The sequence below is a fragment of the Sphingobacterium detergens genome (genome assembly GCF_003610355.1).
Taxonomy (GTDB): domain Bacteria; phylum Bacteroidota; class Bacteroidia; order Sphingobacteriales; family Sphingobacteriaceae; genus Sphingobacterium; species Sphingobacterium detergens.
In genome coordinates, this window is sequence record NZ_RAPY01000002.1 from 115,344 (window position 1) to 576,716 (window position 461,373).

Annotated in this window: 387 protein-coding genes, 4 tRNA genes and 1 pseudogene (2 of these 392 running past the window's edge); 226 read left to right on the top strand and 166 right to left on the bottom strand. The window is 38.3% G+C overall.

Annotated elements, in window-relative coordinates; genetic code table 11:
* From DFQ12_RS12530 to DFQ12_RS12545, 4 genes are all read left to right on the top strand, one after another.
* On the top strand, nt 1–1,076 hold the 3' portion of the coding sequence (locus tag DFQ12_RS12530; protein WP_120259411.1) for a Mur ligase family protein. 295 nt of this gene lie to the left of the window's left edge; 1,076 of the gene's 1,371 nt are visible here — the last part of the coding sequence; the start codon falls outside the window, past its left edge; the stop codon is at nt 1,074–1,076.
* A 66-nt stretch (nt 1,077–1,142) separates the two neighbouring features.
* Nucleotides 1,143–1,472: a helix-turn-helix domain-containing protein gene (locus tag DFQ12_RS12535; RefSeq protein ID WP_120259412.1), complete on the top strand. Its 330-nt coding sequence runs from the start codon at nt 1,143–1,145 to the stop codon at nt 1,470–1,472.
* Between the two features lie 135 nt (nt 1,473–1,607).
* Complete coding sequence (locus tag DFQ12_RS12540; RefSeq protein ID WP_120259413.1) at nt 1,608–3,383, top strand: peptide MFS transporter; 1,776 nt, start codon at nt 1,608–1,610, stop codon at nt 3,381–3,383.
* Between the two features lie 55 nt (nt 3,384–3,438).
* Complete coding sequence (locus DFQ12_RS12545) at nt 3,439–4,968, top strand: peptide MFS transporter (protein ID WP_120259414.1); 1,530 nt, start codon at nt 3,439–3,441, stop codon at nt 4,966–4,968.
* 711 nt (nt 4,969–5,679) lie between these two features.
* On the opposite strand, the gene DFQ12_RS12550 is transcribed toward DFQ12_RS12545, so the two are convergent.
* Entirely contained in the window at nt 5,680–6,675 is a 996-nt protein-coding gene (locus DFQ12_RS12550) for an acyl-ACP desaturase (RefSeq protein ID WP_120259999.1), read from the bottom strand.
* Between the two features lie 223 nt (nt 6,676–6,898).
* Between DFQ12_RS12550 and DFQ12_RS12555 the strand changes: the two genes are divergently transcribed.
* Together DFQ12_RS12555 and DFQ12_RS12560 are read left to right on the top strand one after the other, a co-directional pair.
* On the top strand, nt 6,899–8,122 hold the full coding sequence (locus DFQ12_RS12555; protein WP_120259415.1) for a cysteine desulfurase: 1,224 nt from the start codon (nt 6,899–6,901) through the stop codon (nt 8,120–8,122).
* Between the two features lie 11 nt (nt 8,123–8,133).
* On the top strand, nt 8,134–8,553 hold the full coding sequence (locus tag DFQ12_RS12560; RefSeq protein WP_120259416.1) for a SufE family protein: 420 nt from the start codon (nt 8,134–8,136) through the stop codon (nt 8,551–8,553).
* Between the two features lie 167 nt (nt 8,554–8,720).
* Here the strand turns inward: DFQ12_RS12560 and DFQ12_RS12565 are convergent, their stop codons facing one another.
* The 5 genes from DFQ12_RS12565 to DFQ12_RS12590 are packed head-to-tail and all read right to left on the bottom strand — an operon-like array spanning nt 8,721 to nt 12,203.
* Nucleotides 8,721–9,542 carry a VOC family protein gene (locus tag DFQ12_RS12565; protein WP_120259417.1) on the bottom strand — a complete coding sequence of 274 codons (822 nt, stop codon included), beginning with the start codon at nt 9,540–9,542 and terminating at the stop codon, nt 8,721–8,723.
* A 28-nt stretch (nt 9,543–9,570) separates the two neighbouring features.
* Nucleotides 9,571–10,500 carry a DUF1801 domain-containing protein gene (locus DFQ12_RS28295; protein ID WP_208642546.1) on the bottom strand — a complete coding sequence of 310 codons (930 nt, stop codon included), beginning with the start codon at nt 10,498–10,500 and terminating at the stop codon, nt 9,571–9,573.
* 10 nt (nt 10,501–10,510) lie between these two features.
* Nucleotides 10,511–10,939: a DUF1801 domain-containing protein gene (locus tag DFQ12_RS12580; RefSeq protein ID WP_120259418.1), complete on the bottom strand. Its 429-nt coding sequence runs from the start codon at nt 10,937–10,939 to the stop codon at nt 10,511–10,513.
* A 12-nt stretch (nt 10,940–10,951) separates the two neighbouring features.
* Nucleotides 10,952–11,398: an SRPBCC domain-containing protein gene (locus DFQ12_RS12585; RefSeq protein WP_077437466.1), complete on the bottom strand. Its 447-nt coding sequence runs from the start codon at nt 11,396–11,398 to the stop codon at nt 10,952–10,954.
* Between the two features lie 49 nt (nt 11,399–11,447).
* Nucleotides 11,448–12,203: a CDGSH iron-sulfur domain-containing protein gene (locus DFQ12_RS12590; RefSeq protein WP_120259419.1), complete on the bottom strand. Its 756-nt coding sequence runs from the start codon at nt 12,201–12,203 to the stop codon at nt 11,448–11,450.
* 217 nt (nt 12,204–12,420) lie between these two features.
* On the opposite strand from DFQ12_RS12590, the gene DFQ12_RS12595 reads away from it, so the two are divergent.
* A complete protein-coding gene (locus tag DFQ12_RS12595) occupies nt 12,421–14,322 on the top strand; it encodes an alpha-L-fucosidase (protein WP_244211736.1) in 1,902 nt (633 codons plus the stop codon).
* A gap of 255 nt (nt 14,323–14,577) precedes the next feature.
* On the opposite strand, the gene DFQ12_RS12600 is transcribed toward DFQ12_RS12595, so the two are convergent.
* From DFQ12_RS12600 to DFQ12_RS12620, 5 genes are all read right to left on the bottom strand, one after another.
* Entirely contained in the window at nt 14,578–16,437 is a 1,860-nt protein-coding gene (locus tag DFQ12_RS12600) for an HsdM family class I SAM-dependent methyltransferase (protein ID WP_120259420.1), read from the bottom strand.
* Nucleotide 16,438: 1 nt separating this feature from the next.
* Nucleotides 16,439–17,236: a hypothetical protein gene (locus tag DFQ12_RS12605; protein WP_120259421.1), complete on the bottom strand. Its 798-nt coding sequence runs from the start codon at nt 17,234–17,236 to the stop codon at nt 16,439–16,441.
* Entirely contained in the window at nt 17,236–18,324 is a 1,089-nt protein-coding gene (locus DFQ12_RS12610) for a response regulator (protein WP_120259422.1), read from the bottom strand. Before DFQ12_RS12610 ends, DFQ12_RS12605 begins: the two co-directional genes overlap by 1 nt.
* Entirely contained in the window at nt 18,317–20,614 is a 2,298-nt protein-coding gene (locus DFQ12_RS12615; protein WP_120259423.1) for a sensor histidine kinase, read from the bottom strand. The genes DFQ12_RS12610 and DFQ12_RS12615 overlap by 8 nt, the downstream gene beginning before the upstream one ends.
* 697 nt (nt 20,615–21,311) lie before the next feature.
* Nucleotides 21,312–22,130: a hypothetical protein gene (locus tag DFQ12_RS12620; RefSeq protein WP_120259424.1), complete on the bottom strand. Its 819-nt coding sequence runs from the start codon at nt 22,128–22,130 to the stop codon at nt 21,312–21,314.
* A 303-nt stretch (nt 22,131–22,433) separates the two neighbouring features.
* On the opposite strand from DFQ12_RS12620, the gene DFQ12_RS12625 reads away from it, so the two are divergent.
* The 3 genes from DFQ12_RS12625 (at nt 22,434) to DFQ12_RS12635 (ending at nt 26,379) form a co-directional block, all read left to right on the top strand.
* Nucleotides 22,434–22,742, top strand: a complete 309-nt coding sequence (locus DFQ12_RS12625) for a helix-turn-helix domain-containing protein (protein ID WP_120259425.1) — start codon at nt 22,434–22,436, stop codon at nt 22,740–22,742.
* A gap of 87 nt (nt 22,743–22,829) precedes the next feature.
* On the top strand, nt 22,830–24,278 hold the full coding sequence (locus DFQ12_RS12630; RefSeq protein ID WP_120259426.1) for a DUF3945 domain-containing protein: 1,449 nt from the start codon (nt 22,830–22,832) through the stop codon (nt 24,276–24,278).
* A 16-nt stretch (nt 24,279–24,294) separates the two neighbouring features.
* Nucleotides 24,295–26,379, top strand: coding sequence for a type IA DNA topoisomerase (locus tag DFQ12_RS12635; protein WP_120259427.1), 2,085 nt, complete (start codon nt 24,295–24,297; stop codon nt 26,377–26,379).
* A gap of 166 nt (nt 26,380–26,545) precedes the next feature.
* Here DFQ12_RS12635 and DFQ12_RS12640 read toward each other — a convergent pair whose 3' ends face one another.
* The gene (locus DFQ12_RS12640) at nt 26,546–28,300 is read right to left on the bottom strand and encodes a hypothetical protein (protein WP_120259428.1); all 1,755 of its coding nucleotides are present in this window, start codon (nt 28,298–28,300) and stop codon (nt 26,546–26,548) included.
* A gap of 218 nt (nt 28,301–28,518) precedes the next feature.
* On the opposite strand from DFQ12_RS12640, the gene DFQ12_RS12645 reads away from it, so the two are divergent.
* Together DFQ12_RS12645 and DFQ12_RS12650 are read left to right on the top strand one after the other, a co-directional pair.
* Nucleotides 28,519–28,953, top strand: a complete 435-nt coding sequence (locus DFQ12_RS12645; RefSeq protein ID WP_120259429.1) for a DUF1896 domain-containing protein — start codon at nt 28,519–28,521, stop codon at nt 28,951–28,953.
* Nucleotides 28,943–34,444, top strand: coding sequence for an N-6 DNA methylase (locus tag DFQ12_RS12650; protein ID WP_120259430.1), 5,502 nt, complete (start codon nt 28,943–28,945; stop codon nt 34,442–34,444). Before DFQ12_RS12645 ends, DFQ12_RS12650 begins: the two co-directional genes overlap by 11 nt.
* Nucleotides 34,445–34,562: 118 nt before the next feature.
* On the opposite strand, the gene DFQ12_RS12655 is transcribed toward DFQ12_RS12650, so the two are convergent.
* Nucleotides 34,563–35,387 carry an RteC domain-containing protein gene (locus DFQ12_RS12655; protein ID WP_120259431.1) on the bottom strand — a complete coding sequence of 275 codons (825 nt, stop codon included), beginning with the start codon at nt 35,385–35,387 and terminating at the stop codon, nt 34,563–34,565.
* A 280-nt stretch (nt 35,388–35,667) separates the two neighbouring features.
* Entirely contained in the window at nt 35,668–36,540 is an 873-nt protein-coding gene (locus DFQ12_RS12660; protein WP_120259432.1) for a LytTR family DNA-binding domain-containing protein, read from the bottom strand.
* Nucleotides 36,541–36,639: 99 nt separating this feature from the next.
* Between DFQ12_RS12660 and DFQ12_RS12665 the strand changes: the two genes are divergently transcribed.
* From DFQ12_RS12665 to DFQ12_RS12690, 6 genes are all read left to right on the top strand, one after another.
* Nucleotides 36,640–36,987, top strand: coding sequence for a hypothetical protein (locus DFQ12_RS12665; protein WP_120259433.1), 348 nt, complete (start codon nt 36,640–36,642; stop codon nt 36,985–36,987).
* A gap of 171 nt (nt 36,988–37,158) precedes the next feature.
* A complete protein-coding gene (locus DFQ12_RS12670) occupies nt 37,159–37,767 on the top strand; it encodes an RNA polymerase sigma factor (protein ID WP_120259434.1) in 609 nt (202 codons plus the stop codon).
* Nucleotides 37,768–37,923: 156 nt separating this feature from the next.
* Nucleotides 37,924–39,087, top strand: coding sequence for a FecR family protein (locus tag DFQ12_RS12675; protein ID WP_120259435.1), 1,164 nt, complete (start codon nt 37,924–37,926; stop codon nt 39,085–39,087).
* Nucleotides 39,088–39,224: 137 nt separating this feature from the next.
* Entirely contained in the window at nt 39,225–42,785 is a 3,561-nt protein-coding gene (locus DFQ12_RS12680) for a SusC/RagA family TonB-linked outer membrane protein (protein WP_120259436.1), read from the top strand.
* Between the two features lie 47 nt (nt 42,786–42,832).
* Nucleotides 42,833–44,176 (top strand): RagB/SusD family nutrient uptake outer membrane protein, encoded by a 1,344-nt coding sequence (locus tag DFQ12_RS12685; protein ID WP_167457268.1) that lies wholly within the window; start codon nt 42,833–42,835, stop codon nt 44,174–44,176.
* A gap of 9 nt (nt 44,177–44,185) precedes the next feature.
* Nucleotides 44,186–45,586, top strand: a complete 1,401-nt coding sequence (locus tag DFQ12_RS12690; protein WP_120259438.1) for a TlpA family protein disulfide reductase — start codon at nt 44,186–44,188, stop codon at nt 45,584–45,586.
* A gap of 40 nt (nt 45,587–45,626) precedes the next feature.
* Here DFQ12_RS12690 and DFQ12_RS12695 read toward each other — a convergent pair whose 3' ends face one another.
* Together DFQ12_RS12695 and DFQ12_RS28145 are read right to left on the bottom strand one after the other, a co-directional pair.
* A complete protein-coding gene (locus tag DFQ12_RS12695; RefSeq protein WP_120259439.1) occupies nt 45,627–45,935 on the bottom strand; it encodes a hypothetical protein in 309 nt (102 codons plus the stop codon).
* Between the two features lie 286 nt (nt 45,936–46,221).
* Nucleotides 46,222–46,371 carry a hypothetical protein gene (locus tag DFQ12_RS28145; protein WP_167457269.1) on the bottom strand — a complete coding sequence of 50 codons (150 nt, stop codon included), beginning with the start codon at nt 46,369–46,371 and terminating at the stop codon, nt 46,222–46,224.
* 129 nt (nt 46,372–46,500) lie between these two features.
* Between DFQ12_RS28145 and DFQ12_RS12705 the strand changes: the two genes are divergently transcribed.
* On the top strand, nt 46,501–47,565 hold the full coding sequence (locus DFQ12_RS12705) for a histidine kinase (RefSeq protein WP_120259441.1): 1,065 nt from the start codon (nt 46,501–46,503) through the stop codon (nt 47,563–47,565).
* Nucleotides 47,562–48,269 (top strand): LytR/AlgR family response regulator transcription factor, encoded by a 708-nt coding sequence (locus tag DFQ12_RS12710; protein ID WP_120259442.1) that lies wholly within the window; start codon nt 47,562–47,564, stop codon nt 48,267–48,269. Before DFQ12_RS12705 ends, DFQ12_RS12710 begins: the two co-directional genes overlap by 4 nt.
* Before the next feature lie 4 nt (nt 48,270–48,273).
* On the opposite strand, the gene DFQ12_RS12715 is transcribed toward DFQ12_RS12710, so the two are convergent.
* Nucleotides 48,274–51,063 carry a lantibiotic dehydratase gene (locus DFQ12_RS12715; protein ID WP_120259443.1) on the bottom strand — a complete coding sequence of 930 codons (2,790 nt, stop codon included), beginning with the start codon at nt 51,061–51,063 and terminating at the stop codon, nt 48,274–48,276.
* A gap of 184 nt (nt 51,064–51,247) precedes the next feature.
* Here DFQ12_RS12715 and DFQ12_RS12720 point away from each other — a divergent pair, with 184 nt between their 5' ends.
* Nucleotides 51,248–52,012 (top strand): LytR/AlgR family response regulator transcription factor, encoded by a 765-nt coding sequence (locus tag DFQ12_RS12720; RefSeq protein ID WP_147420403.1) that lies wholly within the window; start codon nt 51,248–51,250, stop codon nt 52,010–52,012.
* Here the strand turns inward: DFQ12_RS12720 and ligD are convergent.
* The gene (gene ligD / locus DFQ12_RS12725; protein WP_120259445.1) at nt 52,005–53,006 is read right to left on the bottom strand and encodes a non-homologous end-joining DNA ligase; all 1,002 of its coding nucleotides are present in this window, start codon (nt 53,004–53,006) and stop codon (nt 52,005–52,007) included. The genes DFQ12_RS12720 and ligD overlap by 8 nt on opposite strands.
* Nucleotides 53,007–53,368: 362 nt before the next feature.
* Here ligD and DFQ12_RS12730 point away from each other — a divergent pair, with 362 nt between their 5' ends.
* The 3 genes from DFQ12_RS12730 (at nt 53,369) to DFQ12_RS12740 (ending at nt 54,854) form a co-directional block, all read left to right on the top strand.
* On the top strand, nt 53,369–53,614 hold the full coding sequence (locus DFQ12_RS12730; protein ID WP_120259446.1) for a hypothetical protein: 246 nt from the start codon (nt 53,369–53,371) through the stop codon (nt 53,612–53,614).
* Nucleotides 53,615–53,666: 52 nt separating this feature from the next.
* Nucleotides 53,667–54,443, top strand: a complete 777-nt coding sequence (locus DFQ12_RS12735) for an SOS response-associated peptidase (RefSeq protein ID WP_120259447.1) — start codon at nt 53,667–53,669, stop codon at nt 54,441–54,443.
* A gap of 111 nt (nt 54,444–54,554) precedes the next feature.
* Nucleotides 54,555–54,854 carry a hypothetical protein gene (locus DFQ12_RS12740; RefSeq protein WP_120259448.1) on the top strand — a complete coding sequence of 100 codons (300 nt, stop codon included), beginning with the start codon at nt 54,555–54,557 and terminating at the stop codon, nt 54,852–54,854.
* Nucleotides 54,855–54,917: 63 nt separating this feature from the next.
* Here DFQ12_RS12740 and DFQ12_RS12745 read toward each other — a convergent pair whose 3' ends face one another.
* From DFQ12_RS12745 to DFQ12_RS12760, 4 genes are read right to left on the bottom strand one after another with little or no spacing between them, the layout of a single operon-like run.
* Complete coding sequence (locus DFQ12_RS12745) at nt 54,918–55,127, bottom strand: hypothetical protein (RefSeq protein WP_147420404.1); 210 nt, start codon at nt 55,125–55,127, stop codon at nt 54,918–54,920.
* Nucleotides 55,128–55,173: 46 nt separating this feature from the next.
* Nucleotides 55,174–55,947, bottom strand: a complete 774-nt coding sequence (locus DFQ12_RS12750) for an Fpg/Nei family DNA glycosylase (protein ID WP_120259450.1) — start codon at nt 55,945–55,947, stop codon at nt 55,174–55,176.
* Between the two features lie 58 nt (nt 55,948–56,005).
* Nucleotides 56,006–56,203, bottom strand: a complete 198-nt coding sequence (locus tag DFQ12_RS12755; protein ID WP_120259451.1) for a DUF2188 domain-containing protein — start codon at nt 56,201–56,203, stop codon at nt 56,006–56,008.
* A gap of 53 nt (nt 56,204–56,256) precedes the next feature.
* Entirely contained in the window at nt 56,257–57,060 is an 804-nt protein-coding gene (locus DFQ12_RS12760) for an XRE family transcriptional regulator (protein WP_120259452.1), read from the bottom strand.
* 72 nt (nt 57,061–57,132) lie between these two features.
* Here DFQ12_RS12760 and dinB point away from each other — a divergent pair, with 72 nt between their 5' ends.
* The 3 genes from dinB (at nt 57,133) to DFQ12_RS12775 (ending at nt 62,667) form a co-directional block, all read left to right on the top strand.
* Nucleotides 57,133–58,287, top strand: coding sequence for a DNA polymerase IV (dinB, locus tag DFQ12_RS12765; RefSeq protein ID WP_120259453.1), 1,155 nt, complete (start codon nt 57,133–57,135; stop codon nt 58,285–58,287).
* A gap of 12 nt (nt 58,288–58,299) precedes the next feature.
* A complete protein-coding gene (locus DFQ12_RS12770; protein WP_120259454.1) occupies nt 58,300–61,236 on the top strand; it encodes a DNA polymerase III subunit alpha in 2,937 nt (978 codons plus the stop codon).
* A 66-nt stretch (nt 61,237–61,302) separates the two neighbouring features.
* Nucleotides 61,303–62,667, top strand: coding sequence for a hypothetical protein (locus tag DFQ12_RS12775; protein WP_120259455.1), 1,365 nt, complete (start codon nt 61,303–61,305; stop codon nt 62,665–62,667).
* A 60-nt stretch (nt 62,668–62,727) separates the two neighbouring features.
* Here the strand turns inward: DFQ12_RS12775 and DFQ12_RS12780 are convergent, their stop codons facing one another.
* Nucleotides 62,728–64,905, bottom strand: a complete 2,178-nt coding sequence (locus DFQ12_RS12780; protein ID WP_147420405.1) for a BamA/TamA family outer membrane protein — start codon at nt 64,903–64,905, stop codon at nt 62,728–62,730.
* 6 nt (nt 64,906–64,911) lie between these two features.
* Between DFQ12_RS12780 and DFQ12_RS27950 the strand changes: the two genes are divergently transcribed.
* Nucleotides 64,912–65,103: a hypothetical protein gene (locus DFQ12_RS27950; protein ID WP_147420406.1), complete on the top strand. Its 192-nt coding sequence runs from the start codon at nt 64,912–64,914 to the stop codon at nt 65,101–65,103.
* A 627-nt stretch (nt 65,104–65,730) separates the two neighbouring features.
* Here the strand turns inward: DFQ12_RS27950 and DFQ12_RS12785 are convergent.
* The 6 genes from DFQ12_RS12785 to DFQ12_RS12810 all read right to left on the bottom strand — a co-directional run bounded on the left by DFQ12_RS12785 (nt 65,731) and on the right by DFQ12_RS12810 (nt 77,089).
* The gene (locus DFQ12_RS12785; protein WP_120259457.1) at nt 65,731–66,603 is read right to left on the bottom strand and encodes a hypothetical protein; all 873 of its coding nucleotides are present in this window, start codon (nt 66,601–66,603) and stop codon (nt 65,731–65,733) included.
* Nucleotides 66,604–66,649: 46 nt separating this feature from the next.
* On the bottom strand, nt 66,650–66,982 hold the full coding sequence (locus DFQ12_RS12790; RefSeq protein WP_120259458.1) for a hypothetical protein: 333 nt from the start codon (nt 66,980–66,982) through the stop codon (nt 66,650–66,652).
* Nucleotides 66,979–67,575: a DUF4304 domain-containing protein gene (locus DFQ12_RS12795; protein WP_120259459.1), complete on the bottom strand. Its 597-nt coding sequence runs from the start codon at nt 67,573–67,575 to the stop codon at nt 66,979–66,981. Before DFQ12_RS12795 ends, DFQ12_RS12790 begins: the two co-directional genes overlap by 4 nt.
* Before the next feature lie 2 nt (nt 67,576–67,577).
* Entirely contained in the window at nt 67,578–71,867 is a 4,290-nt protein-coding gene (locus tag DFQ12_RS12800) for a DUF6443 domain-containing protein (RefSeq protein ID WP_120259460.1), read from the bottom strand.
* An 11-nt stretch (nt 71,868–71,878) separates the two neighbouring features.
* Nucleotides 71,879–75,442, bottom strand: coding sequence for a hypothetical protein (locus tag DFQ12_RS12805; RefSeq protein ID WP_120259461.1), 3,564 nt, complete (start codon nt 75,440–75,442; stop codon nt 71,879–71,881).
* A 114-nt stretch (nt 75,443–75,556) separates the two neighbouring features.
* Nucleotides 75,557–77,089 carry a hypothetical protein gene (locus DFQ12_RS12810; RefSeq protein ID WP_147420407.1) on the bottom strand — a complete coding sequence of 511 codons (1,533 nt, stop codon included), beginning with the start codon at nt 77,087–77,089 and terminating at the stop codon, nt 75,557–75,559.
* Between the two features lie 793 nt (nt 77,090–77,882).
* Here DFQ12_RS12810 and DFQ12_RS12815 point away from each other — a divergent pair.
* Nucleotides 77,883–78,944, top strand: coding sequence for a sensor histidine kinase (locus tag DFQ12_RS12815; RefSeq protein ID WP_120259463.1), 1,062 nt, complete (start codon nt 77,883–77,885; stop codon nt 78,942–78,944).
* A complete protein-coding gene (locus DFQ12_RS12820) occupies nt 78,928–79,653 on the top strand; it encodes a LytR/AlgR family response regulator transcription factor (RefSeq protein ID WP_120259464.1) in 726 nt (241 codons plus the stop codon). The genes DFQ12_RS12815 and DFQ12_RS12820 overlap by 17 nt, the downstream gene beginning before the upstream one ends.
* A 91-nt stretch (nt 79,654–79,744) precedes the next feature.
* Here the strand turns inward: DFQ12_RS12820 and mobC are convergent, their stop codons facing one another.
* Nucleotides 79,745–81,745: a conjugal transfer protein MobC gene (gene mobC / locus DFQ12_RS12825; RefSeq protein WP_120259465.1), complete on the bottom strand. Its 2,001-nt coding sequence runs from the start codon at nt 81,743–81,745 to the stop codon at nt 79,745–79,747.
* Nucleotides 81,746–82,073: 328 nt separating this feature from the next.
* Between mobC and DFQ12_RS12830 the strand changes: the two genes are divergently transcribed.
* Nucleotides 82,074–83,774 carry a hypothetical protein gene (locus DFQ12_RS12830; RefSeq protein ID WP_120259466.1) on the top strand — a complete coding sequence of 567 codons (1,701 nt, stop codon included), beginning with the start codon at nt 82,074–82,076 and terminating at the stop codon, nt 83,772–83,774.
* 66 nt (nt 83,775–83,840) lie between these two features.
* Here the strand turns inward: DFQ12_RS12830 and mobB are convergent, their stop codons facing one another.
* Nucleotides 83,841–85,133 carry a conjugal transfer protein MobB gene (gene mobB, locus DFQ12_RS12835; protein WP_120259467.1) on the bottom strand — a complete coding sequence of 431 codons (1,293 nt, stop codon included), beginning with the start codon at nt 85,131–85,133 and terminating at the stop codon, nt 83,841–83,843.
* Nucleotide 85,134: 1 nt separating this feature from the next.
* Entirely contained in the window at nt 85,135–85,572 is a 438-nt protein-coding gene (gene mobA / locus DFQ12_RS12840) for a conjugal transfer protein MobA (protein WP_120260002.1), read from the bottom strand.
* Nucleotides 85,573–86,299: 727 nt separating this feature from the next.
* Here mobA and DFQ12_RS12845 point away from each other — a divergent pair.
* The 18 genes from DFQ12_RS12845 (at nt 86,300) to DFQ12_RS12930 (ending at nt 98,912) form a co-directional block, all read left to right on the top strand.
* Nucleotides 86,300–87,061, top strand: a complete 762-nt coding sequence (locus DFQ12_RS12845) for a ParA family protein (RefSeq protein WP_425275594.1) — start codon at nt 86,300–86,302, stop codon at nt 87,059–87,061.
* A 5-nt stretch (nt 87,062–87,066) separates the two neighbouring features.
* Complete coding sequence (locus tag DFQ12_RS12850) at nt 87,067–87,486, top strand: DUF3408 domain-containing protein (RefSeq protein WP_120259469.1); 420 nt, start codon at nt 87,067–87,069, stop codon at nt 87,484–87,486.
* 8 nt (nt 87,487–87,494) lie between these two features.
* A complete protein-coding gene (locus DFQ12_RS12855) occupies nt 87,495–87,758 on the top strand; it encodes a DUF3408 domain-containing protein (protein WP_120259470.1) in 264 nt (87 codons plus the stop codon).
* Between the two features lie 26 nt (nt 87,759–87,784).
* Entirely contained in the window at nt 87,785–88,399 is a 615-nt protein-coding gene (locus DFQ12_RS12860; RefSeq protein ID WP_341867861.1) for a conjugal transfer protein TraD, read from the top strand.
* 150 nt (nt 88,400–88,549) lie between these two features.
* Nucleotides 88,550–88,867: a hypothetical protein gene (locus tag DFQ12_RS12865; protein WP_120259472.1), complete on the top strand. Its 318-nt coding sequence runs from the start codon at nt 88,550–88,552 to the stop codon at nt 88,865–88,867.
* Between the two features lie 197 nt (nt 88,868–89,064).
* Entirely contained in the window at nt 89,065–89,370 is a 306-nt protein-coding gene (locus tag DFQ12_RS12870; RefSeq protein WP_120260003.1) for a DUF4134 domain-containing protein, read from the top strand.
* Between the two features lie 11 nt (nt 89,371–89,381).
* Nucleotides 89,382–89,714, top strand: a complete 333-nt coding sequence (locus DFQ12_RS12875; RefSeq protein ID WP_120259473.1) for a DUF4133 domain-containing protein — start codon at nt 89,382–89,384, stop codon at nt 89,712–89,714.
* Entirely contained in the window at nt 89,711–92,215 is a 2,505-nt protein-coding gene (locus DFQ12_RS12880; protein ID WP_120259474.1) for a TraG family conjugative transposon ATPase, read from the top strand. The genes DFQ12_RS12875 and DFQ12_RS12880 overlap by 4 nt, the downstream gene beginning before the upstream one ends.
* A 20-nt stretch (nt 92,216–92,235) precedes the next feature.
* The gene (locus DFQ12_RS12885; protein ID WP_120259475.1) at nt 92,236–92,868 is read left to right on the top strand and encodes a DUF4141 domain-containing protein; all 633 of its coding nucleotides are present in this window, start codon (nt 92,236–92,238) and stop codon (nt 92,866–92,868) included.
* Nucleotides 92,869–92,870: 2 nt separating this feature from the next.
* Nucleotides 92,871–93,869 (top strand): conjugative transposon protein TraJ, encoded by a 999-nt coding sequence (traJ, locus tag DFQ12_RS12890; protein ID WP_120259476.1) that lies wholly within the window; start codon nt 92,871–92,873, stop codon nt 93,867–93,869.
* Between the two features lie 6 nt (nt 93,870–93,875).
* Entirely contained in the window at nt 93,876–94,499 is a 624-nt protein-coding gene (gene traK, locus DFQ12_RS12895; RefSeq protein WP_120259477.1) for a conjugative transposon protein TraK, read from the top strand.
* 10 nt (nt 94,500–94,509) lie between these two features.
* Nucleotides 94,510–94,983 (top strand): hypothetical protein, encoded by a 474-nt coding sequence (locus tag DFQ12_RS12900; protein ID WP_244211737.1) that lies wholly within the window; start codon nt 94,510–94,512, stop codon nt 94,981–94,983.
* Nucleotides 94,958–95,227 carry a nitrogen regulatory IIA protein gene (locus DFQ12_RS12905; protein WP_120259478.1) on the top strand — a complete coding sequence of 90 codons (270 nt, stop codon included), beginning with the start codon at nt 94,958–94,960 and terminating at the stop codon, nt 95,225–95,227. The genes DFQ12_RS12900 and DFQ12_RS12905 overlap by 26 nt, the downstream gene beginning before the upstream one ends.
* 4 nt (nt 95,228–95,231) lie before the next feature.
* Nucleotides 95,232–96,554 (top strand): conjugative transposon protein TraM, encoded by a 1,323-nt coding sequence (gene traM / locus DFQ12_RS12910; protein WP_120259479.1) that lies wholly within the window; start codon nt 95,232–95,234, stop codon nt 96,552–96,554.
* Nucleotides 96,555–96,581: 27 nt separating this feature from the next.
* A complete protein-coding gene (traN, locus tag DFQ12_RS12915) occupies nt 96,582–97,484 on the top strand; it encodes a conjugative transposon protein TraN (protein WP_120259480.1) in 903 nt (300 codons plus the stop codon).
* Nucleotides 97,485–97,499: 15 nt separating this feature from the next.
* On the top strand, nt 97,500–98,057 hold the full coding sequence (locus DFQ12_RS12920) for a conjugal transfer protein TraO (RefSeq protein WP_120259481.1): 558 nt from the start codon (nt 97,500–97,502) through the stop codon (nt 98,055–98,057).
* A 12-nt stretch (nt 98,058–98,069) separates the two neighbouring features.
* Nucleotides 98,070–98,504 (top strand): DUF3872 domain-containing protein, encoded by a 435-nt coding sequence (locus tag DFQ12_RS12925; protein WP_120259482.1) that lies wholly within the window; start codon nt 98,070–98,072, stop codon nt 98,502–98,504.
* 129 nt (nt 98,505–98,633) lie between these two features.
* Nucleotides 98,634–98,912, top strand: coding sequence for a molybdenum ABC transporter permease (locus DFQ12_RS12930; protein WP_120259483.1), 279 nt, complete (start codon nt 98,634–98,636; stop codon nt 98,910–98,912).
* Nucleotides 98,913–98,988: 76 nt separating this feature from the next.
* On the opposite strand, the gene DFQ12_RS28150 is transcribed toward DFQ12_RS12930, so the two are convergent.
* From DFQ12_RS28150 to DFQ12_RS12985, 11 genes and pseudogenes are all read right to left on the bottom strand, one after another.
* Complete coding sequence (locus DFQ12_RS28150) at nt 98,989–99,159, bottom strand: hypothetical protein (RefSeq protein WP_167457270.1); 171 nt, start codon at nt 99,157–99,159, stop codon at nt 98,989–98,991.
* A 298-nt stretch (nt 99,160–99,457) separates the two neighbouring features.
* On the bottom strand, nt 99,458–100,264 hold the full coding sequence (locus DFQ12_RS12935) for a PRTRC system ThiF family protein (RefSeq protein ID WP_120259484.1): 807 nt from the start codon (nt 100,262–100,264) through the stop codon (nt 99,458–99,460).
* Nucleotides 100,264–100,986: a PRTRC system protein B gene (locus tag DFQ12_RS12940; protein WP_120259485.1), complete on the bottom strand. Its 723-nt coding sequence runs from the start codon at nt 100,984–100,986 to the stop codon at nt 100,264–100,266. The genes DFQ12_RS12935 and DFQ12_RS12940 overlap by 1 nt, the downstream gene beginning before the upstream one ends.
* Nucleotides 100,983–102,155: a hypothetical protein gene (locus DFQ12_RS12945; protein WP_120259486.1), complete on the bottom strand. Its 1,173-nt coding sequence runs from the start codon at nt 102,153–102,155 to the stop codon at nt 100,983–100,985. Before DFQ12_RS12945 ends, DFQ12_RS12940 begins: the two co-directional genes overlap by 4 nt.
* Nucleotides 102,156–102,172: 17 nt before the next feature.
* The gene (locus DFQ12_RS12950) at nt 102,173–102,391 is read right to left on the bottom strand and encodes a PRTRC system protein C (RefSeq protein WP_120259487.1); all 219 of its coding nucleotides are present in this window, start codon (nt 102,389–102,391) and stop codon (nt 102,173–102,175) included.
* A 27-nt stretch (nt 102,392–102,418) separates the two neighbouring features.
* Nucleotides 102,419–103,021: a PRTRC system protein E gene (locus DFQ12_RS12955; RefSeq protein WP_120259488.1), complete on the bottom strand. Its 603-nt coding sequence runs from the start codon at nt 103,019–103,021 to the stop codon at nt 102,419–102,421.
* A 259-nt stretch (nt 103,022–103,280) separates the two neighbouring features.
* The gene (locus DFQ12_RS12965) at nt 103,281–103,487 is read right to left on the bottom strand and encodes a DNA-binding protein (RefSeq protein WP_120259490.1); all 207 of its coding nucleotides are present in this window, start codon (nt 103,485–103,487) and stop codon (nt 103,281–103,283) included.
* A 55-nt stretch (nt 103,488–103,542) separates the two neighbouring features.
* Nucleotides 103,543–103,857 (bottom strand): hypothetical protein, encoded by a 315-nt coding sequence (locus DFQ12_RS12970; RefSeq protein ID WP_120259491.1) that lies wholly within the window; start codon nt 103,855–103,857, stop codon nt 103,543–103,545.
* 51 nt (nt 103,858–103,908) lie between these two features.
* Nucleotides 103,909–104,982: pseudogene (locus DFQ12_RS12975) on the bottom strand (DUF932 domain-containing protein).
* Nucleotides 104,983–105,053: 71 nt separating this feature from the next.
* Nucleotides 105,054–105,311: a hypothetical protein gene (locus tag DFQ12_RS12980; protein WP_120259492.1), complete on the bottom strand. Its 258-nt coding sequence runs from the start codon at nt 105,309–105,311 to the stop codon at nt 105,054–105,056.
* Between the two features lie 23 nt (nt 105,312–105,334).
* Nucleotides 105,335–105,712: a single-stranded DNA-binding protein gene (locus DFQ12_RS12985; RefSeq protein WP_120260004.1), complete on the bottom strand. Its 378-nt coding sequence runs from the start codon at nt 105,710–105,712 to the stop codon at nt 105,335–105,337.
* A gap of 483 nt (nt 105,713–106,195) precedes the next feature.
* Here DFQ12_RS12985 and DFQ12_RS12990 point away from each other — a divergent pair, with 483 nt between their 5' ends.
* From DFQ12_RS12990 to DFQ12_RS13000, 3 genes are all read left to right on the top strand, one after another.
* Nucleotides 106,196–106,519 carry a helix-turn-helix domain-containing protein gene (locus DFQ12_RS12990; protein WP_244211738.1) on the top strand — a complete coding sequence of 108 codons (324 nt, stop codon included), beginning with the start codon at nt 106,196–106,198 and terminating at the stop codon, nt 106,517–106,519.
* Entirely contained in the window at nt 106,509–106,742 is a 234-nt protein-coding gene (locus DFQ12_RS12995; protein WP_120259494.1) for a hypothetical protein, read from the top strand. The genes DFQ12_RS12990 and DFQ12_RS12995 overlap by 11 nt, the downstream gene beginning before the upstream one ends.
* Nucleotides 106,743–106,826: 84 nt before the next feature.
* Nucleotides 106,827–107,306 (top strand): hypothetical protein, encoded by a 480-nt coding sequence (locus DFQ12_RS13000; RefSeq protein ID WP_120259495.1) that lies wholly within the window; start codon nt 106,827–106,829, stop codon nt 107,304–107,306.
* A 198-nt stretch (nt 107,307–107,504) separates the two neighbouring features.
* Here the strand turns inward: DFQ12_RS13000 and DFQ12_RS13005 are convergent, their stop codons facing one another.
* From DFQ12_RS13005 to DFQ12_RS13015, 3 genes are read right to left on the bottom strand one after another with little or no spacing between them, the layout of a single operon-like run.
* On the bottom strand, nt 107,505–107,888 hold the full coding sequence (locus tag DFQ12_RS13005) for a hypothetical protein (protein WP_147420408.1): 384 nt from the start codon (nt 107,886–107,888) through the stop codon (nt 107,505–107,507).
* A 43-nt stretch (nt 107,889–107,931) separates the two neighbouring features.
* Entirely contained in the window at nt 107,932–108,375 is a 444-nt protein-coding gene (locus DFQ12_RS13010) for a toxin-antitoxin system YwqK family antitoxin (RefSeq protein ID WP_120259497.1), read from the bottom strand.
* Nucleotides 108,376–108,418: 43 nt separating this feature from the next.
* Nucleotides 108,419–109,537: a hypothetical protein gene (locus DFQ12_RS13015; protein WP_120259498.1), complete on the bottom strand. Its 1,119-nt coding sequence runs from the start codon at nt 109,535–109,537 to the stop codon at nt 108,419–108,421.
* 138 nt (nt 109,538–109,675) lie between these two features.
* On the opposite strand from DFQ12_RS13015, the gene DFQ12_RS13020 reads away from it, so the two are divergent.
* From DFQ12_RS13020 to DFQ12_RS13030, 3 genes are read left to right on the top strand one after another with little or no spacing between them, the layout of a single operon-like run.
* Nucleotides 109,676–111,472, top strand: a complete 1,797-nt coding sequence (locus tag DFQ12_RS13020) for an O-antigen ligase family protein (RefSeq protein WP_167457271.1) — start codon at nt 109,676–109,678, stop codon at nt 111,470–111,472.
* A complete protein-coding gene (locus tag DFQ12_RS13025; RefSeq protein WP_120259500.1) occupies nt 111,469–112,182 on the top strand; it encodes a hypothetical protein in 714 nt (237 codons plus the stop codon). Before DFQ12_RS13020 ends, DFQ12_RS13025 begins: the two co-directional genes overlap by 4 nt.
* A gap of 19 nt (nt 112,183–112,201) precedes the next feature.
* A complete protein-coding gene (locus DFQ12_RS13030) occupies nt 112,202–113,596 on the top strand; it encodes a hypothetical protein (RefSeq protein WP_120259501.1) in 1,395 nt (464 codons plus the stop codon).
* 265 nt (nt 113,597–113,861) lie between these two features.
* On the opposite strand, the gene DFQ12_RS13035 is transcribed toward DFQ12_RS13030, so the two are convergent.
* From DFQ12_RS13035 to DFQ12_RS13045, 3 genes are all read right to left on the bottom strand, one after another.
* A complete protein-coding gene (locus DFQ12_RS13035; protein WP_120259502.1) occupies nt 113,862–115,169 on the bottom strand; it encodes a site-specific integrase in 1,308 nt (435 codons plus the stop codon).
* 254 nt (nt 115,170–115,423) lie between these two features.
* Nucleotides 115,424–115,496 (bottom strand) — tRNA-Lys (locus DFQ12_RS13040).
* Between the two features lie 277 nt (nt 115,497–115,773).
* A complete protein-coding gene (locus tag DFQ12_RS13045) occupies nt 115,774–116,727 on the bottom strand; it encodes an acetyl-CoA carboxylase carboxyltransferase subunit alpha (protein WP_120259503.1) in 954 nt (317 codons plus the stop codon).
* A gap of 160 nt (nt 116,728–116,887) precedes the next feature.
* Here DFQ12_RS13045 and DFQ12_RS13050 point away from each other — a divergent pair, with 160 nt between their 5' ends.
* From DFQ12_RS13050 to chrA, 3 genes are all read left to right on the top strand, one after another.
* Nucleotides 116,888–119,071: a glucoamylase family protein gene (locus DFQ12_RS13050; RefSeq protein ID WP_120259504.1), complete on the top strand. Its 2,184-nt coding sequence runs from the start codon at nt 116,888–116,890 to the stop codon at nt 119,069–119,071.
* Nucleotides 119,072–119,167: 96 nt separating this feature from the next.
* Nucleotides 119,168–119,689: an OmpA family protein gene (locus DFQ12_RS13055; protein ID WP_120259505.1), complete on the top strand. Its 522-nt coding sequence runs from the start codon at nt 119,168–119,170 to the stop codon at nt 119,687–119,689.
* A 170-nt stretch (nt 119,690–119,859) separates the two neighbouring features.
* The gene (gene chrA / locus DFQ12_RS13060) at nt 119,860–121,191 is read left to right on the top strand and encodes a chromate efflux transporter (protein ID WP_244211739.1); all 1,332 of its coding nucleotides are present in this window, start codon (nt 119,860–119,862) and stop codon (nt 121,189–121,191) included.
* Nucleotides 121,192–121,225: 34 nt separating this feature from the next.
* On the opposite strand, the gene DFQ12_RS13065 is transcribed toward chrA, so the two are convergent.
* From DFQ12_RS13065 to DFQ12_RS13075, 3 genes are all read right to left on the bottom strand, one after another.
* Nucleotides 121,226–121,310 (bottom strand) — tRNA-Leu (locus DFQ12_RS13065).
* A gap of 5 nt (nt 121,311–121,315) precedes the next feature.
* A tRNA-Gly gene (locus DFQ12_RS13070) sits at nt 121,316–121,388 on the bottom strand.
* A gap of 112 nt (nt 121,389–121,500) precedes the next feature.
* Nucleotides 121,501–121,989: a regulatory protein RecX gene (locus DFQ12_RS13075; protein WP_120259507.1), complete on the bottom strand. Its 489-nt coding sequence runs from the start codon at nt 121,987–121,989 to the stop codon at nt 121,501–121,503.
* Between the two features lie 75 nt (nt 121,990–122,064).
* Here DFQ12_RS13075 and DFQ12_RS13080 point away from each other — a divergent pair, with 75 nt between their 5' ends.
* Together DFQ12_RS13080 and DFQ12_RS13085 are read left to right on the top strand one after the other, a co-directional pair.
* On the top strand, nt 122,065–124,506 hold the full coding sequence (locus tag DFQ12_RS13080; protein ID WP_120259508.1) for a bifunctional UDP-N-acetylmuramoyl-tripeptide:D-alanyl-D-alanine ligase/alanine racemase: 2,442 nt from the start codon (nt 122,065–122,067) through the stop codon (nt 124,504–124,506).
* A gap of 49 nt (nt 124,507–124,555) precedes the next feature.
* A complete protein-coding gene (locus DFQ12_RS13085; RefSeq protein WP_120259509.1) occupies nt 124,556–125,155 on the top strand; it encodes a DUF502 domain-containing protein in 600 nt (199 codons plus the stop codon).
* A gap of 118 nt (nt 125,156–125,273) precedes the next feature.
* Here the strand turns inward: DFQ12_RS13085 and DFQ12_RS13090 are convergent, their stop codons facing one another.
* From DFQ12_RS13090 to DFQ12_RS13105, 4 genes are read right to left on the bottom strand one after another with little or no spacing between them, the layout of a single operon-like run.
* A complete protein-coding gene (locus DFQ12_RS13090; RefSeq protein WP_120259510.1) occupies nt 125,274–126,215 on the bottom strand; it encodes a glycerophosphodiester phosphodiesterase family protein in 942 nt (313 codons plus the stop codon).
* Between the two features lie 17 nt (nt 126,216–126,232).
* The gene (locus tag DFQ12_RS13095; RefSeq protein WP_120259511.1) at nt 126,233–126,748 is read right to left on the bottom strand and encodes a shikimate kinase; all 516 of its coding nucleotides are present in this window, start codon (nt 126,746–126,748) and stop codon (nt 126,233–126,235) included.
* A gap of 6 nt (nt 126,749–126,754) precedes the next feature.
* Nucleotides 126,755–127,939 (bottom strand): BT_3928 family protein, encoded by a 1,185-nt coding sequence (locus tag DFQ12_RS13100; RefSeq protein WP_120259512.1) that lies wholly within the window; start codon nt 127,937–127,939, stop codon nt 126,755–126,757.
* Between the two features lie 7 nt (nt 127,940–127,946).
* Nucleotides 127,947–128,489 (bottom strand): DUF1599 domain-containing protein, encoded by a 543-nt coding sequence (locus DFQ12_RS13105; protein ID WP_120259513.1) that lies wholly within the window; start codon nt 128,487–128,489, stop codon nt 127,947–127,949.
* Between the two features lie 230 nt (nt 128,490–128,719).
* On the opposite strand from DFQ12_RS13105, the gene DFQ12_RS13110 reads away from it, so the two are divergent.
* From DFQ12_RS13110 to cysM, 4 genes are all read left to right on the top strand, one after another.
* Nucleotides 128,720–129,517, top strand: coding sequence for a HipA family kinase (locus DFQ12_RS13110; RefSeq protein ID WP_120259514.1), 798 nt, complete (start codon nt 128,720–128,722; stop codon nt 129,515–129,517).
* Nucleotides 129,495–129,878, top strand: coding sequence for a DUF3037 domain-containing protein (locus DFQ12_RS13115; protein WP_120259515.1), 384 nt, complete (start codon nt 129,495–129,497; stop codon nt 129,876–129,878). The genes DFQ12_RS13110 and DFQ12_RS13115 overlap by 23 nt, the downstream gene beginning before the upstream one ends.
* A 202-nt stretch (nt 129,879–130,080) precedes the next feature.
* Nucleotides 130,081–130,890 (top strand): serine O-acetyltransferase, encoded by an 810-nt coding sequence (locus DFQ12_RS13120; protein ID WP_120259516.1) that lies wholly within the window; start codon nt 130,081–130,083, stop codon nt 130,888–130,890.
* Nucleotides 130,891–130,897: 7 nt separating this feature from the next.
* Complete coding sequence (gene cysM, locus DFQ12_RS13125) at nt 130,898–131,770, top strand: cysteine synthase CysM (RefSeq protein ID WP_120259517.1); 873 nt, start codon at nt 130,898–130,900, stop codon at nt 131,768–131,770.
* Between the two features lie 260 nt (nt 131,771–132,030).
* On the opposite strand, the gene DFQ12_RS13130 is transcribed toward cysM, so the two are convergent.
* The gene (locus DFQ12_RS13130) at nt 132,031–132,390 is read right to left on the bottom strand and encodes a bleomycin resistance protein (RefSeq protein WP_120259518.1); all 360 of its coding nucleotides are present in this window, start codon (nt 132,388–132,390) and stop codon (nt 132,031–132,033) included.
* Nucleotides 132,391–132,740: 350 nt separating this feature from the next.
* On the opposite strand from DFQ12_RS13130, the gene DFQ12_RS13135 reads away from it, so the two are divergent.
* On the top strand, nt 132,741–133,715 hold the full coding sequence (locus tag DFQ12_RS13135) for a YeiH family protein (protein ID WP_120259519.1): 975 nt from the start codon (nt 132,741–132,743) through the stop codon (nt 133,713–133,715).
* Nucleotides 133,716–133,763: 48 nt separating this feature from the next.
* On the opposite strand, the gene DFQ12_RS13140 is transcribed toward DFQ12_RS13135, so the two are convergent.
* From DFQ12_RS13140 to DFQ12_RS13150, 3 genes are all read right to left on the bottom strand, one after another.
* Entirely contained in the window at nt 133,764–134,225 is a 462-nt protein-coding gene (locus DFQ12_RS13140) for a GNAT family N-acetyltransferase (protein ID WP_120259520.1), read from the bottom strand.
* 48 nt (nt 134,226–134,273) lie between these two features.
* Nucleotides 134,274–134,732, bottom strand: a complete 459-nt coding sequence (locus DFQ12_RS13145) for a MaoC family dehydratase (protein ID WP_120259521.1) — start codon at nt 134,730–134,732, stop codon at nt 134,274–134,276.
* 185 nt (nt 134,733–134,917) lie between these two features.
* Nucleotides 134,918–135,343: an SRPBCC family protein gene (locus tag DFQ12_RS13150; protein ID WP_120259522.1), complete on the bottom strand. Its 426-nt coding sequence runs from the start codon at nt 135,341–135,343 to the stop codon at nt 134,918–134,920.
* A 249-nt stretch (nt 135,344–135,592) separates the two neighbouring features.
* Here DFQ12_RS13150 and DFQ12_RS13155 point away from each other — a divergent pair, with 249 nt between their 5' ends.
* The 11 genes from DFQ12_RS13155 to DFQ12_RS13205 all read left to right on the top strand — a co-directional run bounded on the left by DFQ12_RS13155 (nt 135,593) and on the right by DFQ12_RS13205 (nt 149,147).
* Nucleotides 135,593–136,399, top strand: a complete 807-nt coding sequence (locus DFQ12_RS13155) for an alpha/beta hydrolase (RefSeq protein ID WP_120259523.1) — start codon at nt 135,593–135,595, stop codon at nt 136,397–136,399.
* Nucleotides 136,400–136,722: 323 nt separating this feature from the next.
* Nucleotides 136,723–137,181 carry a hypothetical protein gene (locus DFQ12_RS13160; RefSeq protein ID WP_120259524.1) on the top strand — a complete coding sequence of 153 codons (459 nt, stop codon included), beginning with the start codon at nt 136,723–136,725 and terminating at the stop codon, nt 137,179–137,181.
* A gap of 400 nt (nt 137,182–137,581) precedes the next feature.
* The gene (locus DFQ12_RS13165) at nt 137,582–138,475 is read left to right on the top strand and encodes a DUF3347 domain-containing protein (protein ID WP_120259525.1); all 894 of its coding nucleotides are present in this window, start codon (nt 137,582–137,584) and stop codon (nt 138,473–138,475) included.
* Nucleotides 138,476–138,486: 11 nt separating this feature from the next.
* Nucleotides 138,487–138,918 (top strand): hypothetical protein, encoded by a 432-nt coding sequence (locus DFQ12_RS13170; protein ID WP_120259526.1) that lies wholly within the window; start codon nt 138,487–138,489, stop codon nt 138,916–138,918.
* 11 nt (nt 138,919–138,929) lie between these two features.
* On the top strand, nt 138,930–139,586 hold the full coding sequence (locus tag DFQ12_RS13175) for a DUF3347 domain-containing protein (protein WP_120259527.1): 657 nt from the start codon (nt 138,930–138,932) through the stop codon (nt 139,584–139,586).
* A 4-nt stretch (nt 139,587–139,590) separates the two neighbouring features.
* A complete protein-coding gene (locus DFQ12_RS13180) occupies nt 139,591–140,055 on the top strand; it encodes a DUF2231 domain-containing protein (protein ID WP_120259528.1) in 465 nt (154 codons plus the stop codon).
* 10 nt (nt 140,056–140,065) lie between these two features.
* The gene (locus DFQ12_RS13185) at nt 140,066–142,342 is read left to right on the top strand and encodes a multicopper oxidase family protein (protein ID WP_120259529.1); all 2,277 of its coding nucleotides are present in this window, start codon (nt 140,066–140,068) and stop codon (nt 142,340–142,342) included.
* 350 nt (nt 142,343–142,692) lie between these two features.
* Nucleotides 142,693–143,808: a clostripain-related cysteine peptidase gene (locus DFQ12_RS13190; protein WP_167457272.1), complete on the top strand. Its 1,116-nt coding sequence runs from the start codon at nt 142,693–142,695 to the stop codon at nt 143,806–143,808.
* A gap of 367 nt (nt 143,809–144,175) precedes the next feature.
* Complete coding sequence (locus DFQ12_RS13195; protein WP_120259531.1) at nt 144,176–145,822, top strand: fimbrillin family protein; 1,647 nt, start codon at nt 144,176–144,178, stop codon at nt 145,820–145,822.
* A gap of 20 nt (nt 145,823–145,842) precedes the next feature.
* On the top strand, nt 145,843–147,291 hold the full coding sequence (locus tag DFQ12_RS13200; protein WP_120259532.1) for a fimbrillin family protein: 1,449 nt from the start codon (nt 145,843–145,845) through the stop codon (nt 147,289–147,291).
* Nucleotides 147,292–147,767: 476 nt separating this feature from the next.
* Entirely contained in the window at nt 147,768–149,147 is a 1,380-nt protein-coding gene (locus DFQ12_RS13205; RefSeq protein ID WP_120259533.1) for an energy transducer TonB, read from the top strand.
* An 81-nt stretch (nt 149,148–149,228) separates the two neighbouring features.
* Here the strand turns inward: DFQ12_RS13205 and DFQ12_RS13210 are convergent, their stop codons facing one another.
* Complete coding sequence (locus tag DFQ12_RS13210) at nt 149,229–150,227, bottom strand: beta-ketoacyl-ACP synthase III (protein ID WP_120259534.1); 999 nt, start codon at nt 150,225–150,227, stop codon at nt 149,229–149,231.
* Nucleotides 150,228–150,532: 305 nt separating this feature from the next.
* On the bottom strand, nt 150,533–151,972 hold the full coding sequence (gene pdxR / locus DFQ12_RS13215; RefSeq protein ID WP_120259535.1) for a MocR-like pyridoxine biosynthesis transcription factor PdxR: 1,440 nt from the start codon (nt 151,970–151,972) through the stop codon (nt 150,533–150,535).
* Nucleotides 151,973–152,193: 221 nt separating this feature from the next.
* On the opposite strand from pdxR, the gene DFQ12_RS13220 reads away from it, so the two are divergent.
* Nucleotides 152,194–153,360, top strand: coding sequence for an aspartate aminotransferase family protein (locus DFQ12_RS13220; RefSeq protein WP_120259536.1), 1,167 nt, complete (start codon nt 152,194–152,196; stop codon nt 153,358–153,360).
* Between the two features lie 228 nt (nt 153,361–153,588).
* Nucleotides 153,589–154,005, top strand: a complete 417-nt coding sequence (locus tag DFQ12_RS13225; RefSeq protein WP_120259537.1) for an NUDIX hydrolase — start codon at nt 153,589–153,591, stop codon at nt 154,003–154,005.
* 20 nt (nt 154,006–154,025) lie between these two features.
* Here DFQ12_RS13225 and DFQ12_RS13230 read toward each other — a convergent pair whose 3' ends face one another.
* From DFQ12_RS13230 to DFQ12_RS13240, 3 genes are all read right to left on the bottom strand, one after another.
* Entirely contained in the window at nt 154,026–154,559 is a 534-nt protein-coding gene (locus DFQ12_RS13230) for a hypothetical protein (RefSeq protein WP_147420409.1), read from the bottom strand.
* A gap of 98 nt (nt 154,560–154,657) precedes the next feature.
* Nucleotides 154,658–155,905, bottom strand: a complete 1,248-nt coding sequence (locus DFQ12_RS13235) for a hypothetical protein (RefSeq protein ID WP_120259539.1) — start codon at nt 155,903–155,905, stop codon at nt 154,658–154,660.
* Between the two features lie 255 nt (nt 155,906–156,160).
* Entirely contained in the window at nt 156,161–159,331 is a 3,171-nt protein-coding gene (locus tag DFQ12_RS13240) for an AsmA family protein (protein ID WP_120259540.1), read from the bottom strand.
* A gap of 178 nt (nt 159,332–159,509) precedes the next feature.
* On the opposite strand from DFQ12_RS13240, the gene DFQ12_RS13245 reads away from it, so the two are divergent.
* The 7 genes from DFQ12_RS13245 to DFQ12_RS13275 all read left to right on the top strand — a co-directional run bounded on the left by DFQ12_RS13245 (nt 159,510) and on the right by DFQ12_RS13275 (nt 174,183).
* Nucleotides 159,510–160,859 carry a sensor histidine kinase gene (locus DFQ12_RS13245; protein WP_120259541.1) on the top strand — a complete coding sequence of 450 codons (1,350 nt, stop codon included), beginning with the start codon at nt 159,510–159,512 and terminating at the stop codon, nt 160,857–160,859.
* Between the two features lie 310 nt (nt 160,860–161,169).
* Nucleotides 161,170–163,773, top strand: coding sequence for a zinc-dependent metalloprotease (locus DFQ12_RS13250; RefSeq protein ID WP_120259542.1), 2,604 nt, complete (start codon nt 161,170–161,172; stop codon nt 163,771–163,773).
* 34 nt (nt 163,774–163,807) lie between these two features.
* The gene (locus DFQ12_RS13255; protein ID WP_120259543.1) at nt 163,808–167,146 is read left to right on the top strand and encodes a SusC/RagA family TonB-linked outer membrane protein; all 3,339 of its coding nucleotides are present in this window, start codon (nt 163,808–163,810) and stop codon (nt 167,144–167,146) included.
* A 20-nt stretch (nt 167,147–167,166) separates the two neighbouring features.
* Nucleotides 167,167–168,486 carry a RagB/SusD family nutrient uptake outer membrane protein gene (locus tag DFQ12_RS13260; protein ID WP_120259544.1) on the top strand — a complete coding sequence of 440 codons (1,320 nt, stop codon included), beginning with the start codon at nt 167,167–167,169 and terminating at the stop codon, nt 168,484–168,486.
* Between the two features lie 76 nt (nt 168,487–168,562).
* Complete coding sequence (locus tag DFQ12_RS13265; protein ID WP_120259545.1) at nt 168,563–169,288, top strand: LytR/AlgR family response regulator transcription factor; 726 nt, start codon at nt 168,563–168,565, stop codon at nt 169,286–169,288.
* Nucleotides 169,289–169,551: 263 nt separating this feature from the next.
* Complete coding sequence (locus DFQ12_RS13270; RefSeq protein ID WP_208642547.1) at nt 169,552–172,659, top strand: SusC/RagA family TonB-linked outer membrane protein; 3,108 nt, start codon at nt 169,552–169,554, stop codon at nt 172,657–172,659.
* Between the two features lie 30 nt (nt 172,660–172,689).
* Nucleotides 172,690–174,183, top strand: a complete 1,494-nt coding sequence (locus DFQ12_RS13275; protein WP_208642548.1) for a RagB/SusD family nutrient uptake outer membrane protein — start codon at nt 172,690–172,692, stop codon at nt 174,181–174,183.
* Between the two features lie 205 nt (nt 174,184–174,388).
* On the opposite strand, the gene DFQ12_RS13280 is transcribed toward DFQ12_RS13275, so the two are convergent.
* Together DFQ12_RS13280 and DFQ12_RS13285 are read right to left on the bottom strand one after the other, a co-directional pair.
* On the bottom strand, nt 174,389–175,570 hold the full coding sequence (locus tag DFQ12_RS13280; RefSeq protein WP_208642549.1) for a PepSY-associated TM helix domain-containing protein: 1,182 nt from the start codon (nt 175,568–175,570) through the stop codon (nt 174,389–174,391).
* Nucleotides 175,571–177,901, bottom strand: a complete 2,331-nt coding sequence (locus DFQ12_RS13285; protein WP_120259547.1) for a TonB-dependent receptor — start codon at nt 177,899–177,901, stop codon at nt 175,571–175,573.
* A gap of 351 nt (nt 177,902–178,252) precedes the next feature.
* Between DFQ12_RS13285 and DFQ12_RS13290 the strand changes: the two genes are divergently transcribed.
* Nucleotides 178,253–179,158 carry a glycerophosphodiester phosphodiesterase family protein gene (locus DFQ12_RS13290; RefSeq protein WP_120259548.1) on the top strand — a complete coding sequence of 302 codons (906 nt, stop codon included), beginning with the start codon at nt 178,253–178,255 and terminating at the stop codon, nt 179,156–179,158.
* Here the strand turns inward: DFQ12_RS13290 and DFQ12_RS13295 are convergent.
* The 4 genes from DFQ12_RS13295 to DFQ12_RS13310 form a co-directional block, all read right to left on the bottom strand.
* A complete protein-coding gene (locus tag DFQ12_RS13295) occupies nt 179,155–179,580 on the bottom strand; it encodes a tetratricopeptide repeat protein (RefSeq protein ID WP_120259549.1) in 426 nt (141 codons plus the stop codon). The two genes, DFQ12_RS13290 and DFQ12_RS13295, sit on opposite strands and share 4 nt — an antisense overlap.
* A gap of 103 nt (nt 179,581–179,683) precedes the next feature.
* Nucleotides 179,684–181,231 carry a SusD/RagB family nutrient-binding outer membrane lipoprotein gene (locus tag DFQ12_RS13300; protein WP_120259550.1) on the bottom strand — a complete coding sequence of 516 codons (1,548 nt, stop codon included), beginning with the start codon at nt 181,229–181,231 and terminating at the stop codon, nt 179,684–179,686.
* Nucleotides 181,232–181,236: 5 nt separating this feature from the next.
* Nucleotides 181,237–184,419 (bottom strand): SusC/RagA family TonB-linked outer membrane protein, encoded by a 3,183-nt coding sequence (locus DFQ12_RS13305; RefSeq protein WP_120260007.1) that lies wholly within the window; start codon nt 184,417–184,419, stop codon nt 181,237–181,239.
* A gap of 586 nt (nt 184,420–185,005) precedes the next feature.
* Complete coding sequence (locus DFQ12_RS13310) at nt 185,006–186,538, bottom strand: sulfatase family protein (RefSeq protein WP_120259551.1); 1,533 nt, start codon at nt 186,536–186,538, stop codon at nt 185,006–185,008.
* Nucleotides 186,539–186,667: 129 nt separating this feature from the next.
* On the opposite strand from DFQ12_RS13310, the gene DFQ12_RS13315 reads away from it, so the two are divergent.
* Nucleotides 186,668–187,810: a sialidase family protein gene (locus DFQ12_RS13315; RefSeq protein WP_244211740.1), complete on the top strand. Its 1,143-nt coding sequence runs from the start codon at nt 186,668–186,670 to the stop codon at nt 187,808–187,810.
* A gap of 517 nt (nt 187,811–188,327) precedes the next feature.
* On the opposite strand, the gene DFQ12_RS13320 is transcribed toward DFQ12_RS13315, so the two are convergent.
* The 4 genes from DFQ12_RS13320 to DFQ12_RS28490 all read right to left on the bottom strand — a co-directional run bounded on the left by DFQ12_RS13320 (nt 188,328) and on the right by DFQ12_RS28490 (nt 192,280).
* Nucleotides 188,328–188,603, bottom strand: coding sequence for a hypothetical protein (locus DFQ12_RS13320; RefSeq protein ID WP_120259553.1), 276 nt, complete (start codon nt 188,601–188,603; stop codon nt 188,328–188,330).
* Nucleotides 188,600–189,307, bottom strand: a complete 708-nt coding sequence (locus DFQ12_RS13325; RefSeq protein WP_120259554.1) for a hypothetical protein — start codon at nt 189,305–189,307, stop codon at nt 188,600–188,602. Before DFQ12_RS13325 ends, DFQ12_RS13320 begins: the two co-directional genes overlap by 4 nt.
* Before the next feature lie 130 nt (nt 189,308–189,437).
* Nucleotides 189,438–191,675 carry a Tex family protein gene (locus DFQ12_RS13330; RefSeq protein ID WP_120259555.1) on the bottom strand — a complete coding sequence of 746 codons (2,238 nt, stop codon included), beginning with the start codon at nt 191,673–191,675 and terminating at the stop codon, nt 189,438–189,440.
* A gap of 86 nt (nt 191,676–191,761) precedes the next feature.
* Nucleotides 191,762–192,280, bottom strand: coding sequence for a Sec-independent protein translocase subunit TatA/TatB (locus tag DFQ12_RS28490; RefSeq protein WP_120259556.1), 519 nt, complete (start codon nt 192,278–192,280; stop codon nt 191,762–191,764).
* Nucleotides 192,281–192,520: 240 nt separating this feature from the next.
* Here DFQ12_RS28490 and DFQ12_RS13340 point away from each other — a divergent pair, with 240 nt between their 5' ends.
* Nucleotides 192,521–193,894 (top strand): MATE family efflux transporter, encoded by a 1,374-nt coding sequence (locus tag DFQ12_RS13340; RefSeq protein ID WP_120259557.1) that lies wholly within the window; start codon nt 192,521–192,523, stop codon nt 193,892–193,894.
* 135 nt (nt 193,895–194,029) lie between these two features.
* On the opposite strand, the gene DFQ12_RS13345 is transcribed toward DFQ12_RS13340, so the two are convergent.
* From DFQ12_RS13345 to DFQ12_RS13355, 3 genes are all read right to left on the bottom strand, one after another.
* Nucleotides 194,030–195,379: a dihydrolipoamide acetyltransferase family protein gene (locus DFQ12_RS13345; RefSeq protein ID WP_120259558.1), complete on the bottom strand. Its 1,350-nt coding sequence runs from the start codon at nt 195,377–195,379 to the stop codon at nt 194,030–194,032.
* A gap of 112 nt (nt 195,380–195,491) precedes the next feature.
* Nucleotides 195,492–196,751: a competence/damage-inducible protein A gene (locus tag DFQ12_RS13350; RefSeq protein WP_120259559.1), complete on the bottom strand. Its 1,260-nt coding sequence runs from the start codon at nt 196,749–196,751 to the stop codon at nt 195,492–195,494.
* A 145-nt stretch (nt 196,752–196,896) separates the two neighbouring features.
* Entirely contained in the window at nt 196,897–199,527 is a 2,631-nt protein-coding gene (locus tag DFQ12_RS13355) for a putative LPS assembly protein LptD (RefSeq protein WP_244211741.1), read from the bottom strand.
* Nucleotides 199,528–199,728: 201 nt separating this feature from the next.
* Between DFQ12_RS13355 and DFQ12_RS13360 the strand changes: the two genes are divergently transcribed.
* Nucleotides 199,729–200,529, top strand: coding sequence for an N-acetylmuramoyl-L-alanine amidase family protein (locus tag DFQ12_RS13360; RefSeq protein ID WP_244211742.1), 801 nt, complete (start codon nt 199,729–199,731; stop codon nt 200,527–200,529).
* A gap of 62 nt (nt 200,530–200,591) precedes the next feature.
* Nucleotides 200,592–201,539 carry an MlaD family protein gene (locus tag DFQ12_RS13365; protein WP_120259561.1) on the top strand — a complete coding sequence of 316 codons (948 nt, stop codon included), beginning with the start codon at nt 200,592–200,594 and terminating at the stop codon, nt 201,537–201,539.
* Nucleotides 201,540–202,331: 792 nt separating this feature from the next.
* On the opposite strand, the gene DFQ12_RS13370 is transcribed toward DFQ12_RS13365, so the two are convergent.
* The 5 genes from DFQ12_RS13370 to DFQ12_RS13390 form a co-directional block, all read right to left on the bottom strand.
* Nucleotides 202,332–204,413, bottom strand: a complete 2,082-nt coding sequence (locus DFQ12_RS13370; protein ID WP_120259562.1) for a S9 family peptidase — start codon at nt 204,411–204,413, stop codon at nt 202,332–202,334.
* A 167-nt stretch (nt 204,414–204,580) separates the two neighbouring features.
* Nucleotides 204,581–206,065, bottom strand: coding sequence for a cell envelope integrity protein CreD (creD, locus tag DFQ12_RS13375; RefSeq protein ID WP_120259563.1), 1,485 nt, complete (start codon nt 206,063–206,065; stop codon nt 204,581–204,583).
* A 4-nt stretch (nt 206,066–206,069) separates the two neighbouring features.
* Nucleotides 206,070–206,561, bottom strand: coding sequence for a Coq4 family protein (locus DFQ12_RS13380; RefSeq protein WP_120259564.1), 492 nt, complete (start codon nt 206,559–206,561; stop codon nt 206,070–206,072).
* Between the two features lie 51 nt (nt 206,562–206,612).
* On the bottom strand, nt 206,613–206,915 hold the full coding sequence (locus DFQ12_RS13385) for a winged helix-turn-helix domain-containing protein (protein ID WP_120259565.1): 303 nt from the start codon (nt 206,913–206,915) through the stop codon (nt 206,613–206,615).
* Nucleotides 206,912–207,523: a hypothetical protein gene (locus DFQ12_RS13390; protein WP_120259566.1), complete on the bottom strand. Its 612-nt coding sequence runs from the start codon at nt 207,521–207,523 to the stop codon at nt 206,912–206,914. Before DFQ12_RS13390 ends, DFQ12_RS13385 begins: the two co-directional genes overlap by 4 nt.
* 149 nt (nt 207,524–207,672) lie before the next feature.
* On the opposite strand from DFQ12_RS13390, the gene DFQ12_RS13395 reads away from it, so the two are divergent.
* Both DFQ12_RS13395 and DFQ12_RS13400 read left to right on the top strand, forming a co-directional pair.
* Nucleotides 207,673–207,754 (top strand) — tRNA-Leu (locus DFQ12_RS13395).
* 68 nt (nt 207,755–207,822) lie between these two features.
* Entirely contained in the window at nt 207,823–209,148 is a 1,326-nt protein-coding gene (locus DFQ12_RS13400; protein ID WP_120259567.1) for a trigger factor, read from the top strand.
* A gap of 227 nt (nt 209,149–209,375) precedes the next feature.
* Here DFQ12_RS13400 and DFQ12_RS13405 read toward each other — a convergent pair whose 3' ends face one another.
* Nucleotides 209,376–213,761, bottom strand: coding sequence for a translocation/assembly module TamB domain-containing protein (locus DFQ12_RS13405; RefSeq protein WP_120259568.1), 4,386 nt, complete (start codon nt 213,759–213,761; stop codon nt 209,376–209,378).
* Between the two features lie 51 nt (nt 213,762–213,812).
* Here DFQ12_RS13405 and tsaD point away from each other — a divergent pair, with 51 nt between their 5' ends.
* Nucleotides 213,813–214,814, top strand: coding sequence for a tRNA (adenosine(37)-N6)-threonylcarbamoyltransferase complex transferase subunit TsaD (gene tsaD, locus DFQ12_RS13410; RefSeq protein WP_120259569.1), 1,002 nt, complete (start codon nt 213,813–213,815; stop codon nt 214,812–214,814).
* A 54-nt stretch (nt 214,815–214,868) separates the two neighbouring features.
* Here the strand turns inward: tsaD and DFQ12_RS13415 are convergent, their stop codons facing one another.
* Nucleotides 214,869–215,690, bottom strand: a complete 822-nt coding sequence (locus DFQ12_RS13415; RefSeq protein WP_120259570.1) for a hypothetical protein — start codon at nt 215,688–215,690, stop codon at nt 214,869–214,871.
* Between the two features lie 72 nt (nt 215,691–215,762).
* Here DFQ12_RS13415 and DFQ12_RS13420 point away from each other — a divergent pair, with 72 nt between their 5' ends.
* Entirely contained in the window at nt 215,763–216,668 is a 906-nt protein-coding gene (locus DFQ12_RS13420) for an energy transducer TonB (RefSeq protein ID WP_120259571.1), read from the top strand.
* 128 nt (nt 216,669–216,796) lie between these two features.
* On the top strand, nt 216,797–217,303 hold the full coding sequence (locus DFQ12_RS13425) for a hypothetical protein (RefSeq protein WP_120259572.1): 507 nt from the start codon (nt 216,797–216,799) through the stop codon (nt 217,301–217,303).
* A gap of 125 nt (nt 217,304–217,428) precedes the next feature.
* Here the strand turns inward: DFQ12_RS13425 and DFQ12_RS13430 are convergent, their stop codons facing one another.
* From DFQ12_RS13430 to aspS, 3 genes are all read right to left on the bottom strand, one after another.
* The gene (locus tag DFQ12_RS13430) at nt 217,429–218,565 is read right to left on the bottom strand and encodes an acyltransferase (RefSeq protein ID WP_120259573.1); all 1,137 of its coding nucleotides are present in this window, start codon (nt 218,563–218,565) and stop codon (nt 217,429–217,431) included.
* A gap of 70 nt (nt 218,566–218,635) precedes the next feature.
* The gene (locus DFQ12_RS13435; protein ID WP_120259574.1) at nt 218,636–220,024 is read right to left on the bottom strand and encodes a LutB/LldF family L-lactate oxidation iron-sulfur protein; all 1,389 of its coding nucleotides are present in this window, start codon (nt 220,022–220,024) and stop codon (nt 218,636–218,638) included.
* 96 nt (nt 220,025–220,120) lie between these two features.
* A complete protein-coding gene (gene aspS / locus DFQ12_RS13440) occupies nt 220,121–221,872 on the bottom strand; it encodes an aspartate--tRNA ligase (RefSeq protein WP_120259575.1) in 1,752 nt (583 codons plus the stop codon).
* Nucleotides 221,873–222,305: 433 nt separating this feature from the next.
* On the opposite strand from aspS, the gene mraZ reads away from it, so the two are divergent.
* From mraZ to DFQ12_RS13510, 14 genes are all read left to right on the top strand, one after another.
* Nucleotides 222,306–222,767, top strand: a complete 462-nt coding sequence (mraZ, locus tag DFQ12_RS13445; RefSeq protein ID WP_120259576.1) for a division/cell wall cluster transcriptional repressor MraZ — start codon at nt 222,306–222,308, stop codon at nt 222,765–222,767.
* 4 nt (nt 222,768–222,771) lie between these two features.
* Nucleotides 222,772–223,686: a 16S rRNA (cytosine(1402)-N(4))-methyltransferase RsmH gene (gene rsmH / locus DFQ12_RS13450; protein WP_120259577.1), complete on the top strand. Its 915-nt coding sequence runs from the start codon at nt 222,772–222,774 to the stop codon at nt 223,684–223,686.
* A gap of 15 nt (nt 223,687–223,701) precedes the next feature.
* The gene (locus DFQ12_RS13455; protein ID WP_120259578.1) at nt 223,702–224,115 is read left to right on the top strand and encodes an FtsL-like putative cell division protein; all 414 of its coding nucleotides are present in this window, start codon (nt 223,702–223,704) and stop codon (nt 224,113–224,115) included.
* Between the two features lie 8 nt (nt 224,116–224,123).
* The gene (locus DFQ12_RS13460) at nt 224,124–226,241 is read left to right on the top strand and encodes a penicillin-binding protein (RefSeq protein ID WP_120259579.1); all 2,118 of its coding nucleotides are present in this window, start codon (nt 224,124–224,126) and stop codon (nt 226,239–226,241) included.
* The gene (locus tag DFQ12_RS13465) at nt 226,241–227,701 is read left to right on the top strand and encodes a UDP-N-acetylmuramoyl-L-alanyl-D-glutamate--2,6-diaminopimelate ligase (RefSeq protein WP_120259580.1); all 1,461 of its coding nucleotides are present in this window, start codon (nt 226,241–226,243) and stop codon (nt 227,699–227,701) included. The genes DFQ12_RS13460 and DFQ12_RS13465 overlap by 1 nt, the downstream gene beginning before the upstream one ends.
* Nucleotides 227,702–227,704: 3 nt before the next feature.
* The gene (gene mraY, locus DFQ12_RS13470) at nt 227,705–228,949 is read left to right on the top strand and encodes a phospho-N-acetylmuramoyl-pentapeptide-transferase (RefSeq protein ID WP_120259581.1); all 1,245 of its coding nucleotides are present in this window, start codon (nt 227,705–227,707) and stop codon (nt 228,947–228,949) included.
* Nucleotides 228,950–228,951: 2 nt separating this feature from the next.
* Nucleotides 228,952–230,325, top strand: a complete 1,374-nt coding sequence (gene murD / locus DFQ12_RS13475) for a UDP-N-acetylmuramoyl-L-alanine--D-glutamate ligase (RefSeq protein ID WP_120259582.1) — start codon at nt 228,952–228,954, stop codon at nt 230,323–230,325.
* 31 nt (nt 230,326–230,356) lie between these two features.
* Complete coding sequence (locus DFQ12_RS13480; protein WP_120259583.1) at nt 230,357–231,562, top strand: FtsW/RodA/SpoVE family cell cycle protein; 1,206 nt, start codon at nt 230,357–230,359, stop codon at nt 231,560–231,562.
* Between the two features lie 14 nt (nt 231,563–231,576).
* The gene (gene murG / locus DFQ12_RS13485) at nt 231,577–232,680 is read left to right on the top strand and encodes an undecaprenyldiphospho-muramoylpentapeptide beta-N-acetylglucosaminyltransferase (protein WP_120259584.1); all 1,104 of its coding nucleotides are present in this window, start codon (nt 231,577–231,579) and stop codon (nt 232,678–232,680) included.
* A 9-nt stretch (nt 232,681–232,689) separates the two neighbouring features.
* Nucleotides 232,690–234,045, top strand: a complete 1,356-nt coding sequence (gene murC / locus DFQ12_RS13490) for a UDP-N-acetylmuramate--L-alanine ligase (protein ID WP_120259585.1) — start codon at nt 232,690–232,692, stop codon at nt 234,043–234,045.
* Nucleotides 234,038–234,874: a cell division protein FtsQ/DivIB gene (locus DFQ12_RS13495; RefSeq protein WP_120259586.1), complete on the top strand. Its 837-nt coding sequence runs from the start codon at nt 234,038–234,040 to the stop codon at nt 234,872–234,874. Before murC ends, DFQ12_RS13495 begins: the two co-directional genes overlap by 8 nt.
* Before the next feature lie 25 nt (nt 234,875–234,899).
* A complete protein-coding gene (gene ftsA, locus DFQ12_RS13500) occupies nt 234,900–236,273 on the top strand; it encodes a cell division protein FtsA (RefSeq protein ID WP_104384261.1) in 1,374 nt (457 codons plus the stop codon).
* A 140-nt stretch (nt 236,274–236,413) separates the two neighbouring features.
* Entirely contained in the window at nt 236,414–238,114 is a 1,701-nt protein-coding gene (gene ftsZ, locus DFQ12_RS13505; protein ID WP_120259587.1) for a cell division protein FtsZ, read from the top strand.
* Nucleotides 238,115–238,202: 88 nt separating this feature from the next.
* Nucleotides 238,203–239,345 carry a sugar phosphate isomerase/epimerase family protein gene (locus DFQ12_RS13510; RefSeq protein ID WP_120259588.1) on the top strand — a complete coding sequence of 381 codons (1,143 nt, stop codon included), beginning with the start codon at nt 238,203–238,205 and terminating at the stop codon, nt 239,343–239,345.
* 23 nt (nt 239,346–239,368) lie between these two features.
* Here the strand turns inward: DFQ12_RS13510 and DFQ12_RS13515 are convergent, their stop codons facing one another.
* Entirely contained in the window at nt 239,369–240,010 is a 642-nt protein-coding gene (locus tag DFQ12_RS13515) for a response regulator (protein ID WP_120259589.1), read from the bottom strand.
* Nucleotides 240,011–240,293: 283 nt separating this feature from the next.
* Here DFQ12_RS13515 and mscL point away from each other — a divergent pair, with 283 nt between their 5' ends.
* From mscL to tsaB, 5 genes are all read left to right on the top strand, one after another.
* The gene (mscL, locus tag DFQ12_RS13520) at nt 240,294–240,701 is read left to right on the top strand and encodes a large-conductance mechanosensitive channel protein MscL (protein WP_120259590.1); all 408 of its coding nucleotides are present in this window, start codon (nt 240,294–240,296) and stop codon (nt 240,699–240,701) included.
* Nucleotides 240,702–240,941: 240 nt separating this feature from the next.
* Nucleotides 240,942–241,100 (top strand): 50S ribosomal protein L34, encoded by a 159-nt coding sequence (gene rpmH, locus DFQ12_RS13525; protein ID WP_075991291.1) that lies wholly within the window; start codon nt 240,942–240,944, stop codon nt 241,098–241,100.
* A gap of 60 nt (nt 241,101–241,160) precedes the next feature.
* Nucleotides 241,161–241,577 carry a ribonuclease P protein component gene (locus DFQ12_RS13530; RefSeq protein ID WP_120259591.1) on the top strand — a complete coding sequence of 139 codons (417 nt, stop codon included), beginning with the start codon at nt 241,161–241,163 and terminating at the stop codon, nt 241,575–241,577.
* On the top strand, nt 241,540–241,794 hold the full coding sequence (gene yidD, locus DFQ12_RS13535; protein ID WP_120259592.1) for a membrane protein insertion efficiency factor YidD: 255 nt from the start codon (nt 241,540–241,542) through the stop codon (nt 241,792–241,794). The genes DFQ12_RS13530 and yidD overlap by 38 nt, the downstream gene beginning before the upstream one ends.
* Before the next feature lie 14 nt (nt 241,795–241,808).
* Nucleotides 241,809–242,510, top strand: a complete 702-nt coding sequence (tsaB, locus tag DFQ12_RS13540) for a tRNA (adenosine(37)-N6)-threonylcarbamoyltransferase complex dimerization subunit type 1 TsaB (RefSeq protein WP_120259593.1) — start codon at nt 241,809–241,811, stop codon at nt 242,508–242,510.
* Here the strand turns inward: tsaB and DFQ12_RS13545 are convergent.
* Both DFQ12_RS13545 and DFQ12_RS13550 read right to left on the bottom strand, forming a co-directional pair.
* A complete protein-coding gene (locus tag DFQ12_RS13545; RefSeq protein ID WP_120259594.1) occupies nt 242,505–243,410 on the bottom strand; it encodes a CorA family divalent cation transporter in 906 nt (301 codons plus the stop codon). The two genes, tsaB and DFQ12_RS13545, sit on opposite strands and share 6 nt — an antisense overlap.
* A gap of 168 nt (nt 243,411–243,578) precedes the next feature.
* On the bottom strand, nt 243,579–244,196 hold the full coding sequence (locus DFQ12_RS13550) for an OmpH/Skp family outer membrane protein (RefSeq protein ID WP_120259595.1): 618 nt from the start codon (nt 244,194–244,196) through the stop codon (nt 243,579–243,581).
* Between the two features lie 191 nt (nt 244,197–244,387).
* Between DFQ12_RS13550 and gyrB the strand changes: the two genes are divergently transcribed.
* The 4 genes from gyrB (at nt 244,388) to DFQ12_RS13570 (ending at nt 252,524) form a co-directional block, all read left to right on the top strand.
* Entirely contained in the window at nt 244,388–246,346 is a 1,959-nt protein-coding gene (gene gyrB, locus DFQ12_RS13555) for a DNA topoisomerase (ATP-hydrolyzing) subunit B (RefSeq protein ID WP_120259596.1), read from the top strand.
* Nucleotides 246,347–246,502: 156 nt separating this feature from the next.
* Nucleotides 246,503–248,539, top strand: a complete 2,037-nt coding sequence (locus tag DFQ12_RS13560; protein ID WP_120259597.1) for a ComEA family DNA-binding protein — start codon at nt 246,503–246,505, stop codon at nt 248,537–248,539.
* Nucleotides 248,536–250,626, top strand: a complete 2,091-nt coding sequence (locus tag DFQ12_RS13565; protein WP_167457273.1) for a ComEC/Rec2 family competence protein — start codon at nt 248,536–248,538, stop codon at nt 250,624–250,626. The genes DFQ12_RS13560 and DFQ12_RS13565 overlap by 4 nt, the downstream gene beginning before the upstream one ends.
* Nucleotides 250,623–252,524: a RecQ family ATP-dependent DNA helicase gene (locus tag DFQ12_RS13570; RefSeq protein ID WP_120259599.1), complete on the top strand. Its 1,902-nt coding sequence runs from the start codon at nt 250,623–250,625 to the stop codon at nt 252,522–252,524. Before DFQ12_RS13565 ends, DFQ12_RS13570 begins: the two co-directional genes overlap by 4 nt.
* On the opposite strand, the gene DFQ12_RS13575 is transcribed toward DFQ12_RS13570, so the two are convergent.
* The 6 genes from DFQ12_RS13575 to DFQ12_RS13600 all read right to left on the bottom strand — a co-directional run bounded on the left by DFQ12_RS13575 (nt 252,525) and on the right by DFQ12_RS13600 (nt 259,117).
* Complete coding sequence (locus tag DFQ12_RS13575; RefSeq protein ID WP_120259600.1) at nt 252,525–253,364, bottom strand: sulfurtransferase; 840 nt, start codon at nt 253,362–253,364, stop codon at nt 252,525–252,527.
* Between the two features lie 98 nt (nt 253,365–253,462).
* Nucleotides 253,463–255,394 carry a 30S ribosomal protein S1 gene (gene rpsA, locus DFQ12_RS13580; protein ID WP_120259601.1) on the bottom strand — a complete coding sequence of 644 codons (1,932 nt, stop codon included), beginning with the start codon at nt 255,392–255,394 and terminating at the stop codon, nt 253,463–253,465.
* A gap of 236 nt (nt 255,395–255,630) precedes the next feature.
* The gene (locus DFQ12_RS13585; RefSeq protein ID WP_120259602.1) at nt 255,631–256,599 is read right to left on the bottom strand and encodes a YihY/virulence factor BrkB family protein; all 969 of its coding nucleotides are present in this window, start codon (nt 256,597–256,599) and stop codon (nt 255,631–255,633) included.
* A gap of 1 nt (nt 256,600) precedes the next feature.
* Nucleotides 256,601–257,008: an acyl-CoA thioesterase gene (locus tag DFQ12_RS13590; RefSeq protein ID WP_120259603.1), complete on the bottom strand. Its 408-nt coding sequence runs from the start codon at nt 257,006–257,008 to the stop codon at nt 256,601–256,603.
* The gene (gene mltG / locus DFQ12_RS13595) at nt 257,008–258,048 is read right to left on the bottom strand and encodes an endolytic transglycosylase MltG (protein ID WP_120259604.1); all 1,041 of its coding nucleotides are present in this window, start codon (nt 258,046–258,048) and stop codon (nt 257,008–257,010) included. Before mltG ends, DFQ12_RS13590 begins: the two co-directional genes overlap by 1 nt.
* 97 nt (nt 258,049–258,145) lie before the next feature.
* Nucleotides 258,146–259,117 carry a PASTA domain-containing protein gene (locus DFQ12_RS13600; protein ID WP_120259605.1) on the bottom strand — a complete coding sequence of 324 codons (972 nt, stop codon included), beginning with the start codon at nt 259,115–259,117 and terminating at the stop codon, nt 258,146–258,148.
* A 145-nt stretch (nt 259,118–259,262) separates the two neighbouring features.
* Here DFQ12_RS13600 and DFQ12_RS13605 point away from each other — a divergent pair, with 145 nt between their 5' ends.
* Nucleotides 259,263–260,273: a D-alanine--D-alanine ligase gene (locus tag DFQ12_RS13605; protein ID WP_120259606.1), complete on the top strand. Its 1,011-nt coding sequence runs from the start codon at nt 259,263–259,265 to the stop codon at nt 260,271–260,273.
* Between the two features lie 52 nt (nt 260,274–260,325).
* Here DFQ12_RS13605 and DFQ12_RS13610 read toward each other — a convergent pair whose 3' ends face one another.
* From DFQ12_RS13610 to DFQ12_RS13620, 3 genes are all read right to left on the bottom strand, one after another.
* The gene (locus DFQ12_RS13610) at nt 260,326–261,570 is read right to left on the bottom strand and encodes a serine hydrolase (RefSeq protein WP_120259607.1); all 1,245 of its coding nucleotides are present in this window, start codon (nt 261,568–261,570) and stop codon (nt 260,326–260,328) included.
* Between the two features lie 8 nt (nt 261,571–261,578).
* Nucleotides 261,579–262,073, bottom strand: a complete 495-nt coding sequence (locus DFQ12_RS13615) for a dihydrofolate reductase (RefSeq protein WP_120259608.1) — start codon at nt 262,071–262,073, stop codon at nt 261,579–261,581.
* Nucleotides 262,074–262,144: 71 nt separating this feature from the next.
* Nucleotides 262,145–262,966: a thymidylate synthase gene (locus tag DFQ12_RS13620; protein WP_120259609.1), complete on the bottom strand. Its 822-nt coding sequence runs from the start codon at nt 262,964–262,966 to the stop codon at nt 262,145–262,147.
* A gap of 284 nt (nt 262,967–263,250) precedes the next feature.
* On the opposite strand from DFQ12_RS13620, the gene mtaB reads away from it, so the two are divergent.
* A complete protein-coding gene (gene mtaB / locus DFQ12_RS13625; protein WP_120259610.1) occupies nt 263,251–264,573 on the top strand; it encodes a tRNA (N(6)-L-threonylcarbamoyladenosine(37)-C(2))-methylthiotransferase MtaB in 1,323 nt (440 codons plus the stop codon).
* A 163-nt stretch (nt 264,574–264,736) separates the two neighbouring features.
* On the opposite strand, the gene DFQ12_RS13630 is transcribed toward mtaB, so the two are convergent.
* On the bottom strand, nt 264,737–265,633 hold the full coding sequence (locus DFQ12_RS13630; protein ID WP_120259611.1) for an EamA family transporter: 897 nt from the start codon (nt 265,631–265,633) through the stop codon (nt 264,737–264,739).
* A gap of 199 nt (nt 265,634–265,832) precedes the next feature.
* Here DFQ12_RS13630 and DFQ12_RS13635 point away from each other — a divergent pair, with 199 nt between their 5' ends.
* The 3 genes from DFQ12_RS13635 to DFQ12_RS13645 all read left to right on the top strand — a co-directional run bounded on the left by DFQ12_RS13635 (nt 265,833) and on the right by DFQ12_RS13645 (nt 269,083).
* Nucleotides 265,833–266,498 carry a C40 family peptidase gene (locus tag DFQ12_RS13635; RefSeq protein ID WP_244211743.1) on the top strand — a complete coding sequence of 222 codons (666 nt, stop codon included), beginning with the start codon at nt 265,833–265,835 and terminating at the stop codon, nt 266,496–266,498.
* A 175-nt stretch (nt 266,499–266,673) separates the two neighbouring features.
* Complete coding sequence (locus tag DFQ12_RS13640; RefSeq protein ID WP_120260009.1) at nt 266,674–267,093, top strand: hypothetical protein; 420 nt, start codon at nt 266,674–266,676, stop codon at nt 267,091–267,093.
* 430 nt (nt 267,094–267,523) lie between these two features.
* On the top strand, nt 267,524–269,083 hold the full coding sequence (locus DFQ12_RS13645; protein WP_120259612.1) for a calcineurin-like phosphoesterase C-terminal domain-containing protein: 1,560 nt from the start codon (nt 267,524–267,526) through the stop codon (nt 269,081–269,083).
* A 444-nt stretch (nt 269,084–269,527) separates the two neighbouring features.
* Here DFQ12_RS13645 and DFQ12_RS13650 read toward each other — a convergent pair whose 3' ends face one another.
* From DFQ12_RS13650 to DFQ12_RS13670, 5 genes are all read right to left on the bottom strand, one after another.
* Complete coding sequence (locus DFQ12_RS13650) at nt 269,528–270,841, bottom strand: mechanosensitive ion channel family protein (protein WP_208642550.1); 1,314 nt, start codon at nt 270,839–270,841, stop codon at nt 269,528–269,530.
* A 44-nt stretch (nt 270,842–270,885) separates the two neighbouring features.
* Nucleotides 270,886–272,250 carry a nucleoside permease gene (locus DFQ12_RS13655; RefSeq protein WP_120259613.1) on the bottom strand — a complete coding sequence of 455 codons (1,365 nt, stop codon included), beginning with the start codon at nt 272,248–272,250 and terminating at the stop codon, nt 270,886–270,888.
* A gap of 45 nt (nt 272,251–272,295) precedes the next feature.
* Nucleotides 272,296–272,922: a bifunctional nuclease family protein gene (locus DFQ12_RS13660; RefSeq protein WP_120259614.1), complete on the bottom strand. Its 627-nt coding sequence runs from the start codon at nt 272,920–272,922 to the stop codon at nt 272,296–272,298.
* Nucleotides 272,923–273,124: 202 nt separating this feature from the next.
* Nucleotides 273,125–274,099 carry an electron transfer flavoprotein subunit alpha/FixB family protein gene (locus DFQ12_RS13665; protein WP_120259615.1) on the bottom strand — a complete coding sequence of 325 codons (975 nt, stop codon included), beginning with the start codon at nt 274,097–274,099 and terminating at the stop codon, nt 273,125–273,127.
* 21 nt (nt 274,100–274,120) lie between these two features.
* Nucleotides 274,121–274,858 (bottom strand): electron transfer flavoprotein subunit beta/FixA family protein, encoded by a 738-nt coding sequence (locus tag DFQ12_RS13670; RefSeq protein ID WP_120259616.1) that lies wholly within the window; start codon nt 274,856–274,858, stop codon nt 274,121–274,123.
* Between the two features lie 595 nt (nt 274,859–275,453).
* On the opposite strand from DFQ12_RS13670, the gene DFQ12_RS13675 reads away from it, so the two are divergent.
* On the top strand, nt 275,454–275,786 hold the full coding sequence (locus DFQ12_RS13675; protein WP_120259617.1) for a tetratricopeptide repeat protein: 333 nt from the start codon (nt 275,454–275,456) through the stop codon (nt 275,784–275,786).
* An 85-nt stretch (nt 275,787–275,871) separates the two neighbouring features.
* Nucleotides 275,872–276,291 carry a copper resistance protein NlpE gene (locus DFQ12_RS13680; RefSeq protein WP_120259618.1) on the top strand — a complete coding sequence of 140 codons (420 nt, stop codon included), beginning with the start codon at nt 275,872–275,874 and terminating at the stop codon, nt 276,289–276,291.
* Between the two features lie 81 nt (nt 276,292–276,372).
* On the opposite strand, the gene DFQ12_RS13685 is transcribed toward DFQ12_RS13680, so the two are convergent.
* The 4 genes from DFQ12_RS13685 to rsmI all read right to left on the bottom strand — a co-directional run bounded on the left by DFQ12_RS13685 (nt 276,373) and on the right by rsmI (nt 280,890).
* Complete coding sequence (locus tag DFQ12_RS13685) at nt 276,373–277,509, bottom strand: cysteine desulfurase family protein (RefSeq protein ID WP_120259619.1); 1,137 nt, start codon at nt 277,507–277,509, stop codon at nt 276,373–276,375.
* Nucleotides 277,510–277,824: 315 nt separating this feature from the next.
* The gene (lnt, locus tag DFQ12_RS13690; protein ID WP_120260010.1) at nt 277,825–279,447 is read right to left on the bottom strand and encodes an apolipoprotein N-acyltransferase; all 1,623 of its coding nucleotides are present in this window, start codon (nt 279,445–279,447) and stop codon (nt 277,825–277,827) included.
* A 15-nt stretch (nt 279,448–279,462) separates the two neighbouring features.
* The gene (locus DFQ12_RS13695; RefSeq protein WP_120259620.1) at nt 279,463–280,188 is read right to left on the bottom strand and encodes a PH domain-containing protein; all 726 of its coding nucleotides are present in this window, start codon (nt 280,186–280,188) and stop codon (nt 279,463–279,465) included.
* A 36-nt stretch (nt 280,189–280,224) separates the two neighbouring features.
* The gene (gene rsmI, locus DFQ12_RS13700; protein ID WP_120259621.1) at nt 280,225–280,890 is read right to left on the bottom strand and encodes a 16S rRNA (cytidine(1402)-2'-O)-methyltransferase; all 666 of its coding nucleotides are present in this window, start codon (nt 280,888–280,890) and stop codon (nt 280,225–280,227) included.
* A gap of 91 nt (nt 280,891–280,981) precedes the next feature.
* On the opposite strand from rsmI, the gene DFQ12_RS13705 reads away from it, so the two are divergent.
* The 4 genes from DFQ12_RS13705 (at nt 280,982) to DFQ12_RS13725 (ending at nt 289,154) form a co-directional block, all read left to right on the top strand.
* Complete coding sequence (locus DFQ12_RS13705; RefSeq protein WP_120259622.1) at nt 280,982–282,055, top strand: class I fructose-bisphosphate aldolase; 1,074 nt, start codon at nt 280,982–280,984, stop codon at nt 282,053–282,055.
* Nucleotides 282,056–282,515: 460 nt separating this feature from the next.
* On the top strand, nt 282,516–283,787 hold the full coding sequence (gene serS / locus DFQ12_RS13715) for a serine--tRNA ligase (RefSeq protein ID WP_120259624.1): 1,272 nt from the start codon (nt 282,516–282,518) through the stop codon (nt 283,785–283,787).
* Nucleotides 283,788–284,434: 647 nt separating this feature from the next.
* A complete protein-coding gene (locus DFQ12_RS13720) occupies nt 284,435–287,671 on the top strand; it encodes a SusC/RagA family TonB-linked outer membrane protein (protein ID WP_120259625.1) in 3,237 nt (1,078 codons plus the stop codon).
* Nucleotides 287,672–287,684: 13 nt separating this feature from the next.
* Complete coding sequence (locus DFQ12_RS13725) at nt 287,685–289,154, top strand: SusD/RagB family nutrient-binding outer membrane lipoprotein (protein ID WP_244211744.1); 1,470 nt, start codon at nt 287,685–287,687, stop codon at nt 289,152–289,154.
* 63 nt (nt 289,155–289,217) lie between these two features.
* Here DFQ12_RS13725 and DFQ12_RS13730 read toward each other — a convergent pair whose 3' ends face one another.
* The gene (locus DFQ12_RS13730; protein WP_120259626.1) at nt 289,218–290,441 is read right to left on the bottom strand and encodes a hypothetical protein; all 1,224 of its coding nucleotides are present in this window, start codon (nt 290,439–290,441) and stop codon (nt 289,218–289,220) included.
* A gap of 311 nt (nt 290,442–290,752) precedes the next feature.
* On the opposite strand from DFQ12_RS13730, the gene DFQ12_RS13735 reads away from it, so the two are divergent.
* The 10 genes from DFQ12_RS13735 to DFQ12_RS13785 all read left to right on the top strand — a co-directional run bounded on the left by DFQ12_RS13735 (nt 290,753) and on the right by DFQ12_RS13785 (nt 307,983).
* Nucleotides 290,753–290,932, top strand: a complete 180-nt coding sequence (locus tag DFQ12_RS13735; RefSeq protein ID WP_120259627.1) for a hypothetical protein — start codon at nt 290,753–290,755, stop codon at nt 290,930–290,932.
* A 1,471-nt stretch (nt 290,933–292,403) separates the two neighbouring features.
* Nucleotides 292,404–295,574 (top strand): SusC/RagA family TonB-linked outer membrane protein, encoded by a 3,171-nt coding sequence (locus tag DFQ12_RS13745; RefSeq protein ID WP_120259629.1) that lies wholly within the window; start codon nt 292,404–292,406, stop codon nt 295,572–295,574.
* 12 nt (nt 295,575–295,586) lie between these two features.
* On the top strand, nt 295,587–297,086 hold the full coding sequence (locus DFQ12_RS13750; RefSeq protein ID WP_120259630.1) for a SusD/RagB family nutrient-binding outer membrane lipoprotein: 1,500 nt from the start codon (nt 295,587–295,589) through the stop codon (nt 297,084–297,086).
* A 22-nt stretch (nt 297,087–297,108) separates the two neighbouring features.
* A complete protein-coding gene (locus DFQ12_RS13755) occupies nt 297,109–297,720 on the top strand; it encodes an immunoglobulin-like domain-containing protein (protein WP_120259631.1) in 612 nt (203 codons plus the stop codon).
* A gap of 11 nt (nt 297,721–297,731) precedes the next feature.
* Nucleotides 297,732–298,217 (top strand): lipid-binding protein, encoded by a 486-nt coding sequence (locus tag DFQ12_RS13760; RefSeq protein ID WP_120259632.1) that lies wholly within the window; start codon nt 297,732–297,734, stop codon nt 298,215–298,217.
* A gap of 480 nt (nt 298,218–298,697) precedes the next feature.
* Nucleotides 298,698–301,880, top strand: coding sequence for a SusC/RagA family TonB-linked outer membrane protein (locus tag DFQ12_RS13765; RefSeq protein WP_120259633.1), 3,183 nt, complete (start codon nt 298,698–298,700; stop codon nt 301,878–301,880).
* Between the two features lie 11 nt (nt 301,881–301,891).
* Nucleotides 301,892–303,310 (top strand): RagB/SusD family nutrient uptake outer membrane protein, encoded by a 1,419-nt coding sequence (locus tag DFQ12_RS13770; protein WP_120259634.1) that lies wholly within the window; start codon nt 301,892–301,894, stop codon nt 303,308–303,310.
* 395 nt (nt 303,311–303,705) lie between these two features.
* Entirely contained in the window at nt 303,706–304,941 is a 1,236-nt protein-coding gene (locus tag DFQ12_RS13775) for a porin (protein WP_120259635.1), read from the top strand.
* 114 nt (nt 304,942–305,055) lie between these two features.
* Complete coding sequence (locus DFQ12_RS13780) at nt 305,056–307,170, top strand: WG repeat-containing protein (protein ID WP_120259636.1); 2,115 nt, start codon at nt 305,056–305,058, stop codon at nt 307,168–307,170.
* A gap of 33 nt (nt 307,171–307,203) precedes the next feature.
* Nucleotides 307,204–307,983 (top strand): hypothetical protein, encoded by a 780-nt coding sequence (locus tag DFQ12_RS13785; protein ID WP_120259637.1) that lies wholly within the window; start codon nt 307,204–307,206, stop codon nt 307,981–307,983.
* A 5-nt stretch (nt 307,984–307,988) separates the two neighbouring features.
* Here DFQ12_RS13785 and DFQ12_RS13790 read toward each other — a convergent pair whose 3' ends face one another.
* The 5 genes from DFQ12_RS13790 to DFQ12_RS13810 all read right to left on the bottom strand — a co-directional run bounded on the left by DFQ12_RS13790 (nt 307,989) and on the right by DFQ12_RS13810 (nt 311,715).
* Entirely contained in the window at nt 307,989–308,558 is a 570-nt protein-coding gene (locus DFQ12_RS13790; protein WP_120259638.1) for a Crp/Fnr family transcriptional regulator, read from the bottom strand.
* A 10-nt stretch (nt 308,559–308,568) separates the two neighbouring features.
* Nucleotides 308,569–309,843: an adenylosuccinate synthase gene (locus DFQ12_RS13795; protein ID WP_120259639.1), complete on the bottom strand. Its 1,275-nt coding sequence runs from the start codon at nt 309,841–309,843 to the stop codon at nt 308,569–308,571.
* 129 nt (nt 309,844–309,972) lie between these two features.
* Nucleotides 309,973–310,554, bottom strand: a complete 582-nt coding sequence (locus tag DFQ12_RS13800; RefSeq protein ID WP_120259640.1) for an NAD(P)H-dependent oxidoreductase — start codon at nt 310,552–310,554, stop codon at nt 309,973–309,975.
* 59 nt (nt 310,555–310,613) lie between these two features.
* Nucleotides 310,614–311,180 (bottom strand): Crp/Fnr family transcriptional regulator, encoded by a 567-nt coding sequence (locus tag DFQ12_RS13805; protein WP_120259641.1) that lies wholly within the window; start codon nt 311,178–311,180, stop codon nt 310,614–310,616.
* Nucleotides 311,181–311,247: 67 nt separating this feature from the next.
* Nucleotides 311,248–311,715 carry a DinB family protein gene (locus DFQ12_RS13810; RefSeq protein ID WP_120259642.1) on the bottom strand — a complete coding sequence of 156 codons (468 nt, stop codon included), beginning with the start codon at nt 311,713–311,715 and terminating at the stop codon, nt 311,248–311,250.
* 202 nt (nt 311,716–311,917) lie between these two features.
* Here DFQ12_RS13810 and DFQ12_RS13815 point away from each other — a divergent pair, with 202 nt between their 5' ends.
* The 10 genes from DFQ12_RS13815 to DFQ12_RS13860 all read left to right on the top strand — a co-directional run bounded on the left by DFQ12_RS13815 (nt 311,918) and on the right by DFQ12_RS13860 (nt 329,414).
* On the top strand, nt 311,918–312,538 hold the full coding sequence (locus DFQ12_RS13815; protein ID WP_120259643.1) for an RNA polymerase sigma factor: 621 nt from the start codon (nt 311,918–311,920) through the stop codon (nt 312,536–312,538).
* Between the two features lie 60 nt (nt 312,539–312,598).
* Nucleotides 312,599–313,795, top strand: coding sequence for a FecR family protein (locus DFQ12_RS13820; RefSeq protein WP_120259644.1), 1,197 nt, complete (start codon nt 312,599–312,601; stop codon nt 313,793–313,795).
* A 129-nt stretch (nt 313,796–313,924) separates the two neighbouring features.
* A complete protein-coding gene (locus DFQ12_RS13825) occupies nt 313,925–317,392 on the top strand; it encodes a TonB-dependent receptor (protein ID WP_244211745.1) in 3,468 nt (1,155 codons plus the stop codon).
* A gap of 4 nt (nt 317,393–317,396) precedes the next feature.
* Complete coding sequence (locus DFQ12_RS13830) at nt 317,397–319,130, top strand: DUF4397 domain-containing protein (protein WP_120259645.1); 1,734 nt, start codon at nt 317,397–317,399, stop codon at nt 319,128–319,130.
* Entirely contained in the window at nt 319,130–320,335 is a 1,206-nt protein-coding gene (locus tag DFQ12_RS13835) for a hypothetical protein (RefSeq protein WP_120259646.1), read from the top strand. Before DFQ12_RS13830 ends, DFQ12_RS13835 begins: the two co-directional genes overlap by 1 nt.
* 132 nt (nt 320,336–320,467) lie before the next feature.
* The gene (locus DFQ12_RS13840) at nt 320,468–321,472 is read left to right on the top strand and encodes a fasciclin domain-containing protein (RefSeq protein WP_167457274.1); all 1,005 of its coding nucleotides are present in this window, start codon (nt 320,468–320,470) and stop codon (nt 321,470–321,472) included.
* The gene (locus tag DFQ12_RS13845) at nt 321,462–322,805 is read left to right on the top strand and encodes a fasciclin domain-containing protein (RefSeq protein ID WP_120259648.1); all 1,344 of its coding nucleotides are present in this window, start codon (nt 321,462–321,464) and stop codon (nt 322,803–322,805) included. Before DFQ12_RS13840 ends, DFQ12_RS13845 begins: the two co-directional genes overlap by 11 nt.
* Before the next feature lie 4 nt (nt 322,806–322,809).
* The gene (locus DFQ12_RS13850; protein WP_120259649.1) at nt 322,810–323,808 is read left to right on the top strand and encodes a fasciclin domain-containing protein; all 999 of its coding nucleotides are present in this window, start codon (nt 322,810–322,812) and stop codon (nt 323,806–323,808) included.
* A 101-nt stretch (nt 323,809–323,909) separates the two neighbouring features.
* Nucleotides 323,910–327,161 (top strand): TonB-dependent receptor, encoded by a 3,252-nt coding sequence (locus tag DFQ12_RS13855; RefSeq protein ID WP_120259650.1) that lies wholly within the window; start codon nt 323,910–323,912, stop codon nt 327,159–327,161.
* 96 nt (nt 327,162–327,257) lie between these two features.
* Nucleotides 327,258–329,414 carry an IPT/TIG domain-containing protein gene (locus DFQ12_RS13860; RefSeq protein ID WP_120259651.1) on the top strand — a complete coding sequence of 719 codons (2,157 nt, stop codon included), beginning with the start codon at nt 327,258–327,260 and terminating at the stop codon, nt 329,412–329,414.
* A gap of 87 nt (nt 329,415–329,501) precedes the next feature.
* Here DFQ12_RS13860 and DFQ12_RS13865 read toward each other — a convergent pair whose 3' ends face one another.
* The 3 genes from DFQ12_RS13865 to DFQ12_RS13875 form a co-directional block, all read right to left on the bottom strand.
* On the bottom strand, nt 329,502–330,242 hold the full coding sequence (locus DFQ12_RS13865; RefSeq protein WP_120259652.1) for a metallophosphoesterase family protein: 741 nt from the start codon (nt 330,240–330,242) through the stop codon (nt 329,502–329,504).
* Nucleotides 330,243–330,430: 188 nt separating this feature from the next.
* A complete protein-coding gene (locus DFQ12_RS13870; RefSeq protein ID WP_120259653.1) occupies nt 330,431–331,192 on the bottom strand; it encodes an SDR family NAD(P)-dependent oxidoreductase in 762 nt (253 codons plus the stop codon).
* A 93-nt stretch (nt 331,193–331,285) separates the two neighbouring features.
* Nucleotides 331,286–332,200, bottom strand: coding sequence for a helix-turn-helix domain-containing protein (locus DFQ12_RS13875; protein ID WP_120259654.1), 915 nt, complete (start codon nt 332,198–332,200; stop codon nt 331,286–331,288).
* Nucleotides 332,201–332,380: 180 nt separating this feature from the next.
* Between DFQ12_RS13875 and DFQ12_RS13880 the strand changes: the two genes are divergently transcribed.
* The 5 genes from DFQ12_RS13880 to DFQ12_RS13900 all read left to right on the top strand — a co-directional run bounded on the left by DFQ12_RS13880 (nt 332,381) and on the right by DFQ12_RS13900 (nt 334,831).
* Entirely contained in the window at nt 332,381–332,806 is a 426-nt protein-coding gene (locus tag DFQ12_RS13880) for an organic hydroperoxide resistance protein (RefSeq protein ID WP_120259655.1), read from the top strand.
* A gap of 3 nt (nt 332,807–332,809) precedes the next feature.
* Nucleotides 332,810–333,178: a DUF1304 domain-containing protein gene (locus DFQ12_RS13885; RefSeq protein ID WP_120259656.1), complete on the top strand. Its 369-nt coding sequence runs from the start codon at nt 332,810–332,812 to the stop codon at nt 333,176–333,178.
* 12 nt (nt 333,179–333,190) lie between these two features.
* A complete protein-coding gene (locus tag DFQ12_RS13890) occupies nt 333,191–333,826 on the top strand; it encodes a nitroreductase family protein (protein WP_120259657.1) in 636 nt (211 codons plus the stop codon).
* A 45-nt stretch (nt 333,827–333,871) separates the two neighbouring features.
* The gene (locus tag DFQ12_RS13895) at nt 333,872–334,303 is read left to right on the top strand and encodes a MarR family winged helix-turn-helix transcriptional regulator (protein WP_120259658.1); all 432 of its coding nucleotides are present in this window, start codon (nt 333,872–333,874) and stop codon (nt 334,301–334,303) included.
* A 99-nt stretch (nt 334,304–334,402) separates the two neighbouring features.
* Nucleotides 334,403–334,831: a hypothetical protein gene (locus DFQ12_RS13900; RefSeq protein WP_120259659.1), complete on the top strand. Its 429-nt coding sequence runs from the start codon at nt 334,403–334,405 to the stop codon at nt 334,829–334,831.
* A gap of 23 nt (nt 334,832–334,854) precedes the next feature.
* On the opposite strand, the gene nudK is transcribed toward DFQ12_RS13900, so the two are convergent.
* From nudK to DFQ12_RS13930, 5 genes are all read right to left on the bottom strand, one after another.
* Entirely contained in the window at nt 334,855–335,436 is a 582-nt protein-coding gene (gene nudK / locus DFQ12_RS13905) for a GDP-mannose pyrophosphatase NudK (RefSeq protein ID WP_120259660.1), read from the bottom strand.
* A 53-nt stretch (nt 335,437–335,489) separates the two neighbouring features.
* The gene (locus DFQ12_RS13910; protein WP_120259661.1) at nt 335,490–336,716 is read right to left on the bottom strand and encodes a hypothetical protein; all 1,227 of its coding nucleotides are present in this window, start codon (nt 336,714–336,716) and stop codon (nt 335,490–335,492) included.
* A gap of 726 nt (nt 336,717–337,442) precedes the next feature.
* Nucleotides 337,443–338,306 carry a DUF2071 domain-containing protein gene (locus DFQ12_RS13920; RefSeq protein WP_120259663.1) on the bottom strand — a complete coding sequence of 288 codons (864 nt, stop codon included), beginning with the start codon at nt 338,304–338,306 and terminating at the stop codon, nt 337,443–337,445.
* Between the two features lie 11 nt (nt 338,307–338,317).
* On the bottom strand, nt 338,318–339,208 hold the full coding sequence (locus DFQ12_RS13925; protein ID WP_120259664.1) for an SIR2 family protein: 891 nt from the start codon (nt 339,206–339,208) through the stop codon (nt 338,318–338,320).
* Between the two features lie 239 nt (nt 339,209–339,447).
* Nucleotides 339,448–341,637 carry an ATP-binding protein gene (locus tag DFQ12_RS13930; RefSeq protein WP_120259665.1) on the bottom strand — a complete coding sequence of 730 codons (2,190 nt, stop codon included), beginning with the start codon at nt 341,635–341,637 and terminating at the stop codon, nt 339,448–339,450.
* A gap of 133 nt (nt 341,638–341,770) precedes the next feature.
* On the opposite strand from DFQ12_RS13930, the gene DFQ12_RS13935 reads away from it, so the two are divergent.
* Nucleotides 341,771–342,859, top strand: coding sequence for a lipase family protein (locus tag DFQ12_RS13935; RefSeq protein ID WP_120259666.1), 1,089 nt, complete (start codon nt 341,771–341,773; stop codon nt 342,857–342,859).
* A gap of 253 nt (nt 342,860–343,112) precedes the next feature.
* On the opposite strand, the gene DFQ12_RS13940 is transcribed toward DFQ12_RS13935, so the two are convergent.
* A complete protein-coding gene (locus tag DFQ12_RS13940; protein ID WP_120259667.1) occupies nt 343,113–343,835 on the bottom strand; it encodes a phytanoyl-CoA dioxygenase family protein in 723 nt (240 codons plus the stop codon).
* A gap of 55 nt (nt 343,836–343,890) precedes the next feature.
* Nucleotides 343,891–344,457 (bottom strand): RNA 2'-phosphotransferase, encoded by a 567-nt coding sequence (locus DFQ12_RS13945; protein ID WP_120259668.1) that lies wholly within the window; start codon nt 344,455–344,457, stop codon nt 343,891–343,893.
* Nucleotides 344,458–344,760: 303 nt separating this feature from the next.
* Between DFQ12_RS13945 and DFQ12_RS13950 the strand changes: the two genes are divergently transcribed.
* Genes DFQ12_RS13950 through DFQ12_RS13960 form a run of 3 tightly spaced genes read left to right on the top strand, consistent with a single transcriptional unit; the run spans nt 344,761 to nt 346,076 of the window.
* Nucleotides 344,761–345,255, top strand: coding sequence for an N-acetylmuramoyl-L-alanine amidase (locus DFQ12_RS13950; RefSeq protein WP_120259669.1), 495 nt, complete (start codon nt 344,761–344,763; stop codon nt 345,253–345,255).
* Nucleotides 345,242–345,619, top strand: a complete 378-nt coding sequence (locus DFQ12_RS13955) for a hypothetical protein (RefSeq protein ID WP_120259670.1) — start codon at nt 345,242–345,244, stop codon at nt 345,617–345,619. The genes DFQ12_RS13950 and DFQ12_RS13955 overlap by 14 nt, the downstream gene beginning before the upstream one ends.
* On the top strand, nt 345,576–346,076 hold the full coding sequence (locus tag DFQ12_RS13960) for a hypothetical protein (RefSeq protein WP_147420410.1): 501 nt from the start codon (nt 345,576–345,578) through the stop codon (nt 346,074–346,076). The genes DFQ12_RS13955 and DFQ12_RS13960 overlap by 44 nt, the downstream gene beginning before the upstream one ends.
* Before the next feature lie 87 nt (nt 346,077–346,163).
* On the opposite strand, the gene DFQ12_RS13965 is transcribed toward DFQ12_RS13960, so the two are convergent.
* On the bottom strand, nt 346,164–346,787 hold the full coding sequence (locus DFQ12_RS13965; RefSeq protein WP_120259672.1) for a hypothetical protein: 624 nt from the start codon (nt 346,785–346,787) through the stop codon (nt 346,164–346,166).
* 361 nt (nt 346,788–347,148) lie between these two features.
* Here DFQ12_RS13965 and DFQ12_RS13970 point away from each other — a divergent pair, with 361 nt between their 5' ends.
* On the top strand, nt 347,149–347,955 hold the full coding sequence (locus DFQ12_RS13970) for a LexA family transcriptional regulator (protein WP_120259673.1): 807 nt from the start codon (nt 347,149–347,151) through the stop codon (nt 347,953–347,955).
* A gap of 506 nt (nt 347,956–348,461) precedes the next feature.
* Nucleotides 348,462–348,695, top strand: coding sequence for a hypothetical protein (locus tag DFQ12_RS13975; protein WP_147420411.1), 234 nt, complete (start codon nt 348,462–348,464; stop codon nt 348,693–348,695).
* A gap of 368 nt (nt 348,696–349,063) precedes the next feature.
* Here the strand turns inward: DFQ12_RS13975 and msrB are convergent, their stop codons facing one another.
* The 12 genes from msrB to DFQ12_RS14040 all read right to left on the bottom strand — a co-directional run bounded on the left by msrB (nt 349,064) and on the right by DFQ12_RS14040 (nt 357,981).
* Nucleotides 349,064–350,158, bottom strand: coding sequence for a peptide-methionine (R)-S-oxide reductase MsrB (gene msrB / locus DFQ12_RS28575; protein WP_120259676.1), 1,095 nt, complete (start codon nt 350,156–350,158; stop codon nt 349,064–349,066).
* Between the two features lie 6 nt (nt 350,159–350,164).
* Complete coding sequence (locus tag DFQ12_RS13990; protein ID WP_120259677.1) at nt 350,165–350,614, bottom strand: DUF417 family protein; 450 nt, start codon at nt 350,612–350,614, stop codon at nt 350,165–350,167.
* Nucleotides 350,615–350,691: 77 nt separating this feature from the next.
* Nucleotides 350,692–350,961 (bottom strand): hypothetical protein, encoded by a 270-nt coding sequence (locus tag DFQ12_RS13995; RefSeq protein ID WP_120259678.1) that lies wholly within the window; start codon nt 350,959–350,961, stop codon nt 350,692–350,694.
* A gap of 11 nt (nt 350,962–350,972) precedes the next feature.
* Nucleotides 350,973–351,524 (bottom strand): sigma-70 family RNA polymerase sigma factor, encoded by a 552-nt coding sequence (locus tag DFQ12_RS14000; RefSeq protein ID WP_120259679.1) that lies wholly within the window; start codon nt 351,522–351,524, stop codon nt 350,973–350,975.
* 83 nt (nt 351,525–351,607) lie between these two features.
* On the bottom strand, nt 351,608–352,009 hold the full coding sequence (locus DFQ12_RS14005; RefSeq protein WP_120259680.1) for a DUF3784 domain-containing protein: 402 nt from the start codon (nt 352,007–352,009) through the stop codon (nt 351,608–351,610).
* A 65-nt stretch (nt 352,010–352,074) separates the two neighbouring features.
* The gene (locus DFQ12_RS14010) at nt 352,075–353,157 is read right to left on the bottom strand and encodes a hypothetical protein (RefSeq protein ID WP_147420412.1); all 1,083 of its coding nucleotides are present in this window, start codon (nt 353,155–353,157) and stop codon (nt 352,075–352,077) included.
* Between the two features lie 160 nt (nt 353,158–353,317).
* A complete protein-coding gene (locus DFQ12_RS14015) occupies nt 353,318–353,497 on the bottom strand; it encodes a hypothetical protein (protein WP_120259682.1) in 180 nt (59 codons plus the stop codon).
* A gap of 48 nt (nt 353,498–353,545) precedes the next feature.
* Complete coding sequence (locus DFQ12_RS14020; RefSeq protein WP_120259683.1) at nt 353,546–354,049, bottom strand: hypothetical protein; 504 nt, start codon at nt 354,047–354,049, stop codon at nt 353,546–353,548.
* Between the two features lie 345 nt (nt 354,050–354,394).
* Nucleotides 354,395–354,895 carry an anthrone oxygenase family protein gene (locus DFQ12_RS14025; RefSeq protein ID WP_147420413.1) on the bottom strand — a complete coding sequence of 167 codons (501 nt, stop codon included), beginning with the start codon at nt 354,893–354,895 and terminating at the stop codon, nt 354,395–354,397.
* 88 nt (nt 354,896–354,983) lie between these two features.
* Nucleotides 354,984–355,757: a helix-turn-helix domain-containing protein gene (locus DFQ12_RS14030; RefSeq protein WP_120259685.1), complete on the bottom strand. Its 774-nt coding sequence runs from the start codon at nt 355,755–355,757 to the stop codon at nt 354,984–354,986.
* 103 nt (nt 355,758–355,860) lie between these two features.
* Nucleotides 355,861–356,946 carry an NAD(P)-binding domain-containing protein gene (locus tag DFQ12_RS14035; protein WP_120259686.1) on the bottom strand — a complete coding sequence of 362 codons (1,086 nt, stop codon included), beginning with the start codon at nt 356,944–356,946 and terminating at the stop codon, nt 355,861–355,863.
* A 12-nt stretch (nt 356,947–356,958) separates the two neighbouring features.
* Nucleotides 356,959–357,981: an LLM class flavin-dependent oxidoreductase gene (locus DFQ12_RS14040; RefSeq protein WP_120259687.1), complete on the bottom strand. Its 1,023-nt coding sequence runs from the start codon at nt 357,979–357,981 to the stop codon at nt 356,959–356,961.
* Between the two features lie 182 nt (nt 357,982–358,163).
* On the opposite strand from DFQ12_RS14040, the gene DFQ12_RS14045 reads away from it, so the two are divergent.
* Nucleotides 358,164–358,760, top strand: coding sequence for an HD domain-containing protein (locus tag DFQ12_RS14045; RefSeq protein ID WP_244211747.1), 597 nt, complete (start codon nt 358,164–358,166; stop codon nt 358,758–358,760).
* Between the two features lie 190 nt (nt 358,761–358,950).
* Here the strand turns inward: DFQ12_RS14045 and DFQ12_RS14050 are convergent, their stop codons facing one another.
* A complete protein-coding gene (locus tag DFQ12_RS14050) occupies nt 358,951–359,979 on the bottom strand; it encodes a hypothetical protein (protein WP_120259688.1) in 1,029 nt (342 codons plus the stop codon).
* A gap of 272 nt (nt 359,980–360,251) precedes the next feature.
* Here DFQ12_RS14050 and DFQ12_RS14055 point away from each other — a divergent pair, with 272 nt between their 5' ends.
* The gene (locus tag DFQ12_RS14055) at nt 360,252–360,914 is read left to right on the top strand and encodes a hypothetical protein (protein ID WP_120259689.1); all 663 of its coding nucleotides are present in this window, start codon (nt 360,252–360,254) and stop codon (nt 360,912–360,914) included.
* A gap of 73 nt (nt 360,915–360,987) precedes the next feature.
* Here the strand turns inward: DFQ12_RS14055 and DFQ12_RS14060 are convergent, their stop codons facing one another.
* Entirely contained in the window at nt 360,988–361,647 is a 660-nt protein-coding gene (locus DFQ12_RS14060; RefSeq protein WP_120259690.1) for a hypothetical protein, read from the bottom strand.
* A 550-nt stretch (nt 361,648–362,197) separates the two neighbouring features.
* On the opposite strand from DFQ12_RS14060, the gene DFQ12_RS14070 reads away from it, so the two are divergent.
* Together DFQ12_RS14070 and DFQ12_RS14075 are read left to right on the top strand one after the other, a co-directional pair.
* Nucleotides 362,198–362,419 carry a methyltransferase type 11 gene (locus tag DFQ12_RS14070; protein WP_120259692.1) on the top strand — a complete coding sequence of 74 codons (222 nt, stop codon included), beginning with the start codon at nt 362,198–362,200 and terminating at the stop codon, nt 362,417–362,419.
* A gap of 188 nt (nt 362,420–362,607) precedes the next feature.
* Nucleotides 362,608–363,468: an alpha/beta hydrolase gene (locus DFQ12_RS14075; protein WP_120260013.1), complete on the top strand. Its 861-nt coding sequence runs from the start codon at nt 362,608–362,610 to the stop codon at nt 363,466–363,468.
* 47 nt (nt 363,469–363,515) lie between these two features.
* Here DFQ12_RS14075 and DFQ12_RS14080 read toward each other — a convergent pair whose 3' ends face one another.
* The 5 genes from DFQ12_RS14080 to DFQ12_RS14100 form a co-directional block, all read right to left on the bottom strand.
* Nucleotides 363,516–364,043, bottom strand: coding sequence for a GNAT family N-acetyltransferase (locus DFQ12_RS14080; RefSeq protein ID WP_120259693.1), 528 nt, complete (start codon nt 364,041–364,043; stop codon nt 363,516–363,518).
* 234 nt (nt 364,044–364,277) lie between these two features.
* Nucleotides 364,278–365,495 carry an MFS transporter gene (locus DFQ12_RS14085; protein WP_120259694.1) on the bottom strand — a complete coding sequence of 406 codons (1,218 nt, stop codon included), beginning with the start codon at nt 365,493–365,495 and terminating at the stop codon, nt 364,278–364,280.
* Nucleotides 365,496–365,582: 87 nt separating this feature from the next.
* Nucleotides 365,583–366,500, bottom strand: coding sequence for a helix-turn-helix domain-containing protein (locus DFQ12_RS14090; RefSeq protein ID WP_120259695.1), 918 nt, complete (start codon nt 366,498–366,500; stop codon nt 365,583–365,585).
* 103 nt (nt 366,501–366,603) lie between these two features.
* Nucleotides 366,604–369,261, bottom strand: coding sequence for a glycoside hydrolase family 78 protein (locus tag DFQ12_RS14095; RefSeq protein ID WP_120259696.1), 2,658 nt, complete (start codon nt 369,259–369,261; stop codon nt 366,604–366,606).
* A gap of 526 nt (nt 369,262–369,787) precedes the next feature.
* A complete protein-coding gene (locus tag DFQ12_RS14100) occupies nt 369,788–370,555 on the bottom strand; it encodes a hypothetical protein (RefSeq protein WP_147420414.1) in 768 nt (255 codons plus the stop codon).
* A gap of 231 nt (nt 370,556–370,786) precedes the next feature.
* Here DFQ12_RS14100 and DFQ12_RS14105 point away from each other — a divergent pair, with 231 nt between their 5' ends.
* Nucleotides 370,787–371,233, top strand: coding sequence for an MTB12 C-terminal domain-containing protein (locus DFQ12_RS14105; protein ID WP_120259698.1), 447 nt, complete (start codon nt 370,787–370,789; stop codon nt 371,231–371,233).
* Nucleotides 371,234–371,352: 119 nt separating this feature from the next.
* Here DFQ12_RS14105 and DFQ12_RS14110 read toward each other — a convergent pair whose 3' ends face one another.
* Nucleotides 371,353–372,585, bottom strand: a complete 1,233-nt coding sequence (locus tag DFQ12_RS14110) for a hypothetical protein (protein ID WP_120259699.1) — start codon at nt 372,583–372,585, stop codon at nt 371,353–371,355.
* 189 nt (nt 372,586–372,774) lie between these two features.
* Nucleotides 372,775–373,677, bottom strand: a complete 903-nt coding sequence (locus tag DFQ12_RS14115) for a DUF6528 family protein (RefSeq protein ID WP_208642551.1) — start codon at nt 373,675–373,677, stop codon at nt 372,775–372,777.
* Nucleotides 373,678–373,786: 109 nt separating this feature from the next.
* Here DFQ12_RS14115 and DFQ12_RS14120 point away from each other — a divergent pair, with 109 nt between their 5' ends.
* The 3 genes from DFQ12_RS14120 (at nt 373,787) to DFQ12_RS14130 (ending at nt 376,279) form a co-directional block, all read left to right on the top strand.
* Nucleotides 373,787–374,395 carry an HD domain-containing protein gene (locus DFQ12_RS14120; protein ID WP_147420415.1) on the top strand — a complete coding sequence of 203 codons (609 nt, stop codon included), beginning with the start codon at nt 373,787–373,789 and terminating at the stop codon, nt 374,393–374,395.
* A gap of 151 nt (nt 374,396–374,546) precedes the next feature.
* Nucleotides 374,547–374,993 carry a nuclear transport factor 2 family protein gene (locus DFQ12_RS14125; protein ID WP_120259701.1) on the top strand — a complete coding sequence of 149 codons (447 nt, stop codon included), beginning with the start codon at nt 374,547–374,549 and terminating at the stop codon, nt 374,991–374,993.
* Between the two features lie 149 nt (nt 374,994–375,142).
* Complete coding sequence (locus DFQ12_RS14130) at nt 375,143–376,279, top strand: dienelactone hydrolase family protein (protein WP_120259702.1); 1,137 nt, start codon at nt 375,143–375,145, stop codon at nt 376,277–376,279.
* Between the two features lie 153 nt (nt 376,280–376,432).
* Here the strand turns inward: DFQ12_RS14130 and DFQ12_RS14135 are convergent, their stop codons facing one another.
* From DFQ12_RS14135 to DFQ12_RS14155, 5 genes are all read right to left on the bottom strand, one after another.
* Nucleotides 376,433–377,194, bottom strand: a complete 762-nt coding sequence (locus tag DFQ12_RS14135; RefSeq protein ID WP_208642552.1) for a hypothetical protein — start codon at nt 377,192–377,194, stop codon at nt 376,433–376,435.
* A 50-nt stretch (nt 377,195–377,244) separates the two neighbouring features.
* Nucleotides 377,245–377,769 (bottom strand): GNAT family N-acetyltransferase, encoded by a 525-nt coding sequence (locus tag DFQ12_RS14140; RefSeq protein WP_167457275.1) that lies wholly within the window; start codon nt 377,767–377,769, stop codon nt 377,245–377,247.
* A 171-nt stretch (nt 377,770–377,940) separates the two neighbouring features.
* Nucleotides 377,941–378,744, bottom strand: coding sequence for a helix-turn-helix domain-containing protein (locus DFQ12_RS14145; RefSeq protein ID WP_120259704.1), 804 nt, complete (start codon nt 378,742–378,744; stop codon nt 377,941–377,943).
* An 18-nt stretch (nt 378,745–378,762) separates the two neighbouring features.
* On the bottom strand, nt 378,763–379,167 hold the full coding sequence (locus DFQ12_RS14150; RefSeq protein ID WP_208642553.1) for a GlcG/HbpS family heme-binding protein: 405 nt from the start codon (nt 379,165–379,167) through the stop codon (nt 378,763–378,765).
* A gap of 67 nt (nt 379,168–379,234) precedes the next feature.
* Entirely contained in the window at nt 379,235–380,026 is a 792-nt protein-coding gene (locus DFQ12_RS14155) for an SDR family oxidoreductase (RefSeq protein ID WP_120259705.1), read from the bottom strand.
* 102 nt (nt 380,027–380,128) lie between these two features.
* Here DFQ12_RS14155 and DFQ12_RS14160 point away from each other — a divergent pair, with 102 nt between their 5' ends.
* From DFQ12_RS14160 to DFQ12_RS14200, 9 genes are all read left to right on the top strand, one after another.
* On the top strand, nt 380,129–380,317 hold the full coding sequence (locus DFQ12_RS14160; RefSeq protein ID WP_147420416.1) for a hypothetical protein: 189 nt from the start codon (nt 380,129–380,131) through the stop codon (nt 380,315–380,317).
* A gap of 440 nt (nt 380,318–380,757) precedes the next feature.
* Nucleotides 380,758–381,363 (top strand): RNA polymerase sigma factor, encoded by a 606-nt coding sequence (locus tag DFQ12_RS14165; protein ID WP_120259707.1) that lies wholly within the window; start codon nt 380,758–380,760, stop codon nt 381,361–381,363.
* A 104-nt stretch (nt 381,364–381,467) separates the two neighbouring features.
* The gene (locus DFQ12_RS14170) at nt 381,468–382,640 is read left to right on the top strand and encodes a FecR family protein (RefSeq protein WP_120259708.1); all 1,173 of its coding nucleotides are present in this window, start codon (nt 381,468–381,470) and stop codon (nt 382,638–382,640) included.
* A 238-nt stretch (nt 382,641–382,878) separates the two neighbouring features.
* Nucleotides 382,879–386,289, top strand: a complete 3,411-nt coding sequence (locus tag DFQ12_RS14175; RefSeq protein ID WP_244211748.1) for a TonB-dependent receptor — start codon at nt 382,879–382,881, stop codon at nt 386,287–386,289.
* Nucleotides 386,290–386,300: 11 nt separating this feature from the next.
* Entirely contained in the window at nt 386,301–387,926 is a 1,626-nt protein-coding gene (locus DFQ12_RS14180; protein ID WP_120259709.1) for a RagB/SusD family nutrient uptake outer membrane protein, read from the top strand.
* A gap of 77 nt (nt 387,927–388,003) precedes the next feature.
* Nucleotides 388,004–389,146 (top strand): SusE domain-containing protein, encoded by a 1,143-nt coding sequence (locus DFQ12_RS14185; protein WP_120259710.1) that lies wholly within the window; start codon nt 388,004–388,006, stop codon nt 389,144–389,146.
* Between the two features lie 9 nt (nt 389,147–389,155).
* Complete coding sequence (locus DFQ12_RS14190; protein ID WP_208642554.1) at nt 389,156–390,283, top strand: glycoside hydrolase family 76 protein; 1,128 nt, start codon at nt 389,156–389,158, stop codon at nt 390,281–390,283.
* 70 nt (nt 390,284–390,353) lie between these two features.
* Complete coding sequence (locus DFQ12_RS14195) at nt 390,354–391,538, top strand: glycoside hydrolase family 76 protein (RefSeq protein ID WP_120260019.1); 1,185 nt, start codon at nt 390,354–390,356, stop codon at nt 391,536–391,538.
* 243 nt (nt 391,539–391,781) lie between these two features.
* Complete coding sequence (locus tag DFQ12_RS14200) at nt 391,782–392,498, top strand: hypothetical protein (RefSeq protein WP_147420417.1); 717 nt, start codon at nt 391,782–391,784, stop codon at nt 392,496–392,498.
* 199 nt (nt 392,499–392,697) lie between these two features.
* Here the strand turns inward: DFQ12_RS14200 and bla are convergent, their stop codons facing one another.
* Entirely contained in the window at nt 392,698–393,603 is a 906-nt protein-coding gene (gene bla, locus DFQ12_RS14205) for a class A beta-lactamase, subclass A2 (protein WP_120259712.1), read from the bottom strand.
* 304 nt (nt 393,604–393,907) lie between these two features.
* Here bla and DFQ12_RS14210 point away from each other — a divergent pair, with 304 nt between their 5' ends.
* The 6 genes from DFQ12_RS14210 (at nt 393,908) to DFQ12_RS14240 (ending at nt 399,454) form a co-directional block, all read left to right on the top strand.
* Nucleotides 393,908–394,834, top strand: a complete 927-nt coding sequence (locus tag DFQ12_RS14210) for a 2-hydroxyacid dehydrogenase (RefSeq protein ID WP_120259713.1) — start codon at nt 393,908–393,910, stop codon at nt 394,832–394,834.
* Nucleotides 394,835–395,040: 206 nt separating this feature from the next.
* Nucleotides 395,041–395,490: a nuclear transport factor 2 family protein gene (locus DFQ12_RS14215; protein ID WP_120259714.1), complete on the top strand. Its 450-nt coding sequence runs from the start codon at nt 395,041–395,043 to the stop codon at nt 395,488–395,490.
* Nucleotides 395,491–396,046: 556 nt separating this feature from the next.
* The gene (locus DFQ12_RS14220; RefSeq protein WP_120259715.1) at nt 396,047–396,664 is read left to right on the top strand and encodes a hypothetical protein; all 618 of its coding nucleotides are present in this window, start codon (nt 396,047–396,049) and stop codon (nt 396,662–396,664) included.
* A 708-nt stretch (nt 396,665–397,372) separates the two neighbouring features.
* Nucleotides 397,373–397,819, top strand: coding sequence for a nuclear transport factor 2 family protein (locus tag DFQ12_RS14230; RefSeq protein WP_120259717.1), 447 nt, complete (start codon nt 397,373–397,375; stop codon nt 397,817–397,819).
* Between the two features lie 413 nt (nt 397,820–398,232).
* Nucleotides 398,233–398,793, top strand: coding sequence for a dihydrofolate reductase family protein (locus tag DFQ12_RS14235; protein WP_120259718.1), 561 nt, complete (start codon nt 398,233–398,235; stop codon nt 398,791–398,793).
* A 172-nt stretch (nt 398,794–398,965) separates the two neighbouring features.
* On the top strand, nt 398,966–399,454 hold the full coding sequence (locus DFQ12_RS14240) for a PepSY-like domain-containing protein (RefSeq protein ID WP_120259719.1): 489 nt from the start codon (nt 398,966–398,968) through the stop codon (nt 399,452–399,454).
* 302 nt (nt 399,455–399,756) lie between these two features.
* Here DFQ12_RS14240 and DFQ12_RS14250 read toward each other — a convergent pair whose 3' ends face one another.
* Nucleotides 399,757–400,245 carry a tol-pal system YbgF family protein gene (locus DFQ12_RS14250; protein ID WP_120259720.1) on the bottom strand — a complete coding sequence of 163 codons (489 nt, stop codon included), beginning with the start codon at nt 400,243–400,245 and terminating at the stop codon, nt 399,757–399,759.
* A gap of 418 nt (nt 400,246–400,663) precedes the next feature.
* Nucleotides 400,664–401,677 carry an ADP-ribosylglycohydrolase family protein gene (locus DFQ12_RS14255; RefSeq protein ID WP_208642555.1) on the bottom strand — a complete coding sequence of 338 codons (1,014 nt, stop codon included), beginning with the start codon at nt 401,675–401,677 and terminating at the stop codon, nt 400,664–400,666.
* A gap of 180 nt (nt 401,678–401,857) precedes the next feature.
* Here DFQ12_RS14255 and DFQ12_RS14260 point away from each other — a divergent pair, with 180 nt between their 5' ends.
* Nucleotides 401,858–402,304: a nuclear transport factor 2 family protein gene (locus tag DFQ12_RS14260; RefSeq protein WP_120259721.1), complete on the top strand. Its 447-nt coding sequence runs from the start codon at nt 401,858–401,860 to the stop codon at nt 402,302–402,304.
* A gap of 91 nt (nt 402,305–402,395) precedes the next feature.
* Here DFQ12_RS14260 and DFQ12_RS28155 read toward each other — a convergent pair whose 3' ends face one another.
* Nucleotides 402,396–402,566, bottom strand: a complete 171-nt coding sequence (locus DFQ12_RS28155) for a hypothetical protein (RefSeq protein ID WP_167457276.1) — start codon at nt 402,564–402,566, stop codon at nt 402,396–402,398.
* A gap of 272 nt (nt 402,567–402,838) precedes the next feature.
* Here DFQ12_RS28155 and DFQ12_RS14265 point away from each other — a divergent pair, with 272 nt between their 5' ends.
* The 14 genes from DFQ12_RS14265 (at nt 402,839) to DFQ12_RS14325 (ending at nt 416,442) form a co-directional block, all read left to right on the top strand.
* Nucleotides 402,839–404,473 (top strand): vitamin K epoxide reductase family protein, encoded by a 1,635-nt coding sequence (locus DFQ12_RS14265; RefSeq protein WP_120259722.1) that lies wholly within the window; start codon nt 402,839–402,841, stop codon nt 404,471–404,473.
* 117 nt (nt 404,474–404,590) lie between these two features.
* Entirely contained in the window at nt 404,591–404,824 is a 234-nt protein-coding gene (locus DFQ12_RS27955; RefSeq protein WP_147420418.1) for a hypothetical protein, read from the top strand.
* 260 nt (nt 404,825–405,084) lie between these two features.
* Nucleotides 405,085–406,005: a TlpA family protein disulfide reductase gene (locus tag DFQ12_RS14270; RefSeq protein ID WP_167457277.1), complete on the top strand. Its 921-nt coding sequence runs from the start codon at nt 405,085–405,087 to the stop codon at nt 406,003–406,005.
* Nucleotides 406,006–406,012: 7 nt separating this feature from the next.
* Nucleotides 406,013–407,545 (top strand): hypothetical protein, encoded by a 1,533-nt coding sequence (locus DFQ12_RS14275; protein ID WP_120259724.1) that lies wholly within the window; start codon nt 406,013–406,015, stop codon nt 407,543–407,545.
* Nucleotides 407,546–407,548: 3 nt separating this feature from the next.
* Nucleotides 407,549–408,391 (top strand): hypothetical protein, encoded by an 843-nt coding sequence (locus DFQ12_RS14280; RefSeq protein ID WP_120259725.1) that lies wholly within the window; start codon nt 407,549–407,551, stop codon nt 408,389–408,391.
* Nucleotides 408,378–409,307: a glycosyltransferase family 2 protein gene (locus DFQ12_RS14285; protein ID WP_167457278.1), complete on the top strand. Its 930-nt coding sequence runs from the start codon at nt 408,378–408,380 to the stop codon at nt 409,305–409,307. The genes DFQ12_RS14280 and DFQ12_RS14285 overlap by 14 nt, the downstream gene beginning before the upstream one ends.
* 6 nt (nt 409,308–409,313) lie before the next feature.
* A complete protein-coding gene (locus DFQ12_RS14290; RefSeq protein WP_120259727.1) occupies nt 409,314–410,480 on the top strand; it encodes a TlpA family protein disulfide reductase in 1,167 nt (388 codons plus the stop codon).
* 137 nt (nt 410,481–410,617) lie between these two features.
* Complete coding sequence (locus tag DFQ12_RS14295; RefSeq protein ID WP_120259728.1) at nt 410,618–410,866, top strand: hypothetical protein; 249 nt, start codon at nt 410,618–410,620, stop codon at nt 410,864–410,866.
* Nucleotides 410,867–410,950: 84 nt separating this feature from the next.
* Nucleotides 410,951–411,646: a class I SAM-dependent methyltransferase gene (locus DFQ12_RS14300; protein ID WP_120259729.1), complete on the top strand. Its 696-nt coding sequence runs from the start codon at nt 410,951–410,953 to the stop codon at nt 411,644–411,646.
* 16 nt (nt 411,647–411,662) lie between these two features.
* Entirely contained in the window at nt 411,663–412,334 is a 672-nt protein-coding gene (locus DFQ12_RS14305; RefSeq protein ID WP_120259730.1) for a glycosyl transferase, read from the top strand.
* 15 nt (nt 412,335–412,349) lie between these two features.
* Nucleotides 412,350–413,216, top strand: coding sequence for a hypothetical protein (locus DFQ12_RS14310; RefSeq protein ID WP_120259731.1), 867 nt, complete (start codon nt 412,350–412,352; stop codon nt 413,214–413,216).
* Nucleotides 413,213–413,479, top strand: coding sequence for a cysteine peptidase family C39 domain-containing protein (locus tag DFQ12_RS14315; RefSeq protein WP_279634409.1), 267 nt, complete (start codon nt 413,213–413,215; stop codon nt 413,477–413,479). Before DFQ12_RS14310 ends, DFQ12_RS14315 begins: the two co-directional genes overlap by 4 nt.
* Nucleotides 413,480–413,711: 232 nt before the next feature.
* On the top strand, nt 413,712–415,220 hold the full coding sequence (locus tag DFQ12_RS14320; protein WP_120259733.1) for an alpha-L-fucosidase: 1,509 nt from the start codon (nt 413,712–413,714) through the stop codon (nt 415,218–415,220).
* A 457-nt stretch (nt 415,221–415,677) separates the two neighbouring features.
* Nucleotides 415,678–416,442 carry a S41 family peptidase gene (locus tag DFQ12_RS14325; RefSeq protein WP_167457279.1) on the top strand — a complete coding sequence of 255 codons (765 nt, stop codon included), beginning with the start codon at nt 415,678–415,680 and terminating at the stop codon, nt 416,440–416,442.
* A 289-nt stretch (nt 416,443–416,731) separates the two neighbouring features.
* Here the strand turns inward: DFQ12_RS14325 and DFQ12_RS14330 are convergent, their stop codons facing one another.
* Nucleotides 416,732–418,000, bottom strand: coding sequence for a pyridoxal phosphate-dependent decarboxylase family protein (locus DFQ12_RS14330; protein WP_120259735.1), 1,269 nt, complete (start codon nt 417,998–418,000; stop codon nt 416,732–416,734).
* A 223-nt stretch (nt 418,001–418,223) separates the two neighbouring features.
* Here DFQ12_RS14330 and DFQ12_RS28160 point away from each other — a divergent pair, with 223 nt between their 5' ends.
* From DFQ12_RS28160 to DFQ12_RS14350, 5 genes are all read left to right on the top strand, one after another.
* Nucleotides 418,224–418,370, top strand: coding sequence for a hypothetical protein (locus tag DFQ12_RS28160; RefSeq protein ID WP_167457280.1), 147 nt, complete (start codon nt 418,224–418,226; stop codon nt 418,368–418,370).
* 40 nt (nt 418,371–418,410) lie between these two features.
* On the top strand, nt 418,411–418,803 hold the full coding sequence (locus tag DFQ12_RS14335) for a hypothetical protein (RefSeq protein WP_120259736.1): 393 nt from the start codon (nt 418,411–418,413) through the stop codon (nt 418,801–418,803).
* A gap of 212 nt (nt 418,804–419,015) precedes the next feature.
* Nucleotides 419,016–419,462, top strand: a complete 447-nt coding sequence (locus DFQ12_RS14340) for a nuclear transport factor 2 family protein (protein WP_120259737.1) — start codon at nt 419,016–419,018, stop codon at nt 419,460–419,462.
* 220 nt (nt 419,463–419,682) lie between these two features.
* Nucleotides 419,683–421,527: a hypothetical protein gene (locus DFQ12_RS14345; RefSeq protein WP_120259738.1), complete on the top strand. Its 1,845-nt coding sequence runs from the start codon at nt 419,683–419,685 to the stop codon at nt 421,525–421,527.
* Nucleotides 421,528–421,737: 210 nt separating this feature from the next.
* The gene (locus DFQ12_RS14350) at nt 421,738–422,184 is read left to right on the top strand and encodes a nuclear transport factor 2 family protein (RefSeq protein WP_120259739.1); all 447 of its coding nucleotides are present in this window, start codon (nt 421,738–421,740) and stop codon (nt 422,182–422,184) included.
* A gap of 859 nt (nt 422,185–423,043) precedes the next feature.
* Here DFQ12_RS14350 and DFQ12_RS14355 read toward each other — a convergent pair.
* Both DFQ12_RS14355 and DFQ12_RS14360 read right to left on the bottom strand, forming a co-directional pair.
* The gene (locus tag DFQ12_RS14355) at nt 423,044–425,815 is read right to left on the bottom strand and encodes a TonB-dependent receptor (RefSeq protein WP_120259740.1); all 2,772 of its coding nucleotides are present in this window, start codon (nt 425,813–425,815) and stop codon (nt 423,044–423,046) included.
* 3 nt (nt 425,816–425,818) lie between these two features.
* Nucleotides 425,819–426,976, bottom strand: coding sequence for a hypothetical protein (locus DFQ12_RS14360; RefSeq protein WP_120259741.1), 1,158 nt, complete (start codon nt 426,974–426,976; stop codon nt 425,819–425,821).
* Nucleotides 426,977–427,116: 140 nt separating this feature from the next.
* On the opposite strand from DFQ12_RS14360, the gene DFQ12_RS28670 reads away from it, so the two are divergent.
* From DFQ12_RS28670 to DFQ12_RS14435, 15 genes are all read left to right on the top strand, one after another.
* On the top strand, nt 427,117–427,458 hold the full coding sequence (locus tag DFQ12_RS28670; protein WP_425275600.1) for a nuclear transport factor 2 family protein: 342 nt from the start codon (nt 427,117–427,119) through the stop codon (nt 427,456–427,458).
* 626 nt (nt 427,459–428,084) lie between these two features.
* Nucleotides 428,085–429,260 carry a 6-bladed beta-propeller gene (locus DFQ12_RS14370; RefSeq protein WP_120259743.1) on the top strand — a complete coding sequence of 392 codons (1,176 nt, stop codon included), beginning with the start codon at nt 428,085–428,087 and terminating at the stop codon, nt 429,258–429,260.
* 41 nt (nt 429,261–429,301) lie between these two features.
* Nucleotides 429,302–432,073 (top strand): peptidase associated/transthyretin-like domain-containing protein, encoded by a 2,772-nt coding sequence (locus DFQ12_RS14375; RefSeq protein WP_120259744.1) that lies wholly within the window; start codon nt 429,302–429,304, stop codon nt 432,071–432,073.
* A 345-nt stretch (nt 432,074–432,418) separates the two neighbouring features.
* Nucleotides 432,419–432,664 (top strand): pinensin family lanthipeptide, encoded by a 246-nt coding sequence (locus tag DFQ12_RS14380; protein WP_120259745.1) that lies wholly within the window; start codon nt 432,419–432,421, stop codon nt 432,662–432,664.
* A 63-nt stretch (nt 432,665–432,727) separates the two neighbouring features.
* Complete coding sequence (locus tag DFQ12_RS14385; RefSeq protein WP_120259746.1) at nt 432,728–433,786, top strand: alcohol dehydrogenase catalytic domain-containing protein; 1,059 nt, start codon at nt 432,728–432,730, stop codon at nt 433,784–433,786.
* Nucleotides 433,787–433,789: 3 nt separating this feature from the next.
* Nucleotides 433,790–436,396 (top strand): lantibiotic dehydratase, encoded by a 2,607-nt coding sequence (locus DFQ12_RS14390; RefSeq protein ID WP_120259747.1) that lies wholly within the window; start codon nt 433,790–433,792, stop codon nt 436,394–436,396.
* A gap of 8 nt (nt 436,397–436,404) precedes the next feature.
* Nucleotides 436,405–437,259 (top strand): thiopeptide-type bacteriocin biosynthesis protein, encoded by an 855-nt coding sequence (locus DFQ12_RS14395; RefSeq protein WP_120259748.1) that lies wholly within the window; start codon nt 436,405–436,407, stop codon nt 437,257–437,259.
* Nucleotides 437,250–438,170 (top strand): HlyD family secretion protein, encoded by a 921-nt coding sequence (locus tag DFQ12_RS14400; protein ID WP_167457281.1) that lies wholly within the window; start codon nt 437,250–437,252, stop codon nt 438,168–438,170. The genes DFQ12_RS14395 and DFQ12_RS14400 overlap by 10 nt, the downstream gene beginning before the upstream one ends.
* Nucleotides 438,167–439,771, top strand: a complete 1,605-nt coding sequence (locus DFQ12_RS14405; RefSeq protein WP_120259750.1) for a hypothetical protein — start codon at nt 438,167–438,169, stop codon at nt 439,769–439,771. The genes DFQ12_RS14400 and DFQ12_RS14405 overlap by 4 nt, the downstream gene beginning before the upstream one ends.
* The gene (locus tag DFQ12_RS14410) at nt 439,768–440,799 is read left to right on the top strand and encodes a hypothetical protein (RefSeq protein ID WP_120259751.1); all 1,032 of its coding nucleotides are present in this window, start codon (nt 439,768–439,770) and stop codon (nt 440,797–440,799) included. Before DFQ12_RS14405 ends, DFQ12_RS14410 begins: the two co-directional genes overlap by 4 nt.
* A 3-nt stretch (nt 440,800–440,802) precedes the next feature.
* Nucleotides 440,803–442,989 (top strand): peptidase domain-containing ABC transporter, encoded by a 2,187-nt coding sequence (locus DFQ12_RS14415; protein ID WP_120259752.1) that lies wholly within the window; start codon nt 440,803–440,805, stop codon nt 442,987–442,989.
* 3 nt (nt 442,990–442,992) lie between these two features.
* Nucleotides 442,993–443,748, top strand: a complete 756-nt coding sequence (locus tag DFQ12_RS14420) for a glycosyltransferase family A protein (protein ID WP_120259753.1) — start codon at nt 442,993–442,995, stop codon at nt 443,746–443,748.
* 58 nt (nt 443,749–443,806) lie between these two features.
* Nucleotides 443,807–445,549: a lanthionine synthetase LanC family protein gene (locus DFQ12_RS14425; protein WP_120259754.1), complete on the top strand. Its 1,743-nt coding sequence runs from the start codon at nt 443,807–443,809 to the stop codon at nt 445,547–445,549.
* Between the two features lie 72 nt (nt 445,550–445,621).
* Complete coding sequence (locus DFQ12_RS14430) at nt 445,622–446,356, top strand: glycosyltransferase family 2 protein (RefSeq protein WP_120259755.1); 735 nt, start codon at nt 445,622–445,624, stop codon at nt 446,354–446,356.
* A 403-nt stretch (nt 446,357–446,759) separates the two neighbouring features.
* On the top strand, nt 446,760–447,392 hold the full coding sequence (locus tag DFQ12_RS14435) for a TetR/AcrR family transcriptional regulator (RefSeq protein WP_120259756.1): 633 nt from the start codon (nt 446,760–446,762) through the stop codon (nt 447,390–447,392).
* 71 nt (nt 447,393–447,463) lie between these two features.
* Here the strand turns inward: DFQ12_RS14435 and DFQ12_RS14440 are convergent, their stop codons facing one another.
* The 3 genes from DFQ12_RS14440 to DFQ12_RS14450 form a co-directional block, all read right to left on the bottom strand.
* Entirely contained in the window at nt 447,464–448,099 is a 636-nt protein-coding gene (locus tag DFQ12_RS14440; RefSeq protein WP_120259757.1) for a glycosyltransferase family 32 protein, read from the bottom strand.
* Between the two features lie 50 nt (nt 448,100–448,149).
* Nucleotides 448,150–449,148, bottom strand: coding sequence for a glycosyltransferase (locus DFQ12_RS14445; protein ID WP_120259758.1), 999 nt, complete (start codon nt 449,146–449,148; stop codon nt 448,150–448,152).
* Nucleotides 449,149–449,656: 508 nt separating this feature from the next.
* Nucleotides 449,657–450,229, bottom strand: coding sequence for a hypothetical protein (locus DFQ12_RS14450; protein WP_120259759.1), 573 nt, complete (start codon nt 450,227–450,229; stop codon nt 449,657–449,659).
* Nucleotides 450,230–450,445: 216 nt separating this feature from the next.
* On the opposite strand from DFQ12_RS14450, the gene DFQ12_RS14455 reads away from it, so the two are divergent.
* A complete protein-coding gene (locus tag DFQ12_RS14455; RefSeq protein WP_120259760.1) occupies nt 450,446–450,892 on the top strand; it encodes a nuclear transport factor 2 family protein in 447 nt (148 codons plus the stop codon).
* A gap of 300 nt (nt 450,893–451,192) precedes the next feature.
* On the opposite strand, the gene DFQ12_RS14460 is transcribed toward DFQ12_RS14455, so the two are convergent.
* The gene (locus DFQ12_RS14460) at nt 451,193–451,501 is read right to left on the bottom strand and encodes a hypothetical protein (RefSeq protein ID WP_120259761.1); all 309 of its coding nucleotides are present in this window, start codon (nt 451,499–451,501) and stop codon (nt 451,193–451,195) included.
* 316 nt (nt 451,502–451,817) lie between these two features.
* Here DFQ12_RS14460 and DFQ12_RS14465 point away from each other — a divergent pair, with 316 nt between their 5' ends.
* On the top strand, nt 451,818–452,264 hold the full coding sequence (locus tag DFQ12_RS14465) for a nuclear transport factor 2 family protein (protein ID WP_120259762.1): 447 nt from the start codon (nt 451,818–451,820) through the stop codon (nt 452,262–452,264).
* A gap of 362 nt (nt 452,265–452,626) precedes the next feature.
* The gene (locus DFQ12_RS14470) at nt 452,627–454,534 is read left to right on the top strand and encodes a right-handed parallel beta-helix repeat-containing protein (RefSeq protein WP_120259763.1); all 1,908 of its coding nucleotides are present in this window, start codon (nt 452,627–452,629) and stop codon (nt 454,532–454,534) included.
* 396 nt (nt 454,535–454,930) lie between these two features.
* Here the strand turns inward: DFQ12_RS14470 and DFQ12_RS14475 are convergent, their stop codons facing one another.
* The gene (locus tag DFQ12_RS14475) at nt 454,931–455,479 is read right to left on the bottom strand and encodes a hypothetical protein (protein WP_120259764.1); all 549 of its coding nucleotides are present in this window, start codon (nt 455,477–455,479) and stop codon (nt 454,931–454,933) included.
* Nucleotides 455,480–455,751: 272 nt separating this feature from the next.
* Between DFQ12_RS14475 and DFQ12_RS14480 the strand changes: the two genes are divergently transcribed.
* Nucleotides 455,752–456,198, top strand: coding sequence for a nuclear transport factor 2 family protein (locus DFQ12_RS14480; protein ID WP_120259765.1), 447 nt, complete (start codon nt 455,752–455,754; stop codon nt 456,196–456,198).
* Nucleotides 456,199–456,328: 130 nt separating this feature from the next.
* Here the strand turns inward: DFQ12_RS14480 and DFQ12_RS14485 are convergent, their stop codons facing one another.
* Nucleotides 456,329–457,369 (bottom strand): hypothetical protein, encoded by a 1,041-nt coding sequence (locus DFQ12_RS14485; protein ID WP_120259766.1) that lies wholly within the window; start codon nt 457,367–457,369, stop codon nt 456,329–456,331.
* 392 nt (nt 457,370–457,761) lie between these two features.
* Here DFQ12_RS14485 and DFQ12_RS28165 point away from each other — a divergent pair, with 392 nt between their 5' ends.
* The 4 genes from DFQ12_RS28165 to DFQ12_RS14500 form a co-directional block, all read left to right on the top strand.
* Nucleotides 457,762–457,920: a hypothetical protein gene (locus DFQ12_RS28165; RefSeq protein ID WP_167457283.1), complete on the top strand. Its 159-nt coding sequence runs from the start codon at nt 457,762–457,764 to the stop codon at nt 457,918–457,920.
* Between the two features lie 320 nt (nt 457,921–458,240).
* Nucleotides 458,241–459,704, top strand: a complete 1,464-nt coding sequence (locus tag DFQ12_RS14490; RefSeq protein WP_147420419.1) for a tetratricopeptide repeat-containing sensor histidine kinase — start codon at nt 458,241–458,243, stop codon at nt 459,702–459,704.
* A 17-nt stretch (nt 459,705–459,721) separates the two neighbouring features.
* Nucleotides 459,722–460,387, top strand: coding sequence for a response regulator (locus DFQ12_RS14495; protein WP_120259768.1), 666 nt, complete (start codon nt 459,722–459,724; stop codon nt 460,385–460,387).
* Nucleotides 460,388–460,695: 308 nt separating this feature from the next.
* Nucleotides 460,696–461,373: the 5' portion of a BACON domain-containing protein gene (locus DFQ12_RS14500; RefSeq protein WP_147420420.1), read on the top strand. 258 nt of this gene lie beyond the right edge of the window; the window shows 678 of its 936 coding nt (coding positions 1–678); the start codon lies at nt 460,696–460,698; the stop codon falls past the right edge of the window.

Below are 461,373 nucleotides of genomic sequence, written 5' to 3' on the forward strand. Positions count from 1 at the left end.
TCTCACAGGATAAAATCCGTGTGGTTATTGCAGGGAGCTACGGGAAAACAACGATTACGAGCATGATTATGCACGTTATGCGCTCCTTAGGAAAAGAATTTGATTATTTGGTTGGGGCGCAATTAAGAGGCTTTGATAAACTTGTGGATATTACCAAACATAATAAGATTATTATTATCGAGGGAGATGAATATGTTTCGTCCAAAATTGATTCCAAGTCGAAATTTTTATATTATAAGCCTAATATCGCACTAATCTCGGGTATCGTATGGAATGAATTTAATTCCAAAATATCTCAAGAGGAATATATTAAACAATTTGAAGATTTTATTGATTCCATACCCCCTAAAGGAACACTGATCTATAATAAAGAAGATGCCGTTCTTCAAAAAGTTTTGCAAGATACCAAAGACTGTAAAATTAACCGGCATGGCTATAAGATCCCCGATTACACAATTAATAAGGGGGTTACCTATCTAAATACCGCAGACGGAGAAGTTCCTTTACAAGTATTCGGGAAACATAATCTGTCTAATATCGCTGGTGCTTATACAGTCTGTGAATGGTTGGGCATTAAAAAGAAAGAGTTCTTTGATGCAATAAAGAGTTTTAATACATCTATCCGTTATTTGGAGTTTGTGGCGAGCTCAGAAGGATCTGTAGTCTATCAAGATTATGCCTGCAATGCGGATAAAGTGCGGTCGAGTATTCACGCGGTAAAAGAACAATTTCCTAATCAGAAATTGGTCACAATTATTGAATTAAACTCGTATGATAGTTTAGATTCGTCCTTTTTGTTACAATATGCGAACTCAATGGAAGAGTCGGATCTCTCTGTGGTTTACGTGAATATCCACTCCTGTAAGGAACTTAATAAGGATATTGAAAGTGTTCCTGAGAATATCAAAAGGAGTTTTAATAATCCTGATTTAGAGGTTGTTGTGAGCTTAGATGGCCTGTATTCCTTTTTGGATGGAGTTAAATCTAAGGGTTACAATTTACTACTTATGAGTTTAAATAATTATAATGGGGTTAATCTCTCGGTGCTCGCTGATCGGTTTTTTAGAGATTTTTAGAGAAAAAAATATAATTTAATGTAAATTATATTTTTATTTGCTATTTTTGTTTAAAATATCTACCAGATGAATGCATTAGGAAAAAAAATTAGACTACTTAGACACCAGAAGGGATGGAGTCAAGAGGATGTTGCAAAGCGATTGGATATCTCAATCCCAGCATTTTCAAAAATTGAAACAGGTATTACAGATGTAAATCTGTCTCGCCTTAATCAAATCTCAAAATTATTCAATTTGACAGTTGTTCAACTACTATCTACTTCTGATTCAGAAGAGGATAAAGAGTATGTCAATGAGGTCAATGCGTTAACGCAAAAGTTGCAACTACGTGATGGCGAAGTTATCGAACTTCAGAAAAAGGTCATTGATCTTTACGAACAATTGCACAAAAGATAGGGCATATTAAAAATGTTACTGAAAAGGCAATCCAAATGGGTTGCCTTTTTTTGTTTATGCAACTTTATTTTGGCCAAAAGTGATTTTGTTTTTGTTTCTTTGTAAGTATTTTATAAAAATAAAGGTTGATTACTTATGGGGAGACTAAACGGGGATATAACTACTAGCCCGTCGAACGATTTTTTTAAATCGAATGTACTAGGACAGCGCTCAGGGCTGTTCGTACTTTTCTTTACAGAGATGTGGGAACGGTTTTCATTCTATGGAATGCGTGTCCTATTGATGCAATTTTTAACTGCTGCAGTTATTCAAGGTAGCCCATTCTCTGGCTGGGCCTGGACCGCACAACAAGCAGGTGCTTTGTACGGAACATACGCGATGATGCTCTATCTGACACCAATACTCGGTGGGATCATTGCCGACAAATACATCGGATCCAGAAAAGCTGTTATTATTGGCTCAGCTATCATGACATTGGGGCATGCCGCAATGGCTTTTGATACTGCGATCATGTTTTTTCTGGGATTGATCTGTTTGGTTATCGGAACAGGTTTTTTCAAACCGAACATGCCTTCGATCCTTGGCGAAATGTATAAAGATCTTCCTGAAAAGAAGGATGGAGCGTATACGATATTCTATATGGGTGTCAATGCAGGCGCTTTCTTTGGGATGATGCTCTGTGGTTACATCGCTGAAACATATGGATGGCATTGGGGATTTGGATTGGCTGGTATTTTTATGCTCCTAGGTACCCTTCAGTTTGTGTTTGCAAAACCGCTCATGGGCAATCTTGGGATTTTGGACAAATCTGCGGCCGGAGAAAAGAAAGAAGTTATTGTCAATGATACGGATACTAAAAATCCGTTTACAATAAAGGATTTTGTGCTTATCGGTATTGTAGCTATCATAGGATTTGTATATGCCTTCAATGATCCATTGTCGAAAAATGGTATTATTGATGTTTTTGCCGGGCTGGATACTTCTTTTTTAAGAGGTCAGTATATCATGGTCATTATTGCATTGATCTTGTTTATTTATTTGATCGTTTCCCGGATTTTGCGTTATGACAAGACTGTACGGGATAGAATGTTTGCCGTGGTGCTTTTGGCGTTTTTCCTCATCTTCTTTTTCATGAGCTTTGAACAGGGGGCAACCTCATTGGTCATTGTCGCAAGGGATAATATCGACAGAGCACTTACAGGTGCCGCATTGACGACATTTAATGTAGTCAATGGTTTATTAACGATCGTACCACTAGCAATTATCAGCTGGGTTTTAATAAAACTTGCAAAGGTAACCTGGGATAAGATTGCCATCTCCAATATCGTATTATTTGTCTGCTTTGGACTGATCTGGGGTGCCGCAATCTGGATGCTTTATCAGGAGTTTAATAAAGAAGCTTCGGAAATCAAAGTATCCTGGTTTTCTATTCTCAACTCATTTTTTATCATTGCACTAGCTTCCACGGTATCTAAGATATGGGAATCGAAATACAATCCTTCAGCTGCCTTTAAATATGGATTTGGTCTGATACTGGTTGCCATTGGATTCCTGATTATCGGACTAGGTTCATGGGGCATAGCACCGGGAATGAAAATTTCTATGGTATTTCTCGTCTTGACTTACCTATTTCATACATTGGGAGAATTGTTTATTTCTCCGGTGGGCTTATCTTATGTTTCTAAATTGGTTCCAGCACGGATGTTGGCTTTTATGTTCGGCATCTGGTATCTAGCAATTGCTATTGCACAAAAGGTTGCAGCAGTATTGGGCGGACAGGTCGAGACAATTCAACAGGAATATTCGTTGAGTCACTTTTTCTTTTTATTTACGGCTATTCCAGCTTTGGCCGGATTGCTTGTCATGCTGTTCAATCCTTTGATCAAAAGATTGATGCACGGAGTTAAATAATAACTATATAAGCTTCTTTTACGAAAGAAGCTTTTTTGATTAATATAAATACAGTATGGAGGTTAGTACACGGGAATCGCTAGAGGAGATTCAAAATTTTAAGGGAAAGTACCCAAGGCAGATCTGGAGCCTGTTTTTCTCGGAAATGTGGGAAAGATTTTGTTTTTATGGCATGCGGGGCATGTTGGTGTTCTTTATGATCACACAACTGAACTTTGCGGAGAAAGAAGCTAATTTGCAGTATGGAGCTACCCAGGCATTTGTCTATGCTTTTACATTTATCGGTGGTCTTTTTGCTGATAAGATTTTAGGTTTTAGAAAATCATTGTTTTGGGGAGGTATATTAATGATTGTAGGGAGTCTTTTCCTAGCCGCAGATCCACATCAATATTTCTTTTTTGGTCTCTCATTCATTATTATTGGTACCGGCTTTTTTAAACCGAATATCTCTACGATGGTAGGAGAGCTCTATCGTGATGGCGATAGCCGTCGTGATGGTGGTTTCTCGTTGTTCTATGCAGGGATCAATCTAGGTGCATTTTTAGGTGGCTATGTTTGTGTCGCCATTGGTAAAGGATATATGTTAAGCTCGGTTATCTCCGAACCTCACCGTTGGAATGTTGCCTTTGGTCTAGCTGCAATAGGGATGCTGGCAAGTTTGATTAATTTTCACTTTACCAAAAGGCACCTTGGACCTATCGGGCTTAAACCCGGACACCCAGATGCTATCGTAAAGACGAAAGCCTTGCCAAAATGGGTTGAATATGCTGTATATGCGCTGACTTTGATCTTTATACCTGTTATTCAGATCATGGTGTCGAAAACCCAATATACCGATTATTTTATGTATACCATTGGCCCATTGACACTTTTATACCTGTTTTATGAAATGTCGCAAGTAACCAAGGAGGAACGCAAGAAATTAATTGCTGCACTGGTATTTATTTTGTTTTCCATTATCTTTTGGGGGATATATGAACAGAGTGGTGGTTCATTGAGCATCTTTGCTGCCAAGCATCTGAATGACTCTTTACTTGGGGCAGTGACACTTGATCCAAATGGTGTCAATAATTCTGGCGGTGCGTTATTCATTATCGCCTTAGCGCCGTTATTTGGTCTATTTTGGATATGGTTGGGAAAACGTAAACTTGAGCCGAATACGATTATCAAGTTTGGTCTGGGCTTTGTTTTCTTGGGTTTAGGTTACTATGTACTTTTTGCGACGCGTTTATTCGCTCATGAAGGCATGACCTCATTGGATATCTTTACACTTGCTTTATTGGTGATTACCGTCGGGGAGCTTTGTCTTTCGCCAATTGGACTCTCCATTATGACGAAACTGTCTCCAGCGAGGTTACAAGGTATTATGATGGGAATGTGGTTTTTGGCAAGTGCGTATGGACAATATGTGGCGGGCTTGATCGGTGCGAGTATGGCTGAAGCAAAAGAAGGAAGTTCCTTGGCGGATAACTTAGTGACGTACACCGAAAGTTATAAACAATTGGGCTTGTATTCTTTAATCGCTGGTGTGGTACTGATTGCATTGTCGCCTGTGGTTCGGAAATTAATGGGAAATGTAAAATAAGCCCCAATCAAATATTTGCAAAAAAAGATTGTATTAAAAATCTTTTTTTGCATTAGTACTTAGTCATAATTGACGGACTAGCTGTTTATAAAAAGGGGAGCAAATTCATAGCGAGTTTGCTCCCTTTTTTGCATTAGGTTAAGCGATATCAGGACTAGACAGGTGCAAACCTTTATGGTCAATGCGTCGCACCAACTTCCAGACATCGCCGTAGCTGTGTCGTACTGCGACCGTGGTGAATGCAACATGAGTCCGTGGTGAGTCCGTGTTAAACACAGAAATATGCTGTAAGCACCTAGGCTACACCATGCTCTTATCTGCTCTCAGTGACGAAGAAGGGATAAATATGTCCCGTAGTATAGTCGAAGGATAACCGAATAATCTAAAATACTCGGACTTCGTTTCGAAAAATGATCTATATGGTATGTATTTGATGTCATATATATGTTTTTTAAATTCAAATAGATCGAATTAATATATATGAAAACGTATTATTTTAAAAATAAACATCCTTTTGTATTTAATATATATACATTTTTGAATTGCTTGTGTATGGAGAGAAATGGCCTAAGGGGGAGTATGATTAATGTTTTACAATATTTACAATCATACATCCGGCAACAAAGTAAATAAAGAATATTTCGATGTTCATTATCTATAGGAAATAGGATAAACAAAAAAGCTTGACCAGAAATAGTCAAGCTTTTTTGTTTATCCGTAAATCCATTTGAATTTATAATCTTTTTCAGGAATCTTCATGCGGTCAGCTAATCTAGTCAAGCGATCCGGTAATTTTAAGAGGTAGTCTCTTGCTTTCTCACCTTTCTCATTTAGACCTGTAACTTGATCAATTTTCCACTCATTATTAAGTTCTTTCAAGATATCGACATAATCCAATGCAGTATACACACCTAGTCGCTGTGCAGCATCGGAAAAGTGTGCGAAAGCTTCGCCCTGAGGTTCGCCTGCTTCTCTTAAAAACTGTGCGGGCATGACAATCTTTTTGCGCATCATATCTTCAAATGCAATCATTACTTCGCTTGCATCTACTGTCATGGCCTTTGATATGAAAGACATATATGCTTTGGCATGGCGTGCTTCATCCGAAGCAATGACACCACACATCTTTGCCAGAAGCTTATCACCACCTTTTTTAGAAAGTCCCGACACCCGACGATGGGATACGTTGGTTGCAAGTTCCTGGAATGATGTATATATAAAGTTACGGTAAGGATCAGCACCAGTGCCGATATCGAAACCATCTTGAATCAAATATTGTGTAGACATCTCAAACTGACGCATATCTATTCTACCCGACAGATAGAGGTATTTGTTCAATAGATCGCCGTGACGGTTTTCTTCTGCAGTCCATGCACGAACCCATTTCATCCATCCACCTTGTTCGTTTTTATCCACATCTTCAACCATTGTCAGCCAAGATTCGTAAGTTGGAAGGGCCTCTTCGGTAATCGTATCACCAACTAATACCGCAACTAGGTCATAGGATAGTTCTTTGGCGCTTTCCTGTAAATCTCTTATTTCCTCAAAAAAAGTATCCCTTGAAGCGTCCGGAAGGAAATCAGCAGGTTGCCACATTTCTTCTACAGGCTTCAGGTATTCGCTCATTTCATTCAACATGAAAGGCTCCAAGTAGGCCATCACTTCTTTACGTGAGCCTTCTGGTAAATTTAGAGGTAATTCTTGCATATCAATACAAAGGTAAATAAATAGCATCAATAAATTATAAAAGCAAGATATAATTGTAAAAAATGGCAAATGACCTACAAAAAGTGGTTCTTTAATAGTATTGAGCCACTTTTTATTTTGGTCGGTCAGGTAACTTGGAAGATTGATAATGACATAAAAAACAGATTGTCGGCCCTGTATTCGATAAAATACTATTAACTTTGTATAAATTATTTAGACGACTTTGGAAAAATATAATATAGATAAAATACGTGCAGATTTTCCTATTCTAAAAAGAGAGGTAAATGGCAAGCCTTTGGTTTATCTGGACAATGGTGCGACAACGCAAAAGCCTAATGCGGTAATCAATTCCATTGCACATTATTATACAGATATGAATAGTAATGTACATCGTGGAGTTCACTACCTCAGCCAGATATCGACAGATGCTTTTGAGGTGACTCGTAAAAAACTTCAATCTTTTATCAATGCGCCTGAAGACAAGCAAGTGATTATTACCAAGGGGACGACCGATAGTATCAATTTGGTTGCGACTTGCTATGGCAGAGCATTTATCCACGCGGGAGATGAAATTATTATTTCTGCAATGGAGCACCACTCCAATATTGTTCCCTGGCAGATGCTTTGTGATGAAAAAGGCTGTAAGATCCGTGTTATTCCGATGAATGATAAGGGGGAGCTCGATATGGACGCCTATCAAAACCTCATTAACGAAAGAACGAAGCTGGTTGCTGTAACTTATGTCTCCAATGCACTAGGTACGATCAATCCGGTAAAAGAGATTATCTCGATTGCGCATAAGCATGGGGCTGTCGTATTGATAGATGCGGCGCAGGCTGTCCAACATATCCAGGTTGATGTGCAAGATCTTGATGTTGACTTTTTAGTTTTCTCAGGCCATAAAATGTATGGACCAACTGGTGTCGGTGTGTTGTATGGCAAGGAAGATCTGTTAAACGCAATGCCTCCTTATCAAGGCGGTGGCGATATGATCAAAGAAGTGACTTTTGAAAAGACAACCTATAATGAATTGCCTTTTAAATTTGAAGCGGGGACTCCGAATATTGAAGCGGGGATCTGTTTGAATGAGGCAATAGACTATATCAATTCGATTGGCTTAAAAAATATTGAGGCTTACGAACACGAGTTGCTGGAGTATGCATTGGAAAAATTGTCGCAGATCCCAGGGATGAAATTTATAGGTACTGCAGATCAAAAATGTTCTGTTATTTCATTTATCATTGAAGGTACACATCCTTATGATGTAGGAGTAATTTTGGATAAATTGGGTATTGCTGTGCGAACTGGACACCACTGTGCTCAGCCTGTAATGGATCGCTTTGGTATCCCTGGAACGATCCGGGCTTCGTTGGCACTTTATAACACAAAAGAAGAAATAGATATCTTGGTGGCGGGTATTCAACGCGCGGTCAATATGTTAGTGTAATAAAAACGATTATGACAATTAATGAAATACAAAACGAATTAGTTGAAGATTTTGCTTTCTTTACAGATTGGATGGAAAAATATGAGTATATCATCCAATTGGGCAAGGAAGTTCCTTTAATTGATGAGCAATACAAGACAGAAGAATATATTATCAAGGGCTGTCAGTCTAAGGTATGGTTGTATCCGGAAGTGAAAGATGGAAAGGTGTTTTTTACAGCAGATAGCGACGCGATTATCACTAAAGGTTTGGTCAGTCTGATGGTCAAAGTGCTGTCGGGACATACTGCAAAAGAGATTGTCGATGCAGACCTGTATTTCGTTGATGAAATCGGTTTAAAAGAACACTTGTCGCCAACACGGGCCAATGGTTTATTGTCGATGATCAAACAGATGAAATTATATGCAGTGGCGTTGCAGGTAAACGCATAACCAGAACTGTTCAAAAATTAAAAGCGAACTCTCCTGAAATTGAATTTCTAAAAGGAGATTGTAGACGAATGATATTAATGAAAAACGGGAGTATCCAACCTTTTTGGATGCTCCCGTTTTTTATCTATCCCAATCTATACCGTGGAATGCTGTTGTCTTCAATAAAATTATCCGATCAAGTCTTTGATAATGATTTTTTTCATTTTCATTAAGGCTTCTCCAGCTCCTGGATTTTGAAGATATGTGGCAATTTGCGTTGGCACAATTTGCCAACTCACGCCGAATTCATCTTTACACCATCCACACATGCTCTCTTGTCCCTGCTGTGTAATACGATTCCAGTAATAGTCAATTTCAGCTTGATCCTGGCAGAGGATGGTGAGGGAAATACCTTCACTAAACGTAAAGTCTTGAGCGACTCCGCTATCCATGGCCATTAAGGTAAATCCATTGACAAGAAATTGAGTGTGCTGGATTTCCCCTTTATAATCGCCTTCCGGATAACGTAAAATACCGTTGCTGTGAAAATCTTTGAATAGTTCTTCATAGAACTGAACTGCGGTTTCGCATTTACCTTGCTGAGGCCCGCAATACATTAGCGTAGGGACGATTGCTTGTTGGTTTGTGTCACTTACGTTGCCTTGGTATAACTGCCAGTTTACACCGTATTTGTCCGCTACCCAGCCATAATAAGCACTCCAGGGATAGCTGTTTAGTGGCATCAGTACGTTTCCGTCTACTGATAATGTCTTCCAGATGCGATCAATCTCTTCGGCTGATTCACAGATCACCATAAATGATATGGATGGATTTGGCTTAAACATCGGCCCTCCATTGATGCCGATAAATTTTACGCCATTAAGCAGTGCCTCGACAACGATCGGGGAGTTACTTTCGATATGACTGTTTGGAAAAGTCTGGCAGTATAAATCAAAAGCTTCCTTCGCATTCTGATCAAACCATAGGGACGGTATAATTGAATTTTCCATGAGCGTCGATTTTTAGTTTAAAATTCACTTATTTATATTTATCGTGTAATCCTTTATTTGCAGTAATCAGTGGTTTGATTTTATCCAGACGGGATAATTTGGTTTTTTCCTGTTTCGCTTCGTCGATATACTGAATATATTCTTTTTGTTTTCCTGGTGTGAGGGCCTTGAAGTGATCATGAAATACCTGATCTGAATGAAGTGCTTCCAAAAGAATTCCAGAAGGAGGTATTGCTTCGCTTTTGGTGGGTTTAATTTCTTTTCCCTCGTCAATTGTTCGAATAGATTCTTGGATATAAGCCTCGATTTTGGTGCTATCCATTTCGCTGACATGCTGAAAACGCCATTGTCGAAGTGCTTTGGTTTTACCTTCGGAGGCGCTGATCAAGACATTTTCCTTATCTTCTAAAAATACACCATTATAGAACCATAGGGAAAAGAAGTTTTTGAAACCACCCCATCCGATAACATTTTTCCCTTTGTGTGTATAGATGTCACTGCCCCATTTGAATTCTTTTTTCAGTGTGGTTTTTAGCATAATCTGTTGCATCAGTTCTTCAGCTTCTAGCCAATTTCCTCTGCTTTTATGCCAGTTAGGGCCTTGTTTATCCTTAAGTTTTTCGATATTAAAGGCGACAATATCACGAATGATTTTTTCTGGTAAGGGTTGGTCAATCGGAATCTGTATTGCTCCTTTTGATGTTTTAAAATCTTTAAGTTCTGCCGCGAAATGCGTGATGGCATCAGGTCCAGGGTATAGGCCGAGATGCTGTTTATTCATTGCAAAATGGATCAGATTGCCATTAAATCGGAAAGTAGGCATCTGATAAGAAATGGTTTCTGTGGCTTCAGCTGGGACTACTTCAGCAATCAGCTGCCGTACTTGATTGAGATAGGTCTTCTTGTCCCCTTCGAATTGGTCAATATACTCGTCAATTGTTGAAACGCTACTTGTCATAATCTTGTGTCTAATTCTTGATCCTGCTGTATTTGGTAGTTATAAATTGGATGGTCTCTTGCATTAATGTGGTCAGATGTTCCGTATTGATGTCACTCAGTTTTTTAATGTAAATGCAGGCTTTACCTATTTTATATTTGCCCAGTTGTTCCACTAGTGGTCGATGTTCTTCAAGTCCGGTATATACATAAAGTGAAATGGTAGCTTTGCGGGGGCTGAACCCGATTAAGGGTGCAGACCCTTCATGCCCGCTGGCATATTTATAGTAATACTGTCCAAAGCCAATGATGGATTCGCCAAACATCTTCGGTGCTTCGTTTGAGACAGATTGCATCAATTGTACCAATTGGATGCTGTCGTCCCGCTTTTGTATATCAGGTATATCCTGAATAAAATCATCGACGCTCTTTTCGATATAAGAGGTTTTATTTACCGCCATTTTTTATTTCTGTTAAAACATAAAATCAAAAGCACCCTTCCGAAGATTGATATTATATTCGAGGTAGGCCTTCATACAGGCTAGAAAATTTGCCCACCCTTCGGTCTGACGCATCATAATCAAAATGCCTTCCTCATCGTTGTTCATTTCATGTTCTGTAATTTTGACAACAGTGGACCCCTCGCCGAAGGAAGATAAGCTGATTTCAACCAGTTGATTTGCTAATCCGCCACTCCAATCAAAGGAAATATAGTCGTCTGGACGGATTGTTTTTCCGGTTACAGGAAAACTGTCGGGGAACTCAGGGAAATTCCATTCAACAGTTTTTCCGGTCTCCAGACGGCCTGTTGAGGATTTAATAAAATAGTGATTCATTTTGTTGGGATCAACGATGGCTTCAAAAACTTCATTGATGGGTTTTTGGATCTGAATACTTGCTTTTGCGGTTAACTTTTCCATGTTCTGAATTTTAAACAAATATTGTATAAATACCGATAACTTGTATCTGCTATTTTTGTGTGTACTTACTGAGTCCATCCTGAAATTCCATTGAGGCATGTGTGCCATCGCAAAATGGTTTGTTCGATGATTGCCCACAACGACAAAGGGTCTGGCGGTTTCGGACTTCATAGTACCTGCCGTTGCTGCTTTTTACAGGAATTCCGCCCCAAAGAGCGATAGGCCCACTACACTGATTCAATACGTCTTCAATGAGACCGACCTCGGCTACGGTATTTTCTTCGATGGGAGCATTTTCCTGGTTCCATACAAGCAGTCTGCCACTGGGACAGTAATGGGCCATATTTATGGCGCCTTCTAAAGAGTTTTCATCGCTATAGGATATCTCATTCCAAATTCTTCTCCCTTGGTCACAGAAACGTGCATATGCGCATAGTTTTTCATCGTCGCTGAGGGAAAATACAGGCCCTTCAATAATTTCCGCTGTTTGGAGCGAATCATGTAGTGTCGCCGTATCGGTCAAGTCGACACCAAAAGACCTAGCCTGCTCATGAGAGTTGTCACAAAAGGGCTTATCTTTAGACAGCCCACAGCGACATAAATAGGTGTCTTTTTCAAGTTTAAAAGATTCGCCGTTTTCATAGGATCTGGAGACGCCCTGTCGATCTGGAATAATATATTGCAAATGAAAGGGTACCTGCCCGTGTAAAATATACGGACCGTCTTTGGTAACTTCGATAAAGATTTCACTGGTATTGGCCGTAGATCCTATTTGAACATGCCAATAATCTGAGGGATTGCTCATGACTCCTTAAGTTTATAGTATAAAATAAACACTACAGATGCGGATAGGTTTTATTTTTTTCTGACTTTGGTTGTTACTCCTCTAAAATGAACAAAAATTGCACCTTATCTTTAGCTTTTTGAGTTATTTTTGAAGGTAATATAAATTTATCTGTTGAACTATTGTCTTTCTCAAAGCATTAGTTCAGCTATTGGAGACAATTATAATATCGAAATTTATGATAAAAATCAGGTATTGCCTTATTCTAATGCTTTCAACCGCTGTAACGATGGTGATGGGGCAGGTTCAGAATGTAAATAAGGGGAATGAAGCCGCAGATATGTTTAATGACCCGAGCACGAGGGATAGAAACGCAATATCCGCTGCCGAAGCAGGCTGGTGGAAAGAATCTGTAGTGGGACAGGAGCAGCGTATCAAAAAATGGAAAGAGGCCTCTTTTGGAATGTTTGTCCACTGGGGCATTTATTCACAATATGGTAATATCTGGAAGGGGAAGAAAGGAGGTGGATATGCTGAGCATCTTATGCGTGTCATGCAAATTCCCCGTCAGGAATACCTGGAATCGGCCACAAGATTTAATCCTGAAAAATTTAATGCAGAAGAATGGGTGATCTTAGCTAAAAATGCGGGTATGAAATACTTTATCATCACGGCTAAACATCATGATGGTTTTGCAATGTACCCGTCGCAGTATGCCAGCGCCTATTCTACCAAGAGCACTGCTTTCAAACGAGATCCAATGGCGGAACTTGCGAAGGCGTGCCATAAGCATGGCTTGTTGTTTGGATTTTACTATTCCCATGCGTTCGATTGGGAAGACCCCAATGCGCCGGGGAATGACTGGGATTATAGAAACCCGGGCGGAGATAAGCTTTTGGGTGGAGCAAACTGGTTTGACAACCATCCGGAGTGGTTGCCCAAAGCAAAACGTTATGTAGATGAAAAAGCAATTCCACAAATACAGGAACTGATCCATAAATATCAGCCCGATTTACTGTGGTTTGATACGCCACATAAGCTGCCTTTGTCGGAAAATTTAAGGATTCTGAAAGCAATCCGGGATGCTGATCCTAGGATTGTTGTTAACGGGCGATTAGCGCGTACAGAGGGTAGGAATTATGGCGATTATTTAAATACCGCTGATCGGCCAGAAGAGTTCTATCCTGTTTCTAATGGGGCTTATTGGGAGGCTATCCCAACGACCAATGATTCATATGGCTATTCGTCAACAGATATGACTCATAAACCAACCGCCCATTTTATCCAGTTGTTGGCGAAAGCTAAGGCTATGGGTGGGAATATTTTATTAAATATCGGTCCCAAAGGCGATGGTAGTTTCGATGAACCGGATGTGACTATTTTGGAAGGAATTGCTGCATGGATGGCGAAGAATAAGGAAAGTGTCATCGATGTGGAACCTTCTCCTTTACCTCGTCAACAATGGGGGGTGATCACAAAAAGAAAGAATATATTGTATCTGCATGTTTTTAATCGGCCAAAAGGAGAGCAATTGACTGTAGGAGGTCTTACAGCCGGTGTCAGATCCATCTCATTATTGTCTTCAAAGAAGAGCATCAAAGGGTATAATTCAGATGCTGTGGGGCTTCATATCCCATTGGATCAAATAGCTGCTGATGCAGCAGATGAAGTTATTGTTGTTCAGTTAAAACAGGATATAGCTGCGCCTGAATCCAATGATCTAATTTATGTGGATGCACAGGTCACTGAAAATCGTTTACTGTCTTTCTATGCGAAACAGTATGGGGATCCGATGAAATTTGGAGATGGCAAAAGAGACCGTTATTATGTATCCGGATGGAAAAATCGGAATCAATATCTCGGATGGAACATCAATGTGTTGGAACCAGCACGATTTAATGTTTCGGTACGCTATGTCAAGGATGTTGGAAATACTGGCGGGGATATGGTCTTAAAAATAGGCGGGAAAGCATTTGATTTTTCAATTGATCCGTCATCTCCAACAAGTGGACGAGGAAATTCGATTAGACTCGGACAAATAGACTTGCCATTAGGAAAGCAATCTGTGGAACTTCTTGCAAAAAATATTGTTGGGGGAGAGGCAGTGAAATTTTTGGAGGTCGTGCTGACGCATGATTAAAAACAGTTCATCAGGGCGGGGATCCTGCTTAAACAAAAAAAGCTAATCTTGCGATTAGCTTTTCTTTTGTGATCCCGCTGGGATCAATTTTATTATTAAAATACGCCTCAGTTGGCTTAAATTATCGTTTTTCGAAATGGGTAACCGAAACGGTAACCATATTCTTTGAACTCTTTTAGTTTGTTTTGAAGAACTAATTTGTGTTGAGCAAAGGTAACAAATGAGATTCTTTTAGCAAAATTATAAAGTTTTTTATTACGATTTAACCAAACCGTATAATTTATTTAAAAGCTTATTGGGATCGGAGGAATTTATTATTTTTATTTTGACGTCTTCAGTAACATCTAAAATCCCAAAATTTTTAATATAATTTTTACTCATTGATAGGAAACCGGATGAATAATTTTTTGTAGTCAGTAAAATATATTTATAAAATATGTCGGACTCCAAAATGACTTTCAAAAACTTTAGTTCCTGGAGGTCATCTGAAATAATTGCAATTCCATTATAAAATAACAAATCTAGATCATCAGAAATAATGAACCTTGGCTTAGTTGTTATATGCGGGAAAAATAATTTTAATGAATTAATATCCATCGATTGCCTTCTGCCGTAAGCATACCATTCTTCATAATTTTTTAGTCCTTTATCTCTAGTGGCAAGAATTTCCTTCTGCGTTAATAAATACAAATAGCAATTTGGAAATCTTGATTTTAACTTGTCTTCAGGAATTATCTGCAATTTACCATGATTGTCAACTTCATATGGAAAGATAATCTTCTCCAACATTTCTTGCAAATCATTTTCGTCTTTGATTTTATTTGCATTTATTATATCTCTACACACCTCTCTTTCGATTTTAAAAGAAATTTGATTTTTTAAGAAGATATAATGTTTTTTAGTCTCCCCGACAGGTGTAAATTTATAGGAATCATTTTTCAATGTTGCAATGCCATTTCGAGTTAAGAACTTGTCCTTAAGCTTTATGCCAGTATTTTCAATTTGTTTGATAAAAGAGTCTGTAACTATCGAATTTGTCAAGTTCCACCCACTAAAGTGATCTAAATCTTTATAATCAAAAACTTGCAATACTTCTTCTGTAATATTTTCTAAATTAGAAGATTCTGTTTGAAGGTATTTGATAGACCCAGGATTTTTGGAAATGAAACATAGGCAAGTGTAAGTATTTCGGCCTTTAAATATTTGCTCGCCTGCAAAATTTATAAAGTGAAATAGAGGTTTTTCAGATCCTAAGAATAATCGAAGCGCTCGACCATTAATACTTTTAATAAAAGTATTAACGGTAATGTAACCGAGAATTCCTTTACTTTTTAAAAAGTGATATCCAATTTGAAAGAATGGAATATATAAATCTGGATGCCCTGATTTAGCTACACTCCAATTAGACATTAAATCAAGGGATTCTTGTTCCATGTTACGCGATGCCACATACGGGGGATTACCCGAAATAAGATCAAATCCCCCATTTGCCCGAATAGGTTTGCTAGCTTTAAACCAATCGAATGAAAGAGCATTACCTGTATATAGATTAAAGTCAAAATTTTCGTCTTCACCACTCGATAATGCGAAAAGAGACAATAAGATTTTTGCTCTCTCAACACTATAGGCGGCAATATCAAGACCGTAGATATTTTCCTTAAAAATTTCCTTAAAACTGTGCTCCGTATTTAATCGTAGGTGATTTGTTATGGTTAATAAAAATCCTCCACAACCACATGAAATATCGCAACATTTAACCTTTCTAAGATCAGCCGAAACTAGCTCGAATTGTTTATTTACAATAAAATTTCTAATAAACTCTGGCGTGTAGATCGCTCCATTAACAATTTTTTCTGTCGGTGAGATTACAAACTCAAACAGTTCAATTAGATTTTCAAAGGAAAACTTAGTAATATAGTTATTGAGTACCTCTTCAAATTCTTTAAGTACTTTTAATTCAATAGTGTTGCCTTGGTTTATTTTGTTATAAAGTAATAACTCATTTTTTTCAAGTGATAAATTATTATAGTTTAGAAATGACGTAACTATTAAGCGATTTACTAAAACAGGATCTGTAGAATAGTTTTTTAGGAATTGAAATACTTGTTTATTCATTCTAAATTACCTGAGGTAAAATTTTTGATCCAGGCCATGTACCTGCTATTTTGTTATGAAATCCGAAATGCTGGGCTAAAGCACCAAAATATGGCTTCATTATTCTATCTTGTGCTTGTCTTATGAGTTTAATATATATAGGTTCTCTCTTAAGTTGTCTCCATAAGTCTGGTGTGAAATTTGACATAACAAAATCAAGGCCTAAGATGAAATCCATGGGATAATGCATAAGCCTTGGCATATCTAGAATTAAGGAATTGCCAAAATTTTTATCAGTATAAGCACCTAATTTTCTACCGCCATAATGAAAATGATAACTAGGATGGACTTCGTTTGAAGGATTTGCTCCTTTTAAATCCCTATCGAGGTGATAAGTGAAAATATGTTGCTTCATGCCGCGTGAAAAACCCTCTATTACGACATTAAATTCCAGTCTTTTGAATGGATCTATAAACTCGTGTCCACTTTTATCGAATTCCCCCACGACGTCGACGCTGAATTGCAATGTAGCTTTTTTAACAGATTTAGGATATTGGATACTGCTTGAAGTATCTACAAATAAAGTGAAATTTTTTATTGCATAACCCCAACTATATGGAGTGCTAATTTCTGGAAGTTCCTTTTTACTTTCGTCCACGAATGAAGGCAAATGCTTTACATCTCTAAGAGTTTTGACAGCCCTATCAATTGAATCAAGCGATTTTTTTTCAATATTAACTTTATTTAGGGCTATTTTTAGAGAAGACAATTCATCAGCTAGTTTATTTCTAAATTCTAAATTGCTTTTATCAATATTCATTAATCAATCTTTCTTCTTTGTGAATTAAATGATTCTAACTGCTCAGGATAAATTTTTATTCCTTTTTTTTCTGCAATATGAGGAAAGGCAACCATGCCGTACATCGAAACGTATTTATAATCTTGCCATGGCAATGGTTCAATCCTATTATCTATTTTAAAAGAATCGAAAGGATCTACCGGTAATTCCGTGATTTCACAGACATTCCAAAAGTTAGAACTCGAGGAGAATTCCAACGGTTGGGCTTCAGTTAATCCAGTTAATTTAGTGACCTCTTTTAGGAGTATAACCCTTTCTTCAGAATCTAAACTGGCGAGATTTTCATTGGTCAGTTCTTCGAACTTGTCTAAAACGAGGTCGTTCCACCATCTTTTCCAACTTTCAGAAAATATTCCTGAATATTTAGCACTATGAAAAATATCTACCAATTTCGACCAATCATGCGAATGGGAAATATCTATTCCTAGACGAGCTGCTAGAGTAGGTTCATTTATTAGTATACCGCCAGGTTTAACGATACCTTTAAAAATATATCTTGCAATTTCGTGAATAGGAGGATTTTCTTCGTTAATAAACCTGGAGAGAATGCGTTGATCAATATCCTGATAGTTCCTACCCAAAAGCTTGTTGAAATCCTTTGGAGATTCGGTTATTGATTTATATGCGGTAATTATTGCCTCAATTTTTTGTATTGTAAGGTCATTAATTTCATCTTTTATAAAGGTCCAGTCAAAGAGATCATGACTAGTAAAATCTTTAAGATAGGATTGATTAATGCGGTCTTCAGTAGAACACAAAATTATAGGCAAGTTCGGGACCTTTTCTTCAGTTGCCAATGTACGTATCATTTGGGCAAGCGGAGGAGCTTGGTAATATACCTTAATACCGTCTTCTTGTTCGCCATCTAGCTTTAAGTCTAGAAATATTGCATCGTAATCTTTTAATATAGATTCTATATGCTGAATTTCTGTTTCAAATGCAACAGGTTTAAAACGAGTTATTTTTAATGACCCAAGAGTTTCGAGCTTTTGTATAATTGATTTTACTAAAGCTTCTTTTTCATCGTCAAGGTAGAAAATATTATACATTGTTTTTTTGTTTTGGTAATTCTATTCGGATGGTTGTCTTAAAATCATTAGAGGACTCTGCCACGTAGATTTTACCTCCGTATCCTTCAATTATATCTTTAACAATTTTAAGGCCCAATCCGGTACCTATCGCTTCTTGTATCTCATTAGCATCGACGCCTGTGGGTGAGCTGGTAGTGAAAAAAGCATTAAAAATATCATTTTTGTCTTTATCTGGAATTCCAATACCATTGTCCATAAACTCAACATAAACAATTTGATCTGTCTTACCAGCTACTATCGATATTCTACCGTTAGTTCTAGCTTTGTTGATAGCTTTTTTAGCGTTAGTATAGAGATTGAATAAGATGGATGCCCATTCAGAAATATGCATTGGACAAGTAAATAAGTTGTAGCCATGAAAGATTGGACCGACTAACTCAATTTTGCTTCGACGTAAATCCGGAAGAATATTAGATAAGAATTTTTGGATTGGAATTCTTAGTTCTATTGGTTCTAATTCTCTATTTACGTTATTTGAGATGGCATCTCTAAAATATGAAGTATAAACATTTAGAGCACTGATGTTTTGTAATAATCTCTCTCCAGTTATTTTTCCAGCATTACTATTAATAGTGGCAGTCAAAAATTCAGCATCATATTTTAATGCTGGTTGATAATGATCGATTTCATGAATAAATTCGCCAATCGCTTGGCCTAAGCCGGCGAGTATTCTTAATAATTGAATTTCTTTTAATAGCTCCTTTGTTTTAACTTCTAATTCTACTCGTTCAGATTTAGTAGTTTCTTCAATCTCCACTAGAGATTGTTCAATAACTTTTAATTTTTCAACAATCTCTATTTTACGATTTGAACCTGTACTAGCTTCATTATTATTTGAAATATTAATGATCTCTTCGACTTGAGATTTAACATCTTTAATAATATCACCCGAAAATTTTCGTTCAAAATCTTTCTGCCCTGCTAGTCCTTTACGGTCCCTAAAAGATGAAACTTTAATCGCGACATCTGTAATTACCTTGTAAACAAAATCTCTAAGTTCTTCTAATGCCTCATTCTCTAAAAGACCTTCTCTACTTGATTGTTCTTGAAATAACTCTCCTTCTTTGTCAACAACCTCTACAAAGCCAAAATAATTCATATTACCGTGGGGAGCAATTATAGTATTTCTCACTACTGATGCGTCCAATCTTAACCAATCATTATTTGGTTCTCCATAGGGTAAAACCCGAAACCCGTTTCTATAAAGTCTAATCCCTCCATTTTTTCTAGCGTTTTCCCTTACATGCTTTTCAACTCCTTTTGGTATGTATCCAGAATTCCAAATAAAATAGTACGCTTTAAAATGAACGTTTTTTAATTTTATATAAGGTATATCTCTTTCTTCCTTACCGATTAAAATTACGTCCTCATCAATGTTTAATTTTTCGCTCTTGAAAGAATAGAATCCTTGACCATCATTGTCCACGTATCCTTCAATTTGCGCAAGCGCATGTTGAAAGAAAGCACTCTCTTCATCAATTAATATAGTAGAATCTTTGTAAAAATCAACCTTGAAGCCAGGATCGCCTTGGCTTTGTTCTAATCTTGTAGAAAGCGGGAATGGTTGCAATAAATCAGAAATAAAAGTAAAGGTTTTTTTTATCATCGCTAAGGACCAAATGTCTCGAACCTCATCAATAATAAGTGTCGTTCCTTCTTCTTTAATTTTGTCTATCTCATCCACATTGTTAGAGATAAGGAATAAATCACCATCAATCTCGTACTTATCCCAATCTACCTGAAGCTTTAACGCTTTTGGAGAAAGTTGGGTTTGAGTTATTATCGTTAGCTTTTTACCTATCCGTTGCGTTGAAAATCTACCAATTCCTTTTTGTCCGGCTCTTACTCTTTTGAATTTCGTAGATTTAGGATTATGAATTTTATCGGTTGAAGATATTGTCATAAACCCTTTAATAAGCTGATCACGATCCATCCCTAAGCCATTGTCATTAATTATTATTTGACCATTTGGATTGTCCGTTTTATTAAAGCTGATTGTCACACTAGTGGCATCAGCGTCATAGGCATTCTTTACTAGCTCAGCAACTGCCGTTTCATGGCGGCCAACAAGCTCCCTACCAAGACGATTTATCATCCCAGCATCTACCGAGAAACGTAAAGTATTATTATCTAACGATGCTAATTCATGCGATAGCTTTAGAATAACAGAATTATCAGAGTCTTTTTTTGTTAATTCTCTATTTAATTCTTCTTTTAGTTCCTCTATTGTACGGTTATTTTCAGGCATCAAAATTTCTTAGTTTGCTAAAATACCAATTTAATGACAATTGTTCCAATTCCATTGAAATTTATTTGAATTTGAGAAAATTAATAGTTCGTGCCTAGAAGTGGAAAGTAGGAGTACTGGTGAAGAGTATGCGGATCAAATATGTTGCAAAGCTGTTGGGGTATGCTTCGGTAAAGCATACAGAAGTTTATGCTAAGATCCATAATGCCGAATTGGACAAGGCAATGGGAGTATTTGACAGGCATTAATATCTTTCATCTAGTGTTAAATTAGGGATGCAGGAAATAGTTTTGTTCACCCTGTATGTGCCCTTTTTCTGGCAATTGCTTTTGTGGCTTTTGTACACGGAATGGTGCACCATATTACAGAGTGAATAGTTAATACAAGAGCGTTTCATTCTGAAATATTTACCTATTGTTGTATCTACGGGAAATAGAAAACCTGCAAGTTTTTGGCTTGCAGGTTTTTGGCATTTAAATTCTGTGATTCCGCTGAGAGGGGATCAATTTTTTATTAAAATACGCCTTAATAGGCTTTAATCGTCGTTTTTAAAATTGGGTAAGCGAAAGGGTAACCATAATCTTTAAACTACTTTAGTTTGTTTTGAAGAACAAATTTGTGTTTTGCAAAAACAAAGATTAAGTTTCTCTTTAGCAAAATGCCCTTGGTATTTTTTTAAACAATAGTTAGTTTTTGACTATCGCAAATTTAGTAAATCCTTTTTGGGTACAAGTTTAAACTTATCGACGATTTCATAGCTTGGTTCTTTGGTTTCTAATGCTGCCTTTTCAGCTAGAGCTTCATTAGATAATCTCTCATTAAGCATCGACTTAGCACTTGTGCTCAATTTATCTGTCAGCTTGGAAACTTTGAATACATCGACAAAGGGAGTCAAAGGAACAGAATGTAAACTAATTAACCTTTTCGATGAGAATTCATCATTACTGCCATATGTCTTATTGCTAGCGTCAACAAAATAGGAACCCTGTCCTTCAATTTTTTGCTCAGCATAGACTTTGCTTGTTAAAGTACAGAGATTGACATGATCGACATACTCAACAATATAGCCTTGATTCTTTAGTACTCTAGCATAAAATAAAGCTTGACTTTGTACCTCAGAATCGGCGGCAAAGCTCGGTGCTCTATAATCTAGCACATCTTCCACTATAACCTCTAGCATATAGTTGGTAGCTACATTTACATTTATAATCGCTAAATATTTAGCTGAAGTAACAGTTGATTTATTGACCATCGTACTGAACAAGATTTCATTGTTGTAAATGGGTTCAATCTTTTCTATTTGACTAGCTTTTAAGATTGGAAAGTAATCAAATTCATCTTTTTTACCTTCCTTATAATAAATGATAGAGCCAATAAGTTGCTCAGGTTTAATATTGGTGTTAAAGGATATAAATGTTGCATTTTTAAATGCACTTTCAGCTTTTGCCTGTTCCTGTTGCGTAAAAGCATTAAAACAAATCAGGAGCAGAGCGCTAATTAAAATTAATCTTTTCATGATGTTTAAGTTTAATAAAATAGTTAAATGCAATATAATCAATATTTAACTAATGCAAAAAAATTAAATTTTCAAATTTTTATTAAAGATTTTAATGGTTAAGTTTTGCAGATTATTGAAAAGCTGAGGAGACTTTGATTCTCATAGATATCAAATAAGATTAATTATCTACCATCTATTATAAATCCTGATGGCCTAGCCTTTGTTTTGCTAATTTATTTTTCCACAGTTGGATGTATCTGTGGAAAGCAATCTCCCCATTATTCCAAACTTCACGACATGAAACATTAAAGTAACCATGTCATGAATATAGATCGACTTGAATTTAATTCCTGGATGGAGCGGATTATGTCCCGCTTTGATATCCTCAAAGAATGCATAAATGAAATTCACCTGCAACGTAATGGCGTGGATGGTGAAGAACTTCTCGATAACCAGGACGTACTACTAATGCTGAAGATCAGTAATCGTTCCTTACAGCGATATCGATCATCCGGTAAGCTTCCTTATTACACCATTAGTGGTAAGCTGTATTATAAGCTAACGGACGTGCAACAGTTCGTTAGAGAAAGTTTCAATGTACCACTTCAACGTACAAAGGACAACCAATGACAAATAATGCCAACAAAGGACGGCTTCAGAATACCATTAGATGATCATCCTATTTTCGAAAATTAATAATTCTAAAATAGGAATATCATGAGTGAACAAATCAATGAAAGTCCACAGTACCCGGAACAACTTTCGGATGTACTATTAGTTCTGGATAAGGAGAAAAAGAAAATCCAGGCAGTTACCGGTATCGATCAAAACGGAAAACTTAAAACCGTTGATGCCGATAAAAAAAATCAGAGCCAATTTATGCGAGTGGATAAAAGTGGTGATATGTTTTCTAACTTCTTTTCTAATTTTTGGCGGCAACTGAAAGACCCTACCCGCTTTAATTTTTTCAAAGTTCCAGTAGAGGAAGCGGTAAACACCGCCAAAGAAATTCAAAAGCATGTCGATACTCCTTCAAAAGACGGCGAAGCTGTAATTGCTAAACATGAGGTTAAAGAGCCGAAGGAACCACAACAAGAAAGTAAAAATACTCCTCAAAATTCGGAAGTCATATCAGAAACAAGTGAATACCGATATAAGCCGGAACAGATTGATTGGGATACTATGAACAACCTGGGATTAAGTAAAGAAAGACTTGAAAAGGCTGGTGTAATGGATACCCTGTTAAAAGGATATAAAACAAATATTTTGATGCCAATAAGCCTTAACCTCGGCACAGCAGTTACACGTATGGATGCACGTCTGTCATTACAGCCAGGAGAAAACGGAGAAGTTGTGATGGCTATTCATGGTATCCGAAAAGAGCCGAATCTCAACATCCCGTTCTTCGGCCATGAATTTACCAAAGAGGATAAGGACAACCTCCTAAAGTCTGCTAATATGGGACGTGTTGTGGACCTCATCAATCCAAAAACAGGTGAAAAAATACCGTCCATTATCAGCATCGACAAACTAACGAATGAAGTTATTGCTTTAAGACGTGACTGGATAAAAATACCTGATGAGGTGAAAGGTGTAAAGTTAAATGAACAACAAAAGCACACACTACAGGATGGAGGATCAACCGTTATAGAAGGCATGATTTCCAAACAAGGAAAGCCTTTTAGCGCATCTGTGCAATACAATGCTGATAAACGGTATTTAGAATTTCTTTTCGATAGAAGTAATACAAATCAACATACCCAAAACGGGCATCAAAGTCAACAACAGGGCCAGCAGTCATTTGAAGCACCCCGGACATTTAGAGGCAAAGAACTGTCCGACAAGCAATATGAAAAGTACAATGCTGGCGTAACTGTTCACGTTGACGGTTTGATTGACAAGAAGGGTGAAAAATATCAGGGCTATATAACTTTTAATAAAGAAACTGGAAAAGAACAGTTTTCGTTTTCCGATCCAAATAAATTAAAGGAGAAAGTTAAACCTGCAGAAGCAAATAAAACACAGGTTGCCGTCAACTCCGAGGGGAAAACGAACGAAGCGACAAAAAATATCAAGGAGCCTTTAAAACCGCAACAGCAAACACCGAAAAACAATAAACAGAACGAATCAAAAGCTAATGCGAAAACCAAAGGCCCAAGAAGATAAACTAATCCGATAAAAAATGAAAGCAATTATAGCTGAAAAGCCAAGTGTGGCGAGGGAAATTGCAGCCCAAGTGGGCGCAACAGATAAACATGATGGCTACTTGTCTGGCAGTGGTTATTATGTTACATGGGCATTAGGACATTTAGTTGGATTGGCTATGCCTGAAGATTACGGCATCGCCGGCTTTCACAGGGAATCCTTACCCATTTTACCAGAACCTTTTTTATTAACAGTGCGAAGAATAAAAAAGGACAAAAATTATGTTACAGATGGTGGTGCTTTAAAGCAGTTGAAAACGATCGAACAAGTCATTGCCCAATCGAACAGTATAATAGTGGCGACCGACGCTGGAAGAGAGGGCGAACTCATTTTTAGATATATCTATGAATACCTTAAATGTAGTAAACCATTTCAACGTTTATGGATAAGTTCGCTTACTGAAAATGCTATTAAGAAGGGCCTGGAAAATCTGAAATCTGGTAGCGATTTTGAAGGGCTTTATAGGGCAGGGAAAGGTCGTAGCCAGGCTGACTGGTTAGTAGGAATCAATGCTTCGCAAGCATTAAGTATAGCCGCAGGCCGAGGTATATATTCGCTAGGCCGGGTACAGACACCAACCCTTGCCCTAATTTGCAAGCGGTATATAGAAAACAAAAATTTCTCAGTTAAAAAATATTTCCAAATACAACTGGATCATTTGAAAGAATTTGTGGGCTTTAAGAGCGTTTCCAAAACCAAGTGGGATGACAAAAAGCTAGCTGACGATACACATAAATCTATTATGCGGTCGGGAGTAGTTACCGTTATGTCTGTAGAAAACAAGACGGTTTCAGAGCAACCGCCTTTATTATTTGATCTTACAGGATTACAAAAAGAAGCCAATAAACGGTTAGGGCTTTCTGCTGAGGAAACCTTGAATATTGCGCAAAGTCTGTATGAAAAGAAATTTATTACTTATCCACGAACTGGAAGTAAATACATTCCCGAGGATATGTGGACGGAAATTCCAGCGCTGGTTAGGACTTTGGACGCAAAAGTATCCTGCAGGGAAGCCGTTGGCAAAGTAAATTGGGGGCGTTTCAATAAACGTATCGTAAATGATTTGAAAGTAACAGATCATCACGGGTTACTTATAACCGAAAAAGTCCCATCTGGTTTGTCGGCAAAAGAAGATAAGATTTACGACATGATTGCAATACGTTTGCTAGAGTCGATATCATTACTTTGTTCCAAAGAAGCTACTGAAATCACGTTACGAGTACTACATTACGATTTTACAATTAAAGGCTGCAAAGTTTTAATACCAGGCTGGCGTGGTATAAGGGGCAATTTTACAGAAGACGATAATGAGCCGATTAATGAGTTGCCAGAGTTGGTGGTTGATGATGTTTTGAAAATAAAAAATGCTGAAGTGCTGGATAAAAAGACGAAACCACCCTCACTTTATACAGAAGCGGATTTGCTATCAGTAATGGAAAATGCAGGCAGGGAAATAGTGAACGAGGATGAACGTAAAGCTCTGCAGGGTATCGGAATTGGAACTCCAGCCACTAGAGCTGCCATAATCGAAACGCTTTTTAAAAGGGAGTATATCAAGCGCGAAAAAAAAATCCTTCTTCCTACAGACAAAGGGTTGCAGGTGTACGAAGCTGTAAAGGATAAAAGAATCGCTGATGTTGCCATGACAGCTGAATGGGAGATGGCCTTGCAAAAGATTGAGAATTGCCAAGCAGATGCAACGGATTTTCATCATTCGATGGAAGCCTTCACATCATCAGTTACCCAGGAGCTTTTGAGCATAAGCATTGAAAACCAAAATCAGCCGGATTTGGTCTGTCCGAAATGTAAAGCACAAAAATTGCTCATCCGGGAAAAGGTCGTGAAATGTCCGAGTGAGGATTGTAATTGGCTTCAATTTCGCAATATGTGTGGGGTAAACCTGAGCCTTGATGAAATAAGCAATCTCGTAAATAAAGGAAAAACTAGCCTTATAAAAGGCATGAAAAGCAAATCCGGGAAAAAATTTGAAGCTTATATTATTTTAAATGGTTATTGCGAAAGTTCATTTGAGTTTGAAAATATTAAATATAAAAAGAAATAGACTAGAACAAATCGATTTGTGCGAAAAGCACTGTGACAAAGGTATATTCCCAATATCTCAGATATTTTAGGAATATACCTTTGTCGCAATTCTTATCTGAAGTTTGTAAGACTAAATATTATTATCGACAGAATTTTGAGGACAATACCCTGACCGTTTATCTTTTTTAACTGAAAATACTTCTTATCATTTGTTTTATTGTTCCATTCTCTAATTTTAGTCCGAGAGGTTTTGAAATATCTTGTCCTTCAGATAAGTGTAAAGATGTATTGTATATAATTCCTAACAAGAAATATGTTTCGGGAATATGTATTCCAATACTTTGTGCAAAATTAAGTTTGTTTTTAGTACCATTAGTAGTTAAAAATTTGGTTTTGTTCAAAGGGTCAGTAATTAATTCATAAATCAGTTTTTCTATTTGAACTCTAACTCCAAAGCATATAGCTAACGGGTCAAAGGTGTCATTCTCGAACAGATACCTGCGTACCTCTCTTTGTATTTTCTTGAAAAATAGTTCTGGTTTAGCCCAGTCTGCATTAAGTTTAAGCGCTTTGAACTCATTTGTAAAGTCCGCCTTGTCAATTGTAGGATGATAGTGAAAGTAATATTCGTCCACCTGACTTTGGATAGTATGATCTTCTCGTTTATAAATAATCTTCAGGATATTCTGATTAGACTTTATATTCGGCTCTTTTAAATAACTCACTTTAATCTTTGTGTCGTTAAAACAGAAATGATTAAAAAATAATGGATCAAGATGCGTTAATAAGATAGGAAATATTCTACGCTTATTCTTTTTCATTTCATCGATGAAAGTTGAAATATAATATTGAAAAGTTATTAGATTAGCATCATCCAAGTAATCAAAAATTTCATCAATAACAAGGATGCAATCTTTTTTCTTGAAATTCTGCCTAGACTTTATTAGTAGCGTAATAAAGGTTAAAATATCTCTTTGTCCATTTGATATTTCATGAGCCTTTGGCCATTTTACTACTAAGCTGTTCCCTTCAACTTCTGGTTTAATATCAAACCTTTCTTTTACTGGATTAAATGATTGAATTGTTTTTGCGCAATCATCTTTTGCATCAAGATAATAAAGGTATTTGCAAGCTTTTTTGAAATTTACCCCCATAGCATTTTTAACTGTGAGTATTTGCCACGCTGTAAGGTATGCGTCTATTTCATCTTTAACTTCTGGAAAACCAAATGAATTTACTAAGTCCGCAAGTTTTTTAAACTCGTTCAATTCTTTAAAAGACTGTAAAATGTTAGTTAGAATCCATTCTTTGATAGAATTCCCAGTTCCCTTTTGGTCATTTATAGCTAACAAAGCATGCTCAAATGCATTTTTGTATGACTTTAAGTCAAATCGAGTAAAGTCTACATCCTTTTCAATTTTAAAAAACAAATATCCACAACTAAAAAGATCGGTTACGTTATTCAAAATTTTACCACCATTAATTCCAAATTTTGACTTCATTCTAGCTGAATTATAATCAAAAGAAACCTTTGTTGGTATGGTTTTAATTAAAGTCGTTGGCGATATGTCTAGTGTGGTTTTAGCAAATGGTCTTCCGCCAAAGGATTGAACAACTGATTTAGGTTTGGTCTGATTATTTATAACAAACACATCGAAAAAGTCTGAAATTGTATTTTGGGTATCATCAGCAATAAGTATTTCACCAGTTGTTAAAATCAGTTTTAATATAGGTCTATTTCTGGTATCTTTTAAAAAGTAGTTGTTATCGTCTAATTCTATTTTGTTGCTTCTTAAAGAATCAAACGCGATTGCAAAAGAGCTTTTCCCAAAGCCGTTAGGAGCGACTAATATATTTGGTTTATTAGGCACGAGATCAAGAGCGAACAATTTATGACCAATGCCTTTTATGTTAGTTAATTCAATTGTTTTTATATTCATTTTTCAATAAATCTAGTTTCTATAGATCGGTTTTATAACCTAAGATTTAATTAATTAAATTTTAACTTTTTTGATGTATTCAAAAGTACAAATTAAATCATTCAATATTTCACTTTAGGCAAATTCTGCCATTCAGAGCCAACCTCAACCACAAAAATGGTAGGGGTTGGCTATACTAATATTTTAGCTACTCATTGAAAATTTTAAACAAAATCAATATGAGTACACAACAAAAAGACCTCTCTTATTTTACTCTAAGGTTACAGGAATTATTAAGCACAAGCTTTCCCGAAAAAGCAAACGACCGCAAGTTTATTGAGCAACGTTCCAAGCGGGCGGAGAATGCGTATGAGGGTGCATTTCGTTCGGGCAATCCTATAGAGCAATGCGACCATATCGCAGATAGTATACTTATTGAGGAACTTCACTTCTCCAAGTTTGATACAGTGTTTCAAGTGGTTTGCAATGAGTTTAGCAATGTCATGTTAGACGAGGAACTGCGTCCGTTTGCACTAAAGATGCTCCCTATATGCGAACCCGTATTTGCCACATACGTGCTGACTGATGACTTCGCATACACCACAGAACACGACCTGCTATACACGGAAATCACGGGAATCATAGCCATTCATATCGAGGACTATGGCATTTAACCAGCGTGAACACCTGAAGCAAAATATTGAGGCGTTGAGGATAATGTTCAGGTTGGAAAAAGAAAAACGCCTGGCTACCGAAAGCGAACGGCAACAGCTTTCGCTGTACAGCGGTTTCGGTGGGCTGAAATTTATATTAAACCCTGCAGAACACCCAACGGATATAAAGCAATGGAAAGATTACGAGCGCAGCTACTTTGTGCAAACACAGGAATTGCACCGAGTACTGAAAGAATATGCAGGGGACGAAAAGCAATACAAGCGGTATGTGGATAGTATGCGTAGTTCAGTGCTTACGGCATTCTACACACCACCTGAAATTATCAATACCCTGTCGGATGTTTTCAGAGAAAACGACATAGCCATCCAAAAGTTTTTGGAACCCTCAGCAGGTGTGGGTGGGTTTATCCGGTCTTTGGCCGATAACGACTTACAGCAGGTGACAGCTTATGAAAAAGACCTGCTAACGGGCAAAATACTCAAACAGATTTTTCCTGACCGTAATATCCGAATAAGCGGATTTGAAGAAATACCCGAACGTGAACTGGGCAGTTATGACGTAGCTGCCAGCAACGTTCCATTTGGTACAAGTTCGGTCTTTGACCTTTCCTACTCAAGGGGCAATGACCAGGCAAAGGCGCAGGCAGCAAAGGCCATTCACAATTACTTTTTTCTAAAGGGAACCGACGCATTACGGGATGGAGGTATTCTCGCTTTCATTACTTCCCAGGGCGTGCTGGATAGTCCAGGAAATAAATCGATCCGTGAGGCATTGATGGCAACGCATAACCTTGTTTCGGTTGTACGGCTACCGAATAACCTGTTTATGGATTATGCCGGAACGGAAGTAGGAAGCGATCTTATTGTGCTTCAAAAGAACATGGGCAAACAAGGTCTTTCCGAAAGGGAAAAAGACTTTTGCAATACGTTGCTAACAAAACACAATGACCATGTAAACGCCTATATGCTTTACAATGGCACAGTTGTTTTCAATGAAATTATACAATCCACCGACCTTTACGGGAAACCCTATACTGTATATGTTCATAGTGGCGGCATACAGGAAATTGGGAAAGAGGCAAAGAAAATACTGGATGGAGATTTTAAAGAATATCTGAACAAAAATCTTTACAAAGGGCTACCGCCCAATGACCCTACCGTACAGCCGGATATTATCGTAACTCCTGACCTTACGACCACGCCGCCGGCTACAAGCATCATAAGGGATGAAATAACACAACCCGCACTATTTACAACGCCTGCGGCGGCTCAACCTGTTATGAGTAAGCGACAAGGCGGCGTGACGGCGGTAGCGGATTTGCCGTCATTACGGGAAGAAGTGCAGTTGAGTTTGTTCGACCTTTTTGGAGTTGCAACACAGGCTGCCGTTATTGCAACTCCGAAAAAAAGAGTTAAGAGTAGAACCACCGTTATCAGGAAAAAAGCGGGTAACCGCACACAGCAACCTGGGCTATTTGATTATATACCCTTACACACGACGAACGAAGACACATCCATAGTTACTACTACACTACGCTCAAATACAAAACCCGAAGTACTTGGTGATTTGTTTTCCTCCATCGGTATCAACAGTAAAGGCGAAATAGAAGACATACCCAAACCTAAGCCTGGTACCGACAATAAGGTTATTGCCCAAACTGCTCCCTACTCCAGCGAACTGTTATCATTCTACAGAGATGATTGCCTCGTGATGGATAACGGTTTTGTCGGGTATTTGAGGAATGTGGATATAGAGAACGGCACAGCGATCTTTAACCCGCTTTCACTGCCTCCAGGTCAGAAAGCAAGAGCCGAAGCCTATGTAGATTTAAGGGATGTCTACAAACAACTTTACAATCAGGAGGCGCAGCTTCGTACCGAGCATAAACCGGAACGCGAAAGGCTCAACGGTCTTTATGACGACTTTGTAAAGAGGTACGGCAACCTGAACAGTGCCGACAATATCAAGCTCATCAAGACCGACAGCGCAGGGAAAGAAGTACCCTATTTGGAGCGTGTGGTGGGTGGTGTGGTGCATAAGGCAGATATATTCCACCGTCCTGTAAGTTTTTCAACGGCAACGCTCGCAACGGACAATCCTGACGAAGCTTTGGCGGCATCGCTTAACAAATATGGAATCGTTGATTTGAGCTATATGTCGGAGGTTAGTGGGATGTCCGGCGAGGATTTAAAAGATGCCCTGCATGGCCGTATCTTTTACAATCCTGTACAAAAGGGATACGAGATAGCCGAAAAATGGATATCGGGCAATGTAGTTGAAAAAGCCGAAGAAGTACTGGCGTACCTCGCCGGGCAACCTGAAGATAGAGAAGCTGCCGAAAGCCTAAAAGCCCTTGAAGAAGCGAGGCCCCGCAGGATAGAATTTGAGGAACTCGATTTTAATCTTGGTGAACGGTGGATACCTACAGGTATCTACAACCGTTTCGCATCGCACCTATTTGATGCGGAAGTTCGCATCCATTATTCCGAAAGTTCAGATGACTTTTCCATTCATTGCAACCGTAAGAATGTCCTTATCACCGAAAAGTATGCTATCCAGTCAGAAAGTAGAGCATTCGATGGGATTAACCTGCTAAAACACGCCCTTGTCAATACCACCCCTGACATTACTAAGAAAGTGATGGTCGATAATAAGGAGGTCAAGGTTCGGGACATGGAAGCCATACAAATGGCAAACACCAAAATTGACGAGATACGCAGGGAATTTTCGGACTGGCTCTATGCCCAGAACGATGAGTTTAAGCACAGGCTTACCGATAAATATAACGACACCTTTAACTGTTTTGTTCGTCCCCAGTATGATGGTAGCCATCAGGATTTTCCTGGACTTGACCGCAAGGCATTGGGTATCGAAGACCTCTACCCAAGCCAAAAGGATGCCGTTTGGATGATAAAGACAAACGGCGGTGCTATCTGTGATCATGAAGTGGGTGCTGGTAAGACACTCATCATGTGTACAGCAGCACAAGAAATGAAACGATTGGGATTGGCACATAAACCGATAATCATCGGATTGAAAGCCAATGTCCATGAAATCGCAGAAACCTATCGCAAGGCTTATCCACATGCCAAAATACTATATCCCGGCAAGGAGGATTTTACGCCGAAGAAGCGCCTACGCATTTTCGGCGATATTAAAAACAACGATTGGGACTGTATTATCCTTACCCATGACCAATTTGGGATGATACCTCAATCGCCCGAAATGCAAAAAGAAATCCTACAGGCGGAATTGGACAGTGTGGAAGATAACCTTGCGGTATTGGAAAGTCAAGGCAAAGAAGTTTCAAGGGGAATGCTCAAGGGGGTCATAGTTCGCAAACAAAATCTGGAGGTAAGACTGAAAACGCTGGAACATGACATCGAAAATCGTAAGGATGATGTTGTGGACTTTAAAATGATGGGCATCGACCACATTTTCGTGGATGAAAGCCACCGTTTCAAGAACCTCATGTTCAACACGAGGCATGAGCGCGTTGCAGGATTGGGCAATATGGCAGGAAGCCAAAAGGCATTGAATCTGCTGTTTGCCCTGCGAACCATACAGGAGCGCACAGGCAAAGACCTGGGCGCAACGTTCCTTTCAGGTACGACCATTAGCAACTCACTTACCGAACTGTACCTGCTCTTTAAATACCTGCGCCCAAAAGCAATGGAAAAGCAGGGCATCAATTGTTTTGATGCGTGGGCAGCTATTTATGCCCGCAAGACGACCGATTACGAGTTTTCGGTAGCGAACAATATCGTATCAAAAGAACGCTTCCGCTTCTTTATCAAAGTGCCGGAACTGGCGCAGTTCTATTCCGAGATTACGGATTACCGGACAGCAAAGGATATTGGCATAGACCGCCCGGAAAAGAACGAGATACTGTACCATATCCCACCAACGCCGGAGCAGGAGGTGTTCATTAAAAAGTTGATGGAGTTTGCTAAAACGGGGAATGCCGAATTGTTGGGCAGACCTCCGCTAAGCGAAAGTGAGGAAAAAGCGAAGATGCTGATTGCTACAGACTATGCTCGTAAGATGTCGCTGGATATGCGGATGATTAGCCGGAAGTACGAAGACCATCCCGATAACAAAGCGTCGCATTGTGCGGCAAACCTTGCCAAATACTATAACAAATATCAGGCGCAGAAAGGAACGCAGTTCGTCTTTTCAGACCTCGGTACTTATAAGCCGGGCGAATGGAACGTGTATTCCGAAATTAAGCGCAAGCTGGTGGAAGACCACGGCATCCCTACGCATGAAATACGCTTTATACAGGAAGCCAAGACCGAAAAGCAACGTAAGGAAATCATCTGGGATGCTAACGAGGGCAAGATTCGGGTGTTGTTCGGCTCAACCGAAATGCTGGGTACTGGTGTGAACGCGCAGAAACGGGCTGTTGCCGTTCACCATTTGGATATACCTTGGAGACCGTCTGACCTTGCTCAACGAGATGGAAGAGCAATTCGCAAAGGCAATGATATTGCCAAATTCTTTGCCGATAACAAAGTGGATATTCTCATCTATGCGGTGGAGAAATCATTGGACAGCTACAAATTCAATACGCTCTATAATAAGCAGGTGTTTATCGAACAGCTAAAGAGCAACAGCCTCGGCAAGCGTACCATTGATGAGGGCGGCATGGATGAAAAAACAGGTATGAACTACTCCGAATATGTGGCTATACTTTCGGGTAATACAGACCTATTGGAAAAAGCGAAACTGGAAAAGCAGATTGCTGGGCTGGAAAGCGAAAGGCAGGCGCACAACCGTTCCAAACTAACTTCCAAATACAGGCTGGAAGATACCCAAGCTACGTTGGAAAGTACGCAATCCCGTTTCGACCGTATGAGTCTCGATTGGGGAAACTTACTAAAGCGTATACAGAAAAACAAAGATGGGGAGATACTCAATCCTGTGCAACTAACTGGACTATTACCGAATGTCGATGTAAAACAGATTGGCGCAAAACTGAACCAGCTTTCTGAAAAAGCCCGTACCGAAGGTGAGTATGAAGAAATCGGTACTTTATACGGTTTTACCCTTTTGGTAAAAACGGAGGTTTCCCAAAAAGATGGCGTGGATATTAAAGACAACCGTTTCTTTGTGCAAGGTGAAGGCAATATTAAATACACGTACAATAACGGTAAGATGGCGACCGATGCAAAAACCGCATCGCTCAATTTTCTGAATGCGCTCGAAAAGATACCCGGTATTTTGGAGCAGGAGCAAAAGAAAATTTCGGAATTGCAAAAAGACCTTCCTATTCTTCAAGAAGTTGTAAATGGCATGTGGAAGAAAGAGCAGATATTGAGTGACCTTAAAACAGAACTAGCTTCTGTTGAACGGAAAATACAATTATCCATAAAGCCTGAAGCCGACACCGAAGCAGAAAAGACTAAACAGATCGGAAACCAGGTACAGAATAATTCGGAAGCAATAGTGCGTGTTAAAGGTATTCATCTTCCTAAGGGTATTTTGTAATACTGGCTGATTGATGTTAATCAAAAATGCTAGGTTATTTTTTTATGGGCACTATCAACTGCTTGCTGATAGTGCCCTTTAAATTAGTATATCAATTTTAAATAGGTAATGTGAAACACTAGCTATTCTTATCTTGTATTTTTTTTAATAAACACTCACGAAGACCATCCAAAAATTTAGTCGGATTAATTTTTCGCATGCTTATTTCCATAAAAGTATGATAGAAATCTCCTAAATCGGTGTTGAAAACTTTTGAAAATATTTTCGCTAAAAATTTAATCTCTTTTGTCCCAAAACAGCCATAGTAGTGAAGAGCATACATAAGTTCTACTAATGCAACTTTCTTTTCTTCCCATACAAGAGGATACAAATTTTCTAGCGTACTGGTTTGCTGACCATTTTTTAAAGATTTTATCTTTTCCTGTAGCCTATTTCCTAATCGTTCGTATGCAATCAGTTTAGCAATAAGATAGCTTGAAACTGTTGAGACTTTATCATCTATCTCCACACTGGGATCTTCCGAAATAGGATTAAACTTTGTTTTCCTAATAAACAAAAACTGATCATGAATAGTCCTTTGTTGCTTATAATATCTCTGAAGTTCGCAATTGCGCTCAAAGAATAAATTTATTCTTTTCAATCCTTTTCTGTAAAAGTTTAATTGACTTTTCTTACCCATTGGGAGGTTAGTTTCAAAAAATGTAATTTCATTCCAGTAAATCAGTTCCGCATTAATTTCCGGTTTATGCTCTTTAAAAAAGCTGATTTCATCTTCTGCACATGTAAACACATGATTGCGTACAAAGTCGTTAAGCGATTTCATTGCACCACTAAAATATTCCGTTTTGCGATAAGCCTTTTCTAACTCAGAATCGGCGTTAAGTGCAATAGCCTGTAATGTTACCTTTGTTGTTTCTCTTAGATTATTCAGGAATTGTTTCATGTTCGATCTTAGTTTTGAGAAGACAGCGTGCACTCTGTCGGGTCTGGTTCAAAAATAGTTACGTTGGAGGTTGTGTTGGAAATTCCCGGCAATCGAATTGTACCGAATTCGGTAATTTTTATTCTGAATTCAGAGTTTTGAAACTAAAATTTAGCAAAGAGTTGAATAATTCAAATGATTGAATAAATTCTCTTATTCATCAGGAATGAAATCAATTTTATTGGATCACCAAATAGGTTAAAAGCAAAACGAATACAGGATTATCGTAATCGAATTCAGATTAACGGTTAATCCATTTTTTGAATGCTGCAACTTTGGTTTCGCTGACTGCAATCAAATCTTTAAACTCTGGAAGTACACCTAGCTCCAAACGGGCACCACTTGGTTTGATTTCTTTACAGGATGAAAAACAGATTATCATTTGCCTGTTTATCCTGAAGAAGTCTGTGGGATCAAGTCCAGCTTCCAGCTCATCGAGAGGGATATTAATGTCAAAAGTTTCTCCATCTTTTTTACGAAGAAAATTCTGTTTCTGTTCTCGGAAAAAATAGGCTATTTCTTCAATTGGAACAGGTATGCTTTTTGTAATTGTGTGGACCAAGATTACTCTCTTATATCCCGGCGAAGTAATAATATAATCGGGCTTCTTTTCAAGATTCTCATAATTTTTCGTACTGCGTTCTATATCATCACGCGGCCAAAATGAGGCAACCAGGTAATAAAGGAAATAATAAATATTAGCTAGAAAAATAAGCAAGAGAATTACAGGAAAGTCGCTATCGAAATAGGGTGTCTCTTGAATTTTATATCCATACATGCTAAAATAAACCCATGCCAAGAGTACGGCAATTACGGCAGGTGGGGCTACACCTAAGAGAATTTGTGCTACAACTCTTTTATTAGTATCATGAAACCAATCTAATCTGGCATCAAGATACCTGGTGATCATCCAAATGTAGTACAAAACCAGAAAAGCAATTACAAAACTTGCGATTAATGCATTGTAATAATCAAAATGTTTTATAATGTTACTTATCTCTTCACTATCACCATAAACTACTATAAAGTGTGCTGCAAAGAGAGACAAAAATACCCTCTTAAAAATATCATTATACTCAGGTCTGTTTTCATTCGTATAAGCACTGTTTTCCATAATCCGCTGAAGATTTCCTTAATCCATAACATGCTGATATCTTCAAAGTTAGTAATTTTTTATTATATTAGAATTATATAATTTAATAAATGAGTTAATATGGAGCAAGTAAGTTTTACACCAGTCGGTATCGCTTTGAAACAGCATGAGCTTTACGGATTGGATGACAATTTATTATTTGAGCAGGCAACAAATTTGAGAAATGACATTATAGGCTGGTCTATGGAAAATTTCATTTTAGATGATAGGCAGATAGATTGGATGAATCAACAAGATGATAGTTTTACGATTGAATTTTCAAAAACGATTTCAGATGGTCTGATTGGAAGATACGATTTCAATATCCAATTTTCAGGGCCATCAGAAGTTTGGAAAAGTAAAAGGGTAAGTGCCAAAGCAAGTGGTCCTGTTAAAACCATAGACATATTTGTGGAAAAATATCCTTAATCTAATTCGCGTAGGGGGGATGTTTATTTCTGACAAATTGTTTTTTTAATTACAATAGAAGAAAGCCGTAATAAATTATCAGCATTTAAACCGTGTCTGATTATGTATCATTTTTTTTTCTTGCAAACGGAAAATATTTTGCTGACATTAGTTCAACCCAAAACTTGAATAATGATTATCAAAGGCCATGAGCTAGAAGACGAACAAGCCCTATTATCCCGGCTTAAAAAAGGAAGCTACGAAGCCTTTGAGGAAGTCTATGGCCGATATAACCGCCAACTCGCAGGTAACCTTATGAAGCTCCTAAAAAACAGGGAAATGGTTGGCGAAGCACTTCAGGAAATTTTTATGCGCCTTTGGAATAATCGAGAAAAAATTAATCCTGAAAAACCAATAAAGGCATATCTGTTTCGTATCGGTGAAAACCTTGTATATGATGCATTCAGAAAAGCTTCCCGAGACGAAAAAATGAGGGCCTACTTTATGGCTTTTACTACTGAGGCTTATGAGCATATTGAGAAGGCGTTGTTTGAACAGGAAAACCGCCAGATGCTTTATGATGCCATTGATCAGTTGCCACCGCAGCGCCGAAAAGTCTATAGCCTTTGTAAACTTGAAGAAAAAAACTATAAAGAAATAAGTGAACTACTTGGCATTTCAACTGCGGCTGTAAACGCTCATGTTACCAAAGCAAATGCATTCCTGAAAGAATACTTCAGCACACATCCAAGTCTTCCGGCAATTATTACGGCTACTATACTTCTAAATAGCCTTTCATAGGTATATTCCAACACTATATGGCTATTAAATATTTGGATGACAATAAAATTAAGTAGCTGTAAATGAGTTGTCTAAAATTTTAGTTGAAGAAAATATAGATTACAGGTATTATTATTTTTCTGTTGAACGTATAGGCTTATAAAAAGGAGATAAATTGTGAAAGCCAATGCCTATATACGATCCTTATTTGAAAAATTTATTTCAGATAAAATCAGCGAAAGTGAACTTCAGCAGCTACTTGACCACTTTGGTGCAAAGGAGAATGACGAATCAATCATGGAGCAGATTCGTCATGTCCTGGAATCTGAATATCAGCCTGTAGATAATAACATAACACAAATTGGCGAAGAAGTAAAATTAAAGCTGGACGCACAATTACGACCAAAAGAAAAACGAATCTGGCTCTATCTTGCAGCAGCAGCTATCTTACTGGCAATAAGTATTGCAGCAATTTACGTTTTTGATCTCGGTAAAATTCCGCAAAACGATACCATACAAACTGTACAGCAACAAATACAACCGGGAACTGATAAGGCTGTACTTATCCTTTCTGATGGTCGCAGAGTGTCACTTACGGATAGTACCAATTCTTTAATTAAAAATAGCTCAGGAGAAAATATCGCTCAGGTCATAGACGGTACACTCAGTTACGTTTCTGGCAATAGGAACATTAAAACTGATGTATCGGCCTACAACACTATATTGGTACCTAAAGGTGGACAGTATAAAGTAATATTGCCCGATGGCAGTAAAGCCTGGCTTAATTCAGGATCATCCCTTCGATATCCGGTTAGTTTCGGTACGCAAACAAGGATTATGGAATTGAGTGGAGAGGGTTATTTTGACGTTGTAAAAAATAAAAAGTTACCATTTACTGTAAAGTCCTCAACGCTGGAGGTTACGGCACTGGGTACGCAGTTTAACGTCATTACCTATTCCAATGAACCGTATGGAGCAGCCACTTTGGTAGAAGGTTCCTTACGCGTTTCAGACACTAAATCACAGAAAACAGTTTTAATTACTCCAGGTGAACAAGCGTTTTCAACAGCCGGTAATTTAAAAGTGCGTAAGGTCAATACCTATGAATTAACTGCGTGGAAAGATGGTCTTTTTGTGATCAGCAAAGCGGGGTTGGACGAAGTTATGAGACAGGTGGAGCGTTGGTACAATGTAACTATAGAGGTAAAATTGCCGGAGACTGCAAATACTTTCTCCGGAGAGTTTCCCCGGAACATTGCACTTGCAGATTTTCTTCAATCATTGGAGAGGGCAACTGGCATAAAATTTAAAATCGAAGGAAGGAGGATTGTCGGTAGATAAGAGAAGAGATGTGTTTAAATATGTTTATGTCTTGGCATAAGTAAGCCGGAAGTTAGCGCTTCCGGCTAATGCCAGGGTTAAAAAAAGAGTACCGTTCAAAGCAAACTAATTTTAAATCCTAACTAAGAAACAAAAGTATGAATTATAAAATTCATCGAAGAACAATGCACAAAAATAAGTGCATAACGATCAGGTGCCTGGGAGGGCCTGAGAAATATGGTCTGAACAGCTGGTTTAGATTCATCTTCCTGATAATATTTTTTACATTTCTTTACCTGGCGGCATCTGCACAAAAAGTCAGCGTAAATGTAACAGACAGACCATTAAAAGAGGTATTACAATCACTCCGTCAACAAAGCGGTTATGCCTTTATCTTCAATGATCAGCTGATGGCCAAGGCCAAACCTGTGACATTAAATGTAAAGGCTAAAGAAATTCTGGAAGTATTACCACTCACTTTTAAAGGACAACCTTTAGGATACGAGATCAATGGAAAAGTAATAACCGTTATCCCATCCGAACCATCAAAAACAATTATAAGAAAAGAGGAGCGACAAATCAAAGGCCAGGTAGTGGATAGTTTGAGGCGACCACTAGCGAATGTAACGGTAAGAATCAAAAATACTGATCAGGTTGCTCTTTCAGATAATTCAGGAAACTTCAGTATTTCGGATATTCCAATTGATGGCATACTTGCTTTAAGTTTATTGGGTTATCGGGGAGTGGAAATAAAGAAACCATACAATGGTCTAGTGGTTACGATGCAAGCATTCGAGGGCATGTTGTCTGAAGCTGTAGTAAATGTAAACACCGGGTATCAAAGTATCCCTAAAGAACGTGCAACTGGCTCCTTCATATTACTGGACAACAATGCGATTAATAAACGTGTTTCTACAAATATACTAGATCGTCTTGAAGGAAATGTCCCAGGACTACTTTTCAATAAGAACACATCAAGTAGTGCCGATGGCGGTATTGATATTAATATCCGCGGCCACAGTACTTTATTTGCAAATGATCAGCCATTAATTGTGGTTGACAATTTTCCTTACGATGGGGATATCAGAAATATTAACCCGAACGATGTTGAGACGATAACTGTCCTCAAAGATGCAGCAGCAACAAGCATATGGGGTGTTCGTTCAGGTAATGGTGTAATAGTAATAACAACAAAAAAAGGCATCTTAGGTAAACCGTTAAGCATAGAATTTAATACCAATCTTACCATCGGCGCAAAACCTGATTTATACTATAAGCCTATGGAAGAGATTGCAGCTACGGATCGAGTGGATATTGAACATATGCTGTATGACAAGGGGTTTTATAATGCTGACCTTACTAGCACTAACTTCCCTAACATACCATACACGGTGGTTGTATGGGAGAGATTACGAAAAGGAATCATCAACGAACAGGAAAGTATTGGGCAGATCAACTTGCTTAGAAATAGCGATGTAAGAAGAGACCTCAACAAATACTTTTACAATCAAAGTATAAATCAACAGTATGCCATAAATTTTAAGGGAGGAGGCCCCAAAAGCGATTACTATATTTCAATTGGGTATGATCACAATCGTCCAAGCCAGAGCGGATTTAAAAACGAAAGATTTAATCTTTCCTCAAACACTAATTTCTATCCAACGGATAAGCTTACACTCTCGGCAGGTATAAATTTTACGAATACCAGCGCACAATCAAACAGTGTTTTGTCCGAACTCAACACCCTTAAAACATCAGGTACACTTCCTGTTTATACTGATCTGGTAGATGATATTACTGGAATGTCTAAAATCGTTACAAGGAGTTATAGTCCGTTTTACTTGGATACATTAAGTGGTTCAGGTTTTAAGGATTGGCGTTATAGGCCTTATGATGAATTAAGCATGGCCGATGCCGATAATAAGCAAATTCATAATAAACTGAATTTCGGTGCTAGCTATAAAATAATAGATGGTCTAATTACATCCTTGAAATATCAGTTTGAAAAAGGAACTTCAAATTTTGACACCTATAACGACCCTGATACGTATTACACCAGGAATCTGATTAACCGCTTTCATGCTCCGGAAACAGCAGTGCAGTACCCTGTTCCCGATGCAGGGGGCATACTTAACAGCAGTATTTCTGAAATGAGATCAAACCGTCTGAGATTTCAAACGGATTACTCTAAATCGTTTAATGAACATAAGATTTTTGCAATTGCCGGAGCAGAAGTGAGTGAGACAATTACGGAAAGTAAAGCCAATACATTCTATGGTTACAACAAGGAAAATTCTTCCATGATCAACGTAGATTATACCACGGTTTTTCCGACAAACCCAGGGAATTCATCCTTAATCCCTAATATAAATAATATCGGAAAATTTACAGACAGGTACATTTCTTATTTCAGCAATGCAAGCTATTCTTTCAAGGATAAATATGTATTGTCACTAAGTGGTAGAATTGACAAATCAAATCTATTCGGTGTGAAAACTAATCAAAAAGCTTCACCATTATATTCTGCAGGCCTATCATGGGAATTTTCAAAGGAACCATTCTATAATTTAAAATTTCTTCCTTATGGTAAGTTAAGGGTAACGTATGGATATAACGGCAATATCGACAAAAGCGTTTCAGCTTATAATACGTTTTTGACAGTTAGTGATCCTTTCTATTATGGAAATACCAGAGGCGTTATTCAAAGGCCAGGAAACGATCAGCTAAGGTGGGAGAAAGTTCGTGTTATAAATTTAGGGTATGATTTTGCAACGTTAAAAAACAGGGTTACGGGAAGCATTGAATTTTATTATAAAAGGGGTATTGATCTTTTTGGAATTTCATCTTTACCGGGTTCTACCGGGTTCACGACTTTTTACGGAAATACGGCGAGTACCTCTACTAAAGGCTTTGACATAAACATTACATCGGCAAATGTAAAAACTGGAAAGTTTAACTGGATATCAAACCTGCAACTTAGCAGGGCATTAGATATCGTTACGGATTATGGCAGGGAGGAGTTAGCGATATCCTATATCAATGGAATTAGATCGAGCATAGTTCAACCCCTCGTTGGAAAACCGTTATTTTCTGTTTATAGTTATCGTTGGGCAGGCTTATCTCCAGATAATGGAGATCCCCGGGGATTTATTGACGGAGAAATCAGCAGCGATTGGGGTTCCATTATAAGTTCAACAACAGTACAGAATATGGTTTACAATGGACCTGCAAGGCCAACATTCTTTGGGTCATTTAGAAATACTTTTAGCTATAAACAACTTTCTATTTCTGCAAATATGATTTTTAAACTTAATTATTATTACAGAAAATCATCCATTAGCTATGCTGGACTTTACAGTGGGGGCGGAAATACTGATTATTACAAACGATGGCAAAAACCTGGTGATGAATTAAATACTAATGTGCCTTCTCAGCAATTACCCCCTGTAACTACGAGCAGGGAAGACTTCTATTTATACTCTGAAGCAAATATCGAGAAAGGCGATCATATCAGAATTCAAGATATCACGCTGCAATATGACTGGAATCTTAAAAAAAATTCTCAAAACTTTGGCATCCAAAAAATTCAATTCTATGGCTATATAAATAATGTTGGTATCATCTGGAGGGCAAATAAGAGTGGAACAGACCCGGATGTATATATTGGCGGATATCAGGCACCGAAGTCATTCTCACTAGGTGCGAAAGTTACATTTTAGAAGAAACGGACATGAAAACAAACAGACTTTTTTATATCACAATTGGAATGCTACTAATATTTTGCAGTTGTAGCAAAGAAAACGACTTTTTAGATCAAAAGCCTGATCAATCATTGGTATTACCTTCGAGTTTGAGTGATTATGAAACCTTATTAAACAGCACTACTGTATTTAATCGCTTTGTAGATCCTGCTATGGGTTCAGCATCCGCAGATGAGTATTATTTGCCAGAAGGTACTTTTAATTCCTTTTCAACTTCATCCTACAGGAATCTTTATACCTGGCAAAAGGATATCTATGTAGGCGAGAGTACGATGGATGGAGAGTGGAATAAACCTTATTTACAGGTTTATTATTGCAATATTATTCTTGAAGGCATTCAAACATTAGCCATTCCTGCTTCTGAAAAAGAGACTTTTAATAGAATCAAGGGAAGTGCATTATTTTTTAGGGCATGGGCTTTTTATAATCTTGTTCAAACCTTTGCAGCACCTTATAATAAAGAATCGGCAACTACTGATCCGGGAATACCCATAAAGTTAAGCTCAGATATCAATGCAAGGCCACCACGGTCGACAGTAGCAGAAACATATAAACAAATTATAACCGATCTAGAAATAGCACTGGAACTTTTGCCGGTTATTAATAGATTTAAGACCCAACCTTCGGTCATAGCAACTCTCGGATTCTTGTCCAGAATTCATTTGGCTATGAGAAATTATGAGGAAGCAATGAATTATTCAAATAAGTTCCTGGTAAAGTTTAGCATGCTTAGTGACTTTAATCAATTTGCCAGCAATCGTACACTTTCGTTACATACAACGTTTTTAGATGAGGATGTTTTCCATACAACGATAAGTACATCGTCGCCCTCAAGCAGAAGTAACGCACGTATTGATCCGGTTTTTTACAAGAGTTATAATGAAAAGGACCTTAGAAGAACATTATTTTTTAGGTCAAGCGGTGGCGAAATTCTATATAAAGGGAGTTATGACCAATATGGCTATCCCTACAGTGGAATTGCCACCGATGAAATTATGCTTAACAGAGCAGAGTGTTATGCAAGGGATGGAAAATTAGAACTAGCGTTTAAGGACTTAAATAGCCTGCTGATCAAAAGATGGGCGGTAGGAACGTTCGTTCCCTTATCTGCCGCAACGCGAGATCAGGCGTTAAGACTTATATTATCTGAACGAAAAAAAGAACTCTTATTTAGGGGGACACGCTGGAATGACCTTCGTCGGCTAAATCAGGAGGATGAATTCAAAACAACTTTGTCTCGCACTATTAGTGGTCAAACCTATACACTTCCTCCCAATGATCCCAGGTATATATTTCTGATACCGCTATCAGAAGTACAGCAAACAAATATTTCACAAAATTTGAGATAAACAATAATTATGAAAATTGTAAAAACACTAATGATAATTATGCATATAGTTACGCAGAGTATCATTTGCATAGCCTTTACACTATCTAAAACAAGTGCACAGGAAAAAATTACGATATCTCGCGCATTAATTCCTGATAAGGAAAACCTACAAATCGAAATTTATAATTTGGGTATTTCCGACCGGAGAACTAACACGTTTGTTAAAGCAGAAGACGATGGCACAAATATGGTATTTGACATGGAACAAGTAAAGCAACCAACCTATTTTAAAATAAATGGTGTGGATAAACGATTATCTGAATGCCTATTTTTACTTAGCCCGAATGATAATATCTCAATCGTAAACGAAGTTGGTAAGATTAGTTTTTTAGGCAATAATGCACTGGTTTATGAATGCATTTATAAACAGCATGAAATGAGTGAAATTTTCATGAAAGCCCACCCCGCACCTGATACATCTAGCGAGAGTCTTTTCCAAAATCTTAAGTATAATTTTATACTGGCTAAAAAGAAAGAATCAATCATTGAATCTTACGAAGGAAAAATTCCTACCAACTTAAAGGGGATGCTATTAGCTGATTTGCGTTATGGGCAATTGAGCTATTATTATTCATTATTAAAACTGAAATCTGTGGATAAAAACCAAAGTGAAAAGTTTCTTTCAAATATTTATAAACCAGATACAGCATTTGATAATAGCTTATTGTTTGCCTACCCAAGTTTTGTGATAAACAAATATGAGTATGAGCAATTAAAACTCGATAGAAAGATCGATATTAAGTCCGCCTTAAATTTCTTAGAGCAGAATTTTAAAGGAAGAAGTCAGCAACAGATAATGGCTTATTTATTGTCAACCAGGCTAAGATCGCAAATAATTGATAGTGTTGAATATGAGCATTTTCTTTCCTACGCTGATGCCGATTTTATTTTTCATTTTAAAGAATATACTAAGGGGAGAGTTTCAGGTTCCTTTGCATCAGATTTTAAACTGAATGGCGTAGATGGAAACAGTTATTCTCTTAAAGATTTTAGAGGCAAAGTTATTGTAATGGACTTTTGGTTTACTGGATGCGGTGCCTGCAGGTTATTAAATCCAATTTTGGAACAAGCTTCCCAAAAAATGAGAAATGAGCGTGTTGCTTTTTTAAGCATTTCGATTGATAAAAAGAAAGAGATTTGGGAGAAGAGTTTAAAGGGCAACAAATATAGTTTTCCGGGAGCAATTAAATTATACACAGAAGGATTGGGAGATAAACATCCAATAATTAGCGACTACAACATTAAAGGGTATCCTACAGTTGTCATTATTTCACCTGAAGGTAAGCTATTACCTCTACCTGTAAATCCAAGATCCGATAAAGCAGAAAGTCTTCTAGCAGTTATAAATAGTGCACTTTTGAATCAATAAAAAAATCCGGGACCAAAATAAGATGGCCCCGGATTGTAAATTATTGGTATGCTTCATTCGAAGGTGATTGACCGCTAGGCATCTGACCATCTATGGGCTGTGATGCAGCTTCTACCTCACAGGATGCGCCAGGCAAGGGATCACAGGAAAGTTCAGCTTCCAGTACTTCATTGAAATTGGAGGTCCAATGAAACGGTTGTGCGCTACCAGGCGGGTTTTTAATTGCATAATATGTGGTTGTAGCCGCTTTATTTTCAGATGGTACATCTGTTTTTGAATCGTTGCGGTTTCCTGCAAAAGCGGCAGAGGTCAGGGCCAGAAGGGAAAGGCCGAAGATTACTTTTTTCATAAGAATTGATTTTATTGTAAAAAAAATGATTAAAGTTTAGGAAAGGCGCGCCCCTGTAGCCTCGAAGAGGCAACTTTTACAAGCACTGTGAGAAAATGTGATTGGTTATATGACGAGGTGATTCAGGTTTTTATCTTAAAGATTTGAGTTTTTTGTCAGTATCAAATGGTCAAATTAGAAATATCGCGCGGATATATATCCCTAACTTCGTTTGATTAAGTAGGGTGCTTAAAAAAATATCACCCTACTGAAATACACTATACCGATGATTGCTTATAACTAACTCTTACAAGCATCCACTTGTTGTCGTCGGATGTGTTGTGGTTAAATAAGTAGTGGAACCCGACCGATTTTTCGTTGCCGCGGTATCACTTCCTTTAAATGTAAACAGCGATTTTGATTTGATGAATTTTGATTGTTTTAATTCTTTTTTCATAATGGTAAAACTGTAAATACTGGGCTTCATTGCCTTTGTAACATAAAAGTACGGCTGGTATTAAGCCATTCCAAATAAATTGGGTAACTGGTCAACTTATATGGGTAACCTGTCAAAAAGCATGGGTATATGATAAAAATCGAACAATTAGGGTTATTTAGCTCGGTGAATTATCCAAAGATTATTTTTTTACACTTCATCGGAGTTTTCATTTTTATTGCATTTGAAACAAGTCTGGCATTAGTATTAAATCCAGACATTGGATTTTGGGAGAACGTAGTGTATTACCTATTGGAAATAGCAACCTTTTATGTCAACCTATTTTGTGTTATGCCTTTGGCAAATCATCGTGGTAGAGAAGTTCGGTTTCTCCTTGGCCTCGTACTATTAATTGTTTCTTTCTGCATCTGTAGAATAGCTTTATTAAAAGTGCTTTACCCTGTTATGTTTGCACAGATCGTCAATGAAGGGCATATGGATAAGATGTTTGCTCGTGCGGGATGGCGAGGAATATACATCATTGGGCTTAGCATAGTTTATTGGTTGTTTAAGAGAGATAAAAAAGCAGCTTTAGAGAGAAAGCAGCTCGAAATAGACAAATTGAAAGCCATTGCAGAGAAACGAAGGATAGAGGTATCCTTGCTCCAAATGCAATTGGAGCCTCATTTAATCACGAACGTACTGGCTTTTGTTTATGAAAAAATTGAAGTAATCGCTCCGGATGCTGCATTGGCAGTTGACAGGCTGTCTGAACTTATGAAGCATTCGCTGACGGATGTAATTTCTTTAAATAAAGTTCCTATAGAGGAAGAAATAGAAGGTGTAAAAACTCTAATAGCGATTCAAGGTTCACTAGCTAACAAGCCCTTATCTATTGAGCTGGACATTGAACAAAACGAAGGCCATGGAGATGAACTTATTCCTCCTAATTTACTAACCACTTTTATTGATAATATTTTTACGCATGGTATTGTTGATAACCCTGCCACTCCTGCAAGAGTAAAAATCAGTGTTGATAATAGCATGTTTTACTTTCGCTGCGAGAACGCTAAAAGCAATATGGATTTTAGAGGCAAAGGTTTAGGTATGAGCAATGTTAGAAGCATATTGAATTATTTCTATCAAGAGCAATATGAGTTGAGTGTAGCTGAATCGGAAACCTATTACAGTTTGGATCTTAAAATAGCGTTATGAAATGTTATATAGTCGATGATAAGCAATTCTGTATTGACCAGATTGCCCGGCATATCCAAAAAACAGCTGGTTTCACATTAGTGGGGTCCAATACCGATCCGCTAAATGCCTTAGCCGCTGTTAAATCAGGTAAGGTAGAAATTGACTTGCTTTTTTTGGATATTGATATGCCAGGTATTGATGGACTTGAATTTGAAAGACAAGTCAGGGGTTTGGCTTTTGTAATTTTTGTTTCAGGATATAGGAAATATGCTGTGGATGCATTTGAAGGGGACGCTAAGGCTTATTTAGTTAAGCCGGTAACTTATGCAAAATTTTCTGCTGCCGTTGAAAAGATTAGCAGTATAATAAAAAAAGAGCAGGTTGCAAAAGTAGAAGATGATGTTGAGTTTGCAGTCAAGATCAACGGAAAGAACAACCTAAAGATAGTTAGGTTTGATTCGATTATTTATGTTTCCGCAGCAGATAATTATATGATACTCCATCTGAATGATGATACTACGCTAATGGTAAACATAACTATGAAGAAGTTATTGGAAACATTGCCCCAAAAGTTTTTCATAAGAACACATCATTCCTTTGCCGTCAATAGGAGTTACGCGTCACGGATTGTTGGTAATACTGTTAAAATGAAAAACGATGTTTCAGTAGATATTAGCAGAGCGTACAGGAATGACGTTATACAGCGGTTTAAAAGTGTTTAACTGGTTAGCTTTTAATCCATGCTTTGACTTGATATTTACGCTTTTTCAATTCCTTTTGTAAAAAGTAAAAAATTATTAGCTCATGGCTGCGTTGATCAGTATTGAAAATTCTGTTTACATGCATATGCATCAAATCTGCCAATAAGATTTTCCTGCTTTCTTTTTTACAATAAGAGACGGTTCTGAAAAAAGAGTCTACCAACAAATCATAGGATTCAGTATTCTTTCTGTTAAGCAATATTTCATCGGAATTATTTAATTGGGCATACATGGTATTCATTAATCTGTATTTTTCGGGATTTAATTCATGTTCCCCGGAGAGCGTGGCAACTATTTTTTCGACCATTGATTCGAAGTCAGTTAGGTCCATGATTTTTCTATCGTGAAATTGTAACAACATTTGCAGGCAGTGGTAATATTTTTGATTTTTGGAAAGAGGTTCTGCCAGTACCATGCTGACAAATTCGCTGTCGAAACAAAAATGCTCTTCCACTTTTTCCATATTCTCTCTTCCATAACGATGAATTTCTTTTTTATAAGTACATATCTTTAAATCGAAAATAATTCCGGCTCTAAACTCTATATCAAGCACATGAGATAAGTGCTCGATCAAATAGGTTGAATCTACAGGAGTATTCACTTTTAAGCGTAATCTGATATGCTCGCCGCCTTCATCATAGCGAATAAAGAACCAGGATACGATCTTGGATTTATTGCGTTTTATAAATGGGATGATCTTGTTAATTAAAATTTCATCTGAACGGAAGTGGCTCAGATATATTTCAAAATAAAGCCATTCCTTGCCCGGCGTTAGCCATAGCTTGAACTGTTCCCCATTATTTATAGTCGGAGAAAATGGAAGGATTACAGGGTTATTGTGGACCAGGCTAATGATAAATTCCGTGAGGTAATTATCTTTTGACTGATCTTGTACAATGTTCTTTTCGGGTAATGGACATTCCGCCAGAAGCAGTTCTCCTTGCTTGCGTATAGAATCTGCTAGTATATGAAGATCCTCTGGGTTTGATGTGTCGTATAGCAAGGTTTGGTCAGCAAAACCCGTTCTAATATACCTTGGAATACCTCGGTTTTCTATTTCAGTTTTCAATAGCTCAGCGGGGGCAGCATGTATGGTTTGCCATTCGAGACGCCAGTAAGCAGGTGATACAACAATGTTTTTATACAATACCCGTGGATAGAAATCCTGTCCTGAATAGATGGAGCTTGGCCGGAACATCAGATCACCCTGAACGTCCTGGAACATCAAATCGCATAGCATTCTAAACAAAGGAAGGGTTGATCTTTTATAGTTATAGGCCGAAGCCATACGGGGAACTAAACGTTTATTAAGCGTTTTAGAATACAGGATTATTTTGCTGTTCTTTACGCACATGAATATATCGGAAATAGGGAGCGATCTATTATTGGAGTCGTAGTTGAGGATATTGACCTGCAGATCATAAATACGCTCACGGCGGTTGATATTGTCTACCTTAATTTCATTTACATAACCTATATCAAAAAAGATTACATTGGGATTTGCCTGCTTTTCAATTTCTGTTATCTCGTTGCACATAGTTTTTATTGTTGCAACGGCGGGCGTAAATCTCCCAAGCAGTGCATTGGCGGTAGCCCCACCGAGGTATTGTAGCCAGACCATGCCATCGGCGATAGTACAGATTGCGCTTAGGGAATTTGCGGCCAGTTTAATGGAACCGGTATTTTGAACCAGGTCTTCGAGATTAACCTGTTTCTTAATGACTGTTTCGCTATATAAACTTTGAAATTTTTGGATATTTCGGGCCTGCGACTGTTGGCTGCTTGCTTCTATGCTTCTCAACTTGGCTATCTGATCATCTGGGGCCCCAGCAAGTTGCTCTGAAAAAGCATACCCTACGCCAATTTCCGGATCAAGGGCTATCATTAATGGAATATTGGCTTGCTCGAATTTGTGAAAGAACCGTTCCGCAAAGGCTTTTAGATCTTCTGGCACACCGGAAACTGATAACTTATTAAGCAATACCGTTGCTGCCGGTAAATGACGGAAAATATTTATGTCGTAAGATTGAGTATCAAGGACCGATTCGGCAATTCTGTATTTTGGAACATCATTTGGTTGTTTATGGCCACGCAGATCAAAATAATCTGTTCCAATAATGCTTGCGCTTACGGAAGATAGTAGCAGCTGCTGTTCAAGCAGATCATAGACCAAACTATCAATTTCCGCGGGACTGGAAAGCCGGGTGTTTACAAAAGAAATTAATTCCGCGTAATGTTTTGGTGCCGTGGTATAAATCAGGATTTCTAAAACCAATGGGTCATGTTCTATTGTCGCTATTTCGAATTGCTCTCCCTGTCTGCGCAAATATCGGATCTCTTCCCCGATAACATAGTAACTTGAATTACTTGTAAAAGACGATTTATCCAGATGTTCGAACTGGTCTTCTTTTTCAATTAAGCTCCAGTCTACAAATTCGTGGACAATCTGACCTTGATACCGGATCGGTGCCTTCTCTTTGTGATCCGCTAAAGAAATACATCCTGTAGAAGCAAATACACCAAAAGGTGTGGCCCTGAATCTGGCACGGTTAAAATATTTCCAAATAGTCTGTTGTACTCGCGTCGGTACTTTATGTAAATCAGAATAATCCAGATTTTCTATAATTGAATAAAATTCAGGTGAGGCATCGTTGATCATATATTTTAATTCTTTCCAGCAAGATTCAAGATCTTTCTCAAAAGATATCTTTGGAATCCTTACCACTGCATGAGGATATATTCTTAGTTTCATCATTTTTGTAATAGATTGATACTAACATAACAGGATGATTCGTGTATTTTGATCTTTTTGGGTAATTGGTAGTATTTATGGGGTAACCTGTTGAAATCCATAAGTAACTTGTGATTTTTCGCCTATTACTTAATGCTAGAAAGGAAATGTCCAGCTTGCAACATTATATATTTGCCAAAAACATCTGTTGAAAAAGATTTATATTCGTAATGTCATTACTAACCTTTCAAAACCTCACGTTATGACAAGCTGCTATATTGTTGATAAAAGTGAGTCATCCACAAAAAAACTTGTTGGTCTGATTAGCCAGATTCCTGAATTAGTATTATTGAATACCCATACCGATCTAGAACGGGCGCTGAAAGAAATAACAAAGGCACCTTCTACTACACATATTTTATTTGTAGCTCTGGATGAGAGCAACACGTCCGGTAAATTGGCCAACTATGATTTCTACAAGGAGTTTGTTTTGGTCGTTGTTGGCTCCAACGACCATTTTTACAAGGATGCTTTTGAGCTTGGCGCAGCGGGCTATTTATCTAAGCCAATAAAAAATGAAGATTTTACTTCTGCAATAGAAAAGTGTAAAGCCAGGTTAATCAGTAATCTTGACAAAAGGCATTCCTCATTGGGAGAAACCGTTCTGAAACGGGGTAGCTTTAATTCAGTTAAGATCTCACTTAATCAAGTATTATTTATTGAAATGGTAGATGATGAAACTCTCTGGCATATGATATTTCAAGATCTCGAAAGAAGTCCATCATCAGATCTTGATGAGATACTGAAGAAATTATCTCCAAAAGGTTTTGTTCGTATAAATGAAGCAGTTATTGTAAACAAGTTCCATATAAACAAATTTAAGGGCAATAAGATTTGTTTAATTAATGGCAATTGGTTCGAAATGGAACAACGATATGTAAACGAATTTTATAGTTCCATAAACATTATTTGAGTTTCCGTACCGAAACTTCTTCAGTGCTTTCCTTTTCTACCCCTGCTTCGATTGTAGCAGTTGATTTTGGTACTTCTCGTACTACTTGTTTAGGTTTCTTATCAAGCCTGAACCCCAAGAACGTTGCAGGTTTACGAATCCTACCTGTCTTTGTCCAGGTAGCGAATTCAAAATTGGCGACAAGCTGTGGCTTTACCCAATGCATTTTTGCGCCCTTGGTATCAAGCACCTTATTGACAAAGGGTGATTCATCAATTTCTATGGCTTGCAATTTTTTAAGTATGCCAGGCATTTCTTTGTCTTTGAAGCCTCCTCCGCTGCGCCCGATCCAGGTGAACTTTCCGTTTTCGTATGCGCCGAATAATAGGCTTTTAAAGGATCTCGCTTTATCAGATTCTGCCCATCCGCCGATCACAAACTCCTGTCTTTTGCGGGTTGGCGTTTTCAACCAGTCGTTACCCCGATTTCCTTCCGTATATACACTATCTTTTCTTTTTGCTACAATACCTTCCAGGTTCAAGTCAAGCATTTGCAGGTACAACGCCGGCCCGTCGTCAAAACTGTCGCTAAAACGGAAAACATCATTGTCTTTTACCAGTATTTTCAGTAGCTCCTTACGTTCCGTAAGGGGAAAATCTCTCAAATCGTGACCGTCCATCCAAAGAAGGTCAAAAACGCAATACTTGATTGGCGATTCATGCCCATTGTAAAGCTGCAAAGCATCAAAATCAGGCTTTTCTTCCTGATTGAATACGACAACCTCTCCATCAATTATAACATCATGTTTAAGCCCTTTTAAAGCTTTTTGGACTGGTGGGTATTTTGCAGTGTAATTCAGCCCGCTCCTGGAATCCATATGTACTTTTCCTTTCTCAACAAAAGAGACGATCCGGTAACCATCCCATTTCACTTCGTACAGATAATCCTCACTGTCGATTGGGTCTTTAATCAGAGTACAGAGCATTGGGCTTATATGAGCTGGCATCTTCTTCATAACATGACTTTTCAGATAAACATAAACCACATGCCTTTAGTTCTCAAATATTATTCGATTTGCTAATATCTCAACACAATTATAAAACAGGCCATTGCCGTGTATGAAAAAGATATAAAGGAGGATCAGCAATTTGGAAAAAGTCTATGGGACTTGTTCAACGATAAAGATCTCCGGTTTATGAAGAGCCGCAGATTATGACATGCAAAACATATGGAAGCGGTACAAATTAAGACTTGTGTTAAGCCATAAAAAAAGAATGCAGCAAAGATCAGAAAAAACAAAGCCAACCAGGAATAATTGGAGTTCTTGCAAATCTGTTCAAATATTGATAAATTAGTAAATATTTGAATATTAATGTAATGGGTAATTTACTTGGTAATGGTAAGTTTGAAGTAGAAGTCGATGGCGTAAAAATTATCGTGACGGAACATACCGTACAAGATCAGCAGATATACCGCCTGATCTTTGACGATAAACGCCCTCCTTTGGTTATTACCAGAGCTTCCACCTGGCAGGGCAATATGTGGACCAGCGTGCCACAGGGACGCCAGCAGGAAGCTGAAACTTTGGGACAGATCATTACAAGGTACCTGGATCGGAGGTAATTTGTGTTATTATAATGGACAGCGGGTTTCACGGGCGGAGTTTATACGTCTGATGGACCTGGAGAAAGCAGTGATGAATTATGATTTTTTAGATCAGGATTTACACGATGGTTTTAGTTATGGAAATATTGCGGTGTTGAAGCCTACTGCAGATAAATGCAATTTCGATATTGTTCAAATGGAATGGGGTTTTATTCCGTATTATGTCAAGAATCGGGAAGATGTAAAGAAAATGCGTTTTGGTTACAAAGATGCTGCTGGCAAATGGCACCAAGCCTATACCACATTGAACGCAAAAGGAGAGGAGCTCTTACTGATTGACGAGAAAACGGGCAGGGAAAAGATGTTCCGTAAAGCTGCGCTGGAAAGGAGATGCCTTATTTTATCCAGTGAATTTTATGAATGGCGGCATATCTATCCCTTAAATAAAAGAACAGGACAACCACTTAAAACAGCCAACAAATATCCCTATCACATCGGCTTAAAAGATAAAGAATACTTTTTCATTGCAGCGATCTGGCAGAACTGGACAGATAAAGAAACCGGTGAAACCGTCGATACCGTGGCGCTGATAACTACAGCAGCCAACTCGGTCATGAAGCAAATCCACAACAGTAAGAATCGTATGCCTACTATGCTTCCTGATGAACTGGCGTGGGAGTGGATGATGGGTGATTTATCAGAGGAAAGAATAACGGAGCTTGCCACTTACCAGATTAGCGCATCCGAAATGGAGGCATATACCGTCGAAAAAGACTTCAAAACGACCGGCACGCCTGGAAAGGCATTTGTATATGCAGAGGTACCGGAACTGGCATACGAAGTTTAAAAGATAGAATCACTATTTTTATAGTCGACAAGGATATTACTGGTATGATGCTGTGATATCCTTGCGTTTTTTAAAGGGCTTAATTTGCAGAATTATCACCTATCTAAAAATATGTTGGACTTTTATATCATTGAAGACGATCAAGCAACGCCTAATTACCCTGAAGAGTTTGGATTGCAGTTTGTTGGAGGAATTGATTATGGGACGTTCACTAATCTTCAAAGCAAAGGAATCATTGATCAACGATTCGATTATTATTCGGATTTTCGGTTAAACACTGTACTCGTAAAGCAAATTCAGGAAAAAATTCTTCAAAAAGAATTGCAGGCGGATACTGACGTAATCATGCTGATCCAATTCTTCAACATTGCAAATGAAAAAGAAAGTGGTCTTATTGCGTATGGCGATTGAACATTAAAAACATATACATGAATGCAGGCTTATCGAAGTTTACGCATGGTCCCTAGTAGCTCCTTACATCATATACGAATCAATTTCAGAAGCAATCTCTGCCAAGAGCTCCTGATCCACATCTGGCGGATCAATCGCCTGAAGACCGTCACCAGTCGTAGCAAAAAGTACTTCATATCCGTTCACTTCGGTAGTAAATAAAAGATTATCCGCTTCGATCATGGGATTCACTAAATAGTTGACATCCCTAACTTTTACTTCAAAATAATCCATAGGTTGTTTTTTGTGTATAACCACTCTGGAATAGGAATTGTTTCACTTACTCAAAGACTTTCTGATCTTCGGTATAATAGGAAGTTCGACCGGCAATTTTAGTTTGCAAAATATCGTGCCCGTGTTCATCCGTTTTCGCTTTTTTATGATGAACTTTCATGAAGTCTCTAATCTCTCCGCTGATGATATTCGGATGTTCTTTTAAGATTTGTTGTTGCGCATTTTTAAGAACCGCTGTAATTGCTTTGGAAAGATGTTGCACCTGTTTTTCAGGTATTTTGTTCGCGATCGAAAGGGGCGAAATTCCGGCTGCGTAAAGGATCTCATCCGCATAAGCATTGCCGATACCTCCAATAATTTTTTGGTCCATCAGCACCGTTTTAATTTTTGCTTTGCTTGATTGCAGCAACTCTGTCAAAGCTTTGTCCGTAAGCTCAGGCGAAAGGGCATCTATACTTTCTGCCGGCGCCGGATTCAATTCAATATTTGCCGCCTTCTGAAAGTCGGTAACGGAAAGTGTTTGACCCTCCTTAAACTGCAGCGACACCAATGCATATTTCGGATTTTCTTCCTCCGAATAAACCAGGTTACCATGCAGCATTAAATGAACAGCTAAAACTGCGTCCTTGCCAAAGTCAAAGAAAAGCCTTTTACCTTCCCGGTAAACTTTGATCAGCTTATTGCCGACGAATTGCTGCAGATCTTTTTCGTTTACTTTTATTTTTTGCTTATTATGGATAACGACGCTTTTAAGCGTTTTACCCTTGATCATCTTTGTCAGGTTTTTACTAAACACCTCCAGGTCTGGTAGCTCAGGCATATTTTCTCTTTTTTTTGAAATTTTATAATTGTGATCCTTTAGAAGGAACGGCTACTTGTTACTCCGAATCTTTCTTTTTGCTTCTTTCTTTTTCTTTCTTGAAATGCTCCCTGGCTTTTTTGAGCCCTGTTGCTATGGCAATCCCTTCTTCTGTACCTTCTTCCAGTAAAGCATTTGCTATTTCCGTAGCTTTCTCCCGGATCTTGACCGGTTGATTTTTATATGATGGTGGGTAGTCCCCGTTATACCAAGGCATAGTTCCTCCTTTTTAAGAAAGAACATTTGCCGCGTGGTGTTAGTTTATAAGGATCAGAATTTAGACTTTATGTATCTGATGTCGGCAAGGATTTCCCTTGCTACGCTACCGACTTGATTAATATCGCTGGGTGGCTCCGGCATTTGCCTACTTTGGTAGCTGTGAAACTGCCAAATTTCCAATACATCAGAAACATCTACAGTATAAGGATCGAATACCGGGTTTAATGATTCAAGCAGAAACTGCGATTCTTCCATAGTTACAAATTTGAAAACGAAGTCCTGGGCATCATTTAAAATAAGAATGCAGGGCGTATGGGGTTTAATTTCGCGCCAATCTTCAACGTACCGGCAAATTACCTCACTACCGGATGGAAGGGGCAGCATGGAATCCCCACTGATCGGGAACATACGAAAAGTTCCACCTGGCAGATTCGGTAAGGTGAACTTCGGCAAAGCGGCAATAAAATCCGGATCAGCATGCCCGGCTAGGTAACCGGCTTTAGCTTTTACGGGTACATACTCCAGGTTCTCTTTGTTCTCGGCATTTACAGTAATGGACAGGAGCCTCAACTTCTTTCCAGAAACATATTCAAGGCCACCGGTCTCCAGCTTCCGTAGTTCCAGCTCACTCCAGCGGGTGAGATCGGATTTTACAAGGTCGTCAACAGAAATCTTGAAAAAGGCAGCAATCTTTATGAGATCTACTAATGGCGGATTTTCCGTCTTCCCATTTTCCATCGCCGTGTACTTGGCACGGGTATATCCTAACAGTTCTGCCTGCTGCCCTTGGCTGTATTTTCTACGTGTTCGGAGCAATTTTAAATTGCTGTGGAAAAAAACTTTTGCGTCTGTCATTTTGTAATGTTATTATAGATGACATTCATTTTGTTACTATTAGTGACAAATGTATAAAAAATATTGTAAAAAATGGAACGGCAAGTAATTCACTGTGATTTGGATACATTTTTTGTATCAGTGGAAAGGCTTTTGAACAGTGACCTGGTGGGAAAGCCTGTGTTGATCGGAGGAAGCTCCGATCGTGGTGTGGTGGCATCCTGTAGTTATGAGGCGCGAACGTACGGCATTCACTCTGCAATGCCAATGCGACTGGCGCGGCAATTATGTCCTGAAGCAATTCTGGTGCGGGGGGACCATGACCTTTATTCGAAGTATTCCAATATCGTTACAGAAATAATTGAGGAACGGGTCCCGTTGGTAGAGAAAGCAAGTATTGACGAGCACTATATCGAAATGACCGGTATGGACAAATTCTTTGGAACCTGGAAGATGACGCAGGAGCTAAGGCAGCTAATCATGAAGGAAACCGGATTGCCGATCTCCTTCGGCCTTTCCGCAAATAAAACAGTTAGCAAGATAGCAACAGGGGAAGCGAAACCCTGTGGTGAAAGAAAGATAGATCAGGGATCGGAAAAACCTTTCCTTGCGCCACTGTCGATTCGTAAAATTCCTGGGATCGGCGAAAAAACCTACCCGGTTCTTAGAAACATGGGCATTTCAAGAATTGCAACGCTCCAGGAAATGGATGTTTTCACTATGAAACGGGTAATGGGAGAAAACGGTGTTGCGATCTGGAAAAAGGCAAACGGCCAGGATGATAGCCGTGTTACACCCTTCCATGAACAAAAGAGTATGAGCAAGGAAACGACATTTCCAGTTGATACAATTGATATGACCCTGCTTCGCAAAACATTGCTTTCAATGGTTGATGAACTGGCCTTCGATCTACGCAAGGAAAATAAGCTGACTTCTTGCATAACGGTGAAGATCCGGTACAGCAATTTTGATACTCACACACAGCAAATAAAAGTTCCATTTACGGCTATTGATCGGGTGATTTCGGAAACGGTACTGTCGCTTTTCCAAAAACTTTACAGCCGCCGGATGCTTATCCGATTGATTGGCGTAAAGTTCAGTAACATTATAAAGGGAAGCTCTCAGGCAGATTTGTTTGACGACACTTTGGATGATTTGAACCTGTCCCGTGCGATGGATCATATAAGAATGCGTTTTGGAACAAAATCTGTCATGAGGGGATTTGCGCTACCCGAAATAGAAAGATAGGAGGAATGTGGCATGTTACTGAACGTACATAGTTATTATAGCTTAAGGTATGGCACCTTAAGCCTGGATCAGATTATCGAGGGGATGCTTTTATGTGGATATGATACGGCTGTCCTTACTGATATCAATAATTCTTCCGCTACACTTGATTTTATAAAAAAATGCAGGGCTGCAGGGCTTAACGGACTGGCGGGTATGGAATTTCGCAAAGGGGATCAGCTGCTTTTTATTGGCATCGCTAAAAATGCCAGCGGTTTCCAGGAGCTCAATGAACTGATGACAAAGGTGAACCGCATGGAGTCAAAATTGCCTTTGGCAGCACCGGAATTTGATCATGTGTATATTGTATATCCATATGGCGCTATTAACGTGAAAGGCTTAAGGGATAACGAGTTTATTGGTATACGGCCATCAGATCTGAATAAGATCGCACTTGAACCCGCAGCTAACCAAGACCGGTATGTTATTTTGCAAACGGTTTCCTTTCGCAAAAATGATTACAAACTCCATACCCAGCTGCGTGCCATTTCCCATAATCTCCTGATCTCTCAGTTAGGCGCTGACCAGGTTGGCCGGCAGGATGAAGTCTTTTTAACCAAAGTACAATTGCTCAATGCCTATAAACAATTCCCGGCCCTGATCAGCAATACCAATAAGCTGCTGGGGCAATGTAGTTTTGATTTTGACTTTAAGAAGATTAAAAATAAGGAGACATTTACCGGCAATAGGTATGACGATAAGCAGCTACTTTATAAATATGCCGTGGATGGTTTGTCGCGCAGGTATGAGGCAAAGGATAAGGCTGCACATGAGCGCGTTTTAAAGGAGCTGGAAATAATCGACAACCTGAACTTTTCCAGTTATTTTTTAATCACCGATGATATTTGCAGGTATGCGAGGAGCCGAGATTTTCATTATGTTGGGCGTGGGAGTGGAGCAAATTCTATAGTGGCTTATTGCCTGGGCATTACCGACGTTTGTCCTATTGAGTTAAACCTCTACTTTGAACGGTTCTTAAATCCCAAAAGGCAAAGCCCGCCTGACTTCGACGTGGACTTTTCATGGAATGAGCGTGACGAGATGTATGACTATATCTTCCGTCGTTATCAAAGTGGGCACACCGGCCTGATGGGTGCGATGAGTACATTCCGCGACCGTTCTATTATTCGGGAGCTGGGCAAGGTGTACGGCCTGCCGAAAGGAGAGATAGACAGAATGGTCAATGAACCGGAAAACATGCTCAATAAAAATGAAGTAACCAATATGATCTTGTCCGTCTATGATCAGATGGTTGATTTTCCGAATCAGCGGACCATTCATGCATCGGGTGTACTTATCTCTGAAAAACCATTGACATGTTATTCTGCCCTCGACTATCCACCAAAAGGGTTACCCACGATGCAATTCGATATGTATGTCGCCGAAGATATAGGCTTTGAAAAATTCGATATCCTCAGCCAACGCGGTATCGGTCATATCAAAGATTGCAGGGAAATTATTAAACTAAATCGGGGCGAAGTCGTGGATACAACTAATCCAAGACGTTTTTTTAAAGATTCCAAAATCGCAGATCAGTTGCGGTCGGCAAACACAATCGGCTGTTTTTATATCGAATCACCGGCAATGCGACAATTAATCAGCAAGTTGGATTGCGACAACTACCTTACCTTGGTCGCAGCCAGTTCGATTATTCGCCCTGGTGTGGCAAGCAGTGGCATGATGAAGACCTATATTGAACGGCATAAGAATCCGGAAAATGTTCAATACCTGCATCCGGCATTTAAACAGGAGCTTGAAGATACCTATGGCGTTATGGTTTACCAGGAAGATGTAATGAAGATCGGCCACCGCTTCGGTGGTCTCGATCTTGCTGATGCTGACGTGCTCCGCCGCATGATGTCTGGCAAATACAGGAATAAAAACCACATGCTCGAAATCGAAGACAAGTTCTTTTCTCACTGCAAAAAGCAAGGTTACCCGGAAGAAATTTCGCGCGAAGTGTGGCGGCAAATGGAGTCCTTCGCGGGTTATTCCTTCAACAAAGCTCATTCAGCATCTTTCGCTGTAGAGAGCTACCAAAGCTTGTTTTTAAAAACCTACTACCCCATAGAATTTATGGTAGCCGTGCTCAATAACTATGGCGGATTTTATAATCGGATGGTTTACGTAAACGAAGCTAAAAGAGGGGGCGCAGAAATCCAGCTTCCTTGTGTAAATGAAAGTATGCTACGTACTTCAATCCAGGGAAAGCGCGTCTACCTTGGTTTTGATTGTATTTTGAATCTGGAAGGAAAACTGGCTGAGCGTATACCATCAGAACGAATGCTACACGGAGCATATACCAGCCTCGAAAATTTTACGCTACGTACTGGTGCGCCATTAGAACAGTTAATCATCCTGATACGCAGCGGTGCCCTTCGATTTACAAGCATTGGAAAAAAAGAACTGCTGTGGGAGGCCCATCTTTTGATGTCCGACAAACAGAAGAAAGATCCCGGCAATCTGCTCTTTGAAAACATGATGGCAAAGCCCGTCTTACCGAAGCTGGAAACACATTTCCTGGAAGACTTGTACGACGAAATCCAGCTCTTGGGTTTTTGTGTCACCGGCAGCTTGTTCGACATTGCAAAATCAGACTATCGTGGTGATATTACTGCAGGAGATTTAAAAAGCTCCGAAGGTAGGCTTGTCCGTATTGTAGGCAATCTAGTAACCTATAAAAATGTGCCGACCAAAAACGGCAGCATGATGAAGTTCGGGACTTTTATTGACGTAGCAGGCGATTTCTTTGATACGGTTCATTTTGCACCTACATTAAAAAAATACCCGTTGTATAGTGCTGGCCTGTATTTAATCGAAGGAAAGGTAGTGTTAGATTTCGGCTGTCCAGCAATTGAGGTATTTAAATGTGGTAGAATGCCTATGCAATCCGATCCAAGGAGTGTGTAAAATTCTACTTCTCTTTATGATTTAAAGAAAAGAATTAGCAAAAATTAGTAATTTTCTAAAAAAACTATGGGAAGTAAGCATTATGATTTTCTAAATTCCAGTTTATTATTTGATCAAAATTCAATTTCAAATAATTTTAAAAATGAATCAGAAGAAAGAATTCTGAAAGAACTGGAAGATTATCGAGAGTTCGTTTTGTCAAACATAAACGAAATAGGTAGCGATATCGAAAGGGAGCCTTCGACATTAAGAGTATTTTCTACAGAGGGTACCACGCCTATAAGTGTTCTAAAGCAAACTGCATTATATGTAAATCAATTTATCATTTCTGATCCTCTTTTTAAGTTTACGAAGAAAGGAACTCAAATGGAAAGCACCATGGATAAATATCTTGGCATGGAGAAGAGGAGCTTGGATAAGAGTGATTTGGTTTCGGCTGTAAAATATTTAAAAGAAGTTACTTCAATGGTTGCGGGTAATTTTGTAAAAGTATTCCCAGTTGAGTATTATTTTGAAGGTCCACAACAGCTGCCTTTAAAATATTCTGAGAACTTATTTGAAGATGTATTAGTAGAAGATATTTCAAAGCTTTACAAGGCTAAAGCTATAGTTGCAAATTTAGAAAAAAGTGAAAGAGGATATATTATTCGTGATAAACAGCAATTAGTTCCCGGTAGGGCAATTGCGATAAACTTTGATGACATCGGAAACATGAATGGTAAAATTTATTTTCTAATGGAATCAAAGATTTTAAGTTATGATGAGGAAACCCGTATTGTAAATTATGCTCAATATCTGCCTGAAACTTCTCCTTCAATCGAAGAGTTTGATACTTGGGTTAAACAATCCATTAACCAGGCTGCTATTTCGCATTTTGAATCATTAAATAAAAAGTTGGCATTGGCCTTTGCATTAAAGGGAAATCTTTTGGTTAATGAAACTTTTGAATACGATTTACTGGGGGCGCATATAGGACATGGAAGTTCTATAGAAAATTTTACTACAAACCAGATGCTTAACATTGATTTACCCTTTATGGACAACATCGATACCCAAAAATTGATGCAAATTAGAGAACATGAGGCTGATATATTTACAAATTTCAGAATCGAGTTGGAGAAAGGGTTTCGTGAAATCCGAAATATTTCAGATCCAGTATTGTTAAAACAAAAAACAGAAAACCTTTTCCATGAACTTAATACAGTTCAAGGGCAAAAAATTAAACAAAAGTTGAATCATGTAAAAAAGCAAATGGTATTAAACTCTTCAATACTAATTGGCGGATTAGCCGGATCTATACCATCAGGTGGATATTCCTTATTTGCGACAGCTTTAGCTACTTTAAAAGGATATAAAGATTATCGAGAATATTCTGAAAAAGTAAAAGAGAATCCTGCATATTTCCTTTGGAAGGTGAAGAAAAACAAATGAAAACTGAAATAAAACCAGTTATTAAAATTAGGAAAATTGAAGAACATGAGCGGCCCAAGATTACAGTTTGAACGACACGTACCATACAGGTTGCATGGAAAAGCCTGCCTGAGGCCAGGCGATGTCAAAACGTATTGAATAACCGGCAAGTAAGGTGCGCGCGCTGCAACCAAATGATTGTAGGTGCGAAGGTGAGAATGGCAAATAATCCCGTGTCCTCGAAGTTGCCGCTATATCGGTAAACAGACCCAATTGCAGGTTGTTCAGTGCAGATATGGGTGTCCGTAAGGGGATCAGCCTGTTGAACAAGGGGATGTACAGGTCGATATTCAATAAGGCATAGCTGCTGCCATACAAGCTGTTCTGTTTGTACCCGCGGAACGGTGTAACCAGCGACTGGAAAGCATAAGGGGCATTCTGGCTGAACCGCACGGAAGTATCCACACGCGGAACAATATTATTATCGAGCCCACCAAAGTTATAAAGGATCTTACTCTGTCCGCCGCTATGACCGGCATTAGCCTGTACAACCAGGTTGATGTCGCGGTACAAGGGTTGATGATAACTGAACTTAAAAATGGAACCATATAATACCGTTGCCTTTTTACCGGTCGAAACCATGCCATCAACCATAAGCTTGGCCTCCCAGCCCCGATATAAAAAGGGAATGGTGGGATGTAGCTTATTCACCGACAACGACAGGTTATTAATATTCCACCAGGTTTGTAAAGCCTCGTAGTTAAGGCTGTAACGGTCGGAAGCCAGGAACACGGTACGGTCGCGGCGTGCAGCGGCTGTAAAGTCCAGCGACCAGTCATAGCGTATCGGGTAATGCAGACCCAGTTCATAATAATGGGTCCTTACCTTAGCCTGCTGCGGATAAGGCCTGCCCAGTTCATCTTTCCAGTCGCGTTGTGCATCGGGTTGCAAGCTCTCTACTTTACGAAAGAACAAGATGTGCCAGTCCAGCTTCTTCGCCGTATTTTCATAACGGAAGAAAAAATCACTGCCTTCCGATCCGGCAGGCATACGGTAGCCGATATTGAAATGATGGTTATCGAAAAGATCGCTGAAGCCCCCGCTAACCATGGCACTCACATCCGGGAACTTAAAAGTGCCGAGGTAATTCTGATAGGGTTGCAGGCGGTTGATATAATAGTCGTTATTGATGCGCGCAGAGAAATAAGCACTGTACAGTTGCAGGATATAAGGCCTTACTTTTTTGGAGGTATAGGCCAGGGCAAAGGCTGTACTGTCCTTTTGTTTTTTAGCCTGCTCCTTACTGTTGTTTCCTTTTAATATAGCACTCAATACAGACCCTTCATCCTCCTGTTTCCATTTTTGTTCGAGTGCCGCGAGACTGTCTCTACCTCTTTTATCTTTCAGGTAATCTTTTAACCAGGGACTGGGTAAGCTGCTGCTTACACTACCGACATGCTGCTGTAAGCGCAGGGTGTCATAACGGGCGGTTCCATCAACCGTCTGCTGCACCCGCAATTCATTATGGGTAAGCCCCTCTGGATTATGCCAGCTGATATAAGCCGAGTCTTTACGAAAAAGCAGATCGGGTATTTTTGCCGTATAGTTCCCGGCATCGCCGGCCGCCTTTGTATAAATACCATAGGCTTTAGTCAGGCTATCTTTATGATATAAACTGTCTGCCGGGTACCCGGAGCGATAGATCAATAAGGACTTGCTATCGTCCGTTGCGAGCTCGGTATTATCGTCCTGGTCGTCGGTAAGTGGTGTGAAACGTAATTTACCGGCATGGTAGAGCACAATATCGCTTTTCGCCCTTCGGTATGCCGCCAGCAGCCAACGGTCCCTGCTCCAGGTCAGCAAGGTATTCACCCCATCAACGCCGTACAACTTGCGCCGGTCGGCATACAAGCCGCCGGGGTTATAGCGTTTTACCTGGACCAGTCCTTGTTCGGGCTGCACCGTATACCATTTCTTATCTTCCTCCGACCAGTGCAATAGCGGGTACGGATCAGCATCATGACCGGAAATCCAGGGGGGCAAAGCGTAAACAGCAGTTGCTTTGCCTGCTTTGATCTGCAGGCTTAAGCGATCGGCAGTGGTGATGTAAAGTTTCCGTTTGTGATCCCGTTCCATAATATAGGCCACCTGCTTATGATCAGCACTGTACTCGAGGCGGAGCAGGGGACTACCGGGATAGAATCCCTTAACCTTATATTCCAGGCTATCGGTTATCTTAGTTGCGGCGCCAACCGGCATACGGCTTTGAAAGAAAGCGAAACACTGTGCCGTAAGGGTATCCAGCGGGCGCTTGGCAACGAGCCGTACAGCGCGGCTCAGCGATTTGCCGCTCCGCATCTGGAACAGGAGCTGCATTGCCGCATCGGGACGGTATTTTTGCGCCAGGAAATAACAGAAAGCCTGCCCGGCCAGCCGGGGTTCCGCAGCGGCGAGTGAAGACCAACCCTGTGTTTGTTCCGGCAACATACGCAGCAGCGCATCTTCATCCCTGATCTGCCAGTCATGGGCAAACCAGGCTATGGCGCCTTCCTTAAACCATGCCGGCATCATTTGTTTTTTGGACAAAGCCTGTTCTTCGAGGTCATTTTTAAATTGTTCTTCCCAGACCATCCTTACCCAGGCTTCTGCAAGCTGTTCGCGAAAACGCTCGTAAGAACCGGCAAAAGCAACCATCATCCTGCTGCCTTTTAAATAGATCGTAGGGAAAGCCTGTATTCCGTTCTCGTACAAACCGATATTACTTTCATATAACTGGTCGACCGAAGGATACAAGATAATATTGGCTTCTTCTTTTACACTGTTACCCATATTCTTCTTTACCGCAGCCGCTATACCGGGCAACTGCACAGAAGTAAAACTGGCAAGGCTATCACACCCGGCAGGAAAACAAATACGGTAGCCACTTAGGGAAAGTACTTTCCATTTATACTGATGATACTGGAAGCGGTTATACTGCTCTATGGTCTGACTATATGCTTTTATAAAACAAAAGAAAGCCAGAACCAATAAAAGAAACATTATTCGAACAACAACTCGCAAAATGAAAATTTTAAAAATTATGTATTATTTCCATCTTTTACCGAAAGCTAATCCAACGAAGAAAGATGCTTGATAGGGGTAGGCACGGCGTTCAGCCATCAATTCAATTTTTGAACTGTAATAAGCGACATTGCCACCAATGGTAATTGTTTTTACAAATGACTTTGGTCGTTCTGGTTCAATTGCAATAGCGATTTCTGCAAAGAGGCCTGGGATGAAGCGTGTTTCGCCCAAACCTTTACTCCATTTTTCACTACCCAGTATATAACCTGAGTTGAGAAAATGTTCTGCATTGATTGAGGAAAATCGTTCGACCAACATATAGGCTGTTTCTTCTGGGATATAATCTAAGTACAGTAATTTGAGGTAATAGGGCTTTAGCAATGCCAATGCCGGTCCAGCAGCATAGCGAAGGCTTAAGGATAAATTACCATCCAATAATGCAGGAAACAACATCTCCTGCTGCCCATAGCCTAATTGCAGTGTATAAGCACTATTGATCTTGCCCAGGCTGTATGGTGTATTTTTAGTTAGGTAACTATATGTGGTACTAGTCCGCTGCTGCTTTATTTCTTTTTCATGTACGAGGCCGGAAAAATGTAATTGCCAGATTGTTTTTTTTCCTGCGGAGGTTTGCTTGAGGTAATAAATGCCACCGCTCCATCCATTAGTATTAAGGCGCAGACCTAGAGACATTGAATGATTAAAATCCTTTTCAAGGCCCCACTCCTGGATATGCTTTCTCCATTGTTGTACCTGGCTAGCATTATTCGTTCCTTTCTCTTTTAGATTAGTCATCTTTTCATTACCACCTTCCCAGATAGATTGTTGAGCATTAAGGACACAGCAATTAAAGCCCAAAAACTGAGCGCAAAGAGCCAGAAAAAAGAATCTCATAGATTACTTTTTTGTATGGAGTAATTGTAATTTTTAAATGGGATTGTTACTTCTGGATAAATCTTCTGATTTTGCGTGTCAAATTTTCCAGGAAACCGACTCTTCTATATGAGCTGTGTTCGCCGTTAGTAATTATTTCAAGATTTTTGTCAGTCAGATAAAAGCTGGATTCTTCCGGTCTTGGGTGGGAGGGCTGATCAGTTACAAGTACATCTCCTTGTATTTTATAAGTCAAAAAGATTATGCTATCCTTTTCACGCGAAGAATAAGTCAGGATGAGTTCTCCGTTTGGTTTGAATTCCATAAACACTCTTTCTTTAGATGCTGCCACTGTATCGTTTTCAATTAATATCCAGAGACCAATAATTGATTTTTTCATAAGAGCTTAAATTCTTTTAAATGATCAGCCACAACACTTTCAATGGAAGTTCCTTTTACTTCTGCTAACATTGCTTTGGTCGTTTCCCGTAACCTGGTATCACCATCTATGATCATAAGAGAAGTGACATATACGACTCTCATATATTCATTTGTTCCTCTCAGCTTGCCGTTTAAAAACAGTTCCTTAAGCTTCTCGTCCGAACAATTGTTAATTAACGTTGGAACTACCCTTCCTTTCAAATCAGCACAAACATCATCTGCGACTTCTTTTAACTGTTTGGGGTTGGAAATTGTCCACCACTTATCCTGTCCCTCATTAAAAAATGCACCGATTCGATGTTGCCAATGGCAATCTATTGTTGTTGGCTTTGACAAAGATTCACCCCTCACTTTTAAATTCAGCATGTCAGAGTAAATTCCGCAGTTGACAGTAAAAACGACTTCGTCTTTTGAACTGGAGTTGCTCTTCTGGAAATTTAAAATAACCTGATTTTTGCCATATTTAAAAACGAATGAGGTGCCGGACTTTGTGAAACCCGAATTCTTTAAGTCAATTTTTATGAGGGACAGGAGTTCAGTGAACAGATTCATTATTATTTAGTTACAGCTTTTGAGGTTCTTGATGCTCCCCGTACTACGTCTACTCGGTAGCCTTCGACTTTCAGGAGATAATAGTCTTTAAATCTTTGCAGCACAGTATACGGAGATTTTCCGAGTTTTGTTTCAATGCCGCCTACATTTTTGCCTTTATACCAGACGTCAATATCAATAAACCTGGCTCCTAATTTAGTTTTCTTATACACTTCAGTATAAACAACTCTGCCTTCGGCTCTTAATCCTGCAGCCATCTCATCTCGGAAAGCATTACCCGCTGCACGATTTCTTTGCGGAAGCGCCTTTTCAACTGCGGATGCTCGGGATAAGGTAAGTTGCGGCGCCTGAGCCAAAGTTGCAGGGGTTAGCATATCGAAAAACGCTTCGGCTCTTGTGAGCTGACTCATCGGTTCTGTGATAGGTTTACCATCGTTGGTTCGCATATAATTTCCCTGCTCATTCATCACCACGCCACCTGTGTAAAGTGCGGTTTCAAGGTCTTTCTGATTGTCAAGTGCGGCTTCTCTTTTGTCATCAATACTTGCGACTCTCGATCCTTTGGTTTGGAAAATTACTGAGCTTTCGTTTGAATTGTTTTCTTGCACAGAATACGTAACTCCCCATTCACCAGTTTTCTCATTCTTGGCTATTTCACTACCACCCCACTTGATCTTTCTCCACCAAGCACCAAATCTTGAGTAAAGTCCATCAGGATCAGTATTATTTGATGGGCTGTTATCCATTGAAGCATAGGGGGACTGATAATTATTAAGGTCAGCGAAAGGATCAATTTGGTTAAATCTGCCAATCTGAGGGTCGAGACCCCTGTTCGTTGTTTGTAACATTTCAAGTCCAAAACTCTTTTCGAGTTCTATACTTTGATACTTTTTTGGTTGAAAGACATTGATCGAAGATAACGTAACTGGGATTGATAAACCATATGGATAATAATGGTCTTCCTCTAAAACAATACCCTGGTAATGTTCTATATGAACATCATCGAACCATACTTCCTTTCCTATGCTTAAATTATCAATGAAAATTATCAAGGTGGTCCCTGTTCCTGGGCCGGCAATAGTACAATTACAGATATTTGTATTGTCAATTGCCTGCCATCCCCCTGTATTTTGCTGGGGTACTTGGATTGAACCGCTAATGTCGGGAACCAGTTGCATTTTATCGTCAAAGAACAGGTAGTTTAAGTGTGCTTTGGGCGCATTGGGATCATCGTTTACAATCTGAAATTCCGCAAGTTGCTCCGCCAGTGCAGGATTTCCAAGTGTCTGCTGTATAGTACGGACATTTTCTGGTAATTCTGATAATGGAACTCCTGCATAGGTGTTACCGCCTAGCAAAGTTGTCATTAGAGACTCAATCAGATCTGAACCAGGAACACTTTCTCCCTCTTTATATTCACCCTCATAAAAGGTGTTCGCGGCAATAGTAAATTTATCGCCTGGCATTACTTTAAGCATGATGGCTGTACCGACACGCTTTTCGGGGTCGGAAGCATCCAATCTCGCGGCCATTCCGTCATCAGGATCGGTACTGCCCGGTTTCGTACTTCTAACATTTGGAATGTTATCAAAAACCAGCTGTTCGACATTTGCCATTGAAATTTCGTGGCGAGCAAGATAGCTTGCATTTATAGGCTCTGCAGTGACAGTTGTCCGAACATTTTCAAGATGGTCTTTGATAAAAAAATCATAAATGAATTTTGTGTTGTAGTTGCTCATTGCATTTGCAATGGGCCTAGTACGCCCTTCTTCATTCATGAAATATTGAAGTGTATCGTTTTTGTATGTAAATCCAGCTATTTCATTATAAATTATCGAATTGCCATTTTCAGTTATTTTTTTCTGCAATAATTTGCCAAAACCATCATAGATATAGTTAATGCTCCCTTTTCCAGTTACCTCGATATAATCAGGCTTGTTGAGACTTGTGTAAGTAATGTTTGCGATCTTTTTGTTTTCATCAACAATAAGGTTTCCGTTTAGATCAAATTTGTATTCCTCGGAAAGCGAGCTGCCGTTTTTGAAATCCGGTAAGTTTGGATATGTCTGTGCTGCATCTTCAATAGAAAGAAGCTGATTTGAATTAGTGCTGTAATTATAATTTAAAACATCCATGTCAACGTTACTTGCTCCTACATAATCGTAGGCACGTTGGTTCATGGTTCTTATGTTGCCATTTAGGTCATAGGTTAAGTTTGAAACAGTATAGTCAGTTGAATTATTGTACCAATTGTCTGCTTCGAACTGTCGGTATTCTGCATGCTGTAATCTGTTTAACTTATCATAACTATAACCATAAGCTTTTTTAAGCCCATCTGATCCATTCCAGACAATCCCTGCTATGTTCCCGTTGTATAGCTTGCTAACAAAACCTGAGTCATAACTGATCAACTCCTCAAATAATGGCGTTGCAGGAAGGTTCGTTCGATTTTCCGCATTGATATGTGTAAGCAGGCCTCTAATGTTATACTCGTTTAGCTCCGCGCCGATGGGTAATGATTTAACTGTTTGCCTGCCCATATGATCATAATCATATTCCGCAATTACATAGTCAGGGCCCGTATTAATTTTCTGAGTTATTTTTGAGACATGATAGTTTCCTCCACCCAAACCTAAGTTTCTGTCGTATGTTTTGATCAGTTTGATATTCGTCAAGGGAGCATCCGTTGCATTGGGTACGGGTTTTGCGTAAGGATTAGAATGACTGGTAATTACTTTATAAACTGGTCCCTGAAAATAATAAACATAGGAATTGATGTCATAACTGCCTTTTATATTTTGGGATTGAGATTGAATGATTCTGCCTTTTTCATCATAGTAATAGCTTGTAAATAACCAGTCATCAGAACCTGCATTCTCTGGATCTAAAATTCTTGACTTTGTTCCTGTTACTTTATCCCGTGTAGCCATAGATAATACAGGCTGATCCAGGTAAGGTTCGGTTGGCATCGCATTTGTAAACTGGCCATTGTCAAATCCCATTATACCCAACTGCTCATAATCATCGTAATAGATTGTTGTCAGTATTTTACAGTTTACCAAGCTGGTTGGATAGACATGATAATTTTTATAATTGTTCAGGTGATGAAGAATTTCGCTCGAAGGGTAACCCTGATAGGAATCATCTAGATAAGTCTGCATCTGGGCACGGTTTTCTGATGCCGTTATTTCTCCAGACACTGTTGGTCTACCAAGAGCGTCAAAAAGCTGAAAAGCCCACTGACCTTGATCTCGCTGTAGGGCATCTTGGGTTAAACATTGACGATTTTTTAAGTCGTAAACGAAATACTCAACTCCTTTTCCTGGCAGCTTCCTCTCAATAAGGCGATCTTTATTATCATAATAATATTTGTAACATAATTCAGGGACTGTTGCTGCATTCCAATTTGTTAGGATTTTATCCGTGGCCAATGGTGGTATTATTGCCCTAAGGTTTTTTAAGTCATCGTAAACAAAGTACGTACATGCCATACCTATATGGGATGTCAGAGGCTGTCCATCTGTCACCACGGATTTTTTCAGAATTACTTTGTTATTTTTGTCCCGGTACTCTTTAGTTATTCCCCCATCTTCATCAGTCACTACAGTGTATTGTAATTCACCCGCTGGATAATACGTTGTGGAAACTGGTATGTCAGAATTTGATGAGCCAATTTCCCACTTCCTGACCTCGTTTTGTTGATTGGTACCATATTCGTAGTTTTTACCCCTGTTCGAGCCAACCCATGATCGGCCTGGCATCATCTCCTTTCTTTTTCTATTTAATGATGAACGGTCATAAACTGTTTTTTTGTAAGGTGGCTCGTTCGGGCCTGCCACGTCGTAAAAATCTGTGAAACGGGTGTTGACATTTAATTTTATCTTACCATCCGTTGAGCCATTTCCGAAAGGCCCAGTTGCAAAAGGCAAATACTCGTAAGTTTCTCTTCCAAAAGAGTCATATACGTGATGCTCAACAATATCATATCCGTTATCATGAGCTTTTTTAGAAACGGTCTGAAGCGGACGACCCAAACCATCATAATAATTCGTTGTCTGTCGGTAATTAAAGTTAGTACTCGGCCATTGATCCACAGGAATATCAGGAACCAAAGTTCTGATGTAGTTAAATTTTGTAATCCCGGTGATATTGTTTAGATCAGGCGGCAAATATGCCGTGTTACTCGGCGGACTTTCCTTGGGACGATTATCTTCAGGGAAAGCTGCAGGTTGCGCGGTTGAAGCAAGGTAACCGCCAATTACTAATATGAATGTAATTACGAAGTTTTTCATGGTTAAATTATTTATTGTGCACCCTGCACCGTGTAATCAATTTTATTAAGAATATTGTACCTGCGGTCTTTTTTGTAGGTCATTCTTCCTTTTGAATCATAAGTGTAATGGAAAATTTCTCCGTTCTCTTTGCATTCGGAGATCACTCCAAAATTTGGATCATAGCAAAACGTCTCCATAGAAGAAGTCACAGGATAAATTTTTATTTCATCTATTTTTGTGTCCCCTCCAATAAATGAAATTGATACGTTACTGGTATTACCAACGATGGCTTCGTATCTGCTATAGGTGTTAGTACCATTGTATGCATTACTTGATACTTGCCCTGTAACCGTTGGGAAAACTGATCCCTGATAAAAGAAACTTACCACATACTTTTGATTAGGGTCAAGATTACTTCTAGTTATAGCTGTCCCTGCAGCCAAATTATATACATATCTACCGGTGGGCGCATAGCTGTCCATTACAATACCATAATTCATAGGAGGATCATATTGCCAGTTCCCTTTTTGTTGATAGTCTTCAAAACTTGTATAGGCAACTTCGTCGAGTGTTGCGTTTTCTGTTTTGGCGAAGAGGTATTTTCCATAATACCCCCAAATGTAGCTTGATTTACTTCCTTCGGAATTTACCGTCTCTGTAGGCTTAAAGTATTGATCGAACTTGGTGTTTTGATCGAATTGTATATACCTGGAATCCTTTGACGGCAAGGATTTGGTGTAGGCAAATAAATCACTGCCGAGGCTTCGATTTGAAATCTTGAATGAAGCCTGTGGAATTGTGTTTTGTAAGTTTAATTTAAATCTTTTCTTGCCAATAGTTGGCATTTCCGTCTTATATTCTGTAAAAGAACCGTCCGCAAGTTGGTATCCAGCTCCCTTATTGATATAAATCAGCTGCTCAATTGGATATCGATTAACGTGGTTGTTTTGCATAGCTGAAACAAAATCATTATCAGGCAAATAATCGTGAGGGTATAACATAATGGCAAGCTCTTCAGTTCCATCGCCTTGATTAGTCCTGATCGAGGTAGGAGCTCCATGTTGAATATTCCCATATTGATAATTCTTTCTTATAACATAAGATGAACCATCATCAAGAATTGATGTAGATGTAGCTGAGTCAAGGGTTGTCCATGAGGATTGGAAGGTAAATTGTTTAACGTCACCTTTAATATCAAACTGTTGGTCTGCCCATCCCGGATTTCCATTGTCAAGAACCTGAACGCCGTAACCAATTCTTTTTCTTAATATCGATTTTTCCGAAAACCATTTCCTTTCCTTCAATACCGGTGTAAAGCCAGAACTAATTTTCTGATAGTAGTTCGTAGCATACTCCTCAGAGATTTTGCCACCATATAGGGAATAGGGGCATTCGAAATAGTCGTTAAAATTTGACGGAATTCCTAAGTTGTTTGTATAGACCGAAAATGCTCTTTGGGGAATTCTGATATCGAAAAGATGTTCAGTCATGCCATTTTCTCCATTATCTCCTTCGTATTCCAATACACTTTTGTACAGGTAACTTGAAGGCATGTAAGAGTAGAGGTCGTATTGGCTATAGTTGCTTCTCATATTGTAGAGGCAGGTCCTGAATTTCTGAACAGTAGTAGAGAAATCGCAACGATTTTTATAATAGTATGACATTTCATTTACAATGGGGTTTAGGGAAACACCCGACGAAACCCCAGGTTGATTATTGTATTCATATTTATATCTTTTGATCGTGCTTCTTTGCGACACTGGGTCGAAGGTTGCAACTCTATCAACCCTGCCAGCGCCATAATAAGTAGTCACCGAAGTCATTACGTTTTTGTAATACGCAAGTTGGGCCTCACCCTCTACCTGATCACCACATGATGTTAGCTTTAATACAAGTGTGTCACCAATCTGGTAGAAATAACTGGGAACGGCCAATGTATCAAATGCGCCAGCCTGAATTCTGAACAAAGTTCCGACTACCAGGTTTTGATGGGTGCGCTTATTGTACACGTCAATGAAAATTTGGTGCATGTTGACGGTTGGGTCAAAACCGGCAGGAGCATGCCACGTAGCCGTTCCATAAAGAACCAAATCAAATGCTCCAGTCGGCACCACCCATTCTGATGTGTATTCCACCGGGCTGTGATCACTTGTTCCATAGCCAATGCGATAAGTTCCCGTGTATCTATTTTTAACCGGGACGAGATCAGTTGATTGAGCACAACCATAATTAATTAGATCGTGCCCTCCAGTTGGGTAGGTAATCTTTGATAGCAGGCCAATAACACTGCTAGGGCAGTTTACCTCCCTTTGTCCAAATGCTCCTAAATTAAAATATCCATAATAATCCTCATTTTGCACATCAGTCCTTTTGGGGATTAATTCCGGACTGATATATTCAAAATTAAATTCCTCACATTGTCCACCAGAGGCGTCGCATTTCGCCAATTTTTGTAGCAATGGTCGTTTAGAATAAGTCGGGAACAGATAATTGAAATTAATCTCATTGATAATCTGTCCCGTTAAAAGATCTTTGACTTTCATTTTTGAGATTAAATGTGTGCCTGTAAGATCCAGATTCCCAATATGGTCTAAAGTTATTTCCGTTGTATTGTTGACTTTAACTTTGCTTAATTCGTAGCTGTGAGCATTTCTTATTTGTTTTGAGATTATTGTTGGTTCAGCACATTCACATGGATCAGGGCCAGGTGGAAGACCATCCGTTCCAACAACTTGCCGGCTAATTTGAGAATTTGTAGTCTCATTTATCGTGGTATATCCGAATGGCTCATATTCATACGTTACAGTATCGTGGGTTGGGGTAACGAATTTATTTAAAAACCAAGCCGTGCGATGTGTTGACGACGGATTCCATTGGTCGTGATGACCGGTATAATCTGTTGCCACGTTCTGTATAGTGCTCCATTCCGTTGCGGTGTTTGAACCAAAGAAAAACTGATTCCCATATTCATCAGTGACCTTGAAGTTCCATGGCGCGTTCGCCCAGAAGTCCATTTCTATTTTTATTCCTTCATGGTCGATTATATACGCCTGTGTACTGTCAAGAAAAAATTGTCCGGTATGACCGAAAAAATTGTAAGAAAATAAGTCTGGTTGCACATCGTAGAATTCTGCATTGCCATAATATAGTACTCTCTTTAAGGGGTTGTCCTCATACCATTGAATATTCCTTTCAGCGGGAGTAGAACGTGTAAGTGGCCCCGCCAAATCCGTCGATAATTCATCGGGATCATCATTTACAATCCTGGTAATTACCCCACTTCCAAAGAAGGACCATCCAAGGCCTACAATTCCTGCCAGGTCTTTTACTTTAATGCCATTTGTGTGGTAATTTAATGACATGTCCAGTTTGATGTTATTACCTATATCCTGATTATAAAGGGGAACAGAATAATTAGGGGCACCCGTAGAAAGATTTAAGGGTAAGCCACCATATCTCCCCATCTCTGCCGCTTGAGGGGAAGGCGGTAGTGATGTAAATGCAAACGGGGTAGCTTTTCCCGTTTGGGCGCTAGCTATTTTTGCCAGCAGCAGCAATAGCGCTGTGAGTCTGAGTATCCTTAAGTAGATCATAGAAAAGGGGTTTTCATTTTCTTTTGAGGGTTAAATGAGAGGTTTGGATTTTTTAAGAATTCTTACAAATATCAATTTAGTGACCGCCAGTCAGAGGCGTAGGTTAAACGGCGCTTATTTCCCTAGACCCAACCGAATCATAAAAGGTGTCCTCAGATTATATTGTTGCCAAAGGAAATTATAACCAATCAGAAAGGTTCCGCTCCATTTGTCATTTATGTGGTAACGCTTCATCAACCCTGCATATCCCAGATGCTGCAGGTTACCGAAAGCAGATCTCCAGGCATTGTCACTATGTTGTGACTGCGGTTTATTGGGGTCTGCCTGATCTTTCAAATAAGGCCGGTTTAAAGGCCGGAATATTTGTTCATACCCGACCTGCACGCTGATGCCGTACATTACAAGCCAGTCTGCATAAGCGCGAGCACTGATGCCTTCGTAACTGAACTTAATATTTTGCCAGTTCTTTCCTAGGCCTATACTGGTAGCCATACCGATACCATAACTCAGTTTCGGTGTATGCTTAAAAGCTATAGATGCCCCAAACTCCAACATAGCCGGGCGTAGACCGTCAGGGGTTGTACGTGCGGTCTGAAAATTATACTGCGTCTCCAGCCTTTGCCAAAACGGTTTACCGCGTTCCGGGTTCTTTTTGAATGCCGGCTTTTCTATCTGTGTCAGCTTTTCTTTAAAAGCCTTTGCTTTGTTCAAACCTTGTCTTGCTTCAATAGCTGCCTGCTTCGCTTCGGTTACTTTGTCTTTGACGCCATTCAGCTTTTCGCTGAATTGCTGTATCTGCTCGCCCATTCTTTGCTGCACCGCCTGCAGGTTACCGCCAAATTTCGTCTGAAGTATACCCTTCATCTGATCTTTAGTCTGGTAACCTATTGATTGCAGGTCGGCTGCTGTTGCACTCACCCCTAAACCACCAAATGCAAGATTTTTATTTATGATATTATTTTCAAAACCTTCAATTCCCTGCAAGTATTCTAGGGCTTTTTCTTCTGCTGCATCAGGATCGTCAGCCAGATCGCGCCAAGCCTTCATCTTTTCCTGGGAATAATATACCTGTTTCTGAATTGCCTGCAATCCTGGAATGTCGACCTTACCAACAAGTTGCTCAAGGCTTTGCGTACGCATCTGGATAAGTTCTTTTACCTGTCCTTCGGCATTAAGTCTGGATTGCAATTCAGATAATTTTGCAGTGTAATCTTCATCAGGTAAAGATTGCCCAACAAGGCTTTTAGCATCAGAAAGTTTAGCGGCCTGTTGCTGGATAAACCGTTGTAGACCTTTAAGACTGTCAATGGTTGTGTTGCGGCTGTTGCCCCGGTGCACCAATGATGTTGTGTCGTGCAATAACCTGGCGATAGAATCGTAAGTTAGGTTCATGGAAGTAAACTGCCGATATAACAAAGAGTCCTTTGCAGCAAGCTTTTGACGTATTTGCACCTCTTTCTTTTTAAGAACACGAAGCAAGTGTTTCTGGATGCGCTGGGAACGGTTCAGGTACTTTTCAATATCATACGTTTTATGTTCCATATATTTATTGGCCGCGTCTAAAGTGGAATTTTGCTGGGCAAACGAATTGCCCAGCATAACCAAACACATCAACACAAGAAACGAAAATGGAAGAATTTTCATCATTCAATTTATAAAAGCGGTGAAAATCTATGATATCTAACAGTATTCATTAGGGCTGGACAGCTCCTTTTTTGTTGAACAGCGCTGTGTGTTTGATTCTCAACGCTGCAATGTACTCCGTAAGCTATAATCAGAATTAGCATGAAATAGAAAATGCAGGAAAGGAAGAGTACACATTCCATAAGGAAGGTTTTAGTATCAAAAATCATAAATAGCTTTTTTAAAATTTCTTTGAATACTTTGTCGTAAAGGCTAAAAATTTCATTTTTTCATAAAGTATATGGCCTTAACTTTGTGATTTAATAACCATTAACAGTGGCACCTTGATTGTTTTAATTGGGCTATGAGCAAGGACGAGATTATAAACCCTGATCAGATTGTATCGTTTTTTGGATAAACTTTAGGTCAAAACTATCTAGATGAAAAGTGAGAGGCAAGAAAATGACATGAAATAGGAAAGAATTTGCATGAATAGCCAAAAAACCAGTTTAAAACCTGTATTTTTTTAATACATTAAATTAATATTTATGAAAAAAGCATCTAAATTTGCCGTCAAGCTGGACATTAAAAAGAAGTATATAACCCTGCTAACATCTCAAGCGTCGAACTCGGTTTTAGCCGGGGATGACGAAACAGGCACCAGAAGGAATAGTTATAACTGCATACCCCCTTTTAATGCTCCACCATACTTTTACCCGGATAAGCCTTAAAAATCTCCTTTTGCGCTTTAAGTATAGCACAAGCTACATCACGATATCTAGCATTAGTGGATAAGGCTACCATATCAAATGATAGCATGAATAAGGTGAAAATTGCTTTAATACATTTTGTTTTATGGACACTCTATATTTCGCTATATGTTTCGCTATATAGTTATGGAGACAATTTTTTTTCCGCTGCTTATGAAACTACCGTTTCTTATGTGATAATTGCTTCATTTTTTTATCTGCATTCGGAATGGCTATTACCTGTCTTTTTTGAGCGTAAAAGATATAAGGGGTATGCCGGAATGTTAATAGTACTTTATACCTATTGTATAGGTTTAAAGTACTTTTTCGCTTTTATATTTGACCCTTGGATTTTTGATCAGGAATCAACTATTAAGGACGACCCGATAGGTAAGTTTTTAATTATTTCAACTCTTCAATGGTTGAACTTTGCAGCTTTTTCACTTGCATTTTGGTTTACAAAAAAATATTTCAGGGATCAAAAAAAGGAAAGAGAAAAAGAGAGAATAAAACTTGAAAATTCTGCATTAAGAGCTAAACTAAATCCCCATTTCTTATTTAACGTTTTAGATTCTTTTAGGATAGAATCAGAAAAAGTTCTTCCCAACTTATCGAGAGCGATCGAATCACTGATCTATATTATCAGGTCATCAATCATTGAACCGGGGCCAGACGGGATGATTCCCTTCATGCGGGAAATAAAGGCTATTCAATGCTACATATCAATTTTCAAAAAAAGATTTCCAGATAACAACATATGTTTTTCATTGCAAATATTCGGGGGTAGGAATTATGTTATACTCCCTCATATTCTCAGGGAATTTGTTGAAAACGCTTTAAAGTATGGGGATTATAGAGATCCTAATCACAGGATTATGATAATAGTAAAAGTCGAAAATGACTGTCTATATTTTAAGGCTAACAATAAAAAGAACGGTAATTTTTCAGAAGTTTCTACAGGAATGGGATTGAAAAATATAAAAAAGTATATCAAATTAGGTTATCCCAATAACCATATTTTAAAGATAAATGATACGCCCCAATATTTTGATGTCGAACTTATTATTGAAGAACTAAACCTATCTACTGGACAAAATAAAAAATCAAATTGCTATGATGATGAATATTAAAGTGATCGTAATTGATGATGAAATACAGGAAGCTCAATACCTAGCTGACATAGTTAAAGAAACAAATGAATTGGAGCTTATTGGCTATTATATAAATCCGTTTGAGGCTTTGCCATTACTTCAAAGCGATTCTGATATCGTAGTGTTCCTGGATGTAAATATGAATGAAATATCCGGAATTAATTTTACAAAATTGATTTCAAATAGGGTGATATTCACTACTGCGTATAAAGAATTTGCTATTGATTCTTACGAATATGAAAACACAGTTGATTATCTTCTGAAGCCAATAAATAGAGAAAGATTTTTGAAGGCGATTAACAAAATTCGGAAGCTGGAAAAGCTGGAGAAGATAATTCCAGATCAGGATTATTTGACACTTGAGTCCAAAGATCAACATCTGGTAATTGACTATGGAAGTATTAATTATATCAGGGCTTCCGGTCATTCCACTTTAATATATACGGTAGCCGTAAAGGAACCAGTTATTACCATTTTTAATTTAAAAAAAATTGAAGAAATGCTTCCAACAAGTATTTTTATAAGAATTCATAAACAATATATTGTCAATAAGCTAAAAGTTGGACATACAAGCAGAGACAAAATCATGTTATTTGGTGGCATCTGGCTTCCTTTGGGAAATGCCTATGTAGAAAGTTATATTGATTCGATGGCTACCATTGGCAAAACCATAGAAATATCAAAATAATTGGTTAGATAGGTCAGAACAAATTATTAAAAAAGGATCGCTTAGAATTTCTAAGCGATCCTTTTGTCTTCCTTCTGATCTATTACTTATTTTATGTTTTTGAAATTAGATGTTGCAGATCTGGATCATTAGCAATGCGATTCAATTCTTTGTCTATTAATTCTTGAATTGCATACTTAACGTACTTGTAATTCTCGTCTATTGCATTATCCATATAGTCGATACCGTCTTCATTTAAAAAAGAAATAATTTCTGGTATCGACTTATATTGTTTTGTCTCCTCAGAAACCTTCTTATTGTCAATTACAATTTCGGAATGAAATATTTTTTGCTCAATTCGCTCATCAAAATTGTCTGAAACCGCACCCACAAACATTCCCTGTGTTAAGGTTGAAATTTTTGAAGCGGGGATTAAGCTATCTAGCTGAGTTGAAATCGAAGTTGATTTATCATTTCGGTTAATAGTCATACTCTGACGTTTCTGTAAAACTTTTCCGAAGCGGTCTGAGAGGCTTTTTGCTGTATCTCCTACAACCTGACCGCTGAATATATTGCCAACGGTGTTTTGTATGACTTTTGCTTCTTTATCGCCGTAATCCCTTGCTAATTGCGAAAAGTCCTGAAAACCTAAACATACCGCGACTTTATTACTTCGTGCTGTGGCAATCAATGTATCCAATCCCCGAAAGTATATGGTGGGCAACTCGTCTATGATAATTGAACTTTTCAATTGTCCTTTCTTATTGATAAGTTTTACTATCCGAGAATTATATAAGCCCAATGCGGCGGAGTAAATGTTTTGGCGGTCGGGATTGTTGCCTACACAAAGAATTTTGGGCTCTTGAGGATTATTAATGTCAAGCGAAAAATCATCACCTGTCATCACCCAGTAGAGTTGAGGACTGATCATTCTTGATAATGGAATTTTAGCTGATGCTATCTGCCCCTGTAGCTGGTCTTGCGCTCCTCCTTGCCATGCATCCATAAAGGGAGATAAATAATTTTCGAGCTGTGGATATGAAGTAAGGATTGTGAATACGTCTGCATATTTTTTATTGAGTAATTCTATGGCATGAGGAAACGTACAATACTTCCCGTCTTCATAAATTCTCAAAAACCAAATGATGGCAGCCAGTAGAATAATTGGGCTATCCACAAAAAAATCGCCCTGCTTGGTTATCCACGACTTATTGAGGTTGAGCATGATGGTATATGCTGCTTCATAAGCATCCGATATATCCGTCATGAAAGCTGGATTAAGGGGATTGCATCGATGGCTCCGGCGAGGGTCGTCAAAATTTATTACATAGAACTTTGGCTTAATCTTATACTTGTCAGCGTGATTCAGTAAATGGTTATAAGCTATAGTGGAAAGGTCGTCAAACTTGAAATCGTAGATGTACATCGCAAAACCCTTTTCAATGTGTTGCTTGATGTAGTTATTTACGATTGCATACGATTTTCCTGAACCCGGAGTTCCCAACACCATTGAGGCACGAAAAGGATTCACTATGTTAATCCAACCGTTATTCCATTTGCCTTTGTAATAAAACTTCGTGGGAAGATTGATTGAATATTCATTTTCCATCAATTTGGTTTCCTGTTGGAAACTTTCATTTTCATGATTGAAAACATCATTCATCAAGTTATTGCGTAGTAGTCGGCTCATCCAAACCCCGGCCATGAGCAGAGCAATATATCCTATGCCTGATGTAAGCATGTAAAGAAAGGTCGCGACTTGTGCTGAAAGCTTTAACAATGGCGCGTTAAGGAAGAAAAAAACGCAACCAAAGAATAAGGCAATATAGATCTTAGACCATGTGATCTTTTCATTCTTTACGCCTTTAGTACCAAGACAACTCAATGCCAGTAATATCAGCGCAAAAATCTTGGTGTAAATAGTGTGTGTGAAAAGGCCTGCTGTACTGTTGAAATTGGTTAATATCTTGCTGACAATTTCCAATGTCCACCCTCGTGCGGCAAAATACCCATAGCAGAACCAATAGAAATGCATCAACATTATAATGATGCTTACCGCTCTCATAAAAGCCATGATTTTGGCTAGTCCTCTTAAATCGTCTTCTCCTTGCATATTCAAAAATTTATTTTGATGCAAGTGTAGCCGCTGTAAGTATTGGCTTTCGAAAATAGGGTTGGATGGCTTTGGGAGGTATTGTTTGGCTTCATCTTAAAACCACAATGACCAAGATGTTAATCCTGGTCATTGACGATTAAAAAATCATTGTTATCTTCTAGGTTTCCTTTGTTTCTTCTTTTTTATACGATTCGTAAAAGCCTGTTACTCTTAATATTCAATGTGTTTCCAACTAACATGTCATCTTTAAGACTACAACTCTTTCGTATATTTGATGTTTATAAGGAACGTAGAATAGTTACTAACTAAAAGCTAATCGGCTACAATGGACACAAGAGTTAGAATTTATTTATTATTAGACCATAAAGAATATTATGGCGTTGACAAAACTATAGAAGATGCAGTTGAACTAATCCGGAACATCCCTTCTGTTACTTTATTGAATTATCTATCAGGGTTTGCTGTAAATCTTTACTTACACGACAATGACGAGTACACAGGAAAAATTCAATTTATGCTTGTTAGCAGTTTGTTAGACAAATGCGAAACATCGGTTCAACAAAAATGGGTTTTAGAAGTAAAAAAACAAGCAGAAAAGGGCTTTGCTCCAATGATGTTTTGGAACTACTCTAACTTGTTATTTTACGGATTAATTTTTAAAACGTTCAATAATCACTCATCTAGAGACTTGACAGGAGGCGAAGCAAAAAAAGTATTTGATGCATATCTCATCATCAATGGAATTGCAAACAATAAAATTCAAATAGAAGAAGAAGCTATTAAAAATGCAAATGAAGCAAATAAGATAGAAGATGTAACGATGCCGAGTTTCATTTATCAAAAAGATTATGCTTCATCAGTTGATTTTAGTAATCAAGTAACCAGAGGAGTTGCTTTTTTTAAGTATTTGGAAGACGAGCCTAAATACAAAGATTTAGTTTTAGAATACTATAAGTCCAAGAGCGTACGTGGGCATTTGAGATTGTTTAAAAATTTACTGGTACTTTTTACCGAATTAAACATAGGAGAAGATTTCGCAAAACGTAATCAATTAGCCAATCTTCAGGAATATTTCATTGGAAAAGAAGTAGACTTGGCGTACATAGATACACTTTGTATTAATACGGAAATCGCAAGTTATAGGGAGGATGAAAGTTTTGGTATTTTAAGGAATAAATTTCTCTTCAAATTAAATAAATATCAATTCTTCATATTGAACGTAAACTTCTTTCTTGACCAATTTTACAAAGCACAAATTTTTTCTTTTAACGCTTTCCTAAAAAGCAAGAATATCAAAGGTGAGTTCCTTTCCGAAAAAGGAAAAAATTTCACAGAGGGAATATACTTGCCAAAAGTATTAGACGCATGTTTTCCTCGTTATGCGGGATTCTATGGCGATTCTTGTATTAACTCTAAGAAAGATGAACTATGTGATGCGTATCTGAGAGAAGGGAACAAAATTTGTTTAATAGAATTTAAGGACGTTCTATTAAACGCTTCTATTAAAAATAGTGCAGATAAAGAGAAGCTGTTTGCCGAGCTTGAAAAAAAGTTCTTGGCAAATCAAGCTAACAAGCCCAAAGGTGTTACACAATTGCTTAACGCAGTAGAAGACATTGAGTATAATTCTGTTTCATTCGACAATTCAGTTCCGAAAGATAATTTGGAAATATATCCTGTCATTATATACACGGATGCTACATTTGGAATTGAAGGAGTAAATAAATATTTTAAAGAAAAATTCACAATCGGGATTAATAATTTAAATCTTCAAAACGTTGTTGTAAAAGAGGTTACATTCATAAATTTGAATTATTTTGAAATACACGAAGATTACTTTAATCAAAATTATTTAGACATTTTCAAAGTGCTTAATGGCTATTTTGAGCATACAAAAGATGTCAATTTTGCATTGACCCCCTTTGAGGTTTTTTCACGTTTTTATTTAAATACTTACGTTCCTGAAAATTTAGGTTCAGCATCTTCATTTCAGAAGCACTTAAGAAGTATCATAAATGCAAAATAGAGCCAATCGGAAATTAAACACAAATAGGGAACATATTATCTATAAAAGAATGATTTAATAACAACTTTATACTTTCCTTTGCTTCTTTCTTTTTTTCATACGATTGGCAAAAGCCTGTTCTTCGTAATCTTCTCCATGTGCTTCCGGCAATAGCCCGCCGAAACCGTCAATCAAAACTGAATCATCGGTCGGCTGTTCTTTATCAAGGAAATCAAAAAGTCTGTGGGGTTCCTCTTTTCCATTCGCAACGTATTTATCTGTGGCAGATAATGCGGTGATACCTAACTGTTCAGTGTTCTGGCGTTGCTCAACCGCGGACTTCAGCCACCAATCATTGAATACATTCGCTGATAAATTTTTGCCTAAAGCGGAACCGTTCCACACGGTGCGGCTTTCGTGATCTATAAATGTAATGCCGTAGATACGACCCTCGTCGTTACGGCGTACTACTGTATTGATACCCTGCTCAATCAGTTGCTTTTTAAAATCGGCTTCATTATTGTAAGTGTGCATAGTTGCCTCAATGGTATTTTTAAGGATGGCTCTTACAGGGGCTGCTTTCATTTTATCCTTAGCCGCTACAAAGTGGTTTTGCAATTCGTCCAATCCGGCATGTTTGCCAAAAAGGGAAGACTTAAAGGGACTGCTGGCTTTTTCTCCCTGCTCGTTCAGGGCAAAATACACCAGCCCGCTTTTGGGTTGACCGTTCAATTCTCCTCTGACTTCTTCTGCTGTAATATTATAGAGGGAAAGTAAAGCATTGTACGCTCCGAGGGTCGGGTATTGGTAATACCTGGGCAGGTACCGCACCACGGATGCTATCTGGCTTTTGATGTCCCCGCCTCTGTAATCCACCGGACGGAATACCTGCTCATTGCCTGTGAGCTGCTTTTCCTTTGCTGGTATAAGATTGTATTGCTGTTCCAAATCCCTGCATATTGCCATTGACCGAGGGTGGTCGTAATTATCCGGTATTTTCTTGCCATCCAAACCCACGCAGACCGTTACGATATGGATGTGACTGCGCTCAATATCGGTGTGCTTGAAAACGATATACGGCTGGTTGCTGTAGCCCATTTCCTGCATGTACTGCTGTGCCATTTCCATGAACTGCACATCGCTGACCCTATCCGCAGGATCTGGGTTCAGTGATATGTGGCGCACGGGCTTTTCAGTTTTGATATTCGCGGACATATACGGTTCGAACTGCTTATACAGGTAACTTGTCGAGTAGGTGTTATCCAGCGTTTCGGGTATCCTGTTCAATAATAAAACCTGTCCTTTTTCGCTGTCAATTTTCAGCTGGTTGTAAGAAATCGCACCGTACAAATTCTCACCTTTTCCAATCTTCGCTATCATTCTATCGGTCTTTTTGCAGGTGATTTTTTTCAAACTCGTGCGCCAGTTCAATCACTTTCCGGCACAAGTCAGCCAGTTCTGTCGTCTGTTTTTCCAGTTTAAAGAGGTAAGCCGATGCCTTTTTCTCGGAGAAATTGCGGTACAATATCTTCACGATTTGGTTATAGTTCACCCCAACCGCCCTGAACTGGCTGTAGAATTTGGTCAGCCTTGTATGAAAATCGACTGCATCCATATCAATCTTTACGGTCTTTATTGTCCGCTGAAAGATGCAGGCAGTAATAAAATGTGCCATTACGTTCATACCCGATTGCTCGAAAAGGGTCATGAACTGCGCATTTTCTGTGTCGTTCAGACTAATCGAATAGCGGTGGATAGCAGGGTCATTTTTGGGCTTGCGACCACCTTTGCTGATTTGATTTCTTTTATTGTCTTCCATATTATCATCCATTATAATTTACTATAAACCCCGACTTCGGAGGGTGTTTTCCGGCTCCATGCAATGGCAAGTAGTTTTTAGCTGCAGAAAGTATTTCAAGCAGCTAAAAACATAACTTGCTCTGTTCCGGTGAACAGAAAATCCGCCCTGTGGGACGGATTAAGTAATGCAGAAAAAGACGGCTTTGGGCCGTCCCATTTATTGCCTGTTACCTGAAATGATTTTTCCATTCACCTGTTGCATTAGTGCAATTACAAAATAAGCGCAGCTTTTCCAAAGCATAGCCATGCTGTACACAGCCAAACCCTGCCAATGAACGCCAAAACAGGACAGCATTATTAAGTCTGGTATTTATCTGCATTTCTTTGTACAGGCATCCTCAACCAACTGAATATGTATGTATGGACGTGGCTGCATAGCTACGCAGATACATAAGCAGTTGAGCGGATAAATAACGGGGTATGCGAATAGGTAAGCACGTACAGATTGAGGTAGGTAGTCATGCAGATAAGCAGTTAAAAATGCACAAAAGCACTTCCCTGCATGTCGATATACTTACAGGCATAAAAAAGGACGTATACATTTACAGAGATGCCCGCGTACGCAAGTCTGTACCTAAAAATATGTGCATGTGCCTTTGCGCCGACGCACCTAATTGAATCAGCAGCTATACAGATATAGCGATATATAAATAGATGAACAATTAAATACACTTAATCACATGGACATGAAGAAGCAACCTCTATTTGTCGCCTTTTCTTCCCAAAAGGGAGGTGTTGGCAAAAGCACATTTACCACGCTTGTCGCAAGTCTGCTCCATTACCGGCTCGGCTATAATGTAGCGGTATTCGACTGCGATTTTCCTCAGCATAGCCTCGTTCAGATGAGGACAAGGGATATGAACAGCATCATGGGTAATGAGGTGTACAAAAAACTGGCTCATAAACAGTTTACTGCCATTAACAAAAAAGCCTATCCCGTCATGCAGTACCGGGCAGACAGTGTTCTAGATAACGTGGAGCAATTTCTACAATCTTCACCTGTTCCTGTGGACGTGGTTTTCTTTGACCTACCAGGAACGGTCAATTCAGCAGGGATATTAAAGACGCTGGCAGGTATGCACCACATATTTACGCCTATAATTGCAGATCGCGTAGTAATGGAAAGCACTTTGATTTTTACACAGGTGTTGAACGATGTTGTACGTAAGCAGGGCGCAACATCCATCCAAAGCATCAACCTATTTTGGAACCAGGTTGATGGCCGGGAAAAATCCACACTTTACGGTGTTTATGAAAACTTAATCAATAGCTTGGGCATCCACCTCATGCGTACCCGTATCACGGATAGCAAACGTTTCCGCAAAGAGGGTGAAGCTGATGCGAAAACTGTATTCCGCTCCACTTTGCTCCCTGCCGATGAGCGGTTAATGAAAGCCTGCCGACTTGATCTGTTTATGGATGAGTTTTTAAGGACTGTGAAATTGTAAGCCCTATGGAAAAAGAAAATAAAAAGAACAGCAAGCCGGAGATAGACGAGGAATTTTTGATGAATATTATCGCAGATGGCGTAAAAAAGGATGGCTTAAATGTGCCGACCGAATCAACAAAAAAAATGGAACCAGAGAAAGAGCCGGATAAGCCTGTGAGCAGGGAAAGGAACCGTTCAAAGAAAGCCAGCGAAGCGGACTACGAAAAGCTGTTTTTCAAAAGAGCGGAAACCAACGCCCGTAACGGAAAATCAGTGTACATACGTCCTGATTTTCATGAACGGCTGACACGTATTGTGCAGGTGATCGGTGAAGATAAGATAACGATCTACGCCTATCTGGACAACCTGCTGGAATACCACTTTCAGGAGTTTGGCGAGGATATTACCAAAAGTTTTAATGATAAATATAAACCCATTTTATAAGTATAGCTATGGAAAAGAACAATCGCAAACAAATGGCTAAACGTAGCTACGGAAGCCAGTTTTTAAAAAAGCAAACGATAGAGCGCAGGAGTGATAAAGCAATCTACGTCCGGGAGGAATACCACGAAAGATTATCCCGCATCCTTAATATTATAGGCAATGGCAACATACCTCTATATGCCTATCTCGACAATATACTCAAACACCATTTTGAATTGTTTGGCGAGGATATAATCAAGGATTACGATAAAATGAATAAACCCCTTTTTTAGACATGGAAATTTTAATAGTTATCTGTTTGCTCATTGTTATAGTCTTGCTGGCAAAGGACAAAATCATCATTAAAAAGATTGCAAAGGGCCAGTCTCAACAACCTTTGGCGAATCCCGACTTACCGGAAATAATGGGACAACCCAAGCCCTTAGTGCGACACGTAGTGCCAACAAGTGCAACTAAACGCCAGAAAAATGAACAGGACGATATACCTGATAATTTTGAAGCAGAAACCGAGGAAAAAGGTTTTGAAAGGGAGATCCCGCATGAAGAATTGGATGAAGTTTTTGGTAGTGACGCTGATTTGGATTTCAGGGACGAGGAAGAAGAATGGAGAGAACAGGGTTTACCGGACAGCGACAATGGGTTTGCCACAGGGGTTACCTTTAGTGAACTAAGTACCGTAGGGGCATTGCTTCAGCAGGACGTGCTGCAATCTGCGTCACGCCAACAAGCGGTCGATATAGTTCAGAGAATACAGGGAACCGAATTGTTCAGTCTGCTCGAAAACTCAATTCCGGGGGCTTCACGAAAGATTGCAGCGTTATTGGATAAGAGCGTCCCCTCCAGAACGGATTTCAATTCTCCCGACTTACGGAAAAGTGATGTAGGTGATTTTGACATCGGGGAGTTTGTCTGAAAAGACAACTTCCCTTTGTTTTCGAAAGTGATTAAAGATTTATTCAATAGGGGATATATTTTCAAGTCGAAGTGCTGTTAATCTAGTTGTAGAAAAATAGCAGAACCTCCTTTAAAAAATCAGATAATTAATAATTTAAACAAAGCAGTTATGATTAAATCAAAGGATGATCCTAATTATGTTTTTGATGAATACAAGGGCTATACTATTGCCAGTCACAAAAACAATGTAGTTGAAGAAAGTATAGATAACCTCATTATTGTCTATCCTCCAAAAGAGTTTCCCAATCACGGGTTTATTGTCGGGCTTGATGATAGCAAACTATCTGGGCCCAAAAAAGCAATACCGCACAACATGGAAGATGCAAAGGCTTACATAGATTGGGTAGTTAAATTGGGTGAAGAGAGAGCTGGGAAGGTAAAGTCCGAAATACCCAAGCCGCAACCTCGAAGAGGGCGCAAAATGTAACAACATAATCAAATTCTTGGAACGTCAAAACAGTTTTGTTTTGACGTTTTTTTATGTGCTAAAACCAAGTTATAGCGCCACTCACTGCCAAGTAATTCCACCGAAAGACACATTCTGAAAGCGCCTTGATTTTCATGACACATTTGTTCCGAAACCCGCATGTAGCGGTAAATAGAAACAAAATAATTCAGAAAATCATGGTAAAAAAAAGAAAAAAAATCTTGCTGGCAAGTATTGCTCTACTGTCAGCATTTGGTGTGTTTGCACAGGGGAATGGCAATGCTGGTATCCAGGAAGCAACCCAAATGGTGACGGGGTATTTCGATCCGGCAACCAAATTAATTTATGCTATTGGTGCAGTGGTCGGTTTAATCGGAGGTGTAAAGGTCTACAACAAATTCAGCAGTGGCGACCCTGACACATCGAAAACGGCAGCGAGCTGGTTCGGTGCATGTATCTTCTTAATCGTTGCAGCAACCATCCTGCGTTCATTCTTCCTTTAATCCTCGGCCTTATGACTAATTACAACATCAATAAAGGCATTGGAAGAACCGTAGAGTTCAAAGGTTTGAAAGCGCAATACCTGTTCATCTTCGCAGGTGGTTTGCTCGGTGTGCTTATCCTCGTTATGGTAATGTACATGGCAGGCGCAAATTCCTATATATGCTTGTTTATCGGTGGCGGTGGTGCAGCGATCATCATCTGGAAAACATTCTCATTGAATGGCAGGTACGGCGAACACGGATTGATGAAGCTCGGTGCAAAGAAAAAGCATCCAAAATTTATAATCTGCCGTAAAGCTATACATCGCAGTTTAAGGTTCACCCCTAAATCCGATGTCATATGAGAAACACTGCAAAAGCCACAACGCTGGAAAGCAAGTTTCCATTATTGGCAGTGGAACACAACTGCATCATTTCAAAAGATGCGGACATTACTGCCTGCTTCCGGGTTCACCTGCCGGAATTATTTACCGTTGCATCGCCGGAGTACGATGCTATACATTCTGCATGGCATAAAGCAATAAAGACGCTACCGGATTATTCCATCATCCACAAACAGGATTGGTTTATAAAGGAAAGTTATGCACCTGATATTGCACAAGAGGGTTTGAGTTTTCTTGCAAAGTCCTATCAGCAGCATTTCAATGAGCGACCATTCTTAAACCATTATTGCTACCTCTTTTTAACGAAGACAACCAAAGAGCGTATGCGAATGCAAAGCAATTTTAGTTCGCTTTGCAAGGGCGTGCTTATCCCGAAAGAAGTAAGGGACAAAGAAACCGTACGACGATTTATGGAAGCTGTGGCGCAATTCGAGCGCATCATTAATGATTGCGGGTTTTTGAAACTGGAACGGTTGAGTGAAGATGACATCATCGGAACAGCCGACAAGCAGGGCTTGCTGGAACAGTATTTTACTCTGTCAAGGGAAGAAACAGCCATGCAGGACATTGCACTCGGTGCGGAAGATGTGCGCATAGGAAACAAAAGGCTGTGTCTGCACACGCTTTCGGACACAGGCGATTTGCCCGGAACGGTATCAGCAAATACGAGGTACGAAAAGTTATCCACGGATAGAAGCGATTGCCTTTTATCATTCGCCGCTCCGGTAGGACTGCTCCTTAGCTGCAACCATATTTACAATCAGTATTTGTTTTTGGATAACAGCGATGAGAACTTGCGAAAGTTTGAAAAGTCCGCACGTAATATGCACTCGCTGGCAAGGTACAGCAGGGCTAATCAGATTAATAAAGAATGGATTGAAAAGTACCTCAACGAAGCGCACAGCTTCGGTCTATCCTCCATCCGTGCGCACTTCAATGTAATGGCCTGGTCAGATGATGCAAACGAACTCAAACAGCTAAAGAACGATACAGGTAGTGCGCTGGCGTTAATGGAATGCAAGCCAAGACACAATACAGTTGATGTTGCCACGCTGTATTGGGCGGCGATACCGGGCAATGCGGGCGACTTTCCGGCAGAGGAAAGTTTCTACACGTTTATCGAACCTGCATTGTGCTTCTTCACCGAGGAAACTAATTACCAAAGTTCCCCATCACCTTTCGGTATCAAAATGGCAGACAGGCTCACAGGGAAGCCTATCCATTTGGATATATCCGATCTGCCAATGAAACGGGGCATCATCACAAACCGAAACAAATTTATTTTGGGTCCATCAGGTTCGGGGAAATCATTTTTCACTAACCACATGGTAAGACAATACTACGAACAGGGCGCACACGTCCTGCTCGTGGATACAGGTAATTCTTATCAGGGATTGTGCGAACTCATTAAGGGAAGGACCAAAGGCGAAGATGGTGTTTACTTCACCTATACAGAAGATAATCCCATTGCCTTTAACCCTTTTTACACCGACGATGGCGTATTTGATATTGAGAAAAGGGAAAGTATCAAAACGCTCATACTTACCCTTTGGAAACGTGATGATGAACCGCCGAAACGCTCGGAAGAAGTGGCATTATCCAATGCCGTGAGCGGGTATATCGAACGTATCAAACAGCTTGATCAACATCCATCTTTCAACGGCTTCTATGAGTATGTAAAGGGCGACTACAAAAAGGTGCTGGAAGAAAAGCAGGTTCGGGAGAAAGACTTTGACATCGCCAATTTCCTCAATGTATTGGAGCCATACTATAGTGGTGGGGAATACGATTATTTGCTCAATTCCGATAAGCAATTAGACCTGCTTTCCAAACGCTTCATAGTCTTTGAAATTGATGCGATAAAGGACCACAAGATACTGTTCCCAATAGTAACAATCATCATTATGGAAGTCTTTATTAACAAGATGCGTAGGCTTAAAGGTGTGCGTAAACTGATACTGATTGAAGAAGCGTGGAAGGCGATTGCAAAGGAGGGAATGGCAGAATACATTAAGTATTTATTCAAAACTGTTCGCAAATTCTTTGGGGAGGCGATAGTCGTAACCCAGGAAGTGGACGACATTATCCAATCGCCCATCGTGAAAGAAAGTATCATCAATAACAGCGATTGTAAAATCCTCTTAGATCAGCGCAAGTACATGAACAAGTTCGATGACATTCAGGCAATGCTCGGACTGACGGAAAAGGAAAAATCCCAAATTCTATCCATCAACATGAACAACGACCCGTCACGGCTTTACAAAGAAGTTTGGATTGGGCTTGGCGGTACGCATTCCGCAGTGTACGCCACAGAAGTTAGTGTTGAGGAATATTTAGCGTACACCACGGAGGAAACAGAAAAAATGGAAGTGATGCAGCTTGCCCACGAACTGGACGGCGATGTTGAGCAAGCCATTAAGCGCATAGCTATCCAAAGACGTGAAAAATCAAATAGTTATTAATCATTTAAAAATCAGAAACAATGAAAAAAACAATGTTACTGGTGCTTATGGCATATATGCTTGCGTTCGCACCCTCAGCAAAAGCCCAATGGGTTGTGACCGACCCTGCAAACCTTATCTCCGGAATACTCAATAGTGCAAACGAAATCATACAGACTTCTTCCACTGTGAGCAATGTGGTTAAGAATTTCAACGAGGTAAAAAAGGTCTATGACCAGGGTAAGGAATATTACGATAAACTAAAAGCTATCAACAACCTTGTCAAAGATGCCCGGAAAGTGCAGCAGACAGTTTTATTGGTGGGCGATGTGTCAGAAATGTATGTGAAGAATTTCGGCAAAATGATGAACGATCCAAATTTCTCCCCACAGGAACTTTCGGCTATCGCCAATGGTTATTCCACGCTTCTTAACGAAAGCACGGAATTGTTGAAAGAACTCAAACAGATCGTTACCTCAACAGGCCTATCCTTAAATGATAAGGAGCGCATGGACGTAATAGATAAAGTGTACAAAGAGGTAAAGGACTATCATAACCTTGTGCGCTACTATACCAACAAAAATATCTCTGTAAGCATTTTGAGGGCTAAGAAAAAGAATAATACCAAAAGAGTCTTGGAATTGTACGGAACGACTGAACAAAAATACTGGTAGTTATGGAATGGGATAACCTTCATGAAATGTTGCGCAGCCTATATGATCAAATGATGCCTTTGACGGCAGACATGGCTGCAATAGCGAAAGGAATCGCCGGACTTGGCGCACTGTTTTATGTTGCACTAAAGGTGTGGCAGGCGTTGAGCCGAGCAGAACCCATAGATGTATTTCCATTACTTCGTCCGTTTGCTATCGGACTTTGTATTATGTTTTTTCCAACATTGGTATTAGGTACTATCAATGCTGTAATGTCGCCAGTAGTGAAAGGCACACATGCTATGCTTGACGATCAGGTTATTGACTTGAACAAACTGCAAGAGCAGAAAGATCTGTTGGAGCGGGAAGCAATGCTCCGCAACCCCGAAACCGCTTACCTCGTTAGTGACGAGGAATTTGATAAAAAGTTGGAAGAATTGGGATGGTCACCTTCCGACCTGGTAACGATGAGCGGAATGTATATGGAACGGGGAATGTATGATTTGAAAAAAAGTATCCGGGATTGGTTTCGAGAGTTATTGGAAGTTCTTTTCCAGGCCGCGGCACTGGTCATTGATACGATTCGAACCTTCTTTCTTATTGTACTATCCATATTAGGGCCAATAGCATTTGCAATAAGTGTATGGGACGGTTTTCAATCAACACTTACCGGATGGTTAACGCGATATATCAGTGTTTACCTGTGGCTACCAATATCAGATATGTTCAGTTCAATACTAGCGAAAATTCAATCTCTAATACTGGAGCGAGATATAGAAATGCTAGCCGATCCAACTTACATTCCTGATACCTCCAATACAGTATATATCATTTTTATGCTCATCGGCATAGTGGGGTATTTCACTATTCCTACTGTAGCAGGTTGGGTTATCCAGGCCGGCGGAGCCGGAAACTTCATGAAAAACGTGAATACTACAGCGTCTAAAACCGGGAACCTTGCCGGAGCCGGGACGGGAGCCGCAGTAGGTAATATAGGTGGCAGATTATTGAACAAAAATTAACCCAATATGGAATTTAAAACATTAAGAAACATTGAAAATAGTTTTAAACAGATTAGACTGTACGCTATTGTATTTGCAATACTCTGTTTCGGAGTGGTAGGATATGCCTTATGGCAGTCCTACCACTTTGCCGAGATTCAGCGCCAAAAGATATATGTACTGGATAATGGCAAATCGTTAATGCTGGCTTTATCACAGGATGCTACCATTAATCGACCAGTAGAAGCTCGTGAGCATGTAAGGCGTTTTCACGAATTGTTTTTTACCCTGGCACCGGATAAGAATGCCATCGAAAGCAATATGAAGCGGGCTTTTAATCTCGCTGACAAATCAGCTTTTGATTACTACAAAGATCTTTCGGAAAAGGGGTATTACAACCGTATTATTTCTGGAAATGTACAGCAGCGTATCGAAGTGGATAGTGTGGTTTGCAATTTCGATATCTATCCTTATTCAGTGCGTGCTTATGCGAAACAGTTCATCATCCGTTCGAGCAACCTAACCAAGCGCAGCCTTGTAACATCTTGTAATCTAGTTAACTCTGTTCGGTCAGATAATAATCCGCAGGGATTTAATATCGAAAAATTTGCCGTGCTAGAAAACAAGGATTTGGAGGTAGTTGAACGTTAAAATCAAATTTATGGAAGCATTATCAAATTTAAACACATTCGCTAAAATTCTCACTGAGAAGGGGTATACTGGTGATTTTCATACGCAGGGTGCGTATCCTGGAAAGCTAAAAGACAGTATAACGAACTACTTGGAAAACTGTCGTAGCGGCAATGTGACACATGCTAAACCCTTACTGGTAATCTCCGGCTTATTGCTATGGAATGGAGGAGGTAAAGCTCATGTGGAGTGTAATTTATGGGTTAAGTATCTAAATGGGAAGTTCTTTCTTAACAAAATGGAAATTAAAAGAAAGAACAGGTTCGGAAAGTTGCTAAAGCAATCTGACCTTGTTAACCTCTCAGTGATCACGGCACCCCATGTAAATAAAGCAATTGCTATGGTAAGTGATAAAAAAAAGAAAAAGGTGGTTGCAAAAAGGGGTATTTCAGGTTCAAAAAATTCAAAACAGCTCGTGTATGAAAAGGTTAAGCACAAAAATTAGTAAGTGGTTTGATCTGCTCGATGAGCAGTGGCGGGACTTGCCTATAAAGAAACAGCGGCACTATACCCTTGGACTTCTTGCTGTCTATGTGTTGTTGTCAATAATCGTGATCGCAAAAGTATGCTATGATGTTGGCAGAAGCGATAGTAAGCTAACAATAGAGCATATTGAAAATCCTCTTATCAAACAAAAGAAAATCCCGGTTTCAATCCAGGACAGTATTTCAAAAATCCTAAAAAAATAAGATTATGAAAGATAATGAAAAAAAAAGAGTAAGTATCCTGGTCGAAGATGGAGACTTGAATAACGAACAGGATGTCCCGAAGGACGTATCATTAAATAAAAAGGAAAAGCTAAAAAAGCCAATTATCATTTTTCTTATGACGGTCGTATTCCTGGGCTGTTTATACTTAATCTTTAAACCATCCTCTGACAAGAAAGAAGTTGCGGATCTTGGTCTGAATGATGCGGTGCCACAGGCAACGGAAGGAGGTTTGCAGTCGGACAAACAAAAAGCGTATGAGCAAGAGATGTTCGATCAGAAAATGGAAGAAAAGCGTAATGGGCTAACTTCTCTTTCTGATTACTGGAACGAAGACAGTACCATAAACAAGAAAGCAGTGGAACCGAATGATGAATATTCCAATGGCTTCGGAGGCAATTCACATGGAAATGGTAGTCCTGCGCTAAACAGTTACCGCAATGCTCAAAATACATTAAGCTCGTTTTACGACAACAGTGATTATGAGACACAGGAGTTGCGCAGACAAGTTGATGACCTGAAAGAAAAGTTGGCTGCTAAGGATGTTCCGCCTGCGGCTACAGTAGATGATCAAATGGCTTTGATGGAGAAATCTTACCAAATGGCGGCAAAATACCTACCTTCCACCACTGCCCCACAAACGGTTAAGATAGATACAGTAGTTCCTGCAAAGAATGTTACACAAAAGGAAAATACTGTAAACATTACACCAATAAGGAGAGATGTTGTTTCTGCTCTTTATCGTGAGCCAACCGATAGTGCTTTACTGGCAACCTGGAATGAAACCAGGAACAGAGGATTTTATACAGCAGGAACTAGTGAGCAAATACAGCAACCTAAAAACAGCATCAGAGCGGTTATACAGGATACAAAGGCTGTAACAGATGAAAGCGGAGTACGATTACGTTTGCTTGAAGCCGCGAAATTGCCAAACTTCACCATTTCAGCAGGAACCGTTTTAACGGCTAATGCAAAATTTCAAAATGGCAGATTACAGCTAAAGGTATCTTCCATCGAATTTGAAGGTATTATTAGTCCTGTTGATATAACGGTGTATGATTTGGATGGACAACAAGGACTTTTCGTGCCTTATTCAGCCGAAGTAAATGCCTTAACTGAAATCGCATCTAACATGAGCCAAACTTCCGGGACATCCATTATGATGACCCGCTCTGCAGGACAGCAGGTAGCTGGAGATCTTTCCCGTGGTGTGGTACAAGGTATATCTGGTTACTTCTCCAAAAAATTAAGAACTCCCAAAGTGACTGTCAAGGCAGGTCATCAATTATTCCTTGTTTCTAAAAAATAATATTCAGCATAATAAAACAAAAATAAGATGAAAGCAATATTTAAAAGTTTATTGGCATTGGCTTGTTTAATATCCTTTTGCTCTAATGCTAAGGCACAGCAAAATGCATCTAATACAAGCAAGTTGACTATGGGTAAAGTGGAACCATACGAAATGCAGATAACATACAACAAAACCACGCACCTAATATTCCCTTCCGCTATTCGTTATGTAGACTTGGGCAGTGATTACCTGATCGCAGGAAAGGCGGATGATGCAGAAAATGTGCTTCGCATTAAAGCAGCGGTTAAGGATTTTATTGAAGAGACCAATTTTTCGGTTATTACAGAAGATGGTCGGTTCTATAATTTTAATGTTTTTTACAATCCTTATCCTTCCACTCTGAATTACGATTTGCTGACCATGCAAAAAGCATCTGATAGAGAAAGTGGCAATGATGTACTCTTTGAAGAATTGGGTAATAATAAACCTTCGTTGGCGGGATTGCTTATGGAGACAATTTACAAAAATGATAAGCGAATCATAAAGCATATTGCTTCTAAAAGCTATGGAATTCAATATTTGCTAAAAGGGATTTATATACAAAACGGAAAATTCTATTTCCATACAGAGATGCGTAATAAAAGCAATGTTCCATTTAAGATCGACTTTGTGAATTTTAAAATAGTAGATAAGAAAGTGGCAAAGCGTACAGTTGTGCAGGAAAAGCCCTTGACGCCACTGCGCATGTATAAGCCACTCGCGGAAATTGAGGGGAATACAGCCGACCAAAATGTGTTTCTGCTTGACCAATTCACGATTACAGATGATAAAGTGCTAGTGATCGAAATCTTTGAGAAGAACGGTGGCAGACAACAAGTGTTGGAAATACAAAATTCTGACCTTGTTCATGCAAGGCAGGTAAACGATATGCATCTAAAAATTCACTAACTAAAAAAACGAAAAATGAGTAAATACATTTTTGCTTTAATAATTGCCATTTTAAGCCTATCGACAACACAGGCACAAAGAATGACACCTGGCCAGAAAGGGGTGGAGGTAAATACCGGTATGCTTTCCCGTGAGGTAAAGGATAATTACTTCCTGAATTTGACCATGATAGTAAATGGCAGGAACGGTAACTATTGGATATGGGGAGCAGAATATACCCATCAATTTGACGATTACAAGACTGTACAGATACCGCTTGAAACGTATACCGGAGAAGTGGGATATAGTCTTCAGCTTTTGGGTGATGTAAGAAAGATAATAACGCTAAATGCGGGCCTTACAGCCGTTGCCGGGTATGAAACCATTAACCGGAGTGAAACAATGCTGTATGACGGTTCTAAAATCCTCGACAAAGACAACTTTGTTTATGGAGCAGGAGGGAGGTTAACTTTTGAAACCTATTTGTCCGATAGGTTTGTGTTAATTCTGCAAGGTCGTACTAAAGTATTATGGGGAACCGATCTGAAACAGTTTCGCCCTTCTGCGGGAGCCGGTTTAAGGTTTAATTTTTAAAAAAGAACAACAATGAAACGATTAATAAATAAAAGCAAATTTTTGTGTCTGCTTGTCTTGGCCTTAGCCGGTGTAGCTATGTTATGGTCTTGTAATAAAGACAAATTGGAGATACAACAAAATTATCCGTTTGAGGTAAAGGTGATGCCTGTTCCTGGAGAGGTTGTCAGTGGACAGACAGTTGAGATCAGGATTGCGATTCAACCATCTGGAAACTATAAGGATGCCAAGTATTTTATCCGTTATTTCCAGTTCGATGGACGAGGTTCATTGCGGTATTATAGCGAACCGCCATATTTGCCCAATGACTTGTATCATCTACCTCAAACTCAATTTCGGCTATATTACACCTCGCAATCCAGTGTATCCCAGTCTTTCGACATTTGGGTCAGTGACAATTTCGGAAATGAACAACAAGTGAGTTTTCAATTTAATAGTAGTGATTAAAAGTGAAAAAGCCTGCCTTTTGAGGCAGGCTTTTCCTTTACCTCCTTTGCATTTTTTAGTATTTTCGTTTCCTGTTGGAAGGGATAATTTTTGTAAATTCATAGAATGACAATTTAAATAGGTTTCATTATGATCGCGTCTTTGGTTTTAGGTATAATTGCTTTAGTATCGGGTTTGGGATTACGTTATTGGATAAACCGTAGAAAGTTTTACAGAAGAGGTCCTTCCGGAGCAGAAGGTTTTTCCAGTTATGAAAAATCAGTTGCTGTTAATATTTTGGAGCGTATAGGGAAATGGGGGGCTTATATCTTGATAATTTTCGGAATTTTATTTCTTTGGAGCTATTCAAGACAAAAACAGGCCAAAGAAAATAACCTGGATAAGACTGAATTAAAAAACACTAAATAAAATCCATATTTAGATTCATTTTCTAGATCAAACACCAAGATTACTGACTTCTTTACCATTTCTTCTAAATCCCCATTTAAAGGCGATCTTTTTCTTCAATAGATAACGTATCAGCTATGTCATTCATCAGCGTTTGATGTTCTTTCGATTTCCAGCTATCGTTGCCAGCCCAGGTGTCATCGCATTGCGCCAGTTTTTCATAGGCTCTCATCAGCAACTCCTGGAGCTTTGTTATTTCGTATTCCATATACTCCTAATAGTTTCAGTCATAAATTAGTATTTAAACAAACCAAGAAATCCATTTTTAATTATGGGTTTCTTTGCTACTTTCTTTTTCGGATAACTCACGAAAGAAAGTAGTTCCCTAAAACAACAAAAGGGATAATGAATATCCCGTCCTAATCAGGCCCGCAACCTGTTTTATAAAATGAAGTGTGATGATGGTGCGTAGCCTTTTCATTTTGGCAAAGGGGTTGCACCGCTTGATGCAAAAAGACTGCCCCGACCATCGGGAGGGAGTGTCTTTTTGCCGCCCGCCATCCGTCTTAGGTAACTTTTATCGGATGGGTACGGAAGTCTTTTAGATTGTGAAAAAAGCCTTTGTATTCGGTCATTCCTTTGCGAAACAAGTTCCATAACAAAGAACACCCCATTTGTGTCAGTGATGAATTGATAAACAAATCTTGATGTTCCAATGCTTCTGCAAGCGAACAGCTTGGCGTGTTGTCATCATCTTCGGATTGCTTCAGCAATTCGCCATACTCATCAGTTACAAAAGGCAGGCTCGCCACTGTTTGATACTTTTCCGAATTAGGTTGTTTTATCTCTCCGATAGTAGATAGAAGTACTTGTCCTGTGTCCTGGCTGTTACCAAAGTCTAACCAGTATTTCGGCTCGTCTTGGTGGTACCTGCGATATGTTGCTTCTTTCAGAATTTCGGCAACTCCAAATCTCGCATCTACATTGTCCACGCAAGTAATGGTAATGGTTGCTCTTGCATTTTCGGGCAGCCTTCCAAACTTATCCTTATTAAATTTTAGCGTTTCTGCTTTCCAGTTTGTACCGATACAACGATTGATACGGTTTATCAAGGCAACGGATTTATACAATCCAGTTTCACATTCAAAAAATCGCTGTCTGCCCAAATTGGCACTTGTAATAACATCATCGTCCCAAAGACGTACCTGCAACCCTGCGTGTCCTAACGCAATCAAACTCTCGTTTATCTCCATTAAGGCGGTCAATACTTTTGAACCTGTACCACCTGCTCCGATAAGGTTTACCGAAATAGGATTGGTTGGGCTTATTAGACTATTATCCGTAAAATGAACGGCTGTTTTAACTGTTTCCATTACAATAGATTTTTAAGGGTTCTGTTATTCTTTTTCAATACTTCTTTTGGAAAAGTTTTATCTGTATCGATAAGGTCTTTCCATACATTTACGCAATTCCCTTTTATTGGGTTGTGGCTTCCTAATAGGTGGCTGAAATAACTATTGAAAAAGTAGCTTTCCCACGCCTGTATAAATTCCTCAACCGAAGCCGATTTTTTGATATCAATAGTTACAGTACCCATGCACACTTTGCCGTCTTCATAGATGTTAAAAAAAGGAGCATAATGTAATGGTGTTTTTTCTGTCGGCCTTCTCTCTGTAGCAAGGGAAAAGACTGCAAGGGTGTTTTTATTGGCAAACCAAAGCATTGGAGGTACGTCTGCTTTTCCGTTGGGTATGCCCAAACCATTTACGAAATACATTTGTCTTTTCTGTGCTTTTGTGTACCATAGCACCGTACCTTTTTCGCTCGGATTGATATGCAGAATGTTGGTAGGTAAAATTCCCTTTGGCTTCAAAAAGGCTTTGTTCTTTTCTTCATCGGTCTGTAAAGCCTTTGCCAGTAGGTTCGCTTCTTTTACCGTTAATGGGTGGGCATTTATGGGAGTTCCTCTACTGTCCATATCGAAATGCTCCACGTACATATCGGTGTCCGTTCCTGCGGTTTCATAAAAAACCAAAGCGGATTTCGGATAATATAGTGTTCCGAAATTCTCGGTTATGTTAGTTACGTTATTCATTTTTCTGTTGTTTTATAGTCATACAATATTGTACATAAATCTTCTAGTAATGCAAAAAGGCGGTTTTCGAAATCAAGGTTGCTTTTTGTAATTTCGCATTCGTCAAAAGCTAAACTAATAGTTGGCTCATCCATAACACCATATTCGTTAAACTCATTGTTGATACTGTCTCTAAGGCACTCATACAGCCAACCTTTGGTTTCAGAAATAAATGAGATGTACTTTTCCATTCCGATTGCATCGTTTTCGTAATCGTCATTGTAAGGGTCTTCTTCATGAACAGGTGCATTTCTGAAAATGCTTTCAGTTGGATATTTTCTATATAGGTCGAATGCATTACTCGCCATTTTTAAACATTTCTTGTCAAATTTATCTTGGCATTTAAAGCGGCTTAAACGTTGTTCAAAAACTGTAAGATTGACACGATTGCGTAACTTTTGCTCGATGCGATCCCCAATATCTTCCGCTATGTAAAATTCACGATTATATAGTTGTTGTTCTCCCACTTCTTCTTCTTCTTCTTGCTCCAACCATTCTTTATGGGTTTCACATATCCAATATAAATAACTGGTCGGGTGTCTGTAATATGGTATATCAGCAATGTGATAAAGATAGCCGCACACTGATAGAAGAAGTTCAGCATTCTTTTTACGCTTTGGGTCTTTGAGCATTTGATAGAGTGGAACAATGGGAATATAATACAAGGCCGTACCTGTATCATACCTTTCCTCACTCATAAAATAAGTTTTCTTACTATCCTGGACCAATCTAAAACCATCCCAATTTATATTCGCGCGTTTTACTTTAAATTCCATATCCCACATACCTAATGTAATATTGTAGGGGAACTCAAATTCCTTTGTTGGCATTGGCTCAATGCTGTAATGCTCGGCAAGTTTGGAAAGGGACTTATAAAAATCCCTCTCCGTTTTCTGACAAGCCTGTACAGACGGTGCTGTTTTCAGTTTAGGCAGAAACGTACACTTTAGAATACCATTGGTAGCATTCCTATTGGTACGGACTTCTGTCTGTCTTTCTGTACTTCGCTTGCGTCCTTCGGTTTTTGTAGCCACTTTGCGAACCCGCCCAATTGTCGATGTAGCTGTTGTTGCCTTTTCTGCTCTGGAGGATTGATAATTCCCGATATGATGTTGCGTTGCATAGTTCATTGTTTTTGAATTTTAATTTAACCTTTCGTACCCATTACACTCTCAAATTTGTACTCTACTGCATCATCTTTAATCTGTGGGGCAGATACTTTGGAAGTCGTCAAAATGGGGTACAAATTGGCGTAATAATTCATTACGACTTCCACGCTCCAACGTGGTTCAGGGTCGATCAGTCTGATGTCCTGTCCTTTATCTTTGAGTATAAAAACCCGCTCTAATTGTGTTGCTAATAACATAACGTTTGAATTTTTGGAATTTCATTTTTATTCTTCTTCTCCTGTTTCGTGGGCAGAATAGTCGTTGGTAAATTCTGCTACCTGTTGCGGTTTGGGCGTTTCTTCTTCGATTGCCCCGAAAAGGCTCGGTGTCGCAAACTTTTCCGACAAAGAAATTTTCCGTTTGCGTATCTCGTCCGCTTTTTCGGGATATTCCGCTGTGTCGGGAACTTTTATCCACGCATCACGAAATTTCCCTTCTTTCTCTAATTCGTCCACCTTCGCCATACAGTCTTTATACTTCTTTTCCTTAGTTTCTTTCTCTTTTCTAGCTTTCTCGGTTTTTTCTTTCTCGATGGCAGATTGTTTTTTGACTTCTTCTAGTTGCTTCAGAAATTTTTCCATATCCACCATTAAGCCCGATACCTTTTTTATAGGTGTGGTGATCTGCTCAAAAAATCCCTCGTCAAATTCTTGGGGCGTAGCATTAAATGTCAACGGGGGAATAAGGTTTTTGGCATTATCTCCGCATTGCTCATTGTTGAGCAATACGGTTACAATTAAGTTGCCTTCTATTCCTTTTGAAATGTTCAGCCGTAAAACTCCTGTAAAGTCCAACTGCTGTATCTGATTAAAGAAATTCGTGTTCATTGTTGTAAAATTTTAAGTGTCGTCTAATCGTTTTTAATTGCGCTTAATTTTTCAAACATATCTGTCCAATATGCTCTTTGCCTTTTGTCGAACTCGGAAAAACTTTTGTCCTTGTGCCTGTATTCCTTGTATTCTGCTACCGATTGGATAGCTTTATTAAGGTCTGTGACTTCTATCAGGCATCCGTTTAAATCTGTTATATACATTGCCGTTTTTTATTTAATGATTTCAGCTATCTTGTCAATTCTGTTGCTCGATGTTATGAATGTGGTTTTTCTGCTGTATAAATTCCGCTTTCATAGTAACCTATCAACTGTTCCCAAAGCCGTATTAAGCTATTCGTATCTATATAAAAATATTCGGTTCGGTTGCAATAAATGATGTAGATAGCTTCATCCTTGTGTTTCGTTTCAAGGCTTTTATTTTTAGCCAGGCTTTTCGCTTCTTCTATTAATTTTGTTTTCATATTGCTTTCTATATTTCTTTACGATAGATTGAGGCGGCAGAATATTTTTGTGGATTTATGGTTTCTGTTTGTACAATAAAAAGGAATAACGTTCTGTTATATGCTCAAAATTTTCGGGTATTTCGGGCATTCTGTCCATAAGGTGTTTCCTTAAAAATTTGCCATCATCATCAAAGGCAAAGGCCACCTCCAATACGTTAACCTTATTTACTGAAATTAACTCCGCCTTTCGCTTCTTCAGCACCATAAGGATATCCAAATATGCATCTGTATAAGTCGATCCGGTAGCTACTAAATTATGTGCCTTTCGCTTTTTTCCGTTTTTTGTAATGATTGACAATGTGAAGTGCCATTTATAATAAGTCCTCATTGTTGTGTTTTTAATATAGGGCAACCGCCGTGAGGCGGCTGCCTGTGGTTATTAATTGAGTTCAAAAACGTCTGCTCCGATTTTTTCAAATGAGGTACACAAGTCAAAGGCTTTTTGCGTCTTTAATTGTGCAGTGCCACCCATTACAATACTTTGCAGTTTGGCTTCATCGTCTTTGTAATTCCTTACATTCTGATAGTAGCCTGTAACGGCATTGTATGCTCCGAACAATGTGCCTTTAGTGGTTTCCATTAGTTGCGTATCGCTAATCATAGCGTATGCAAATGCATCATCTACGGTGTTTTTAAATACGGTAGAAACTTCATCTTCTGCACCTTTTTTGAGTAGGTCAAACGTTTCTTTATTCGGGCATAGCGCAAGCTGTATCAGTTTCCTAACTTCGCTGTCCGTTACCCTTACTTTTGTCCAGTTATTGAAAATTTCCTGTAGCTGATTGCTAAGGGTGTTAGCAAGTCCCATTACCTTGTGGGCGTTCTCTAAACGTTGTTTTGCTCCTGCGGTATGTTTGATACGTACAACATTGCTCATGTTACGGAGGGATGCGTTTAGCGTATTTTGGCAAACGATACGGATAGGTGTAAACGCTGCCGTTATACTTCCGCTTCCGTCATGGCTTGTTGTCAAGAAAATGTATTTTTCTGTTACATCATCTCCATTACCTACTCGGATATAGTCAGGCAATTTGGCAGTGATAAAAATTCGTTCCCCGTTGCCCAATGCACCCGCAGTTTCGTATAAGATACCGTCCACATCACCTACAATTGCATCAAAGAAATTAAATGCTTCACGGTTTTGTACAATGTGATAATCCTTACCGACCACACCTAGTACAGCATTATTATCGCTGCGTATGTTGGCGAAAAAGTTCGGTACCTCTAATTCATTATTACATATCTCTATGCCATTAGCCGTTTAAATAATGCCCGAACCTTTAGTGAAGAGGGGGGATTTTACTACATCGTAATCTAATCCAGCGAATTTTATAGCTTCCTCACTGGTTGGGTATTGCTCTACGATTTGCCCCAAACCGTGCCATGCTTTTTGTTGTACGCTAAAAAATGAATAACGTCCTGTTGTCTTGTTGAAATTCAGATTATGTGCCATGATATTTAAATTTTGAATTGTTGAAAAATGATAATTATTTGGTGCTAAATGTTCTGAAGAATATTGTTTGATTATTCGGAATGTGCTGATTCCATCCATTTCCAGTCTATGCTGTTAATGAGATCGTCCAAGCTGTCGTACCAATTGCTGTCATAGAAATTCCCTATTATTTTTACGGCACCCGATCTATCCTTTTGAAGTTGGATTACAATGATTTGTCGCCTACTCTCATTAAGGGTTCCGTTTGGATAAAAAGGCTTTTTAAATGTTATTATGCTACCTTTCTTTCTTAGAAACTTTGCCCTTTTCTCTGTTGTGTCGTATTTCATAATTCTTATGTATTTAGTAATTTTTAAAATGGGAGGTCTTCTTCTGTAGTGTTACCCTCAACTTCTGTAGTATCCTGTACGGTTTCTACTTTTCTTCCACCTGCTAGCGGCTTTATATCGGAGGTATGGAAGTTCAAACCTGCCTGTGCTTCCCCTTCTTTGTTTAACCATGCCCTGACGCTTACCCTTCCAGTTAGTTCTACTAGCATTCCCTTTTTAAGTATCTTCAATACATTGGGAGTTCTCCAAAAGGAGCAATTGAAATAGGCAGTCTGATCTACCCATTCGCCTCGTTTATTTTTGTAGCTGTCATTTACTGCTACTGAAAAATTTACTACCTGCTTACCGTTGATGGTTGTCCGTACTTCGGCATTTCTTGTTAGCCTTCCTGTGATGTTCATGATTTCTATTTTTTTGATTTTGATTTGAATTATTCGGCAATGAGAGGAGGAGCTGTTTTGTTTCACTTTTCCGTTTCCGTTGTTATATGTTCTCGTTGCTGACATTTTTTTTATTCGTCTAAAGAGCCGGAGTATGCTATGTTTCGTTTCACGAGCAGAAAAAGGTTAGTGTTTAGGCGACACAAGGTTTTGGAAAATAAATACTACCCAAAGGGTGGAGATTTTTTTTCAAACTTGCATGACCTTGTGGCGACTTTAAGAACACGGAAATACCTTTGCTCTTGAAATGGAACAATAGGCATACTGGCTCTTTTGAATAAAAAAAATGTGGAAGTATCGAGGACTTAACAGAAATGGAAAAGCCGGAATGCCAACGGCAGCCAAACTATTCCGTAGATAGGCTTATAGTTACAAAGCGTTTACTAAGTTCTTAAATTTAACCAGTGGAATAAATCAGATATAGATTAGTAAATCAAAAAAGTAATGATGCAAGATCAATTTGAAAATAGAGCAGCCCGGAGAAAAGTATCAGTTGATGAGTTGGTAACTATCGATGATCTGCAGATGTTTAAAGATCAGTTGATAAATGAAATAAAGTCTATTTTTTCTAAAAATGGCAAACCAATTAAAAGATGGATAAAATCGAATGAGGTGAAGAAAATATTCGATATTTCACACGGTACCCTACAAACTATGAGAAACAGTGGAGAAATTCCATATACTAAAATGGGAGGGACGTTATATTATGACCAGGAGGAGATTGAACAATGCCTCATAAAGAGAAAAAAACAAAGAAATGGAAGATAATTATAGGATGACTGACTTCAAAATTGGGACGGGTGCATGCGTGCCACCAGTGCTGGAACAGGTCGTAATTTATTTTATTGAAAAGGAATGTTCAGAAGATACTGCACTGAATTTTTTTAATAGAATGAGAAGTCAGGATTGGAAGAACTTAAAGGGAGCAATAATTAAAAATTGGAAACAACACGCTTGGCGTTGGATATTAAATTTAAGCATTAAAAAGTGATTTTTTAATTGCCTGTTTTTCAGACCTTTGATTGAAGGTTGATTATGAAGCTATTTTGGTTATTTTTGTTCTTAAATCCGTTGTATGGAGCAAACGCTTACATTATATAATATAAATACAGTTCGTTTTTTTGATAATAGAAATGTCGCTCGTAATTATGCATTTACCAAGAAAATGGTCGAGCATAATATATTTCTAGAATATTATACAATTGATCCTTTAGAGGAGGAGGACGTTGAAATGATAGATGAAGAAAAAGACTATGGTAGTCATTTGTATGTTCTTTTAGAACGCGAGGGAAAGTATTATCAATTCTCTTTATTTCATGACGTATTTGAAATAGGAATTCCTGTGATGTTGATGCAGACTATTATTTTCTTTTTTTTTTTGATTGAAAAGATCGAAATTGAAAAGCTTATTGAACATCTTGTAGGTATTTCCATTGATGCCCTAATTCCCCACGAAATAAAAGATAAGGAATTTCGCGATAATGCTAAGAAATTGCTGAATCTTAAACTTCAAACTGTCCATAATCTGATTCAAATCAATGATAATTTCGAATAAAGTGAAGAATAATTTACACTGATAATTAAGTTCACTTTATAGCATCATATTAATAAGAAAAGGCTGCGGATTGCAGCCTTTTCTTATTTGATGAGTTTAGGCGACCTTACGGAATTTGCCAGTTTTGGCAAAGATTGCAGATTTCGCCTATTTCATGTTTTCGCTTATTCAGGGCTTGCAACCAGTACCCTTTCCATTTTAAAAGAATATGGTCGTATTATAACTGGAATCTGTATAAGATGAAATGGATTTAATTTTGTCTTTCCAAACCACAAAGTTTAATGAATGCTCACTGTCGAGGCGGATGCCATAATAACGCGTGCCAGCTTCGGTCGTTCCTATAGTCAACTCTTCAACCTTGAACCCGGTTGGCTTATCTGCGTTATTTAAATATGCCGTCCTAACCAGAACCAACGAATTCTGGATCTTATTTATGGAGCTATCCGTCCCGTCACTTACTATATATTGCTTAATAATAGAATCGGGTATTGGTTGCTTAATTGACAACTCCTTCAAAAATTTTTCTATCAGCTTTTCCCCACCCGAAACTTTCTGGGCAAATAATACATGAATCTGTATCATAAACAATAGCGTTAAGAAAACCACCCTATGAATAGCATCTTTATTACTTCGTTTGTTTAACATCATTTATAAAATATTCGCGATAGGAAACAGACCCATCGCTATTGTACACTATACTTTCTCCATTTTTCTTCCCTTCTTTGAATTCCGTAGACATGAACAGAATACCGTCTGAAAATATTTCTGTCAGTCCCTCTAGTTTGCCATTAACCACCTGATTGCGGATTCTGAGCCGCCCATTTTCATCAAAAACTGCGATCTCTTTATTTTCATCATTCTTAAAAGTAATCTTACTTTTGATCACGCCGTTTTCTGAAATGGTTCTGCTGATACACTTCCCTTTTTCATAATAGGATGCAATATCCGATCCATCCTCTGCAACCCAATTATAAGTACCGGCGAAAGGAATATCCAGTTTGTCTTTTTTGTAAGTAACCCCATCCAAAATAACCATTTCAGATGGAGTATTAAATTTTTCATCAAACATTTTGAAATCGTCAATTCACTTTATGAATTACAAATATCATACCTTAACAATCACCTCCAAATAAGCCATCAAAAAAGCCATCGAATTGGATCTTGGAGGTGTTTTTAACATCCGGTCTGGCACCTGTATCCACAGAGGCCCTTGCACCGGGTATATTTGCTTGAAGATAGGTGTTCAGGGTCGTCACAAAATCTCTTTCATAAGTTGCATCCATTGCCGTTTTATATTTGCCTGTTTGACCGTAAAGCATTCCAAGCGTTTTGGCTGTAATGTTCATCGCTTCTGCTGTTGCTTTAGCGGCATCTTTGGCACTATAAGTGGTCCCATCACTCAATTTAGAAGGTACATCTATTATCAGGTTCCTTATATTGAACTTCTTCGTTACCCCTCCAACTTCATTGAATGTGACAGGAGGTATGCCGGTAACTCTGGTCGCCATCCTGTTGCTCGCCGGGGTGCCGAAGTTAAAAGAAGCACAGGATATATCTCCCGGCCAAAGTGTGCTTACAACATTATTCCATGTATTTCCGCTGGAGGTACCCCCGCCTCCGCCTCCTCCGCCAGAAGGTGGATACACCGGCGGATAAGTCGGTGGTGGCGGTGGTGGGTAATATGGGCCGGTTGGAGGATAGCTGGGATTAGTTGGCGGCGGCGGCACAGTTACTTCGGGCAGCGTACCTCCGTCAATATCTTCTATACCCATCAGTACAATATTGCTCTTACCGGCGGTACCCAGCAAGGTATAGCTCCCTTTATTGTCGAAGCTACCTAAATCAATGAACTTTCCATTAAGGGTAAAGCTGCCGACAAGCATCGCATTGCTTTCCCGGAACTGATATTGATACACTCTGCCTTCAAAGACCCCATCGTATTGGATGACATGGAGCTCGCGGGTCATACTGCTATCCTGCAACAATAAAGTCGTGAACAATGTAGAGTCTCCACGACGTGTAATCTTGGTGCCTTCCCATTGTGGGTTGTTAATATTGGCAAAAGCACCACCTTCATTTGTAGGAATTAACTGCCGCTGGTACCATGCGGCTACTTTTTCGATGTCCCCATTCTCCTGAACAGGGTCGATCTTAGCATCTTTCACGCATCCCCAGACTGCAAGGAGAACTAGGGCGAGAAATGCTGTTAGGTTAATAAACTTTTTTCTCATACTTAAATTTATATACAAATCTAATTTAATATAATTTCAATTAAGTGGCAAGAAATTATAAAATATTTTTATATTTTGGCGTATAGATATTTCTATAGCGGTAATAAAGGCTTTACTGTCGCGATGTTGTTAATACATATGATAAAAGAATATACTGGACGATTTAAGTTTTCTCTGGCGGATAGCGCTATCACATTGCTTATTGCCTTTGCCTCTGTAATGGGTAACTTCGAATGGAAGCGTATCTACTGGCTGGCAGAAATGCCGCAGTTTATTTTCTTACTATTACTTTCCGGCTTAGTAATATTAATCTTTGGCAATCAAAAAGCAGGGAGCATTCGTTTGGGAGTAATCGATGGTCTTGTAATTTTATTTTTTTTGTATCTAATTAGCCGGTCTGTTATTGCAAGTTACCCTGAGTCTCCATCCACAAGGATTTATATCCCGGTAGCGACTTTTATTTTTTATGCTTTGATAAGAACGCAATGCTCCAATTCTATTTTCACCCGATCAGGCAATATTATCCAGGGCATAATATACCTGGCAGTTTTTCAAAGTATAATAGGTGTATTTCAAGCCTGCGCTTTTCTTCCCGGATATGACAGGTCGTCAAATGCAGCAGGATTATTTTCTAACCCGGCATTATTTGGCTGCTTCATGGCATTAGGGAGCTGCCTGTGTTTATCTGTAATATTTAATGCTGAATACCGGAAGATAAAAATCATTCACCTGTCCCTGTTTCTTGTAATATTTGCTGGTATTTTGGTTTCCGGCTCACGAACAGCATGGCTGTCGGCTTGCTTTTGCTGCTCCTTCCTGAGCTATATCCGCTATTTTCAAGGAAAGCAGAGACCCGAAAAGAAAACAATATTAGTGATCCTGCTTAGTATATTGGTAATAGCCATTGCTGGCATATACTATTTGTATAAAATTGATACGGCATCGGTAAGTGGCAGGTGGTTGATCTGGAAGATTAGCTGGACTATGTTTAGGGACTATCCGATATTCGGTATGGGCTATGGCGGTTTTTATACTGAATACGGAAATTACCAGTCAACCTATTTCCTCGCTGAACCAAGAGCGCAACAAGAAATATTAACCGCTTCCATGAATTATTATGCATTTTCTGAACCACTGACCATCCTCATAGAGCAAGGCATTTTGGGTAGCCTTATTTTCCTGTTCTTGATCGGCCGCAGCATCATCCTGTTAGGGAAAAGTAGCGAAAACAGCACAGAACATTTTCGGCTATCCTCACTTTCTTTAATTTCGGTTTTATCATTGTTTAGCTTGTTTTCGTATCCTCTTCAGGATTTGTTTTTCACCCTGTTATTCGCTTTATCATTATCGTATGTAGCAACACTTGAATCTTCGGTTAAACCAATCGTTTCCCTTTCATTGGGTAGGTATTGGCAGGTGGTTTCTATTACATTACTGTTAGCCATAGGTTGGCACTCCATAAATGTGATACAGGCTATCTACAACTGGAAAAAGGCCAAGGGAAATATTCTGGTAAGTGAAGGGGACGCGTTATTAGGTTATAATCAGGCTTATAAACCGTTAGCAAATAACGGATCATTTTTATTCAATTACGGATCGGAGCTGGCCGACCTCGGGCAATACCGGCAAGCATCTGAAGTATTGGGCCAGGCGGCAAGATATGGCAATAGTGTGGAGCTGCATCTTCAACTGGGAAAGGTCTACAAGGAGCTTGGACAACTGGAGCGGTCTGAGGCGTCACTGCTTAAAGCATCTGCCATGAATCCTAAATTATTTCTACCATTAAATAATCTGATGTTGTTCTATATCAATACAGGACAAAAAACCAAAGGCAAAGAGATTGCCAAACTTATTATGGAAAAACCTGTGAAAATACCATCTGATAAAATCGAGAACATAAAGAAAATTGCAGAGTCATACCTGATTGAATTATGAACGTGAGAATAATAATAGCAACCATAATCATTGCTGCCCAACTAACGTCCTGCAGTAAGGACAATCCGGAACCCAGTATTGAGAAAACAAACCAGGACAGGCAGGTAGGGATACTTTCTAGTAACGCAGCCTTTACCGATATGTTTAATAAGCTTACTGATGAATCAAAGAAGATTGATTTCGAGGCGGGGTATTTTATTTACCCATCCCAATCGCAGACCTTCCGTTACGTAAGAATAGAAGGTAGGCCCGGAGAGCCTTTTATTTCATTCCTGCCTGAAGGGCAGATCGCCGGAGTTGTCCATTGTCATTATAATAATCTCTTCCCATCATTTTCGGGATCGGACATAAAGGCGATCTACGAGCTTTATGTTGATGAGTATATGAATGATTATTATTCATTTTTCTGTGGCGTTGTCAGCTATACCGGCAGGGGATACCTTTTACTAATTGAAGACCTAAATAAATTCCTGGCTTTTTCAGCAAAAAATTTTAAAGAAAGGGAGCGTTTCAGAAATTTTGAGCTTGCGTATTTTAATAAGCAACAGGCGTATAAGGACTCAGGGTTTGAAAGCTCATATGAAATAGCGCTTTCTGAATTGCTTTCTGGATCGGGACTTCGGCTTTATAAATCCAATATGCCGTACGGACAATGGGTCAAACTGTCTTTTGAAAACGGAGCACTCAGGGAATATAAATTAAATAAATAACCGATCTTATTACAGAATTATGAATAAGAAATATTTGCATGTATCGTTAATTTTCTGCGCAAAAGTCCTGTTTTTAGGTTGTGGTCAAAATAAGACACTGAAAGAGCTGGCAGTCGAGAAGCAACCAACCATTGTCAAGGTTGACAAAGCCTTTCTAAAACAGTATTATGGTATTAATTTGCCGGAGCAGAGTGATCTTCAGCTCGAAGGGCAAAGAAAAGATATGCTCGAAGCTACAAGTCGCTGGTTTAACAATGGACTTATTGACACTACAGATATTCTTGATTTCGTATTACCCCAAATGGTCAATAACTCAGTTGATACCGGGTGGCGGCTGCATGTTAGGAAACGAATGAAAGGTATAAAGCTACCTGAAGGAAAAATAACAGAGAAGTCATTTCTAAAATTCTGCAACCTGGTTAATGATTCCGTTAAAGGGCAAATAACATTTGCAAATGCAGACGAGGATGAAAGCCTGCTTACTTATTCAGCACTCAACGCTAAAGGGCGGGGAAGCTGTGTAGCTATGAGCGACTACACAAACTATACGTTCCGGGGGCTGGGGATTCCTGTAACAACAGATTTTATTCCCGTTTGGGGAAACCTAAATGCTCCGGGTCATGCATGGAACAGGTTATTGTTAAAAGGAAAGTCACTTCCCTTTATGGGTGCAGAGTCGAATATCGGCGATTACAATCCACTGGTACTTAGCATTTATGCAGATGGTAGCATTTCCACAAGACGCTTACCAGCAAAAGTTTACCGTCACTCTCCTTATGATGGGCTTAGCATGGACTTTTTCGGTAAGAAGGTACTTGACGTTACAGATGAGTACGTTGATATAAATTCGATTATTATCGAACATAATGAAAAATTAAGCTCCCCGGTTTACCTCGCTACCTTTAATCGCGGAAGTTTTATAATTGTTGCCAAAGGAACATCATCTGGTGATAAAATTGTCTTTCAAAAAATGGGAACCGACCTTGTATATTTTCCGGTAAGGCTGGATAGGGCTAAAGCTGTGCCGGTAGGCACACCGGTAATTTGCAGGCAGGGAGCCAATAAAACAATGACTCCTGATTTTGATAGCCAGATCAATATAAGAATTGATCACCTTCTACCCCTTGCCCAAGGACAAATGTATTACCTGGCTAAAAATGGGTACGCAAATCTGGATAAAATCGACTTTCATAATAAGTATGATGTTTGCCCAATCCCTCAGAATAAAACTGATTATGAGCTCTGGTATTGGGATATGGGATGGAAAAAGTTAAGCACAATAAAAGCTGAAGGTAAACAGCTTGTATTCCAGAATGTTCCCGGCAACGCACTTTACGTGGTAAAAACTCCTGCAGAATCATTTGCTAAAACTCGTCCTTTTACTATTGAAAAAGGAAGTATATTATGGCTCTAATAAAGGTTTTTGAATAACCATTAGGAAGACGGATTTTCAGGTTGTTCAATTAAAAAGGGGCCTGGCAAGGGAAGCAAAAGTGATAGAAAAATCTATTTGATGGGATACCACAATGATTATTTTAATACAGTGATTCGTTGGGACTCGAAATACTTAAAATGTAAAAATTAAGAATTGTAAACAACACGCTTGGAGTTGAATTTTAAATTTAAATATAAAACAAAAAAACGACTGCAGAAGGCAGTCGTTTTTTTGTTTTATAAGTTTATGCAACCTTACGGAATTTGCCTGTTTTGGTAAAGATAGCAGATTTTGCCTTTTTCATGTTTTCGCTTATTCTGGGCTTGTGGACCTTGCAGTATCTTTGAGTTGTACGAATACTTTTATGACCCAACATCCTGCTTACATCTTCCAAAGGAACACCGGCATTCAACATAATATGCGCAAAGGTATGCCGCGCTCTGTGCGTATGAAATTCCCTATCCTCTATGTTTTGTGCAGATAAGCCGCATATATCAGCCAGCTCTTTTAAATAAGCATTATAGCGATAGTTACTATTGATGGGAAGGAGCTTATTTTTATTTCTACGGCAGGAATGGTCTTTATATTTTTCAATCAACTGTTCAACAATTGGTAAAATTGGTACCATTTCAGTAACTCCTGTTTTTCCTCGGTCTTTAATAAGCCATCTTTCTTTATTGCTACCTATAAGTACTATGTTTTCAGGTGACAAGTCATATGTATCTTGGAATGCAAAGCCTGTAAAGCACTGGAAAATATAAGCATCCCTAACCTCCTCAAGTCTTTTTATTGGTAAGAATTTATTATAGATGATTTCAAGTTCATAAAGCTCATGTGGAAGAACTTCTTTGTTTTGGCTTCCACAGCTAAAGTCACTGAGTGGATTGTTCTGAATGAAGTTTTTGTTTACACAGCCTGTTAAGATTTGCTTTGTTTTTTTAATATGTGTTTTTGCGGTAGCATCTGCCAATTTCTGATCTATATCGAGCGTTAAGAAATCATAGAAATCTTCTGCAAAGGAATATGTCACATTAGACAACTCCATATCAGTAAGCTGATATTTTGAATTCAAAAAAGTTAGTAATTTTCCCCTGGTAGTTCTCCAATGTCGGAGTGTTCCGTCATCACGCAAATCGGCTTCTACTTTTTTTTCAAAGATGGTTATGTAATCATTGAAAGCATCTAGCAGAGTAGGAAGTTTTACCTGATTGGTATCTTCTTTCTTATTTTCAAATAAGGGTTTGCCTAGATATGCATTTTTAAGCATTTGAGGAGTAATAGTCTCGTATTGAGTTTGCAAGACTGTAAAATGTGCATCTAATTCTCCTTGTGTCGTGATTACTTTCGCGTTAGTCTTTTTAGCTTCTTGGTTTTGTTGGGTGTCAATCTTAAGATCTACATCCCAAAAATCAGGGTGTACTTTACGCTTCAATGAAATTTCTGCTTCTGCTCCATCAATTGTAATTCTCGCGTAGAGCGGCGCTTTACCATCTTTAGTTGCTTTCGCCCTAAAAAGCCAGAAAAGAATTGAAAGATTCTGATTGTTTTTCATCTTACACAGTTTTAAGTTATCAATGAGATTAATCCGGCCTTGCCGGAGTACACAAACGATTTTCTTAAAACCTACCTCAGAGCCTTTTAGAAAATCAGTTACCCAATTTAGAAGATAAAATGGGTAGCTGAAATGGTAACCATAACGGTTGAATTCTTTTGAACTAAATTAAATTCATTATTTTTCAAAAGATTGATTAACAACCCTAAAAACGAAAAAAGCGCACCTAAAGTGCGCTTTTTAATACTAATCTGTGATCCCGCTGGGATTCGAACCCAGGACCCATACATTAAAAGTGTATTGCTCTACCAGCTGAGCTACGGAATCCTTTCTGTTTTTGAAAGTGATGCAAAGGTATAAAAATATATGATTGTGTCAAAGAGTTTTTGTCTTTTTTATTGATATATTTTATAACCGTTTATAAATTACGTATTTATTTTTCTCGACGATGCGGATTCCTATTTGAGGTCAATGGTATTTGATCGTAAATCGAGCGATTTTGGGTACACCTTTTTCGGCTTTTCTGAAACCAATAGCTTGTTAAAATGAAAAAGTCGGCGATTGGTGCCGACTTTTTTATATTTTGAGGAATAGGGGAGTAACATTATTCTGTCACAACGCCCATATTGCTGAATTTGTCAATTCGTTCTTTGATCAATGTATCGCTGTCTTTTGCTGTTAATTCAGCTAGATCTTTCAATAATTGTTCTTTAAGATTAGCGGCTGCTTTTGCCGGATCTTGATGAGCACCGCCTAATGGCTCAGGAATGATACCGTCTATCAGACCATTGCTTAACATATCACTGGAAGTTAGTTTCAATGCTTCGGCTGCTTTCTCCTTGTGATCCCAGCTTCTCCATAAGATGGATGAGCAAGATTCTGGTGAAATAACGGAATACCACGTATGTTCCATCATATACACACGATTACCTACTCCAATACCCAAGGCTCCTCCGGATGCACCTTCACCGATAACGACGCAGATGATAGGCACTTTAAGTACCGCCATCTCCATGAGGTTGCGCGCAATGGCTTCACCTTGTCCACGCTCTTCCGCTTCCAAACCAGGATAAGCTCCCATCGTGTCGATCAAAGTGATCACAGGCTTATTGAATTTTTCAGCCATTTTCATCAAGCGCAATGCTTTACGGTAACCTTCGGGATTGGCCATGCCAAAATTATGATATTGACGTTCTTTGGTATTTTTACCTTTCTGATGACCAATGATCATAACAGGATTACCATCGATTGAGGCCATTCCACCTACAATTGCCTTGTCATCTTTTACCGTACGATCACCGTGCAATTCAATAAATTCATCGCAGATAGCTTCGATATAATCATAGGTCTGTGGACGATCCTGATGACGGGACATTTGAACATTCTGCCATCCAGTTAAATTGCTGTATATTTCTTTTTCCGTAGAAGCAAGTTTTTCCTCAAGTTCACGAACGGTTGCGCTCATATCAACTTGGGTTTTTTCGGCAACTTGTGTTACCTTTTCAATCTGCAATTGCAAATCTGCAATTGGCTTTTCAAAATCAAACGTGGTTTTCATATATCTATTTTATGAAAATATTCAGGGGGCTAATTTAGCGCATTTTTTCCGAAATTAAAATTTGAGCGTACAATATCATTGGAAATCCTTTGTTACATTTGCGTTATAATCTCGGTGGTGGCTTAATTTTTGATTGTAAGCCTGTGAAAAATGTTGACTTATGCTGAAAAAATACTTTTACTTTCTTTTTCTATTGATTTCGCCCATACTTGCCAGATCGGAGAGCTATCCGGAGGTTCTATTTGATAATAGTATAATCAATGGAAGCTATGCAAAAAGCATGGCGCATTACACTGGAGAGTCTTGGGTACAAAATGTGAATCATAGTCTTCCTGTCTCGGATAGCCTGTTTTTTACTCCAGGGAACTCGCTTTCGCTACGTTACGTTTCATCCCCCAATGGTAAATGGGAGGCCAGTATATTAAATGATAAGCAAAAATTTCAGTATATGATCGCTAAGGATGATCATTTAACCTTTAAATTGTTTATCCAAAGTAACACCGAAAAAGGACAGTTGCCTAAAGTTGCCCTGCAACAAAACGATGTACGCAGTAATGCCCTGGATATTACCCATTACATCGAAGACTTTGCCTATGATACTTGGCTCAATGTTTCTATTCCTGTATCGAAATTTGAAGGGATTACCATCGGAAAAGCCGTTTCCTCGTTACTATTGGAACAAAATGGAACCAGTGCAACTACCCATCAACTTTTTATTGATCAAATAGAATTTCTGCCAAGAAATTATCCAAAAGTGAAACTGTCATCGGCAGCTATTTTATCTAAAATAGGTTCTGTAGACAAGCAAGTTGAACTGGTGTGGCAGCTGCCCTTGACTCCCAGTATCCGCTACGTAAAAATTTATAGATCAGAGGATAAGCTTAATTTTCAGCCAATTGCAATCTTGCCAATCTATGTGCAGAAGTGTCTCGATCGGGTGAATGAGTATAATAAGAACTATTATTATAAAATAGCATGGGTTGACTACAACTATGTGGAGTCCCCGTTTTCCGATGTAAAAGAAATACAGACCAAAAAAGGGACCGATGCTGAGATGCTAAATTTTATTCGGAACGCGCATGTCAACTATTTTATTGATAATTATGATGTAAATAGTGGTATGTACCTCCCTGATCGTGGAAATCGGCAGGCAGTTGTTTCAACGAATGAAACAGGTTATGCCATTTTGGGCCTACTTGTTGCTGCTGAAAATCAATTGATATCCAGACAGGCTCTATTATCGCGGATGACACGTATGGTGAAATTCCTAGGGGCAGCACAAAATCATCAGGGTGTTTTTACTGCCTTTTACGATGGGAGATCAGGCGTGCCCTTCTATCGGGATTCTGTGCCTACCTATGATATAAGAGGAACTTCCCATTTAATGGAGTCATTGTTAATCGCCCGTGAATACTTCGCGAAGGAGGATCCGGAAGAGCAATCCTTACGTAAATCAATTACCACATTATGGGAAAGAATAAATTGGCGTTATTTTACAGATCCAAATAATACCGATGTTCTCTGGAACAAGTGGTCGCCTATAGATAGTACAGCGAGGTCACGTCCATTAGGTGGATTTAATGAGAGTCTAAGTACTTATCTGCTGGCGATGTCTTCTCCTACACATCCTTTAGCCGCCTCAGCTTACATGAATGGATTTGCAACCAAACATGGGGATGCAATGGATTTTACTGATGAGTTAAATACGCTGGCTCCAGAGATAAAAACAAAATTAAATGACTCACTTGCACAGTCTATAAGCAACAATCCACTGATCGGTAGTATTTGGAATGCACCTGCCTCAATCTATTCGGATGATAAGGTTATCTTCGCTAAAAGTATTGCAGGAGGGAATCTGACAGAGTCACTGATGTCTGTTTATCGACCATTTTTAATCATGGATCCGAAAGGAAAAGTGGATAATTTTGTGGATTATAAAAAGTATCTGTCAGATTATATACTAGCCTATAAACGGAGAGATAATGAATTGAATATCGGGACGAGATTTACGGATATCTGGGGTGTTGAACACACGGATAATGCTTATCAGGGATATTTTGTCAATCCTGCAATTTCAATTGCTTCCTATCCATTTGAAAGGGAGATAGGTATGAAAGCCATGCGTAAATTTTACGAGGAATATGCTGATGTGCTGTTTACACAATATGGATTCAGAGCATGGATCGACCTGAAAAACAATGATGTTTCTGAAAGCTATCGGGCAAGGAATCAGGCTACAATAGCCATAATGATCGAAAATGCCAATTCAGGGATGATCTGGAAGTTGTATGAACGGATCCCAGAGATTAAAAAGACATTGGATACTGTTTATGTGAAGAAATAGATTTGTTACGATCCGGTAGACGGAAAAGGAGTGCCTTTTTGGAGTTTTTTCCTTATATTTACCCTGCTTAAATCGACAATAAATACGTTAAAAACGATGCTTAGAAAAATTAATTTGGGACTATTGGCCGTATGCGCAAGTTTATCATTATTTTCTTGTAAACAACAGGCTATTGTAGTTAATCCTGGGGCTGTTGTCACAAAAGATGGAACTGATGATGGTTTGAAAAATGTGAAAAAGGATTTTAATGATGCGAAAAGGACTGATGAGGGAATTAAATTCAGTATTTCATCCGATCTATTGTTCCCGACAAATTCTTCCTATCTGTCTGACAAAGCGAAGACTGAAGTAAGTAAGCTCGCCGTAATTTTGAACGAGAACAATAATAAAATTAAAGTTGATGGTTATACTGATGCGACTGGTACTGTCGAATATAATCAATGGCTTTCGGATAAACGTGCTGCATCTGTAAAGAAATTCCTGGTAGATTCAGGTGTACAGGAGTCGCGTATTACTGCTAAAGGTTTTGGTCAGTCAAATCCTGTGGGCGATAATAAAACACCGGATGGACGTCAGAAAAATAGAAGGGTAGAAGTGACTATCCTAGATAAAAAATAAAATTATCAGGACTTTTTCCTGAACTAAAAAGCGAGATATTTTATGAATATATCGCTTTTTTTATGCCTTTATCAGAGGTGTTAAGCATTCTTTTTAAAATGCTTCAAGTAGTTAGCTCCTGTCTCCACCCGTATAATCACGCTGATCATAATATAAATTTTTAGACAATCTTGGAAGAAAAGATATCCGTTGAAAGAAATGAATTGCGCCCTCCTAATTTTCGGGAGGCACTCCGGTTTTGGTTTATTCTGGGCTGGATAAGTTTTGGTGGAACAACAGGGCATATTACCCTCATGCATGATTTCTTGGTGGACAAGAAAAAGTGGGTAAGCAATAAGAAGTTCTTTCAGGCGCTTAACGCCTGCATGCTACTACCCGGACCTGAAGCGCATCAACTGACCATTTATCTTGGCTGGAAATTGCATGGTCTGAAAGGTGGGATATTAGCGGGCTTGTTCTTTATTTTACCTTCTTTGTTTATCATATTTGGACTTAGTCTGGTGTACATCTACTTTGGCAATTCTACAATTCTTTCTGCGTTATTTTCGGGTTTAAAGCCCGCGGTTCTAGCGATTATACTGTTTGCAACCTATAAAGTGGGGCAAAAATCATTATTGAGTGCATGGCATTATATCGTAGCTCTTGCGGCATTTTTACTTTCTTATTTTGTTAAAATAACTATGCCCTGGATTATTCTTGGGGTTATCATTGGGGGCTTCATTCTTTATTTTTTAAAAACAAAAAAAGCCACCGCTATAGCTGAAAAGGAAGAAGCGGAAGATGTCGAAGAATGTTATCCTATTAATTCGTTAGAGGAAGTGCCACCAATTTCTGTGCGTAAGATTGGCATTCAATTATCTGCATTTTTCCTGTTGTGGTTGGGGCCGTTTATTTTCTTGTATTTATTTATGCCAGATGCTGCATTTTGGAAAGAACTCTCTTTTTTGTTTACGAAATCGGCTTACTTTACCATTGGAGGATCATATACTGTTATTCCCTATATCGCCGGTTTGGTTACGGAAAAACTTTTTTGGTTGACAAAAACGCAAATGATTGATGGTTTTGCTTTGGCGGAGACGACGCCGGGTCCGTTGGTAATTGTGTTGGCTTATGTGGGGTTTATGGCTGGATTCAACCATTTCGACCATTCCTATGTCATGGCCGCGGTAGGTCTGGTGGCTACCGCTTATTTTACTTTTTTGCCAAATTTTGCATTAATCTTCGTTGGGGCTCCCTTGATTGAGCGGTCTCAAAAGAATACGGCCATCCAGTATGTACTTTCTTTGGTCACGGCCTCTGTGGTGGGGGTGATTGTTAATTTAGCTTGTTATTTGGGACAGGGTATTTTGTTTCCGAAGGTATTCGCGGTGGCGGAGTTGGATTGGAAAGCATTGCTATGGGTTGCTGTCTCAGTTTTTCTATTATTTCGCTATCGGATCGGGATGTTGCAGCTGATACTTTTGAGTTTGCTTTATGGCTTTTTGCTTTACCTGCTATTATAAACAAGAAAAGCCCATCGACTGATGAGCTTTCTTGTACCTAGGGCGGGAATCGAACCCGCACTCCCTTAACGGGAACAGGATTTTAAGTCCTGCGTGTCTACCAGTTCCACCACCTAGGCAGGTGAGCGAAAAACGAGATTCGAACTCGCGACCCCAACCTTGGCAAGGTTGTGCTCTACCAGCTGAGCTATTTTCGCATGGAATTTTTATTTCAATTTTAAAAAGAACCTCGTGTTCCTTTTTGGTGATGCAAATATAGAGCGAAAATTTAATATTGCAAAATATTTGTTTACTTTATTTTGTTGTTTTTTATAACTCCTTTGAATTCAGTATAGAAAAAATTAAATCGCTTTCAAATCCCCTAGACAACGCAAATTGATAGACTTTGTTCCTAACGATGAAAGAATCTTTGCTGTTTATTTCCCGAATTTTTTTGTCAATAATATTTTCCAATATAGTCTCGTATTCGTCCAGGTCAATCTGCTTGAATGCAATTTTTATCAATTGCTCAGAAACCCGCTTTCCCTTTAGAGCCTGTTTGATTTTGATTTTGCCCCATCCTTTCATGCGAAGCTTCCCATTACAATAGGCTATCGCGAAGCGTTCTTCATTTAAAAAGTTTTCTGCGATTAAATTTGCTATAGTATTTTCGACATCCTCCTCATGCAACCCCCAGCCGTAAAGTTTGTCCCGCACTTCTTGTTGGGATCTTTCCTGGTAAGCACAATAACTTTCAGCCTTTAATTGAGCTTGACGTGCTGTTAGTATCTTTTTGTTTCTTTTATCTTCTTCGAACATATTGTCAAAATTTCAAAAATAATATGAAATAACTAAAAAAATGTTCAGTTTTGATCCAATCAAAATATCAGGAGAATGTATAAAATATCGGAAATCGTCCAGATTTTACACCCTAATCGCACATTTATCACGGATCCCAATTCTTTAGTTCAGCATTTATTTTATGATAGTCGGAAGATTGTTCAGGCTGATAATGGTGTGTTTTTTGCACTTCAGAAGAGTAGGGATGGTCATCATTATATCAAAGAGGCCTATGATAAGGGCGTGAGAAACTTTGTTCTGCAGATAGATGAGGAACAGGAACTGTTATTTCCGGATGCAAATCTGATATGGGTTTCGGATAGCCTCGAAGCTATGCAAGTATTGGCGGCTTTTCATAGACAGAAGTTTAGTTTTCCGGTTATCGGCATCACTGGCAGCAATGGGAAGACAATAGTCAAGGAATGGTTATATCAGCTCATGTCTCCTGAATATAAGATCTATCGTAGTCCTAAAAGCTACAATTCACAATTGGGTGTTGCACTTTCGCTATGGGGCTTATCGGATCAGTATAACCTGGCGATTATCGAAGCTGGAATTTCTGAGAAGGGAGAAATGGTGAAGTTGGAAAATATGATCAAACCAACAATCGGCCTACTAACAAATATAGGCGTGGCCCATAAAGCTGGTTTTGAGTCAAAGAACGAAAAGATCTACGAAAAGATCAACTTGTTCAAGGATGTTGAAACCATGATCTTTCCCAGCCGTTATGTAGAGGATATTCAACTGCCCTATCGACCTCGAAAGTTTTCCTGGGGATTTGATGAAGGGCTTTCATTGGAGGTTTATTCTCTCAAGCAGGTGGATGATAAGTTCACGGTAGCCACACTTTTCTATGGCGGGCGGACATTTGCCATCGAGGTACCTTTTGTCGATAAGGGAAATGTGGAAAACGCGATCAACTGCGTTGCCGTTATGTTGCGTTTTGGTTATGAAAAAGAGGTAATTGCATCGAGAATTAAGGAGCTACAACCAGTTGCGATGCGACTAGAGCTAAAAAAAGGGAAAAAGAATAGCTCGATTATTGATGATTCCTATAGTAATGATCTGGATGCCCTGCAGATTGCGCTTGAGTTTTTAAATCAACAGGGACAGCATCCCCGAAAAATATTGATCCTTTCCGATATACCGGGCGTAAATATAACGGATGAGAAAAGTTTGTCAAAATTGAAACGCTTACTTTCAGAATACCGGCTAGATAAACTGATCTTGATTGGGGAGATCTTGACACAGGTCGCTGATCAATTTGCTGTTCCATCGGTGTCTTATCCTAGTACAACAGCATTTTTGGAAGATATCAGGGCTATTCAATTGGAAGATTCTACTATTTTATTGAAAGGGGGACGGGAGTTTCACTTTGAACGAATCAGCCGGTTGTTGGTGGCTAAATCACATGATACTGTGCTTGAGATCAACCTGAATGCCATGGAGAATAACTTGAATGTCTATCGCCAGCTGTTGCCAAAACATGTAAAATTGATGTCGATGGTCAAAGCATTTTCTTATGGGAGTGGAAGCTTTGAGATTGCAAACCTTTTACAGTTCAATAGGGTGGATTACCTGACTGTTGCATTTGCCGACGAAGGGGTTGATCTGAGGGGAGCAGGCATCACATTGCCAATCGTTGTGATGAGCCCGGATGAAAATACGTTTGAATCCATCGTTCAGCATAATCTCGAACCTGAGATTTATAGCTTTCGAATTCTGTCTTCTTTCTTGAATTACTTAAAAGGGAAGGGGATCGCGTCCTTTCCGGTTCATATCAAAGTGGATACAGGAATGCATCGCCTTGGTTTCATGCCTGATGAGGTCGATAGACTCATTACGGAGCTAAAAGAAGGGTCGATACTTCAGGTAAAGTCGGCATTTTCCCATTTGGCCTCCGCTGGAAATAAGGAGGATAATGCTTTCACCCAACAACAGATTGATCTCTTGGATCAATTTACAAAGTGCCTTGAAGAAGGTCTCGGTTATTCATTCTTAAGACATATTGCAGCGACTTCGGGCATCGAACTATGGCCGCAGGCTTATTTTGATATGGTTCGGTTGGGAATTGGACTGTATGGGATCGATATTGAACGACATGATCTTCCGCTTAGAGAAGTGAGTAGCTTGAAGACCAATGTGACGCAAATAAAACATTTGGCTGCTGGAGAGACAGTAGGTTATAATCGGCATGGGGTATTGCACCGGGATAGCAAAACAGCAACCATAAAAATTGGTTATGCAGATGGGTATGACAGACGTTTTGGTAATGGTGTGGGTAAGATGATGGTCAATGGCTGTCTTGTACCAACGATCGGAGATATTTGCATGGACATGTGTATGCTTGACGTTACGGATATCGAAGTAGCCGAGGAAGACGAGGTAATCGTTTACCCCGATATTAAGCTTGCTGCGAAATCTATCGGAACTATTCCTTACGAACTGTTGACGAGTATCTCGCAACGGGTAAAAAGAGTATATTTTTATGAATAATAAAGGATATTCTGCATTTTTGTATAAATATATTTTGATTTTTTAACTCATGCTGGGCAAATTATTCAGGGGATTTATTAATTATCTAATTCGAGGTATTCTCGTTGTTGTACCATTGGCTGGTGCTGTCTTTCTGATCGTATGGATTTTTGCATCGATAGACTCTGCGCTGAATCTGACTGAACATTTTTTTCAGGATGAAAAAGGGCATCCGCTATATATTCCCGGAATCGGAATCTTGACAGTCATTCTTATCCTTGTTCTTGCGGGGGTGATATTTACGAATTTTGTGACTGATCCGATTAAAGTGTGGATCAATCATCAGATCAAAAGAATACCGCTTTTGAATACCTTGTACACCTCGATCAAGGATTTCACTGAAGCATTTGTGGGTGACGCAAAAAAATTCAATGAACCCGTGCTGGTGACTGTAAACGAGTTCGGACTAAAAAAGATCGGGTTCCTGACACAGCATGATCTGAAAAGTATTGGTTTAGAAAATGAGGTAATGGTTTATTTTCCCTATTCTTATTCCTTTGCCGGTCAGGTTGTTATTATCAGTGCGGATAAAGTTAAAAAACTGGATATGTCACCTACCGATGCGATGAAACTTGTGGTTTCCGGTGGTGTCAGTGGAATAGCGCATTAGTACATTAACGGAGTAGGGCGTAACGAAAAAAGAATCTATACAGCAGGTAAACAACGATAGGATTTGTGGAGGGCGATGCTTCTACAATTGAAAATAGAAGCAAAGCGGTCGGGGTCGTTTATTGTACAAATTTCGAAGATATCCCTCTTTTTTTGACATAAAAATTTAAGGCCCGTCCAGCTTCCTTTGGCTGATCTGTACTCAAGATGTCTGCACCACGTTCAATAAAGCTAGCATACAACTGAAATCCTTTTTTGGCGGCTTGTCTGTCGAGGTTACCTTGGGTGCCAAGAATGCACATAATTCCATGATCATGCAATACTTTGGTCAGCTCAGGATCAGCTTCCCGTGTGCCCACGAAGGCTAGCAGCTTATTGTCAGGGATATCCTTCTCATTAAGGCGGGCGAGATCATCAAGGTTCTTCACAGAAGCGGATATCATTAGATCCCCAGCCAAGTTATGCACTTTGCCGGCTTGACCAGCACTATACGTGATGATAACAACACTGGATTCGGCACGTTGCTGACGGATGACATTGATCACCGATTCGTAGGGTACATCATTTTTAATGTCCAGTGTAAAGATGACCTTTCCTTTTCCCCAAGCGAGTGCTTCGTCAAGTGTAGGGATCTTGTAAGGAGTTATTTTCTTGTTGTTGTCTAGCAAACGTAGTTTTTTGAGTTCGGCCAATGTACGTTCACTGACGGATCCTCGACCTGTCGTGGTGCGATTGAGCGTATTGTCATGCATAAGTACCAGCGCCGAATCTTTGCTCAAGCGAACATCACACTCCACAATAACAGGTTGTAGACCGGCATTGTAAGCGAAGGTCTCTAATGCATTTTCGGGATAACCAGAAGTAGGGCCGCCACGATGCAAGCTAACCAGCGGATAACGATTGTCATCGTAAGTCAGAAATTGATAGAGATCTTCTACGGTCGTCAGCTGAATACGCTTGCCCACAGGTAAGCCTTCGGTGTCGCCATTATGGCGAAAACAGCTGCTGAGAAGTAGTACACAGCTTAAGAATAAAAAAAAGAAGTGTGGGCGTATGCTCATTATTAGCTATTGTACGATTAAGTATTATGCTGATTGATCAGGGTAACTAAAGCCTCTACTGTTGTATTGAGCTGGTCTATTGTTAGATGGGCTTGGCTGTAGTAGGGCTCGCGTTCGGTTAATTTCTCTTCGATAAAGGCCCGTAATTCTTCCGGAGATTTGCCGATTAGAATAGGTCTTTTGTGTAATTTCGATTGTGACAGACGATCAAATAAGGCTTTGGGGCTCATTTGCAGATATACCGCATAACCATTGGCTTTGATCCAATCCATGTTGTCAAAAAAACATGGAGCGCCACCACCGGTAGATATGACGGCATAGTTGTCCGCAAATTTGCGGATCTGTTCACGCTCAAGTTCTCGAAAGGCTGCCTCACCATGTTCGCCGAAATATTCGGTAATGCTCATGCCAATCTGCTTTACGATCTCTTCGTCGGTGTCGATAAAAGGTAAATCTAATTTGTTGGCCAGCTTTTTCCCCAGTGTGGTCTTTCCACTGCCCATATAGCCAATCAAAAAAATAGGTTTAGGCATATTATTCTATTTGTCTTTACTTAAAAAATTGTCTTCAATCGTCTTTGCATCCGGGAAATTATTGTAATGCCATTTGCCCATTACATTTCCACCTTTTAACAAGATCACCCCCGGATTGGCTCTGACCATACTTTTCAATGGAATTAAATCAGCATAGTATATTTCAGCAATCAATTGCATCTTATCACTCAGGTATTGAGCATCTTTGGAGGCTGAGGCAGTCAGTAAGACAACTCGAAGACCATTGTAATCTTTGGTCATCTGTGTCACCGTCTGATTGATTTTCTGGAGCGCATCTATATTGGTAGACGAAAGATCCTTGGCGACGATGATAACATTATAATAGGGGTTGGCAATGATTTCCTGCGTATGATCAGCGCCATCTGCGTCCGAGATCAATAGGTCGGGGATAGGAATATCATATCCTTTTTTGATAAGCCTGCTTTCCGGCTCGCCAATGATCTCCCAAGACTCGTCCTCCCAGAGCTTATCCGCCATATAGACTTTGTCATTGACTTTCTTGGTCTCGCCTGTCTTTTTGTTTTTCATGGTATAGAGCTGCTCAAAGACATCCCCTTCTTTTCCCTCTGGAAGAACCATTAGTGAAGGGAGATTATTGCCAATTTTATAGGGTAAGAAATCTATAAAAGGAAGATAGTTGACCGTATATACGCCGATACCCAAGGAAACAACGGCTGTAATCAATGTGACAACAAATTGATTGCCGGAGCCTTTGATAATAGATCGGATCTGTTTGCGGTAAAAAAAGATGATCAGGATCAGGGCCAATAGTACCAGATCTTTGGAAAAGGATTGCCAAGGAGTCAATGGAATGGCATCACCAAAACATCCACAGGAGGTGACAACTTCGAAAAATGCGGAATAAAAGGTCAGAAAGGTGAAAAATAGGATCAATAACAGTAATCCCCAAGCCACCAAATTGGCATAGACACCAAACAACAATAGCGCACCTAAAAGAATTTCAAAACCACAGATCACCACAGCAATGGCCGTTGCGTATTCATTGAAGGCAGTCAAGTGGAATACCTCGAAATATTCCTGCAGTTTATAACCGAAACCTGTCGGGTCATTGGCTTTGATAAATCCAGAGAAAATAAAGAGAAGTCCAGTGAAAATGCGGCAAAATCCTAAAAGGTAATTTGTCTTTGTTGTCTGTTGTGCTGCTGTCATTATCCGATTATTGTTGTGCTAGTCCTAATTTAATTAACGCAAAAACTGCGTAGTTGAGCATATCCTGGTAATTGGCGTGAATGCCTTCGGAAACAATAGTTTGGCCATCATTGTCCTCGATCTGTTTGACCCGATGAATTTTCATTAGGATCAGATCTGTCATAGAAGAAACACGCATATCGCGCCAAGCCTCACCATAATCATGGTTTTTGGCCAGCATGAGGTCTCTGGTTTCTGTTACTTTTTCGGTATATTTTTGATTGACAAAGCTGGAGTCGAGGTTTTCCTCGCCATCTTCACCCAGATCAATCTGGATCATAGCCATAATGCAATAATTGATAATACCGATGTATTCGTCTATGACACCCTCCCCAACCTTGGATACTTTTTTGACTTCGAGCGTACGTATACGTTGTGCTTTGATATAAATCTGGTCGGTAATAGAAGACAGGCGCATGATCCGCCAAGCCGTTCCATAATCTTTTGTTTTTTTTATAAATAAATCTTGACAGTGCTTGATAACACTGTTATATTCCTGAATAGTATCCATATCGCTTTTGAAAAGAACTTGATTAAACAAGTCGAGATTATAGGACAAATATAATTAGAAAATAGTACTTCTGATGGTCAAATGAATGTACAATTTGCGCTATTTTGCTAAAATTTAAATAAATATTTGAGATATTTCGACCATTAAAGGTTTTAAAACTAACTTTATCTTAGTTTGATATTATGTGCAGAGTTGATGGCCAACTTTGAATAGCAAGAAAATAGAAATTCATGAATTTTCAACAACCTATTATTCGCGAAGTAGAGATTACCCGATATGTTCAGCCATTTCGGGAAGGAGGATCTTTGCCGGCGCTGGTCGATGCTGATGATGGCTTTAGTTATGTCATCAAATTTAGAGGAGCAGGACAGGGACGAAAGGCACTGATTGCCGAACTGATCGGCGGTGAGCTGGCCAGATTGTTAAAATTAAGAGTGCCTGAAATCGTCTTTGCCCATCTGGATGAATCTTTTGGGCGCTCCGAACCGGATGAAGAAATACAGGATCTACTCAAATTCAGCGTGGGGAAAAACCTTGGGCTCCATTTTTTGAGTGGGGCAATTACTTTTGATGCCAATGTGGATGTGATTGGAGCGGAAGAGGCTTCCAAGATTGTGTGGCTGGATGCTTTGTTGATGAATGTTGACCGCACAGTCCGGAATACCAATATGTTGATCTGGCACAAAGAACTGTGGTTGATCGACCATGGCGCATCCTTGTATTTCCACCATAGCTGGGACAATTGGGAGGAACAATCGCACAAACCTTTCGTGCAGATTAAAGATCATGTGTTGTTAAAAAACGCGACCATTGTTGAAAAAATAGATGCTGAATTCAGTCCTCTTTTTACGGAGGATGTTTTTCGTAAGATATTGGCCGTTGTACCGGACGAATGGTTGGAGGATTCTGAACGTGAATTGTCAGCAGCGAATGCGAGAGAGGTGTACGTTTCGTTCTTGAAACAACGTGTGGCGAGTTCGTCAATTTTTGTAAAACAGATAGAAGATGCCAGAGAGAACCTTATATGAATATGCTGTGGTGCGACTGGTACCACGTGTAGAGCGTGAGGAATTTATCAATGTTGGTATTGCGCTCTACTGTCGTAAATATCGCTTTGCCAAGATGGTCTATGCCATCGACGAGCAAAAGGTGCGTGCGCTCTGTCCTAAAATTGAATTGGAACTCATCGAAAACCATCTGTCTTCCTTTCAGCGGATTTGTAATGGCGATAAAGATGCCGGAAAACTAGCTGCGCTGGATATCACAGAGCGTTTCCGTTGGCTTACCGCCAAACGGAGCACGGTCATCCAATGTTCCGCCTCACATCCCGGGCTCTGTGAAGATCCCGAAGCAACACTGCAAAACTTGTTTGAGCGCCTGGTACTTTAATAGACATCGTCAGGCCACTAAATGGAGCTTGTGCCAAAAAGAGGAAGAAATGCTGGCTGCAACGATGCCCTAGGTAATAAATTTGGAGTGGGTTTGGGACTCAAATAGAAAGAAAAAAATGATTTAATCGTAGCCTTATTGCTAATAAGGCTTAATCTATCAATATTGTATAGTATATTTGTTTTAATATTTACTTTTGAAGATGCATGATTTTTATCAACATATCTATGAGCAGCAATTAGCTGTTTTAGAAATGCCTTCCAATAAGAAGATCTGTGGCTGGGCAACCAAAATTTTGGATGTGCTTTTTCCGGAGCGAAATTCTGGCGAAATGAAATCGGTAGAAGATGTAAAACTTGCCTTTGAGCAATTTGAACTGGAGTTGGAACAGCTTCTGAGTAAGTCAAAAGCCTGTGGTCATTGCAATCATGCACAAGTGGCCCATCAGTTTTTTGAACGTATTCCGACGTTGTACGAGCTGATGTGCTGGGATGCTGATGCATTGATGGATGGAGATCCAGCTGCGCAAAATAAGCGTGAGGTTGTACGCACCTATCCCGGTTTTTTTGCCATCTGTATTTTTAGAATGGCAAATGAGCTCCACCGTCTAGGTGTGCCCCTGATCCCAAGGATATTGACCGAACATGCACATTCCAAGACAGGTATTGATATTCATCCGGGGGCGACCATTGGTCATCATCTTCACATAGATCATGGTACAGGGCTAGTCATCGGAGAGACTTGTACAATAGGTAATTACGTTAAACTATACCAAGGTGTTACGTTGGGCGCCTTGAGTGTGGACAAGGTCTTTTCAAATGTCAAACGCCATCCGACGATCGAGGATCATGTTATCATCTATTCCGGGGCGACTATTTTGGGCGGTGAGACACGTATAGGTCATCATTCCGTTATCGGTGGGAATGTTTGGTTGACGAGCTCGGTCGAACCTTATACTACAGTATACCACCAGGCAACGGCGAAATTTATAGATTCAAAACCAATCATATAGATACATTATGGGAAATATTATAGATACCATCGGAAATACACCATTGGTGGAGATCACCCAATTTCATGCGAATCCCAAGGTACGAATCTTTGCAAAGATGGAGGGGAATAATCCCGCCGGCTCAGTCAAAGATCGCGCGGCATTAAATATGATACGTTCAGCAATGGAGCGTGGTGAAATTTCGAAAGAAAGCAAACTGATTGAGGCAACAAGTGGTAATACAGGGATCGCCCTAGCCATGATTGCCGGAATATATGGTTTAAGTTTGGAACTGGTTATGCCCGCATCGTCTACCCGCGAACGGACGTTGACGATGGAGGCTTATGGCGCCAAGGTTACGCTCTTAGAATCTATGGAAATATGCCGTGACTATGCGGAAGAAAAAGCGTTGAAGGAAGGCTATTATATCTTAAACCAATTTGCCAATCCGGATAACTATAAAGCCCATATCAAAACAACCGGGCCAGAAATTTGGCGCGATACAGATGGGAAAATTACCCATTTTGTGAGTGCAATGGGGACGACGGGAACGATTATGGGGAATTCCATTTACCTTAAAGAGAAAAATCCGGAGATACAGATCGTCGGTTGTCAACCTACACCCGAGTCATCTATACCTGGAATCAGACGCTGGCCAGAAGCCTATCTACCAAAAATATTTGATCCAAGCCGTGTGGATCGTGTGATTGATATTTCACAACAGGAAGCGACCGAACTGGCGCGTGAATTGGTGAAACGCGAAGGAGTATTTGCAGGTATGAGTACAGGGGGGGCATTTGCTGGCGCATTGAAAATTGCCAGCGAAATTGAGGAAGGGATCATTGTCTTTATCGCATGTGATAGGGGTGACCGTTATTTGAGCTCAGACCTATTTGGCTAGTCCTTTCCTGGTTAAACAAATCTGCCCTATAAAATATTTAACCTGTCTTTATTATGGCAAAACCAAGCATAATAAAGACAGGTTTTTTTGTTTTTTCTTAGCGTGTCTAATCGTCTCAAGGGCTATTCCCCTTTTATTTGCCGTGTCGTTTTCCATTGGACAGGATATCTTCAATAAAGTGTATTGGCTGGGTCTGCATATACCCAGTATACCAGCTGCCTCTTTGTCAAACCTTTGCTACAGTAGTTAAACGTTTAGTGTTATTCTCCCTGTCCGAATGTTAGCAAATTGCTATCTGGATCTAATATGGAAAATTCGCGCTGGCCCCAAGGTTTTGTCTCCAGTTTGCCATTCGGATGGATGGCAATGTTGCGTGCTAAAAAAGATTGATAAAGCTCATCAATATCATCCGTACGGATATAGATCATGCCATAATTTTCTTCGGGTGGCAGTTCCCTAAATTCAAAAAAATGAATCTCGATCTGATCTTTTTTGATCATCAGATATCCTTCATAATCTTCGGTGCCACAAGGTATGAAGCCCAGCTGACCTAAGTAAAAATCGCTTGTGACAGCTTTGTCGCGCATCGGTAATTTGGGGTGTATCGCAGTTAGTCTCATCGTTTACTTATTTTATTTGAATCTTATTGAAATATAGTGATTTATCTTGGATCTTCCACGTATACTTATTATTTTCCAAGTGGAATGCCAATACCGAAATATGGACTGTTATAAGTGTGATCTCATTGAACCCATGGATTTATCTTTATTGATCGTATTTGATCCTCATATTCTTCCAACAAATATCGATGCCGCATTTGATCTGGATGGCTGTGCAATCCACATTTACAGGTTGAACTCTTTTGCGATGTTTTTATGATATATAATGTCTAGTTATGACTTATTAGTATTTGTAGTTTTATTGATAAATAAAAGTTATTCAATTTTGTGCCAGATCAAAACACAAAATCATGTACAAAAAAGTGACTCCCACCATGCGATACAAGCATATACTCAACAAAAAGATTACTATCCGGGAAATCATCTTTATCCTCTTGCTTATCTTATGTCTGACACCAGTCGTATCAGCTCCTCTGGCGCTACTGCTGGGGATTATTGTTGCCCAGTGGATCGGACATCCCTTTTTGGCCGTTAATCACAAAGCCACGCAAATCCTTTTACAACTTTCTGTTGTTGGTTTGGGTTTCGGTATGCAGATTGACTCCGCTATTCAGACAGGCAAAGACGGATTTTTACTGACTGTTATCTCTATTATCGGGACATTGTCCCTGGGCTATGTATTGGGTAAATTATTAAAACTGGAAAAGCTAACTGCCTATCTCATCACCGTAGGAACGGCAATCTGTGGCGGAAGTGCTATTGCTGCGGTTTCGCCCACTGTGAAAGCCAATGAAAAGCAGATCAGTGTCGCTTTGGGAACTATCTTTGTCTTGAATGCACTTGCTTTGTTTGTATTCCCGGTCATCGGTCGTGCCCTAGATCTATCCCAGACACAATTTGGACTTTGGTGTGCGGTTGCAATACAGGATACGAGTTCGGTGGTCGGTGCGGCAAGTAAGTATGGAACAGAAGCTCTTCAGGTGGCAACGACGGTTAAATTGACGCGGGCACTATGGATTATTCCGATTTCTTTGCTGAGTGCGCTTGCTTTTAATACCAAAGGGACGCGGATTAAAATTCCTTATTTTATCGGATTATTTGTATTGGCTATTATCTTGAATAGTTATATTCCATTTTTTCAAGAGATAGGAACTTATGTGGTTCATATTTCCAAAGTCGGATTAACATTGACGCTCTTTTTAATCGGAGCCAGCCTGTCAAGAGATGTGTTACTGTCTGTAGGTTATAAAGCGATCCTACAGGGGCTTGTATTGTGGTTGTGCCTTGCCATCCCTGTGTTAATTTATATTTATTTCTGTCTATAGAAAAGGGCAGTATCAAATAGCAATCGGAACCTACTGTTGCTAGGGGAGTTAGGGTTGATATTTCAATAAAATCATATCTCTTAACAATTGACCGTTTTCATAGATAGGTTGTTCGTAATTCTCTATAAAGAAATTCGCACGGACACCATATTGAACAAAGCCATTACGTTCATAAAATCGGATCTGATCGAAACCACAATCGGCAGTGCCAACAATCAGGTTGGGGTATTGTGTACAATAAGTCTCCTGGATGTATTGTACTATTTTGCTCCCAAGTCCTTTGTTCTGATGTGAAGCAGCGACAGCAATATTTTTGATCTCCAGCGTCTCACTATCGATGGGGTATAAGCAAAATACTGCAATTGGCTGTTGCAGTTCCTGAACAACAAAGACGGAGGAATCAAAAAGGTACTTATTGATTGCGGTGACAGTCTCGTCGGCTAGAAGCAACAAATCATAAGGATGGTCCTTATGATTTGTGATCTGTTTTATTTCGAATTCAGCTAACATGTAAATAGCCTATCTGAAGTTTTTAAAATGAATCCTATTCGGATTGATTTAATTGAAGTGGTATAAAAAGATAACATCCCCAACATAAGCAGGTTTGGCACTATCCTTAATTTTTAAAGTTGCTTCAATGGTTACTTTGATCACTCCCCTAAGATTGACAACCGATTTAACATGTGTATGTAATTGTACTTCGTTATCGACCAGGACCGGTTGTGCAAAACGTAGGTTTTCGATGCCATAATTGATCTCCATTTTGACATTCCTTACTTCTGCAATCTGTTTCCACAAATAAGGAATTAAGGATAGGGTCAGATAACCATGTGCAATGGTCGATTTAAATGGACTCTCTGTTTTTGCTTTTTCGCTATCGAGGTGGATCCATTGGTGGTCTAAGGTTGCATCGGCAAACAGGTTAATCTGTTTTTGATCGATTGTATGCCATTGAGATTCGCCTAATGACTTTCCTTCAAAGGCTTTGTACTCTTCATAATTGTTAATTATTGTCATATGTTATGTCTTTATCGCTTTTCGTTGGAATTTGCTCCGTAGGTTACATACAGGAATATCAAATTTTGGCTAAAGATAACCATTGTCGTTAGCAATCCAAGTATGTCTGTTATTATATGTCTACTAGTTGAACTAATTATCATCAGCTGAATATGCTGCAATTACCGCATTTAAAGCGTTTGTCACTATGATGGGCTACCATATGTTTTTTCTACATAGGCTTTGAAGTTGTCCAAAATGGCTTGCCATCCTTGCCGTTGCATCTCAACAGGGTTTTCGAATTCAGCATCAAAAATAACGGTAATCTCGGTCGTGGATTTTTTCGAGTTGAAATTTATGGTAACCTTACGGCCATCGGGCATCGTATAGGCTATTTTTTTGAACGGTTCGAGTGCCGTATAGGTTCCTATAAAGTCAAAACCCATGGAGCCATCTTTTGCCTCCATACGATTCTTGAATTTTCCTCCGATGCGTAAATCGTTGATTGCACCTGTACAGTGCCAATCATCGGAAGCTTGATTCCATTGCATAATATCTTCTGCTGAGGTATAGGCGTTCCAGATGATCTCCACACGCACATCAATATGCGCTTGTATTTTTATCTGCTCCATATTATGTTACTGATTTTTTCTAAAGTATTTACAATTTCCCTATTAATAACAGTTTCTTTATTAATAACAGGAAAATTTACCTTTTGTTATGTCCCCTGTAAGATAATCATTAATATGCTTCTAAAAAAGATCATTAAGGATATTAGCTTGATGTGTTGTTCTTGGGAATAGACAATTTTGCGTTAAAAGGGAGGGGATCCGTTGGCTTTTTGTTAACTTTATGAATGTGAATCCTTAAACCCATTTATTATGTCTCCAAAATTCCTTATTGTATTCTTTTTATTGATTACTTCGAACAGGATCTTCGCACAGAAATATCGTACCCTAGCAGATATCAGTTATTGTAAAAATACCGATACCGACGCGTATAAAAAGGAACGATGTAAGCTGGATCTTTATATTCCTACTGACCGAAAAGATTTTTCCACGATCGTCTGGTTTCATGGTGGCGGACTGGAAGGGGGAAATAAATTTATTCCATTGGAGCTTAAAGAGAAGGGTGTGGCTGTGGTCGCTGTCAATTACAGGTTGAGCCCTAAGGAGAAAGCGCCAGGTTATATTGAAGATGCTGCAGCGGCTGTTGCCTGGGCGTTCGCCCATATTGCTTCCTATGGTGGTGATCCGGCAAAGATTTATGTGTCAGGACACTCTGCTGGAGGATACCTAGCGTTAATGGTGGGACTGGATAGCAGCTATCTACACAAATACGGAGTCGATGCGAATCGGATAAAAGGCCTCGCGCCGATCAGTGGTCAGACCAATACGCATTACACCATAAAAAAGGGACGTGGACAGTCAATGGTCATCCCGCAGATAGATCGCTATGCGCCTATAACCTTTGCCCGGAAGGATGCGCCACCTATTGTATTGATCACAGGTGATGCCCGATTGGAGCTGCCCGCACGATATGAAGAAAATGCGCATCTTGCAGCAATCTTAAAACAGATCGGCCATGCAAAAACGTCTTTATACCAATTGCAGGGATTTGATCATGGCACTGTCTATGCACCGGGTTGCTTGCTGCTACTGAATTGGATCAAGGAGCTGGAAAAATGAAACTAGGTGTCTTTTTTTCTGAAAGTGTCTGTTTTTCTATTGGTCAGAAAGAACCTTCAGTTGATTTTTAGGACTGTTGGTGCTTATAAGAGCATGAAGGTTTTTTCTGGCTTTCTATTTGGCGTAAGATTTGAGTCTAAAGAATAGAGAAATAGCGCTGGGTCATGGACTGATTTTCCTGTCAGAAATATTATAAATAAAATAAAAAATATTACAACAGCTATTTCGGAAATAGTAACGATCTTTATCCCGTAATAGCTACATGCAGGGTTATTTCCTGTAAATAAGGTATTATAACGTAAATAAAATAAATTTGAATTCCTATGTGGGCAAAAGTCAACATCTTGTTGGTCATCTGTATTTTGGGGCTATTTTTAGCACCAAGTCTGGGTTTTGCCTGCCATTCAGTCCCCGAAAAGCCGAAGCAGGAGAAGAAATCCTGTTGTGCAGAAAAAGGTCAGGATGTAAAGGATAGCGAGCAAGGTCAAGATCCAAAACATAATGACAAAGCGCAAGATGTAAAGGAGACTGACACGAAAGATTGCTGTAAAGATAAAAAACAGGATTCTGGAGCTTCAAATGATCACGGCGATGACTGTGGTAAACACTGTGCCGAAAAATCATGTCGTACTTCGATGCAATGTAATCCGATGATCTCTTTTTATGAAGTGGATCTTATTTTACCATCGGACACAGATCAGCTCAAATTGTATACCTTATACAAGCAACCGTTTTGCTCGGATGCTTATTTTTCGATCTGGCAGCCTCCCAAAATAGCCTAATTATCGATGGTAGCCCATGCTACGTCTTTTTGGATCGCCATCGGCGTTCAAAACCCCTCTTAATATATAAGATGAAAATACCCATTAGGTGATATGATCTAGTGATGGTCTACGGCTTTTAGCGATGGATAACTGGCTATTAAGGAAGTTTTCGTTATTATTTATTTAAAATTTATTCGTCATCAGGTACTCTTATTTGAAAAGCATAAATACGAATCAAATTTTAGGGGTATATCCTATACTATTAAAATATAAACTGAGTGTAATGCGTTCATTGATACCAATGAAAACAAACACCATCAATAAAAATTTACAGATGAAATATCCATGTTGGAAAAATACAAACACTTATGAAAATAGACGGGATATTCCATATGGCCATTAAAAAAAATATTTACAGATGAAAACCATTTCAATAATTGGCTTAGTAACCCTAGTATTACTGACCAATAACACGATACAGGCGCAGATCAAAAATGCGAAAACAGCAACGGTAAAAGTCTTCGGAAATACCTCGGCCGCAAAAACTGTCATCGAGCAGGAGGGCAAGGCCGGAAAGACCGCTCAAGTAGACTGGAACCAGGAAACTAAAATTGCGACGATCACCTATGATGCTTCAAAAACAAATGAAGATGAGGTTTTAAAACGTATTGCCTTGGCAGGATTTGACAGTGAGAAGTTTCTGGCACCGGACGACGCTTATGCCAAGTTGCCCAAAGCAGATCAATATACAAGAACATTAAAACCTGTATCAAAATCGCAGACTGCAACAACTACAGAACCTAGTGGACAACATCAGTCGGGGCAAACAGATCATTCAGCTCACCAAAATGCTACAGCAGCAGCTGCGGTAACCGGAAAAGTAACACAATTGACAAATGTGGTCGATCAATACTTTGCTTTAAAAGATGCGCTGGTCAAGACGGATGCCCAGACGGCAGCGACCAAGGCAGCGGCATTGCAGGAAGCGATCAAGGCTGTGGATATGAATAAGCTTGCATCCGCTGAACATACTGTCTGGATGAAGGTGATGAACAATTTGACTACTGATGCTACAACCATTGCGAAGAGCAAGGATGTGACCAAACAACGTGTTGCATTTGCCTCACTTTCGACGAAGCTCTATGAACTGGCCAAAGTGAGTTCTTTCGGGAGTCCTATCTACTATCAACATTGTCCAATGTTTAACGAGGGGAAAGGTGCAAATTGGTTGAGTAAGGAAAAGGCCGTTAAAAATCCATTCTACGGATCGCAAATGATCACTTGTGGAAGTACAGTTGAAACGCTTAACTAATAGCTGACCCCATGAAATATCTAGTTGCTATTATAGCAGTGTTTGTCCTCACATTGACGGCATGCACCAATCCGCAAAGCAAATCGAAAGCAGCACTTACGAGTCAAGAAAAAGATACAACGATGCAGGTAACAGCTGCTGAAAAGCAGTACAAAAAAGGGGATCTCGTACCTACTGAAGAGGTATGTATGGTCAACGATGCTTTTATGGCCAAGAAACAACTGCTGGTCAAACATGAGGGCAGGGCTTATTATGGCTGCTGTGAAATGTGTAAGGAACGAATCCCTAAAGAAGCCGCTGTTCGTGTTGCTATTGATCCCTTGTCCAAGAAAGAGGTTGATAAGGCCAATGCAGCTATTGCCATAACGGGCGATCAAGGGGAAGTTTCTTACTTTGAAAACGAAGAAAATTATCGGAAATACGTTGAAAATATAAACCAATAAATAGGCTTAAAATGAAAAGAATAATACTGATTGTAGTTGCAGCAATGACACTTGCTGCCTGCAACAACTCAAAACCGAATCATACGAATGCCGCACATACGGCGAAGGAAGATGAGGAGACAAGCGCTGCTACGGATAAAACGAAAGCAGATACAGCTGGAGTAGCCGATACAACAGCAAAAACGGTGGTTACCGAAACTGCTGCTAAGACAAAGACGGATGCTGCAGTCGCAAAGGATAGATCTTTTGAGGAGGTGTACAGTGCTTACTTTGAATTAAAAGATGCGCTGGCAAGAGATAATGGGCAGACCGCACAGCAGGCTGCCAAGAAGATGCAGGCTGTGGTTGCAAAAATTGATGCCACCAAGCTGGAGACCGCTACCGCTGCTGCTTGGAAACAGTATCAACGGAAATTGGCCTTTGATACAGAACATATCGCCGGGATTGATGAAAATGGACATCAACGTGAGCACTTTGTGACGCTATCCAAAAATATGTACGCATTGTTAAAAGTGGTGAAACCGGAAGCTCCAGTCTACTACCAACATTGTCCAATGTATAATGAGGGTAAAGGCGCGCATTGGTTGAGCAAACAAAAGGCAATTGACAATCCTTATTTGGGCAAATCAATGCCGACCTGTGGATCTACTGTAGAAACAATTCAATAGCGTGATGGAGAAATTGTTTGAAGGGTTTCCCAGCTTGCACCCCTTGGTGGTTCATTTCCCTATAGTGCTGCTGCTTTTAGCTTTGCTCAGTCAGGTGGTGGCTGTAAGCTATAGTCGATATCGGCGGGAGTTAAATATAGTGACTTTTGTCCTATTGCTTTTGGGAACAATAGGGGCTTTTGCAGCAATCCAGACAGCATCCCATATTTCGGGAGATGCCGATGAAGAAGCCTTTGCCGTGTTTGATACCCACCAACGTTATGCCTGGATCAGCTTCTGGTTGGCGGGGATAAGCACAGTGGTACGCTTCGTGGCATTGCGATGGCGTAAAGTCATCTGGACAAACTATTTGATCGTGATTTTGTTGATAAGTTTGTCTGTGACACTATTTATCACGGGACACCATGGCGCACGGCTGGTCTATCAGTATGGTGTGGGACCTAAAAGTAATGGAGTTTTAATTAAGTAATCGCATGAAAATGAGTAATAAGAGAAATATATTAATAATTGTTTTACTATTGATGACACAGGCTGCTGTGTTTGCACAGAAGGTGGTGCGTCACGAACTGTATGTTCGGGACACCATTGTGAATTATGCAGGCAAAGCAAAACGGGCTATTTCAGTAAATGGGCAGATCCCTATGCCGACGTTGACATTTACCGAGGGAGATACTGCGGAAATTGTGGTTCACAACGAGTTGAAAGAAAGTACATCGCTGCACTGGCATGGTATCTTTTTGCCAAACAAAGAGGATGGTGTACCGCATCTAACGCAGGAGCCGATTAAGCCGAACTCAACTTATACCTATCGTTTCCCGATTATTCAACACGGAACGCACTGGTATCATTCGCATTCGGGCTTGCAGGAACAGATCGGCATGTATGGTAGCCTTATTTTGAACAAACGTGCGGATGACAAGACTTTTCGCAAAGGAATAGATGATTTACCGACTATTCCATTAATCATAAGTGAATGGACAAATTATAATCCAGATAATATCCAGCGGATGCTCCATACAGGAAATGACTGGGCAGCTATTAAAAAAGGGGCTACCCAATCTTACGCGGAGGCGATCAAAGAAGGTAAGTTTGGAACGAAAATCACCAATGAATGGAAGCGTCAGCTCGCCATGGATGTCAGTGATGTGTACTACGACAAGATCCTGTTGAATGGTGCCCATTCTACAGATCTAAAGGAAGTAGATGGAAAGAAATTGAAAGCGGGCGATAAGGTACGTTTGCGGATTTCCAATGGTGGTGCCTCATCTTATTTTTGGTTGCGCTATGCGGGTGGGAAAATTACCGTAGTTGCAAACGACGGGAATGATGTGGTACCTGTGGAGGTGGACAGACTGATGATCGCTGTATCGGAGACCTACGATGTGGTCGTGACGATCCCGAATGAAGGGACGTCCTACGAGTTTATGGCGACAACGGAGGATCGGACCCAATCGGCAAGTTATTTTGTGGGTAATGGCATTAAGCAATTGATTTCACCACTCCCTCGTCTCAAATATTTTGAGGGAATGAAGATGATGAATGACATGATGAAGATGGATGGTAATCTGAACGATATGGGCATGAATATGAGCCTGAATCAGATGGATATGAATGTAGTCATGTATTCTGAAATTACCGGAGATGGAAAGAAAAAGGAAGATCACAGCAAGCATAGTGGTATGGATCATGGGAAGATGAAGACGGAAGAGGATCCAAACCGTTACAATGCGAATGCACTGGGTGATATTGTCACATTGAATTATGCGATGCTGGAATCCCCCCATGAGACCGAATTGCCGAAGAACGCTCCTGTGCGGGATCTTAAATTTACCCTTACCGGAAATATGAGCCGCTATGTGTGGAGCATGGATAATAAAATTCTTTCAGAAACGGATAAGATTCCGGTGAAGAAAGGGGAAGTACTGCGGATTACTATCTACAATAATTCCATGATGCGCCACCCGATCCATTTGCATGGCTTTGACTTTAGATTACTGAATGGCAAAGGTGCAAAAGCTCCATTGAAAAATGTGGTCGATATCATGCCAATGGAAACAGATACCATAGAATTTTTGGCAAATGAAGAAGGTGATTGGTTTTTTCACTGCCATATCTTATACCATATGATGGCCGGAATGAACCGGGTATTTGCTGTGGATGACTATAAAAATCCCTATTTACCGGATAAAGCCAAAGCATATAAGGAGCTGCAACATGAAAGCAATATGACGCATTTTATGGCGCAGAATGACTTCGCGACCAACGGAAATGATGGTCAGGCAATGTTCCAGAATGCGCGCTGGCAACTGGGATCAGAATGGCGATTGGGGTATAACGACATGCATGGTTACGAGGTGGAGACACACTTGGGACGTTTTTTTGGAAAGATGCAGTGGTTTATGCCTTTTGTAGGTTTTGATTACCGTTACCGTCGAATGGGCGAGGATGAACATGAAAAGAATATCTTCGGTCAGGCAAATAAAAAAGATAGTCGCAAAGCGGTGAGTCTGGGTTTTATGTATACGCTGCCGATGCTGGTGAATTTTCAAGCTGAAGTGTACCATGATGGTATTGTCCGATTGCAGATGATGCGTGAGGATATCCCAATTTCACGAAGAATACGTGGCGATTTTATGGTCAACTCGGATCTTGAATATATGGCCGGACTGAATTATATCATCACGAAGAATATGGCCTTCAGAACACATTACGATAGTGATATGGGCTTTGGTCTGGGCTTATCGTTGAATTATTAAAAGGCTTATTAAAGCAGAAAAAACAGGGTATCTCATGATGAGATACCCTGTTTTTTTATTAGATTCTCGATTACATGTCTATTTCAATAAACCCTTTGGAAATTTTAATACGCCTTCTATTATGTTTGTTTCTCTCAAAAAGACTTCTCCAATATAATTCATCTTAATATATAAATTATAATGTTGATGTTGTTTAGGATAAACTTTTACAAGAGATGCATCTAAACCAATTTAATCAAAGAACCCTCGTGACAGATCCTATGTTATGAAATTGTTATCAAAGCACAATAGTAATTGCTTTTATGTAAGTTTGAAATGATCTTGATAGGTTTTAGATGAATGTAACTTGTATGAAGCTTTTCCTTTTACATGGGCTTTTGGCTCTTGCTCTTTTCAGTAGCTGTAACGATAAAGAAGAGCTGGCTGTCAAAAGCGGCAATCGTGCGATTTTAGTTTATATGGGTGCCAATAACAATCTGGTCTCGGACGCCTACAACAGTATCAATGCAATGGAGGAAGGGCTGACCGGTTTGGATGCTGATATCTATGTCTATGCGACATTGGCAGGAACGGCGCCTAAAATCTATAAAATTGTTGCGGATCAAAGGCCTGATATAAAGAGCCGGGTAATAAAATCTTATGAGCCTCATAATTCAGCAGATCCTGCTGTTATGAAGGAAATTCTGGGGACGATGCAAGGCTATGTTGCTGATAGGACTACAGGACTTATATTATGGTCCCATGCGACGAACTGGTTGCCTGATGCACCGGTTAAATTAATGTCTTTTAATGATGATAAAGGACGTAAGACTGACCTGAAAGATCTGGAGTCGATCTTACCTACTGGTCTTGATTTTTTAATGTTTGATGCCTGCTCAATGGGCAGTGTAGAAGTGCTCTATCAACTACGGGATAAAGCCCGATATACCATAGCTTCTCCGACCGAAGTGCTATCTACGAGTATGCCTTATCAACAGGTTTTAAAACACTTGCTCAATCCAGACCTTGAAAGCGGGATAAAGTCTGCTGCAGCATCGTATTTTACATTTTATGATCAGCTATCGGGCCAATATCGCTCGGCGACCATCGCTGTCATCAATAATAGCCATTGGACTGAGCTTGCGGGCGAAATGAAAAAAACATTGATCCAACACCCACTTGGTACCATCTATCGAGAGGGGCTACAGCGATTGGATCTTGATGAAAAATCACTGTCGGCAGGGTTTGACTTCCTTGATTTTACCCATCAAAATATAGCTTCTTCGGCAACAGCAGACATTGATCGTGTTGTTGCTAAACTGGTCATTTATAAAGCACATACACCTACATTTTTAGGGAAACCGATCTTAAAGTTTTCAGGCCTATCCTGTTACGTCCCAGACGATCGCAATAAATGGGTGCATCCTTACTATAAGTCCCTACAATGGGCGAAGGATAGCGGTTTTGATTCCTTTGTTAAGGAATAACGACAGGGGATAAATAATATCGTCCAGACTCTTGTAATCTCAGGCTTATCCCAATAACGGATTTTCTATTTTTACCCCCCCCCAGGTATTGATTTTTATAAAATTTGTTCTTCGAGCTTTTATTTTGTAGTCTATTGTTAATGTTAAGTTATCAATAGGTCGTATTTCTTTATATTATTAACATAAACTTGTTTTTGTATTAACTCTATTTATATTTCTAATGGTTTATTTTACAGCTGTCCATTATAATATATTGCTAGCGGAGTGTTGATTACTGTTTATGAATTTAAAGCAGTAGCGATTGCTCCAAAATGCTAGCATTAACCCTCATAAATAAAAGTCAATTTTTAACATAATCAAGTAAATAATGAAAATTAGAAATTTACATGTTGCATCGATTGCTGCGCTCTTTCTATTAGCTACAGCCTGTAAAAAGGATAACACCATTGTGCCGGAAATTGTTAAGGACAATCGTATTGCGGCCCAATTTTCCGCATCCATTGATGGCGATATCCAAACCAAGGCTGCGGAAAGCAAGTGGGATGCCAATGATGCGATTGGCGTTTTTATGAAGACGGGAGATGGACTGACAAATGTACTGTCCGCAAACAAAAATTACAATACAACAGGGGATGGTGCATTTAAAGCTGCAGCTACAGACCAGACACTTTTCTACCCTGAGAACGGGAGTACAGTAGATTTTGTTGCCTATTATCCATTCAAACAACAACTGGTCAATAATAGCTATCCTGTAGACATCGAAAACCAAAGTAATCAGGCTGCAATTGATCTGATGTATTCGACCAATGCGGTTGGTCTGAGTAAAACAACCACAGTTGCTAATTTAATTTTCGCCCATCAGCTAGCTAAAGTTCAGATTACGATTAAGAACGGAGCGGGTGTGCCAGATCTAAATAATCTGACGACTAGTATCGTTGGTGTAAAATCGAAAGCTGATTTTGATCTATCTGCAGGTGTCATCAATGTTCAGAACCCAACAGCTACAATTTTGACTAAGACGAGTATTGCTGCTGGTACGGCTGTTTCAGAAGCAATATTGATCCCTACGACCGATGAGACCAATACCAAAGTTGTCTTTGCCATTGGTACAAAAACATTCACCTGGACTCTACCTGCGGGTACAAAATTCGAGAAGGGTAAAAAATATAGTTATGAAATAGAGCTTAAGGGGTCGGGTAGTACAGCTACAGCGGTGGCGCTAAATGCGACGATTACCAATTGGAATACGGTTCCATCCGGAAGTTATAGCCTTGACCAGGAAACGGAGGTCAATCCGCCGGTAAGATATGGTTACATGGAAACTCCGCTTGTAAAAACCGACGATAATATCATGTATGTGGCACATCCCTACCCTGGCAAATCTGATGTACGTAACTATGCCATGTTATACGATAAGAGGTATAAAATGGCATATTGGGTCGCCTATCCCATGCATACTTCATACATAGGTGGTTCGGGACGTTCTGATGCATGGGCTTTTGATCCGTCGATCGCTGCAAGCTTTCAGGTTGATCTGAGCAGCTCCTTTGGCAACGGCTACGACCGTGGTCATCAGATTCCCAGCGGAGACCGCACAGCGAGTAGAGACCTTAATGCGACCACCTTCTATTACTCCAATATGACGGCCCAGATTTCATCGATGAATCAGGGAATCTGGAACAACCTGGAACAGCAAGTACGGGTTTGGACCGCGCAATGTGACACGCTTTATGTGGTGACCGGAGCAGCGATTACCTCTGCAAATGATCAAAATATCACTTATTTAAAAGGGTCAGCCATTCCTAAATATTATTATAAGGCTCTTGCAATGAAAAAAGGCAATAATTATTACACGATCGGATTTCGCATCAATAACCAGATTATTCCATCGACCAGCAACTATAACAGCTATCGCGTCAATGTAAGTGATTTGGAAAAAGAGACCGGGTTTACATTCTTTCCCCAATTGGCCGGAAACCTAAAAGAAACAATTGACACTAACATCTGGAAATAAATAAGAAAAATAATAACGACATGAAAAATAAAAAAATTCTATCTGCAGCAGCTGTTATGCTGTTTGTTCTGTTCGGCTCGTGTAAAAAAGACGGGTCGACGGGGACCGGAACTGAAATCGCTACAGGTATCAAATTTGCATCATCAATCAATGGTCAGATCAAAACCAAGGCCGTCAACGACGTTTGGGAAACAAATGATGCAATCGGTGTTTTTATGAAAACCGGTAATGGATTTAGCAATGTGCTCGCTGCCAACAAAAAATACAATACAGCAGGAGACGGGCAATTTGCAGCTTCTTCGTCCGATCAGACGCTATATTACCCTGAAAATGGGAGCAATGTAGATTTTATTGCCTACTATCCTTTTAGACAGAATCTTGCAAATACGATTTATTCCGTCGATGTCAACAATCAAAGTAATCAGAGTGCAATAGATCTATTATATGCCAACAACGCTACAGGTCTAAATAAAACAAGTACAGCCGCTAACTTAAACTTTATCCACCAATTGGCTAAAATCGAGTTCACCATTAAAGCAGGTGCTGGTATTACTGATTTGACAGGTTTAAGCGCGACTATTGCTGGTTTAAATACAAAAGCCAATTTTGATCTTGCCACAGGCACGTTGGGAACACAGACGGAGGTAGGTGACATTGTTGCAAAAACCGGTACCGTCAATAATGCTTTAATTTCTGAAGCGATTGTTTTGCCGGTTGAAGATGCCTCAGGTAAAGTAGTGACCTTTAGGTTGGCTACCGGTATTTTCAAATTAACACTGCCAACCGCTACAAAATTTGAGCAGGGAAAAAAATATACCTATGCGATCGAACTGAAAAATGATGGAACAGCAACACCTCAGGCTGTTGCGTTGACCGCGACGATTACTGACTGGAATAATGTCCCATCTGGTTCTTATACAGTTGGTCAGGACGATGAAGTCAATCCGCCAGCAGGTGAGGTTAAAGTGCTTGTTACTGAAACTTTTGGTACAGGAACTATATCAAGTACAGCGCGGCCAAAAATAGCGACATACAGCAACTTTGATAACAAGACCCTAAGTTTTACAGATAGCTATGGTACAGCAGACTTACGTACAATTTCTACCTATGGCGAGGGGACAAATGCACATGTCTGGTTACCGGCCAATAAAGATGCTTCACTCATGATTGCTGGAATTGCTGTTTCGGGCTATACGAAATTGAAGATTAAATTTGATGCTGCTGCAAATATCACTGGAACCAATACCGGCAATTTGAATATCATGAAAGTAAAAGTTAATGGCGTTGAATACGGAGTTACAGATCAGCCGATAGTGGGATCCACTGACGGAAATAAATTTTACACATTGGAAGTTTTGGGCAATGTTCCTGCCATACCTATCAATACGGTTGAGTTTTATGGAGCAGCCAGCGTTAATAGTTTGGGTTTACGTTTGGATAACATTGTCATTACTGGTACAAATAAATAAGAAGAGCTATTAAGTAAAATATTTAGGGACAATTGCACAGTGTGACCGTATTTACTTATGACTCCATATGTGGAGATAGTTCTCATATTTTTTTAGATTTATAATAATTTAGATATCTGACACCTCCAAAGTGTCAGATATTTTTTTGTTAATATTTGGGAGATGGAGTGCATGGTTACAGTTTTACGTGTTCTAATCGGTCTTTCGGGAATTCCTGTCTGAGTAGAACGCTCAAGGGAAAAAACTGATAACCTTAAAATATTTAGGTTTTTTTGACCTTTTGTTTTTTTTCCGGCAGCAGATGGGAAGGGAACTGATGTTTTTGTTCTGAAAATTGCTTAATTTTCAGAACCATTTGTGGTTGATGAATAATCACAAGGCGAGTGAATCTGATAGCTTCATCACAAAGAAGCCGCCGAAGGAAGCATGGATGCCTTAAAGAGAAAATCGACTAATGAATAAACTAATTTATACAGATGAAAGAAGTCTCTTTTTCAAAATATATTATATTGCTTGGCTTGACTTTCATGGGCTGTACAATGAGTTATGCTCAAAATACTGCTGCCTCAGCTTTACCCATTGGTACGGCTGGCGATAGTATTGTTGCACAATATCCTGGAGGTATAGACAAATTTGTAAAGTACATGGGGCAAAATATCCGTTATCCACTGGGGCCTCAATTGCGAGGGAAGCCAGCAGGAAGGGTGTATGTATCTTTTATTGTGGATACGACAGGTGCTATTATAAAACCCAAGGTCAAAAAAAGTGTAGACCATGAATATGATAAGGATATTTTACGGGTATTGGCTGAAAGCCCGCGATGGATACCGGGATCCATAAAGGGTAAAAAGGTTAATATCTCTTTTGATCTGCCAATCCGGTTTCATAATTTCCCTAATCCTATTCCAAAAAGTGCAAAAGATATAAAAAACACAAATGTGATCTTGCATGGAAATCTATTGTATGCTAAAGGTCAGCAACATGCCATGCGTTATGTGTATACACCTTTTTTTGAGGTGGATGCACAATTTTCGAAAGCTCTTTTTGGCCCGAAGTACAATGAACCGCTTTTTATTGTCAATGATTTGGATACCGATCCAAAAGAATATAATAAAAGAGGTTTTACACGGACCCTTCAACTGCTCGGGCAAAGCGACAGTACAAAATTCAAATTTCAGCTGAATGATAGGGAGCTGTCTTATAGCCAATGGCGAAAATATCTAAATATAGATAGTGTTGCAATGCTGTCTATCTATAGTTTGTCTCAGGTTCCGGAGCGAAAAGAAGATACCATTTGGGGAATTGTAAGCCTGCTGACGGAGCCCGTACTTGACCAAAAGAGGAAAGCAATGATAAAAGCATCTGCTGATAAGGCGACATTTAGTAATATTCTGGGGCAATATCGAATCGGAAAAACGGTCTTACCTGCGGAACTAATTTACATAGATAACTATTATTATAATACGAAGGCAATCTTTGATTTCTTAGATATGTCGGTCATTGACCGGGTTAGAATAACAAAGGCAGAGCAGATAAAAGGATATTTTCAAGATGATAGGAAGAAGGGGTATATGGAATTGTATACCAAAAATTATCGTGTAGGCCAAGAAAAAGTATATCGGGAAAAATTGGAGGAAATATTGGCTTCCTGTCGAAAAGCGGGGCAGGATACAGGAGAATATACTGTATTTCTGAATAACCAATTAATCAATCTGCAAATACTTGATACGATAGATAGGACGCGAATTCAACAGGTTCATATTATTTCGAAGGAGACTGCGAAGACATTTTTCGGTAAGAACGAGCAAAAGCCGATCATTTATGTCATCGTTGACTACTCGACACAAAAGAGCTAAACAAAAAGCGCCAGAAATTGTTAGTTTCTGGCGCTTTCTTTATGTTGTTCCGGTTCTTTAAACAGAGCGGGTTTTGATGGTTTAAATCATCCATTTAAATAGACTTGCTCCCCAAGAGAATCCTGCCCCAAAAGCAGTCAGCATCACTAAATCTCCAGTATTCAGTTTTTTAATATTCTGCCAGATACACAAAGGGATTGTCGCTGCTATGGTATTACCTAGATATTCGATATTACTAAGTGCTCTATCTTCAGGAATATTGAGACTACGACCAACCGCATCGATGATACGTTGGTTGGCTTGATGTGGAATTAACCAGTTGATATCTTCAATTTTTAAGTTGTTGCGCTGTAAAACAGTATTGCAGGCATCACTCATCGATTGAACAGCATGTTTGAAGACTGTTTTGCCATCTTGTTTGAGAAAACGGTTGTCATTTACGGGTAGGTTGCTGTCGATCGGGTAGAGGGAACCACCGGCTTCGATCTTCAAAAATTCACGTCCAGCACCATTGCTACGCAGGTAGGCATCCATAACACCACCTTCAATTGAGGGTTCAAGCCAAATTACGCCAGCGCCATCTCCGAATAGAATATTAGTAGAACGGTCTTTTAGATCGACATAAGTACTGATGTTATCTGCGCCGACAACAAGCACATTTTTGTAACGTTGTGTCTCCACGAGCGACGAAGCCATATCCAACGCATAAAGGAAACCTGAACAAGCGGCATTGACATCAAATGCCCATACATTGGTCAGCCCCAATTTTTCGAGAATAATATTGGCCGTTGCTGGCATAGGCATATCTGGTGTAGATGTTGCTACGATAAGCGCATCTACATCCCGCAAATCTTTATTATATTGTTTTGCTAGATCCTGAATGGCTTTGACGGCCATGTCCGATGTGGCAAGATTTTCATCCAATATCCTTCGCTCCTTAATTCCCGTACGTTTGATAATCCATTCATCGGAGGTCTCGCAAAACTGCTCTAAATCGGTATTGGATCTTCTGTTTGGTGGGATATATCCACCAACCCCAGTTATTGCTGCATACGGCCTGCTCGGTATTCTTTCAGTCATAAAATAATGTACTCTTTTCTCTCTTTTTCTACAGCCAAATCTTACAAATTAGTCAAGTTGTGATTTTGCGCCGTAAAACTACGGTTAATTTGTACAACTAAAGGCTGAAAAGATAGGTTTTTGACAAAATAATTACGTTTTTGAATAAAATTAACCGTTTTTAACTTTTATCCTATACTATTCTTTTAATCGGTCTTGATCAGGCGAAATTATATGCTGCTGGTGGTGTATTTGTCGAAATTTTAATCTTTTTAATCTTTTCGAAAGGTCAAAACGGTCTAGCAATTTTTAGCGTATTAGCGCACTTATCCAGAAATCCGAGCAAGTTTGAGCAGCTCCGCCAAGCCCCTGATTCCCTCTTCGATCAGCTCTTCGGAAATGGATCCATAACCTAGACGCAAGCCACCGTAACGATCGTCTTTATGATAGTTGTCGGGATGGGGAATATGAATTGATTTTTCTTTCAGCTTTTTGAAGAGCAATGTCCAGTCTACCTGATGTTTGAACGCCAGCCAGACGGCTAGTCCACCTTGCGGGCAATGGTAACTTACATGGTCTGATAAATGGAGATCCAGTTGCTTGACCATAAAGTCACGCTTGCCTCGGTAATAGTTGGTTGCTTTGCGGATATGTCTTCTTACGGTGCCGTCCTGAATAAGTTCCAAAACAGCCTGCTCCATGATATTATCGCCTTGTATATCGATGAGGTAACGTAGTTGAGCAATAGCTTGCAATAAATGTTCATTTTTGCTGACAAGATAGCCTATACGAAGTGCAGGGGCTACGACTTTGCTCAATGTTCCGATGTAGATCGAATGTTGCAATTCAGCAGCCGAGGCCAGCGGATGGTATGGTGTGTGATCGAAATGAAATTCGTAATCATAATCGTCCTCGATAATCGTGAATCCATATGCATTGGATAATTGAATCAGCTCTGACCTACGGGCGGGGCTTAACGTAGCTGTTGTCGGATATTGTCGATGCGGTGTAAGGTATACAGCTTTGCTATTTTTTTTATCCTTTAGATGGGGGATCATTTCTTCGACAATGATCCCCTCTGTATCAACAGGGATCTGTATAAGTTTTGCTCCGGTATGCTCGAATATCTTCCAGGCAGCGTGATAGCCAGGAGACTCTACAAAAATATAGTCGTCCTTCTCCAGTAGACATTGTGCAATAAGATACATGGCCATTTGGCTCCCTCTACTGATACATAGATTGTCCAGGGTAATATTCATATTGCGTTCCTGGTTGAGCATGTCGGCTATGGCTTGCCTAAAATCAATATGTCCCCTTGGGTCGGCGTAGCCCATCATCTTCCATCGGGCACTCCGCTTGAAAATTTGCCGATAAGCGCGTCCGAGCTGGTCGATGGGAGCAATCTTGCTGTCAGGATTACCATCATCGAAGATAATGCGCAATGGTGCCTGAAGAGTGGATAGGGGGGGGCTTTTGGTGGAACTTTCAGCGTTGGAAAGCAAAGACGGCAGCTGTTGGGCCACAAAAATCCCACGCCGCTGTTGACTAACGACCCATCCTTCACTTAGGAGCTGTTGGATAGCTTCAACAACCGTATTACGGTTTAGCTTCAACTGTGTAGCGAGGGCCCTGCTGCTCGGTAAGGCTGTGCCACGAGCCAGTCTGCCTGACTGTATATCAGCGGCAATACTATCTGCCAGTTGTAAATATATCGCCTTTGTGGAAGATCGGTCTATCTCCATCGTCAAATTCCAGGGTCTGAGCATGGGTCAATTTTATTCGGTAATTCACCCAAAGATACAATTGTTCTTTTGGATTGAAACCCTTTACGATGATTCGATCGCACTTGTTTTTCAGGTATTGGGTTTGAGATGAGCTGTTTACTTCTGGTGGTAGTAACTGGACTATTTGCTTTAAATTGATCCTGGACTACCTATAAGGAAAGATTTAATCTGATTTTTGGGTTTAACTAAATCTTGACCATTTGATGAAACCATTTCCTGTATTTGAAAAATTGGATATCCAGATTGAACGTGCGGCTGGCTGTTTCGTATATGACCATCAGCAAGAGGCCTATTTGGATATGTATGGCGGGCATGCTGTTGTCGCTGTGGGGCATACACATCCGCATGTTGTCGATAGTACCTTGCAACAGTTGGGCAAGATTGGCTTCTATTCGAATACGATATATAATGACTTGCAGCATCAACTGGCACATCAATTGGGCCTGATGAGCGGATACACCGACTATGCGGTATTTTTTTCGAATTCAGGTGCTGAAGCAAATGAAAATGCTTTGAAACTAGCCTCGTTTTTTACAGGGAGAAAAAAGGTTTTATCCTTATCTAATGCCTTTCATGGCAGAACCTCCGGTGCCGTATCAGCGACTGATAACACGAGCCTGCGTGCCGTTGTAAATGATAATAGTCCTTATTTTTTTAGCCCCTTCAATGAGTTGTCCAGTTTGAGAAAACAATTGGAAACCGAGGCATATTGCGCAGTGATTATGGAACCGATTCAGGGGGTAGGCGGAATTCAGGTCGCCACAGATGAATTTCTACAGGAAGTCAGAGCGATCTGTACAAAAACAGGCACCTTGCTTATTCTCGATGAAATCCAATCGGGATATGGCCGTACCGGAAAGTTCTTCGCACACCAGCATGCCGGAATAAAGGGGGATCTGGTTACTGTGGCGAAGGGAATAGCCAACGGTTTCCCCATGGCGGCGACAATTATTTCCCCCACTATCAATCCACTCATGGGGCAATTGGGGACGACCTTTGGGGGTAATCATCTGGCCTGCGCCACTGCATTAGCGGTATTGGAGGTTCTCCGTGATGAAAAGCTGATTGATAATGCGGCGCAAGTAGGTGGTTTTTTAATAAGTGAATTGAAGGATATCGCTGCTGTGGCTGAGGTGAGGGGTAAAGGCTTGATGATCGGTGTAGAGTTTGATGCCGATATACAACAACTACGACAGGAGCTGCTATTTGACGAGAAGATCTTTACTGGATATGCCGGTGCTTATACATTAAGGCTGTTGCCACCGTTAAGCTTTACAATGGAGCATGCACAGATTTTTTTAAGGAGCTTAAAGAAATTGCTTGAAAAAAATAGTCGTTATTTCCAAAACCGTTCTTATCACATGGGATAGTTAGTGAAGAACTGTATACTGCAGCCTTTTATGCAAATAAAGGAAATTGCCTATCAGTTGTAATTCGTGAAGAACTGCATGTCGCTTTCCAGCGCGGTATTCTATTAATGAACCGTGTCTGAGGGGATATTCTTTTGAATGGGTGAGTTTAGCTTTTTTCTTGTATTAATGACGTCAAAAAAGTAATTTCACAACAGATACTTTAATTAGATAGATACACGGAAACAGATGTCGACAATTACAAAGGGTTTACCAACAGCCGGATTAATTAGTATAGCGGATAACAAAATATTACTGGCCTACAGCAATAATAAAAAAGCTTGGTACCTGCCGGGTGGTAAAATAGATGCAGGGGAGGATTCATTACAATCACTCCGACGCGAGATTTCAGAGGAATTGAACATAGATCTTGACCCACAAAAGATTTCGTACTATTGTCATATTACTGCTCCAGCCTATGGTATGATCCCTGAGGTGATCATGGAACAGGATTGTTTTCTGTATCCACTTACGGAAACGATACAACCAAGTAACGAAATAGGAGAAGTGAAGTACTTCTCCCATGAAGATTATTTACGCGAACCTATTCAGGTTATCGGTGTATTGCATGTTTTTGATAGGTTGAAAGCAGATGGCCTGATTTAAGTTAAAGGCCATAGCTATGCTTAAATACCATAGCCCTCATTGGCACAATTGATTGTTTTGGTATTTTGTATTGGATCTATCTTTCCAGTCTTGGTGTTCAATCGCCAAGCTTTGAGGGTCTTGTTGAAATATTCTTTGTCTTCCTCGACAACGCTAATAGCAACGATTTCGCTGTCAAATTTGTTGCCTATCCTACAGTTGCAAAGGCTAAGTTGTTCGTTGGCTTTGAGCTTACGAATATTGATTGTATCCAAGATCTTATATTTCACCTGGCCCTTTCCATTCTCCTTGTCATCAAGCAGTTCATTTAAAATACAGATCCCGTTTTTATCGCTGGTATAATATCCCGCAGCAAAGCGATAGTCACCACTTTCACTTTTGCTTGCGTCTATTACTGCACCTGATGCATGGGCATAGCTGGCCAATCCCGGAATTTCATTAATCTCCCGAAATATTTTTCCATATAATGGATTTTTCTGATTTTGAACGGTGTTAAAACTTGACCAACTGCAGATGGCCAACAATGCAAATAGTATACTTGTTAAATAACGCATAGCTTCGATTGATTTAAATACAGTATTAAAGATAATAAATATCATTACATTCTTAAATTACGATATTTATATTTTGTTCATCAACCTGTTAAGAGGGACTATTCATATTTGGAAAAATCTACGGCAAATATACAGCGATTGACTTGACTGCCATTCTGTGCCCCGGCATTGGGTTCGAATTCGGTCAGACTCCAGAGATAACCATAAGTTGCTTCATAATATAGGGATTCGGCACCATAGGGCCATCTGTAACGGACGGTGTTATCTGCGCCATCGCTGTAGCGTGCCAATCTTGCATTGGATCCGTAGGAATTGCTCGGAGATACTGTGCAGGATAGCCATGTCCGGTTTCCTTTTCGGAATACACCTTGGATTCCATGGGCATGGTTATCAGTAAATAGGCTGTTTTTTGGTGTAACTGTAACAATACCTGAATTTTGGAGTTTACCATCCGCATCAATGGGAAAGCCAAAAACTTGGGGTACGATTGCGGCATCAGCACTGCCGGCATAGTATTGCCCTGTCCAAAATTGGGTTCCTTCATCATTGACTTGAATAGTTGAAAAGGGACTGGCATTATTGATCTTTTGATATCCTATTTGTGGTAATATATACCGATAGTTGAATGCATATAAATTGCCATTGGCATCTTTTCCGCATTTCTCGCTGGTATCATCACCCGTGCTTACTTCAATAATTTTATCAAGATCGAACACCCTGACGCCCAGATTTGTGCTACTCAGATATATTTTTCCTTTGAAGTAGGCGATTCCACCGGCATGTACTTTAAGTGGAGCATAAGTGCCATATTGTGTATGGCTTGTCGTTCCGCTAGGAATATCGGGTTGAACCAGAAGGATATGGCGGTAGGTCAGATAGGTACTCGAACTTGGGCTAATGTCGATCAGGGTAATGCGGGAACCTTTGTGCTCAGCATTATTCCGAGCATACCAGCTGACCAAAAGATAACGGACTCCATCTTTTGTGAATCCGGCAATACCCTGTGGCCGCCAGATGGCCGTGGTTTCATCATCACTATTCCACCGGATACCCCGAACCCGATTTTCTTCGGGAATATTGAACCCATATACCTCGGTGTAAGCACTCCCGCCAATGGCCTGACGGTTTTTGTTTACTTGGGAAGGATTTAGAAAACTGAATCCTGAATTGATATAGGTACTGGTATTGACATAATTGTTGACACTGACAGCTGCAGCAGTTGTGCTCGCTTTAAGTTTCGAAGCTGTTTCAGTTTCTATGGGCGCTGGAGCTATTTCATTTTTCTGACAGCTGACGCTCGCCACTGCAAGCATAAAAATCAATCCAAGTGTTTGTCTCTGAATCATCGTTGTAGGTTTATGTAATCGTATACAATCCGAATAGTAAATAGTTTGTATGCTAATTGCGAAACTAAATGATTCAACTATTATTTGGATAAACGTAATATTAAATCTGTATTACGTTTGTTGTCTTTTTGTTTATAGTCTTTATTTTATGGGTTTTAGTATTCCAACCTGCTGTAAATGAGTAGCCCCCTATCACTGATATTATCCCATTAAACAAGATCAGTGATAGGGGGCTATATTTATCCAAAGCGCAACTTATTTTGCAGCCTCTGTTTTTTCTTTTTGGGATTCTTTGTATACTTTGCTATCCTCATCGTCCATGTCCATGTCGAGATCCTCCTCTTTGTATTTTCCCATTTTAAGTTGAAAATTATCAGCGGTACCAGTGATGCGCATCGGGATTCCGAAGATTCCAAATGGTGGCAGTCCAAGTCTGAACCCGAGATTCATCCGTCCATCAAGTGTAACCTGGCCTTCAAATCGTGGTCTGAATCCCATCATCTTCATTTTGGTACGTTGGATGGTCATGACATTGTTCTTGATATGCGATTTGATGACCACTTTTTTCACTTCACCGTCTTTCAATTTTTCTTTTGAGGTGGATTCGCTAATGCCATTCAATAATTTGAAACCTCTGAATTTAATCTGGTTCAAGGTCAGGCTACCCTCACCGACTATGGAAGGCATGACAGGCTGCATATTACCATTTAATAAACCGCCTAATTTATAATCCAGTGATACAAGGCCATGTGCGTTTTTGGCAGCAGTCACCATCTCTCTAAACATTGGTATTTCTTTATAGGCACGTTGAATATCAAAGCTGTCTGCTTTTACGGCGTAGTCGAATGCAGCTCTGCGGGGATTTATTGGTCTATAATTTCCATTCATAGCTGCTTTTAATCCCGCTAGTTCAAAAGTGGTATTGTTGAGCGCCAGTTTGCCTTCTTTGATCTGTAGATCTCCCTTGAAATCTCTGATGTTCATGCTGTTGTAAGAAACATTGTTGACCAAACCTAGCACCTGAACATCAAGATTTTTGGGCAAAAGGACCACACCTGTCTCAGAAGAAGAGGGTGCTGCTGAAGGATTATCCGCGAAAACCATGAAATCATCAACGGTGATTTTTTTACTGTTGAGTGTGAACTGTCCTTGTAAAGCGGCGTTGCTATTTGTCAGATAATTGATGATATTATTCATGTAACCTTTTACGGAGATCGAATTTCTGCCGTAGTTGACCAGAAATCTGTCAAAGTTCATTTTCTCCTGATGGAAGCTAAAGTCACCACTTTTGATTGCAATAGGTTGAGGGAGTAGATCTGTCTGTACTTGGATCTTGCCGATGTTGATGCGTCCACTATTATGGAGTCTGGCATAACGGCCGCTGGTGGCATCGCTCTGAAGACCTTTGAGACTGAAATCTGTATGGATAAAGCCATCAACATTGGTTCCGTCCAAAGCAAAAAACTTATAGATAGGACCGAGATTGAGTTTTCCTTTAGATTGAATGCTATAGTTGATGTTATTGAAATTGCGCAGATCTGCATTTAGGAAAAATGGTTCCCCCGCGAAGGTAAATGAAACGGGTAGTATCTTGATGCTCAAATCACGTAAAGATCCCTTCTCGCTATTCACGAAGGCTTCAACATGTATATTTTCCATGGGAATAGGATACTCCTTGGATTTGATAAACCCATCTTTCATCACAATGGAAGTATTGGTTTCCGGAAAAATATTCCGTTTAAGATCGACATAACCTTTTGCATTGAGGTTTACATCGATCAGCCCTGCCAGTTCGATATCTTTGATCGGGTAGAAGCTTTTGATATCAGCCAAATTGAATAAGGCTTTGAGATCAGACTGTACCGCAATTTTATTGAAATCTGTTATGGAAACATAACCTTTAATATAATTGCTGAGTGCTTGAATCGAGATATCGTGAATAGAAATGGATGCGCTTTTCATTTTGCCATCCGGATCTTTTGCTTCGAGACGATAAGCGATCTTGTCAAGTCCTTTTGGGAGATCAGCTAGTTTGAAATGGCCGTCTGTGAGGGTGTTTTTGATATCAAATGTCGGTATGGAAGCGATATACTCCTGCTCGCGTTTTTGAAGACCAACTTTGCGGGTTGCTTTGGCATAGGTTCCGTTGATTTTTGCATCAAGATTCCATCGTCCGCCAAAAGAGAAACCTGGGAATTGTAGTGAAGAATATAATATGCCCAGGTCGAGGTCGCTTTTCATATCCGCATGTACAGTCACTGGATGCAGTCCTGCGATTTGTCCTTTTGCGTTGAAGTAACCTGATGCGACTTTAAAGTCAAATTGTTTCAGGTCAATCCGGAGCGAGTCGGGATTTAATGCCGGAAGATCAATCTTTAATTTTGCATTCCAGTCTGTCAATGGATTATTGGATTGTTTATAAGCCATATATCCGTTGTTGATGGTCAGTCCCAGAGATAAATCGGGCATCTCATTATTGTCAACAATATAATCACCGATTAAATTTACAAAAACTTCGGAAGTGCCTTTGACGGATAGATCTTTTATCCATGATGCGTAACTATTGGGAACCAATGACAGCAATTCACTCAGGGTACTCTCCTGGGATTTTAACTTGAAGTCCAGGTGGTAACCGTGCGATATAAAAGATAATAATCCTCGAAACCGTACCGGTAGCTGGTTTATTTTTATGTCGTTTCGTTCGAATATGAATGATAAATTATCGGTATTGATGCGTGTCAATAAGTTGGCATCAATTGATTTTTTGTCGACATAGAGTTCATTGTCAAAAGAAAAAGAAAAAGCAGCAATCTTGGCTCTGGTATTCAAATCAAAGATATTCGACATCAGATCACCTTTACCCTCGTAGTCCAGATCTTTTGCATCAATCCACAGTGGAATAGATTGGTCTTCGTAATGCAGATTGGTCTTTTCAAATTTAATCAGTTGAAAGGCCAATGCGCTACTCTCGGAATTATCTTTTGTCTTTGTGGAATCCGTTGGTGTAGACTTGTATATGTTGTAGTTGGCGTTACCTAAGGAATCAACCAGAATATTGATCTTCCCCTGGTTAACGATAAACTTGTCAATAATGATTTTTGATTTGAGTAGGCTCATGAGGTCAATCCCAAAGCTTACCTGTTTGGCTGCAAGCAGGGTGTCTTTTTTGAATGGCTCAGAACCCTTTAACAACACATCATCCATTGACGCAGTCAATAGCGGGAATTGATCAAAGAAGGTCAATCTGACCTTTGTATAGTTGAGCTCCCCATTGATATGCTCGTTTGCTAGCGACTTAACTTTGTCGTTTACTTCTTTTTCGAAGACGTAGGGAATGGATAATATACAAAGAATGAATAGTGCTATGAAGCTTACTAACCCGATAGAGATTCGTTTGGCAAGCTTTAGAAATGTTGCTTTTGACACAGTGTTGTTTTTTTGTGGCTACAAAAGTCCGAAAATTATTGCTAAAGTCCATTGATTGACTGATTTATTTTGATACTACTAAAGAAATATGTGGTTTTTTATTGACAAATGAGTGGGCAAAGTCCTTTCTTATCAGGTAGTTTTGTATTGCTCGAAAATTTTCCTGTATTTTTGCAGGGTGAATTTTCGATTTAAAAATGCGGAACAGAAAAACAGTACCATACTCATTTTCTGTTTGCTTTTGTTGCTGTTGATAGGTGGGGGACTGCTCGGTATTATCCACCATAAAATAGATCGACTGAATAAAAGAATATTGGTAGATTTTGCCGATGAAAACATGTTGCTGGTGAATAAGCAGCTGGAATTGTTACAACAGGAGCTATACACGTCTGAGAAAAGATTGGTTGATGCCGTACCATCGGGGGATATCCGCCGTGATTCCCTACTTATCCTCGTTCCGGCCAGTCACTTGGATCGTGTCGATAATAAGATGTGGATACTGCTTAAAACGCGTACAATACAACATCGCTTATACCATGTCTATGTCGATATTGAAAAATTAAATGCTTATTTCGCCAATCTCTATTTTGGAAGAAGAGCTTATTTTGAAATATATAGCGATAAAGGGATCTGCATTGTTTCACCTGAAAGCCGAAAATGGGGCCGCCCGAAGGATAGTGATATTATTACACAGGGAAAGATCGTCAAGTCGGATTACCTAAAGTTGGATGTGATGGTTACTTCCTACCCCTGTCCCATTATTTTTGTGGGTGGTGAAATTCGGGTAAGCGTCTTGTTGTTGACTATTGAGGAGGAAGTCCAGGAGGTGATGACTTATAGTATTTTACTTGGAGTTGGTTTGATGCTTGTAGCAATAGCACTTATCTATTTTAATGTGCTTGAGCGGCGCAAAATTCAGCAACTCAAATTAATGGCTTTGCAGCAGGAAAATGAATATACGCAGATGCGTCTGGTTCAATTGCGGCAACAGATCAATCCACATTTTTTGTTTAATACGTTTGGTTCACTTCAATATCTGATCGGTAAGGATAATGATCTGGCCAAGTCATTCGTTGGCAAGATGACCAAGGTCTATCGTAAAATGCTGCGTACGGACGAGTCGGACTGGTCTTCGCTACAAGAAGAACTGGAACTGGCAAAAGCTTATTTCTTTTTGCAGCAGGTGCGTTTTGGAACAGCGTTGAAGGATATGGAGATCTCCATTCCAATGAATGTGATGGGAGCGAAGCTACCACGGTTGGCCTTGCAGATGCTGGTGGAAAATGCGATCAAACATACACGGATTTCGACGGAAAATCCACTTGAGATCCATATTATTTATCTATCAGACGCCAATATCATCAAAGTAAGCAACAATTGGCAGCCACGACAGGGGACAGAGGTGGAAGGTGAAGGATATGGGCTTAATTACTTGGTATCTATGTATGCCCACTATACGTTGGATGGTTTTGACTTTGGAACAGAAGAAGGTCGCTTTTTTGTCAACTTACCCTTGCTAGATCATTAAAATAGCGTAAAGATAAGTCTGTTGAGCACGTGTTCATAGTTTCGATGCGCGTGTTCATACGTTAGAAATACGGGCTCGTCCCTTTCGTGGTGATTCTGTACAATATTTTTAACAAATTTGGCTTCTGATCTAGGAATTTAATTGCAAGATTAACCTAATCTTATTCGGATGAAATGATCTTCAGCTCAATAGCGCTTGATAAGAGAGCTATCAGGAGTAGATGATCACTACAATGCCATTGAAAAACAAACCGGGTGCAACAAATGCATGTATGCTATTGAAAAACAGCACTCAGAAATAATTATTCTAAATGAACAACACTTATACCAAGCTAGCCCTTAGCCTCTTGTTTTCGGCAGGCCTCATGCAATCTTGTTCTGTATTGCAAACTGTAGGTTTACGAAAAAAAGAGACTGTTACCTCTGCGAAAGATTCTACCGCCAAGAAAGATACGACGATTGCCTATGACAAACTGTTTAAAGACGCGCGCGTGGATAGCGGTATGTTTGGTGTGATCCGAAAGGAAAATAATTATTACTTTGAAATTCCATTGAAAAAAATGGGACAGGATATTCTCCTGATCCAAAAATTGTCTTCCGTTCCATTGGCGTTGAATGAAGCTGGTGTAAATAAGGGAATGAATTATGAAAATAAGGTCATTCGATTTACCCTGCGCAAAGAGAAGAAAGAAGTATGGGTTTCGGAGATTAAACCTCAGGTAGAAGTGCCTAAAGCTGATGCGATTGCCGCATCGGTCTACGATAATTATCGTCCTTCTTACATCGAATCATTTAAAGTCGAAAGTTATTCAAAAGACTCCAGTGCTGTGGTGATCAAAGTCAATAAAGTGTTTGACGGATCGGAAAAGAGCTTTACGGATGTTTTCACTTCTTTGGGCTTAGGTACTTCTCCTAAAACCAGTATATCCACGATCGAAGAAATTAAGTCGTATTCCAATAATATTGTTGTTAAATCGGTCCTGTCGACAAAAGTAACGGAAGGAAATGAATCGGTGCCGGTTTCATTAGAGGTTACAAGTAACCTTTATGAACTGCCTGAAACGCCGATGGTGGCGCGTTTTGCGGATCCCCGTATTGGCTTTTTTACATCACCACGTTGGTACTTTAACGATAAACAACAGGAGCTGGATAAAAAAAATCTGGTTAACCGCTGGAGGCTTGAACCGAAAGATGAGGACAAAGCTCGTTACTTGAAAGGTGAATTGGTAGAACCAAAGAAACCTATTGTTTTTTATCTGGATCCGGCCACACCAAAACAATGGCGACAAGCCATCATTGATGGGGTTCACGATTGGCAAGAAGCCTTTGAGGCGGCCGGTTTTAAGAATGCGATTTTGGCAAAACAGCAACCGGATAGTATTAAATTTGATCCAGATGATGCAAATGTATCGTCTATTGTATACGCAGCGTCAGCGCAGGCCAATGCGATGGGGCCATCTGTAGTGGATCCACGCTCCGGAGAAATTTTGGAGGCGGATGTTATCTGGTGGCATAACGTGATGACGATCCTAAATAGCTGGATGCGGATACAAACAGGTATCGTCGATACTTCGGTGCGATCGAATGTATTCTCGGATGAAAAAATGGCCCATGCCATTCGTTTTGTTTCTTCACATGAGATTGGACATACCTTAGGGTTAATGCACAATATGGGTTCGTCGGCAAGTTTTCCGGTAGATTCACTTCGTAGTAAAAGCTTTACCGCAAAAATGGGCGGTACGGCACCATCGATTATGGATTATGCGCGCTTCAACTACGTGGCACAGCCTGAAGATGGTGTTGAACAGATTACACCCGTGATCGGAACTTATGACAAATATGCTATCGGATGGGCTTACCGTTGGTATGGCAAGCCGCAGCCTTGGGATGAAATACCGTTGTTGCGCAAAGAAATTGATGCCCATGTGCATGACCCGATATATCATTACGGTGAACAACAAGATTCCAAAAATATTGTCGACCCGCGGGCACAGTCCGAAGATCTTGGTGACGATGCAATGAAAGCCGGTGAATATGGGATGAAAAATTTACGTCGCATGATGCCAAATATCATCAACTGGACCACGAATACGGGGGATGACTATTATCGTGCCGGTAAATTATATATGGGCGTCGTTGGTCAATGGTATGCTTACGCTGACCATGTGCTCAATAATATCGGTGGTATTTATCTTGAAAATGCTGTTTTGGGCGACCAAAAAAATGCGTATAGCCCAGTACCTAAGGAGAAACAGGTAGCTGCACTGGAATATTTAAAGAAAAATGTGTTCTATATGCCGGAGTGGTTATTTGTTCCGGAGTTGATGGCGAAAACTTTCCCTTTAAGAGATTCACCTATGGGACCGTTTGAATATGCACCTTATAATCTGCAGCGCGAATTTCAGTATGCCATGCTCTACAAATTGGTCAACGATGAGCGTCTATTGCGCATGGTAGAAATGGAAAACCTCTTTGGCGACAAGAAGGCATGGAGTGCACCTGCATTTTTAGCCTCGGTACGCAAAGAGATCTTCGCAAAAACGGTCAGTGGGCAGGCATTGGATCTTAAAACACGCATGTTGCAACAGAATTACGTAGATGTACTGATGGTCTCTACGAATAAGTCCATGGAGAAATTAAATGCCAAGAAATTAGCTGGTGTCGAACAATTGATTGAGGGAACTCAACCTAATCTGTGCTTGCATCCGCATCATGCAGCTTCTGCTCAAACAGGTTTACGTAATGTACATGTCACAGGAATGATCCGTACATCGGATATGCTGACCTATAAACGTGCTGAACTGTATGAGATTTACCAATTGTTGAAACAGAAACAACGGACAGGAGATGCCACAACAAAGGCACATTATATGGATCTGCAATTGCGTATTGCAAATACACTGGAATTGAACTAATATATTAACATCTATTATATCAACATCTACCAAAATGAATAAGTTTTTAATACCGCTGACCTTTATGTGTGTGCAAATGGCGCATGCACAGGAATCCAAGGAGCTGAAAGGAAAGGTACTGGATGCGGTCACATTAAAGCCAGTCGTGGGGGCGACGGTTGTTGTCGAAAGTTCGGCAGTAGCGGAAGACATTGGCGTACCCAATCAGGTACAACAATCTGCATTGGGATCATTGACTGACGCTTCGGGCGAATTTCGCCTAAAAGTTCCAGGAAACTTAAAATACGTCACCATTAGTTATGTGGGATACCAACGTATTCAGGTTCCAGTATTTCAGGATCACAGAACGATTTTGCTACAACCGAGTGGTGAATCACTGGATGAAGTAATCGTAACAGGGTATACCGACATTAAAAAACGTAAAAATACAACAGCATATAATAAAATCAATGTAGCTGATATCAAACAGACAGGCGTTGCATCTATTGATGAAATGCTTGCTGGTCAGGTAGCAGGTTTACAGTTGAGCAATTTTAATGGTGGTCCAAATAGTGCACCACAGATCCGTATCCGCGGTACAGTATCACTCAATGGTACACAGGATCCATTGTGGGTTATTGATGGATTACCTATAGAAGGAACAGAATTGCCGAATCGGATTGATAAGGATAACCTGAATAGTCTGAATAATCTTCCAATCGCAGGAATCAATCCGGATGATATTGCAGATATCACGGTATTAAAAGATGCGGCAGCAACTTCGATTTATGGTGCACGTGCTGCTAACGGCGTTATTGTGATCACAACAAAAAGAGGTAAATCAGGCCCGGCGAAATTGCAGGTCTCAGCGAATACCTTTGTGACCGAACGTCCCGACTATGCGCAGCTCGATATGATGAACGCCAATGAAAAAGTGGATTTTGAGCTATTGATGGCTAATCGTACCGACTTAAATTACCGCTCAGATAAAGGAGCTATTATGCGCATATTGAGTAATGCGAATGCCTTGGATGCTTACCGCTCCGGTGGATTGGCTGCATTATCTCCGGATGTACAGCAATCCATAAATCAGCTACGTACGCAGCAAACGGACTGGGGAAAAGAACTCTATCGTCAAGCACTCAATCAACAGTACTCGGCTTCGATTTCTGGTGGAAATGATGGACATCGTTATTATTTGTCAAGTGGATTTTATGATGAAAAAGGAGCAACAAAAGCTGTCGATCTACGTCGTTATTCATTGACGCTAAATAATGATTTCAATATCAACGATCGGTTTAAAGCAGGGATTAATCTCTTGGGGTCGGTATCGAACAGACAGAACCCGATACAGGATAGGGATGCTTTCACCAATCCAAGTTACTATGTCCGTTCGGTAAATCCTTATCTATCTGTTTATGACCAGTCTGGCAAGTATAACTATGATCCGGATATTGAGGGCTTTGAAAAAGATACCTATATTCCATTCAATGCGATAGAGGAACGTGAAAATACGAAATATTCCCTGACCAATAAGGCGCTTAAGGCTATCAGTTATCTGGAATATGCAATTGTACCACAATTATCATTGCGTACTGAATTCGGACTGCAGTTTGACGAAAATGGCACAGAAAAATTTGCAGATCAAGAAAGCTATAATACCCGCAAATTCCGTGCAGCAACACGGTATTATGATACTGCGAGCAAAACATATAAATACTTCTTACCAACAGGAGGAACGATTGAAAATACGCATAACAGTATTTTCCAGTACAACTGGAAAACGTACCTCAAGTATACTAAAAGCTGGCAGGATAGACACGAGCTGGAAGTCATGGGAGGAACGGAGTTAAGACGTAGTACGAATAAGATTGTGACTACCAAAGGCTTTGGATATAATCCAGCGACTTTGACCACACAGAATATTGATTTTCCAAATAGTAATTATCAAAATGATCCACGATTTCGTCAGTATAGCAAGGGGTTCATCGAGAATTCGTATGCTTCATTCTACGGAAATGCAACCTATACATTGGATCGTAAGTATAACGTGTATGGTAGTATCCGGTATGACGGATCAAATATGTTTGGCGTAGATCCGCAATATCGATTCTTGCCGATCTGGTCATTATCTGGATCCTGGAATGTGCTGGAGGAAGAGTTTATCAAAGGTAAAACAGCTTTGTCTGATCTCCGTGTACGTGCTTCTTATGGTATTCAAGGAAATGTGGATCGGAATACTTATCCTTTCATTGTTGGAAAATATGGTAATACAAATCTTCTTCCGGGAAGTACAGAAGGGACTGTGGTTGTGGATATGCCCGCAAATGATAAATTACGCTGGGAACGCACGCAATCTTACAATGCGGGGATTGACTTGGGCTTATGGAAAAATAGACTGAATATTACAGTTGACTATTACAACCGAAAGAGCACGGATTTAATCAGCTACAGTGCATTACCGTTGGAAAATGGCTTTCAGAATGTGCAGGTCAACTGGGCGTCTGCCCGAAATCAGGGCGTGGAGTTGACAATATCGAGTCGCCAGATCCAGACAGAAAAATTCTCCTGGTCTACGGATTTTAATATTGCACACAATAACAATAAATTATTGAAAGTCGTGAATAACCCGAAAGCCTATGCGCCAGAGACGCAGGAAGGCCGTCCGATTAATGGTTTATATGTTCTGGAAACCGCTGGATTGGATAAAGATGGTGTAATGCAATTTAGAAATCTAGATGGATCGGTTTCGAGTTTCGAGGATTTCTATGGTTTATATGATCCTTGGGCAGATTTTTTACCAGGGTATACTTCGCAAACAGACATGACTGCTGCAGAATATCGTTCAAAATTTAAATATAAAGGTAGTAAGGATCCGAAGTTTATTGGCGGTATGACTAATCGTTTCCGCTATGCGAATTTCGACCTGGCGATTTCAGCTGTGTTTAATTTAGAGCGTTGGGTAAGCCGTACACCAACATACAATCCTGCAAAAGTAGACCGTGGACAGAATTATACCAAAGATCTGTTGATGGCTTTGCAAGGAAATAAAGCGTTGCCGGCATTGGGAAGTATCAGTTCGGAATTAAATGAGCGTTGGATGGCCTATGGCTGGATGGAAAGCAATGACCCAATCAATTCATTTAATCAGTATGATATCTGGGCCAAGAAAATGAGTTATGTCCGTATTAATAGCATTCGTCTGGGATATACATTACCAGCGGCACTAAGTAAGAAGATCGGGGCAAGCAATCTACGTGTGAATGTAGAAGGACGGAACCTGTTTGTTTTCGGAGCGAATTACGATGGATATTTTGATCCAGAAACCTATGGTGACTATTATGCCCAACCGATTAGCAAATCTTTTGCTTTTGGTCTTTCGGCAAGTTTTTAATTCTTTAAATTGATTATAAAATGAAGAAGATAGTTTATTTTGGAATGATCATGACAGCTGGTGCATTGGCTTCCTGTGATAAATACTTAGATATACAACCTGTAGGGACAGTTATTCCTGCTTCTGAAAGTGATTTCAGGGGTCTGATGACAAGTAGCTACCTTGGTTTTCCAGCACATAAGTCCTACCTGTCTCTGCGTACCGACGAATTGATTTTGGACGAAAGTTCAACAGATGCAGCAAGAACTAAGGATATCTACCTATGGAATGATCAAAATCCCGATCCGACAACGATTGCCTATCCCTATTTGGCATTTTACAATAGTATCTTCTATGCCAATCAGATCATCAGTACGATCGATGAGAAACTGGGAAGCAGTGCAAATGTAGATCAGATCAAAGGTGAAGCTTACCTGATGCGTGCCTATGCGCATTTTGAGCTACTGAATTGCTATAGTGAGGTTTATTCGCCAGGCAATGTAGGCTTGCGTGGAGTTCCGTTGTCGACCAAAATCGACCTGGAACAACGTTTTGTTCCGGCAACCATAGGTGACTCGTATACGCAGGTGCTATCAGATATGGAGAAGGGGACGGCATTGCTTACGGTAGACGATCAGGCCAAAGGCGTAAATTACCGCTTTAGCAAGCGCGGGGCTTACGCAATGGCATCACGTGTTCGCTTGTATCGTGGAGAATGGCAGGCAGCAATAGATGCGGCAAAACAAGCTTTGAAAATAAATGATAAGTTGGTAGATCTCAATGTTGGAGGAAGTTTATTACCCAATGATTTTGAGTCTGCCGAAATCATTATGGCGTTGGAGAAAGTATCTGTTCCGGGGGTACGTACCAGTTCTTTTATTTCATCAGCACTATTGGCGAGTTATCCAGAGGGTGATCTGAGAAAGGGACGTTACTTCCAAAAAAGTGGTGGCGACTATGTATCTCTTAAAGGCGGAGAAAATCGCTTTAATGTCAGCTTTAGAAATGCGGATCTTTATCTGACAATTGCAGAATGCAATGTGCGTTTAGGAAATACGGCGGAAGCGCTAAAATATCTGTCCGCATTGAAGAAAAACAGATTTACAGCTGATGCCTATACACAGCAAGTCAAAGCTGATGCAAATTTGCCCAAAGAACAATTGCTGGATGCTGTATTACTTGAACGTAAACGTGAATTAGCGCTCGAAGGTTTGCGTTGGTACGATTTAAAACGTACAACAAGACCTGCAATAACACATGCGAGTTTTGGTAGAACAGTGACCTTGCAGCAAAACGATCCGCGTTATGTGATCCGTTATCCACAGGAAGCGATCAATAATAATCCAGATCTATTAAAATAAGGTCAATTTTTTTAAATCCTTTATATATTAATCCATTTTCTTTCTTAGGAAATGGATTTTTTATTACATTCAACCCATGGGATGGAATATATTGATTGTCGAAGACGAAGACTGGGCTTTTGTAGGCTTAAAGGAGATGTTGACAGACCTTTATGGGGACAGCACATTGACATTTACCAATACAAAGGAGATCCAGGAAGCGGTGAAGACCATCAATAAACATCATTTTGACCTGATCTTTATGGATATCCATCTGATGGATGGACTGAGTTTTGAAATATTTAAACAGGTATCGATTGATGTGCCGCTTATTTTTACAACTGCCTATGAACAATATGCATTGGAAGCCTTTCAAAATCAAGGTTATGCCTATCTGTTAAAACCTTTCGATGCAGAGGAGCTAGCGCAGATCATGAAACGTATTGAGCCACTATTACCCAAAGCTGAGTTGCGTCTAAAGCAACGCTTTCTGGTGAAGTATGGTAACTTTTTAAAGTCCCTGGCGATTGCCGATATTGCCTACTTTATGGCAGAAGATAAAGAACTGTATGCGGTGGAAAAAGAGTCAGGTGTAGCCTATATTATTGAAGATAGTCTAGTCCACTTGGTGACTCAGGTAGATCCATTCGTTTTTTTTCAAATTAATAGAAAATTTCTTGTTCGTATTGATTCCATTCAGTCTATGTTAAAAATAAGTCGGAATAGAATTAAATTGGAACTAATTCCCCAAACTCCAAAGGGAATTGAAGTAATTGTTAGCGAAGAGCGTTCCCCAAATTTTCAGCGCTGGCTAGATCAATAATAATTTGTTAGCTTGCTTACCATCAGCTTGTTGTCCTGAGTTGTTTCTGTAATTGTTTGATTTTTAGTAATTTATTTTTTTATAAAAAATGTATAGTAAATTAGTATAGATTGTATTATATTTGCGATCTGATAAAATCTATCAATTTAGTAGATTTTTAAACACACTATGTTTCGCCATGTTTTTTGGTAAAATAATTACATTTAATTTATTTATTTTCTATATATTTATTATACTTAACTCATTTATTAAATATCCTTAATATGCACTCAACATTCAAATACATTCCTATTGTAGCATTAGCGTTGTCTAGTGCCAATATGAATAAACTGTATGCACAGCAACGTTCCATTCAGGGGAAGGTGACCGATGCCAATACTGGGCAGGCACTTCCTGGCGTAAGTGTGCGTGTATCTGATCAAAATAAATCTACACTGACGAACGCTAAGGGGGAGTTTGCGATCAGTACCACTGGTAAAGATGACCCGTTCCTGGAGTTTTCTTTTATAGGTTACGAGTCGCAGCAACTGAGAGCCACCGGAGGTACTATCTCTTTGGCTTTGAAACCATCAAGTACAGACCTGGATGAAGTCGTGGTGGTGGCTTATGGTACATCTAAAAGATCTAATATTACTGGTTCAGTGAGTACCGTGAGTAGTAAAGCGATTGAGAACAGACAGGTTTCCAGTATCTCCAAGGCATTGGAAGGTCAAGTTCCCGGTCTACAATCTGTTGCTTCATCTGGTCAGCCAGGGACGGATGCGACAATTCGTATTCGTGGAATTGGTTCCATCAACGCATCAAGTTCTCCATTAATCGTATTGGATGGCAATCCTTATGCGGGGGATATCAGTTCTATTAACCCAAATGACGTTCAGTCTATATCGGTATTGAAGGATGCGGCCTCCAGTGCACTCTATGGTTCACGGGGAGCAAATGGTGTGATTATTATTACGACTAAATCCGGTAAAACTTCGGGTGACACAAAAATTAACCTCAATTTCACACAGGGGTATTCAGGCCGGGCAGTTAGTGATTATGAGCAAGTGACAACAGACGAATACTTCCAATTGTATTGGGAGGCCTTGCGAAATAAAAATTTGAGCAATGGTTTGAGTGCTTCACAGGCTGCGACAAATGCAAGCAGGACTTTACTGGTCGATCTGAAAAAAAATCCCTATGGTAGCAACTTTCCGCAACCGGTAGGGGTAGATGGGAAACTAGTTCCGGGAGCCAAAGCGCTTTGGGATGATCCTTGGAAAGACGTATTGCAACGGACTGGTGTGCGCACACAAGGTGATTTAAGTTTTAGTGGTGGCGGTGAGAAAAATACCTATTATATTTCGGGGGGATACCTTAATGACCAAGGGATGGCTATTGAGTCTGGATTTAAACGGTATAATTTGCGCGCGAATATCGATAGCAAAGTCAAATCTTGGTTGAACGCCGGTGTCAATATAGCGGGGAGTAGCACGTTTCAGAAGTACCCACAATCCGAAGACAGTAATACAGCGAATATAATTAACTTTTCTCGATTGGTTCCTTCTTTTTATCCCTATTATGAACGTAAAGATGATGGGTCTTATGTGGAAGAGAATGGAAAAAGAGTGTATGATTTTGGGGCATATAGACCAAGTGCTGCCTCGCCACGTAATAATTTAGCAGCCACTTTGCCATTAGATAAGAACGATATCCGTAGGGAAAATATTTCAGCAAGGGCATATTTAGAGGCTTTGTTAACAAAGAATCTGAAATTGAAATCTACTTATAGCCTAGATTATATCAATTCTAATACACATGATTATGCGAATCCTTTATATGGATTTAGTGCTGAAACATTCGGTTCTGTGGGACGATCAAGTGTACGGACAGTAGGACAAACCTGGAATAACATATTGACCTATGAGAAACAGTTTGGCTTACATCACCTTAATGTATTGGCTGGACAGGAATATTATGCGTTTAATAGTAGCAACATTAGCGGTAACCGTAGTTATTTTGTATTGCCGGGATTTTATGAACCAATTGCGGCTTCGCAACTGGATGGTTTTACCGGTTCAAGTGTTGATTATAAACTATTGAGTTTTCTAGGTCGTTTAGAATATAATTACGATAACAAATATTACTTCTCTGGTTCATTACGGACAGATGGCTCGTCTAGATTTAGCCCAGAGAAGCGGTGGGGAACATTTTGGTCCGTCGGGGGATCGTGGAAATTGAAACAAGAAGACTTCTTAAAAGATAACGGCACAATTAATCAATTGACTCTCCGTGCGAGTTATGGTGGTCAAGGGAACGATAATCTGGGGACTTATTTCGCCTATCAAGGACTCTATACGATTGCCAATAGTCTTGGTAAAGGGGGAACGTATACAGGGAGGCTGGCGACGCCGGATCTGAAATGGGAGACTAATCTGAACTTAAATGTTGGCGTGGATGTTTCGGCTTTCCAAGACCGGGTTTCGTTGACAGTGGAATATTTTGACAGGAGAAGTAAGGATTTACTGTTTACGATGCCGATGGCTCCGTCCACAGGATATGTTGGGTATGACGCGAATATAGGTGCGGTGAAAAATACCGGTATAGATGTGGATATCCATACGATTCCTGTTAAAAATGATAATTTTAGATGGAATCTGGATCTCAATTTCTCCCATTATAAAAATAAAATTACGTCGCTTCCGGATAATACAAAGCCAATTATCAGTGGTACCAAAATTCTTCGTGTAGGAGGGAGCGTCTTTGATTTTTATATGCCTGAATGGGCTGGTGTGAACCCTGAAAACGGATTGCCACAATGGTATCTCGCTGATAAAGATGGTCATAATACCGGCGAGAAAACTTCTAAATATAGCGATGCGGGAAGCTTTGTTGCAGGGAGCTCACTCCCTGATATTGTAGGAGGTCTTCAGAATAGCTTTACCTACAAAAATTTTGATCTGTCTGCGTTATTGAGCTTTAGCCTTGGAGGACAAATATTGGATAATGACTACATTCAATTGATGCATAATGGTAATAATGCCGGTCGTGCCTGGTCGAAAGAGATATTGAATCATTGGACGCCGGAAAATACACAAACAGATGTCCCTAAATTAACGACCGATGCCACAAACTGGACTTCGGCATCCACGCGCTTTTTATATAGCGGAACCTATGCACGCCTTAAAAACGTAAGCTTCGGTTACAGTCTCCCCGGAGCTTTATTGAAGCGGATTAATATCGATAAAATACGAGTTTTTGCCACTGCCGAAAATCTTTTGACATTTTATGGTCACAAAGGTATGGATCCCGAGCAGACTGTAAATGGTAATACATATTTCCGCTATCCGGCGATGCGTACAATCTCTGGTGGTATACAGCTTGTGTTTTAAATCAGTTGAATGCTTAAAGTAAATAATATTATGAAAATCACGAAAATAAAACTTGTCTATATGCTTTTGGGGCTTTCCTTCATAAATACATCTTGTAAGGATAAGCTCGATACGGTGCCTACGACGGCGGTAACCGAAGAGCAGATTTATAAAGATACACGCGGTGTCGCAACAGTTGTCAACGGTACATGGAAATACTTAAATGATACCTATTTTACTTATGCTAATCCGGGGTATACGTCCATCATGCGTACAAGTGACGCAATGGGGAGTGATGTAGCGGTAACAACCAAATATGGCTATCGCGATGCGTATGGCTTTACGGAATTAGATAATCGTCGGGCTTCTCGGGTATCATATTTTTGGACTTTATTTTATAAGGTAATTGACAATACCAACAATGTGATTGCCAAAGTAGATGGGGTAACTGGGGAGGTTGCGGAAAAAAACTTCTTAAAGGGACAATCAAAGGCATTGCGCGCATTTGTTTATCTTAATCTTGCTTCGTTCTATCAGTTTAGTTACCTAAAAGACAAAAGTGCGAAATCAGTGCCGATTTATACTGAACCAAGTACCCTACAGACAAAAGGTAAGCCCAGAGCGAGTTTGGAGGAATTATATCAGCAGATATTGAAAGACTTAAAAGACAGTGAGGTGCTGTTGGCTTCGGCTACAAAGGTGGAAAAATATCAGATCAGCATAGATGTTGTTTATGGTCTTCTCGCCAGGACTTATTTACAGATTGGCGAATGGAAATTAGCAGCTGAATATGCAAATAAGGCAGCAGCCGGACATAATCTAATGAGCGGGTCGGATTATCAGGCCGGATTTAATGATGCTCAAAATTCAGAATGGCTATGGGGGCATTTGCAAACTACTGAGCAGAATACAGCTAGTTATACTTTCCACTATATTGATGTTTCTTCTTCTGCCTCATATTATTATAGTTTTATGGCTGATCCATATTTTAAGGATCTATTTGATAAAGATGATGTCCGCTATGCGCTATTTGAATGGGATGGACTGAAAGGCCGAGAAGGATTTTTACGCTATAAGAAGTTTAAAATGAAGACAAATCAAATTGGTGATATTGTGTATATGCGCTCAGCTGAAATGTTGCTAATTGAAGCTGAAGGTTATGCGAGAGCAGGAGAGATAGAGAAGGCGGTAGCTGCTTTGAACAAACTGCGACAAGCACGGAATGCGAAGTTGTTTGAAGGAAGTGATAACGCGAAACTAATTGCGGAGATTTTGATTGAACGCAGAAAGGAGCTTTGGGGAGAGGGGTTTGCATTATCTGATATTATTCGTACGCAAGGTAAGGTTACAAGAAAGGCTTTTTTAAATGATAAAGGAGAACCGATACAGGTGCAGGTTGTTGACGAAGAAGGGAAAACAAAATTGGTCGATGGACAAGGCCATCGGGTGATCAAATTCTCCGACGGTTCTAACTTTGTGAATAATAGTCCATATTATCTATTTGCTATTCCCAATACAGAATACGAACAGAATCCAAATTTGTAAGAAGTTAACTCATTGTTGGATTATTCATAAAAAAACAGGCATATCTTTATAGGTCTGTTTTTTTATGAATAAATTTCGGAGTAGCTATTTGGAGCCGTTATAGAAGCGTTTTGTCTTTTGCTAATAGTAAAGTCCTTTGCGCTTACTTTTCCACATTATGTTGATAACTGTGTTGAGAAACTGTTTAAAAGAAAATACCCGGTTATTAACAGTACTTATTAACATTATGTTGATAACCCTTCTTTTTCTTTGTCTTCTTGCTTTTGTTCAGCCAGATAATATATCCTGTGATTGGAAGGGAAGCACAAAAAAGACTGGCGATAAAAGCAATAATCTTTGTTCCCAAGCCACCGATACTGCCGGTGTGGATGTCATAATTGAGCGATCCAAGTTTATCTCCGAACCGCAAGTTGTCACCGCTTTTGATTTGTTTTAAACTGGCCTCTTTTCTGTCGAAATATAACCAGTTAAAGACACCGCTTCGTTTTTCGTACCTTCTGATTTGAATATCGACTTCTTGCTCTGTTTCTTTTTTCAACCGGATGGAAAGCATTTCGGCCTGCGGATAATTTTTGAGACTATAGTGCAGTGCATTGTCCTGAAATTTTTCGTAAGCTAAGGGGATTGGTGTCGGGACAGCTAGCGTTTTAGATGTCGCTTCCTGTTGAAAAAGATTAAATGTAGCGATATAGGTCTTTTTGAATCCCGGAAATGCGAATGCCAAACCTGTAATAGCAAAAGCCAGTGCAATAAAAAGGCTATAGAAGCCAATCACATTGTGCAGATCGTGATTTAACCGTTTCCATTTAACTTTTGTGTCTACCCAAAAGCTCCTGCGGAGATTTTTTCCCTTCCATTTTTTCGGCCACCACAATACAATCCCGCTCAATAGAATGACAATAAATAGCGCTGTAGACCAACTGACTAAAGCATGACCATATTTTTTTCCCAGCAACAAATTGAGATGGAGTTGTAATACCAGTTGAAAAAACTCTGTCTTTGTATTTTCAATGTGTTGCACCTTACCGGTATAAGGATTGATGAATACCCTTTTATAATAACGAAAGTAATTCCAATGGCCAAAGGCCGTCTCATCTGTTTTCATGGCACGAAATACCCAGGTTCGATCTTTCGCGGGATAGAGGTCTACACGGGAGATTTTCTGCCCCTTGTCCAGACTATGCTGCGCATTGTGCAGTAAGGTGCTTAACGGGAGTGGGGGCAAAGAGCTATCAACCGGGGCTATAAAATACTTTTCAGGATAAGCCCATAGTTTGAGCTCATCCTGAAAGGTATATATACATCCCGTTATACTTAAAATGAATACAATAATGCCGGTGATTATCCCGAGCCATTTATGCAGCCAAAGTATGCTCGACTTGATCATCTAAAATTTGTAATTGATATTAAAGGAGGCCATCATTCCCTGACCTCTTACGTATTCCTCATTTAGCGCACGGTATTGACTTACAACTGGGTAGTAGTTCTTATTGAAAAGATTTTCAACGCCTAGTCCCAATGACCATTGTTTGTTAATCTGATAATTACCATTTAAGTTAAAAAGATCTACTGGTTTAACCGGCCCCTCGCTGTTTTTATATACGCCTTTGTCGTTAGGCAGGAAACGATCGCGTGCGCCCGTATGCACCCAAAATAATTGGAAGGTTAAAGGCTTGATCGGTGTATAATAGACATATCCGGTTGCTTTGATCGGAGAAATACGCGAACCATTGAGGTAGGATTTCGTGCCGTCTTCTTTTTTCGATTTTCCCTCCACATAAGCATAAGTTCCACCTACAGTCAGTTGCGGGCTGATGGTTGCACTTAGGGCTACTTCATATCCATAGACATCCTCGGGAAGTCGTTGTGGCATCAGATAACCACCAATGTCTACAAGTTCCACACCCATTTTTGAAGTACTATAATAGTAGGAAGCAGATAATTGGAAAATACTGTAGTTGCTGGAAAACCCGATTTCATAGTTATTGGTAATGATGGGATCTGTTTTTAGACTATCTAGGTCGTTGTCGGTTGCCCTGCGGACAATGCGGCCAAGTTCATTGATGGCAAAACCCTGTGAAAAGCTTATGAAAGGGTTAAAGAACGAATATTTATTATAACGGAGACCAGCATTGAACGTAGCTCCTTTATACGGTATTTCGCCACCTTTAACAGCGATGCTACCCGCATTGTCCGGACCTGTAGCAATGGTGTTAAAATCTTTTATTTTAACGGTTGCATTTTCATAACGGACCCCACCTTTGAAAATTAGATTTTCTAGGAAATCAATCTTTACTTGGGCATAAGGTGCCACGTTGAGCATATTCATATAAGGAATATAGACTCTACCATCCGTCAGGTTTTGATCCGTGACATCATTTAGGAGATCAAGTCCGTAAGTGACATCCGCGTTAGAACCAAATACTTGAAAAGGCGTGTTGAGATTGATACGCAATCCTTTTTTCTCGGAGTTGATCTGTGTTTGGCCGGGACCATACCATGCCGATGCTTTTTCAACATAACGATTCATGGATCGAAAGGTGTTGTAATAGGCCGATGCAACGAGAGAAGTGGAGGCAAAAAGATTATTTTTCGTATACGTCAGCATCGCATTGTGGTTGTAAGGCGTGCCGGCAGGTTTGCCGGGATCATCTCCTTTTACTCCGATAGTCGGGGATTGTCCATAGACACCCGTTTGGCTGATGTATCTGTTGTGCTGGTTGCTTCGATAAAAATTATATACAGCGGATAGATTGGAACTGTTATCGATGGTGTAGCCAAGTTTGAGGAATGCATTGTATTGATAGGTATTTGAAAGACCATCTGTCTGACCGAGGGCTGTTCCATCACCATCGCGCTGAAGACCCACATAATCCGCCGATCCGCTGACGGTGTAATCCCAGCTGTTTTTTCGGCCATATAATGTTTGGGCGGCACGATAGCCCAACGTTCCGCCACTGTTTATAGGATTGAAGGTTGTTCTCAGGCTGGTAATTCCTTGGATAGGAGCTGAATCTTTTGCTGGATTGCGCGTGATGTAGTTGATAATCCCGCCAGCTGAGCCATTTCCATAGATGGAGGTTGCTCCTTTAATAACTTCCACGCGTTCAATAACACTGGGATCAATAGTGCGTAGATCGCGCTGCCCATTCATTAATGGTGTGGATTGTGGGATCCCATCTATTAAAACCAGTACAGATCGCCCGCGTAAAGTCTGACCTGAATTGGTTGCTTTGTTGGTAGCCGTACCCAGTCCCGGAATTGTATTGCCAAGTATTGTTGAAAGATTGGTGCTGATCTGGCTCTGTGCCTCGATCTCTTTTGTTGTTAAAATGGATACCGAGGAGGGAACTGTAGAGATACTTTCGGCTTTACGACCAGCGGTAACAATAATCTCGTCTAAAGTCTGTGTTGCATTTAACTGAAATAGGATAGGACCGCTGACCGTATCTAAACTCACCATTTTTTCAAGGGCTGAGTAACCGGTATAGGAAACACGAAATTGAAGTGGGCCATTTGTCGGTACTTTAGCGAGATAAAATTGCCCCTGCTGATTTGAGTAACCAATGTTTTTCCCATTGAGCCTGATATTAGCTTGAGCCACTGGTTGATTTTCTGTATTTTTAACGAGGAGAGATAACTCTTGTGCATGTAACTGAGTCCCGAGAAGGACAAGGCTTCCTGCTGCGAACATCATATATCGTGTTCTATTCTTCATGGTAGTTTATTTAGATCAAATATAAATTGATGCAAATATAGAATATTTAATTTTTCTTCATCTAAAAAAACTGCTATTTTTTTCGCTTAATATGCTCATCCAGCGGCTGTCTCATTCACAAAATCACCAACTATAAATAAGAATACAATTTGGAGGAGCTTTCTCGATCACCATGAATATTAAGGAATAGAGGAATGTTTTGCCATCGTATAGGGGCTGTAGCAAAAAATCTGTTCGATGTTGTTAAGCTGTTCGTTTTATTTTCTTTATTTTGAGTACATATTTTGTTTACGATTTATTGATATAGGATGGCTATTTTAGCAATTCATATTTCCATAATTAAATAGGTAGATGGCTGCTTCAGATCACAATGATATACAGTTGAAAACGATTTCTGTATTTCCATTATTATTTTTATCTAGTTTGTTATACACGAAAGTTTTAGCTCAAAGCAACCAGAGGCTAAAGTTTGAATCTGTAGAAGCCATGCGTGCATACTTTAAGTATGCTGAAGGAAAGAAAATCATAAGCGGTCACCGCGGGACGATAGAAGATGGTCTTCCTGAAAATTCTATTGCGGCTTTTGAGGCTGTGTTACGTAAGACTCCAGCAATTTTTGAAATAGATCCACGCTATACGAAAGATAGTGTTGCGGTATTACTCCATGATGCAAACTTGGAGCGGGTGACAAATGGGGTCGGTCGGGTGTCGGATTATACATGGGCTGAATTGCGTGCACTTCGTCTGAAAGACCATGCTGGAAATATGACTAAATATCCTATAAATACCCTAGATGAAGTGATTGAATGGGCAAAAGGGAAAACCATTTTAAATCTCGATAAGAAAGATCTACCATTGTCGGCAACCGCAGCTATATTGCGAAAGCATAATGCATATAGCTGGGTTTGGGTAACCGTACATAATGTTGAGCAGGCGGCCTACTATTTGGCTCAAAATCCGGATCAGTATATGTCTATGCATATCAAAGATCAGTCAGCCTTAGCTAAATTTAAAGATTCGGGATTACCTTATGACCGGATGATCGTCTATATAGGTCCTGAGTTAAAAGAATCGAATACAGAAATGTATCGCTTTTTTAATGGGAAAGGGGTGATGTGTATGATTTCGTCAGCGCCAACTTATGACAAGTTAACAAAGAAAGAGGAAAGAAAGGAAAAATATAGGGCGATATTCGCCCAGGGTGCATCTATTCTTGAATCTGATTTACCAATGGAGGTGGCAGATGCAATTGATTAATCCAATTCGACGTTATCAGCCAGAAAATTAAAGTATTTTGGTGATTCCTCTTCAAAAATTTCCTTTCCTTCCATCATATAGGCGCGAAGAAGGTATTCTTGTGCAGATTCGGTATTGGCTGTTTCCAGGTAACACTGTCCTAATCGTAGCATGATAAAAGGATTTTCATAAGCATTTTCGATGATATTGCCTTTGGCATTTTCAAAGTGTGGAAGTGCATTTTCGAAGTCATCCTCTAAGAAATAAGCATCTCCAATGGAGGCTTCCAGCCAAAGACTTTCAGCGTGGACATTTTGTGGGCTAGGGATTAAATTGAGCGCCTCAGTCCATACCCTAATTGCTTCGCGAAAGTTCTCTTCATCACAATAAGCATTACCTTCTTCACTCAGTTGGTCGATTTTATCTAATATTTGATCATCCATGGCATTCTTTCTTAATGGTCTTTTACGAAGTTAGGAAATAATTGGAAAAAAAAACACCTGAAATCTTAAACTTCAGGTGTTCAAAGGGGTAGAAAATACTTTTTTATTTATTCCACCATACTTTGGTGTTGATCACATCATCTCCTTGTTGCGCCAGGGCTGCTTGATAATTTGATCTATTTGTACTTTGTTCTTTCAATGGATACACCAAACGACTTGGTATGGCATCGCCAACTTCGGGATTAAAGGTATAGGTGACGGGTTTGCCATCGATAGTTCCGCTCCAGGTGACATCTCCTTTTTTGATGAGAAATAGTGGATAGCCTGTTCTTCTGATTTCTGACCAAGCTTCTATGCTCTGATTGAAAAGTGCTAAGTATTTTTGGGAAAGCACATGCTCTTTATTCGCAGCTGGCAGTTTGCTGATATAGCTATTAATATCTTCTTGCGATACCCCCCACTTTTCTAGCGAAGCGCGTATTCCTTTCTCATAATTAGTTTGATCCCAATTGTTATTTTCTGCCAAGAGGAATGCTACTTCAGCGTATTCCAGAAGAACCTCGCCATAGTCAGCCGCGTTGATCGCGTCACTTGGTAAAGATATTTTATCCACAGGGAATAGATTTCCGGCGGCTAAAGGAAGCCCATACGGCTGGCCGAAATAGGTATTTCCTGAGGATGTTGGTTTTGCGAATTTAGACAAGCGAGGATCTACAATTTTAAAGGGGCCACGTGTACCCTGAAGGGCCTCTATAAGTACATTTGAAACGGCGAAATCTTTTCGGTTGGCTGTCACTGTGGCCCGGAATAGTGGTGCTTCATTGGGTGGAGTTTTAGAATATTTAAATACGGCATTATCGCTGTTAGCGGTAAATACGCCTTTCTTTATCGCATCGGCAATATGCGTTGCTGCCAATGCAGCATCTTTTGCCTTAATGCGATTGGCTATCCGTAACCGTAGTGAATTGGCAAATTTTGCCCAGCTGGCATTGGATCCCTTGTAGATAATATCAGCGGTGCCAAATGTGGTTGCTGTTGTATATTTCGTTAGGGTATCAGCCGCTTGTTGCAGTTCGTTTAGAATATCTTTATAGATTTTTTCCTGACTTGCATATTTAGGCGTTAAGTTGTCTGGGTCCTGTTGCAGGGCTTCAAAATCAGCATCTTTATTTCCGTAAGACTCATAGGGAATATTACCAAAAACATCGGTTAATGATTGAAAAGCATAAGATTTAAGAATTCTTGCAATCGCAATCTGGTTCGCATTGGAACCTGCTGTTCCTGCTGCGGCGATGGCCTTAGTCTTTTCATTTGAATTGAGTTTTATAATTTCATTCAGATTATTGAGCGATTTGTAAGTTGCCGTCCAGTAATTATCGGAATAACTCGTTGGTATTTGATAACGCGATTGATCTGTGTATATATTTTGGGCAAAATATTGTGAAAATAATTGTGCTCCACGTAAACTGACCTCTTCGCTTCGTAAGGCATTAATCAATTGCTTTTCGGCCGTTACCAAAATTGTCGGTGTTGTGACGGTGGCGGGACGGTTAGGATCTGTATTTATCTCGTTAAACGTAGACTTAGAGCATGATGTAACAATAAGTGAAGCACCGATTACTGAAGCATATAATATAGTTGATATTTTCATTTTTTTTAGAATTTAAGGTTTACATTAAAACCGTAAGTAACAGGAACAGGGATATTACCACCTTCAATACCCTGTACATTACCGCCACTGGAGGTGAATTCAGGATCAATGTATTTACTCTTGGTATAGATATTCCAAAGATTACGGCCATAGACATTGACCCCAATATTTTTAATGACTTTGGCATTGGCTAATTTGAAATTATAACCCAGCGTCACTTCTCTCAGTTTAACATAAGTGGCATCAAAAATGGAAAAAGTGGTCGGACCATTGTACTCATTGCGCGCCCATTGCTGCGCTGTAATATTGGTGGTATTTTGTTGAACGTTCTCAACGGCATATGTACCGTCGCTGTGGAATGTTACATCGCCTTTGACACCATCCAAAATAACACCCGTTTCTCGGATATTATTAGCCGCTGTTTTGTCCAGGATGCCTGAATACATACCAACTTTATAGGTTTGGGAGAAAAATTTTCCGCCAACACGACCTGAGACCAAAAATCCTAAGCTAAAGTTCTTGTAGCGGAAGCTATTTTGAAAACCAAAGGTGAAATCAGGAAGAATAGATCCCAGGGGTACCAATTGGGAGGTTTTCATGTAAGTTCCATCCGCCTGAACAACACGTTGTCCATCTGCTGCATATACAAAGTCATAGCCTAAAAATTGTCCATAGGACTCGCCTTCACGTGCGACTAATTCAACTAACGAATTACTTAAACTCAATGTATTTACCTGATCGTCTAATTTGATCACTTTGTTTTTGTTTTTGGCCCAGTTAATTGTAGCGTCCCAAGTAAAGTTTTCATTTTTGATTGGCGTACCATTAAGAACAATTTCGAGACCTTTGTTATTAATTTTCCCCGCATTAAATACTTTGCTTGCGTATCCAAAAGACGAAGAAACAGGAACAGGAAGGATTTGATTTCTAGAATTATTGTTGTAGTAGGTTATATCAAATCCTAAGCGATTTTTGAACAATTGCACGTTCAGACCTGTTTCCCAAGAACTGGTAATTTCAGGTTTTAAATTAGCATTTGGTTTAATACTCGGGAGGCCATATGAAGCTTGCCCTTCATATGATTGCTCAGGTTCATAGACCTTATACAGTTGATAAGGATCTGTGTCATTCCCGACTTGGGCCCATCCTAAGCGTATTTTTCCGAAACTTAGCCAATCCAATTGTTTGAATGCTGCTAATTGACTAAAGACAAAACTACCTGTTAGGGAAGGATATATAAAAGAGTTGTTATCTGTTGGTAATGTTGAAGACCAATCATTACGCACTGTTCCATCTAAGTAAAGCAAATCATTATATCCTAAAGAAAAGCTTCCATAAACAGATGCAATGCGTCTGTGATATTTAAAGTTGTCAATTTTGACTGAATTCGCATTTTTTAGATTGTAATAATTTGGAATAATTAGACCTCCTTGTGTAATAGCATAATCTTGCTTGCGCTGCTGGTCACGAAGATTGGCTCCGATATTTCCAATGAGTGAGAATTTATCCCAGTTTTTTTTTGCTGTAGCTAAAAATTCATAATTATATTCGTTTAGTTTATTGCTTGTCTCTTCATATTGTGAAGTGCTGCGAGAGTATACAGCGATACGGTCCTGAGATTGGAACGAATAAATATCGCCATGTACTTTAGCTCCTAAAGAAAGCCAGCTATTCAAGTCATATTGTAAGCCAATATTTCCATAAAAGCGGTCTCTATTATCTTCCATATAAGACTCGTAAGCAGACCAATAGGGGTTATCGATAAAGCGCGTTGCTTCTGCTGTAGGTGTATTTTGCCATCCAGTACGATTCCATGCTAATGGAGTTCCATCTTCACGTTTATAATTTTCCAATAACTTGTAATCCACTTGTACAGCTCCCCATTGGAATGCCTCGAGGATAATATTTCTGTTGGATGCACCTGTCCATGGGCGGCCTACGGATGCGTTACGGATATAGTTGAAATTAGAATTGATTTTCAATTTGCCCAGCTGCGTTCCTCCGGAAAAGTTAAACGTATTACGACCTAAACTAGAATTTGGAGTTGTTCCTTTTACATTTTTGTTCGTGTAGGAAAATCGGTAATTTGTATTTCCACTATTGCCGGCGATAGCAAAATTATTGGTATTGGCTACACCAGTCCGAAAGAAATAACTGACATCATTTTTTGGATAAAGCCATGGCGACGGATTCAGGTAATTGGATTCGTCTTCAGGGTTTAAATTATACCACTGTAAGACAGGTGTACCATCGAGTTTAGGACCCCAGCTTTCATCTGCAGCATAATCTACGATTTTGTAGTCTGTACCATTGATATTTTGCGTTTGAAAAGCAGTAGAGTAACCCTGACCGTATAAATGTTGTCTTTTCGGAAGCCGAACAATATTCTCAAAATCAACACCAGTGTTTAACGAAATATCTATCTTTTCCCCCTTTGATGCACGCTTTGTGGTAATTAATATAACACCATTAGCGGCTCTCGAACCATACAAGGCAGCAGCCGACGGACCTTTTAATACGGAGATGTTATCGATATCGTCAGGATTGATATCTTGTATCATATTACCGACGTCTTTGCCTGCGCTTCCGTTTATGGTAGATGAGGAGTTTAAATCGGTGTTATCAATTGGAGTACCATCAACAACATACAACGGTTGGTTATTTCCCGCAATTGAATTGATACCCCGAAGCAAAACGTGGGAGGATCCGCCCATATTGCCTCCTGAAGTAGTCACTTGAAGACCTGCTACTTTCCCGGAAAGCGCACTGAGCGCGTTAGTGGGACGTGTTTGAAGTTCAACAGATTTGACTTCTTGGACTGCATATCCTAATGATTTCTTTTCGCGCGAAATACCCAAGGCTGTTACAACAACTTCATCCAGTTGGGAACTCGTTGGTGAAAGCTGGATTGTTGTGAGTCCGCCGGGATTGGTTTGGACAGTTTTGGAATCAAAACCAATATATTGAACCTGGATACTGATGGAATTACCACTTGATGGTAATTCGAATAGGCCATTTGCATCCGTTTGCACCTGTTTTTTGCTTATTATTTCTGTAATCGTTGCACCTTGAATTGGGCTGTTGTTGTTGTCGACTACTTTTCCTTTTATGGTGGATTGAGCGTATAGCGTGCCCGTGCTTAAACAAAGCGCTGCCAGTACGACAAAATCTATGTTGTTTTTTGCCATATAAATTTTAGTGATAATGAGTGGATCTTTTTGTTTGTGGTTATAGGAGATCGTTTGAATCGAACTGAAAAACATCTCCTAGAAGCATTCGTTTTACAGGTATATGTATTGCACTGATTTTCATGTGTTAAAAAATGTTAATGCAAATATATAAAATCTACCTAATAACTATACTTTATTTTTTATTTTTTTTGTAATTATGATGTCAGAATGCCTATGATAATCTTATTGGCTAGATAGGACTACCGTTTTTACCGCAATGGAATACTGAGCGGATATCTTTGTCATAGAATAACTTATTGGAATTGCGCTGATAATACAAATGGAATACCAGTAAAGCACCTTAGTGGTATAGATACAGTATAGATTAAGTATTCATAAAGTATGAATGAAGTATCGCTAGGGGTACATAAGTTCATATTTAGCCGGTACCTTATTGTTGCTTTAAACGTGTTTATAAGGTGAAGGCTATGGGGAATCCATACAACAATATAGTTGAAGAGGGAATTTCCTTGCGGATTAACAAAAATAGGATGAAGGTATGAAATGAAACAGGGTATCTCGTTTATGGATACCCTGTTTTTGTTTAACGGTCAATGTTTACTTTATAAATTGTTTCGGCTTCATCATCATCAAATTGCCGGATTTGCGCGATGAGTTTTTGTTTCATCTTAGTGACTACGCGCTGATAGCTTGGGTCATTATAAACATTTCGAAGCTCATTCGGATCTTTTTCAAGATCGAAAAGCTCCCAGCTTTCGACCCGCTTATAATAACGGATAAGTTTATAACGGTCGTCCCTAACGCCAAAATGTGGGCTTACGGCATGTTCACCATTTTCAAAATAATGATAATATAGATCTTTGCGATGCTCTTCTTTTGTGTTTTTTAGGACATGGACAAAGGATTTACCCTGCATATCAACAGGTCTTTTGATTGCTGCCAACTCGAGTAGGGTGGGAGCGATATCGGCGTTCACCAATTTTGCTTCGATTTTTGTCGCAGGTTTAATCAATGGGGGATAACGCATTAACATCGGTGTCCGGAATGACTCTTCGTACATCCATCGTTTATCAAACCAACCGTGTTCGCCCATATAGAATCCCTGATCCGAAAGATAGATCACGATAGTATTTTGGCGGAGAGATTTCTGATCCAGGTAGTCCAATACTTTACCTATATTGCGATCCATAGATTGAGCGGTATTGAGATAATCGATCATATAGCGTTTGAACTTCCACTCGGCAAGCTGTTTGCCTGTTAGCTTGCCTTGTTGCAGTTGTTCATAGATTGGTCGATAATAGGCGATATACTTGTTTTTCTGATCTTGGTCCATTCGTTTGAAATTACCGTCATTCATCATTTCTTCTAATGAGTTGAACATTTTGAGATCATAACCCATCTTCATATCCTTATCGATTGACATTTCCTGTAACGCGGCGGCCTGTCTGCTTTGGTAGTTATCATAAAATGTTGATGGTAGGGTAAAATTCACGGTATCATAGGTTCCGAAGTCTTTTGGGGCGGGCATCCAGGTGCGGTGTGTCGCCTTATGACCGATGACCAGACAGAAGGGTTTGTTTGAATCTAAGGTGTCCAGCCAATTGATCGATTTTTCCGTCACGATATCTGATACATAGCCTTCAGCGCGCTTGCGCCCTTGTTTGCTGATGAAATCTGGATTGAAATACGTGCCCTGACCCACCAGGATATCATAATAATTAAATCCCTGAAGCTTTTCTCCTAAATGAATTTTGCCCACCCAAGCTGTTTGGTAGCCCACCTGTTGTAACTGTTTGACGAATAAATCCTGATTGAAATCAAATTCAGAGGTTTCATTGTCCTTAAATCCATTCTTGTGGCTATACTTGCCTGTTAGAAGTGTGGCTCTGGCTGGACCACAAATGGAGTTGTTAACATATGCATGGTTGAAAATTGCCCCTTCAGTCGCAATACGATCAATTTGAGGTGTTTTAGCATACGTGGAGCCATAGGCACTAATGGTTTGATAGGCATGGTCGTCTGATATGATGATCACGATGTTAGGCCTATTCTGCCCTAGTACCTGGCTGCATATGCTCCACAGGATAAGCGCTAAATAAATAGAGGTAAGTTTCATTGTAATAATGGTTTTATTGTTGATTATGATATCGTTTCTTTAAAGATAGAAGATTATTCTATTTTTATAGTTAAAATGAGAAAAGTAAGTATGATAAACACAATTTGGATCCGAATAAGAATAGTCTTTGTGACTACAATATTTGTAGGATTGTATGCCTTGGCAGGTGCGCAGGAAGTCAATGTATTTGTTGCTGGCGAAGATGGTTATAAAAGCTACCGCATACCGGCAATAGTAAAGGATAAAACTGGACAATTGATTGCTTTTGCCGAGGGCAGGGTGGATCATGCGGGCGATTTCGGTAATGTCGATATCGTTTATAAAGTCAGTAGGGACAATGGTAAAACTTGGGGTCCCTTGCATGTCGCTGTTGATAACGATAATTTGCAGGTCGGAAACCCAGCTCCCTTAGTAGATTTGTTAGATCCGGCATATCCAAAAGGACGCTTATTGCTTTTTTACAATACGGGTAATAATCACGAAGGCGAAGTTCGTAAAGGCAATGGTATACGTGAATGTTGGTCAATTAGTTCAACAGATGGTGGTAAAACCTGGTCCGATCCAAAAAATATTACGCTTGAGACCCATCGCCCCAATCACCCTGCAGTAAATAGAGCATATACTTTCAAACAGGACTGGCGAACCTATGCGAATACACCTGGGCATGCTTTGCAGTTTGATTCCGGTAAATATAAAGGACGTATCTATATTCCTGCAAATCATTCCGAAGGAGATCCCAAAGAAAATGGCCGGGATTATTTTGCGCACTCCTATTACTCGGATGATCATGGAAAAACGTTCCAAATAGGGGCGAGTGTCAAATTTGAAGGATCAAACGAAACTATGGCAGCTCAGATCTCTGAAACAGGATTGTATATGAATTCCCGTAATCAGCAAGGCAATGTGAGAGAGCGAATCGTATCCTATTCGAATGATGGTGGAATGACCTGGGATACGACCTATTATGATAAAAACCTTCCCGATCCCGTTAATCAGGGATCTGTGCTCTCTTGGCAAAGGAAAGGAAAATATGTGTTAGCTGTTTGCAATGCTGCAACCACAAATAGAAGAGATAATTTAACGCTTCGATTAAGTAGGGATCAGGGAAAAACCTGGTATTTCAATCATGTCGTTTCAAAAGCTCCTGCGGATGTAAAAGGGGATTATACAGCCTATTCCGATTTGGTGCTTTTAAATAAAAATAGAATTGGTGTTTTATTCGAAAAGGAGAATTATCGAAAGATTGTGTTTGTGCCGGTCCAACTAAAATAGTTGTAATTATATAACAAAATACAGCGTATCTGATTTTTATGCTGCAAAATCTGGATGTAACTTTATTAAAGAATAAACTTTTGGTTTAGTGATGACAGCTTACTAAGTGTAATTAACGATAATTTATAGCTATAAAAAAACACCTGAAGTGGGGAACCTCAGGTGTTTAACCTAACCAATTATTAACCTAAATTTATGAAAAGTATACTTTTTAAAGTATAGAAAGTTATATTCAATATTCATGCCATTTTGTGTTCCAACCCGCTGTTGTTTTTCTTTTGTGTTATTTTTGTTACTCAAGTAGTGCTAACGATTTGTTTTGAGAATATTTATAAATTATAATTTGTGGTTTTGTGATAATTAATAAATTATTTTGGTTTACCTCCGTAAGCCAGCTGCAAATAAAACTTCTGTCAAACAGCATCGGAGTATTTTAGAAAGAAGGGGGTATAAAGAGGGAAGAACTTCAGACTAAAAATAAATCCCTGTTTAATACAAACAAGGATGGTTAGATTGGTTAGAAATATAATCGAAACAATTCGTTCCATTCGGCATCTAGACTGCCTGCATATACTGCCTGTCGGGCTCGATTATACCAATAGCGAGCATTCCAAGGATCTCCTTCCTTGCGGTGAAGGTAAGCATGTACGTGAGCGGCTTCAACACCATCTAACTGATCGATGAGGTCGTGTGCGGTTTTCCAATCCCCCTTTTTGTCATACCACAATGATTTTTGTACAGCAGACCAGTGATGAATAGGACTGTCTAATAATTGAAATTCTTCTATTGTCATTTTGTTAATTCTTTGCTCCAGATTTCATAAATATCATCTCCTTTAGAGCTTTTTCCACTGTGATGCCATTTGTTATCTTCCAGCTTTCCATTAAAATTCAGTTCTTGCCCCACCTTATTATTGTCTCTTGAAAAGAATTGTATTGTCTCTGTGTAACGATTGTTTTTGTAACTGTAACGTCCGCCACCGGTTCCATAAAATCCTTTTTGGACCGGATTAATTGCAATCCATTGGAAGTAACCGTCGACCAGAATCTTGATTGTTTTGCGATCTGCTTTTGGAATCTCGTGCATCTTTGCATCTTGTTGTCTACCTGTAATTCTCCACAATGCATCTAGATCTTGGGCGATGGTTTTCTGCTTGACAAAGATCTTGCTGGAATCGGGCAACTTTATCTGGATGTTATCTTTTTCCTTTTTAACATACAAACTGGTTGATTTACCGATATCGGTACTGTCTTTCGTATCATATTCGATAGCTACATTGATCGTATTGTCTTGCTGCTGGATTGCGCCGCCCCAAGTATAACCAAAATGCTTATTGGTATCATCATATTGTATGAAAGAAAGGTATCGATCCTTGATCAAAATTAGGTTTTTGGTGGTTCCTGCCGTGGAAATATATGCGCCATCAGCAAGTTGTGCCTTAGCTTGGAAATGTACAGCTACAAGCGATAAGCACAATAGTAAAATACAGTTTCTCATAACAAATCAAAGCATGTTGTCTTTTAAAGATACAAAATAAAAATGTTGAATAGTGTACTGGGGATTGCAGACTCATAAAAAAGGCTGATTCTTTAACAAAGAATCAGCCTTTTTTAGCGGAATATATGATTTATTTGAATTTACTCGCTAATGCGGCAAGCTTACTAGCCATATCGGTTTGTGGTTCTGGCTGTTTTTTGCCCTCATTTCTCTTATTCTTTGGAAGAACAGGTTTTTCATCTGTTTTCATCGATAAAGCAATACGGTTACGTTTCTCATCCACCTCTGTAACCGTGACTGTAACATGTTGTTGTACTTTGACCACCTCATGTGGGTCGGAGATATAACGGTTGGACAGTTGGCTCAGGTGTACTAAGCCATCTTGATGTACGCCAATATCAACGAAAGCGCCAAAGTTGGTAATGTTAGTCACGATGCCGGGAAGTTTCATGCCAATACGTAAATCGCCAATGCTATTGACACCATCAGTGAATGAAAAGGCTTCAAACTTTTCCCTTGGATCAAGACCGGGTTTGGCTAGTTCATTAAGAATATCATTTAAGGTTGGTAGGCCCACTTCCGCAGAGATATAGTTTTTCAAGGGAATTGATTTTCTTAATTCAGCATCTTTGAGTAAGTCTTCTACTTTTTTACCCAGGTCTTTTGCCATTTGCTCAACCAGCGCATAACGCTCAGGGTGTACAGCAGAGGAATCCAATGGATTGGCAGCATGTCTTATCCGAAGGAAACCTGCAGCTTGTTCATAGGCTTTGTCACCAAGACGAGGGACTTTTTTCAATTCTCGACGTGAGGAAAATGGACCGTTTTCATTTCTATATTTAATAATCTGCTGCGCTAGAGATGGCCCTAATCCAGAGACGTATGATAATATCTGTTTTGAGGCGGTATTCAGTTCCACACCTACAGCATTTACACAGCTGATGACGGTATCGTCCAACGATGTCTGTAGCTTATTTTGGTCTACATCATGTTGATATTGGCCGACACCGATAGATTTTGGATCAATTTTAACCAACTCGGCCAATGGATCCATTAATCTTCTTCCGATCGATACTGCACCACGTACGGTGATATCGTGATCCGGAAACTCTTCACGTGCGGTCTCTGATGCGGAATAGATTGAAGCGCCACTTTCATTGACCATAACAATGGTCACATTGTTGAGGCCCAGTTTCTTTACAAAGTCTTCAGTTTCACGTCCTGCCGTTCCATTACCGATCGCAATGGCCTGAATATCGTGTTTGGATACAAGATAGTTGATTGTCTTTTGTGCTTCGGCAAGTCCATTTGCGCCATTGTGTGGAAAAATAGCCGTATTTTCTTTTAGCTGGCCTTGTTCGTCCAATACAACAGTTTTACATCCAGTTCGGAAACCGGGGTCTATTGCAAGTAATCTTTTTTGTCCCAATGGTGCTGCTAAAAGTAATTGACGAACATTGTCCGCAAAAACTTTGATTGCCTCTTCATCCGCTTTTTGACGGGTCAATACACGGATTTCTGTCTCCATAGAAGGTTTCAATAATCGCTTATAGCTATCTGTCAATGCCAATTTTACTTGTGCGGCAGCATCGTTGGAAGCCTTGATATAAAGTGATTCAATGGTCGGAAGGATATTTTCTTCATTGATGTCGATATCCAGATAAAGTAATTCTTCTTTTTCGCCACGACGCATCGCCAAAACGCGGTGTGAGGGGGCGTCTTTTAGCGATTCGGACCACTCGTAATAATCTTTATATTTGATAGCCGCTTCTTCCTTTCCTGGAACTACTCTGGATACGAATTCAGCCTTTTCTAAGAATATCGCTCTTGATTTGGATCGTACTGTCGCGTCTTCCGCAATGATTTCAGCAATGATGTCTCTTGCTCCGGCTAGTGCTTCGTCGCTATTGTTTACTCCTTTTTCTACATCTATTAACGAACTTGCAAGTTCCAGATAATCTGTTTTGTCCTGCGCTAAAAGTAGATCTGCCAAAGGCTGCAATCCTTTTTCACGGGCAACACTAGCTCTTGTTTTACGTTTGGGTTTGTAAGGCAGGTAGATGTCTTCCAGATTCGCCATCGTCTCGGCTGTCATGACCTGTTGTTCAAGTTCAGGTGTCAATTTACCCTGATCATTGATGGATTTTAAAACAGCTTCTTTACGTTTATCCAGATCCTTCAGTTGTTGGGAACGATCTCTGATGTTTGTAATCTGAACCTCATCCAGACTTCCTGTCATTTCTTTCCGATAACGGGAGATAAATGGAACAGTAGCGCCTTCTTCTAATAGTTGAATTGTCGTGCGAACCTGTTTTTCGCTTATAGATAGCTCGTTAGCAATAGTAATTTCGTGTGATAATAAGCTCATTGTAGATTTTACTTTAAAAAGGAAAGCTGTTGAATGGTTATTCAACAGCTCTATGAAATATCTGATTGTAAATTAATGCAATGGAATTACGCAGGTTTGTTTGTGTTTTCCTCTTGTTCTGTAGGTTTCTTTTCTTCTCCTTCGTTGTTTTTGGCCTCAGCAAAGTGGTCATTGTATCCGTAAGTGATATGAGAAGGTTCCTCTCCGTAATCTAATTGCTTATGTGGATTGTGTTCCACGACTCCCGCAGGAGTTGTAAATTCATATTTTTTCTTCGCTGGTTCAGATTCTGAGCTTTCAGCAGTTTCTACTGACTGGGATTCTTGCTCAGCTTTGGCTTGTTCTTCCGCAACTTTTACATCACTAGGGACGGTTTCCTCTTTGACTTCTGTCTTAACGTCTATGTCTTTTTCAAAATTATTGATCTGATCTGAAATCTCACGCTTGATGCCTTCGGATGCATCTTTGAATTCTCGTATCCCTCTTCCTAAACCTCTTGCCAATTCAGGAAGCTTCTTGCCACCAAAAAGTAACAAGATCGCAAACACGATTAAAATCATCTCCTGTGTTCCGATGTTTAGAAATGTTATTACTGGATTGTACATACTCTTTTCCTCTTCTTTTGATTACTAACTAGATGCTAAGTTACACTTATATTTCTATAGTTCTTAGACTAACAGGTAAATTTAAGATAATTTTAAGGTATTTGAAACATAAAAATTACTTAACAAAGGAGCTGTATTTGGTGAGTAAATTTTGTTATATTTTTGCTAAATATTTTTTAATATGACGATAGAGCGGAAATATCTTTGTATTTTTGTGCCTATTTTTTTGAGGAATTGATTATGTTGGGAAAATTTAAAACATTCAAGCCGTATTACAAAAGTACGATCGTATTGGCCGGTCCGGTTGTCATTTCACAACTGGGACATACATTGGTACATACCGCGGATAGCGTTATAGTCGGACATTTTGCTGGAACGATTCCATTGGCTGCAGTGTCCTTGGTGAACGCTGTCTTTATGATCGTTATGGTAGTCGGATTAGGAATTGCCTATGGGATCACACCATTGATCGCACAGGAAAATGGTCGCGATAATAAGGAGGAGTGCGCTGTATTATTATCAAATAGCTTTTGGTTGAATATCATTACCGGTATATTGTTGTTCTGTTTGGTCTATTTTGGATCTATGCTCGCAATTGATCATCTGAATCAGGATCCGGCTGTTGTAAAGGAGGCGAAACCTTATTTACTGATTTTAAGTCTTTCTATGTTACCGCTGATGGTATTCAGTACATTTAAGCAATTTGCCGAAGGTCTGGGCTTTACCAAGCAAGCGATGAATGTAACCATCTGGGGAAACGTACTCAATATTATATTGGCAATCATCTTTGTCAAGGGTATGTTCGGAATTACGCCGATGGGTGTAAAAGGGGTCGGATATAGCACGCTGATTGACCGTATCTTGATGATGGCGGTGATGATGACCTATGTGTTGCGATCGCAAAAGTTTAAGGGTTATATACAACATTTTAAAATTACAGTAATAGACAAGGTAAGACTAGGGAAAATATTGCGGATCGGTGCACCTGTTGCAATGCAATATGTTTTTGAAATTGGTGCGTTTGCCGGAGCATCTTTACTGGCCGGAACGATCAGTGCTACGGCTCAAGCTTCCCATCAGGTAGCAATCCAGTTAGCTGCAATGACCTATATGATGGCCAGCGGTATTGCTGCTGCTGCAACAATTAAAGTGGGCAATAGCTATGGAAATAGAAACCTGTTCCGCTTGGAGCGCTTTGCCATAACTTCTTATCAATTGGTTTTGATCTTTATGTTGATTACGGCGTCATTGTTTGCGATTTTCAATAATTACCTGCCTTACATTTTTACGTCTGATAAGGCGGTGGTCGTTATTGCTGCTCAATTACTGATCATCGCTGGTCTTTTCCAGTTATTTGATGGGACTCAGGTCGTGGGACTAGGTGTTTTGAGAGGTATGGGCGATGTCAATATCCCTACGATCATCACTTTTATTGCTTATTGGATTATCGGACTGCCAAGTGGTTATGTCATGGGAATACTTTTTGACTGGGGTATTAAAGGAATCTGGTACGGCTTGACCCTTGGTTTATTGACTTCATCGGTATTGCTCTATTTGCGGTTCCAATTAGTGATCAATAGAAAGAAGCTCCAATTCGAAAAGAGCATATTGTAGAAGCGTAGAATGAAAGCTTCTGGAAGATAAAACACGCATTGTATAGCGGAGAGTATATTCCCATGAGAATACATGTGATGTAAATAAAAAAGTGGCTGTCCAAAAGGACAGCCACTTTTTTATAACTTGTTGCCTTTAAATTTCTCTGTTGCTATCCCAGTTTTCGAGATAGTCTGCAACCCGTTTTAAGAATGTGCCGCCTAGGGCGCCATCTATTGCACGGTGATCGTAGGATAGGGACAGATACATCATATGTCGAATTCCGATCATATCACCGTATTCTGTTTCGATTACCGCGGGTTTCTTTGTTATTGTACCGACTGCCAATATCGCCGCTTGGGGCTGATTGATAATAGGCGTTCCCATAATATTACCAAAAGCACCAATGTTGGTAAATGTGAATGTCCCATCTTGTGTATCATCAGGTTTTAATTTATTTGCCCGTGAACGCTGTGCAAGGTCGTTCACTGATTTGCTTAGCCCTACTAGACTCAATTGATCGGCATTCTTTATTACTGGTACGATGAGATTGCCATTTGGCAGCGCTGCAGCCATACCGATATTGATATTTTTCTTTTTAATAATATTATAACCATCGATTGATATATTAACCAAAGGAAAGTCTTTTAAAGCCTTGGTAATGGCTTCTATAAATAATGGTGTGAACGTAATATTTTCTCCCTCACGTTTCTTATACGCATCTTTTACTTTATTGCGCCATAGGACTAGGTTGGTTACATCTGCTTCCACAAATGAACAAACATGTGGGGATACTTGGACACTCTTGACCATATGATCGGAAATCAAGCGCCGCATACGATCCATTTCGATAATTTCGTCGCTACCATTCACAACGGTGTGGACTGTTGGAGTCGGCGTAACTTGAGCCGGTTCATTTTTGATCAGAGGGGCATTTGCTGGTTTCGCATGATCTGTGTTTTGCTGCGTGCCTCTATTGGCTACATACAACAGAATATCCTCTTTCGTAACTCTACCCTCGGCTCCTGTACCTTGTATACGATCAAGCTCCTCCTGAGATAATCCCTCATGACGCGCGATGTTTTTTACTAGCGGCGAATAAAAGCGGACACCTTGTTCGTAATGTATATTTGTTGTTTCTTCGGTTGGGCTACTCAATTGCGCCATACCCGGTATTTCCAAATTGGTAGTTTCGCTCGAAAATGTAGGTTGATCAGCTAGGCTTTCCTGCGGTTGAACAGTTGGTTCGCTTGTTTCGGCATCTCCTTCTATTTCTATAATTGCAACAACATCACCAACCTGAACGATTTGATCCGCAGTATAAAGTTGTTCCTTCAAAATTCCCCTAACAGGAGAGGGTACTTCTGAATCAACTTTATCCGTTGCGATTTCCAATAAAGTGTCATCTTCTTCAATCAAGTCACCAGGTTGTTTCAGCCATTTGGTAATTGTTGCCTCCGATACACTTTCTCCCATTTTTGGAAGTAAGAGTTTATATAAAGCCATATTTTTTAGCAATCTCGTTATAGAAAAACGAAGTTAATTAAATTGTGGTTTACTTTCAACAATTTGAAATATTATTCCTTAAAAAACGATTTTATTAAAATTTTATTTTAAGTTACTCGAATTTTGACCCTTCTTCTTTTACCAGTAGTTTCCAGAGCAGGAGAAGCGCATTCATGCGCGTACGTTCGATGTTTATGCGCCTATCGTTGTTGAATTGAAATTTCTTTGTGATCACTTCTTTTTTTCCCGCTACCGCCACCCAGACTGTCCCTACAGGTTTCTCAACAGAACCGCCGCCCGGACCCGCTATCCCTGTTGTTGCAATGGCATAGTCCGTGTTGAATTTTGCTTTTGCGCCTGCAGCCATTTCTATGGCCGTCTGCTCACTGACAGCGCCAAATTGCTCCAACGTTGTTTCATGGACGTTTAGCAATTGCTGTTTTAGTCTATTGGAGTAGGGGATTGTTCCCCCGACGAAGATTTCGCTACTTCCGGGATTTGCTGTTAATGAAGCCGCCAGACTTCCGCCTGTACAGCTTTCAGCTGTAGTCAAGGTAAGTCGCTGTTGAGTAAATTGCTTAATTAAATATGCTTCAATAGTGGTGTCGTAATCCGCAATTACATAATTTTTTAAGCGATTCAAAAGTTTGCTCTTAAAGAGCTTTACTTCTTGAATAATATCAGCTTTGTTTTTACTTTTTCCGGAAAGCCGGAGGCGAATAAAAGCTAATGTGGGTAAATAGGCCAATTTAATAGTTGAAGGAAGTTCTTCTTCAATATCCTTTATTTCTTCAGCAAGATAAGACTCTCCGATACCGCCTAAAAGTATGGTTTCGTGATGGATGAAGATGTCTTTATTTTGTTGTTCAATCAAGGGGAAGACACGCTGTTCCATGAGATGTTTCATTTCAAATGGTACACCGGGCATAAAAATATAGTGTTTTTGTGCCTCAGAAACCAACATACCTGGTGCTGTACCATAATCGTTGAATAATATTTCACAGTTTGCCAGAACATCTGCTTGCTGTCGATTAATCTCTAGCATTTCCATATTGCGGGACTCAAAGAAACTTGTTACATGTTGGAGTACTTTTTCGTCACGGATTAATGTTGTGCCAAAATATTTTGCTGCAGTTTTTTTCGTAACATCGTCTTTAGTTGGACCAAGCCCCCCAGTAATTAAAATCAAATCGGCTCTTGTGGACGCGCTTTTTAATGTGTTGAAAATAGCTTCCTCCGTGTCGGGAATGGATGTCATCTGGACAATATCTATCTCAAATTTTCCCAATTGTTGTGCAATCCAGCTGGAGTTGGTATCGATAATCTGGCCTATCAGAATCTCATCTCCGATCGTAATAATTTCTGCTTTCATAGTATAAACTTACATAAAATTACGGATCAACTATACGCTAAAATTGTTTTGATTAAAAGAAATTAAAGATGGTCCTTTTCGCATAGTAACCGGGTTTGAATTTTTGGGTTTATACCGGATTAATTGCATAAAAAAAGCAGTTATTTTAAAAATAACTGCCTCCAGAACTTGCTCTTTTTGTCAATTTGAGATCTTGCAATATGGATGCCTTCGCTCGAATGGTGACATTATAACTTCGATATCGTCCAAATGGCATCCACCCAAAGGACATATCCCAACAGTGTAAATCTCGATAGATATTGAAGGAAGTCATGACAACTTCTTTTTGTTTGAAATCGTACCCAGATTGAAATGTCACTTTCCATTTAGGGGTAACACTAAAGTCTCCATGTAAATTCAGTGTACTCGTAATCTGATTGTCCATGCGTCGTGTACTTGAATTAAAGAACTTGGACATATTAAAACTGAACGAAGCCGCTAGATTCCAGGGAATATTAAAGTCTACAAATGCATTGGGGTCGGAACTGATTCGAGCTAAAGCCTGTGCCTGCTCTGGGGTCATACCAGCATTGGACATTTGCTTTCTCAGTGAATCGATGTTGTCACCCCTTGATTTGGCTGCTTTCGGATTTAGACTATAGTCAAAGGATAAACCGAAATTTGTCAGACGGGCCAAACTTCCATCTTTAATTGCATATCTGTTGACGCGGACACCATTGTCATTTACAGAATAAGGATCAAATGTACCATTGAAGTTTACATTCATCTTCTGGTCGAAAAATGCGGTCCGACCAGAGAAAGTGATCGGCGATAGTTTTAATGAATCGGCAACAAAATTGTAATTTCCACTAAAAGTCAAGCCTTGGAGAATCGGTATCTTTTTGAAACCACCATCGGTGGTGTCAGATTTGCTCTTCACCTTGGCCTCAATATTGTTGTCAATTGAGAAGCCTATACCCGCAGATTTTCCGGCAGAAGGTGAACCATATACTCCCTGTGCAAAGATGGAGTATACGTTACGATTGCCATATTGATCATTATATTGTTGATAGAATCCATAACGTGGATCTGAGAAATCTGGTCTGTAGTTAAAATTGATGGATGGTGTGACCACGTGTCTGATCGCTTCGATCTTTCCGATCTTTGGATACATACCGTATATCTTAGTCGAAAGACCAGTAGATACAGAGTAATCGTAAGCACGATTAAATCCCTGTAGTGTATCAAGCCGTTGTTTATAGCCTGCAGGCGTGTTATCAATACGTTGTCTGGTACTTTGTAGATACCAACGTTCGGTGTAGTTAACACTAGTATTGAATTGAAAGTATTTAAATGCGTTAAGCGATAAACTGATCGGAATATTATGCTGGAAACCATTCTGGAATCTTTTAAAACCTCCAGAACTAAACAACAAGCTGTCTTTAGTATTGACAGTATTTTGTGCTTGAAAACTATAACCAACATTAATACGTTGATACCATTTCTGTTCGCCTACACGATCTTTGCTGTCAAAAGGATTGAATGAAGAAACGTTTAAACTGATATTTGGTAAGCTTAACTGAATACTTCTGTCAGCCATATTCTGACTATGGGTTAAACTTGCTGTTAGATTTACTTTTCCATCGGCAAACACTTTTCCATAACTAATGGACGACCCCATTCTGTTTTGGGCTAGATTTTCATAGGTGGTTAGGTTGCTTCCTGTACCTGTGTTGCGGAAATAGGATGCGGTACCAAAGTTTACACTAGCAGAAAAAGATGTTCCCGGGTTAGCTTCTTGACGTTGGGTATGATTCCAGGTTACATTGAAGTCTTTATTGGAACCGTAATCTTTTGTTCCTTCCACCCCTGTTTTCGTATTTGCATAACGTATATTAAATCCACCATTAAATTTATAATTTACGGTATAACGTGTATTCATGGATACTTCCCATGAACCTTTTGAATACAATGAGCCCCTAATTTCACTATCCCAGTAATCGTTGAAAGCGAGATACCAACCAATGTCACGCATGGAGAAACCTCGCGTATAATCTTCACCAAAAGATGGGAAAAGAAATCCTGATGCTCTTTTATCGGGTTTAGGGAAGAATGCAAAAGGAAAGGCTACAGGCATAGGTACACCCATCACGACTAAATAGGCAGGACCGGAAATGATCTGATTTTTGGTCACAATTCCTTTGGATATATGTATACCAAAATGGGTGTGTGGCTCCGGTAAATTACAAGTACTATAGAGTCCCTTGTAGATTGACATCTCATCATAGATATTCTTTCGGACGATATTGGCTTGGATAAAGCCTCCATCTACCTCGGTCATAATACCATAGGTATTCCCTTCCTGCTTTTCGTAGTCATAATAGAGGGAATCTACCGTTTTAGGAGATTCACCATTTCCCATAATAACAATAGGACGGCCTACATATTTGCCGCTTTTATCATAGATGCCTGATGCGAAAATCTTTTTTTGATTGCGGTCGAGTCGGATGTAATCAGCTGAAAGTTCAAAATCTTGATATTTTACTTTTGCACCACGATATAGATGGCTAATATTCTTTGCTACTTCCGATTTTTGGGAATCGACTGCGATGATGCTGACTTCCGCCTGCAATCCATTGCCTTTTTTCTTTGTGGTATCCTGTCCTGATTTAGTAGAATCAGCAGGTTTTATTTTTGTTGTATCCTGCAGTTTACTGGTCGCCGAGACAGGGTCCTTACTTTGAAGTCCGTTCTGTTTTAATGGAATATTGCTCTGAGCTAATGTTGAATTGCTCATTGCAAGAATGATAAATAGTGTTAAAATGTTGATTAACGACTTCAAAATTAAAGACAAATGTTATTTTTGTGAAATAATGTTAAACTTCGAAGGACAAAATTAGTCAAAAAACAAATAGAAAATATGTTAAATATCGTTATCTATTAAAGAAATAATATTGACTCATTTTGTATCGTTTATAGTAGAGCAAATAAATATTCAATGAAATCAGATTTAAGAATTAGAAAATGGTGTAGCATTATGTTGGCTACTTTGGGATTTTTTTTATTGAATTCTTTCAAATTAAACAATGGCCAACCCGAACCACCCGACTATCAGATTAAAACCATCGTTATTGATGCTGGGCATGGTGGAAAAGATACCGGTGCACAGGGCCGTCGATCCCTAGAAAAGAATGTAGCGTTGGACGTAGCGTTAAAGCTCGGCCGACAAATTCAAAAAGATATTCCTGGAGTTAAGATTATCTACACGCGGACTTCTGATGAATTTGTGGAATTGTATAAACGTATTCGTTTGGCGAATGCTAACAAAGCGGATTTATTTATTTCCATTCACTGTAATTCCGGTGGTTCTAGCGCCCATGGTACAGAAAGCTTGGTTTCTGGTTCGCATCGTTTAGGGCAACAGGATGCTGCAGTCCGTGAGAATGCATCGTTATTACTCGAATCAAATTATAAAGAAAATTACCAGGGATTTGATCCTAAAGACCCTGAAAGTGCTATTATTTTTTCATTGATGAAAAACAGATTCCGTGAAAAAAGTATTCGTTTGGCACAGATGATTGAGGGAGAGTACGTGAAAGCGGGAAGACATAGCCGTGGGTTCTGGGAAAAAGGATTAGCAGTATTAGCAGAGGCAGGCATGCCAGCAGTTTTGACAGAAATCGGATTTATCAGTAATAGGGAAGAGGAAAGCTATCTTTTATCGGATGAAGGGCAACAAGAAATTGTCAATAATTTGGTTTCGGCTTTAAAAATTTATAAAAATTCTGTTGAACGCTAAACAGATTTGCTTTTATGCTGTTTTAAAGTTATATTAATGATGCATTACAAAAAAAATGATTTGTGAAAATATCTAATGAAACAAAAGTCGGCATATTAGCAACAGTTGCAATTGCTCTATTATTTATAGGGTATAGTTTTTTAAAAGGAAACGACGTCTTCAGTAGCGATAATACATTTTATACAACTTACCATACAGTCGACGGGTTGACTTCTTCCAAGCCGGTTTTAGTTAACGGTTATCAGATAGGACGGGTGTCAAAAATGACCTTACAACCAGATGGTAAAATAAAAACGGAATTTAAGATCCATTCCCATTATAAAATCCCTAAAAATACGATCGCTCGTATTTCCAGCACAGATCTATTGGGTAGTAAGGCAATCGTTTTCGAGATGGGCAATAGCACAGAAATGGCCAAAGATGGTGATTTTCTAAGTTCAGGTATCCAACCGAATATCATGGATAAAGTTGAACCAATTCAAAAGCGAATTGAAACAATTACGATCAAACTGGATTCTACATTGACAGTGGTTAATACGGTTCTAGATAAACAATTTCAAGATGATTTTAAGAATAGTATTCATAGCATATCCACTTCTCTGAAAAATGTTGAAGGAATCACAAAAGATGTAGAGGGGCTTGTGGGAACTGAAAAGGGACGGTTAAATAGAATTATGGCCAATCTGGAATCGATCACATCCAATTTCTCACAAAATGGTGAGAAAATCAACGCAATAATGGCTAATCTAAATAATATAACAGATAAAGCGGCACGATTGGATTTTGAACAAACTATGAACAAGGTAAATGCAACCATGTCCGATTTTCAAAATATTACCAGCAAGATTAACAGTGGTAAGGGGTCAATTGGTTTGTTGCTTAATGATGAAGAATTATACCACAATCTAAATAACGCATCTAAAGAAATGGATAATCTCATGAAGGATGTCAAGGAGAAACCTGGTAAATATATCAAGCTTTCTATTTTTGGGAAAAAAGGTGAAAAATAGATTTTGATTATCAGAAGCCTTATATAGAAAAAGCCTGCAATTTGCAGGCTTTTTCTATATAAGGCTTCTTTAGGTTCTTGAATTAGTTCGCTCTCCCTCGCAGTAGAAGTTACTACGCACCTGATTAGCTCTCAAATACGCTACTATTGTCACCGACAAACAGTCCTGCTACTTTTTCCTTTTTTCTGTTCAGAAGTTCTGCTTTACTGTTTTGGGGTTACGTTTTTTTTATGGCTGTGTATCGTATTTTAGTCGGCTACAGGTAAGCGCTAACGGTGCTAAATTTTCTTTTAAGGGGTCATTGGGGCTATTTTATGAAATCACCTGGTGTATTTTTATCTAGGTTGTTTATCATTGCTGGTGCTTAACTTATGACCAAGTTGATACCATATCCAATATTAAAACTCTATTAACACTATTTTTATAGGGTATTAACAGAGGGTTAATAGGGATATACCCCTGTTAACCCCCTGTTATACCCTTGTTAATACCCCGTAATATCCCTTTTAATAGATAAGTAGGTGTTAATCAATAGTTAACTTGGTCCTTTGTTATCTGAAACGATCGAAAAAGATGGAATGAGATAGATTACAGCCCCTGCGGATGGTCAATTTGAAAGGGAAATCAATAATCCTGAATCCAGAAATACCGGGTTTACTTTATGGTCATCCATTAAACCAAAAAATTAACGCCACTCAATAAGTGGCGTTAATTTTCGCAATTGCAGTATTTTACTAGCGATTTTATTAGTAGTGTAAGTATATAATCTCACTATCTGATTTTACAGCTGTATTAGAGGGTTTCTTTAAGCCAGGTAAAGAATTCTCTTTGCCAGACCTGAGCATTGTGTCCTGATAGTACCCAGTGGTTTTCATCAGGGAGATAGACAAGTCTGCTCTTTATTTTTTTCAACTGAGCCAGTTGAAAGGCTGCTAAACCTTGTCCTATCGGAACACGGTAATCTTTTCCGCCTTGAAAAATCAGAATAGGTGTATGCCAGTTATTTGCTTTCTCAATTGGATTAAACTGTGTATAAGATTTTTCGTTTTTGCTATCCCAGTAGGCACCACCCAATTCATGATTGGCAAAGAACAATTCTTCCGTCGTACCATACCAACTTCTCATATCGAATAAGCCGTTATGTGCAATGAATGTTTTGAAACGATTTTGATGGACTCCGGCTAACTGGTAAACGGAATAACCACCATAACTAGCGCCAATTGCTGCTCTACGCGCTGTATCGACATATGTTTCTTTAGATATGTCATCTATAGCAGATAAATAGTCTCTGATGGGTTGTCCGCCCCAATCTTGCGAAATTGCTTCATTCCATTTTACTCCCCAGCCGGGCATGCCTCTACGATTTGGTGCGATAACAATGTAACCTTGTGAAGCAATTAATTGCAGGTTCCAACGGAAAGAATAAAACTGTGTGAGCGCAGATTGTGGCCCACCTTCACAGTAGAGTATAGTTGGGTATTTTTTTGCAGGATCAAAATTTGGCGGGTAAATTACCCATGAAAATAAATCAGCACCATCGGACGCTTTTGTAATACGTCTTTCAATTTTGTTTTCCGCAATTGCTGCATACTTGTCGTCATTGACATTGGTGACCGCTGTCAAAGATTTGTTTTTGAGGTCAAAGCTAAAGACTTCAGTCGCACGCGTGAATTTGGTCAAAGTAACAATCAGCTTATCTCCGGTTTGACCAACAATACCCGTAATATCAAAGTCTCCAGTTGAAATTTGTTGGATCTTCGGAAGACTTTTTGACTTTATATTCGAAGGCACCTCTAATTCAAATAACTGCACAGTACCTTTGGTGGCGGCAGTAAAGTATATTTTGCGATTATCATTGCTCCAGATAAAACTGTTGACGGTACCATCCCAGTGTGCTGTTAAATTTAATCGGATTGAACTGCTTTTATCAAATAGGATGATGTCATTTTTGTCGGACTCATAACCATCGGTTTTCATACTGAGCCAAGTTAAACTTTTACCATCTGGAGAATAACTTGGTGCAACGTCATAGCCGTTCATGCCTTCGGTGAGATTGGTGGTTGTACCAGAAGATAATTCATAACGATAAATATCTGTGTTGGTGCTTACGGCATAATCTGTCCCGAATTTTTTCTTACAGACATATAGTATCGCCTTGCTGTCGGGAGACCAAATGAAATCTTCAGCACCACCGAAAGGTGCCTGTGGACTGTAATAAGGTTGATCCTTCAGTAGATCAACGGGATCGCCTATCTTTCCATTGCTGTAGCTGGCAACAAAAGGGTGATTGAATTTTCCATCATTGAATGTATCCCAATGTCTATAATCTAAGTTGTCATAAATATAGGCATCCGATTTTGGCAATTCTGGGTATTTATCTGTGCTATGGTATTTTTTGATTAATACAGATTGGCTAAAAAGAATATGTGTTCCATCAGGAGAAAATTTGACATTTTCCAGGGCCATTTCACCGGATGTCAGCTGAGTTGCCTCTCCCTTTGTCAGATTTTTTTTCCATAGGTGGCCTTTCGATAGATAAATCACATCACCATTTTGTTCGATCTGGACTACTGCTTCGCCTCCTTTCTGATCCGTAAATTGACCACCAGCACCATTGGCTAATGAGATCGTATAAAGATTCTTCTCACTCGTATTGCTTTCCAGGTTGTAATTAGAAACACCATACAGCAATGTTTTGCCATCTGAAGAAAGTCCTTCGGCCGATACACGTCCGAGATCCCAAAGGGTGCTAGGGTTAATCGGTTGTGGTGTTTCAGTAACCATCTTAAAACTGGATTTTCCACCTTTGCTTTCTTGCGCATTGCTGAGGTTGCATGCCATAATCGCTAATGTAAATATTGTAAGTTTTTTCATATATATAATGCTGAAAAATGTCCTCGCAAGTTACAGATTTTGCTACTAAAAGCTAAGCAAAGGATGAAAATAGCCGTCTTATTTAATAAAAAGACGGCCATTTGTTCGGATAAGTTTATTTCTTGAGCAATATGCCGATAATTACCCAATAGATTTTGAGATGTTGCTTATTGATCAGCATGATTGTTGTCAAATTGATACCAATTAATTTTTGTGGAAACACGCATCAGGATTGCCAAAATAATAAAGATTCCGATCGTTCCCGCGATGAGTGAGTAATCTCTAAGTTGCATGAGTACATAGATGAATAAATAGAATGTACCCAAAATAGACCCGAGTAAAAGTGCAGATTTAAGATTTTTTGTAATCGCTTTTATAAAACTTGCAATGAGCATTACGGTCGCGATTGCTGCGATTAAATACGCGAGATTAAATCCGATATGTTCTGATAACGCTAATAATAGTGTATAAAAGAGTACCATGGCTGCTCCAATTAGTACATATTGGATAATATGGATTCTTTTTTTCTTGATGATTTCAGTGAATAGGAGCGAAGTGAATGTCAAGAGGATGATCAAAATACCGTATTTAGCTACCCGTGTTGTTTTTTGATAGTTATTGATATCTGGTAGAAAATTGATAGTGATCATATCCGAGTTGACCAGCATGTCACTAGGTACGTTTGTATCAGATGCAGCAGGGGCAGTGGGCTGGGGCGACTCAACTTCATCTGTCAGGTTGCCCCTGTTTTTTTCGAAAAGATAGATTGGGTAAATGTCTCCTGACCATTGTTGGGGCAGCTTGCGACTAAAGGAAGGGATCTCCCAGGATGCTGAAAAATTGGCGTTGTCGACTGATCGCTTAGTTGGTAAGAATGCACCGACAAAACTCGGATTAGCCCAATTCCCTTTTGCGGAAATATTTGTTTGATCACCGAGTGGGACAAAATTTAATGATTTTGAACCTTTTAGGTCCAGTGTGATTTTGAAAAGGCTCTCGCTTTGGGGATTGATTGAGATTGGGCAGACCAAATTTTGATTGAATAGTTTGAGGTTGTTGAAATCAGGATCGAAAGCTGACTCTAGACCATTCCATTTGAGAACAGGGCGTCTACCTAATCCCTTAAAATCTTGTATACCAAATACTAATCGACTTCCTTTCCAATCAATCTTTTCAATTGGGATTTCCAGCTTTGTTAGATCGATTTTATTAAAGCTACCTTCGATCGAGATATGACTGTTATATACCACAGTATTATAGATCCCTCTGGAAAGATGCTGCGGACTGATGTCTGTGATGATATTCGAACTTTGGGGTAGGATAAATATCCACTTTGTTTGTTTGTATTCGAATGTTGCTGAGTTTTTACTTTTTTCAGCGGGCTTCTGAATAATTTCGCTGTAGGGGATTGCTACGACGGGACCGGAGATGACCTGCTCTTGGCCCCAATTAAGCGCAATACCTTCGGATACGCTTTGCTCGCGAGTTTTACGTTCTTCAATTAGATCGCTGATCAATGTCAGTGGTATGAGCAATAGCAGTGAAAGAAATAAGATGACAAATAATTTTAGGACAGTTGAGTTGCTAATTTTTTCAAAAAGCGAATACTGTTCTGCTGCAAATGAGCTTTGGGGTGTATTTTGGTTTTCCATGATTTCATTTGTTTAAATCAACCTGAATATTTTTACTGTATAATGCAATTTGGAGTTCGGTAAGCTGATAATGAAGTATCTCTTTGAATTCAATATGGTGGAATCTTTGTAGGGATCGGCCTTTCTGGAAGGTTTTCTTGTAATATTTAAAATGTTCTGGAAACAGGATGCCACCAATCGCGATCATTCCCATTAAGTATAGACTGACTTTTCCGTTACCCAACAGAAGATATTGCATGGCAATTTCATCTTGAATTTCAGTTCCCGTTCCCGTTATAATATGGAAGACATCGTGATTTTCCAATTTCGGCATGACATCAAACCCCTTGCTTGCATAAAAGAGACCCAAACTATGGCCAATGCTCCCAATTGGGTAGGTTAAAAATTCCTCTTTGCTAATTCCCCATGCTTTTTTGTTCCATTTGAAAATATCTGCATACACTTTGGAAGACCAGTTGTAGAGATGAAGCATAAGTTTTAATCGAATTCCTTTCATGTTTTATTGTTTTAAAAGTACTTTGAAATTCAAAGTGTTTGGATAAAAAAATTATTTATATTGTTGTTTTATTAAATTTTCTAATGCAATAAGGTGGTTTTCAAATGCTTTTAAACCTTTTGTTGTCCTTTTATATTTTGTATTGGGTTTGCGGTCAACAAAACTTTTCTCCACGACAATATACTCTTCCTTCTCCAGTGTCTTGAGGTTGGAGGCTAGATTTCCATCAGTTACTTCCAATACTTCTTTGAACGAATTGAAGTCATATTCTTCATTCACTGCAAGAACGCTCATAATTTGTAAGCGGACTCTATTTTCGAATATTTTGTCATATAAAGAAAGATCTAATTTCACGATTCGTACTTTTTGTAAACGATAAAACCATAGATGATATGTAACACACCAAATCCTAATCCCCATAACATCAGTCCGTGGTCTGGAAGACATACTGCTATTAAACCTAAGCATATTTCTAGTATGCCTAACCATTTTACTTCTGTGAAGGTATAAATGCTGCCAGCAGCTAAAGCCAAGCCATAGAAAATAAGCAGTATCCCAGCAATCAAATGATAATAACCTTGAGAAAGTAGGACTAATGCTAAAACTCCTCCAGTTATCAAAGGGATTGAAACTGCAAATAAAAGAGATTTGCTGGTAATGTTCCAAATCGACTGCTTATTTTTCTTAGCTTTCTTTCGAGCCATTAACCATCCGGTCAATAATGAGAGCGTCAGAATCAATAGAGCAACTATTAAAAAGAGTGTAGGAATAGTCAGACCAGAGGCGAACCGATTGATCACAGCTTCGGGACTTGCTATCGCATAGTAGCCAAGTAAAGTTCCTAATAACGCATAGCAGCCGATAAGAACACCTGACAAACCGCTTATCGAAACAAATTTGGAGGATTTCTCCATCAATAATCTGATCTCTCCAAGCTCTTTAAATAAATCTTTTTGTTCCATAAAAGTACTTTGATATTCAAAGTAAATGAATAATAATGAATTATGCAAGAGGTAGAAAGAATATTGAAAAAAAATAAAAAAAAGAGTGGAAAATACTTGCAAGATATAGGTTTGGTTTCTATCTTTGTGGCATCAAAAGAAATCCTAATGCGGAAGTGGCGTAATTGGTAGCCGCACCAGACTTAGGATCTGGCGCCGCAAGGCGTGGGGGTTCGAGTCCCTTCTTCCGCACTTGATGTCCTCCCGAACTTAAAACCTCGGGAGGATTTTTTTATGAATGCGATATAGCTAAAAAGAGTATGAATATTTCACACGAGAATGTAGATGCAATCAATGCGGTCGTCAACGTCGCATTAGCACCTGAAGATTATAATCCTCAAGTCGACAAAGAGATTAAAGCGCAAGCTAAAAAGGCAAAATTACCAGGTTTCCGTCCGGGTCAAGTTCCAGTGGGACATATCAGACGTACTTATGGTAAATCTATTTTATTTGATGAGATCAATAAATTGGTGAACGATAGAATCACGAATTACATTTCAGAGAACAAATTAGAAGTATTAGGTCAACCACTTCCTTTGGAAGATGACGCACAATATAGCTGGGATTATAAAGATAATTTCAATTTTAAATATGAGATTGGTTTAGCTCCTGCTTTTGAATTGCCTTTTACTGCTGAGACTGAGTTTGCTGTTTACGATATCAAAGCTGATCAAGAGACCTTGGCAGATCGTATCAAAAACTTACGTCGTAGCTATGGAAAGATGACTAATCCAGAAGTATCAGAAGAAGGTGATGTATTGTATGCTACCTTGAAACAAGATAAAGAGGAAGGTCTTGAGAAAACAACTTCGATCCGTACGGATATCGTTGAAGATGCAAAAATCAAGAAATCTTTAGTAGGTCTTAAAAAAGACGATGCTGTTAAAATCGATGTTAAGAAAGCTTTCAAAACAGAAGATTTAGCACGTATCTTAGGTATCACTGAAGAAGAAGCTACAGCTTTGGATGTAACAAAATTCGAATTGACTGTTAAAAACATCAACCGTTTAGAAGAAGCTGATCTTAACCAAGAGTTTTTTGATAAATTGTTTGCAGAAGGTGAAGTAACTGAAGAAGCTCAATTTACTGAAAAAGTAAAAGAAGAAGTAGAAAACTTATTCAAGCAAAACTCAGATCAAAAATTACGTAACGATATGTATACTTTTGGTATGGACAAAGTTGATGTAACTTTCCCTGAGGAGTTCTTGAAAAGATGGTTGAAAGCGACGAACCCTAGCATTTCTGAAGAGGAGCTTAATGAAGGTTTTGCTGATTTCTTGAACAACTTGAAATGGACAATCATCGAAAACCGTGTTGTTACTGAAAACGGTCTTGAAGTTAAATATGATGAGGTAATCAATTTAGCGAAAGAACGTATCTACGCACAAATCAAAATGTACAATATCAACGAAGAGCCTTCTGATGAGCAATTGAATCAGTTTGCAATTCAATTGTTACAAGACAGAGAGCAAGGTAACCGTTTGTTCGAAGAAGCTAAAGCTTTGAAAGTATTTGATCACTTAAAAGGTTTGGTTAAATTGAACAGCAGCGATATTGAATTTAAAGAATTCGAAAAATTAGCGTAAGCGATTTTTAACATTATTATAAGAAGGCCCTCCAAATATCTTGGAAGGCCTTTTTTTATGCCTTCAATGAAGTCTCCTTTATACTATTGATCGTTTTGATTTATAGAAGCTACCTAGATATATCCCTTGCTCTGATCTTACCATTTGGTAATCATTGATTCATTCAGCTTTTTTGATTGTGATGGGATAGCTGGACTAGCTTTTACTATTATTTTAGTAGCCTATTGTTAGTTGGGCTGGCTTTTCTTTACATCTGTTTGGGTTGGAATAAAGAAATTATTCTTCTTTCCCAATGGAAATAGCCTTTTCAGAAATTCAGAGAAGGTGTTAAACTCTTGCCGATATAATAATCCAAAGGCGCTGATATATTCCCCATCGTTTGGACTAAGAAGAAAGTTTCTTGTGTTTAGGCGGTTGGAAGCCCTAAGTACAAGTCGACCATCTTTGCGCAAATAAAACATAGCTTCAGCATCAGTTGAAACCCGATCTGAGAATACATTCAAATCTGTTAATGCCTGACTCCTGCGATCCGAAATACCGCCTGTTAGAACTAACCTGTCATTAAATAGGCGAAGGGACGCAGAGGCGTCATTCAATGATTTAATATTGATATCAAAGAAATTGATATTGAGTGATTGTGCGATGATATTATTGATTTGATTGAAAGCAATTTCGGTGCCCGCTGATAGTAATGTATTGTTGACTTCTTTCCCAAAATCACTTTGTGTTCCGGGGGTGAAGCTACGTCTCACAATTAAACTGAGCGCTTGCTGGTTGACATTATTGGCATCAGAGAAATACCCTTGCAGCTCGTCCTTCACACCAGGGTTCTGTGGGAAATTGATGTCAAATGTAATATCGGGTTGACTCAATTGACCTTTTAAAATCATGTCCGCTTGTGCTAGTACACGCTCAGGATTTTCCTCTCTTCCCGCAGCATTGTACAGTGGAGCTAAGCTGGTTCTCTGTTGGTATATTGCGTTGATATTGATATTGGCTTCAGTCGGATTGCCAGCCCATCGTACAGTTCCGCCCTCCTTTAAGTCAAATATTTTGTTGATATAATCCTGTGCGGTGAAATTAAACTTACCACTGTTTACGATGAAATCACCGAACATTTCAAAATCTCCCAGTGAAGATATTCGCATATTCAGGTTACTATTTCCTTTGCCCGATAGTTCCCCCATACTTGAAAAAAGGTTGATTTCAGCATTTGGTGTGATTAGTAGATCCATATTCATCGTCAAACCATTAAAATCCCGTTTCTTTTGATTTTTCTTGATTTTGGTAGAGTCTTTTTCTATAAAGTAGATGAAATCACTATCGGAAATTGTACTTGTGCTATTAAAAGGTATATTGATGACTGTGTTTTCTTCTGATTTAGCACGTATATTGATGTTCATTGCTGATGTCAATCCCTTAAACTGGAAGGTTCCGGAAGCATAAGCGGTGCCATAATAAGTATTGTTATCTTTTATTGTTGTATTCAATACCATGAAATTCTTTGCCTCAGCTGTCACATCTATATCCGGGTCACTTAACTTGTTAAGATCAACAATGCCGTCGATGGTCGCTATATTGTTTTTTTGATCGTATATTTTGAGACCAGCAAGGAAAATTCTATTGTTGGTCACATTGATTTCTTCGGAAAGACGATAGGGGGTTTTGAGGTAATTGATAACCATTGAAGCATTGTCAAGCTTTCCCGATCCACTAATTTTTGGGTTTAGGATATCACCTTCTATGTCAAGGTCTGCATTTATCTTACCTTTAATGTTGGAAACTAGACTTCGCAGAAACGGTTGAAAAACAAATACATCTGTATTAACCAACGTTGCCCTAAGGTTGAGTTTGTTATTTTCACTTAGGTGGTTGTAGGAACCCCTTAACTGAATTAATTTATCACCTTCTTCTATTTTACTATCTAGTTTTACCAATTGGTTTTCAGGGTCATAATTAGCACTAAGTGCTAATGCTCCTATTGGGATATTGTTGTAAAGGATGGGGGATGTCTTGATGTTGGCAACGATAAATGGAGACTTAAAAACAGAATTAACCTCAATCTTTCCATTTAAATTTCCTGACAAATTGATACCGTGTGGTTTTGTGATACCATTGAGCGAACTGAGATTAAAATCCTGGAATCTTAAATTGATTTGATCTGAAACGTCATTTGATAATATGCCATCAATATGCACTTTCTGCTCAGCATGACTCAATGTGAGTTTCTCAAAATACCATTTGCCTTTTGAAATTTTTAATTGTGCATCATTGTTGACAAGCCACTGTTCTTTGTTGATAAGTATATTGGATGGGTAAAAATTGATGAAAGCTGGTTTTGCATGGGCAAAACGGATAACGCCATTGAGATCTAAGCTATTGCTGGCTTCCAGTTCTGACATTTTTATGTTGAACTGTAAACTGTCATTGACTAAGGTGTTTGAAATATTTACATTCTTGATGTAAGTGCTATCCGTAAAATTGATCTGGTCTATGGAAGTCTGTAGTTCCATATTTTTAAGATTGGCATTTTGGTCAATAATCAAATGGGTGAGACGTATGCCATTGTATTTAAATTCAGGTGCATAAAAATTAAAATTTGCGGTCTGCTTTTCGCTGGCAAATTTTGCATTCAATGTTGCTCCACTATCCAGGGCGATGTCTTTTCTAAAGAAGGTTGCAATAGGTCTGAAAGATTTTATATTGATATTGAGGTCAAAATCCTGACGGTTAAAGTCATTCTTTTCAAATCCAATTGCAGGAGCGTAACGCATCGCTAGTGCCTTAAAATAAGGGACAATCGTGTTTAGATCAATTCTTCCTTTGAGGTCTATATGGCCAATAGCAGACTGCAGTGTTAACGACCGCGCTTCTTGATTTCCTTCTGCGAGGAAATTGATGTTTTTGATCACAAACTTTCCTTTGGAAGAAGTAAAACTTACACTATCGGATTTAAATTCCCCGGTAATATTATTGATGTTATCCCCAATTAAGCTCGTATGTAATTTGGTGTCTACAATATTGATTGAGTCACCTTGAAAGAAATTGAGCTTTTTTAAATTTGCCTGTTGTATATCCGCATCCAAGTGATAGTTAGGCTGGGCGGACCAGTCTATATCTGTCGTAAACTGTAACCTAAGATGTGGGTCATATATTGTTCCCGAACCGAGAAATAATTGTTTGTCTATATCGCCTTTAACCTGAATCTGCTGATAGGTATATTGTTTAAAACTGAAATTAGTTAGATTCCCTGCTATATTAAGTTTTAAATACTTGGGATCAGTACCTGTTCCATCGAGCTGTAGATCGAAGCCAGAACTGCCTAAATCTTTTAATTTGGTAGCTTTACCAAGATCAAATTTTTTAGACTGAAATTTGCCGGCATATTTTATTTCTTTTCGTAGGTCTAGTGTTCCATCAGCTTCTACATTACCAATGTCAGTAGCGAAGGCACCAATGGTTTTAAACTTATTGTACTTTCCAAGTAAGCTGCCTTTGAATGTGAATTTATTGAAAAGTGTGACAATCTCAGGAAGTTTGAAGTTTTTTAAATTACCGAGTTCACTAATAATATTTTTGAGATCACTATGTTCAGAGGAAATAAAAACATGGGGAACAATAAAATCTGTCTTGTCTATATCAGGTAGGCCTATAATTTTTAGATCGCCCGCTAATTTGGTGTTTTTTCCAATGGTCAGATCTAATTGTGAGGCATTGATGGCTGCTACAGTACCCTTCAGGTTCGATTTTTTGATCTTTACATCAAACTTGACCTGGTGCATTGGGGATGAAAAGAGGGCAATATCTTCGGAGTGTATGCGCGAATCGCGTGCACGTATCTCGACATTGACTTTATGAATAAAGTCTGAAAAATCTGAGAAATTATTGTAGCTTAATTTTATATAATTTTTGACTGTGGAACGATTGGTTGTGAGCATGAGATCTGTCAGTTCAATGCTTTTGTTACTTACTGAAGCATGGGCGAGGAGTCCCTTAATAACCAATCCTTTTTTTTCATTAAGATTGAAACCTTTGATGTCTGCTGAGATACGATTGGAGTCAATTTTTATATTACTAAAGTGTGCATTTAATTTTGATATACCTAAATCGCCAAAATCAACAACTTTATTATAGTGTTTTTGCCTATGGTTAACATAGTTGAAAGAGTTGTTGTTGATAATAAGTTCTTTAATGTCAAAGATTATTTTTTTTGAACTTTTCTTTTTCTCTTTCTTTGGCGGGTTGAAATATCGGATTAAAAATGAGATATTGCTGCTATCCTTAAATTGTTCGAAATTACTTTCCGTATTTTCAATCTTCAACTTATTAATGACAACCCTGTTCAATTCTATTAGCTGGGATAGATTTACAATTGCCTCTATTTTTTCGGACTTTATTATTTTTTGACCTTCTGGGGTATAAATTTCGAAGCCCTCTATCACAACTGATTTAAAGGGTTTAAAATAAATACTTTTTAAACTGATTTTGGTGTCCAGCTCCTTGGATAAATACTTGATGGTCTTTTGTGCAACAAAATTTTGTACAGGTTTCAGCTGTAGCGATAATGCCAATGCAAGCAGTATAATGAATATACTACCCAGGACTATTGACATTATTTTTATTATTTTTTTGATACTTTTGTATTCTAATTTATAACTCCAGCTATGGCTATTATTTTAGGGATTGAATCCTCTTGTGATGAAACCTCCGCTTCTATTTGTATTAACGGTGAAATTCATTCAAATGTTATTGCTACTCAAGCAATCCACGCAAAATATGGTGGAGTTGTTCCCGAGTTAGCCTCACGTGCCCATCAACAAAATATTATTCCTACGGTGGACGAAGCCATTCGTCAAGCAAAAATAAGCAAAAATCAAATAGATGCAGTGAGTTTTACGCGCGGACCTGGATTATTAGGTGCTCTTTTGGTCGGAACTTCTTTTGCAAAATCATTTGCACTTGCTCAGAATATTCCGTTAATCGATATAAATCATATGCAGGCGCATATTTTGGCCCATTTTATTGAAGAACCGAAACCGAGTTTTCCTTTTTTATGTCTAACTGTTTCAGGTGGGCATACACAAATTGTCCTGGTAAAAGATTGCTTCGAAATGGAATTATTGGGTGAAACTTTGGACGATGCTGCAGGGGAAGCCTTTGATAAGACGGCTAAGATCCTCAATCTGCCTTACCCCGGTGGACCGCTTATTGATAAATATGCAAGTCAGGGTAATTCCAACATGTACAAATTACCAGAGCCTCAAATTCCTGGACTTAATTTTAGCTTTTCAGGGTTAAAGACAGCAATACTCTACCTTGTTCAAGATCAGTTAAAACAGAATCCTGATTTCTTGACAGAAAATATCGCAGATCTCTGTGCTAGCGTGCAATCCCGTATTGTCTCTATCTTATTAAATAAATTGAAGAAAGCCGCAAAGGAAACGGGTGTGAAAGATATCGCGATTGCGGGCGGTGTTTCTGCTAATTCTGGACTAAGAAAGGGATTGATTGAAATGGGGCAGCAATACCGTTGGAATGTCTTTATTCCTAAATTCGAATATTGTACAGATAATGCAGCGATGATCGCCATTGCTGGATATCATAAATATTTAAAAGGGGACTTTGTTGGTCAGGATGTAGCTCCGATGGCGAGAATGCATTTATAAAATATTATTAAAGAACGTTTCCCTAATTATCTAACTAGGGAAACGATAATTTCCTTATAAAGGAGAACTGTAACCGTAGGCTTGTGCTGCTGATGTAAACTTGTCTTTTTTAGGTTGATAGAAGTTTAATTCATAACCTTCTGCTCCCCAAAAAATGCTAACAAAACTAATTCCTGCTTCCGAACGCAGTACAGTGAGAACCTGGAATGCTTCATTATCAAACTGACCACCATCATCGACTCGCCAAGTGCTAATATCATCGTAGGTGGCCGGAAAATCCAAATTAATTAATTGGTCTTCTTTGATATAAGAAAAAACCGCCAATGCGGAGTCTTGCTGGTTTTCAAAAACTGTGAGATTGAATTCAGCTTGATCTTTCAGGACTGCAACTGTAGTACTTTTGCTTATTTTCCTTTTATATTTTTTTTCCAGCTTTTCCTTTACCTCTGGAGTTGTCTCGCGCTCAACTTTTGTAAAAGGTTCTATTTTATATTGACTCAAGAAAGCTTGATTGACCAACATTCCAAAATCACCGGATTTAATTTCGTTCTTTATCGTGAACAATGAGCCTTCGCTATTGGCAAAGTTTTGTGCTGTCTGCCTTCCATTGCTTTCCTTATTGTCCGATTTATTCTGTATAAATCCCAATGGGCTAACTTGATTTTCTATAATGACATAGTTATATTTTTCGGGACTCTCCATGGCCTGATCCATTGGAAGGGCAATTAATGAATCTTTTTGCTGATTCAAAAAGCCAAAATAAGGTGAAATTAATTGCTCTTTATTTTCACTCTTAACCGGAGGTTTGGATTGATTTTGACTGTTGTCACAACCGTATAATGTAAGTAGAAGAATAGCTAAAAAAAGTGATTTCATAAGAGTGTGTAAAATTTTTATGAAATATAAGGCTTTCGCGCATCATAATGAAAAGATTTAAACTTTAATGTTATGATGAACTCAAAATTGAATATCTATCGCAAGGAATGGCTGGATGTTATCTTTGCAGGTCGCAACAAGATGTATGGTGCATATGAATTGCGGAATTTGTCAAATAGAGCAACAAATGTGGGGTTAGCTATTGTTGTTTCCTTTGCTTTCCTTTTGATCGTGGGTTCTTACGGGTATAATAAATATTTTAAGAAAGCCATGCCAATAACAACTACTACGATTGTGGATTTTCCTAATGATTTAGAAGAACTCCAGAAAGAGGCTGAGAAGAAAGAAGAGGTAAAAGAAGAACCTATTTTAATGCAGGAGAAAGCACCGCAGCAGATCGCGCAGGATGTTTCGAAGTTTGATTTGGTGCGTCTGCCGGAGCCTAAGATTACGAAGGCAAAAGAAGTAACTGAGGATGTTGCTACGCAGGATGAACTGAATAAACCAAATACAATGACCGCGCGTATTACATTAAAAGCAAATGCCGCTGGAACGCATATCGCAAGAGGTGAATTTGGTCCCTCTAAGAAAGATGGTGGTATTACAGGTCGTACGGTAGGACCGGAATCAGGGGGAGGTGCCGATAATAATGGAAGTACCCTGTTTGAGACTGTTGAAGTAATGCCACGTCCGGAAGGGGGAATGCCTGCTTTCATGAAATGGGTGTCGGAAAACTATAATTTTCCGCAATCAGCTTTGGATCAAGGCGTGTCTGGGGTTATTGAAGTATCTTTTGTAGTGGAGCGAGATGGATCTTTGACTGATATTGTGGTAAAGCGGGATATGAATTTTGGAACTGGTGAAGCCGCAATTAATTTATTAAAAAAGGCAAAAAAATGGAAAGCTGGTGTTCAGAATGGACGTACTGTGCGGGTGGCTTATACCTTGCCTATCCGTTTAAGCGCGGCATCTCAATAAAACCAATCTTAACTTTATTTAACAGATGAGGTTTTAAACTTTTGATGGTCAATAATACTCTTATAGATAAATAGGTTGGAAAGTCAATCTATTAAAATTGAAAGATTGTTGATTTAAAAAATAGAGAGATGAAAAAATTGATGTTAAGTTTGGCGTTATCCGGATTAATGTTAACAGGTTTCGCACAGGAGAAAAAGGATCTTAAATCAGATACCAAAGAAATGACGGCTCCATTGCACAAGCATTCGAAGGATAGAAAGCACGATGGCTTAAAAAATAAAAACCCGGAAGAATTGGCTAAGATCAAAACAGATCGCATGGACCAAAAGTTGAAATTTACAGATCAACAGCGCAAAGAGGTGTATGCATTTCATTTGAAGCAAGCGCAGGATCATAAAAAAATCGCAGCTGAGCGCAAATTGTATCGTGAAAAGATGAGAAAACAACGTGCTGCGGATCATGAAAAAATGATGGGATTATTGACTCCAGAACAGCAAAAGACATTGAAAGATTCTTATGCTGAGAACCATAGAACACACAGAGAGCATTGGAAAAAGGATCGACAAATGCGAAAAGGTGATTTTAAGAAAGGCGAGGGTGAAAAAGTAGTTGATGCTGAGGCAAAAACAACTTAAGGTTAAAAAAAAGAGTAGTTTTCATATTAATAATTGGTGAGTGTTAGTTGAAAAGGGGATCATTGATCCCCTTTTTATTTTTTATAGGATGCACATATCCGATGTGCTGTTTTTGACCCGTTGTTTTAGCGAATAAACCTTCGTGTAATTGAGTTTGTATCAAAAAGCTTCGTAACCAAATAGCTTAAACCAAAACTTAGAAGGGCAATCGACAGAATTTTTAGGGAAGCGGGAAGATAATCAATATTCAGAAACGTATCTGTCATCGCCTGTACAATAACAAAATGACATAAATAAATGCCAAATGTGGCTCCTGCTGTATTTTTTATCCACTTGGATTCGCGAATATTTAATTTTTGCACGATGAGAAATATTGCGACAGTCATCATTGCGACATTGATATTACAGAAATACCAAACAATCTCCAAATTTGCGTAATTTCCTGGATAATGTTTTTGGGTTAGCAGGAAGCCTGAAAAGGTAATGATAAAGCCTATTACAAAAAGTGGAATTGCAATTGAAATAGTCTTAGTCAGGGACCATTGAAAAGGGTATTTTACCAGATAGTACGCTAATATGATATAACCTAGGAAACCTGAGAAATAATAGAATGTGCCAAATTCATTCCAATTGCAGACTCCCCATAGTCCCATTTGTCCATAATTGCCCGTGTAACCCAAAGTTGGGGCAATCATTTTGATGTAAGGTGCTAGAAGTGTAATTCCCCAAAAGCCGAGAAAATATTGAATATCTTTTTTACTGGCTTGATTTAGCCAGCTTCCGATAATTGGAATGATAAGATATAAACCGATTAACATATACATGTACCATAAAGGTGTTGTATCATAATTGAAGTTAAAGACTGCAGTATAGATTTTTGTTAAGGTTGCTTGTGTCGTAAAATTATTCATATCTATCAAAGCACTCGAACTGCTCTTAATAAAGTTCAGATAGATAAAAAAAGTGAGTGGTAAGACGATTGACCAAAACAATAAAGGAATAAGTATTCGGCCTATTCTCTTTTTGTAGAAAGTAGCTACATCGGTTTGTACAGGAAATAGTAGTATACCCGACATCATAGCAAATAGTGGTACACAGGCACGAACAATGCTACCCCAAAATACGCCTTGATGAAATGTGCTACTATTGTCAAACGTGCCAACGAAGGCGTCGCAGCTGTGCGATATTAAGACCATAAAGCAAGCTAAAATGCGGAGAAAATCTATCCAAGGAAGATACGTTTTTATATTTTTTGAAGTCATTAACAGTAGGTTTGGAGCGAAGCTAATAAAAAAAGTGGCATTAGTTTGATAAGCTAATGCCACTTTTTTGTTATTCTTTGTTTTTTTGCTGCTCTTTCCATTGTTTGGAAAAGGATTTTTCCGCTAGCTTGGGTAATTCCCGTTGATCGCCCCATGTTTTTTTAAAAAACTTCCGAAGGAAGAAGTTCATGAATTTCCCGCCAAAGAAATCAATCAATTTTCGACGTTGTATTCCGTATGTAAACCAGCTCCAGACTTTTTGTTCTGTTTTAGTGGATAACCCCTGCTCTACGGAGTCTTTTCTGTTGACAAGAAGCATACGTTGAATATCGATGCCTACAGGGCAAACTTCTGTACATTTACCGCAAAGGGTAGATGCATAGCTTAAGTGCTTAAACTCCTTCATCCCATTTAAATGGGGAGAAATGAGAGATCCGATTGGTCCTTGATAGGTTGTTTCGTACGTATGTCCGCCTATATTTTGATAAATAGGACATACATTTAAGCAAGCTCCACAGCGAATACAATATAGGCCCTGGCGTTGTTCTTTTTGAGCAAGGAGATTACTACGTCCATTGTCAAGCAGGATAACATACATTTCTTCAGGCCCATCAGACTCGTAAGGCTGTTTTGGTCCTGTGAGTAACGTGTTGTAGACTGTTAAGTTTTGACCTGTACCATGTGTGGATAAAAGTGGCCAAAATACTTCCAGATCTTGTAGTGTGGGAATGATCTTCTCAATGCCCACCACAGCAATATGTGTTTTTGGAAAAGTAGAAGTCAGACGTGCATTTCCTTCGTTTTCTGTAATCGCTATACTGCCTGTTTCAGCAACTAAGAAATTAGCTCCGGTAATACCCACTTCTGCTGCTAAATATTTGTCTCTTAATAACTCGCGAGCTTTTAGTGTTAACTGTTCTGCAGATGCATCCAAAGGAGTGTCAAATTTTTCATGAAAGAGCTTAGCGATATCTTCCAAGCTTAAATGCATAGCAGGAGTGACAAAGTGGTAGGGTTTCTGGTCTAGCAGCTGAATAATATATTCTCCAAGATCAGTCTCGATGGCTTCTATGTTTTTGGATTCTAGAAAATGATTTAATTCAATTTCTTCGGTAGCCATAGATTTAGATTTTACAATCGATCGTGTTCTTTTTCGTTCGATGATTTTATAAATCTCCTCCCGCGCCTCATCGGCATCATTAGCCCAGATTACTTTTCCACCACGTGCGGTAAAATTTGCCTCAAATTGTAATAGATATCGATCGAGATTTTCCATTACTTTCCATTTGATCAAATTTGCTTTTATTTTGGAGTTTTCGAGATCTGCAAATTTGCTTTTCCCCTTTTCGAAAGCAATACTGTATTTGTCGATATTATAATTTATAATATCGCGATGTTTGGTGTCAAATGCTTTCTGTGCACTTTCTTTTAAAAACGTATTTGCCGTACTCTCTGACATCTAATCTGCTGATTTTTCACAAAAAAAGTTGGTCGTTTCCTACCAACTTTTAAATATAGTGTTAATAAATTGTTTCTCGAAAATCGAGCTTGAAATTTATTCTTTTATATTAATATTTAAGCTTAATTCATCCAATTGTTCCTGGTGAATAGTTGATGGAGCATCAATCATGATATCTCTTCCCGAATTGTTTTTTGGAAAGGCAATCACATCACGAATGGAATCTAGACCAGCTAATAGCGATACAAGTCTGTCAAAGCCAAACGCTAAACCACCATGTGGAGGAGCTCCATAGGTGAACGCTTCCATCAAGAAACCAAATTGTTTCTGTGCTTCTTCCGGACTAAATCCGAGGTGTTTAAACATGAGTGACTGTAGGTCTCTGTCATGAATACGGATAGAGCCACCGCCCACTTCGACACCGTTTAATACAAAGTCATAAGCATTTGCTCTTACTTCACCAGGGTTTGTATCCAGTAACGGAATATCTTCCGGTTTCGGAGAGGTGAAAGGATGGTGCATGGCATGGTAGCGTGCGTTGTCCTCATCCCATTCCAATAAAGGGAAATCGATAACCCATAACGGAGCAAAGGTGTTTTTGTCGCGAAGACCAAGCTGTGAGGCAACTTCCAGGCGCAATTCGTTTAATTGTTTACGAACTTTATCCTTGCCACCTGCCATAATTAATAAGAGGTCGCCTGGTTTCGCGTGGAACTTAGCGGCGATAGCCGTTAATTGTTCAGGAGTAAAAAATTTATCAACAGAAGATTTAACTGAGCCATCTTCATTCACACGTGCATAAACTAAACCTGTAGCGCCGATTTGAGGACGTTTAATAAAATCGGTTAGGGCATCCAGTTGTTTTCTGGTATAATCCGCGCAATTCTCGGCATTGATGCCGACAACCAGCTCCGCAGCGTCAAATACAGGGAATCCCTTTTCTTTGGCTACGTCATTTAATTCAACAAACTGCATTCCAAAGCGGATATCCGGTTTGTCGGATCCATATAGACGCATGGCATCAGCATAGGTCATACGTGGTACAGCTCCAAGGTCTATGCCTTTGATCGTTTTGAAGATGTGTTTTGCTAATCCTTCAAAAATATTCAGTACATCTTCCTGTTCTACAAAGGACATCTCACAGTCGATTTGTGTAAACTCTGGCTGGCGGTCAGCACGTAAGTCCTCATCGCGGAAACATTTGACAATTTGAAAGTAGCGATCAAAACCTGATACCATCAATAGCTGTTTGAATGTTTGTGGTGACTGAGGCAATGCATAAAATTCACCTGGATTCATGCGGGAAGGAACCACAAAATCTCGTGCTCCCTCCGGAGTAGATTTGATGAGGTATGGTGTCTCTACTTCTAAGAAATTTTGAGAGTCAAGGTAACGACGTACTTCCTGAGAAGTTTTATGTCTTAAAATAAGGTTCTCACGTACCGGATTACGACGTAAATCCAGATATCTGAATTTCATTCTGATATCGTCACCACCATCTGTTTCATCTTCTATTGTAAAAGGAGGTAATTTCGCTGCATTTAATATCTCAAGATTTGAAACCTTGATTTCGATATCTCCAGTGGAGATTTTAGCATTTTTATTGGAACGTTCAATAACCTCTCCGGTTACTTTTATGACATATTCTCTTCCCAGTTCACGGGCACTAGCACGTAAAGACGCGTCATCATCTGCATTGAACGTTAATTGTGTGATACCATATCGGTCTCTAACATCGATGAAAGTCATACCGCCCAAATCGCGGGATTTTTGAACCCATCCACTTAGGGTAACCGTTTTCCCTAAGTCAGCTAATGTTAATTCTCCACAAGTGTGTGTTCTGTGCATATCTTAATAAAAATAAAATTTATGCAAAATTATTGGTTTTACTCGACAATAACGAATTCTGCTGTTCTTATTTGAATGCTGTTCTCCCACTTTCAACCACACTGGAGATTATCTGCTTTTCAGTCCTCCACTTTCTCCCATTTTTCAGATAAAAGGGAGCAAAATTAAATTTCTAAAGAGGAAATTTTTACAATTCATTTCCATTTTTTTGAAAAAAAACCGAAAAATATAGGTCCGTGTTTTGAAGATATATTTGATTGAAATGCGTGTTTAACTGTTTGTAAATAAGGTTTTATGCTTTATAGTGGAAATGGATGTTTTTTTTTCTTGTAGCTATTTTTCGATGTGGAAAACTTTTTTATGTTGTAAAGTGGGGGAAAGTGGGAGAAAGTGTATACTTTTACATTTAAATTAGAATAGGATAATTGACGATATGACTCAGTTGATCGGAGAATTCGAATGCAAGCTAGACGCCAAAGGAAGGATGGTGTTGCCAGCGGTGCTCAAGAGGCAGATGCCTCATGTTGAGCGCGATGGGCTTGTTGTGAATCGCGGTTTTGAGAAGCATCTGGTTTTTTATCCACGTGAGGAGTGGGACTTGATGACAGCTAAACTGGCTAAGTTAAATCAATTTGATCCGAAAGTGCGGGCTTTTGTACGCGCTTTTACTCGTGGAGCCACAGAGTTGACTTTGGATGCGGCTGGTCGTGTTTTGTTGCCAAAAAGCTTGCTTGAATTTGCAGGAATAACAACAGAATTGGTTTTGGCTTGTCAGTTTAACAAGATAGAAGTTTGGTCTAAAGAAGGGTATGATGATTTGATGGGTGACGGAGGAGTGGAAGATATATCGTCTTTAGCGGCAGAGGTAATGGGGGATATTAATTTTGGGATATAATAATATGGAGAATGTGTATCATGTTCCGGTAATGTTGCAAGAATGCATGGATGCTTTGGCGATCAAGCCGAATGGTATTTATGTGGATGTAACTTTTGGTGGAGGTGGTCACTCTCGTGAAATACTGAAGAGACTGGGGCCGGAGGGAAAGCTGTTTGCTTTCGATCAGGATCCAGATGCTTTGGGAAATGTGATTGATGATCCTCGTTTTACATTGATTCATCAAAATTTCAGGTTTTTAAAGAATAGTCTTCGTCTGCACGGTGTGCGTACGGTGGATGGTATTTTAGCTGATTTGGGTGTTTCATCGCATCAGTTTGATGCAGCAGATCGTGGCTTTTCAATTCGATTTGATGCTGATTTAGATATGCGTATGGATCAGGTGGGAGATTTGGATGCAAAAGCCGTGCTAGCGACTTATGCTGAAGAAGATCTTCATCGGATTTTTGGTATGTATGGCGAGATTATGAATGCAAAGTCATTGGCGAAAACAATTGTAACAGCTCGTTTGGCACAGCCGATACATACAGTTACTGAATTAAAAGAAGTTATTCAGCGAATGGTTCCAAAGGGAAAAGAACATAAATACCATGCGCAGGTTTTTCAGGCCTTGCGCATTGAGGTTAACCGTGAATTGGAGGCTTTGCAAGAATTTTTGTTACAAACTGTCGATGTGCTAAAAAGTGAGGGGAGATTGGTGGTGATGTCTTATCATTCCTTAGAAGATCGTTTGGTCAAAAATTTTATGGCCAAAGGGAAGTTTAAAGGAGATGTTGAGAAAGATTTTTTTGGAAATGAAATCAAGCCGTTCCATGTGTTGAGCCGTAAGGCGATTACAGCATCGCCGCAGGAACTGGCTGTAAATAATAGATCGCGCAGTGCGAAACTGCGTATTGCTGAAAGGTTGGATTTGTCTTAAAAATGGAGCGAAAAGATGAGCAGGAATACAATAAGACAGAAAGAATTGAGTGAAGAAGTTCAGGAAGAACTACAAGAAACTGTCGAGGAAAAGGCGGAAGAAACAGAAGCGTTTATTAAAACGCTTTTTACCGTTGGAGACCTTTCCTTAAACAAAATATTGGAGTATCTCCCTTTTGGGGCTTTCATCGCCTTTTTGATGTTGTTGTATATCTCTAACCGTCACTTCGCTGAGCGAACTATTCGAGGTATCGATAAAGTAAGCAAGGAAGTCAAGGAATTAGGCTGGGATCATAAGTCGCTATCTGCTGAGCTGATGAAAATGTCCACGCAAACGGAGATCGCAAAGCGTGTGGACTCATTGGGTTTGAAAGAGCGGGTGGAGCCGCCGATCAAGATTGAAGTTGTAGAGAAAAAAGAAGATAAATAGAGAGAGTTATGAGTATCAGAAACACGATTCTTATTCGCGTCTATTTTGCCTTTGGACTTATTGTGCTTCTTGCATTTATGGTATTTGGGAAAATGCTGAAGTTGCAATATGTGGATGGGCAACATTGGAAGGCTTTGGCGGATAGTCTTTCTATTCAAGAACGTGAGGTTGAAGCTGCACGGGGGAATATCTATTCCAACGACGGAAGCTTATTGGCAACTTCTGTTCCTGAGTATGAACTTCGTTTTGATGCGATGGCTATTCCTGAAGAAGAAAATGAATATTTCAATCTCAAAGTTGATTCTCTCGCGATTAAATTGGCTGATTTTTTTAAGGATAAATCATCTCGGCAATATTTGACATTACTAAAACAGGCGCGGAATAAAAAACAACGCTATCTACTAATTAAGCGGAATGTGTCACATCAGGATTTAAAGAAGGTGAAGCAATTTCCTTTATTTAAATCAGCTCGTGTTGAAAAAGAACGTTTTCCTAGCGGTTTGATTACCGACAGACAGAATAAACGGATTTTGCCGTTCGTTAATCTGGCGGCAAGAACTATTGGATATAAAAACGTAAAGGAAAATATCCATGTCGGCTTAGAGGGAGCATACGGTGAGTATATTGATGGAAAGAGTGGAAAGAGATTGATGCAGCGTATTGCTGGTGGTGTCTGGATTCCTGTCAATAGAGATATTGAGGTAGCACCTGTTGATGGTTCGGACATCATATCTACAATTGATGTGAATATGCAGGATATGGCTCAAAGAGCGCTAGAGAAACAGATGATTGTGAGCAATGCTGATGAAGGCTGTGTTGTGATGATGGAAGTGAAAACAGGTGAAGTGCGGGCCGTTGCAAATTTTATGCGGGATAAAGATGGTGTTTATCGGGAGAAGTTCAATCTTGCTATTGCGCAAAGCGCGGATCCGGGCTCAACTTTTAAACTTGCCTCTTATCTAGCGTTGATTGATGATAAGAAAATCGATTCAAGTACAACCATAAATATCGGAAATGGTAACTGGCCGATTTACAAGCATACAATTCGCGATTCGCATGCACCAAAAAAATCTATAGTCTCGGCTAAAAGAGCTTTTGAAGAATCGTCGAATGTTGGGGTTACAAAATTTGTTTATCAGGCTTATAAAGATAACCCAGATCAGTTTACGTCGAAACTGCATTCTTTTGGATTCGGTAAGACGTTAGATCTGCAGATTCCGGGAGAGGGAGTTCCATTGGTAAAAACATCGAAAAGTAAATCTTGGAGTGGATTGTCATTGGTTCAGATGGCTTATGGTTATGAGATGAAGATTACGCCATTACAGACCTTGACATTTTATAACGCTGTTGCAAATAATGGTAAATTGATTGCACCACTATTTGTCAAAGAGATAAGGCATTTGGGGAATACGATTCAAAGCTTTCAGGCGAAGGTAATTAATGAAAAGATCGCTTCGGATCATGCATTGGCAGAGGTGAGGGGAATGATGGAAGGTGTCATGACGGAGGGTACAGGAAGAAGTGTTGCTAGCCCATTGTATACATCGGGAGGTAAGACGGGAACAGCGCAGATGGCTGATGGCTCAAGAGGTTATGGAGCTAGGAGATACCAGTCATCTTTTGCAGGCTATTTTCCTGCTGAAGATCCGAAATATTCGATTATTGTGGTGATCCGAAATCCGAGAAATGGTTATTATGGTGGATCGGTGGCCGGACCTGTTTTTAAAGAACTTGCAGATATGGTTTATGCTAATGATATGGAGATGCAGGGAAAAAAATCATTTAAAGCAGTTAATGTTGGCGGAAGAATGCCATTGACTTTGCAAGGGTCAAGAGAAGCGAGTAAGAAAGTATACGATAAGTTGGGAATTAATACAGTGAATTGGGATATGGTCGCCAGAGGCGAAGTAGATACATCGAATAGAGGTGTGCCATTTGTGGATTTGAAATATAAAGAAGGAATTGTACCAAATGTAGTGGGAATGGGATTGATGGATGCATTGTATGTGATGGAGAATGCGGGATTTAAAACACATGTATTTGGAAAGGGAAGAGTGGGAGCACAATCTTTGACTGCGGGTCAAAAACTCCCATTTGGAACAGCGATAAATTTAGAACTTAAGTAATGATGGATTTAAAAAAAGTATTGCATGCTATCCCTATTCAACAGGTGGTGGGAAACCTCGAAGAGGTCGATGTGCACTCTTTGTGCTTTGATTCCAGAAAGGTGGAGCTGGGAAGTTTGTTTATCGCTGTGCGTGGTGTTCAGACAGATGGACATTTATTTATCGATAAGGCAATCACCTCTGGAGCAAGGGCAGTTATTGTTGAAGAACTTCCTGCGGAAACATTGGACTCTGTGGCTTACATTTTAGTGGCAGACTCCGCATATGCCTTGGGAGTTGCTTCTGCTAATTTCTATGGTAATCCATCCGAGCAACTCAAGTTGGTTGGAGTGACAGGAACCAATGGAAAAACGACAGTAGCGACATTGTTATTCCAATTGTTTACTGAGTTGGGGTATCATGTTGGTTTGTTGTCAACAGTGCAGAATCAAATTGGTCCAAAGATAATTCCCGCAACACACACTACACCGGATCCGATTCAGTTGAACCAACTCTTACGGGATATGGTAGACGATGGTTGTGATTACGCTTTTATGGAAGTCAGTTCGCATGCCGTGGTGCAGGAGCGTATTGCAGGGTTGGTGTTTGCAGGTGCAATATTTACGAATATTACACACGATCATCTGGATTTCCACAAAACTTTTGACAACTATATCAAAGCAAAGAAGAAGTTCTTTGATGATCTGGATGTACATGCGTTTGCTTTAACAAATGCGGATGATCGAAATGGTCAGATCATGTTGCAAAATACAGTTGCTCATAAAAAAAGCTATGGCTTGCGTTCTGGGGCTGATTTTAAAGCTAAAGTTATCGAAAGCCATTTTGACGGGATGTTGATGAGTATTGATGGGCAGGAAGTATGGGTCAAATTGATCGGTGATTTTAATGCTTATAATCTTTTAGCGGTGTATACCGCAGCAATCCTATTGGAGCAAGAGACCGTAAAGGTGTTGACGGCGTTAAGTACCTTGAAAGGGGCAGAAGGACGCTTTGAAACGATGAAATCCACCTCCGGTGTTTTTGGTATTGTGGACTATGCACACACACCTGATGCTGTTGAAAATGTCTTAAAAACCATTAGTTCTTTAAGACGTCCAGAGCAAAAGATTATTACTGTTTTGGGCTGTGGTGGTGATCGCGACAAAACCAAAAGACCTGAGATGGCGGAAGCAGCATTACGCTACAGCGATCGTTTCTTGATTACATCGGATAATCCACGTACAGAGGATCCATATCAGATTATTAAAGATATTGAAGCTGGTGTAGGGGCTGATCAAAAGGCAAAAACGCTTTCTATAGCCGACCGTAAAGAGGCGATACGTACAGCGTATCAGTTGGCAAACCCTGGAGATATTATCCTGGTCGCCGGAAAAGGACATGAAAAATATCAAGATGTGAATGGTGTCAAGCATCATTTTGATGATAAGGAAATTTTAGAGAATACATTTAACGAAAAATAGAATATGTTGTACCATCTATTTACGTGGCTTAGCGAATATATCCATATACCAGGAGGAGGTTTGTTTCAATACATCTCCTTTAGAACATCTATGGCGGTAATCGCTTCATTAATTATTACCACGGTTTTTGGGGGAAAATTGATCCAGTTCTTGCATAATAAACAAGTTGGGGAGACAATTCGTGATTTAGGGCTAGAAGGTGAAAAAAAGAAAGCTGGTACGCCCACAATGGGAGGAATAATTATCATTGCGGGGATCTTGGTTCCTACCTTATTATTTGCCAAGTTGACAAATATCTATGTGATCATCATGATTGTAACGACGCTTTGGATGGGGGCAATAGGTTTTCTGGATGATTATATTAAAGTTTTTAGACATAATAAAGAAGGGTTAGCTGGAAAATTCAAAGTGGTTGGCCAGGTCGGCCTTGGGGCTATTATTGCTTGCACGATGTATTTTCACCCGGATATTGTGGTACGTAAAGGTGTGGATAAGCCAACTTCAACTAAACCGGTGGAAGTGGTTATTAACGAAGGTACAGGAGAAAAAACATATGCTGAAAATGTGAAATCTTCTAAAACAAATATCCCTTTTTATAAGAATAATGAATTTGACTATGCCAAGGTGTTCAAGATGTTTGGCTTACAAAGTGACTATTTGACTTTTGTAGTCTTTTTAATTGTTGTCATTTTTATCGTTACTGCAGTATCCAATGGCGCTAATATTACCGATGGCATCGATGGCCTGGCCACAAGTACGTCCGCAATAATTGGGGTTACCTTGGCAATTTTGGCTTATGTGTCTGGTAACGTGATTTTTTCAGACTATCTCAATATTATGTATATCCCCAACTCTGGTGAGCTTGTGATTTTTGCAGGAGCATTTGTGGGAGCTTGTGTCGGTTTTCTATGGTATAATACCTATCCTGCACAGGTTTTTATGGGGGATACAGGTAGCTTGGCAATTGGAGGTATCATTGCGGCATTTGCGATTTTGATCCGTAAAGAATTGCTGATTCCGATTTTATGTGGTGTGTTTTTATTGGAAAATCTCTCGGTGATCCTACAGGTTTCCTATTTCAAATACACCAAAAAGAAATACGGCGAAGGAAGAAGGATATTTTTAATGTCCCCTTTGCATCACCACTTCCAAAAGAAGGGGTATCATGAAGCGAAAATTGTAACGCGTTTTGTCATTGTGGGAATAATTTTAGCCATTCTGACAATAGTAACATTAAAAATTAGATAACGATGTCAAATATATCAACAGCATATTACCCTCAATCAGGAAGCTTGGTCATTTTAGGCGCAGGTGAAAGTGGTGTGGGTACTGCAATCCTGGGGAAGGAAAAGGGCTATGATGTTTTTGTATCGGATAAAGGATTGATAGCGGATCATTATAAGGAGCAATTGAAAGCAGAAGGCATTGCTTTCGAGGAAGGGAATCATGATGAATCTCGGATATTGAATGCTGCTCTTGTTGTCAAGAGCCCCGGAATTCCAGAGACAGTACCCTTGGTGGTCTCCCTAAAGGAAAAAAATATTCCGGTTATTGCCGAAATAGAATTTGCTGCCCAATATACTGCTGCTAAATTAATCTGCATCACAGGATCAAATGGCAAGTCTACGACAACCATGTTGACATACGAAATGCTAAAGCATGGTGGCCTTAATGTGGGTTTGGCGGGTAATATTGGAAAAAGCTTTGCACTTCAGGTTGCGCGAGAGAATTTTGACTGTTACGTTTTGGAAATTTCAAGCTTTATGTTGGATGATATGTACCATTTTAGAGCAGATATTGCTGTAATTCTAAATATCACGCCTGATCATTTGGATCGTTACGACCATAAAATGGAGAATTATGTGGATTCCAAATTCAGAATGATTCAAAATCAGACGGAAAAAGATTATTTTATATACTGTCTAGACGATCCTGAGACAATCAAGGGATTGGAGAGACACCATAGTAAAGGGACTTATTTACCTTTTACACAAGAACAACTTGTTGAATTGGGAGCCTATTTAACTGCCAATAAAACAATGATTATTAATACACCAAATAACGATACATTCACTATGAGAACTGAGGAATTGTCATTGCAGGGGAAGCATAATATTTATAATAGTATGGCTTCTGGATTGATTGCAAAAGTGCAGGAGTTGAGAAATCAAGCGATGAAAGAAAGCATGGGGTCGTATGTGAATATTCCACATCGTCTTGAACATGTTGCTTGTATCGGCGGTATAAACTACGTTAATGATTCAAAGGCAACGAATGTTAATTCGGTATGGTATGCTTTAGAGAGTTTTTCGACACCGATTGTATTGTTATTGGGGGGGGTAGATAAAGGAAATGACTATACAATGCTTGCTGATCTGGTGAAAGACAAAGTGCACGCTATCGTGTGTTTGGGAAAAGATACAGCGGCAATTCATAAGGCCTTTGAGCAAGATGTTGAAATTATCGTTAACAGTACATCGATGCAGGATGCAGTTATCTTGTCTTCACATTTAGCTAAAAAGGGCGATACCGTATTATTGTCCCCAGCTTGTGCGAGCTTTGATTGGTTTAAAAACTATGAAGATCGTGGCGATAAATTTAAAGCAGCTGTAATGGAATTATAAATAAATGGTACAACCATAAAGGAAGAAGGATATGCTACAGAACATAATGTCTAAATTAAAAGGTGATCGATGGATATGGATCATTGTGATTATCTTATCGGGATGGTCACTTTTGGCCGTATACAGTTCAGTCGGAACCTTAGCCTATAAAGAAGGAAAGGGGACAGAGATGTATCTGTTGAAGCATTTTTCTATCATCGCCATCGGATTTATTTTGATGTATCTCTCACATAAGCTGGATTATCGGTATTATGCGGGTATTTCTAAAATCTTAATGGGGATCACAATACCTTTATTACTATTTACTTTATTATTTGGAAGTAGTGTAAATCAGGCGAGCCGCTGGTTAACTATTCCTGGTACAGGAATGACATTCCAGACATCAGATTTGGCAAAATTATCGTTGATTGTTTTTCTTGCGCGGATGTTATCTCGAAAACAGGAGGAAATCAAGGACGTTAAAAAAGCATTTTTACCCATAATGGGGTCGGTATGTGGTGTTTTCGTTCTGATCGCTTGGGCGAATATGTCTACTGCGGTTATGTTGTTTGGGGTGAGTGTTTTATTGCTTTTGATTGGCCGGATATCGTTTAAACAGATCGCTATTGTTTCGGCGGGAGTTGTTTTATTGGGGATTATAGTGGTGTCTGTTGGTCCTAGGCGTGCGACGTATTATAGTCGTGTTAAGTCTTTCTTTGGAGTAGAAAAGAAAGATGATGCAACACCAGTTTCATTCCAGGATGATAAGAACTATCAAGCAAATAATGCAAAGATCGCAATTGCTACAGGAGGGCTCTTTGGTAAAGGCCCGGGAAATAGCGTTCAGCGAAATGTATTGCCGCACCCATATTCCGATTTTATTTATGCAATTATTATTGAGGAGTATGGTACAGTTGGTGGCGTGATCCTGCTATTTCTATACTTGGCTTTTATGTATCGATGTATACGTATTGTCACGATGAGTCCCAAGGCGTTTGGGACGTTCTTGGCGGCGGGTTTAGGTTTCAGCTTAACCATACAAGCTCTGGCAAATATGGCGGTGGCAGTAGGGCTGGGACCAGTAACTGGGGTGCCATTACCCTTAGTGAGTATGGGAGGTACATCCATTTTATTTACAAGTGTAGCCTTAGGAATTATCCTGAGTGTGAGCAGAAATATTGAGGAATTAAAAGGTAAAGAGCAGCTGGACGAAAAGCCGAAGCCTAAAAAAGTGGTGATCGGTTCAATTCCAGCCTAAACAATATATTGAGCATGGCAATTCGAGTAATAATAAGTGGGGGTGGTACCGGAGGACATATCTTTCCGGCGATTTCAATTGCAAATGCGTTGAAGACGATGGATCCTGCAAATGAAATTTTGTTTGTAGGTGCTAATGGTCGGATGGAAATGGATAAGGTGCCTGCTGCAGGCTATACTATTGTTGGACTTGATATTCAGGGAATCAATAGAAAGCAGCTTTGGAAGAATATCCTATTACCATTTAAATTAATGAAGAGCCTCCGTAAGGCAAAAAAGGTAATCCGAGACTTTAAACCCGATGTCGCAGTAGGTGTTGGTGGTTTTGCTTCTGGACCTTTATTGATGATGGCGAATAAATTGGGTGTTCCTACCGTAGTTCAGGAGCAGAATTCTTATGCTGGCGTAACAAATAAAAAGGTTGGTGCAAAAGCGGCAAAGATTTGTGTAGCCTACGAGGGGATGGAACAATTCTTCCCAGCTGATAAAGTGTTGTTGACTGGAAATCCGATACGAAGGGAGTCTGTTTCGATTGAGGGAAAAAAGGCTGAGGCTTTGGAGTTCTTTGGATTGGAACAATACAAAAAGACAATCTTGGTGTTAGGTGGGAGTTTAGGTGCCAGAACATTGAATGAAAGTGTTGTCGCCTATTTGGATTTGCTATCCAAAGAGGATGTACAGGTGATTTGGCAATGTGGTAGTTTTTATATCGACACACTTCGGACAGACTTGGAAGGGAAACTGCCCGCGAATGTGAAGATGATGGCATTTCTTCAAAAAATGGATTATGCCTATGCCGCTGCTGATTTGATTATTAGCCGAGCAGGAGCAGGTACGATCTCGGAACTGTGTGTTGTCGGGAAACCCGTTATTCTGGTTCCTTCGCCAAATGTTGCGGAAGATCATCAGACTAAAAATGCAATGGCATTGGTCAATAAGCATGCAGCACTGTTGGTGAAAGATGTAGATGCCGCAAAGACTTTGATTCCAACAGCGTTGGATTTATTCGGGAATCCGGATCAAGTGGCGCAATTGAGTGAAAATATAAAAATACTTGGTAAGCTGGATGCTGATATTCAGATTGCGGAGCAAGTGTATAAATTGGCAAATAAGAAATAGATAATACATATGAATCTAGATGCAATAAAACAAGTTTACTTGATCGGAATCGGCGGAATCGGCATGAGTGGCCTTGCACGCTATTTTAAGCATTTGGGCTGTGAGGTGAATGGATATGACCGTACGGAAACCGAATTGACCAAGACATTGGTCAAAGAAGGTATTTCGATCACATATCAGGATGATGTGAATTCTATTGATTCTATTTTCCATCAGCCTGCTGCTGCTACATTGGTGATATTTACACCTGCGATTCCTAAAGATTCTAAGATTAAAGCTTTTTTTGAATCTCAGGGTCATGTATTGTATAAAAGATCACAAGTACTCGGTATCATTAGTGAAAGTAGGTTTACAATTGCGGTAGCTGGAACCCATGGCAAAACGACTACTTCAACGATGGTCGCACACCTGTTGAAAGATTCGGGTTACGATTGCTCCGCTTTTTTAGGCGGTATCAGTTCTAATTACGATACGAATGTGCTTTACGGAAACAATAATACCGTAGTGGTTGAAGCTGACGAATTTGACCGTTCATTTTTGACACTTCATCCGAATATCGCGATCGTCACTTCTTCGGATGCAGATCATTTGGATATCTACGGTGATAAGAGCCATTTGCTTGAATCTTTCCAGTTGTTTTTGGACAAGGTCGTTGATGGCGGCACGCGTATTATAAGGAAAGGATTGGAATTTAAAGGTCAGATTAGTTATTCTGGTCAGGAAGTGGCAGATGCCTATGCATCCAATGTTCATGTAAGAGAAGGGGAGTTCTTTTTTGATTACCAGGATGCCAATGGGAAAATTGAAGATATTCATTTGGGTATTCCAGGGATTCACAATGTTGAAAATGCTGTTGCAGCAATTACAGTAGCTCGTCTACTGGGAATTTCGACGGAGGCAATTAAGACCGCGTTGACAACATTCAAAGGAGTTAAAAGGCGTTTCGAGTATATCGTTCGTACACCGGAGGTGGTCTATATTGACGATTATGCGCACCATCCTGAAGAGTTACGAGCTTTTTTGACATCCATGCGGAAATTATATCCAACAAAGAAACTAAATGTTGTATTTCAGCCACATTTGTTTACGCGTACCAGAGATTTTGTGGATGGTTTTGCTGAAGTGTTATCTACGGCGGATAATCTACTCTTAATGGAAATATATCCAGCACGGGAACTTCCGATAGAAGGCGTTAACTCAAGTTGGTTGTTGGACAAAATTACAGCGCAGCATAAACAGATTGTTACAGCCGAAGAGGTATTAGATTTTGCACGAAATGAAAGACCGGATTTGATCGTGACAGTAGGAGCAGGAGATATAGATAAATTGGTAAAACCATTACAAGCGATTTTTGAACATGCTTAAAAAATTACGTGACATACAATGGAATCGTGTACTCTACTTTACCCTATTTTTTATTGGGGTTATTGTGGTGGTTGTGATCATGGCCATTGTGGGGAAGCGTGATGAACAACAGCTCTGTAAGGATGTGAAAATAGTCATTGAAGGAACAGAGGCTTTTATTGACCAAGCAGATATTTCAAAACTGATTGAGCAAAACTATGGAAGTTTTGTAGGTAAGAAGGTCAATGGTATTCCTTTTCAGCGGGTGGAAAAGACCTTGAAAAAGTTGCCCTATGTATCGAATGCAAGTATTCATGCTGATATGGACGGAACCATACGGATTAATATCGATCAGCGCGAAGCGGTCATGCGGATTATCAATAAAAACGGACGCGAGTTCTATGTTGATCCCAAAGGTTTAAAGATACCGACTACGTTAAAGTATATCCCGCACATCATGGTGGCAACCGGTAATATAGCTGAAGGATATAATGAGGCATTGGATACAATATCAACGCCATTGGTGAAAGATTTAGTGAAGGTGGCGGAATTTATTGGAAAGGATGAATTGTGGAGTAACCAGGTTGTACAGATCTATGTGAATGCAGATCATGACATAGAACTTGTACCCCGGGTCGGAACACAACAATTGATTGTTGGATCTGCCGATTCGTTGGAACAAAAGTTTGAATTATTAAAAACATTTTATACGCAGATCATGCCAAAAGTAGGTATCAATGCCTATGGTGTGGTGAATGTAAAATACGGAGGACAGATCATCTGTGAAAAGCGAGGAAATTGGAGCTTCTCAGATGATCAAACAAAAAAAATAGCAAATAATACATTATAGTAATACAGCAACAATACAGGAAATTATGAACTCAAAGGCAGCAGAAATTGAAAGAGAGAATCCAATTATCGTGGGACTCGATATTGGTACTACCAAAATTTGTGTTACGGTTGGGAGACGTAGCTCAGGGAACAAAATCGAATTATTAGGTGTGGGCAAAGCCGACTCTGCGGGTGTGAGCCGAGGAGTGGTTGCCAATATCCAAAAGACTGTGGGAAGTATTTTGGAAGCGGTAGAAATTGCCGAAGCACAATCTAATGTCGATATTAAGGTTGTCAATGTGGGGATCGCTGGTCAGCACATTAAGAGCATCCAACACCGTGGAATATTTACCAAAACAGATGGTGATGATGAAATCATTCGTAGAGATATCGAACGATTGATTTCCGATATGTATAAACTGGTACTGCCTCCAGGAGAAGAAATTATACATGTTTTACCTCAGGAGTTTACGGTAGATAATGAACCGGGTATCCGCGAACCTATCGGCATGGCTGGACGTCGTATAGAAGCAAATTTCCATATTATTTCGGGAAGAGTTACCGATATCAAAAATATTAAAAAATGTATTGATAATTCCAACCTGGAAGTTGCTGAACTGATCCTTGAGCCTTTGGCATCTTCAGAAGCTGTATTGGATGAAGATGAAAAAAATGCTGGTGTTGTATTAGTTGATATTGGTGGTGGAACGACAGATGTTGCCATCTTCCATGAAGGAATTATTCGTCATACCGCTGTAATCCCATTGGGCGGTAATATTGTGACCGAAGATATTCGCCAAGGTTGTTCTGTATTACGTTCGCAGGCGGAATTGCTGAAAACTCGATTTGGATCTGCTCTTGCAGATGAAAACAAAGAGAATGAGGTGATTTGTGTTCCTGGATTGAAAGGTCGTGAGCCGAAGGAAATTTCGGTGAAAAACTTGGCTTATATTATTCAAGCTAGAATGGAAGAGATTATCGAGCATGTGTATTATGAGATCAAATCTTCTGGTTATGAAAATAAACTGATCGGTGGTATCGTTATCACAGGAGGTGGAGCTCAATTGAAGCATTTGGTACAACTCGTTGAGTACATCACTGGAATAGATTGTCGTGTCGGTTTTCCTAACGAGTATCTTTCGAAGAATGAAGTATTACCGAAACCACTATTTGAAGAATTGAAAAGCCCATTATATGCAACAAGTATTGGCTTGTTGATCAAGGGTATTCAATCGCATGAAGAAGAGGAGGATAGCCGTAGAGAAGCGCATGCACCAGCTAAAAAAGTACAGGCGACCACGACGACGAAAGAAGTTTCGGAACAACAGCAAAAAGAACAAGGATTGTTGTCATGGTTCAAGCGATTTATTAAGGATGGTAATGAAATTGATGACGCAAGTTTTTTAGATAAAAAGTAAGTTTTCCACAATGGTTGAAGTTTTCCACAATTTCACAAATGTGGAAAACTTTTGTTGAAATTATATTATTATTACATTACATATAGTGGGTTTGGTTCATTTTGATATCGTGTTCATTATAAGTTAAATAGGGATAAGTTATGTCAATACAGTTTGAAATGTTAAAAGAGCAATCTTCAATAATCAAGGTTATTGGGGTTGGTGGTGGTGGCGGCAATGCCGTAAACCACATGTATAAACAAGGAATTAGTGGTGTAGATTTTATCGTGTGTAATACTGATGCTCAGGCATTGGAGTTAAGCCCGATCCCAAATAAAGTTCAATTGGGAATAAGTCTAACCGAAGGTATGGGTGCTGGAGCAGATCCTGATGTAGGTGAAAATTCGGCTATCGAAAGTATTGAAGATATCAAACGCATGTTGGGCACCAATACCAAAATGTTGTTTATTACTGCTGGTATGGGTGGTGGTACAGGTACTGGAGCAAGCCCGGTTTTGGCTAAGGCCGCTAAGGAATTGGGTATTCTTACTGTTGCGATCATTACCACACCATTTACATTCGAAGGTAAACGTCGTCGCTCACAAGCGGAAGAGGGACTTTCGGAATTGCGTAAATATGTAGATTCTTATCTTGTTATCTCCAACGATCGCTTGCGCGAAATCTTTGGAAATTTAACGATGACAGCAGCCTTTGCAAAAGCAGATGATATATTGACTACTGCCGCAAAAGGTATCGCCGAAATTATCACTATCCCTGGTTATGTAAACGTCGATTTTAAAGATGTTCGTACAGTTATGAACGATAGTGGTGTAGCGATTATGGGTAATGCGATTGCCGAAGGTGAAGATCGTGCGTTACGTGCAGTAGAAGGTGCTTTGGCTTCCCCATTGTTGAAAGACAATGAGATCGAAGGAGCTCGTTATATTTTATTGAATATTACTTCTGGAACAAAAGAGGTAACGATGGATGAAGTTGCAATCATCACAGATTATATTCAAGAAAAAGCAGGCTTGTCTGCCGATTTGATCTGGGGTAATTGTATTGACGAAAACTTTGAAGATGAATTGTCAGTAACAATTATCGCAACAGGTTTTCAGACTTCAGAAGAACGTGATAAAGAGCGCGAAAATACAAAAGTATCTATGCCCTTGACACCTGAACCGGTAAATTCTTTTGTTAAACCTGTTTCTCAGGTGGCTCCAAAGGAAGCGCCAGTTGCCAATAGTTTTGTCACTCCGGTTCAACGTGTGGATACACCAGCTCCTTCAACAAATACTTCGACGCCAAATAATCTGCAGTCTGACTTATTTACTTCTCCCAAAAATGTTGTGCAACAACAGCAAGTAGCGATTGAAGAACCACAGGTAATACGTCATGATTTGGGATTTGATGGCGCTTATGAAGAGGAAACTCCATTTGCTGAAAGTGATTTTCAGTTGAAAACTTCACCTTCTGTTTTTCAATTTCAAATGCCAACAGTATTCGATTCCTATTCAACTCCATCTGCATCAGACTATGAGGAAAAACCAACGTTTTCCTCAAGCACAACAAACGAACAAATTGAAGTTCCGCAGGTAGAAGAAGAGCAGGTATCGTTTGAAGATCAATTGGTGCGTACCAAAGAGCGTATCTTGCGATTGAAAGAACTAAGCATGAAATTGAAATCTTCGAATGGTCTTCATGAGTTGGAGAATGAGCCAGCTTACAAAAGAAAGCAGATGTCATTGGAGGATACACCACATTCTTCGCAGTCACAAGTCTCTCGCTTTACATTGTCGTTTGAGGATGGAAATACCGAGATTCGACCAAATAATTCTTTTTTACACGACAATGTAGATTAATCGAATTGACATAAAATACTAAAAAGCCATCCATTCGGATGGCTTTTTTAGTATCTTTAAATACCGATATAATACAATTATACAAGCTATGACTACAAAATTAAATAACCCTGTATGGGTGATGAGTTCTGCCTTTGATAAATTGTCACTACCAGAGTTGATTCAAACAACAAAAAGAATTGGCGCCGGTGGAATTGACCTTTGTGTTTTTAGAAAAGATGGCACGCGTGAGGACCATACAGCTACACATTTGGACTATGAGGGATTTACACCAGTAAAAGCTAAAGAGACGCTAGAATTGTTTAATCAAGCCGATTTAAAGCTTTCACTTGGAGCCTTTGAGAATATGATTGGAGGAGATCCCGAACAACGTGTAAAAAATCAGAATCACCTATTAAAATTGATCCGGATTGCCCATTTGCTGGGTGGTGATGAGAATAATATCAAAGTTGGTACTTTCGTCGGTTATAATCACGAATTGGGAAATCAGCTTGATGGATTTCAGAAAAACCTGGATGAATATAAGCGCGTATTTGCACCAATTGTGAATTACGCTGAGAGTCTTGGGGTAACAATACTATATGAAAACTGTCCTATGGAGGGCTGGCGTTCTTCAAGGTATAGTTCTACCTACAACAACTTACCAGCAGTCTTGGCAGCACGTAAATTGATGTATGCAATGGTGCCTAGTAAAGCACATGGTGAAATTTACGATCCTTCACATGATGTTTGGCAAAATACAAACCCAATTGACGTCATTCGTAATACTGATATCAGTCGATTGCAGCGTATACATGTGAAAACCACACGTAACCTACAGACAACTGCTCGTGTGGATTGGGGTGGAATGTATCCTATGCAACATGTTGACGCTGAACTAGCAAAAAAAGCAAATGTGAGTATTCCGGGGCATGACTGGGATAGACATCACTATGAAGCGATGCTTCCTGGATTTGGTGGATCAGATAGCATGGATTGGCGCGGTTTTGTTGATCTACTTCAGGAACGTGGATTCAAAGGGCCATTTGAAATTGAAAATGAGGCAAAAAATTCAAAAGATACAGGAGATTTTTCGGCAACAGTACAAGGATTTACGACTTGTCTTAATTTCTTAGCCCCTATGTTATGGGATTTGGAAGCTGAGGTGGGTTATGCTTATAAAAAATCGGAACCCCTCAAAGATATCAATGTGAAAGATATTCCAGTTATAACAATGGATGATCTAATCTAAAAAAGATACACTCCAACAACATTTTAATTGTTGGAGTGTATTCTGAAAAGTTCAATTAGCTCAGGAATATTGGAAACATTTAGCTTCTCAAATATTCTGCTTTTATAGGTACTGACAGTTGATGGGCTCAGCTCAAGTAGGCCCGATACTTCAATGATTCCTAGGCCTTTGATCAGTTGTTTTGCCACATCTACCTCTCTGTTTGACAAGCGTGCCAATGGATTTAATTTTGTAAGTTCGGATTTACTCTGAGTCAATTTTTGGACATATAAATCCTGTACATTGCTCGACATATACTTACCTCTTTCTTGGATAGCTAATATAGCGTGACTCAATTCTGCCATCGCGGTAGTTTTATTGAGATAGCCTACTGCTCCAGCTTCAATATAGCGTAAAGCATATAATGATTCATCATAAGATGAGAAAATTAAAATTTTGATAGTAGGTTGAATCTGCAGGATTTCTTCAACAACTCTAATATTATTTCCTCCTGGCATATTGATGTCCAGTAATAATAGATCGAAATCTTCCAGTTTTATCTTTTCTAGTACCTCGTCGAAATTTTCGGCCTGAAATATTTCCGCTTTTTTAAGGGTCTCCTTAATAATAACGGAAGCTCCGAGTCGTACAATACCGTGGTCGTCTGCAATAAGAATCTTCTTCATAGATACTTTATATTATTCTGGGCTTTATTACCGTACGAAATTTAAAGTACTATCAATATACAATATATCTTGATATTTTGCCCTAGTTAACGAGCAAATATAGCAAATTAAGTTAATAAAAAACTTGAGGATATCGTTTTAGGTCATAATTTTAAAAATAGGATTTAAGATAGAAAAATGTAGGACAATAAAAGACTCGCGATAAAAAATTGGTTTATTTTAATTAGATTTATGTGACAATTACTAGTTTTGGTAAAATTTTAAAAGATTAAATGGTTTTAATATGGGATTTTTAAAAGAATTTAAAGAGTTCGCAATGCGCGGTAGCGTTGTTGATTTGGCTGTCGGTGTTGTTATCGGTGGGGCATTTGGGAAAATTGTTACCTCATTGGTTGACGATATTATCATGCCACCCATAGGTTATTTAACAGGTGGCGTAGATTTTGCATCCAAGAAAATTATACTTAAAGTTGCTGATGAGGCCACAAAACAAGCTGAAGTTTCTATCAACTATGGGAATTTTATTAATGTGGTTATTCAGTTTATAATTGTTGCATTATGTATTTTCACTGTTATTAAAGCATTAAATTCGCTAAAACGCAAAGAGGAGGCTGCTCCTGCCGCTCCAGCTGCACCAACAAAAGAAGAGACATTGTTGACGGAGATCAGAGATATTCTGAAAACTAAATAATTTCAAATTTTTATTTGATTTCGAATAAAACAGAGGAGTACCACTTCTCTGTTTTTTATTCTTGTGCAATTTGTAAATTGGTTTTTTAGGCTGTCAATGAATAAATTAGAGATGACTTTTTACTTAAAGTCTAAATGTTCTCAATATTGTTTGTTTTTGTCTAAAATAAACTTTACTTTTGCATTCCTCTTGGGGAGTTTTGTATTAATTGAAGTAAGAACAAATTAGCATAATAGCGTCATGAAAAGAACATTTCAGCCATCGCAAAGAAAAAGAAGAAACAAACACGGTTTTAGAGAGCGCATGAGCTCTGCAAACGGTAGAAGAGTATTAGCTTCACGTAGAGCTAAAGGTAGAAAACGTCTTACAGTGTCTGACGAATACCGTCACAAAGGTTAATCTTTGACAAGGATCGGTGGCTGCTTATAAGAGCTTTTTCTGATAAGATTAAGTCATCGTATGAGAAATACATTTACAAAAGAAGAACGGTTATGTGCGAAAAGGCGTATTGATACGCTTTTTAAAAGCGGTTCTTCTTTTGTTTTGTACCCTTTTAGAATTGTTTTTGTTTTCGAAAAAAACAATGAGACTGAAAATTCCTCCCCCTGTCAGTCTATTATATCTGTTTCCAAACGTAGGTTCAAAAGAGCAGTAGATCGCAATGCGATAAAGCGTATGATGCGTGAAAGCTATCGTCTCCAAAAATCGAATGATTTGATTCCTTTTTTGCTTAGACATAATGTAACTTTGTATTTAGCTATTCAGTACGTGGGCAAACAGATCTTAGCATATGATGTGTTCCATACCGCGATGAATAAAATGCTAAAAAAATTACAGGATGAATGTGCTGATGCTTATTTGGAAAAAGGGAATTAAACCTTTCTTTAGTTTTATTTTCTTAGCTATTATTCGTTTCTATCAACTATTTATTTCACCATTCTTGGGTGCTAATTGCCGGTATACACCTACTTGTTCTCAATATGGCAAGGAGGCTATTCTAAAATATGGACCTTTTAAAGGGGGCTGGATGGCCTTGAAGCGAATAGGACGTTGTAATCCCTGGGGCGGCCATGGTCATGATCCTGTACCTTGATTTCAATATAAACGATGAATAATTTAATTTTACAAATTGATACCTCGACCAGCGTTTGTTCGGTAGCCTTAAGTGAAAATGGACAGACATTAACCGTGCTGGATCTTGATGAACCTAACGCGCATGCTGCTAAACTGACTGTTTTGATCGAACAGGTTTTGGCTGAAACAGAACGTTCTATGAAAGAGCTTACAGCGATAGCGGTAAGCATGGGTCCCGGATCTTATACAGGATTGCGTATTGGGGTGTCTACAGCAAAAGGCCTTTGCTATGGTTTAGATATACCTTTGATTGCAATCAATACGCTTGAAGCATTGTTTTTTGGATACCACGAGCAATTTGGATTAAAGGAAAAGGAAGCTTTTATACCAATGCTGGATGCGCGTCGCATGGAAGTATATTCTGCAGTATATGACCATAAGCATGAACTTGTAAAACCTACTTCAGCAGAGATCATTGACGCTGATTATTTTGAAGAACTGTTGACTACATATAATTGCGTTAACCTATTTGGTTCAGGTGCTGATAAATTTGATACATTGTTTGATACGAACGATCGCGTGAATGTGCATTTAGGGTTTAGAGATTCTGCTGCGTTTTTATCACAATTGGCGTTTGATAAATTTCAAAATAAAGAATTCGAGGATGTTGCCTATTTTGAGCCTTTCTATCTGAAAGACTTTGTGGTAATGACAAAGAAAAAGGTTGGCCTATAGCCAACCTTTTCTTTTGAACCATAAGTAAATGGCCATCGAAATAGCAATCATGATTGCCATAGCAATGGGGTAACCATAATACCATTCCAGTTCCGGCATATTTTTAAAATTCATTCCATATACTCCCGCCACAAATGTAATCGGCATAAAAAAGACTGAGAAAATCGTCAAAATACGCATGATTTCGTTCGTGTGATTTGATGATATATTAAAGAATACGTTCAATAATTGCGCAACATTCTCAGATAAGTTTTCATACAATGTTGAGGTGCGTATTTGAAGATCTTTTAAGTCTCGCGTATATACATCTTTTTTGGAGGACGAATGGAAATGTTCGATGACCTCCTTATACAAGAAGATGACCTTTCTGGCGACATCTATTTGCCGTTTGATGAAATATAGATTTTTCAGTACAGGTTGTTGCTTCATTCGTTTCAGAAAAATCAGTTCCTCATAAGAATCGATACGTGTTGACAGTTGTTCCAATGTTTTACTGAAAGTGAAAACCGCAGCTGTGGTAATAAATACAGCCAGTTTTCGACTATTTTTAGTCTTTATGCTCGTAAACTCAATGTTTTTGAGCTTCTCTAAAAACTCAATACGGCGTTTATGTACAGTGATTACAAAATCGCTGCCATAGAAAATCGTTAGGCGATCTGTTACTTCGCCTATACTGTCCGAATTCTCTTTGAAATTATCAGACATGACCCGGAGAATAACAAACGTGTAGTTTTCAAATTCTTCAATTTTAGGGAGATGGTCGGGTTCCTTGGAATCCTTAATGGAGGCATCATTTAGATTATATCTTTCCTTGATGAAAGTAAAATCTTCCGAGGTAGGCTCGGAGATATCAATCCATTCATAATTTGCGATTTCTTTTTCAACAATCGTTTTGATCATAAATCTAATTTATACAAAGACCAAGATACTAAACAATTTTGTTTGTTGCCAATACCTGCAGAACGAGGGGGGAGTGGGTTGCTTTTTAATTGGCAGGTCTGGGAGCTTAATAAATCAAAAAAGCCATCAAATGTTATGATGGCTTTCCTGATATCTATTTTAATCTTCTTATTTGTTGGAAGATTTGTATTCGTCATTTAACTGTTTGATTACTTCATTGGTGATTTCCAGAGAAGGATCAGCATACAATACAGTAGGGTTGGATTTTGAGTAAGTCAGTACAAGTTTATAACCGTTGTCTGCAGCATGTTTTTTCAAAAACTCAGTGATTTTATTATACACGTTGTTGAATTCTTCTGACTCATCTTTAGCGAGGGATGAAGATGCAGTCTGATCTAATCTTGCCAACTCATCTTGTTTACGTGCTAATTTTTGTTCGGTAGCTTGTCTATCTGCAGCAGACATTGTAGCAGCATTTTTTTGATAGTCAGCAACCTCACGTTGAAACGCAGCACTTTTAGCTTGAAGATCGGCTTGCGCTTTTTTTACTTTGTTTTCAAGCTTTGACTTGATGTCTTTAAAATATTGATATTTTTCCGAAAGAGAATCAGAATTTAAATAAACGATTTTATCCTTGTTGCTGCCTTGACTCTCTTTGCTTACAGCGTTCGAATCATTTTTGGAAGGTTCATTTTGCGTTTTTGCACCTTGATTACATGATACGATTGTTCCAGCCAATAAAAGACCAAAGGAAACTTTCGATACAATTGAAAATATAGTGTTCATTTTTTTATTATTTGCAAATTAATACTGAAACAAACCTAACATAAAAAAATCGAAATTCTAATTTTTAAGCATAAAAAAGTAAAATTATCGACCATTTGATTGTTTCGGATTATCCGTTTAATACTTCACCGTAGACTTGATAAATCGGCCAAAATTTCGTATTTTTGAATATTACATTTAACAGTTTTTCAATGAGCGAAGAAAAGAAAAATGCATCCACCTACTCGGCCGATAATATTCAGGTATTAGAGGGTTTAGAGGCGGTTCGTAAGCGTCCATCCATGTATATTGGTGATACCGGTGTAAAAGGATTACACCACTTGGTATACGAGGTTGTAGACAATTCAATCGACGAAGCTGTAGCAGGGTACTGTACAGATATCTTTGTTACTATCCATAAAGACAATTCAATTTCTGTTCGGGATAACGGTCGTGGTATCCCTACCGGAATCAACAAAAAAGAGAATAAATCAGCGTTGGAACTCGTTATGACGGTATTACATGCTGGTGGTAAGTTTGACAAAGATACATACAAAGTATCTGGGGGTCTACATGGTGTGGGGGTATCTTGTGTGAACGCATTGTCTACACTTTTGAAAGCTGAGGTACACCGCGATGGAAAAATATACCAACAGGAGTATCAAATCGGTAAACCTTTATACGATGTAAAAGAAGTTGGTGTCTCTGATAAGACAGGTACAATTGTAACATTCCATCCGGATGCAACAATATTTACACAAACCACAGTATATAATTACGATACTTTGGCCAATAGACTTCGTGAGCTTGCATTCTTAAATAAAGGAGTAAGCTTAACTTTGGAGGACGAGCGTGAAACCAACGAAGACGGTTCAGAAAAGAAAGAAACTTTTCATTCTGAAGGTGGTTTGAAAGAATTTGTCAAATTCTTGGATGGTACGCGTCAAGCATTGATTCCTGAGCCAATCTATGTAGAAGGAATCAAACAAGGTATTCCTGTGGAGTTGGCTTTACAATATAACGATACTTATTCTGAGAATGTCCATTCTTATGTCAATAATATCAACACGATCGAGGGTGGATCACACGTAGCGGGTTTCCGCAGAGGTCTGACACGTACCTTGAAAGCATATGCTGATAAATCAGGGTTGCTGAAAAACTTAAAAGTCGAAATTACAGGCGATGATTTCCGTGAGGGATTGACTGCTGTCATTTCGGTGAAGGTTGCTGAGCCTCAATTTGAAGGACAGACAAAAACCAAGTTAGGTAACTCCGAAGTAATGGGAGCTGTAGATGTGGCTGTTGGTGAGATTTTAGGTGTTTACCTTGAAGAGAACCCACGTGAAGCGAAATCTATTGTTCAAAAGGTTGTTATCGCCGCCCAAGCGCGTGCAGCAGCACGTAAAGCTCGGGACTTGGTACAACGCAAAACTGTAATGGGTGGTTCCGGGCTTCCTGGTAAATTGGCCGATTGTCAAGATAATGACCCTACTAAATGTGAGATTTATTTTGTCGAGGGGGATTCTGCGGGCGGTACAGCGAAGTCTGGTCGCGACCGTAAGCATCAAGCCATTATGCCGTTACGGGGTAAGATCCTGAACGTTGAAAAAGCAATGGAACATAAGATCTATGAAAATGAAGAGATCAAAAATATGTTTACTGCTTTAGGTGTAAGCGTTGGTACAGCTGAAGATGCCAAAGCGTTGAATATTGACAAATTACGCTACCACCGTATCATTATCATGACCGATGCCGATGTGGATGGTTCCCACATTACGACTTTGATTTTGACATTCTATTTCAGATACATGAAGGAATTGATCGAAAGAGGGTATGTATATATCGCTACTCCTCCTTTGTATCTCGTGAAAAAGGGTAAGGAACATGAGTATGCATGGAATGAAGACCAACGTATTAATGCGATCCAACGCCTAAAAGGAACAGGTAAAGAAGATAGTGTACATGTACAGCGCTATAAAGGTCTCGGTGAGATGAATGCGGAACAATTATGGGATACAACAATGAATCCTGAAACACGCACTTTGCGTCAGGTAACTATTGAAAATGCTGCTGAATGTGACCGTATTTTCTCGATGTTAATGGGAGACGAAGTTGCACCTCGTCGTGAATTTATAGAGAAAAATGCACGTTACGCAAAAATTGATATTTAAGCACAATTTTATAACGAAAATAGAAGGTCTGATGAAATTTTCATCAGACCTTTTTTTATTCCATTTTATTTTCTAACTTAATACAGAGGAATCATTTTTCTGCCGGGATAAGTGCTTCTTTAACCAACGGATAGCCAATATTTAATAGAACCTATTATGAAATATTGTAGCAAAATCTTGCTCTTTATAGGTTATTTTATTGGGATAACCTGTTTGGCGCAAACAAATGAAAAAATCAACCTTGAAGAGCTGTTTGAAAGCTTATCGGAGGAACTACCCGAAGATACTGATCTAAGTGAACTAAGTGAAAAATGGACCTACTATCTAAAAAATCCGATCGATTTGAATAAGACTGATGGGACAGAACTAATCGAATTACAATTTATAGATCCTTTATTGTTGCAGCGGTTGATTGAGCATCGTCAGGTTTCTGGCAATTTTATCAATGCCTTGGAGATCCAGTCCATTGAAGGTTTTAATCCACGGATCGTGAGCTTATTGTTGCCTTTCGTTAAAGTCGGAGAGGCTAGTCCATTTATAGGAAGCCAATTCAATGATTTATCACACGAATTTATGTTACGATATGGACGTACCCTAGAGAAAATAAAAGGATACCAAATTATAGATACCACAAGATCCCGGTATCTGGGAGACCCCAATCGATATGCCATTCGATATCGGGCTAATCTAAAAAATAAAATTCGCTTGGCGATTAATATGGAAAAGGATGCTGGTGAGCCATTTTTTAAGGATAAGCAAAAATTGGGATTTGATTTTTATGGAGTAAGTCTATTTGTTAAGTCTATTGGTCCAGTTCGCAACCTTGTCATTGGAGATTATGCATTGCAATTTGGTCAGGGTCTTAGCATGTGGAATGGTTTGAGCTTTGGTAAAGGGGGACTCGTACAGAATACTGCCAGACAGGGAATCGGTGTGAAGCAATACACGTCATTAAATGAGGTTGATTTTATGCGTGGAATTACTGGAACTTTACAGCTCCAGCGATTTGAGATCACACCATATTTTTCATACCAGAACATTGATGCTAATGTATCCGATAATATAGAATCTAGGGTCATTAAGACGATTGCGAAATCAGGATTACACCGAACGCCAACTGAGCAACGCTATAGAAATGCCGCACATCAAATGACTTATGGGATGAATGTCTTATGGCGATATAATCGTTTCAAAATAGGAGCCAATTTCAATCAATCTCAATTGGATGCGATTAAGCTCAAAGGGACAGGCAAAAGACAACAGTATGATTTCGAAGGCGACATGCTGCAAAATATAAGTCTGTATACCAATTATACGTTCCGAAATGCTCATTTATTTGGAGAATATGCCAGTAGTTTAGATGGTGGATCGGCTATGCTATTGGGGGCTATTGTCAGCTTACACCCACGGGTATCCGCAGTTGTTCTTGTGCGGAATTATAGGAAAAACTACCATACTTTTTATGGGCAAGGTTTTGGTGAATCGAGTAACACCTCAAATGAAGAAGGGATTTATGCAGGATTTACCTATCAATTGGCGAGAAAGTTAGTTTGGTCCAGTTACATTGATATATTTCGATTCCCAGAGGCTAAATATCAGGCCGATACCGGATCTGTAGGTGCGGACTTTTTTAGTCAACTCAGTTATATATGGTATAAGAAGGGACAACTCACGTTGAGGTACAGAAATCGATTAAAACAGACCGATTATTTGGGAGAGGGGCAAACCGAATCAGGACTGGTAAATAGCTCAAAACAACAGGTACGCATAGAGTTTCAATATAAATTGAATCGTATCTGGACTATTCGTTCCCGAGCTGAGGCTAATTTATTCCAGAAAGAATATGAGGATAATAATCTGGGCTATCTATTTTATCAGGATGTTTTCTGGAAACCAGATGTCGGAAAAATTCAATTGAATTCACGGATAGCCTATTTTCAGGCCGATACTTATGATAATCGGATCTATGCTTATGAGAACGATGTGTTATATGCTTCAGGATTTGGAATGTATAATATGAAAGGCTGGCGTGCATATCTGAATTTAAGGTATAGAATAAACCATAATCTTGATATATGGGCAAAGTATGGCGTTTATTATTACCCTGATAAAGAGGTCATCGGTACAGGATTGGATGAGATCAACGGTAATAGAAAGTCCGAAATCAAGCTGCAATTGAGATGGCAATTATGAAGGAATTAAGTTTTTATCAAAAGTTGGAACGAATTCCTATACTAAAGATTGCTTCGGTTTACGCTATTGGGCTCTTTACAGCTCCAGTGCTAAAGCTCTCACCTGTATGGTTTCAATACCTGCAATATAGCTTGTTCCTGTTAACTGGAATAACCCTTTGTTGCTATATGCTCAAAGGAAGACTCTTTAAATATAGCTATCTTATCGGATATTATATGCTGGTTCTGTTATTTGCTGTGTGGCAGTTTTGGTCTAAAGACCCGCTTTATGTCAGAAATCATTTTTCACATTTTGAGTTGGATAATTATGTTGTGGATATTACTGAGGAGCCTAAAGCTAAATCCGGTGTCATTCGATTCTCAGCAGAGGTAATAGGCGGTTATAGCCAGGGACGTTTTATTGCAACTACTGGCAAGATTATGATCTCCTTAAAATCTAGAGTGAAAGGCCCGTTTCAATATGCTGATCGGATTTGGTTAGCGGGTAAAATGGTAAGCGTACATCCGCCATTGAATCCACTCGAGTTTGATTATAAAGAACACCTGGAAAGAGCTGATATTTATCATCAAATTTTCTTGCACGCAGATAACTATGCCCTAATTGTACAGGGAGTTTCGCAATCCACAGATATTACTGGTATGGCTCTAGAAACACGGGGGTATTTTTTAAAAAAAATACGGAATTATTTTGAAAAAGAGGAACACTTCTCCATTGTAGCTGCTTTGATTTATGGTTTTCGTAATAATCTTGATGAGGATACCATAAGGGCATTTACAAACACAGGAACGGTACATATCTTGAGCGTTTCTGGAATGCATGTGGCAGTGCTTTTCGGTTTTTTATCACTTGTGTTTAGATATATTCCCTGGCCGTTGATGTTGAACTGGTTGCCTGTTGCAATAACATTTTCCGTTATTTGGCTATATGCTTTTATTACGGGGTTAGATCCACCTATTACCCGTGCTGCTATTATGATAAGTTTTGTTTTATTCGCACAATATTTTAAACGAAATAGTTCGACTTTAAATGCGCTGGTAGCTGCCGCAACAGTTATATTGCTCTGTGCCCCTAAAGCGATTACGAATGTGGGATTTCAGCTCTCATTTTTGGCGGTATTAGGCATGATATTATTTTTGCCAATTTTTGAAAAGATGATTGTTGCAAAAAATCTAATACTGCGTTTTTTTAGGGATACCGTTGGTATCTCTATAGCTGCACAAATTTTGACAACACCACTGACGCTCTATTATTTTGGACAATTTCCTACCTATTTTTTACTGGCTAATCTATTGGTCGACTTCCCTTCAACATTAGCAATGTATCTGGGTTTTGTGATGACGATCAATCCTATTGATTGGTTAAATGAAATTTTGGGAATCCTCTTGGAAAATTTAATCAGATTTATGCTTTATTGCCTGGATTCCATTGATCATTTGGCCTTTTCAACTATCAAAATCAATATCATTGACAATGGCCTCCTTTTCCTTTCATATGCGGCTATTTTTTCGTTTTTATATGCCTATCAATGGAAAGACAAAAAGTATCACTATTTGGGGCTCCTTTGCGTGACTGGGATCATGATCATAGATATCAACCAACAGATGATAAATAAAAATATGGAGCGATTTCGGGTATACAATACGAGAAATGAACTAACAATAGCTTATTTTAAGAATAGACGGGCTGTAATTTATAGCACCTTTGATTCATTAAATCATAAAGCCCTACAATATGCTTGCGGTCGGGAAATTCAGGTATTGACTACTGATGACAATATTCAATTTATTCCATTAAATAGTAAAGCTATAAGGAATAATTATTTAATAGAACTACCCATAGGAAAAGTAGTCGTTATGGAGCATTTTGAAGATACACTACCACAAGCAGATCTATTGGTCATTAGGAAGAATGCTATTCATAAACTATCTGCTGCAGTACATATAATTTCACCCAAAGAGGTTATCCTTGATGGTTCCAATTCACTGAAAAAATCGTTACAAGCTGAAGTCATACTGGACCGCTTGAGTATAAAGAATTATATCATAAAAGATAATTTTGCGTATGTTTGGGATAAGGAGAGCTTATGACTTTAGATAGCATATCAATCTTAAGGCAATATTGGGGTTTTGAATCATTTCGACCATTACAGGAGGAAATTATTCAGTCAGTTATTTCTGGTAAAGATACACTTGCCTTACTACCAACAGGAGGGGGGAAATCCATTTGTTTTCAGGTACCGGCATTGATGATGGAGGGAATCTGCATTGTGGTGACACCGTTGATTGCGCTGATGAAAGATCAGGTAGAACATTTGAGGAAAAATGGGATCCAGGCAGTCGCTATTTATTCGGGAATGAAAAAGCGGGAAGTGGATATTACCTTGGATAATTGTGTCTATGGAAAAATAAAGTTTCTTTACTTATCTCCTGAGCGATTGTATAATGATCTTGTCAGGGAGCGGATCCGATTTATGAACGTCAATCTATTCGCTATCGATGAAGCGCATTGTATTTCTCAATGGGGTTATGATTTTAGGCCACCTTATCTGGAGTTAGCGAAACTGAAGGAGCTTCATCCTAAAGTGCCATTTTTAGCACTGACAGCAACCGCGACTGAACGGGTTATTGTCGATATACAGCAGAAACTCAATTTTCCGAAGGAGAATGTATTTGTCAAAAGTTTTCTTCGAGATAACTTAGCCTATATGGCTATTGAGGAAGAAGACAAAATGGGACGGATGGTACGTATTATTCATAAACTGGGTGGATCAGGTATCGTATATGTTCGAAATCGAAGAGAGACACAGGAAATAGCACGTATTTTAATCAACAATGGAATAGCATCAGACTACTATCATGCAGGGCTGCCTGGACAGGAGCGTGACCAAAAGCAGAATGGCTGGATGACTAATGCTGTTCGTGTTATCGTTGCTACAAATGCTTTTGGTATGGGAATCGATAAACCTGATGTTCGTTTTGTCATTCACCTGGATCTGCCTGATTCGCTGGAAGCTTATTACCAGGAAGCTGGTAGGGCTGGACGTGATGGTAAAAAAGCTTATCCAGTTATTCTTTATCAAAAGAATGATGAAAAGAAGCTTGTTGATACGTTGGAAGCCAGTTTTCCCGATGTCCCTTTCATTCAACAGACATATCATTATTTATGTAATCATTTCCAGATTCCCTATGGAGCAGGCGAAGGTCTTACGGTGGATTTTGATGTGGTTACGTTTGCCAAAAAATATCAATTGCCTTTGGTACCAGTCATGAATGCATTGAAATTTTTGGAACGCGATGGTTGGTTGACATTGTCAGAAGCGGTAACGATACCCTCACGTTTCAAATTTGAAATTGATAGCACAGAATTGTATAAGGTTCAAGTGCAATATGTGAAATATGATAAATTGATTAAGGCAATTTTACGTACCTATGGTGGTGTTTTTGAGAATTATATACTAATTAATGAATATGAATTTGCAAATAAGCTTGGAGTTCCATACGGTCGGGTGGTGGAGCTTTTAAAATCACTGGAAGCATTGGAAATTGCGAGTTACCTCCCTTCTACGGATGCACCACAGCTGACATTTTTGCAAAATCGTGTTGATTACAAACACCTATACATCGATCATATCTTTATTCGCGACCGCCATCAAGTCAAAGGGGAACAGGTCAATGGGATGATAGATTATATCGAAAAATCCCATTGTCGCAGCCAGTCCTTGCTGCTTTATTTTGGTGAAAAGAATGCGGGTTTCTGCCAGGTATGTGATCTCTGTTTAATGCGTATACACAAGGAAAGCCAGCGAGCTAAAATTAAGGAAGAGATAAAAAACAGCTTGTTGTTGGGACCCAAAAGTCTTCACGACCTGATTGACAGTTTGACCTTTGGAACTGAAAAAAGAAGAATAGAGATTGTCCGTGATCTACTGGATGCCGAAGTAATTCGTTTGGAGGACAAGCTCTATTCCTGGAATACTTTATTTTGATTATTTTTCTATTGGTAGGTTAAGTTCTTCTCTGCCCCATTCAGACCAGGAACCATCGTATACACGTATGTTTGTGTGGCCTGAGATATACGATGCAAAGGCGAGGATAGAGGCTGTTACCCCCGAACCACAGGAAAATATGTATTCATTTCCGGTTGTTTTAAATTGATCAAATTGTTGCTTAAGTTCGTCAGTTTGCTTGTAATAAATACCATCAAGCAATTCCTCGAAAGGTAGGTTTTTAGAATGGGGAATATGTCCACCATTAAGGCCTTTTCGGGGCTCTGCAACTAAGCCGATAAATCTTCCTTTACTTCTAGCGTCAAAAATACTGACTTCTGGCGCTTTATAATGTGCTAAGATATACTCTTTGTCAGCATAAAGGTTTTTTTGAAAATGTGCTTTATAATTTCCCGTATTGTGCTGCTGCTTGTAACTGTCTGTTAGTTCAAATTTATTTTTTTTCCAGGCAGGAACTCCTCCATTTAAAATATAGACCTGATCAAACCCCATTACTTTAAACATCCACCAAGCGCGTGGACTGGAATAAACTCCCCATCTGTCATATAAAACAACGATGCTGTTCTGATCAATTCCTAATGCTTGAGCTTCTGTCTCAAACACCTGTTCAGATACTAAGGTGTGCGGCAATTTAGCAGTATGGTCAGAGAATTTCCCTTCGATATCAAAAAATAATGAATTTGGAAGTAATTCTAACTTTGCGTCTTTTAAAGATTGACCGACCTTATCGATGGTGCAGTCTAGTAGGATTACATTTCCATTTTGGACCAATGTATCCTGAAGTTCGGATGGACTAATTAAGGCTGATTTGAATAACATAACAATGATCTTATGTATACAAAATTACAAAGCAGACCTTTAAAAACAAAGAGGCTGTTCTTTTGGAACAGCCTCTTTTTATGGATTGAAAATGCTAATTACTTAGCGTTTTTGTCATTTTCCATTTGCTCTTTCAATTGAGCTAACACGTCTAAGTCACCTAAAGTAGATTTTTCAACAGAATCTTTTACTTTTTTAACAGCTGAAGACTCAGCTTTAGCGTCTTTTTTACGGTTGCTAGACTCTTCTTTGCGAGCTTCTTCTTTCTCTTCTTCCCAGATACGAGAGTGAGAAATTACCAAACGTTTGTTCTCTTTGTTGAACTCGATGATTTTGAATGAAGTTACTTCATCAACTTTCAATGAAGAACCGTCTTCTTTAACAGAGTGTTTAGAAGGACAGAAACCTTCAACACCATATTGTAGCGCAACGATATCACCTTTGTCACCAACTTTGATCACAGTACCTTCGTGGATAGAACCTTCAGTGAAGATTGTCTCGAAAGTATCCCAAGGATTTTCTTCCAATTGTTTGTGACCTAAAGATAATTTACGGTTTTCTTCATCTAATTCTAATACAACTACTTCTAATGTCTCACCAACTTTAGTGAATTCGTTAGGGTGGTTGATTTTTTTAGACCAAGATAAATCAGAGATGTGGATCAAACCGTCGATACCTTCTTCTAACTCAACAAATACACCGAAGTTAGTCATGTTTTTAACAACAGCTGATTGTTTAGAACCAACAGGGTAACGCTCAGTGATGTTTTTCCAAGGATCTGGAGTCAATTGTTTGATACCTAAGCTCATTTTACGCTCATCACGATCTAAAGTTAAGATTTGAGCTTCGATCTCGTCACCAACTTTTAAGAACTCTTGTGGAGAACGTAAGTTTTGAGACCAAGACATTTCAGAAACGTGGATCAAACCTTCAACACCTGGGATGATTTCTAAGAAAGCACCGTAATCAGCAACTGTTACGATTTTACCTTTAACTTTAGAACCAACTTCTAATGCTGTATCTAAAGATTCCCAAGGGTGCTCAGATAATTGTTTCAAGCCTAAAGCGATACGTTTTTTCTCATCATCAAAGTCTAATACAACAACGTTGATTGTTTGATCTAAAGCTAAAACTTCTTTTGGATGCTCGATACGACCCCAAGAGATATCTGTGATATGCAACAAACCGTCAACACCACCTAAGTCGATGAATACACCGAAGTCAGTGATATTTTTAACAGTTCCTTCTAATACTTGACCTTTTTCTAATTTAGCAACGATCTCAGATTTTTGGTTTTCTAAGTCGTTCTCAATTAACACTTTGTGTGATACGACAACGTTTTTGAATTCGTGGTTGATTTTAACAACTTTGAATTCCATTGTTTTACCTACGTATACATCGTAGTCACGGATAGGTTTGATATCGATTTGAGATCCAGGTAAGAAAGCTTCAACACCTTTGATGTCAACGATAAGACCACCTTTAGTACGGCTCTTAACGAAACCAGTAATGATTGCATCATTTTCCAATGCCTCATTGATAGCTTCCCAAGATTTTTGAGTTTTAGCACGTTTGCGAGAAAGTACTAATTGACCGTTAGCATCTTCTTGAGATTCAACGAATACGTCAACTTTGTCACCAATTTTTAATTCTGGTAAGTCACGGAATTCGGATAAAGAAACTAAACCGTCAGATTTGAAACCAACATTTAAGACAACGTCTTTGTTGTTGATAGAAACGACAGTACCTTCAATAATTTCACCTTGGTTAACTTGGTTGAAAGTATCTGCGTATTGTGCTTCAAGTTTAGCGCGTTCAGCTTCGCTATAATTTCCGAAACCTTTATCATTTGCATCCCAGTCAAATTCACCTTCTGGTGTGATCCAAGTGTTTGATTTGATTTCGTCGATTAAGTTTGAATCAGCTTCTGATTCAATTTTTTCAGTGTCTTTCACTACTTTAGTGTCAGCACCTTGTAGCTCTGCGTTTTTCGCTGCTAATTCTTTTTCTGCTTCTTGTTTTTTTGCCATTAATTAATTTTCTCCTTTTTCCTACGTTGTAGGAGTTGCAAAGGTACAAAAAAACTTTTAATGCAAAATTTTATTTTTCTTATTTTATTGAAAGACTTTCAGTTATCCTCCTAGGTATAGGTTGCTGTCGAACTGCTTGGTCTGAGTGGGCTCATGACAGGATCTTTCACTGGTCAGAATAGGAGGGGGTTAGGCCTTATAGCGTTCTTTTTGGCTGTTCGTTGTGACTTGTCGTGCTATTCGTTATCTTTTTTAAAGGAGTTGAAGATCCGTGGCTTGGCGATCACAATGGTTTGCTTGGACAATGCTATTGCAGCATTTAACTCATAGCCCAATAATAATATTAGGGTATTGAGGTAGATCCAAAGCATAATGACGATCAGCGTTCCGATCGAGCCATATAATTTATTATATGCACCAAAATGATTAATATAGAATGTGAAAATCGAGAAAGTCAAAATCGCTAATATAGTGGCCATGGAGGCTCCGGGGCTAAATAACTTCCACTTGTTTGATGTAGATGGACCAAACTTATAAATACAGCTCACTGTAAAGAAATAAATTGCGAAAATAATAATCCATCGAGAGAGTTTTAACAAAGTCGCCCACATACTGGATTTAATGCCCGTAGTTTCTTTTAGATAATCAATCGTTACACCAGCAATTGTAAATACAGTCATCCCGACGGTGAGGGCAAAAATAATCAGAAAGGCTAATGTCAGTGCAACGAACCTTTTTCTTATCCAAGGTCTTTTCTCTGTCATTAAGGAAGCTTTATTGAAAGCATTCATCAATGAGGCCATGCCATTTGTCGCAAAATATGCTGCGAAAAGAAAACCGAAGGAAAGGAGCCCTCCATTCTGGTTTTTAATAATATCCTCGAGGGTGGTTTCAACGACAAGGAATGCATTTTTAGGAATGACAACCGCTAAAAAATCCAGTAATTGCTCCTGAAAGTTGTTGATTGGAATATAGGGAATTAATGTAAATAGAAAGATGATGCCAGGAAATATAGCCAACAAAAAACTATATGATAATGATGATGCCTTGCTGACGATTGAATCTCTGGCGAGCTCCTGAAAGAAAAACACTGCTACAGTATAAAGGGGAAGTGAACCAAATCCTGGTAACACAACCCGTTTACTCCATTCGATTAATCTAAAATAAGGTTCAAAATTTAATAGCCATTGGTGGAATTTCCCCATATCAATTAAAATATTTACTCATCTTATCCTGAAAGACCTGTGGCGGCATACATGGTTTATTCTTTTCCATATTGACAAATACCAACGTTGTCTCTCCTTGATTGAGTAACTCACCATTTTCGTTAAAAAGTTCATATTCAAAAATAATACGGACCGCAGGTTTCTTACGAATCGTTACCCGGATCGTTATCAGATCATCATACTTACCCGGTTTGAGATATTTTGTTTTCAACTCTGTGACAGGGAGCATAACGCCCATTTCTTCCAGTTCTTTATAAGATATCCCTGTACTTCTCAGCATCTCAGTCCTTGCTATCTCATAAAAGGCAGCGTAATTGCCATAATAGACATAACCCATTTGGTCTGTTTCTGCATAGCGAACACGAATCTGATGGTCAAATACAAACATTATTTCTTGATATTTCTGGCGTCTAAGGCTTGTTGGAATTTTCGAGCATTCACTAGATGTTCTACTTCTGTTTTTGCAAAATTATGGTAACCTGAGAAATCATCCTTTGCACACATATAGATATAATCATGTTGCTTAAAATTCAGAACCGCATCAATAGCAGCGATACTCGGGATAGAAATAGGTCCCGGAGGCAAGCCTCTATAGATGTAGGTATTGTAAGGGTTATCCATTCTTAAATGCTTATTTAAGACCCTTCTGATCGTAAAATCATTATTAGCAAAGATTACTGTTGGATCGGCTTGTAGGAGCATGCCTTTTTTTAGACGATTTAAATATAAGCCAGCGATCATGGGCATTTCGTCTTGGTGCAAAGCTTCCCCTTTAACGATGGAAGCCAATGTACTCACCTGTTGTGGAGTTAGGTTCAGTGCTTTTGCTTTAGCAATGCGATCTGCGTTCCAGAATTTTTTCCACTCATCATCAAAGCGGGCAATAACCTTTTCTGGACTCGTGTTCCAGTAAATTTCATAGGTATTTGGGATGAAAATTGAAATCAGGTTTTCTTTGGTAAATCCAAATTTTTGCGCTGTAGCTTCATCATTCAGTACTGCAATAAATTGTGCTGAATCAGCCTCAAAGCTTTTGCCCAATAATGCAGCCATATTTTCTTTTAGCCTTACATTGGCAAATCTAAATTTCACAGGTTCCTGATAGCCACCGATCAAGTTACCGATCAAACGTCGGTTGTTCATTCCGGGAGTTAATAAGTAGCGACCCGGTTTAACACTTTGTTCGTATTTTTTATATTGAGCAGCACGTTCGAATGAAGCGATATCATCCAAAAGACTAGAGTCTTGAATCGATTTGAGGACATCTTCATACTTTGCACCCTCATGGATATAGAGGTATTTCTTCTCTCCAGAAACGTTTGAGGCAAAGAAAGCCTTATAAAATGTCCATGCAAAATACCCCCCAACAAGGATGACGATTAATGCAACAATTTTTAACCAACTTGGTATTCCTTTTTTATTTTCCATCAGAATTACTTTTTTATATCTGTGATAAAACCTTCACCGACATAGAACTCATCTTTTATACAAATGATTCATGGCTTACGAAGGTTTCATGATCGCTTTAGAAGCCTAGACTATTTGCTTTATTTTCCTTTTTTTGTCCCGCTGTAGGCGCTGCATTTGAAGACTTGGCGGGAGGGGCGTTTGTTGTCGTTTTTGTCGTAGTAGCTGGCTTCGTCGCAACGGGTTTCGCAGCAGGTGGATTCGACTGAGTCGGAGTTACCTGGGGTTTGGGTACAGTTGTAGATCCTGGTGTACCTGTTGTCGGTGAAGGCGCTGTCAACGAAAGTGTCACGTCTATTTTGGCGCCTAAGCTCGTTAATCCCTTTTCTACCCCCGGAGATTGCACACTGATCACCGCTGTTGTTGTATCGGTTACGTTGGGATCGTAGGTTACTGTTCCCAAGCCAAGTCCGGCGCCAGAGAGGGCAAATTTAGCTTCGTTTAAAGGGAGTCCGATAAGATTCGGAATTTCAACTTCATTCGCTCCAAGACCATTGCCTAGGACAAGATCTATCCGTGAACCTTTTGGAATCATTCGACCATTTCGGATAGACTGACCCGCAAATTGGGCATCCAGAACAATATCTCTAGCAATATCAGCAACATAAGAAGTGTCACCTATTTTAAGATTATGATTTTTCAGGATAGCTGTTGCTTCAATCAGGGTCTTATCTTTAATATTTGGGAAAGAGACTTCTGGAGCCACTTGAGTGATAATGGTCAGATAAATTGTTCGGCCAGATTTCACGTGAAATCCCTGCTCGGGATCTTGTTCGATCACCAGACCGGGTTTAGCATCCATCTGATAAACGGAGTCTATTTGATATTCTAATCCGGCATCCTCCAGGGCTTGGACGGCTGCGTTGATATGGAGTCCCTTTATTTTTGGAACTGCAATAGATTCATCATGCTTAGTATATATTTTCAGCCCCACATATACGGCAAGAAATAGGCAGACTATCGCGATGAATGCGGCAATGAGATTTTTTCTGAAGGTGGGTGTCTGAAGATATTGTACGACTTTGGACATTACTGTGTTTGATAAAATGAATTCTGCATAGAACCGCAATATTGAAGCCAATTTTGCAGAATGGTTAAATAAAATTATTCCTCACAAAATTATTCGTTTTTCCGTGTATAGCAAATTATATTTGCTATTCGAATCGCTAAAATTTATGAAAGCAAAAATAGCATTAATAACTGGAGGTTATACAGGGGAGGCCGAAGTTTCTTTTAAAAGTTCTGCCTTTGTCAATTCCCAACTCGATCATGACAAATACGATGTGTACCTGATTACCATATCAAAAGACGCATGGTTTTATACAGATAAAGATGGACGGCAGTATCCGATCCTGCGCGAAAGCTTTACCTTGCCATTAAATGGAGAGACAATAAGTTTTGACTTAGCCTTTATTATGGTTCATGGCGTACCTGGAGAGGATGGAAGACTACAGAGTTACTTTGATTTGCTGGATATTCCTTATACTTCATGCGATGCACTGACCTCAGCTTTGACGATGAACAAGGGCTACACAAAGGCGATATTAAGTGATATTCCTGAATTGTATCTGGCCAAGTCTGTTTTATTATTTGAATCACAACGAGCGGAAGCAATCAGTACTGTAGAAAGTAACCTTTCCCTTCCATATTTTGTGAAGCCTAACGCTGGTGGAAGTAGTATCGGAATGACAAAGGTGAAAGAATCGGCTCAACTGCAGGAGGCTATTGACAAAGCATTCGATGCCGAGAATACTGGGAAGCAAGTGATCGTTGAAGAATTTGTGACTGGACGTGAGTTTTCCGAAGGGATTTTCCGTAATGCGAAAGGCGAATTGGTCGTGTTGCCTGCAACGGAAGTTCGGACAACACGTGAATTTTTTGATTTTGAAGCGAAATATATCCCTGGCTTGACTGAGGAAATTACACCAGCAGACCTGACGACGGAGCAGCAAGAACGTGCAGCTCGTATTCTGAAGGAAATTTATGTTAGGTTAAATTGCAAAGGCATGGTGCGCGTGGACTTTTTCCTTGAAAATGGTACCGATAAGTTTTACTTTATTGAGATCAATACAATTCCTGGGCAGACAGCACAGAGTTTTATCCCACAGCAGGTGCGTGCCTTTGGTATGAAAGAGGGTGATTTCTATGGTGAATTGATCGAAAGTGCTTTATTATCCGCTAAATAAAATAGATCATTTTTAACACAAAGGGGCTTTCAAAAAATTGAAAGCCCCTTTGTTATTTTCTGAAATCAAACTTGGATAAATCAGGTTTGATTTTTTTTGTTCTCTTTAATTCCTCCTGATAGATAAGCTGTCCAATGTTTTTCAAAAATGGATAGGTAACCGCCTCATATTCATAAATACCGTCATTATAAATACCGTTTTCATTAGACTGGACAACGACGGCAAGGAGAAACTCTACGCCATGTTCAAAATCTACAATATAAGCGTTATCAATATTATACCCATAGGAGTCACCATACTTATTGAAAATACGGATATTGGGGTTTAGCTTTGCACTTTTTTCGCGTCCATAGAAAAGTAATTTGCTATATGTTGGCCAAAATTCTGTCGTATCATATTTTGGGAAATCCGATTCAAATGGATAACGTGACATATAATCATAGAGTAAGGTATAATCCTCTTTTTGTAAATTAAACCTGTCTTTGCTTTTGAATGCTTCTGGAAAAAGTAATTTCTTCAAGATCAGCTGTTGATCCGCTAGCGCATAAACGTTTAGCCCTTCAAAACTCCATGGTTCGTGGATGAGTTCATCTTTATCATTCATGTAACCTTTCCCTTGAAGTATATTGGCTAACTTGATATCATAGTCTTTGGGATCGAATTGTTCTTTTTGCTGGTAGATAATATGGTCACCGTTATAGAAGGTGAAAGGATTAGTATGCTTAGCCCAGATTCCTTTGTCACCTATAGCAAGGCGGTTGACAATTCGACTGTACTTGGTGCCATATTTTTTGAGTTTTGCATTTAGCTCAGCACGGCCAATAAATTCGAACAGCCTGTTTTGGGCATCATTGTCACTGGTCAATAATATTTTTTTTACATACTGAGCAATTGACGGAAGACCATTAACTGCGGATTCATCCACGGATACTTTGGTCTGTTTTTCAAAAGCAGAGTCAATGCGCAGCGGAGTATCTTTTGTCAGCCCATTAATATGTAAATCATTGATTTTTTCCAGTGCCAAAATTGCGGTTGGCAGTTTCACGGTACTTGCCGGATAGAAATACCAATTGGGATTCAGTCGATAACTATAAGACCTGAAGTGTGGGATATTGGATTCATCACGATCAATTTGAGTGTAGAGGATCTGCACTTCATTCCTTGTCGAATGATTTAATATTTGTTGGAATAGATCAGGGCGACTCTGAAGTAATTTTTCCAAGTATATGGTATCTATCTTTTGAGCATAAGTCTTGGACATCAGCATAATGAAAACAAGAGATAAATATTTCAACATTCCAATAGTTATTTTCTTGTATACACTTCAAAGGTATAGTTGAATGCATGCTTATCATCTGCCTGATGTGGTTCCGCAGAAATCAGTTCCCATTCTTCCGATGATAGTTCGGGAAAAAACGCATCTCCCTGAATCGTTGTGTGTACACGTGTCAAAAGTACCTTGTTTGCCAATGGTAAAGCCTGTTGATAGATATTTGCTCCACCGATGATAAATACCTCACGCTCGTCGCGACAATATAAAAGAGCCTCCTGGATACTGTTGGCAACATCAATATCCTCTCCCTGAAAATTAGCATTACGTGTGATGACGATATTTCTTCGATCGGGCAATGCCTTACCGATGGCCTCAAAGGTTTTTCTGCCCATCAGGACAGAATGCTCAATGGTATTTCTTTTAAAATATTTAAAATCATTTGGTAAATGCCAAGGCATCTGATTATTGATGCCGATCGCATTGTTTTCCGAGGCAGCTACGATTAATGTGATCGTTGGGTTACTCATTTTTGTGTCGTGTAGATTAGTTCTGTTGTGTAAAGTGATGTTGTGCCTAGAAGAGCCTCCAAAAGGTTCTCCTAAACTGCAACAGGGGCTTTTATATGCGCATGTGATTCATAATTCAGCAATTCGAAATCTTCGAATTTGAAATCAAAAATATCTTTCACCTCTGGGTTTATCTTCATTTGTGGCAATGGCTTTGGATCACGGCTCAACTGTAGTTCCGTTTGTTCAAAGTGATTGCTATAGATATGTGCATCGCCCAATGTATGGATAAATTCAGCGGCTTCCATATCACAGACTTGTGCCACCATCATCGTCAACAGGGCATAAGAGGCAATATTGAAAGGAACACCTAAAAATATGTCGGCGCTACGTTGATAAAGCTGACAGGATAATTGCGGCTTCATAATCCCTTTCTCAGGCTGTGCTGGTGCTACATAAAATTGAAAAAAAGCATGACAAGGAGGCAAAGCCATATTTTCGATTTCAGCAACATTCCATGCCGATACAATAATGCGACGGGAATCAGGTGAATTTTTCAGCTGGTTGATAACCTGTGTGATCTGATCGATATGACGACCATCAGGTGTTGGCCAAGAGCGCCATTGCGAGCCGTAGACAGGGCCTAGGTTCCCCTGTTCGTCAGCCCATTCGTCCCAGATACTCACGCCATTTTCTTTTAAATACTGAATATTGGTTTCTCCTTTCAAAAACCAAATTAACTCATGAAGAATTGATCGCAAGTGCAATTTTTTTGTTGTTACTAGCGGAAATCCTTCCTGAAGGTTGAAACGCATCTGATATCCAAAGACACTTTTGGTACCTGTCCCGGTACGATCCGTTTTTACAACACCATTCGTATATACGTGTCTGAGTAAATCTAAATATTGTTTCATCTGTAAGTTTTATTTATTAAACGCTTAATATTTGAGGTTTGAATATGTATGTTCTGCTGCTTATATGATAGGTGTGTGCTTATTTAAATAGCCTTCTATATCAAAATTGCATTAAAACCATAGCCAATGGATGCTGTATCTGCCTTTAGCTATCAAATTTAAATCTTCTAGTGCATCCAACCTTTCAAGATAGTCAAAACTAAGGAAAATCCTTATAACGAGAAAGTCAAAACTTAAAATGATAAGAGGGGTTACTGAAAAAAAATGTAATTTTGCAAAATATTATGGAGAATAAAAAAGTAGCTTTTTATACACTTGGATGTAAACTGAATTATTCGGAGACATCATCCATAGGACGTTTATTTAAGGATGCGGGCTATGATACAACAGCGTTCAATAGCCGTGCGGACGTCTATGTAATCAATACATGTTCTGTAACGGACAATGCTGACAAGAAGTGTAGAAAAGTGGTCAAAGAAGCTTTAAAGCACTCTCCGAATGCCTATATTACCATTGTTGGTTGTTATGCCCAACTAAAACCAAAGGAAATCGCGGAGATTCCTGGTGTAGATATGGTATTGGGAGCTGCTGAGAAATTTAATATCATTGAACATATCAATGACTTGACCAAACAGGAAAAAACAATTGTTTATAACGGCCCGATTGATGAAACCAATCAATTTGTGTCCGCTTATTCCATAGGCGACCGTACGCGTACCTTTTTAAAAGTACAGGATGGATGTGACTATTCATGTACTTTCTGTACAATCCCTTTGGCACGTGGTGGAAGCCGTTCAGGAAAGATTGAAGAGATTGTCAAGCAAGCGGAAGAAATTGCTGCTTCGGGTGTAAAAGAAATCGTATTGACAGGGGTTAATATTGGTGATTTTGGTATTCGGGATGGGAAACGTGAAGACCGCTTCCTAGATTTGGTAAAAGCACTGGATGAAGTGGATGGTATCGATCGGATACGTATTTCTTCTATTGAACCTAATCTTCTTTCAAACGATATCATCGAATTTGTGGCACAATCCAAAAGATTTGTTCCGCATTTTCATATGCCATTACAGTCAGGAAATAACAAGATTTTGAGCTTGATGCGCCGGAGATATAAACGGGAGTTGTATACAGAGCGTGTGAAATTCATCAAGTCATTAATGCCGAACTGTTGTATAGGTGTTGACGTGATTGTTGGATTTCCAGGAGAAACGCGTGAGGACTTTATCGATACCTATAATTTTCTGAACGATATGGATATTTCCTATTTGCACGTTTTTACCTATTCGGAGCGTGAAAATACAATTGCGGCCCAAATGGAAGGAGCTGTACCGGGAGCACAACGTAGTGATAGAAGTAAGATGTTGCATATTCTTTCTGAGAAGAAACGTCGCGCTTTTTATGAATCACAGCTTGGAGCTCAGGGAGATGTCCTGTTCGAAGCAGATGAAAAAGACGGTTATATGCATGGTTTCTCCAAAAATTATGTCAAGGTGAGGACTTTGTATGATCCGTTATTGGTGAACGAGGTTGTACCAGTCAAATTTATGGAAGTAACAGATACCTGTGAAGTAGAAGTTGAGGAGGTTCCTGAAACATTAGCACATTAATTTTTTAAGAATTATACATTCATAAAAAGGGCAATCTTCTATAAGATTGCCCTTTTTTACTAAAGAAAAGTTCCATTTCGAGATCTTTCGATCCTAAGTGATATTCTATCCAATATGATTGTATAGAATATCTGAGATCGTGTTTTGAAATGTACGCTTTTGATTAGTGCGCACTGCTTTTTGCGGCATTTAACCAGATCACTGTACCTAAAATCAAAAGAACACCGATCCATTGTACCAACGAAACGGATTCATGTAATATAAAATAAGACATACAGGTTGCTACAGGCAATTCTGCGGAACTTAATATTCCACCTAAAGAGAAGCCCGTTTTTGGTAAACCATAAGCGAATAGCAATGGTGGAATGACGGTGCCAAATAAAGATAGAATCAGTCCAAAATGTAGAAAATTAGCATCAAATTGACCATTAAATAAATAGTTCGGTGGAAATAACGTGAAAATCAAAATACAGGAACCTGTTACCATGATTGCACTTTTTTGTATTGGATGATAATCATTACCCACACGGCCATTCACGATCATAAAAACCGAATAAGCGGTAGCGGCCAGGAACCCAAATAATAGACCTGTTAAGTTAAGATCCTCTAATCCTTTCTCAATGAGCCCTGTTGCCAATAATGTTGCAATCAATACGATACCAATACCGATCAAGTTGTTTTTTGATGGTTTTGTTTTGAAAAAGATAAATTCAATAACCACACCAATCCATATATACTGCATCAGTAGGACAATTGCAAGAGATGCCGGAACCAACTGTACACATTTATAGTATAAGACACTCACCAGACCCGTTGATGTGCCACTGATCAAGATTTTGATCCAAGATGATTTTTTAGTTGAAGATTGAAAGGTTTTCCCAGAAAATAGCTTGATCGCAATAAAGATAAGCCAAAGCATAAGCATGCCAAATAATACCTGAATCCCTGTTACCTCGCCTAAAGTAAGCCCCTGACCATATGCTTTTTTTACAAACGTTGATAGTATTCCAAAACTACTCGCACCTAAAAAGACGGCTAATGCACCTTTTAATTTTTCCATTCTCAAATAAATTAGGCGGCAAAGTTACGATTTCTGAACAATTCTTTTTCTGATCCTTCGTTCTTGGTAGGGAAAAAGGATAGATCCGAAGCTATTGAGGATAGTTGAACTAAAAGCTTCAATCAATCAATCAATCTTAATTACTCAGTACTTGGAAATAATCCTTTATGACGAATAGCTTATCAATAAAATAGGAAGAATGAATAAATTGTTTTTTATGAAGGGAGCAAATAGGTTGTATATCAGGGGCAATTTATTTAAGTTTGTCTTACCGGAAAGTAAATCGAACATAATGATTGCTAAATCTTATTTTATCTTCTTTTTAAGTGCATTACTATTCTTGAGCAGTTGTTCAACGAAGAAAAAAGTACTTACCTCCGGTTCACGTTCCTCCAGTGGTTCGGTGTTGACAGATGCAAGTTCGGCGCGAGGAAAAACATTTTCTGGATCTCGTCTTGATAATTATGCCTCCTTACTGAATGTAAATACGAAGAAGCTAAACCCACAACTCTATTCATTTATCGACGACTGGATGGGAATACCGCATCGAATGGGGGGACAGACCAAAAGTGGAGTGGATTGTTCGGGTTTTGTTAATTTATTATATATCGAAGTCTACAAAGGTAATCTTCCACGGACATCACGAGATATGGAAGGCATTGTGAAAAGAAAGAAGCCTGAGAAATTGGAAGAAGGTGATTTGGTATTTTTTTCTTTCGGTAAAAAAGGAATTGACCATGTGGGCGTATACTTACACAACAATAAATTTGTTCATGTCTCAACGCGCAAAGGGGTTATTATATCAGATTTGACGGATAGCTGGTACGCCAAAACTTTCGTTGATGCAGGTTCTCCAAAGATCTAACCAGGTGAAATCCATGTAGGTTTTATGTCATATCTTGACATAAACTTTTATACCCTATATAAATCCTTATTTTTGTCAAAATTTTATAGAAATGACAATAAAGAGTAAAAAGATTTTTTTAGGCCTTTGTATTATTGTGCCATTTTTAATGTATTGTGTTTATTATTATAGCAATATGATTAAAAACGCACCTTTCCGTTTTGCTGATTTTGAATCAATTGAATTTAAATATGGTGAACCGAATCATATGGTCAATGAATACAATTCAAAAACGCGTATCTATAAATATTTAGACAAACAAGATTCATTAATTACGGATACTGTAAAGTTCACAAAAGATGATCTATTGTATTTGCACCGCAAAGCAATGGAATTAGGGTTTTGGAATTTAGATACTGATATGACGGGTCCAGAATGGAAAAAGGACTCCACAAATTCTAAAGTACCTCGTTTTTATCTGGAATATAATTACAAAGATAAATCAAAACGTGTCACTTTAGATGCGGACTTTGCAGGCAATCCACGGATGCATGATGCCGCTAAATCGATGATAGACGAAGTAAATCGTATGTTAGCGACTGCCCAAGCAAGATAATAACGATAAATATATTTATTGAGAGAAGGAGAGACCAAGCATTTGGTTTCTCCTTCTTTTTTTTACGCTTTTTCGATTTAATGGAATCCTTTATCGATAGACCAAATTATTCAAATAATTTCATGCCATTACAATCCTAAAATTTGAATGCAATTATGCTGGAAAACCTTAGATCAAGTGGTGGGCAAATTCATAATAAAGAGTAAACTAACAGGAACTTGATAAGAACCTTATACGGACCTCACTCGGACCTCATTCGGATAAACACGTATAAAGTCCGATTTAAATCCCTATTATATAAGAACTAATTACGTGTTATTTGTTAAGTTGGTCACCACTTGATACAGGTTTATATTTACGAATCCTTTATATTCAATTGATATTGTCTTAATGCTAATAGGGTACTTTAGCGGCAAAACTAACGTTCGATATGAAAACATTTATGGCATTGGCGATTTCTTTGGCGCTGGCCCAGACAGTACAAGCACAAGAATTTGCAAAGGGAAAAGTTTTTCTAGATGTAAACAGAAACGGAAAACTAGATAAGCATGAGAAAGGGATAGCGTCTGTTTCGGTCAGTAACGGTCGCGAAGTTGTTGCTACAGATAAAGATGGTAACTATCAATTACCAGTTGGAAATGATAATATCATTTTCGTTGTCAAACCTTCGGGATATGCAGTACCATTAGATGAGAATAACCATCCAAAATTCTATTATATACATAAAGTTAATGGTAGTCCAGCATCAAAATATCCCGGTGTTACTGCAACGGGTAAAATCCCTGCAAGCGTGAACTTTGCTTTATATCAACAAGATGAGCAAGCCAATTTTTCCGCTTTTGTCTTTGGTGACCCACAAGCATATACCGAGGAAGAATTGGGATTTTTTAAGAATGGCATCATCAATGAAATCGCTGATAAATCTGTCGCTAAATTCGGAATCAGTCTAGGAGATTTAGTCGGTGATGATTTGTCTCTTCAGCCAAAATACAAGTCGGTCATTTCTACGATGGGATTACCTTGGTATAATGTCATGGGAAATCACGACATGAATTATGATGCCAAAACCGACAGCCTTTCGGATGAGTCTTTTGAGCGAACTTTTGGCCCTAATAATTATTCCTTTAATTATGGCAATGCACACTTTATTGTATTGGACAATATTATCTACCCCAACCCACGTACCGGAAAAGGGTATCTCGGAGGTTTTCGGAAAGATCAATTGGATTTTGTTGAGAATGACTTAAAGCAGGTAGCTAAAGACAAATTGGTTGTCCTTTCCTTCCATATTCCATTATATCATGAAAACTCTAATGTGTTTCGCAATGAAGACAGACAGCGTCTTTTTGATATTTTAGCCCCTTTTGAACACACACTTTCGCTTTCGGCACATACACATTTTCAACGTCAATATTTTTATGGACAGAAAGATGGCTGGAAACAGGAACATGCGCACCACGAATATAATGTCGGAACCACATCAGGAGATTGGTATTCAGGGGAGCTGAACGACAAAGGAATTCCGGTTTCGACCATGCGGGACGGTACACCAAAGGGTTATGCCGTTTTGAAAATTGAAGGTAATCAATATAGTTTCGATTATAAAGTGGTCGGTAAGCCAGCAAGCTATCAGATCGATATTTATGGTGCTTCCGTAGTACCTGAAAAGTATACGAAAAGATACCCGATTTATGCAAACTTCTTTATTGGTAGGGAAGGGGATAAAGTGGCTTATCGAATTAACCAAGGAGATTGGAAAGAGATGGAATATGTTAACGAGAGTGACCCCGCTTTCTTAAAATCGCTAGCGAAATATGATACCGCCGAAAAGCTGATGACAACTCGCCGCCCATCTAATCCGGAAAAATCCAGCCATCTGTGGGTAACGAATTTGCCGAAACTTAAAACAGGGGAATATCAGATCGAAATTAGGGCAATAGATATGTTCAACAGAGAACATTTCGCGACGAAAAGTATTGTGGTGGAATAATTGAGTATTTACTATTCCAGGAAAAGGCAATCTTCGGATTGCCTTTTCTTTTGGAAACATAGCAGTATCCCTATTGCGATAAGGGTAAAGAATTAATCGGAGAACAATGCTAACAGGTTTGGTACACAATCTTATGGGATTGGTTCAGTTGACGAGCCAACATTTATTTTAAGCTCATCGAAGTATAATTTATTGATAAAAGATGCGAATTAAATGATTTAAATAACTATTTGTCGAATTGTTTTAAGTTTAAAGTTAGCTTAAGATGGACTTAACATAGCAGTCCTATATTTGTGTAGAGTAATTTTTGATTCATAAAGAGTTAGGGTTAATGTGTAGATCTGTTGTGAAACACGTCTAAAAATTTAGTTTGTTTTTAAAGTGAAAAGGTAATCTCCCCGGATTACCTTTCACTGTTTTTATGGATAGTGCTTGTGACTGGCACTAATTCAATACACTGATTTTTTGTGCTCTTATAAATTGTCTAAAATCATCCGAAGCGGGATTTTCAAATATTTCGAGGTCAAAATATTTTGTGGCGGCAAACAGATGGTCAAAAACATCGGATACAATGCCTTCATAATATTCCCAGCGTATATCATTGACAAAGAAGTAAAGTTCGATCGGTACCCCATGTTCGGTTGATGCCAACTGCCGTACCATTAGGGGCATGGTTTTATGGATATGGGGATTCTGACGGAGGTAGGTAAGTGCATAGGCACGAAACATACCCAAATTGGTCATTTTTCTGCCATTAATTGGATTGGACGGATCAATCTGATGAATGCTGTTAAATTCATCTATTGTTCTCGCACGTTCTTCGATATAGGAACGGAGAATCTGTATATTCTTTAGTCCTTCGATCTCTTCATTATCTAAAAAGCGGATTGTGGAGATTTTAATATTTATAGCTCTTTTCAAGCGCCTTCCCCCAGATTGCTGCATGCCCCTATAATTCTTAAAGGAATCCGATAATAAGGTATGTGTTGGGATTGTTGTGATGGTCTTGTCGAAGTTTTGCACTTTAACATTGTTGAGATTGATTTCCTTTACGGTCCCATCGGCTCCGTATTTAGGCATTTCTATCCAGTCGCCGACACGTATTGAATCATTGGCCGAGACCTGTATACTAGCGACAAAACCTAGGATGGTGTCTTTGAAGACCAGCATCAGGATCGCTGAGGCTGCACCCAGTGATAACAGAAATGACCATGGAGAACTGCCTGTTAAGATCGAAAAACAGATGGTACCACCGATAAAGAGCATGATGATCTGACAGACTTGTAAATAGCTTTCTAATGGTTTGTCCGCAAAGGATTTTTTTGTTCGTAATATATCCCGAATACTTTTTAACAAGGAGTGTACAATCAGCAAACTTACAACCGTAGTGGCAATCGCCAGCAATTTGTTGATGTTTTCTTTCCAATTCGGAAAACCCATGAAAATAACGGGTATGATATACTGTGCGACCAATATGGGGACAAAATGGGCAACCAGTTTTAACGTTTTATTCCGAATCAATAAGTCATCAAATCGGTTGGTGCTTCTTCGGATGGCTTTGATCGTTAATAATAAGAGTGTTTTTTTGCTGAAATAATCAACAATGATCAAAAATAAGACAACCAACAACAATAAAATAATTGAGTTGATAAAATGATTGGTTTGGTTATCCAAACCAAGATTTTTAATCCATTGAAAAGTCCAGTTATAAATTTGGGATTGAGAATCCTTCAACAATTCTGTTGCTGTGTTTTGCATCCTGCAAATATACAAAAAGCCGCATTTGCGGCTTTTTGTTATTTTTAATTTTGAGATTCACGTTCATGTTTATGTCTAAAAAATACAGCGAAGAGAATTGCTATAATCAGCGTGTAGATGGCAAAGGCAAGCCAGATGTCATGCCAATCCTTGAGCATAAGACTATTGTTCAGTGTCCCGTCAGGTAATAGGGAGATATTTTTTTCCTTCAGAAAATTAAGGAAATGTGTATCATTGATATTGGTATCCAGATATTGGGCAAGATCTTGTCCATTCTGAAAGCTTTTGGTAAAATAATGATCAATAATCCAACCAGAAGCGAAACTGCCAAACACGGCACCAAAACCATTTGTCATCATCATAAATAAGCCTTGGGCAGAACTACGAATGCTCGAAGTTGTAGATGTCTCTACAAATAGGGAACCTGAGATATTGAAAAAGTCGAATGCCATTCCATAGACGATACAAGAAAGTACAATCATCCATAAGCCTCCTGCCGGATCTCCGAACGAGAATAAGCCGAAGCGCAAGACCCAAGCAAACATAGAGATCAACATGACTTTCTTAATACCAAATCTTTTTAGGAAAAACGGGATTGCCAAAATAAAAAGTGTCTCTGATATCTGCGAAATCGACATGATGATCGTTGAGTATTTCACAACAAAAGATTCCGCAAACTTCGGGTAGAATTTAAATTCGTCCAGAAATACATCTCCATAGGCATTGGTTAATTGTAGTGCAGCCCCCAAAAACATGGAAAATATAAAGAAGAGAGCCATTTTATAGTTTCCAAATAATTTAAAAGCTTCTAATCCTAATAGTTGTGTCCAAGATGCATTTTCCTGCTGTAATTTTTTTGGAGGACATTTTGGTAATGTAAAGGCGTAGAGACTTAAGGCCAAGGCCGCTGTTCCAGCAATATAAAATTGATATGCTGTTGCTTTATTGCCTGTTAGATTTGTAATCCACATCGCTACAATAAATCCAATAGTTCCGAAGACACGGATAGGGGGGAATGCTTTGACCAGATCGTAGTTGTTTTCATTCAACGCTGTATAAGCGATTGAGTTGGACAGGGCCAATGTAGGCATGTAGAAACACATCGCCGCGAGCATCGCATAAAAAAAGGTGTTAGGATCATTTACCTGCGGTAGATAAAAAAGAACAGCAGCATAACATAAATGCAGCATAAAATATAGTTTTTCAGCATTTATCCAGCGGTCTGCAATGATCCCCATTAGTGTTGGCATAAATAGCGAAGCTATTCCCATTGTCGCGAAGATAGCGCCGAATTGTGTGCCATCCCATTGCTTTGTGCCAAACCAATAGTTAGCTATTGTAATCAACCATGCTCCCCAGACAAAAAACTGAAAGAAGCTCATAATGGTCAATCTTAATTTAATAGACATAAAACGATATTATTTAGAGTTTTTGTTTCGCTTTAGAGAGAGGAGTTATTTTCTTTTGGAAATTTCATCCCTAATCAACGCTGCTTGCTCGTAATTCTCTTCCGTTAATGCTTGGTTGAGTGCTTGCTCCAATTGTTCGTCTGTCAACGAAGAAAAAGGGTTGTTAGGGGATTTGGAAGGAGTCTTTTCTTCGACCTCAACCATACTGGGATCTTGTACTTTGTTGGCTTTGTCCAGATTTTCCAAAAATGCGAATTCATGTCCCTCAATAATGATTCCCGCAGATGACATGATAAATTCGTAGGCATAAATTGGTGCTTCAAATCGAACGGCCAGCGCAACGGCATCGGAGGTTCGTGCATCAATTTCAACCATTTTGTTGCCGTCAGAACAAATAATCTTTGCATAAAAAATGCCCTCAATCAAGTTATAGATAAGTACCTCAACGAGTTTAATACCAAAAGATTCCGCGAAAGATTGAAATAGGTCATGCGTAAGGGGGCGGCTTGGAATCATTTTTTCTATCCGAATAGCAATAGCTTGGGCTTCATGGCTACCAATAATGATGGGCAATCTTCTGTTGCCCTCCACTTCTCCCAATACCAGGGCATAAGCCCCAGACTGTGTTTGACTATAGGATAAACCAACTATATCTAATCTGATTTTCTTCATTTTAATTCCAAAGCGGTGTACAAACTTAGATAAATTTGCTTTTATATGCAATTATAATTACGTTCTGTGTGAAACAAATTTATCGATTTCTCCTTAGTAATTAAGACCTTTTCGAATGTGGAGAGTGCAAATATTTAAAGGCAAAACAAAAACACCCCATTCACTTTTTTATGAATGGGGAGGGAAATATGGTATAAAAAGCTTAACTACTTTTGTAAGCTTTTAATGCTTGTGTCAATTTGGGTACAATATCAAAGGCATCACCAACGATACCATAATCAGCAACTTTGAAGAATGGCGCTTCGGGATCCTTGTTGATGACAACAATAGTTTTCGATGAGCTGACCCCAGCCAAGTGTTGGATGGCACCTGAGATACCAATTGCGATATAGAGATTAGGACTCACAACAATACCCGTTTGGCCAACGTGTTCAGAATGGGGACGCCATCCTGCATCGGAAACAGGTTTTGAACATGCTGTGGCGGCACCAAGTACATCTGCTAATTCTTCGATCATTCCCCAGTTTTCAGGGCCCTTTAGTCCACGGCCTGCGGAGACAACGATTTCTGCCTCTGGTAATGAAACTTTATCTGTCGCACGTACAATCTCCTTAACAATTGTAGAGAAGTCTGTTTGGGCAATATTTGCCGTAAATGATTCAACCACAGCAGTGCCTCCGGTTTCCTTGGTCTCGTAAGCATTGGGACTAAGGGCAATGACCTTGATTGCTGCGGTCAATTCTACTGTGGCAAATGCTTTATTTGAAAATGCGGTCTTTTTAACAGTTAATTTTTCGCCTTCAATAGTTGGTAGGGATAGCGCGCCATCTGCAAGTGCAGCATGGAGTTTTGCAGCAATCCGGGGAGCAAGTCCTTTACCTGAGAATGAATTGGAAAGTACAAGCAGATTAGCTCCTATGCTCTTGACAGCTTCAGCGACAATGCTCGCATAAGCCTGATTGACGAAAGAGGAGAGTTGCTCGTTATTGACGTTGAGTACTTTGGAAGCACCATAGTTGCCCAGTGCAGCAAGTTCATCCTGCGCAACATTACCAATGGAAATGGCGACAAGATCAGTGTTTGTATTATCAGCGATGGCTTTCGCATAAGAAACTACTTCAAAAGCAGACTTTTTGAATTTTCCATCGGTATTTTCTACATATACTAGTATTGACATAGTTTTTTCGGAATTTAATGATTAAATAACTTTGGCCTCATCATGTAATAGAGAAACCAGTTTCTCCACTTCTGCAGCATCAACGAGTTTTACAGTGCCGCGTGGAGCTGGAGTCTCATAATTAACAATGTGGGAAAGTGTATCAACTGCGGACGGTTCCAGCACATCCAATGGTTTGGTACGAGCACTCATAATACCACGCATATTGGGTATCTTAGGCTCGGCTACTCCTTCCGCTGTGCCAATAACAATGGGAAGTTTAGACGTTACGACTTCTTTTCCACCTTCTATTTCACGTTCAATACTGACGGAATCAGCAGTTATATCAACCTTTTTGGCGATAGAGACGGATGGTATATTCAGCAATTCGGCAACTATTGCACCGACCTGAGCACCATTATAATCGATGGATTCTCGTCCGGTTAAAATCAGATCAAAAGCATTGTCCTTTGCGTAATTTGCGATTTGATTGGCCACAAACCAGGCATCTCTGGGAATAGCATTAATACGTACGGCATTGTCTGCGCCTATAGCCAATGCTTTGCGAATGGTCGCATCGGTGGATGCATCTCCAACATTGATGACAGTCACTGTTCCTTTTCCTCCTTCAGCCAATTCAACTGCCTTTGAAAGGGCAATCTCATCATAAGGGTTTATAATAAACTGCACCCCAGCTGTATTAAAGGCAGTGTTGTCATTTGTAAAAGTGATCTTCGATGTAGTGTCAGGGACATTACTTATACAAACTAATATTTTCATATACGATTGGTTTTACCCAAACTTACCATATTTTCTATCAAATAAAAAGCCCCGACCCGCTTAAAATTTTGTCTCAGGGTTCACTTGTGCTGTTGTGTTATTTTTAATTTGTATGGTTTATGTCTTGTTATTTTTGCCGTATTTTGAATTTTTCGGCTTATTTTGTTTGTATTTGTTAAATTTTGACAGTTTCAGTATTCTTTTTTTTAATGAAGATCATGCGTCAGTATAATGTCATTTTATATGCTAGCATAGTATTTTTACTTCGACGAATTGTTCAGACTGTAGCATTTAATGTTCAATTGCTTGGAGCAAACTAGCAATATAGCTTCGTTGTTTGTTTGATGAAGTTGAAAGGTGACAGCTTTTTAGGATGACTTTCATTTGGCTACTATTATGATTGTGTAAGAAGCGACCATGATTTAGATTTTATTGCCGAGATATAGCTGAGATTTAGAACACTAAATTGAATTCACTTGATCATTACGAGAGAAGTGTGCCGAATGGCTTGATTTACGGCACGGCAGTTACTGGGGAATTAAAACAATTGTTTACAGATAAACGCAATTTTAGTTAAATTTGAAATAAAAAAGATATGTCAACACGATTGGATCAACTCAACGAATTTTTGAAAGAGAGCCCTGAAGATCCTTTTTTAAAATACGCCATTGCTGCGGAGTATCTGAAGCTGAATGACGAACAGGAAGCTGTGGCCAGATTTGAAAAGCTGATAGAAAACCATCCCGACTATGTGGGAACATATTATCATCTGGGAAAATTATATGAAAAACTGGACAAACAGGAACCTGCAATTGCAACCTATAAAAATGGAATTGAAATAGCACGCAAAAGCCGTAATTTCCATGCATTGGGAGAGTTACAGGGAGCTTTGTCATTTTTAGTAGAGGATGACGATGATGATTTTTAATCCATTCTAAATTTTTGGTATCTAATTTGTTATGAATTTTAAGGGTGTAACTATTAGATGCTGATTTTTTTGAATTTGGAATGAGATGAAAAGGTTTATTTGGACAGTGGGATTGTTGGTAATGATTGTATTGGGGGGATGTGACAATCCCAAACAGAGTGTGGCTGCCTATAAAGATAATTTGCAAGAATTAAAGGGAAGAGACAGAGCGGAAATCGTGATCGGAGAATATAAAGGGGTGATGCCCTGTGCCGACTGCGATGGCATTGAAACATTGATCTCATTACACAAAGACAACTCCTATAAATATTCGTCCAAATATCTGAACAAAAGTGATGATGTTTTTGTGCGTGAAGGAAAATGGAAATTGGATGGAAACATTATTACACTGGACGGCGTTGATTACAAATTCAAATTAGGCAACCATTTCCTAAGCCAGTTGGATCTATCAGGTAATGATATTACCGGGGATATCTCCAAATACTATGTGCTGACGAAAAACTGAAATTTATTGAACGATATAATACCTACATAGAAAAAAACCGAAGAGAATTCTCTTCGGTTTTTTTGTTTAGTAGACTTATTGCTATTTATTTTTTGTACAAAGTTCTTTTAAGGTTGACACAACAAAATCCACTTCTTCTTTTGTGTTGTTTTTGCAAAAGGAGAATCTGACCGATGGACGGTCTGAATTTGTTTTAATAGCTCCCAATACATGAGACCCAATATCTGTTCCTGAACTACAGGCGCTTCCTCCTGAGCATGATATGCCCGAAATGTCCAGATTGAATAGCAACATATCAGCAAGGTCACTGCAAGGGAAGGATACGTTTAGTACCGTATATAGCGATTTACTAGGCTCGATAACTCCATTGAAATCAATATCTGGAATCGCTTTTTGCAGCTCATCAATCATATACGATTTAAGCGCCTGAATATAAGCTTGATGTTCTTCCATATGCTCATAGGCAAGTTCTAAAGCTTTGGCGAGCCCCGCTATCCCATAAACATTCTCAGTTCCGCCACGCATATTTCGCTCTTGAGCTCCACCATAAATCAATGGTTTAATTTTATTATTTGCATTGATATAGAGAAAACCTACACCTTTTGGTCCGTGAAACTTGTGCGCTGCACCTGTAATGAAATCGATTTTAAGATGCCCTAGATCATGCGGATAATGGCCCATGGTCTGCACGGTATCCGAGTGAAATATCGCATTGTATTGTTGGCATAATTCCGATATACGTTGGATATCATTCAGGTTGCCAATTTCATTATTGGCGTGCATAATGGAAACAAAGGTACGGGGATTGCTACTTAAAAGCTCTTCCAGTTGATTCAGGTCAAGATTCCCCTTGTTGTCCACATGAAGCAGATCAAGATGAACTTTTCCTTGCTTCTCCAGCTCCTCCAAGGTATGTAGAACAGCATGGTGCTCTATCGGTGAGGTAATTGCATGTGTGATGCCAAAGTCCGTGATCGAACGTACGATCGCCATATTATCGGCTTCGGTTCCACCCGAGGTAAAGAAAATTTCTGCCGGAGATACATGGAGTAGGTTGGCGATTGTTTTCCGGGCCTTTTCTACTATTGTTTTTACTTGTCTTCCGTGACTATGGATAGAAGATGGATTTCCAAAATTGTTATCCATGACATCTACCATTACTTTTATAACTTCAGGATCTAAGGCTGTAGTCGCAGCATTGTCAAAATATACTTGCATGATGCAAAATTACAAATCTCAAAAGTAAATCAAATGCATTAAATGACTTATTTTCATCATAATTTAGTCGTTTTTTTCTATTGGAGGGCTGAATAGGGATGGAGAGCTTTTCGATTGAAATCAGAAGACCTCAAAAAAGTAAAAGTGTATCCGTTGTGAATTGGATCTTTGATATGGAATTGTTTGGGGGAATATGAGGGGAATAGGGGCAAACTTGTTGTCTCGAGGTTGAAGTGTACCCCAAAAGTTAAATAAAAACCTTTGGGGTTCACTATCTATGACAAATATACATTTGAGGAGGAACTTGCTACGGCGTTATAGTAAATGTGGACGGCGTCTGCGTACAATTATTAGAAGAAATCCACCCAAAGCGATTGCTAGACCAAGATATGCAGCGATGTCACCTACTTTGGTATATGTTGTAATCTCTTCGCTCAAATTGATCTCCTGATTCAATGCTGCGGGCTCCCACCATTTTGTCTGTTGTACGATATCACCACGTTGATTGATAAAACCGGAGATTCCGGTATTCGCCGATCGGGCAACCCAGCGTCGATTTTCGATGGCCCTTAATTTTGCATATTGCAAATGTTGGTCTTTTCCAGAAGTATTGCCCCACCAGCCATCGTTGGTGATGATCGCAATAAACTGTGCGCCTTTTTTAACATATTTTGCCACATAATCTCCCCAGATAGATTCATAGCAGATGACAGGAGCTGCGCCAATACCACTTTGTGCATAGAAAACCGAAGGTTCTGCTTGTTTTCCATAGCCACCTGTCGTACCTCCAAAAGCTTTAAACAAAGGTTTTAAAAAATTCATCGCAGCACCAAAGGGCATTTGTTCTACGCCAGGAACCAATTTAGATTTATGGTAAAATTGCAGCTTGGATGAGTAATCGATCAATGTTGCTGCATTAAAATTATCCTGGTAAATGTTCGGGGCAATTTCACGTGCAGTTGCTGTCTTCGCATAATTATATAATTGATAACTCTCTATACCCGATAAGACATTGCCATTTTTGTATTGATCCAAAAATTTTAGAATACGCTGATAGGAATACGTTTCACGCAGGTTTTCTTCATCAAAATCACCATTTTGGGAAAGAGCCGTTTCAGGCCAGATAAAAAATTCCGTATTAGGTTTGGCTACTGAACTTGACAGTGAAAACAAGGTGTTTAATTGCTCCTCGGGACTGATCTGAAACTTGATGTAAGGGTTCACATTGGGCTGGACCACTACCACCTGGGCTGGGTTTTGGTGTTCCTCGTACTTGAAATAGCGAACCAATGAATAGACCGTTGGAACACATAAGACCAGCACTAGACAAAGAATGGGAACTATCCTATTTTTGAGTTGGTAGATACCTTTTCTATTGAGGTAGATTACAAAAACTAAGATATTGACCAACCAGATCCATATTGATCCGCCGTATACACCAGTGATGTCGTACCATTGAATCAATTGATGAAAATTAGCAAAGCCGTTTCCTAAAGTCATCCATGGAAATGCAAGATCCCAAGTAGCATGAAGAAATTCATAACTGATCCAAAATCCCATTAATCCAAAAAGGGATAACAACAGCGAAGTCTTACGTCTTAATCGATAGTATAAGTTGAATGCGATGGCCATTAATGCAGCGCCCAGACAGAAGGGGATCAAACTGATCAAAATCGCGGCAAAAGGAGGCATAACTGCAGAGATGGAATTGTATACCCAATAAATGGATGCGGTATTCCAGATGACTGCCGTCAGACCTGCCGTTAGAAAGATCTTTTTACCTTTCTTTTTAATTGTATCATTACGGATGATATTTTCCAGCGCAATCAATAAGGGTAAAAAGCCGATAAAAAGCAATACGCTGGAATAAGGGATGGGGGGCCAACCCAACCACAATAAAAAGGCACTTAAAAGTGCCAATAAATAGTTGTTCTTCACAATATCCACTTATTTTTATAAACTGGATAAAACTTCTCTTTTCTTTTGTTCGTATTCATCTTGTGTGATGAGTTGCTTGTCAAAGAGTGTCTTTAGTTTTTTTAGTTTTAAGGTAATTTCATCCTCCTCTTCTTCGATAACTGGAGTCACAGGAGCGGAAACAGGTGGCGCTGGTGGCACTACTGGTGCCGAGAAAACAGGTTGTGCTACTGGCGCAGGAGGGGTAACGAACGGTGCTGCTGTCGAAACTGGTGCCGGAGTCGGCTGATCGTCTTCAATCTTCTCTACGATAACCTCCCGAGGGCTGCTGGGGGCGATTACGATCTTTTCCTTTTCAGCAGCTAGCTCTGCTTTTTTATAATTTTCAAGAGCAGCTTTAATATATTGGTAGAGTTTTCTGGCTTGAACTTTTGGAATATAGTCAATACTTAAGTTTTCTCCAGTAAAAGGAATGACAGTGACCTTTGAACCAAAGATCTCTTCTTTGAAGGCTATATCTTTAATATCCTGCCATCCGAAAATTTCAAAATCAGTCGCTAAGCCCAATTTGGTAAATTCACACATAAAAATGCGTTTATTACTAATGGTGATACTGTCCGGTAAAATTGTCACCGCAGGTTTTTTCTGTACCGCGATATAATCTATTTTTTCTCCTGGAGTAAGCATGTCCTGGACTTTAGTAATCAATTTTTCAATGATTTTTATATCCTGTCCATCTTGTGCAAATTGTTCCATGTTCATGTCAAATACGTTTTATTAATCAAAGATTGTCAAAATTTATTCCAATCCACCTACACAAAATACAAATTCTCCTTTAATTGGATTGTTTTCAAAGTGTAATTTTAAATCAGTTAATGTTCCGCGAACATTTTCCTCATATAACTTGCTCAATTCTCTAGAAATTGAAGCTTGTCTCTCGGCACCGAAGACAGTAATAAACTCTTCGATTGTCTTGAGGATGCGGTGTGGTGATTCGTAGAAAATCATTGTTCTCTTTTCCTCAGCTAAAGCCTTGAGACGAGTTTGACGTCCTTTTTTAACAGGGAGGAATCCTTCAAAACAGAAACGGTCATTTGGTAAACCTGAGTTTACAAGGGCCGGTACAAAAGCGGTGGCACCGGGTAGACATTGCACTTCCAATCCTTCTTTAAGAGCAGCTCGCACCAATAAAAAACCGGGATCAGAGATCGCTGGTGTCCCCGCATCTGAAATGAGGGCGATATTTTGTCCTTCTTTCAGAAACTTTATGATTTCGGAAACTGCTTTGTGCTCATTATGTTGATGATGTGCAAATACCTTTTTATCGATGCCAAAATGCTTTAAAAGGGGAGCACTCGTTCTTGTATCCTCTGCTAAGATGATGTCTACTTCTTTCAGAATATTGACTGCACGAAAGGTCATGTCCTCCAGATTGCCAATAGGTGTTGGAACTAAATATAACATGGTCAAAGTTAAGTTTTTTTTACTATATAATATGTGCTAAAACATTCTGTCTATTTTGGAGTTATTTTCTATATAAATGCAATAATAAATTATGCAATACATCGAAAAAATACAAGCACATCTAGGTGCAGAATCAGATTATCTATTAGCGTTTGACAAACCAGCAGTTTCCAAAACGATGCTCTATCTTCCCGAATCTACTTTTATTGATCAGGTATATGGTGCGAGCGACCGCACACCGCAGGTATTGCGTAGTCTGGGACAACTTTTCGGAACGGGGCGGCTTGCCGATACCGGGTATCTGTCCATATTGCCGGTAGATCAGGGGATCGAACATAGTGCAGGCGCTTCTTTTGCTCCCAATCCCCAATATTTTGATCCGGAGAATATCGTGAAATTAGCACTGGAAGGAAACTGTAATGCCGTAGCCTCGACTTTTGGTGTTTTAGGGGCAGTATCACGAAAATATGCACACAAGATTCCTTTCCTAGTCAAAATCAATCACAACGAACTGTTAACCTATCCCAATCGTGCTGATCAAATTCTGTACGGAACGATACGCGAAGCCTGGAACATGGGCGCGGTAGCAGTTGGAGCGACTATTTATTTCGGTTCAGAAGAATCCGATCGTCAGATTATCGAAGTAGCAAAAGCATTTGAAGAAGCACATTCACTTGGTATGGCTACGGTATTATGGTGTTATTTGCGGAATTCAGCATTTAAAACAGGAGACAAAGATTATCATTTAGCTGCGGATCTAACAGGACAGGCCAACCATCTCGGTGTAACCATAAAAGCAGATATTATTAAACAAAAACTTCCAGAATTGAACGGTGGTTTTAAGGCACTGAATATGGGTAAAAGTAGTTATGGTAAATTAGATGAACGGATGTATACCCAGTTATCATCGGACCATCCGATTGATCTTTGTCGCTACCAGGTGCTCAATTGTTTCGCCGGTAGGGCAGGACTGATCAATTCAGGCGGAGCATCGGGACAAAACGATATAGAGGAAGCAGTAAAAACTGCTGTGATCAATAAAAGAGCTGGCGGGACAGGCTTGATATCCGGTCGGAAAGCTTTTCAAAAACCGATGAATGAAGGGGTCGAATTGCTACATGCAATCCAAGATGTCTATTTATGTAATGAAGTTACGATAGCTTAGATGATCGTTTAAATCTGATTTAATATCAGAGTGTTGACAAAATATTCTTGTTGCCAATTCATTTTGCAGTAGTAAAATATAGCTTGGAATGTCCTTCGGAAAACTGTTTTTCTGGAGGACGTTCTTTATATTAATCGGACCGGAATGAAAATAGGTGAAGAATTTCTCTTTCACTATTACTGAATATATCACTACCTGATGATAAAACTGTGTTAACTCTGATCCAAATGAACGCATCCAAGGATAGCGCAAGCTATCAATAATAGGCAGTATCTTCTGAGCAGAACCAAGTTTTTCCATTCAGTCGACAAGTATATAATGCATAACGAGGCAAGGGAATCTATGCGAGTGAAAGGAGCATGAATGCGCTACAAACAGGCGTTGTTGAATAAATTTGCTTGTATATGAAGGCAAATTTATCTAAGTTTGTTCACTATTTTTTAAATAATACATTATAATTATGTTGCAATTGAATTATATCCGTGAAAACAGGGATACGGTTATCGAAAGATTGGCTGTCAAGCATTTCAAGGAAATTGGATTGGTCGACGAAATCATCAGTTTAGATGAAGATCGCCGTAAGATCCAAGCGGAATCTGACGCCCTTTCGGGAGAAGCTAATGCGGCAGCAAAACAGATTGGAGATCTGATGCGCCAAGGAAAAAAAGAAGAAGCTGAAGCCGTTAAATCGCAATCGTCCGGATATAAAGAGCAAGTAAAGCAACTGTTGGATAAATTGGGAGCGATTGAAATTGAGTTGAATGATAAGATTGTACAATTGCCTAATTTACCCCATCAATCTGTTCCCGTTGGTGTAAGCGCTGATGATAATGAAGTCGTATTAACAAATGGAGAGATTCCAGCTTTATCAGAAGACGCGTTGCCACATTGGGAATTATTAAACAAATATGATATTGTGGATCTGGAGCTCGGAGTAAAAGTTGCGGGAGCCGGATTTCCAATTTATAAAGGCAAGGGGGCAAAATTGCAACGTGCATTGATCAATTTCTTTCTGGATCAGGCGGCTGAGCAAGGATATGAAGAGGTACAAGTGCCGATCTTGGTGAATGAAGATTCAGCCTTTGCTACAGGGCAATTGCCAGATAAGGAAGGGCAGATGTATTATGTCAACAATGACAATCTATACTTGATCCCTACGGCAGAGGTTCCCGTAACCAATATTTACAGAGATGTGATTGTGAAGGAAGCGCAGTTCCCGATTAAGCATTGTGCGTATACGCCATGTTTCCGTCGCGAAGCGGGTTCCTATGGTGCCCATGTACGTGGTTTGAACCGTCTGCACCAGTTTGATAAAGTTGAGGCTGTACAGATTGTTCATCCGGAAAAATCGTATGATGTGTTGGAAGAAATGAGCTTGTATGTACAAGGTCTGCTTAAAAAATTGGAACTACCTTATCGTGTGTTGCGTTTATGTGGTGGCGATATGGGCTTTGCTTCTGCATTGACTTATGATATGGAGGTATATAGTTCTGCCCAAAAACGCTGGTTGGAGGTTTCTTCTGTATCTAATTTTGAAACGTATCAAGCCAACCGACTGAAAGTACGCTTCAAAAATTCTGAAGGAAAAATGCAATTAGCTCACACATTAAATGGGTCGGCCTTAGCCTTACCACGTATTGTTGCGGCTATTTTAGAGAATAATCAAACAGATAAAGGTATTCGGATACCAGCTGTTTTGGTACCTTATACCAAATTCGAATATATTGATTAAGCGAACGAATTAAATAACAAATTTCTTAATCGGGATTTGTGATAGAAAGAGACTCTACCTGAACAGGTAAAGTCTCTTTTTTTTGGAATAACTCGATTTAAAATAACTTTAGAATCATTATAAATTGCATCTTTTTTTGTTGTAAAAAATGAATCAATCCTTATGTTAATGTTTTCTTATCACATTGTTAATGTTTTGTTAAATATGAGTGATTCCGTATAAAATTCTGTTTTGAATTTGTTTGTTGAGTTTTTATTCTAAAATGAATCTCCCGTTTGAATTTGTAAGATACTGCTGTCTTTATTGCAGTATTTTTTGTTTTTGCTGCTGAATGTTAAAAAACTTGTAAAAGCAACTTTGGCTTTCTATATTTGGAACCGCTAATAAAAATCGCACTAACTATTATTTACTGTAAATGCTGAAAGGAGCAAATTTTACAGCTGAGTATTTTCAACGGATGACTCTACATCTACCTAGGGTTGACTTTTCCAATAATATTTTCAACTGTTACCAACTGAATGGCGATATGCTGTTTTGCGTATTGTTATTTATTGTCTAAGCAATGTATGTTTAGACAGTTATGTTAACGGATATAATTTATATCAATATAAAGGACTAGAAAAATAATAAAATTAACTAACTAAAACATGAAACAAACATTACTAAGTTTTCTTGTTGGTGGAATGATCCTGACTTCGGTCGCATTCGCACAAGAAAAGAAGATTAGTGGTCGTGTTACATCTGCTGATGGTAAAGCAATACCTGGGGTGACAGTGGTTGTACAAGGGACTAATCAGGCGACACAAACAGATACCGATGGTAATTATTCCCTGAATGTACCTGCAGGCAAAGTTGTCGTCTTCCGTTCAGTTGGTTTTGACGATAAAACCATTATTGTTAATAACAATAGCACTGTATTCAATGTTTCTATGGAGAACCATGACAATGCATTGGAAGAGGTTGTTGTGACTGCAAATGCAATCAAAAGAGAAAAACGTTCTTTGGGATATTCAGCACCAACAATTAAGAGTGATGAACTGACAGAGGGACGTAATTCCAGTGCAATCAACTCTCTTGCAGGTAAGATAGCTGGTGTGAACATTACGTCTACATCAAATGCTCCAGGTAGTTCTTCACGTGTGGTATTACGTGGTGGTTCTTCTATCGCGGGAAATAACCAGGCTTTGATCGTTGTTGATGGAACACCTATTGATAACACAAGTAAAGTTGGTGGAACAAATGATCTAGCTAGTGTTGATTTTGGTAACCGTGGGAATGATATTAATCCCGACGATATCGAATCGGTAACAGTATTAAAAGGTCCGGCTGCAGCTGCACTATATGGTTCAAGGGCATCAAATGGTGCGTTGATCATTACGACAAAAGGCGGTAAAAAGGGTGCAAAAAGCTCGATTACATTTAGCTCTACAAATACATTGTCTTCTATTTTGAAATTACCGGAATTTCAAAATGAGTACGGACAAGGTTATGCAGGTTATGATAGCAAAACTGGCGAATTCAGTGGCTATGTAAATGACCCTAGAGAAAATGGATCTTGGGGTGCTCCTTTCACAGGTGAAATTCAAGAATGGGGTCAGGAGATAAATGGTGTACGTCAGAAAAAGGCTTATTCAGCGGTAAAAGACAACGTTAAAGATTTCTTTGATCTAGGTATTGCTTCTGACAACAACCTAAGTTTCTCTGGTGGATCGGACAAATCAACTTTTTATTTAGGGTTGAATGCTTTGAATTCAAATGGCGTTTATCCAGGTAAGAAAGATAATTATAACAAGTACGGTGTTCGGTTTAATGGAACAACAGAGTTCTCCGATAAATTTAGTGCTGGGGTATCTGTGAATTATAACCGCATCAATAGCAACAATATTGGTGGTGGTCAAGGTCCTGGTTCAGTTTATAATAATTTATTGCAAACACCTAGGGATATTGATATTGTTGGATTAAAAGATCTATCTAATCCATACAATGCACATGGATATACAGATGCAAACGGTGTTGTAAACAATGATCGTTACGGTTATTATGGATCTTACACAATGAATCCATACTGGATATTGGCTAATTACAACAATTACAATGATGTAAACCGTATCACAGGTAATTTCAATCTGAACTACAAACCATTAGAATGGTTAACATTCCAGGAGCGTATAGGTTTAGATAATTATACGGACCGTAGACGGACAGAATCTCCAAAATACAGTTTTATACCTGTTGATACTAAATCAGGTAATTACTCAAGTTCAAATATCCGTTCCAATCCCGGACAATATCGTATTGATCAATATAACGTCAATGAGATTGTACACGATTTTATGGCAACAGCTACCCATAAATTTAACGATGATTGGGATGCTTCCTTTATGTTAGGTAACAATATTCGTCAGCGTAAAACATCGAATAATATTACCGCTACAAATGCGAGTGGTGGACTTGTGGTTCCAGGTTGGTATAATCTGTCAAATTCTAATGGTCCATTGGATCTGATCGAAGACACTTGGAGCAATCGTCGTTTAGTGGGAGTTTATGGAGACTTAAATGTTTCTTATAAAAATATCGCGTATTTACAAGCAACTGCAAGAAATGACTGGTCATCAACTTTACCAAAGAAAAATAACTCTTTCTTTTACCCAAGTGTAAGTGGATCATTCGTCCTGTCTGAACTCTTTAAACCGGAATTGAAAAGTAAGTTCAATTATGCGAAATTACGTGCAAACTGGGCTCAAGTTGGTTCGGATACAGATCCTTATCAGTTAATTACGACTTTCGCCCGTAGTGAGGTTAATAGTGGTTTCGGAAAGACAACTTTCCCATTTGGGAATGTTTCTGCCCTGATGTCAAGCAATACCATAGGTAATGCAGGATTGAAACCTGAAATCACTACTTCGTTTGAAGTTGGTACTGAATTGGGCTTCTTTAATAATCGCTTATATGCTGATTTTACGTACTATAACAACAATTCGAAAAATCAGATTTTGAGCATTCCAATTCCTCTTTCAACTGGTTATGGATTAGCGTTGGTAAATGCAGGTAAAGTTCAAAACAATGGTGTTGAATTAACATTGAGAGGTACTCCGGTTAAAACGGACAACTTAACTTGGGAATTATACGGAACTTTTACAAAGAATAACAGTAAAGTTGTCGAGCTAATGCCTGGTGTGGAGCAAGTTTCAATAGGTGGTTTTTCAGGGATGAATATTGTCGCTGCGGTAGGTCGTCCATATGGTGAATTCTATGGTGTTACAAACGCAACAGACGCACAAGGTCGTACTATTGTTGATAAGGGGTCTGGTATGCCATTGGCTACTGATAAACCGCAATACTTTGGGACATACAATCCAGACTTTCAGGCATCTTTAGGAACGAATTTGAGCTATAAAAACTGGTCAATGAGTGCATTGTTCGATACGAAGCAAGGCGGCGTTTTCTATTCGAGAACAAGAGATATCTTAGCTTTCGTAGGTACATCGGCTGAAACAGGCGGTGAACGTATTGGACAAATCTTCCCGAACTCAGTTTACTTGGACGCTGATGGTAATTCTGTGGTGAATACTACGTCAACTTATGATAAAGGAAATTACTTCCCAACAAGAGAGGCTGGTACAAACATCGTAGACGCAACATATATTAAGTTACGTAACCTAACATTTAGTTACAAATTCACTAAAGATCAATTGAAAAATACACCTTTTGGAGCTGCTTCTATTGGCGTATTTGGAAATAATCTATTTATCTGGACTCCAAGTGAAAATAAATACGCGGATCCAGAGGTGAATTCATCGGGTGCTGGCAATGCACAAGGTTTTGACTTTACTGCTCAACCTTCATTGCGTAATTACGGTATCAATGTTAAAGTTTCATTTTAATCGCAAGTAAAATATGAAAACCATAAAATTTAAAAATGCTAAAAAGCTTTTAGTTTTAGCTTTAATTGGCACATTGGGGCTGACGGGATGTAATAAGTTTTTGGATATCAATGAGAATCCGAATAACCCCGAAACAGCTGCTCCAAATTTATTGTTACCGACGGTTGAAGCTTCAATCAGCCAGGTTGTAGGAAATACATTTCAGGTATATGGTAATATTTGGGGACAATATTGGACTCAGAATCCAACCTCTTCTCAATATAAAGCCATAGATCAATATAGAATTACTAATACTTCTATGGATAGAGTTTGGTCAATTATTTATAGAAACACGTTAAATAATGCCGAATTGATCATTAAATCCAAGGTAGCAGATAATGATAACTATAAGGGAATCGCTTATATTTTAAAGGCATATACATTTCAGGTTGCAACAGATGCATTTGGAGATATTCCATTATCTGATGCGTTGAAAGCAGACGGAAATTTGAGCCCGAAATATGAGGCACAAGAAGTTGTTTATGATTCAATCTTCAATTATATTGATAAAGGATTGGCTTTATTGGCTACTAAACAAGCTGTCCCTGTGACGAGTCAAGACATGATCTTCAAAGGAGATCTTGATAAATGGAAGGCTTTTGCTAATACGTTGAAATTAAGAGCATATTTACGTATCTCAGGTGTTAATGAAAGTAAAGCTTCCGCAGGGATTAAAGCTCTTTATGCAAAAAATGTAAGTTTTTTGAATGAAGATGCTACGATTACTTATACGACTACTGGTGGTAATGAAAACCCGTTTTACAACGAAATGATCGGGCTAAGTAGAGTTCAGAATGTCGTTGCTAGTGGAACCGCTGTTGAAGCTTTTGCGAGAAATAACGATCCTAGAAGATTTGCTTTTTATGAAAAAGTTGAAGGAGAGCCAGATACTATCGCTTTTATTCCTCAAGGAACCTATTCTAGTTTCCCTAAAAAAGCAGTCTCGTCTCCATCAGCGAAAGTAGGTGGTCGCGCTAATGATCCAACATCGGCTGTTGCTCCAGTGAAATTGATTTCAGCTTCTGAGAGTTCATTTTTACAAGCAGAAGCTGTTGTAAAAGGTTGGGGTACAGGTAACGCGGAGGCTCTGTATAAAGCTGGTATTACTTCTAGTTTTAAAGCGACAGGAAATACAGCTGATGCAGCTAATTATATTGCCAATGCACCAGATGCAAAAGATTTTGCTATTAAATCTGCTACAGATAAGGTAAAAGCGATTATCACACAAAAGTATTATGCAATGTGCGGTTTTCAAGGATTTGAAGCTTGGACAGAATGGAGAAGAACAGGGTATCCTACTTTCTTCGTAACTTCGGCAGCTTCGACCTTGGGTGCAGGTAGAATGCCATTGCGTCTACCATATGCACTAAGCGAAGCAACGACAAATAGCAATTATCCAGGTAATATCGTTATCTACACTCCGGTATGGTGGGATGTAAAATAATCGGTTATTAGGTTATATATATTAAGAGCGGCAATTTCGGGAGAAATTGCCGCTCTTTGGTTTTTATATATTAGGACAATCCGAACATGCTTTTATCTTTATGTTTTTTGAAATCGTTTTTGAAGTTCCACATTTATCGGTTATTGTACAACTAATAATCATTAAACCATCACGTGCACCTGCGGGGAAAGAGCCTGCTTCTATCTCCACAGAATTTGAGTTTTTACCAGATATAATTCTCCCGCCGCTAACAGACCAAGATTGGGATACAACATCTTTAGCATTGTATAGATTGTATTGAGAAGAATTGCCGCTAAACACAAAAGTATTGCCAGATATTTCTACGTTTTCCGTGCTACGAGTAGTTATTTTGGATTCAATTCCTTTTGGATTATTATTGGAGCAACTGTTGTAACCTACAGTACCACCATTTGATCCAGTGCTTTTTATTGTGACATTTGGACCGTGACTATTTCCAACAATTTCTAGGTCCCCTTTTACATACCAATATACAGGTTCATTGATGGTATAGCCAGATTTTGTTTTATATGAAATGCTTTGAGTCGATCCTAAGCACATTTCAGGTTCTCCATCCAATAACATTAGCGGTGTTGCAGTTATTTTGCTGTGTTTTATATGAATGCTTGTTTTTTCATCAAAACCATTGGAAGCAGCTGTAAAACCTATGTATTTGAAACATTTATCTGGCGTGAATTTTAGTGTGAGTGTTGCTGACTGTTGACGGTTAATATCAAGAGGGCCTTGTCTGTACCATCTAGTCTGAATATCCTCACTTCCTTTGTTTAGTTCACTAATATTGGAGACTAGAGTAGCTCCAGAAATGTCTTTTAATGTGAAGAATTTTATTTCTGGAAAGTACGATTTACTGCTAACAGCGAGAAAGCTTTTTTTATCGATACCGACGATATCTAGGGGTATTGAGATGGTATATTCATTACCTCGCTGAAAATCACCTTTAATAACCCCATTTGCGTGAGTGTATGGGTCTAAATTTATATTTACAGATGTATCGTTCTTTCCATTGGACATATTCCCACTACTAACATAGAAAATATTAGCTTTCATAGCGTCTAGCGTGATTTGCTTATTATCAATAAAGCCACTTAGTGATTGAGCTGACCCACCGCTAGTTGGTATATTGGCGGCTTTTAAAGATGTTTTAGTTTGATTCAGGTTTGAGTCTAATTTATCCATATTTTCATTCTTTACACAGGAAAGAATAGATAATACTGATAATAAAGTTGCGGCTAGTTTAATTTTCTTCATGTATTTTTTAGTTTTATTATTTTTCTAATATATAAATATTTGTGATTTTAATGATTTTTTATATTGTTTTTTGTTTTAACTATTTACTAAGTATGTGTTATAGAGAATGTTTAATTTCTTAAAGAAGTGAGTGGTTTGTCTAAGTGATAATATTTTAATAGGGTGTTATATGAGATTTTTATGTGGATGGTCGCTGGCTAGATATAATTGATCTGCTCAGCTACTACATTTTGTAATGTTTATAGCTTTTTGACCATTGCTTGGGAATTTCGTTGGCCGATATTAGATAAAGATGAGAGGTTTTATAAGTAATGCTACCTTTAGGCGAGGGAAATGCAGCTGGTGAACCTATGTTAAAAGCCGTTGTTGTGGCCGCTATCTTCAATGCGGGGAAATCCATTGATGCGAGTTTAAATTCCGCTTTGATAAAACGTGCGACAAAGGGGGGAAATCAGATGAAATTAGCGAACAGTAGCGGTAATTTACTTTGATTCAAAAATATATCGCATTCTTTGCTGCATCAGGTGAATCTATTGAGATGTACAATGATGTCCGCCGTGGAAAGCAAATGATGAAAACCTTGTTGAGTTGAAAAATCTAGGTAAATTTTCATTACGTTAACCATATAGTAATGATGATACAACAAAGAATCCAAATGTTCAGGTAGCATACGATAATGGACAATACGTAGATACTGAAAATGTTTGCTGGGCAGACGGGACAAGTTAGTCGATCGATTTAAAATTATAAATTGGAAAGCGGTCTCGAAAGAGGCCGCTTTTTCTGGGTTTAACTCATTTTGAGATAAACAGATAACAACTAGTGATATGAGTGGTGCTAGTTTTGCCCAGATCAGGGACAATGGGACTTTTCGGTGTATGTCAAGATTATCCCCACTATAGGAATTGCGTTGACTGCATAGAAGGAAATAGCGAAGCCGGGAGCTCCTCGTGTAGCGGCAAAGGGGGATGTGTGTGTTCATAACGAAGAGTTTATTTAGGTTTTTTAGTGAAGCAAGTTGTAGGGATGTATATAGATGTCTTCTAGCAATAGTTCGGTTTTTCGCTTTGGTAGTGTGATTTTGCGCTGTGTCTGATTGGTTTCGCGCTTTGGCGAAATTATTTCGATCAAGGAGAAAATGAAAAATCCTTCGGTCTGTCTGATAAACTCTTTGGACTGTTCCATTTCGCCACAAGGAAGTATGAAACGGACTTAGGTCGGAATCATTTCGACCAAGGAGAAAATGAGAAATCCATTAGTCGAAATTGAAAAGTCTATGGACTGTCTGATAAACTCCTTGGACTTCTCTATTTCGCCACAAGGAAATATCAAACCGATCGGAGGCAGAATGATTTTTTTCTGTGACTGCAACAACATTCCACTGTGTCAAATCGTCGAGATGATGCGGGAAATGACAGTAAATATGTGGCGTAAGGAGCTGTACCAAAATAAATCAAGTCGGAATCTGAGATGGATAGTTCCCAAATATATTTAAAATTGTTCTATCGCTATCTAGTTCCCATATGACAGATATCTGGTTTTAGTCACCGCAAGTGTTAATTTCCGAATGAATGCTGTTACCATTGATTAAATCATTGAAGGTATATTCCCCATCAATATGTATGAGCCAAATATTTTCATAATATTATTGAATTCTTCGAAACTATATGAGATTGTACTAAATGGGGAATGTTACTTTAAAATGATTTTGTTTTAAAAATAATTAACTGTTTTTCAGTATGTTATATTGGTTTGTGAATTAATTGTTATCACAAAGTTATGCTTGCATTGTAAAAGTTGAAAAAAGTTATAATTTTGTATTTAACATTTTTTAACAAACGGAAACAATCTGGTGAAAAGCATGTTACTAACTATAAACACTTATATAAATTATTGGAAAGCATATTACTAACCATAATATTTGTCAAAGAACAATAGACATCTTTTAATAAACATAAACATATGAAACACAAATTACTCAGTTTATTCGTGGGTAGTATGATCCTAACTTCTGTGGCATTCGCCCAAGAGAGGAAGGTGAGTGGTCACGTTACAGGAGTGGATGGAAAACCACTAGCTGGAGTGACAATCGCAGTTCAAGGATCAAATGTTGCTACTCAAACGGATGCAAATGGAAATTATTCCATATCCGTACCTAATGGAAAGGTTTTGGTTTTTCGCTCAATCGGATACAGCGATAAAACATTAATCGTTAAAGAAGGACAATCAGCTTTTAATATTTCACTTAGTAATGATGATCATGCTCTCGATGAGGTAGTTGTAACTGCTGTAGGTATTTCAAGAAAGAGTAAATCTTTAGGTTATGCTACCACAAATATCAATAATGAAGAGATAACAAGAACTTCTCCTGTGAGTATGTTTGATGGGCTTCAAGGCAAGATTGCTGGAGCAACAATTACTTCTCAATCCGGTGCTCCTGGGGCTTCGACTAAGGTGATATTGCGAGGATACTCTTCTATTGGAGGAAATAATCAACCATTGTATGTTATTGATGGTGTTCCAGTCAATAATACTTCTTTAGGCTCTGCAGGATCTACGAGGTCAGCTGATTACGGAAACCAAGCCAATGATATCAACCCTGATGATATTGAATCCATTAATATTCTTAAAGGAGCTGGCGCAACAAGTTTATATGGTTCTCGTGCTGCAAATGGTGTAATTGTAATAACCACAAAAAAAGGAAAAGCGGGCAAGATAAAAGTTGATTTGGGTACTTCAGCAACGTATTCAAGTATTCTAATGCTGCCGAAATTACAAAACACTTTTGGCCAAGGTTGGTCCGGTGTGTTTTCATATATAGAGAATGGTTCTTGGGGACCAAAATTTGATGGTATTGATCGACTTTGGGGAAATGTTGTTAATAATCAACAACAAGTCAAACCTTATGTTGGTTTAAAAAATAATATTCGTGATTTCTATACAACAGGAAGTGAATATAATACCAATGTGGCCGTAAGTGGAGGAACTGAGGCTTCGACTTTCTATTTATCATATGGCAATATTTCTAGTGATGGTATTGTTCCAACTGATGCTGATTCTTATGGAAGGAATTCGGTAAGTCTGCGTGGAAGTACAGTTTATAATAAGTTTAAAGCGTCCGCTTCATTGAACTATGTAAATCGTCACCAGAAATTTGTTGCTACTGGTCAAGGGTCGAATACGGGCGCAACAATGTTTCAGGAATTGATTCAAATTCCGAGAGATATGAGTATCATAGATTTTAAAGATTATAAGTATATTTTTAATAATTTAGATAATTATTTTACTCCTTATGCTCAAAACCCTTATTTCGTTTTAAATGAAAATGGTAACAACTATAACAGTGATCGTTTTTACGGAAACACAGAGTTAAATTATGAGTTTACTGATTGGCTATCGGCGACTGCTCGTGTGGGAGCAGATTTGACCAATGTGAGAATTAAGGATTGGCAGGCAATTAGCAGACCAGATCCCACTAGTCCTAATTCATCTAGGCAAGCTGATGTTGGTGGTGTTACAGAGGATAGTAATTACCTAGGGGAAATAAACGGGGATTTCTTATTGAATTTCAAGAAAAACATCTTAGAAGATCTTACTTTCGATGGATTATTGGGCTATAATTTTAATCAGCGAGAGACTCGACTTCATAATTCATCAGTTGCTGGTTTAACAATACCTAATTTTTATTACCTGTCAAATTCTTCAAATGCACCTGTTACAACAGTAAATATCACCAAAAGGCGATTAATGGGGGCTTATGCACAAGCGAACTTTGGTTATCGAAATTATTTGTTTTTAACCTTGAATGCGAGGAAAGATTGGTCTTCAACACTTCCTATAGGAAAGAATACTTTTTTCTATCCTGCGGCTAATCTAAGTTTTGTTTTATCCGATTTAACGGATCTTAAGCCCTACGGTGTGAGTTTTGCGAAATTTAGAACAAGTATTGGTAGGACAGGTAATGATGCGAATGTTTATCTTTTGCAATCTGTGTTGACGCCTGGTAACGTGGCAATGGGCTTTGGAAATGTTATATTTCCTATCGGAGGTGTAACAGCTTTTGAATTAGGAAATACAATTGGAAATAATAATCTAGAACCTGAATTGACGACAGAGTATGAATTTGGAACGGAATTAAAATTTCTTAATAATCGTTTAGGAGTTGATTTTACTTTCTATAATAAGGAAACCGACGGTCAAATTTTGAGTATTCCAATCGCAGCGACTTCAGGATATACATTTCAGGTTGCAAACTTTGGGTTGGTCCGTAATAGAGGCTATGAGTTAACCTTATCAGGTACTCCAGTGAAAACTGATAAGTTTAGTTGGGATATGACTTATACTTTCGCTCAAAACAGGAATAAAGTGCTTGAGTTACCCGATGGTTTAGAACAAGTATCTATTTTTTCTGGATATGACGTTGATTTCGTAGCCATCAAAGGCAGACCGCTTGGAGTTTTCAAAGGTCCAACTGAAAAAACAGATCCGAACGGTAACATCATCGTAAATCCTGATAATGGTCTTCCTTTGCAAGCCGATGAAAAAGTGGAATATGGAACGAGTCAAAGAGATTATACAATGGGCTTGGTAAATACATTTAAGTATAAAGATTGGGCATTTGGATTCTCTTTCGACTTTAGAAAAGGTGGACAGTTCTGGTCTTATACTTCTCAATTGAACTATTTTGTTGGAAACGCACAACGTACAACATACAATGATCGTAATACCTACATTATTCCTGGTTCTGTAAACGAGATTAAAGATGGAGATAAGGTTGTCGGATATCAAGAAAATACTACACCAATTGCGTATGGAGATATAGCTAATTATTGGAGTAATGGACAAAATACACAGTCAGTTTCAAGAAATTCGGTATTAGATAAAACTTCTCTTCGTTTGAGAGATGTAACTCTATCGTATAACTTGCCAAAATCTGTTGCAGCGAAGATTAAAGCTGATCGTGTATCATTAGGTGTATATGGTAGAAACCTATTCTTATGGTTACCAAAATCTAATACAGTTATTGATCCTGATGCAAGTACATACAATAATGACTTAAGAGGCGAATTGGGTGAATTTGGTGCAGGACCTACGACACGTTCCTACGGCGCGTCTTTAAAAGTGTCATTCTAAAATTTAGACGTTATGAAATTAAATATATTAAATAAAACTAAGATATATCTTTTAGTAGCCCTTTTAGGGGTGGGAATTACCAGTTGTGACAAAGCTTTGGATATTAATACGGATCCAAACAATGGATCGTTAGAGCAAGGAACACCTGAATTGGTATTTCCGGCAGCAGTAGCATCTACGGCAGGGTCGATTGGTACAGAATATGCGATATTAGGAGGTATTTGGTCGCAGTATTGGACGCAAAGCCCAGTTGCTGCACAATATAGAACTATTGACGCTTACGAAATCAACTCTTCTGATTTTAATAATTCCTTTGCCGAAGCGTTTGCTGGAGGATTGAACGATTATAATTTCGTTATTAATAAAGCAAAGGAATTGAACAAGCCGAAATTTGTCTTGATGGGAACTGTAATGAAAGCCTATACTTATCAGATGCTATTAGATATTTACGATCAATTGCCGTACTCTGAAGCCTTTCAAGGAGCAAATAATTTGCAGCCTAAGTATGAAGATGGTTACACTGTTTATAAAGGCTTGCTTGCCGAAATTGATGCTGCTCTATCAGGCGATATCACGCAAGGGGGAGTTGCTGTTGGGGATCTAGTCTTTGGGGATAGAACAAGAGGCTGGGAAAGTAATATGGATTCATGGGTAGCATTTGCCAATACGCTTAAGCTAAAGTTTTACTTAAGAATGGCTTATGTGCAACCCGCGGAGGCCGAAGCTGGTATTAAAGCGCTTTATTCTTCGGGCGCAAAGTTTTTAACTATCGACGCTTCAATGAAAGGCTTCGAAAATGCTGAAAATAAAAGCAATCCGTTGTATGAGTTTAACTTCAGAAAATTAAATATTAATACCAATTTGCGGGCAAGTAAAACTTTTATTAGCTGGTTGCAGGCAAATGGAGATCCACGGATTGACTTTTACTTTTCTAAAGTTGGATCTAATCCATTTTTAGGCAATAACCAAGGTGATTACGCTAATCCAGATCCTGCTTTAGCAAATGTTTCCGTAGCAAAGATTGCAGCAAATGCAGATGCTAAATTTATCTCTTCAGCCGAATCCTATTTCTTACAAGCAGAAGCACGAGAAAGATATTTCGGAGGTAATGGCGGAAAGGACGCATATGAGTCAGGTGTTACTGCAGCTTTTAGAGATGCAGGTTTTGAATCTGCTGCTGCTACTTTGTTGGCCGGAAACTATAAGTATAAAATGGGGGGAACCTTCGAAGAGAAACTCGAACAGATTATTGTTCAAAAATGGGCTTCTCTTCCTGGGAATCAGGCTCTCGAAGGTTTTATCGAGAAAAATAGGACTGGTTACCCTAAGACTAGTATAGTATATTCTACTGATTTGAATTATATACCAGGACAATTCGTAGTTTCTAAAACAAGTAAAATTGGTAATGCGCTACCTAAACGTATTGTTCTTCCAGATAGTGAGCGAAAAACGAATACTAATACTCCTCCAATTGTTCCAATTACAAACAAAATTTGGTGGGATAAAAAATAATTACATTCTAAAGTAATTCTATATGAAAAGATATCTAATAATTATAACCGTGTTTGCGGTACTTTTTACCTCATGTAAGAAAGATACTGAAAATGTATCGTTTGTGACAACTTTTGCTGACTTTGATATGAAAGGTAACCAATATCAATCTTTGGTCGTTGGGCAGAAATATGTCGAACAAGGTGTGTCGGCAAAAGAAGGCGAAAAGAGCCTAGAAATTATTACTAGGGGAGTTGTTGACGAGTCTAAGGCTGGCGTTTATGAAATAACATACTCGGCAATTAATAGTGATAATTTTCCTGGAAGCGTAAAGAGGTATGTTGCAGTGTTGCCATCTACACCAACTGTTGATATATCGGGGAGTTTTTTCTATAAGGCCAATCCGACGTTTACAACGACAATGACTAAATTGGCTCCCGGATTTTATACGTTTGGCAATGTTTGGGGGGCAAGTGTTATTCCCGCATACATATTGTCTACTAATGGCGTTGATTTAACATTACCACTATCTCAGTTAAGCGGCTTTGGAAGAGTTCAGGGTACAGGAAAAATAGCAGGGAATGAAATGACTTTGATGGTTGATTTGTTGGATCAGGGAATATCTAATAGAGCTAGAATTTGGGTGAAAAATTAAATTGCAATATTATGAAAATCAAAAATATAACGTTTTTTTTCCTCCTTATCTTGGGAGGAGTAATAGCTTCTTGTCAGAAAGAAGAAGAGATTGGGGGAACTGCTACGCAGAAAGCTTCGGGTGATTGGTTTGTCAGATACTCCGATGATGGAGGAAAGACGTTCCATGCAGATTACCTTCATTTTGCAACTTATAATTCTGCGGCAAACAAGTCAAATGAGCTTTGGTTAGATGATTTGAAGACCTTTTGGGAAATGAAAGGTCTTGTAACATTGGATTTAAATAGTCTCACTTTTAAGGGAACAAAAGTGAAGGAAGTTTATAATAATATTACCTTCGATGTTGATGGTAAAATTCTCGAAGGAGCAGCTAAAGGGCCAGGCTCAAAAACCCCTACTGATTCCATTTATATGAAAATTGAATTTTCAGATGATCCTGGAACCGAGTATATTCTTTCAGGTTATAAAAGGACAGGATTTTTGGAAGATGAGCATTAAAAGGATTTGATCTTTTAGGCTTTATACTTTCTACCTTTTCAAGCACAGTAATGATGATGTCATTTCATTACTGTGCTTTTTTTTGAAATATAGAATATTTAAATCTGTATTTTTTTTATCAGGTTATACCTTCTCCTGCTATTAATTATTTTGTGTACTTGAGCTGCTAATCGATCATTAAAAAACAATTTTGGATTGCTGTTACAATTCAAAATTATTTTTTAATTATGTAATTATTTGTTTGTGTGTTGATTATGTTTTATTTCGTGAAATTTTATTCTAAAAATATTATGTATGCATTGCAAATGTGAAAATATATTTTAATATTTGTTTGACATATTTTTAACATTAGGGCCGCCCAATGATTAACAATATGAGACTAACTAGAAATCACACTTAAATTATTGGAAAGTAAAAAACTAACCAAAGTGTCTTTCTTCATTGCTAAGTAAATATATTAATTTAAATAAACGTAAACATATGAAACACAAATTACTCAGTTTTTTCGTGGGTAGTATGATCCTGACTTCAGTAGCGTTCGCGCAAGAGAAGAAAGTAAGTGGTCGTGTAACCGGTGCTGATGGCAAGCCATTGGCGGGTGTTACAATCGCAGTACAAGGATCGAGCACAGCTACTCAAACAGATTCAAATGGTAATTATTCATTATCTGTGCCAACAGGTAAAGTAATTGTATTCCGTTCGGTAGGATTTGCAGATAAAACAATAATCGTTAAGGAAGGACAGTCTGCCTTTAATGTGACCTTGGATGATTCTAATAGAGAATTGGAAGAGGTTGTCGTGACTGGTTATGGTCAAAGACAAATCAAAGATTTGACTGGTTCACAAGGTTCTATTAAAGGGGATAAAATCGCTGCTGAACCGACTTTAAGTTTTGAACAAGCTATGTCTGGTAAAATGGCAGGTGTACAAATTGGTTCGACAGGGGGTACTTTAGGTGATGGTATGTCTGTGCGTATCCGAGGAGTGAACTCAATTTCCTCTAGTTCATTACCTTTATATGTTATTGATGGTGTTCCAATGAATGCTGTTGAAAATGTTAATACATTTAATAGTGGTGATGGTACTCGTTTTAACCCAATGGCAATGATTAACAGCAATGACATTGAATCAATTGAGGTATTAAAGGATGCAGCTGCTGCGGTATTATATGGTTCAAGAGCGGCAAATGGTGTTATCTTGATTACTACAAAAAGAGGTAAAAATGGTGTTTCAAGTATTAGTTTTGAATCAAAGATTACCTCGAGTAAAGCCTCTAAATTATTGAATTTACTAAATGGTGATCAATATATTGAAATCAATAATGAAAAAGCAAGGAATGCAGCCTCTAAATTTGGTGGAGTAAATATTATTGCAAAAGAAAGTGATGTCGACGGAGATGGAGTCAATGACCGTACAAATTGGCTGGATGAAGTCTATCGCACTGGAGTCGGTTACGATAACTCATTGTCCTTGAGTTCAGGAAATGATAAGGGAAATTTTTATGCTTCAGCTAGATACCTAGACCAAAAAGGTATTATCTTAAAAAACCAGCTCAAGTCTGGCCAAGTTAGAATAAATGGTGATATTAAGCCAGTTAAATGGTTGAAAGCAGGGGTATCGTTGTCATATTCAAAAACGGCGAATGATGGTATCTTAACAGATCGATACATAGCTGGTGCTACTGTAGCAGCGCTTAATGCTTCGCCTATTGTTGCGATTCGTAATCCTAATAATATAATTGGTTATAATTTGGGTGCGAATGGGTATCTCGGTAATGGAAATAATGTTTCTAGCTTGGTTGCGAATGGGACAAATGTAGCCTTAATAGGGAACGTAGCAAATCCTGTAGCAACATTAATGGCGCAACTGAACCAAAATACTCCAGAACAGATTTTAGCTAATGGTTATCTCGAGGTTCAACCTATTGCTGGCCTAAAAATTACAAGTAAATTTGGTATTGACTACTTGAATAACTATGAACATCAATATAGTCATCCAAATATTGGAGGATTGGGAACTGCCTATAATGCCTTAATTCAGGATAACTTTAGGAACCGTAATCAGTGGGTTTGGCAGAACTACGCAAACTATGATAAAACATTTGCAGAAGATCATCGTCTTTCTGTGACGTTGGGAACTGAATATCAGTTTACCAAAGAAAAAAATGTGTATGCAAGTGCAAATAATGTCGGCGATGTTTATTTTACAGATATCTTAGACAATACCTATACTGGCACAGATCCTAGAACAGGTGATATTTTGTTAGCATCAGGTGGTAGCTTATTTTCCAATGGATTGGAATCTTATTTTTCAAGAGTTGGATATGGCTATAAGAATAAGTATCTGGTAGATCTAGCATTCAGAACTGATGCGTTTTCGGCATTTGGAGCCAACTCAAAATGGGGGTATTTCCCTTCTGCTTCACTTGGCTGGGTTGCCTCTGAGGAAGATTTTATCAAGCAATATGATTGGCTTTCTTATTTGAAACTTAGAGCGAGTTACGGTCGAGTAGGTAATTCTAGAGGAATTGGATCCTATGCTTCAAGGGATTTATATCAAGGGGGAGCTTATGCTTCTTTAAATGGTTTTTCCTCATATCAAATTGGAAACCCGAATTTGAAATGGGAAACTTCAGACAAGTATGATATCGGTTTGGATTTTAACATTGTTAATAATAGGTTCAATTTCGTAATTGACTATTTCTACAACAATATCTCAGGTCTTGTATTGAAGGCGGAACCGCTCTATACCACAGGTGTACCGTCAACGGTACTTGGATCGCCAGGTGCTGTTTTTACCAATATTGGCGCAATGACAAATAAGGGTATAGAATTCACATTCAATATGAAGACAATGGAACGGGGGGACTTTACCTGGAATACTTCGTTCAATTTTACAGCAATCAGTAATAAAGTCAAGTCTTTAGTAACAGCAAATACAGATATTATTGATGGAAATTCTGTTGCGAGTATTGGTAAATCTTTAGGAACTTATAAATTAGTGCGATGGGCTGGAGTTGATGAAGCAACAGGAAATCCAATGTGGTATGGTAAAGATGGTAACATAAAAATGTTTAATCCAGATACACAAACTTGGACGCAAGATGGTAAGAAAATCGCTGGTTTAGTTGGTGATGATGCAGTTTATCTTGATAAAAGTGGCTTACCTAAGTACTATGGAGGCCTAGATAATAATATTACCTACAAAAAATTCGATTTTGGTGTTTCTATCGTTTATACTGGTGGTTTTTATGTTTATAATGCAACAAGAAGTTCTTTATTGACAAACCAATTTCTAAATAATACAACAGAGATATTAGATCGTTGGACCGCACCAGGGCAGAAAACAGATGTACCGCGATTATTTCTAACTGATAATACAGCGAACAGAGCTTCAGATAGATTCTTGGAAAAAGGTGATTTTATCCGTGTTAGAACGATCAGCTTAGGTTATAACTTCGGAGGTGAGACTTTAAATAGGGTTGGGATTAAGAATTTAAGATTATTTGCTCAGGTATACAACCCATTCCTCATTACAGGTTATAAAGGGCAAGATCCAGAAGTTAACTCCAATAGAAATAATTCCAATATAGCAATTGGTGTGGATAATAGAGCTGTACCACAACCTAGGACTTATACATTTGGATTAAATGTTTCACTTTAATAATTTTTGACATGTTAAAATTAAAATATATATTGATAGGGTCTATTGCTTTTGCATCATTATTTTCCTCTTGCCAGAAGCAAACATTCGAGAAGCCATATTCATACTTGGAACCTGAAGAGGCATTTTTAAATGCCGAGCGCATTGCTAAAACTGCCACGGGGATGTACGATGCGCTTCAAAATAGGGATTTTTTAGGAGGGCGTGCATTAATTTATGCTGATATTCGTGCTATAGACTGTAGTGCGGGACCGTATTTTGTAAATGTTCCAAACTATGAAAATTTAACATCAAATGACCTGATGGTTCAGGCTGGATTTGTCGGGGGCTATAGGACAATTTATGAGGCGAATTATTTTTTAAAGAATATTGAAAAATATAAGGGAAGGGCGACTCCAGAAGATGAAGCAAAATATATTGCCGAAGCTAAATTTATTAGAGCTTTATCTTATTTCTATATTGTAAATCTTTGGGCACAACCATATAAGTTTACAAATGAAGGTTCCCATCCTGGTGTTGCATTAGTATTAAAGGCTGTTGATCCTAATAACATTTTTGATGCTTCTAATCAGGTGCCGAGGAATACTGTAAAAGAGGTTTATGATCAGATTATAAAAGATCTAAATGAAGCTCTTCCTGCTTTGCCAAAAGTTCCTGCGACTGCAACTGGCCGAAATATTTCAAATGTAGGACGTGCTACTCAGGGTGCTGTTAATGGTTTATTAGCTCGAGTTTATTTATATAAACAAGACTATACAAAAGCATTAGAATATGCAAATAAAGTTGTAACATCTAACGAATATACACTAGTACCTGCTATTAAAGATATCTTTACTGATTATACTACAACAGAAAATATGTTTTCAGTAGCCCATAGTGGTGGCGATAACCCGAATACTAACCATTCACTTTCCCAGCATTATTCACCTGGTGGAAGAGCTGATATTCAAGTAAGCCCAATATTCCAAAACCTGATGTCAACAAATGATGCAAGAAGAAAGGATTTGTTAACTACAACTAAAGATGGAATTTGGAATGCTAAATATAATAGTGTTAGCAATTGGGTTCCAATTTTGAGATTTAGTGAGATTTTATTGACTAAGGCGGAAGCTTTAGCAAATCTAGAAACTGGGACAACAGCAAATGTTGAAGCTTTAACATTAGTAAATCAGGTTAGACATCGTTCTGATCCCTCAACTACAGTTACTGCTTCTAATAAAGCAGAATTAATTGCAGCTGTTTTGAAGGAGAGAAGAATCGAATTGGCCTTTGAAGGTCAAGGTATCTATGAGTTTTTAAGGACTGGAAGAAATATCCCTGCTCACGGAATTTTTAATGAGCAAGTTTGGGGATCAAACAAAGTGATCTTCCCGTTCCCATATTCAGAAACTCAACAAAATCCTAATTTGGTACAAAATCCGGGATATTAATACTTTCATTTTTATAACGACAATTGCCATCTCTTACAACAGAGATGGCAATTTTGTTTTCTAGGCCTTTGAATTGACTTTTATTATTACCAAATCATTAATTTTATGTATATAAATTAATAGACTAACAATTTATTAACATTAACTTAATATTGAGAATCTATTTTTACGGCGTTGAAAGAATAGCGCTTATACGATTTAATGAAAACCTATAATGCGCTTAAAATTCATTCATTATATTAGAGATTATTTTATTCCAATGGACTTATCAAGATGTATTCAAGCCACACATGGGGATGAACAAATCTGATAGCTTCATCACAGCTGAAAACAAATCGAGTGAAACGAGCTTATTTATAACAATGAGCCTAAGCACTTGTAAATAAATTAAATAGATGAAAAAGGCACTTTTACTCGCAACTCTGATCGGTCCAGCAGTGGCCATGGCGCAAAATAACAATGCACCGTCAAGTTATGATCCACATGATATCAAAATCACAGGATACCTTCAGACGCAGTTTCAAAAGGCTCAATCGCCGGGAATAACTTCTTTCTCCGGTGGTGATTTTTCTAAGAATTCAGACAATCGTTTCATGATCCGACGTGGTCGCCTCAAGATTGACCGTGTGGATACTTACTCAAGTATTGTATTCCAGCTCGATGCGACACAAGATGGTGTACAGTTAATGGACGCTTTTATTCAATTACGCCACCCTAGTCAGAAAGGCCTGAGCCTGACAGCAGGTCTTTTCAATAGACCATTCGGATATTCTATTGTTTATTCTTCTGGCTACCGTGATTTCCCTGAACGGGCACGTGTTTTCCAGACGCTAATGCCGCGTGAACGTGACCTTGGAGGGATGGTCAGCTACCACCCTGGAGGTAAAATGAAATTCCTGAACTTGGATTTGGCTCTGGTAAACGGAAGCGGCCACTCCGCCAAAGACTACGATTCTAAAAAGGATCTGATTGGTAACCTAGGATTTAAATTCGATAGCCTTGCCGATAAAAGATTGCAGCTCGGATTTGGTGGCTCCTTCTATAAAGGTTCTGTCCGCAACGACACCAAAACATACTACACAGCGATCGCTAATGGTTATACTGCACATACCAGTGATGACAATGAAGGAAAAGCCATTGGTCGAAACTACTATGGTGCAAACTTACAGATTGAACTGGATAATAGCTTTGGAAAATCCAGCTTTAAGACGGAATATGTAGCCGGTGATCAGCCTGGCGTTGCTGGAGGTGCGGATATCAAAGGCCCATATGCGAGCAGAAGTTTTACGACACAGCCCGCTACAGATTTATACCAACGGAAATTTAATGGTTATTATCTTTGGCTTACCCAAGAAATCGCAAAAACAGGTGTTACAGCTTTATTGGCTTACGATGTGTATGACCCCAATACTAAGGCAAGTGGTATGACCATAGGAATGCCTGATAATTTTACGGCGGATGGTGATGTCAAATTTAGCACATTGGGCTATGGTGTCGCTTATCAGATCAGTAATAGATTAAAACTTACGGTATATAATGAGCATGTGACCAATGAAAAAACGAGTTTGAAGAATTTTTCTGACGATCTGAAAGACAATGTTTTTACAACCCGATTGTTATACCGCTGGTAAAATGTACCGGTTAATTTTATTGAATGTTTAAAAATAAAGCAAACTCTCTGACTTAGGCAGGATATTTGATCATGTGGTGAAATAAATGACTTGGGTTTTGAAAAGAGAAATTGCATGAGAATAACATTCCTATTTTTATTGTTTTTGTTTTTTGCTTCCTGTACAGGGAAAAAAGACATTGGACAATTCGATAGCCGGACAGAGATGCTGGCTCATATCCGTAAACTTTCGCCTCAGGATCGGGCGAACTTTTTTAAACAGCAGGTACAATTGATTGATACTGCCTTAGCGAAGGTAAAAGATCAAACCATTTATTTTAGCTTTTCAATGGGATTATCTTCAGGTGATCCCAAGGAAGTTAATTGGGATACGGTAAACTGGAATCGTATGGATATCCAAAATAAGGCCTTTGTTATTCCTAATCCCGATACACTGAAAGCTGCATTTGAAAGCTATGCCAATACACTCAAAGCGGTACAAAGTTTTGGTATTCCACATTCATCATTTGAGCTAGATGCTACCGACGATAAAATATCGGAAACAGGACAGCTCTCAACCTCATTTAAACAGCTGTTCCAGGGAAATACCCGCCTTGATTCATCCAAAGTTGGCCTTTTGCCGGTTAGTCAGGCGCTTGTGGAAATAAAATATCAACTTCCAAATGAATTAGACTCTTTGGTAATCGCTCCAAATGCCAAAACGGTGAAATATATGGGCTACGATTTAACGATCGATACGATTAGTCCACAGGGGATAGAACTCGATCTACCGCTGGATTTATATTACAACTATCTTGGTCACCGGGGAGAAACTCCAAATGATAAACTGGTGGAGTCTAATTCTTATTCGGCGATGCCACTTTATGGACTACATCCAGAGATTCAGAAACAGGCGAAGTCGGCTGGTCAGTTGTTTCAAAAATTCCAAACCGCAGCGGTAGAGGATGGCATGCTTGACCGCTTTGAGCCTCAGTTTACTGAAGCGATGTTTCAAGGTTTGAAAAAGCTGAATCACTATCAGTCAGCTATTGAGAAAGAACTCAAAGTATTGTTGGGCGATAACAAAAATGCAGATGTATTTGACGTTATCAAAAAGCTTAGAGAATATATTGAATCCAATGGGGAGTACCTAGGGCCTGTTGAACAGCGACTCTCCATCTCATTCCCTTATCCTGTTAAGCAATTCTTATTGTATTTTGGAAAATCAAACGAAACAATTAAAGCAGAACGCCGAATTCCTGTTTCACGTACTGCCTCCTATGGATATATGACCTATTTAGATCAAGAAGCAAAGAAATATGGTATTGTGGACTCCATGGGTAATGTCATTATTGAACCTCGGTTTAAAGAATTGACCCGTAGTAGTCAAGATTATTTCTTTGACTCAAGTGATAGCATTGATTATTTCTTAAATGTGAAAGGTAAAAAGCTGGAACCTGTCAAAGCTGGTTACCGATTTGAGCGGAAGCTTGATGCGGATTTATCCGTATTTAAAAATAAAAAGGAAGATCTGGGTGTGCTTCGCAGTGGACAAGAGGAAATAGTGCCTTTTAAATATACGGCTATAGAAAAACAGGGCAAGTTATTTGTTGCAAAATATACGTTAAGGGGACGCGAGACTTTTGATCTCTATACATTAAAAGGAGATCTTATTGAGACCCCATTATTAAGTACTGTTGATATGCTCGCCGATAGTAGCTTTATGGTACGTAGCAAGTTGCATAAATTCGGAGTTTTAAATACCATCGGAAAACTGGTTATTCCTATGGAATATGATAAAATTGAGGGATTAAAAACTGCGAATTGGGTGTATGCCACTAAAGGTCGGGAGACGTTTTTGCTAAATTATCAAAATAAACGGGTTGATCTTCCCGCAGACCTTAGATATATAGATATCAGTCGGAGCGCCGAAGGCATGATTCCTTTCTCTAACTATGATGGCTATGGTTTTATTGATCTGAACGGAAAGATTGTTATTCAGCCCCAATATAGTAATATTACCGAATTCTACAGGGGGCATGCATTGGTTCGCACTGCAAAGGAGGAGTTGTTCATGATCGATAAAAACAATGGTATCTTCAAAAAAATTGTATTGCCTCCTTCTCCAGATGGTTCTCAACGCTTGGATGTTGCCTTTTCAAAGGATGGTACAGGGTATTTCACCATGGGGGAGATTGTTCTTGACAAGGACGGAAATGTTGTTCATGTTTCTATTGATAACCTCTACTAATAAGACAGGTAGAAACTTAAAAAATCAAAACGGATGAAAAGTAAAAAGATAGGGACTATAGGCATTGCAATCTTATCGCTTAGCATATTTGCCTGTAAACAGTCTGTCAAGCCATACGCAGAAGCCCCATTGCAATTGAAAGGGGTTGATATGAATGTGGATCTCGCAAAATTTCTAAGTAATGAGGATCTTTTCCGGGGTAAAGTCGATATGGTGAATCTCGATGTGGAAGAAAATGAAATCGTACTTGAGCGAAAAAATCTTCCTGATAGCACAGTCTATTATGTTCAATATAATGTCAATTCGAATAAGAATGACATCAATCTGGCGGATTATGGTAGTTTTAAATTTAAAACACTTGAGCTTCTAACAGATCTGGCAGAAAAGGAAGTTTTTGCCTGGATGGCCGAACAGGAGGATGTATCTGCGAATGAGGTGAATAAATTAGTGGATCAGATTGTATTGGATAATCCTGAGGCAACAATGAATTCGAGGGAATTGGAAGGTGTTTCCTCTGGATTGCGCTTGATCTGGCATACCAAGGATAAAGTATTTCAACTTGTAATTCCTGAGATAGAATCCTTGCGCTTTGACCGGAGCAATGAGGAGTATAGTCCTTCCTATGATGACGATGGTAATCCTATCGAACCGAAAGAGACGTTTAGCAAGGAACAGATCATTACTTTGTTTAAAGACAAATTAAAGGATTCAGCAAAAAATAAAATTACATTCTTTATCGCTAAACCTCAGTTTGATGAGTGGTTCCGTGATAACTCACCAAGTTCGCGAGGAACGATGACCCGATATGATTAGTATCCTCACGTGATATTTTTTCGGATACGGCTTAAGGAAGAAGCTGTAATCCCCAAATAGGAGGCCAGCATTGTTAAGGGGACACGATTTGCCAGTCCGGGATAGAGCTTTAGAAATAGCAGATAACGTTCCCTGGCATCAAGATTCATCATAGTATTTGCTGTTTTCAATTTGCTTTCAATCACAAACCCATACAGCTTGGCCATCAATAAGGGCCAGATTTTGATTTCTTTTTCTAACAACAGGAAATTATTGATATCAAGACTCCATAGCTGTGCATCTGTTACGGATTCGATATAGTCATTGGAGGGGGTACGATCCAGAAAACTTTGGAAATCCCCGATAAAGCGGCCTTCGTAAATAAAGTATCGTGTAAAATCATCACCTTTATGATTATAATAAAGGGAGCGAAATACACCACTTTCTACGAAGGCGATACTGTTGTTAACCTTTCCACAGGTGACAAAATAGCTGGCTTTTGGAATGCTCTTCTTTTCGAATGCCTGCCTGATTAGACCTTCCTCCCGCTGATCAAGCTGACCAAATTTTCGGATAAACGCTAAAAGCTGTTCCATATTGTTTATATTAATTACCTAAGATAATCAATTCTTCTCGTTGCGGTCCTGTAGACAGATATTTGATGGGTATATTTAACTCTTCTTCCAAAAAGGAGATAAATAGCTTCAGTTCTTTTGGAATTTGTGCCTTCTGATCGATTTTACCCAAAGGGCTAAGCCATCCGTCTAAAAATTTCCAGATTGGCTTTGGGGCATTGTCTACGCATTTCGGTGCAGCTAAGGTTCTTGTTTCACCATCTGTCTCATATGCTGTACAAATTGGTACCTCGGACATTCCATTTAGAATATCTGCCTTTGTCAGTACCAGATCGGTCACACCGTTTAACATGACAGCATATTTTAATGCAGGTAGGTCAAGCCAGCCTACTCTTCGCGGCCGTTTGGTATTGGATCCAAATTCACCACCTTTTTCACGCAGCTCATCGGCAAGGGAGCCTGTGATTTCTGTTGGAAATATGCCGTTTCCAACACGGGTACAATAGGCTTTGGTAACACCATAAATCTTATCGATAAGCTTAGGCGATACGCCTAAACCTACACATGCTGCGGATGCGATGGTGTTTGAAGAGGTCACATAAGGATAGGTACCATGATCGATGTCCAATAATGTGGCCTGAGCACCTTCTGCCAGTACCTTTTTATTGTTTTTAAGCGCTTCATTTATGCTGATTTCTGTATCCGTAATTTGTAACTTTTTAAAAAAACTGCAGGCCTCCAGAAAATTATCATATAATTCTTGTACCGGCGGCATATCCTGACCCAAAGCCTGTAATTCGGCATATTGTTTATTTAAAATTTGGAAAACATAGGTTTCGAAATCTTTGGAAAAGATATCCCCCACGCGTACATTCTGCCGAAGTATTTTATTGGAGTAGGTGGGTGCAATACCATTTTTAGTCGTTCCGATAGTGCGATATTGTAGCGATTCTTCCAGGTACATATCCCAGTACTTGTAAGTGGGCAATACAAGATGGGCTTTCTCTGAAATTAGGATTCGATTGATTATTTCTGTGTCGGAAATAATGGATTGAAGTAATTTCACCTCCGCTTGGAGTGCCAGAGGATCGATCACTACACCAGTACCAATAATATTTTTGATATGGGGATAAAAGATTCCTGAAGGAAGTAATTTGAGGGTGATCCGTTTGCCATTATGGTAAATACTATGCCCAGCGTTTGCCCCGCCATTAAACCGGGCAATAATGTCATAATCACGGCTGATCAGATCAATGATCTTTCCTTTTCCTTCATCTCCCCACTGGAGTCCGATTAAAATATCCATAGTACTGTTGTTTTGAATTTACGGATCAAAATTAGTGCAAAGTAGGAAAGGGACAATTGCCATTTGACAAAAAAGCAAACGATGGTGTTTATTCCCTGAAACATCGATCTAAGGGGAGCCAGATCAGTTTTAACCTAGTTTCTGTCCGAGCTGTTTGATTTTATATAACCATTTATTCCGCTTTGTTGTATCCGAAGTCTTTATAATTCCGATGTAAGTGACTTTTACTGGTGATATACCACAAAATAGTAGGGTAGATCTTTTGAGTTGATTTACACTCGGTCTACCATAGACCAGGGCATAATACCAACCGGGTTGGTCCAGAGTTGTTATTATCCTTGCCGATTTTCCTTTGAGTAATTTGTCCCAAAAAAGCGAGTTTTCACGGTACTGGAAAGCAAAGCCAGGTAGAAAGAGTCTATCGATAAAACCTTTCATAATAGCAGGGAGGCCGCCCCACCAAACGGGATGTACCCAAACTAAATGTTCGGCCCATAGAATATCTTCCCAGGCTTGCAGGAGATCTGGTTCGAGTTCTGTTCGCTTCTGGTATCCAAATTGGAGATTGGGATTAAAATTCAAATCTGCAATATTAATCGATCGAACTTCCGCTCCAGATTCTTCGGCACCATCTTGATATGTTGCAGCAATGCCAAAATTGAAGGATTCCCTATTGGGGTGACCGTTGATGATAAGTATTTTCTTCTTCATGTTATTCTTCTGATAACACAAAAGTAGAGGTGCTGGTACTTGAATTATAGGACAAATGTCTAAAAAGTAATTTCACTGCGGATCCGGCTTAAATGCCGTTGTGTGATGCCCAGGTAGGACGCTAAATACTGCAATGGTATTTGTTGTACAAATTCGGGCTGATCTCGGAGCAAGACCGTATAGCGTTGCAAAGCAGTTTCTTTCTGCAATTGAAAGATACGTTTTTCAAGTTCCAGGTATTGCTGTTCAGCAATCATTTTAAGATATTTTGTCCATACTAGACTTTCGACGGCAAGTTTGTCAATAGCACTTTTTTTGATAACCCAGAGTTCGGCGGGGCTGAGGGCCTGCATGGTTTCAACACTTGGTCCACCTGTAATAAAAGAGGAGTAGGCAGCGATCAAACTATTGGGAAATCTGAAACAATAGGTAACGTCTTCGGCACTTGAGGTTGTATAATACGAACGAAAGATTCCGGATGCGATGAAGGCTACCTCGTTACAGGGTTGATTCTCCTTGACAAAATAGTCATTTTTGTTCAGCCTTCTGAATTCAAAAAGCTGAACAATCTCGGTAATTTCTTCCGGATTGAAGAGGCCTAAAGACCGAAAGTAAGCTGCTAACATAGGGATCAAACTTAGATAAATTGCTTTAGTAATACAAAATAAATCTGCTAGGATCCACCTCCCTTTCTCATTGTGTGATTATTTTCTTGATCAATACGATTTGTCCCAAATGATAATAACTATGCTCAATCACGCCCTCCATATTTCTCAAATAGGAACCATATTTCTCATCAAAAAAAGGCTGGCTAAAAATTTCTGTATCAAATTGCTCGATTTTATCTGCAAAGCGCTCAGCATTTCTGATAAAATCATGCCGGAGTTCATCCCAATCTGTCTTACTGGTTATTTCGGGTAAATCAAAACTGTATTTATCATTAATTTCCAGCTTTCCCGTTTCAAATGCGGCAAGCAATCCCTTTAAGTAATAATTGATGTGATAGGTGAGTGTGGCAATCGTATTCAAATTGTTGATCTTGAGGATAGCCTGTTCCCAACTGATATCTGCTAGTTGTTCTTGGTAGTTGGTATTTGCAATCCAATGACCATTTAATAAAACTTCTCTAACTCTGCTTGCAATAAATAGCTGCTTTTCCATTTCCTGTTAAAATTTTCTATTGATTAGTATTCCTTTGTTTTTGATAAAAAATTAGATTTTTTAAAGTAATGTTAGTATCGTAAGGTTTATATCGTTTTTATAATTCTAATTTACATACAATTTTCTTATTCTTCATCTTGGGTTAATCTCTTGTTAATAAGACTTTTGTTTTTTTGTGCAAAGTCATTGTTACCAATATATCATGTTTGCACTAACCGGAAAAGATTTAAGAAATGTTTGGGATCAATTTGTAGAAGATGAATGTGAGGAATCCTTTTATACCTTATACAAACATTATTACCATTATCTTTCTTACTTGGGACTGAAAAAGAAAATGTCCATGCAGCGTATTCAGGATAGTGTCAATGATGTGTTTTTACATCTTTGGGAGAAAAAGAATGGCAATCGACAAATACGCAATCATCATAATTATATTATTACGGTATTCTTTCGAAAGCTCTTTCGTAAAGAAACGCTTCAACTGACGGATTTGGATTTTTCGGAAGAAGTACATGATCCAGCTATCCATCAATCTGTCGAAGAGCAGTATATTCGTACCGCAACAACAAATACTGTCGCACAATTGGTTCAGGAACATCTAGAGCAATTGGGAACGAAGCAACGTTTGGTAATTTATCAACGTTTTTTTCTTGACCTCTCTTATCAGGAAATTGCGGACGCCAATCAAGTTTCTATTCATACCATTTACAATACGATCTATAAATCGCTGGAAAAGATCAAAAATAATCTGTCTAGTGAACAAGAAATCTTCCTTAAAGTAGCCGTAGGCTTACTTTCTTCATTTTTATTGATTTTTTCTTAAAAATAAGTAGTGAAAAAATGATGTCCCTCGCTCTATTGGATAAATTACAATCAGAGCGGAATGGACGAACTTAATTTACAGGCCTTATTGCAAGATGAATCTTTTGTCAACTATTGCAGGAGAACAGAGAAAGAGGATATCGAGAAATGGGAAAAATGGCTGCAAAAATATCCAGAACATCAACAATCCATTGCGGAGCTAAAGGAGACTATTTTGGCGATGGGATATTATGCCGGAGAGGTATCCGTTCAGGCAAATTACTTCCGTTTACAACAGCAGATAAAAAAGCATTCTAACCAGAACCGTTTTAAAGAAATTGGTAAAACCTTCTGGTTTAAAATTGCTGCCGCAGTACTTGCTGTAGGTGCTGTTTCACTGTTTTTATTTCGACAACAAGCCCCTAAAGAAACAACAGAAATTGTCCAACATATTGGTTCTCCAGGACAAGATGCTGCACTGTTGACTTTAAAAGATGGTTCGGTAATTTCCTTAACTGACATTCGCAATGGGAGTGTTGTTGCGCTTCAAGGTGGGGTGGAGATTCAGAAGAACAAAAACGGTGAGTTGGTTTACAAAGCGGTAGAACAGGATGGTGCTGCAACTGCGGCGGTCAATAAAATAACTACCAACAGAGGTAATCAATATCAAGTGGTTTTGCCTGACGGATCGAAGGCTTTTCTGAATGCAAATTCCACGTTGACTTATCCATTGAAGTTTGCAAATGATGCGCGAAGTGTGCGTATGACGGGCGAAATTTATTTTGAGGTAGCAAAGATGGAAAGGGGAACGGATAAGAAACGAATCCCTTTCTATGTGGAAACGGCAGAACAGAAAATAGAAGTACTCGGAACTCATTTCAATGTCAATGCCTATCAGGATGAACCCTATACCACTACAACACTGCTGGAGGGAAGCGTACGTGTGACTTCTTTAAAAATAAATGAATCTGTCCTATTGAAACCGGGACAAAGAGCATTATTAAGTGAGCGGTTGCGTATCGATGATACTGATATTTCTCAGGACGTCGCATGGATAGCGGGGGACTTTGTATTCAAAGGTGAAGAATTGGGTAGTTTACTACGTAAGATTTCAAGGTGGTACAATGTGGATGTGGAGTGTCCACAGCGGCTCAATAAACTCAAATTTGATGGTATGGTATCACGGTCCCAACCGCTCTCCACCATCATGGACATGTTACAGACAACTGGGAAGGTAAAATTAACACTAAATGGAAGGAGGCTTATTGTGATAGATTGACCTATCTAATCTACGATAAGCTAAATAAAAACAACCAAAGGTGCTGGTAACACCCTTGGTCAATGTGTTAAGCTTATCGATAACGTTGCGATTCAATAATCATCAAATAATATTAACTACAACAAATATATGAGTTTTTATCAATGCATGCGTGTTATGAAAATCACCATGGTATTTTTAACTTGTTTGTTGGTGAAAGTCAGTGCGTTTACTTATGGTCAACGGATTACACTCAACAGGCAAAATAGCAATATCCCAACTATTTTAAAAGAAATAAGGCAGCAGAGTGGCTATGATTTTTTTTATGATAACGGCTTATTTAATCGTGCAAAACCCGTTAACATCAGTCTCAAAAATGCAACTGTTGAGGATGCGTTAGATATCTGTTTTGCAGGACAACCATTTGGTTATGTCGTGAAGAATAAATTGGTTGTCGTGACGGCATCGTCTTTAGGTCAGGAAAAACCAGCTTATGTATCACAACAGCAACTGCTTTCCGGACGGATAATAGACCAAGAGACCAAGCGGGCTTTGGCAAGTGTTTCCATCCGGGTTAAGGGAACATCGGGCGGAACAAATTCTGATGCCAATGGTAACTTCTCTTTGACGGTCGCTAAAAGTCCCGCAACATTGGTTGTTTCATATTTAGGCTATCAAACAAGAGAGCTGGAAGTCAAAGAGGGACAGGCAAACCTTGTTATCGGTTTAGCACCACTTGCAACAGCTCTAGAAGAGGTCACTGTTCAGGCAAGGCGCAAAGTTAATACCGAAACTGCAGTATTGGAGGAACGGAAGCGCTCATCTATTGTGCAGGACGCGATTTCTGCCGAATTGATCGAACGTACAGCAAGTATCACGACTACACAAGCTTTACAACGTGTCACCGGAGTGACCGTAACAGATGATAAGTATATTGCAGTAAGGGGATTAGGAGATAGATCTGTGATCGGGCAATTGAATGGTGTCCGATTGGCATCTTCAGATCCTGATCGTAGTGCTATCCCGCTGGATCTCGTTCCTGCTTCCCTTCTGGACAATATTACGGTATATAAAACAGTTACTCCAGATAAGCCAGCGGATGCTGCTTCGGGTATTGTTGAACTGAAAACAAAATCTGTACCGGATAAAATGACATTCGAACTTATCGCCCAGACTGGTCTCAATTCGAATATCGGTCTAGGTGGTAATTACAATAGTTTCTGGAACAGTGAAATGGGAATATTGGGAACGCGAATTAACAAAAAGGATCTATCTTCTGATTTCCTGGATCTAGCAAAACAATATCCCAATGGACTGAGCTCCATTCAAGACAGGATTGCCAACAGCAACTATAGTCCTTCGGGATATCAGGAAGTTAACCGCATCAATGGTATTATGAAAAGCTTTGATCCGGTCATGACGACACGATATCGCCGGGCACCTATGAATCAGCTCTATTCAGCCACGTTTGGAAATAGCTACGACGTCTTTGGAAAACACAAATTGGGACTTGTTGTCGGCGGAAATTATTACCGAAGGATTTCTGATACTTATCAAGGCGAGTTGACACAATACAGCATCTACCAAGGTGTCGTGACAGGCAATCCAGATATATTTAGTTTTAGAAATATTCCCAATTATATTACACCCAATAGTTTGTTTATGGGGAAATATCAAACCTATAAAGAGAATACGGGGACGGAAACGCTTAATTATGGTACACTTGTAGGTGTTACTTATCGTTTCAGTACACAGCATGAAATCAGCATGCAATATTTGGGTAGCTGGGGTGGTGAGTCCATAGCCACCAATTTGAATGGACGTTATGAATATTCCGGATTACCCGGAGAAGTGAAAAGTACAATCCATTCCTTAAAACAGACTTTTCGGAATCTGAATACCTTTAATCTACAGGGAGAGCATAAATTTTTGAAAGATGAATTCTCTCCACGATTGAGCTATAACGTGGCAACTTCAAAATCCACGCAAAATGATCCAGATTTTAGATTTGTGAGCCTTGTCGATTATACGCCTAGGGGTGGGGGATGGTATAGACGGCCCATTATCGGAGATCAAGCCGGATCTGATGGTTATGTCTATTCTGAACACCTTTATGCACTTACATCGGGTTATGTCAACGGATTTGGAAATTATGGCATTATTCAGGCTGAACCCAATGGTCGGAGATGGCGAAATTTAAATGAAGATAATTTTAATGCAAAAGCAGATTTAAATTTTCCTTTTAAGCTGTTTGGAGAAAAACAATTGCTAAAGACGGGTTTCAATTATTTGTTCAGAGACCGCAAATTTATGGAAAACCAATTGTTTCTACCGGGATCAAATTTTACAGGCAATAAATCCATTCCATTGTATGATGTTCAGGGAAATCTGGACCGTTTGGTCAGCAACGAAATCGTTGGTGTTGTACTACCAAAGACGGGACAGGGGGAAGGAATGATGCCAATTGGAGGTTTCTTATATAACAGCCAAAAATCACCGAACAATTACAAAGGTTATTTTGAGACTAATGCGCTTTATGGTATGTTGGATCTTAAAATTGCGGAGCGGCTTCGTCTGGCGGGTGGTGTGCGGTTTGAAATGACCAATATTGGATCAGCTGTAGATACAGCCAATGTATTTTTAGACCCAGCACTTACCGCAGCATCTCCAGATGGAACACGCATTCCTCTGGATCCAATCAATCCGAATTCTGTATACAAAACTGGCTACAAACCTTTTTATTCAGTCAATGCTACTTATACGCTCAACGATAATATGAATTTTCGTGGAGCTTTCAATACAACCTTGGCAAGACCAGAGTTGAGAGAGATTACGAATGTCTTTGAATTTGATGCCTTTCAAATGGGATTGGTTGTTGGTAATCCTAATCTGAAGAATCAATATACACAAAATGCGGATTTCCGTTGGGAATGGTTTCCCGAAAAAGGAGAGGTTATCGCTATTTCTGCTTTTGGAAAACGTATCGAGAATCAATTGGTCAAAGTCTTTAATTTAAAAACGGAGGGTCTGGCTGCAACTTATCCTGAATTTCCAACAATTCAATTCCAAAATGATGGTAATATCGGTAAGGTGTGGGGACTGGAGTTAGAAGTTGTTAAGAATCTCGGAACTTTATATGATCCTTTGAAAAATCTGTTTCTCGGTACCAACCTCTTGTTGGCACAAAGTGAGATAAAAAAATCTGCTGAACGCTATGAAGCGAATCGCTCCCTTGATCGGTACACGCCTAAAAATAGTCCATTATTCGAACAAGCACCTTATTCCATCAATGCTTGGTTAAATTATGACAATGACAAATCGGGAACAGATCTGACCTTGACCTTTAACATGGTCGGAGAACGTCTGGTACAGATCAACTTGACTGGGGAACCGGATCTGTATACACAACCTGTACCTTATCTTGATTTTGTATTCTCACAAAAGCTTAATAGACGAATCTTGTTTAAAGGTTATGCCAAAAATATCATTAATCCTGCAATAAAAACAGTTTATGCAAATCCACAAACAGGTGGGAAATGGTACGGAAATGAATACATCAACCGGAGCTACAAACGCGGTGCGGAAATTATGATCGGTTTTACCTATAACTTATTTTAATGTAATGAAAATCAATGTGTTTAAGGATATATGCTGGTGGTTTTTGGGAATAACAGTTTTATGTTCATCCTCTTTTGTCGCTTGTAAAAAAGAAAAGTTGGACGTTATTATCGACAACCGCCCTGTGACTGAAAATAGGCCGAATTCGAATTCGAGAATTGTTAACTTATTCGACTACAATCAGCTTATCGCTAATGGTGATAGCCTGACTAATTTTGTGGTATTACATCCGTTGCTTCCGGGTAATCATAAATACCCAGGTACATCGTATTTCCCAACGGATGGACGTTTGGGGAAAATATGGCCCATTCCACAAGATCTTTTCAACCAGAAGGAAGAAGCCGAATTGAGCTTTTCCGCTCGTTATTATGCCGGTTTTGGCTTAAATCATGACCTCAAAGTCAATGTGAATAATAGTTATGAGATACCCAAGGACTATTTTTTGCTGCCGACGATGTTTATGAATGGTCAACCTGATGTTGTCTCTTTGGAGCGGAGCGCTACTAGTCCAAGTAAACCCGATCATTTCAAGATTAGGATTGTAAATCTAGCTGGAGCAATTAAAAATCCCCCCAGCGGATTGACGGGGCCTCAGGAGAATTTAGTTGGAGCGATATCATTGGCTTATGCCGATGGAGCTTTGGTCAGCCCAAAGACGAATACAATATCTGTTGCCCAGAAGGCCTCAGAATATATCGAATTGCCTTACGGGACTTATCAATTCAAGGTATTGCTTCAGGATGGGAGACCGCTTCCAGCATTGGGGACGGAACGACATGAGTATGGTCTTATTGATTTGCCGACTTCTACTATTCCTGAAAATCATGCCAAGTCAACTAACCTGGTTTACGCACCAATTCAGAATTTTCAACCCGGTGGAGTGTATACGATTGTAGTTGCTCCACAGCAATTTAGTTACATCTCCAATGAATTGGATGAAACTGTGAATGTCTATCAAAATTCGTTTCAAATTATTACAGATATCGCAGCACCGGTAAACCAGAGTTATCTTCGGATACAGGGAGTCAATGCCTACAAAGATCAGTCCATCGGATTTAGGATCGATGGGAAAACACTCGCATCGGGGCTCGACTTTGGAAACGTGAGTACTTATGGCGTTTTTACCCAAAAACAGCATACGATTGAGGCAATTGACAATTCAGGAAATGTACTTGCTTCCTTAAATCAGGATTTACGGAGCAACCAAAACTATACAGTTTGGCTCCATCCTGATCAAAATGGAAAAGCTCAACTGTTGCTGATTGCCAATGATCTTAGTGGCACACTTCCATTACCGGCAGAAGATGATGGTACTTATAGTAGACTCGCTTTTAAGTTTTTCTTTTTCAATCGTTTCTTAAATCTATCTATCGGGAACCCCTACATCACGTTTACGCTTCCAAATGGGCAGCCTATCGGAAATAGTTCGAATGCGAATCTTCAACCTGGTATTCCTTCGCTGAATATGCCTTACACAAATATGAACGCGATGATGAAAGCATACGAGATTATGGCTTACCGATCTAAGCCCGATGTGGTACCCGGTGTGTGGGCTGAAGATATCGATGTACTGAAATCAACAGACTTTATAGCAGATAAATCGCTTTATACAAAAATCAAAAGAGCATTACCTGCTCACGAACCGGGAATTTATACCGTAGCATTAATTGGAAAAAGCGGAGCTGGAGCATCTGCTAAAGAGAAAGCTAAAATGATCATTATCAAACATAATAAATAATGAAAAGACAAAGAATACTACATTGTGTAAGCATGTTGGGCATTTTTCTCATCCTGTTCACGGGCTGTACCAAAATTGATTATACACAGATCGATGAGCCCGCTTACCTCCGGGTTTTTAATAATATCAACTATGTACAGACCATGGGGAGCAAAGATGACAAGGTTCCTTATTTCTGTATGCTTATCAATCCGAAGACCGGAGCTGATGGAAAGTTTACCGGAGCAGAAATTGTCGGTGATTTTTTGGACAAACGGGATCCTTATGCGCCACCCTATCCTTCACATATCGGTAACAGTAATAGTCTAAGTAATCCGGAATATCCGGGAAAAGAGAATGTATTGGTTGGCCCAATCTTAAACGGATTTGATCTGAGTAGCTGGGCACAGATTCCATCTGGAGAGGTTCGTGTTGTATTCGCTTACCGCCCCAAAAATACAGTTCCATTCTTTGAATTGGAAGAACGCTTAAAAAATGACATACTGATAGATACGGTAATCAATCTGCAAAGCAAAGAAGTCTACACACTGCATCTCCTGCAAAAAGATTTTGTCAAAAAAGATCATGGAATTTTGTTACGTCAGGAGAACTTCTATAAGCTTCCCTTATCCGATTCATTGGTCTATGTCAACTTCTATAACATGAGCGCGAAAGGCTTTTGGGAGGCTGATGCCAATTTAAAAGATGATGATTACAAACTGGCAAGTTTTAAGTATGGGATCAAGGATGAAATGAATGTATTTATGTCACTTTATGAAAGCCAGGAAGAGTTGAGCCATTATGCCGCCACGGTAAAAGGCTACCGTGGTAAATTTATGACGACGGTCAAACGCAATACAAGCACTAATGCTGTAAGCCCTTATGTAAGTTTTCCGCTATGGGCAAGTAATAAAGCGAATGGCATCCGAACTGATATATGGCAGCGATTTGATTTTTTTACACCTGGAATGAATCCTGTGACGAATCCCTTTTATGATAGTGATAGCAATACAGGAAGCAATTGGGCAGTACTCAACTGCCTTTTAAATGGAAAGGTTAGATTAACAAGTAATGAGAATGGAACGTTGCTTCCAAATCTACTGGTCAATGTGCATTCAGGAAAAGACAATCCGCACACTTTTGCGACGGTCAATACGATTGAAGTTGTCAATGGACGAGTATACTTAACGACGATACAACGAAAATATGCACCGCCAATCTATTAAACATAAGCTGAAATGAATCGAACAAATAATTGCGAAATAAAATATAAGATGTCTCAGATGAAGTGCTTAGGTTGTTTTTTTGTATGCCTGTTTATTTCTATCCTACAAAGTTGTAAACATGACAATCTTACTATGCCTGTGCCGAATGAAAATATACGGCCAGCAGCGGATTTTATTCATAATAATTATGAAATGCGTCTCTTTGATGCTGCACTCCAAAAGACAGGAATGACTGCAGAGCTCAATGGAGAAGGGCCATTTACTGTCCTTGTACCCAATGATCTTGCATTTAACGAAATCGGGATATTTCGTCCGACAGATTTTGACAAGATGAATAAAGATAGTTTGCGACGGATCATTGCCTACCATATTCTTCCCCGACGTCTTTACTTACGCGATATTCCGAGCAACTCCGTCGATTTTCGGTATGCAACACGTGAAGGATCGGAATTATATGCATCCTTAGGCTCACTTATGCCAGGAGCAACTGCGCCGACCAATGCGTTGTTTTTCAGTGGTGCAAAGGCAATCCGTAAAGATGTGGTTTTATCCAACGGTGTCTTGCATGTGCTCAATAAGTTGATGAAGCCGCAGTTCGAAAAAAATATTCAGGAATGGCTGAGTGATAAGAAGGAATATATGGTGTTTGTCGCTGGGCTGAAGAAGTTTGGCCTGTGGGATCAACTGGCCAAAAAGGGACCATTTACAGTATTTGCGCCAACAAATGAGGCTTTGGAAAAACGAGGGGTAACGATGAGTTTTTTGGAGGGTGCTAATCCTGAACAATATATAGGCGAGGTGCTCTTTGGTGCCTATATCATGTATGATAAACATTTCTTCATATCTGATTCACAGGTATTCAACATTATTAATTCAAATGGTTCTTACAAATACCATTTAAAAGATAAAGTTCATTACATGGAATATTTTGCGGATGAAGCTTATCCAACATGGAAATTGAGTTACAATATGAGGCTCAGGAGCAACGATATGTTTAATTCGATTATCCTGGCCGATATAACTTATTCGGTAGCTGCCAGGATGGATTATCTATGCAGTAACGGTGTGGTACACGATTTAGATAAGGGGCTGGTAAGCCCTGATCAGGCTATTAAAAAGGAAGAAAATGAAAAATAAATCAATCAGGGGCACGCGATATATTTTACTGATTTGGGCGGTAAGTTTACTTGTCATGTCCTCTTGTAGTAAGACCGAATTTATGCCTGATCTTGTGGGAGAACAGGTACCTTATCAAAATGAGGCAACACAGGATCTCAGCCAGTTGTTGGCAAAACATAGCGAAGCAAAAGTGTTTTTAGCAGCATGGCAAAAAAGCGACATACTAGCACTCATTAAAGCTGAGGGCATTCATACGAAAGTTACCATTTTGGTTCCAACTGATAATGCACTGAAGCAAGCTGGAATAACTGCGGAGACCATTCAAAAAATGACAAAGGAAGAGCTTACTGACTTTATTCAGTTTTACTGCTTTTGGGGTGAGTTTGATCAGACTAAACTTGGTCAATATAGCCTGATGGTGCGCTCAATGTTAAAAAATTCAAAATATCGGGTTCCATTTTATGATAACGAGGAACCTGTGGGAAGACGTTATGACTCATATTATTATAGACATTATCTGGCAGTAAAAGACGGGAATCTGCTTGTCAATGGTAAATCTGTAGGCAAATTAAGCTATGAGCCGGCGACAAATGGTGGTATCTATTTCATGGAGAAATTTGTTCAAAAACCTACTAAGACAACACTGGAAGCTTTAATTGCCGATGGAAGATTTACTTTTTTTATTGAATCACAACGTTTGGCCGATGATGCTTTTTTTGAGAAGATGTTAAATGATATTGAGCCACTGATGGGCTATCGGATGACAAAAGAGGAGTTTTTGAGTTACTTCCCTAGTGCCAGATATTCCTATAAAAATGACTGGGAACCAAACATGGAGCCAAATCATGAAGAAATAGCCAATATGACCCTGACAACATTATTTGCACCTACGGATGATGCATTTAAACGCGCGGGTTTTAACAGTGTGGAAGACATCTTAGCATTCAATGCTAAGAGAGGTGATGTCAGGTTTGATGATTTATATTTTGAACCACGAGGAGCATATCCAACAGATACCCTGTTTAACTATCATCGCAATTGGGGACGGTTGTTTGGGACAAAAGATCCGGCCTACGGTCTTGCCATATCTAACAATACCGTATTCTACAGCAACGATCTGGATCCGGTCCTGCTAAATGATTATTATATCAACATCGGCGGTTCGGGACAGGTTCAATATGCTTATAAGATGCCATTTGCTTTCTCTCGAAATTCGAACCAGAACCAGATGAAGATCAAAAATGCGGAGCAGCTACCAGTCAATATTGTAGAATCGGATATCAATACCCTTAATGGACCTATCCATGTACTTGATAATTTGTTAATTCCGAAGGTATTCAAACTTAAATAAAGAAATGAAACAATATCAATTTAGCTATTACAGGTACTGTATACTTGTACTGCTAGGCAGCCTGGTATTTGCCTGTAAAAAGGACGATAATGCGGTTCACTTTGACAATAACAGCGTCAATTTTGTTGTTGCTGATAATTTTAATTTATCTGCATTTAATGCAGCATTGCGTGTAAGCAACATGGATAAAGAGCTGAAGACAGGAAAGGGACCTTATACATTGCTTGCACCATCGGATGATGCTTTCTCCAAAGCTGGCTATCCTAGTGTCGTCAAAATATTATCTGAGCGTGCGGCAATAATTTCCAATATCGCCTATTATCACGTATTGGACGGAAAATATGAATTGGATAAACTTCCATTTCTATTTAATCAAGAACTAAAGACGCGTAAAGGTAAGGTTTATGCGACACATTGGGTCAAGGGTGCTGATACGGTACTTACATTAAATGGTGCCCGTGTATTGACTCAAAATTTACCAGCTTCAAATGGATTGATACAAGTGCTTGATCGTGTGATGACGCCTTATGTCCATGATAAGATTGTGGATGCAATCAATGCGGATGCAAGCATCAGCATATTTGCCAGGGCAATTAAAAGGTCTGCTGTGCTATCGGATAAAGTCAATCAAGGGCCTTATACCATCTTTGCACCGACGAATGCAGCAATGGCACAGATGGGATTTACTTCAATACAAGAAATTGAAAAGATTGGAGTAGCCGAATTGAAGCAAGTGGTCAATTACCATATCGTTCGTGACCGCCGCTTTGTGTACGATTATATCTTAAGTACAGGTAATACAAATGTATCTAAACAAACGATGCTGGACGGGAATAACGTACAGATTAGATTGATCCCTAATGCAAATTCTCCGGGGGCATTTAGTGGTATAGCACTTCGTGGTCTGGGCAATACCAGTGATGTCTTGTTACAAAAGCAGGATATATTAACTGGTGATGGGGTACTGCATATTGTCGATCAATGCTTGCGGATTACACAATAATAAAAAAGTTTTATCTCACGATTTAAGGAAAAACAGAAATGAATAAATATCAATATGGCAGTATTTATATAGGACGATCAACCAAGATCAGCTGTATAATAATGTCAGCACTTAAATTAATTTTCCTCTTTTTATTTCTTTTGCAGGGGTTCGTTTCTTCAGCACAGGAAACCTCAGGTGCAATCACAGGAAAGGTACAAAATAGTGGCGGGAACGCTGTGGAGAAAGCAACAGTCACTGTTGTACATACACCTACGGGGACGCGTTATGTACAGTCCACGGATAAAGATGGACGTTTTACATTAAATAATATTCGTATTGGTGGACCATATATGGTAGATGTAAGCAGTGTGGGGCTACAGGCGGATCACAGGGAAAATATCTTCGTACGTCTGGGAGAGGCCTTGCAGGTTGATTTTATCTTAGAACAACGTACCGAAACACTGGGCGAGGTGGTTGTAACGGGCCGAAAAAAGGATGCCAGAGTCGGTACAGTTGGAACAGGAAATCATATCAGCAGTGAGCAGGTACGGAATATGCCGACAGCCAATCGTTCGATTACAGACGTGACAAGGCTAACACCTCAGGGTAGCCGGGACAATAGCTTCGGTGGAACCAATTTCAGGTATAACAACGTGACGGTGGACGGGGCCATCAATAATGATGCAATAGGTTTTAGCCCCTCTCTAGGCGGACAGACCGGTACTTCCGGAATGGCAGGAAGCAGTACACGGACCAATCCAATCTCCATCGATGCCATTCAGGATATGCAGGTGTATCTAGCTCCCTATGATGTCAAAATTGGAAATTTTACAGGTGGATCAGTCAATGCCGTGACAAGGAGTGGTACAAACAAGGTCGAAGGTTCGGTATATGCTTTCGGACGTAATGCTGCATTAACAGGGAAGGATCGTGTGGGAACTTTAGGGAAAATGAATAAGGACTTCTATGATTATCAGACGGGATTTCGAATTGGTTTTCCTTTGATTAAGGATAAATTATTCTTTTTCAGTAACGAAGAGATCACACGACGTCAAGACCCTACACAACTGCGCGTGGGAACGGTTGAAACGGCACATATTCTGGATCAAGCCGATGTAGAGGCAATAAAAACAGCAGCTCAGTCACGTTATGGAGATATTTTTAATATCGGAACAGCTGACAATTATACCAACTGGTCACGTTCAACAAAATTTTTTAATCGTTTGGACTGGAATATCAATGCACAGCACCAATTGGCGGTTCGTAACAATACCATCTTTAGCAAAGCGACACATATGGACAGGGATCAACAAGATTTTCGTTTCAGTGGAATGGCATTTGAACAAGAGAATAACCAAACCAGTACTGTTGCAGAATTAAAGAGCAGATTTAGTAACAATCTTTCCTCCAATGTTGTAGTGGGATACACGCAAGTGAATGACCGCCGTGATCCGTTGAGTGATCCTTCTTTGCCTCAGGTGCAGATTCAGGGACGTACACCGGGTACGACGATCTATCTTGGGACCGATCGTGAAGCCAGTATTTTTAATATGCGACAAGGGACTTGGGAGATTACGGCTAATCTGAATTGGACGAAAGGCAGACACAAGTTTTTGATCGGAACGCATAATGAACTTTATCGTATCCGGTATGGCTTTGTCAACAGTTGGAATGGTCGTGTAGATTATAACAGTATTGCGGATTTTGTTACCAATGTACCGTATCGTGTACGAGGTAGCTATAATTATACGGACAATAGTCGATCGTATATCTTAGATCACCCTGCTGCCGATTTTTCGGTCAATATGTACAGTCTCTACCTCCAGGATGAGATCCGTGTGAATGATCATTTCCAAATTATCCCCGGACTTAGAGCAGATTTAGCGAGCCTACCAGATATGCCAACCTTAAGCGATAAAGTCAAAGACATGTGGGCTGATCCTGGTTTCGGAACCAGCTATACATACACCCCTGCCAATCGCTTGAAAAATGAATTTTTAAATAAAATTCAACTTTCCCCCCGAATTGGATTTCGTTGGGAAGCGATGGACAATAAACAATTGATCATTAGAGGTGGAGCTGGGTTATTTACCGGACGCATACCGTTTGCTTGGCTTGCCTATGCTTATTACAATACAGGCGATAGCTATGGCGCATTTGATCAAAAAGCTGATCAAAAACCTTTTGCGCCAGGATCTGATCCCATTAAACCTAGTCCAAATGGAATTGGAGATTTTATTGCGCAAAATGGTGCTATAATCCATGATCCAAGTACCGGCAAAACACAGGTAGATTTAGTTGATAATGATTTTGTACTTCCACAAGTTCTCCGGTCAAGTTTAGGCATAGATTACCAGGCAGAAGGCTGGAAGTTTACAGTGGAAGGTATTTATACAAAAAATATAAAAGATGTATTGTTTCAGCAATTGAACAATAAAGACAATCCATTGTGGTATGGTTACGATGTCAACAAGCAACAACCGGTTTATAACGGCACTGTAGATAATCGTTTTTCAAATGTTTACTTATTGAGCAATACTAATCAAGGTTATCGGTATAGCCTAACCGGTACGATAGGGAAAACCATCAAGGAAAAGTTGAATGCGACTTTGAGTTACACCTATGGTCAATCCAAGGATTTGAGCAATGGTGTCCGTAACTCCATGGAAAGTAATTGGCAGCTCAATCAATCATTGATTCCGAACAATCCAAAATTGGCCTATAGTAACTTCGATATACGTCATCGTATCGTTTCAAGTATAAATTATGAGCAAGTATGGCACAGTGCTGGGCGGACAAGTTTTACCTTATATTTTAGTGCACAATCAGGTAGTCCATTTACCTATGGTATTGTCAACAATAGCATCCAAGGCTTGCCACAGCAGGTCAGTTTGGTTTACATTCCGAGACAGACAGAGGCAATACATTATTTCAAGGATATTGCCGGTGGAATGTCCGCTCAACAACAGGCAGACGCTTTTAATAAATTTATTGATGGTAACGCATACCTAAGCTCCCGCAGAGGTGATTTTACAGAACGAAACATGGGACGTACGCCATGGAATCTGCAGGCTGATCTACGTGTTGCACATGATTTTTTTGTTCAAAAGTCAAAAAAGCAATTTATCACGTTTTCGGTGGATGTCATGAATTTGACAAATCTGATTTATAGAAAATGGGGCGTTCAATACTTCTCGCCAAATACGTTTAATTCGACGAGTAGTGTAGGGTTGACACCGTCACTGTTTCCACCGAAGCAAAATGCAGATAACTGGCCTGTATTTACATTCAGCGATCCGGGGCAGCCCTATAGCATAGATTATTTTAACTCAAGGGCGCAGATACAGTGTGGCGTTCGCTATACTTTCTAATTTAAAAGGTGCTATAATGGTAGTTATCGTAAAGAGTGAAACAATGAATCGAGCAATGAGGCTCAAGAAATAAGGTGTAAAAAAGAATTTATTCCCATGAAAAATATAGTGAAACTAACGATGATATGTATATCAATGATGATTGCATTAATCGGCTGTAGTAAAAAAGAGGAATTGATAGATAAGGAGGTGGCGAAAGTGAGTAGCTATTACCCTAATTCAGGTAAGGCAGGGACATTGGTTACGATTGAAGGACAGGGCTTCGGCAGTTCGATCACTGAATTTACGGCGACAGTCGCTGGGAATCCGGCTGAGGTGATCAGCGCGACTTCTACCTCTGTTGTGTTGCGTGTGCCGAAAGGTGATAAAAGCGGAACAGTTGTGTTGAAGTATGGTAGCAATAGTTTCGATGTCGGCACATATACTTATCAGGATTTGTCTGTAGCGAAAGTTTTTCCGACAAATGGTACCAGTGGAACCCAATTGCGGATCGATGGTGAAGGGTTTGGCAGTACGGATACGCCGGCAGAGGTTTACGTCAATAGTAAAAAGGCATTGGTGGTGAGTGTTACCGATAAGGTCATCATTGCTGAAGTGCCAGAAGATGCTGGATATGGTGCTGTAGAAGTACGCGTAGATGGAAAAAAATCCCAAGGTCAAAATTTTACCTATCAGGTTATTCGGAGCATCAAACCAACAACTGGTGGAGCAGGGACAAAGGTAACGTTGACCGGTGAAGGCTTCGAGAAACTGAATTCGGGCAATGTGGTTGATTTTAATGGTAAAATTGCTGTCGTCCTAGAGTCCAGTCCTGAAAAAATTGTTGTTGTTGCACCAGCTGGAGTGGGAACGGGGCTTTTGTCCGTCAACATGAATGAACAGAAAATATCAGGACCAACATTTACTGTTGTTGGTAAACCAATTATTGACGCTGTTTCACCTTTAAGTGGTCCAAAAGGAGCCGAAATGACGATTAGCGGACTATTATTTAGTAAGATACTGGACGAAAATCAAGTGTTTATCAATGGAAAGCAGGTTGCTATTTCTTCAAGTAGTGAAAAGCAGATTAAACTGACCATTCCCGGTGGAACTGGATCGGGCAAGGTAAAAGTTGTTGTCAATGATCAATCGATCGAAGGACCACAGTTTAAAGATCAGACCTTGGGAATACGTTCGATGAGCCCAGATAATGGTCTGGCAGGGACAAGTGTTACGATTATGGGAACTGGGTTTAGTACAAATCTAGCAGAAAATCTGGTCTATTTTAATGGTGTTTTGACGCCAGTAAGCAGTGCCAGTGAAAATAAATTGGTATTGGAGGCGCCACAAGGAGTAACGACAGGTCAGGTGAAGGTTGTGGTTGGTAGCCAAGATGCTTTGGCACCGCAAGCATTTCGCAGGGCAGGGGTAATGACCCTAGCTGGAGGCCCAGGAATGACTACATTTGGCAGTAATATGGCTGGAATGGCGATCGATCAACAGGGAAATATCTACGTGACAGATACAGAGAATAAACAAGTCAAGAAGGTGTCACCCACAGGTAATGTATCCGTCCTGCAAGTTGATGGTGCTAACGCGGTTTTTGACTATCCTTCAGGCATAGCAATTGACCAACAAAATAATGTCTATGTCAGTGACCAACGGGCAAATCAGATACTTAAAATTACACCGGCAGGTAAACGTACGGTACACGCAAGCGGATTTTCTCCTACATCCATGTGCATAGACTTATCGGGCAATTTGTATGTTTCGCTTGCTGGATTTGCACAGGGGGTAAACAAAGTCAATATTACCGGAAATTATACAAAGGTAACGGGACCGTCCTGGGTGATGGCCAAACCTTTTGTGGATAGTCAGGGTTACTTATATTATTCGGATCAGAATACAAGTAGTAACAATGGGATTGAGTTGGTGAAGCCCGGTGATACACGTGGGGGAATGTTTGTAGGAAGTTCAGATGCTGGGTATGGAGATGGGATAGGAACTTACGCAAGTTTTAGTGGTATCGGTGGAATTACTCCCGGCCTGAATAACCGATTAATTGTCGCTGATAACAATAATTATGCGATTCGTGAAGTCAATATGAGCACGAGAGAGGTTACGACTTTGATAAAATCAAGCTATGGTTATGTAGACGGTAATTTAGCGACGGCCAAGTTTACATTGGTAAAGGATGTTGTGGTGGATAAAGAGGGTAATATTTACCTTATGGATGTGGCGAATAAAGCGATTCGAAAATTGTTCCTAAAATAAAAATGTATATCCCCGATGTGTTAATATTGTTCTCAAAAAGTTAAGTTCTTTTTTGAAACGATATAAGATAAGCATCGGGGATTTTTGTTAATTACTTTCTATGCTGCGTAAAAAATCGCCATAGAAATCGGGAATATCACTGTGATAAATAGCCGCTGCGACTTCCTCAATCGGATAATCTACTTTAACTATTTTGGCTTCTATGTTTTCTTCTGTCAGCGTCACTAAGGTATAGGAAGCCTTTCTGTCTTTCTCTTTGCTTCGGCCGACAGACCCACAATTGATAAACAGGACTTCTCCAGTCCGTTGGACATAGGAGTGATGGGTATGACCCATGACCAGGATATCAATGGCTCTTTCGCGCAATTGAACTGAGAGGTCTGCTTTGGGTGTTGATTCATGAATGTATTCATCATTACTATGAAGACTGGCATGCACAAGCAGGATCTTTCTAAGATGATTACCGACTTTGAACGTTAATTCAATATTGTAAGGTAATGTTGCTAGCCATTTTTTGTGAGCGGCTGTTATATCGTTTTTGCTGAGATTGATGGCGATGTCACGGTTTACTGTTTCGATCGCATCGTGGTGTGGTAAGGGAATAATAGGCTCATCGAAGGCAATCCGCTGATCGTGATTTCCGAGTAAACAGGGGATATTTCTTTCCTGTATTCGGGCGATAACCTCATTTCCCCATGGGGCAAAATCGACCAGATCACCTAAACAGTAAATCTGTGTTACCCCGCTCTTTTTTATATCCGCTAGTACTTCATCCAATGCTACAATATTGGCATGTATATCACTTATTATTGCAAGTTGTATCTTCATCTATCCTACAAACTTAGCCATTCGAAGCGCAACTTAACAGTATGGTTATTGTTTTTAAAAAGAAAATGAAATTGGTATTATATTCATTAAGATGAATCGTGAGTAATAGAAGCGAAAATCATATACAATATTTTAATAAGTATATATTTTACAACAGTAAGATATATACTTATTCTCTATCAAGTTGATTAAAGATTCATACCACCAGATACTTCAATGCGTTGTCCATTGATCCATCGGGCATCCTCTGTACACAAGAATGCTACAACTCCACCAATGTCGTCAGGTACACCAGCACGACCTAGGGCTGTTACACTCGCGATATGAGCATTGGTTTCTTTGTTGTCACGAACATGTCCACCGCCAAAATCTGTTTCAATTGCTCCTGGTGCGACTACGTTCGCTGCAATACTACGAGGGCCTAGTTCCTTGGCCAGGTATCTTGTCAAGACTTCGATGGCACCTTTCATCGAGCCATAAGCAGAAGAACCAGGAACCGCGAAGCGGGCAAGACCCGAAGAAATATTAATGATACGCCCACCATCATTTATAAAAGGAAGTGCTTTCTGGGTTAGAAAAAAGACACCTTTATAATGGATATTGTAAACAGCGTCAAATTGCTCCTCCGTCGTATCCATAAAAGGAGCATATAATGCCGTGCCCGCATTATTAATTAGAAAATCAAAGTTTGATTGACCTGTTTGATTTTTTAGATGTTCGGTTATTTGTGTTATAAAATGATCGAAGGATTTTGTATCTCCGGCGTTGAATTGAAATGCCACTGCATGTTGTCCCAAAGCCTTAATCGTAGAGACGACATGATCTGCTTCTTCTTTATTGCTATTGTAAGTCAGTATGACATCAATTCCTTTTTTAGCAAGGTTAATTGCCATGTTTTTTCCCAAACCTCGGCTTCCGCCAGTTACTAAAGCGATTTTATTTTTAGCCATTTTTATTTTGTTTTAAAATTTAATAAGACAAATTTCGCATGAAAAGTATCTACTGAGTTTGTGAAAAGCAAATCAATATTTGCGAAATTCAAATTATAATCGTTGAGAACGATAATTGTTTGGTGAAAGCTTGGTCTGCTTTTTAAAGAAATTAGAAAAATGCGCTATTTCCTCAAAACCGAGTGAATAGGCAATCTCTGAGATATTCCAGTCCGTTTGCCTAAGGAGGATTTTTGCTTCTTGTATAATTCTTGCGCTGATTACATGTGTTGTTGTCTTACCCGTATTGTCCTTGAGAATTTTATTGAGGTGGTTTACATGAACGGCGAGACGTTCGGCAAAATCATTGGCAGTTCGTAATTGCAACCGTTGCATCGGTGATTCTATTGGAAACTGCCTTTCCAATAATTCGATGAAAAGAGAGGTAATTCTGGTTGATGCATTGTGCATGGGATTACTGATACTTTTCGGTTGTAGCTTTTGTCCATAATGAATGATTTCAAGAACATAATTCCGTAAAAGATCATATTTAAACCTATAATCAGAAGATAATTCCTTGTTCATCTTTTCGAAAACTCGCTCAATTTCGATGCGCTGTTCAGTTGTAATCTGGAAAATAGGAAGTCCACCAGGTTGAAAGATGGGTAGATCATCCAATACGACACCACTTTTATTTCGCGCTAGAAATTCATCAGTAAAAACACAAAAATAGCCTTGTTGATGTTCGTCTTTGGGTATCCAATGGTAAGGAACTTTCGGTGTTGCAAATACCAATGCAGATCCCTCAATTTCGATTACTTTATCAGCATATTCGGCTGTATTCTTTCCTGTGATTAAACTGATTTTGTAATAAGTTCGCTTATTGTAAGGCATGATGGGCTTCTCTTTCAGCTTTGCAGCGAGCTCCTCAAAGCTAAATACATTGAAGTGTCCGATCTCACGCGCTATTTCCTCGGGTATTGAAGCATTGATCTCATTGTAGAACTGTTCGATTGTAGTTGTTTTCATATCAATTACATTTGCAATAATCAAATTTACCTTTTTTATTCTTTGGTTGGAGATTCGTATAATCTAGCCATCTAAAGATTGACTTCTATTTTCATTTTAATGTCAATAGTCCAATTATATTTTGCGCAATATAATTTTTCAATCTACATTTGTGTTGTTGAAACAAAAACAAATTAAAATATGAAAACGTTATATACCATAGGCGCGACAGCCACAGGCGGACGAAACGGTCAGGTAAAAAGTGAAAATGCTGTATTGGATCTGGCGGTTCGTATGCCGAGGGGTCTTGGAGGTGCGAACGATGATTATGCAAACCCAGAAATGCTTTTCGCTGCTGGCTATGCTGCCTGCTTTGATAGTGCTTTGAATTTGGTGATTAGACAAGAGCGGATAAAAACAGGTGAGACCAAGGTTACCGCTCAGGTAAGTATTGGACAATTGGAGAACGGTGGTTTTGGTTTAGCGGCGGAATTGCATGCCAATATTCCTGCAGTCAGTTTGGAGGTGGCACAGCAACTAATTGAAAAAGCACATCAGGTGTGTCCATATTCAAATGCTACCAGAGGTAATATGGAGGTGAAGTTAACAGTATCAAACAACGAATAATAGATGAATCATATTGCCACAGTGCTCACGATGCTTGTACTCATTGAACATGTCTATATTGTATGGATGGAAATGTTTGCTTGGGAAACTGCTGGAAGACGTAGTTTCGGTAAAGCGCTACCTGCCGAGCTATTTAAACCTACAAAAGGGCTAGCGGCCAATCAGGGCCTATATAATGGCTTTTTGGTCGCCGGTTTGGCTTGGTCATTTTTTATCAATGATCCGATTTGGAGTGACAATGTTCGTCTATTCTTTCTAGGCTGTGTTCTTGTTGCTGGCATTTTCGGAGGTATCACTGCAAGTAAAAAGATATTCTTTGTACAGGGAGCTCCAGCATTAATAGCAATATTATTCGTTCTTTTTTCAAAATAAACAAACAATTAAATGTCCTTAATAACAGATTTACAATGGAGGCACGCTGTGAAAGCGTATGATCCGACAAAAAAGGTTACACAAGAAAATATAGATAAGATCTTGGAGGCAGCTCGGTTTGCACCAACCTCTTCGGGTTTGCAACCTTTTAAAGTATTGGTCGTTGAAAATCAAGCTTTGAAAGATGAGTTAGCAAAAGGAGCCTTAAATCCGGAATGCATGCGAGAATGTTCTCATGTGCTGGTTTTTGCGGCTTGGGATAAATACACCGAAGAGCGCATTGATAAAGTATATGATTTCACTACAGATGAGCGAGATTTACCTCGTGGGCGCTTTGGGTCGTATACAGATAAGTTAAAATCCATTTATCTAAATGAAGCTGCCGAACGTAATTTTGCTCATACAGCACGACAAACTTATATTGCTTTAGGTTTAGCTCTGGCACAAGCGGCAGAACTCAGGGTTGATTCCACTCCGGCGGAAGGCTTTGATAACAAAGTAGTGGATGAAGTATTGCAATTGGAAAAACTTGGATTGAAAAGTGTATCATTAATGTATGTAGGTGTTGCAGATACTTCCCGGGACTGGATCTCTACAATGAAAAAAGTCAGAATGCCGAAAGAAGAATTTGTTGTTGAGTATAAATAGAAACGTCATATACTTCAAACTTTAAGAAAACAATATCTTTGTAAGATGGATGATTTATTGAAACTGGACAAACAGTTATGTTTTTCCGTATATGTTCTGCATCGCGAGATTATGCAGCATTATCGTGCTATTCTAGCGGAAGTAGATTTGACTTATCCACAATATATCACAATGATGGCTTTATGGGAAAATAACGAACAAACCGTAAACCAATTGGGGGAGAAGTTATTTTTGGATAATGGTACCCTTACACCACTATTGAAACGATTGGAAGGCAAGGAGCTACTTACCCGTACACGAAGTAAGACGGATGAACGAGTCGTAAAGATTCGTCTCACAGATCTGGGCTTGCAATTGAAAGAAAAAGCAGCCTGCATTCCGATGCAGATTTTTGAAGCTTTAAAACTGGATTATTCAGATATGCAACAGCTTAAAACTTTGGCAGATAAAGTTGTCGCTAACGTGGGAAATCACTAACATTTTAATGATAGATTTATTTTATCACAATTTCGTTGTTTTTAAGCAGAATAGATTATTTTTAGCTCATTCTAGGAATATTTAAATTTCATACGAAGAATGCGTTTAATTGCTATTGCCGTTTATTGTGTTTTGTTGGTTCTCTCGTTTGCAAGCTGTGAGGAAAAGAGGCGGGATACAGAGTTATTAAAGTATGTTGCTTATAGTAATCGCGATAGTGCTCAACTGGAACTTGATCTCTTTGAAAGCCGTTTTCATGGAAAGTTACGTTTTTATAGACCCGGTGGTGAAATTGACTCGGGAGAGGTTCGGGGGAATATCAAAAATGATACCCTGAGCGGTGACTATTACTATACGCCGTTCGGCTGGGGACAGAAAAAAAGGAGACCCTTTATTTTACTTAAGAAAGGGTCTCAATATATTTTAGGAACTGGTACCGAACAAGAATATATGGGCATTCCCCATTATATACCATCGACAATCAATTTCCAAGAGACTAAATTTATTTTCAGGAAGGTAGCTCGTTAAGATGTCCGGTTGAAAGTAACGACTTACATGATACTTTTCAACTTAATATATTGTAGGAGCATAATTGTCTTGCCATCCTTGATCTCACCGCTTTCGATCATAGCTAAAGCATCATCGATATTAATTTCTAGAATTTCAATATTTTCCTCCTCTTCCTGCAAACCTCCTCCATCACTAACCTTCATATTGTTCGTATACTCCGCGATAAAGAAATGTAGAATTTCGGTAACCGAGCCTGGAGACATATACGCTTCAAATATTTTTTTTGCTTCCTTGATCTGATAGCCAGTTTCTTCTTCTGTTTCTCTACGGATACAATCCTGTGGCGAATCTTGATCTAACAACCCTGCACAAGCCTCTATTAACATTCCAGATTCATTCCCATTTATATAAGTTGGAATTCTAAACTGTCTTGTCAATATAACGGTTCGAGATGCTATGTTATAAAGTAGTATTACAGCACCATTTCCACGATCATAAGCTTCTCGACTTTGTTGCTGTACAATTCCGTCCGGCTTTGTATATTGATAGGTGATTTTTTTTAAGGTATACCAATTATCAGATAGAATCTCAGTTTTTACAATTTCAATATCTTTGATTGCCATTTTTAGCGTGTTAAGGTCAAGCTATAAAAGTAAGTATTACAGCCCATATTATTTTATTTTAACCCATCTTCCAACACCTTCTTATTTAACTTAAATTCCCTATAACCAAACGTGCCTGATTTATAGCCTATAACAGCACCAAATTCGATGTCATTTGTTGAAGAAGATTTAGCAAACACAGCTGAACGATATACATTCGATGAAGCTAAAGGTGTTTCAAATACACGGAAATGTATTCCATCCTTTGAATAGGCGAGATAATTCAAGTCAGAGGAGTACCTATCTACATTTCCTATAGCGAGACATAGAAAATAATAACCGTCAATATAGGCAGCTTGCAGATGCCAGGTCGAATAATTTTTATTTAATTCAAGCCAAGGTTTATTGATGAATTTGACTTGTTTGCTATTTCGATAGGCTGTAAAGTCCAGACCATTGGATGACGCGCGCAGTAAGATGTTTGTCATGATAGGAGATGGATAGGTCGGCTTAAAATCTACTTCGTAGCTAAACATCCCATTTTCATTTCTGATAAAAGAAGGCGATATGATATGATTGTCCTGAATAGAAGCAGGTTCATTGCTCGTGTATACAACTTCAAGTGGAGTCCAGCGAATTCCGTCTATTGAAGTTTGCCTCACAACAACACGCTCAGCTTCCTGATTTAGTTTTCTTGCATTGTTATCACTTTTGGCTCCCCACTGTCTTAAAATTTTATTGGAAAAGAAACATCCTCTATAATATAATTCAAACTCTTTTCCATTAAAGTTCCAATCGACATCAGACCAGTAGCCTTGGTTAGGAATGCCACTCGGTGGGATATAAGAATCTTCTATAGCAGGACGACGTTGTATGGGATTGGATAAGCCTGTGGGTGTGATCCATTCTTTGCCATCATTTGATACTACAATAGTGGGATTTTCGTATAATGATGCAGCTCGATCAGAACCTAATATACCAAAATAAGGTGTAAAGACCATCCAATATTTGTATCCGTTGAAGCCTTTTGGGAAATACTCAACATCAGGATGACAATAACTTGCATTTTTACCGGATATGTCCTGGATCAATTCAGGTCGTGACGATCCCGGCTCATTCGCATTTGCTATCGTATTAATTTTTATTGAAGCCAAATCATCTTTAAATCCTGCTGGAATAGGTATTTTGCTTCTATCAATTGGTTCGGGATCTACTGGAGTGATGCGAGATGGAATGTCTTTTTTACATCCAATAAGCAACAATAAACCTAAAAAGAAATAGGTGGATCTCTTGAAAAACATTGTCGAATAATAAAAAAATGAAAATGTAGATACGGTAATTTTTTGGTATTACTTTCCCTGTTAATTTTAATTTAGCCGCGACAAAATTGATGTATTTTTTTTATTTCGCAAAATATATTTTTTGGCGGTAATAATTAAATTTATTGGTTGTTGATCTTGTTTTTAATTTTATATATTAATTTATTTTTTAAATATTTTCCTCTTGTTTGCTTTTTGTGCTGCTGTCTATAGAGAAGATTTAATAATGCATTTGGTTGTTTTGATCGAGTTCCTTCGTATGGTGTTTTTGCTGAATTCACTGGATAATGATTCCGTGGTCCGGACCAGTCATTTTGTTTTGATGGAAATAGGGTGAGAATGTATTCAGTAAGGTTTTGTAATAGCTATTTGATTATGCTAACCAAATAGAGTCTGAGGAGAAAAAAATAAACTTAATATTGCGATAAAACTGTTCAGATTATTTTTTATGGAACTTGTTGATGAGCAGTCTGCCAAATACAAAGTAGAGCAAAAGTACTGTTAGGCCACCAAGTATAACGGGATTTGTATAGATATTCGTTATTCCATATTGATAAGAGAAGAGTAATAAAGCAATAATACATTGTAAAAGAGCATAACAGATATTGCCTGTTGGGGAATAACCAAAAAGTCCTAAAAATCGTATTTTGGCGATCCCAAAAATGAAGTGCGGTATCGCATTCGCTATCAATACAGCGATAAAAAAATCTATATAAAACATTGTTTTATTCTTTTTTCATTATTCATAAAAAATGTCAATGACGGTATTTGAAAGGCAAAACATTCTTCCTCTTTTACAATTTCATATAATGTATGACTTTTGAAAAAGTCAATTTTTAAAGGTTTGATCTCCTTTATATCAAAAGCGAGTGAAATGTCGGCAATATGTGATGAATTCAGATCCTGAGACGTTAATGCACGGTTTTGAACAATAATTTTTTCAAGAAGCTCACTGGGCTGAGTTGATATATGCTGAAAATCGTTGGGAATTTTCCATTCTTCAACTGAATGGCAAATGACTTCCAGATCTGGCGCATTGCTGGTGCCGGGATCTATTTTTGTATGAATGTGATCGTCGATACATTGATGGCTAAATGATAGCGGATGATGTGTATACATCATATTGCTAAATAGGCGACTGCCTAAACAGTAGAGGGAACTGCTCATGCTATTGGAGACAAATAAGACCGTTGGTTCTTTAAATAGCTTGGTATCTGCTGCAATATAAAACCTCCAATTGCTTTGTAATGGGGAACTATAAAATGACCTCAATCCATCTGGTTTAGCTGGTCCGAAATGACCATGACGATAGGTCAAAATAGAAAATAATACCTTCCCCTGAATAGCATTCACCTCTAGCCCTTCGGGAATCATGTCTCGAATTTTTTCAATAGGTATCATCCAGTTCAAATAAACGACGTTGGTGATTTCGCTCTTTAGTTTTACATCTGAAAAAGGGGGCGGAAATATATTTTTTATTCTCTTTAAGAGGGAACCATTTAAAAGGCTTTCAATACAGGGAGAAAGTATATTTCTTTTTGATGAGCGAAACTCTTTTTTTGTCAATGACATGGAATAGTAGGCTATTTATTGGAAGGAAGCTGGTATCGTTTACTGATCTCTTTCAATATTTTTTTGTAATATTTTGTTTTGTCAGATTCATCAATAACGATAATTTCCACATCGTTGGCTTTAAGTAATTGCATTTTATCAACAGCGATTTGATGCCATTTTTTTGTGGTATAGTAAAACAGCTGATTTTGAATGAAGTCACTTTTTCTATAAAACTTATTTCGGGCACGATAGGTCAATAACCACCAGAGATCTATTTCCACAAAATCCAGCGATAGTCCCAAAATATGAATATCTTGGGTAAAGAACAGGTCTATCCATGATTGCAGCTGTAAGTCTTTTTTCTGTTTCAATCTCTTTATTAAAGCCGCTTTAAATACCGTATCCGAGGTGTAATTAGTGCCATTTACAACATAATCTCTCATTTTCTGAAGCTGCCCACAATAATGTTCGTACCCCAGATTGATGGAACTGGGGCTGTCGCAATCACCATGGATATGCCAAAATGTTTTGTCCGTAGTTTCATGTCGGCGAAAAACACTGTATGTTGTTTCTCGGATCAGGCTTGTATTCTTCTTTGAAGTGGATCCTTCCAAACTAAATTCATAATTTGTTGTGATAATGTTTTTAGTGGGTAGGGCCCGGATCAACTGGTGTATTTCATTTTGATTTATCTGAGAGACACTCTCCGAGATATAAGTTTTAAGTTCTTTCTCATTAAGATGCTGTATCTTAATTGCATTTAGAAAAATCTCTTCATATAACATCGGAAAAGGTTTTTGTCCATTTTCTAATGCCGTTACATGATATTTTGTTTTAATATTAGTCAGCAAATCGCTCCAACTGATTCCAGGAGAAATATTATTGATATCATTGCCAACTAACAAGCTGAATTTATCCATTTTACAATTAATACTTATTGAAGATTCCCTCTATGACCGGTAAATCAAATGATTCTGTACACATTATAATTTATACCAGTTGAGTACGAATCTGAATCTATCGGCTGGTCCCTAATTTAATAAAAAAGAATGGATGAAACGGGGCGCAAATTACTTTGCACCTTCATCTGTTCTAGACCTTCTTTTGACCCATATTCTTGTCGGAAATAGTGCGTTTTTTTGTTTCTATACCATAAAAATCAGTTTCTTATGGGGAATCTGATCTCGAAAATTGTACCCTGATTCAACTTGCTTTCGACAGAGATTTTTGCGTTGAGTCGGTCTGCAATTCTTTTCACAATTGATAGGCCGACTCCTGATCCATCAAATTGCATCGCGTTAGGTAAACGATGGAATATTTCGAAAATCCTTTCAGTTTCTTCCGCTGACATTCCGATGCCATTATCCCATATTTTATACAAAACATAATCTTCTTCTATTTGGCTGTTTATACCTATTAAGGGAGCCGTTTTATTACTGCTATACTTGATCGCATTTCCCAAAAGATTTAGAAACAGTTGATAGACTAAGGTCTTTTCACCATCAATTGGAAGGATTCGCCCTTTTTCGAATTGCAGATTTTGAACATTAAATCTTACACTGCAGTCATCAATGATATTTTCAATGAACCGCTCCGGATAGACAGTTTCGTATTCGAACTCATAGCTTTTGCTACGGGCGAAATCGACTGTTTTATCTAGCATGTTATTCATTAATAGGATAGCGTCCATCATGTTTTTACCTGCTTTTCCAAGAAATTCCTGACTTAAACCGGGTCTGTCCCGGATCATCTGGGCTGTCATCTGTAGTGCAGCCAAGGGGTTTTTTAGATCATGACTTAGTGTGTAACTGAATGTTTCCAGAACATTATTTATTTCAATCAATTTCTCGTTGAGCGCTTGGATTTCGATGATCTTCTTTAAGCAGGCTTCCTGAATTGTAATGCTTAGGCTTTTTAAGAAATTAATTTCGCGTTCTTTCCATTTCGGGGCTGTGCCTTCGACTATTTTCTTCCAGGCATTGAAGGATGTGCGGGGAGAAGGGAAATTTATGGTCTTTGTTGGATCATAAATAAGCTGCTTTTCAGGTTGCCCTGCCCAGGTTTCCTCTACTTTTACTTCCTTTCGGAAGAAATAGATTTTGAAGTCTAATTTATTTTCCAAATCTATTCCAGCAATACCAGGAAATGGAAATGTAGTCTCGTTTTCATCTTGATGTCCTTTGAAATCGGATTGCCAAAACAATTGATCAGAAATTGTTCTACTGAAATGATTATCCAGATTTAATAACATATCTTTTTTTGGCGCATGGCCAACAATATGCCATTTGTCGAGATATTTAAATGCGATACCATCTGTTCGAAGGATGTCCATTAAGCTAGTGGTCAGTGCACTAATTACTTTGTAAAGATCTTTCTTTGTAAATAGATTTTGTCTGATTTCAAATGCGACACTCTTTGTTTTAAGTTTGAAGTTATTCTCTTCAATATGTTTATTGGCCAAAAAACTATTTACAGCATATTGAACAATGAAAATAGAAAGATGTCTTTGTGCTAGATCAATGTATTTGGGTAGTCTATTCTGACAAGCAACCAATCCCCATAGTTTTCCGTTGATGATGATGGAGAAACTACCACTTGCTTTTACTTGGGCATTTCGAAGATATTGCAGATGTATGGGAGACATTGCGCGTATCGCTGTCATAGAGAGATCTAATTTCTCAGGTTCAAGACCCCAAATCGATACTGGGACAGCATCTACATCTGGTGTTACCCTGGCAAATATTTTAGTATAGAGTTGGCGCGCTTGTTGGGGAATATCAAACTCAGGATAACGATAGCCTAGTAATGGTTCCAAGTCGCCAACAACATGTTCAGCAATGACTTGGCCATCTCCACTCTCTGAAAATTTATAGATCATAACACGATCATAGTCCGTCACCGTAAAAATATTCTCAGCCAGAGCCTTCCAGATGTCCTCACTGTCATTGATATGCTTGGCATAAAAGAATGTGTTTTTAAATTGATGCGATTGCGAACGATGTTGTTCGATTTCAATATATATCTTATTGTCAAAGGGATAGATACTTAGGTAATATGGGATTTGTTCCAGATAGATATCCGCAACATAACGGCGTTTGAAACTATCAGCATGATCGTGTAATATCTGATCAAGATCGATTGCATGTTGAATAGCTAAACAATCGATAAACTTGGTCAAACTTTGTCCCAAGAATACACTTTGTCTAGGCAAACCTGTTTCTGTCCAGTTTTCACTCCAGCCTATACAATTTTTAGTAGCATCAAATAGGATGAGACAACCAAAATGCTGTATTTGACCACAAAGATGTATCGGTTCTTGGTCACAATTAGAAAAATGATTATTGTCCATAAAACGCCTTTTGATATATTCTTCTAAAGTACAAAATAAATAATTAAGGCATAGCTATTGCTGTTGGACATGTATTAACTGCATTTCGAAAATTATTTTTTTTGAATTTATTTACACAAATAGAAATATCACTATGATAAAATATTGGTTATTTAGCTGTCTGCTTTTCGTTGCGACAGCTGTTGAAGCCCAGCGGCTTAATCCTGGATTTAACCTGCCCGAATACCAGGAAATGTTGCGAGTCAATGCGCATATTTACGAACAGGATGAGAGCGATCCATCTGATATCCCAGCACCCGAGTATTCGAAATTGATTTATAGAAGTCCAGCCATGGGACTCAATAATTTGTATGAGTTGTGGCAGCGGGATGAAAACACAGCAATTTTTTGTACGCGGGGATCAGTAGATGATAATCTAAGCTGGCTGGCAAATCTCTATGCCGCAATGGTTCCAGCTATCGGTAAATTGGAAATAGATACTAATTTTGTATTTGATTATAAATTGTCTAATGATCCCAATGCCGCTGTTCATGTCGGCTACCTAATTAGTACAGCCTTTCTTTCTAGGGATATGTTGCCCAAAATAGATTCACTTTATCAACAGGGTACAAAGGATATTCTGATTGTCGGCCATAGTCAAGGCGGGGGGATCAGTTATCTGCTGACGGCCTATTTTTATCAATTGCAGGATGCTGGCCGATTGCCGAAAGACATTCGGTTCAAGACCTACTGCTCGGCTGCACCTAAACCTGGTAACCTTTATTTCGCTTATGAGTATGAAACTAGAAGTTATGGTTGGGCTTACCAAATTGTTAATCCCAAAGATTGGGTTCCACAGATGCCATTTACGGTGCAGCAGCTTCAAGATCTTCCAAGTAGAAATCCGGTAACACCGATAGCTTCTACGATCAAGAAGCAAGGTCTAAAGAAAAGAATCGCTTTTCGGATGTTGAAAAATCCATCACAGAAAGCAGTAGTGAATTATCAAAAGATCTTGGGTAAACAGGTTTCAAAAATGGTTAAGAAATATTTACCGAATTTTAAAGAACCGACTTATTTTCCTAGCAATGATTATGTCCGTACAGGGACACATGTTATTTTAACTCCTGATGCGGAGTACTTCAGGATGTTTGATGAACAAAAAAGCGATGAAATGATGCTGCATCATTCCTTGAAGCCTTATTATAGACTGGCTTTAGCGTTAAAGCCTACATTTCCGTAAGTAATAGGACAGGTTGTGCATTATATAGAGCCGCGATCACATATATAGAGCTGCGATCAAAGCCGTGTTTTGTGATGTTGAGTAAAACAAATAATGGTTTTAGTGCTGATGGATGTATTGGCGCTGACAATAAAAAAGGCTAGGTGAACCGATTTCCTAGCCTTCACGATATAACTCATCCTATGCTATAACGATCAAATAACAATGGAATAACGGAAAAGTTTTTTTGTGGCCAACGAGAGTCTTTTTTATACTAGAATCTTTCAGCCCAGCATAAGTTATTGGCTAGTTCTATATTAGAAAATTCAATATGGATAACTCTTCTACGTTTGTTGTTGCTTGTGCGTTTGGAACTATGGAGTAATAGTGGTTTCATGATCATAATTCCGCCTTCCGGGACAGGACAGTTTTTATCCTGTTCCATGGTCCAATCGATGGTTTCGGGACGGTATATTCCTTTGTTATGTGATCCTGGAATAATATTTAGTGCACCATTCTCCGCATCCGTGTCATCAAGATGAATTCTTATCGTAACTATATTTTCCAAAATTTCCAGTGGGGGCTGTACTGCATATTGATTATGTTTGACCGTCCAGTTTGAAAAACCTTCAGAATCAATTTTTTCGAGTACAGATATCGTTAAGTCTTGGTGGTACGATACATACCAATTTGATGTTGCGGGTTTATCGAAATAGATGCTCTTTACAATAAAATGGTCTGCTCCCAGTAATTTAGAAATAACATCTTTAAGGTTATCATTGAAAATTATAGTATATATAGCAGGTATTTCTTTAATTATCTGGCGGATCGCAAAAAGATCAGAGGAACGCCTGAATGTATCTCTTGAATGATCTTCGTTTTCAATCATGGTTACCAATTGCTCAACTTCATTTCTGTTAAAGACATTCTCGATGACAGTGAAACCGTCTTCTTTTATCTCGTTTTTTTTAATTGTTATTTGTTCGGATGTAAGCATCGCTGTTATTAACTATTGGAAATGGTGTTATTCTAAAACTTATGCGTTATGGTCCCTATTTAGTAAATTCTCCTTTGAAATTGACAAAACGTAAGTATTGTGCAGGCACGTGGTCAGTGAGCCAAACACCATTTTCGGATAAGAAAAAATCAAATCTATCTTTAAACATAGCTAATGCATTTATTTCGAATAAAATAGGTTTTCCATGTCGTTGTCCGACTGATTTTGCAGTTTCGATGTCCTTACTTAGGTGCACATGCAGTCTATTCTGTTTTTTTATTCCCTGCTCAATGATTGAATTTGCATATTGCACCGCTGTGCCATGGTATAGGACATCAGGTGGGACCTCTGGACGCAATCCGAGTTCAATAGTAATAGAATGCCCCTGATTTGCTCTGATTTTCTTAAAACTATCATCGAAGGCGAATCTCTTTTTCGGATTCGTGTCAACAATATGCTTAAGCATATCCAATGTCAATTCATAGTTATGAGCATTAATCTTTTGAATCAATAAGTCTGTATCCGCCCAACCATTCTCATCAAGTTCGATACCAATACGCTCCGGTACATGCCGAAGTATTAGGCTTAAAAATTTGCTAGTTGCTACTTCTTTTTTATTCATAAATCATTTTCAATAGCTAATCAAGTCGAAGTAAATTTACTTCTTTTATTTTTTGAGCGCCTTCTTTTTTGTTATGAATTGACCGACAATAAAAAATATTCGTTTTGAGCTGATATTCGGTAGTTGTTCCATACCGCTTACATACCGTTGATATTCTAATTTTCAAGCTTGATTCCCACCTAAATTTGTATAGAAATAGCAAATAAAGTACATGCTGGCGGCCTTTATCGGAATAAAATTGGAATCCAGATAAGAAGAAGGAGGCGATTAACATCAAAGTAAATTATAATAATAAAAGAAGACATGAATATTAAAGAACATCAATTGGTAGGTGTATCCTATAAGGATACACCTAATAAAAGCGGTAATATCAAGCCTATTTATATCATCATGCATTATGATGGAGCATCCAATGCTACCAGTGCGATTTATTGGATGTCAGATCCAAAAAGCAAAGTTTCCGCTCATGTACACATCAGTCGCGATGGTGTTGTAACACAACTGGCGCGATTCAATGTCAAATGTTGGCATGCAGGCCTGAGTTCCTGGGCTGGTTTGAAAGATCTGAACAGATACAGTATTGGGATTGAGTTGCAAAATAGGGGGACAGAATCTTATACCGAAAAGCAGATCAATACAGCGATTGAAGTCTGCCAGGCAATTATTGCCCATTATCCCATTCAGGAAATTTTGGGGCATAGTGATATTGCCCCTGGAAGGAAGGAGGATCCGGGAGCACAATTCCCTTGGATGAAGTTTAAGCCACTAATAAAAAATAATTACTATGGAACTACTTGAAATTTTGGAAAAGCTGATTATTCCTATCGTTACTGCTATCGGAGGTTACTTTGTCGGTCGTCCCAAGCAGCAGGCGGAAGTGGAAGCTACAAATGTGGAGAATGCGGGGAAAGTGATTGATAAGTGGGAGGGTTATGCAAACCGGCTGGAAAAAGATATAGAACATTTAAGAGCTATTATCGAAGATCTCAACGAAGGGCTGAAACTCGCGAATGAGGATCGTATTGCCTGCTCGAAGACATTGGCCGAGTTGCAGGTGAAATATGATGACCTGATGAAGCTTTATAATGAATTGCAGATTGAACTAAAAAGAGTGAAAAATGAAAAATATACTTCGATTGACCGTAATGCTACTGCTCGTTAGTAGCTGCGGTTTATTTAAAAAGATTACTAAAACAAAGGAGTCGCGGACAGTGGAGGCGAACGAAAAAATGGCCGAACTGTCAAGCGTGGATTCTAGTAGAAGGCACTTGGAGATTGAGCAATCATATAATCGACTCTTGACAGGGAGCGAGGCTCTGATGCAGATCGAAGGTGAGGAGATTGAGATTAGTCCGAATGGAGTTGTGCGAATAGGTAAGGGACGGATAAATAAACGCCGAACGCATTATTCTGATAGCAGTAATGGTGTTGAGAAATATCTTTCTGATCAGCGTCGGGAGAGTGCCCACAATGTTCACTACAAAGAAGATAAACTGCGGATAGATGAGAGAGCTTCAAAACGGATGGTGCAGCCGGCTGGAACAAATATATTCTATTTTTTGATAGGCTTACTTGTCGTGATATTCCTTTTGGTCTGGTGGTTGCGTCGGAGAGCGTAATAATTGGATCAAAGATTATTATACCGATCATTGAAAACTTCCTGCTCGTTGGTTTTATGGTCGGTATAAATTCTTGGGAAACCAATCTTATTTATCATTGAAACGTTTATTAATGAAATAATAATTTGTCGCTTGCTTGATATCTTTCTTAAAATCGTTATACATATCAAATTGGTTACATGCGCAGATGATGGACTTTTGTAAGGTATCGCTATTTATCTTTAAATATGGACCAAGTTCCTTGTATATCGTGCTTTTTACTTTAGCCTTTAGGTTATCCAGTTTTTCTGGCTGAAAAATACGCAAGACAACGGCGATTGCTTTGTAACGATGCTGGATATCTTTGTAATTGATGTACTCACCCATAATCTGCTGCGAGGGTATCCCCATAAATTCACAATAACAATCGATCACCTGACTTATCTTGGAAAGATCGGGCTCATATATTTTGTCAATTGATTTCAAAATTTCGGGATGGTTCTCTTTTAAGAAACTCATAATGAAAGAATAATATAAAGTGTTCATACGCTGGGAATTGGTCTTATCTTTTCGTTGACTTGTAATTGTTGTTAAACTTTTTGGTTGCATTAGGACGGTCATCAATCTCATACTTTGTGTTTCTTTTGAAATAATATCATATTTTATGATGTGCTGATGGTTCAATCCTGTTGATCTGTTTAGCTGCGAATTTGCTGTGATGAAGCGTTCCATTTTTATGTTCTTTTAAAGTGTATATTTTTTTGTTCTGTCCTATTGCTACTAATCATTCAAAGTCATTAACAGCTTCTTTTCCCTCTAATGAGTTGCCGATAGTAAGCACTAAGTGTTCATAATGTTTGTTAAACAAAGTTAAACAAATTTGTTAATCATTCAAGGTTTTTAATGTTAATTTTGTTGAATATTTTGTCTCTAATAGAAATTGTTAAACTTATTTGTTTAATTGTAATATATTGATAATAAGTTATTAATATATTTATTTTATTTATTTATTTGTTTAGGTTTAATATCTTGTGTAACTTAGTGTCAGATTGTTATGAATTAGTGTAACATTTGTTAAATACCCTATAAAAACATGGAAACTTATCCGGATAATAATTTTGAGATTTTACGCTTGGAGATGGGAATTACCAATCGGGAATTTGCGGGCTTATTGGGGGTGCGTGAACAGGTGTATTCGCGTATAAAGAAGGGTGAATATCCGATCGGTCTCACCATGAAAACCCGTATTCAAAATGCTTTTCCCAAAGTTCAGTACGATTGGCTGCTTTATGGAAAAGGAGAACGAAATCAGTCTGGTGCAATCATTCAGCCTGATACTGTTTCCATGGTCAATGTAGGAAACGGAAAATCTATTGGATATTTTTCCAGTGATGTCAACTTTATTGACGAGAATAAGAACAATATATTCTTTGAGGTGTCTCCTGGACGCTATTTGATGCAAACTAAGCTCGTGACCGAGAAGGCAAAAGCTGGTTATCTTTCGGGATTTTCGGACACTGAGTACATGGATGATTTACCTGCACATTTTATTACCGTGAATGAATTTCACAAAGGAGCTTACCGTTCTTTTGAAGTGAGTGGTGATAGTATGACAGACGGGACTGATGCTAGTGTCCTTGACGGCGATATTGTTACTGGACGTTTGATTAAACGAGAATTGTGGCAGTCAAAATTTCATACCCATAAATATAGATATTGGGTCGTCGTACATCGATATGAAGGAGTGATTATTAAGGAAATTGCTCATCACGATGTCGCTAATGGAATCCTTACATTACGTTCCCTCAATACGGACAAAGCTACTTATCCAGACTTTGAAGTCAGCTTGGATGATGTGGATCAGATCTTTAATGTTGTTGATATCAGCCGCTCATTATAAAGATGTTCAGTACATTTTTGTTTTCCACTGGACATCTTTGAAATGATCAACCATAATCAGACCTTGTTTCGCAAATAAAACCCGCTTTTATTTGCGAAACAAGATTCCTGTTGCTCCTGCATATAGCTACTTGTATATGCCCAATTGTATCACCGCTTTCTCGTCCTAACGCTGTTTGGAATAATAAAGAGATTCTTTATGTCCGGAAAATATAAACCTTATGGCTCACAACTTGTTAGTTTTTAAACTAAAAAATATAGTAAATAAAACTAATTAAATTAGTTTTATTTACTATATTTGAATATGAATTGGAAGCAGATGAACATGTTTAATGTATGGTGTCTTAGCGTCGAACAGTATATATAATATACGCTATGACAAACAACCATATATAAAGGATATTGGTTGCTCATTATTCTTACATGTTCATTGCTTTCAATTTCTATAAATCTAAGTGGTTAAATACGGCGTGTGCAGAGCATACGAGAAATAGAAACTTTAGAGAGATGAATATCCCATTGACGAATGATATCCTTCAGGACTTAAAATGTAAAGGCTATAATATACTTAAGTCTGAGAATACTGTGGAAGATACGAATCAGTATTTTGTTCCGATAAAAGTGAATGATTTGTGGAGATTTCTGGAAGAGTTTAACAAAGAGTCTGCAACAATAGTGGTCGAAGATATCCTCGATGTTTCTGAGGGAGCCTTGGAAGGTAAATTTATTAGGGTATTTTAGAACTTAATCTAATTTCAAGTATAGATCCCGGAGCGTATCGTGGAGATAGACTGTTCATAGGGGCTGCCATTTACTAATCCATCATATGTTTATTTTTAAGGCCAGGTTTTTCAACCTGGCTTTTTGTGTTTAAAAGAAGCGTTCCAAGTCCCAAAAGCAAACCCTTTCGGATTTGGAAAATGATTATCGGGGGATGCCAACAAAATTAGATAAACTAGGGCTGTTTGACCTTCTTGGCTCTCCTGTTGTAAAGAGATTCCCCGGGCAATAATCTCTGTAAACTCTAGTATGACACCCCTCAAATGGATTAATGGAATTTTATCCTACCAGCAATTACACTTATTAATAGTCTGATATGAGATGTTGTGCTACTTAGTTTTGTCGCTTTTGGTTTGTAACAGAGGAATAAATTTCTCATAACCTTCCGCTTTCATTTGATCTTTTGGGATAAAGCGTAGTGAAGCACTGTTGATACAATAACGTAGTCCCCCTTGTTCAGTCGGCCCATCATTAAAAACATGGCCTAAATGAGCGTCACCTGTTTTGCTTCTCACTTCAGTTCTATTCATCCCAAAAGACCTATCGCTTTTTTCGGCAATCAGCCGATCATTGATCGGTTTAGAAAAGCTTGGCCATCCGCAATCGGATTCAAACTTATCGGTAGAAATAAATAGGGGCTCGCCGGTGGTAACGTCAACATAAATGCCTTCCCGAAATTCATTCCAATAAGCATTGTCAAAAGCCTTTTCAGTAGCATTGTTTTGAGTAACATCATATTGTAATGCAGTCAGCTCCTTTTTCAGTGTTTTTTTGTCCACTTTATTGTACTTAGCCGGTTTTGGATTTGCCTGTCGCGCTTTCTCAAATAGGTCAGCAGGAATATGGCAGTAACCCTGAGGATTTTTCTCTAAATAATTTTGATGATAATTTTCAGCAGTATAGAAATTCCGTAGGGGACCAATTTCTACAACAAGCTTTGAGCTATAGCTCTTTGCAAGCTGACCAATCTCATCCCGGATTGTTTTTTCATCCTCTTTCTTTGTAAAGTAAATTCCTGTCCGATATTGAGTACCAATATCATTACCCTGTTTATCCATGCTTGTCGGGTCAATTGTTTTAAAGTATAAGTCGATCAACAATTTCAAATCAACTAGCGTAGGATCATAATCGACTTTTACGGCTTCTACAAACCCAGTATTGCCCGTTGATACCTGTTCATAGCTCGGTTTGGCAAGATTCCCATTCGCATACCCAACTTCTGTAGCTGTTACCCCTCTTATTTGTTTGAAGTAATGTTCTGTCCCCCAAAAGCAGCCTCCCGCAAAGTAGATTTCGCTAGTTTTACTGTTATGAGCTGAGTTCTTTTCTGGAGCTGATGCTTTCTCTTCTCCTTGTGAAAAGCCTATTTTGACTATTATCAAGCCTATAAAGGCGAGTATAGTGATTGTCCATATAATTTTCATGATCTTTTATTTTTTAGCTGATTGCAGTAAACTGATTCCAAAGCCAAGAAATAGTATATCCTTAAGGATAAAGAAATCTGTCACAGGAACTCCGTCTACATGTTTGAACATATTTGGTGTTGTAAAGAGATAACTTAAAGTCATCGTAAAAATAATACATACCCCAATTCCGGCGTATCGTCTCAATTGCTTAAATTTTAAACTCAGTAAGATAAGTATGGCAACAGCTATTTCAACAATACCAACAATATTGGACACCATTTGTTCACTCCATAGTTTGTATAGCCAGGAAGAGAGTGGATGATTCGCTATCAATGGCTTTATGGCCATCGCCTCCGTTGGGGTAAATTTGAAAATCCCAAGCCACAGAAGAATGAAGACCATGCCGAATGTGGAAATGTAGAAACCCCATTGTGATGATGGTGGGGAATTTTTTGTTTGCGTTATGAGATGCATTTTTCTAAAATTTTAATTTGTACTTACTGTTTCCCTTTTAGTAGCATGCACTTCAAAATCCTGACAAAAAAATCCTTTTATTTTAACTTGTCTTTTAATTTGTCTTTAAAGAGCTCTAGTTCATTTTTACTAAATTTTTCAGGAGCATCTTGTGTGAATATCTTTTTCATCATACTTTCCATTGCATGTACTTTGCGGTTATAGGCACTGCACCACTTACAGATCATAAGATGTAGCCTTAAGCGTATTTTTTGGAAAAATGGAATCTCACCAGCATTTTGCTGTTCGATAAGCAGTGTTGCTTGTTTGCAGGGCATTACCAATATATGAATGAGTTGTTTTATCATTGCTTACGAAATCATGAGATATTAAACCAGTTAAATTCCAGGCACTCCCGAAGTTGCATACGACTTCGTTGGAGGATTTTCCATAGATTAGTTGTCGTAAGGCCAGTTTCCTGACATACGCTAGCCGCTTTTTTTTCTTCTAAATAATAGAGCTTTACCGGGATAAGCCATTTTAGGGGCAATTTGTCCATACACTCGGCCATTACGCTATTAAAATCGTTGTTGTCAAGGAGGTTGTCGTCTTTTTCATTCCAGTCTTGTAGAATATCATCATGCTTCCATGATCCCTCACTATCAAAATAATGATCCAGTGGAATATTGCCTGTATGTCGGTACTTTTTACGGTAAAACTCAGCGACTTTATTCTTAAGAATAGCCATTAGCCAAGTCTTTACATTGCTCCGCCCCTGGAAAGAATGGTATGATTCGAATGCAGACATAAATACATTTTGGACTATATCTTCCGCATCTTGTCGGTCTGAAAGCAAAAAAAGAGCGCTATTGAGAAGTGTATCACTATAGATATCAATCCATTGTTGTAGATGTTTTGATCGCTTGTCCATATAGTCAATTATAATCCTATAAAATTAGAAATAGTTTTTTGATACTTCTTATCTAATCAAAATTGATTACGGCGATCACAGAATTAGCTCTCTAAAAATTGGATCATAATCACTAAAAGAACAATAAGAAGAAAGCAAATGACAGTAATTGAAAGGATATACTGTTTTTTATTCCTTTTTATGAAAAAACTGTTCGCTTTCCAAATAAAAAATATATAAGCAAGTAAGGGATAAGCTATACTAAAAATCTTTGCCCAATACGAACTGATAGCGAAGAGAAGGAAGAGGGAAATCAACAAATATGAAACCGCCAGTGATAGATGAAATTTTCTAAAATATGGGACAAAAGCCTTTATGTCAAATTGTTGCTTTTCTGTTGACGAAAGGGTGTTATATCCAGAAAGTGACGAGTCTGCATTCTCTTCAGTGACTAGAAAAGCAACTGTTGCCAAAATTACGCTTAATACTAAAACTAAAGTAATCATCTGTTAAAAATTGTTTTTTGCGATCCTATTTTGTCTATTTTCTATTGAAACCTTACTTCGTTCTTTTAGTTCCATTTTCTGTAATTCTTGGGGATTAAAGGAACTCCTTTTGGGAAATAAAACCCGTTAAAATCAAAATAAAAAAAAGTTCCAGTTTCCGCATGTCTTATCTGTAGGAGCGCTTTTAAATTTTGGGTTGTGCTGATGTACCTGTAATCGAAGCGGCCATTTCCTAAGATGGAAGCATTTCCTTGCTGCGTATTGACAAGGACCAATTGTGTCTGATCATCTTTTGCCGGAATTAAGCTAAATTCGTCGTTCAGTACAATTGTTTTATTTTGAGCGGTGATTATCTGGTTTTCAAGATTTGGTGGAGGAATCATACTACCCTGTAGTTCAATTTCATGATTGAATAGTTTTTTGATTGCTACATTCTGGTAAATTGTATGGCCTAATTTTTTAAAATGTATATCATATACTTCAACCATTTGGTTAGATTCTGGAATATTATATTTCTGGCCGAAAGCACGTTGGATCGCATTTTTGCTACCCAAGACAAATCCAACCAAAGTTATGGGGGCATCTTCATTTATTCGATATACCAGATCAAAACTTTCAAAATTCGGTAAGGAATTTATACGGGCAAAGTTTTTATCGGCACTCAAAACATCGTAGGTTTCGTCTGTTTTTAGCGCCCAGATATATTGCTTGCCATCCAAGCTTTCATTGTCCCACGCGTCATGATTTGGTTCAATGCTTTGGTATCGGGTTGTTAACTGTATAAGAGGACTTCCGGGCTTTAGGAGAGCTGAGTTTCCACCCACTTCAAAGTGATAATAACTGTCTTTGTTGATTTTCAAGCGGCCACATGTACTATCAAAATGCCCAGAAAACTGTTCCTGTCCCGAATAGGCATCAACTACAGCATCTTCCTTTTCATTTTTCGAGATAATATAACTACAGAAGTCTCCAATGACATAATATCTGTTCGGGCCATCCATTAGAGCGTCCGGATACACAGGTTCTGCTGTGGATACATCCATTAAACCCAATTTACCTTCAAATTTGAACGGAATAAGTTGGGGTCGTTCTTGAGCAAATACAAATAGTTGTATGGAAAAGAGAACACAAGTGAAAATAAATTTCATGATAAATTTACATTTAACAATGGCATCGATCACGATTGATTCGAACATTTAAACTTGAATTTACAAAAATAAATTTATTCAAGTGTTAAAGTTCTGTTGTGTACTTGTGCACTCTTCCGTTTTTTATATCTAAAAAAAACAGCTATTGGAGAAGATTACTTTATTTTTCAAAAAGCCATTTTATGCCTACAACTAACATAATGATAACGGCAATAACATATTTTATTTTAATTGCGTGTTGTTTTCTATAAGCGATGTAAATCCCCAGAGCCATGATAAGGGCAAATCCAATAATTATCCATCCAAAAGAGAAGCTGTTTCCAAGCTGAATATTGATCATATTTTTAGTTTTTATTAACGAGTTTGATCGGGTTTATAGCATGATTTTTTAATCTTTTTCGAAGGTTACGTCAGTTATTTTATAGTTGAAATTGTTTTTGTCCCTTTCACCTTCAGGTTTTTCTAATTCACTGTAATGTACAGTACCCGTCATTTTAAATGTGGTATGCGTATCGAGATTGATTTTCTCTCCGTTTTTATCAATGACATGGAAGTTTTTTAATGTATAGTTTTTTTGGTCAGCTGGGAGTTCAAATAGAACACTGTTTTTTTCTGTTCCAACAGGTAACATAACACTGAATGCTGTAAATTTCTCCGAACTGATTGCATGGGGTTTTACAACAAAATTCATTGACATGGTCTTCGATTTGCCCGATGAAAAGGTAAAGGATGGAGCATCAAATTCACCGGTTAACTCGATGGTCTTATTCTGATTGTCATAGTTGGATTCCATGGCTTTAATCGTATCTACTGATGTTCCATTACATGAATATAAGGACATTAAGCCTATGGAGGACAATAGCAGGGCGGGGATTATGTTTTGTGTTTTCATTGGATTTTTTTATTAGTTTACGTTCAAGATGATTTCATCTGAATCTTTTCTTCTTTATTTTTTATAAAAGTACAATAGAAACTGTTGCGCTTTATAGCAGGATTTAAATCCGTTGACAATGAATTTAAATCCGTATGTTCTGCTGCTTTTTTCGTCTTTTACATGATTGGTCATCTGCTATATCAGTACTTCTATTGGGGTAGACAGTATGGGAACTTATGCGTAAAAAATAGTCAGCTCAGGAAGCTGCTGGCATGAAAAGAGGGCTGCCCGATTGAGGAAGCCTTTTAAAGGAATTACAAAGAAGTCTAGAACGGCATGAAAGAAAATGTGCCGCTTTGGTCGTTATTGATCTTTGGATTTGAAAAATATAAGACTGACAATTAAAAAAACTAAGGTTAGAAAAGAGAACACAGTTCGCAGGTTATTCCAGAACACCCACGGTTGCTCAATAAGAAGGCGCATTCGTTGTAAAGCATCAGACGTCGTGCCTGCGATATCGAGCGTATCCAATTGATTGTTTAGCGGAACATTCTTTGCGGCTGTAATAATAAATACACCGATAATATAACTGGCGCATGCAGCAGCGATTAAATAGAACTTCGGAGAAGATAAATCGAAATACATCACCGACGAAGCAATTAACAATAATGGTGCTCCTAAAAAACAGATATAAAATACTGGATTTAAAATTTCTCGGTTGATATTTTGCATTGCCATCAAATAACCCTTGTCGTCCAATTTGTGAAGCCCAAGATTGACGGAAAACGTGTAGGCAAAAAAGAGCCCAGATATTAATGCCGATGTTATCACAGCAGCAGCTAAAGTGATTTCTTGTAGTTTCATTGATGGTAAGTTTAAATATCTTATATTTAATTTCTTAGGGTAAAATTCGTTATTAGCATGAATCCAAAATAGAATAAAAGCGACAATTTTATCGTTTGCCAAACGTATGGGGAGTTACTCCTGTGAAAGCTTTGAAAACTCGAATAAAATGTGATTGGTCAGAGAATCCATTCGTATAAACAATTTCGCTTATCTCCCTAAAATCATTTGTAGTTAATTGAGTGAGTGAAGATTGAAATTGGACTATTTTCGCGAATTGTTTTGCGGATATTCCAGTCTCTTTGAGAAATCTTCTTTCAAGCGTTCGGATGTGCAATTTTTCTTTTTTGGCGATCTCTTTGATAGGCACAGTGCCCTTTTTATCTATAATGAATTGAATTACACCCTTTATTGAAAAATCTAGCTTGTTTCTTTTCTGCTCAAAATAACTTATAAGAAACTTGGATATTATGATGACCTTTTCTTGAATAGTTGGAGAGGATAGGATTTCTGTAATAAGTTCATTGAGTTTTGTTTCCGGTCTATTATTTAAATCATAGCAGTTATCATTGATATTTTCGGGATTTATTTCCCAAAAAGCGCGTAATACAAATGGATAAAATTGAAAAATAATGATTTTAAAGGGGCCGTTAACGTCAATGGTAATGGGTTTGATTGTTTGGCCATATAAGAAGATTATGGGCATTTTTTTGCCATGAGGTTGAATGGTTAAGCCTGTTTCGGTTTGATGGAACAATAGCCCAGGGTATCCATCCGCAAAAAATGGAATGATCGTCTCCACGTTGCTCTTGTTTTCGAATACCATAATATTCTTGACAAACAACGCAATGGATTGATCTGGAATAATGTTTTGCGCATCCATCAGTGATATTTATTTTTATTATGAAACTCTTTATAGATCTAAATATAGATAAATCTTCACTAAATATAATTTGGTATGATTTTTAATCCTAATCTAGATAACATTACAAAAGGTTTAATGTTTTTACAAGTTCCCTTGCTGCTGCGCTTCCGGCGCGGTTAGCTCCGATTGTGGAGGCAGAGGGACCATAGCCGACCAGATGAATGCGGGGTTCCTTGGCAATCCTTGTGGCCAGTCTCCCATCCATTAAGATCCCTCCATTTTCTTCCCTAGGTAGTACAGCATCTAAATGTTCCAATGCGCTTTTGAAGCCCGTATTCCAGAGGATAATATCTGCTTTTTCTTCGCTTCCATCTTCCCATTTTACACCGGTTTTAGTGATTTCACTAAACATGGGCAGTCGTGTGAGTACCCCTCGTTTTTCCATCGCCCGGATTTCTGGTGAATAAGGTAGCCCCGTCACGGATACAACTGATAGCGGTGGTAACCCTTGCCGCACACGCTCTTCTACCATAGCAACAGCATTGTGACCAGCCATATCATCAAAAGGGCCTTCACGAAATAGTGGGGGACGTCGTGTGACCCATGTTGTTGTAGTCACTTCCGAAATCTGGTCCAACAATTGGATGGCAGATATACCGCCACCGACTATAATAACATGCTTGTTTCTGAAATAGTCCGCTGTTTTGAAATCTTTTGTATGAAGTTGCTCTCCTTGAAATAGTGTTGCTCCCGGGTAGAAAGGAATATAAGGATTCTCCCAGGTACCCGTGGCGTTAATAATGCCCGCTGCGGAAAACAACGTTTCAGTAGTATCTATATGAAAACGTTGCCCATGCGAGGACACCTTATCAACTTTAAGTGGTCGATAAACTTCTAGCCCATACCTTTTTTCATAGAGATCGAAATAATGTGGGACAGCTATATTTGCCTGTACCTCAGTCTCATTATTTGTCAATGTTTCTTCAAATGACATACCTGGTAGGTCATGGATTTTGTTAACCGTACTTAATGTGAGCGAAGACCAGCGAAATTGCCAAGCACCACCAGGAGCGGGGGCTTCATCTAAAATAATGAAGTCCCGATTAATCTCCAATCCCAATTTCTTTAAATGATAAGCAGAAGAAAGCCCGGCTTGTCCTGCACCGATTATCGCAATTTTGGTTTTGTAACGAATATTGTTTATCATCAATTAGGATATCTAGCGCCAGCCTAACTCAGGTGCAACATGTTCCAAAATAGCCGAAAGTACATGAATATTGTAATCTACACCCAAAGTATTCGGAATTGTCAGAAGCACGGTATCAGCTTCTTGGATAGCTTCGTCCTGAGCCAGTTCTTTGACGAGCTGATCAGGCTCGGCTGCATAACTACGGCCAAAAATAGCGCGTTTGTCCGCTTCAATGAAACCTATCTTGTCGGCCCGATCTGCTTCCTGTCCAAAATAATACCTATCTAAATCATCAACCAATGCAAAAATTGATCGACTGACTGAAACTCTGGGTTCGCCAGGATGTCCAGCTTCTTTCCAGGTTTGTTTATATAGACGTATCTGTTCCGCCTGTTGTATATGGAAAGGCTTTCCATTTTCGTCATACTTTAATGTGGAACTCTGTAAGTGCATCCTATTTTGAGCCGCCCATACCGCTGTGGCATTCGATGCTGCACCCCACCAGATGCGGTCTCGTAGTCCTTCAGCGTGCGGTTCTAGCCTAAGTAAGCCCGGAGGGTTCGGAAACATCGGATAGGGATTTGGTTCAGCAAAACCTTTTCCTTTAAGTTTTTCCAGAAATTCTAAAGCCTTCCTACGGCCCATATCAGCGTCGGTCTCGCCTTCAGCGAGCTCATAACCAAAATAACGCCATCCGTCTATTACCTGTTCAGGTGAACCTCTACTGATACCCAGTTGTAATCGGCCTTCTGAAATTAAATCGGCTGCCCCAGCATCTTCCACCATATAGAGTGGATTTTCATAGCGCATATCAATTACTCCTGTGCCTATTTCAATCGTATTGGTCTTCGCCCCAATGGCGGACAATAAAGGAAAGGGGGAGGCTAACTGATTGGCAAAATGATGTACACGGAAATAAGCTCCGTCTATGCCTATTTCTTCTGCTGCTACAGCTAGATCTATTGATTGAAGTAATGTGTCACTTGCTGTTTGGGTGCTATAAGCAGGGTGTTTGGACCAATGTCCAAAAGATAAAAATCCTATTTTCTTCATTCGTCGGGACGAGATTTGATGTTTATCAAATTTAATAAATCTATACTGATTTAGGACTCTTGGTTTGTCCTATGGATGTCAATAAAATAGCAATTGAAATCGTCCTCACCAATTGCCATTTGGCAATTGGTGAGGAGTATAAAAGCACTAACTTTGTATATTGATTGTACTATAATATATTCATGATGACATCCGAAAAATTGTTGAAACAGATTGATTTTATCAAGGAGATTGATAAGTTGAAATACATCCAGCGAAGGACTAAGCTTTTTAATAGTGATCGTTGTGAGAATAATGCCGAACACAGCTGGCATTTGGCGCTGATGGCTATTGTTTTAGCTGAGCATGCTGACGAGTCTGTAGATCTATTGAAAGTTATTAAGATGGTATTGATACATGACATTGTTGAAATTGATGCTGGAGATACCTTTATCTATGATAACGAAAAAGCACATAGTAATACGGAGGAAGAGCGTTTAGCCGCCAAACGAATATTTGGAATGTTACCGGAGCAGCAAGCGGAAGAACTCATTTCGATCTGGGAGGAGTTTGAAGCTGGGGCGACTCGCGAAGCGCAGTTCGCCAAAGCAATGGACCGATTGGAACCACTGTTGCAGAATAGTTCCAATAATGGAGGGACCTGGAATGAACCTGGTGTAAACTATGATAAGGTGTATGCAAAAAAGAGTGTGATCAAAGATGGTTCACCTGTATTATGGGAATATGCCGAAAGTTTAATTGATGATGGTGTGAAAAGGGGAATTTTGAAGAAAAGCTGATTTTATTATTCCCAAATTTAATACTGATTCTCAATTACAGTTCCAGGTTTTGAGACAGCCCCAAATTGAACGTATTTTATATAATAGCTGTTTTATTAAATGACTTCGTGCTAAAATCAAAAAGCGCTTGGAATTAAAATTCAATATTACCATTCTCACAATGATGCTGAAAATTTATTTTGACCCGACCTTATTTGCTTGTTTTCTTCACTTGTAAATCAAAGGTATTGGTATACCCTAGGATTTCGCCTGTAGTGATATGCATGGCGAGATAACTAAGAGGGTAAGTAAAATTATCAAAATTGCTTTTTATCCGATGACTTAATGTCGAAAGTGTACTTTTAATCTCCTGAAGATTAATAGCATGACGAATAAAAGTGTCCTTACTTCCATCTCTATAATAGACGAGCAGTTTTGTTGTATTGAGTACTTGCTCATCAATATTATCCAATGGATTTCCTTCTAACAGTTTATCAATAGCTCTGTTCATGTCAGGTCTAGTGAAATCGCTTTCCGCCGCGATAACAAGTTGATAACCATAATTGACGGATATGATGAAATAGGGTGAATAACCCAATTTCTTGAGATTATTTAAATCAGATTCTTGGTAATTTGAAAAATAATCAACCTGGTCGGTATCTAAAGTTAATCGTCTTACCAATGTGTGCCTGAAGGTACTGTGAGTCTTTTGGACAGTTGTTGAATCACCGTGTTTTACGAGATTGAGTACTTTTTCGATGTCCTTATTTAACGGAATATATAATTGTATCTCGGCATAATCGGAAAAGTCTCTTGAACCCATTTCTATCGATCCTGAGAGATCTGTGTTCTTGAATAAATTGGCATAATTTAATATGCTTGTATAGGACGGAAAAAAATGGCCCATTTCTTCTTTGGCCGAATTCGCCATGACATAAATAGGGAATTTTTTTGCCATGGACTGAATATTTTCTAAATGTAGACTTTTTGTTGTGTCTTTTAGGCTCCAAAGGCTACCTAAAAACAATTGTTGATCCACAGTTTCATCAACGAAGTGCTCATGGATCACAAAACTGAATGATCTTCGTTCAAAAAGTGAGTCCTTGGGTTTGGGCACAACAACCTTCGTCGTGTCAATAGGAGTAGGTGGTTCGATTTCTGGTTTAATCACCGGATCTTTTGTACAACTTGAAATTAATCCCAATACGAATAAAAGTAATATCCAATTTTTTATAAGCATTTTTTTCTTTGATATATAAACAAATATGCTTATAAAATGTGTAAATATTTTTTTTATTTAAAAATTACACATTTGTGTTTAATTTTTTGTAGTTAAAATTAGTTTGAGGTCTCTGTGGAAGTCTGCTGAAATAGTTATTCGTTTTTTCTGTTTATTCAAACGAATATTAAATCAATGCTGGCGAATTGTAAATGTGAGATTATGGTAAGGTGTATTTTATATACATTTATTTTGCAATCAGGTATGAATTATATAAAATCAAGAACAAGTACATGAACACGACACATCTTGGTAAATTTGAGCATGACCGTACAATTATTGATAAGTATGTGAAAAGTTCTGCTTTTGGAAAGAACAAGCTTGTCTATGCGCCTTTGATTATAGGCATAGGTTTACTCTGTTTCCTCGCATTTGCTATTTTTGAAGGACTGGTCGAAACTATTGGTATAGGTGCCATTAGTATCATGTCGGTTATTGTGGTTGTCTGCTTTATTTTGGTAGCAGTTATTAATCGCTCTGCACATAAAAAACTTTATGAAGAGACTAAGACGGCGCCTGTATGTATCGCAAAGAAAGTCTACGGAAATGATGTGCAAAATATCTACTACTGTATCTATAGTACTGGAGAGACGAGACACGACAGCTCCTTTATCAATAAAATCGCTGAAAAAATTTTTGCTATTCCAACGAATACCAATGACAAGATAGATAAGGAAATTCTGGATCTTTTCAAGATAGATTTTGTGAAACCTGGAGAATTTGCGAAAAAACTTCCTTTGGCATTTACAGATGGGGTAGCGGTTTGGAGACGACAATTTGCATTAGGCAATCTGCCAAAAGATGCCCAACAGACGATCGAAGATAATGATAGGCAGTTTTGTGTGGTAGCGATCGTTCCTGAAAATCCACGTATACTTACAGAACAGTTTTCTTAAGAAGCCATTTAAATCAATATACTAACTGAGCCACATTTTGTCGAATGTGGCTTTTTTGTTTTTTGGAGGATTTTTATGCGTCCTTATCAGTTGATGACGTCCAATATTTAGGATTGGAGAGTATAAAACTAACAATATCGCCTATGACTTTCATGACCAGGGTATATCCTGAAAGCATCATAAACATTGGAATATAAAGTTTGAAAAAAGGAACTGCTACTAACTCTCTCGGACTGGCATTCGAATAAGTCAAACGTGCTTTGTTATTTTTATAATAAAAGATAGCATTCGATACTGCCCATATTGCTGGGTAAAAATCTGAAGTCTGAAACACAAAAGTGTTGTTGTGTGTGACCCTGTTGATAACAAGAACAATTGCTGTTAAAAATACCGTAAAAAAGCAAAGCAAAATAAAGAAGATTGTTGTATAAACCCAATTACCAGTTTCGTCCTTTTCAATATAGGTTCCAAATGATTTTCTGTTTTTATCCGATTTTTTACGCGTGCGGTTCAACCTTATTTTTTTTATCGTGTATTTAATCGGCGTATTCTTGAGGAGTATATAATGTGCTACTGCATATGCAAATGTTTGAATCGACTGGGCGAGAATGATGTTATAATTATATATCGCATCATCACCGTATAAATAAACAATCAATAGATTAAGCAATAAGACACTCCAGAATAAGGGATCTCTTAAAAGGTATTTTGGAACTAATTTTTTATTGGCCACGATTAATTTTAATTTTTGAACCTGACTTTCAAACTATCTCATCCCAATAAGAGGGTAAGATACTCATCAGATTCCATTTCGAACAAATGTAATCAAATATAAAAATGCTCGATGTGTATTAAAAGGAAAAAAGAGATTGTTTACCGACCAAAATCTGCTTTTTACCGAAAATATATGGGATAAGAGCTCCTTATTTGGGAAATTGGACCATCATAATTTAATCGCTATAGGTATGGTACATTTCTTTAATGCGTTGATCATTTTGTTGTTTTTTATGGTTTTAACTTTGTTTTCGAATATCGAGACAAAAAAACATAATGAAGCGTTCTCTGATGCTCTACAAGTCTATCATACGGATTCAGTAGGTACATCTGACAAGAGGGAACTGACCGATTTACAGCGCTTATCAATCGATAAGCAGTAGAGTGATCTAAACAGTTGGACGATAAGGTGTTTTATGCTTAACGCATAGAAAAAAAAGCGAAATGAAGGCATGATTCGGTGATGAGAGTATACTAGCATTCTTTAAAATTAAGTGAGATCCGATACTATGAAAAGAGTTGAAATATTTAAAACGAATGTCAATAAATATAGAGAAGCACAACAAATCATTGTGACGCTTCTACAGCTGTTCTCCTCCTATAAAGTTAACTTTGATCTTGACGACGAGGAACGGATTTTAAGGATTGAATCTTCACAATCGGATATCGAGATAGGTGGGATTGTCAAACAGATGCTCGATTGGGGCTACCAATGTGAACGTATAGAATAACGATGAGTGTCCACGATAGTGGACTTAGCTATAAATGAAATGGGGCTCCGCATAGAATAATAAAAAAAGGTTTTTTTTAATTAATTATTAGACTTACTTTCGATTCCAGTATCTCTCCTCCAGACAAAGCTTCTATACCGAAATGAAAATGTCTATGATGGAGGTTCTTTAATAACATCATGTTCGAAATGAAATATTGTAAAAATATCATTCTTTTTATAGCCATAATTTATAGCTGTATCTCTTTTGCACAAACCAAAAGTAATGTGCTTTCTGGCTGTCAATCCGAAGTATTGCATTCTAATATTTTAAACGAAAAGCGGACGATCAATATCTTTCTTCCTAATAATTATCAGGCCAACGATACGGTAACTTATCCTGTCATCTATGTCTTGGACGGGGGTATGGAAGAAGACTTTTTTCATATTGCGGGAATTGTTCGTTTTGATACCCAACCTTGGATTGCGAGATTCCCCAATAGTATTGTTGTTGGGATCGAGGGAAATACCCGAAAACGTGATTTTACTTTCGCTGTTCCAAACGTTGATTTCCTAGAGAAAGAAGGTTTTCAAAAAAGCAGTTTTCCTACCTATGGCGGATCCGAAAAATACATGGGTTTTCTAAAAGATGAATTACTGCCCCATATCAGTAAAAACTATAGGGTAAACAAGGAACGGACGGTTATTGGAGAGTCGCTAGCTGGGCTTTTCTCAGCCGAAATACTACTTAAACAACCTGATCTCTTTGATAATTATATTATTGTCAGTCCGAGTCTGTGGTGGGGACAGCAGGAGCTATTGAAAAATACCGAAAAGCTATTGGAGGCTAATTTGAGAAAAAAAGTGCGTGTATATCTGGGAGTACCCAATAGGGATGAAGATATTAGAATGTACCAGGATGCTGAAGCGTTTTATAAAATTATAGGTAACAATAAGAAGATGGATGTTATCTTTGATTATATGCCTGAAGAATTACATTCAACAGTTATCCATCAGGCTGTATATAATGCATTTAAGAAATTATATCCAAAAACAGCTTATTCCAAGTAGTTTACTTATATGATTTTTCGAGTTCTTTGACCAAGCTTTTAGGCATGCTATCTAACATTCCATTCGTCTCTCAGTATTGACATGATTAATTTGTCATGGAATTTATTGTCTCTATAACATGCTTGACGCATTCTTCCTTCAATTTTGAAACCAGCATTCTTATATGCCTTGATGGCAGCATAATTTGGTTCCGATACAGTAAGCATAATACGATTGAGATTTAATTCTTCAAATCCAGCGTCAACAATCATTTTGGTTACCTGCGTGCCAAATCCCTTTCCCCATTGATTGCGATCCCCTATAAAGATAAAATACTCGCCAAGTTTGTTTGTAATAGAGATATTGCAAATCCCAGCATAACCAATAGGAATATCTGAATTGGAAAGAAAAATCCCTCTATTGTAATTTTTTGAATCATTGATGACTGATATATACCATTCATCAATATTTTCCTTTGTATTTAACGATTGAAATAACGAAAGTGAATATTTAATTGCCTCTGGATCATTGAGCCATGTATAAAATGGTGTGACATTTTGGATTGATAGAGGTTTTAGAAATATCGATATGTCCATTTATTTGAGCGCCTTTTCTTATTTTAAATAATTGAATTGGGAATTTGTTTTATTGCTTTTCTTGCCATTTGTGGGGCGTAACTTTAATTAGGTTCCAAAGGTTTAACACTTCATACTCCATCTCTAGTTCTAAACCTAAAATAAGCAGTTCGATTTTTTCAATTGAAATTGCTGTCCACTTGCTTAAAAATAATAAAATATTTTATCTTATTTAGTTTAGGGAATTGAACAAACTTAGCTTGATGAGCTGTTTTGCCCACTATTATTTTTCTGTAGTTTCCACATATACATGATAATCAAAGTCAATAACACAGAAAAAATAAAATAACGCCATGCTAATCCATTCTGTGTGGTTACTTTGCCACTAATAGCCACAATAAAATTAGACAGTGATGTCACAATGTAAACCATTCCGCCCATTAGACCGCCTGCGGTACCCGCATGTTTTGGGAAAAATAACATGCTGTTGGTGAAAAAGCTCGTAAATAAAACACCTGAAATTATATGAATAAAAAATGCAAAGCCAACCATGATATATAGGCTTTGCTGGAACATACTCACTACGATTAAAGCGACAATAAGTGAAGCCTGGAATAGAACAGGAGCTATGATCCGAGGGACGAAATCAAGATGCATACGCTTTTTCGTAACAAACCCACCAATCATCCATGAAAAACCCAGTATCAACGTACAGTAACCAATTGTGACGGATGAAAAGTGAAATGTATTTTCAATAATAAATGGCCCCGTCATATTGAATAGCATTACAATGGAGTAACTAAATCCCAGTACCAGGATGCCCAATATAAAAAGCTTGTTTTGTAACATCATTTTATATAGGTTGAGATTGTCCCTTAGGTTAATCTTTTTCTTTTCGGCAATACTTTCCCCACTGTACAACACTTCAAATAATAATAAGGCGCCAGCGTAGAAAGCAAGAAAATAAAAATTAGCCTGCCAATCGAATAGTTTTTCAAGATAACCTCCTAAAAAAGGCGCTAGTATTGGGCCACATGACCAGACGATGGTAAAATAGCTTAGGTAATTTTTTAACCGATCACCTGCATATAGATCGACGAAAAGTGCGCGTGTAGCCACCACCAAAATAGATATGGCTATACCTTGCACGACTCTTAATAAGCAAATAAGTAACACGCTATGTGTGTGGGTTATCAATAAGCTGCTTAATATCAGAAGCGTTAATGCCAGAAGCTTCGGTCTATATCGACCTATGCTGTCTAGAATATTACCTATAAATAGCTGGGAAATGCCGTAGCTCAATAGGTAACTGGTCAATGTTAATTGAATATCTCGTTCGTGAACAAGTAGACTTTTGGCCATTGCCGGAAACGAAGGTAGATAGATATCTGTTACAAATCCTGAAAGGGGCATGGATACAAAAGCCATGAACGTTACTAACCTGATGCGCTGTGCGGAAGCTTCTTTCAACATTTTTACTCTTTTTTGTTAAACAAAACTAGAGACTTTTTGGCTAATACCGATGCTATCTGACAAAGTAAAAATTACGAAAATCAAATATCATTTGTTTTTCTGTCTAAACTTGAGCGGAGATGTCTCTGCATTTTTCTTAAAGAAGTTGTTGAAATGAGCTGGTTCATCAAACCCAAGGGTATAACCGATCTCAGCGACATTCCAATCTGTATAGATCAATAGATTTTTGGCCTCCTCATAGATTTTTTGTTTGATGATCTGCGTTGTTGTCTGATTGGTGACCGATTTGACAGAGGCATTGAGATGATTGACATGTACATTGAGCCTTGCCGCAAAATCGGCTGCGGTATGTAACGCAAGCGGGTAGGCGGGAGAATCCAATGGAAATTGTTTGTGAAGTAATTCATCAAACAAACGATACATCCGGATGCTGCCCGATTGATCTTGCAACTCTACATCTTCCATTCTCCACTCTAAGGCTAGATGAAGGATTGCTGCCAAATTGCTTTTGATCGCACTACAACGGAGAGGGTAACTGGAATTATTCAACCGGAACATATTATCGAATAATGTTGTAATTAAATGCAGCTGTTCTTCATCTAAAAAGATAATGGGCTTACTCCATTCTTTGAATAGCGATGTCTTTTTAAATGGTTCAAATGTCTGGCTTCCGGAAAAGAATTCTTGATTGAAAAGGCAAAAGTATCCTTCTTGTTTGTTCGTGTCACATACCCATGTATAGGGAATATTTAATGCGGGTAAAAACAGGGCAGGCCGATCGATATATAATTCATGTTGACCGTATTTGAACCATCCTTTTCCTAAAATGAGACTGATTTTGTAAAAATCGCGTCTGTTATAGGGTGTTTTAAAATCACAGTATTTGCGTGGCGAAATATTGAAATGTGATTTTCCGAGTTCAACATCTAGTATATCCCCACTATTTGTATGGAGATGGCTCAATCGTTTATAGTAATCCTGTAAAGTTTCCAGTGTTTCGCTCATGATTATGCAAAGTTACAAAAATCAAATGTAATCCTAGCTCTTTACAATAACCTTCTCTTTCCTCATTGTATAAACTTAACCAAGATCTGAGCTAGATTGCGTATTAAATTTTACTTTCAAAATAGTATGTACCAGAACCAATTTCTCTGGTTAAGTCGGGCAAGATTACTTTGGCTTTGCTGTTTGCCGGTATGCTGACCTCAAGTTTCAATAGTCCATTTTCAAGTTTCCATGCTGATTTTACCGTGCCATAAACGGTTTCTAATTCCGCAGACGCACTTGTTATTTTTCCATTCGGTTTGGGAGCAATGACAACAGCTTTATAACCCGGATTGTCAGCGACCGAATTGATTCCGGCAATCGTTCTGTACATCCAGTCCCCAATTGCCCCATATGCATAGTGGTTGTAGGAGTTCATATCTGGGGTTTGAAAAGATCCGTCAGGTTTAATTCCGTCCCACCGTTCCCATATTGTTGTTGCGCCCATTTTTACGGGATAAAGCCAAGAAGGATAGCTTTCCTGCATTAAAAGGTCGTAAGCGACATCATTGTGACCAAACCTGGTCAACACATGACATAAATATGGTGTACCCAAGAATCCGGTTGTGAGGTGATTTCCATAGTCCCGGATATTGGCTACAAGACGATCCGCGCAGGCTGCTCTGAGTTGTTCGGGTAGCATATCAAATTGTAGTGCGAGTACATAGGCTGTTTGTGTTCCTGAAACTAACCTACCCGTTGGGGTCATGTATTCCCTTACAAAAGCGGATTTAATGTTTGTTAGGAGGGTACTGTATTTAGCTACGTCTTCCTGTTTACCCAATACATTTGCTGCATTGATCAATAGTTGGGTCGAATGTGCATAAAAAGTCTGTGCAATCAAATATTTGTCCGTTACAGCAGCTCTTCCATCGTTATCATCATTAGGACGATAAAAAAGCCAATCTCCAAAGTGGAAACCTGAATTCCATAGGTTATTTTTGGCGGTAGATGAGATATAATCTACCCATTTTCGCATGCTCTCATATTGATTTTCCAAGAACTGTCGATCGCCATAAGCCACATACATATCCCATGGGATAATGGTAGCTACATCTGCCCAGCCAGCAGAAGCACCATCATTTGCCCCCAGTACATTGGGAATTACGTGGGGGATTGCACCATTAGGGAGTTGGTCCGCCTTTACATCCTTTAGCCATTTGGTGAAAAATCCTGACACATCCATATTATAGGCCGCTGTATTGGCAAAAGCTTGCGCATCACCAGTCCATCCTAGGCGCTCATCGCGTTGTGGACAATCTGTTGGCACATCCAAAAAATTTCCTTTTTGTCCCCATTGAATGTTGTGCTGTAACTGGTTCAATAATGCATTTGAGGTTACGAATTTGCCTGTGGTCTCCATTGCTGAGTATAAGGCAACAGCTGTAACGTTTTCCGGTGTCAATTCACCTGGGTAGCCTTCGATCTTCACATACCTGAAACCCTGAAATGTAAAATGAGGTTCAAAGATCTGTGCTGTGTTTTCCTTTAAAATATAGATATCCTGTGCCTTTGCGGACCTGAGGTTTGTTGTATAAAAATTGCCTTCTTTTGTAAGCACTTCAGCATGGCTCAGGGTGATCTTGGTTCCGGCTGCACCTTTCGCTTTGAGCATGACCCAACCTACTAGATTTTGTCCAAAATCTACAACTGTTTCACCTGCTGGTGTTTTGAAAATCTTAAGGGCTTTAAACTGTTCATGTTTCTTAACTGGTGGACCAGCCATCGCAACAAGTTTTTCCGGCCCTTTCTCCATGATGCGGACGTTATTCCATTTATTGTCCTCTTTAAAGCCGATATTATCCCAGCCGGCTATTTCCATCCTGGCATCATAAATTTCGCCGTCATAAATATCAGATGCCATGATCGGTCCATAAGCATATTTCCAGCTTTCATCGGAATTGATTGTTTCTGTTGTACCATCCGTATATTCCACGAGGAGTTGCAGAAGCAATCCACGCGTGTCGCCATAAAAATTATGTTGATTTCCGAAGCCTATCCGTCCTTTATACCAGCCGTTTCCGAGGCTGACACCGAATACGTTGATACCATTTTTTAGTACAGTGGTCACATCATATACTTGGTACTGTAAATGATTTTTATAACTGGTCCACCCCGGAGCAAAATAAGTATCGCTGATGCGCTGGCCATTGATACGAGCTTCATATAGCCCTTTTGCTGTAACATAGACCATTGCAGACTTTAGTTTTTTATTTATGGAGAATTCTTTTCTAAAAATGGGGCTTCGTGCTGAGGTGTCCGTTTCTGCTACCTTGATCCATTTCGCGCTCCAGTCCATAGCGCCGATACCCATCTGAAAGAAATGGGCATCAGACCAGGCGGAGGTATTGCCATGATTGTCTTTTACCCTAACTTGCCAAAAATATCTTCTTTTTGAATGCAGTGCTGCTCCGTTATATTTAATCAGTACAGATTGATCTCCGGAGACAGTAGCTTCCCAGACGAGATCTTTTCCAAGGTTTATCGAAGCTTTATTTTTACCTACTCTGATTTCATAAGACGATTGTAAAGTGTTTTTTATTGGAGAAATAATTTTCCAGCTAAATCGGGGATTAGCCGTCTCGATTGCCATAGGGTTTTTAAGGTGTTCTACCTTGAGGTCGATTACGCTTAATTTTTGAGCATAGGTCATAAGCGAGAGGATGCACAGAAATCCTACTATTACAAATTTTTGAAGCAGAGTCTTTATAAATGGTTTCATATTTGACGATCGGTTTGGCCGGAAATCCGGAATGATAAGCTATTATCCGTAATAAACTTGATAGATGCATCATGGGCTATCCTGCTTGCTTGGTCAGGAAATGATGGTATATCACTTGAAAAGAAATAGGTATCCTAAAGGAAAATACAATTTTCAGCTTGATATGGAACTTCAAATAAGGAAAGGATTGTAGTCGGTGAAATCGGAGAGCTGAGCCTTGGACTCTACTTTTGTTTTAAAACATGCTGGTGCAAAAATGGGCAATAATTATTGGCCCATTTTGAATGTTTATCAGGACAGTTGTTTTTGGTTTTTTATTCTGGTCAATAGTAATGATAGCGAGCTTATCTAACGCTTGAAGATAACTAGAACCCCTATTTTGACTATATTTTTTTCTTAGTTGTGGCTATATCTTTGCTACTTTATTGTGTTTTTTTAATCTTCGATTTACTTATTTGATAGAATTTTTTATCATATTTTAGCCTTGATCATTTCTATCTGCTCGCAGGGCTGTCGACTTAATCTATCAAGGCTTGGACAGTAGTACATTTTCCAGGTCAGCTAGATCTGCAATGCCTTTTTTTATGATAATTTCTTTTCCGAACCTAGGTTGATAATAAGAAAAAACGACAGCCTTATTTTCTTTAATTTTTAGTGTCCCCTCCTGAAAGTATTCACCCTTAATTTTTACCCAAACCTCTAGAATGGTTTGATGGCAAAAACGTACATCTTCTAAGAGTTCTTGATGTGATTTAGGATTTATCTTGATATAAAATCGAGCATCATTGATGTTGAGTTCTTCCGTAAAATCAATCTGTAATTTGAGGAATGGATGACTCATTGACAATGGTTTTCCGAGTAAGTTCTGTTCAGCTTTTTCCCACCAGAAGCCTTTAGCGATAACCTCTACAAATTCGTCATGAAAGAAAAAGTAATAATGTGTATAGTCGGTCAACATTTCTTCCACTGAATTGCCCCATTCATACGATTGGCCATAGTGTTTTTTTTCATATTGATATCTTTCCATCAGCCATGTTGAGTTTTCAACCCGGTACACCCAGGTGCCTACCTCAAAATCTTCCCAATTTTCTCTGGGATCGTGATAAGGTGGAATTTCCCCACGGCAGATTCTGATTCCATCCATTTTTTGTATGGTGATTCTACCAAACTGTTCATCCTCCGTTTCAAAGCAGATAGAGGTTCCATTTTCATCGTATAGGACGGTGGGACTCAGTACTAGATCGGCAACGATGGGAACTTTAATTACTTGTATAAAGGGAATATTCTCTGTCATATATGTTTTGTTCTCAGATTTCTGAAAAGCGTTTTTAAATTTCACCTCCCTATTTCCTTCGTTCACCGAGTTTTTATACCCGTTGACCTAAAGACCATAGGCGGAGGAGCTATCGTATTATAATTTTGAATCAACAAATAAGTACAATAAACCACCGAGAGTATAAAGCTTCATCACTAATAATGGATGAATTATTTAGATGAAAAGCTAATATAATAAAATAAGAATATTATGAAAACATTCGTAAAAACATTCGTGGCAGCAGCGTTGATCGCAATAAGTACTTTCGCTATGGCCGCAGATAAACCATCTTCAACTTCAGAGAAAGCTATTGTTAATCTATTCACTGCAGATATCGCCCTTAGTCATTATGTTGCGGTTATCACTGAGGGAGAGTCGGCCGGAGTAGATCAATTATTTTCTACTGATTTTAGTCAAAAAATCCAATCTGTAAATGCAGAGACAAATAACCGTAGGGAAGTCATCAAATTTTTGAAAAAACAAAAAGGGGAGAAGCTCAACTGTAAAGTAAACACCCAGATCATCGAAGAATCGTCAGATTATATGGTCGCAAAGGTAACAATGCAATTTGCGGATTTCACCAAGACAGATCTTGTGACTTTGGTCAATGAGAATGGACGCTGGAAAGTGTCCAGTTCGGTAAATGCATATAAATAGGACAAAGAATCAATAACTAATGGTGAGTCAAGTTAGCTCATAGCCTGACTATTAGTGAATCATAAGTTTATAAGTTTAGTTTAGTAGCCACGTCGTGAGATGTGGCTTTTTTGTGCCTTTTAGTTTGAAACATGTATATGTTCTTTTTTTACAACTTTATCACTTGAATTTTTGAATTCGAGCACATACTTTCCCGGTCTTAGATAAAGTAATTCTTGTGTTTTTTTTATGAAAAGCTGATCCGCTGGTATTCGGTGTCCTGCTTTTTCTTCTGCATAATAGGCCTGTACGAAAAGCCCGTTCTCTCCCTTTGTAGTATTTAATAGGATTGTCTTTCGGAGCTCGCCGATGGTTAAATAATTTGGCCTCTTGTCAGGTATTAAATAGCGGGGGGAGAATACCGAAATGTCAACGAATTTATCATGCCATGCAGTGTCATTTTTCAAAGCAACAACGGGATCATTGAACGAACCAAATTGATTTGCTGCGCGAAATTCAGCGGTTTCAAATTCGGGATGATATTGTTCGGTATGTTTGCTTTGCGATATGGTTAGGGGGTTAATATTGGTCATGTCCCTAAAGAATTGAGCCATTTTTTTCCAATCATTCTGGGTTCCTTCATGTATATGATCATAACCTGCGTAAACAAGTAGTTTGGCATCAGGATCGTTTTTTAGAACTCTTGCTAAGTTGACAGCTTGTAAAGAATCTCGCATACGGAGACTACTTGTATTCTTATCAGCTTCGTATTTTATTAGTATAAAGTGCTGTCGCAAGGCTTCACGGATCATCTCTGCAAAGAGTGGTTCGCGGCTATAGAATCCTGTAGTGTCTGTGATATGTTGTGTTTCGTTTATGTTTTCATCCAATAATGTTTCGATAGCGAGATATTTAAAACCCAATTGACGGTATCCATTTAATAATTGTAATACAAAAGCACGGTGATATGGAATATTATGTGCTTCATTGATCATGACAACCTTTTCATTTTTTGATCGTTGCAAAATGTAGTTTTTAGCGTCGACAAATTGGTGCTGTTTATAAAAAGTAGTATCACATGTGATTTTGTATTCGTTGATCCATTTTACGTATTGTTGATCCCAATAGAATCGTGATTTTTCATAATCTCCCAGCTCGGAATAATGAGAGGACAATAGTTGATAGAAAAGAGATCTGCTTCTGTCGTCCATACTGTCAATGGCGAGTTTATTGAGTTCTTGTATGACAAACTGATAGTTTTCTGGATGATTGTTGGCGATCTGATTATATAATTTAAGTAATTTATCGGACGTGATCTGACCATATACCCATTGACTGGCAATAATAAATAAAAATACGAAATAAATTCTCATAACTAATGTTTTAGTTTGTTATAACTAATATATTAGTTATAGGTCGTGTTTCAAAATCTACAACACTATTTTTATCCTGAAATATGCTTTTTTAACACAATAAATTAACCTACACTAGATAGATCAGTAAGGCTGTACAAAAAATAAACCTTTTTTTACCTCCATTAATCAACTACCAATCAGCTACTACTAATCGCAGACACGGACTTTATAAAGTTTCAGGGTCGGTATATATACCTTCTGATTTGGGTTGGTCGCATAGATATTATTTGTCCACCAACTTTCTTCTGCTTTTGTGTATATCAGACGGTTTATTTTTGCATTCCAGTTTATGGATTTTATATGATGAGCATCAGCTAAGGGTGAGAATGGATCAAATTTTCGTTCTTTTATAGAAAAAATAACTACGCCATCTGTAAACGAAACCAATAAACGATTGTCATCTATCCGAGAGAGATCATGCCCGCCTTGTCCGGGAATTTTTATTGTATTGACGAGCGTTAAGCTTTTTTTAGCATCAGTTAATTTATAGGTTCGCAGATCGTCATAGCCAAGTACAAATAATTGCTGTAATCTGTTGTTCCAGATTACACCATGTCCCGAATAAAGTGTGTCCTTGTAGATTGGTTTCTCCGGTTGGTCTAATTGATAAAGCTCCAGAGAGTTACCTTTTGGATGAGTTGAGTTTGCCACAGCTACAAGTTTTCCGGGCAATATGTCGGCTGAATGGGCCATGGGTGTCTTCGCGTAAAACTCAATTTTTTTATCGGCGATATTCAATAAGCAGGTTGCACCAGTCGATGATGTAATCAGGATTTTTTTATTTGAAAACACGGGCTTGCATTCATCTATTGACTTGAAATAGTTGCTATATTCCTTCGGTATTTGATTGGCGCTTTCTCCGAATTGCCATTTCCAGACAATGGCTGAGCTATCGGAACCAATTGCGGGATTGATAATAAGCACTTTGTCATCTCCACAGGCAACCCAATACCCCTTTGGGATCTGCGTCAATTGCTGGCCATTGCCTAGAAAAGGTATTGCTAAGATGATCCACAGTACCAATGTGTCAATTATTCTACTAGGTTTCATTCCGTGTTCGGTTTTAATTTCGTATTTAAAGTTAATTAGATAAGTTGTTTGAAAACGAATATGATAACAAAAATAATTAGCTTTACTTATGATCATTGATGTCTTACAAATGAAAGAGATTTATTTTTCGTGCCTCAAACCATATAATGAGGATATCGTCCTGTTGGAATCCTGCTGGAATGAGGTAATCGTATCATATTCCGATCAACGAAGGGCATATCATACCTTGGTACATTTGCAGCATTTTAGCAATCAATTAGATCTTTGCAAAAATAAATTGTCAGATTATTCTACCGCTTATCTTGCTATGATTTATCATGATATCGTCTACTTTATGATGGATGGTAGTAACGAAGAAAAGAGCGCGCTTGTTGCTGTAAATCATCTAAATAGACTGCAGTATCCATCTGATTTGATCAGCATATGTAGCGAGATGATCTTAGCAACAAAGACACATGCGGGCAATAGTTCTTCCGATATCAATTACTTTATAGATGCCGATATGTCAATACTAGGGGCTGACAGTGTATCTTATGCTCAATATGCCGCCGGCATCCGCAAAGAATATGGAGATTCTATTTATTTTGACCAAGGTAGAAAACAAGTTCTGCAGAGTTTTCTGAATATGGAAAGGATCTTTAAAACAGATTTGTTTTTCGATAGGTATGAAAAACAAGCCCGTTTAAATATTCAACTGGAGATTGTGAGCTTAAGCTAAATTTCCTGTCGCCGATTTACCTCCCCATTTCCGCCATTCACCGAGTTTTCCTGTCCATTAGTCTAAAGCCCGTAGGTGAGGAGCGTATTGTGTTGTAGTTTTGAATCAACAAATAAGAACAACAGAACTAACACAATAGAATAAAGACATTATGAAAACACTAGTAAAAACATTCGCAGCAGTCGCTTTAATTGCATTATCTACTTTCGCTATGGCAACGGAAAAAATAGTCGGAAAAACAGAGAAAGCATCAGTTAATCTTTCCACAGCAGGCTTAGCCCTTGACCATTATGTTGCGGTGAAAACAAAGGGCGAATCAGCAGGAATAGAACAATTGTTTACGGAGGATTTCAGCCAAAATGTTCAATCTTCACAGGCAGCAACCGTTAGCCGTAATGCTGTAGTCGATTTTTTCAAAAAACAAAAAGGAGAAAAGTTGAATTGTAACGTGAGCGCCCGGATCATCGAAAAATCAGCAGACTATATGATCGCAAAAGTAACCATGAAATTTGAAAATTTTACCATGACGGATCTTGTTACTTTGGTTCGCGAAGGCGACAGCTGGAAAGTATCCAAATCTATTAACTCGTATAAATAAGCAGGTCGTTTAAAATAAATATATATGTTGGAGAGCCACATCGCGAGATGTGGCTTTTTAGTCGACCTATATGCTCCATACGATATCCATTTTCTTGCTTAACATATTTATATAAGTTTATATTCCTACACAATTATCCAAATTAAAAAATGAAGATTTTAATGGTATTGCTTGTCTTGCTTTCGTTTCAGAAATCAGTTGCTCAATCCTATGAACAATTGATGGATCTGGCTGGTACACAAATTAAATTGGAAAAATACAAAGACGCTCTTCTGACTTTTCAAAAAGCCTTTAAAAAGCAAGATGATAAAGGAAAATATGATTATGCAAATGCGCTGGTGATTGCACTTCGCTGTGGTAAAACCGACTTGGCTATTGAATGGTTAAATGAAGGGGTTAAATTAGGCTTGGGCGATAATGAACAAGAGCTGTCCTATTTTAAAAATGATTCCATATTTAAATCAATAATACATGACCTCACATACAAAAAAATCTTAGCGAAGATGGAAGCCCAAATTCAGCAAAAATATAAGCTAGATAAAATTTGGCAAGATGAAATTCTATCGAATGCGATCTCAGGTAAACAAGCTTCCTATCAAAATGCACGACAAGGTTTTGCATTGTATCATATTAATCAAGATGGACTTGAAATTCCATATCTTGTATTTGTTCCCAGGGGTTATCAGTGCGATACGCCAACAAGGACGCTTTTTTTCCTACATGGAGGAGTGAGTGCGCAAGAAGCATCGTTCACAGTAGACCCTCAGACACGGTTTGAACCTATTTTTACAATTGCTGATAGCACCAATTCGATTGTTATATATCCCTTTCAAAAAGGAAATCCTGGATGGAAGAATTATGACAATTGCTCTGCAATTATTGCGACGATATTGGCTGAGGTTAAGCTTCGTTATTATATTAACACAAATACAATGTATTTGGGGGGATTATCAATGGGGGGAAATGTCAGTTATCAGTTTGCTCAGGAACAAAATACCCCGTTTCGAGCATTTTATACCATTTCGGCACGGCCGAAGATTGGTGATTTTGAATCCGAAAACGGAATTCCAGAACTCACCCATCCAATCTACTCAATACATGCCAAAGACGATAGTCTTTATACCTACGACGACCTCATGAAAGTGTACCAACAAGTAGAGAAACAGACTAAAAATTGGGTGTTAAAATCCGTGGAAAGTGGAGGACATGGGTTTTCATACTTACCAACAGGTGAAAAATCAACTTTGGAATTTTTCAGAATGATGTTTAATAAAGAAGAGGAATAATTCCTCTTCTTGCCAGCATCAATTTTTTTATGATACTTAAATTTTTCTTTATGAACTTTCTAATGTACTGGTGAGTAACCGCACTCAATTAAATCATATTGATTTCGCATTAATTTGGCTTTTTATTGAATACTAATTTAGCAAACAGTATTTTTAATTTGCTATTAATGCTCCGCGTTGACTCAAAATTTTTCGGTTATCTTTTTCTACATCAAGGGTAATATCAGAAGCATTTTTTTCGGCAATAATATTCCGATATATTTTGTAGGTATAATTCCTGTTCGTGAATGTAATGACATGATTTCCTCCACTTCCGCCAAACTCCAATTTGCCATTATTAATTATAATATCAGGTTGCGCGTTTTCTTTGTTGCCAATCTTCCAAGAAGCATATCTGTACTTTCCGTTAGCAAGTTCATCTACTCTAATCAGATATTTTTCGGTTCTTATTGTATATACCGGATTTTTAAATTGTTTTAAAGAACTGTGTACGTAATCTTTTTGTTGTTGGATCAATGTTTGTTTTAATTTTTTTTCAAAAGGGCTCTGATAGTTTATGGCGGTTATTTTCCCTTCATCACTATCTATCCATAGAGTGCCGTTATCGAGCATGATTCCCCGCCAACCAACTTCCGTCCATTGTTCAGTTTTTGAACTTGCAATCAGATTGAGGAGCGTCTGATCAAAAATCTCGTGAGACCGTTGCTTAAATTCTTTTGGATTTTTAATAGCTGGAATCGGGTTTTCTCGCTTCAAAGGGTAATTTATAATGGCTGAAATAGCATCGAAGTTCTTTTGTTTGAAGAGTGAGATTATGTTATTGATCTTGGCTTTTTTTGAAGCGTTAATTTCGATATCCTGTGCCTGGCCAAAGCCATAAGTCAGTAACATTACAATTAAAAAGCTAAATTTCATCTGTTGTTTTATTATGCTGTATATATCACCTTTGAAATTACTAAATTATATTATTCATGATCAATTGAGCCTTCTTTCTCTATTTTATTTATTCCATAAATAATAATGTCTGAATTATCCTCATCAATTTTACCCACTACCAATTTAAAGCCGACTCGCTCCAAGAGTTTTTTGGACGTTATATTTTCGCGATGCGTATATGCTTCAATGTATTCAAATCCTGCTTCATTGAAGGCATAATCTAGTATTGCCTTTACGGCTTCACTCATTAATCCTTTCCCTTGAAATTGAGGAAGCAACTCGTAGCCTATCTCCGCATAATTTGTACTTCGGTCGATATTCCATAAGGTTATCGTTCCAATAAATTCACTGGGAGCTATGGTATTGATCGTGAAGTAAAAATTATTTTTTCTGACTAGCTCTATAAACTGCTTGATCTCTTCGAGATTTTTATTGACATCCCGCTCAATATATTTAGCAACTTGTGGATTGGTCCTAAGATAATACATGTTTTGGAGGTCGGACAGTTCGACAGGTTTCAATATTAGTTTGTCGGTTGAAATTTTAGTTCCCATAGCAAGTCTGTTTATAATGAATTGACTCAATTTATGAATAAAAATTGTCATTTTATTGGTCAATGGAGCATCTATTTTCCGCGTTCGATTTCAGCTTTGGTCAACAGCTGTAAGTACTCTAAAAAGACTGCTTTTCCCATATTGTCAAAAAATTATAAGGGAAAAAGAATACTAAATTTCTGAAGTTGTTAAGCCATATTTCTCTTTGAATGATGAATAAAAATGACTTAGGTTTTCAAAACCAAGATCCAGATAGAAGGTTGTTGGTTTTTGCCGTTTGTGTTTGATCAAATAATACGCTTCTTCCAGACGTTTATTCTTGAGCCACAATTTCGGACTACAATCAAAGATCTCAGCAAAGTCACGTTTGAAAGAAGATATACTGCGTCCCGTAAGTTTAGCGAATGATTCTATCGGCACATTAAACATATAGTTGTTGTTCATAAATTCTTCCAAATCGATTTTATAGGTTTTAATGAAATCGAATAGGATATATTTTAAATCAGGGTTACTATCAAGCAAGAGCTCGATGGCCTCCCTGACTTTGATATCGGCAAGTCTAGGTGTTGCCTGTTTCGTTTTATTTATATAAGGAGCAAGCGAAATAAAATAACTGGTGAGGAACTCATTGGGCTCAAAAAATAATTTCTGCTTTCCTCGATACTGTGTATCTATCACAATTTTATTTTCAAAAGCGTAACGCTGCAAAGTTTCTTTGTCCAATGTTATCGCAATGAAATTATATTTTCCAGATTTTGAAGGATATTTTATGGTACGGATAAGCTGATTTTTTTTGACCAGAACGACCATGTTTTCATGGATAACTGTAAATCCCTGATCATGAAAAGCATGTGTTTCACCGCAGAGCTGAAATCCTAAAAAATGATCCGGATAAAATTCCTCGGATCCCCTATGTTTTTCAAATGCACAGGAATACACCAGCCTATCAAATATGATCTCGTGGGTTGCAGTCATGATACAAATATCATTAAATTAAAGGATTATCTGACTACCCGCGCTTGCAATTTCTTTATCCTGCTCAGGAGTACCTCCGGAGCAACCAATAGCTCCAATGATATTGTCTTTCGCGTCTTTAATAACTATTCCTCCAGGTATTGTCAATAAACCATCATTGGAGTTGATCATGCCATAGGAATGGATATCAGCGCCAGCGATAATACTCCCCATAGTGTCACTGTCTACACCAAACATGACCGCAGTTTTTGCTTTTTTTATCGCGAAGTCTATGACACCAAAGACACTGTCAAGTCTTGCTAAAGCCATTAAATGTCCGCCATTATCTACTACTGCTATGCAGACAGAAATACCTATTTCGTTCGCTTTCACAATAGAAGCATTCAATAGTTGGGTTGCTTGATTATAATTTATATTCATCATATTGGTCCATTATTTTATGAAAAGAGCACAGCAAGGTAGCTGTGCCCATAGGATATTGTTTATTTAACTAACTTTTTGCAGTCCAGGCTTCGACCTGCAGCTGTTTTACAAATTCTTCGGTTTCCTTAGGATAAACATTCCTAAAATTAGAATTTTCGTCCAGCGCTACATCTACAATGCAATCTGCCATGCCTTGTGGATCCAATTGATTATTCAACGATTCAGCGATGCCATCAAATACAGCATGCGGTGTGAAATTGACTTCAGGATCATACCAGCGGAATATACTATCCACACCACGGTCATTGAATCCTGTACCATATACACCGGGATTACATGTTGCAATCTTGATGTTAAAGTCGGTTAGTTCTGTTTTTAACCCTTCAGCAATTGCTTCCATTGCGTGTTTTGAAGCGCAATAAGCCGCCACATAGGGCACTGTCCAAAGGCCACCCATTGAGGTTGTGAACACAATCTTGCCCGACTTTTTCTGGGCAATAAATTTTTTGATAAATCCTTGTGCGAGCTCAAGACCTCCAAATACATTGACATCAAACATAGCACGGATTAAGTCCATTGGCTGTTCAGCAATTGGTCCACCTTCCATGATGCCAGCATTGCTGATCAGGATATCAATATCATATTTCTTGTGAATATAAGCTAGGTCCCGAGGGTCGGTCACATCTAATTTGTCAACAATAAGATTGATTCCTTTTTCGGTAGCCTCACGTATTAAGTCGCTTACCTGTGGATAAACCTGTGCGGTTGCAATTACTTTGTAACCTTTGCTTGCCAGATCAAATGCAGCAATTTTTCCAAAACCGCTTGCAGCTCCTGTAATTAATATTGTTTTACTCATTTTTTTAATCTAAATGGTTTAGACTAAATTACCTGAGTTTGCATGTTGAAAGTGTTTCTGTATAGTTCAATTTTATATTGTTCAATGGCTCAATCTTCCAATATGAAAACGTATAGCCGTGAAGACGCTGCTAAATTCGGAGCGATCCTGAGATCTGGCTTTTTCTGTTTTTCAAGGGAGCAGGTAAGAGATTCTTTTCTAAATAATACCTATTTCATCGCTATATTATTCGTATTTGAAGCAGACTTTATTCGCTTTTATCCGAATGAGGTCCGAGTAAAGTCTGTTTAAAGTCCCTATGAAATCGCAAGATAATAGGAACCTATCCATACTTTGTTTCCTCGTTGTTCTAAGACAAAGGACAATTTGTAAAATCCGCTGGGAGGCAATTGCTGCGGCCTGCTCATTTTTTAATTTTCTTCTGAAATAAGCAAAACCGTTTTAGTTTTTTTTATATTTGTTTTATTCAATCTTATGGATGTATCAATACTAAGCTGTAGACGTGTTGGAGTTTCGATTTTTCGGAATACCGACGCGCGTTTATTATCGGATTTTATGGTGATAATAAATGTATTGAATGAACCTAAGATGGATAGAGGATAACCAAATACGATAAAGCTATAGCATTTTTACTTTTCAACGAAGGGGATAGTTCTTGCTATTTTGTCATCACTATGAGAGAAAGGTCCAAGATTTGGTGACCCATTTTTTATATTTTCACCAGAGTGACAATGTATAAACCGAGATATGATCATATTGAAGAGAAGGAAAACCTGTTGGCCCTGCGTTCGGGCTGCCAAACAGCTTTTCGTCAAATTTATACCCTCTACAGTGGCCGAATCTATCTCAACATTCGTAAAATGGTCAAGTCCGAACAGGATGCTGCCGAGCTCTTACAGGAAGTTTTTATAAAAGTATGGGATAAGCGGGAGCTAATTGATCCCGAACAGTCTTTTCGATCCTATCTGTTTCAGATTGCTAAATACACCGTATATAACTTTATCCGTAAAAATAATCTGGAGAAACAGATTCAAGCCTACCTTAGTCAACATAATACACAATTGTATAGCCATGTAGAAGAACAATTAGACGAAAAACAGGACGAACAATGGCTCTCCCAGACGATTGAACAGCTTCCTCCCCAACGCAGACTGATCTACAAGCTTTGTAAGATCGAAGGTAAAAGCTACGCTGAAGTAAGTACCTTATTAAGAATATCGACTTCCACAATCAATGACCATATTGTAAAAGCTACCAAATATATCAAAGAAAGGCACGGTGTTTTGGATAAATCCACGCTGTTAATAGCCTCTTTTATACTTCTCCAACATCATTGATCCCTATTATTTTCTTTAGGCTGAAAAAATATAAAATAAAATTGCAACGGGAGCAGATGATCGTTGCTTTTGAAGTGTATTAGCTAAAAAGAAGATAACCAATTGTGGAAAAAAAAGTACTTCAATATACGCTAAGACAGTATATACATGGGGAGCTCAGTGAGGAAAATTCCCGCGCTTTTCTGTCTTATATAAAATCGGGGGAAGACCGAATACTGCTGCAGGAGCTGATCCAAGAAGTCCTGGATGATCCTGTAGATCGGGTCCTGCTTCAGGATCCCGAACTTCTGCTGGTACTGGATAACACTTGGGAGCAATTACATCTTCAGATAAATAAACCAAAAGCGAGATCATTGTGGTCCTGGAAACGTATTGCCGCTGTTGCCGCTACTGTCATTGGAATATCGTTTGCTGGTTGGTGGTTTTTTGATGGTGTAAGTGATTCCGTAAATCGACAGTCTAAGCAAGAGTTGATATCGCCAGGAAAACAATCCGCGACCTTAACCCTGGCCAATGGCGATCAGATTCGCTTACAGGAGACCATGAATGGACAGATTGCAGATGAAATGGGTATCAAGATTTCTAAAAGTAATGATGGACAATTGATCTACGAAGTAGGGAAGAATGCGGGGGGTGGGTCTGGCAATCACATATTATCAACAACCAAAGGAGAAACCTATCGGATTAAGTTACCAGATGGTACACAGGTATGGCTCAATGCTGCTTCAGCCCTTAAGTATCCAATGCAGTTTGCCCATAAAGGGAAAAGGGAAGTGGAATTGGTAGGAGAAGCCTATTTTGAGGTAACAAAGGACCCCAAGCATCCTTTTATTGTCAATACATCCGGTCAACAGATCAAAGTACTGGGAACCCATTTTAATGTAAATAGCTACGCCGATGAACCAGCATTGCGAACTACACTTTTGGAAGGGAGTGTCGAAGTATCCTCCAGTAGCCAAAAACTGCGGTTACTTCCTGGACAACAATCTAGCCTTAATGCCAACGGAACGCTTAAATTACAGCAAGTAGATACGGCTCCAATAATTGCGTGGACCAATCACGAATTTATGTTTGATGAGGATGATATCGAAAGTGTAATGCGCGAAATAGCACGCTGGTATAATGTGGATGTAATCTATCAGGGAAAAAAAACAACAGAGAAGTTCGGCGGAGGGATATCCCGCTTTGATAACGTAAAGCAAGTCTTAAATCTGCTTGAAAATACGGGGGCAGTCCATTTCAGGATTGAAGGGAAAACCCTATATGTTCTTCCGTAATTATTTAATAAATAATTGATTATAAATACCTAAAAAAGTAACTGATGAATAGAAATATACAAAACGAATAGTCACCACGGTGGGCTATAAGAAAGCAACCAAGATCCCGAAGGACTCGGTTGCTGTTTGGGACAATTAAATTTTAACTATCCAATCTGCATTATATTTCTGTTTTGGACGACTCGAATATACTGCAAATCAAACCTTGCAAATGTATCAAAATTATATCAGAAAAAAGGTGATAGCATATTTGCTATTCCGTAAACTATGGCTTATTATGCGATTGACGACCATAATTATCTTGGTTACTTTTATGCAGGTTAGCGCTTCGACTTTTGCACAAAAGGTAACATTGGAATACTCCAATATGAGCCTTAAAAGAATATTTAAGGACCTCAAGTCACAGACAGGGTACAATTTTCTCTATACAGAACGGCAAATGTCGGCGGCTAAACCTGTCAATATAAAAGTAAAAGACCGCATGTTGTCAGATGTACTGGTTCAGCTTTTTGCAGATCAGCCGCTGTCGTATCAGATGGACAGCAAGACAATCGTCATTCGGGACAAGCCCCGGTCTACAAGCATAGGCTCATCAGTACAGCAAGCGACGGTGCTAGTTCAGGCAATGATCAAGGGACGGGTGACCAATGAGCGTGGTGAACCGCTTGCCAACGTTTCCGTTCGCGTAAAAGGAAATGAATCGGCTGGAACTTCCACTGCCGCTGATGGTAGTTTTACGATCAGTAATCTTTCTCCAAAATCCACGCTGATATTTTCCTCTGTCGGGTACGATCAGCAGCTTGTGGAGTTGGCTACTATGCGTACAGAGGAATTGGGACAGTTACATGTGCTGATGAAAAGTAGCAATAGCCAGCTGGAAGAAGTTATCGTTATCGGATATGGTACGACGACACGGCAGCGCGTTGTCGGTGCCGTCGATCAGATCGGTGCAAAGACCTTTCAGGACCGACCGGTCGGCAACGTTACACAGGCCCTTCAGGGCGCTTCCCCAAGTTTGACCATTCAACAGAAAAGTATGGATCCAAACGATAATTCAATGAACATCAATATCCGGGGAATATCTACCGTAAATAGTAATGCGCCACTAGTGGTGATTGACGGAATTATTACCGAAGGCGGAACACTGAACAAGATCAATCCGGACGATATCGAAACAGTATCTGTACTCAAAGATGCAGGTTCCACAGCTATTTACGGCTCACGGTCAGCAAATGGTGTCATCTTGGTAACCACAAAAAGGGGACGCCAAAATCAGAAACCCTCGGTTACAATTGGCACGCAATGGGGTGTGCAACAACCCAAAATCTTGTTTTCCCCAGTCGCTGGCTATGAAAACGCGACCTTACGTAATCTTGCACTCACCAACTCAGGAATGGATCCACAGTTTTCACCAGAAGCGATTGCTGATCTGTATGCACATCAGGATATCGAAAAATGGAATTTGCCGGAAATCATGAAAAATTCGTTTCAACAAAAATATAATATCAACGTCACGGGTGGTGGTGAAAAAAGTTCTTATTTATTTTCAGGAGGCTTTTATAACCAACCCAGCAATTTTGTTGGACAGGATTTTGGGATAAAACGCTATAATCTACGGACTAATCTCAGTACTGAGATCGGCCGTTTTAAACTGACCTCAATTTTAGCGTATACACGTAACAACAATATGAGCAATACAGCCGGAAGTGCTATCATCAATGCTTCTCGCCTCCCTTCTTATTATTATTATCGAATGCGGGCAGATAATGGAAAATATCTGGTCAATAACGCACTCACAGATCAAAATCCGCTGGCTGAACTTAATGAAGGTGGTTATATTAAAAATGACAATGATTATTTTAACATCAATCTGAATCTCGAGGCAAAGCTGTTCGACGGTCTGAAGCTGCGCGGTATTTTTGGCGCAGATATCTACGCAGACCATCGTTTTATCAGACGGATCCAAGTACCCTTGTATTCCGACCCCGACGCATTGCAGCCACAGGTGTTCGTAAATTCAGATCGTAATACAGAAGATTTTAATGAAAAAGCTTCTTTGCTGAATTTTCAGTTATTGCTGGATTATGACAAGATCTTCGGGAGTCATCATCTTTCAGGTTTGATTGGTGCATCCAATGAGTCCTATACGCGTAGACAGAATGAACTTAAAATGAAGTTTACCGATCCAGTGCTGGGAACACCGACTACCGGAACAGTTATCGATCCCGCCAGTGCCCGTGTCACACCAAATGGTACTTTACAGAATAGCATCAACTCAATCTTCGGTCGTGCCGGATATGACTTTGAAAGTAAGTATTTTGCCGAATTCAGCTTTCGCTACGATGGATCTTCCAAGTTTTCAAAAGCAAACCGCTGGGGATTCTTTCCCTCAGGATCACTTGGATGGCGAGCATCGGAAGAGCGTTTTATGAATTGGTATAAGGAGCATGTCGGTAGCCTCAAGGTTCGGTCCACCTATGGTGTACTGGGAAATCAGGCCGTGGATGATTATTCGTATTATTTTACTTATGAATCCTATCCAAACAGCTATGGATTTAATAATAAGCCAGTAGCTGCCGCGGGATTTAACTACGCCAGTTTGGATTTGCGCTGGGAGAAAACCTATAATTTCAATGTTGGCCTTGATGCAACTTTCTTTCAGGATAAGCTGACAGCAAGCTTTGATTACTTTAAGAAGCGAACAGTAGATATTCTGATGTCACCACAGATCCCATCCGTGTTTGGGACCTCATTAAAAAACCAGAATTTGGGCGAAATGAACAATGAAGGCTGGGAGATCAATCTGACCTATCACGCTAAAACAGGCGAGTTTCAGCATCAGATCAATGCCAATATAGGTGACAGTCACAATAAGATTGTCTCCATGCCAGGAGATGACCGGATTTCAACAGTAGATAATATTACCAAATTGACACGTGTCGGTCTGCCGTACAATTCCTATTATGGCTACAAAATGGCTGGACTCTTCCAGAATATTTCGGATATCGAGACCTCGGCCCTGCCAAGTGGTATCACCGCCGCGGACTTGCGACCAGGAGATGTCAAATATGTGGATCGTAATAATGATGGAATGATCGATGCACGGGATAGATTTGTCCTGGGTAATGGTTTCCCACGATTTACATTCGGCCTGACCTATAACCTCAGTTATAAGGATTTTGATTTTAGCATGTTCTGGCAAGGTGTTGGTAAACGGGATATGATGATCCGCGGTGAGCTGATCGAGCCCTTTCACCAGAATTATTCGTATGCTATTTATCAACATCAACTTGATTACTGGACGCCGACAAATATTGATGGGCAGTGGCCTCGATTTACCGCCAATGGATCTACAGCCTCAACAAACAACTTTGGGAAAGATTCTGATCTCTATCTTTTCAATGGGAAGTATGCACGTCTGAAAAATCTTCAAATAGGATATACATTACCAAAGAATGTCACATCCAAATTGGGGCTACAGCGGGTACGCTTTTTTGTTAATGCCCAAAATTTGCTGACATTGAGTAAAAACTCCTGGATAGACCCCGAATCTTCCGAATTTGACTCCAATATGGGAGGTTCAGCCAATAGTGCCCGCAATTATCCAACGTTGAAATATTATGGCGGCGGATTAAATATTCAATTCTAACCATTTATGTGATGAGACTATATAAATTACTTATAGGAGGCTTGAGTTTAATGGCTGTGGTTCATTTCACTTCCTGCAATAAGTTGGATACCTTGCCAACAGATAGATTTACGGATGAGAACTTTTGGGATTATCCAGAAAATGCAGAAAAAATGGTCAACATGGCCTATAATCAACTCTTCTCAGCCGACCGATTATGGAATGATGAAGCGCTAAGTGATAATATTTTTGAAGGGCGGTCAAATACCGACCAGCGCGCTATCCGCAATGGAACTGCTGACCCTACCTTGGGACGTTTTGCTTCGGAATGGTCCGATCTCTATGGCGGCATCAAGACCTGCCACGTCTACCTTGAAAATGTAGATCGTGTCCCCGGAATGGATGCTGTGCTCAAAAAACGTCGGATTGCGGAGGTACGATTTATCCGAGCATTCCTCTATTTTAGACTGGTCAATTTTTACGGCGATGTTCCTTTCTTTACCAAAGACATCTCCCTAGAGGAATCTAAAATCGTTCCAAGGACGGCCAAGGCAACCGTCATGGCATTTATCCATCAGGAATTGGATGAATGTATGGCTGATCTGCCCAGCAAAGATGTGTTGCCTGCCGATGATAGAGGCCGAATTACAAAAGGTGCGGCTTCAGCTTTTCAGGCACGGGCTTTTCTCTATGAGAGCAACTGGAACAAAGTATTGCAGTATTGTGAGAACTTGATCAAGAAACAAGGGGAATTTGGGACATATGCGCTTTTCGATAGTTATCCGGAATTGTTTACTGCAGCAAAGGAATACAATTCGGAGGTTATTCTGGATTACGGCTATGTACCACAGTTGAAAACCTGGAATAAACTCTATGATGCGGCTCCGATCTCTGCTCAGGCGCGACTGAATGGTTATGCCCCTTTGCAGAGTCTTGTTGACAACTATATCACCCTTGATGGAAATACCATAAGTGCGGATCCTAACTACAACAGTGATAATCCTTACATAAATCGAGACCCACGGATGGCGGCAACTATTGTTTTTCATGGCGGCCAATGGACTGACTTTGATGGGACAGTCCGTAAAATTTTTATCAAACCAGGCTCCGGAGGAACAGATAAAGAGCGCTTGGATGAGTATCAGGGAGCGAGTGCTAATGCTTCTGCAACCGGCTATTATGTAAAGAAATATTACGATGTGACAGCAACGGTAAAATACGATGCCGGGCTCAATATTATTATGTTCAGATATGCTGATATCTTATTGATGTATGCCGAAGCGAAAGAGGCGCTGGGGCAGCTCGATGCCACAATTTGGGATATGACAATCAAACCTATCCGCAAAAGAGCTGGCTTTGTGGTGGGCAAAGCACTGGACTTTCCTATGACCGGTGATCTGAAAACGATCGTACGAAACGAACGAAGAAGCGAACTCGCTTTGGAGGGGCTGCGTTACTATGATATCGTACGTTGGAAAGCAGGTAAAACCTTTCTGGACGGACAGGTAACTGGTGCTAAATATGGTGGTAACAATAGCTATATCAAATTGGATATTAGACGATTTGACGAGAGTAGAGATTATCTATGGTCAGTGCCAAGGACACAGATTGACCTGAATAAAAACCTATTGCCCAATAATCAAGGCTATTCAAACTAAAATTTAATCGAAACAAACCGTTGCAAACGATAGCGTGAACAACGTCCGTTTTGAACTACAAAATTAAAGATAAAGACATGAAATGGTATTTTAAAGTTATAGCAATGCTCGCATTGGTTGCGAACATCGTTTCCTGCAAAAAAGACGATATGAAATACTCGGATGCGGATGTATCCGCTGTGGAGAATTTATATGCACCGACAGATGGGAAGGCAGTCAAATTATTGAGTTCGAGTTCTGCAGCTCTGTATTTTGAATGGGAATCTGCACTGGTTGCCGATGGGGGGGCGGCCCAATATGAAGTTGTTTTTGATCAGGTAAATGGCGATTTCAGCAAACCGCTATATACCGTTACTTCGGACAATAATGGGAATTCAAATGGCGCAAATATCAGTCACAAAATATTGAATCAGGTGGCGGCCAAAGCTGGGATCGAACCGGGTACAAGTGGCGACATCACTTGGTCTGTGTATTCCATACGAGGTATGAAACGCGTACTGAGTAAAGTTAAAAAGAAGCTGAATATCAAAACGCTGGAAGGGTTTGCAGATATTCCAGACGAATTGTTTATCACTGGTGAAGGTGCTGAGAACGGTGCCGCTATTGCTCAAGCAATACCGTTTAAGCTTGTTGGTAATGGTGAATATGAGATTTTTACAAAATTGGAAGCAGGTAAAAAATATATCTTTACAGATCGTAAATCGGCAGATGGACGTGTATTCTATTCCGAAGATCAAACCAAGATAAAAGAAGAAGAGACCGGTAGCAATACCGTTGCCAAGACTGCGGTGTATCGAATTCGAATTGATTTCAACGTTTCGACGATTACCTATTCTGAAATCAAAAGCATGGGGGTTTATTTCTCACCTTCCGGGGCGGTGGTACTGGATCTCCCTTATCAAGGCAAGGGTATCTGGTCGGCAACAGGTGTTATCAACTTTAAGCAAGAAAGCTGGGGGCGTGATCAACGCTATAAGTTCCAGATGGAAACGGTCAAGGCAGGAAAGGCAGAGACTGTACAATTGGGGACCCAGACGGGTACCGATAGCCCACCAAACAGTTCTTCAGCCCCATCGTATTACTTTGTCCGTATATTACCTAATCTTTCGCAATGGGATGACAAATGGAAATTTGTGGATGCTGTAGATGGGCGTCCGACCAAAATCTCCATGATCTTACAAGGGGACAAAGATTATACACATGCAGTAGTTCCAAATTAAAAAGAGGAAATGATGAAGAAAATAGTGATAATCTCATCCATGCTGTTCTTACTGTTTGGGTGCACAAAAGTCGAGGATACATATTTATACGACGATACGATTCAGGAATCTTGGACAGAGATCGCTACGCAGGTGTCCGACAAAATGATCTCTGGTTTCTGGAATGAAGCGGGATATTTTAACAACGCCATCAACCAATCGGATCAGGGCTTTCAATACTGGCCCAATGCCCACGCGATGGACGTAGTTATTGATGCTTATCAACGGACGAAGGACGCTAAATACAGCGCCTATTTCAGTAAGTGGTTTGAGGGTGTCAAGGTTAAAAATGGCAACACTTACTATAATGTATTCTATGATGATATGGAGTGGAATGCCTTGACTATGCTGCGACTATATGAGACGACTAAGGAGCAAAAATATCTCGATGCGGTACTACTGTTATGGACTGATATTTTGAAAGCCTGGAATGAACAATATGCTGGCGGTGGATTGGCCTGGCGTAAGGATATGTTATACAGCAAGAATGCTTGTTCTAATGGACCTGCTAGCATTCTTGCGGCTAGACTTTATAATTTAACAAAAAATGAAAACTACCTGACCTGGGCCAAAAAGATCTATGAATGGCAGAAGGCAACCTTATATAATCCATCTTCAGGTGCTGTGTACGATAATATCAATGGAGAGACAGATGCGGTTGATGTAACCACGTTGACCTATAATCAGGGAACTTTTCTTGGTACGGCTGTGGAGCTTTTTAAGATTACCAAAGATCAGATCTATCTGGTCGATGCGCAGAAAATTAGTTATTACACCATTACCCGCTGTATAGATGTGGGGAATAATATTTTGCGTGATGAGGGTAATGGTGACGGTGCGCTGTTTAAGGGTATATTCATCCGGTACTTTGTTGAATATTTGAACCTGGAGGGAATCGATGCAGATTATCGCGCAAAGTTTGAGAAGTTTTTGGTTAACAACGGTAAAATTGCCTGGACCAAAGGAACCAGCTTGCCGACGCTATTGTTTGGCTCTTCCTGGTCTCAGCCGCCGATTGGTAATAGCGAAATTTCAGCCTACGCCAGTGCTGCCATGCTGTTTGAAGGGCTGGCACGCTATCAGATAAGGTCAAAATAACAGATTGGATACCTCGGAGTCATTAGATGAACATTAGTTCCTGATGGCTTCATTAAACTAATAGATGCAAATGAAACAAATAAACCAGATAACGACGACATTACTTTTGACAGGATTATGCTATTTGACGACGCATGCACAAGTTAAAAAAGATCAATTTTCCGAACGTGCGCAAAAGACCCTAGATGTGGTCTATAACAAATATGGGAGCGCTGAAAATAAATTATTGATCGAAAAATATCCTTTTGATGAAAATTTTAAAGCAGATTATCTGAATAATAACGAACAAGCAGGGCAGCAGAAAAAATACGCCTATCTCTGGCCTTTCTCGGGCAGTTTCTCGGCCGTAAATGCGTTGATGGAGCTGTCAAAGGATAAAGCCGACCATCAGAAAGTATTAGATCAAAAGGTACTGGTAGGACTCCGTGAATACAGAGATGAACAGCGTGTACCTGTAGGTTATGCCTCTTATATCAATTCTGCACCGGCATCAGACCGTTTTTACGATGACAATATATGGTTGGGTATTGATTTTACCGATAGCTATATCCAGACCAAAAAAGCTGATTACCTCAAAAATGCAAAAGAAATATGGGCTTTTGTGAAGAGTGGTGAAGATAACAAGCTTGGCGGTGGTATTTATTGGTGTGAGCAAAAAAAGGAATCTAAAAATGCCTGTTCGAATGCTCCAGCAGCTGTGTTTGCCCTAAAACTGTTTGAAGCAACCAAGGAGAAGAATTATCTAAATGAAGGTCGACGGCTATATGAATGGACAAAAGCAAGTTTGCAAGATCCAGATGACAAGCTGTATTGGGATAATATACATCTAAATGGTAAGGTAGATAAAGCCAAATATTCCTATAATTCAGGCCAGATGTTGCAGGCTGCGGCCTTGCTTTATAAACTGACAAAGGAAAAAAAGTATCTGATGGATGCACAGCAGCTGGCTGAAGCTTGTTTAAGCTATTTTTTTCAAACCAGAGACGGAATTGATTTTCCAATCTTAAAAAACAGTAATGTCTGGTTCCATGCTGTGATGATGCGGGGATATATCAGTTTGTTCGAACAAGATGGGAATAGAAAATACATGGACATTTTTGCGAAAAATCTTGATCTGGCATGGGATAAAATGCGCGATCAAGATGGGCTGTTTGATGCTGATTGGACATTGGAGAAACCCAAAAAATCCAAGTGGTTGTTGGATCAATGTGCTTTTGTGGAGATGTACGGCCGCTTAGCAAAATTCGGGTATTAGTAGGTTCTATACAAAACAAATCATTACGGCTGATCACAGATGGGGCGTAAGCTTATTTAGGGCCACATTTCACAATGTGGCCTTTTTGTTGCGCCCTAAGATTACTTTCCTATGGTTTTATGTAAATGAAAGAATATTATTTTATAGCTTTGATTATTAAGGTTATAGATTTTGTCTTCGGTGAAAGAGAAACGATATTAATCTTACGGGGTGGTTCAACGATATCCATTAAATTAATCAATTATGAATTCAGAGATTTTGAAATTGAAAAGACAAGTTAAGCTACTTATAGGTGCATGCTTAGTCCTTTTTCTAGGAATGATAGTAACTGTATTTACTGTATTAAACCACGACAGAAGCGGATCTGTTCTTGATGTCGAAAGGATAAATATTCGGGAGGCCGATGGTACAATTAAAATGGTATTGAGTAATAAGGCTCGGCAGCATCCTGGAAGAATGCTCAAAAAGGATCTCGAACCAAGGGAAAGAGAGGCCGGATTGATTTTCTTTAACAGCGATGGAGATGAATGTGGCGGACTTGTATACGATAATGACAAAGAGAGTGCTGGGATGGTGTATTCCATAGATAAATATCAGGATGATCAGATCATGCAGTTACAGTATATGGAGGATACCCAGACCAAGAAAAGGAAATATGGCCTTCAATTATGGAGTTATGGGAAAGAAGATGCCTTTGCGGAGCGACAAGATAGATATAAAGAGCTGACTACTTCGGATTCAAAACAAGTACGAGATTCAGCAGTAACGATTATGCGTAATGAAGGTCTTCTGGCGACTGACCGTATGTTTTTAGGTAAAAATTATAAGGATGAGATCGGTCTATTTATACATGACAGTCAAGGAAGACCTCGAATCCGTATTATGGTCGATAAAAATAATCAGGCAATTCTTGAGACTGTAGATACACTTGGAAATGTAATGGTGAAATCCGGTATTTGAGAATAAATAGTTGATCTCCCGATTTCCACCGTCGACCGCGTTTTTCTGTTGGTTAATTCAACATCCATCGCTTAGGAGCTTATTGCACTCGTAGGCTTGAGCGTTTTGGGATCTGTTAAACACTTATTGTCGTTGGCAGGGACTATATGACATGTTTTGAATTCTTTGGCAAGTTCTTTATCTTCAGTTTTTTCATTGATTATTGCTTGGTATAAAAATCATAAGTGGCTTTAGCAATGTCGGCGATAATTTTCTCGTTGGCATCGAAATTTTCCTTTGATTCACTCACAAAAACACTAATAATAAAATGCTCACCATTGGGTAAAAATACAAGACCAATGTTGTTTACAGCTGCAGTAATGCCAGTTGTTTTATTTGTTCCGGACCAACCGGTTTTATGGGCTACAATTGTTTCTTTTGGTAATTGTCCTTTTATTCGATTTGCCCCAGTTGTTGTTTCTATATTAGTCTTCCAAAAAAAATCATAACTGCTTTTTGAAAGTAAATTGTTCTTATTCTCATAAAACATTTTTATCGTCTCACTTGCAGCTTTTGGGGTAGTCCAATTTTGAAACATATTTTCCCACTTGGCCTGCATCTCTTCTTCATTATATGTAATTTGTATTTCTTTGATATTGTTCTTTTTGAAATAATCTTCAACGGTTTTGGGCGTTCCGATCAGCCGAATCAGTACATCACAAGCCGTATTGTCGCTATGGGAAACGGTATATTGGATTAATTTTTCAATTGTAAAACTTCCACCATTGGGGTTTTCATCTCTCAATGGACTCCAAAAATCTGCAGGTAAAAGTTCATCCTTACCTATCTCTATTTTTTTATCCAGCGAAAGATTTCCTTTGTCAATTTCAGACAGTACAGCCAATGCGATATGGAATTTAAACACACTTTGCATTGGAAACCGCCGATCTCCGTTTAAGGAGATTGTGTCCTGACCATTATTTCCGATGATAGAAACACCAACAATTGCGTCTTTATCTGAAACGATCTGAGCTATTTTATTCCGTAATAAATCTGTCTTTTTACTCGATGTATAGCAACTTACCAATAATAAGAATAAAGGTGCCAATTGTAATAGTCTTCTCATGTTCGTTTCTGTTTACATTTTGTTAGCTAAACTTTTACAAGTCAGTTAAATGATTCTTGATGACTCTAAATTATCAAAAAATGGAATACCTCGAGCAAATAGTTGGTTTGGAATTAATATTAGATTGTTCTCTTAGCGCTTACTTGTATAGTAATTTTTATGTTTCCTATCGTTTCCTTTTTTACGTTTTCCAAAAATAAACAGCTAAGGGGTGAATCCCAGGTTATCAGATAATAAAGCTATTCTGGAATAAGTACATTACTATTTTTAGGATAAATGTTATTTTCGTATAAATGAAAGCAACATGAGTATAGCATTGGTATTAAGTAGTGGTCGGGCTGAAGAGTGGAAGTTCGAAATCAATAAACATTTACCCGAAATAAACGTTGAGATCTATCCTGAGATCGAAAATAATGAGGAGATCGAGCTTGCACTTTGTTGGAAGCCTGAGGCAGATTATTATACTCATTTTCCCAATCTAAAAGTTATCCAGTCTGGAGGAGCTGGGATAGATCATTTATTTCCTGAATCTATACCTTCACATATCCAGACCTGTAGGATTGTAGACCCCATGTTAAAAAGTGATATGTTTGAGCACGTTTTGACATGTTTGATGCATTCGATGAAGAATTTTTCGGCTTATGCCATAGAAAAAGCGAAACAACATTGGCAGCCCCTGGTATATAAATCTATTGGTCAAACTTGTGTAACGATTTTAGGGTTGGGTGAAATCGGCGGTTATGTAGCTGAAAGGTTAGCCCAGTTGGGTTTCAAGGTAAACGGGTGGTCGAATTCAGCTAAAAATCTAAAAGGGGTAAACTCTTTCACGGGTATTGCGGGACTTGGCCTGGCCGTTGAGAAAACAGATTTTATTGTGAATGTTTTGCCATTGACTGATGCGACAAGAGGAATTCTAAACCATGATCTTTTCAGTTTATGTCCCAAGGGAACAGTTCTACTTAACGTCGGTAGAGGCGAACATCTTGTTGATGAAGATTTATTAGAAGCGATCGCTGAGAAGCAAATTGCTAACGCTTACCTCGATGTATTTCATCAAGAACCATTAGCCCAAGATCATCCGTTCTGGAATTGCAGTTCTGTTTTTATAACTCCACATGTTGCAAGTAGGACAAATATTAGTTCTTCGGTCTTACAGGTAGTGGATAATTATAGAAGAATGACTGAAGGACGACCTTTACTCAACGAAGTTTCTTTGGAAAAAGGTTATTAAAAGTTTGCGTTATGCTCGGAGCATTCACCGCTCCATTTTCGCTATTCGCCGAGTTTTCCGTAATGTTAGTCTAAAGGCTGCATGCTAAGGACCTATTGTGTTGTAGTTTTGATTCAGAATCTACAAGGAAATGATGCAACAAAATCAATATCCTTGCGACAATTAGAAAAGAAACTAAAAAACTAACAATATAAAATAAAGACATTATGAACTCATTAGTAAAAACATTCGCAGCAGCAGCCCTAATCGCAGTATCGACATTAGCTATGGCAGCTGAAGGACCAGGTTCAAAATCAGAAAAAGTAGCCGTTAACCTTTCAACAGCGGACTTCGCCCTAGAACACTATGTTGCGGTCACTACCGAAGGTCAATCAGCTGGAGTAGGGCAATTGTTTGCCGAGGACTTCAGCCAAAATGTCCAATCTTCTTCCAAAAGGATAACACATAGCCGTGAAGAAGTGGTTAACTACTTTAAAAAACAGGAGGGAAAGAAACTCGATTGTAAGGTAAGTACACAAATCCTTGAAGAATCAGCGGATTTTATGGTAGCCAAGGTTACTTTAGCTTTTGAAGAATTCACGAAGACTGATCTTGTGACTTTGGTACGTGAGGGTAACAGCTGGAAAGTGTCCAAATCTGTCAATTCTTATAAATAAGAAGCCATCTAGAATAAATATATAAGTTGTAAGCCATATCAGAAGATGTGGCTTTTTTACGTCAAAAGGGCCTGATGTTAATCAGACCCTTTCTCTTAACATTTACTTGTACAGCAATTTTTATGTTTCCTATCGTTTCCTCTTTTTTGTTTCCTCATCCAACGTTTTTAGCCTATTGGATTTTCACTGTACTACGCCAATTTTTATGTTGGACCTTTCTCTCGAAAGGCAGCTAATAGCCGTTTTCTATTATAAGAACAGTTGTCGTTTAAAAATCGTTTTGGAAATAAATATTTTTTTTTGAATTGATATATTTTTAAATTGAAATCGATGTAATTTTATTGCAGCATACAATCTGAATTTTATGCCAAGGGCCGTTTAAGTTTTATAATATCAAAAACAATAAACACTGTTGTTTAAATTTAGCTTAATTAGGAATATTAAGGTGCAATCATCTTTTTTTTTCAAAACAGTGTTTCGCGGGAAACATAACAAATAGTTGGGGCAATTGGACTACTGTTCGTCTGTGCAACAATGTAAAGGATTATTAAATTTTATGGTAAATAGAAATGTTATCAAAAAGCTTTCGGACATTGAGCTTGAAAAGTATATAAAACCGGATAGTAGATCAGTAGCTGATGCGGTTCAATATGCTTATGAGATTTTAAAAGAAAGGGGACGGAATTTCACTCCAGATGAATCGGAGGAGATTGAAGCACTGGTGAATAAGAAGAGAGAGGCGGAGTTTGCAGAGGAGAATTCTTGGGACGAAGGAGCTACAACCGATGAAAATGCCATCGAATTATATAAAAATAGTGCAATATTATTTTTTAGTCTATTTTTTGGAGTTATTTTCGGGGCTATACTTCAAGTGCTAAATTTTGTAAAAATAAAAGACATCAAGGGTGCAGTCGCCTCTTTGTTATTTGCAATAGGTTTCACGGTGTTACAGATTTTTATTATTGATTATATCGGCGGAAACTATATGGATATTAGTGACAGTAGCTTTTATATCAGGTTGTTTCTTTCGGGGGTTGGTGCAGTCGGCTTATCTCTTATTCGCCAGCTAATGTTTCCAAAAGATCTCAAATATAGAGCTAGGCCTACCGTAGCAGCGGTTGTGATATCAGTTTTAATATTGGTGGCTATTTTTATAATTTACACGACAGGCTAACCTATTCGTGTAGCATGATTGAGTCTAGCGATGTCTATAAATATAGGAGAGATGAGGGTATCTATATAACTAAAATGAAAAAAAATACAACACTATGGATTATGATAAAGTATCCTTTGATACTAGTTTTTGTTTATACATTTTTGGATCTTATTTTTGGGGAAATTGAGCTTTCTGAAGTTCCTCTGTATTTACTAAATCGTATAATAAACCTTTTTGTGTTTATTTTTATTTTCTATATCTTAATTTATATAGTTAGCATAGTTGGCAGATTATTCAGACTTTAATAGCCATCACTGACCATAGCGATTAACCTATCCTTAAATCTCTCCATGTGTGGATTTTTAATCTAGAAGTGGCTAAAGTAAAAGGAGTTTTCCTATACCTCAACAAACAACTGACGAAGCCTGTTCAGCTCCACTCCGAAATCTCTATTTTCAAATAACCCAGTTTTTCGAAGGAATACCACCAGCATTCACTATAGTTAGTCTCTTGTTAGACTCTTGATGCGCTGTACGTATGCGGACAATATGTTTATAAACTGTTCGTATGCGTACATCTCTTTTTTAGAAGAAGATCTAAAAAAGGCCATTGAAGCGCTTAGGAGATACAAATGGGCTTATTGTGGCGACTGGTATAGTATTTGGCATGCGGTTGATAAAACGGATTCTATATGCTTTATGCACTCATTAGTATGGAAAAGACATTATGAAAAGATTAGTCAAAACATTAACAGCAGCAGTCTTATTCGCTGTATCCACATGCACAATGGCAGCTGAAGGACCAGGCTCCAAATCAGAGAAAGTAAGCATCAACCTTTCTACGGCAGACTTCGCCTTAGAGCACTATGTTGCGGTAACGACAATGGGAGAATCGGTAGGTTTGGAGCAGTTGTTTGCCGAAGATTTTAGTCAAAAGATCCAGGCGGCCAATGTATCGACCTACGGACGTAGTACAGTGATCAAATCGTTGAAAAAACAAAAGGGAGAAATCCTGAACTGCAAAGTGAATATCAAGATCGTCGAAAAATCGACAGATTATATGATTGCAAAAATTGTATTAAAATTTGACAACTTTAGCATGACGGATCTTGTGACGTTGGTTTACGAGAATGAGAGTTGGAAGGTGTCCAAGTCAATTCATTCCTATCAATAAGAGCCATCTCAATAAATATATAAATGTTGTAGAGCCACATCGAAAGATGCGGCTTTTTTACTTTCATCTATATTAGAATGCGCTATTTTCCTGATATTATTTTGTTTGGTAGCTATTATATTTAAATTAGTCCTTTATTAACATAGAAATGGCATTATGTCACAATACAATATCAAATGGCTAAAAGAAAGGTTTGAAAATGGAGATATGTTCAAATTTATATTCTTGATATGAAGTTTCGATAATTTCCTCATCAATCACTAATGTACTTAAAGATTTAAGGAAGAAACATAACTGTTTTCTTGCCTTATGATAAGTGCTTAAAGGTTATAAATCTATAATTTTATTCTATTCAAAAATAGTTTTGTAGAAAAAAATCACGATCCTAAATTACAATTAAAATTAAGCTTATTATGAGAAAAATTAGCCTTTTAAACTGGGTATCGATTGATGGTTTTATCGCAGGTATTCATGGAGAAACAGATTGGTTTCCCTGGGATAGCGAAATCGAGGATTTTTATGAACAGCGGCAGAATAAAGCGGATACGATTATTTATGGTAGGGAGACCTATGAAGTAATGTTTCAATACTGGTCCGATGAGACTTTGACTGTATCGGATCGGCCATCGTTTGTTCATTTCATGAACAATACACCTAAGATTGTTTTTTCAAAATCACTTGCCAAGGCTGATTGGAACAATACAAAAATTGTTAGGGAGGTCAATAAACATGATATTGAGGAATTGAAGCGTGGTCTGGGGGGTGATATTCTTATTTACGGAAGCGGTACTATTGTCTCTCAACTCGCAAAGTTAGATTTAATAGATGAATATGCATTAATGGTATATCCTGTTGTTCTTGGCTCGGGAAGGCCGTTGTTCCCCAATATATCAGATCGGATCAAACTCGATTTAATCAGTACTAGACGCTATTCATGTGGTAGTAATTTGCATATTTACCGACCTTATAATTGATATAAAATTACCTACGCTACGAATTAATAATTATGCGATATTTTTGCACTAGTCACCATATGCACTTTCGCTATGGCAACTGAACGATCAGGTTTAAAATCCATTTTTTAAAAGGGATGGATATTACTTAAAACATTTTCGTGCATTTTAAGTTGTTATAAGAAAAACTATCATGTGGAAACTATTTTTGGTACTACCGACCTGTTTAATTTTCTGTGCATGTTCCAATGCAGCTCAGAATAATAGGGATTATAATGCGAGCAAGGACAATCAAGTTATATCAGCCTCTTTTGAAAAAACTCCTTTACCTGATAGTGCACTTGCATTTATTAAGGAATATTTTCCAAATGTACAGATACTTGAAATAAAGACAAAGAAATCACCCACCGTTACGGGGACATTTCACGAAGTGATATTGGCTGATCATACGGAAATTGACTTTGGCAAGTTAGGCAACTGGATTGAAGTTCAGGCACCAGACGGTATTGCGCTGCCCAGCAGTTTTTTTCCGCAGTCCATTCAATCTTACCTGAAAGAAAATTATAATGGCATAGGTGTCGAAAGCATAGATAAATCTAATAAAGGGTATAAATTGGAATTAACCAATGACAATAAATTGTATTTTGATACCAAAGGTCATTTTTTGCGAAAGAAAAAATAAGGACACTGTTTCCTTGATGAGTAAATTTATATTCAATATGCATCATCAGATCAAACGAGAATACATGTATTCGTATTCTATTATGTAAAGATAAGGATAGGAAGACGGTCGAACATGCTTTGAGCCGTAGTCTTTCACCAATCGTATTAGCGGGGTACAAAACATAATTGCCTGATAAAAGGCTCTTTCAATAAAATCTACAAGAGATATTTGGGGCGGCGGATAGCAATAGTGATATTTCTATGCTTACTTAAGCACCATACCTATGGAAAGATCAGAATTATTTGTCGGACTTGCTCTTGTTAATCAATCTTTTTCGAAAACGTATTGATTGAATTTAGTGCATAATAAGCGATTCCATTGCCAGGATATTCTTTTAGAATTTCTTCATAGGTTGATTTTGCTTTTTCTGCTTCCATTGTCTGTACATAGCAAAATGCAATATTGCAAAGTGCAATTTCCCGATAGTACATTTTTGAAGCACTTAAAAATGTTATAGCACGATATTTATCTACCCAAGCATACTTTGTAAAAAAATCAGCACTTTGCTTAAAGTATTCTAGGGCCACTTTGAAGTCCTTTCGTTTTATAGCTTTCATCCCTTTGTTGTGGCTTGTCGGAATTGTCTGATTCAATAGGACAGCTAAGGCCCAAAAGAAAGCTATACCCATAATAATCCCATGTATTTGAAAGAAAAATACAGAAATAGCGATAAAACCAGCCAATACCAATGAGATGATTAAGACAGCTGGCCAAGAGACTTGTCGAACAATAGGAACATTTGCGCTCATTCAAGTAAAATATATTTTTGGTTTATATTTTTAAATGTACCAAAATTCTATAAAAGTATTGTACAGGTTAGTGGTTAATTTATAGGGTACTATATAGTGAGATATGGTTTTTTACGTCAAAAGGGCCTGATGTTAAATCAGACCCTTTCTCTTAGCGTTTACTTGTACAGTAATTTTTATGTTTCCTATCGTTTCCTCTTTTTTGTTTCGTCATCCAATGTTTTTTTAAGACGATTGGATTTTCACTGTACAACGCCAATTTTTATGTTGGTCTTTTCTTTCGAAAGGTAACTAATAGCCGCTTTGTATAATAAGAACAACAGTCGATTTGAAATAGTTTTAAAAATAAATATTTCGATGTTTTAAATTGACCAGTTTGAAACTAGCTTATACGTCCTAGAGATTCCTGTCGAAATTTCTAATCCAAATATCTCCACGCTATTTTTTCTATTAGCGATTTGATATCATCATAACGGGCGAGGTTCAGGAGCCAATCTTCAGGTATACTTTCCAGTCCATAATACAAACCAGCTAATCCCCCCGCAATGGCAGCTCCAGTGTCTGTATCTTCACCAAGGTTTATTATAGATAATACTGTATCCCTGTAGTTGTCTTTTTCCATAAAAAACCATAGGCTTGATTCTAGACTATCTATCACATAACCACTGGACCTTAATTCATTATGTGATTTAGACCGAATGTCATGTAAAATCGTACTATTAAAATGAATGATTTCTGAGTCAGGGAAATTGCTGTCTACCCAGAATTTTGAAACTTGATTTCGCATTTCAGTATAAGCCTGCTCTTTGGCCAAACCTAGCAAAATGAGTTCAGCTAATTTGAGATAGATAAAACATGCCATGGCGGCGCGTATGTGCTTGTGCGTTAAGGCCGACACCTCCCAAATTTTCTCAAATTGTTCCGCGGGCTTAAGTCCTTTGATTTCAAATAAAAGTGGCAATATTCTCATTAATGAACCATTGCCATTGTCTTGTTCTCTTGCCTGATATCTTAGCGCAGTTAGCTCCCCGATTTGCGCGGATTCGATAATATGTTTAAGCTCACTGATTGATTTAGCTGTGGTGATACCGATATCAAAGACATCTCCTCGTGCTGTCCACAATTTACCTTCCTTCCATGCTATAAATTTTTTGGCCACATCTAATATATTGTACCCATTCAAAAGTGAGTCCGCAAGACACAAGGTTAATGAGGTATCATCAGACCAAGTACCCATAGGTTGATTATGACTGCCAAAACCGATCATTTCAGTAGCTGGATTTTTAAGTATGTCTTCTTTCGACCTGAATTCAAATGGAACACCCAAAGCATCACCAACTGCAATACCAAACAATGCTCCATACATTCTATTTTTCGCTTGGCTAGCCGATGTATTCGGATCACTAGCAGATCTGTTTGATTGTTCGTCCATAAATGATTGGATGAATGATTTCACATCAAGATAATAAAAAAATATTTACCTGCCCATTTCCACCATTCACCGAGTTTTCCTGTCCGTTAGTCTAAAGGTCATAGGCTAAAGGAAGATTGTGTTGTAGTTTTGAATCAACAAATAAGAACAATATAACTAACAATATAAAATAAAGACATTATGAAAACGCTAGTAAAAACATTCGCAGCAGCAGCTTTAATCGCAGTATCAACCTTTGCAATGGCAGCTGAAGGACCAGGTTCAAAATCAGCAAAAGCAAACGTTAACCTTTCCACAGCAGACTTTGCCCTTGAGCATTATGTTGCAGTTACGACAGAAGGCGAGTCAGCAGGCGTAGAGCGATTATTTGCCGACGATTTCAGCCAAAAGGTTCAAGCTTCTAATGCGCAAACCCATAGCCGTAGCGCGTTGATCAAATCTTTGAAAAAACAAAAAGGTGAGAAGCTAAACTGTACAGTAACGAGCGACATCATCGAAGAATCCGCGGATTATATGGTCGCCAAAGTGACCCTGAAATTTGAAAACTTCATCAAGACTGATCTTGTGACTTTGGTACGCGAGGGTAATGACTGGAAAGTATCCAAATCGATCAATTCATATAAATAGTACCTTATCACTGGTGGATTGCCCGTAATAAAACGCAATCCACTAGTGAATCATATGTTTATTTAAGGCTACGTCGTGAGATGTGGCTTTTTTAGTTTGTCCATTTGTTGATAATTATGAATTTATTTTTAATATCTATATAATTTTCTAAAACAATAAGACCAATATTAGTACAATCGATAGCAACCTTGTCAATTATAGACTTTACATTATCCCAAACTATATCCCAAAAACCAAGACCTATTTTTGGTCGTGCTTTCATATTTGTGGGAGCAAAAAAGACAATGGTAAATATTACTAATTAACAAGTTTACAAATATGTTCATAACAAACGATGTCCCTGTTATGAATTGATAGTACGAAAAGGTATTCGTAAATAGAGCAAACGTTTGTGTACTAAAAAAATGTTGAAAATTTTTATCTCAATCCATACATTGGTAATACTTAATGCGTAAATGATCATTACTTAGTTATCATTTAAAGTAATATCTTTCGAGGATAAGTAACCAAACAAGAACCGTAAATATAAACTTAATGAGATTTTTAAAGGAGATAGTAAAATCTGAATCCGCCGTAAAAATTGCCTGCGCATGTATTCTAAAATTTTATCAAGTAAAATTTACATCTTCCAATTTATTGTCATTGATTGATGGACATAATGATCCTCATTCTATGTTGGCAATAAAAGATGTTCTTGATGAATATAGCGTAAAAAGTCTCGCTATTTTGAGAAAGAATATAAAATATGACGACATTGAGACACCATTCGTCAGTGTAATTCAAAAAGAAGACTGGCCAGCTGCTAGCTTCACGGTGGTTATCGCAGTAAATGGAAATAAAATTAGCTTTCTTGATCCTCAAACCAATAACCTGGTTACAGCAGAAATCAGCTATTTTGAATCTATTGATAAAGATGTTTTACTGCTTCTTGATGGTAGAACGAAAAAAGATGAATACAATTATGAGCAAAATAGGATCAATGAGAAAACAAGCAATTTTTTTTCAAATCTACCCTTCTATCTTGGAGGCTTTTTAATTTTAACCCTACTTTTTCTACAAGTATTTATTTTCAAAAATACAGCCTGGATTTCGCCAATTTTTCTGTTAACTTCAACAATTGGGACGCTCTGTTCTACACTATTGATATGGCATGAAATTGATGCTTTTAATCCACTTATAAGAGAGGTCTGCGGCAGTCTCGGTAGCAAATCAAATTGTAATGCTGTACTTTCATCCAGAGGAGCGAGGTTTCTTGGGATAAGCTGGTCCATATGGGGATTTGCCTACTTCTCTTCATTTTTTTTATATCAATTACTGTTTGCGGATTCTGTTTCTCATGTAAGCCTATGGTCGTACATAGCTTTAATGACATTTCCTTATGTTATTTATTCCTTATACTATCAAGCTAAAGTAGTCAGGCAATGGTGTCCTTTATGTTTAATTGTTCAGTGTGTTATAACATTTAACGCGTGTGTAAGTCTTATATATATATCGGTTCAAAATAACTTCACGGAGTTTGGTTTAATGCCTTTGATCAATACAATTTCAATTTTTTCCATTTCTCTGATGCTAACCTATTTCCTTCTACCAGTTTTGAAAAAGGCGCAGCAGGCTAAAAACCACGAATTGCAATTAAAGAAAATACGTTACAGGCGAGAAGTATTTGACGCATTGCTCTCCACCAGCAATTCTATTACACAGTCGCCAGAGGGACTTGGGATACTCCTTGGAGACCCGAATGCAAAGAATGAAATTATAAAAGTCTGTAATCCTTATTGCGGGCCGTGTTCAAAAGCCCATCCAGAATTAGAAGCCATTGTAGCCGGTAATCCAGATACGAAACTAAGAATTATTTTTTCTGCAACTGGCGAAGACTGGGATATAAAAAATGCGCCTGTATCCCTCTTTCTAGAGATACAGGAAAAAATGGGGGACCAAGTAGCACATACTGCCCTAGATAAATGGTATGCTGGTGGCTCAAAGGATTTTAATAAGTTTTCTGAAGAATACCAATTGGATAACTATTTAGTACATCAGCATCATAAAATACGTGAAATGAGGGAATGGTATGATACAATGAAAATAAGAGTGACTCCGACGATATTCGTTAATGGACGTGAAATGCCCGATGGTTATAGGGTAAAGGAGCTAAAAAATTTTTTTTTATAGAGTGTATATAGATCATTGTTGCGGTTGCAAACGTAACAAAATATAAGCTGGCAACTTCAAATGCCCTCTCAAGATGTTCCGGAGCGAATGAACATCATCAGAACAAAAAATATAATTATGAAAAAAATTTCATTAGAAAATTTGAACTTGAAAGAGATAGAACAACTATCTCGTGAGCAGTTAAAAGATGTTTTAGGGGGATGGTCTATAAGCACAGCACAAACTGGTGGCTCTACAGTAAATTGTAATGATCACTCCGGAGATCCGGAAAACTGTTCAGGTAGCTGTGAGATATCCGCCGGAAATCCCGGCACATGTTTGACGGAATCCAACGGTTGTTATTGCGGCTAAACATCTGGTAGAATAACTGGAGCAGTAAACTCCAGTTGTTCTACTTTTAAATAATAAGAACTGATATGAAAATCCTGCTATCCTTACTACTTCTCATTGGCAATAGCTTTTACCTATTTAGCCAAAATATACTAAGAGTCGATATCAACGGGAAAAAATATGCAAACCTTATTTTAAAAGTCAATGTAGAAAAAGAGGTGCTTTTCTTTGAGGGCCTCGAAAAAGAACCTAATTCATGGGTCTTCTCTTATCCCGACAGCGTGTATAAGAAAGCAATTTTCTTTAGCCTTTTTTCCAAAGAGGATTCTATTCAAAATGATATCGTCCTGCATCAAAAGGTAGAAAACAAGGAGCTCTTTTGTATTTCCTGCTTTTATTCTCCTAAAAGTACCACTGTTCTGTCTTATGACTCAATAGGAAGCTCTTCTTATAATGCACTAGCATATGATTTTCGAGCAAAAAGGCGTGTCATGACTAAAAATATTCGGGATCATTTTAGTATAATTCACACTGATGATAGTGAATTAACCGCTGCAATGGTCTCAACCGACTCAAAGTTCTCAGAATTTAAGCAAGATAATTATACAAAAAGAATTGATGAATTCCGGACTATTGTCAAAAGATATCCCAGATCTAGTGCTTTAATGGCCCGATTAGCTTTAAATGCCAATCGATTCTCTGATAAAAATGATCTACGTTCTATTTTTAATCAATTTGGGGCTAGTCTTTTGGAGACTTTTTATGGGGAAAAAATACGGAATTATTTAATGGATAGATTTCCGAATAGCGCGCTTTTAAATGTTGCTACGGGCGCTACAGAACCTATTATTTTAAAACCAGAAATTCCGACTTTAGTGGTCTTTTCTGCTTCATGGTGTATTCCATGCCATAAAATGATACCACTGGTTAAAGAAATAAATAATGATTTAGGTGATAGATTAGCAATCGTTTATATATCTGTAGATCTCGAAAATACGAGAGATCATTGGAAAAAGATGCTCAAACAAGAGAAATTTCCCTTTCGGAGTCTCTTTCCAGCTGATGTAAATGCTTTCAAACAGCGTATCGGTGCGACATCTTTGCCACTATGTTACCTCGTTGAAAAAGATGGTTTTTTTTCAGCTGTGGAGATCAGATCACAAGCAGGGAAAAATAAACTGTATGAAACAGTTATGAACTAATTTTATCATGAATAGTACAATTTTCCTATCAGCGCAACCCGACAATATTTATTTTATATGGCAATTGGAACTACAGTTGCGTAATCTAAAGTCACTAGCTATAGATAAAGAAGCTATTCATGTTGTGGTAGGATATAATCCCAAAAGAGGTATAAATCCAGCGTTCAATAAATTTATCAATGACCATTTGGATTTTGCGCAGTTTTTCCTTTACCCAGACAATCGTATTGAGCCCTGTTATACATCTTCTATACGCCCACACATTCTGAAACAGCATTTTTCAAGCTTTAGTGAACTTCAATTCAAGACAATCTTTTATCATGATTCGGACGTTCTTTTTTCAAGAATACCTCAAACTCCAAAATCCGATATTAATGAGTGTTTTGTTTCTGACACGAGAGGCTACCTCGATCTTAACTATATAAGACGGGTGGCAAACGAGGCTCTTTTGGACGATATGCTGTCAATTGTGGGCTTAGATAAAAGCATAATTGAAGGTGAAGATGCAAATACAGGTGGAGCACAGTATATATTAAATGGGATCGATGCCAATTTTTGGGATAAGGTCGAAAGAGATGCTGAATCTTTATATCTGTGCATGCGAGAATATAATGATAAGTTATGGCAAAATAATTATGAGCAAACAAGGGAATATCGGTCAAAAAAAAGGGGGATACAGGCCTGGTGCGCAGATATGTGGGCTGTGTTATGGAATCTATGGTTAGTTGAGAAAAAAGTATCTATTCACCAGGAACTCGATTTTTCTTGGCCCTATAGTCCGATTGAGCAATGGACAACGAGAGCGATTTTGCATTATTCAGGAGATGTCAAACGTAAGGAAGATTTCTTTAAGAAAAATGAGTATCTCAATAGGGTTCCTTGGTATGACTGTTCCCTTTTGTCTATCCCCCAGCAAAACTGCAGCTCAAAGATCGTAGAATTCATACTCCAAAGAAAGAGAGAACTGGACAGTCAACGAAATAGCTATTTAAAATCTTGTTTGATTTTAGAGATTGATACAATCGATAATAATATTATTAGCGATTTAGATTTATTTCACACAGTTATTTCCAAATATTTTAATATTTCATTTTATGTTTTAGCAAAATTTGGAATAATAGAACCCAATGAAATACATCAACCTATTTTAACATATTCAGATTTACTTCCTGAAAATTATCAGCAAGTTATTTTTATACCGATAGCAAGTATACCCGCCATCGAAGATCTGAAGGAGATGTTGCGTATCGGAGAAAAGGATAATCTAAACAATACTTATCTCAAAGTTTTACCCAATAAAAATTTGCATGTTGACGCTTTGTTTAAAGAGGTATTTACTAAAGTATTAGATTTTGAAGTCTTGTCAGCCAACCAAGGGAAATTCAATCAGTCTCTTCCACGAAAGGCGCATGAAATTCGAATCCTAAATTTTAAACATGGTTATTCAGCCTCTAAATCAATTGGAGATCTTCTACATGATCCTACCATCTCCAGAAAACATTTCGGATATGTACTTGATTCCACTTATAATTTTTCTTAAATCATGGTAATAACCGATACAAATAATACCTATACAATATTGTCTACGATTATTGAGGATATCTTAGACAAAAAACCCATTAGTACATTGGTGGAAGATTATGTTTCAACTGTTCTTTCCAGGAGCGAATTTAATTTTGAAGGCGGCGTCCTCGGACTTGGCTGGCTGATTGCATTTCTACTTAATAGAGATTTTCTAGTAGGAGAAGAGGATGAAATACTTGAAGACTTTGATGATCAAATTTATAAACTGACTATAAAAGAAGTTCTCTCAGCACAGCCAAACGTTGATACATTATTAGATTTTATGTCTTATTACCAATTGAGGATCAATCCCAAATCTATTACCGCTCCATATTATCGTCGATTTACACATTTTGAATGTATAAAATTAATTATTCAACGCTTGAATCAATACCTAACAGAGGAAAAAGGTGATGATGTAGAAGCTAAATTGAACATTGTACTTCGATATAGTTATCTGTCCGGAACAACTGTTTCGGAGAGTTTATTTGAAAACGAATTTTATAAAACTGTTGAGGAAATCCTTGATTTTATAGAAAAGGAAGATACAGCGCAAATCCCACATTCAGTTCTACCCAAATTATACGTTTGTGTGCATCAGTATAATAATGATTTTTGGAAAAATAAGATAAGGCGAAAATTGAAGGATATACCTTATAGTTATACATCTAAAATATGGAATTCTGTTATTGCCGATTGGAAAGACAACTATATCAGTATTCCACACTCTGGTTTATTTTTAGATAATAATGAGCGGGGTAAATTTCTAGTTTATCTTTTTTCAAATTTCAAAAATGTTCAGATTACCTATGCAAACAATTGAAATTTCCATTGTGATCCCATTGTACAATAATCGGAAGTATGTCGAAAAAACGATCGAAAGTATTCAGCAGCAGACTTTAGTCTGCTGGCATTGTTTCATTATTGATGACGGTTCAACAGATGGAGGAAGGCAGATCGTCGAAGATAAGATACAAGACGACTTGCGGTTTTCATTATTTAAAAGAGAAGAATACTCTTCTCACAAAGGTGCAAACGTGTGTCGTAATTTAGGACTGTCCTTTTTGAAGTCGGCATATGTGATGTTTGTTGATGCTGATGATTATTTGTCTAACAATTGCTTACAGAATAGGCTAGCTTATATAAAGGAGTATGGCGGTTTTGATCTATATATCTTTAAGACAGCATTTATTGACACAGAGGAGCGAATCAGAGGGGAGTTTAAAGTCTTGGATCAGGATATCCAACGTTTGATTGTAAATCTGGTAAAACATAAAATACCTTGGCATACAATGTCCGGAGTTTGGCGTGTTGGTTTTTTAAAAGCAATTGGCGGCTGGAACGAGCAGTATGAAAGGTTGCAAGATGTAGAACTCAATCTGAGGGCATTATTAAATAATCCTAAAATAAAGTATGCGCATCTTTCAATAGATAGTTTTTATAGGTATGATAATCTGACAATTGAAAAGCAGAAAGCTGCAAGAATGGGGTTTTGCAGATTAACAAAGGATTATTATAAACAATTTCTTTCCTCTGCAATTTTGAATAAACACAATAAATCTAAAGTAAATAGCGAATTTCAGAAGCTTATTGAACGTCAGCTCGTACATTATCTCTATAACGAGACAGAGAAAGATCCCAAATGGGAATCCCTATACTTAGATACATTATGTGCGCTGGAAGTATCAAAATCTGATATCGAATCTGTAAACAAAATCTTTGATAAATTTCAACTATAACTTTTTATGAAAAATGTATTTTATAAATTTTTTATTGTGATTAATTTATTGACCATTTCTGCGTTAGTTTATGGACAAGACCTTAAAAATAGGTTGGTATTAAACTTTCACGATGGTCCTAATTTGGACAGTCTATCAATGGAAATCAGGACTCTTGAAAATGTTAAATATATCTTTTCAGCGGACATATCGGATAAATCAAAATATATTTTTGAATATCCCAAGCGTCTTTATGATTCCATCAGTCAGATAGATCTAGGCTTTTATGACGAGAAATATGCTGTAAAAAATTACATTGGGTTTAGTATGCCATTTAAAGAGGATACGGTAACGTGTGCAGGCTGCCTCTTCTCCAATAAAGATATTGTTTTGGATCTTACTTATCTAACAACGGATGTATATCCCAATAGCATCCGGATCAATCCGAGCACTGGAAGTATGGAAAGAGTAACAGCAAAGCGCCATCTCTATTCACCGAATGATATCGATGCCGAATTGCTCATTTCGGCTGTTTCCATGGAGTCTGGTTTTTCCATGTTTAACAGGTCACCCAAAAATAAGGGAAAGACTTACGCGACGATGCTGGATGAGGGGTTAAACTTGATTCAAATGTTTCCAAATTCCAGTACATTGTTGAAAAAGTTATTTTCAACATTAAATTTTTATAAAGAGTCAACTGATATTAAACCACTTTTTGATGCTTTTGATTCAGATATTCAATCTAACCCTACCGGACAGCAAATCAGGAGATATCTAGAAGCCAAGTTTGATAATTTATCGTTAATTAATACATCTACCCGGAAAACTGAGAAAGTTATTCCAGACAAATCCCGGGCAACGTTATTGATATTTTCCGCCTCCTGGTGTATTCCATGCCATCAGATGATTCCTTTGGTTAATCAGCTTTATGGACAGACAAAAGAAAAATTAGACATTATCTATATTTCAATTGATGAACCCCAAACAGAAAAACTATGGCAGCAGATGATCTACGATGGAACCATTATTTACCGTAGCTTATCGGCGATGGATAACGTGAAAGATGTTAAAAGAAATTATCTGGTTGATCTAATTCCCTTTAGCTATATCGTAGGAGCAGATGGAAAATATCGATCTATAAATATCCGCAAAAAAGATGCATACGAGCAACTTGTGACCAATTATGGTCAATAATAAAAATACTATATAGATGAGTATCCGGTCGGTTGCAAACGATCGTATAGACAGTCGAGCAGCTGCTAACAAGCTCTCCTAATAAATAGCCTGGGAGATGTGGCTATTATACTTTTAATAATTATAAATCAAAAAAAATGAAAAAAATTTCGTTGGCAAATCTAAATCTTAAAGAAATAGAACAGCTTTCTAGAGGGCAGCTAAAGGATGTTCTTGGAGGATGGAATGGTGGTACTAGCCCAGAGACTAACCCCGTTACAGCAGATGAAAACGGATATTGCCCAGTAAATGGATCTGGTGATGACTGGTGTTCGGGTTCATGCACGAATGGCGGAACTTCCGGCACATGTGTTAATGTTGAATCGAACGCCTGTGTATGTCAATAATACATAGATAATCATTTAGCTGTTAGGCCAAAGGATATTAATCTTTTTGGTCTAATAGCTAGATGTATCAAAATCATTATATATATGACATGTCCGTTTTGTTTTGGGATTCATACAGATCTTCTTCCGGTCGGAGTTGATCATCCTGTTATTGTTAGGAAGAAAATTATAGGTGCTGGCTATAGATTTGTGAAATGTCCAACATGTGGTTCCAAGGACCGGGACCGTTTGGTGTATACTTTTTTGGTTGATTATCTTGGTGTATTCAAAAAGCAATTTTCAATATTACATATTGCACCCGAAAAGGTAATTTTAAAAAGACTTACCGGTCATGTTTATGATTATGTTACCGGTGATATTGATTTATCACGTTATTCTAAAAGCGATAATATTCGACAGACAGACCTGCTGAATACGGGGTTTTCTGATTGTAGATTTGATTTAATCATCTGTAATCATGTTTTAGAACATATCGTAGATGAGCAAAGAGCTTTACAAGAAATTAAACGGATACTTAGGGTAGGAGGTAGTGCCATCCTCCAAGTTCCAATATCACCTTTGCTTCAAATTACAGAGGAGGATCCTAAGATAATAACCAATAAAGATAGACTTGAACATTTTGGTCAGCATGATCACGTCAGACTGTATGGAATAGATTATGAGGATCGTTTGAAGAAGATAGGATTCAAACTACAGTCATTCTCTCTGTTTGAAAAATACCCAAATTTTGGCTTAAATCCAGAGGAGAAACTTTACCTGGCGAGCAAATCCGACGATTAAAATACTGTTTTAAAGTATGGAATTGATAGAGAATATTTTTATACCAACATATGTAGTCAATCTACGAAAACGAGTAGACAGATTGGCGCATATAAAGAGAGAATTTGCAGGTAGAGAAGAATTCAAGGTCACTTATATTGAGGCCGTCGAAGATACTATTGGTGCTTTAGGTTTATGGAAATCCTTAGTAAAGGTTATTCATGAAGCAAAAAATGCCGGGGATGAACTTATAATTTTCTGTGAGGACGATCATCAGTTTACAGCCAATTATAGTAAGCAAAAGCTATTTGAGATTATCCAGGAGGGGTATAAATTAAATGCTGAGCTGCTAATAGGAGGCTCGAGTGGAGGATTTAAGACTTCGCTGCCAGTTTCGGAAAATCTTTTGTGGGTACAAAGTTATTGTTCAAATCAATTTTTGGTGATCTACAAACGATTTTTTGACATCATTCTTCAGAAGACGGATTTTGATCCTAAAAAGAAGGTTGACAATACAATTTCAGATTTAGCGCTCTCAAAGTTTGTCATTGTGCCTTACCTCTCCAATCAGAAATGTTTTTATTATTCAGATGTGACCATGTTTAACCAGTTGTATCCCGAAAATCAACTTGAGCGCTTTACTGAGGCCGAGCAAAATCTTGGTAAGATTATGAAAATCTATCAAATGTTCCGTTCAAAGCTAACATAATGTAAACTAAAAGCTATGAAAATCAGATTAACTACTTTTGCAAGACCAGATCAAGATCTGCTTTTTCGGTTCTCACACCGTTATCTACAGGGAAAAAATAAATGGAAAGATCTTGAGTTTGTTACCGATGATCATTATGACCGTCTGGTGATATTGACTTTTCCTCATCAGCAGACACTTGAGAAAGGATACGATGAAAGTAAGAGTATTACTTTTATGACCGAATCCAGCCTTTCATCCTTTGCGCGGCAGCACCCCACCTCACGGATGATGAATGTGCATTTGCATTTGCCATTTTTTCCAGTCAATTTTTCGACTGATGGAGAATCAGATCGTGTTGATAAAACCGAGCTCCTATCGGCTGTAGTCAGTGAATTAGCTGGATTTCCTGGGCACAGAGCTCGTCTGGAATTCATTTTAGCATTGGACAAAGTATTCAAGGACGGTTTCGATGTTTATGGACGTCCATCACATGGTAAGTTTTTTAATCTTCTAAATAATTATAAAGGGTATCTAAAAGATAAGTATGAAGGCTTATGGAGATATACCTACCATGTAGCTTGCGAAAACGCTTATGAAAATGGATATTTTACAGAGAAAATCGTAGATCCCATTATTACAGAATCATTGTGTTTCTACGCAGGATGTCCTAATCTTGCAGATTATATTAATCCAAAAGCGTTTGTTCGGATTGATCCTTATTGTATTGGTTCATCTTTGGAAACCATTATTGCATCTGTAAGAGACAATATATGGGCAAAGAGAGTGCCCTATATCTTACAGGAAAAAAGACGCTTTCTGACCGATCTTCATCCTATGAACATGATCTGGATGGCGGTGCATGATAAAGACATGGGTAAATTATATAATAGCTCGTTGTGATAAAGAGATTTCCTCATTATAAGCAGATGGACGTGATGGATTGCGGTGCTACATGTCTTCGAATGATGTTTAAATTTTATGGACAGACGATTTCAATTCATAAAATCAGAAAACTATGCCAGACCACAAAAAACGATGTCAAGCTATTAGAAATTAGTGAAGCTGCAGAAAAATTAGGTTTTCGGACTTATAGTGTACGATTAAGTTTGGATCAGTTAACACAGATTGAACTTCCTTGTATACTGCATTGGAATCAAAATTAATCCCTTAAATAGAAGGAGATCAGTCAAGGATCTTCTGGACTTAAATATGATAAGGATTTAATTACAAAGACGTCTCATAATAGTAGTAACGATGGAATGTGGATCGAGAAGCGAAGTTTTGGAGATATCGTTTCATAAATACTATATCGTCTGCTTAAAAAGTAGTAGTAGACTTAAATACTGCTAAGAACATGGTTGATTTTACTATTAATATTTAAATATTTTTTACAAAATGAAAAAAAGCAAGCACATAATTATTTTGATATTGGCTATTTTATTCCAACAAGGGATTATAAAGGCACAGTGGACAGACAAAAGAGAGAAACCCACCATACATATTGAAGTTAAATTTGGGACGATTACTAAACCGAACAGGAATGATTCCGCGATGGTTGCTTTTCGAAACTATGGACTAGGGCAATTTATTCATTGGGGATTATATGCTATACCAGGGAACGAATGGAATGGCATAAGTGCAAGGCAAGGTGCCGCTGCCTCTGAATGGATACGTTCTTGGGGTGGGCCGACCGCGCCCAAAAATTGGACGGAGACTTATGACAATTTATATAAACAATTTAATCCGAAAAACTTTAATGCAAAGCAATGGGCGAAGCGTTCGAAGGAAATGGGCGCTAAATATGTGATTTTTACTACCAAACATCATGATGGATTTTGCTTATGGCCTTCTAAATATTCAGATTATACAATTGCCAGTAGTCCATATAAAAAAGACATTGTCAAGCAAGTCGTGGATGCTTATTCTGAGCAAGGCATAGACGTCTATTTATATTTTTCAGTTGAGGAATGGAATAATAAGGACTATGTCAAAAGCATTCCGAAAACTGCCGATGAAAAAGCTAGGTTTAATCGTTTTTTAGAATATACAAGGAACCAGTTATTGGAACTGCAAACAAATTATCCCCAAATAAAAGGGTTTTGGTTTGATGGCACCTGGGATCCATCTTGGATAAATTCTTACGGGTTTACTTACAATTTAGAGAAAGAGTTGAGAAATAATAATCCAAATTTAATAATTGGCTCTCGTTTTCGAAATGATGAGCATGGCAGTCGACATTTTGATTCAAATGGCATGTTATTAGGTGACTATGAGCAAGGGTGGGAACGGAAAATGCCTGCGAATATCGATATAATTGGCGGAAATGATTGGGACTGTGTTATGACCATCCCTCCAAACGGATGGGGACATATCAAGAATACGGAGGGGATGTATTTAAAAACAACAGATGACATTATCGATTTATTGATGAGATCTCGTTCGATGAATGGTAATTTTGTTCTAAATTTCGGTCCGGACGAAAATGGGAACATGAGTAAATACGAGAATAAACTTATAACAGATTTGGGAAAATGGACTAAAGCCAACACCGACGCTATTTATGAAGTCAATCACTTCCCTTTGGAAAGTGGATATGGCTACTATACTATCAATAAAACCGATTCAACTTCGCTATTCTTGACAGTAATTAATAGACCGATGAACGGAATATTGAGACTTGCCTTTCCAAAAAGTTCTAAATTAGTTCCTTTGTCAGCTTCTTTGTTAGATAATAAACATAATTTAATTCTGAAAAACGCGAATATTGGTTTTGATAGAGATAAAAATATATATTTCGACATCATTATTCCAAAGAATTTGAAATATAAAAGAGCGTTCGTGATTAAAATAAAATTAGGTCAATCAAATATTTTAGAGAATAAATTAATGGATGCAAAAATTTAAAGTTGTCTTCAGTTACGGTTAGTATTGTAGCGGTGAAACAATCATTTAATGCTTGAAAAAGCAAAATAGAGAAGCTAAGCTGTATTATTTAAATAATTAATCGATGAAAAAAATATTTCTTTTTATCTTATATTAGCGCATGATGAGACATTGTTCACTTATTGTACTATCGTTTTTAATGTTTTGTTTTAATGCAGTTGCCCAAAATAAGGACATCCTGAATTTAACAAATGCTTTTATTGATACCGTTAAATCCAATGCATATTCCAGTGCCAATGTAAATTGGGATTCTGTTGCTCCGATTATCATCAAGAAAAGTTGTGGTATCAAAGAAGCTAAAGATTTGCTCCCCTTATTCAAGATGGTTCTGAGCGATCTTCGGGATGTGCATTCCTCTCTACAATATCATGAGACCGATACGAGCATTAAAGAAGATTTTATGGTTCAATTGAGGCAGATGGCGAAGATGACTGATGCAGATGCAGGCCTGCCACCCAAAAATTATCAATCTTATATGATTGATAAAAAATATGCTTATATAAATATCCCTCCAGTTCGGTTGGAGCAGGCAAAATATATAGATACCATTGGAAAACAACTCAAATTTTTGGATGATAATAATCCCCAAGCTTGGATAATAGACCTTACCGAAAACAGTGGCGGAGCCAATTACCCCATGATATGGCATTTTGCGTCATTAATTGATGTCGATTACAGCTATTCAGATGTTTTGAATACAGGGGAGGAAAAAAAGATTTCGGTAGTACTTAGACCGGAAGGCGAGCAAGCTAAGCAAGTATATGATATTTTAGAGCTAGATCCCAAAAAACGTCCGCCCATTAAATTGAAGAATACGCAAGTTCCCATTGTTATTTTGACCAGTTATTATACTGCTAGTGCTGCGGAGGCATTTTTATTACATTTTAAAGGACAGAAAAATGTGATAACTGTTGGTCAAAAGACATACGGTCTCACATCGACCAATCAATATTATGAGATTGGGAATAATTTTTCTCTGGATTTGACTATAAGTGTTTTAAAAGACCGTAATGGGAAAAAATATAAAATTAACGAAGGAGTGAATCCTGATTTTCTTTTGCCATTTGATCATTCAAATATTAAAACCACAAATCAATTATTAGAAGCGGTGATTAATAGTAAGAAAGACTACATTGAAAAAGCTTTGGAAATTATAAGCAAGCCAAGTAATTTCTCTTTATGAAGATACGTAGATTCACCTAAAGTACTTTTACAGCAAATGATCATTAATAATTTTGGGAGAAGCGCTTGGCAATTTAGGAGAAAAATTAGAAGTAAACTTGATGAAATTATTGCTAATAAGTGGCTTAATAACCCTCAAGGTAGTTTTGTAGCAAGATGAAGAACTTAAATTTAGGTGAAGAAATCGGAGAAGTATTAGGGAAAGGGTTAGTTGCAAGTGGTTGTTCGGAACTTCCGAACAACCACACAGCATGGCGCATTATGCAACAAAAAATGATTTTGCGGCTATTTTAATTTTCCAAAGAAACTTTACGCTCTCTACTGCGGAATTCTTTCAATTCACTAATAAAATCATTTAGTGCTTCTTGCTGTACATGGTCCATTACCACAATTTTATACCAATTGTTATCTTCGTCGTGCGAATCCGGAATTAAGCCAAATTTAACTGCTAGCTCTTTGGGCAAATCAGCCGATTTTATGGTAATGATATTCATATGTGAATCCCTATAAAAGCCAATTCCCAATTTTTCGAGTTCCTGACAACATACTTCTGTCCGGTAGTTCAGAATCTTCATTTTCTCTAACCATTGATGTGGGCCATAGGTCTGCAAAATCATCCAAATTGCCACAGCGTTTGCTCCAGAGCGACTTCCGCTCAAAGTGGTATCCATTCCATTGACATATTTCGCTTCTTTGGTAAAAACATTGTCTATCAATCCTTTTCTCGTGATAAATATACCAGTTCCATAAGGGGCTTGGAGCATTTTATGGGCATCCATGGTCACCGATGAGACGTGTTTATTGTTGAAACCGATATTATGGTTTTGATTGACAATTGGATAGATAAATCCCCCAAATGCCGCATCTATATGAAGTTTAAAATTAAGATCATATTTTATGAAAACTGAGGCGTAATCATCTGGATTATCAACGCTTCCAAACATGGTGGTACCTGCATTTGAAATAACGATAGCATACTTTTTGCCATTTTTCACAGCTTCATAGACATGCTTATCCAGTTGATCCGGCAGAATTTCTCTGGTATCAAAATCGACCGGAACAATCACAAGATCAATATTCAATAAATTTGCAGCTTTATTGACCGAATAATGTGTGTCTTGCGATGCAATTAGAAAAATTTCATTACAACTGGCATTAAATGTATTGATGAAGAAATTTCTGTACATCCAACATGCTTGTATATTGGCTTCTGTACCTCCAGAGGTAACATATCCATCGCAATCTTCTTGAGATTGTAATATATCTTTACTTAAGATTTGAATGACATCTTTTTCAATATCTTGGGTGCCTTGAAAAAAAGGTTCCGATTCTCCGACAGTATGACAACCAATATGGTTAGGATTCTGAACAATTGTCTGAAGGAAAGGAGCTTCCTTTAAAAATTCAGCCTGTTCATAAAAAACTCTTCCATCCAATTTTGTTCCGGGAAGCCCTAATACAGGACTTTGGCTATAATTGATATTCTTAGCAAGTGCTTTGGATATTAGTTCTTTTTGAATCTCAACCCCAATTTTTTTCCAGTATTTATATTCTTTCATTTGGTGTTTTAAATTATTAACTTCATTTAGTCAAAATATAAAGCCGATTGTAAAAGTCATTAATTAGATGAAATTTTCAAACTGTTATTTTTAAAACAAAAAAAAAAATGATTTAGTGGATTTTTTACTGATAAATATTTGGAAAAAAGCGGAAAATTGACTTACCTCTGATGAAGCCGAAGAGCTATATGATTTTAATTATCTTTCTTTTAAAATCAACAATGTGCCGCATTGGAAAGATGTAAAAAGATTTTTATTGACCGTGAATGAGTTTGTTGTGGAAGGGAAATGGGGTGGTTTTGATAATTTTAATAAATTGGAATATTTAGCTGAACGGATCAGTTGGTTTCATGGGATTCAAAGTCATTAAGACCGGAGCTCAGAAAATATGTTTATAAAAAAAGCTATGAATGGAAGAGGTTAATCTAAAAGCGAGGATAAAAAGGAATATGTTAGATATCCTGTCCGGAAAATCATTTAGAGATGAAACGAGTGAAATAATTCAACATCTAAATAAAAGCAATGCAAATGCATTCGTTGGCATTCAAAGAGAAGATGGAATCTATACAATTATTGGTGCCGAAAAAATTTATTATATGACGCCTTTAATGACTAAAGGCGATATTCCGATCGGTGAATTTCTAAGTATTTTAACAAAAAATGCAATGACGCTCGGCAAAACTTCAACCTATGAGTTTGTCAAAATTAACGAAAACAGTGCCGTTTGGGTCATGAATGCCGAAACGATGAATGCTTTATGGAATACGATGCTTTTGCTGGATAGCGTGCGTAAATCATGCTGAAATCTCCTGCTTCTGGTTTTGCAGATCCTATAATTTTATCATGTGAATAGATTACAGCAGTTGGATGTCTAGTCTTTTCACCTCCCCATTCTCCCCATTCACCGAGTTTTCCCGATCGTTGGTCTAAAGCCCATAGGCTAGGGGCAGATTGTGTCGTAGTTTTGAGTCAACAAATAAGAACAAAAGAACTAACACAATAAAATAAAGACATTATGAAAGCATTAATAAAAACATTCGCAGCAGCAGCCTTAATCGCAGTATCCACCTTCGCTATGGCCGCTGAAGGACCAGGTTCAAAATCAGCAAAAGCAAACGTTAACCTTTCAACAGCAGACTTTGCTCTTGAGCATTATGTTGCGGTAACGACTGAAGGAGAGTCAGCTGGCGTAGAACAACTATTTGCCGAAGATTTCAACCAAAAGATCCAGGCTTCCAATGCCCAGTCTCATAGTCGTGACGCAGTGATCAAATCTTTGAAAAAACAAAAAGGCGAGAAGCTAAACTGTACAGTAACTACAGACATTATCGAAGAGTCAGCAGATTATATGATTGCCAAAGTAACTCTAAAATTTGAAGACTTCACCAAGACTGATCTTGTGACTTTGATACGTGAAGGTAATAATTGGAAAGTAACTAGTTCAGTCAACTCCTATAAATAGTGCCTTATTACTGGTGGTTTGCCAGTCATAAAAAGGCAAACCACTAGTGAATCATATGTTTATTTAAGGCCACGTCGTGAGATGTGGCCTTTTTCTGTTTTGGGACAACAAAGCGGAGACTTTTCGGTTGTTTCGCTTTACCGACAATATAGCCTTAGTTTCCCTTATTTAGACTCTTGGCGACGCCTAAGTTTGTATAAGAATTTAAAACAATAACATTATGGCAAATCAATTTCTTATTAAAAACACCATGGCAGATATGCGCGATTTATGTGCATGCGAAATTACCGACCTGCAAAAAGGCATTTACTGCGGCGTACAGCTTTTAGGTTATTATCAGGCAGGAGACACACCTGCGCCAATCGAATACTTTCTTTCGACAACGAATGGTTCAGACAATGGTGGCAGTATCATTGCAACTGGGGGAATCACATTAGAACATAGGTTTCTAGAAGCAGTTAATCCACTTTACTTTGGTGCAAAAGCAGGGTTAGATACCGATGCAACCCCGTCTATACAGCAAATTTTTAATTCCGGCTATAGAAGCGTGGAAATAAGCTGCCAATTACTTGCAGATTCCTATTTGGGACTACCAGATGCCACAGTACAACGCTATCCTTCACATCGGATTATAGGTAAAGGGGGATCGGTGCATTTGACCAATAATGTCAATGACGGCTGGATAACTTCTCAATCTTCATTATTAAATCCCGGTTCAACAGACAATTTGTACACAGGTAAAGTCTTTATCGACAATTTGGTTGTGAGAAATGCGGGTGCGGATATGGGGAACGTAGCAGATAATACACCTTTATCGGGTACATTCATAGATGGGGATCGGATCTATAATGTTTTTATTACCAAGTGTTCTTTTTTTAGGGTTAAGCATGTTATCAAATCTTATAAAGAAAAGAGACCCGATAACACAGATGCTTATCCAAATGGGTATTTACAATCTGTTACGATTATAGGTAACATATTCGAACAAGTCGAAAGAATAATTGACGCCTATAGATGCTTCAACTTTACCTTCAAAGACAACATGTGTGAAGGCTGTTTATCGGGAATCTGGTTTAAAAATATCGAGGGAAAACCTACCGTTAATGTTGCTCGGATTGTTGATAACATATTTGAAGGTGGTGGAGTTTTCTTATACTCTGGACCGATAGCTGGCGGGAAAATCTCCGGAAATTATTTCGAGGGTAATTATAATGCTGAGATTAAGGCCTACAAAGCACATTTGTACTTTAAATTCGAGACGGGAACAAATTACATGGGCTTAGCTATTGATAGCAACAACTTTCAATCGCACGTTGATCAGAAGGTTGATGTTGGGTTTTCCGATATCAAGTTTGACGGAAATTTTACGACAGATGCTGAATATTTAGGCAATGTAAGTATCCGTAACAATAACTCCAATTCCTATTCTCTCGTTGAGCCACAATCCCGGATTAAATTTTATGAGGGAAACTCCATTACTGCTGATATGTATTCTAGGTCCCGAACGGTTGTGAGTCCGACCCAAAGCCGGGTTTCATTTCAGCGAAAAAGACAAGAGTTATTGAGCTCAACCTCCCTTTCTTCAGATGGGCATGTGATTGCTCGAATCAACATCGCGCGAATTAAAAGTTTGATGACGAGGCAGGAAGACAGGACTTCGAACGGAACCATTAATATTATGTTATTAGCTAAAACTTCTGGAATGATAACGATCGGTTCGACATTAGCGATTGTGGATTTTTTGATTATGCCTGCATCAGAAGGAATGAGTTCTGGGGCAATTGATGAAGTTTACTATAAGTTTAAATTGCGTAGTGTACTTAATATAGATGCTGGGAAGCCGATAAATTCAAATTTTAGTGGTGCAACCACTAAGGCCCATTTCAATGAGGATACGGCGGTTCTTACAGCTGTGCCGGACGGCGATTTTGTAAAGCTAATACTATCTACATTTGTAGCACCATCAATCGACAACTTTGGCAAGGCTGACCGACTGCTGTCATTTCAGACTATTCAGATCAATGCCAGCAATAATTCTTATAATGTAGGTTATACAGTACTTTAACAAAAATAGGGACTGGTAGATCTACCAGCCCCTATTTTTTTACTTTATTTTAAGATCATTCTCATATTATCCTTCGCCCCTTTATTTCCACCATTCACCGAGTTTTCCTGTCTGTTAGTCTAAAGCCCATAGGCTAGGGGCATATTGTGTTGTAGTTTTGAATCAACAAATAAGAACAGATATAAACTAACAATATAAAATAAAGACATTATGAAAACGCTAGTAAAAACATTCACAGCAGCAGCTTTAATCGCAGTATCTACTTTCGCTATGGCCGCTGAAGGACCAGGTTCAAAATCAGCAAAAGCAAACGTTAACCTTTCCACAGCAGACTTTGCGCTTGAGCATTATGTTGCGGTAACGACCGAAGGAGAGTCAGCAGGCGTAGAGCAATTATTTGCCGAAGATTTCAACCAAAAAGTTCAGTCGGCAAATGCAAAGACCAACAGCCGTAATGAAGTCGTTAAATATTTGAAAAAACAAAAAGGCGAGAAGCTAAACTGTACAGTAAATACCGATATCATCGAAGAATCAGCAGATTATATGGTAGCCAAGGTGACAATGAAATTTGAAGACTTTACCAAGACAGACCTTGTGACTTTGGTACGTGAAGGTAATGAATGGAAAGTGTCCAAATCGATCAATTCATATAAATAAGAGCCATCTCGAATAAATATATAAATGTTGTAGAGCCACGTCGAGAGATGTGGCTTTTTCTGTTTTAGCTCCTTCCCATTCTTTTAATTTTTAGTTGCAGCAAATTCGACTCAGAGAGGGATCAAATTTAGTGTTTAAACAGAGCTTGTTCAGTGTTCATTCAGTGTTTGTTCAGTGATTACTCAATATATTCTGAATAACCAGTGACTAATCACTGTCTAAATATTGATCAAAAATTGTGATTAGGGATAAGATGGTATCCGGAGGTATCGGTTTTAATACTTATCTAAATTATTTTAATGAGGCAATTGTGGCAATCATCAAAAATGAGGTGGCCTATCGATAACGTTTCATTATCTTGTGTAGGAAAAATGCGGTATCCCTTATTCCTTAGACATGGTCATTTCCTTTACGTTATTCCTTGAGCATAATGGAATTCATTCAAGAACAGTGATACTATCTTTGGCCATCCGTTGACTTACCGTTTACGGATCGTGTAAATGTGGAGCTGATTGTCTACTTTACAGACTAAAATCTGGAAATATGCTAAAGTCCTTCGGACATCAACAGCGATAGGCATTTATATCCGGCGTTTCGATCCAGTCCTTGCGCATTTTAAAGTCAAAAGGGCCTGATTCTCATCAGACCCTTTCTCTTAGCGCTTACTTGTACAGTAATTTTTATGTTTCTTATCGTTTCCTCTTTTTTGTTTCGTCACCCAATGTTTTTAAGGACTATTGGACTTTCACTGTACGACGCCAATTTTTATATTGAACCTTTCTTTTGAAAGGCAGCTTGTTGCCGTTTTGTATAGTGAGAACAACAGTCGGTTTGAAATAGTTTTTGTTAAATTATATAATTATAATCCAAACTTCCTTGGGTAATAAGATAATGATACCATAAAATATTGGGTTAAATTGTTCAAATAGCCAGTGGTGAACTCTGAGCTGCTTTGTCGAAAATAAATGCCCTTATTTTGTTTCAAAAGATCATAAGCGGCTAATTTAAATTCCAAATTATTGCCTTTTAATACACGGTATGAGGTATTGGCATTCCATATCAACACATGGTCGTTTGAAAAAGTAGATCTGCTGTACCTACTGTTCACATTGCTATTGATGCTCCACCTTTTGGACAGGGCAAGGCTTGCGCTAAGTCCCGTACTAAGAAAATGGGAAGAATAATATAAGAATCCATTCTCTTTGTCACTTTGTTTGTTAAATTGCCATGTATTAATAAAACCAAGTACGATATGATCAATATTTGTGTAATAAGTATTCAGGTTGAGATTGCTACTCCAATTATTTACTTCGCGTTTTATTCCATCCATGTACTGATAGTTATTACCTTTACTTATATTTCCTCTAAGACTGAAGTTAATGGACTGCTTCCTCCGTAGCGCAACTGCTTTTTCAACATTATACCCTACATTAAATACATAAGTTGGGGCTGTATTCTGGATCGCATAATACTGTATCTGATTGGTCTTGTTGGTGATACTGTCAGCAAATCCATTGTGGACCCACGTAAACGATGGCGATAAAGACATGATTAGCCCATATTGTTTGGATTGTGAAAAACTCAACAATGCGGAAAGAACATGCTTTTTGACCTTCGTTAGCTGCTTAGCTCCAAAATAACGAAAGGATGGATTGATATTATCATAAAACGGGCATAACCGATCCAGTTCAGGATAATCCTCGTTGTATTTGTAGGAAATACTTGCTTTTTGTTGGTAGAAATTGACCCGTGAAAAAAAATGTTCTACGCTTATTTCAGGTAATATGGTGACGAAATGCTGCTTTATATTTCTAAATGCTAAAGTAGACTCGTTCTTTTCTCCTTGCCAGCGTGTACCCAATTGCATATTTAAACTCAAGTGACTATTTTTTCGTCCCACTAGATTTTGTGAATACAAGGAATGTTTATAGGTAAGGGAGGGCTGATATATCCATCGGTTAAATTTCGATTGATGGGTCAGTGAATCTTCAATTACCATGTCGTTGTCCCGAACTAAATTGTCGCTTGCAAGATGTTGAAGACTGAGGTGCTGTTTAAAACCAAAATTTTTATAATTGATATTGATCTTAATTATCTGATTTATTTCCTTCTCATGAGGCATGTAAGCACGCACCAGATTTCGGCTTTGCGCTGAATCAAGATAATTGGTAAATTGACTTCCTACCTCCCTGTGTCCTTGGTCTGTTTGTCTATTTATTTGGTAATCAATATAGAAAGAGAATGGGTCAAAGAAGCGCGTGGCCGTTTTACCTTTTATAGGTGATGCTATTTTATTTTGTATACTTATACCAGTCTGAAAATTAATATAGTCTTTGTTATTGGCTGATTGGCGAGATTCGTTGTTAAACGATTTGTTATTGGTATAATCATATTGGGTACCGGATTGTCCTGAAGAGGAGTTTTCTTCTCGAAAAAAATCAAGTGTACTATTCATGGAGATAGGCCGCTGACGAAAGTTGTTTGAAAATTGATGCGTGAGACTCCCGTTCAATCGTTTCGATGCATCATTATAGGCGCTTGTGGATGTACGGCTATTGTTTAGTGGGTTTTCTTCAGCAATAAGTTTGTTAATTGCTGAGTCTCTGATTTCGCGCTGGCTGTTATTATAAAATAGATTGGCTGTAAATATATTATTCCGGTTTGTTTGACCCGTTTGTAAAAAATCATGTTGATAACGTGCGCCAGCTACTGTCTGTCTAGTTATCCCTGGACTTAGAAAGTCAGAGCTAAAATCATTATTTAAACCTACTCCCTTGAATGTGGTATTTTCTAAAAGCTGGTTAAGATCAACAATATTCTTGTTGCTATTATTTTTGGAAAAAGCCAAAGTGGCTTGACGCTGTTTATCGCCATAATTGGCTGTGAGGTAAGTGTCGTGTCGTTTATCAGTACCATAGCCAGCTGTGAGATTACCAAAAAACATTTTTTCACGCCCATCTTTGAGTACGACATTCATAGCATAGTTTTTATCGTCGGGATTTTGGAGCTGCTGAGTCTTTTCTCGGCTGTCATACACCTGGATTTTCTTTACAGCGTCTTTTGCAATATTTTGGAGAGCAATAGATTTGTCGCTTCCAAAAAAAGGCTTTCCATTGACCCAAATATTCTGAAGCTCTTTACCATTATAGGTAATCTTATCATCACCCCAAAGCATGAGCCCGGGAAGTTTGTGTAGTAAATCCTGGACAACAGCATTGCTGTCCAATTTGAAAGCATCGGCATTAAACTCCAGTGTATCTCCGTTCATCCGGACAGGAGGCAAAATTTCTACAGTATCCAAGTGATTGTCCCTTACCGACATGTTGATTTTACCCAAATCCAATACTGAGCGTGCGGATAACCGTACGATTTTGTTCATTTTTGAATACCCTTGATGCCTCCATTCGATCACAAGATTTTTATGAAGAGGCAAATCTTCGATAACAAATTTACCATAACGATCAGATAGAGCTATCTTGCTTACTTTGTCCTGGCCCATTTCGAAAACAGATATGGATGTGGATTGTAAATAGGTGGTATGGACTGAATCGATCACAACGCCTTTTATAGACTGCGCATAAAGCGCCAGACCTGCAATTACAAATAAAAATGTTACCAACCACTTGGCCATATCTTAAAATGAATTCAGTTTAAACTTAACAAGAATAGGGTTTTTAGACTTGATCAAGTTCGCATGTCCTTTTTTCATCGTATGATTCTCTTCATCCGACTTGTTGTGGGCCGAGCCTGTTTCATTGGGATATAGAATACTGTATAGATATTCTCCATCGCTAAGTAGATAATCATTCCATCCAATAATCGGTAGATAATCATTACTGGCATCCGGCATAATATTTCTAAAAGCTAGCACTTCATGATTATTCGTATTAACAGCGATCCATGAACGATCCCCGCCATAGGTGATAAGCTGTAATAGTAAATAATCTTTGTAAGATAAAATCTGATTGAAGCCCAATAGTTTTTCTTTGTTCTCCATCATGAATTTGTCAAAGCCAATTTGATCTTTAATATTATAAAGGAGTGCCGTGTCGACAGAAATATCTTTTGGAAAAATAAATTTATAGACTTTTTGAATTCCTTGTTCACCGAGTTGAAACAACTCGTAATTATTGGGGAAATTGGCGAATGCACTATGATGTCGCATATCGGGCTGAGATAAGTTTCTATCTAGATCTCTAGAGATAGCATACGGATTTAATTTATGGTAAGTGATTACCGTTTGGCCATTATATTGTAAAGCTGTCAAATCCGAACTCTTTTCTTTTGGTTGCCAAAAGGACCAGACGGTATTGTTAAGTTTGAGAGAATCATCCGCCTTATTTGTTACAACTGGGAGATCTACTATCGTATGTTGTCCTTGATTATTAAGCTTTACGGCGAAATGAACTAATCCCAGAATAAACCCACCACTGGAAGGAGTAAGCGTTTGCATAGGTTCTATTTGAGGAAGTTTAAAATCAGTAGACTTAAGCGTATTGGTTATTTTTCCAGCATTGTCCATCAGGGAAACTTTTTCATTACCATTAGACAAAACAGCAATCGTACCATTGGAAATCTGTACTGCATTGATATAATCTATAAGGTCAGCTTTCTTGTCTGCGGAAATGGGTAAATATTGCAGATCGGAAATATTGTGCTGGACCAGACCTCCTGAAGCATGTTTTGGTGAAATCCGAATCTCTTGAATAGGTATGTTAGGAGAATAGAGCAATTGCTGCCCTTGTACGGTTGTGGCGCAAAATAGCACACCAAGAAAACTGAGCACTTTCATAAGGGTAAAATAGACTTGATTAACTTAGTTGGTTTATTTTTTATAACTATATAAGAAAATTTATTGAGTAAGATACAAAAGTGCAGATATAGAATCAAATTATTTTATAAAGGCCGATAGATATTTCAAAAACAAACGTTATCCTTTCAACGGCAGACTTTGCTCTTGAACATTATGTTGCGGTAACCACTGAAGGAGAGTCAGCTGGAGTAGAGCAGATATTTGCTACCGATTTCAGCCAAAAAGTTCAATCAGCAAATGCAAAGACCAACAACCGCGGTCAAGTTGTTAAATATTTGAAAAAACAAAAAGGAGAGCGCTTGAATTGTACAGTAAGTGCTTATATTCTCGAAGAGTCAGCAGATTATATGGTAGCCAAAGTGACCCTGAAGTTTGAAGACTTTACCAAGACTGACCTAGTGACCTTGGCTCGCGAAGGCAATGTGTGGAAAGTGTCCAAATCGATCAATTCGTATAAGTAGCATCTCATCTCTGGTGGTTTGCCGGTCATAAAGAGACAAATAATGTTTATGTATTAAAAATCAGATAGGTTTTTATTCTTATTTTTTAAAATTTAGCGGCCTTATTTATCATTACCTTTATTGGGACAATTATTTCTACGGATGGCTTTATACTATCTAATCCTGTTGTTCTTGGAGATTACATTCAGGTACCATTGATGGCCTTATTTCTGGTATCTGTGGTGCTCCGACAAAAAAAGGTGACCTATACCAGCGAGAAGTATCAGGAGGGGACGAGGCTGGCAACATAAATAGGGGATAAAGCATAAAAAAAGAAAAGCCATAGAGTTTTTTAGAACAAAAACACTTATTCCATCCTGAATTAGTGCGTTGTAGTAAAACATTATGATACGATTTAGACTTTTTTAGTTTATATTCTGTAAGCTACTACCGATGACCGTGATGTCGTACTTTTAGGTCTATTTTGTCACAGATATTTACAAAATTTGTGACAAAAATAAAATCCTTTGCGATCAATTAGTGGTAAATAATCTAAATGAAATAATATGTCACCATTTTTTTGATTTTATAACATTTAATTTGATTGGTTATAAATTATAAACTTGCAAACCCTATCTGTTTAAATAATGAGGAAAATTAGCCTAATTCTTTTTATAGCTTTAATATCATATATTACTGTCCGTGGACAGCGACTTATTAATTCTGCGGATTATCCAATACAAAAGATTCGCGTAGTTATTGAACAAGCTCAAGGAGGAACAGTTTCTGAAAATATAAGGGGCTTAAAGTATATATTATTAAAGGGAAACAAGAACAATCTAGTCGATTTCATTTCTGATTTTAAGGTATCCAATGATAGGATCGGTGTGATTGGTTCTATCTCGAGTGGCGGTTCGTTCTACGTATACGATAAAGAAGGCGAGTTACTGAAGAAAGTAAACAAGAATGATACTGGTATACATAAAGACAACAGCGGAGTATTCTACAAAATTGATAAAGAAGGAGAAGATTTTAAACTGACCTCTGGAAATCTAGTTTCTCAATATCTCTTCAGCAAGAATGGAGATTTTTTAGATACTGTTAAGACTAATTACCTTGCAGGACTGCCTCCGAAATATCTCAGGTTAAATGATAAAAGCCATTTTGAATATAAAGGACCTTTTTATTGGAATGGACGTAAGGACAATAATGTTCTTTTGCTAAATGATTCAGCCCTAATTAAATTTAATTCTCAGGATACAAACACGACATATTATAGTATGTCGGAAGGGTTTTTTAAGTTAAATGAGGAAATAGCGTATTTGAGTATTGCACAAAAAAATCAAATTTATGAATTGGATAACACTGGTGTAAAACAAATTTATGATTTTTCGTTTCCAATGAATAATACTCTTCGTGAGGAAGATAAATTGAAATTTAAGAATATGAATGATTTGATAAATTACTTGTCAGACCACTCCTCTAAAATAATAGAAATTGGACGGGTAGTTCGATTTAAAAATTATTTAATCTTCAGTGTAATACTCGGTTCAGGACCTAATTGGTTGGCCTACGATGTCGCCAGTAAAAATATTTACAATTTAAGTAATATTGTGCCAGATAAGTCAAATGATTATTTGAGCTTCCTAAGTAATAATTATTTGGCAACGGATGGTGAATTCCTATATTCAATTATATATCCACAAGATATACGTTCTGCTATAAACAAATCTGAATCTGAAAAGCATACTATGCACAAAAGCTATTTGGACTTACAAAAATCAAACAACCCACTACTTGTTAAATTTCAGTTGAATTTATGATTTTTAGAAGTATACTATGCTTTGCTTTGCTATGTTTTTGTATGAACAATTGTTTTTCGCAAACAAAAGTACAGGGCGTAATTATTGATTCGGCCAATAATAATATCCTACGTGCGGTTTCTGTCGCGCTCTTTGAAGAAGGAAAGAGCACGGTGGAAAAAGTAGCAATTACAGATAAATATGGGAAATTTGTTATAGAAGCTACTCCCGTAGATAAACCGCTTATCTTGGAGTTTTCATTTGTTGGTTATGGGTTAACACGAAAAGCCTTAAAGTTAAAAAAAGATGAATTCCGTGATCTCGGTCAAATCAATATGCCTTTTTTGGAAAATAAGTTGGAGGAAGTTGAGATTATAGCACCAGTTCGGATGAAAGGAGACACGCTAGAGTTTAATGCAGATGCTTTCAAACTGGATTCTAACGCTGTCGTGCAAGACCTTTTACGGAAACTTCCGGGTTTGGTGGTATGGGGAGATGGGGCAGTGACTTACAATGGAAAAGAAATTCCTCAAGTCTTAGTAAATGGAAAGCCTTTTTTTGGCGCAGATATGGGAATCGCATTGCAGAATATTTCCAAAAATGCTGTTCAAAAAGTCCAAGTGTACGACAGTCGTACAAAAGAGATAAAAGATCAGGATCCTGAGAATCATAAATATGAAATGAATCTTGTTCTTAAAGATGGTCAAGATCATCTTTATTTTGGGAATTTAAGTATTGGTTCTGGTACAAAGAGCAGGTATCAAGGACAATTGAATTTCAATAAGATGACGCCTAAGTCGCAAGCGACAATTGCTTTTTCTAGCAATAATGTCAATAAAGATTTACAAAATATTGATCAATTACTTAAAAACTCAACATTCAAAGGTGTTGGGATTAATTCAGATTTTAATTCAGATTTTTTACGGGAGGGTACACTTAAACAAAGTGTACTGGGGGGACGGTTTCAATATGATTTCGCAGGGAAGAATAATATCAATTTAAAAAACTTGATTGTTTCGGACGTCCTGGCAAAGAATAATATAACTCTAATAAAAAATGAGTCGAATACGACATTGTTGAACAGTGACAATATGGATAATAGTAGGATGACTAATTCTGAGAATAAAAATGAGTTAAAAGATTATCAGGCCAATGTGAGTTACAATAATATGGTGGGAAATCTAATGAAAAGACCAATTAACTTGCAAACCAGTCTAAATCTTCGTAAATCTAAGGAAGATAATGAGCAAAATTCTCTTTCTAAATATAATTATTCAACTAATCAACTTGAAAATAATATAAAAAATCATAGTCTGTTTGATTCGGACGATTTGGGCATTAGTGCATCCATGATACTCTTAAATAAGAGTAATCGAAATGCTCTGGGGGATTTAATGAAAAAAGAAGATTTTTGGGACCGTATTTTCTATCAACTGGATTTTAAAGGTAATGTAGGGGAGAATAGATTGGATGCTCGAAAAGAGAATAACCATATTAATCATTTAGATACTGCACAGAATAAGATAGTTGATAGAATATATACAGAAAAGGGTAAAAGAAAGAATGCATTTATTGATTTATCTGCGAAAGAAAACCTTATTGGAGTCGAATTTGGCGTGAATTTGTATGTATCAGATCAAAATAATAGAAATACTATTTATGATCAATCTAAAGGCACTACTGTTTTAAATGAGGATCTGTCACATTTGTCTGATAATAAATTAATTAAATTAGAGCCTCGTATTGGCTTTCAAAAATACCTTTGGAATAAAAGACTTTATGGTCGAAACAGCTCTTCTTTTTTACTTAAGTCAAAAATGGGTTTTCGTAATTATCAGGAGAAGAATACTTCGACTTTAGATTATCGCAATTTGACCCTAAAATATTCTTCTTTTTTACCAGATTTACAATTGAATTACCGCTATACCAAAACTAGCTTTTATACAAAGACTTTAAATTTCCAATACAATTATAATGAGGAATATCCTTTAGTAAATACCCTTCGCCCTATTTACGATAATATTAACCCCGCCTATCGGTATTTCGGAGCTGACAGGCTGTTGAAAAAGACAGGTATTCACCTTTTCAACATTAATGGAACTTATGAAGAACAAAAACAGTACGGTTACAATGCTTCTTTTGGAATTACCTATCGTAGCTATGAAAATTCACAGATTGATAGTTTAGTTTATGCCAAAGATCAATTGCAAGCCTATATTGGTCAACTTGATAATAAAGTAGGTGCTATTTCAGGGGATTTGAATATTAATAAACCTTTTTTGATAAATAAAAATCAGACTATTAATGTTAAATTGGATGGAAATCTGACTTGGGCGGACCGTTATCAATATATAGATCAGGAGCTCCAATATATGAAAGTTAACAGTCAGTCTGTCAACCTGAATCTGTATTATACTGCTAACAGTGTATTTCAGATTGGCTGGACCAATGGTGCATATCGGTATGAAAGAGTAGATAAATTAAATAAAAACTCTAGCAATAACTATAATTCACTTACATGGAGGTCCACCTATAGTATGGCTTATATCCTAGCTACTCGTTGGGCCTTTAATAGTAGTCTAACAGATCTTTTCAACAAATCAAAAGATTTTAAAAATAATGCACTAATCTGGAATTTTGACGTTTCGTACCGTACGTTAAAAGGTAATAATCTGGAAATTAAATTATCAGCAAATGACCTGCTGAAACAAAATAAAGGAATTTATTTTCTCAATGGATTGACAGAGTTCACTAACGGTTCACGTAATATTTTGACAAGCTATTATATGCTGACCTTATCCTACTTTCCAAGAAAATTCGGAAAAAAAGATTGAGAATTGTATTTACTACAGTTTTTTAGTTAGTAAAAGCTTTGTTGAAAAAAACGTCTTAACTCCTTGTGATTTGTTTATGTAAATAAAAAAAATATTTTTTTTATTTTAAATATGTCACCGATTTTCCTGAAAATATATTGTTATTTAACGTATTGATTAACCATATGCTTTTTTAGGTTTAATTATGTGCGTAATTTTATGAAATGTATTGTATTCTTTTGTTTTGTCCATTTGATGAAGGTGTTCTTTCTTATTTGGAAAGTAGTAAGAGGTATATATTGAATATTATGTTATCGCGAATATTTTGTGAAAGAAAAAGCCAACACTATTATAAATTTTTAAAATATGAAAAAGAAAATCAAATTAGACGAATTAAAAATTCAAAGTTTCTTGACGGAACTGACACCGGAGCTTGCTAATACTGCAAAAGGTGGTGATGGAGATGATACAATTAGTAAAATAACTACAATAATTGTTACCTATTTGGCGGAATCAGCGACTAAATCTTTGTTTCCTTTCAAGTGCGATACAACAACCACAACAACCACGACAACCACAACAACCACAAAAGCGCCGGCGGTAATTTTGTAAAATAGGAGTATTAAAAACATTATATAACAATATATAGTGTTGGCTTTAAAAAAATAAAATGGTATGAAAGGTGTAGCCTTATTGAGCTTGAGAGCATTTGAAAAACTTCCTGATGCAATGAAGGACCTTTGTGTTTTCAATACTAAGGGTGAATTTTATGCAATGTACAGTGAACATTTTGACAATGAAGTTTTTAATTGTGACGTAGATAAGGATTTTGTTTTGGTGAAAAGACTATCTTTTTCAGTTAATTATAGAGATAAAACACTGGTGTTTAATAGACTGAGTTTTTCAGATGATTGCTTCTTTTTTTTCGGATCTGATTTTTGTGGACAGGTATTGGAAGTTGGTGATTCGGTCGTGGATTTTAAGATTGGCGATTTAGTCATTGGAGATAATTCTTACAATCCTAATGAAGCATTTATTCAAGGTATTCCAAGTTCAAATTGTTCAAAAGAAATAGAGAAACTGCATAAGACTAAGCTATTCAAGATTTGTAAAGATCTTTCGCCTACAGATGCTGCTGTATTGTCAGTTAATGCTCAAACCGCTTTTAATATATATCGTAATCTAGGGTTCCCATCAGGGAAATTTATCTTGATTACCTCTGGACGTTCTCAGGTTTCCTTGTATTTATTGCAGCTGCTGAGTAGAGAGAATTCTGTAACTGTGGTATGCTCATGCGGAGATAATTGGAGTGAATTATTGCCCGGATTACAGTTTAAAATTGTTTTTAAAGACTCCGAAGAAAATAGTATCATACTGGAAAAACACGAATCTTTTGATATTATTTTCGATCCATTTATAAATCAAAATTTGCCGCAGCTCCTGTATTTGTTGAGATTTTCAGGTACTTATGTGTTTTGTGGACTGAATCCTTTTCTAGAAGAAGAATGTAAAATGTCTATTAATATGTTCTCACATATGATAAAGAATAAAATTAATTTACTTGGACAATGTTTAGGTGAGTCGATCGATTTAAGTTGTGCAATTGAAGAATATAAAAATAACAGAATCACTGCGTTTAGTTCTCAAGTTTACAAAGCGGATAATTTGGCTGAGTTTCTGGATGATAGTTGGAATCATAAATCTGGCATCGGTCGTCCTGTTTTTTTGTTTTAACCTATGGAAATTTTTGAATACCCTTTGCTTCGAATTTGCGGAAGTTCAATTAACAACTTAAATAAATTTGTTGCTGCTGAATGCTACAATAAAATACTAAATGTATTAACAAAAAGAAAAGAGCTGCAAGCATTGTCCAATAAAATTGGAGCAGAATTAGAATCCCTTTTTTCTAAAAATTTAAACAGCAATGAGAAAAATTCGCTCAGTAATATTAGGAAAAGAGTTGATAAAATGTTGGTAATTAAAAGAAAGGATGAACTGAATATTGGCCAATTTGAGGAACTGGTAAGAGATATTTCATTCTATAACAATGCTATTAACGAATATAAGTTATGTTCCGAATTGGTGGAAATTGAGCTAGATCAGAGCTTTAAAAAGTTTACTGAAACGTTTCAGGAAACCATTTTGGAGAGGAAAGAATTTAGTTCAGCAATTTTGCTCTCCAGTCTACCCTTATTTAATGATTTAAATAAATATGTTTTAAATGAAAAAGTTGAAAGAAAAACGGAAATATCTCTTTTCAAATATTTTTTAAGGTACGTCACAAAGACTTCTCCTTACAGTGAATTTACGCACACAAATTTTAATAGAATTTTATGTGATAAATTTTGTAAGATTTTGACGGCTGTTGGTGAAAAAAGAAATTTAATTACACTTAACTTATATCTCCGCACCGTATTATTTGAACTAATAAAGAGAAATGAACGTTTTTTTCCAAAACTTGATGTTAATCTTAACAAGACAATTACTGATTTTAATAAACATTCATCTATATATATCACTAACCTGAATAATGTTGAAGAGGCGCATATTTTTGATAACTCGCCAATAATATGTGAAATCTTTAATGTTTTTTCCGAAAAACCTTCAATGAGTATTGAGTTATTATCAGAAATCCTGATTGAAAACGTTGAAGTGGATTATTCTGATCTGTTAAAATATCTTTCGGATTTGGTGGATAAAGATATTTTAGTTGTCACAAATTTTCATTTTCAAGAAGAGGATAATTGGCTAGAATTGATAATTATAGAATTGAAACGCCTATTCCCTTTCGAAGAAAATATGAATATTGTTAGCAGGGAGCTTTCGGATATTCAAGGTTTTATCGGAGATTACGAAAAGATAATTGACCCTATTGAAAAGAGTAAATTGTTAGATCGAATTATTAATTCGTATTGTACAGGAATTGCGTGTTTAATTAGAGATGACGATGATGCAGTTAAGCAATTCTATAAATTGTTCAAGGATAGATTTCTGTACGACAAAACAATTGAAGTTACACTAAGCGATGATTTACCCACTTCTTTTAGGTATTTATTAAAAAATGTAAAGAAATCACAGTTCATTTATGAGGATGTTAAATCGCCATACACAGTCTCCATTAATAATCGACAAATTACTGCTATTGTAGATTCGCTTGACAAATTGAATAGGGTAAATTTAGCGTATGCGAATAATTTCATAGATGTGCCCACTGCTCTTTGGAAGGCCTTTATTAAGAATAATGCGGATTTGAATCAGAAGCCATTCGTACAAATGTACCATGATTATTGGCAATTGGACGAAAGGGATGAATCATTAAATGGAGGGATAGATTTATCCGGGAATAATTGCGAAATTTTAGACTTACTTGTAAATGAGAGTCTAGATGACGATGTTTTACATATTAAGTCTAAGGATTTTGAGATTAGAGATGATTTATTAGAGTCATCCTATACTGTTTTTACACAGCTTTTTTTGGAAGGTATTGAACTCAAAGCGGTATTGAATTCGGATATTTTCGAAGGATATGGAAGACTATTAGGCCGCTTCTTTAATAGAAGGACAGCGAAAGAGGAACTTGTATTGGAAGAAATGAGGAATTTTAATTTGTCGAAGAATAGCGCTGAGATGTTAGTTCAATTATCTCATCCTTCGGATTTTAATGCAAATATCCACCCAGCCTTATTAGAAAGTAAATTGACACATAAAGAAGAAAAAACGAGTATTACAAATGTGTATCTTAAGGATTTGGTTGTTAGATATGATCAAAAAACAAGGCGATTGGTGCTCTGTAACAAGGTTTTAAACAGAGAGGTGAAATTTATTGATGTAGATTTACAGGCACAAGAGGCCCGGCCAACGTACTTCAGATTTTTGATCCACTATTTCTCTGTACTAAAAACAGAAGGGGTTCAATTTGTTGTCCAACGGATATATAAACTTAGAGAGGAAGCGAACTCAGGGAAGAACGTAAGTGTATTGCCAAGGATAGTTTTGGACAATAATATAATATTAAGAAGAAAATCATGGAAGATTTCCCAAGATATTTTAGATCAAATAACCAATCAGAGTTTTACTCTATTTTTTATAAAACTTGTCGAAATTTCAATGGAATATGGGATTGATGATGTCGTATTTGCTCAAATTCGATATCATAGAAACCGAAAGCCGTTTTATGTTGACCTAAAAATACCCATTACAGTACGCATTCTATTTGATTTTTTAAAGAGCAATAAAGAGCATGACCTGTATTTAATGGAAATGCAACCGAGTTCTGACTCCTTGTTTTTCAATGAATCAGGAGATCCTTTTGTTACTGAACATATTTTAGACTGGAAAAATTAGGTTGAAAAATGGAAAACTTGACATATAGGGAGACTATTAAAATTTATGTGAACCAAGACGTAGAGAGTTATATCAAAACCTTAGTTTATGGTTTTCTAAACTCTCTTCAGAAAAATGCTACTATTTCCAATTATTTTTTCATTAGGTATAAGGATCAAGATGGATATCATTTGAGATTAAGACTGTTAAGTTCCGTGAAGACGAGTGAGTTGTTAAGATATTTAATAAAATATGATTCTTCCTATGATAATGAAATAAGATATAAAATTTCGGGTTATCGGGTGGAAGAATATTTGCCCGAAATTGAGCGCTATGGTGGTAAAGAAGGAATAAAAATCGCTGAGTCTTTTTTTTCTTACAATTCTAAATTCGTTGCAGGTTGTTTGAGAACTTCAAAGGATAATTCCTATAATGAGCGGTTGATACAGGCGATCATTGCAAATACTATAATAATCAATTCTTTTATACATAAGGATTATATAAATGATTTTCTTGAAATTTCTAAGCGACTGTGGATGGGGTTTATAGTAACGGATGAAGGAAGTGGTATTCCTGACATAGGCTTTGTATTTGATAAACGTTTTCAAGCGGCTAAAGATAATATGTTGACTGTTTATGATTACTGTATGTCAAATAAAAAGAGCGCATTGCACAAAAGATTAGAAAACCAATGTATTGCACACCGCAAGGAATTTGAAAGATGTCTGACCTTAGTAACTAGTTTCGATTTTTTTTCTAAGCCTCTGTACGGAATTGTAGATTCCTTGATTCATATGAATAATAACCGTTTTGGTATAAGTAATTTAGACGAATCTTATGTTTCAAGTTTGATTCTTAATATGTTTAAATGCAAATGGAATTGAATAATATTAAACATGAAAAAGCGAAAGAATTTTTAGAGCGTCCGCCAAGTTGGTTAACTAAATGGGGAATTTACATTTTTATCTTTGTTTTTGTCTCCTTTCTTTCTTTTGCATCCCTTTTTACAGTAGTCGAAAAGACCAGATTCGATGGACTTGTGAAATTTGGGCCTGCCGAGTTTTTAATTACCCTTCCTCGGGAAGGGTGGTACAAAATGGTTGTCAAGGAAAGGGATTCAGTTAAAGCCAAAGAAATAATTGCATATCCCAAAGTTGGTTTTTCCTATGTAGAATTTTTAGAATTAAAACAACTTATGAAAAAATTATCAGATAGGAAGATTATTAAATTACAGCAATTTACAGATCTTGGAGAGTTACAGCAGTCATACGACGACTTTCTGCTACTATCATATAATCTTTTTGACTCATCTGATTCATTAATAAAATGGAGTTTAGCAAAAAATAGGTTTTTATCCAAATTAGAAGAGTTTGAACACGATAATATCATATATGCTCCGTGTGATGGTCTGGTAACCCTGAATAATATTCATGAATCTTTTTATGGTAATAAATTTCAAAATGTTGGAGAGATAATTCCTTCGGATTTTAGGCCAATGATAAAATTGACAATTCCAATTGAGGATATTTCTAAAATAGCTCTTAATCAAAAAGTCATTATAAAATTAAAAGACAATACCGTATCGAAACATAATAATTTCACAGGGTTTGTTTCCTTTATTAGTTGGAAACCGAATGATGGAAAGTATGGAGTTGAAGTAAGTGTGGATAAAGGCATATCGAGCAATTCATTTAAAAAGATACAGTTTTATCCAAAGATGAATTGTAGTATTGAAATCATTAAAAATAACGAAACGCTTTTAACCAAATTAATTAATAAAACCAAAATGTTATGATTTATTTGTCTGCCCAACCTGACGAACAATATTTTATTTGGCAACTAAAGATTTTTTTACAAAGTCTGATCACTAATCAAAATGTTTCCCGTGATCAAATTCATATTTTATTGGGATATGATCCTATCGAGGGAGTATCTGAGGATACACTATATTTTATAGAAGAATATGGAGATATTGCGTCAATTTATGTTTACAAAGATGAAAGACCTAATAATATTTATTTATCTACATTAAGACCTCATATAATTAAGAAACATTTTCAACAATTTGATTATCTAAAAGATGAATCAATATTCTACCATGATTCGGATATTGCATTTACCCAAAAGATAGATTTTTCTCAATTCCTAAATGATGAAATCTGGTATATATCTGATGCAGGTAGTTATTTAAATGCAGATTATATTATAAGTAAAGGAGGTAATGACCTATTGAGTGAAATGGCAGAAATAATAGGCATTGATCCCCAAATTGTTTATGATAACAACGAAAATACTGGGGGAGCACAATATATTATCAAAAGGACTGATGCCGGCTTTTGGGATAAAGTTGAACGAGATAGTGAATCCTTATATGATTTTTTAAATAAATTTGCATCCAACTCCCAGTTAGAAAATCCAATACAGTCCTGGTGTGCAGATATGTGGGCAATTCTATGGAATGCATATTACTTTAATTTCCCAACGAAAATTTCCTCTCAATTAGATTTTTGTTGGCCTTTAGAAAAAGATGATACCTGGAACACAAAATCTATATATCACGATGCTGGAGCAACATTAGAAAAAGATTCTCAAGGTTTTAATGTATTTGTAAAACATTATTTTCACAACTCATCTCCTTTTTATATTGATTTTGATAAGGATATTCACCCAGAAACGAATAGTTACAAATACGTTCAATTTTTTAAAAAAATTAAGAATTCCCACGAATTAAAAGACTCCTGTTTCTGTATTGCAATTAATAGTGACAATGAGCTTGAACTAACCGATTTATTGGAACTAATTCGATTGATTAATAAGGTATTTAATACCTATATTTTTATTCTTTCCTATGGAAAAAAGAAACTTTTGCAATTCGATTGTGAAAATGTGGTGTTGAAGCGTATAGAAAGTGTTAATGAAAATATTAGCTATTTAAATAATCAACTTTTTATAGAGTTTCAGGATGAATTTAAAGCGTGTGGAATAAAATATTTGATATTTATTCGACCGCATCATCGTTTTCTGGCAGATCAAATATTATCAAGCATCCTTAGGCATCGCTCAAACAGGTATCAATTCACCATACCACATAATGGAGAACTTTTTATCGTTCCAGATGAAATAGTCCCGTATAAAATCTACAAGGAGAGGCATCCTTACTATACACTTAATACGAAGGCTGATTATGATTTTTTTATTGTTAACAAAGAAGTTTTCTCAAGTGAATTAGAATGTTTGTATATAATTGGAAAAAATACCAATTCTAAAGTTCGATTCGAATTGTACAAAAGATATAGTAGAAATATTATAAATGAGCCGCTCATTATTACTCAAAAGGTTGAATTTTCTAAAACGGAAGAACAGTCAAATATGAAATCTTATATCGCAAATCTATGAGAAATCAGATACTAACATGTTATAATAGTGTTGATAGTTTGTTAAAATTGAAACCCGCTGAATTAACAGCAATTTCCAGCTATTTTTATTATAAATGCGCAATCTTTCTGGAAGATGATGAAATTCTTGAAAAGAGCGAGGAAAAGGTTCATGAGATTTTCAATTTGATGTTAAATGAAAATCTTTTTAAGATCAATTTTTGGGAAGGGTCTTTTGGGGTTCCTCTTTTGTTGACCGAATTGGAATATATAGGTGGAATTGAAAATGCTGAAGCGTATATCCACATCGTAAGGAATGCGTTTAAAAATTCAATGCCCAAATCCTCGAACTTTTTTTTGGGCGGTGGGGGCTGTATCTATAGTCTTCTTGAATCAAATTCGGATATTGATGAGATTTTCGAACAAGTTATTTATGGGCTTGATCTAATAGAGGTTAGTAATCAGAAATTTTATGTTGATTATAAAATTAAAACTGGAGAGAAGTTTTTGAATAGATTCGGTAAAGAAAATATTAGTATTTATTTTCTTCATCTGATCGAGCTTTGTAAGTTGTTTAGTGTAGAAAAGAAGATCTGCTCACGGCTAAAGATAGACAAGGAACACAAGTTTCCATTTGATTTCTACGCTATATTTCAAATGATTACTGACAACAATTTTAGGGATATTATTACGGCTCATTTACTATTGGAAATGATGTTTATTCTTGCTCAAAATGTTAATCCCCATGATGATCCATCCATTGCTCAAATTTTCATGTATTTAGTCCGACATGCGGATAAGGTTATCTCTACGGTTAATAAAACAAATTTTTTTAATGCCCTTCAACTATATATACTGTTGGATCGATTATCAGAACATATAGATACCACTGATATTAAATGTAAAGTTATCGATGCCTTGCTAAAATATTTGGAAACAGGGAATGAAGACGTGAGTGTTAACGACTACTCGTTGGCGGGTTTACTATTTATTAGTATTTCTGAAAAGGAGACATTAAAGTCATGGTATAAATTGTGTGGGGGAGTTTAGAAAATGAGGACATATCCAGTTTATATCCAGATGGACCAGATGGACTGTGGGCCAACATGTCTAAAAATGATTTGTAAATCCTACAATCTGGAAATTAGTATTAATAAGTTAAGGAGAATATGTAATAGAAATATTGATGGTGTTTCACTCAATGATATAGCTGAAGGTGCCGAAAAGTTAAATTTTCGAACTATGTTGGCTTATTTTGACCGAGATGTTATCCACAAGTTACCACTCCCTGCAATAGTTCATTGGAATCAAGATCACTTTGTCGTCGTTTACAAAGTTGGTAAAAAATCGGTGGTTATAGGCGACCCATCATTTGGGATTGTAACCTTATCGCTAGAACAGTTCTTTGAAAAAACAATGAGTACTAGATTGTCCAATAAGGATCAAGGGCTTATTCTGCTATTGGAACCTTTAGCCGAGCTTTATGAAGAAGATCATGATGATGGGGCAAATAAGATAGATATCTTATATTTTACTCGATTTTTCACTCCCTTTAAAAAGTACCTCCCGCAGATCATCTTGACAATTATTTTCAATATGGGGATTACTTTTTGCCTTCCCTTTATATCTCAATCTGTAATGGACTATGGGATTCTCGATTCAAATTTCAATTTCATCATATTGATGTTAATTTTCCAGCTGATATTAGGATTTAGCCAAATGTTCGTTGGTTTTATTAAAGGTAGGCTCTTTATGCATATTGGTAATAGGATTAGTATGAATTTGTTGTCTAACTTTTTGATTGTATTATTTAGAAAACCTTTCACCTATTTTGAAACAAAATCTATAGGCGATTTAACAAACAGAATGGGGGATCAAAGTAGTATTCAGGATTTTTTAACATCTTCCTCCTTGATTATAATATTCTCTTCAATCGAATTTATCGTTTACTCTATACTGCTATCAAGATATAACACCTCCGTATTATTAATTTTTATGCTTGGGAACTTTATTCTTATTGGATGGAATTTCCTCTTTTTAAAGAAGCGTAGAAAATTTAATTACATAGGATTTCAACAAAGTGCAAATGGTCAGAATATAACATATGATCTTTTGAACGGTGTTTATGAAATAAAACTGCAAAACTGTGAAATGCGGCAACGTTGGAAGTGGGAAGAACAACAGGTTAAGCAATTTAAATTGGCAATCAGGTCTATGGACTTGGCACAAATTCAAGAGTTTGGTTCATTTTTTATTGACAAGGCTAAAGCGGTATCCATTAGTTTGATCACTGCTGCTTTAGTTATTAACGGCAATATTACATTGGGGGTAATGATGTCGATTTCATATATTATGGGACAATTGCAGGGTCCTATCAATTCATTAGCCTCATTAACAAGTTCATATCAAAATGCAAAGATTAGTCTAGAAAGAATTCAAGAAGTTCATAATTCTGAACCTGATGATGTAAATAAAATGGGTGAAAATCACATTTTATCAAATGAAGTCCAGGATATAGAAATAAAAAACCTGAGCTTTAGGTATGACAAAAGCACCTTAGGTAAGGATATTTTAAAAAATATTTCTTGTACCATTCCGGCTGGCAAAGTTACTGCGATAGTGGGTGAGAGCGGGTCTGGGAAATCTACTTTAATTAAAGTATTACTTAAAATTTATCCGTCAGAAAATGAATCGATTAAAATAAATGATATAAATCTCAACGACCTTAATGATCAAGATTGGCGGGGTCTATGTGGTGTTGTGTCCCAAGAAGGTTATATTTTTAGTGATACCATTGCCAATAATATTGCTATTAGCTCAGCCGAAGTCAACGAGGAGTTACTTATAAATGCTAGTAAAGCTGCTAATATTCATTCGCATGTTGAAACACTTCCGTTAAAGTATAATACTAAAGTTGGAAAGGAAGGCAGAAAATTTAGTCAGGGGCAAACACAACGGTTACTAATTGCACGTCTACTTTATAAAAACCCAAAATATATATTTCTAGATGAGGCTACAAATTCGTTAGATGCAGAAAACGAAAGGTTGATTTTAGATAATATAAATACGCTATTTGAAGGTCGAACTAAAGTAATAATTGCGCACAGACTTAGTACGATTAAAAATGCGGACCAAATATTAGTGATGAAATATGGCGAGATAGTCGAAAGAGGAACGCATGCCGAATTAATATCTATGAAAGGATATTATTATCAATTAGTAAAAACACAACTTACTTAAAATATGAAAAAAATAGTAGCTTTAATGTGTACCTATGGACGATTTTCCTACGTACGCAGATCGATTGGATTATTTTTAAATCAAGATTATGAAAATAAACATTTACTAATTTACAACAATGCTCCCGCTCCATTGGTGCTAGATGTTTATAACGAAAATGTAACTATAATTAATAATCATATAGATTTGATTTCAAAGAGTGAATATACAGATGTTGGTACTGTTTTTAGGGATGCGTTGACTTATGTGCCTTCAGATGCTGATTATGTAAGTATTTGGGACGATGACGATATCTTTTTGGAGAACCACCTCAGTTCTGGAGTAAATTATCTCGAAATAAATAAAGAATATGAGGCTTGGCGTAAGCGATATTATTTTTATAAATCGGGCAATGATTATATCGAGCTGTTAGATGCCAATTCATACACCGAAGGTGCTTGTATAATAAGGAAAGATTTTTTAAATGAAATTGGCTTTTTTCTAAATACTTCTCTTGTCTATCATCATAAATGGTATTTTGAAGCTGAAGGTAGAGGACAATTTGCTGTTGCGGAGGATTTATTTCCAACATTTTGTATAGAAGCTGGGCAAGCGAATGTTGCTCATATCAGTGGTTTGTCTTCAAATGATGACCTGAATACTAGAAATGAAGTTAAACAGCGTTCTATTGATTTTGGTGATGGCAAAAAGTTAATTCCTTGGGGTGAAGAGATGGTTAAGGAATATTTAGACATATGTTTTTCAGATTTCAGGGACTAGAGATACATGAAATGCATTAGAAATCGGTATTTGCTCACTGCTAATTGATATAACAAATATGTATAAGCGCTATATTGGGCAAATAATAAATTATTCACTAGAAAAGGAAATTTCATCTTTGGATGATATCAATATTACAAATGGATTAAGTGGAATAACACTATTATTGATAAAATATTATCAAGTTTATAAATGTGATTCTGTACTCAATAGTTTAGTAATTCTTTCTGAGAGAATCGATAGCACGTATGCAAAATTTGATATTTCTGTTGATTTTTATACTGGTCATTTGGGTATTGCATATATGTTTGCTTTACTATCAACAATAACAGATGATGCTTGTAATGAAAAAAGGGTTGAAACGATATTAAGCAAGTTAGATTTTGATCAACCATTAAGCAGTAGCGATGTATTAGGTGGACATTCTGGGGTTCTTTTGGGCCTGATAAAACTTAATGAAATATATAGCCATGGGATTGAATTGAATGAAATATTAGTAAAGATCTTCAGGAGCGCTAAGTTTGATAACGTTTCGAATGGTATTATTTTTGACAAGCGGCCCAATCAGCTGAAGGAATATTGTGGCTTCGCGCATGGAGTTAGTGGAGTAGCATATGTTTTGGCTGTTTATAGTAAAAACTCATGTAATGTAGATCTTTATAAGTTTATTCACAGATGCTTAAAATATGAAAATCATTATCTAAAAACCTACGAGCTATGGCCTGATTTTAGAGCATTTCCGATTGCAGATTTAGAAGGAGCTATTTCTAGATATTTCGATACGGGGAAAGATGGAATTTCCAGTCATGTCAGTTGGTGCAACGGTTTTTCAGGGATAGGGATCAACAGAATTTTCCTATACAAACTTTTTGGGGATAAGGAGCTATTTGAAGATATTGAATTAGTTCGCAAGAATATCTCTAAATATATATACAAACAAACGGATTTATCCGTTTGTTGCGGCTTAGGCTCTATGATGCTTTTTTTGTTGGTTGATTTTTTAATCCTAGATAACTCCCGGTCAAAAATAATTCTTGAAGAAATATTTTTTTCAAAGTTTTTGCAAAAAAAGGTCGATAGTTGTACTGATTATTCCATGTTTTATGGACTTTCTGGTATCCTTTATATTTATTTGTATTTTTTGGAGGGGGGGGCTGACAATAATTTTTTATTTTATGATCATCATAACCACCGGTATGAAAATAAGACAATTTTGTATGAAGATTTAATGATCAAATTGAAATATCCTGACCTTTATGCACAAATGGTATCCCAACAAATGATAGACTCAAAAATTTCATTTCGGGAATTCTTTCATACAATTCAACATAATGAATCTTTTAATTCTGGTTTGTATTTAGGAAAAAAGAAGGATTTTCATTTGAGAAAAAGTGTTTATTATAACAGTGAGATTTATGCTGAAGAAATTCTATGTAAACATTTAGCTGAATGCATTGAAAAAGGAGGTTTGAGTAAAATAATAGTAAAAATTGAATTGAAAATCAATGAAAGAATGTTTATTGATAAGGGCGTTCAATCAACTTATTTAGAGGTCGTCAATATCTACTCTTCTAATAAGTTTGCTATTTCAAATCAATTATTCTCAATAATAAAATTGTTCAATTCTGATCTCACGATAACCGATTTTATAAAGAAAACAGAACTTAATGATAAGCTCTTGATTGCATCGTTTATAAAAAATCAAATATTAATTCCTGTAAAGAGTGAGGCTAATCGTCTGACTATAAATAAAGTATTTGGTGGTATGGATGATTTGCTGAATGTAATTGAATCCCATTAAAACTCATTAGCAGAAAAGATTTTTTGATTTGTACAACCATAAGTAAGTATATTATATATTAATAGTGAATACATGAAAGTAACGGCAATAATGGCAACATGTGGGCGGCATTCTTTATGTGAAAGAAGTCTCTCGTTATTCTTAAATCAAACCTATAGCGATTGTGAATTAATCATTTTTCAAAATTCCGCAATTAAGCAGGATCTTTCTCCAGATGTGGATAGGAATGCAGTTAAATTGATCAATCAATCCATTGATAGTCTAACAAATTCGCCTTATAAAACACTCGGTGCTATCTATAGAGATGCATTTAGATATATAAGTGACGATACAGACATCGTAATTTTTTGGGATGACGATGATCTCTTTTCAAAAGATCATATAGAGAAAGGAGTAGATGGTTTCATCAGAGGCGGTAAAAAGGCGTATAAACCTGAATATTCATACTTTAGATATGATAATAATATTTCTTTGGAAGCGAATAATATGGAGCCTTCTATTTTTGTTGATCGGAAGCATGTTTCTAATTTTGGTTTTTCGGAAACAACTACGGACCAGCACTTGAATTGGCTAAATCCGTTGCTTAGGGACGATGATATTTTTATTGACTCCAACGGTAAGCCCACCCTCATATATAATTGGGGAGACGATATATTTAGCTTTAAAACCAGCGCTGATTGTGAAAATCCAGAGAATTTTGACAATTATAGGAAGTACTCATTCGATCATGGTGATAGAATTATTTCGCCAATTGAAATCGAAGCAGTTTATACGATGTTATCGAGCTATAAAATCGGTATATTATAGTAACATTTAAAACTACAAATTGTGATGGAGTTTTTTTAAAAACTAAAAATCTGCTTGTAGAAACTCTTTGAATAGCTGCTTTTATATTCTTTTACGTTTTCTATTTTAAAGCATGAAAATTGCGCAATCGATTGATTGATTTTATTGTTTTTAAATTTAAATAATTCTTTTCATTTTTATAAAAAAGAACTCTATGTGTTTTTATTTGTGATTTTTTGTTTATAGACGATTAAATCATAATGAAAATTTAAAATATTTTTCATAGATAAATTTTTGAAGTATTAACCAATAACTTAAGAAGCTGTTGTGCATTATAAAGAGATGCCAGATCCGAGATATAGGATCTTTGCTGTTGAAAAATGCATTTTCTGTTTTACATAGCACGATAAGACCTAAATTTATTATGAGAAAAATAGTTGATGGAGATATTCGGAACAAAGAAAAGACGAAGAATAAACTAATTGAAGCTGTCGGAAAAATCATTGCTACCGAAGGATATTCAAAACTTGGAGTAAATAAAATATCGAAAATAGCAGAAGTTGATAAAAAGCTTATCTATAGATATTTTGGGAATTTTGATGAATTGATTAATGGTTATCTGAGAAAAAAGGATTTTTGGACAAATCAAAGTTCTATTGCATTGCAAAATTTGGAGTCAAATTTCGATGACTTTGGAAAATCAGTGATTAATGACCTTTTAATTGATCTATTTGATCATCTTGATCATATTGATGAATCAAAAAAAATTACGCTCTTGGAAGTTACTGAAAAATCTTCGCCAATAGAGCAGTTATCAGTCGAAAGGGAAATGCTTAGGAGTAATTTATTTAAAGTTACTGATCCTTGGTTTATTGATAAATCGGTAGATTTAAGAGCATGTTTAGCTCTTATCTTGGGAGGAATTTATTATTTGACACTCCATGCAGATGCGACGGGAGTTACATTTTGTGAAATAAACGTAAAGGATGAATTAGGAAGAGAAAGGTTAACAAATGCTATCACGACTTTGATTAATTCACTTTATAGTATAAAATAGAAAAGCCTGAAGATTATGCCGTATATAAATAAGATTTTGTAGAAAGTTGAGAATTACAAAATAAAATATAATTATATCCAAGAATGTTCCCAAAAGTGCGTAAGGATTCCATGCTTTGTGAACGATGTTGCCTGTTTTATCTCACTATAATTATATTCAAAAACTTCTTTGACTTCAATTAAGCTAAAATCAATTTCTTGAAATTTCGACAAGGTTTTTCTCATTTGAAATGGTCCGGAGTATTGAGGAGTAAAAAAGCTATCTCTATTACCTTCTAAATATATATTGTTTATTTCTTGCACGATCTCCAAAAAATAACGTTCATTGGGTGGACTTGCAAAAAATTCTGACGCAATGGTGTAGTTAACCGGATCTATCAATACAAAACCATTTACTTCCTCATTGTATAGTGAAATAAAATGATCTACATTATTCAAATGTATATCCCAGTCAACGTAACAGCCTCCAAAGTGGTAGACAATTAAATAGCGCCCTATATCAGCAGCTTCCGCATAATTTCTTGCCGTGACAAAAGAGTTGTATGCCCAAGGATATTCATTTTGTATTAGATCAACTAACTTATCGAAATTCCAATATATAATATCAAAATTTTCTTTTTCTTTTAAACAAACCCAAGAATTTATGCATCGCTTTGCTAATTCAGAAGGTGTATTGAAACATATTTGGTGGATAATTTTTGGTATCATTGTAATTATAGCTCGAAAATTAATTCTTGTGTTGTTATGAAAACTTTTACTTATTTATATGGGGTTAAATTATTCAGTTTATTCTCCATAAAAAAATCAAATTTCTCTTTATTAAAATAGTTTTGCCTGTTATTCTCAGTAATAAGTTTCTTTGCGAGTTGAGTATATTTGATGAAATCCTGATCTTTCAAAAATCTACTTTCTGTATTCAAGATAAGCCCCAAATAGTCTCTGGGATTATTGATAACCGATTGACTAAATATTGTAGTAGCGTAACCAAGCATGATTTTACATGCGGAATTAAACTGTTCCTCTCTCTTTTTGGTACTTATTTGATCGCTATGAAGGCGATATTTCAAAAGTGGGCTAGGTATGCTCCCAAATTTTAAACCGGAAAGAGTTGCATCAACCCATAACTTATAATCTTCCGCATGGTTGGCTAAACGATCGTAATAAAGTTTATTGAAATTAAGATTTTCTTTTCTCATTACAACAGTAGGGTGACAAATAGCGTTATGATGTAAAAACACCAACGAAAGATCTTCGTGGCCTGTCGGAACATTTATTCGTTTTTGTGGAATAATGTTATTATTGTCGGACCTGGGTAGTATTTCATAGTCAGAGCCGACAATACTTAGCTCTGGATTTTGGTTGAGAAATTCAATTTGAAGTTCGAATCTATCAGTACGGGATACATCATCACAATCCATTCGTCCTAAAAATTGACCTTTTGAAAAATAAATTCCTTTATTTAGAGACCGTATTATTCCCTCATTGTTTTTATTAGCTATATAGACAATTCTATTGTCATAAAAAGACCGAACAATTTCATCTGTTTTGTCCGATGATCCATCATTTATGATCACAAATTCAAATTCATAAAAGGTTTGAGTCAATATACTGTTGATTGCTGTTTCAAGATATTTTTCTCCATTGAAAATGGGCATTACCACAGATAATATGGGGCGATTTGTCATATGTGGCTTGTATTGAAAATAAAAAATAGAAATTTCAGTAAAATCATCATCGGATTTGTATTGGTACTTCATAAATAGGTTTTAACATATTTGTCTATTTATGTTATATAATCGGCAATTAATATACGGTAAAAAATAATGTTTAAAATAGTAAAATATTTTCGAAATGCCATTATCTTGAAAAGTGTTTTATTAGCAACTTAATTTTTAATTCAGACCATCATACCGTTCTCTTAATATTGGGGGGCTAAGTCTTACACATCAAAAGGGCCTGATGTTAAATCAGACCCTTTCTCTTAGCGTTTACTGGTACAGTAATTTTTATGTTTTCTATCGTTTCCTCTTTTTTGTTTCGTCATCCAATGTTTTTAACGACTATTGGATTTTCACTGTACGACGCCAATTTTTATGTTGAACCTTTCTTTCGAAAGGTAGCTTGTAGCCGTTTTGTGTAGTAAGAACAATAGTCATTTCGAAATAGTTTTATTGGAGTGATTTTTTTTATAAATTCAATAGGATTATTGAAGTATATCTTACAAGAACAAATTCGTCATGAGAACCGATGAAAATCCTAAACTCCCTATAAATTCTGAGAAATGATATTACCATCAAAATCTAGTTCATAACAATTCGATTGGAAGTCGACCAGTTTTATGCTTTTTGGTAGTACAGTCATTTCTTTGTGGCCATCATTATTTACCCAGATATCGTGTCCTCCAAATCGCCATTTTATTTCTCCGAGCTTTGTTATTCTTAGGATTTCAAGTTCACCATGTACGAGTAAATCATCTTTTAATTTCTGAACACTGAAATTCGTTACGTAATCTACTTGTCCTTTCCATTTAAGCGTTAAGTCTGGAATATTTAAATAATACAGTTTATTCCCCGCGCAAATATAAAGTACATTCTCCTCGATTATAAAAGAGGACTCGCTCAATCCTGTGAAAACCCCTATATCACAAAGAATCGCACTAGCCACTTCATCTTGACCATGCTTTACTAAAATGGCAACGTTAGATACGTTGCTATATCGATCACATGAATCATCAACATATACCCGTTTGTAGCGTCTGAGATTATCGGCGGACTCCACTGTAAATTGGTGATCGGTATTGATTAATACTTTATATTGTCGATAGGAAATTTCAATCATTTGAACTTGTAGAAGCTTTTGTTATTAAAGATAGTAGTTAGAGTCTGATTATCGAAAATTGAGTGCGTTATTCTAAGTCTTTTCACCTCCCCATTCCCCTCATTCACCGAGTTTTCCTGATCGTTGGTCTAAAGCCTGTAGGCTAGGGTCGTATTGTGTTGTAGTTTTGAGTCAACAAATAAGAACAATATAACTAACACAATAAAAAAAGACATTATGAAAACGCTAGTAAAAACATTCGCAGCAGCAGCCTTAATCGCAGTATCTACATTCGCAATGGCGGCTGAAGGCCCAGGTTCAAAAGCAGCAAAAGCAACCATTAACCTTTCTACAGCAGACTTGGCACTCGATCACTATGTTGCGGTAACTACTGAGGGAGAATCGGCAGGTGTGGAGCAGTTATTCGCAACTGATTTCAACCAAAAGATCCAAGCTACCAATGCACAAACTTATAGCCGTGAAGCAGTGGTCAAATCTTTGAAAAAACAAAAAGGCGAGAGGCTAAATTGTACAGTAACTACCGACATCATCGAAGAATCAGCTGACTATATGGTGGCTAAAGTGACTCTAAAATTTGAAAATTTCAGCAAAGTAGACGTTGTGACTTTGGTATGTGAAGGTAATAACTGGAAAGTATCCAAATCAATCAATTCCTATAAATAAGAGCCATCTTAAATAAATATATAAATGTTTTAGAACCACATCATTTCCGATGTGGTTTCTTCTGTGTTTAGAAGAAAAATTAGACATAATACAAGGACTAATTTAGGAGGAGGACTCTGTAAGATTAGGGGTAAACTTGATGAAATTATTGATAATAAGTGGCGTAATAACTCTCAAGATAGCTTTTAAAGAGATGTGGAGCATAAATTTAAATAAAGAACTAGTAGAAAGATTAGGGAAAGAAGTGGTTGTTCGGAATTTCCGACATACCACTCAGCTTGGTGCAATCGAAAATAAAATCTAGACCCTAGATGTGAAATATTGGCAAAATTCGGCTTGACTTGATGGATATAGGACAGCTTCTAGATTTTTGTAAGCAGTCATATGTTTATCCTCTGACATTTTATTTAAATTGATTAACCTCCATTTCACAGAGGGAAGTTCCGAGACTAAAGCTGCATCCAGGCCCAGAAGTGCCCAATTAGGTGTCCTATTTTTGACGGAGAGCAAGAATTTACGTTCATTATCTGTCATCTCCTTGTTGATATCTTCAATGAGTTTCTCTCGTACGGAAAGTAGTTCCTCCAACGAAATATCAATTTTTGCCATTTAGTAGATAATATGGGTATGAAAGTAGCACTGGCTGGGATATTAATCCCAATAGAATTAATGAAGGCGATTCTATCTGGTTAAAATATGCTACTGAAGACCCACGTTTAATTATTACAGAATTGGAAAATAATTATTAAGTAACGGATAAGCATAGTTTGAATCTCCAAATCAAATTTTTTCACCTCCCTATCCCCACCATTCACCGAGTTTTCCTGATCGTTGGTCTAAAGGCCATAGGCTGGGGGCGTATTGTGTCGTAGTTTTGAGTCAACAAATAAGAACAATATAACTAACACAATAAAATAAAGACATTATGAACTCATTAGTAAAAACATTCGCAGCAGCAGCCTTAATCGCAATATCTACTTTCGCTATGGCAGCAGAAGGACCAGACTCAAAATCTGCAAAAGCAACCATCAACCTTTCTACAGCAGACTTGGCACTCGATCACTATGTTTCGGTAACTATTGAGGGAGAATCGGCAGGTGTGGAGCAGTTATTTGCAACTGATTTCAATCAAAAGATCCAAGCTTCCAATGCAAAGACCAACAGCCGGAACGAAGTCGTTAAATACTTGAAAAAACAAAAAGGTGAGAAGCTAAATTGTACAGTAACTAGTGATATTATCGAAGAGTCAGCTGACTGTATGGTTGCCAAGGTAACTCTAAAATTTGAGAACTTCACCAAGACTGATCTTGTGACCTTGGTTCGCGAGGGTAATGTGTGGAAAGTATCCAAATCTATCAATTCATATAAATAGTATCCAATAATTAGTGGTCTGCCACAGCATTCGGAGGCAGACTATTAGTGAATCATATGTTTATTTAAGGCCACGTCGTGAGATGTGGCTTTCTCTGTTTTTGGGACAGCAAAGTAGCGACTTTTCGGTTGTTCCGTTTTACCGACAACATAGCTCTACTTTACCTTCATTTGCCCTCTTCCCGAACCTAAATTTGTGTAACAATTGAAATAAACGCATGATGATACCCACTTCTGAGGGCAATCTTATTGCCGTTAAGTGTCAGATTAAAGCGGTTAACAGACTGATTTAAGTCGGTAAATGGTCGCTTCATGTGTTTTAATCAGCTTATGTTTTATGTTACACAATTAAATTAAATTTTTATGAAAACACAGTATTCAAACATGGAAAAATTAACGACTGAACCGTTTGTTGGAACAGTCCAAGACAATGTGAATCGTTCGTATACCGTAGTGACCACTTGGTATGACGGTAGTCCAATGGATGACTCTAAACTCGATCAATGGGGCATTTATATTAAGAATGAAACTACTGGGGAATATCTTAGAGAAGATAAGCCATTATGGGGAGAACTCTTTTTAGAGGTAGACACAGTAACCGCACTCCGGGCGATGTCATTATATTATCAATTTTTGATAAAAATAGGCTATTATAAAGGCGTACGACTTTTAGGATACTATGCAAAGGGAGATTTTGGGAGGGTGCAATCTCTCAATTATTTTCTTTCGGCGGCAAATAAGCCAGACGATGGTGGTAGTATGTATGAACTGAGCACGATAAAGCTGCAAACAGATTTTGTCGGTGAGATCGACGTCACTTGGTATGGGGCGAAAGGCGATGGTATTAAAGATGATACCATTTCCATACAAAATGCACTTAATACAGGCAATACCAAAATTGTATTCTCAACTCCTAAAGTCGGTTATAAAGTTAGTACCATATATCCGTTGTCTAATCAAACATTGATGGGTGACGGACAGGGGCAGGGTATTATTGGAAATGGTGTTGATATAACAGTCATTATCGGGAGTGAGGGTATCATTCCTAACAGAGTGGGCAGAGTTACCATTGAGAGTTTAAAAGTGAGTAACAATGGAACCACTGCAATATATATCCGGAATACGTTTAATATAAAAATTTTAAATTCCTCAATATCGAGTACCAAGGGGATTGCGGTGAAATTGTTTTATTCTTGGCGAATAACGATCCTTAATAACTTCATAACATCGTCAGGAGCTAATACCTGGGGCGTGTATGGGATGAACAATATTAATGGCTTGGTTTGCAATGGTAATACCGTCACAGGTGGACAAGGTGGTGGCGCGATATGTGTAGGTCAGGCCCAAAGTATAGCAATAAACTATAATATCATTGAGACTTCACTAAAAGGAATTTATGTAGCAGCTGACGATGGCGAAATCAATGATCCCGAAAGTGGTTCGGTCAACGGATTTGAGATAAATAATAATTACATCGAAAATTGTGTACGCCCTTTTTCCATTGGGAGCCGATTTTTTGCCGGATCAGGCAGTGTATCGAATAATTTTGTCAGTAATGGTTTTGCAAAGGGTGTTAACAATGGGAATTTTACGCCAGAACAATTTGCGGAACATGGAATTATAGTGATGGGAAGAAATCGTGGTGTTAGATTCGATAACAATTTTCTATCGTGTAAATGGTCGCCAACGTTTGAATTTGCAACAGAGTTTATTAATATTGAAAATCCTAATCCATTCTTTTATGATTGCGGATTTAATGGGAATCATATTGAGGGACGGAATATCGACGTTCTACTGTACTTTTTCTCAGGTAAATATGCCAGTGCGAGTTATGACAACTATAAACGTACTGTTGGTGGTAGAAACTATTTAGGATTTCTTCGGGAATCACCAAGAGGTAATCTAACCTCAACAGAAAATAGGGAATGGATTTCTCCGGTGATCACCGCAAATATTGGTTTGTCTATTCGCAGCTGGATTGATAGAAATATTATTGAGCTAGGAGGGGATATTATTTCAGTTGACTTGATAGACGCGGTTGGAGAACTGGAGGGAGCGCGTCTGTATGTCGGAACGTCAGCGGATAACGGGCAGGTCGTCAATAATTTGGATTTATCCACGGTTACTGTTCTCAACAATAGCGGTAATATAGTTAATGGCAGATTTTCTCGAGTACTTCGTAATTATGTGAACACAATTTACGTTCGCAAGTCAGATCTTGCAGCATCAACTGGTACATTTCGCATTAAAATAGTCTATCGTGCAACTTAATTGTTAATTTATATTGCAGGGCCACGTCGTGAGATGTGGCTTTTTTACGTCAAAAGGGCCTGATTCTCATCAGACCCTTTCTCTTAGCGTTTTTTGTACAGTAATTTTTATGTTTCTTATCGTTTCCTCATCCAATGTTTTTGAAGACAATTGGATTTTCACTGTACGACGCCAATTTTTATGTTGAACCTTTCTTTCGAAAGGTAGCTAATAGCCGTTTTGTATAGTAAGAACAACAGTCGATTTGAAATAGTTTTATTGGAGTAAATTATTTTTGATAAATTGTAGTAACTGAACTGAAAATTTTGATAAATAATTGAATAGTCATTGTAATTAGATGTGAATCTTATTCTGGGTAAAGTTTGTTGAACGAGCAAAGGAAACTATTTGCTAAATTTAGTCTGGTTTCCGCCCCCCCCCCCATAAAAAAGGTTGTTTTCTCAATTGCTGTTCATACTGTTCTTTGTTTATAAACGGCCATAGATGGTGATCTCCTGTATTTTTAAATTCATTATGCTGTTCTTTTCGTTCATTTAGTTTCACCACATAATGTTGTCCCAAGGTCAGCGCTGTAAATAGCAAGTCTTTAAATGATAGCCGAAATAGTGGATTTGTATGATCAAAGTAAGGCCATTCGTATTCAAAATCAGAGTATAGAAATAAAATGTATCTACTAATATCGTCTAGCGCTTCATCGGAAAGCTTGTATTTATCGGTCAGTGTATGGTGTTCTAGGTCACTGTAAAGGCACCAGCATAGTTCAAGCATTGGCCTTATAATAGGATCATCAGATTTTGCCTCTTTTGAACGATAATATTGTTCAGGCAGCCAGCCGAATGAGATATCCTCAGTAATTGATTCTTCAAATTCGTCATTACTAATAAGTCCGACTACTAAGTGGCGTAAATGGCAAGCAAGCTTTTTTCGGCGTTCTAAGTCAACCATAATAACATGTTTTACGAAATTGAATATAGTTTTTAAAGCTACTTTCTCCTACCAGGGGAGTATTTACGAGTGTAAAAATAATGAAAAATTACTCTTGCTTTTTGTTCAGCAGTAAATAATGCTTTCATTTGACTTCCACCTTCCCATTCCTGCCATTCACCGAGTTTTCCTGTCCATTAGTCTAAAGCCCGTAGGCTAGGGGCATATTGTGTTGTAGTTTTGAATCAACAAATAAGAACAGATATAAACTAACAATATAAAATAAAGACATCATGAAAACGCTAGTAAAAACATTCGCAACAGTAGCCCTTATCGCAGTATCCACATTTGCTATGGCAGCTGAAGGACCAAGCTCAAAAAACATAAAAGCAAACGTTAACCTTTCCACAGCAGACTTGGCACTTGATCACTATGTTGCGGTAACAACCGAAGGAGAGTCGGCAGGAGTAGAACAATTATTTGCTGAAGACTTCAGCCAAAAAGTTCAAGCTTCTAATGCACAAAGCCATAGCCGTAGCGCGTTGATCAAATCTTTGAAAAAGCAAAAAGGCGAGAAGCTAAACTGTACAGTAACTAGCGACATTATCGAAGAGTCAGCTGACTATATGGTTGCTAAAGTAACTTTAAAATTTCAAGATTTTACCAAAACTGACTTGGTGACTTTAGTACGCGAAGGTAATGACTGGAAAGTTTCAAGTTCTGTGAACGCATATAAATAATTTACCGAAGCTAGTTGTCAGCTCGGTCATATCAGAAGCTGACAACTAGTGAATCATATGTTTATTTAAGGCCACGTCGTGAGATGTGGCTTTTTTTATGTCCGAATATTTTGATTCTGAGCAAAAAAGATTATTGTTTTTGCATAATTCCATATTGCTTATTTTGATTATTCTCGATCTTTTTTCCAGCATAGGTTTCAAAAATATATTTCGTAGTTGCTTTTAGTGAGCGTCTAGGTTGTACAGGATGGAAGCCGGGAGCTGTGAAAAATTCAATTTCATTGTCGATCTTCGAATACCAAATATTACCCAAATCTTTTAACCCTAGTGTGTCCAGCCTGGTGATTTTTCGGAAGTGTTCCAGTTTTTCTTTATCTAATCCAATTACCTGATAACGCTGTGTTTTATTTTGACAGTCTATCTGAATATATCTTTCTCCGTTCCAGCACATGCAATCGCTCGGTGTAATAATACCAATTATAATAAAAATAACGACTATCAAGGATGTAGCAGCAGAAAATCTTATAGCAATCTTATTCTTTTTATAGAAATATCTTAACTGGCTAACCTTATCCTTTTCATCTGTCGGTGGTGGATCATCCGGTCCATCTGTTGACGGTGGATTATCCTTTTCATCTGTCGGTGGTGGATTATCCGGTCCATCTGTCGGCGGTGGATCATCCGGTCCATCTGTTGACGGTGGATTATCCTTTTCATCTGTCGGTGGTGGATTATCCTTTTCATCTGTTGACGGTGGATTATCCTTTTCATCTGTCGGCGGTGGATTATCCGGTCTATCTGTCTGTGGTGGATTATAGCTAATTTGAAATGGCCTCGGTTTATAATCTACAAGTATAGCTAGTAGTTTCACTACGCGATTGCCAGGGTTTTGTGTTATACTGAGTATAAACTTTTGTAGTGCTTTTAATGATCCTGTATTATATTTCGAGATAGCATCCTCTAAACTCTTCTCTTTTTTTTGAGGATCGAAGAATTTTTGTAAAATATCGATGTCCGTTTGGGGAAGTCCTTCTGACAATCTGACTAAACAGTAGTCTCTCAAATTTGCGGGCGATGGATTAACCATTAGATCATCGAGCTCATGTCTAATTTTCTTCGCCTCATAAAGGGCAAGAACTTCTTCTTTAAATTGGGCAAATGTCGTTGGCATGGTATCAAAAATACGTTAATTCTATATCGGAATTTACGGAATCCCGTAATTAAATAGCCAATCAGTACATCGGAATTTTCGGAATCACAAGAATTTCATAAGACCTTTCGGATATATCGGAATCATTTGATAAAAAGGTTTTTAACGCCTATAACTTTGTTCTCGAAGTCAGATGATAGATCGATTAAAATATAAGACTAAGATACTAATCTGATTTCACAATGAGAAGATCTCGCGGTAGACATTAGCCGGTTTGGGAAGCAGCTTCTGCCTCCCGCGATTGACACTCTTACTTCCCAAAAAATTCAGAAGGCCTTCTGAAAACATTTGTAGCAACCCAGTGCATGGGGCACTCGGGCCTACCAAGTTTTTGACTTTTAATTTTTTGAGTTATGTGGAGTTTAATATTATATTTTTTGTTTGGAATCGGTCAACCGTCTAATTCGCAACCAAACCCTGATCATTCGACGGTACAGACAATGGGTATTGACGATCCCACTGATGGTGATGGAGGAGATGTAGGATCAGTTAGACCTCCAAAAGGTAAATAGAGATTATATTTGAAGGGCGGATTATTTCCGCCTTTTTTATTTAAGAAGGTTTTTGTTTCGTCATTTAATTTAGATATTTTAGACTAAAATAACCTGATTTGAAGTATTATTATCTATATTTTTTATTATTCTTTTTGTTTTCTAGTTGTCAAAGAGTTGAAAATGAGAATCTAATCAAGAGAGAGAATCCTGATTTTGATAAAGCATATAAGTTTTTAGAAGAAGGAAATACTGATTCCTCTTATTTCTTTTTCGAACAAGCTAAACAAGTATTCTTAGAAGAAGGTGATAGTGTTGGAGTTGCCAAATGTTTAATTAATATGGCAATTACCCAAAGAGAGCAAGGAGATTATTATGGTGCTCAAGAGACATCTCTTGAGGCCCTAAGATGTCTGGATATAAAGAATACAAAACACGGTATATATTTGAGTACCATTTATAATAATTTAGCCATATCTGTTTATGAACTTAAAGACTATGAACAGGCCATCAAATTCTATGATACTGCTATTAAATATTCTGATGATTCGACTTCTACTCAGATATATATGAATAATTTGGCTAGAGCACAACATGAGCAAAAGGACTATAAAAAAGCTATTGATATTTATAGTAAAGTATTGAGAAAGGAGAAAAGAGGTAGTTCGGAATATGCTAGAACATTGGCAAATTATGCACAAGCTATGTGGCTAAATGACAATAGCTATAACCCCCTAGTAGCATATTTTGAGGCTTTTCATATACGTGCAAAGTTGAATGATTTATGGGGATTAAACTCTAGCTATGCCCGTTTCTCCGATTATTATTTAAAAATAAACCGTGATTCTTCACTTTATTATGCAAATAAGCAATATGCGATAGCAAAAAAGATAAATAGTGCCGATGACGAAATAAAAGCACTAGAGCGCTTAATTAAAGTTGGGAGTACTGATTCAGTGACATTCTATTTTAACCAATATAAACTCATAAACGACAGTATCCAGCAAGCCCGTGCTGCAGCCAAAAATCAATTTGCTCTGATCCGTTATGAAGTAGAGAAAAACAAAGCCGAAAACCTACGGTTAGAAAAAGAAAATGCTGAAAAACAAAACCGCCTCATTAGACAGCGTGTTATTACCGGTGCAAGTTTATTCCTTCTGATTTTAGTTGCTGGTGGCGGTACCCTCTGGTACAAACGACGCAAGCAACGGCTCGAACTCGAGGCAGAGAACAAGGTCAAAGAAACACAACTCCATCTGTCCAAAAAGATCCATGATGTCGTTGCCAATGGTATCTATCGTGTCATGTCCGAGATTGAACATAACGAAGATGTGGATCGTGACGGTGTACTCGACAAACTTGAAAATATGTACCATCAGTCACGTGATATTTCGCATAATGTCGAACAGCAGACCATCACTGAGATACCGTACAACGAACAGCTGGCCTCCTTGCTCAAGTCTTTTGCTGCAGACCATCGCCGTGTACTGATCGCTGGTAACGATGCTGAGCAATGGATTGATGTCAGTAAGCGTATTAAAGAGGAGGTAAAGCATGTGCTGCAGGAACTTATGGTCAATATGAAGAAGCATAGCCAGGCCGAGCAAGTTGTGGTACGCTTTGAAAAATTGGATCAGCAACTCACTATATATTATAAAGATAATGGTGTCGGGATGCCCGCCGAAAAATCTCAGGGAAAAGGGCTGGCAAATACGGTTTCCCGTATTGAAAGCCTCGGTGGCAAAATTATCTTTGTCAGTGAACCGGGAAAAGGGCTCAGCATTACGACCAATATCCCTCTATAATAAAAAGACAATAATGTATGTTTAAAAAAGTACTCATTGCCGAAGACCACGAGATAGCCAACATTTCAGTGCAGAAAACCTTGCACGACCTGGGTATTCACAATACCAAATACGTGTACTATTGTGATCATGCCCTTACCTGGATCAAAAATGCCATCCGCGATGGAGAATCCTATGATCTGTTGATCACCGATATCGAATTTGAAGACGACGATAGCCCACAGGAGATCAAAGATGGTCTTTCGCTGATCAAAGCCGTTAAGATGGTACAACCCGATATCAAGGTTATTGTGTTGACCGCCAAAGACCGGTCGGCACTGATCAATGAGATGTTTCGAGATAATCAGATTGACGGACTTGTACGCAAAGCTCGTCGGGACGGTCAGCATCTGCGCGAGGCACTCCAGACTGTTTATCAGCACCGTACGTATCAGTCACCCGATAGCAAGAAGTTTATACAGGAACAGAATTCGCACGAGTTTACCCAATTTGACCTTCATATCGTCAAATTGCTCTATGAAGGAATATCCCAAAAGGAGATGCCCGAATACCTACAGCAGCGTGATATTCGACCATCAAGTCTCAGTAGCATCGAGAAACGGCTCAACCTGATGAAAGATGTACTCGGCTTTACCAAAAATGAACAGCTGGTGGCCCATTGTAAGGAACTGGGCTTTATATAAAAATATTTTTACCTCCTTACGGGAACCCGTAAAGGATCGATATTGTATTGCATTAGGTTTGTATGGACGGATTTATAGCAGGAATTATATTTTTCGTTACATAAAAATATCCAATGCACTCAGGATATTTAGCGCTATATGTTAACCAATTTTACGAAAAGAGAAAGGCTATCGGAGGATAGCCTTTCTTTATTATTGGCATATCTCGTTCTTATAGCTGTTTTTTAGAAAAGGAGCTAAATTGCATTATTTTTTTTATCTTACAGATAAATTTTCGATCAGCTCGCTTATCTAAATAATCAATTCGTATGAAAAAGTCTTCAAAGCTAATATCCATCTTCTCTCTCCTTGCGTTGTCATTTAGCTTGTTCATATTCAATTCCTGTTCCAAAGAAGACGTTGCTCCCAAAGAAGGGTTAATCGCGCAGGACCTTAAGAGTCTAACCTTAAATACTGGTTTTACGGATAATATCATTCCTATCAAAGCAGATAGATGGGCTGTTTCTTATGTCAAAGATGCACTTACAGGTGAGATCTTGAAAGATTCGATGGGCAATGCGCTCAAATTGGAAAGTGTGGGCACCGTTGAAATGGAAGCGGGATGGTTAACCTTGGAAAAAACGGCCAGCAATGAGCTAAAGCTCACGCTGCAAGAAAATTTCAGTGACCAGCCGCGGAATTTTGTGATAGGCATCCAATCGTCCGATAGACAGGATGAAATAAGTTTTAGCCAATCTAGGGGTGATGAATACGAACTGATCAACAAGGAAATTAAAGAAATAGAAGGTAGTCGCAAAATATATGTTAGCAGTGAAGGGTGCAGTTCTCTGACAGTAAGAAATGATTCGGATCAGGAGAAAAATGTAGAGACGCTTGAAATCTTTAAAGACGTCAAATACAGCTCCGAATTTTCGAGTAACAGCTACGGTGCTTTTGACTGGATCAATAAAAAAGATGCAAGCATTTTTATGGATGAAGTATTGATA

Excerpts from the sequence above, each read along its gene's own strand:
- DFQ12_RS12535 (WP_120259412.1), top strand. The coding sequence starts at position 1,143 with ATGAATGCATTAGGAAAAAAAATTAGACTACTTAGACACCAGAAGGGA.
- DFQ12_RS12540 (WP_120259413.1), top strand. The coding sequence starts at position 1,608 with ATGGGGAGACTAAACGGGGATATAACTACTAGCCCGTCGAACGATTTT.
- DFQ12_RS12545 (WP_120259414.1), top strand. The coding sequence starts at position 3,439 with ATGGAGGTTAGTACACGGGAATCGCTAGAGGAGATTCAAAATTTTAAG.
- DFQ12_RS12550 (WP_120259999.1), bottom strand. The coding sequence starts at position 6,675 with ATGCAAGAATTACCTCTAAATTTACCAGAAGGCTCACGTAAAGAAGTG.
- DFQ12_RS12560 (WP_120259416.1), top strand. The coding sequence starts at position 8,134 with ATGACAATTAATGAAATACAAAACGAATTAGTTGAAGATTTTGCTTTC.
- DFQ12_RS12565 (WP_120259417.1), bottom strand. The coding sequence starts at position 9,542 with ATGGAAAATTCAATTATACCGTCCCTATGGTTTGATCAGAATGCGAAG.
- DFQ12_RS28295 (WP_208642546.1), bottom strand. The coding sequence starts at position 10,500 with ATGACAAGTAGCGTTTCAACAATTGACGAGTATATTGACCAATTCGAA.
- DFQ12_RS12580 (WP_120259418.1), bottom strand. The coding sequence starts at position 10,939 with ATGGCGGTAAATAAAACCTCTTATATCGAAAAGAGCGTCGATGATTTT.
- DFQ12_RS12585 (WP_077437466.1), bottom strand. The coding sequence starts at position 11,398 with ATGGAAAAGTTAACCGCAAAAGCAAGTATTCAGATCCAAAAACCCATC.
- DFQ12_RS12590 (WP_120259419.1), bottom strand. The coding sequence starts at position 12,203 with ATGAGCAATCCCTCAGATTATTGGCATGTTCAAATAGGATCTACGGCC.
- DFQ12_RS12595 (WP_244211736.1), top strand. The coding sequence starts at position 12,421 with ATGATAAAAATCAGGTATTGCCTTATTCTAATGCTTTCAACCGCTGTA.
- DFQ12_RS12600 (WP_120259420.1), bottom strand. The coding sequence starts at position 16,437 with ATGAATAAACAAGTATTTCAATTCCTAAAAAACTATTCTACAGATCCT.
- DFQ12_RS12605 (WP_120259421.1), bottom strand. The coding sequence starts at position 17,236 with ATGAATATTGATAAAAGCAATTTAGAATTTAGAAATAAACTAGCTGAT.
- DFQ12_RS12610 (WP_120259422.1), bottom strand. The coding sequence starts at position 18,324 with ATGTATAATATTTTCTACCTTGACGATGAAAAAGAAGCTTTAGTAAAA.
- DFQ12_RS12615 (WP_120259423.1), bottom strand. The coding sequence starts at position 20,614 with ATGCCTGAAAATAACCGTACAATAGAGGAACTAAAAGAAGAATTAAAT.
- DFQ12_RS12620 (WP_120259424.1), bottom strand. The coding sequence starts at position 22,130 with ATGAAAAGATTAATTTTAATTAGCGCTCTGCTCCTGATTTGTTTTAAT.
- DFQ12_RS12625 (WP_120259425.1), top strand. The coding sequence starts at position 22,434 with ATGAATATAGATCGACTTGAATTTAATTCCTGGATGGAGCGGATTATG.
- DFQ12_RS12630 (WP_120259426.1), top strand. The coding sequence starts at position 22,830 with ATGAGTGAACAAATCAATGAAAGTCCACAGTACCCGGAACAACTTTCG.
- DFQ12_RS12635 (WP_120259427.1), top strand. The coding sequence starts at position 24,295 with ATGAAAGCAATTATAGCTGAAAAGCCAAGTGTGGCGAGGGAAATTGCA.
- DFQ12_RS12640 (WP_120259428.1), bottom strand. The coding sequence starts at position 28,300 with ATGAATATAAAAACAATTGAATTAACTAACATAAAAGGCATTGGTCAT.
- DFQ12_RS12645 (WP_120259429.1), top strand. The coding sequence starts at position 28,519 with ATGAGTACACAACAAAAAGACCTCTCTTATTTTACTCTAAGGTTACAG.
- DFQ12_RS12650 (WP_120259430.1), top strand. The coding sequence starts at position 28,943 with ATGGCATTTAACCAGCGTGAACACCTGAAGCAAAATATTGAGGCGTTG.
- DFQ12_RS12655 (WP_120259431.1), bottom strand. The coding sequence starts at position 35,387 with ATGAAACAATTCCTGAATAATCTAAGAGAAACAACAAAGGTAACATTA.
- DFQ12_RS12660 (WP_120259432.1), bottom strand. The coding sequence starts at position 36,540 with ATGGAAAACAGTGCTTATACGAATGAAAACAGACCTGAGTATAATGAT.
- DFQ12_RS12665 (WP_120259433.1), top strand. The coding sequence starts at position 36,640 with ATGGAGCAAGTAAGTTTTACACCAGTCGGTATCGCTTTGAAACAGCAT.
- DFQ12_RS12670 (WP_120259434.1), top strand. The coding sequence starts at position 37,159 with ATGATTATCAAAGGCCATGAGCTAGAAGACGAACAAGCCCTATTATCC.
- DFQ12_RS12680 (WP_120259436.1), top strand. The coding sequence starts at position 39,225 with ATGAATTATAAAATTCATCGAAGAACAATGCACAAAAATAAGTGCATA.
- DFQ12_RS12685 (WP_167457268.1), top strand. The coding sequence starts at position 42,833 with ATGCTACTAATATTTTGCAGTTGTAGCAAAGAAAACGACTTTTTAGAT.
- DFQ12_RS12690 (WP_120259438.1), top strand. The coding sequence starts at position 44,186 with ATGAAAATTGTAAAAACACTAATGATAATTATGCATATAGTTACGCAG.
- DFQ12_RS12695 (WP_120259439.1), bottom strand. The coding sequence starts at position 45,935 with ATGAAAAAAGTAATCTTCGGCCTTTCCCTTCTGGCCCTGACCTCTGCC.
- DFQ12_RS28145 (WP_167457269.1), bottom strand. The coding sequence starts at position 46,371 with ATGAAAAAAGAATTAAAACAATCAAAATTCATCAAATCAAAATCGCTG.
- DFQ12_RS12705 (WP_120259441.1), top strand. The coding sequence starts at position 46,501 with ATGATAAAAATCGAACAATTAGGGTTATTTAGCTCGGTGAATTATCCA.
- DFQ12_RS12710 (WP_120259442.1), top strand. The coding sequence starts at position 47,562 with ATGAAATGTTATATAGTCGATGATAAGCAATTCTGTATTGACCAGATT.
- DFQ12_RS12715 (WP_120259443.1), bottom strand. The coding sequence starts at position 51,063 with ATGATGAAACTAAGAATATATCCTCATGCAGTGGTAAGGATTCCAAAG.
- ligD (WP_120259445.1), bottom strand. The coding sequence starts at position 53,006 with ATGAAGAAGATGCCAGCTCATATAAGCCCAATGCTCTGTACTCTGATT.
- DFQ12_RS12730 (WP_120259446.1), top strand. The coding sequence starts at position 53,369 with ATGGGTAATTTACTTGGTAATGGTAAGTTTGAAGTAGAAGTCGATGGC.
- DFQ12_RS12735 (WP_120259447.1), top strand. The coding sequence starts at position 53,667 with ATGGACCTGGAGAAAGCAGTGATGAATTATGATTTTTTAGATCAGGAT.
- DFQ12_RS12740 (WP_120259448.1), top strand. The coding sequence starts at position 54,555 with ATGTTGGACTTTTATATCATTGAAGACGATCAAGCAACGCCTAATTAC.
- DFQ12_RS12745 (WP_147420404.1), bottom strand. The coding sequence starts at position 55,127 with ATGGATTATTTTGAAGTAAAAGTTAGGGATGTCAACTATTTAGTGAAT.
- DFQ12_RS12750 (WP_120259450.1), bottom strand. The coding sequence starts at position 55,947 with ATGCCTGAGCTACCAGACCTGGAGGTGTTTAGTAAAAACCTGACAAAG.
- DFQ12_RS12755 (WP_120259451.1), bottom strand. The coding sequence starts at position 56,203 with ATGCCTTGGTATAACGGGGACTACCCACCATCATATAAAAATCAACCG.
- DFQ12_RS12760 (WP_120259452.1), bottom strand. The coding sequence starts at position 57,060 with ATGACAGACGCAAAAGTTTTTTTCCACAGCAATTTAAAATTGCTCCGA.
- dinB (WP_120259453.1), top strand. The coding sequence starts at position 57,133 with ATGGAACGGCAAGTAATTCACTGTGATTTGGATACATTTTTTGTATCA.
- DFQ12_RS12770 (WP_120259454.1), top strand. The coding sequence starts at position 58,300 with ATGTTACTGAACGTACATAGTTATTATAGCTTAAGGTATGGCACCTTA.
- DFQ12_RS12775 (WP_120259455.1), top strand. The coding sequence starts at position 61,303 with ATGGGAAGTAAGCATTATGATTTTCTAAATTCCAGTTTATTATTTGAT.
- DFQ12_RS12780 (WP_147420405.1), bottom strand. The coding sequence starts at position 64,905 with ATGCCGGTTGGCGCCGCAACTAAGATAACCGATAGCCTGGAATATAAG.
- DFQ12_RS12785 (WP_120259457.1), bottom strand. The coding sequence starts at position 66,603 with ATGAGATTCTTTTTTCTGGCTCTTTGCGCTCAGTTTTTGGGCTTTAAT.
- DFQ12_RS12790 (WP_120259458.1), bottom strand. The coding sequence starts at position 66,982 with ATGAAAAAATCAATTATTGGTCTCTGGATATTAATTGAAAACGATACA.
- DFQ12_RS12795 (WP_120259459.1), bottom strand. The coding sequence starts at position 67,575 with ATGAATCTGTTCACTGAACTCCTGTCCCTCATAAAAATTGACTTAAAG.
- DFQ12_RS12800 (WP_120259460.1), bottom strand. The coding sequence starts at position 71,867 with ATGAAAAACTTCGTAATTACATTCATATTAGTAATTGGCGGTTACCTT.
- DFQ12_RS12805 (WP_120259461.1), bottom strand. The coding sequence starts at position 75,442 with ATGATCTACTTAAGGATACTCAGACTCACAGCGCTATTGCTGCTGCTG.
- DFQ12_RS12810 (WP_147420407.1), bottom strand. The coding sequence starts at position 77,089 with ATGATGAAAATTCTTCCATTTTCGTTTCTTGTGTTGATGTGTTTGGTT.
- DFQ12_RS12815 (WP_120259463.1), top strand. The coding sequence starts at position 77,883 with ATGAATAAGGTGAAAATTGCTTTAATACATTTTGTTTTATGGACACTC.
- DFQ12_RS12820 (WP_120259464.1), top strand. The coding sequence starts at position 78,928 with ATGATGATGAATATTAAAGTGATCGTAATTGATGATGAAATACAGGAA.
- mobC (WP_120259465.1), bottom strand. The coding sequence starts at position 81,745 with ATGCAAGGAGAAGACGATTTAAGAGGACTAGCCAAAATCATGGCTTTT.
- DFQ12_RS12830 (WP_120259466.1), top strand. The coding sequence starts at position 82,074 with ATGGACACAAGAGTTAGAATTTATTTATTATTAGACCATAAAGAATAT.
- mobB (WP_120259467.1), bottom strand. The coding sequence starts at position 85,133 with ATGATAGCGAAGATTGGAAAAGGTGAGAATTTGTACGGTGCGATTTCT.
- mobA (WP_120260002.1), bottom strand. The coding sequence starts at position 85,572 with ATGGAAGACAATAAAAGAAATCAAATCAGCAAAGGTGGTCGCAAGCCC.
- DFQ12_RS12845 (WP_425275594.1), top strand. The coding sequence starts at position 86,300 with ATGAAGAAGCAACCTCTATTTGTCGCCTTTTCTTCCCAAAAGGGAGGT.
- DFQ12_RS12850 (WP_120259469.1), top strand. The coding sequence starts at position 87,067 with ATGGAAAAAGAAAATAAAAAGAACAGCAAGCCGGAGATAGACGAGGAA.
- DFQ12_RS12855 (WP_120259470.1), top strand. The coding sequence starts at position 87,495 with ATGGAAAAGAACAATCGCAAACAAATGGCTAAACGTAGCTACGGAAGC.
- DFQ12_RS12865 (WP_120259472.1), top strand. The coding sequence starts at position 88,550 with ATGATTAAATCAAAGGATGATCCTAATTATGTTTTTGATGAATACAAG.
- DFQ12_RS12870 (WP_120260003.1), top strand. The coding sequence starts at position 89,065 with ATGGTAAAAAAAAGAAAAAAAATCTTGCTGGCAAGTATTGCTCTACTG.
- DFQ12_RS12875 (WP_120259473.1), top strand. The coding sequence starts at position 89,382 with ATGACTAATTACAACATCAATAAAGGCATTGGAAGAACCGTAGAGTTC.
- DFQ12_RS12880 (WP_120259474.1), top strand. The coding sequence starts at position 89,711 with ATGAGAAACACTGCAAAAGCCACAACGCTGGAAAGCAAGTTTCCATTA.
- DFQ12_RS12885 (WP_120259475.1), top strand. The coding sequence starts at position 92,236 with ATGAAAAAAACAATGTTACTGGTGCTTATGGCATATATGCTTGCGTTC.
- traJ (WP_120259476.1), top strand. The coding sequence starts at position 92,871 with ATGGAATGGGATAACCTTCATGAAATGTTGCGCAGCCTATATGATCAA.
- traK (WP_120259477.1), top strand. The coding sequence starts at position 93,876 with ATGGAATTTAAAACATTAAGAAACATTGAAAATAGTTTTAAACAGATT.
- DFQ12_RS12900 (WP_244211737.1), top strand. The coding sequence starts at position 94,510 with ATGGAAGCATTATCAAATTTAAACACATTCGCTAAAATTCTCACTGAG.
- DFQ12_RS12905 (WP_120259478.1), top strand. The coding sequence starts at position 94,958 with ATGAAAAGGTTAAGCACAAAAATTAGTAAGTGGTTTGATCTGCTCGAT.
- traM (WP_120259479.1), top strand. The coding sequence starts at position 95,232 with ATGAAAGATAATGAAAAAAAAAGAGTAAGTATCCTGGTCGAAGATGGA.
- traN (WP_120259480.1), top strand. The coding sequence starts at position 96,582 with ATGAAAGCAATATTTAAAAGTTTATTGGCATTGGCTTGTTTAATATCC.
- DFQ12_RS12920 (WP_120259481.1), top strand. The coding sequence starts at position 97,500 with ATGAGTAAATACATTTTTGCTTTAATAATTGCCATTTTAAGCCTATCG.
- DFQ12_RS12925 (WP_120259482.1), top strand. The coding sequence starts at position 98,070 with ATGAAACGATTAATAAATAAAAGCAAATTTTTGTGTCTGCTTGTCTTG.
- DFQ12_RS12930 (WP_120259483.1), top strand. The coding sequence starts at position 98,634 with ATGATCGCGTCTTTGGTTTTAGGTATAATTGCTTTAGTATCGGGTTTG.
- DFQ12_RS28150 (WP_167457270.1), bottom strand. The coding sequence starts at position 99,159 with ATGGAATACGAAATAACAAAGCTCCAGGAGTTGCTGATGAGAGCCTAT.
- DFQ12_RS12935 (WP_120259484.1), bottom strand. The coding sequence starts at position 100,264 with ATGGAAACAGTTAAAACAGCCGTTCATTTTACGGATAATAGTCTAATA.
- DFQ12_RS12940 (WP_120259485.1), bottom strand. The coding sequence starts at position 100,986 with ATGAATAACGTAACTAACATAACCGAGAATTTCGGAACACTATATTAT.
- DFQ12_RS12945 (WP_120259486.1), bottom strand. The coding sequence starts at position 102,155 with ATGAACTATGCAACGCAACATCATATCGGGAATTATCAATCCTCCAGA.
- DFQ12_RS12950 (WP_120259487.1), bottom strand. The coding sequence starts at position 102,391 with ATGTTATTAGCAACACAATTAGAGCGGGTTTTTATACTCAAAGATAAA.
- DFQ12_RS12955 (WP_120259488.1), bottom strand. The coding sequence starts at position 103,021 with ATGAACACGAATTTCTTTAATCAGATACAGCAGTTGGACTTTACAGGA.
- DFQ12_RS12965 (WP_120259490.1), bottom strand. The coding sequence starts at position 103,487 with ATGAAAACAAAATTAATAGAAGAAGCGAAAAGCCTGGCTAAAAATAAA.
- DFQ12_RS12970 (WP_120259491.1), bottom strand. The coding sequence starts at position 103,857 with ATGAGGACTTATTATAAATGGCACTTCACATTGTCAATCATTACAAAA.
- DFQ12_RS12980 (WP_120259492.1), bottom strand. The coding sequence starts at position 105,311 with ATGAAATACGACACAACAGAGAAAAGGGCAAAGTTTCTAAGAAAGAAA.
- DFQ12_RS12985 (WP_120260004.1), bottom strand. The coding sequence starts at position 105,712 with ATGAACATCACAGGAAGGCTAACAAGAAATGCCGAAGTACGGACAACC.
- DFQ12_RS12990 (WP_244211738.1), top strand. The coding sequence starts at position 106,196 with ATGATGCAAGATCAATTTGAAAATAGAGCAGCCCGGAGAAAAGTATCA.
- DFQ12_RS12995 (WP_120259494.1), top strand. The coding sequence starts at position 106,509 with ATGGAAGATAATTATAGGATGACTGACTTCAAAATTGGGACGGGTGCA.
- DFQ12_RS13000 (WP_120259495.1), top strand. The coding sequence starts at position 106,827 with ATGGAGCAAACGCTTACATTATATAATATAAATACAGTTCGTTTTTTT.
- DFQ12_RS13005 (WP_147420408.1), bottom strand. The coding sequence starts at position 107,888 with ATGATACAGATTCATGTATTATTTGCCCAGAAAGTTTCGGGTGGGGAA.
- DFQ12_RS13010 (WP_120259497.1), bottom strand. The coding sequence starts at position 108,375 with ATGTTTGATGAAAAATTTAATACTCCATCTGAAATGGTTATTTTGGAT.
- DFQ12_RS13015 (WP_120259498.1), bottom strand. The coding sequence starts at position 109,537 with ATGAGAAAAAAGTTTATTAACCTAACAGCATTTCTCGCCCTAGTTCTC.
- DFQ12_RS13020 (WP_167457271.1), top strand. The coding sequence starts at position 109,676 with ATGATAAAAGAATATACTGGACGATTTAAGTTTTCTCTGGCGGATAGC.
- DFQ12_RS13025 (WP_120259500.1), top strand. The coding sequence starts at position 111,469 with ATGAACGTGAGAATAATAATAGCAACCATAATCATTGCTGCCCAACTA.
- DFQ12_RS13030 (WP_120259501.1), top strand. The coding sequence starts at position 112,202 with ATGAATAAGAAATATTTGCATGTATCGTTAATTTTCTGCGCAAAAGTC.
- DFQ12_RS13035 (WP_120259502.1), bottom strand. The coding sequence starts at position 115,169 with ATGAAAAACAATCAGAATCTTTCAATTCTTTTCTGGCTTTTTAGGGCG.
- DFQ12_RS13045 (WP_120259503.1), bottom strand. The coding sequence starts at position 116,727 with ATGAAAACCACGTTTGATTTTGAAAAGCCAATTGCAGATTTGCAATTG.
- DFQ12_RS13050 (WP_120259504.1), top strand. The coding sequence starts at position 116,888 with ATGCTGAAAAAATACTTTTACTTTCTTTTTCTATTGATTTCGCCCATA.
- DFQ12_RS13055 (WP_120259505.1), top strand. The coding sequence starts at position 119,168 with ATGCTTAGAAAAATTAATTTGGGACTATTGGCCGTATGCGCAAGTTTA.
- DFQ12_RS13075 (WP_120259507.1), bottom strand. The coding sequence starts at position 121,989 with ATGTTCGAAGAAGATAAAAGAAACAAAAAGATACTAACAGCACGTCAA.
- DFQ12_RS13080 (WP_120259508.1), top strand. The coding sequence starts at position 122,065 with ATGTATAAAATATCGGAAATCGTCCAGATTTTACACCCTAATCGCACA.
- DFQ12_RS13085 (WP_120259509.1), top strand. The coding sequence starts at position 124,556 with ATGCTGGGCAAATTATTCAGGGGATTTATTAATTATCTAATTCGAGGT.
- DFQ12_RS13090 (WP_120259510.1), bottom strand. The coding sequence starts at position 126,215 with ATGAGCATACGCCCACACTTCTTTTTTTTATTCTTAAGCTGTGTACTA.
- DFQ12_RS13095 (WP_120259511.1), bottom strand. The coding sequence starts at position 126,748 with ATGCCTAAACCTATTTTTTTGATTGGCTATATGGGCAGTGGAAAGACC.
- DFQ12_RS13100 (WP_120259512.1), bottom strand. The coding sequence starts at position 127,939 with ATGACAGCAGCACAACAGACAACAAAGACAAATTACCTTTTAGGATTT.
- DFQ12_RS13105 (WP_120259513.1), bottom strand. The coding sequence starts at position 128,489 with ATGGATACTATTCAGGAATATAACAGTGTTATCAAGCACTGTCAAGAT.
- DFQ12_RS13110 (WP_120259514.1), top strand. The coding sequence starts at position 128,720 with ATGAATTTTCAACAACCTATTATTCGCGAAGTAGAGATTACCCGATAT.
- DFQ12_RS13115 (WP_120259515.1), top strand. The coding sequence starts at position 129,495 with ATGCCAGAGAGAACCTTATATGAATATGCTGTGGTGCGACTGGTACCA.
- DFQ12_RS13120 (WP_120259516.1), top strand. The coding sequence starts at position 130,081 with ATGCATGATTTTTATCAACATATCTATGAGCAGCAATTAGCTGTTTTA.
- cysM (WP_120259517.1), top strand. The coding sequence starts at position 130,898 with ATGGGAAATATTATAGATACCATCGGAAATACACCATTGGTGGAGATC.
- DFQ12_RS13130 (WP_120259518.1), bottom strand. The coding sequence starts at position 132,390 with ATGAGACTAACTGCGATACACCCCAAATTACCGATGCGCGACAAAGCT.
- DFQ12_RS13135 (WP_120259519.1), top strand. The coding sequence starts at position 132,741 with ATGTACAAAAAAGTGACTCCCACCATGCGATACAAGCATATACTCAAC.
- DFQ12_RS13140 (WP_120259520.1), bottom strand. The coding sequence starts at position 134,225 with ATGTTAGCTGAATTCGAAATAAAACAGATCACAAATCATAAGGACCAT.
- DFQ12_RS13145 (WP_120259521.1), bottom strand. The coding sequence starts at position 134,732 with ATGACAATAATTAACAATTATGAAGAGTACAAAGCCTTTGAAGGAAAG.
- DFQ12_RS13150 (WP_120259522.1), bottom strand. The coding sequence starts at position 135,343 with ATGGAGCAGATAAAAATACAAGCGCATATTGATGTGCGTGTGGAGATC.
- DFQ12_RS13155 (WP_120259523.1), top strand. The coding sequence starts at position 135,593 with ATGTCTCCAAAATTCCTTATTGTATTCTTTTTATTGATTACTTCGAAC.
- DFQ12_RS13160 (WP_120259524.1), top strand. The coding sequence starts at position 136,723 with ATGTGGGCAAAAGTCAACATCTTGTTGGTCATCTGTATTTTGGGGCTA.
- DFQ12_RS13165 (WP_120259525.1), top strand. The coding sequence starts at position 137,582 with ATGAAAACCATTTCAATAATTGGCTTAGTAACCCTAGTATTACTGACC.
- DFQ12_RS13170 (WP_120259526.1), top strand. The coding sequence starts at position 138,487 with ATGAAATATCTAGTTGCTATTATAGCAGTGTTTGTCCTCACATTGACG.
- DFQ12_RS13175 (WP_120259527.1), top strand. The coding sequence starts at position 138,930 with ATGAAAAGAATAATACTGATTGTAGTTGCAGCAATGACACTTGCTGCC.
- DFQ12_RS13180 (WP_120259528.1), top strand. The coding sequence starts at position 139,591 with ATGGAGAAATTGTTTGAAGGGTTTCCCAGCTTGCACCCCTTGGTGGTT.
- DFQ12_RS13185 (WP_120259529.1), top strand. The coding sequence starts at position 140,066 with ATGAGTAATAAGAGAAATATATTAATAATTGTTTTACTATTGATGACA.
- DFQ12_RS13190 (WP_167457272.1), top strand. The coding sequence starts at position 142,693 with ATGAAGCTTTTCCTTTTACATGGGCTTTTGGCTCTTGCTCTTTTCAGT.
- DFQ12_RS13195 (WP_120259531.1), top strand. The coding sequence starts at position 144,176 with ATGAAAATTAGAAATTTACATGTTGCATCGATTGCTGCGCTCTTTCTA.
- DFQ12_RS13200 (WP_120259532.1), top strand. The coding sequence starts at position 145,843 with ATGAAAAATAAAAAAATTCTATCTGCAGCAGCTGTTATGCTGTTTGTT.
- DFQ12_RS13205 (WP_120259533.1), top strand. The coding sequence starts at position 147,768 with ATGAAAGAAGTCTCTTTTTCAAAATATATTATATTGCTTGGCTTGACT.
- DFQ12_RS13210 (WP_120259534.1), bottom strand. The coding sequence starts at position 150,227 with ATGACTGAAAGAATACCGAGCAGGCCGTATGCAGCAATAACTGGGGTT.
- pdxR (WP_120259535.1), bottom strand. The coding sequence starts at position 151,972 with ATGCTCAGACCCTGGAATTTGACGATGGAGATAGACCGATCTTCCACA.
- DFQ12_RS13220 (WP_120259536.1), top strand. The coding sequence starts at position 152,194 with ATGAAACCATTTCCTGTATTTGAAAAATTGGATATCCAGATTGAACGT.
- DFQ12_RS13225 (WP_120259537.1), top strand. The coding sequence starts at position 153,589 with ATGTCGACAATTACAAAGGGTTTACCAACAGCCGGATTAATTAGTATA.
- DFQ12_RS13230 (WP_147420409.1), bottom strand. The coding sequence starts at position 154,559 with ATGCGTTATTTAACAAGTATACTATTTGCATTGTTGGCCATCTGCAGT.
- DFQ12_RS13235 (WP_120259539.1), bottom strand. The coding sequence starts at position 155,905 with ATGATTCAGAGACAAACACTTGGATTGATTTTTATGCTTGCAGTGGCG.
- DFQ12_RS13250 (WP_120259542.1), top strand. The coding sequence starts at position 161,170 with ATGAACAACACTTATACCAAGCTAGCCCTTAGCCTCTTGTTTTCGGCA.
- DFQ12_RS13255 (WP_120259543.1), top strand. The coding sequence starts at position 163,808 with ATGAATAAGTTTTTAATACCGCTGACCTTTATGTGTGTGCAAATGGCG.
- DFQ12_RS13260 (WP_120259544.1), top strand. The coding sequence starts at position 167,167 with ATGAAGAAGATAGTTTATTTTGGAATGATCATGACAGCTGGTGCATTG.
- DFQ12_RS13265 (WP_120259545.1), top strand. The coding sequence starts at position 168,563 with ATGGGATGGAATATATTGATTGTCGAAGACGAAGACTGGGCTTTTGTA.
- DFQ12_RS13270 (WP_208642547.1), top strand. The coding sequence starts at position 169,552 with ATGCACTCAACATTCAAATACATTCCTATTGTAGCATTAGCGTTGTCT.
- DFQ12_RS13275 (WP_208642548.1), top strand. The coding sequence starts at position 172,690 with ATGAAAATCACGAAAATAAAACTTGTCTATATGCTTTTGGGGCTTTCC.
- DFQ12_RS13280 (WP_208642549.1), bottom strand. The coding sequence starts at position 175,570 with ATGATCAAGTCGAGCATACTTTGGCTGCATAAATGGCTCGGGATAATC.
- DFQ12_RS13285 (WP_120259547.1), bottom strand. The coding sequence starts at position 177,901 with ATGAAGAATAGAACACGATATATGATGTTCGCAGCAGGAAGCCTTGTC.
- DFQ12_RS13290 (WP_120259548.1), top strand. The coding sequence starts at position 178,253 with ATGGCTGCTTCAGATCACAATGATATACAGTTGAAAACGATTTCTGTA.
- DFQ12_RS13295 (WP_120259549.1), bottom strand. The coding sequence starts at position 179,580 with ATGGATGATCAAATATTAGATAAAATCGACCAACTGAGTGAAGAAGGT.
- DFQ12_RS13300 (WP_120259550.1), bottom strand. The coding sequence starts at position 181,231 with ATGAAAATATCAACTATATTATATGCTTCAGTAATCGGTGCTTCACTT.
- DFQ12_RS13305 (WP_120260007.1), bottom strand. The coding sequence starts at position 184,419 with ATGGCAAAAAACAACATAGATTTTGTCGTACTGGCAGCGCTTTGTTTA.
- DFQ12_RS13310 (WP_120259551.1), bottom strand. The coding sequence starts at position 186,538 with ATGAAACTTACCTCTATTTATTTAGCGCTTATCCTGTGGAGCATATGC.
- DFQ12_RS13320 (WP_120259553.1), bottom strand. The coding sequence starts at position 188,603 with ATGACAATAGAAGAATTTCAATTATTAGACAGTCCTATTCATCACTGG.
- DFQ12_RS13325 (WP_120259554.1), bottom strand. The coding sequence starts at position 189,307 with ATGAGAAACTGTATTTTACTATTGTGCTTATCGCTTGTAGCTGTACAT.
- DFQ12_RS13330 (WP_120259555.1), bottom strand. The coding sequence starts at position 191,675 with ATGAGCTTATTATCACACGAAATTACTATTGCTAACGAGCTATCTATA.
- DFQ12_RS28490 (WP_120259556.1), bottom strand. The coding sequence starts at position 192,280 with ATGTACAATCCAGTAATAACATTTCTAAACATCGGAACACAGGAGATG.
- DFQ12_RS13340 (WP_120259557.1), top strand. The coding sequence starts at position 192,521 with ATGTTGGGAAAATTTAAAACATTCAAGCCGTATTACAAAAGTACGATC.
- DFQ12_RS13345 (WP_120259558.1), bottom strand. The coding sequence starts at position 195,379 with ATGGCTTTATATAAACTCTTACTTCCAAAAATGGGAGAAAGTGTATCG.
- DFQ12_RS13350 (WP_120259559.1), bottom strand. The coding sequence starts at position 196,751 with ATGAAAGCAGAAATTATTACGATCGGAGATGAGATTCTGATAGGCCAG.
- DFQ12_RS13355 (WP_244211741.1), bottom strand. The coding sequence starts at position 199,527 with ATGAGCAATTCAACATTAGCTCAGAGCAATATTCCATTAAAACAGAAC.
- DFQ12_RS13360 (WP_244211742.1), top strand. The coding sequence starts at position 199,729 with ATGAAATCAGATTTAAGAATTAGAAAATGGTGTAGCATTATGTTGGCT.
- DFQ12_RS13370 (WP_120259562.1), bottom strand. The coding sequence starts at position 204,413 with ATGAAAAAACTTACAATATTTACATTAGCGATTATGGCATGCAACCTC.
- creD (WP_120259563.1), bottom strand. The coding sequence starts at position 206,065 with ATGGAAAACCAAAATACACCCCAAAGCTCATTTGCAGCAGAACAGTAT.
- DFQ12_RS13380 (WP_120259564.1), bottom strand. The coding sequence starts at position 206,561 with ATGAAAGGAATTCGATTAAAACTTATGCTTCATCTCTACAACTGGTCT.
- DFQ12_RS13390 (WP_120259566.1), bottom strand. The coding sequence starts at position 207,523 with ATGGAACAAAAAGATTTATTTAAAGAGCTTGGAGAGATCAGATTATTG.
- DFQ12_RS13400 (WP_120259567.1), top strand. The coding sequence starts at position 207,823 with ATGAATATTTCACACGAGAATGTAGATGCAATCAATGCGGTCGTCAAC.
- DFQ12_RS13405 (WP_120259568.1), bottom strand. The coding sequence starts at position 213,761 with ATGTCAATAGTCCTGGGTAGTATATTCATTATACTGCTTGCATTGGCA.
- tsaD (WP_120259569.1), top strand. The coding sequence starts at position 213,813 with ATGGCTATTATTTTAGGGATTGAATCCTCTTGTGATGAAACCTCCGCT.
- DFQ12_RS13415 (WP_120259570.1), bottom strand. The coding sequence starts at position 215,690 with ATGAAATCACTTTTTTTAGCTATTCTTCTACTTACATTATACGGTTGT.
- DFQ12_RS13420 (WP_120259571.1), top strand. The coding sequence starts at position 215,763 with ATGATGAACTCAAAATTGAATATCTATCGCAAGGAATGGCTGGATGTT.
- DFQ12_RS13425 (WP_120259572.1), top strand. The coding sequence starts at position 216,797 with ATGAAAAAATTGATGTTAAGTTTGGCGTTATCCGGATTAATGTTAACA.
- DFQ12_RS13430 (WP_120259573.1), bottom strand. The coding sequence starts at position 218,565 with ATGACTTCAAAAAATATAAAAACGTATCTTCCTTGGATAGATTTTCTC.
- DFQ12_RS13435 (WP_120259574.1), bottom strand. The coding sequence starts at position 220,024 with ATGTCAGAGAGTACGGCAAATACGTTTTTAAAAGAAAGTGCACAGAAA.
- aspS (WP_120259575.1), bottom strand. The coding sequence starts at position 221,872 with ATGCACAGAACACACACTTGTGGAGAATTAACATTAGCTGACTTAGGG.
- mraZ (WP_120259576.1), top strand. The coding sequence starts at position 222,306 with ATGACTCAGTTGATCGGAGAATTCGAATGCAAGCTAGACGCCAAAGGA.
- rsmH (WP_120259577.1), top strand. The coding sequence starts at position 222,772 with ATGGAGAATGTGTATCATGTTCCGGTAATGTTGCAAGAATGCATGGAT.
- DFQ12_RS13455 (WP_120259578.1), top strand. The coding sequence starts at position 223,702 with ATGAGCAGGAATACAATAAGACAGAAAGAATTGAGTGAAGAAGTTCAG.
- DFQ12_RS13460 (WP_120259579.1), top strand. The coding sequence starts at position 224,124 with ATGAGTATCAGAAACACGATTCTTATTCGCGTCTATTTTGCCTTTGGA.
- DFQ12_RS13465 (WP_120259580.1), top strand. The coding sequence starts at position 226,241 with ATGATGGATTTAAAAAAAGTATTGCATGCTATCCCTATTCAACAGGTG.
- mraY (WP_120259581.1), top strand. The coding sequence starts at position 227,705 with ATGTTGTACCATCTATTTACGTGGCTTAGCGAATATATCCATATACCA.
- murD (WP_120259582.1), top strand. The coding sequence starts at position 228,952 with ATGTCAAATATATCAACAGCATATTACCCTCAATCAGGAAGCTTGGTC.
- DFQ12_RS13480 (WP_120259583.1), top strand. The coding sequence starts at position 230,357 with ATGCTACAGAACATAATGTCTAAATTAAAAGGTGATCGATGGATATGG.
- murG (WP_120259584.1), top strand. The coding sequence starts at position 231,577 with ATGGCAATTCGAGTAATAATAAGTGGGGGTGGTACCGGAGGACATATC.
- murC (WP_120259585.1), top strand. The coding sequence starts at position 232,690 with ATGAATCTAGATGCAATAAAACAAGTTTACTTGATCGGAATCGGCGGA.
- DFQ12_RS13495 (WP_120259586.1), top strand. The coding sequence starts at position 234,038 with ATGCTTAAAAAATTACGTGACATACAATGGAATCGTGTACTCTACTTT.
- ftsA (WP_104384261.1), top strand. The coding sequence starts at position 234,900 with ATGAACTCAAAGGCAGCAGAAATTGAAAGAGAGAATCCAATTATCGTG.
- ftsZ (WP_120259587.1), top strand. The coding sequence starts at position 236,414 with ATGTCAATACAGTTTGAAATGTTAAAAGAGCAATCTTCAATAATCAAG.
- DFQ12_RS13510 (WP_120259588.1), top strand. The coding sequence starts at position 238,203 with ATGACTACAAAATTAAATAACCCTGTATGGGTGATGAGTTCTGCCTTT.
- DFQ12_RS13515 (WP_120259589.1), bottom strand. The coding sequence starts at position 240,010 with ATGAAGAAGATTCTTATTGCAGACGACCACGGTATTGTACGACTCGGA.
- mscL (WP_120259590.1), top strand. The coding sequence starts at position 240,294 with ATGGGATTTTTAAAAGAATTTAAAGAGTTCGCAATGCGCGGTAGCGTT.
- rpmH (WP_075991291.1), top strand. The coding sequence starts at position 240,942 with ATGAAAAGAACATTTCAGCCATCGCAAAGAAAAAGAAGAAACAAACAC.
- DFQ12_RS13530 (WP_120259591.1), top strand. The coding sequence starts at position 241,161 with ATGAGAAATACATTTACAAAAGAAGAACGGTTATGTGCGAAAAGGCGT.
- yidD (WP_120259592.1), top strand. The coding sequence starts at position 241,540 with ATGAATGTGCTGATGCTTATTTGGAAAAAGGGAATTAAACCTTTCTTT.
- tsaB (WP_120259593.1), top strand. The coding sequence starts at position 241,809 with ATGAATAATTTAATTTTACAAATTGATACCTCGACCAGCGTTTGTTCG.
- DFQ12_RS13545 (WP_120259594.1), bottom strand. The coding sequence starts at position 243,410 with ATGATCAAAACGATTGTTGAAAAAGAAATCGCAAATTATGAATGGATT.
- DFQ12_RS13550 (WP_120259595.1), bottom strand. The coding sequence starts at position 244,196 with ATGAACACTATATTTTCAATTGTATCGAAAGTTTCCTTTGGTCTTTTA.
- gyrB (WP_120259596.1), top strand. The coding sequence starts at position 244,388 with ATGAGCGAAGAAAAGAAAAATGCATCCACCTACTCGGCCGATAATATT.
- DFQ12_RS13560 (WP_120259597.1), top strand. The coding sequence starts at position 246,503 with ATGAAATATTGTAGCAAAATCTTGCTCTTTATAGGTTATTTTATTGGG.
- DFQ12_RS13565 (WP_167457273.1), top strand. The coding sequence starts at position 248,536 with ATGAAGGAATTAAGTTTTTATCAAAAGTTGGAACGAATTCCTATACTA.
- DFQ12_RS13570 (WP_120259599.1), top strand. The coding sequence starts at position 250,623 with ATGACTTTAGATAGCATATCAATCTTAAGGCAATATTGGGGTTTTGAA.
- DFQ12_RS13575 (WP_120259600.1), bottom strand. The coding sequence starts at position 253,364 with ATGTTATTCAAATCAGCCTTAATTAGTCCATCCGAACTTCAGGATACA.
- rpsA (WP_120259601.1), bottom strand. The coding sequence starts at position 255,394 with ATGGCAAAAAAACAAGAAGCAGAAAAAGAATTAGCAGCGAAAAACGCA.
- DFQ12_RS13585 (WP_120259602.1), bottom strand. The coding sequence starts at position 256,599 with ATGGGGAAATTCCACCAATGGCTATTAAATTTTGAACCTTATTTTAGA.
- DFQ12_RS13590 (WP_120259603.1), bottom strand. The coding sequence starts at position 257,008 with ATGTTTGTATTTGACCATCAGATTCGTGTTCGCTATGCAGAAACAGAC.
- mltG (WP_120259604.1), bottom strand. The coding sequence starts at position 258,048 with ATGGAAAATAAAAAAGGAATACCAAGTTGGTTAAAAATTGTTGCATTA.
- DFQ12_RS13600 (WP_120259605.1), bottom strand. The coding sequence starts at position 259,117 with ATGTCCAAAGTCGTACAATATCTTCAGACACCCACCTTCAGAAAAAAT.
- DFQ12_RS13605 (WP_120259606.1), top strand. The coding sequence starts at position 259,263 with ATGAAAGCAAAAATAGCATTAATAACTGGAGGTTATACAGGGGAGGCC.
- DFQ12_RS13610 (WP_120259607.1), bottom strand. The coding sequence starts at position 261,570 with ATGTTGAAATATTTATCTCTTGTTTTCATTATGCTGATGTCCAAGACT.
- DFQ12_RS13615 (WP_120259608.1), bottom strand. The coding sequence starts at position 262,073 with ATGAGTAACCCAACGATCACATTAATCGTAGCTGCCTCGGAAAACAAT.
- DFQ12_RS13620 (WP_120259609.1), bottom strand. The coding sequence starts at position 262,966 with ATGAAACAATATTTAGATTTACTCAGACACGTATATACGAATGGTGTT.
- mtaB (WP_120259610.1), top strand. The coding sequence starts at position 263,251 with ATGGAGAATAAAAAAGTAGCTTTTTATACACTTGGATGTAAACTGAAT.
- DFQ12_RS13630 (WP_120259611.1), bottom strand. The coding sequence starts at position 265,633 with ATGGAAAAATTAAAAGGTGCATTAGCCGTCTTTTTAGGTGCGAGTAGT.
- DFQ12_RS13635 (WP_244211743.1), top strand. The coding sequence starts at position 265,833 with ATGAATAAATTGTTTTTTATGAAGGGAGCAAATAGGTTGTATATCAGG.
- DFQ12_RS13640 (WP_120260009.1), top strand. The coding sequence starts at position 266,674 with ATGATTAAAAACGCACCTTTCCGTTTTGCTGATTTTGAATCAATTGAA.
- DFQ12_RS13645 (WP_120259612.1), top strand. The coding sequence starts at position 267,524 with ATGAAAACATTTATGGCATTGGCGATTTCTTTGGCGCTGGCCCAGACA.
- DFQ12_RS13650 (WP_208642550.1), bottom strand. The coding sequence starts at position 270,841 with ATGCAAAACACAGCAACAGAATTGTTGAAGGATTCTCAATCCCAAATT.
- DFQ12_RS13655 (WP_120259613.1), bottom strand. The coding sequence starts at position 272,250 with ATGTCTATTAAATTAAGATTGACCATTATGAGCTTCTTTCAGTTTTTT.
- DFQ12_RS13660 (WP_120259614.1), bottom strand. The coding sequence starts at position 272,922 with ATGAAGAAAATCAGATTAGATATAGTTGGTTTATCCTATAGTCAAACA.
- DFQ12_RS13665 (WP_120259615.1), bottom strand. The coding sequence starts at position 274,099 with ATGTCAATACTAGTATATGTAGAAAATACCGATGGAAAATTCAAAAAG.
- DFQ12_RS13670 (WP_120259616.1), bottom strand. The coding sequence starts at position 274,858 with ATGAAAATATTAGTTTGTATAAGTAATGTCCCTGACACTACATCGAAG.
- DFQ12_RS13675 (WP_120259617.1), top strand. The coding sequence starts at position 275,454 with ATGTCAACACGATTGGATCAACTCAACGAATTTTTGAAAGAGAGCCCT.
- DFQ12_RS13680 (WP_120259618.1), top strand. The coding sequence starts at position 275,872 with ATGAAAAGGTTTATTTGGACAGTGGGATTGTTGGTAATGATTGTATTG.
- DFQ12_RS13685 (WP_120259619.1), bottom strand. The coding sequence starts at position 277,509 with ATGCAAGTATATTTTGACAATGCTGCGACTACAGCCTTAGATCCTGAA.
- DFQ12_RS13695 (WP_120259620.1), bottom strand. The coding sequence starts at position 280,188 with ATGAACATGGAACAATTTGCACAAGATGGACAGGATATAAAAATCATT.
- rsmI (WP_120259621.1), bottom strand. The coding sequence starts at position 280,890 with ATGTTATATTTAGTTCCAACACCTATTGGCAATCTGGAGGACATGACC.
- DFQ12_RS13705 (WP_120259622.1), top strand. The coding sequence starts at position 280,982 with ATGCAATACATCGAAAAAATACAAGCACATCTAGGTGCAGAATCAGAT.
- serS (WP_120259624.1), top strand. The coding sequence starts at position 282,516 with ATGTTGCAATTGAATTATATCCGTGAAAACAGGGATACGGTTATCGAA.
- DFQ12_RS13720 (WP_120259625.1), top strand. The coding sequence starts at position 284,435 with ATGAAACAAACATTACTAAGTTTTCTTGTTGGTGGAATGATCCTGACT.
- DFQ12_RS13725 (WP_244211744.1), top strand. The coding sequence starts at position 287,685 with ATGAAAACCATAAAATTTAAAAATGCTAAAAAGCTTTTAGTTTTAGCT.
- DFQ12_RS13730 (WP_120259626.1), bottom strand. The coding sequence starts at position 290,441 with ATGAAGAAAATTAAACTAGCCGCAACTTTATTATCAGTATTATCTATT.
- DFQ12_RS13735 (WP_120259627.1), top strand. The coding sequence starts at position 290,753 with ATGCTACCTTTAGGCGAGGGAAATGCAGCTGGTGAACCTATGTTAAAA.
- DFQ12_RS13745 (WP_120259629.1), top strand. The coding sequence starts at position 292,404 with ATGAAACACAAATTACTCAGTTTATTCGTGGGTAGTATGATCCTAACT.
- DFQ12_RS13750 (WP_120259630.1), top strand. The coding sequence starts at position 295,587 with ATGAAATTAAATATATTAAATAAAACTAAGATATATCTTTTAGTAGCC.
- DFQ12_RS13755 (WP_120259631.1), top strand. The coding sequence starts at position 297,109 with ATGAAAAGATATCTAATAATTATAACCGTGTTTGCGGTACTTTTTACC.
- DFQ12_RS13760 (WP_120259632.1), top strand. The coding sequence starts at position 297,732 with ATGAAAATCAAAAATATAACGTTTTTTTTCCTCCTTATCTTGGGAGGA.
- DFQ12_RS13765 (WP_120259633.1), top strand. The coding sequence starts at position 298,698 with ATGAAACACAAATTACTCAGTTTTTTCGTGGGTAGTATGATCCTGACT.
- DFQ12_RS13770 (WP_120259634.1), top strand. The coding sequence starts at position 301,892 with ATGTTAAAATTAAAATATATATTGATAGGGTCTATTGCTTTTGCATCA.
- DFQ12_RS13775 (WP_120259635.1), top strand. The coding sequence starts at position 303,706 with ATGAAAAAGGCACTTTTACTCGCAACTCTGATCGGTCCAGCAGTGGCC.
- DFQ12_RS13780 (WP_120259636.1), top strand. The coding sequence starts at position 305,056 with ATGAGAATAACATTCCTATTTTTATTGTTTTTGTTTTTTGCTTCCTGT.
- DFQ12_RS13785 (WP_120259637.1), top strand. The coding sequence starts at position 307,204 with ATGAAAAGTAAAAAGATAGGGACTATAGGCATTGCAATCTTATCGCTT.
- DFQ12_RS13790 (WP_120259638.1), bottom strand. The coding sequence starts at position 308,558 with ATGGAACAGCTTTTAGCGTTTATCCGAAAATTTGGTCAGCTTGATCAG.
- DFQ12_RS13795 (WP_120259639.1), bottom strand. The coding sequence starts at position 309,843 with ATGGATATTTTAATCGGACTCCAGTGGGGAGATGAAGGAAAAGGAAAG.
- DFQ12_RS13800 (WP_120259640.1), bottom strand. The coding sequence starts at position 310,554 with ATGAAGAAGAAAATACTTATCATCAACGGTCACCCCAATAGGGAATCC.
- DFQ12_RS13805 (WP_120259641.1), bottom strand. The coding sequence starts at position 311,180 with ATGTTAGCAGCTTACTTTCGGTCTTTAGGCCTCTTCAATCCGGAAGAA.
- DFQ12_RS13810 (WP_120259642.1), bottom strand. The coding sequence starts at position 311,715 with ATGGAAAAGCAGCTATTTATTGCAAGCAGAGTTAGAGAAGTTTTATTA.
- DFQ12_RS13815 (WP_120259643.1), top strand. The coding sequence starts at position 311,918 with ATGTTTGCACTAACCGGAAAAGATTTAAGAAATGTTTGGGATCAATTT.
- DFQ12_RS13820 (WP_120259644.1), top strand. The coding sequence starts at position 312,599 with ATGGACGAACTTAATTTACAGGCCTTATTGCAAGATGAATCTTTTGTC.
- DFQ12_RS13825 (WP_244211745.1), top strand. The coding sequence starts at position 313,925 with ATGAGTTTTTATCAATGCATGCGTGTTATGAAAATCACCATGGTATTT.
- DFQ12_RS13830 (WP_120259645.1), top strand. The coding sequence starts at position 317,397 with ATGAAAATCAATGTGTTTAAGGATATATGCTGGTGGTTTTTGGGAATA.
- DFQ12_RS13835 (WP_120259646.1), top strand. The coding sequence starts at position 319,130 with ATGAAAAGACAAAGAATACTACATTGTGTAAGCATGTTGGGCATTTTT.
- DFQ12_RS13840 (WP_167457274.1), top strand. The coding sequence starts at position 320,468 with ATGCCTGTGCCGAATGAAAATATACGGCCAGCAGCGGATTTTATTCAT.
- DFQ12_RS13845 (WP_120259648.1), top strand. The coding sequence starts at position 321,462 with ATGAAAAATAAATCAATCAGGGGCACGCGATATATTTTACTGATTTGG.
- DFQ12_RS13850 (WP_120259649.1), top strand. The coding sequence starts at position 322,810 with ATGAAACAATATCAATTTAGCTATTACAGGTACTGTATACTTGTACTG.
- DFQ12_RS13855 (WP_120259650.1), top strand. The coding sequence starts at position 323,910 with ATGTCAGCACTTAAATTAATTTTCCTCTTTTTATTTCTTTTGCAGGGG.
- DFQ12_RS13860 (WP_120259651.1), top strand. The coding sequence starts at position 327,258 with ATGAAAAATATAGTGAAACTAACGATGATATGTATATCAATGATGATT.
- DFQ12_RS13865 (WP_120259652.1), bottom strand. The coding sequence starts at position 330,242 with ATGAAGATACAACTTGCAATAATAAGTGATATACATGCCAATATTGTA.
- DFQ12_RS13870 (WP_120259653.1), bottom strand. The coding sequence starts at position 331,192 with ATGGCTAAAAATAAAATCGCTTTAGTAACTGGCGGAAGCCGAGGTTTG.
- DFQ12_RS13875 (WP_120259654.1), bottom strand. The coding sequence starts at position 332,200 with ATGAAAACAACTACAATCGAACAGTTCTACAATGAGATCAATGCTTCA.
- DFQ12_RS13880 (WP_120259655.1), top strand. The coding sequence starts at position 332,381 with ATGAAAACGTTATATACCATAGGCGCGACAGCCACAGGCGGACGAAAC.
- DFQ12_RS13885 (WP_120259656.1), top strand. The coding sequence starts at position 332,810 with ATGAATCATATTGCCACAGTGCTCACGATGCTTGTACTCATTGAACAT.
- DFQ12_RS13890 (WP_120259657.1), top strand. The coding sequence starts at position 333,191 with ATGTCCTTAATAACAGATTTACAATGGAGGCACGCTGTGAAAGCGTAT.
- DFQ12_RS13895 (WP_120259658.1), top strand. The coding sequence starts at position 333,872 with ATGGATGATTTATTGAAACTGGACAAACAGTTATGTTTTTCCGTATAT.
- DFQ12_RS13900 (WP_120259659.1), top strand. The coding sequence starts at position 334,403 with ATGCGTTTAATTGCTATTGCCGTTTATTGTGTTTTGTTGGTTCTCTCG.
- nudK (WP_120259660.1), bottom strand. The coding sequence starts at position 335,436 with ATGGCAATCAAAGATATTGAAATTGTAAAAACTGAGATTCTATCTGAT.
- DFQ12_RS13910 (WP_120259661.1), bottom strand. The coding sequence starts at position 336,716 with ATGTTTTTCAAGAGATCCACCTATTTCTTTTTAGGTTTATTGTTGCTT.
- DFQ12_RS13920 (WP_120259663.1), bottom strand. The coding sequence starts at position 338,306 with ATGTCATTGACAAAAAAAGAGTTTCGCTCATCAAAAAGAAATATACTT.
- DFQ12_RS13925 (WP_120259664.1), bottom strand. The coding sequence starts at position 339,208 with ATGGATAAATTCAGCTTGTTAGTTGGCAATGATATCAATAATATTTCT.
- DFQ12_RS13930 (WP_120259665.1), bottom strand. The coding sequence starts at position 341,637 with ATGGACAATAATCATTTTTCTAATTGTGACCAAGAACCGATACATCTT.
- DFQ12_RS13935 (WP_120259666.1), top strand. The coding sequence starts at position 341,771 with ATGATAAAATATTGGTTATTTAGCTGTCTGCTTTTCGTTGCGACAGCT.
- DFQ12_RS13940 (WP_120259667.1), bottom strand. The coding sequence starts at position 343,835 with ATGCTTACATCCGAACAAATAACAATTAAAAAAAACGAGATAAAAGAA.
- DFQ12_RS13945 (WP_120259668.1), bottom strand. The coding sequence starts at position 344,457 with ATGAATAAAAAAGAAGTAGCAACTAGCAAATTTTTAAGCCTAATACTT.
- DFQ12_RS13950 (WP_120259669.1), top strand. The coding sequence starts at position 344,761 with ATGAATATTAAAGAACATCAATTGGTAGGTGTATCCTATAAGGATACA.
- DFQ12_RS13955 (WP_120259670.1), top strand. The coding sequence starts at position 345,242 with ATGGAACTACTTGAAATTTTGGAAAAGCTGATTATTCCTATCGTTACT.
- DFQ12_RS13960 (WP_147420410.1), top strand. The coding sequence starts at position 345,576 with ATGAAAAATATACTTCGATTGACCGTAATGCTACTGCTCGTTAGTAGC.
- DFQ12_RS13965 (WP_120259672.1), bottom strand. The coding sequence starts at position 346,787 with ATGGAACGCTTCATCACAGCAAATTCGCAGCTAAACAGATCAACAGGA.
- DFQ12_RS13970 (WP_120259673.1), top strand. The coding sequence starts at position 347,149 with ATGGAAACTTATCCGGATAATAATTTTGAGATTTTACGCTTGGAGATG.
- DFQ12_RS13975 (WP_147420411.1), top strand. The coding sequence starts at position 348,462 with ATGAATATCCCATTGACGAATGATATCCTTCAGGACTTAAAATGTAAA.
- msrB (WP_120259676.1), bottom strand. The coding sequence starts at position 350,158 with ATGAAAATTATATGGACAATCACTATACTCGCCTTTATAGGCTTGATA.
- DFQ12_RS13990 (WP_120259677.1), bottom strand. The coding sequence starts at position 350,614 with ATGCATCTCATAACGCAAACAAAAAATTCCCCACCATCATCACAATGG.
- DFQ12_RS13995 (WP_120259678.1), bottom strand. The coding sequence starts at position 350,961 with ATGATAAAACAACTCATTCATATATTGGTAATGCCCTGCAAACAAGCA.
- DFQ12_RS14000 (WP_120259679.1), bottom strand. The coding sequence starts at position 351,524 with ATGGACAAGCGATCAAAACATCTACAACAATGGATTGATATCTATAGT.
- DFQ12_RS14005 (WP_120259680.1), bottom strand. The coding sequence starts at position 352,009 with ATGATTACTTTAGTTTTAGTATTAAGCGTAATTTTGGCAACAGTTGCT.
- DFQ12_RS14010 (WP_147420412.1), bottom strand. The coding sequence starts at position 353,157 with ATGAAATTTATTTTCACTTGTGTTCTCTTTTCCATACAACTATTTGTA.
- DFQ12_RS14015 (WP_120259682.1), bottom strand. The coding sequence starts at position 353,497 with ATGATCAATATTCAGCTTGGAAACAGCTTCTCTTTTGGATGGATAATT.
- DFQ12_RS14020 (WP_120259683.1), bottom strand. The coding sequence starts at position 354,049 with ATGAAAACACAAAACATAATCCCCGCCCTGCTATTGTCCTCCATAGGC.
- DFQ12_RS14025 (WP_147420413.1), bottom strand. The coding sequence starts at position 354,895 with ATGAAACTACAAGAAATCACTTTAGCTGCTGCTGTGATAACATCGGCA.
- DFQ12_RS14030 (WP_120259685.1), bottom strand. The coding sequence starts at position 355,757 with ATGGATGCGCAAAACATTATTCCAGATCAATCCATTGCGTTGTTTGTC.
- DFQ12_RS14035 (WP_120259686.1), bottom strand. The coding sequence starts at position 356,946 with ATGATAAACAATATTCGTTACAAAACCAAAATTGCGATAATCGGTGCA.
- DFQ12_RS14040 (WP_120259687.1), bottom strand. The coding sequence starts at position 357,981 with ATGAAGAAAATAGGATTTTTATCTTTTGGACATTGGTCCAAACACCCT.
- DFQ12_RS14045 (WP_244211747.1), top strand. The coding sequence starts at position 358,164 with ATGATGACATCCGAAAAATTGTTGAAACAGATTGATTTTATCAAGGAG.
- DFQ12_RS14050 (WP_120259688.1), bottom strand. The coding sequence starts at position 359,979 with ATGCTTATAAAAAATTGGATATTACTTTTATTCGTATTGGGATTAATT.
- DFQ12_RS14055 (WP_120259689.1), top strand. The coding sequence starts at position 360,252 with ATGAACACGACACATCTTGGTAAATTTGAGCATGACCGTACAATTATT.
- DFQ12_RS14070 (WP_120259692.1), top strand. The coding sequence starts at position 362,198 with ATGAAAAGAGTTGAAATATTTAAAACGAATGTCAATAAATATAGAGAA.
- DFQ12_RS14075 (WP_120260013.1), top strand. The coding sequence starts at position 362,608 with ATGAAATATTGTAAAAATATCATTCTTTTTATAGCCATAATTTATAGC.
- DFQ12_RS14080 (WP_120259693.1), bottom strand. The coding sequence starts at position 364,043 with ATGGACATATCGATATTTCTAAAACCTCTATCAATCCAAAATGTCACA.
- DFQ12_RS14085 (WP_120259694.1), bottom strand. The coding sequence starts at position 365,495 with ATGTTGAAAGAAGCTTCCGCACAGCGCATCAGGTTAGTAACGTTCATG.
- DFQ12_RS14090 (WP_120259695.1), bottom strand. The coding sequence starts at position 366,500 with ATGAGCGAAACACTGGAAACTTTACAGGATTACTATAAACGATTGAGC.
- DFQ12_RS14095 (WP_120259696.1), bottom strand. The coding sequence starts at position 369,261 with ATGAAACCATTTATAAAGACTCTGCTTCAAAAATTTGTAATAGTAGGA.
- DFQ12_RS14100 (WP_147420414.1), bottom strand. The coding sequence starts at position 370,555 with ATGACAGAGAATATTCCCTTTATACAAGTAATTAAAGTTCCCATCGTT.
- DFQ12_RS14105 (WP_120259698.1), top strand. The coding sequence starts at position 370,787 with ATGAAAACATTCGTAAAAACATTCGTGGCAGCAGCGTTGATCGCAATA.
- DFQ12_RS14110 (WP_120259699.1), bottom strand. The coding sequence starts at position 372,585 with ATGAGAATTTATTTCGTATTTTTATTTATTATTGCCAGTCAATGGGTA.
- DFQ12_RS14115 (WP_208642551.1), bottom strand. The coding sequence starts at position 373,677 with ATGAAACCTAGTAGAATAATTGACACATTGGTACTGTGGATCATCTTA.
- DFQ12_RS14120 (WP_147420415.1), top strand. The coding sequence starts at position 373,787 with ATGAAAGAGATTTATTTTTCGTGCCTCAAACCATATAATGAGGATATC.
- DFQ12_RS14125 (WP_120259701.1), top strand. The coding sequence starts at position 374,547 with ATGAAAACACTAGTAAAAACATTCGCAGCAGTCGCTTTAATTGCATTA.
- DFQ12_RS14130 (WP_120259702.1), top strand. The coding sequence starts at position 375,143 with ATGAAGATTTTAATGGTATTGCTTGTCTTGCTTTCGTTTCAGAAATCA.
- DFQ12_RS14135 (WP_208642552.1), bottom strand. The coding sequence starts at position 377,194 with ATGAAATTTAGCTTTTTAATTGTAATGTTACTGACTTATGGCTTTGGC.
- DFQ12_RS14140 (WP_167457275.1), bottom strand. The coding sequence starts at position 377,769 with ATGGGAACTAAAATTTCAACCGACAAACTAATATTGAAACCTGTCGAA.
- DFQ12_RS14145 (WP_120259704.1), bottom strand. The coding sequence starts at position 378,744 with ATGACTGCAACCCACGAGATCATATTTGATAGGCTGGTGTATTCCTGT.
- DFQ12_RS14150 (WP_208642553.1), bottom strand. The coding sequence starts at position 379,167 with ATGATGAATATAAATTATAATCAAGCAACCCAACTATTGAATGCTTCT.
- DFQ12_RS14155 (WP_120259705.1), bottom strand. The coding sequence starts at position 380,026 with ATGAGTAAAACAATATTAATTACAGGAGCTGCAAGCGGTTTTGGAAAA.
- DFQ12_RS14160 (WP_147420416.1), top strand. The coding sequence starts at position 380,129 with ATGAAAACGTATAGCCGTGAAGACGCTGCTAAATTCGGAGCGATCCTG.
- DFQ12_RS14165 (WP_120259707.1), top strand. The coding sequence starts at position 380,758 with ATGTATAAACCGAGATATGATCATATTGAAGAGAAGGAAAACCTGTTG.
- DFQ12_RS14180 (WP_120259709.1), top strand. The coding sequence starts at position 386,301 with ATGAGACTATATAAATTACTTATAGGAGGCTTGAGTTTAATGGCTGTG.
- DFQ12_RS14185 (WP_120259710.1), top strand. The coding sequence starts at position 388,004 with ATGAAATGGTATTTTAAAGTTATAGCAATGCTCGCATTGGTTGCGAAC.
- DFQ12_RS14190 (WP_208642554.1), top strand. The coding sequence starts at position 389,156 with ATGATGAAGAAAATAGTGATAATCTCATCCATGCTGTTCTTACTGTTT.
- DFQ12_RS14195 (WP_120260019.1), top strand. The coding sequence starts at position 390,354 with ATGAAACAAATAAACCAGATAACGACGACATTACTTTTGACAGGATTA.
- DFQ12_RS14200 (WP_147420417.1), top strand. The coding sequence starts at position 391,782 with ATGAATTCAGAGATTTTGAAATTGAAAAGACAAGTTAAGCTACTTATA.
- bla (WP_120259712.1), bottom strand. The coding sequence starts at position 393,603 with ATGAGAAGACTATTACAATTGGCACCTTTATTCTTATTATTGGTAAGT.
- DFQ12_RS14210 (WP_120259713.1), top strand. The coding sequence starts at position 393,908 with ATGAGTATAGCATTGGTATTAAGTAGTGGTCGGGCTGAAGAGTGGAAG.
- DFQ12_RS14215 (WP_120259714.1), top strand. The coding sequence starts at position 395,041 with ATGAACTCATTAGTAAAAACATTCGCAGCAGCAGCCCTAATCGCAGTA.
- DFQ12_RS14220 (WP_120259715.1), top strand. The coding sequence starts at position 396,047 with ATGGTAAATAGAAATGTTATCAAAAAGCTTTCGGACATTGAGCTTGAA.
- DFQ12_RS14230 (WP_120259717.1), top strand. The coding sequence starts at position 397,373 with ATGAAAAGATTAGTCAAAACATTAACAGCAGCAGTCTTATTCGCTGTA.
- DFQ12_RS14235 (WP_120259718.1), top strand. The coding sequence starts at position 398,233 with ATGAGAAAAATTAGCCTTTTAAACTGGGTATCGATTGATGGTTTTATC.
- DFQ12_RS14240 (WP_120259719.1), top strand. The coding sequence starts at position 398,966 with ATGTGGAAACTATTTTTGGTACTACCGACCTGTTTAATTTTCTGTGCA.
- DFQ12_RS14250 (WP_120259720.1), bottom strand. The coding sequence starts at position 400,245 with ATGAGCGCAAATGTTCCTATTGTTCGACAAGTCTCTTGGCCAGCTGTC.
- DFQ12_RS14255 (WP_208642555.1), bottom strand. The coding sequence starts at position 401,677 with ATGGACGAACAATCAAACAGATCTGCTAGTGATCCGAATACATCGGCT.
- DFQ12_RS14260 (WP_120259721.1), top strand. The coding sequence starts at position 401,858 with ATGAAAACGCTAGTAAAAACATTCGCAGCAGCAGCTTTAATCGCAGTA.
- DFQ12_RS28155 (WP_167457276.1), bottom strand. The coding sequence starts at position 402,566 with ATGAAAGCACGACCAAAAATAGGTCTTGGTTTTTGGGATATAGTTTGG.
- DFQ12_RS14265 (WP_120259722.1), top strand. The coding sequence starts at position 402,839 with ATGAGATTTTTAAAGGAGATAGTAAAATCTGAATCCGCCGTAAAAATT.
- DFQ12_RS27955 (WP_147420418.1), top strand. The coding sequence starts at position 404,591 with ATGAAAAAAATTTCATTAGAAAATTTGAACTTGAAAGAGATAGAACAA.
- DFQ12_RS14275 (WP_120259724.1), top strand. The coding sequence starts at position 406,013 with ATGAATAGTACAATTTTCCTATCAGCGCAACCCGACAATATTTATTTT.
- DFQ12_RS14280 (WP_120259725.1), top strand. The coding sequence starts at position 407,549 with ATGGTAATAACCGATACAAATAATACCTATACAATATTGTCTACGATT.
- DFQ12_RS14285 (WP_167457278.1), top strand. The coding sequence starts at position 408,378 with ATGCAAACAATTGAAATTTCCATTGTGATCCCATTGTACAATAATCGG.
- DFQ12_RS14290 (WP_120259727.1), top strand. The coding sequence starts at position 409,314 with ATGAAAAATGTATTTTATAAATTTTTTATTGTGATTAATTTATTGACC.
- DFQ12_RS14295 (WP_120259728.1), top strand. The coding sequence starts at position 410,618 with ATGAAAAAAATTTCGTTGGCAAATCTAAATCTTAAAGAAATAGAACAG.
- DFQ12_RS14300 (WP_120259729.1), top strand. The coding sequence starts at position 410,951 with ATGACATGTCCGTTTTGTTTTGGGATTCATACAGATCTTCTTCCGGTC.
- DFQ12_RS14305 (WP_120259730.1), top strand. The coding sequence starts at position 411,663 with ATGGAATTGATAGAGAATATTTTTATACCAACATATGTAGTCAATCTA.
- DFQ12_RS14310 (WP_120259731.1), top strand. The coding sequence starts at position 412,350 with ATGAAAATCAGATTAACTACTTTTGCAAGACCAGATCAAGATCTGCTT.
- DFQ12_RS14320 (WP_120259733.1), top strand. The coding sequence starts at position 413,712 with ATGAAAAAAAGCAAGCACATAATTATTTTGATATTGGCTATTTTATTC.
- DFQ12_RS14325 (WP_167457279.1), top strand. The coding sequence starts at position 415,678 with ATGGCGAAGATGACTGATGCAGATGCAGGCCTGCCACCCAAAAATTAT.
- DFQ12_RS14330 (WP_120259735.1), bottom strand. The coding sequence starts at position 418,000 with ATGAAAGAATATAAATACTGGAAAAAAATTGGGGTTGAGATTCAAAAA.
- DFQ12_RS14335 (WP_120259736.1), top strand. The coding sequence starts at position 418,411 with ATGGAAGAGGTTAATCTAAAAGCGAGGATAAAAAGGAATATGTTAGAT.
- DFQ12_RS14340 (WP_120259737.1), top strand. The coding sequence starts at position 419,016 with ATGAAAGCATTAATAAAAACATTCGCAGCAGCAGCCTTAATCGCAGTA.
- DFQ12_RS14345 (WP_120259738.1), top strand. The coding sequence starts at position 419,683 with ATGGCAAATCAATTTCTTATTAAAAACACCATGGCAGATATGCGCGAT.
- DFQ12_RS14350 (WP_120259739.1), top strand. The coding sequence starts at position 421,738 with ATGAAAACGCTAGTAAAAACATTCACAGCAGCAGCTTTAATCGCAGTA.
- DFQ12_RS14355 (WP_120259740.1), bottom strand. The coding sequence starts at position 425,815 with ATGGCCAAGTGGTTGGTAACATTTTTATTTGTAATTGCAGGTCTGGCG.
- DFQ12_RS14360 (WP_120259741.1), bottom strand. The coding sequence starts at position 426,976 with ATGAAAGTGCTCAGTTTTCTTGGTGTGCTATTTTGCGCCACAACCGTA.
- DFQ12_RS14370 (WP_120259743.1), top strand. The coding sequence starts at position 428,085 with ATGAGGAAAATTAGCCTAATTCTTTTTATAGCTTTAATATCATATATT.
- DFQ12_RS14375 (WP_120259744.1), top strand. The coding sequence starts at position 429,302 with ATGAACAATTGTTTTTCGCAAACAAAAGTACAGGGCGTAATTATTGAT.
- DFQ12_RS14380 (WP_120259745.1), top strand. The coding sequence starts at position 432,419 with ATGAAAAAGAAAATCAAATTAGACGAATTAAAAATTCAAAGTTTCTTG.
- DFQ12_RS14385 (WP_120259746.1), top strand. The coding sequence starts at position 432,728 with ATGAAAGGTGTAGCCTTATTGAGCTTGAGAGCATTTGAAAAACTTCCT.
- DFQ12_RS14390 (WP_120259747.1), top strand. The coding sequence starts at position 433,790 with ATGGAAATTTTTGAATACCCTTTGCTTCGAATTTGCGGAAGTTCAATT.
- DFQ12_RS14395 (WP_120259748.1), top strand. The coding sequence starts at position 436,405 with ATGGAAAACTTGACATATAGGGAGACTATTAAAATTTATGTGAACCAA.
- DFQ12_RS14400 (WP_167457281.1), top strand. The coding sequence starts at position 437,250 with ATGGAATTGAATAATATTAAACATGAAAAAGCGAAAGAATTTTTAGAG.
- DFQ12_RS14405 (WP_120259750.1), top strand. The coding sequence starts at position 438,167 with ATGATTTATTTGTCTGCCCAACCTGACGAACAATATTTTATTTGGCAA.
- DFQ12_RS14410 (WP_120259751.1), top strand. The coding sequence starts at position 439,768 with ATGAGAAATCAGATACTAACATGTTATAATAGTGTTGATAGTTTGTTA.
- DFQ12_RS14415 (WP_120259752.1), top strand. The coding sequence starts at position 440,803 with ATGAGGACATATCCAGTTTATATCCAGATGGACCAGATGGACTGTGGG.
- DFQ12_RS14420 (WP_120259753.1), top strand. The coding sequence starts at position 442,993 with ATGAAAAAAATAGTAGCTTTAATGTGTACCTATGGACGATTTTCCTAC.
- DFQ12_RS14425 (WP_120259754.1), top strand. The coding sequence starts at position 443,807 with ATGTATAAGCGCTATATTGGGCAAATAATAAATTATTCACTAGAAAAG.
- DFQ12_RS14430 (WP_120259755.1), top strand. The coding sequence starts at position 445,622 with ATGAAAGTAACGGCAATAATGGCAACATGTGGGCGGCATTCTTTATGT.
- DFQ12_RS14435 (WP_120259756.1), top strand. The coding sequence starts at position 446,760 with ATGAGAAAAATAGTTGATGGAGATATTCGGAACAAAGAAAAGACGAAG.
- DFQ12_RS14440 (WP_120259757.1), bottom strand. The coding sequence starts at position 448,099 with ATGATACCAAAAATTATCCACCAAATATGTTTCAATACACCTTCTGAA.
- DFQ12_RS14445 (WP_120259758.1), bottom strand. The coding sequence starts at position 449,148 with ATGAAGTACCAATACAAATCCGATGATGATTTTACTGAAATTTCTATT.
- DFQ12_RS14450 (WP_120259759.1), bottom strand. The coding sequence starts at position 450,229 with ATGATTGAAATTTCCTATCGACAATATAAAGTATTAATCAATACCGAT.
- DFQ12_RS14455 (WP_120259760.1), top strand. The coding sequence starts at position 450,446 with ATGAAAACGCTAGTAAAAACATTCGCAGCAGCAGCCTTAATCGCAGTA.
- DFQ12_RS14460 (WP_120259761.1), bottom strand. The coding sequence starts at position 451,501 with ATGGCAAAAATTGATATTTCGTTGGAGGAACTACTTTCCGTACGAGAG.
- DFQ12_RS14465 (WP_120259762.1), top strand. The coding sequence starts at position 451,818 with ATGAACTCATTAGTAAAAACATTCGCAGCAGCAGCCTTAATCGCAATA.
- DFQ12_RS14470 (WP_120259763.1), top strand. The coding sequence starts at position 452,627 with ATGAAAACACAGTATTCAAACATGGAAAAATTAACGACTGAACCGTTT.
- DFQ12_RS14475 (WP_120259764.1), bottom strand. The coding sequence starts at position 455,479 with ATGGTTGACTTAGAACGCCGAAAAAAGCTTGCTTGCCATTTACGCCAC.
- DFQ12_RS14480 (WP_120259765.1), top strand. The coding sequence starts at position 455,752 with ATGAAAACGCTAGTAAAAACATTCGCAACAGTAGCCCTTATCGCAGTA.
- DFQ12_RS14485 (WP_120259766.1), bottom strand. The coding sequence starts at position 457,369 with ATGCCAACGACATTTGCCCAATTTAAAGAAGAAGTTCTTGCCCTTTAT.
- DFQ12_RS28165 (WP_167457283.1), top strand. The coding sequence starts at position 457,762 with ATGTGGAGTTTAATATTATATTTTTTGTTTGGAATCGGTCAACCGTCT.
- DFQ12_RS14490 (WP_147420419.1), top strand. The coding sequence starts at position 458,241 with ATGGCAATTACCCAAAGAGAGCAAGGAGATTATTATGGTGCTCAAGAG.
- DFQ12_RS14495 (WP_120259768.1), top strand. The coding sequence starts at position 459,722 with ATGTTTAAAAAAGTACTCATTGCCGAAGACCACGAGATAGCCAACATT.